Origin of the sequence: Prevotella sp. MA2016, from assembly GCF_000619825.1 — a bacterium.
In the GTDB taxonomy this organism is placed as follows: domain Bacteria; phylum Bacteroidota; class Bacteroidia; order Bacteroidales; family Bacteroidaceae; genus Prevotella.
Map to the genome: position 1 here is coordinate 181,787 of NZ_KK211036.1, position 461,373 is coordinate 643,159.

At 47.4% G+C, this 461,373-nt stretch carries 395 protein-coding genes, 15 tRNA genes, 1 other RNA gene, 4 pseudogenes and 1 riboswitch (1 of these 416 running past the window's edge); of the genes and pseudogenes, 172 read left to right on the forward strand and 243 right to left on the reverse strand.

The features are described 5' to 3' along the window. Positions 1-1,410: Ig-like domain-containing protein (locus T360_RS0111465; protein ID WP_028912913.1), on the forward strand; the 1,410-nt coding region annotated here is incomplete at its 5' end. Positions 1,411-1,516: 106 nt separating this feature from the next. Here T360_RS0111465 and T360_RS0111470 read toward each other — a convergent pair. Beyond that, the gene (locus tag T360_RS0111470; RefSeq protein WP_197019308.1) at positions 1,517-2,956 is read right to left on the reverse strand and encodes a DUF1254 domain-containing protein; all 1,440 of its coding nucleotides are present in this window, start codon (positions 2,954-2,956) and stop codon (positions 1,517-1,519) included. A 247-nt stretch (positions 2,957-3,203) separates the two neighbouring features. Continuing rightward, positions 3,204-3,545, reverse strand: coding sequence for a cupin domain-containing protein (locus tag T360_RS0111475; protein ID WP_028912915.1), 342 nt, complete (start codon positions 3,543-3,545; stop codon positions 3,204-3,206). 289 nt (positions 3,546-3,834) lie between these two features. Between T360_RS0111475 and T360_RS0111480 the strand changes: the two genes are divergently transcribed. From T360_RS0111480 to T360_RS15280, 6 genes are all read left to right on the forward strand, one after another. Continuing rightward, positions 3,835-5,517 (forward strand): class I SAM-dependent DNA methyltransferase, encoded by a 1,683-nt coding sequence (locus T360_RS0111480; protein ID WP_028912916.1) that lies wholly within the window; start codon positions 3,835-3,837, stop codon positions 5,515-5,517. 3 nt (positions 5,518-5,520) lie between these two features. Further along, positions 5,521-6,744 carry a restriction endonuclease subunit S gene (locus T360_RS0111485; RefSeq protein ID WP_028912917.1) on the forward strand — a complete coding sequence of 408 codons (1,224 nt, stop codon included), beginning with the start codon at positions 5,521-5,523 and terminating at the stop codon, positions 6,742-6,744. A 10-nt stretch (positions 6,745-6,754) separates the two neighbouring features. Then, a complete protein-coding gene (locus tag T360_RS0111490; protein ID WP_036929520.1) occupies positions 6,755-7,801 on the forward strand; it encodes a Fic family protein in 1,047 nt (348 codons plus the stop codon). Positions 7,802-7,806: 5 nt separating this feature from the next. Next, positions 7,807-11,013: a type I restriction endonuclease subunit R gene (locus tag T360_RS0111495; protein WP_028912919.1), complete on the forward strand. Its 3,207-nt coding sequence runs from the start codon at positions 7,807-7,809 to the stop codon at positions 11,011-11,013. Between the two features lie 106 nt (positions 11,014-11,119). Then, a complete protein-coding gene (locus T360_RS16565) occupies positions 11,120-13,645 on the forward strand; it encodes an AAA family ATPase (RefSeq protein ID WP_231488163.1) in 2,526 nt (841 codons plus the stop codon). After that, a complete protein-coding gene (locus tag T360_RS15280) occupies positions 13,629-14,960 on the forward strand; it encodes an McrC family protein (RefSeq protein ID WP_051523545.1) in 1,332 nt (443 codons plus the stop codon). Before T360_RS16565 ends, T360_RS15280 begins: the two co-directional genes overlap by 17 nt. Before the next feature lie 555 nt (positions 14,961-15,515). Here the strand turns inward: T360_RS15280 and T360_RS16255 are convergent. After that, positions 15,516-15,662: a hypothetical protein gene (locus T360_RS16255; RefSeq protein WP_155949525.1), complete on the reverse strand. Its 147-nt coding sequence runs from the start codon at positions 15,660-15,662 to the stop codon at positions 15,516-15,518. A 215-nt stretch (positions 15,663-15,877) separates the two neighbouring features. On the opposite strand from T360_RS16255, the gene T360_RS15860 reads away from it, so the two are divergent. The 23 genes from T360_RS15860 to T360_RS0111640 all read left to right on the forward strand — a co-directional run bounded on the left by T360_RS15860 (position 15,878) and on the right by T360_RS0111640 (position 37,817). Further along, the gene (locus tag T360_RS15860) at positions 15,878-16,963 is read left to right on the forward strand and encodes an AAA family ATPase (protein ID WP_051523546.1); all 1,086 of its coding nucleotides are present in this window, start codon (positions 15,878-15,880) and stop codon (positions 16,961-16,963) included. A gap of 145 nt (positions 16,964-17,108) precedes the next feature. Then, a complete protein-coding gene (locus T360_RS0111535; RefSeq protein ID WP_028912920.1) occupies positions 17,109-17,774 on the forward strand; it encodes a DUF6371 domain-containing protein in 666 nt (221 codons plus the stop codon). Between the two features lie 96 nt (positions 17,775-17,870). Continuing rightward, positions 17,871-18,200 carry a hypothetical protein gene (locus tag T360_RS0111540; protein ID WP_028912921.1) on the forward strand — a complete coding sequence of 110 codons (330 nt, stop codon included), beginning with the start codon at positions 17,871-17,873 and terminating at the stop codon, positions 18,198-18,200. 118 nt (positions 18,201-18,318) lie between these two features. After that, positions 18,319-18,882, forward strand: coding sequence for a DNA-binding protein (locus T360_RS15290; RefSeq protein ID WP_036929689.1), 564 nt, complete (start codon positions 18,319-18,321; stop codon positions 18,880-18,882). 148 nt (positions 18,883-19,030) lie between these two features. Next, positions 19,031-19,468 carry an N-acetylmuramoyl-L-alanine amidase gene (locus T360_RS0111550; protein WP_081772824.1) on the forward strand — a complete coding sequence of 146 codons (438 nt, stop codon included), beginning with the start codon at positions 19,031-19,033 and terminating at the stop codon, positions 19,466-19,468. Between the two features lie 113 nt (positions 19,469-19,581). After that, the gene (gene map / locus T360_RS0111555; protein WP_028912923.1) at positions 19,582-20,445 is read left to right on the forward strand and encodes a type I methionyl aminopeptidase; all 864 of its coding nucleotides are present in this window, start codon (positions 19,582-19,584) and stop codon (positions 20,443-20,445) included. A 49-nt stretch (positions 20,446-20,494) separates the two neighbouring features. Further along, on the forward strand, positions 20,495-21,520 hold the full coding sequence (gene tsaD, locus T360_RS0111560) for a tRNA (adenosine(37)-N6)-threonylcarbamoyltransferase complex transferase subunit TsaD (protein ID WP_028912924.1): 1,026 nt from the start codon (positions 20,495-20,497) through the stop codon (positions 21,518-21,520). Positions 21,521-21,540: 20 nt separating this feature from the next. Then, positions 21,541-22,056, forward strand: coding sequence for a CinA family protein (locus tag T360_RS0111565; RefSeq protein ID WP_028912925.1), 516 nt, complete (start codon positions 21,541-21,543; stop codon positions 22,054-22,056). Positions 22,057-22,174: 118 nt separating this feature from the next. Further along, complete coding sequence (rpmB, locus tag T360_RS0111570) at positions 22,175-22,438, forward strand: 50S ribosomal protein L28 (RefSeq protein ID WP_028912926.1); 264 nt, start codon at positions 22,175-22,177, stop codon at positions 22,436-22,438. A 3-nt stretch (positions 22,439-22,441) separates the two neighbouring features. Continuing rightward, entirely contained in the window at positions 22,442-22,633 is a 192-nt protein-coding gene (gene rpmG / locus T360_RS0111575) for a 50S ribosomal protein L33 (protein WP_028912927.1), read from the forward strand. 12 nt (positions 22,634-22,645) lie between these two features. Further along, on the forward strand, positions 22,646-22,801 hold the full coding sequence (locus T360_RS16060) for a DUF4295 domain-containing protein (RefSeq protein ID WP_080694914.1): 156 nt from the start codon (positions 22,646-22,648) through the stop codon (positions 22,799-22,801). A gap of 142 nt (positions 22,802-22,943) precedes the next feature. Beyond that, positions 22,944-23,897, forward strand: coding sequence for a signal recognition particle-docking protein FtsY (ftsY, locus tag T360_RS0111585; RefSeq protein ID WP_028912928.1), 954 nt, complete (start codon positions 22,944-22,946; stop codon positions 23,895-23,897). Continuing rightward, complete coding sequence (gene rimO / locus T360_RS0111590; protein ID WP_028912929.1) at positions 23,890-25,197, forward strand: 30S ribosomal protein S12 methylthiotransferase RimO; 1,308 nt, start codon at positions 23,890-23,892, stop codon at positions 25,195-25,197. The genes ftsY and rimO overlap by 8 nt, the downstream gene beginning before the upstream one ends. Then, complete coding sequence (locus T360_RS0111595) at positions 25,194-25,481, forward strand: HU family DNA-binding protein (protein WP_028912930.1); 288 nt, start codon at positions 25,194-25,196, stop codon at positions 25,479-25,481. Before rimO ends, T360_RS0111595 begins: the two co-directional genes overlap by 4 nt. Continuing rightward, a complete protein-coding gene (locus T360_RS16260) occupies positions 25,481-27,532 on the forward strand; it encodes an HU family DNA-binding protein (RefSeq protein ID WP_051523547.1) in 2,052 nt (683 codons plus the stop codon). Before T360_RS0111595 ends, T360_RS16260 begins: the two co-directional genes overlap by 1 nt. 145 nt (positions 27,533-27,677) lie before the next feature. Next, positions 27,678-28,673: a MoxR family ATPase gene (locus T360_RS0111605; protein WP_028912931.1), complete on the forward strand. Its 996-nt coding sequence runs from the start codon at positions 27,678-27,680 to the stop codon at positions 28,671-28,673. Then, entirely contained in the window at positions 28,673-29,542 is an 870-nt protein-coding gene (locus T360_RS0111610) for a DUF58 domain-containing protein (protein ID WP_028912932.1), read from the forward strand. Before T360_RS0111605 ends, T360_RS0111610 begins: the two co-directional genes overlap by 1 nt. After that, the gene (locus T360_RS0111615) at positions 29,542-30,609 is read left to right on the forward strand and encodes a hypothetical protein (RefSeq protein ID WP_028912933.1); all 1,068 of its coding nucleotides are present in this window, start codon (positions 29,542-29,544) and stop codon (positions 30,607-30,609) included. The genes T360_RS0111610 and T360_RS0111615 overlap by 1 nt, the downstream gene beginning before the upstream one ends. 10 nt (positions 30,610-30,619) lie before the next feature. After that, a complete protein-coding gene (locus tag T360_RS0111620; RefSeq protein ID WP_028912934.1) occupies positions 30,620-31,618 on the forward strand; it encodes a VWA domain-containing protein in 999 nt (332 codons plus the stop codon). A 2-nt stretch (positions 31,619-31,620) separates the two neighbouring features. Beyond that, complete coding sequence (locus T360_RS0111625) at positions 31,621-33,321, forward strand: tetratricopeptide repeat protein (protein WP_028912935.1); 1,701 nt, start codon at positions 31,621-31,623, stop codon at positions 33,319-33,321. After that, the gene (locus T360_RS0111630; protein ID WP_028912936.1) at positions 33,321-35,879 is read left to right on the forward strand and encodes a BatD family protein; all 2,559 of its coding nucleotides are present in this window, start codon (positions 33,321-33,323) and stop codon (positions 35,877-35,879) included. Before T360_RS0111625 ends, T360_RS0111630 begins: the two co-directional genes overlap by 1 nt. Positions 35,880-35,883: 4 nt before the next feature. Continuing rightward, a complete protein-coding gene (locus T360_RS0111635; RefSeq protein ID WP_081772799.1) occupies positions 35,884-36,573 on the forward strand; it encodes a phosphatase PAP2 family protein in 690 nt (229 codons plus the stop codon). Next, on the forward strand, positions 36,570-37,817 hold the full coding sequence (locus T360_RS0111640) for an S-adenosylmethionine:tRNA ribosyltransferase-isomerase (protein ID WP_028912938.1): 1,248 nt from the start codon (positions 36,570-36,572) through the stop codon (positions 37,815-37,817). Before T360_RS0111635 ends, T360_RS0111640 begins: the two co-directional genes overlap by 4 nt. 49 nt (positions 37,818-37,866) lie before the next feature. Here the strand turns inward: T360_RS0111640 and T360_RS0111645 are convergent, their stop codons facing one another. After that, a complete protein-coding gene (locus T360_RS0111645; RefSeq protein ID WP_028912939.1) occupies positions 37,867-38,487 on the reverse strand; it encodes an OmpH family outer membrane protein in 621 nt (206 codons plus the stop codon). 111 nt (positions 38,488-38,598) lie between these two features. Continuing rightward, on the reverse strand, positions 38,599-38,802 hold the full coding sequence (locus T360_RS0111650) for a hypothetical protein (RefSeq protein ID WP_028912940.1): 204 nt from the start codon (positions 38,800-38,802) through the stop codon (positions 38,599-38,601). Between the two features lie 67 nt (positions 38,803-38,869). On the opposite strand from T360_RS0111650, the gene T360_RS0111655 reads away from it, so the two are divergent. From T360_RS0111655 to T360_RS0111675, 5 genes are all read left to right on the forward strand, one after another. Beyond that, entirely contained in the window at positions 38,870-40,330 is a 1,461-nt protein-coding gene (locus tag T360_RS0111655; protein WP_028912941.1) for an aminoacyl-histidine dipeptidase, read from the forward strand. Next, positions 40,327-40,692: a hypothetical protein gene (locus tag T360_RS0111660; RefSeq protein ID WP_028912942.1), complete on the forward strand. Its 366-nt coding sequence runs from the start codon at positions 40,327-40,329 to the stop codon at positions 40,690-40,692. Before T360_RS0111655 ends, T360_RS0111660 begins: the two co-directional genes overlap by 4 nt. Before the next feature lie 108 nt (positions 40,693-40,800). Further along, positions 40,801-40,887, forward strand: a tRNA-Ser gene (locus T360_RS0111665). A gap of 111 nt (positions 40,888-40,998) precedes the next feature. Then, positions 40,999-41,073 (forward strand) — tRNA-Glu (locus tag T360_RS0111670). Positions 41,074-41,126: 53 nt separating this feature from the next. Then, a tRNA-Glu gene (locus T360_RS0111675) sits at positions 41,127-41,201 on the forward strand. Positions 41,202-41,255: 54 nt separating this feature from the next. Here T360_RS0111675 and T360_RS0111680 read toward each other — a convergent pair. From T360_RS0111680 to T360_RS0111705, 6 genes are read right to left on the reverse strand one after another with little or no spacing between them, the layout of a single operon-like run. Continuing rightward, positions 41,256-42,068, reverse strand: a complete 813-nt coding sequence (locus T360_RS0111680) for a hypothetical protein (protein WP_028912943.1) — start codon at positions 42,066-42,068, stop codon at positions 41,256-41,258. After that, positions 41,992-44,010, reverse strand: a complete 2,019-nt coding sequence (locus tag T360_RS0111685; protein ID WP_028912944.1) for a YgiQ family radical SAM protein — start codon at positions 44,008-44,010, stop codon at positions 41,992-41,994. Before T360_RS0111685 ends, T360_RS0111680 begins: the two co-directional genes overlap by 77 nt. 29 nt (positions 44,011-44,039) lie before the next feature. Further along, positions 44,040-44,390: a hypothetical protein gene (locus T360_RS0111690; RefSeq protein WP_028912945.1), complete on the reverse strand. Its 351-nt coding sequence runs from the start codon at positions 44,388-44,390 to the stop codon at positions 44,040-44,042. Positions 44,391-44,412: 22 nt separating this feature from the next. Continuing rightward, positions 44,413-47,358 carry a xanthan lyase gene (locus T360_RS0111695; protein ID WP_028912946.1) on the reverse strand — a complete coding sequence of 982 codons (2,946 nt, stop codon included), beginning with the start codon at positions 47,356-47,358 and terminating at the stop codon, positions 44,413-44,415. Continuing rightward, positions 47,358-47,918 (reverse strand): 1-acyl-sn-glycerol-3-phosphate acyltransferase, encoded by a 561-nt coding sequence (locus T360_RS0111700; RefSeq protein WP_028912947.1) that lies wholly within the window; start codon positions 47,916-47,918, stop codon positions 47,358-47,360. The genes T360_RS0111695 and T360_RS0111700 overlap by 1 nt, the downstream gene beginning before the upstream one ends. Positions 47,919-47,930: 12 nt before the next feature. After that, the gene (locus T360_RS0111705) at positions 47,931-48,197 is read right to left on the reverse strand and encodes a hypothetical protein (RefSeq protein WP_028912948.1); all 267 of its coding nucleotides are present in this window, start codon (positions 48,195-48,197) and stop codon (positions 47,931-47,933) included. Between the two features lie 211 nt (positions 48,198-48,408). Here T360_RS0111705 and T360_RS0111710 point away from each other — a divergent pair, with 211 nt between their 5' ends. Continuing rightward, positions 48,409-50,046, forward strand: coding sequence for a diphosphate--fructose-6-phosphate 1-phosphotransferase (locus T360_RS0111710; RefSeq protein ID WP_028912949.1), 1,638 nt, complete (start codon positions 48,409-48,411; stop codon positions 50,044-50,046). A 92-nt stretch (positions 50,047-50,138) separates the two neighbouring features. Continuing rightward, a complete protein-coding gene (locus T360_RS0111715; RefSeq protein ID WP_036929525.1) occupies positions 50,139-51,035 on the forward strand; it encodes a GH25 family lysozyme in 897 nt (298 codons plus the stop codon). 12 nt (positions 51,036-51,047) lie between these two features. On the opposite strand, the gene T360_RS0111720 is transcribed toward T360_RS0111715, so the two are convergent. Beyond that, positions 51,048-51,785, reverse strand: a complete 738-nt coding sequence (locus tag T360_RS0111720; RefSeq protein WP_028912951.1) for an RNA methyltransferase — start codon at positions 51,783-51,785, stop codon at positions 51,048-51,050. Between the two features lie 93 nt (positions 51,786-51,878). Here T360_RS0111720 and T360_RS0111725 point away from each other — a divergent pair, with 93 nt between their 5' ends. The 7 genes from T360_RS0111725 (at position 51,879) to T360_RS0111755 (ending at position 60,791) form a co-directional block, all read left to right on the forward strand. After that, positions 51,879-54,062, forward strand: coding sequence for a BamA/TamA family outer membrane protein (locus T360_RS0111725; protein ID WP_231488165.1), 2,184 nt, complete (start codon positions 51,879-51,881; stop codon positions 54,060-54,062). A 75-nt stretch (positions 54,063-54,137) separates the two neighbouring features. Continuing rightward, positions 54,138-54,944 (forward strand): MBL fold metallo-hydrolase, encoded by an 807-nt coding sequence (locus T360_RS0111730; RefSeq protein WP_028912953.1) that lies wholly within the window; start codon positions 54,138-54,140, stop codon positions 54,942-54,944. A gap of 3 nt (positions 54,945-54,947) precedes the next feature. After that, positions 54,948-55,451, forward strand: a complete 504-nt coding sequence (locus T360_RS0111735; RefSeq protein WP_028912954.1) for a DMP19 family protein — start codon at positions 54,948-54,950, stop codon at positions 55,449-55,451. Next, positions 55,451-55,933: an SsrA-binding protein SmpB gene (gene smpB / locus T360_RS0111740; protein WP_028912955.1), complete on the forward strand. Its 483-nt coding sequence runs from the start codon at positions 55,451-55,453 to the stop codon at positions 55,931-55,933. The genes T360_RS0111735 and smpB overlap by 1 nt, the downstream gene beginning before the upstream one ends. A gap of 16 nt (positions 55,934-55,949) precedes the next feature. Then, positions 55,950-58,697: a methionine synthase gene (gene metH / locus T360_RS15300; RefSeq protein WP_051523549.1), complete on the forward strand. Its 2,748-nt coding sequence runs from the start codon at positions 55,950-55,952 to the stop codon at positions 58,695-58,697. Next, positions 58,642-60,126: a glycoside hydrolase family 10 protein gene (locus tag T360_RS0111750; RefSeq protein WP_028912956.1), complete on the forward strand. Its 1,485-nt coding sequence runs from the start codon at positions 58,642-58,644 to the stop codon at positions 60,124-60,126. Before metH ends, T360_RS0111750 begins: the two co-directional genes overlap by 56 nt. Next, positions 60,123-60,791 (forward strand): hypothetical protein, encoded by a 669-nt coding sequence (locus T360_RS0111755; RefSeq protein WP_155949527.1) that lies wholly within the window; start codon positions 60,123-60,125, stop codon positions 60,789-60,791. Before T360_RS0111750 ends, T360_RS0111755 begins: the two co-directional genes overlap by 4 nt. On the opposite strand, the gene T360_RS0111760 is transcribed toward T360_RS0111755, so the two are convergent. Continuing rightward, on the reverse strand, positions 60,788-61,231 hold the full coding sequence (locus T360_RS0111760) for a hypothetical protein (RefSeq protein ID WP_028912958.1): 444 nt from the start codon (positions 61,229-61,231) through the stop codon (positions 60,788-60,790). The genes T360_RS0111755 and T360_RS0111760 overlap by 4 nt on opposite strands. A gap of 153 nt (positions 61,232-61,384) precedes the next feature. On the opposite strand from T360_RS0111760, the gene T360_RS0111765 reads away from it, so the two are divergent. From T360_RS0111765 to T360_RS0111805, 9 genes are all read left to right on the forward strand, one after another. Further along, positions 61,385-61,795: a SoxR reducing system RseC family protein gene (locus T360_RS0111765; protein WP_028912959.1), complete on the forward strand. Its 411-nt coding sequence runs from the start codon at positions 61,385-61,387 to the stop codon at positions 61,793-61,795. A 27-nt stretch (positions 61,796-61,822) separates the two neighbouring features. Then, complete coding sequence (locus T360_RS0111770; protein ID WP_028912960.1) at positions 61,823-62,704, forward strand: Fe-S cluster domain-containing protein; 882 nt, start codon at positions 61,823-61,825, stop codon at positions 62,702-62,704. After that, the gene (gene rsxC / locus T360_RS0111775; RefSeq protein ID WP_036929527.1) at positions 62,701-64,074 is read left to right on the forward strand and encodes an electron transport complex subunit RsxC; all 1,374 of its coding nucleotides are present in this window, start codon (positions 62,701-62,703) and stop codon (positions 64,072-64,074) included. The genes T360_RS0111770 and rsxC overlap by 4 nt, the downstream gene beginning before the upstream one ends. A 27-nt stretch (positions 64,075-64,101) precedes the next feature. Beyond that, positions 64,102-65,094, forward strand: a complete 993-nt coding sequence (locus T360_RS0111780) for an RnfABCDGE type electron transport complex subunit D (RefSeq protein ID WP_028912962.1) — start codon at positions 64,102-64,104, stop codon at positions 65,092-65,094. A gap of 29 nt (positions 65,095-65,123) precedes the next feature. Next, a complete protein-coding gene (locus T360_RS0111785) occupies positions 65,124-65,750 on the forward strand; it encodes an RnfABCDGE type electron transport complex subunit G (RefSeq protein WP_028912963.1) in 627 nt (208 codons plus the stop codon). A 3-nt stretch (positions 65,751-65,753) separates the two neighbouring features. Next, the gene (rsxE, locus tag T360_RS0111790) at positions 65,754-66,338 is read left to right on the forward strand and encodes an electron transport complex subunit RsxE (RefSeq protein ID WP_028912964.1); all 585 of its coding nucleotides are present in this window, start codon (positions 65,754-65,756) and stop codon (positions 66,336-66,338) included. A gap of 32 nt (positions 66,339-66,370) precedes the next feature. Then, positions 66,371-66,973 (forward strand): electron transport complex subunit RsxA, encoded by a 603-nt coding sequence (rsxA, locus tag T360_RS0111795; RefSeq protein ID WP_028912965.1) that lies wholly within the window; start codon positions 66,371-66,373, stop codon positions 66,971-66,973. A 92-nt stretch (positions 66,974-67,065) separates the two neighbouring features. Beyond that, entirely contained in the window at positions 67,066-67,767 is a 702-nt protein-coding gene (locus T360_RS15305; protein ID WP_051523550.1) for a DUF2027 domain-containing protein, read from the forward strand. Then, positions 67,764-69,695, forward strand: a complete 1,932-nt coding sequence (locus T360_RS0111805; RefSeq protein WP_028912966.1) for an NAD(+) synthase — start codon at positions 67,764-67,766, stop codon at positions 69,693-69,695. The genes T360_RS15305 and T360_RS0111805 overlap by 4 nt, the downstream gene beginning before the upstream one ends. A gap of 12 nt (positions 69,696-69,707) precedes the next feature. On the opposite strand, the gene T360_RS0111810 is transcribed toward T360_RS0111805, so the two are convergent. Further along, positions 69,708-72,242: an ATP-dependent Clp protease ATP-binding subunit gene (locus T360_RS0111810; protein WP_028912967.1), complete on the reverse strand. Its 2,535-nt coding sequence runs from the start codon at positions 72,240-72,242 to the stop codon at positions 69,708-69,710. 274 nt (positions 72,243-72,516) lie between these two features. Between T360_RS0111810 and gyrA the strand changes: the two genes are divergently transcribed. The 3 genes from gyrA to eno all read left to right on the forward strand — a co-directional run bounded on the left by gyrA (position 72,517) and on the right by eno (position 77,752). Beyond that, on the forward strand, positions 72,517-75,030 hold the full coding sequence (gyrA, locus tag T360_RS0111815) for a DNA gyrase subunit A (protein ID WP_028912968.1): 2,514 nt from the start codon (positions 72,517-72,519) through the stop codon (positions 75,028-75,030). A 35-nt stretch (positions 75,031-75,065) separates the two neighbouring features. Continuing rightward, positions 75,066-76,280: a tetratricopeptide repeat protein gene (locus T360_RS0111820; RefSeq protein ID WP_036929532.1), complete on the forward strand. Its 1,215-nt coding sequence runs from the start codon at positions 75,066-75,068 to the stop codon at positions 76,278-76,280. Positions 76,281-76,444: 164 nt separating this feature from the next. After that, positions 76,445-77,752: a phosphopyruvate hydratase gene (gene eno, locus T360_RS0111825; RefSeq protein WP_028912970.1), complete on the forward strand. Its 1,308-nt coding sequence runs from the start codon at positions 76,445-76,447 to the stop codon at positions 77,750-77,752. Positions 77,753-77,841: 89 nt separating this feature from the next. On the opposite strand, the gene T360_RS0111830 is transcribed toward eno, so the two are convergent. Then, entirely contained in the window at positions 77,842-78,291 is a 450-nt protein-coding gene (locus T360_RS0111830) for a GNAT family N-acetyltransferase (protein WP_051523551.1), read from the reverse strand. Between the two features lie 211 nt (positions 78,292-78,502). Here T360_RS0111830 and T360_RS16265 point away from each other — a divergent pair, with 211 nt between their 5' ends. The 5 genes from T360_RS16265 to T360_RS0111855 all read left to right on the forward strand — a co-directional run bounded on the left by T360_RS16265 (position 78,503) and on the right by T360_RS0111855 (position 84,379). Continuing rightward, entirely contained in the window at positions 78,503-78,667 is a 165-nt protein-coding gene (locus tag T360_RS16265; RefSeq protein WP_155949529.1) for a hypothetical protein, read from the forward strand. Between the two features lie 20 nt (positions 78,668-78,687). Then, positions 78,688-80,310: an NAD(P)/FAD-dependent oxidoreductase gene (locus T360_RS0111840; RefSeq protein ID WP_028912972.1), complete on the forward strand. Its 1,623-nt coding sequence runs from the start codon at positions 78,688-78,690 to the stop codon at positions 80,308-80,310. Positions 80,311-80,422: 112 nt separating this feature from the next. After that, on the forward strand, positions 80,423-81,043 hold the full coding sequence (locus T360_RS0111845; RefSeq protein WP_028912973.1) for an AAA family ATPase: 621 nt from the start codon (positions 80,423-80,425) through the stop codon (positions 81,041-81,043). A gap of 91 nt (positions 81,044-81,134) precedes the next feature. Further along, positions 81,135-83,597, forward strand: a complete 2,463-nt coding sequence (gene pheT, locus T360_RS0111850) for a phenylalanine--tRNA ligase subunit beta (protein WP_028912974.1) — start codon at positions 81,135-81,137, stop codon at positions 83,595-83,597. Between the two features lie 44 nt (positions 83,598-83,641). Further along, complete coding sequence (locus T360_RS0111855; protein WP_013065643.1) at positions 83,642-84,379, forward strand: YebC/PmpR family DNA-binding transcriptional regulator; 738 nt, start codon at positions 83,642-83,644, stop codon at positions 84,377-84,379. A 42-nt stretch (positions 84,380-84,421) separates the two neighbouring features. Here T360_RS0111855 and T360_RS0111860 read toward each other — a convergent pair whose 3' ends face one another. After that, positions 84,422-84,808, reverse strand: a complete 387-nt coding sequence (locus T360_RS0111860) for a hypothetical protein (RefSeq protein ID WP_028912975.1) — start codon at positions 84,806-84,808, stop codon at positions 84,422-84,424. A gap of 135 nt (positions 84,809-84,943) precedes the next feature. On the opposite strand from T360_RS0111860, the gene lepA reads away from it, so the two are divergent. Both lepA and T360_RS0111870 read left to right on the forward strand, forming a co-directional pair. Continuing rightward, positions 84,944-86,725 carry a translation elongation factor 4 gene (gene lepA / locus T360_RS0111865; protein WP_028912976.1) on the forward strand — a complete coding sequence of 594 codons (1,782 nt, stop codon included), beginning with the start codon at positions 84,944-84,946 and terminating at the stop codon, positions 86,723-86,725. Between the two features lie 15 nt (positions 86,726-86,740). Continuing rightward, positions 86,741-87,340: a Crp/Fnr family transcriptional regulator gene (locus T360_RS0111870; protein ID WP_028912977.1), complete on the forward strand. Its 600-nt coding sequence runs from the start codon at positions 86,741-86,743 to the stop codon at positions 87,338-87,340. 9 nt (positions 87,341-87,349) lie between these two features. On the opposite strand, the gene T360_RS0111875 is transcribed toward T360_RS0111870, so the two are convergent. Next, positions 87,350-88,786, reverse strand: a complete 1,437-nt coding sequence (locus T360_RS0111875; RefSeq protein ID WP_028912978.1) for an ATP-binding cassette domain-containing protein — start codon at positions 88,784-88,786, stop codon at positions 87,350-87,352. A 10-nt stretch (positions 88,787-88,796) separates the two neighbouring features. Next, on the reverse strand, positions 88,797-89,354 hold the full coding sequence (gene ruvC, locus T360_RS0111880; RefSeq protein WP_028912979.1) for a crossover junction endodeoxyribonuclease RuvC: 558 nt from the start codon (positions 89,352-89,354) through the stop codon (positions 88,797-88,799). Between the two features lie 102 nt (positions 89,355-89,456). On the opposite strand from ruvC, the gene T360_RS15310 reads away from it, so the two are divergent. Then, positions 89,457-90,404, forward strand: a complete 948-nt coding sequence (locus T360_RS15310) for a D-alanyl-D-alanine carboxypeptidase family protein (RefSeq protein ID WP_081772800.1) — start codon at positions 89,457-89,459, stop codon at positions 90,402-90,404. Here T360_RS15310 and T360_RS0111895 read toward each other — a convergent pair. The 3 genes from T360_RS0111895 to T360_RS0111905 are packed head-to-tail and all read right to left on the reverse strand — an operon-like array spanning position 90,391 to position 94,116. Next, positions 90,391-91,038, reverse strand: a complete 648-nt coding sequence (locus tag T360_RS0111895) for a M15 family metallopeptidase (protein ID WP_028912980.1) — start codon at positions 91,036-91,038, stop codon at positions 90,391-90,393. The two genes, T360_RS15310 and T360_RS0111895, sit on opposite strands and share 14 nt — an antisense overlap. A gap of 9 nt (positions 91,039-91,047) precedes the next feature. Next, on the reverse strand, positions 91,048-93,237 hold the full coding sequence (locus T360_RS0111900; protein ID WP_155949531.1) for a sodium-translocating pyrophosphatase: 2,190 nt from the start codon (positions 93,235-93,237) through the stop codon (positions 91,048-91,050). 51 nt (positions 93,238-93,288) lie between these two features. Further along, positions 93,289-94,116, reverse strand: coding sequence for a hypothetical protein (locus T360_RS0111905; RefSeq protein ID WP_197019309.1), 828 nt, complete (start codon positions 94,114-94,116; stop codon positions 93,289-93,291). Positions 94,117-94,225: 109 nt separating this feature from the next. On the opposite strand from T360_RS0111905, the gene T360_RS0111910 reads away from it, so the two are divergent. From T360_RS0111910 to dnaB, 3 genes are read left to right on the forward strand one after another with little or no spacing between them, the layout of a single operon-like run. Then, positions 94,226-95,500 (forward strand): replication-associated recombination protein A, encoded by a 1,275-nt coding sequence (locus tag T360_RS0111910; protein WP_028912983.1) that lies wholly within the window; start codon positions 94,226-94,228, stop codon positions 95,498-95,500. 11 nt (positions 95,501-95,511) lie between these two features. Next, the gene (locus T360_RS0111915; RefSeq protein WP_028912984.1) at positions 95,512-96,126 is read left to right on the forward strand and encodes a trimeric intracellular cation channel family protein; all 615 of its coding nucleotides are present in this window, start codon (positions 95,512-95,514) and stop codon (positions 96,124-96,126) included. A gap of 37 nt (positions 96,127-96,163) precedes the next feature. Then, entirely contained in the window at positions 96,164-97,672 is a 1,509-nt protein-coding gene (gene dnaB / locus T360_RS0111920) for a replicative DNA helicase (RefSeq protein ID WP_028912985.1), read from the forward strand. 3 nt (positions 97,673-97,675) lie between these two features. On the opposite strand, the gene T360_RS0111925 is transcribed toward dnaB, so the two are convergent. The 5 genes from T360_RS0111925 to dnaN are packed head-to-tail and all read right to left on the reverse strand — an operon-like array spanning position 97,676 to position 103,968. Continuing rightward, entirely contained in the window at positions 97,676-99,388 is a 1,713-nt protein-coding gene (locus T360_RS0111925; RefSeq protein WP_051523553.1) for a serine protease, read from the reverse strand. A 9-nt stretch (positions 99,389-99,397) separates the two neighbouring features. Continuing rightward, positions 99,398-101,056, reverse strand: a complete 1,659-nt coding sequence (gene recN / locus T360_RS0111930; RefSeq protein ID WP_028912987.1) for a DNA repair protein RecN — start codon at positions 101,054-101,056, stop codon at positions 99,398-99,400. Between the two features lie 8 nt (positions 101,057-101,064). Continuing rightward, entirely contained in the window at positions 101,065-101,970 is a 906-nt protein-coding gene (locus tag T360_RS0111935; protein ID WP_036929534.1) for a DUF4835 family protein, read from the reverse strand. Then, a complete protein-coding gene (locus T360_RS0111940) occupies positions 101,967-102,824 on the reverse strand; it encodes a 3'-5' exonuclease (RefSeq protein WP_028912989.1) in 858 nt (285 codons plus the stop codon). Before T360_RS0111940 ends, T360_RS0111935 begins: the two co-directional genes overlap by 4 nt. Positions 102,825-102,843: 19 nt before the next feature. Beyond that, on the reverse strand, positions 102,844-103,968 hold the full coding sequence (gene dnaN, locus T360_RS0111945; RefSeq protein ID WP_028912990.1) for a DNA polymerase III subunit beta: 1,125 nt from the start codon (positions 103,966-103,968) through the stop codon (positions 102,844-102,846). Between the two features lie 167 nt (positions 103,969-104,135). Here dnaN and T360_RS0111950 point away from each other — a divergent pair, with 167 nt between their 5' ends. Further along, positions 104,136-104,522: a DUF3127 domain-containing protein gene (locus T360_RS0111950; protein ID WP_028912991.1), complete on the forward strand. Its 387-nt coding sequence runs from the start codon at positions 104,136-104,138 to the stop codon at positions 104,520-104,522. A gap of 210 nt (positions 104,523-104,732) precedes the next feature. On the opposite strand, the gene T360_RS0111955 is transcribed toward T360_RS0111950, so the two are convergent. After that, the gene (locus T360_RS0111955; RefSeq protein WP_028912992.1) at positions 104,733-105,443 is read right to left on the reverse strand and encodes a tRNA1(Val) (adenine(37)-N6)-methyltransferase; all 711 of its coding nucleotides are present in this window, start codon (positions 105,441-105,443) and stop codon (positions 104,733-104,735) included. A 102-nt stretch (positions 105,444-105,545) separates the two neighbouring features. Between T360_RS0111955 and lon the strand changes: the two genes are divergently transcribed. From lon to T360_RS0111995, 9 genes and pseudogenes are all read left to right on the forward strand, one after another. Further along, positions 105,546-108,005: an endopeptidase La gene (lon, locus tag T360_RS0111960; RefSeq protein WP_028912993.1), complete on the forward strand. Its 2,460-nt coding sequence runs from the start codon at positions 105,546-105,548 to the stop codon at positions 108,003-108,005. 20 nt (positions 108,006-108,025) lie between these two features. After that, complete coding sequence (gene tgt / locus T360_RS0111965; protein ID WP_028912994.1) at positions 108,026-109,168, forward strand: tRNA guanosine(34) transglycosylase Tgt; 1,143 nt, start codon at positions 108,026-108,028, stop codon at positions 109,166-109,168. After that, positions 109,165-110,328 carry an LptF/LptG family permease gene (locus T360_RS0111970; protein ID WP_155949533.1) on the forward strand — a complete coding sequence of 388 codons (1,164 nt, stop codon included), beginning with the start codon at positions 109,165-109,167 and terminating at the stop codon, positions 110,326-110,328. The genes tgt and T360_RS0111970 overlap by 4 nt, the downstream gene beginning before the upstream one ends. A gap of 24 nt (positions 110,329-110,352) precedes the next feature. After that, positions 110,353-111,504: pseudogene (locus T360_RS15315) on the forward strand (DEAD/DEAH box helicase); the annotation flags it as partial. Positions 111,505-111,703: 199 nt separating this feature from the next. Further along, a complete protein-coding gene (gene ispE, locus T360_RS0111980) occupies positions 111,704-112,537 on the forward strand; it encodes a 4-(cytidine 5'-diphospho)-2-C-methyl-D-erythritol kinase (protein WP_028912996.1) in 834 nt (277 codons plus the stop codon). Positions 112,538-112,548: 11 nt separating this feature from the next. Further along, positions 112,549-113,589: a UDP-glucose 4-epimerase GalE gene (gene galE / locus T360_RS0111985; RefSeq protein WP_028912997.1), complete on the forward strand. Its 1,041-nt coding sequence runs from the start codon at positions 112,549-112,551 to the stop codon at positions 113,587-113,589. Positions 113,590-113,786: 197 nt separating this feature from the next. Further along, positions 113,787-114,494, forward strand: a complete 708-nt coding sequence (locus T360_RS15320) for an ABC transporter substrate-binding protein (RefSeq protein WP_051523555.1) — start codon at positions 113,787-113,789, stop codon at positions 114,492-114,494. Positions 114,495-114,518: 24 nt separating this feature from the next. Then, a complete protein-coding gene (locus T360_RS15870) occupies positions 114,519-114,731 on the forward strand; it encodes a hypothetical protein (RefSeq protein WP_155949535.1) in 213 nt (70 codons plus the stop codon). Continuing rightward, on the forward strand, positions 114,728-116,755 hold the full coding sequence (locus tag T360_RS0111995) for a SpoIIE family protein phosphatase (RefSeq protein ID WP_036929536.1): 2,028 nt from the start codon (positions 114,728-114,730) through the stop codon (positions 116,753-116,755). The genes T360_RS15870 and T360_RS0111995 overlap by 4 nt, the downstream gene beginning before the upstream one ends. Before the next feature lie 106 nt (positions 116,756-116,861). Here the strand turns inward: T360_RS0111995 and T360_RS0112000 are convergent, their stop codons facing one another. The 6 genes from T360_RS0112000 to T360_RS0112025 all read right to left on the reverse strand — a co-directional run bounded on the left by T360_RS0112000 (position 116,862) and on the right by T360_RS0112025 (position 124,853). Then, positions 116,862-118,139 carry an NCS2 family permease gene (locus T360_RS0112000; RefSeq protein WP_028912999.1) on the reverse strand — a complete coding sequence of 426 codons (1,278 nt, stop codon included), beginning with the start codon at positions 118,137-118,139 and terminating at the stop codon, positions 116,862-116,864. Continuing rightward, entirely contained in the window at positions 118,136-119,185 is a 1,050-nt protein-coding gene (locus T360_RS0112005; protein ID WP_036929539.1) for a HAMP domain-containing sensor histidine kinase, read from the reverse strand. Before T360_RS0112005 ends, T360_RS0112000 begins: the two co-directional genes overlap by 4 nt. A 256-nt stretch (positions 119,186-119,441) precedes the next feature. After that, a complete protein-coding gene (locus T360_RS0112010) occupies positions 119,442-121,577 on the reverse strand; it encodes a SurA N-terminal domain-containing protein (RefSeq protein WP_028913001.1) in 2,136 nt (711 codons plus the stop codon). Between the two features lie 92 nt (positions 121,578-121,669). Then, entirely contained in the window at positions 121,670-122,947 is a 1,278-nt protein-coding gene (locus T360_RS0112015) for a hemolysin family protein (RefSeq protein ID WP_028913002.1), read from the reverse strand. Beyond that, positions 122,944-123,606 carry an LPS export ABC transporter periplasmic protein LptC gene (gene lptC / locus T360_RS0112020; RefSeq protein ID WP_036929541.1) on the reverse strand — a complete coding sequence of 221 codons (663 nt, stop codon included), beginning with the start codon at positions 123,604-123,606 and terminating at the stop codon, positions 122,944-122,946. Before lptC ends, T360_RS0112015 begins: the two co-directional genes overlap by 4 nt. Then, on the reverse strand, positions 123,579-124,853 hold the full coding sequence (locus T360_RS0112025) for a hypothetical protein (RefSeq protein WP_028913004.1): 1,275 nt from the start codon (positions 124,851-124,853) through the stop codon (positions 123,579-123,581). The genes lptC and T360_RS0112025 overlap by 28 nt, the downstream gene beginning before the upstream one ends. A gap of 118 nt (positions 124,854-124,971) precedes the next feature. Here T360_RS0112025 and T360_RS0112030 point away from each other — a divergent pair, with 118 nt between their 5' ends. The 6 genes from T360_RS0112030 to T360_RS0112055 all read left to right on the forward strand — a co-directional run bounded on the left by T360_RS0112030 (position 124,972) and on the right by T360_RS0112055 (position 135,171). Beyond that, positions 124,972-126,153 carry a DUF4105 domain-containing protein gene (locus T360_RS0112030; protein WP_051523557.1) on the forward strand — a complete coding sequence of 394 codons (1,182 nt, stop codon included), beginning with the start codon at positions 124,972-124,974 and terminating at the stop codon, positions 126,151-126,153. Next, positions 126,150-127,310: a hypothetical protein gene (locus T360_RS0112035; protein ID WP_028913006.1), complete on the forward strand. Its 1,161-nt coding sequence runs from the start codon at positions 126,150-126,152 to the stop codon at positions 127,308-127,310. Before T360_RS0112030 ends, T360_RS0112035 begins: the two co-directional genes overlap by 4 nt. A 96-nt stretch (positions 127,311-127,406) precedes the next feature. Then, positions 127,407-130,796 (forward strand): preprotein translocase subunit SecA, encoded by a 3,390-nt coding sequence (gene secA / locus T360_RS0112040; protein ID WP_028913007.1) that lies wholly within the window; start codon positions 127,407-127,409, stop codon positions 130,794-130,796. A gap of 30 nt (positions 130,797-130,826) precedes the next feature. Beyond that, positions 130,827-131,528: an ABC transporter ATP-binding protein gene (locus T360_RS0112045; RefSeq protein ID WP_028913008.1), complete on the forward strand. Its 702-nt coding sequence runs from the start codon at positions 130,827-130,829 to the stop codon at positions 131,526-131,528. A 96-nt stretch (positions 131,529-131,624) separates the two neighbouring features. Continuing rightward, complete coding sequence (gene feoB, locus T360_RS0112050) at positions 131,625-134,033, forward strand: ferrous iron transport protein B (protein ID WP_028913009.1); 2,409 nt, start codon at positions 131,625-131,627, stop codon at positions 134,031-134,033. Positions 134,034-134,100: 67 nt separating this feature from the next. Next, positions 134,101-135,171: a glycoside hydrolase family 43 protein gene (locus T360_RS0112055; RefSeq protein ID WP_028913010.1), complete on the forward strand. Its 1,071-nt coding sequence runs from the start codon at positions 134,101-134,103 to the stop codon at positions 135,169-135,171. An 11-nt stretch (positions 135,172-135,182) separates the two neighbouring features. On the opposite strand, the gene T360_RS0112060 is transcribed toward T360_RS0112055, so the two are convergent. The 5 genes from T360_RS0112060 to T360_RS0112080 are packed head-to-tail and all read right to left on the reverse strand — an operon-like array spanning position 135,183 to position 141,444. Next, positions 135,183-135,770 (reverse strand): AbgT family transporter, encoded by a 588-nt coding sequence (locus tag T360_RS0112060; protein ID WP_028913011.1) that lies wholly within the window; start codon positions 135,768-135,770, stop codon positions 135,183-135,185. After that, positions 135,760-136,479, reverse strand: a complete 720-nt coding sequence (locus T360_RS0112065; protein ID WP_028913012.1) for a DUF5932 domain-containing protein — start codon at positions 136,477-136,479, stop codon at positions 135,760-135,762. Before T360_RS0112065 ends, T360_RS0112060 begins: the two co-directional genes overlap by 11 nt. After that, on the reverse strand, positions 136,461-139,640 hold the full coding sequence (locus tag T360_RS0112070) for a DUF5112 domain-containing protein (RefSeq protein WP_028913013.1): 3,180 nt from the start codon (positions 139,638-139,640) through the stop codon (positions 136,461-136,463). The genes T360_RS0112065 and T360_RS0112070 overlap by 19 nt, the downstream gene beginning before the upstream one ends. Before the next feature lie 56 nt (positions 139,641-139,696). Beyond that, a complete protein-coding gene (locus T360_RS0112075) occupies positions 139,697-140,365 on the reverse strand; it encodes a bifunctional 4-hydroxy-2-oxoglutarate aldolase/2-dehydro-3-deoxy-phosphogluconate aldolase (protein WP_028913014.1) in 669 nt (222 codons plus the stop codon). A gap of 56 nt (positions 140,366-140,421) precedes the next feature. Further along, the gene (locus tag T360_RS0112080; protein WP_028913015.1) at positions 140,422-141,444 is read right to left on the reverse strand and encodes a sugar kinase; all 1,023 of its coding nucleotides are present in this window, start codon (positions 141,442-141,444) and stop codon (positions 140,422-140,424) included. Between the two features lie 201 nt (positions 141,445-141,645). Between T360_RS0112080 and T360_RS0112085 the strand changes: the two genes are divergently transcribed. From T360_RS0112085 to T360_RS0112100, 4 genes are read left to right on the forward strand one after another with little or no spacing between them, the layout of a single operon-like run. Then, the gene (locus T360_RS0112085) at positions 141,646-142,713 is read left to right on the forward strand and encodes a LacI family DNA-binding transcriptional regulator (RefSeq protein ID WP_028913016.1); all 1,068 of its coding nucleotides are present in this window, start codon (positions 141,646-141,648) and stop codon (positions 142,711-142,713) included. A gap of 27 nt (positions 142,714-142,740) precedes the next feature. Beyond that, entirely contained in the window at positions 142,741-144,234 is a 1,494-nt protein-coding gene (locus tag T360_RS0112090; protein ID WP_028913017.1) for a UxaA family hydrolase, read from the forward strand. Further along, a complete protein-coding gene (locus tag T360_RS0112095; RefSeq protein ID WP_028913018.1) occupies positions 144,231-145,505 on the forward strand; it encodes a Na+/H+ antiporter NhaC family protein in 1,275 nt (424 codons plus the stop codon). The genes T360_RS0112090 and T360_RS0112095 overlap by 4 nt, the downstream gene beginning before the upstream one ends. Continuing rightward, positions 145,502-146,311, forward strand: coding sequence for a hypothetical protein (locus T360_RS0112100; protein ID WP_028913019.1), 810 nt, complete (start codon positions 145,502-145,504; stop codon positions 146,309-146,311). The genes T360_RS0112095 and T360_RS0112100 overlap by 4 nt, the downstream gene beginning before the upstream one ends. Here T360_RS0112100 and T360_RS15325 read toward each other — a convergent pair. After that, positions 146,276-147,172 (reverse strand): glycoside hydrolase family 25 protein, encoded by an 897-nt coding sequence (locus T360_RS15325; protein ID WP_231488171.1) that lies wholly within the window; start codon positions 147,170-147,172, stop codon positions 146,276-146,278. The genes T360_RS0112100 and T360_RS15325 overlap by 36 nt on opposite strands. A 96-nt stretch (positions 147,173-147,268) precedes the next feature. Between T360_RS15325 and T360_RS0112110 the strand changes: the two genes are divergently transcribed. Beyond that, positions 147,269-148,573, forward strand: a complete 1,305-nt coding sequence (locus T360_RS0112110; protein ID WP_028913021.1) for a clostripain-related cysteine peptidase — start codon at positions 147,269-147,271, stop codon at positions 148,571-148,573. A 23-nt stretch (positions 148,574-148,596) separates the two neighbouring features. Here T360_RS0112110 and gldE read toward each other — a convergent pair whose 3' ends face one another. From gldE to yihA, 20 genes are all read right to left on the reverse strand, one after another. After that, a complete protein-coding gene (gldE, locus tag T360_RS0112115; RefSeq protein ID WP_028913022.1) occupies positions 148,597-149,910 on the reverse strand; it encodes a gliding motility-associated protein GldE in 1,314 nt (437 codons plus the stop codon). Beyond that, complete coding sequence (locus tag T360_RS15330; protein WP_036929545.1) at positions 149,882-150,244, reverse strand: single-stranded DNA-binding protein; 363 nt, start codon at positions 150,242-150,244, stop codon at positions 149,882-149,884. The genes gldE and T360_RS15330 overlap by 29 nt, the downstream gene beginning before the upstream one ends. Positions 150,245-150,268: 24 nt before the next feature. Next, positions 150,269-150,811: a hypothetical protein gene (locus T360_RS0112125; RefSeq protein ID WP_028913023.1), complete on the reverse strand. Its 543-nt coding sequence runs from the start codon at positions 150,809-150,811 to the stop codon at positions 150,269-150,271. Positions 150,812-150,855: 44 nt separating this feature from the next. After that, positions 150,856-150,928 (reverse strand) — tRNA-Gly (locus T360_RS0112130). Positions 150,929-150,948: 20 nt separating this feature from the next. Further along, positions 150,949-151,035 (reverse strand) — tRNA-Leu (locus T360_RS0112135). Between the two features lie 23 nt (positions 151,036-151,058). Then, positions 151,059-151,140, reverse strand: a tRNA-Leu gene (locus T360_RS0112140). A gap of 49 nt (positions 151,141-151,189) precedes the next feature. Further along, positions 151,190-151,262: transfer RNA gene (locus T360_RS0112145), tRNA-Gly, on the reverse strand. Positions 151,263-151,395: 133 nt separating this feature from the next. Then, complete coding sequence (nspC, locus tag T360_RS0112150; protein WP_028913024.1) at positions 151,396-152,517, reverse strand: carboxynorspermidine decarboxylase; 1,122 nt, start codon at positions 152,515-152,517, stop codon at positions 151,396-151,398. Next, the gene (locus tag T360_RS0112155; RefSeq protein ID WP_028913025.1) at positions 152,517-153,659 is read right to left on the reverse strand and encodes a hybrid sensor histidine kinase/response regulator; all 1,143 of its coding nucleotides are present in this window, start codon (positions 153,657-153,659) and stop codon (positions 152,517-152,519) included. The genes nspC and T360_RS0112155 overlap by 1 nt, the downstream gene beginning before the upstream one ends. A 94-nt stretch (positions 153,660-153,753) precedes the next feature. Continuing rightward, entirely contained in the window at positions 153,754-156,981 is a 3,228-nt protein-coding gene (gene carB / locus T360_RS0112160) for a carbamoyl-phosphate synthase (glutamine-hydrolyzing) large subunit (protein ID WP_028913026.1), read from the reverse strand. A 26-nt stretch (positions 156,982-157,007) separates the two neighbouring features. After that, entirely contained in the window at positions 157,008-158,081 is a 1,074-nt protein-coding gene (gene carA, locus T360_RS0112165; RefSeq protein ID WP_028913027.1) for a glutamine-hydrolyzing carbamoyl-phosphate synthase small subunit, read from the reverse strand. Positions 158,082-158,155: 74 nt separating this feature from the next. Then, positions 158,156-160,000, reverse strand: a complete 1,845-nt coding sequence (gene glmS / locus T360_RS0112170) for a glutamine--fructose-6-phosphate transaminase (isomerizing) (RefSeq protein WP_028913028.1) — start codon at positions 159,998-160,000, stop codon at positions 158,156-158,158. Between the two features lie 148 nt (positions 160,001-160,148). Beyond that, positions 160,149-160,222 (reverse strand) — tRNA-Asp (locus T360_RS0112175). A 31-nt stretch (positions 160,223-160,253) separates the two neighbouring features. After that, positions 160,254-160,327 (reverse strand) — tRNA-Asp (locus T360_RS0112180). Between the two features lie 82 nt (positions 160,328-160,409). Beyond that, the gene (locus T360_RS0112185; protein WP_028913029.1) at positions 160,410-160,928 is read right to left on the reverse strand and encodes a GNAT family N-acetyltransferase; all 519 of its coding nucleotides are present in this window, start codon (positions 160,926-160,928) and stop codon (positions 160,410-160,412) included. Next, positions 160,925-161,764 (reverse strand): glycosyltransferase family 2 protein, encoded by an 840-nt coding sequence (locus T360_RS15335; RefSeq protein ID WP_155949537.1) that lies wholly within the window; start codon positions 161,762-161,764, stop codon positions 160,925-160,927. The genes T360_RS0112185 and T360_RS15335 overlap by 4 nt, the downstream gene beginning before the upstream one ends. A gap of 5 nt (positions 161,765-161,769) precedes the next feature. Then, positions 161,770-162,195, reverse strand: coding sequence for a hypothetical protein (locus T360_RS0112195; protein WP_028913030.1), 426 nt, complete (start codon positions 162,193-162,195; stop codon positions 161,770-161,772). A gap of 14 nt (positions 162,196-162,209) precedes the next feature. Then, a complete protein-coding gene (gene recR / locus T360_RS0112200) occupies positions 162,210-162,827 on the reverse strand; it encodes a recombination mediator RecR (protein ID WP_197019310.1) in 618 nt (205 codons plus the stop codon). Positions 162,828-162,836: 9 nt separating this feature from the next. Further along, positions 162,837-164,663, reverse strand: coding sequence for a ribosomal protection-like ABC-F family protein (abc-f, locus tag T360_RS0112205; RefSeq protein ID WP_028913032.1), 1,827 nt, complete (start codon positions 164,661-164,663; stop codon positions 162,837-162,839). A 41-nt stretch (positions 164,664-164,704) separates the two neighbouring features. Continuing rightward, positions 164,705-165,301, reverse strand: coding sequence for a ribosome biogenesis GTP-binding protein YihA/YsxC (gene yihA, locus T360_RS0112210; protein ID WP_028913033.1), 597 nt, complete (start codon positions 165,299-165,301; stop codon positions 164,705-164,707). A 190-nt stretch (positions 165,302-165,491) separates the two neighbouring features. On the opposite strand from yihA, the gene rho reads away from it, so the two are divergent. After that, positions 165,492-167,447, forward strand: coding sequence for a transcription termination factor Rho (gene rho, locus T360_RS0112215; RefSeq protein WP_028913034.1), 1,956 nt, complete (start codon positions 165,492-165,494; stop codon positions 167,445-167,447). Between the two features lie 61 nt (positions 167,448-167,508). Then, a complete protein-coding gene (locus tag T360_RS0112220) occupies positions 167,509-167,973 on the forward strand; it encodes a low molecular weight protein-tyrosine-phosphatase (protein WP_028913035.1) in 465 nt (154 codons plus the stop codon). A gap of 141 nt (positions 167,974-168,114) precedes the next feature. On the opposite strand, the gene T360_RS0112225 is transcribed toward T360_RS0112220, so the two are convergent. The 4 genes from T360_RS0112225 to T360_RS0112240 are packed head-to-tail and all read right to left on the reverse strand — an operon-like array spanning position 168,115 to position 171,659. Beyond that, a complete protein-coding gene (locus T360_RS0112225) occupies positions 168,115-168,510 on the reverse strand; it encodes a hypothetical protein (protein ID WP_028913036.1) in 396 nt (131 codons plus the stop codon). Between the two features lie 8 nt (positions 168,511-168,518). Next, positions 168,519-169,853 (reverse strand): tRNA lysidine(34) synthetase TilS, encoded by a 1,335-nt coding sequence (gene tilS, locus T360_RS0112230; RefSeq protein ID WP_036929548.1) that lies wholly within the window; start codon positions 169,851-169,853, stop codon positions 168,519-168,521. Beyond that, on the reverse strand, positions 169,853-171,028 hold the full coding sequence (locus T360_RS0112235) for a class I SAM-dependent rRNA methyltransferase (protein WP_028913038.1): 1,176 nt from the start codon (positions 171,026-171,028) through the stop codon (positions 169,853-169,855). Before T360_RS0112235 ends, tilS begins: the two co-directional genes overlap by 1 nt. Continuing rightward, positions 171,006-171,659: a 3'-5' exonuclease gene (locus tag T360_RS0112240; protein WP_028913039.1), complete on the reverse strand. Its 654-nt coding sequence runs from the start codon at positions 171,657-171,659 to the stop codon at positions 171,006-171,008. The genes T360_RS0112235 and T360_RS0112240 overlap by 23 nt, the downstream gene beginning before the upstream one ends. Before the next feature lie 89 nt (positions 171,660-171,748). On the opposite strand from T360_RS0112240, the gene T360_RS0112245 reads away from it, so the two are divergent. From T360_RS0112245 to T360_RS15340, 6 genes are all read left to right on the forward strand, one after another. Beyond that, complete coding sequence (locus T360_RS0112245; RefSeq protein ID WP_028913040.1) at positions 171,749-174,202, forward strand: DNA translocase FtsK; 2,454 nt, start codon at positions 171,749-171,751, stop codon at positions 174,200-174,202. After that, a complete protein-coding gene (locus T360_RS0112250; RefSeq protein WP_028913041.1) occupies positions 174,199-174,795 on the forward strand; it encodes a LolA-like putative outer membrane lipoprotein chaperone in 597 nt (198 codons plus the stop codon). The genes T360_RS0112245 and T360_RS0112250 overlap by 4 nt, the downstream gene beginning before the upstream one ends. Before the next feature lie 11 nt (positions 174,796-174,806). Further along, positions 174,807-176,291, forward strand: coding sequence for a DUF5687 family protein (locus T360_RS0112255; protein WP_028913042.1), 1,485 nt, complete (start codon positions 174,807-174,809; stop codon positions 176,289-176,291). A 114-nt stretch (positions 176,292-176,405) separates the two neighbouring features. Next, positions 176,406-176,478 (forward strand) — tRNA-Lys (locus T360_RS0112260). A gap of 46 nt (positions 176,479-176,524) precedes the next feature. Next, positions 176,525-176,597: transfer RNA gene (locus T360_RS0112265), tRNA-Lys, on the forward strand. Between the two features lie 301 nt (positions 176,598-176,898). Further along, positions 176,899-178,044, forward strand: a complete 1,146-nt coding sequence (locus T360_RS15340) for a site-specific integrase (RefSeq protein WP_051523560.1) — start codon at positions 176,899-176,901, stop codon at positions 178,042-178,044. On the opposite strand, the gene T360_RS0112275 is transcribed toward T360_RS15340, so the two are convergent. The 7 genes from T360_RS0112275 to T360_RS0112310 all read right to left on the reverse strand — a co-directional run bounded on the left by T360_RS0112275 (position 178,037) and on the right by T360_RS0112310 (position 187,827). Then, entirely contained in the window at positions 178,037-179,977 is a 1,941-nt protein-coding gene (locus T360_RS0112275; RefSeq protein ID WP_028913043.1) for a hypothetical protein, read from the reverse strand. The two genes, T360_RS15340 and T360_RS0112275, sit on opposite strands and share 8 nt — an antisense overlap. A 21-nt stretch (positions 179,978-179,998) precedes the next feature. Next, positions 179,999-184,021, reverse strand: a complete 4,023-nt coding sequence (locus tag T360_RS0112280) for a phage tail tape measure protein (protein ID WP_028913044.1) — start codon at positions 184,019-184,021, stop codon at positions 179,999-180,001. Positions 184,022-185,041: 1,020 nt separating this feature from the next. Further along, on the reverse strand, positions 185,042-185,284 hold the full coding sequence (locus T360_RS16270; RefSeq protein WP_155949539.1) for a hypothetical protein: 243 nt from the start codon (positions 185,282-185,284) through the stop codon (positions 185,042-185,044). Between the two features lie 26 nt (positions 185,285-185,310). Continuing rightward, the gene (locus T360_RS0112285) at positions 185,311-185,712 is read right to left on the reverse strand and encodes a lipocalin family protein (protein ID WP_036929550.1); all 402 of its coding nucleotides are present in this window, start codon (positions 185,710-185,712) and stop codon (positions 185,311-185,313) included. 774 nt (positions 185,713-186,486) lie between these two features. Beyond that, positions 186,487-186,714 (reverse strand): hypothetical protein, encoded by a 228-nt coding sequence (locus tag T360_RS0112300; protein ID WP_028913047.1) that lies wholly within the window; start codon positions 186,712-186,714, stop codon positions 186,487-186,489. A 99-nt stretch (positions 186,715-186,813) separates the two neighbouring features. Continuing rightward, positions 186,814-187,401 (reverse strand): hypothetical protein, encoded by a 588-nt coding sequence (locus T360_RS0112305; protein ID WP_028913048.1) that lies wholly within the window; start codon positions 187,399-187,401, stop codon positions 186,814-186,816. Between the two features lie 6 nt (positions 187,402-187,407). Continuing rightward, on the reverse strand, positions 187,408-187,827 hold the full coding sequence (locus T360_RS0112310; protein ID WP_028913049.1) for an N-acetylmuramoyl-L-alanine amidase: 420 nt from the start codon (positions 187,825-187,827) through the stop codon (positions 187,408-187,410). Between the two features lie 56 nt (positions 187,828-187,883). Between T360_RS0112310 and T360_RS16275 the strand changes: the two genes are divergently transcribed. Together T360_RS16275 and T360_RS0112320 are read left to right on the forward strand one after the other, a co-directional pair. Then, positions 187,884-188,108 (forward strand): hypothetical protein, encoded by a 225-nt coding sequence (locus T360_RS16275; RefSeq protein WP_155949541.1) that lies wholly within the window; start codon positions 187,884-187,886, stop codon positions 188,106-188,108. A 118-nt stretch (positions 188,109-188,226) separates the two neighbouring features. Next, positions 188,227-188,601, forward strand: a complete 375-nt coding sequence (locus T360_RS0112320; protein ID WP_155949543.1) for a hypothetical protein — start codon at positions 188,227-188,229, stop codon at positions 188,599-188,601. A gap of 79 nt (positions 188,602-188,680) precedes the next feature. Here the strand turns inward: T360_RS0112320 and T360_RS0112325 are convergent, their stop codons facing one another. Both T360_RS0112325 and T360_RS0112330 read right to left on the reverse strand, forming a co-directional pair. Next, the gene (locus T360_RS0112325) at positions 188,681-189,979 is read right to left on the reverse strand and encodes a Y-family DNA polymerase (RefSeq protein ID WP_028913051.1); all 1,299 of its coding nucleotides are present in this window, start codon (positions 189,977-189,979) and stop codon (positions 188,681-188,683) included. Positions 189,980-190,020: 41 nt separating this feature from the next. Then, a complete protein-coding gene (locus T360_RS0112330) occupies positions 190,021-190,416 on the reverse strand; it encodes a LexA family protein (RefSeq protein ID WP_369793520.1) in 396 nt (131 codons plus the stop codon). 163 nt (positions 190,417-190,579) lie between these two features. Between T360_RS0112330 and T360_RS0112335 the strand changes: the two genes are divergently transcribed. The 4 genes from T360_RS0112335 (at position 190,580) to T360_RS0112350 (ending at position 192,546) form a co-directional block, all read left to right on the forward strand. After that, positions 190,580-191,314, forward strand: a complete 735-nt coding sequence (locus T360_RS0112335) for a DUF1349 domain-containing protein (protein WP_231488173.1) — start codon at positions 190,580-190,582, stop codon at positions 191,312-191,314. A 21-nt stretch (positions 191,315-191,335) separates the two neighbouring features. Beyond that, positions 191,336-191,686 carry an MmcQ/YjbR family DNA-binding protein gene (locus tag T360_RS0112340; RefSeq protein WP_028913054.1) on the forward strand — a complete coding sequence of 117 codons (351 nt, stop codon included), beginning with the start codon at positions 191,336-191,338 and terminating at the stop codon, positions 191,684-191,686. A gap of 4 nt (positions 191,687-191,690) precedes the next feature. Beyond that, positions 191,691-191,921 (forward strand): hypothetical protein, encoded by a 231-nt coding sequence (locus tag T360_RS0112345; RefSeq protein WP_028913055.1) that lies wholly within the window; start codon positions 191,691-191,693, stop codon positions 191,919-191,921. 130 nt (positions 191,922-192,051) lie between these two features. Continuing rightward, positions 192,052-192,546: a hypothetical protein gene (locus tag T360_RS0112350; RefSeq protein ID WP_028913056.1), complete on the forward strand. Its 495-nt coding sequence runs from the start codon at positions 192,052-192,054 to the stop codon at positions 192,544-192,546. 58 nt (positions 192,547-192,604) lie between these two features. Here the strand turns inward: T360_RS0112350 and T360_RS0112355 are convergent, their stop codons facing one another. Genes T360_RS0112355 through T360_RS0112375 form a run of 5 tightly spaced genes read right to left on the reverse strand, consistent with a single transcriptional unit; the run spans position 192,605 to position 196,284 of the window. Then, positions 192,605-193,033: a hypothetical protein gene (locus T360_RS0112355; protein WP_028913057.1), complete on the reverse strand. Its 429-nt coding sequence runs from the start codon at positions 193,031-193,033 to the stop codon at positions 192,605-192,607. After that, on the reverse strand, positions 193,024-193,563 hold the full coding sequence (locus tag T360_RS0112360; protein WP_028913058.1) for a hypothetical protein: 540 nt from the start codon (positions 193,561-193,563) through the stop codon (positions 193,024-193,026). The genes T360_RS0112355 and T360_RS0112360 overlap by 10 nt, the downstream gene beginning before the upstream one ends. A gap of 2 nt (positions 193,564-193,565) precedes the next feature. Next, positions 193,566-194,315: a hypothetical protein gene (locus tag T360_RS0112365; RefSeq protein WP_028913059.1), complete on the reverse strand. Its 750-nt coding sequence runs from the start codon at positions 194,313-194,315 to the stop codon at positions 193,566-193,568. 47 nt (positions 194,316-194,362) lie between these two features. Then, positions 194,363-195,136, reverse strand: a complete 774-nt coding sequence (locus T360_RS16410; RefSeq protein WP_197019312.1) for a hypothetical protein — start codon at positions 195,134-195,136, stop codon at positions 194,363-194,365. Between the two features lie 14 nt (positions 195,137-195,150). Continuing rightward, a complete protein-coding gene (locus T360_RS0112375) occupies positions 195,151-196,284 on the reverse strand; it encodes a hypothetical protein (RefSeq protein ID WP_197019313.1) in 1,134 nt (377 codons plus the stop codon). A gap of 297 nt (positions 196,285-196,581) precedes the next feature. Between T360_RS0112375 and T360_RS0112380 the strand changes: the two genes are divergently transcribed. Further along, a complete protein-coding gene (locus T360_RS0112380) occupies positions 196,582-197,304 on the forward strand; it encodes a hypothetical protein (protein WP_028913061.1) in 723 nt (240 codons plus the stop codon). Positions 197,305-197,335: 31 nt separating this feature from the next. Here T360_RS0112380 and T360_RS0112385 read toward each other — a convergent pair whose 3' ends face one another. The 25 genes from T360_RS0112385 to T360_RS0112510 all read right to left on the reverse strand — a co-directional run bounded on the left by T360_RS0112385 (position 197,336) and on the right by T360_RS0112510 (position 221,571). Next, positions 197,336-198,154, reverse strand: coding sequence for a DUF6712 family protein (locus T360_RS0112385; protein ID WP_028913062.1), 819 nt, complete (start codon positions 198,152-198,154; stop codon positions 197,336-197,338). Further along, positions 198,151-199,473 (reverse strand): hypothetical protein, encoded by a 1,323-nt coding sequence (locus T360_RS0112390; protein WP_231488175.1) that lies wholly within the window; start codon positions 199,471-199,473, stop codon positions 198,151-198,153. The genes T360_RS0112385 and T360_RS0112390 overlap by 4 nt, the downstream gene beginning before the upstream one ends. A gap of 543 nt (positions 199,474-200,016) precedes the next feature. Beyond that, positions 200,017-200,247 carry a hypothetical protein gene (locus T360_RS0112395; RefSeq protein ID WP_028913064.1) on the reverse strand — a complete coding sequence of 77 codons (231 nt, stop codon included), beginning with the start codon at positions 200,245-200,247 and terminating at the stop codon, positions 200,017-200,019. Positions 200,248-200,285: 38 nt separating this feature from the next. Next, positions 200,286-201,182 carry a hypothetical protein gene (locus tag T360_RS0112400; RefSeq protein ID WP_155949545.1) on the reverse strand — a complete coding sequence of 299 codons (897 nt, stop codon included), beginning with the start codon at positions 201,180-201,182 and terminating at the stop codon, positions 200,286-200,288. A gap of 364 nt (positions 201,183-201,546) precedes the next feature. Next, positions 201,547-201,909 carry a hypothetical protein gene (locus T360_RS15875; RefSeq protein WP_028913066.1) on the reverse strand — a complete coding sequence of 121 codons (363 nt, stop codon included), beginning with the start codon at positions 201,907-201,909 and terminating at the stop codon, positions 201,547-201,549. Positions 201,910-201,948: 39 nt separating this feature from the next. Further along, positions 201,949-202,170 carry a hypothetical protein gene (locus tag T360_RS15365; RefSeq protein ID WP_028913067.1) on the reverse strand — a complete coding sequence of 74 codons (222 nt, stop codon included), beginning with the start codon at positions 202,168-202,170 and terminating at the stop codon, positions 201,949-201,951. Between the two features lie 778 nt (positions 202,171-202,948). After that, on the reverse strand, positions 202,949-204,985 hold the full coding sequence (locus T360_RS0112420) for a hypothetical protein (RefSeq protein ID WP_028913069.1): 2,037 nt from the start codon (positions 204,983-204,985) through the stop codon (positions 202,949-202,951). A gap of 114 nt (positions 204,986-205,099) precedes the next feature. Further along, entirely contained in the window at positions 205,100-205,945 is an 846-nt protein-coding gene (locus T360_RS0112425; RefSeq protein WP_028913070.1) for a hypothetical protein, read from the reverse strand. 20 nt (positions 205,946-205,965) lie between these two features. Beyond that, positions 205,966-208,977 (reverse strand): UvrD-helicase domain-containing protein, encoded by a 3,012-nt coding sequence (locus T360_RS15370; protein WP_051523561.1) that lies wholly within the window; start codon positions 208,975-208,977, stop codon positions 205,966-205,968. After that, the gene (locus T360_RS0112435) at positions 208,970-209,413 is read right to left on the reverse strand and encodes an NUDIX hydrolase (RefSeq protein WP_028913071.1); all 444 of its coding nucleotides are present in this window, start codon (positions 209,411-209,413) and stop codon (positions 208,970-208,972) included. The genes T360_RS15370 and T360_RS0112435 overlap by 8 nt, the downstream gene beginning before the upstream one ends. Positions 209,414-209,790: 377 nt before the next feature. After that, positions 209,791-210,333, reverse strand: coding sequence for a hypothetical protein (locus T360_RS0112440; RefSeq protein WP_028913072.1), 543 nt, complete (start codon positions 210,331-210,333; stop codon positions 209,791-209,793). A gap of 27 nt (positions 210,334-210,360) precedes the next feature. Further along, entirely contained in the window at positions 210,361-210,723 is a 363-nt protein-coding gene (locus T360_RS16280) for a hypothetical protein (protein ID WP_028913073.1), read from the reverse strand. A 104-nt stretch (positions 210,724-210,827) separates the two neighbouring features. Beyond that, on the reverse strand, positions 210,828-211,583 hold the full coding sequence (locus tag T360_RS0112450) for a hypothetical protein (protein WP_028913074.1): 756 nt from the start codon (positions 211,581-211,583) through the stop codon (positions 210,828-210,830). Positions 211,584-211,719: 136 nt separating this feature from the next. Beyond that, entirely contained in the window at positions 211,720-213,468 is a 1,749-nt protein-coding gene (locus tag T360_RS0112455) for a hypothetical protein (RefSeq protein ID WP_028913075.1), read from the reverse strand. Positions 213,469-213,561: 93 nt separating this feature from the next. Beyond that, positions 213,562-214,137, reverse strand: a complete 576-nt coding sequence (locus T360_RS0112460) for a hypothetical protein (protein WP_028913076.1) — start codon at positions 214,135-214,137, stop codon at positions 213,562-213,564. Positions 214,138-214,224: 87 nt separating this feature from the next. Further along, complete coding sequence (locus T360_RS0112465) at positions 214,225-214,836, reverse strand: hypothetical protein (protein ID WP_028913077.1); 612 nt, start codon at positions 214,834-214,836, stop codon at positions 214,225-214,227. Positions 214,837-214,891: 55 nt separating this feature from the next. Further along, complete coding sequence (locus T360_RS0112470) at positions 214,892-215,176, reverse strand: hypothetical protein (protein ID WP_028913078.1); 285 nt, start codon at positions 215,174-215,176, stop codon at positions 214,892-214,894. Positions 215,177-215,292: 116 nt separating this feature from the next. Further along, a complete protein-coding gene (locus tag T360_RS15380) occupies positions 215,293-215,790 on the reverse strand; it encodes a hypothetical protein (protein WP_051523562.1) in 498 nt (165 codons plus the stop codon). 51 nt (positions 215,791-215,841) lie between these two features. Beyond that, a complete protein-coding gene (locus T360_RS0112480) occupies positions 215,842-216,570 on the reverse strand; it encodes a hypothetical protein (protein ID WP_155949549.1) in 729 nt (242 codons plus the stop codon). A 5-nt stretch (positions 216,571-216,575) separates the two neighbouring features. Continuing rightward, the gene (locus T360_RS0112485; protein ID WP_028913080.1) at positions 216,576-217,235 is read right to left on the reverse strand and encodes a hypothetical protein; all 660 of its coding nucleotides are present in this window, start codon (positions 217,233-217,235) and stop codon (positions 216,576-216,578) included. 64 nt (positions 217,236-217,299) lie between these two features. Then, positions 217,300-218,295, reverse strand: coding sequence for a hypothetical protein (locus T360_RS16415; RefSeq protein ID WP_197019314.1), 996 nt, complete (start codon positions 218,293-218,295; stop codon positions 217,300-217,302). A gap of 75 nt (positions 218,296-218,370) precedes the next feature. Next, positions 218,371-219,423, reverse strand: a complete 1,053-nt coding sequence (locus tag T360_RS15390) for a hypothetical protein (protein WP_231488176.1) — start codon at positions 219,421-219,423, stop codon at positions 218,371-218,373. 35 nt (positions 219,424-219,458) lie between these two features. Continuing rightward, entirely contained in the window at positions 219,459-220,556 is a 1,098-nt protein-coding gene (locus T360_RS0112500) for an ATP-dependent Clp protease proteolytic subunit (protein ID WP_028913081.1), read from the reverse strand. Between the two features lie 64 nt (positions 220,557-220,620). Then, on the reverse strand, positions 220,621-221,040 hold the full coding sequence (locus T360_RS16285) for a hypothetical protein (RefSeq protein ID WP_028913082.1): 420 nt from the start codon (positions 221,038-221,040) through the stop codon (positions 220,621-220,623). 45 nt (positions 221,041-221,085) lie between these two features. Further along, positions 221,086-221,571 (reverse strand): hypothetical protein, encoded by a 486-nt coding sequence (locus T360_RS0112510; RefSeq protein WP_028913083.1) that lies wholly within the window; start codon positions 221,569-221,571, stop codon positions 221,086-221,088. A 163-nt stretch (positions 221,572-221,734) separates the two neighbouring features. Here T360_RS0112510 and T360_RS0112515 point away from each other — a divergent pair, with 163 nt between their 5' ends. The 3 genes from T360_RS0112515 to T360_RS15395 are packed head-to-tail and all read left to right on the forward strand — an operon-like array spanning position 221,735 to position 222,626. After that, positions 221,735-221,998, forward strand: coding sequence for a DUF1294 domain-containing protein (locus T360_RS0112515; RefSeq protein ID WP_028913084.1), 264 nt, complete (start codon positions 221,735-221,737; stop codon positions 221,996-221,998). A gap of 13 nt (positions 221,999-222,011) precedes the next feature. Further along, a complete protein-coding gene (locus T360_RS0112520) occupies positions 222,012-222,272 on the forward strand; it encodes a GlsB/YeaQ/YmgE family stress response membrane protein (protein WP_028907058.1) in 261 nt (86 codons plus the stop codon). Then, complete coding sequence (locus tag T360_RS15395) at positions 222,273-222,626, forward strand: Hsp20/alpha crystallin family protein (protein ID WP_036929559.1); 354 nt, start codon at positions 222,273-222,275, stop codon at positions 222,624-222,626. Between the two features lie 152 nt (positions 222,627-222,778). On the opposite strand, the gene T360_RS0112530 is transcribed toward T360_RS15395, so the two are convergent. Further along, positions 222,779-224,167, reverse strand: coding sequence for a leucine-rich repeat domain-containing protein (locus T360_RS0112530; protein ID WP_028913085.1), 1,389 nt, complete (start codon positions 224,165-224,167; stop codon positions 222,779-222,781). A gap of 132 nt (positions 224,168-224,299) precedes the next feature. Between T360_RS0112530 and T360_RS0112535 the strand changes: the two genes are divergently transcribed. Continuing rightward, a complete protein-coding gene (locus T360_RS0112535) occupies positions 224,300-224,593 on the forward strand; it encodes a hypothetical protein (RefSeq protein ID WP_028913086.1) in 294 nt (97 codons plus the stop codon). A gap of 2,450 nt (positions 224,594-227,043) precedes the next feature. Here T360_RS0112535 and dnaG read toward each other — a convergent pair. From dnaG to T360_RS0112570, 6 genes and pseudogenes are all read right to left on the reverse strand, one after another. Beyond that, positions 227,044-228,285: pseudogene (dnaG, locus tag T360_RS16755) on the reverse strand (DNA primase); the annotation flags it as partial. Positions 228,286-228,292: 7 nt separating this feature from the next. Beyond that, a complete protein-coding gene (locus tag T360_RS16420; RefSeq protein ID WP_197019315.1) occupies positions 228,293-228,466 on the reverse strand; it encodes a hypothetical protein in 174 nt (57 codons plus the stop codon). Next, the gene (locus T360_RS0112550) at positions 228,463-228,834 is read right to left on the reverse strand and encodes a hypothetical protein (protein ID WP_028913088.1); all 372 of its coding nucleotides are present in this window, start codon (positions 228,832-228,834) and stop codon (positions 228,463-228,465) included. Before T360_RS0112550 ends, T360_RS16420 begins: the two co-directional genes overlap by 4 nt. 350 nt (positions 228,835-229,184) lie before the next feature. Further along, positions 229,185-229,472 (reverse strand): hypothetical protein, encoded by a 288-nt coding sequence (locus T360_RS0112560; protein ID WP_028913090.1) that lies wholly within the window; start codon positions 229,470-229,472, stop codon positions 229,185-229,187. Positions 229,473-230,221: 749 nt separating this feature from the next. Further along, positions 230,222-230,533 (reverse strand): TfoX/Sxy family protein, encoded by a 312-nt coding sequence (locus T360_RS0112565; RefSeq protein ID WP_028913091.1) that lies wholly within the window; start codon positions 230,531-230,533, stop codon positions 230,222-230,224. 1 nt (position 230,534) lies between these two features. Continuing rightward, a complete protein-coding gene (locus tag T360_RS0112570) occupies positions 230,535-231,938 on the reverse strand; it encodes a DUF1593 domain-containing protein (protein ID WP_028913092.1) in 1,404 nt (467 codons plus the stop codon). A 185-nt stretch (positions 231,939-232,123) separates the two neighbouring features. On the opposite strand from T360_RS0112570, the gene T360_RS15400 reads away from it, so the two are divergent. After that, positions 232,124-233,185 carry a glycerate kinase gene (locus tag T360_RS15400; protein WP_036929561.1) on the forward strand — a complete coding sequence of 354 codons (1,062 nt, stop codon included), beginning with the start codon at positions 232,124-232,126 and terminating at the stop codon, positions 233,183-233,185. Between the two features lie 18 nt (positions 233,186-233,203). Here T360_RS15400 and T360_RS0112580 read toward each other — a convergent pair whose 3' ends face one another. The 3 genes from T360_RS0112580 to T360_RS0112590 all read right to left on the reverse strand — a co-directional run bounded on the left by T360_RS0112580 (position 233,204) and on the right by T360_RS0112590 (position 235,081). Beyond that, on the reverse strand, positions 233,204-233,719 hold the full coding sequence (locus tag T360_RS0112580; protein ID WP_028913093.1) for a flavodoxin family protein: 516 nt from the start codon (positions 233,717-233,719) through the stop codon (positions 233,204-233,206). Positions 233,720-234,081: 362 nt separating this feature from the next. After that, positions 234,082-234,381, reverse strand: coding sequence for an AzlD domain-containing protein (locus T360_RS0112585; protein WP_028913094.1), 300 nt, complete (start codon positions 234,379-234,381; stop codon positions 234,082-234,084). Further along, positions 234,368-235,081: an AzlC family ABC transporter permease gene (locus T360_RS0112590; RefSeq protein WP_028913095.1), complete on the reverse strand. Its 714-nt coding sequence runs from the start codon at positions 235,079-235,081 to the stop codon at positions 234,368-234,370. The genes T360_RS0112585 and T360_RS0112590 overlap by 14 nt, the downstream gene beginning before the upstream one ends. A gap of 211 nt (positions 235,082-235,292) precedes the next feature. Here T360_RS0112590 and T360_RS15405 point away from each other — a divergent pair, with 211 nt between their 5' ends. Then, positions 235,293-235,619: a nitrous oxide-stimulated promoter family protein gene (locus T360_RS15405; RefSeq protein WP_036929562.1), complete on the forward strand. Its 327-nt coding sequence runs from the start codon at positions 235,293-235,295 to the stop codon at positions 235,617-235,619. A gap of 379 nt (positions 235,620-235,998) precedes the next feature. Then, positions 235,999-238,050: a HAMP domain-containing sensor histidine kinase gene (locus T360_RS0112600; protein ID WP_028913096.1), complete on the forward strand. Its 2,052-nt coding sequence runs from the start codon at positions 235,999-236,001 to the stop codon at positions 238,048-238,050. On the opposite strand, the gene T360_RS0112605 is transcribed toward T360_RS0112600, so the two are convergent. Continuing rightward, positions 238,047-238,679: a flavodoxin family protein gene (locus T360_RS0112605; protein WP_028913097.1), complete on the reverse strand. Its 633-nt coding sequence runs from the start codon at positions 238,677-238,679 to the stop codon at positions 238,047-238,049. The genes T360_RS0112600 and T360_RS0112605 overlap by 4 nt on opposite strands. Positions 238,680-238,703: 24 nt before the next feature. After that, positions 238,704-239,126, reverse strand: a complete 423-nt coding sequence (locus T360_RS0112610; protein ID WP_028913098.1) for a membrane protein — start codon at positions 239,124-239,126, stop codon at positions 238,704-238,706. Between the two features lie 230 nt (positions 239,127-239,356). Here T360_RS0112610 and T360_RS0112615 point away from each other — a divergent pair, with 230 nt between their 5' ends. The 4 genes from T360_RS0112615 to T360_RS0112630 all read left to right on the forward strand — a co-directional run bounded on the left by T360_RS0112615 (position 239,357) and on the right by T360_RS0112630 (position 240,604). After that, on the forward strand, positions 239,357-239,719 hold the full coding sequence (locus T360_RS0112615; protein WP_028913099.1) for a 6-carboxytetrahydropterin synthase: 363 nt from the start codon (positions 239,357-239,359) through the stop codon (positions 239,717-239,719). Further along, entirely contained in the window at positions 239,719-240,309 is a 591-nt protein-coding gene (locus T360_RS0112620) for a radical SAM protein (protein WP_028913100.1), read from the forward strand. The genes T360_RS0112615 and T360_RS0112620 overlap by 1 nt, the downstream gene beginning before the upstream one ends. Positions 240,310-240,429: 120 nt before the next feature. Further along, a tRNA-Thr gene (locus T360_RS0112625) sits at positions 240,430-240,502 on the forward strand. Positions 240,503-240,533: 31 nt separating this feature from the next. Further along, positions 240,534-240,604: transfer RNA gene (locus tag T360_RS0112630), tRNA-Gly, on the forward strand. 36 nt (positions 240,605-240,640) lie between these two features. On the opposite strand, the gene T360_RS0112635 is transcribed toward T360_RS0112630, so the two are convergent. Then, the gene (locus tag T360_RS0112635; protein ID WP_028913101.1) at positions 240,641-241,552 is read right to left on the reverse strand and encodes a glucosaminidase domain-containing protein; all 912 of its coding nucleotides are present in this window, start codon (positions 241,550-241,552) and stop codon (positions 240,641-240,643) included. Between the two features lie 76 nt (positions 241,553-241,628). On the opposite strand from T360_RS0112635, the gene T360_RS0112640 reads away from it, so the two are divergent. Next, positions 241,629-242,102 (forward strand): cytidine deaminase, encoded by a 474-nt coding sequence (locus T360_RS0112640; RefSeq protein ID WP_028913102.1) that lies wholly within the window; start codon positions 241,629-241,631, stop codon positions 242,100-242,102. Here T360_RS0112640 and T360_RS15410 read toward each other — a convergent pair. The 8 genes from T360_RS15410 to T360_RS0112680 all read right to left on the reverse strand — a co-directional run bounded on the left by T360_RS15410 (position 242,099) and on the right by T360_RS0112680 (position 250,455). Next, positions 242,099-243,409 carry a right-handed parallel beta-helix repeat-containing protein gene (locus T360_RS15410; RefSeq protein WP_197019316.1) on the reverse strand — a complete coding sequence of 437 codons (1,311 nt, stop codon included), beginning with the start codon at positions 243,407-243,409 and terminating at the stop codon, positions 242,099-242,101. The two genes, T360_RS0112640 and T360_RS15410, sit on opposite strands and share 4 nt — an antisense overlap. Before the next feature lie 59 nt (positions 243,410-243,468). Further along, a complete protein-coding gene (locus T360_RS0112650; RefSeq protein WP_028913103.1) occupies positions 243,469-244,026 on the reverse strand; it encodes an NADH peroxidase in 558 nt (185 codons plus the stop codon). Positions 244,027-244,190: 164 nt separating this feature from the next. Beyond that, complete coding sequence (gene hisS / locus T360_RS0112655) at positions 244,191-245,555, reverse strand: histidine--tRNA ligase (RefSeq protein WP_028913104.1); 1,365 nt, start codon at positions 245,553-245,555, stop codon at positions 244,191-244,193. 3 nt (positions 245,556-245,558) lie between these two features. Continuing rightward, complete coding sequence (locus T360_RS0112660) at positions 245,559-246,830, reverse strand: adenylosuccinate synthase (protein ID WP_028913105.1); 1,272 nt, start codon at positions 246,828-246,830, stop codon at positions 245,559-245,561. Continuing rightward, complete coding sequence (locus tag T360_RS0112665; protein WP_028913106.1) at positions 246,817-247,338, reverse strand: Fur family transcriptional regulator; 522 nt, start codon at positions 247,336-247,338, stop codon at positions 246,817-246,819. Before T360_RS0112665 ends, T360_RS0112660 begins: the two co-directional genes overlap by 14 nt. Before the next feature lie 62 nt (positions 247,339-247,400). Next, on the reverse strand, positions 247,401-248,021 hold the full coding sequence (locus T360_RS0112670; RefSeq protein WP_028913107.1) for a DNA alkylation repair protein: 621 nt from the start codon (positions 248,019-248,021) through the stop codon (positions 247,401-247,403). Positions 248,022-248,026: 5 nt separating this feature from the next. Then, positions 248,027-249,934: a dihydrofolate reductase gene (locus tag T360_RS0112675; RefSeq protein ID WP_081772807.1), complete on the reverse strand. Its 1,908-nt coding sequence runs from the start codon at positions 249,932-249,934 to the stop codon at positions 248,027-248,029. 59 nt (positions 249,935-249,993) lie between these two features. After that, positions 249,994-250,455, reverse strand: a complete 462-nt coding sequence (locus tag T360_RS0112680) for a helix-turn-helix domain-containing protein (RefSeq protein ID WP_028913109.1) — start codon at positions 250,453-250,455, stop codon at positions 249,994-249,996. Between the two features lie 118 nt (positions 250,456-250,573). Between T360_RS0112680 and recQ the strand changes: the two genes are divergently transcribed. From recQ to T360_RS0112700, 4 genes are all read left to right on the forward strand, one after another. Next, on the forward strand, positions 250,574-252,397 hold the full coding sequence (gene recQ, locus T360_RS0112685; protein WP_028913110.1) for a DNA helicase RecQ: 1,824 nt from the start codon (positions 250,574-250,576) through the stop codon (positions 252,395-252,397). A 145-nt stretch (positions 252,398-252,542) separates the two neighbouring features. Further along, entirely contained in the window at positions 252,543-253,352 is an 810-nt protein-coding gene (locus T360_RS0112690) for a glycogen/starch synthase (RefSeq protein ID WP_028913111.1), read from the forward strand. A 30-nt stretch (positions 253,353-253,382) separates the two neighbouring features. Further along, a complete protein-coding gene (locus tag T360_RS0112695) occupies positions 253,383-254,840 on the forward strand; it encodes a DUF4270 domain-containing protein (protein WP_028913112.1) in 1,458 nt (485 codons plus the stop codon). Between the two features lie 5 nt (positions 254,841-254,845). Further along, on the forward strand, positions 254,846-254,977 hold the full coding sequence (locus T360_RS0112700) for a hypothetical protein (RefSeq protein WP_028913113.1): 132 nt from the start codon (positions 254,846-254,848) through the stop codon (positions 254,975-254,977). 4 nt (positions 254,978-254,981) lie between these two features. On the opposite strand, the gene T360_RS0112705 is transcribed toward T360_RS0112700, so the two are convergent. The 16 genes and pseudogenes from T360_RS0112705 to T360_RS0112780 form a co-directional block, all read right to left on the reverse strand. Next, a complete protein-coding gene (locus T360_RS0112705; RefSeq protein WP_028913114.1) occupies positions 254,982-257,411 on the reverse strand; it encodes an ATP-dependent helicase in 2,430 nt (809 codons plus the stop codon). A gap of 92 nt (positions 257,412-257,503) precedes the next feature. Further along, the gene (locus T360_RS15415) at positions 257,504-257,986 is read right to left on the reverse strand and encodes a D-Ala-D-Ala carboxypeptidase family metallohydrolase (RefSeq protein ID WP_051523566.1); all 483 of its coding nucleotides are present in this window, start codon (positions 257,984-257,986) and stop codon (positions 257,504-257,506) included. A gap of 4 nt (positions 257,987-257,990) precedes the next feature. Next, positions 257,991-258,380 carry a hypothetical protein gene (locus tag T360_RS0112715; RefSeq protein ID WP_028913115.1) on the reverse strand — a complete coding sequence of 130 codons (390 nt, stop codon included), beginning with the start codon at positions 258,378-258,380 and terminating at the stop codon, positions 257,991-257,993. Positions 258,381-258,403: 23 nt separating this feature from the next. Continuing rightward, positions 258,404-260,830, reverse strand: a complete 2,427-nt coding sequence (locus tag T360_RS16570) for a DUF3987 domain-containing protein (RefSeq protein WP_231488180.1) — start codon at positions 260,828-260,830, stop codon at positions 258,404-258,406. Between the two features lie 5 nt (positions 260,831-260,835). Then, on the reverse strand, positions 260,836-261,225 hold the full coding sequence (locus tag T360_RS0112725; RefSeq protein ID WP_155949553.1) for a hypothetical protein: 390 nt from the start codon (positions 261,223-261,225) through the stop codon (positions 260,836-260,838). A gap of 8 nt (positions 261,226-261,233) precedes the next feature. After that, positions 261,234-261,518, reverse strand: coding sequence for a hypothetical protein (locus tag T360_RS0112730; protein WP_028913117.1), 285 nt, complete (start codon positions 261,516-261,518; stop codon positions 261,234-261,236). 202 nt (positions 261,519-261,720) lie between these two features. Next, a complete protein-coding gene (locus T360_RS0112735) occupies positions 261,721-262,200 on the reverse strand; it encodes a hypothetical protein (protein ID WP_028913118.1) in 480 nt (159 codons plus the stop codon). A gap of 9 nt (positions 262,201-262,209) precedes the next feature. Continuing rightward, the gene (locus T360_RS0112740) at positions 262,210-262,788 is read right to left on the reverse strand and encodes a hypothetical protein (RefSeq protein WP_028913119.1); all 579 of its coding nucleotides are present in this window, start codon (positions 262,786-262,788) and stop codon (positions 262,210-262,212) included. Between the two features lie 846 nt (positions 262,789-263,634). Beyond that, a pseudogene (locus T360_RS16575) lies at positions 263,635-264,411 on the reverse strand (site-specific DNA-methyltransferase); the annotation flags it as partial. A 13-nt stretch (positions 264,412-264,424) separates the two neighbouring features. Beyond that, positions 264,425-266,191, reverse strand: a complete 1,767-nt coding sequence (locus T360_RS0112750; protein ID WP_028913120.1) for a sigma-70 family RNA polymerase sigma factor — start codon at positions 266,189-266,191, stop codon at positions 264,425-264,427. Positions 266,192-266,199: 8 nt separating this feature from the next. Continuing rightward, positions 266,200-266,643 (reverse strand): hypothetical protein, encoded by a 444-nt coding sequence (locus T360_RS0112755; RefSeq protein ID WP_028913121.1) that lies wholly within the window; start codon positions 266,641-266,643, stop codon positions 266,200-266,202. Between the two features lie 2 nt (positions 266,644-266,645). Continuing rightward, positions 266,646-267,101 carry a hypothetical protein gene (locus T360_RS0112760; protein WP_028913122.1) on the reverse strand — a complete coding sequence of 152 codons (456 nt, stop codon included), beginning with the start codon at positions 267,099-267,101 and terminating at the stop codon, positions 266,646-266,648. Positions 267,102-267,108: 7 nt separating this feature from the next. After that, a complete protein-coding gene (locus T360_RS0112765) occupies positions 267,109-269,193 on the reverse strand; it encodes an AAA family ATPase (protein ID WP_028913123.1) in 2,085 nt (694 codons plus the stop codon). Between the two features lie 4 nt (positions 269,194-269,197). After that, positions 269,198-269,371, reverse strand: a complete 174-nt coding sequence (locus T360_RS16290) for a hypothetical protein (protein ID WP_155949555.1) — start codon at positions 269,369-269,371, stop codon at positions 269,198-269,200. Then, positions 269,352-271,403 (reverse strand): DEAD/DEAH box helicase family protein, encoded by a 2,052-nt coding sequence (locus T360_RS0112775; protein ID WP_028913124.1) that lies wholly within the window; start codon positions 271,401-271,403, stop codon positions 269,352-269,354. The genes T360_RS16290 and T360_RS0112775 overlap by 20 nt, the downstream gene beginning before the upstream one ends. A 4-nt stretch (positions 271,404-271,407) precedes the next feature. Then, positions 271,408-272,334, reverse strand: a complete 927-nt coding sequence (locus tag T360_RS0112780) for a Dam family site-specific DNA-(adenine-N6)-methyltransferase (protein WP_028913125.1) — start codon at positions 272,332-272,334, stop codon at positions 271,408-271,410. 1,033 nt (positions 272,335-273,367) lie between these two features. On the opposite strand from T360_RS0112780, the gene T360_RS0112785 reads away from it, so the two are divergent. From T360_RS0112785 to T360_RS16295, 4 genes are all read left to right on the forward strand, one after another. Further along, a complete protein-coding gene (locus tag T360_RS0112785; protein WP_028913126.1) occupies positions 273,368-274,648 on the forward strand; it encodes an ATP/GTP-binding protein in 1,281 nt (426 codons plus the stop codon). Between the two features lies 1 nt (position 274,649). After that, a complete protein-coding gene (locus T360_RS0112790; RefSeq protein WP_028913127.1) occupies positions 274,650-275,258 on the forward strand; it encodes an RloB family protein in 609 nt (202 codons plus the stop codon). A 437-nt stretch (positions 275,259-275,695) separates the two neighbouring features. Then, the gene (locus tag T360_RS0112795; protein WP_028913128.1) at positions 275,696-276,244 is read left to right on the forward strand and encodes a DNA-binding protein; all 549 of its coding nucleotides are present in this window, start codon (positions 275,696-275,698) and stop codon (positions 276,242-276,244) included. A 72-nt stretch (positions 276,245-276,316) separates the two neighbouring features. After that, on the forward strand, positions 276,317-276,418 hold the full coding sequence (locus T360_RS16295) for a smalltalk protein (RefSeq protein ID WP_155949557.1): 102 nt from the start codon (positions 276,317-276,319) through the stop codon (positions 276,416-276,418). A 140-nt stretch (positions 276,419-276,558) separates the two neighbouring features. Here the strand turns inward: T360_RS16295 and T360_RS0112800 are convergent, their stop codons facing one another. Then, complete coding sequence (locus T360_RS0112800; RefSeq protein WP_197019318.1) at positions 276,559-276,807, reverse strand: hypothetical protein; 249 nt, start codon at positions 276,805-276,807, stop codon at positions 276,559-276,561. Positions 276,808-276,933: 126 nt separating this feature from the next. On the opposite strand from T360_RS0112800, the gene T360_RS0112805 reads away from it, so the two are divergent. Genes T360_RS0112805 through T360_RS0112825 form a run of 5 tightly spaced genes read left to right on the forward strand, consistent with a single transcriptional unit; the run spans position 276,934 to position 281,390 of the window. Next, positions 276,934-277,551 (forward strand): NapC/NirT family cytochrome c, encoded by a 618-nt coding sequence (locus T360_RS0112805; RefSeq protein ID WP_028913130.1) that lies wholly within the window; start codon positions 276,934-276,936, stop codon positions 277,549-277,551. A 46-nt stretch (positions 277,552-277,597) separates the two neighbouring features. Then, the gene (gene nrfA, locus T360_RS0112810; protein WP_028913131.1) at positions 277,598-279,157 is read left to right on the forward strand and encodes an ammonia-forming cytochrome c nitrite reductase; all 1,560 of its coding nucleotides are present in this window, start codon (positions 277,598-277,600) and stop codon (positions 279,155-279,157) included. Beyond that, positions 279,157-280,050, forward strand: coding sequence for a cytochrome c biogenesis protein ResB (locus T360_RS0112815; RefSeq protein WP_028913132.1), 894 nt, complete (start codon positions 279,157-279,159; stop codon positions 280,048-280,050). Before nrfA ends, T360_RS0112815 begins: the two co-directional genes overlap by 1 nt. After that, positions 280,047-280,868 carry a cytochrome c biogenesis protein CcsA gene (ccsA, locus tag T360_RS0112820; RefSeq protein WP_028913133.1) on the forward strand — a complete coding sequence of 274 codons (822 nt, stop codon included), beginning with the start codon at positions 280,047-280,049 and terminating at the stop codon, positions 280,866-280,868. The genes T360_RS0112815 and ccsA overlap by 4 nt, the downstream gene beginning before the upstream one ends. A 6-nt stretch (positions 280,869-280,874) precedes the next feature. After that, the gene (locus T360_RS0112825; protein WP_028913134.1) at positions 280,875-281,390 is read left to right on the forward strand and encodes a pyridoxamine 5'-phosphate oxidase family protein; all 516 of its coding nucleotides are present in this window, start codon (positions 280,875-280,877) and stop codon (positions 281,388-281,390) included. 162 nt (positions 281,391-281,552) lie between these two features. Here the strand turns inward: T360_RS0112825 and T360_RS0112830 are convergent, their stop codons facing one another. Genes T360_RS0112830 through T360_RS16300 form a run of 3 tightly spaced genes read right to left on the reverse strand, consistent with a single transcriptional unit; the run spans position 281,553 to position 284,053 of the window. Further along, a complete protein-coding gene (locus T360_RS0112830; protein WP_155949558.1) occupies positions 281,553-282,911 on the reverse strand; it encodes a hypothetical protein in 1,359 nt (452 codons plus the stop codon). Between the two features lie 37 nt (positions 282,912-282,948). Next, on the reverse strand, positions 282,949-283,860 hold the full coding sequence (locus tag T360_RS0112835; protein ID WP_155949560.1) for a hypothetical protein: 912 nt from the start codon (positions 283,858-283,860) through the stop codon (positions 282,949-282,951). 55 nt (positions 283,861-283,915) lie between these two features. Beyond that, positions 283,916-284,053, reverse strand: a complete 138-nt coding sequence (locus T360_RS16300; protein ID WP_155949562.1) for a hypothetical protein — start codon at positions 284,051-284,053, stop codon at positions 283,916-283,918. A gap of 275 nt (positions 284,054-284,328) precedes the next feature. Here T360_RS16300 and T360_RS0112840 point away from each other — a divergent pair, with 275 nt between their 5' ends. Continuing rightward, positions 284,329-285,285, forward strand: coding sequence for a sensor histidine kinase KdpD (locus T360_RS0112840; RefSeq protein ID WP_197019319.1), 957 nt, complete (start codon positions 284,329-284,331; stop codon positions 285,283-285,285). Positions 285,286-285,295: 10 nt separating this feature from the next. Here T360_RS0112840 and T360_RS15430 read toward each other — a convergent pair whose 3' ends face one another. Further along, on the reverse strand, positions 285,296-286,300 hold the full coding sequence (locus T360_RS15430; RefSeq protein WP_051523568.1) for a hypothetical protein: 1,005 nt from the start codon (positions 286,298-286,300) through the stop codon (positions 285,296-285,298). 116 nt (positions 286,301-286,416) lie between these two features. Next, complete coding sequence (gene rhuM, locus T360_RS0112850) at positions 286,417-287,388, reverse strand: virulence protein RhuM/Fic/DOC family protein (RefSeq protein ID WP_028913138.1); 972 nt, start codon at positions 287,386-287,388, stop codon at positions 286,417-286,419. 352 nt (positions 287,389-287,740) lie between these two features. Here rhuM and T360_RS0112855 point away from each other — a divergent pair, with 352 nt between their 5' ends. From T360_RS0112855 to thrC, 5 genes are all read left to right on the forward strand, one after another. Next, the gene (locus T360_RS0112855) at positions 287,741-288,721 is read left to right on the forward strand and encodes a TlpA disulfide reductase family protein (RefSeq protein WP_028913139.1); all 981 of its coding nucleotides are present in this window, start codon (positions 287,741-287,743) and stop codon (positions 288,719-288,721) included. Between the two features lie 15 nt (positions 288,722-288,736). Beyond that, positions 288,737-289,483, forward strand: a complete 747-nt coding sequence (gene pgeF, locus T360_RS0112860; protein WP_036929566.1) for a peptidoglycan editing factor PgeF — start codon at positions 288,737-288,739, stop codon at positions 289,481-289,483. A gap of 129 nt (positions 289,484-289,612) precedes the next feature. After that, positions 289,613-292,045, forward strand: a complete 2,433-nt coding sequence (gene thrA, locus T360_RS0112865) for a bifunctional aspartate kinase/homoserine dehydrogenase I (RefSeq protein WP_028913141.1) — start codon at positions 289,613-289,615, stop codon at positions 292,043-292,045. Between the two features lie 3 nt (positions 292,046-292,048). After that, entirely contained in the window at positions 292,049-293,326 is a 1,278-nt protein-coding gene (locus T360_RS0112870; RefSeq protein ID WP_028913142.1) for a cofactor-independent phosphoglycerate mutase, read from the forward strand. A 42-nt stretch (positions 293,327-293,368) separates the two neighbouring features. Further along, positions 293,369-294,673: a threonine synthase gene (gene thrC, locus T360_RS0112875; RefSeq protein ID WP_028913143.1), complete on the forward strand. Its 1,305-nt coding sequence runs from the start codon at positions 293,369-293,371 to the stop codon at positions 294,671-294,673. Between the two features lie 11 nt (positions 294,674-294,684). On the opposite strand, the gene T360_RS15435 is transcribed toward thrC, so the two are convergent. After that, complete coding sequence (locus tag T360_RS15435; protein WP_051523570.1) at positions 294,685-295,608, reverse strand: YihY/virulence factor BrkB family protein; 924 nt, start codon at positions 295,606-295,608, stop codon at positions 294,685-294,687. A 10-nt stretch (positions 295,609-295,618) separates the two neighbouring features. Continuing rightward, positions 295,619-295,999, reverse strand: an RNA gene (gene rnpB, locus T360_RS15900) — RNase P RNA component class A. Positions 296,000-296,298: 299 nt separating this feature from the next. Between rnpB and T360_RS0112885 the strand changes: the two genes are divergently transcribed. The 3 genes from T360_RS0112885 (at position 296,299) to T360_RS15440 (ending at position 299,185) form a co-directional block, all read left to right on the forward strand. Continuing rightward, positions 296,299-297,792, forward strand: a complete 1,494-nt coding sequence (locus T360_RS0112885) for a trypsin-like peptidase domain-containing protein (protein WP_028913144.1) — start codon at positions 296,299-296,301, stop codon at positions 297,790-297,792. Positions 297,793-297,902: 110 nt separating this feature from the next. After that, positions 297,903-298,763 carry an RNA polymerase sigma factor RpoD/SigA gene (locus T360_RS0112890; RefSeq protein WP_028913145.1) on the forward strand — a complete coding sequence of 287 codons (861 nt, stop codon included), beginning with the start codon at positions 297,903-297,905 and terminating at the stop codon, positions 298,761-298,763. After that, complete coding sequence (locus tag T360_RS15440) at positions 298,763-299,185, forward strand: hypothetical protein (protein ID WP_155949564.1); 423 nt, start codon at positions 298,763-298,765, stop codon at positions 299,183-299,185. Before T360_RS0112890 ends, T360_RS15440 begins: the two co-directional genes overlap by 1 nt. 19 nt (positions 299,186-299,204) lie before the next feature. Here T360_RS15440 and T360_RS0112900 read toward each other — a convergent pair whose 3' ends face one another. The 5 genes from T360_RS0112900 to T360_RS0112920 form a co-directional block, all read right to left on the reverse strand. After that, complete coding sequence (locus T360_RS0112900) at positions 299,205-300,518, reverse strand: pyridoxal phosphate-dependent aminotransferase (RefSeq protein ID WP_028913146.1); 1,314 nt, start codon at positions 300,516-300,518, stop codon at positions 299,205-299,207. A gap of 46 nt (positions 300,519-300,564) precedes the next feature. Continuing rightward, a complete protein-coding gene (locus T360_RS0112905) occupies positions 300,565-301,137 on the reverse strand; it encodes an indolepyruvate oxidoreductase subunit beta (RefSeq protein ID WP_028913147.1) in 573 nt (190 codons plus the stop codon). Positions 301,138-301,165: 28 nt separating this feature from the next. Continuing rightward, positions 301,166-302,773 carry a thiamine pyrophosphate-dependent enzyme gene (locus T360_RS0112910; RefSeq protein ID WP_028913148.1) on the reverse strand — a complete coding sequence of 536 codons (1,608 nt, stop codon included), beginning with the start codon at positions 302,771-302,773 and terminating at the stop codon, positions 301,166-301,168. Between the two features lie 180 nt (positions 302,774-302,953). Next, on the reverse strand, positions 302,954-304,534 hold the full coding sequence (locus tag T360_RS0112915; RefSeq protein WP_028913149.1) for an OmpP1/FadL family transporter: 1,581 nt from the start codon (positions 304,532-304,534) through the stop codon (positions 302,954-302,956). A 26-nt stretch (positions 304,535-304,560) separates the two neighbouring features. After that, a complete protein-coding gene (locus T360_RS0112920; protein WP_028913150.1) occupies positions 304,561-305,523 on the reverse strand; it encodes a hypothetical protein in 963 nt (320 codons plus the stop codon). Between the two features lie 129 nt (positions 305,524-305,652). Here T360_RS0112920 and prmA point away from each other — a divergent pair, with 129 nt between their 5' ends. The 5 genes from prmA to T360_RS0112945 all read left to right on the forward strand — a co-directional run bounded on the left by prmA (position 305,653) and on the right by T360_RS0112945 (position 311,505). Next, positions 305,653-306,549 (forward strand): 50S ribosomal protein L11 methyltransferase, encoded by an 897-nt coding sequence (prmA, locus tag T360_RS0112925; protein WP_028913151.1) that lies wholly within the window; start codon positions 305,653-305,655, stop codon positions 306,547-306,549. A gap of 271 nt (positions 306,550-306,820) precedes the next feature. After that, positions 306,821-307,330, forward strand: coding sequence for a hypothetical protein (locus T360_RS0112930; protein WP_028913152.1), 510 nt, complete (start codon positions 306,821-306,823; stop codon positions 307,328-307,330). 158 nt (positions 307,331-307,488) lie between these two features. Beyond that, positions 307,489-310,749, forward strand: a complete 3,261-nt coding sequence (gene carB / locus T360_RS0112935) for a carbamoyl-phosphate synthase (glutamine-hydrolyzing) large subunit (protein ID WP_028913153.1) — start codon at positions 307,489-307,491, stop codon at positions 310,747-310,749. Continuing rightward, positions 310,749-311,333 (forward strand): YigZ family protein, encoded by a 585-nt coding sequence (locus tag T360_RS0112940; RefSeq protein WP_028913154.1) that lies wholly within the window; start codon positions 310,749-310,751, stop codon positions 311,331-311,333. Before carB (T360_RS0112935) ends, T360_RS0112940 begins: the two co-directional genes overlap by 1 nt. Positions 311,334-311,417: 84 nt before the next feature. Then, a tRNA-Ser gene (locus T360_RS0112945) sits at positions 311,418-311,505 on the forward strand. Between the two features lie 49 nt (positions 311,506-311,554). Here T360_RS0112945 and T360_RS0112950 read toward each other — a convergent pair. The 5 genes from T360_RS0112950 to serC all read right to left on the reverse strand — a co-directional run bounded on the left by T360_RS0112950 (position 311,555) and on the right by serC (position 315,646). Next, positions 311,555-311,827: a TIGR03905 family TSCPD domain-containing protein gene (locus tag T360_RS0112950; RefSeq protein ID WP_028913155.1), complete on the reverse strand. Its 273-nt coding sequence runs from the start codon at positions 311,825-311,827 to the stop codon at positions 311,555-311,557. 12 nt (positions 311,828-311,839) lie between these two features. Further along, a complete protein-coding gene (locus T360_RS0112955) occupies positions 311,840-313,087 on the reverse strand; it encodes a DUF1015 domain-containing protein (RefSeq protein WP_028913156.1) in 1,248 nt (415 codons plus the stop codon). A gap of 36 nt (positions 313,088-313,123) precedes the next feature. Beyond that, positions 313,124-313,549, reverse strand: coding sequence for an HIT family protein (locus T360_RS0112960; protein ID WP_028913157.1), 426 nt, complete (start codon positions 313,547-313,549; stop codon positions 313,124-313,126). Between the two features lie 81 nt (positions 313,550-313,630). Then, positions 313,631-314,548 carry an NAD(P)-dependent oxidoreductase gene (locus T360_RS0112965; RefSeq protein WP_028913158.1) on the reverse strand — a complete coding sequence of 306 codons (918 nt, stop codon included), beginning with the start codon at positions 314,546-314,548 and terminating at the stop codon, positions 313,631-313,633. Between the two features lie 30 nt (positions 314,549-314,578). Continuing rightward, positions 314,579-315,646 carry a 3-phosphoserine/phosphohydroxythreonine transaminase gene (gene serC, locus T360_RS0112970; protein ID WP_028913159.1) on the reverse strand — a complete coding sequence of 356 codons (1,068 nt, stop codon included), beginning with the start codon at positions 315,644-315,646 and terminating at the stop codon, positions 314,579-314,581. Between the two features lie 324 nt (positions 315,647-315,970). On the opposite strand from serC, the gene T360_RS0112975 reads away from it, so the two are divergent. Genes T360_RS0112975 through T360_RS0112985 form a run of 3 tightly spaced genes read left to right on the forward strand, consistent with a single transcriptional unit; the run spans position 315,971 to position 318,374 of the window. Beyond that, positions 315,971-316,342: a 2-amino-4-hydroxy-6-hydroxymethyldihydropteridine diphosphokinase gene (locus T360_RS0112975; protein ID WP_028913160.1), complete on the forward strand. Its 372-nt coding sequence runs from the start codon at positions 315,971-315,973 to the stop codon at positions 316,340-316,342. Then, complete coding sequence (locus T360_RS0112980; RefSeq protein ID WP_028913161.1) at positions 316,339-317,571, forward strand: M64 family metallopeptidase; 1,233 nt, start codon at positions 316,339-316,341, stop codon at positions 317,569-317,571. The genes T360_RS0112975 and T360_RS0112980 overlap by 4 nt, the downstream gene beginning before the upstream one ends. Next, positions 317,568-318,374 carry an RNA methyltransferase gene (locus T360_RS0112985; protein ID WP_028913162.1) on the forward strand — a complete coding sequence of 269 codons (807 nt, stop codon included), beginning with the start codon at positions 317,568-317,570 and terminating at the stop codon, positions 318,372-318,374. Before T360_RS0112980 ends, T360_RS0112985 begins: the two co-directional genes overlap by 4 nt. Positions 318,375-318,376: 2 nt before the next feature. On the opposite strand, the gene mtgA is transcribed toward T360_RS0112985, so the two are convergent. Together mtgA and T360_RS0112995 are read right to left on the reverse strand one after the other, a co-directional pair. After that, complete coding sequence (gene mtgA / locus T360_RS15445; protein WP_051523572.1) at positions 318,377-319,066, reverse strand: monofunctional biosynthetic peptidoglycan transglycosylase; 690 nt, start codon at positions 319,064-319,066, stop codon at positions 318,377-318,379. A gap of 34 nt (positions 319,067-319,100) precedes the next feature. Next, the gene (locus T360_RS0112995; RefSeq protein ID WP_028913163.1) at positions 319,101-319,781 is read right to left on the reverse strand and encodes an OmpA family protein; all 681 of its coding nucleotides are present in this window, start codon (positions 319,779-319,781) and stop codon (positions 319,101-319,103) included. A gap of 559 nt (positions 319,782-320,340) precedes the next feature. On the opposite strand from T360_RS0112995, the gene T360_RS0113000 reads away from it, so the two are divergent. Both T360_RS0113000 and proS read left to right on the forward strand, forming a co-directional pair. Then, a complete protein-coding gene (locus tag T360_RS0113000; RefSeq protein WP_155949566.1) occupies positions 320,341-321,156 on the forward strand; it encodes a hypothetical protein in 816 nt (271 codons plus the stop codon). Between the two features lie 139 nt (positions 321,157-321,295). Then, positions 321,296-322,777 carry a proline--tRNA ligase gene (proS, locus tag T360_RS0113005; RefSeq protein WP_028913165.1) on the forward strand — a complete coding sequence of 494 codons (1,482 nt, stop codon included), beginning with the start codon at positions 321,296-321,298 and terminating at the stop codon, positions 322,775-322,777. 264 nt (positions 322,778-323,041) lie between these two features. Here proS and T360_RS15450 read toward each other — a convergent pair whose 3' ends face one another. From T360_RS15450 to ileS, 8 genes are read right to left on the reverse strand one after another with little or no spacing between them, the layout of a single operon-like run. Next, a complete protein-coding gene (locus T360_RS15450; protein ID WP_051523573.1) occupies positions 323,042-323,512 on the reverse strand; it encodes a DUF3256 family protein in 471 nt (156 codons plus the stop codon). After that, positions 323,509-324,831, reverse strand: a complete 1,323-nt coding sequence (locus tag T360_RS0113015; protein ID WP_028913166.1) for a phenylacetate--CoA ligase family protein — start codon at positions 324,829-324,831, stop codon at positions 323,509-323,511. Before T360_RS0113015 ends, T360_RS15450 begins: the two co-directional genes overlap by 4 nt. A 56-nt stretch (positions 324,832-324,887) precedes the next feature. Beyond that, entirely contained in the window at positions 324,888-325,607 is a 720-nt protein-coding gene (locus T360_RS0113020) for a 16S rRNA (uracil(1498)-N(3))-methyltransferase (RefSeq protein WP_028913167.1), read from the reverse strand. A gap of 24 nt (positions 325,608-325,631) precedes the next feature. Then, on the reverse strand, positions 325,632-326,942 hold the full coding sequence (locus tag T360_RS0113025) for an MFS transporter (RefSeq protein WP_028913168.1): 1,311 nt from the start codon (positions 326,940-326,942) through the stop codon (positions 325,632-325,634). A gap of 5 nt (positions 326,943-326,947) precedes the next feature. Continuing rightward, on the reverse strand, positions 326,948-327,898 hold the full coding sequence (locus tag T360_RS15455) for a DUF4296 domain-containing protein (protein ID WP_155949568.1): 951 nt from the start codon (positions 327,896-327,898) through the stop codon (positions 326,948-326,950). After that, entirely contained in the window at positions 327,888-328,517 is a 630-nt protein-coding gene (locus tag T360_RS0113035; protein ID WP_028913169.1) for a lipoprotein signal peptidase, read from the reverse strand. Before T360_RS0113035 ends, T360_RS15455 begins: the two co-directional genes overlap by 11 nt. A 14-nt stretch (positions 328,518-328,531) precedes the next feature. After that, positions 328,532-328,912, reverse strand: coding sequence for a molecular chaperone DnaK (locus T360_RS0113040; protein ID WP_028913170.1), 381 nt, complete (start codon positions 328,910-328,912; stop codon positions 328,532-328,534). Positions 328,913-328,940: 28 nt separating this feature from the next. Beyond that, positions 328,941-332,501, reverse strand: a complete 3,561-nt coding sequence (gene ileS / locus T360_RS0113045; protein WP_028913171.1) for an isoleucine--tRNA ligase — start codon at positions 332,499-332,501, stop codon at positions 328,941-328,943. Between the two features lie 205 nt (positions 332,502-332,706). On the opposite strand from ileS, the gene T360_RS0113050 reads away from it, so the two are divergent. Then, positions 332,707-334,155, forward strand: coding sequence for an anaerobic C4-dicarboxylate transporter (locus T360_RS0113050; protein WP_231488183.1), 1,449 nt, complete (start codon positions 332,707-332,709; stop codon positions 334,153-334,155). A 61-nt stretch (positions 334,156-334,216) separates the two neighbouring features. Here T360_RS0113050 and T360_RS0113055 read toward each other — a convergent pair whose 3' ends face one another. Further along, positions 334,217-335,962 (reverse strand): phospho-sugar mutase, encoded by a 1,746-nt coding sequence (locus tag T360_RS0113055; RefSeq protein ID WP_028913173.1) that lies wholly within the window; start codon positions 335,960-335,962, stop codon positions 334,217-334,219. Between the two features lie 97 nt (positions 335,963-336,059). Next, a complete protein-coding gene (locus T360_RS0113060) occupies positions 336,060-337,208 on the reverse strand; it encodes a M48 family metallopeptidase (protein WP_155949570.1) in 1,149 nt (382 codons plus the stop codon). Positions 337,209-337,463: 255 nt separating this feature from the next. On the opposite strand from T360_RS0113060, the gene T360_RS0113065 reads away from it, so the two are divergent. Beyond that, positions 337,464-337,862 (forward strand): hypothetical protein, encoded by a 399-nt coding sequence (locus T360_RS0113065; RefSeq protein WP_155949571.1) that lies wholly within the window; start codon positions 337,464-337,466, stop codon positions 337,860-337,862. Between the two features lie 105 nt (positions 337,863-337,967). Continuing rightward, a tRNA-Arg gene (locus T360_RS0113070) sits at positions 337,968-338,041 on the forward strand. A 60-nt stretch (positions 338,042-338,101) separates the two neighbouring features. Here T360_RS0113070 and T360_RS0113075 read toward each other — a convergent pair. The 3 genes from T360_RS0113075 to T360_RS0113085 all read right to left on the reverse strand — a co-directional run bounded on the left by T360_RS0113075 (position 338,102) and on the right by T360_RS0113085 (position 339,625). Continuing rightward, on the reverse strand, positions 338,102-338,707 hold the full coding sequence (locus tag T360_RS0113075; RefSeq protein ID WP_028913176.1) for a hypothetical protein: 606 nt from the start codon (positions 338,705-338,707) through the stop codon (positions 338,102-338,104). Between the two features lie 10 nt (positions 338,708-338,717). Beyond that, complete coding sequence (locus T360_RS0113080; protein WP_028913177.1) at positions 338,718-339,203, reverse strand: RNA polymerase sigma factor; 486 nt, start codon at positions 339,201-339,203, stop codon at positions 338,718-338,720. Positions 339,204-339,349: 146 nt separating this feature from the next. Then, entirely contained in the window at positions 339,350-339,625 is a 276-nt protein-coding gene (locus tag T360_RS0113085; RefSeq protein WP_028913178.1) for a type II toxin-antitoxin system YoeB family toxin, read from the reverse strand. Positions 339,626-339,839: 214 nt separating this feature from the next. On the opposite strand from T360_RS0113085, the gene T360_RS0113090 reads away from it, so the two are divergent. Further along, on the forward strand, positions 339,840-340,295 hold the full coding sequence (locus T360_RS0113090; RefSeq protein WP_155949573.1) for a DUF5362 family protein: 456 nt from the start codon (positions 339,840-339,842) through the stop codon (positions 340,293-340,295). 248 nt (positions 340,296-340,543) lie between these two features. After that, positions 340,544-341,326, forward strand: a complete 783-nt coding sequence (locus tag T360_RS0113095; RefSeq protein ID WP_028913180.1) for a ZIP family metal transporter — start codon at positions 340,544-340,546, stop codon at positions 341,324-341,326. Positions 341,327-341,340: 14 nt separating this feature from the next. Here the strand turns inward: T360_RS0113095 and T360_RS0113100 are convergent, their stop codons facing one another. The 4 genes from T360_RS0113100 to ilvD are packed head-to-tail and all read right to left on the reverse strand — an operon-like array spanning position 341,341 to position 346,180. Continuing rightward, on the reverse strand, positions 341,341-342,081 hold the full coding sequence (locus T360_RS0113100; RefSeq protein WP_028913181.1) for an acyl-[acyl-carrier-protein] thioesterase: 741 nt from the start codon (positions 342,079-342,081) through the stop codon (positions 341,341-341,343). Further along, a complete protein-coding gene (ilvN, locus tag T360_RS0113105; RefSeq protein WP_028913182.1) occupies positions 342,074-342,613 on the reverse strand; it encodes an acetolactate synthase small subunit in 540 nt (179 codons plus the stop codon). The genes T360_RS0113100 and ilvN overlap by 8 nt, the downstream gene beginning before the upstream one ends. 36 nt (positions 342,614-342,649) lie before the next feature. Next, positions 342,650-344,359, reverse strand: a complete 1,710-nt coding sequence (ilvB, locus tag T360_RS0113110; protein WP_028913183.1) for a biosynthetic-type acetolactate synthase large subunit — start codon at positions 344,357-344,359, stop codon at positions 342,650-342,652. 24 nt (positions 344,360-344,383) lie between these two features. Beyond that, positions 344,384-346,180 carry a dihydroxy-acid dehydratase gene (gene ilvD / locus T360_RS0113115; RefSeq protein ID WP_028913184.1) on the reverse strand — a complete coding sequence of 599 codons (1,797 nt, stop codon included), beginning with the start codon at positions 346,178-346,180 and terminating at the stop codon, positions 344,384-344,386. A gap of 125 nt (positions 346,181-346,305) precedes the next feature. On the opposite strand from ilvD, the gene T360_RS0113120 reads away from it, so the two are divergent. Further along, the gene (locus T360_RS0113120) at positions 346,306-348,756 is read left to right on the forward strand and encodes a glycoside hydrolase family 2 TIM barrel-domain containing protein (protein WP_028913185.1); all 2,451 of its coding nucleotides are present in this window, start codon (positions 346,306-346,308) and stop codon (positions 348,754-348,756) included. Here the strand turns inward: T360_RS0113120 and cbiB are convergent. The 6 genes from cbiB to T360_RS0113150 are packed head-to-tail and all read right to left on the reverse strand — an operon-like array spanning position 348,734 to position 357,831. Beyond that, positions 348,734-349,669 carry an adenosylcobinamide-phosphate synthase CbiB gene (cbiB, locus tag T360_RS0113125; protein WP_028913186.1) on the reverse strand — a complete coding sequence of 312 codons (936 nt, stop codon included), beginning with the start codon at positions 349,667-349,669 and terminating at the stop codon, positions 348,734-348,736. The two genes, T360_RS0113120 and cbiB, sit on opposite strands and share 23 nt — an antisense overlap. Continuing rightward, positions 349,662-351,083 (reverse strand): cobyric acid synthase, encoded by a 1,422-nt coding sequence (locus tag T360_RS0113130; protein WP_028913187.1) that lies wholly within the window; start codon positions 351,081-351,083, stop codon positions 349,662-349,664. Before T360_RS0113130 ends, cbiB begins: the two co-directional genes overlap by 8 nt. Then, positions 351,080-352,480, reverse strand: a complete 1,401-nt coding sequence (gene cobJ, locus T360_RS0113135; protein WP_028907075.1) for a precorrin-3B C(17)-methyltransferase — start codon at positions 352,478-352,480, stop codon at positions 351,080-351,082. The genes T360_RS0113130 and cobJ overlap by 4 nt, the downstream gene beginning before the upstream one ends. Before the next feature lie 6 nt (positions 352,481-352,486). Further along, on the reverse strand, positions 352,487-354,550 hold the full coding sequence (locus T360_RS0113140) for a TonB-dependent siderophore receptor (protein ID WP_028913188.1): 2,064 nt from the start codon (positions 354,548-354,550) through the stop codon (positions 352,487-352,489). Between the two features lie 19 nt (positions 354,551-354,569). Further along, the gene (locus tag T360_RS15460; RefSeq protein ID WP_051523576.1) at positions 354,570-355,730 is read right to left on the reverse strand and encodes a sirohydrochlorin cobaltochelatase; all 1,161 of its coding nucleotides are present in this window, start codon (positions 355,728-355,730) and stop codon (positions 354,570-354,572) included. Further along, positions 355,717-357,831, reverse strand: coding sequence for a TonB-dependent siderophore receptor (locus T360_RS0113150; RefSeq protein WP_028913189.1), 2,115 nt, complete (start codon positions 357,829-357,831; stop codon positions 355,717-355,719). Before T360_RS0113150 ends, T360_RS15460 begins: the two co-directional genes overlap by 14 nt. Before the next feature lie 68 nt (positions 357,832-357,899). Further along, positions 357,900-358,090, reverse strand: a riboswitch (cobalamin riboswitch). An 81-nt stretch (positions 358,091-358,171) separates the two neighbouring features. On the opposite strand from T360_RS0113150, the gene T360_RS0113155 reads away from it, so the two are divergent. From T360_RS0113155 to cbiD, 4 genes are read left to right on the forward strand one after another with little or no spacing between them, the layout of a single operon-like run. Continuing rightward, positions 358,172-359,449 carry a cobyrinate a,c-diamide synthase gene (locus T360_RS0113155; protein ID WP_028913190.1) on the forward strand — a complete coding sequence of 426 codons (1,278 nt, stop codon included), beginning with the start codon at positions 358,172-358,174 and terminating at the stop codon, positions 359,447-359,449. Next, the gene (locus tag T360_RS0113160) at positions 359,446-360,651 is read left to right on the forward strand and encodes a bifunctional cobalt-precorrin-7 (C(5))-methyltransferase/cobalt-precorrin-6B (C(15))-methyltransferase (RefSeq protein ID WP_028913191.1); all 1,206 of its coding nucleotides are present in this window, start codon (positions 359,446-359,448) and stop codon (positions 360,649-360,651) included. Before T360_RS0113155 ends, T360_RS0113160 begins: the two co-directional genes overlap by 4 nt. Then, on the forward strand, positions 360,639-362,441 hold the full coding sequence (gene cobM, locus T360_RS0113165) for a precorrin-4 C(11)-methyltransferase (RefSeq protein WP_028913192.1): 1,803 nt from the start codon (positions 360,639-360,641) through the stop codon (positions 362,439-362,441). The genes T360_RS0113160 and cobM overlap by 13 nt, the downstream gene beginning before the upstream one ends. Continuing rightward, on the forward strand, positions 362,438-364,207 hold the full coding sequence (gene cbiD, locus T360_RS15465) for a cobalt-precorrin-5B (C(1))-methyltransferase CbiD (RefSeq protein ID WP_036929577.1): 1,770 nt from the start codon (positions 362,438-362,440) through the stop codon (positions 364,205-364,207). The genes cobM and cbiD overlap by 4 nt, the downstream gene beginning before the upstream one ends. Here the strand turns inward: cbiD and T360_RS0113175 are convergent. Together T360_RS0113175 and T360_RS0113180 are read right to left on the reverse strand one after the other, a co-directional pair. Continuing rightward, entirely contained in the window at positions 364,131-365,150 is a 1,020-nt protein-coding gene (locus tag T360_RS0113175) for an iron ABC transporter permease (protein ID WP_013064059.1), read from the reverse strand. The genes cbiD and T360_RS0113175 overlap by 77 nt on opposite strands. Further along, the gene (locus T360_RS0113180) at positions 365,147-366,250 is read right to left on the reverse strand and encodes an ABC transporter substrate-binding protein (protein WP_028913193.1); all 1,104 of its coding nucleotides are present in this window, start codon (positions 366,248-366,250) and stop codon (positions 365,147-365,149) included. Before T360_RS0113180 ends, T360_RS0113175 begins: the two co-directional genes overlap by 4 nt. 76 nt (positions 366,251-366,326) lie before the next feature. On the opposite strand from T360_RS0113180, the gene T360_RS0113185 reads away from it, so the two are divergent. Genes T360_RS0113185 through cobT form a run of 3 tightly spaced genes read left to right on the forward strand, consistent with a single transcriptional unit; the run spans position 366,327 to position 368,658 of the window. Next, positions 366,327-367,106, forward strand: a complete 780-nt coding sequence (locus T360_RS0113185) for an adenosylcobinamide-GDP ribazoletransferase (protein WP_028913194.1) — start codon at positions 366,327-366,329, stop codon at positions 367,104-367,106. Beyond that, the gene (gene cobU / locus T360_RS0113190) at positions 367,103-367,612 is read left to right on the forward strand and encodes a bifunctional adenosylcobinamide kinase/adenosylcobinamide-phosphate guanylyltransferase (RefSeq protein WP_028913195.1); all 510 of its coding nucleotides are present in this window, start codon (positions 367,103-367,105) and stop codon (positions 367,610-367,612) included. Before T360_RS0113185 ends, cobU begins: the two co-directional genes overlap by 4 nt. A gap of 2 nt (positions 367,613-367,614) precedes the next feature. Continuing rightward, positions 367,615-368,658, forward strand: a complete 1,044-nt coding sequence (cobT, locus tag T360_RS0113195; protein WP_028913196.1) for a nicotinate-nucleotide--dimethylbenzimidazole phosphoribosyltransferase — start codon at positions 367,615-367,617, stop codon at positions 368,656-368,658. On the opposite strand, the gene T360_RS0113200 is transcribed toward cobT, so the two are convergent. From T360_RS0113200 to T360_RS0113220, 5 genes are all read right to left on the reverse strand, one after another. Beyond that, positions 368,655-371,873 carry a S41 family peptidase gene (locus tag T360_RS0113200; protein ID WP_028913197.1) on the reverse strand — a complete coding sequence of 1,073 codons (3,219 nt, stop codon included), beginning with the start codon at positions 371,871-371,873 and terminating at the stop codon, positions 368,655-368,657. The genes cobT and T360_RS0113200 overlap by 4 nt on opposite strands. Before the next feature lie 254 nt (positions 371,874-372,127). Continuing rightward, positions 372,128-374,494, reverse strand: coding sequence for a TonB-dependent receptor domain-containing protein (locus T360_RS0113205; RefSeq protein ID WP_081772809.1), 2,367 nt, complete (start codon positions 374,492-374,494; stop codon positions 372,128-372,130). A 7-nt stretch (positions 374,495-374,501) separates the two neighbouring features. Beyond that, positions 374,502-375,617, reverse strand: coding sequence for a DUF418 domain-containing protein (locus T360_RS0113210; protein WP_028913199.1), 1,116 nt, complete (start codon positions 375,615-375,617; stop codon positions 374,502-374,504). Positions 375,618-375,640: 23 nt separating this feature from the next. Further along, the gene (locus T360_RS0113215) at positions 375,641-377,818 is read right to left on the reverse strand and encodes an outer membrane beta-barrel protein (RefSeq protein WP_081772810.1); all 2,178 of its coding nucleotides are present in this window, start codon (positions 377,816-377,818) and stop codon (positions 375,641-375,643) included. 57 nt (positions 377,819-377,875) lie between these two features. Beyond that, positions 377,876-378,229: a hypothetical protein gene (locus tag T360_RS0113220; protein WP_028913201.1), complete on the reverse strand. Its 354-nt coding sequence runs from the start codon at positions 378,227-378,229 to the stop codon at positions 377,876-377,878. Between the two features lie 269 nt (positions 378,230-378,498). Between T360_RS0113220 and T360_RS0113225 the strand changes: the two genes are divergently transcribed. Together T360_RS0113225 and T360_RS0113230 are read left to right on the forward strand one after the other, a co-directional pair. Further along, entirely contained in the window at positions 378,499-379,404 is a 906-nt protein-coding gene (locus T360_RS0113225) for a LytTR family DNA-binding domain-containing protein (RefSeq protein WP_028913202.1), read from the forward strand. Continuing rightward, positions 379,401-380,159, forward strand: coding sequence for a peptidylprolyl isomerase (locus T360_RS0113230; RefSeq protein ID WP_028913203.1), 759 nt, complete (start codon positions 379,401-379,403; stop codon positions 380,157-380,159). Before T360_RS0113225 ends, T360_RS0113230 begins: the two co-directional genes overlap by 4 nt. 185 nt (positions 380,160-380,344) lie before the next feature. Here the strand turns inward: T360_RS0113230 and T360_RS15470 are convergent, their stop codons facing one another. From T360_RS15470 to T360_RS0113250, 4 genes are all read right to left on the reverse strand, one after another. Beyond that, the gene (locus tag T360_RS15470) at positions 380,345-380,608 is read right to left on the reverse strand and encodes a helix-turn-helix transcriptional regulator (protein ID WP_036929581.1); all 264 of its coding nucleotides are present in this window, start codon (positions 380,606-380,608) and stop codon (positions 380,345-380,347) included. Beyond that, on the reverse strand, positions 380,605-381,075 hold the full coding sequence (locus tag T360_RS0113240; RefSeq protein WP_028913204.1) for a hypothetical protein: 471 nt from the start codon (positions 381,073-381,075) through the stop codon (positions 380,605-380,607). The genes T360_RS15470 and T360_RS0113240 overlap by 4 nt, the downstream gene beginning before the upstream one ends. Positions 381,076-381,196: 121 nt before the next feature. Then, complete coding sequence (locus T360_RS0113245) at positions 381,197-381,679, reverse strand: hypothetical protein (RefSeq protein WP_155949575.1); 483 nt, start codon at positions 381,677-381,679, stop codon at positions 381,197-381,199. A 12-nt stretch (positions 381,680-381,691) separates the two neighbouring features. Next, positions 381,692-382,867 (reverse strand): PDZ domain-containing protein, encoded by a 1,176-nt coding sequence (locus T360_RS0113250; protein WP_028913206.1) that lies wholly within the window; start codon positions 382,865-382,867, stop codon positions 381,692-381,694. Positions 382,868-383,021: 154 nt separating this feature from the next. Between T360_RS0113250 and T360_RS0113255 the strand changes: the two genes are divergently transcribed. Continuing rightward, on the forward strand, positions 383,022-384,008 hold the full coding sequence (locus tag T360_RS0113255) for an IS1595 family transposase (RefSeq protein WP_028913207.1): 987 nt from the start codon (positions 383,022-383,024) through the stop codon (positions 384,006-384,008). Here T360_RS0113255 and T360_RS0113260 read toward each other — a convergent pair whose 3' ends face one another. Then, positions 384,009-385,037 carry a hypothetical protein gene (locus T360_RS0113260; RefSeq protein ID WP_028913208.1) on the reverse strand — a complete coding sequence of 343 codons (1,029 nt, stop codon included), beginning with the start codon at positions 385,035-385,037 and terminating at the stop codon, positions 384,009-384,011. Between the two features lie 87 nt (positions 385,038-385,124). On the opposite strand from T360_RS0113260, the gene T360_RS0113265 reads away from it, so the two are divergent. After that, on the forward strand, positions 385,125-385,661 hold the full coding sequence (locus tag T360_RS0113265; protein ID WP_028913209.1) for a hypothetical protein: 537 nt from the start codon (positions 385,125-385,127) through the stop codon (positions 385,659-385,661). 368 nt (positions 385,662-386,029) lie between these two features. Here the strand turns inward: T360_RS0113265 and T360_RS0113270 are convergent, their stop codons facing one another. Together T360_RS0113270 and T360_RS0113275 are read right to left on the reverse strand one after the other, a co-directional pair. Continuing rightward, the gene (locus T360_RS0113270; protein ID WP_197019320.1) at positions 386,030-386,608 is read right to left on the reverse strand and encodes a hypothetical protein; all 579 of its coding nucleotides are present in this window, start codon (positions 386,606-386,608) and stop codon (positions 386,030-386,032) included. A gap of 55 nt (positions 386,609-386,663) precedes the next feature. Then, a complete protein-coding gene (locus T360_RS0113275; protein WP_369793536.1) occupies positions 386,664-387,614 on the reverse strand; it encodes a glycoside hydrolase family 43 protein in 951 nt (316 codons plus the stop codon). A gap of 174 nt (positions 387,615-387,788) precedes the next feature. Between T360_RS0113275 and T360_RS0113280 the strand changes: the two genes are divergently transcribed. After that, positions 387,789-388,649 carry a hypothetical protein gene (locus T360_RS0113280; RefSeq protein ID WP_028913212.1) on the forward strand — a complete coding sequence of 287 codons (861 nt, stop codon included), beginning with the start codon at positions 387,789-387,791 and terminating at the stop codon, positions 388,647-388,649. Positions 388,650-388,668: 19 nt separating this feature from the next. On the opposite strand, the gene T360_RS15475 is transcribed toward T360_RS0113280, so the two are convergent. The 6 genes from T360_RS15475 to T360_RS0113310 all read right to left on the reverse strand — a co-directional run bounded on the left by T360_RS15475 (position 388,669) and on the right by T360_RS0113310 (position 402,015). Then, the gene (locus T360_RS15475; protein ID WP_036929754.1) at positions 388,669-391,188 is read right to left on the reverse strand and encodes a glycosyl hydrolase 115 family protein; all 2,520 of its coding nucleotides are present in this window, start codon (positions 391,186-391,188) and stop codon (positions 388,669-388,671) included. 143 nt (positions 391,189-391,331) lie between these two features. Continuing rightward, positions 391,332-393,281, reverse strand: a complete 1,950-nt coding sequence (locus T360_RS0113290; RefSeq protein WP_028913213.1) for a RagB/SusD family nutrient uptake outer membrane protein — start codon at positions 393,279-393,281, stop codon at positions 391,332-391,334. Between the two features lie 39 nt (positions 393,282-393,320). Then, on the reverse strand, positions 393,321-396,368 hold the full coding sequence (locus T360_RS0113295; RefSeq protein WP_369793537.1) for a SusC/RagA family TonB-linked outer membrane protein: 3,048 nt from the start codon (positions 396,366-396,368) through the stop codon (positions 393,321-393,323). Positions 396,369-396,566: 198 nt separating this feature from the next. Next, on the reverse strand, positions 396,567-400,409 hold the full coding sequence (locus tag T360_RS0113300; protein ID WP_197019321.1) for a two-component regulator propeller domain-containing protein: 3,843 nt from the start codon (positions 400,407-400,409) through the stop codon (positions 396,567-396,569). A 120-nt stretch (positions 400,410-400,529) separates the two neighbouring features. Further along, on the reverse strand, positions 400,530-400,958 hold the full coding sequence (locus tag T360_RS0113305) for a DUF4890 domain-containing protein (protein ID WP_028913216.1): 429 nt from the start codon (positions 400,956-400,958) through the stop codon (positions 400,530-400,532). Positions 400,959-401,100: 142 nt separating this feature from the next. Then, on the reverse strand, positions 401,101-402,015 hold the full coding sequence (locus tag T360_RS0113310; RefSeq protein ID WP_028913217.1) for a 2-dehydropantoate 2-reductase: 915 nt from the start codon (positions 402,013-402,015) through the stop codon (positions 401,101-401,103). A gap of 277 nt (positions 402,016-402,292) precedes the next feature. On the opposite strand from T360_RS0113310, the gene T360_RS0113315 reads away from it, so the two are divergent. Further along, positions 402,293-403,687, forward strand: a complete 1,395-nt coding sequence (locus T360_RS0113315; protein WP_231488184.1) for an ammonium transporter — start codon at positions 402,293-402,295, stop codon at positions 403,685-403,687. A gap of 1 nt (position 403,688) precedes the next feature. Here the strand turns inward: T360_RS0113315 and T360_RS16580 are convergent, their stop codons facing one another. From T360_RS16580 to T360_RS0113490, 36 genes and pseudogenes are all read right to left on the reverse strand, one after another. Then, positions 403,689-404,288, reverse strand: coding sequence for an HD domain-containing protein (locus tag T360_RS16580; protein ID WP_255326938.1), 600 nt, complete (start codon positions 404,286-404,288; stop codon positions 403,689-403,691). After that, a pseudogene (locus T360_RS16585) lies at positions 404,280-405,065 on the reverse strand (inositol monophosphatase); the annotation flags it as partial. The gene T360_RS16580 and the pseudogene T360_RS16585, both read right to left, overlap by 9 nt. Beyond that, complete coding sequence (locus tag T360_RS0113325; RefSeq protein WP_028913219.1) at positions 405,066-405,611, reverse strand: 2-oxoacid:acceptor oxidoreductase family protein; 546 nt, start codon at positions 405,609-405,611, stop codon at positions 405,066-405,068. 31 nt (positions 405,612-405,642) lie between these two features. Then, the gene (locus T360_RS0113330) at positions 405,643-406,413 is read right to left on the reverse strand and encodes a thiamine pyrophosphate-dependent enzyme (protein ID WP_028913220.1); all 771 of its coding nucleotides are present in this window, start codon (positions 406,411-406,413) and stop codon (positions 405,643-405,645) included. 3 nt (positions 406,414-406,416) lie between these two features. Continuing rightward, entirely contained in the window at positions 406,417-407,499 is a 1,083-nt protein-coding gene (locus T360_RS0113335) for a 3-methyl-2-oxobutanoate dehydrogenase subunit VorB (RefSeq protein WP_028913221.1), read from the reverse strand. Between the two features lie 2 nt (positions 407,500-407,501). After that, positions 407,502-407,732 (reverse strand): ferredoxin family protein, encoded by a 231-nt coding sequence (locus tag T360_RS0113340; RefSeq protein ID WP_028904302.1) that lies wholly within the window; start codon positions 407,730-407,732, stop codon positions 407,502-407,504. Between the two features lie 129 nt (positions 407,733-407,861). Then, on the reverse strand, positions 407,862-409,688 hold the full coding sequence (locus T360_RS0113345) for a fimbrillin family protein (protein ID WP_028913222.1): 1,827 nt from the start codon (positions 409,686-409,688) through the stop codon (positions 407,862-407,864). Continuing rightward, a complete protein-coding gene (locus tag T360_RS0113350) occupies positions 409,678-410,739 on the reverse strand; it encodes a fimbrillin family protein (RefSeq protein ID WP_028913223.1) in 1,062 nt (353 codons plus the stop codon). The genes T360_RS0113345 and T360_RS0113350 overlap by 11 nt, the downstream gene beginning before the upstream one ends. Positions 410,740-410,750: 11 nt before the next feature. After that, the gene (locus T360_RS0113355; protein WP_028913224.1) at positions 410,751-413,159 is read right to left on the reverse strand and encodes a hypothetical protein; all 2,409 of its coding nucleotides are present in this window, start codon (positions 413,157-413,159) and stop codon (positions 410,751-410,753) included. A gap of 68 nt (positions 413,160-413,227) precedes the next feature. Beyond that, a complete protein-coding gene (locus T360_RS0113360; RefSeq protein WP_155949577.1) occupies positions 413,228-414,643 on the reverse strand; it encodes a hypothetical protein in 1,416 nt (471 codons plus the stop codon). A gap of 16 nt (positions 414,644-414,659) precedes the next feature. Continuing rightward, positions 414,660-417,218 (reverse strand): fimbrillin family protein, encoded by a 2,559-nt coding sequence (locus T360_RS0113365; RefSeq protein ID WP_155949578.1) that lies wholly within the window; start codon positions 417,216-417,218, stop codon positions 414,660-414,662. A gap of 9 nt (positions 417,219-417,227) precedes the next feature. Continuing rightward, on the reverse strand, positions 417,228-418,265 hold the full coding sequence (locus tag T360_RS0113370) for a fimbrillin family protein (protein ID WP_197019322.1): 1,038 nt from the start codon (positions 418,263-418,265) through the stop codon (positions 417,228-417,230). A 59-nt stretch (positions 418,266-418,324) separates the two neighbouring features. Further along, entirely contained in the window at positions 418,325-420,076 is a 1,752-nt protein-coding gene (locus tag T360_RS0113375) for a fimbrillin family protein (protein ID WP_081772814.1), read from the reverse strand. 17 nt (positions 420,077-420,093) lie between these two features. Further along, the gene (locus T360_RS0113380) at positions 420,094-422,190 is read right to left on the reverse strand and encodes a fimbrillin family protein (protein WP_028913229.1); all 2,097 of its coding nucleotides are present in this window, start codon (positions 422,188-422,190) and stop codon (positions 420,094-420,096) included. A gap of 9 nt (positions 422,191-422,199) precedes the next feature. After that, positions 422,200-424,350 carry a fimbrillin family protein gene (locus T360_RS0113385; RefSeq protein WP_028913230.1) on the reverse strand — a complete coding sequence of 717 codons (2,151 nt, stop codon included), beginning with the start codon at positions 424,348-424,350 and terminating at the stop codon, positions 422,200-422,202. A 41-nt stretch (positions 424,351-424,391) separates the two neighbouring features. Further along, complete coding sequence (locus T360_RS0113390; RefSeq protein WP_155949580.1) at positions 424,392-425,549, reverse strand: fimbrillin family protein; 1,158 nt, start codon at positions 425,547-425,549, stop codon at positions 424,392-424,394. Continuing rightward, entirely contained in the window at positions 425,533-426,597 is a 1,065-nt protein-coding gene (locus tag T360_RS0113395; protein ID WP_028913232.1) for a fimbrillin family protein, read from the reverse strand. Before T360_RS0113395 ends, T360_RS0113390 begins: the two co-directional genes overlap by 17 nt. A gap of 28 nt (positions 426,598-426,625) precedes the next feature. Then, on the reverse strand, positions 426,626-427,792 hold the full coding sequence (locus tag T360_RS0113400) for a hypothetical protein (RefSeq protein WP_155949585.1): 1,167 nt from the start codon (positions 427,790-427,792) through the stop codon (positions 426,626-426,628). After that, positions 427,789-429,120: a DUF3575 domain-containing protein gene (locus tag T360_RS0113405; RefSeq protein ID WP_028913234.1), complete on the reverse strand. Its 1,332-nt coding sequence runs from the start codon at positions 429,118-429,120 to the stop codon at positions 427,789-427,791. Before T360_RS0113405 ends, T360_RS0113400 begins: the two co-directional genes overlap by 4 nt. A gap of 234 nt (positions 429,121-429,354) precedes the next feature. Then, a complete protein-coding gene (locus T360_RS0113410; protein ID WP_028913235.1) occupies positions 429,355-430,326 on the reverse strand; it encodes a F0F1 ATP synthase subunit gamma in 972 nt (323 codons plus the stop codon). Positions 430,327-430,332: 6 nt separating this feature from the next. Continuing rightward, on the reverse strand, positions 430,333-431,919 hold the full coding sequence (gene atpA, locus T360_RS0113415; protein WP_028913236.1) for a F0F1 ATP synthase subunit alpha: 1,587 nt from the start codon (positions 431,917-431,919) through the stop codon (positions 430,333-430,335). Between the two features lie 6 nt (positions 431,920-431,925). Continuing rightward, positions 431,926-432,462: a F0F1 ATP synthase subunit delta gene (locus T360_RS0113420; RefSeq protein ID WP_028913237.1), complete on the reverse strand. Its 537-nt coding sequence runs from the start codon at positions 432,460-432,462 to the stop codon at positions 431,926-431,928. Positions 432,463-432,473: 11 nt separating this feature from the next. After that, the gene (atpF, locus tag T360_RS0113425; RefSeq protein ID WP_028913238.1) at positions 432,474-432,989 is read right to left on the reverse strand and encodes a F0F1 ATP synthase subunit B; all 516 of its coding nucleotides are present in this window, start codon (positions 432,987-432,989) and stop codon (positions 432,474-432,476) included. Positions 432,990-433,028: 39 nt separating this feature from the next. Continuing rightward, positions 433,029-433,271, reverse strand: a complete 243-nt coding sequence (gene atpE, locus T360_RS0113430; RefSeq protein ID WP_028913239.1) for an ATP synthase F0 subunit C — start codon at positions 433,269-433,271, stop codon at positions 433,029-433,031. A gap of 86 nt (positions 433,272-433,357) precedes the next feature. Continuing rightward, positions 433,358-434,413, reverse strand: coding sequence for a F0F1 ATP synthase subunit A (gene atpB, locus T360_RS0113435; RefSeq protein WP_028913240.1), 1,056 nt, complete (start codon positions 434,411-434,413; stop codon positions 433,358-433,360). Between the two features lie 6 nt (positions 434,414-434,419). Beyond that, on the reverse strand, positions 434,420-434,812 hold the full coding sequence (locus tag T360_RS0113440; RefSeq protein ID WP_028913241.1) for a hypothetical protein: 393 nt from the start codon (positions 434,810-434,812) through the stop codon (positions 434,420-434,422). A gap of 13 nt (positions 434,813-434,825) precedes the next feature. Then, positions 434,826-435,068, reverse strand: coding sequence for an ATP synthase F1 subunit epsilon (atpC, locus tag T360_RS0113445; RefSeq protein WP_028913242.1), 243 nt, complete (start codon positions 435,066-435,068; stop codon positions 434,826-434,828). Positions 435,069-435,093: 25 nt separating this feature from the next. After that, complete coding sequence (gene atpD, locus T360_RS0113450) at positions 435,094-436,620, reverse strand: F0F1 ATP synthase subunit beta (RefSeq protein WP_028913243.1); 1,527 nt, start codon at positions 436,618-436,620, stop codon at positions 435,094-435,096. Between the two features lie 131 nt (positions 436,621-436,751). Continuing rightward, a complete protein-coding gene (locus T360_RS0113455) occupies positions 436,752-437,852 on the reverse strand; it encodes an AAA family ATPase (RefSeq protein WP_028913244.1) in 1,101 nt (366 codons plus the stop codon). Between the two features lie 61 nt (positions 437,853-437,913). Beyond that, positions 437,914-438,891, reverse strand: a complete 978-nt coding sequence (gene pfkA, locus T360_RS0113460) for a 6-phosphofructokinase (RefSeq protein WP_028904323.1) — start codon at positions 438,889-438,891, stop codon at positions 437,914-437,916. A 20-nt stretch (positions 438,892-438,911) separates the two neighbouring features. Further along, positions 438,912-440,303, reverse strand: coding sequence for an SLC13 family permease (locus T360_RS0113465; RefSeq protein WP_028913245.1), 1,392 nt, complete (start codon positions 440,301-440,303; stop codon positions 438,912-438,914). A gap of 13 nt (positions 440,304-440,316) precedes the next feature. Further along, positions 440,317-442,119, reverse strand: a complete 1,803-nt coding sequence (locus tag T360_RS0113470) for a transporter substrate-binding domain-containing protein (RefSeq protein ID WP_028913246.1) — start codon at positions 442,117-442,119, stop codon at positions 440,317-440,319. Positions 442,120-442,210: 91 nt separating this feature from the next. Beyond that, positions 442,211-443,008 (reverse strand): DnaJ domain-containing protein, encoded by a 798-nt coding sequence (locus tag T360_RS0113475; protein WP_028913247.1) that lies wholly within the window; start codon positions 443,006-443,008, stop codon positions 442,211-442,213. A gap of 4 nt (positions 443,009-443,012) precedes the next feature. Beyond that, positions 443,013-443,582, reverse strand: a complete 570-nt coding sequence (locus tag T360_RS0113480; RefSeq protein WP_036929592.1) for a Maf-like protein — start codon at positions 443,580-443,582, stop codon at positions 443,013-443,015. A gap of 32 nt (positions 443,583-443,614) precedes the next feature. Then, complete coding sequence (locus T360_RS0113485) at positions 443,615-444,133, reverse strand: HAD family hydrolase (protein WP_028913249.1); 519 nt, start codon at positions 444,131-444,133, stop codon at positions 443,615-443,617. Positions 444,134-444,146: 13 nt separating this feature from the next. After that, on the reverse strand, positions 444,147-444,674 hold the full coding sequence (locus T360_RS0113490; protein ID WP_028913250.1) for a nitroreductase family protein: 528 nt from the start codon (positions 444,672-444,674) through the stop codon (positions 444,147-444,149). Positions 444,675-444,810: 136 nt separating this feature from the next. Between T360_RS0113490 and T360_RS0113495 the strand changes: the two genes are divergently transcribed. Then, on the forward strand, positions 444,811-445,791 hold the full coding sequence (locus tag T360_RS0113495; RefSeq protein ID WP_028913251.1) for a GNAT family N-acetyltransferase: 981 nt from the start codon (positions 444,811-444,813) through the stop codon (positions 445,789-445,791). A 3-nt stretch (positions 445,792-445,794) separates the two neighbouring features. Here T360_RS0113495 and T360_RS0113500 read toward each other — a convergent pair whose 3' ends face one another. Together T360_RS0113500 and T360_RS0113505 are read right to left on the reverse strand one after the other, a co-directional pair. Beyond that, positions 445,795-446,076: a hypothetical protein gene (locus T360_RS0113500; RefSeq protein ID WP_028913252.1), complete on the reverse strand. Its 282-nt coding sequence runs from the start codon at positions 446,074-446,076 to the stop codon at positions 445,795-445,797. Positions 446,077-446,090: 14 nt separating this feature from the next. Then, entirely contained in the window at positions 446,091-448,121 is a 2,031-nt protein-coding gene (locus T360_RS0113505) for a bifunctional (p)ppGpp synthetase/guanosine-3',5'-bis(diphosphate) 3'-pyrophosphohydrolase (protein WP_369793528.1), read from the reverse strand. Positions 448,122-448,271: 150 nt separating this feature from the next. On the opposite strand from T360_RS0113505, the gene T360_RS0113510 reads away from it, so the two are divergent. After that, positions 448,272-449,771, forward strand: a complete 1,500-nt coding sequence (locus T360_RS0113510) for a DUF4301 family protein (RefSeq protein ID WP_028913254.1) — start codon at positions 448,272-448,274, stop codon at positions 449,769-449,771. A gap of 506 nt (positions 449,772-450,277) precedes the next feature. Here the strand turns inward: T360_RS0113510 and T360_RS0113515 are convergent. Further along, a complete protein-coding gene (locus T360_RS0113515) occupies positions 450,278-450,604 on the reverse strand; it encodes a hypothetical protein (RefSeq protein ID WP_028913255.1) in 327 nt (108 codons plus the stop codon). Positions 450,605-450,639: 35 nt separating this feature from the next. After that, positions 450,640-451,263, reverse strand: a complete 624-nt coding sequence (locus T360_RS0113520) for a TetR/AcrR family transcriptional regulator (protein WP_036929756.1) — start codon at positions 451,261-451,263, stop codon at positions 450,640-450,642. Between the two features lie 119 nt (positions 451,264-451,382). Between T360_RS0113520 and T360_RS0113525 the strand changes: the two genes are divergently transcribed. The 4 genes from T360_RS0113525 (at position 451,383) to htpG (ending at position 459,646) form a co-directional block, all read left to right on the forward strand. Then, positions 451,383-453,686 (forward strand): NADP-dependent malic enzyme, encoded by a 2,304-nt coding sequence (locus T360_RS0113525; protein WP_028913257.1) that lies wholly within the window; start codon positions 451,383-451,385, stop codon positions 453,684-453,686. A 225-nt stretch (positions 453,687-453,911) separates the two neighbouring features. Then, the gene (locus T360_RS0113530) at positions 453,912-455,249 is read left to right on the forward strand and encodes an NADP-specific glutamate dehydrogenase (protein WP_028913258.1); all 1,338 of its coding nucleotides are present in this window, start codon (positions 453,912-453,914) and stop codon (positions 455,247-455,249) included. A 410-nt stretch (positions 455,250-455,659) separates the two neighbouring features. Further along, on the forward strand, positions 455,660-457,438 hold the full coding sequence (rpsA, locus tag T360_RS0113535) for a 30S ribosomal protein S1 (RefSeq protein WP_028913259.1): 1,779 nt from the start codon (positions 455,660-455,662) through the stop codon (positions 457,436-457,438). A 153-nt stretch (positions 457,439-457,591) separates the two neighbouring features. Continuing rightward, a complete protein-coding gene (gene htpG, locus T360_RS0113540; RefSeq protein ID WP_028913260.1) occupies positions 457,592-459,646 on the forward strand; it encodes a molecular chaperone HtpG in 2,055 nt (684 codons plus the stop codon). A gap of 56 nt (positions 459,647-459,702) precedes the next feature. On the opposite strand, the gene T360_RS0113545 is transcribed toward htpG, so the two are convergent. Beyond that, positions 459,703-461,373 carry the 3' portion of a sensor histidine kinase gene (locus tag T360_RS0113545; RefSeq protein WP_081772815.1) on the reverse strand. 237 nt of this gene lie beyond the right edge of the window, so only the last 1,671 of its 1,908 coding nucleotides appear in the window; its start codon lies beyond the right edge, outside the window; it ends in the stop codon at positions 459,703-459,705.

Consider the following 461,373-nt stretch of genomic DNA (forward strand, 5'->3'; position numbering starts at 1 on the left):
ATAGCCGAAGGCACCACCACTATCACCATCAAAGCCCAGGGCGAAGATGAGTACTACCGCACCGAAATCTTCGGCGAGAACACCAAGACGGTTGAAGTGACGGTCGTTAAGGGCGAAGGCAGTATTAGCTTTGCTGAAGCTAGTGTTGAAAAGTATAAGAATGATGCAGCTTTTACCAATCCGCTCACCATAGTGGGTGATGGCGTGGTGACATACGAATCGAGTGATCCTACAGTGGCAACTGTTAATGCCACCAGTGGTGAGGTAACGATAGTAGGTGTTGGTACTACCACTATCACAGCCACTATCACTGATACTGACGAATACGCTTATGAAAAGAAGACAGCCAGTTATGAGCTGTCAGTAGATCCAGCTATCAATCTTGCAGCTTTGAGTGGTGATTACATAGCTCAGAATGGCGATGTGCTTACGGGCACCCTGGCCGGCAACTACAAGATTAGCATCGCCGCAGGTGCCAGCGTAGAGCTGAAAGATATCACCATCAATGGTGTGGACGACGAGGCTTACAAATGGGCAGGCCTTACCTGCTTGTACGATGCCAACATCACCATTACTGGTGCTAATAGTGTTAAGGGATTTTATGAGGATTATCCCGGCATTCAGGCTGGTCCCGTGGGCACCACGCTCACCATCAGTGGCACAGGCTCGCTCACTGCCACTGGTGGCGATGATGCAGCAGGCATTGGCAGCGGTTACGATGGCGCCTCATGCGGCGATATCACCATCTGTGGCGGCACGGTTACTGCCAGTTCCGCTGGCTATGGCGCAGGCATCGGTAGCGGTTATAATGCCTCAAGCGGTGCTATCACCATAAGTGGCGGCACGGTTTATGCCAGTTCTAGTATGGATGGCGCAGGCATTGGCAGTGGTCATAAAGCCTCATGCGGCGATATCACCATCAGTGGCGGCATGGTTACTGCCAGTTCTGGTGATTGGGGCGCAGGCATTGGCAGCGGTTTCAGTGGCTCCTCATGCGGTAATATCACCATCACTGGCGGCACGGTTAATGCAAGTTCTAGTAGCTATGGCGCAGGCATTGGCAGCGGTTTCAGTGGCTCTTCATGCGGCGCTATCACCATAAGTGGCGGCACGGTTAATGCCAATTCTGGTCAATATGGTGCTGGCATCGGCAGCGGAAGTGATAGCACCTTTGGCAGTATCACCATTACTGCAGGCATCACCCAGGTTCAAGCTACCAGAAACTACGCTACTGCTGCCTGGCCGATAGGAAAAGGATTTAGTGACAATGACAGTGGCGCAGTAAGCATTGCCGGGGTAACCGTAACCAGCAAAGATTGGGATGGCACGGGATTGACCGACCTGAATTTCGCCACCTCAAGCACTGGTAGCAACAACCTTACCTGGACGCTTACCCCCAAGGTGCCCTAAATCACAGCCTCTAACATACAAAAACCCCGCTCTACTATTAGATGCTGAAATAGCAAAAGCCACCCTCAAAAAACTTGAAGGTGGCTTTTTTTGTATCTAAACCCGATTAGTCCAGGCGGGTGATGATAGGCATGGTCCACTCGTTATGAGCGATACGAGCCACTGGGTTGTAGATGCGGAAGATGAGATGGAAGTCGTCAGCAGGTGCAGGCAGCCAGTTGTCGGGATGCTCCGTATCTGCTTCGTGCGAAACATAGATGTCGAGCGATCCATCATCATTGCGCTTCCAGTTGTCGCGGTCGGTGATATTATAGCGATTCTGCTCGTTGTCATAGAGGAAGTTGTCTTCGCCATAGAGCGTCACACTCCAGAAGCCGAAAGGCTTCGTGTCAGGCCAGTTGTCGGCATCAATATGCAGGCAATATCGGTGGTTACCATTCAGGTGCTTTCCTTCTGAATCAACGTTGGCACGTGGATATACAGCCACGCTTACAGGATTAGCTGCCAGCGCTGCCACAGCTATCAGTGCGCGATAATAATATTCGGTACCAAACTCAGCGATAGGTTCTCCATAGAACTGCCAAGAGCCATTAGGCTTCACAAACTGCTGACTGCGTGGTGTGGTGATAGCGATGATATTGGTCACCAGGTTTGTCCACAACTTCTCAGCCTCGCTGCCGAAGATAGAAGCATCAAACTTCAGTCCAGGCCCTACGTTGATACGCTTCAGGTCGGCCAGCCATTTTGCATCTTCTTTTGCAGGCGGATTGGTCAGCATCAGCTCATTGGCGCGTGCAAAGAATTTGTCCATTGGCATTGTCATGATGTAGTCCACAGGTGCTTTAAAGTCGTAGTCAGGGTTGTGCGTACCCTTACCAGTATATTCTGCGCCAGTGGTCAGATAGTCGTTCAGCATATAAGTGCGCATCTCGTCCTGTATGGCATGCACGTTGGGCAGGTCGTCCTTACCCTTGCACACAGTGCGCAGCAGCATCCACACGTGGTCGGTAGGGCTTGCTATATGCGTCATGCTGGCAGGCACCTCACCTTTGAAGTTCGGCCCTGTAAAACAGTAGTAGCCATAATCGCCCTCGATGTCAGTAGCCACAGGTGCAGCTATACAGTTGCTCCAGGCATCCAGGATCTGTGCCAGACAGAAACGGTCTGTGTGAGGCAGGCGCAACACGAGTGCATCTCCTGAGAGGTCCATCATCACCTGTGTGTAGTTCGTGTCCACGTTAGGTGTCACCACCTCTTTGGTATTAGCATTGGCCAGCACGCGGGCATGAATCAGGCGGTTGGGAGGTGCCTGCTGCTGCCCCACGGGCTTCACCACGTTGGTCATGTGCAGATAAGTGGCATCCATGAGCATCAGTGGCAGTGCATACACGTAAGCCCGCTCTAGCAGCTCTGCCTTCTCGGCATCAGTTAGTTTATTTGACGCATTAGCGGGATTGTCGGAATAGGACGCGCATCCTGTACCAACGATGGTTGCCAGCAGCATTATGGACGCTGTAGCAAGGTAATGAATTAGTTTTGTTTTCATACAGTTTTTTATTTGATTTATAGTAAAAAATTTTTTAACCGCCGCAAAGATATGAAAAAAATCCATATCCTCCAAACTTTTTACAAAATTATTTAGACCATAAATCAAATTTTATTACCCCCCATTGCGCCCTAGTAGCCAGGATTCTGTTTGAGTTCAAATGCTGTACCCTTGGTGGCGTCAATCTCTGGCATCTCTACCGATACCCTTGCAAATTGATCGTGTGTCATAACTTTAACTATAATTTTTATTTCAGGAAGTCCTCGCGCATGGGGGTGAAGGTGTCGATGAGAACACCTGCTTCAAGGCATACGCAACCATGAGGCAGATTTGGAGCAACATAATAGCCATCTCCAGCTTTTAGGATTTTCTTTTCCTCTCCGATAGTTACTTCAAAGCATCCGCTGGCCACATAGGTAGTCTGCGTATGTGGATGCTGATGCAGCGTGCCAACCGATCCTTGATTGCATTTCACTTTCACCATCATTAAGTTCTCATCATACCCCATGATCTGACGAACAACGCCTTCACCGGCCTGTTCCCACTCAATCTCCGAGGCTATCTGGTAAGTATTACTTTTCTTTTCCATAATCATAACTTTCTGGCTTTAACCATATATCCTTCTGTATGGCGGCAAAGGTAATCATTAATTAAGTTTCCTCCAAACTTTTTGCCATATATTTCATAAATATTAGTTTCTTTGCATCCGCATTGAAAACAATTTCGAGTATGGACTGAGTGATTGGGATAATAAAACATTTATATTTTGAGCAAAAACGCTCTGAATGTTAATAAATCCAGGGGCGAACTTGTGTAGTTCAGATTATTTTATTATCTTTGCAGATGAATTTGCAATCGATGATTAATTGAAATAATAAATGACAGATATAGAACTCAAAACGCTAAAAGATAATCTTTGGCACTCGGCTGATATGCTGCGTGCCGGTGCGCATTTGGCGGCCAATAAATATGGTCAGCCTATTCTTGGATTAATATTCCTGCGCTATGCAGATATTCTTTTTAAACAACACAAGGCAGAGATTGACGCTGAATACCAGCAGTATAAGGGTACTCGAATGGAGAAGGATTATAAGGATATTGCCATCGAAAAGTGTGGTTTCTTCCTTCCAGAATGTGCCTATTACGATACTATCAACGATGCACCAGATGATGCTCATAAGGCAGTGCTGGTGAAGAAGGCGATGGAAACTATCGAGCAGGAGAACCCTAAGATGGAGGGTGTGCTGCCTAAGGAGGTTTACGGTCAGCTGGTACCCGAAGAGGAGCCTGAGCTGTTGAGCCGTATCGTACGTGTATTTAAGGATATTCCCGAGGATATCAGTATCGATTTGTTCGGTCAGATTTATGAATATTTCCTTGGCAATTTTGCTTTGGCCGAAGGTCAGGGTGGAGGAGCCTTCTACACGCCAGCCAGCGTAGTACAGTATATGGTTGAAGTGCTTCAGCCAAAAACTGGTGATAAGAAATTCCTGGACCCTGCTTGTGGATCAGGTGGTATGTTTGTACAGGCTGCACGCTACATGCATAAGCACAATGCCAGCAGCGACGACATGATGCGTTTCCGTTGCTATGGCGTTGAGAAAGAGCCCGATACCGTAAAACTGGCAAAGATGAATCTACTGCTGAACAATGTGCGTGGCGAGATTACAGAGGCCAACTCATTCTATAGCGACCCATACAATGCTTTCGAGGCATTCGACTATGTGATGGCTAATCCACCATTCAATGTAGATGAGGTGGTACTGGATAGAGTTATTGATGATAAGCGATTCAATACCTATGGTGTGCCTCGTAACAAGACAAAGTCGACTAAGAAAGCAAGCGACAAGAAAGAGACAGTACCCAATGCTAACTATCTGTGGATAGGCTATTTTGCAACAGCGCTTAACGATAATGGTAAGGCTGCTCTGGTAATGGCCAACTCTGCGAGCGATGCAGGAGGTTCGGAACTGGAGATTCGTAAGAAGATGATTGAGGATGGCATCATCAGTCAGATGGTGACATTGCCCAGCAATATGTTCTCTACTGTTACCCTGCCTGCTACGTTGTGGTTCTTTAACAAGCAACGCACTAACAAAGATGAGATACTTTTTATCGATGCACGCAACATCTTTACTCAGGTAGACCGTGCGCATCGTAAGTTCTCTGACGAGCAGATTAAGAACCTTGGCATTATCAGTCGTCTGTATGAGGGCGATTCTGATAGTTTCTGGGCGCTTGTGGATGAATACAAGGCTGCAGGCCAACAGGATCAAGTAGATTGGCTCTTGGAGCGTTGGCCAGAGGGAAAGTATCAGGATGTGATAGGTCTTTGTAAGGTGGCTAAACTCGAAGGCGAGGATGGTATCAAGGATCAAGACTATTCGCTGAATGCAGGTCGCTACGTCGGTGTCGTGATCGAAGATGACGGAATGACTGCGGATGAGTTCCGTGATACCATGAAGGGACTCCATGCTGAGTTCTCTGAACTCAATAAAGAGGCTCTTGCTCTTCAGGCAGAGATAGATAAAAACATGAAAGAATTGTTTGGGGAGGATTGAGGTATGAAAATAGAATATAAGCCTCTCAAAGATTTAGTAGAATTAGTCATTGATTATAGAGGGAAGACTCCATTGAAGCTTGGTGGCGAATGGAGCTCGTCTGGTTATCGAGCTTTGTCAGCCTTGAATGTTAAAACAAAAGAAATTGTTGCAGAAGACAAAATACGTTATGTAAATGAGGATTTGTACAAAAAATGGATGAAGGAAGAAATAATTAAAGGTGACATTCTTATAACTTCTGAAGCTCCATTTGGACAGGTTTTTCAATGGAATTCTGATGAAAAGATCGTGTTGAGCCAGCGATTATTTGCTCTTAGAATTAAAAATGATTATTGCTCTTCATACATCTTCCAATATATGGCATCAGACTTGTTTTATGGAGAATTGAAGGCAAGGGCTACAGGTTCGACTGTCGAAGGATTAAGACAACCTGCATTAATGAAATGCAAGATTGCAATTCCTTCATTGGAACGTCAGCATCGCATTGCTTCTATTCTTTCTGCCTATGACAATCTGATAGAGAACAACAACAAACGCATTCGCCTGTTGGAGCAATTGGCAGAGAATCTTTATAAGGAGTGGTTTGGCCGCTTCCGTTTCCCTGGTCACGAAAAGGCTGAGTTTGAAAGTGGCTTGCCCAAGGGGTGGAAAATATGGAGCATCAGTAAACTATGCGATATAAATCGTAAAACACTAAATTCTAAAAATAAAGGATTAGAAATAGAGTATTTAGATACGAGTTCCATTACGTGCAATCAAATTGTTGGTACTGAATCTTATGTTTTTGAAGAAGCCCCAAGTAGAGCGAGAAGAATTGTAAAACACAACAGTATTGTATTTTCTACGGTTAGACCCAATCTGAAGCATTATGGAATACTAAAGAATATTCCTGATAATCTGATTGTATCTACGGGCTTTGCTGTTTTTGATTCAAAATATGACATAGCTAACATAATTTATCTTTTCCTGTCATCACAAGAAGTTGTTGATTATTGCCAATTGATAGCAGAAGGAGCTGTAGCTACATATCCATCTATTAAACCAGAGGAAATAGGAAGGCTTAAGATAGCTTTACCCAATATAGAAATAGCGGAAAAGTGGAATGGTAAATTAGAAAGTCTTTACAGTGAAATACTAAACCTCCAAAAACAAAATACTCTTCTCTCTCGCCAGCGTGATTTGCTACTCCCTCGCTTGATGTCAGGTAAACTCGAAGTAAATATATAAAACTACGATTATGAGCAAACAACCATCATATATACCACCATTTACGGTAAGTGCAGACGCCATCAACTTGATAGCTGAAATATCTGCACAGATAGAGCGCTATGCCATTCGTTTGGAACAGGAGGACGGTCTGCGACTTCGCAAGGCGAACCGCATCAAAACCATTCACTCATCATTGGCCATTGAGGGCAATTTGCTGTCGGAGGATGAGGTGCGCGACATCGTTGATGGTAAGAATGTGGTGGCTCCAATCCGTCAGATTCAGGAGGTTAAGAATGCCATTAAAACTTACGAGTTATACCCTACACTTGATGCCTTTAATGAGAAAGACCTGCTGAAGGCTCATGGCGTGATGATGCAAGCATTGGTTGACGATGCTGGGCATTATCGCAAAGGTGGTGTAGGGGTGTTTGGTGAGAAAGGGTTGGTGCATATGGCTCCACCAGCCGAAAGAGTGCCCATGCTGATGGCTGACCTGTTTAACTGGCTGAAATATTCAAAGGATCATCTGCTGATACGTTCATGCGTGTTCCATTATGAATTTGAGTTTATCCATCCCTTTATTGATGGCAATGGACGAACAGGGCGACTGTGGCAGTCGCTGATATTAGGCAAGCTGCATCCGCTGTTCGAACATCTGCCTGTAGAAAATATGGTGTATGCCAACCAGCAACAGTATTATGATGCCATCACTGCCAGCAGTAATGCAGGGCAGTCGGGGCCTTTTATTGATTTTATGCTGAACGAAATCTACAAGACACTGAAAGAGCACCAAGGTGAGGCATTGCCTGATAAACTGCACGATAAAGTTCCTAATAAACTTCCTAATAAAGTTCCTAATAAACTCAGGCTTCAATATCCCGATTTGTCGGATGCAGTATGGGATGTATATCAGGAATTAATGGAAGATGGACATGCTTCGGCAGCGACCGTTGGCAGCCATTTAGGCATCAGCGACAGAATGGTTCGTAAACATATCTCCGTGCTTCGTGATGCAGGCATCATAGAACGCATAGGAGGTAATAAAACTGGTTATTGGAAATTATTGAAAAAGTAGTGCTTATGAAATCCTTTATCAGCGAAGACGATATAGAGCAGGCGATATGTAATCGCTTATCGCAGCCGGAATACGGCTGGACTCGCATAGAATGCGACCCCAGCGTAGAGAAACAGGACGATGTTAGCGTTACTGGTCGTAACAGTGTGAAGGAATGTATACTACCAGAAGTGTTCCGCAATGCACTCAAGCGCATTAACCCAAACGTTAGCGAGGATATCATCGACAGTATAGTAAACGACTACCGTAGAGACTTTAGCAGTCAGGATATGGTGGATGTGAACTATCGACTGTATAACCAACTGCGTAACGGACTGAGGGTTGACACACGTACGGCTAAAGGCGATGACTTTGAGATAGTTAAGCTGATAGACTTTGACAACATAGAGAACAACGACTTCCACTGCGTTAATCAGATGTGGATAAAGGGACATTATCGTTATCGCCGCCCCGATGTGCTGCTGTTTGTAAACGGACTGCCTGTAGTATTTATCGAACTGAAGAACTCTACCGTAAAAGTAGAGGAATCGTATAATAAGAATCTGGTTTCGTATCGTGAGGATATACCCAATATCTTTGCCTTGAATCAGATTTGCGTGCTTTCGAACGGACTGCAAACCAAAATAGGTGCTTGGAGTGCTGGCTACGAATACTTTTTTGAGTGGCTGCGTGTTGATAACGAGAAGGAAAAACTGGATAGAGACCAGATAGCAGAGCATGGCCTGTCTATACAATACCTGATAGACGGTCTGTTTAAGAAAGAACGACTGATTGACTATATCGAGAACTTTATATTCTTCGATAATAAGCGTGTAAAGATTATCGCTAAGAACCACCAGTTCCTGGGCGTAAATAACCTGATGAAGAGTGTGGAACGTCGCGAGGAACTTAACGGAAAGTTAGGTGTGTTCTGGCATACACAAGGCTCTGGTAAAAGCTACTCGATGGTGATGTTTGTAAGGAAGGTTAGGCGTAAGTTGCATGGCAACTTTACGTTCCTGATTGTAACTGATCGCGACGATCTTGATACGCAGATACACAAGACGTTTGTACGCTCGGAGGTGATAGGCGAAAAGGAGGAATGCCAGCCAAAGAACTCTGCACAGCTACGCGAATATCTGATGAGCAACAAGCCCATGCTGTTTACGCTGATACATAAATTCCAATACGACAAGCAGAAGAAATACCCCATACTGTCTGAGCGTAACGATATCTTTGTACTGGTAGATGAGGCTCATCGCACACAGTATAAGCAGCTGGCCGAGAATATGCATACAGGATTGCCAAATGCCAACTATATAGCTTTTACAGGAACCCCGCTACTTGGTTCAAAGCGACTTACCAACCAGTGGTTTGGCGACTATGTATCGGAGTACAACTTTGCCGAAGCGATTGCAGATGGTTCAACTGTGCCATTGTTCTATAGCCGTAGAGTACCCGAAGTGGGACTTACCAACGACTGGCTGGATACCGATGTTGCCGAAATTGTAGAAGAGGAGAATCTGAACGACCGCGAACAGGAACTGCTGGAAAATAGCTCATCTCGAATTCTTGAGGTTATTAAGCGTGACGATCGATTGAATAAGATAGCCCAGGATATAGCGCACCATTTCCCACGTAGAGGATTCCTTGGAAAGGGTATGGTGGTAAGTGTAGATAAGTACACGGCTGTTAAGATGTACGATAAGGTACAGTACTACTGGGCTGAGGAACAGAAAGAACTGATAAAACAGCGAAATAAAGCCAAGACAGAAGAGGAACGCGAAAAAATAAACCGTATATTGAGCTATATGGACCGCGTTGAGATGGCTGTGGTAATCAGCGAAGAAGCCGAAGAAAAGGATAAATTCATGAAGCAGGGGCTTGATATCACCAAGCATAGAGAACTGATGAATAGGATTACCACCGATGGCAAGGATATCGAAGACCGGTTTAAGGATAAGGACGACCGCTTAAGTCTGGTATTTGTATGTGCCATGTGGCTTACAGGCTTTGATGTGCCATCACTATCTACGCTGTATCTCGACAAGCCGATGAAGAGTCATACGCTGATGCAGGCCATTGCACGTGCAAATCGTGTATTCCCAGGCAAAACATGTGGTATCATCGTCGACTACGTAAACGTGTTTAAATATATGCAGGAGGCTCTGAGTGATTATGCATCAAGAGGCGATGAGGATGGCGATTATCCTGCCAAGAACATTGAGCAGCTTATTACCAATATCGACAACTGCATAGTAGAGTGCGATGCCTTCCTGTTGACGCTTGGCATTAACTTAGACGAAATAATTGCAGAGACAAACACGTTGGATAGGTTAGAGATGCTGCGACAGGCATTTGATAGGATATTACAGAAAGACGAGTGGAAAGACCGATTCAAGGTGCTAAGCAATCTGCTGATGAACCTATACGATGCCAGTAAGCCAGAGATATTCGAACGTGGTTGGCATAATAACAAGTTTGCACCTATCAGCTATCTCAACGGTCTGTTCTGTAATCAGATTGACGATGAGAAACTGCAACGTGCCAAGGCCAGAATGGCTGAGAAACTGGACCAGAGCGTGACATCTACTAATCAGGTATGCGATAATGCCGACTATGTAATACATCAAGGCAAGGTAATCGACCTGAGCAAGATAAATGTGGATGATTTACGCAAGGAAATCAGTCTTACCCCATATAAGGCATTAGAGATTGACGACCTGCGCATATTTATAGAACAACTGTTGCAGCAGATGATAAATAAGAACTGTATGCGCATATCATTCTCTGAGCGTTATAAGAGTATCATTAATCGCTATAATGCAGGAGGAAGTGAGAACGAGGATTATTACGAGAAGCTGCTGCAGCTGATTGAGGAATTGAAGAAAGAACAAGGACGCTCTACCGACCTTGGTCTGGAGGAAGAGGAACTTGAAATATACGATTTGCTGATTCAAGGTAAGAAACTTACAAAGGCCGAAGAGCAGAAAGTAATCTTGGCAGCAAAGAACCTGTATCAGAAACTAAAGGCCGAGAAGGATAACTTCATGGTGGTTGACTGGTATAAGGACGAACAGCCCCGAAAGAAAGTGTTCTCACTCATACAGGTATCTCTGAATAACGACCTACCAGAAAGCTACGATAGAGTATCGTTTGTAGAGAAAACAAACCTGATTATGAACCATTTTGTCGATATGGCCATCCAAGGCTACGGCTGGGTAACGGCATAAAATATATAAACAGAAATGAACAGACTTGTACTCATAGGAAACGGATTCTTATCTCGATTTAATGATGAATATTAATAGAAATAATAACTCCTAAAACGATAACGTTATGGAATTAGAATGGATACCGTTATATACGGAATTGGCACAGGCGCTGCTATCGTGCAAGAATAACAGAAAACCGCTGGTAGATTGGATATACTCTGATATATCACAAGTAGGTGAGAGCTCACTAGTGGAGTATCTGCACATGCATGATGGCTCGAAGATTACGGATATTGACCCGTTTTCGGTTTTCGCTATATTCAACCGTCCGTTGAGGGTTATAAATAGAGTGGCCATGTTGCAGCTGTTTAAGAAGCGTTTTTCGCTGAAGTCTGAGGTGCCAACAGATTTTAATGGAATTCCAACAGTAAACTCGCAAAGAGCCTTTTTCTTCAGCTGGGATGATAACGGTGAGAGGATAAATGATCTTTGGGAGATATTCGAAAATGTAATCCAAGGAAAAGATATCAGCCTGCTGTTCGACAAGGTGATTGCTGATGGCGTACCCAAATATAGCTTAACAATGGTGCTCTATTGGATTTCGCCCTATAACTATCTGAATCTAGATGGTAGAAACAGAATGCTCCTGAAAAAGTATGGTTTCGCAGATGATTATCCTCACCTGACTTATGCGGAATACACTCAGTTGATGCAGGATGTAAAAAACAAGATGGCTGGCCAATCTATCCCCTATAATTCGTTCCCCGATTTTTCTTTGGCTGCCTATAGCTTCTCATCAGATAGCAAAGTGTGGATGTATAAGCGTTTTGAAGACGCTTTTGCCAAAGATTATATAAGAATGGGATCAGATGCCAAAGGCAAACTTGATTTCGCCAGTTATAAAACCAAGAAAGCATTGGGTGATGCTTATAGAAAAATAGTAGGTAATACTGATGTGGCGATACCTAATATGTATTGGCAACTAATGAAAGATGTAAGGCCTGGCGACATAGTTGTGGTTTTTGATTCTATGAAAGAAAAGGGTAGTAAGGTGTCTCATCTTTTATACGGATGGGGTAAAGTTACCTCAGATGTGATATTTGATAAAAACGACGATAATCCGATACACCGAATGGTAGAGTGGCATAAGCCTTTGCCTCAGGAGCCTATCGAGGAAAATATGACAAGTAACACCCGCTATTTTCACCAAGTAAAGGGTGTAGAGGCTGATAACATTATGAGTTTGTTAGGTATAAATAATGAGGAGGAAATAACAATGGATAAAGATGGTATTGACGCATACATTCAATTGCTGAAAACTAACAAAAACTTGATTCTAACAGGGGCTCCTGGTACAGGTAAAACCTATCTGGCTAAAGCTATAGCAAAACAGATATTAAAGATTGAAGATGATGATGAACTCCAAAAGGATAAGCGTTTTGGTTTTGTTCAGTTCCATCCATCATATGATTACACGGATTTTGTAGAGGGCCTGAGGCCAGTGAATAACCAGAGTGTTGTAGGCTTTAAGCGTCAAGATGGAGTGTTCAAGTCGTTCTGTAAACAAGCCATTCTCTCAGAAACCGCTGATGCAGAAACACTAAGTGATATTAATGACAATCCCACAGTATGGAAAGTGTCTCTTGGAGGAACTTACGATAACCCAACTAGAACAGATTGTTTAGATAACGGTTATATTCGCATTGGTTGGCATGAATATGGCGATGTAGAGGATTTTAATGATTATACAGACTTCCAATATGGTGGTAAGAATGTACTTCGTGCCTTCCAGAGTGGAATGCAGATTGGAGATTTGGTTGTATCGTGCTATTCTGCCAAAGAAGTTGATGCAATTGGAGTTGTGACAGGTGAATACGACTATCGTGCAGATGGAGGTGAGTATCCTCGATATAGAGGTGTAAGATGGCTTGTAAAGGGTATAAAGGAGAATATTCTGGAACTTAACAATAATAAAACCTTTACACTCTCAACTGTTTATAAAGCCAATATCACAGCTGAGGCAGCTTTGAAGATTGTGCAGAAATATTCTCAAGTAAATCTTGCTGCACCAAAAAAAGATTTTGCAGTGTTTATCATTGATGAGATTAATCGCGGTGAGATATCAAAGATTTTCGGTGAACTCTTCTTCTCAATTGATCCTGGATATCGTGGTGTAGCAGGTCGTGTAAAAACACAATATCAGAATCTGATAGAAGAGGGAGATGTGTTTAAGGATGGTTTCTATGTGCCTGATAATGTGTATATTATAGGTACAATGAACGATATCGACCGCAGCGTAGAAAGTATGGACTTTGCTATGCGACGCCGCTTTACTTGGAAAGAGGTAACCGCTAAAGACAGTATGAAGATGCTTGATGGAACACCTTACGAAAATGAGGCCAAACAAAGAATGGAAAGTCTGAACAATGCTATTCTTAATGTGCGTGGTCTGGGTGAGGCATACCAGATTGGAGCTGCTTATTTCAGAAAGATTTCAGACTATAATGGTGATTTCCAGAAGCTGTGGGACTACCATCTGAAAGGCTTGCTCAATGAGTATCTGCGTGGAAATATGAATGCAAAGGACCAATTGGATGAACTGAAAAAGGCATACGATAACGAAGCGCCAATAGATGAAGCATCTATTTAAAATAGCAGATAATTATTGGGAAGGCCTGCCTATTAGCGACGAACTGCATCTGACGAATCTACAGAAGATTGCAGAAAAGCCCATTGGACAGCTGAGTCTCGAAGATCACCCCAATTTGCTAATCTTTCCTCAGAATCTTGAAGAATATGGGGATAAGATTGGAAAGCAATATGTGTTTGAGGTGAAAGAGGGGAAGCTGTGTACCAAGAATATTATGGGCTTTATAGGTTATCGCGATACGAAAGTAAGGATACATTCGCGATTTGCGCAGGGCGATGACGACTATTTCCTGCATTATATGCTACAGAAAGTGTTTGCTATCAATCTCTTTGATTTGAAATATCATACAGACGAAGAGAGTGTTTTCGACTTTCTGATCTATCTTTTTCCTGCATTCCTAAAGCGGGCTATGCAACAAGGGCTATATAAGGAGTATCAGACTCGTGAATATAATAATGCCAACATCAGAGGAAGAATAGATGTTCCCAGGCACATCCGTATGAATATACCCTTTGCTGGAAAAGTGGCCTATTCTACAAGAGAGTATGCCTACGATAACCACGTAACTCAGCTGATACGCCATACTATAGAACATATCGCCAATCATCAGTATAGTAGTGGTATATTGCAGAATGATGATATGACAAAGGATGCTGTTGCGCTAATTAGAGAAGCAACGCCAAGCTACAACTGGAGTGATCGCAGAAAAGTGATTAATCAGAATCTGCGACCTCTGAGTCATCCGTTTTTTAGTGAATACCGTCACCTGCAGCGCCTTTGTGTGCAGATACTTCGCTACGAGGAGATTAAGTACGGACGTAACGATGATGAGATATATGGCGTACTGTTTGATGGTGCTTGGCTTTGGGAGGAATATCTGAATACGATATTGCAAGATTGTGGCTTTAAGCATCCTCAAAACAAGATGTTAAAGGGTAAAAAGTCTTTGTTTGTGGATGGTAGTGCTCCAAGGTATCCCGATTTCTATAAGGACGATATGGTACTTGATGCCAAATATAAACGTTATGCCAACATGAAACTGCAACACATTGATGGCGATGACCTACATCAGGTTATTACATATATGTATGTTCTGGCAGTTAAACAAGGTGGTTTTATTGTTCCTTGGCCATATAGTTTAAAGGATTACAAGCCAAGCCCAAAGACTCTTAATGGCTATGGTGGTTCGATGAACATTTATGGTATTACGGTTGATACACCAGTATCGAGCTACAAAGCTTATTGCCAGCAAATGGCCCGATACGAACAGAAGTTTAAGAAGCTGATTGTTGAATTTGATGATGGCCATGAATAGAGTGATTCAGTTTTTCAACTATGAGCAATGCTTTAAGCATTACACAAAGCAAATAATGAGCATTAGGCAGGCTAAGAGAAATGGCGAAATTATTTTGGCAAAACCTGTGCTGATATCATAGAACATAAGTTGACAGATGACTTCTGGAATGGTAAGATGGTTGCAGAAGGATTGGGTATTCTTGCAGCTGTAATACTTGCTGCATAGACTAGAGTTGTAACTTAATTTCAAACATATTGAAATTGAAATGAAAAAGAAAAAGTTTGCTGAAGAGGATAGGATTGCTAATGCGCAGCGGGCTGGGGGCGTGGTGATCATATTGGTATATGAATGCCTATGACGATGAGGATTGGGAATGAAAATCATCCGAGAGCCGCCGTGCTCTCGGATGATGTTTTTTTAGCGGGGTAGGAGGTGCTGGCGCAGGGCTCGGATGAGCTCCTGGAACAGCTGCTCTTGCCGCTCGGGATCGTCGTCGTAGTGCGACAGAATGTCGCGCCAGATCTCAATCTGCTTGCTGGTTTTCAACTCGAAGTCCGCAGGAAGTTTTCCTTTTTAGGCTCCACTAATGGTGCCATGAGCCAACTTGTACTGGCTCTCCATGGCACGGCGCATGCGGTAGAAAGCCATATCGGCCTTCTGCAGCACCATGACTGTCAGGGCGTGAGCTGCTGACAGTGGGTCTAAATTGTACTTCTTCATAACTTTTTTGTTATGTGAATTTGTTAATAATTATATATTGTGTCCTGGCTATAGGACACTTCTTTGTTAGCCTGCCGGAATCTTTTTACCTTTGTCTAGTCAACCGGTGACATCTATAACAATTAACGTTCTAAAATCTTAATTATTGTGTGTAATCACAAAAAAAATCAATGAATCAAGAAAATCTAAATTTAATCAGAAGCAGTTTTCCCCTAATGGGGAAAGCCGCAAACCCAGCTGTGAGAAATGTGATAACAGTGCAGGATTTGGATGAACTGAAATCAGAACGCATCACTCCTGAAACGGATTTGCCTCCCATGCAGCCGCTGTTCTCAATCAATGGTGTGCCTTGCTTCTATCGTGGCGAGTTGGCTGCCGACTGTGGTAAGGCAAAGAGTGGCAAGACAACGTTTCTGTCGATACTGATGGCGGCCACCATCAAGCAACAGACGCTGGCGGTGAAACGACTGACCGACGAGCCGCTGAGGTTGCTCTGGATTGACACAGAGCAAAGTCAGCAGAGCACGCAGGAGATTCTGAAGGAGCGCATCATGCCTCTGGCTGGGGTTGAGCAGCTTGACGATACGCAGTTTTATGCCTATAACTTGCGAGGAGCGGGTTTTGAGAAGCGAGGCCGAATGGTGGACGTGGCTATTCGTTCGATAAATCCTGACATTTGTATCATTGATGGTGTGAAGGATTTGATGACTGATATCAACGATGCTGTGCAGGCCACGCTGATTATGGAGAAGCTGATGGAGCTGGCTAAGGATATGAACTGCTGTATCGTGTGCGTGCTGCATCAGAACAAGAGCGAACAGGACCGCAATATGCGTGGTTCTATCGGCACTGAGCTTACCAATAAGGCCTTCGAGGTGTTTCAGTGCTCAGTGCTTGGCGAGAGTGAGATCTTTAAGGTGGAGCAGACTTATAGCCGTAAGCAAAAAATCAAACAAAACTTCTATTACACCATCAACAAGAAAGGTCTGCCAGAGGGCTGTGCCAATTATCACGAGCAGCCGCGTGATTCTCAGGGACGATGGATGAGTACGAAGGATGAAACGGCAGCTGATGAGGAGGTGGATTTGCATAAACTTTTCGTTGTGGCCATGGAGGGTAGGGGGCAGCGTCGATTTAGCGAGTTGATGGCTGTGGCGATGAAGAGATTTTGTGTGGCTGATGCGCAAACCTACTACGACTACATTAAGAAGGCCGAGGCGGATGGCATCCTGCGCAAACTAGTGCATCCCGAAACGGGCGACACGTGGGTGGAACTGCTTGAAAACCAGTTGCCATTTTAATTTTTAATTTTAAATTATAATTTAATTAATTAATTTAGCCCCTTTATAGGGGCTTAATTTAAATTTAATTTAATTTTTAAATATAAATAATAACCCGCGCGAGCCGATGAAGTGGAATGAAGTTTTTTGCAACACGTTTAAGGCTATGAGTGAGAGGCATGCGGCTGAGGTGGAGCGGGAGGTGAACTTTATGTTTCCTTCGCTGCCGATGGTGGAGGCGTGCCGAGCCAGCGAGTTTGAGTTCTTTGAGCCGATGATAGCGTCGGGGATGCTCACCACCGATCAGATGCACCACGCTGCCAAGCGCTATCTGCTGGGGAAGACCAGGAGTGGGCTGCCTATCTTCTGGATGATAAACGACATGATGGTGCCGCTGGATGCTCGTATCGGCGACGGATGGATATCGCAGAAGCTGAAAGCACGCGAGCCGCTGCTGGAGGCCTGGCAGGTGAAGCACTGCCTGTTTGGACTGCATCTGGCTGACGACGCCCTGCCGATAGGCATCGTAGAGCAGGAGGCCACGGCTGTGATGCTGAGCGAGCTGATGCCCGAAGTGATATGGATGGCTTATGGCGTGACGTCGCATCTGGTGCCCGAGCTGCTAGCGCCGCTGCAGGGCTGCACTGTGACCATCTATCCCCGTACGGACCCCTTGATGAGCAACTACGTGTTTTTTCTCGACTATGCCAGGCTGGTGAACCGGCGTTACGACATCCATCTGCGGATTGACGACACGCTGGAGCAGCATGCCACCCAAGAGCAGAAACAGCGGTGTATAGACATCGTGGATTTTGTGCTTGACTTGGCGTAAAAATCAACTTAGTTTTTGGTGAAAATCAACTTGTTTTTTAGTGAAAATCAACTTAGTTTTTAGTCATAATCAACTTACTTTTTTATCGAAATCAATATGGTAAATTTCTACGATAAGCATCGTTTTATCAGCAAGAAAGAGCTGGCCCAGTTGGCTGGCGTGTCAGAAAGTACATTCTTGCGCTATCTCCGAACCCGTAGGCATATCCTCGACAAGCTGGGGGTGAAGCGTCATGCAAGAATGTTGCCGCCGCAGGCCGTGAAATATGTTTGTGAGGATTACTGCATCGACCTGCCAGAAGAGTTGCAAGATAGGCGTGTGATAGAGAGTCATGAGCTGTACAGGAAGGTGGTGCGCGAACTGCAGTTGACAACCTTTTTTGATGGAAAATGGACGAAAATAACAGAAATTCCGCTCGATTTCTGATTATTTTCTGGCTAACCCGTCATAACCCGTCAATGCCCTTAGCGAAAGTAGTACTTTTGCATTGTCATTCCGGATGGCACTTCAATTCTTTAACTTTTCGATTTTTCAATTTTTCATTATGGTTCGTTACATTTTACAGCAAATCAAGATTAATGGTCACAAGTATTTTGGCGGTTGGTTCGCCAAGAACGTGGTGGAAGAGACTATCGACCTAGATGGTCTGGCCGAGCACATGAGTAATCATAACTCGCCTTACTCGAAGGGCGTTATCAAGGGCTTGCTCACTGATATGATCAGTTGTATCAAGGAGCTCCTGCTGGAGGGTAAGAACGTGAAGGTGGACGACTTGGCTATCTTCTCGCTTGGCATCAAGAACAAGGTGATGGCGCTGAAGGAGGAGGACTTCACGGTGAGTAAGAACATCAGCGGTGTGAAGTTGAAGGCTCGCGCCACTGGCGACCTGATGAGTAAGAATCTGAATCTGGAGGCGACGCTGAAGAGGGCGAGTCTGCTCGCCCCTGGAACCTCCCCCGACCCCGGCACCTCCCCTAACCCCTCTCAGGGAGGGGAGCAGGGCGGTGGCCAGCCTAGCGGTAGCCAGACTGGGGGCGGGCAGCCTTCGCAGGGTGGTAATACCGCTGGGGACGACAATGATCCCATTGATGAGCCCAATGGCGATTAAGGGTTGGGGCGTTAGCCCCGACTACTTTGAACACTCAACACTCAACATTAAAAATTATGATTAAAGTAAATTGGACTAAGGTGGCCAGATGGGCGAAGCTGCTGGCTACAGTGATTACAACAGTTTTAGGAACTATAGCGGTACAGTCATGCGCACAGTAAACTTGATAGTGATTCATTGCAGTGCCACGAAATGCAACAGGCGCTTCACGGTGAAGGATTTGGAAAACTGTCACAACGCACGTTTTCACAACAAGGGCATCGGCTATCACTACTACATAGAGCGCGATGGACAGCTGTACCAAACCCGACCGGAAGAAGAGGTGGGCATGCATGCTCGCCACTACAATGCCCATAGCATTGGTGTGTGCTACGAAGGTGGACTGAACGAGCAGGGTGTGGCCGCCGACACGCGAACGCCTGCCCAGAAACAAACGCTCCACACGCTGTTGCGCAGCCTGAAGTACGACTACCCGGATGCTAAGATTGTCGGGCATCGCGACCTGCCCTGGGTGGCAAAGGATTGCCCGTGTTTTGATGCGCGCGAAGAGTATCGCGATCTGCAGCCGCTTGTGCTGGAGCAGTAGGCCTGATTCATCCTCTCCCAATTGGGAGAGGATTTTTTTTGTCTCGATAATATTTGGCGCGTACAAAAAAAAGTAGTAACTTTGCACCCAAATTTAATAATTAAATAGGTGACATGGCATTTAACAAGAAAAAAAGATGGCACTGCCTGCCAGGACAGGAACCTACAGAGATGGACAAGACCATCATGTACTGGGAAAACAAAGGAAAACTGGTACCAACACGCGAACTGATTAAAACCCCCGAACAGATAGAAGGCATCCGCAAGGCGGGCGTAGTGAATACTGCTGTGCTCGACGCAGTGGCAAAGGAGATTCATGCCGGCATGAACACACTGGAGATAGACCAGATCTGTCGCCGTGTGTGTGAAGAGAACGGCGCTATCCCCGCATGTTTGAACTATGAGGGATTCCCCATGAGCGTATGCACCTCGATCAACGAGGTGGTGTGCCACGGTATCCCCAAGGAGGAGGATGTGCTGGAAGAGGGCGACATCATCAACGTAGATTTCACCACCATTCTGGATGGCTACTATGCCGACGCCAGTCGTATGTTTATCATCGGCAAGACTACTCCTGAGAAGGAACAGCTGGTGCGCGTGGCTAAGGAGTGTCTGGAGATAGGTATGGAGGCCGCCAAGCCTTATAGCTTCGTGGGTGACATCGGTCATGCTATCGAGAAGCACTGCAAGAAATATGGTTATGGTATCGTGCGCGATCTGGCCGGTCATGGCGTGGGACTGAAATTCCACGAGGAGCCCGACGTGGAGCACTATGGACATCGCGGCACTGGTATGCTGCTGGTGCCTGGTATGGTGTTCACCATCGAGCCAATGATCAACATGGGTACCTGGAAGGTGTTTATCGATGCCGACGATCCATACGGATGGGAGGTGATCACCGAAGACGAACTGCCAAGCGCTCAGTGGGAGCACACGCTGGTGATGACGGAACATGGAGTGGAAGTGCTGACGTACTAAGATTTAAAAATTTAAAAATTTAAAAATTTAAAACATATAAAATAAAATAATGCCGGATATATATATATTAGGTATAGAGTCGAGTTGTGACGATACGTCGGCGGCGGTGCTGAAGAATGGCATCCTGCTGAGTAACGTGACTGCATCGCAGGCTGTGCACGAGGCTTATGGTGGTGTGGTGCCAGAGTTGGCATCGCGCGCCCACCAACAGAATGTAGTGCCGGTGGTGGATCAGGCTATCAAAAAGGCTGGCATCACCAAGGAACAGTTGACGGCAATCGCCTTTACACGCGGACCAGGACTGATGGGATCGCTGCTGGTGGGCGTGAGCTTTGCCAAGGGATTTGCGCGCTCGTTGGGCATCCCCATGATAGACGTGAACCATCTGCAAGGACACGTGATGGCGCACTTTATCAAGGAGAGCGAAGACGACCAGCATCAGCCGCCACTGCCATTCCTGTGCCTGCTGGTATCGGGTGGTAACTCGCAGATTGTGAAGGTGAACGCCTACAACGATATGGAGGTGCTGGGACAGACGATTGACGACGCTGCCGGCGAGGCTATCGACAAGTGCTCGAAGGTGATGGGACTGGGTTATCCCGGTGGTCCAATCATCGACCGACTGGCGCGCCAGGGTAATCCTAAGGCCTACCAGTTTGCTGAGCCTAACATCCCCGGACTGGACTATAGTTTCTCGGGACTGAAGACTTCGTTCCTCTATTCGATGCAGAAATGGGTGGCCGAGGATCCTGACTTTATCGAGAAGCACAAGGAGGACATCGCTGCTTCATTGGAGTGGACCATCGTGGATATTCTGATGAAAAAACTGAAGAAAGCGGTGAAGCTGACGGGCATCAAGCACGTGGCTGTGGCTGGTGGTGTGAGCGCCAACAACGGACTGCGCAATGCCTTCTACGATGCTGAGAAGCGCTATGGTTGGACGATCTATATCCCGAAGTTCAGCTATACCACAGATAATGCGGCGATGATTGGTATCGTGGGCTATCATAAGTATCTGGACAAGGAGTTCTGCTCAATAGACGCTCCTGCGTTCTCGAAAGTAACGTTTAAATAAAGTTGAAGAATTGAAGGAATATGGATTTTGAAAGCAAGATAATAAGTAGAGAGATCAGTGAGATTCTCTGGGAGACTGAAAAGACAGTTGGTACGGCTGAGAGTTGCACCGGTGGACGTATCGCCGAGGCTATCATCGCTGTGCCTGGTGCATCGAAATATTTTAAGGGCGGAATCATCTCGTATGTCAACGAGATTAAGGAGAATCTGCTGGGTGTTGACCACATGGTGCTGGAAGAGAAAACAGCTGTGTGTGAGGAAGTTGCAGTGGCTATGGTGAAGGGTGCATGCAAGGCGCTCAACACTAATTATGCCATCGCCGCTACAGGCTTTGCTGGACCCACCGGCGGTACCAAGGATATCCCCGTGGGAACCATCTGGCTGGCCTGCGGAAAGCCCGAAAAAGTGGTGACACTGAAGGTGACTGAAGACTTCGGTCGAGACATCAATCTGGCCATCGCAACCAACAAGGCTATGGAGATGTTTTTGCAGTTCCTGAAGGACGAAGATGCCCCCAGACCCCAGCGTGAAGGTTAAAAATTATTAATTATTTTAATTTCCGATTGCGTAATTATCTGAATCTCAATAAAATTGTGTAATTTTGCACGCTGTTTGGAATAAGTAAGTGTAAATCACAAGTAAAAAGTAGATAGAAATGTCTAAGATTTGTCAAATTACAGGAAAGAAGGCACAGATAGGTTGCAATGTGTCTCACTCAAAGCACCGTACAAAGAGAAGCTTTGACGTCAACCTCTTCAGCAAGAAGTTCTACTATGTAGAGGAGGCTTGCTGGATTCAGTTGAAGATTAGCGCTGCTGGTCTTCGTATGATTAATAAAGTTGGTCTGGATGCTGCCTTGAAGCAGGCTGTTGCCAAAGGATTTGTAGACTGGAAGGACATTAAAGTGATAGGAGATTAAATCATGGCAAGTAAGAAAGCAAAAGGTAATCGCGTTCAGGTTATCCTGGAGTGCACCGAGCATAAGAACAGTGGTCTGCCCGGCACAAGCCGCTACGTAACCACAAAGAATCGTAAGAATACGCCCGAGCGTATGGAGCTCATGAAGTATAACCCAATCCTGAAGAAGATGACTCTTCACAAGGAGATTAAATAATACGACTGAAGTATGGCAAAGAAAACCGTCGCTACCCTCCACGAAGGCTCAAAGGATGGTCGCGCTTACACAAAGGTAATCAAGATGGTTAAGAGCCCTAAGACTGGTGCTTACATCTTCGATGAGCAGATGGTTCCCAACGAGGCCGTTAAGGACTTCTTCAAGTAAACGGTGAAAGCCGCTTGCTGCCGAAGGGACGCAAGAACTTATACAAAATTATAATAAAAAGAGAGGCTGCAAATAAATTTGCGGTCTCTTTTTTTGGTTGTGTCGTAAAATATTCCTATCTTTGCATCGAAAATATTGCAATATGGGATTATTTGGATTTTTTAGTAAGGATAAGAAACAAACACTGGATAAGGGCTTGGAGAAAACCAAGACCAGCGTGTTTGATAAACTGACACGTGCCGTTGCTGGCAAATCGAAAGTGGATGATGATGTTTTGGACAATCTGGAAGAGGTGCTCATCACGAGCGACGTAGGTGTGGATACCACCCTCAAGATTATCCAGCGCATCGAGGAGCGCGTGGCGCGCGATAAGTATGTCAGCACATCTGAACTAAACAGAATTCTTCGTGAAGAGATAGCTGAACTGTTGGCTGAAAACAACTCAGAGGATAATGACAACTGGGATCTGCCTGCCGACCATAAGCCATACGTCATCCTGGTGGTTGGCGTGAATGGCGTGGGCAAGACTACCACCATCGGTAAGTTGGCCTGGCAGTTCAAGCAGGCTGGCAAGAAGGTTTATCTGGGTGCTGCCGACACCTTCCGTGCTGCTGCCGTAGAGCAGTTGTGCATCTGGGGTGAGCGCGTGGGCGTGCCCGTGGTGAAGCAGCAGATGGGTAGCGACCCTGCCAGTGTGGCTTTTGATACGCTGCAGAGTGCTAAGGCAAATGGCGCCGACGTGGTGCTGATAGACACTGCCGGACGACTGCACAATAAAGTGGGCTTGATGAACGAGCTCAAGAAAATCAAGGAGGTGATGAAGAAGGTGCTGCCCGAGGCTCCCGACGAGGTGATGCTGGTGCTGGACGGTTCAACCGGACAGAACGCATTCGAGCAGGCCAAGCAGTTTGCTGCTGTGACTCAGATCACATCGCTGGCCATCACCAAGCTCGACGGCACTGCCAAGGGTGGTGTGGTGATTGGTATCTCCGACCAGCTGAAGGTGCCCGTGAAGTATATCGGACTGGGAGAGGGTATGACCGACCTGCAGTTGTTTAATAAACGTCAGTTTGTAGATTCACTGTTCAATGAGTAAGACGATAGATATAATTTCTCTGGGCTGCTCTAAGAATCTGGTTGACAGCGAGACTCTGATGGGTCTGATGGAGGCTAATGGTTATGCATGCACCCACGACAGCGACGACCCTCAGGGTGAGATAGTCGTTGTGAACACCTGTGGATTTATTGCTGATGCCAAGGAAGAGAGTATCAACACCATCCTGGAGTTTGCACAGGCCAAGACCGAAGGCCGCATCGAGAAGCTCTTTGTGATGGGATGCCTGTCGGAACGCTATCTGGCCGACCTGGAAGCTGAGATTCCTGAGGTGGATGGCTGGTACGGCAAATTCAACTATAAGAAACTGCTGAACGACCTGAAGGGCGCTGATTTCAACGCCTGCGAGGGTAAGCGACATATCACAACACCGCGCCACTATGCGTATATGAAAATCAGTGAGGGCTGCGACCGCCACTGTGCCTACTGCGCCATTCCGCTGATTACGGGTAAGCATCAGAGTCGCCCCATGCAGGAGATTCTTGACGAGGTGCGCTATCTGGTGAGTCAGGGCACTAAAGAGTTTAATGTCATCGCACAGGAACTGACCTACTATGGGGTTGACCTGGATGGCAAGCAGCACATCGCCGAGCTTATCGAGCAGATGGCTGACATCCCCGGTGTGGAGTGGATTCGCCTGCATTATGCTTATCCCACACATTTCCCATGGGATCTGCTGCGCGTGATTCGTGAGAAGCAGAACGTATGTAAGTATCTGGATATTGCCCTGCAGCATATCTCTGACAATATGCTGACACGCATGCGCCGCCACGTGACGAAGGAAGAGACTTACGAGCTGGTGCGCCGTATGCGCGAAGAGGTGCCAGGCATACACATCCGTACCACCCTGCTGGTGGGATTCCCCGGTGAGACCGACGAGGACTTTGAGGAGTTGAAGGCCTTTGTGAAGTGGGCGCGCTTTGAGCGCATGGGTGCCTTTGCCTATTCGGAAGAGGAGGGCACCTATTCGGCCGAGGCGTATGAGGATGATGTGCCTGAGGACGTGAAGCAGAGCCGACTGGACAAGCTGATGCGTATCCAGCAGAATATCAGTGCTGAGCTCGAAGCCGAAAAGGTGGGCCAGGTGCTGAAGGTGATTATCGACCGTCGTGAGGGTGACTACTACATCGGTCGTACAGAGTTCTGCTCGCCTGAGGTGGATCCCGAGGTGCTGATACCAGCTGCCGAGGCTGAACTGACCGTTGGCGACTTCTACGATGTGAAGATCACAGATTCGGAAGAGTTCGATTTGTATGGAACCACAATCATTAAAAACTTATGAACAATAAAGACTTTATCACAGAACTGTCGCAGCGCATGGGTTACACGGCTGACGAAACCCAGCAGCTCGTGAATTGTGTTGTTGATTCAATGGGCGACCATTTCCAGGATGATGACTCGGTGCTGATTCCTACCTTCGGTACATTCGAAGTGAAAAAGAAAATGGAGCGTATCATGGTTAATCCCTCTACAGGACAGCGTATGCTGGTGCCCCCAAAATTGGTGCTCACTTTTAAGCCCAATGTAAGCTGGAAAGAACGTGTAAAGAATGGAGGAGCTGAGTGATGGGAAAGATTTCAATACAAGAGCTGGCCAATGTGCTGGTTGAACGCAAGAAGATGAACCGTCGCGACGCTAGCATGTTTGTTAGCGCCATGTTCGATATTATACAGCAAAGACTGGAATCCGACAAACTGGTGAAGGTGAAAGGTCTTGGCACATTTAAGATTATTGATGTAGAAGATCGCGAAAGCGTGAACGTAAATACCGGTGAGCGTGTGCTCATCGAGGGGCACGGCAAGATTACTTTCACACCTGATGCGGTGATGAAGGAGCTGGTGAACAAACCCTTTGCCCAGTTTGAGACTGTGGTGCTGAACGAGGGTGTGGACTTCGATGATGTGGATACCACTACCACCGATGTACCTGAGCCAGAGATAGAGTCGGAACCACTCGTAGAACCCGATCCAGAGCCCGTATATACGCCTGAGCCAGAGCCTGTGGTAGAGGATCATTCTCAGATGCCGCTGGTGGATTTTGGTGGTATCGAAGAGCCCGTTGTGGCTCCTGAGCCAGAACCCATCGTTGAGCCCGAGCCTGTAGTTGAACCCGAACCAGAGCCCGAGCCAGAGCCCGAGCCAGAACCTGAGGTTGAACCCGAACCAGAGCCTGAGGCTGTGACGATTCGTCCTGAGGCTACAACCGTTCGTCCTGAACCTAAGGTGATTGAAGATATTGCCGACGAAGATATTCCGGAATGGGTGATTGAGCCATACGTAGCTCCTGCACCAGAGCCTGCACCGGTGGTTGCTCCAGAGCCAGTTGTGGCTCCCGAACCGGCCCCCGTGGTTGCACCTGAGCCAGAACCTGCAAAACCTGCAATCAACTCTAATCTGCAGTCGATTCTGAACTCATTCCAAACCATCAAGAAAACACCAGCTCCCGAGCCCGAGCCTGTTGTGGCCCCCGAGCCCGAGCCTGTATATACGCCTGAGCCAGAACCTGTATATACGCCTGAGCCCGAGCCCGTATATACACCCGAGCCCGAGCCTGTTCAGTTGACAGAAGAGACAAAGATCACAGAAGAGTCGCTGATGACAGCTGATGAAGAACTTGAAGCTGCATTCGCTCGCCAGGAGGGCAGAACCATTCAGCCCGAGCCTGTATATACGCCAGAACCGGAGCCTGTTTACACTCCTGAACCCGAGCCTGTATATACGCCTGAGCCCGAGCCAGAGCCAGTTGTAGCTCCTGAGCCAGAGCCCGTATATACACCAGCTCCAGAGCCTGTATATGCTCCCGAGCCCGAACCAGAGCCTGTTGCAACACCTGCACCAGAGCCTGTATATGCTCCTGAGCCAGTCGTTGAACCCGAGCCAGAACCTGAGGTTGAACCCGAGGAAGAAACTGTTGACGAGGAGCCTGAATACAAACCAACCCGTCGCCCCAGAAAGGCTGCCGGTAGGTTAGTGCTCGCCCTGCTCACCATGATTCTGGGATTGGCAGTGGGTTATCTGTTTGGTAACTACTATCCATATAAGAACCTGATGCCTGTAGAGAGTAGTGAGACTGTGATCCATGTGCAGAAAGAGGAAGAGCCCTCTACCATACACAATCACGACATCGACGCCCTTGAGCAGGAGACTACTGCTGCGGAAGAGCAACCCGCTGAGCCTGAGTCAGATGCAAAGGCTGATGAAGCCAAAGCTAAAGCCGACGCAGAAGCCAAGGCGAAGGCAGAGGCAGAAGCTAAAGCCAAGGCCGATGCAGATGCTAAGGCAAAAGCCAAGGCAGAGGCTGACGCCAAGAAGGCTGCTGAGGAAAAGGCCAAATCGCAGGCTGATGCTAAGGACAAAGCCTTCAGCGACAAGTATGACGCGATGGACGTGAGAGTGCGCCTGGGTGCCTATCGCATTGTGGGAACCGACAAGGTGGTGAAGGTGAAGGAAGGTGACGATCTTGTAAAGATTTCACGCCGTGTGCTCGGACCTGATATGGTGTGCTATCTGGAGGTTTACAACAACCTGAAAGCCACTACACCACTCAAGGTTGGACAGGAAATAAAGATTCCAAAACTGCAGATCAAGAAGAAAAAGAAGGCTGCAACAGCCAACTAAATCAGCAAATAATTTAAAAGTTTCTTAAAACTTAGGTTTTGGGAAACTTTTTTAATATTATTTAGACTGATAAATAGTGGCAAAGTGCGCTAAAAAAAGTATTTTTGCACTCTGAAATTAGAAAACAATTAAAGATATAAATATTATGGCAGAAGCTATTGATATCCGAGAGTTGAATATCCGGATTGAACAACAAAGTGCATTTGTAACAAATCTTGTGAGTGGAATGGACCGCGTGATTGTGGGACAGAAACATCTGGTTGACTCACTGCTGATAGGTTTGTTGAGTGATGGACATATTTTGCTGGAAGGTGTGCCTGGTCTGGCTAAGACACTGGCCATCAAGACACTTTCACAGCTCATCGATTCAGATTACAGTCGTATCCAGTTTACACCCGACTTGTTGCCTGCTGACGTGATAGGTACTATGATCTATTCGCAGAAGGACGAGAAGTTCCAGGTGAAGCAGGGTCCTGTGTTTGCCAACTTCGTGCTGGCTGATGAAATCAACCGTGCGCCAGCCAAGGTGCAGAGCGCACTCCTTGAGGCCATGCAGGAAAAGCAGGTGACTATTGGTAGTCAGACATTCAGTCTGCCCAACCCATTCCTCGTGATGGCTACTCAGAACCCTATCGAGCAGGAAGGTACCTACCCACTGCCTGAGGCACAGGTGGACCGATTCATGCTGAAGGTGGTGATAGACTATCCTACACTGGAGGAGGAGAAGAAGATTATCCGCGAGAATATCAGTGGCGAGATGCCTAAGGTGACACCAGTGACTACTGCCGACGAGATTCTGAAGGCACGCAGCGTGGTGCGCGAGGTGTATATCGACGAGAAGATCGAGCAGTATATTGCCGACATCGTGTTTGCTACACGTTACCCAGAGCGCTATGGATTGAAGGACCTGAAGGATATGATTTCGTTTGGTGGTTCGCCTCGTGCCAGTATCAACCTGGCTAAGGCTGCGCGTGCCTACGCCTTCATCAAGCGTCGCGGCTATGTGGTGCCTGAGGATGTGCGTGCTGTGGCTCACGACGTATTGCGCCATCGTATCGGACTGACCTACGAGGCTGAAGCCAGCAACATCACCAGCGAAGAAATCGTTTCAAAGATCATTAACAAGGTGGAGGTACCTTGATGGAGACATCTGAAATAATAAAGAAAGTCCGTAAGATCGAGATCAAAACCAGAGGGTTGAGCTCGAACATCTTTGCCGGTCAGTACCACTCGGCCTTTAAGGGTAGGGGTATGGCCTTCAGCGAGGTGCGCGAGTATCAGTTTGGTGATGATGTGCGAGATATCGACTGGAATGTGACTGCTCGTTTCCATCGTCCTTATGTGAAGGTGTTCGAAGAAGAACGAGAGATGACGGTGATGCTGCTCATCGACGTCAGTGGATCGCTCGACTTTGGTACACAGAAGCAGATGAAGCGCGACATGGTGACAGAGATAGCTGCCACATTGGCCTTCAGTGCTATTCAGAACAACGATAAGATAGGTGTCATCTTCTTCTCAGACAAGATTGAGAAATATATCCCGCCTAAGAAGGGACGCAAGCATATCCTGTATATCATCCGCGAGATGCTGGACTTCAAGCCAGAATCTACTCGTACGGATGTGAAGCAGGCCATCGAATTCTTGTCGAGCGTGCAGAAGCGACGCACCACAGCTTTCATACTGAGCGACTTCTATGTGCGTGGCGATTTCCAGCAGTCGCTGCAGATTGCCAATCGCAAGCACGACGTGGTAGCCATACAGGTGTATGACCAGCGCGCACGCGAGTTGCCTGATGTGGGACTGATGAAGGTGGTTGACGCCGAGACTGGATACGAGCAGTATGTGGATACGAGTTCCAAGAAACTGCGCCAAGCTTACCAGAAATACTGGTTGACAAGGCAGGCACAGCTGAAGGATACTTTTAACAAGAGCAATGTAGATAATGTGAGCATAGCCACGAACGAGGACTTTGTGAAATCACTGCTACTGCTATTTAAACAACGAAGTTAATGAAACGTTTATTTCTGCTTATATCACTGATAACCAATGCGATGCTGATGACGGCACAAGTATCTGTTGAGTCGGAAATCGACTCGATTCAGATCTTTGTGGGCCAGCAGTCGCATCTGAAAATCACTGCTAAAGTGAAGCCTGAACAGAAGGTGGAGTTCCCCCAGTTTCAGTACACCCAGATGATAACACCTGGCGTGGAGGTGCTGAAGTGTGAGGAACAGAAGCAGGACATCGGTGATGGATTTGAAGCCCGCTCGATGGTATATACGCTGACATCGTTTGACGACACGCTTTACTATCTGCCACCACTCACCGTGAAGGTGGACGGCAAGCCTGTGAAGAGTAAGAGTCTGGCGCTGAAGGTGCTCACCTTCGATGTGGATACCACACAGGTGGACCAGTTCTTCGGTCCGAAGGATGTACAGGACAACCCCTTCCTCTGGAGCGAGTGGAGCCTGCCATTCTGGTTGAGCGTGCTCATGATGGTGCTGATGGCCGTGTGCTACTATCTGTATCTGCGCCTGCGCGACAACAAGCCTATCATCACGCATATACGTATCGTGAAGCGCCTGTTGCCACACCAGAAGGCTATGCAGGAGATAGAACAGATCAAGGCCGACAAGATGGTGATATCGGGCGACCCGAAGGAGTACTACACCAAGCTGACCGACACGCTGCGTAAGTATATCGAGGAGCGCTATAAGTTTAATGCGATGGAGATGACCAGTAGCGAGATTATTGAGCGACTCACTGCCCAGCAGGATCAGAAAGCGCTCGACGAGTTGCGCAGTCTCTTCATCACGGCCGACCTGGTGAAGTTTGCCAAGTATTCTACACTCATCAATGAGAACGACAAGAACCTGGTGAGCGCTATCGACTTCATCAATCAGACCAAGCTGGAGAATCAGCCTGTAGAAGAAACAGTGAAACCACAACTCTCGGAAGAGGATCAGCGCTCGCAGAAGAGTCGCCGACTGCTCAAGTCGGTCATCACACTCATCTCGGTGGTGTGTGCGGCCCTGTTCGCTTATGTGGTGTTCACCATGTATCAGTTATTGAATTAAAACAGAACAAATGGAATTTGCCAATAAAGAATATCTGCTGTTGCTTCTGCTCATCATACCTTATTTAATATGGTATGTGATGTACAGAAAGAAAACTGAGCCCACGCTGCGCATGAGCGACACCTTTGCGTTCCGCTATGCGCCACGTAGCTGGAAGGTGACACTGATGCCACTCTCCATGCTGCTCAGACTGCTGGTATTTGTGATGATAGTAATGGTGCTGGCACGCCCTCAGACCCGCAACTCATGGGACAGTAAGACTGTAGAGGGTATCGACATCATGCTGGCGATGGACGTATCGACCAGTATGCTGGCCGAGGACTTGCGACCCAACCGTATCGAGGCTGCCAAGCAGGTGGCTTCGGAGTTTGTGATTGGCCGCCCCAATGATAACATCGGACTGGTGATATTCGCAGGCGAATCGTTCACCCAGTGCCCTATGACCACCGACCATGCCTCGCTGCTGAACCTGCTGCAGAACGTGCGTACGGATATTGCAGCACGCGGACTGATTGAGGATGGTACGGCTATTGGTATGGGACTGGCCAACGCTGTGAGTCGACTGAAGGATTCGAAAGCCAAGAGCAAGGTGGTGATACTGCTGACCGACGGTAGTAACAACCGTGGTGACATCTCGCCTTCGACGGCTGCCGAGATAGCCAAGAGCCTGGGCATACGCGTTTATACCATCGGTGTGGGCACCAACAAGATTGCGCCTTACCCCATGCCTGTGGCTGGTGGCGTGCAGTATGTGAACGTGCCGGTGGAGATAGACACCAAGACACTGAGCGAGATAGCCAGTGCTACCGAGGGCGACTTCTATCGCGCCACCAATACCAAAGAACTTCGTGAAATCTATAAGGAAATAGACCAGCTGGAGAAGTCGAAACTCAACGTGAAGACATTCAGCAAGCGCTATGAGGCCTACCAGCCTTTTGCACTGGTGGCTGTGCTGGCACTGCTGCTGGAAATCCTGCTGCGTGTAACTATATTTAGGAGGATACCATAATTATGTTTAGATTTGCTGACCCTACATATCTCTATCTCTTGGCGCTGATACCTGTATTGGCGCTCATCAGATTTCTGACATATCGCAATCAGAAGAAACGTCTGCGCAAGTTTGGCGACCCCAAGCTGCTGCGCGAGCTGATGCCTGATGTGTCGCGTTTCCGTCCGGCTGTGAAATTCTGGATGCTGCAAGGTGCGCTGGCACTGCTGGTAGCGATGCTGGCACGTCCGCAGTTTGGTACGAAAATCAGCAACGAGCAGCGCGTGGGCATTGAGACCATCATTGCCATGGATATCAGTAACTCGATGTATGCCGAGGATATCGTGCCCAGCAGACTGGACCGCAGTAAGATGATGGTGGAGAATCTGGTAGATCACTTTACAAACGACAAGATAGGTCTCCTGGTGTTTGCAGGCGATGCCTTTGTGCAGCTGCCTATCACCAGCGACTATGTGTCGGCCAAGATGTTCCTCTCGAGCATCGACCCATCGATGATGGCTACGCAGGGTACTGACATCGCGCGTGCCATCGACATGGCCTCGCACAGCTTTACGCAGGAGGAAGGCATCGGCAAAGCCATCATCGTGATTACCGATGGTGAAGACCACGAGGGTGGGGCGCTGGAGGCTGCCGAGGCTGCCAAGAAAGCAGGCATGCGTGTGTATGTGCTGGGCGTAGGTTCTACACAGGGTGCACCTATCCCCATCCCAGGCACTGGCGACTATATGAAAGACAACACGGGCAACACCGTGATGTCGGCACTCAACGAGGATATGTGTCGCCAGGTGGCGCAGGCTGGTGGTGGTGCTTATATCCACGTGGAGAACAACAGTGCAGCGCAGGACCAGTTGGACAACGAACTGGAGAAACTCTCGAAGAAAGAGACTACCAGCACCGTGTATAGCGAGTTTGACGAACAGTTTCAGGCGGTGGCCATCCTGGCATTGCTGCTGCTGATACTGGAGATATGCGTATATGACCGTCGCAGTCCGCTGTTGAAGCGCCTGACACTCTTCGGTTCGAAGAAGAAGGCTGCCACGATGGTGCTACTGCTGCTGGCTACTACTGCCAGTGCGCAGACCGACCGCCAGTATATCCGCGAGGGTAACAAGCAGTTCCGCGTAGGTCAGTATGACAAGGCTGAGGTGTCGTATCGCAAGGCGGTGGAGAAGAATCCCAAGAACGCGCAGGCCACCTACAACCTGGGTAATGCGCTGATGGCGCAGAAGAAAGACTCGGCGGCTGTGCAGCAGTTTGAGCAGGCCACACGCCTGGAGACAAACCCACTGCGCAAGGCGGCTGCCTATCATAACATCGGTGTGGTTTGTCAGACCCACAAGATGTATGGCGAGGCGATTGACGCCTATAAGCAGGCGCTGCGACTGAATCCGAAGGATGATGAGACACGCTACAATCTGGTGCTCTGCCAGCGACAGAAGAAAAAGCAGGACCAGAATCAGCAGAACAATCAGAACAAGGATGATCAGAAGAAAGACGATCAGAAGCAGAACGACAAGCAACAAGATCAGAATAAAGATAAAAAGGACGACAAGCAGCAGCAACAGCAGCAGAAGCCTCAGATGAGTAAGGACAATGCTGAACAACTGCTGAATGCTGCCATCCAGAATGAGAAGATGACGCAGGACAAGATGAAGAAACAGCAACAGAAACCCCAGCGTCGGAACGTATTAAAGAATTGGTAATGAAACGAATAGCGATATTTATAGCAATGATTATGACCACGGTCTGGTCCGTGGCGCAAACGCTGACAGCATCTGCACCAGCGCATGTAGCGGTGGGTGAGCAGTTCAGATTGTCGTACACGGTAAACACACAGAACGTGACTGACTTTCGTGCTGGTAATATCCCCTCGGAACTGGAAGTACTGATTGGGCCTAACCGCTCGATGCAGTCGAGCTATCAGATGATCAATGGTCATACTTCTTCGACCTCATCTATCACCTATACTTATATTGTAGCGGCTACCAAGAATGGTACGTTTACCATCCCGGCGGCGCATGTGGTGGTGGATGGTAAGAAGATTGCCTCGAAGGCGCTCACCATCAAGGTGTCGGGTCAGGCACAGAGTTCAAACTCACGCCAGAACAATAATGATGATGGCGCAGAGATGCGCGATGCGGGTAGCCGTATCTCGGGCAGCGACCTGTTTATCAAGGTGAGTGCCAACAAGAAGCGCGTATTCGAGCAGGAGCCTATCCTGCTTACCTATAAGGTATATACACTGGTGCAGCTGACACAGTTGCGTGGCGACATGCCCGACCTGAAGAGTTTCTATACGCAGGAGGTGGATCTGCCACAGCAGAAGTCGTTCTCAATAGAGACGGTAAACGGTCGTCCTTATCGCACCTGCACCTGGAGCCAGTATGTGATGTTCCCACAGACAACTGGTAAGTTGCAGATTCCATCTATCACCTTCGAGGGTATCGTGGTGCAGCAGAACCGCAATGTGGATCCGTTTGAAGCCTTCTTCAACGGTGGCTCAGGTTATATCGAGGTGAAGAAAAAGATTGTGGCGCCTGGTATCGACATCCAGGTGGACCCGCTGCCACAGCGCCCAGCCACATTCTCGGGTGGAGTAGGTAAGTTTAATATCTCGGCCCAGCTCGATAAGACAGAGACCAAGGCCAACGATCCTATCAAACTGCGTGTGATTGTGAGTGGTACGGGCAACCTGAAGCTGATTAAGCAGCCTGTGATACAGTTGCCAAAGGACTTTGATAAGTATGAGCCAAAGATTACCGATCAGACCAAGTTGACCTCGGCTGGACTGGAGGGTTCGAAGATATATGATTTCCTGATTGTGCCACGCCATCAGGGGCAGTATGACTTGCCACCGGTGGAGTTCACCTATTTTGATACCGCTACCAAGCGTTATGAGACGGTAAAGACCGAGGCTTTCCATCTGGATGTGGCTAAGGGCTCGGGTAGTGCTTCGGTTAGCGATTTCTCTGGTCAGGAGGATGTCGATGAGTTGAACAAGGATATCCGATTCATCAAGACCGGTGACGTGAAGCAGCATCAGATAGACGAGTTCTTCTTCGGTTCTACAGCTTATTGGCTGATCATTGCGGCACTGGTGGTAGTGTTTATCACCCTGTTTGTGATCTTCCGTCAGCGTGCTATCGACAATGCCAACGTGACGAAGATGCGTGGTAAGAAGGCTAACAAGGTGGCTACCAAGCGCCTGAAGTTGGCTGCACGCTTGATGACTGAGAACAAGCCCAACGAGTTTTATGATGAGGTGCTGCGCGCACTGTGGGGCTACGTGGGCGACAAGCTCAACATCCCCGTGGCACAGCTGTCGCACGATAACATCAGTCAGACGCTGGCTGAGCGCGGCGTGCATCAGTCTATCATCGACAAGTTTATCGGTGCCATCGACGAGTGCGAGTTTGAGCGCTATGCACCTGGTGATCCTAAGGGAAATATGAGTAAGGTTTACGATAAGGCTATACTGGCCATCGAGAAGATTGAAGAGGTGATGAAGCGTGGCGGTAAGAAGGTGTCGGCCTTAGTGCTGCTGTTGCTGCTGATGCCAATGGCTGCGCAGGCTGCTACAAAGGCAGAGGCTGACTCAGCCTATGTGAATGGCAACTATCAGGAGGCCATTAAGGGCTACGAGACACTGCTCAAGCAGGGGGCTTCGGCTGAGTTGTATTTCAACTTGGGTAATGCCTACTATCGTACTGAGAATATCACACGTGCGGTGCTGAACTATGAGCGCGCACTGCTGCTATCACCTGGTGATGCCGACATCCGCTTTAATCTGCAGATAGCGCGCTCGAAGACGATTGATAAGATTGTGCCTGAGAGTGAGATGTTTTTCGTGACCTGGTATCGCTCGCTGGTTAACATGATGAGTGTTGACGGGTGGGGGAGAATGGCACTGGTGTCGCTGGCATGCGTGATTGTGCTGTTCCTGGTTTACCTGTTCTCAGCGCGTGTGTGGATACAGAAGCTGGGATTCTTTGGCGGATTCGTATTGTTGCTGCTGTTTGTGGTGAGCAATATCTTTGCCTGGCAGCAGCGCCAGCAGTTGTTGTATCGCCAGGGCGCTATTGTGGTGGTGCCTTCGGTGGCTGTCAAGAGCACGCCTGCACAGAATGGTACCGACCTGTTTATCCTGCATGAAGGCACGAAGGTGATGATTACCGATGGCTCGATGAAGAACTGGCGCGAAGTGCGCTTGGCCGATGGCAAGAAAGGTTGGTTGGAGAGTAAGAAAATTGAAATGATTTAATATCATGCTGGAGTCGCTAATAGAACTTGATCGCGAGTTACTACTGTCGGCCAACGGCAGTGAGTCGCTGTTTCTGGATAGGATGGTGCATACCCTCACCAATGGGTTTACGTGGGTGATGCTCTATCTGTCGCTATTCTACATGGTCATCAAAAATAACGATAATTTCCGCCGACTGTTCTTCCTGTTGGCAGGCGTAGGCTTATGCGTGCTGATAGCTGGTACGGTGGATGATGAAATCGTGAAACCACTGGTGGCACGATGGCGACCAACCCACGACCCACAGATAGGAACGCTGGTAGATATCGTGGATGGGTATCGGGGGGGAAACTATGGTTTCTTCTCGGCACATGCTTCAAACACCATGAGCATTGCTGTATTCTTTACTTGGCTGACACGCTGCCGACGCCTGTCGATAGCGCTGATTATATGGTCGCTCGTAAACTGTTGGACGCGCATGTATCTGGGTGTCCACTTCCCTGGCGACATCGTTGTTGGATTGCTATGGGGTACCATGGTGGGTACAGGTGTTTACTTCCTGTATAACTACGTGACACGCCGATTCTACGTACCACGCAATCTTAATCCTTCACAATACACATCGACATCCTACCGTCGCGAGGAGTGCAACTGGCCGGTGGCTGTGTTGGTGTTTACATTAGTTTTCGTATTTATTAAAGCTTGTATTTTATGATTTCAGATCCACGTCATATCCGTATCAGCGATTATAATTATCCGCTGCCAGATGAACGTATTGCAAAGTTTCCTATCGCCCAGCGCGACCACTCAAAACTGCTGGTGTATCGCAAGGGCGAGGTGAGTGAAGATGTATTCTATAATCTGCCAGAATATCTGCCTAAAGGAGCACTGATGGTGTTCAACAATACCAAGGTGATTCAGGCACGTATGCATTTCCGTAAGGATACCGGTGCACTGATTGAGGTGTTTCTGCTGGAGCCTGCTGAGCCATCTGACTATGAGTTGATGTTCCAGAGCTCAGAGAAATGTGCCTGGTACTGCTTGGTGGGCAATCTGAAGAAATGGAAGGAAGGCACGCTGACACGCCAGTTGACCGTGAATGGTGTTGAGTGGTTGGTGAAAGCCACCCGCGGCCCCATCCATGGCACCAGTCATCGCATCGATTTTGAGTGGGAGCCACTGAACCCTCAACCCTCAACACTCAATCCTCAACTCTCTTTCGCCGAGATCATCGACGCCATGGGCGAACTGCCCATCCCGCCATATCTGAACCGCGAGACGCAGGAGAGTGATAAGACCACTTATCAGACGGTGTACTCGAAGATTAAGGGTAGTGTGGCTGCACCTACAGCCGGACTGCACTTTACACCTGAGGTGCTGGCAGCTGTAGATGCACATGGCGTGGAGCGCGAGGAACTGACACTGCATGTGGGTGCCGGTACCTTCAAGCCTGTGAAGAGTGAGGAGATAGAGGGCCACGAGATGCACACCGAGTATATCTCTGTGCGCCGCGATACCATCCGTAAGCTGATTGCTCACGATGGTTGTGCCATCGCTGTGGGTACTACCAGCGTGCGCACACTGGAGAGCTTGTACTACATGGGTCTGAAGGTGATGCAGCATCCCGATGCCACTGAGGATGAGTTGCATGTAAACCAGTGGGAACCCTATGAAAGCGACACGACGGTAAGTACGGTTGAGTCGCTGACAGCGCTGGGCGATTGGATGGATGCCCATGGACTGGAGGTGCTGCACAGCAGTACGCAGATTATCATTGCACCAGGCTACGAATACCATATCGTAAAGATGCTGGTGACCAACTTCCATCAGCCACAGAGCACACTGCTACTGCTGGTGAGTGCGTTTGTGAAAGGCGACTGGCATAAGATTTATGATTATGCCCTGGGGCATGAATTCAGATTCCTGAGTTACGGCGATTCATCGCTGTTGATACCATAAAAAATAGGAGCTCCAAACGGGGCTCCTATCTTTTTTATAACTATTCAGATTATTTCTTCTCTTCAGCCTGCTTCTCCTCAGCCTTCTCAGCAGCTGGTTTTGCTGATGGCTTGTAGCGCTTGTTCAGACCGTTGATAACATCCTGAGTGATGTCGAACTTCTTGTCGCCCATCAGGATATTGTCGCCTGCCTTTGAGAGAATCAGGTCGTACTTCTTAGTCTGGTTGTATGCCTTCAGGAAGTTCTGCAGTGAATCGCGCAGAGCCTCGTTAAACTTTGCTGTCTCGCTGGCCAGCTCGTTCTCCAGACGTGCCTGAAGCTCCTGCAGATCGTTCTGCTGGCGCTGGATAGCTGCCTGCTGTGAAGCAGCCTGTTCGCGGCTCTGGAAACCATTGTTGTTCAACTTCTGCTGGAAGTTGGCCATGGCTGCCTGGAGGGCGCTACCCTTCTGGTTCAAGGTGTTACGGGCGTTGTTGCTCTTCTTCTGCAAGGTTACGCTGTAGTCCTTAGCAAAGTTGTACTGAGTCATCAGCGAGTCAACCTCTACATAAGCAATCTTCATGCCCTCGCCGTTAGTAGCTGCAGGCTGTTCGTCCATCTTTGGACTCTGGTTGTTGCACGATACCATCATAGCTGCGATGGCCAGTGCTGGAAAAATGTACTTTTTCATTTTCTGTTTTTAATTATTTAAATTTTTCAATTCTTGATACTTCGTATCGAGCCTGCTCACGCTCAGCATAGCTCATGCAAGCATGGCTCTGCTTTCGCTTAATCGCAGCCTTCAACTTTTCAACTTTAACCTTTTCTGGTTGCGCATCTCACGATCTTGGTCTAAGACACAATGAATACCACGGTCCTTCATAGCCTGAGAGTCGTGGATATGCTGTGATGAGAACTCGCCATTGCGCTTAAAAAGCACCTTAACGAGCAAAAATGCCATACATATAGCAATTATTAACGTGGTTATGAGTAGAGTCTCAATCATTTTTTATATCTTTGCGGCTGCAAAGTTAAGCATTTTATAGCGAAATCAAACAAAAAAAGCATTAATAATGAATAAAAACGATTTAAAACCTGCAGTTGTGTTCGCAGAATTTGCGAAGATTAACGAAATTCCGCGTCCTTCTAAGCGCGAAGAGAAGATGATTGAGTATCTGAAGCAGTGGGGTGAGAGCCACAATCTGGATACAAAAGTGGATGAGACCGGTAATGTGATTATACGTAAGGCTGCCACCAAGGGCATGGAGAACTGTAAGACAGTGATCCTGCAGAGCCACATGGATATGGTGTGCGATAAGTTGGTGGACGTAGAGTTCGACTTCGACAAGGATGCCATCAAGACTTATGTGGATGGTGAGTGGCTTACTGCCGAGGGCACTACACTGGGTGCTGATGATGGTATCGGTTGCGCTATCGAGCTGGCTATCCTGGCAAGTGATGACATTGAGCATGGACCTATCGAGTGCGTGTTTACACGTGACGAGGAGACAGGTCTGTCTGGTGCCGAGGGTATGAAGGCTGGATTCATGACTGGCGACTATCTCATCAACCTCGACTCAGAGGATGAGGGTGAGATCTTCGTATCATGTGCCGGTGGACGTAACACCACAGCTAAGTTCAGCTTCAAGCGTCAGGAGGCTGCTGCTGGCAGCTTCTTCATGAAGGCTCAGCTGAAGGGATTGGTTGGTGGACACTCTGGTGACGACATCAACAAGAAGCGTGCGAATGCCATTAAGATTCTGGCGCGTTTCCTCTATCAGGAGATGAACCGCTACGAGGGCATCCAGCTGGCTCAGTTCCACAGTGGTAAGTTGCACAACGCCATCCCACGCGATGGTCAGTTTGTGATTGCTGTGCCTAACGCTATCAAGGAGAACATCAAGGCCGACTGGAATGTGTTTGCTGCTGAGGTAGAGGATGAGTTCCACGTAACCGACACACAGATGGTTTGGAGCATGGAGAGCACTGATGCTGAGCCCGTGATTGAGCCTGCTGTGGCTAAGAACTTCGTTTGGGCTATCCAGGCTGTTGACAATGGTGTGTATGCCATCTGTCAGGACGAGGAACTGGGTGGTATGGTTGAGACTTCATCTAACATCGCCAGCATCCACTCTAATGAGAATACCATCGAAATTCTGTCAAGTCAGCGTTCGAACGTGATGTCGAACCTCGATAATATGTGTGCTACCATCCGTGCTGCCTTCCAGCTGGCTGGTGCCGAGGCTACTTCAGGCGAGGGTTATCCCGCTTGGAAGATGAAGGCCAACTCAGAGCTGCAGAAGATTGTGCGCGAGAGCTACGTGAAACTGTTTGGCAAGGAGCCTGTGGTACGTGGTATCCACGCTGGACTGGAGTGCGGCTTGTTCTCAGAGCGCTATCCACAGCTCGATATGGTAAGCTTTGGTCCTACACTGCGATTTGTTCATACGCCCGACGAGCGCCTGCACATCCCAACCGTACAGATGGTTTGGGATCATTTGCTTGATGTGCTTAAAAACATTCCACAGAAATGATGCACTCGCGCGCGTACATTATTATATCACTATGCTTGGGTGGACTGCTTCTCGCTTCGTGCGGGAAGCAGTACACTGCTGAGCAGACAGTGAAGGATTTCGTGGCAGAGAACATGAAAGAGGGGGTGGAAACAAAACGACTGGATTTTGGCGATCTGGGCACATCAAGACACATCAAAGACAGTTTGGTGGCACAGATGCGAAAAAATGGTTTCAAACTCTTTAAGAGCAATATCAACTATGGCAAAGTACCTGCTGGAGAGGTTTACTACCTGAGAATGAAATACTTACATCAGGGAGACACCTTGCAGAATACATTCTACCTGGATCAGGAGCTCAAGGAGGTCATTGCTTTCAAATAACTTTTTCGAAAAAAAGTCGAATAAAAATTTGGAGGATTCAAAAAATAGTCGTACCTTTGCACCCGCAATCGAGGAGATGCCCCAAGGTTTAGTACTCCAGGGTCCTTTGGAAGGATGGGTGAGTGGCTGAAACCAGCAGTTTGCTAAACTGCCGTACGGGTTCCCGTACCGGGGGTTCGAATCCCCCTCCTTCCGCCTTTGGGAGGTCTCTGAGAGAGCGTCTTTGGCATGTTGGTCGATTGAGTTTTTAACTCTATCTCCCTTGCGACTCGGCAATTCAAGCTAGCTTGATTGCTCTCGCAGCACGGTCGATTCATCTAATGGTTAGGATACAAGATTCTCAATCTTGGCATAGGGGTTCGATTCCCCTATCGACTACCAACATTCTTTGACATTCTGGTCGATTGGCTTACAGCCTATCTCCATCGCGACTCGGTCGATTCATCTAATGGTTAGGATACAAGATTCTCAATCTTGGCATAGGGGTTCGATTCCCCTATCGACTACCAAAAAGAGAGCTACTTCATCATGAGGTAGCTCTCTTTCTTTTTATCCTTATCTTTCTAAACTTCGAAGCGGATGTAGCTGCGGTCGTCGAAAGAGTTGTTGCCTTCGACGAAGGCTTTGGTGGCGGTGAAGGTGCCAATGTTCAGTGGGTCGGTCTCGCGCTGGTGTTGCAACAGGGATTCTGACTCTGCCAGGGTCTTGGCCAACTGGGGGTAGCCATCGCTGGCTAAAATGATCTCCCACTTCTGGAAATCGAGTGGGATGACCTTGACCTTGCTCTCTGGAATGGGGAAGCCATCAATGACTGCATAGGTGATATTCTGATTCTGCATCACCTCGATCATGGTGGGAATCATCACCTCGCGTGCTGGGTCGTGAGGCTGCAACAGCTCGCTCTGGGGCACGCCTGCTATCAGCAGTTCGCGCACCTTGGCAGCACGCATCTCGGCCAACTGGCGCTCGTAGGGCTTAGGGTTGTCGAAATACTGGTTGCCAATCAGGCACTGACAGTCGCCCACCATCCATACCTCGCGGCGCAAACGACTGTAGATAATGGCCGAAGCACACAGGCGCTCCTCAGGATGCTCGAGCATGCGCTGAACAGGGAGGCGCAACCAGTAATGCTTGCGAAGCGCATTGGTGACGCCTACACAAAACTGATGACAAGAGGTGTTGGCAGGCATCTTGCGTATATACTGACTGATGAGCTTCATAGCATAGCGACCATTGCTCATGAGAGGGCAATGGCGCTGATGGGTCTTGGAGGTGCTACCGTCGATGACTGCGATAAAATCAGAAGTTACGACGATGCCGTCCTCGCTTTTCTTGTTGGGGTTTTTCGCTATGACGCTTTGTTCTATTATTCTCATTGGTAAAATTGGGATTGTAAGATTTTGGTTTGCCGCCTGAAGGTTTTCCACCGGCAGGTTTTCCACCTGTAGGTTTAGGACCATAAGCAGCGGGGCGATAACCACCTTGTGGTGGCATGCCAGAATAGAGCTTGGCGATAAGATCAGGGCGACCTATGCGGCGCAATGACTGTTCGATGCCACGACGCTCTTCGGGCTTGTACCAGAAGAAGAACTGGCGCTGGGCCAACTTCTCCTTGGGCGTCTTAGCACTGAACACGGGCTCGAGGGTGTATGGGTCGTAACCAGTGTACCACGTCTCTGTAGCATTGGTGAGCGGGGTAGGCGTGAAGTCCTGAACCTGTTCGAGATGGAAGTCGAGATTCTTGGTGATGACTGCCAACTCGGCCATGTCTTCCTCCTGACAGCCTGGATGGCTGGAGATGAAGTATGGGATGATCTGCTGGCGCAGTCCCTCCTCACGATTGATACGGTCGAAGATACGCTTGAACTCGTAGAATTGCTGGAACGATGGCTTGCGCATGAGGTAGAGCACGCGATCGCTGGTATGCTCGGGGGCTACCTTCAGACGACCACTGACGTGGCGTGTGATCAACTCGCGGGTGTACTCCATGGCTGCTTTGTTGCTGGCTTCGTCCTTGCTGCGATGTAGCAGCAGGTCGTATCTGACACCACTACCGATATAGCTATGCTTGATGCCTGGCAGGGCATCGACAGCGCGATACACTTCAAGCAGTTTGGAGTGGTCGGTATTCAGATTAGGACAGATCTGCGGATGGATGCATGATGGGCGGCGGCATTTCTCACAAGCATTCTTGTTGCGGCCACTCATGCCATACATGTTGGCAGATGGTCCACCTAAGTCAGAGAGGTTGCCCTTGAAGTCGGGCATCTCTATCACTTGTTTTACCTCACGAAGGATGCTCTCTTTGGAGCGGCAGGTGATGAACTTGCCCTGATGCGCAGATATGGTGCAGAAAGCACAACCGCCAAAACAGCCACGATGAATGTTCACCGAGAACTTAATCATGTCGTAGGCTGGGATACGTTTGCCCTTATATTTGGGGTGGGGCTGACGTGTGTATGGCAGGTCGAACGAGGCATCGAGCTCTTCGGTTGTCATCGGTGGGAAGGGTGGATTCACCACCACATAGCGGCCATCAACACCCTGCAACAGGCGCTGGGCATGCATCATGTTTGACTGTTCCTCAACCTGACGGAAGTTCTCTGCCTGTGCACGTTTGTTCTTCAGGCACTCCTCGTGCGAGTGGAGCACGATATCACGATCGGTGATGCCACCGGGGATATCCTCCTTGCGCGCCAAGAAGACTGTCTGGGGCAGATCCTTGATGTCTTTGATACTCTCACCCCCGGCCAAGCGGCGTGCCAACTGGATGGTTACTTTCTCGCCCATGCCGTAGGTAATCATATCGGCTGGCGAATAGCATAGCAGGCACTTCTTGAGTTCGTCGCTCCAATAGTCGTAATGGGTGACACGGCGCAAAGAGGCCTCGATACCTCCCAGTACTACTGGTACATCGGGATAGAGCTCCTTGAGAATCTTGGCATAGACGATGGTGGGATATTCGGGGCGCATGTCGTGGCGACCATCAGGACTGTAAGCATCCTCAGAGCGCAAACGACGAGCTGCCGTATATTTATTAACCATGGAGTCCATGCAACCTGGAGCTACTCCAAAAAACAAACGTGGGCGACCAAGCTTCTTAAAGTCGCGATAGTCGCCATGCCAGTCGGGCTGTGGCACAATGGCCACGCGGAAACCGGCTGCCTCGAGTGTGCGACCGATGACGGCAGCACCAAACGATGGATGATCTACATAAGCATCGGCCGAGAACAGGATTACATCTACGTAATCCCATCCTCGTAACTCGAGCTCCTTCTTTGTTGTGGGTAGAAAATCTGTTAATCTGTACTCCTTCAAATCTTAATCTTCTCTCTTTAAGGGATGAATCAGTTGAATGGGGTGCCCTGTACAGCCTGTGCTGACATGAAGCTGATACCACCATTATCGTCCTGGTTCTTCCAGTTAATATACAATAGCACAAGCTGCTGCAAGCCGAAGGCCTTCATGTTGGGGTGATAAATCACATCGAGACAGAGCAAGAGCAGATTGGGATCTCTGCCCGCATCGCCCTCCAGCAGTGCGCGTACGTTCATTCTCAATTTCTCAAGTACCTGTTCGTCAACATAGCCATTTGAGTCAATCAGATCACGAAACAGCTGGTACTTCTCAATAGTTAACAGATGGGACTCGGTAACCTCGATACTACGGGTTCCTGATACATTAGATTGAATTTTCATATTCTTAGTTATTTTTTAAGGGTTATTTATTTGATTGTAATAGAAATTGCAAAATGCCCCGCATGATGCTGTTGCGCTTAGGCTCGTCCTTGATGCACTCGAAGGGGAAGCCCATGGCGAACGACTTGTAGTCGGTGCCATTATAAGCTACCGATGCACTGTAGTCGTCGGCATACTTCATGGCTGAGAATGCGGGATAAACAGGTTCTAGTATTTCTGGATGCTGTATAGCATAGTGCTGCTCGTTCAACTGGCGATGGAAGGTGAACTGCAGGCCAAGACCATTGATGGTGTCGCGCTGCAGGGAGTCGGCATTGTGACCCTGATAGGTGATTTTCAGGATGTCGGCCAGATAATCACGATCAACAGGTGCCTGCATGTCGCTACCCAGGTAGGCGCCGCTTACCAACAGGGCACCACCACGCTTGGCAAACAAACGGATGTTCTCGCGCAGCATGGGCGACATCAGCTGATAGGGCACCAGCGAATAACCATCGTTGCGCTGCAGACCCAGGATGACATCCAGCATCTCGTACTTCTGTGCCAGAATGTCATTATTGTCAAGTGCAGCTGCTGAACAGCTGACTACACGGTATTTCTTGGCTGTAGCAATGGCTGAGGTATGTGTGCGGATGTAGTCGAAATCATTGCCGGCAATAAACTGGCCCTGCAGGGAGTCGTTGGTATAGCCTAAGCCATCACGACGCTCGCTGCCCATCTTGCTCTTGTCCCAACCTATCTGATAGCCCAACCAACCGGCTGTGCGACCATAGGTGACACCAGCATCAGTCTTAATATCAAAACCCTGCTGGACAGCGTTATCCACGACCTGTGGGGCTGCCAATCGCGTAAAACCGTTGACAACGAGCACCGTCTTCTGTGCCTCGGGCACATCATAGACAGATACCACCTCGCTGGGGAAACTCTCACCACCATCGTTGACGGCTGTTACGCGGAAAGAGTAAACCTTCTCGGGATCGACAGGGATGGTGACAGACGTCTCATGACCACCTTTGATATAAGTGCCATTATCAAAACCACTGCGACCGATGGCTGTGTAAACCACGTAGCCTGTAGGCTTGGCAGTGGGCTCGTATTCATCATTCACAGCATGCCAACTGATCTTAGCCTCACCACGACCAGTAAGCTCTGCTGAGAGACGGTTGGGCGCCAATGGCTGTACCACATATTTCTTATGGTGCATGTTGCAGATATAGCGCAACAGCGTTTTATAGATGCTGCGCGCCAGATCGAAACGGAAGTTGGGGTCCTGACCTAAGCGCATGTCGGCAAAGTTCTGATGCGACATGGTTTCGAGGATGGCGCTTGGTACCATGGGGCAGCGTGTTTCGCTGTAGTTGCGATCGTAGAGCTCGCGTGTGGGCCAATTGCCATATTTCTTACTGATGTCAGCAGGTATCGAGTATAAGAGCTCATCGGCTAGATCACGAGATATCAGGCGGGTGAGACCAGTGCCCAGGATAGAGTCGTTGAGATAAGTGGTGCAGATGGCCAATGTGCCTGTATGACTCTTGCCATCCTTGGTATAACCGGCATCACTATGGATGGCCAGCGACAGTTCGATGGGGACATTCAGTCCTGTGGTGTCGGGCTCATAGACAGAGCCACCTGCCAGATGATTGGTCATATAGCTGCGCACGTTGATGTCGTCACCATAATCATCTTCGCCATCTTTGGTGCTATACACCTCGTAGGGCATACCAGCCCATTGCGCATAGTAGCGTGCGCCCTCCAGCGTGCGGGGGAGACCGCTGATACCCTTACCACGATCGATGTTGCCCATGCCACCACCAAACCTGACAGCATCTGCAGTGACTACGCCATGATGGTGCTTACTGAGATTGGACAGGGTGACGCAGTTGCGTGTGCTCTGACCTTGGTCGAAATAGAATGTGCCCAGGTAAACCCATGTCTTTTCACCCATCTGCTGATTGACACGAAACTCGGTAGGTATGCCCTGGTGCCACACCGTGTAATGGGCATCGTCGATGCTCTTCTCGGTGGTGTGATAGCTCACATACACGGCATAACTTCCGCTTTCAGTGATAGCGGGTTTCCAGATAATCTCGCTTTGCTTTTTGGGGTTGTCGGTGACATGAGCTTGGCGACAAGTGCCTGTGGTAAATGGGTTTTCGTAGTCGCCATAACTGCCTGTATGCCAGGAGAATCCTATTGTGTTGCTCTTGCTCCACTGAAAGGTGCCATTGGTTTCCTGATAACCTGTTTCAGGGGTGTCGTTATCCACGATAAACTCATGGCGCTGCCAGTCACGTTCGCGTGGTGTGAAGACCACAGCGCCGGCATTCTGCAGCATGGGGATGAGGTAGGGGACGACGATGGTTGGCGTGAAGAGATCTTCGCGTGTGCCAAACAAGGCGGGGCGCTGCCATTTCCATACACTATCCTTGACATTAAAATAACGACCATGACTGGCCCAGATGCTGAGATGGCGGTTCTGCAAACCCTCAGTGATGGTGTAGGGCAATGAAGCATTGCGCACCCAAGGACGACCATGATAGTCGATATCCCCCCAGGTGCGGTTCTTGTCTTTGTGCTGTCGTAAGCGATTAGGAATCAACTGTCGCAGATCCCATCCTCCGGTGGTGATAGACAGATCGTAGTCCTGCACGGAATCAGGTAGCAGGGCCTGCACCTCCTGATAGATGGTCTCGGCCAAATCGTCGGTAAACAGTTGTTCACCAAGATTATTATTGGCGCTGATGTCAACAGTGCGCAACGAATCATTTACCACCAGAGACTTCAGGTGGAAAGTGGAGCGTATGCGCTGTTCGTCGCTCTTAAAGTTTACAAAGTATCGGTCTATTTTATCCTTCAGTGACTTATAGGGATCGGGCGGTGTCTTGACCTTCACTTTACGAGCCGCATCAGCAGGCATCGCTGTAAGCAAGGCAAACACAGCCGCGATTATGATACTTGTACGTTTCATTACTCAGTAATATCTCCTATAGAGAAATTCTCAGGCTTCTTGCCCTTGAAATCCTTAAAATAAAGTTTAATCTCCCGCATGTCGGCCTCCAGGTCGCCACTGGGGATGATGGTTTTTGTACATTGAATCAGCTTGCGCTCGTAGTCAACTCCATATAATAAAATAGGTATTCCCGCCTTGAGTGCGATAAAGTAGAAGCCTTTCTTCCACTCATCAACACGACTGCGAGTGCCTTCAGGAGTGATGCAGAGTTTGAACTGCTTGACCTGCTTGGCTGTATCAGCCATGGCATCTGTCATACTCATCTTCTTCTGACGGAAAACAGGTATGCCACCCATACTACGGAAAATAGGACCCAGAGGCCAGAAAAACCATTCTTTCTTCATCAAGAAATTGATTTTCATGCCCTCGGCTCTACTGTAAAGCTGGCCTAACAAGAAATCCCAGTTACTGGTATGGGGAGCCAGACAGATAATGAATTTATCGGGGTGGGACTGGTTTACATCCAGCGTCCACCCCATGCGTTTATACAAAATCCAGCTGCAGAGTGATTTTATCATTGCAATACTGGGTTATGCGTTAAGTTGATCGATGATTGCTTGTGCTTCGGCAGTAAACTTATCACGCAGGTCTTTATAATATGTCTGTGTGTCCATACCTGGCTCTGGGTGCGAAATACGACTTACGTAGTTGGCACGCAGCAAAAGTACTGAACGAATCAAGGCGTTGTCGTTTTCGATGTTTCTATCGTTACCATACAGTGAGAGGGCTAGTGCCTCTGCAAAAATCTCGTCACAAATTGCATTGATGCTTTTCTTCAGTTGTCTTTTGTTCATCATAATTGTCAATTTTTTAAAAAACTCCGTGAGGAGGTGTTTTGTTATATTCAGTAAGCAAAGTTAGGAAAAAAATCTGAGATACCAAGTGTTTCTACCAAAAAAAATATTAAAATGCCAAAAATACCATGATTTCTTTCGCTTTTCTTACAAAAAAGCACTAATTTTGCGGCTCAGAAAACAATTACTCATAAATTATAATAAAAAAGGAATTATGGAAAAAAGTGCATTGCAGCAGGCGAGAGCCGCTTATCAGCCTAAGTTGCCTAAGGCGCTTCAGGGTGCAGTAAAAGTAAAGGAAGGTGCCGCTACACAGAGTGTTGGCGACCAGGAGGAGATCAAGAAGCTCTTCCCCAATACCTACGGTATGCCTATCGTAGAGTTTGAGCCTGCTACTGAGGCTAACAATACTAAGATGAACGTGGGTATCATCCTGTCTGGTGGTCAGGCTCCTGGCGGTCACAACGTGATCACTGGTCTGTTCGATCAGATCAAGAAGCTCAACCCTGAGAACCGTCTCTTCGGTTTCATCCTGGGTCCTGGCGGTTTGGTTGACCACAACTATATGGAGCTCACTTCTGAGATCATCGATGAGTATCGTAACACTGGTGGTTTCGATATGATCGGTTCTGGCCGTACCAAGCTGGAGAAGGTTGACCAGTTTGAGAAGGGTCTCGAGATCATCCGCAAGCTCGATATCAAGGCTATCGTTATTATTGGTGGTGACGACTCTAACACCAACGCTTGTGTTCTGGCTGAGTACTATGCAGCTAAGAAATATGGCGTACAGGTTATCGGTTGTCCTAAGACTATCGATGGTGACCTGAAGAACGCTCAGATTGAGACTTCATTCGGTTTCGATACTGCTTGTAAGACATATTCTGAGCTGATTGGTAACATTGAGCGCGACTGTAACTCAGCACGTAAGTACTGGCACTTCATCAAGGTAATGGGTCGCTCAGCTTCTCATATCGCCCTGGAGTGCGCCCTGCAGACTCAGCCAAACATCTGTCTCGTTAGTGAGGAGGTAGAGGCTAAGAAGCAGAGTCTTGACGACATCGTGACTTACATTGCCGACGTGGTATGCAAGCGCGCTGCTGATGGTAACAACTTCGGTACTGTTATCATCCCAGAGGGTCTGATTGAGTTCATCCCTGCTATCAAGAAGCTCATCGCTCAGCTGAACGACGTACTGGCAGAGCCTGAGGTTAAGGACCTGGGTCGTAGCGAGATCATCGACTTCGCTAAGAGCCATCTGTCTGATGCTAACCTGGAGGTGTTCAACTCACTGCCTACAACCGTAGCTCGCCAGCTGGCCCTCGATCGTGACCCACACGGAAACGTACAGGTATCACTCATCGAGACAGAGAAGCTGCTCTCTACCATGGTTGCTCAGAAGCTCGAGCGTCGTAAGAAGGTTGGTAAGTATGCAGGTAAGTTTGCTGCTCAGCACCACTTCTTCGGTTACGAGGGACGCTGCGCTGCTCCTTCTAACTTCGATGCTGACTACTGCTACGCTCTCGGTACATCAGCTGCACAGCTGATTGCTAACGGTAAGACTGGTTACATGGCTATCGTTAAGAATACTACAGCTCCTGCTGACCAGTGGATCGCCGGTGGTGTGCCCATCACTATGATGATGAACATGGAGAAGCGTAATGGTGAGATGAAACCAGTAATCCGTAAGGCTCTTGTTGAGCTGGAGGGTGCTCCTTTCAAGACTTTCGCTGCACAGCGTGAGCGTTGGGCTCGTGAGACCGCTTACATCTATCCTGGTCCAATCCAGTACTGGGGACCAACAGAGGTTTGCGATCAGCCCACACGTACACTGGCTCTTGAGCAGGCTAAGTAATTAATTTATTAGGCGCGAATTACGCGAATTATCACGAATTATTTTATTTATTCGCGTAAATTCGTGTAATTCGTGCCTTTTCTTTTTCGTTGATGCCAAAGCGCCGCGTAGTTCGTCGAAAGGGAGTGGGAATCTCTCATACTTACCATGGTCCTCGTGGCCGTCGTAAGCCTGGATTCTTTGTCCGTATGCTGCGTCATATGCCCGGGTGGGCATATTGGGTTGGTGGCGCTGCAGTGGTGGCTGTCTACGTCTATTTCTTCTATTATTTCTTTGTGGGGCCATTTGGCTTCCGCTGGCGTGCCATGTATGGCGATGTGAGCTATCCTGATGGCTATGAGATTCATGGTATCGACATATCGCATCATCAGGGGCGCATCAACTGGGATGAGCTCAAGGACAACGGACAGATAGACCATTGTCCTATCCGCTTTGTGATGATTAAAGCTACTGAAGGGGCTACACGTACCGACGAGAACTTCCGTGAGAATTTCTATCAGGCACGTGAGAATGGTTTTACCCGCGGAGCTTATCACTTCTATAGTGTGCATACGCCCGCTGAAGAGCAGGCTTATCATTTCATCAATACCGTTAAGCTGGAGAATGGCGACTTGCCTCCTGTGCTTGACGTGGAGCATAAACCTAAGAACCAGAGTGATGAAGACTTCAAATACTCTGTGCTACGCTGGTTGCACTTGGTGGAGAATCACTACCAGGTGAAACCTATTATCTATACCTATTTTAAATTCAAGACACGCTATCTCTCAGATCCTGTGTTCGATCAGTATCCTTATTGGATAGCGCATTACTATGTAGATTCGCTTGAATACCAGGGCGCATGGAAATTCTGGCAACATACTGATGTGGGCCGTCTGCCTGGTATCAAGGGTAATGTGGATTTCAATATCTATAATGGTTCGTATTACGACTTGCGACAGATGACAATTGGCTCGCAGGAAACCATTGGAGAGAAAGCTTATCGCGACTAGGCGTACATGCCTTTAGCGACGACGGAACTCGCTACAGGTGATGGCAGTGGCGATGGCTACATTCAGACTGTCGGCAGTGTCGCCTTGATGAAAATCTGGAATCAGCAACTTACGACTAATCCTGGCGCGAACAGCGTCAGAAATACCATTGCCCTCATTGCCCATCACAATAAGACCGTTAGGGGTAAGGGTCTCTGTATAGATGTTCTGGCCATCAAGGAAGGTGCCGTAAACAGGATAGTCGGCTGGTAGGCTGTCGAACAACTGTTGTGGGTCAATATAAATAAGGTGTACGCGAGCAATAGAACCCATTGTGGCTTGAACCACCTTGGGGTTCCAAGCGTCAACAGTGCCCTCGCTGCAGAAAATCGTATCAATACCAAACCAATCAGCAATACGGATGATGGTGCCAAGATTGCCAGGGTCCTGCACATTGTCTAGCAGGATGGACAGCTGCTGGGTGTTGGGTGATAGGTGTTGGGTGTTGGGGATGGGGAAGAGGCCCAGCACTTGTTGGGGGTGCTGAAGCAGCGACAGGCGGGTGAGCTCGTCGTTGGTGACCTCAATGGCTTGTGAGGCGGGGTTGTTGGCTATCCACTCAGCAGTAGCAAACAGTTGTTTGGGGGTATAGCCTGCCTTCAGTAAGTCGCCCACAACCTTATGTCCTTCGGCAATAAAAAGGCCTTCTTGTTTGCGAAACTTCTTCAGTTCAAGCTGGTGAATGTATTTTATCTGATTTTTACTAATCATATTCTTAAAAAATGCGTTAATTCTGTGCAAAGATACTAATTAATTGAGAATTGATGATGGATAATTGATAATTTTTAGTAATTTTGCGCCAAAATGAACGGCAAGTATCATATATACATACCTTTGATGGCGGTTGCAGTGGCTATGTGCAGCTGCTCGGTGAGTCGTGATATTCCGGAGGATAGCTATCTGCTGAATAAAACAAAGGTGGTTGCCGATGGTAAATATCGCGATATCAATCCAGGTAGCTTGAAGGGGTATGTGCGACAGAAACCTAACTCGCGCTGGTTCTCGGCTGTTAAACTGCCACTGGGCGTTTATGCCATGGCGGGTAAAGACAGCTCTTGGGTGAACCGCATGCTGCGACAGATGGGTGAGGCGCCTGTCATCTATGATACCGTGCAAGCCCAGCTTACTTGCCGTGACCTGCAGCAGGCTTTGCAGAACAAGGGTTATCTGGACGCGCAGGTAGAGCTGTATATCGACAAAAAGAAGCATAAATTGGATGCTGTGTATGTGTTGCATCCTGGTGAGCCCTATTTTGTCAGAAACCTGGATTTCGTGATTGAAGACAGTGTGGTGGCCAATCTCTTGCGTAAGCGTAACACGCTGTTGCATCAGGGTATGCAGTTCAGTGTAGAGACATTGTCGGCTGAACGTAATGCCATCACGCAGTATCTGCAGAATAATGGCTACTTCCGTTTTCATAAGGAGTATATCACCTATGGAGCCAAAAAGGATGAGGCACAGCATGGCGTTGACCTGAAGTTGCTGTTGCAACAGCAGCATAAGCCATACACCATCGGTAGCATCATGCATGAAGGTGGACAGGATGACGATGGAAAAGTGCATCTGCGCCAGTCGGTGCTGGTAGAGAATACCTTCCTGGCGCCTGGCGACCTCTATTCGGCTGCCAAACTGCAGAATACCTATAACCACTTTGGTCGACTGGGGGCTGTGAGATATACCAATATTGCCTTTGAACAACAGCCTGACACCACGCTGCTGGATACCAAGATACAGGTGCTTACCAATAAACCATCGACTATTAGTTTCCAGCCTGAAGGCACGAATACTGCTGGCGACTTTGGTGCTGCAGCCTCGTTGACCTATCAGAATAGAAATCTATTTAAAGGATCAGAAACATTCAGTCTGCAACTGCGTGGTGCCTATGAGGCCATTAAAGGTCTGGAGGGCTATAGCAATCAGGACTTCACAGAATATAGTGTAGAAACAAAGCTTTCGTTTCCACGCTTTATCATGCCGTTCCTGAGTCGCAACTTCCGCCGACGTACCATTGCTACCAGTGAATTGGCACTTCTTTATGATGTGCAGGACCGACCAGAGTTTCACCGTCGAGTCTTGTCAACAGGCTGGAGTTATCACTGGCGCCCCCAGAATCATCATGACAGTTATCGTTTCGATCTGTTGAATCTGAACTATGTATTCATGCCTTGGATAAGCGAAACTTTCAAGACAGAATATCTGGATAACACGTCGAATCAGAATGTGATTCTGCGCTATAACTATGAAGACCTGTTTATCATGAAAATGGGTTTTGGCTATACCTATAATAATGGTGTGGTAGCGCTGAAAACGAATGTTGAAACAGCAGGTAATCTGCTTGGATTATGTTCCAATATCTTTGGCAGTTCGAAGAATGAACTGGGCCAGTATGAACTCTTTAATATCGCCTATGCGCAGTATGTAAAGGGCGATTTCGACTATACACAGCAACTGTTTAAGGGTGCCAACGACCAACTGGTGTTTCATATCGGTTTGGGTGTGGCTTATCCTTATGGCAATGCCAAGGTGTTGCCTTTCGAAAAGCGTTATTTCTCAGGTGGTGCTAACAGCGTAAGAGGATGGACTGTGCGCAGCTTGGGACCAGGACGCTATAAAGACAAGGACGGTCGTATAAATTTTATTACAATGACCGGCGACTTGAAACTCGACTTGAACGTGGAGTACCGCATGAGGCTGTTCTGGAAGTTTAATGGTGCCATCTTTGCCGATGCAGGTAATGTGTGGACACTGCGTGACTATCCTGACCAGCCAGGTGGACAGTTTAAGTTCAACCGCTTTCTGAGTGATCTGGCAGTGAGCTATGGTGCAGGCTTGCGACTGAATTTTGATTATTTCATCCTGCGTTTCGACTTAGGTATGAAAGCCATTAATCCAGCCTTCGAGATTGAGTCGGAAGCGCACTATCCATTGGTGCATCCAAAGTTAAGTCGTGACCTGGCTTTCCACTTTGCTGTAGGAATGCCATTCTAAAATTAATAAATAATGTGAAAAGCAAGTGGCTTTTCATATTATTTTAGTACCTTTGCACGAAAATTATATTTTGAGATGTTGAGATTTATATCGTTTGGAAGCGGTAGCAGCGGTAATTGCTATTATCTGGGCACAGCGACCGACGGGTTGATTATAGATATTGGAATAGGAATACGCACACTAAAAAAATATTGTAGAGAGTATGGTATTCAGCTTAATTCCGTGAAGCGTATCCTGATTACCCACGATCATGCTGACCACATAAAAAGTGTGGGCTCCTTGAGCCATGACTGCAATCTGCCTGTCTATGCCACTCGTAAAGTACACGAAGGCATAGATGCGAATTATTGTGTGGCAAAGAAAGTTTCGCAAGAGCATAAGCACATACTGACTATTGGTGAACAAGTGCAGTTGGGCGACTTCAAGGTTCGTCCGTTTGCTGTGCCTCATGACGCCAGCGAGAATGTGGGTTATGAACTGGAGGTTGAAGGCATCGTATTCGTGGTGCTCACTGATGTGGGTAGTATCACCGACGACATCAAGCAGGCCATCAATCATGCCAACTATCTGGTGATTGAGGCCAATCATGATGTAGAGATGCTGAAGAATGGTCCGTATCCTGTATATTTGCAGCAGCGCATATTGAGTGAAAGTGGACATCTGTCGAATGTGTCGTGTGGCGAAGCCCTGGTTGAGAATATGAGCGAGGGACTGAAGCACGTATGGCTGTGCCACCTGAGCGAGGAGAATAATCATCCTGAACTGGCACGCAAGACGGTGGAGACAATCCTGCGTTCACATGGTGTCATTCCAGGAAAAGACTTGGAACTTGAAGTGCTTAAACGCAAAACACCAACAGGTGTGTATGACATAAATGATTGAACTATGGTGGAGGTAATTGTAAAGGACGAGGATTTGCAGCAAGCTGCACTCGAAGGAATGGACGAATTCCTGAATGTGTTTGTGAAGGCTATCTATGATGCTATCGGTGGTGAACTGACTGCTGAGAGCATGGCCCAACTGAATGCCGACCAGATAACACTGCTGGCGTGGAATATACTGCATGAAGAGGTGATGGACGGAGGATTTGTACAGCTGATTTACAATGGCTACGGACCATTCATCTTTAAGAATCCCCTGGCCAAAGCCCTGCGTCAATGGGATATGCGTGCTCCATCAAAGCTGATATATGATGCACACACCTTGTGGCTGAAATATCGCGATGAGATAGAGACTGAGAAGAGTGATGAAGATTTCATGGCTATGTTCGAACAGTATCCTGAGTTCGAAAATCTGGATGATATCTTTATCGAGAACGAAGAAGAATGGACAGAGGATATCGCACATTACGTGGATGACCATCTGGAGAATTTTGCAACTATCAAATAATGAATAAAACAGAAGAACTGTTACGCAAGAAGAGTCCTGTGCAGATTCGCAACAAGAAAGCCTCGTTTGAGTACTTTTTTGTTGAGACCTATACTGCAGGCATCGTGCTTACTGGTACGGAGATTAAGAGTATCCGACTGGGAAAAGCCAGCTTGGTGGATACCTACTGCGTGGTGCTGAACGGTGAGCTGTGGGTGAAGGGGATGAATGTGAGTCCTTACTTCTATGGTTCATATAATAATCATGAAGCTAAGCGCGACAGGAAATTATTGCTGACAAAAAAAGAAATACGTGCCCTGGAGAGTGCAACCAAACAAACAGGTTTCACTATCGTACCTACGCTGGTGTTTATCGACGATAAAGGTCGTGCCAAAGTTGACGTAGCACTGTGTAAGGGTAAGAAAGAATTCGACAAGCGGCAAACGCTGAAAGAAAAAGAAGATCGACGCGAAATGGATCGCGCGATGAAAGTTTGGAAATAGCGCTTACCTAATCATTATGAATAAAGAACTAAACAAGATCATCAAAGAGAGAGTTCTCATTCTCGACGGAGCTATGGGAACAATGATTGGTGCTGTAATGGGTAAGGTGGGTAACAGTGACGAACTGAACCTGACACGCCCAGAGGTGGTGAGCGAGATTCACCGAAAGTATCTCGATGCTGGTGCCGACATTATCTCTACCAATACCTTTAGTAGTCAACGCATTTCCCAGGCAGATTATAATCTGCAGGATAAAGCTTGGGAAATGGCGCGTGTAGGAGCACTGCTGGCTAGAACAGAAGCAGACAAATTCTCGACTGCTGATAAACCGCGATTTGTGGCAGGTTCAATCGGACCTACAAATAAAACCCTCTCTATGTCGCCTGATGTGAGCGATCCTGCTCGTCGTGATATCACGTACGACGAACTGTTGAATGCTTATATGGAGCAGGCTGACGGACTGATTGAAGGTGGGGCTGACATCTTTCTGATAGAAACCATCTTCGACTCACTGAATGCCAAATGTGCTATCGATGCTTGTATGCGTGCCATGGATGCACGACATGTAGAACTGCCCATCATGGTATCAGTGACAGTGAGCGACTTGGCTGGGCGAACACTTTCGGGACAAACACTCGAAGCCTTCCTGGCTAGCGTGAGCACTTATCCCGTATTCTCTATTGGCTTGAACTGCTCGTTTGGTGCTACGCAGATGAAACCTTTCATCCGCGAACTGGCACAAAAAGCACCTTATTACATCAGTTGCCATCCTAATGCAGGATTGCCAAATGCACTCGGATTGTATGATGAGACTGCCGAGAGTATGGCACCTAAAATGGGTGAACTGGTGGATGAGGGTATCGTGAATATCATTGGAGGTTGCTGTGGTACTACCGATGAGTTTATCAGGTTGTATCAGCCACTGGTGGTAGGTAAAAAGCCGCATGTGCCAGCAGCAAAACCAGATGGACTATGGTTGTCGGGGCTGGAGTTGCTTGCTCCTTTAGAGAATACCTTTACTAATGTGGGTGAGCGCTGTAATGTGGCAGGATCACGCAAGTTCCTGCGTCTCATTAAGGAAAAAAAATATAACGAGGCCATCTCTATTGCCCGTAAACAGGTGGTGGATGGAGCACTGGTCATCGATATCAATATGGACGACGGCTTGCTGGATGCCAAGCAGGAGATGACAACATTCCTGAATATGATAGCAGCCGAACCTGACATAGCTAAAGTGCCAGTGATGATTGACTCAAGTAACTGGGAGGTTATCAGAGCCGGACTGAAGTGTGTACAAGGTAAAAGTATTGTGAACTCTATCTCGCTGAAAGAAGGCGAGCAGAAGTTTATTGAGCATGCACAGGATGTGATGAGATATGGTGCTGCTGTGGTGGTGATGTGCTTTGATGAAGTAGGGCAGGCCACTACCTATGAGCGTCGCATAGAGATTGCTGGAAGAGCCTATAAGATACTGACAGAACAGGTGGGCATGAATCCACATGACATCATCTTCGATCCCAATATTCTGGCTATTGCCACTGGTATGGAAGAACATGATAACTATGCCGTTGACTTTATTCGTGCTACGGAGTGGATTAAGGAAAATCTGCCTGGTGCTCATGTGAGTGGTGGTGTGAGCAATCTCAGTTTCTCGTTTCGTGGTAATAACTATATCCGCGAGGCTATGCATGCTGTGTTCCTCTATCACGCCATTAAAGTAGGAATGGATTTCGGAATCGTAAATCCTTCTACCAAAGTTACTTATGCTGATATTCCTCAGGATCAACTTGAGGTGATTGAGGATGTGGTTCTCAATAGAAAGAAAGGTGCTTCTGAGGTGCTCATTGAGTTGGCTGGTAAGATACTCGAGGAAGAGTTGGCCAAGAAAGAACAAGGAGGCGCAAGCAGCGATACCACCCCTTTTCAAGATAGAGCCCTTACATCTGTGGAAGAGCGTCTGGCTCAAGCATTGATTAAGGGCGATGGTACATTTCTGGAAGACGACTTGAAAGAGGCGTTGACAAAGTTTCCACATGCTGTAGATATCATTGAGGGCCCACTGATGGCTGGCATGAATACTGTCGGCACACTGTTTGGCGAAGGTAAGATGTTCTTGCCTCAGGTGGTGAAAACAGCACGTACGATGAAGCAGGCAGTAGATATCCTGCAGCCTTATATCGAAGCTGAAAAGACCGAAAGCACCACGTCGGCAGGAAAGGTACTATTGGCTACTGTGAAAGGTGATGTGCATGATATCGGTAAGAACATCGTGAGCGTGGTGATGGCCTGCAATGGCTATGAAGTGATAGACATGGGTGTGATGGTGCCTGCCGACCAGATAGTGCGTAAGGCTCAGGAAGAGCATGTGGATATGGTTGGATTGAGCGGACTGATTACGCCTAGTCTGGAGGAAATGGTAAACGTGGCCGAAGCTTTGAAGGAAGCTGGTCTTGACATTCCTATTATGATTGGCGGTGCTACCACCAGTGAGTTGCATGTGGCTTTGAAGATAGCCCCTGTTTATGGTGGTCCTGTGGTTTGGATGAAAGATGCCTCGCAGAATGCGCTGATGGCCCAGAAACTACTGAATGATAAACAGCTGGTTGAGCATGAGCTCGACGTAAAATATGATTCCCTGCGTGAGGCTTATCAGCATGAGCAGGAACAGATAGTATCACTCGAAGAAGCAAGAAAGAATAAACTGAAATATGAAGAAGAAGCTATTAATGATGGCCATTGCGCTTGTGGCTGTTGTGGCCACTAGTGCACAGAAGCGTGAAATGCGTGGCGCTTGGATTCAGTGTGTGAACGGACAGTTCCAGAATCTTGGTACAGTGAAGATGCAGCAAACACTGACCTATCAACTTGATGAACTCAAGAAGGATGGTGTGAATGTGATCATCTTCCAGGTTCGTCCTGAATGCGATGCCCTCTATGAGAGTAAGATTGAACCCTGGAGCCGATTCCTGACTGGCACTCAAGGTAAGGCTCCCAGTCCTTATTGGGACCCATTGCAGTGGATGATTGACGAGTGTCATAAGCGCGACATGGAGCTGCATGCATGGATCAATCCTTTCCGTGCAAAAACCAAGACAACGCATGTACTGGCCAAGAATCATGTAGCTATCCGCAAGCCTTCTAACTGCTTTGCCTACGATGATCTGTTTATCCTGAATCCTGGTATTCAGGAGAATCGCAACTATATCTGTGAGGTGGCTAAGGATATTGTGAGCCGTTATGATGTGGATGGAATTCACATGGACGACTATTTCTATCCTTATCCTGTAAAGGGATTGAGTATTCCTGATGATGAGCTGTTTCACGACCACTCTAATGGCATCAAGGATCAGAATGATTGGCGACGCTATAATGTGAATCTGTTTATTGAGCAGTTCTATAATACTATTCATAGCGTAAAACCATGGGTGAAGGTTGGTATATCGCCTTTTGGTATCTATCGTAATAAGAAATCTTCTCCAGTAGGCAGTAATACCAATGGTACACAGAACTACGATGATCTCTATGCCGACATCCTGCTGTGGGTTAACAATGGTTGGTTGGATTACTGTGTGCCTCAGCTCTATTGGGAGATTGGTAATAAGGCTGCCGACTATGCCACACTTATTAAGTGGTGGAATCAGCATGCAGCTAATCGTCCATTGGTTATCGGTGAGGATGTGGAGCGCACTGTGAAACATGCCGATTTGCAGAATCCTAACATCCATCAGTTGAGTGCTAAGATGAATCTGCATCGTCAGAATCCTGCTGTTAAGGGTACCGTATTATGGTATGCCAAGGCTGCAGTGGATAATGTGGGCAATTACGGCACATCGCTGCGCGAGGTGTATTGGAAGCATCCTGCCTTGCAGCCCGAGATGCCCTTTATCAGCGATAAGGCTCCTAAGAAGGTAAAGAAGCTGGCGCCAGTATGGACCGAAGATGGATATATACTTTTCTGGACTGCACCCAAAGGTAAAAACTGGGATATGCAAGCAGAGAAGTTTGTGGTTTATCGCTTTGCTAAAGGAGAGAAAGTGAACTTGAATGATGCATCGAAGATTGTGACTATCACAGATCAGTTCTTCTATAAATTGCCTTACGATGAAGGACGTGAAAAGTTTACCTATGTAGTAACAGCCCTGAATCGTATTCAGAATGAAAGTAAGCCTGCGTCTAAGAAAGTGAAATTATGAAGACGTATTGTTTCTTTGTTGCATTCGGACTCATGCTTTTGCTCTGCAGTTGTGGGGGCAGAAGCATGAGTGCCCAAGAGATGCAGCAGAAACTGGATAGCATCAAGAAAATAGAGGTGGCAGAACGCCTGGCTGCCCAAGGCATCAATCTTGAGCATGCGGATAATCCGCTCAAGCAGTTTTTTGATAGTCTTGATATTATGCCGCTCCCTATCAGTTATACTGATGAGTTGGTGAGATATCTGCCCGATTTCAAACCAGTGCCTCAGGATATTGCTAAGGCCTTGGAACTGGAAGGAAACAACAAACAGAAAGCGATCTCTCTCCCCGAATCATTAGGTGCCAGACTCATGTTGCTGGCTGCTGATGAGATGGAAGAGGAGAATGAGGATGGTGATGTGGAGGTAAGGTATTCGCTGTGGCTCTACTCATTAGACAATGATTATCTGCCTGTTGACAAGATCTGCCTGTATGCCATCGACGAAGAGGAGGATTATTATGATTTCAACTCAGAAGAAATCATCCAGTACTTCTCAATCACCAGTGATTATGAAATACATCTGATGGATTATTCAAAGGAGAAGCACAAGGCACGCACAGAAGAAGTGTTTACGCTCGATGCCTCGCGTAATTTCCTGTTGCAAAAAAGTGAGGAGTTAGATTAATCCTTCTTCATCAGTTCTTCGAAGAAGGCATCCAGGTCTTCGCCCAAGCCTTGCATCAAATCTGGGTCGATAATCACGGTCTCATCGTCAACCAGATACAATTCAGCAATCGACTCCTTTTCTTCGTTCTCAAGGACAAAGGAGAAAGGCTTGAGGATTGACATGTTCTCAATGGTATTCTTCATCTTATCAAGACACTTGCGAAATACGGATGGTATCTCCTCAAAGAAATTATCAGAAGTGTCTCCAATCCATTCTTCGATGATGCAACGATTAATCTCTTCGTCGTTATCGTCGAACGCCATCAGCTCGCCGGTATCCTGAGTTACACGGAAGTGGATATCGGTCATTACGTTTGCCTCCTCATTATGAGGAAACTTGTCGGCTATTTTTCGGATAGCTCGCTCTATCTGCTGTAGAGTCAATTCGGTTGCTTTCATCTTATTCTTATTATTTTTCCTCGGCAAAAGTATAAAAAAAACTTTGTAATTGCAAACGATTACGATTATTTTTGTGAAAAATATGCTATTTAGCTTGTTTTATTCGTCAGATTGTCGTACCTTTGCAAAATGTAAAGTCTACTTAGCAAATCGATGAGTAATAAGATATCACATTCGGGAATCATTAAAAGTATCGAGGATAATTGCGTCAAAGTGCAAATTATTCAGACCTCGGCTTGTGCAGCCTGCAAAGTGGCTTCGCATTGCAATGCTGCTGAGTCGAAGGTGAAGATTGTTGATGTGTTCACCCCCGAGACTGCCCACTATCAGGTGGGGCAGGAGGTTGTTGTGTGGGCATCGAAGGATGTGGCCAACCGCGCACTCCTGTTGGGATTTGGCGCCCCTTTCTTATTATTAATATGTGTACTTCTGATGGCTTTGCGACTGCTGGACGACGAAGGGCTTGCAGCTCTGGCTGCTTTAGCGTCGTTAGTGCCATATTATCTGGCTCTCTGGGTGATGAAAGACCGTATCCAGAAGCAGATATCATTCCAATTAGATTAATAAATTAGTAACTAAAACAAATAGATTATGAATTTCATCTTGATTGCAGTATTGGTACTTGGAGCTATCGGTCTGATAGCTGCTATCGTACTTTTTGCAGCCTCCAAGAAGTTCGCTGTCTATGAGGATCCACGTATCGCACAGGTGGGCGAACTGCTGCCTGGTGCCAACTGTGGTGGATGTGGATTCCCTGGTTGTAGTGGTATGGCTGACGCACTCGTAAAGGGTGCCGACGCTGGAAGCCTTGACGGACTGATGTGTCCTGTAGGTGGTGCTGAAACCATGGGAAAGGTAGCCGACTTGCTTGGAATGGCCATCGCTAATTCAGAGCCGATGGTAGCCGTTGTTAGATGTAATGGTACATGCGAGCATCGTGCCAAAATTGCAGAGTATGCAGGACTGAGAACCTGTGCTGCCATGCACGCTTGTGGTGCTGGTGAGACTGCTTGTGGATTCGGTTGCCTGGGATGTGGTGATTGTGTGGCTGCTTGTCAGTTTGACGCTATCCACATGAACCCAGAGACTGGTATCCCCGAGGTTGATGACGACAAGTGTACCTCGTGTGGTGCTTGTGCTAAAGCTTGTCCACGTGGCATCATTGAGCTCCGTAAGAAAGGACCAAAGAACCGTCGTGTTTACGTGTCATGTGTGAACAAGGACAAAGGTCCGGCTGCGATGAAGGCTTGTGCAGTAAGTTGCATTGGTTGTGGCAAATGCGAGAAAGAATGTCCATTTGGTGCTATCACCGTAGAGAACAACTTGGCTTATATCGACCACAACAAGTGCCGTTTGTGCCGTAAGTGTGTGGTGGTTTGTCCAAAGAAGGCAATTGTAGATGTTAATTTCCCAACACCTGCGCCTCAACCTAAGCCCAAAGAATCTAAAAAAGAAGAGGAGGCAAAAGCATGAAAATTAGAACATTTAGTATAGGTGGTATTCACCCCGAGGAGAACAAACTGACCCATGAGGTGCCAACTATTGTGGCAGAATTGCCTAAACAGGCTATATTTCCACTGAGTCAGCACATTGGTGCTCCTGCAAAACCTGTAGTCAAAAAGGGCGATAAGGTAAAGGTGGGTACAATGATTGCCGAAGCTGGTGGATTTGTATCTGCTCCTATCTTCTCATCTGTAAGTGGAACCGTATTCAAGATTGATACTGCTATCGATGCCACTGGTTATCGTAAACCCGTTATCATCATCAATGTTGAGGGTGATGAGTGGGAAGAGAGTATCGACCGTAGCAATAAGCTTGAGGAGGTTTCGGCTCATCCTGAGCTCACACCTGAGGAGATTGTAGAACGTATTAAGAATGCTGGTGTAGTAGGTATGGGTGGCGCTTGTTTCCCAACCTTTATCAAACTTACACCGCCACCTACAGCAAAGGCTGAGTGTGTGATTATCAACGCTGTGGAGTGTGAGCCATATATCACAGCCGACTACCGTTTGATGATGGAGCATGCCGACGAGATTCTTGTAGGACTTGAGCTCCTGATGATGGGCGCCAAGGTAACCAAGGGTTATATCGGTATCGAGACCAACAAACCAGCTGCCATCAAACTGCTCACCGAGAAGTGTAACCAAAAGTTCAAAGCTCAAAGCTCAAAGTTCAATGTTGAAGTGGTGCCTTTGAAGCAGCGCTATCCTCAGGGTGGTGAGAAACAGCTGGTTGATGCTGTTATTAACCGCCAGGTGCCTGCACCTCCTGCCATCCCAGTAAACGTAGGTGCTATCGTGCAGAATGTAGGTACTGCCTTCGCTGTTTATGAGGCTGTGATGAAGCACAAACCTCTGTTTGAACGTTATACCACCGTTACTGGAAAGAAACTGGCTAACCCTGGTAATTTCCAGGTACGTATGGGTACACCTATGAAGGATCTGATTGATGCTTGCGGTGGTATGCCAGAAGGCGACAACAAACTTTTGGCTGGTGGACCAATGATGGGTAAGGCTCTGACGAGTGTAGAGGTGCCTATCTGTAAGGGAACCAACTCTGTAACAATCATCTCGGATGATGAAGCTCGTCGTAAAGAGCCACAGCCTTGCATTCGTTGCGCCAAGTGTGTGGGTGTTTGTCCAATGGGACTGGAACCCTATCTGTTGGCAAAGCTTTCAGATGTCAAGAACAGGGAGCGTGCAGAGCGTGAGGATATCACAAGCTGTATTGAGTGTGGCTCATGTCAGTTCACCTGTCCTGCTCATCGTCCACTGCTTGATAATATTCGCTTGGGCAAGAGCACTGTGATGGGAATCATCCGCAGTCGTGCTGCGAAGAAATAATGTTCAATATTCAATGTTCAATATTCAATGAGTAAGTTAATCGTTTCATTATCGCCACATGCCCACGGTACTGACACTGTTGAGCGCAATATGTATGGTGTCATCATCGCTTTGATGCCTGCTCTGCTGGTCTCGTTCTACTTCTTTGGCTTGGGCTCGGTTGTAGTTACTGCAACTAGCGTGGCTGCCTGCTTGTTTTTTGAGTGGGCCATTAGCAAATATATTCTGAAGCAGCAGCGCAATACCGTGCTGGATGGTTCTGCCATTCTTACCGGATTGCTGCTGGCATTCAATCTGCCTTCTAATCTGCCTGCATGGATTATCATCATCGGTGCCTTGTTTGCTATCGGTGTGGCTAAGATGTCGTTTGGAGGTCTTGGCAATAATCTTTTTAATCCTGCACTTGTAGGTCGTGCTGCTTTGCTGGTAGCATTTCCTGCACAGATGACCACTTGGCCAAAGGTAGGTCAGCTTGGTAGTTATCTTGATGCCGAAACTGGTGCCACCCCTCTGTCGATCATGAAAACAGCTATTAAGAACGGTGATGCTTCGGTACTCGATCAGCTTCCTTCATCTCTCGACCTCTTCCTTGGCAGTCATCCTGATGGCGCTGGTGCTTTAGGTGAAATTTGTGCCTTGGCACTGCTCCTTGGCTTGGCCTATATGTTGTGGAAGAAGATTATCACCTGGCATATTCCTGTAAGTATCATCGTGACTGTATTTGTATTTGCAGGTTTGATGCATCTGGTTAATCCTGTTTATGCTGATCCTGTTTCGGTTATTCTGTCGGGTGGACTGATGTTGGGTGCCATCTTTATGGCTACCGACTATGTAACCAGTCCTATGACATCAAAGGGACAGATTATTTATGGTGTGGCCATCGGCTTCCTTACTGTTGTTATCCGCAACTGGGGTGCTTATCCTGAGGGTATGTCATTTGCCATTCTTATCATGAATGCCTTCACGCCACTTATCAACAATTATGTAAAACCAAAACGTTTCGGGGAGGTTTCGAAATAATTTAAATATAAAAAAGAAGAATTGAAATTATGAAGAAACTCGAATCATCATTACTGAATATGGTGCTGGTGCTCACAGGAGTAGCAGTTGTGATGGGTGGTATCCTGGCTTTCGTCAACCACCTGACTGAAGGACCTATTGCCGATCAGAAAGCTAAAGCGCTGGCTGATGGTATCAAAACGGTGATGTGTGTAGATAATCTGCAAGTGTCACAGACAGATACCGTAAAGCAGGCTGATGCCAAGGGCAAGGAGCTTACATATATTATTTATCAGACAAAGGATGCTCAAGGCAATGACCTTGGTGCTGCTGTTGAATCTACCACTGGTGGTTTTGGTGGCGACCTGAAGGTGCTTGTAGGCTTTGATGCCGATGGCAAGATTCTGGGTTACACACTGTTGGAACATGCAGAGACACCAGGACTTGGTGCTAAGGCTGATAAGTGGTTTCAGAAGGGTGCCAAGGGCGATATAATTGGTCAGACACCTGCTGAGCCTCTCACAGTATCGAAAGATGGTGGTAAGGTTGATGCCATCACCGCATCTACTATTACAAGCCGTGCTTTCTTGCTGGCAGTAAATAATGCATATAATGCTTATAAGGCAACTCCTGTTGATGCTGAGACAGGCGCCACAAAACAAGAAAAGGAGGAGTAAGATATGAACGCACTACAGATTATAAAAAATGGTATCGTAAAGGAGAACCCAACGTTTGTCCTGATGCTTGGTATGTGTCCTACATTGGCCACAACCACTTCGGCCCTGAATGGTATGTCAATGGGACTTGCCACAATGGCTGTACTGATTTGCACTAATGTGGTCATCTCATGCCTCAAGTCGATCACCCCAGATAAAGTACGTATTCCTGTGTTTATTGTGGTGATTGCTGCTTTTGTAACCATCCTTCAGATGTTTATCAAGGCCTATCTGCCTGATGTGGATGCATCGTTGGGATTGTTTATTCCACTGATTGTGGTGAACTGTATCATTCTGGGGCGTGCTGAGGCTTTCGCTGCCAAGAATTCGCCTGTAGCATCTCTTTTTGATGGTATAGGTATTGGTCTGGGTTTCACACTTGGACTTACTCTGCTGGGTATGTGTCGTGAGTTGCTGGGAGCAGGTTCAATATTCGGTATCACCTTGCTGCCAGAGACATTTAATATTCTGCTCTTTGTGCTACCTCCAGGTGCTTTCATCACTCTTGGCTTCCTCATAGCCATCGTGAATAAGTTGCGCAAGGCATAATGTTCAATATTCAATGATCAATATTCAATAGTATGGAATATATTCTGATTTTCATTAGCGCCATTTTTGTGAACAACATCGTGTTGTCACAATTTCTAGGCATTTGCCCATTCCTGGGTGTATCCAAGAAGATAGACACATCGTTAGGTATGTCGGCAGCTGTGGCCTTTGTGCTCACCCTTGCCACTATCGTTACCTGGCTTGTGCAGAAATATGTGCTTGATGCCTTTGGCTTGCAGTATCTGCAAACCATAGCCTTTATCCTAGTCATCGCTTCATTGGTTCAGATGGTAGAGATTGTTCTCAAGAAGGTGTCGCCTGCACTCTATCAGGCACTGGGCATCTTCCTGCCTCTTATCACTACCAACTGTGCGGTACTTGGAGTAGCAATTCTGGTTATCCAGAAGGATTTCAATCTGCTGCAGAGCGTGGTTTATGCTTTTTCTACTGCCATTGGTTTCGGTTTGGCGCTCACTGTGTTTGCCGGTATGCGCGAGCAGTTGGAGCTGGTAAAGATTCCAAAGGGCATGCAGGGCATGGCTATCGTTATGGTTTCAGCTGGTTTGCTCAGTCTGGCCTTTATGGGCTTTTCGGGTGTTGATGGCGGACTGAAGATTCTCTTTGGTCTCGACTAATATAGTAGCTGATTGCTAAAAAGAGTCCGAACTATTTTGTAGTTCGGGCTTTTTTGTTTAAATTTGCACCGAAATTAACTGTTTTTTTAGAGATGAAGATTGGAGATAAAGTAAGATTCCTGAGTGAGGTAGGCGGTGGAAAGGTTGCCGGATTTCAGGGAAAGAATATAGTGCTTGTAGAGGATGAGGATGGCTTTCAGATGCCTATGCTCATCAATGAGGTAGTGGTTGTTGGTGATGAAAGCTACGAAACCACCCGTATGGTAGAGCAGAAGGCTAAGGCTCGTCAGGCTGTTGACGACTCTGATGAAGAGCCAGAGATTGAGCCTGCCGATCGTCCCATCACTTTCAAGGCAAAGCCCGAAGAGCGTAAAGGGGGCGACAAGTTGAGTGTATTCCTTGCTTTCGTACCCATGGATGTGAAGGAGCTCTCACAGAGTCGTTTTGAGACTTATCTGGTTAATGATTCCAATTATTATCTTCGCTATGTGTTGATGACAGCCGAGGGTAGTGCATGGAAGTTGAGAGCCGAGGGTGAGATAGAGCCAAATTGCAAGGAGTTTATTGAGGAGTTCGGTCGTGAGGATTTGAATGATCTGGAGCATTGCTGCGTGCAACTGATGGCTTATAAACGCGATAAGCATTATCTGCTCAAGTCGCCTGTCAATGCACAGGTACGTGTAGATACAGTTAAGTTCTACAAACTGCATGCCTTCCGCGAGAACGACTTCTTTGAACAGCCTGCACTTCTTTACACACTGATTGAGAATGACGTACAAAAAGTAAAAATATGAAATACGGTTTTGTAAACGTAGCTGCTGCAGTGCCCACAGTCAAGGTGGCTGATGTGGACTATAATGTGCAGCAGATAGAGAGCCTTATCGCTCAGGCTGAAGAACGTGGCGTGGAGGTCATGGTATTCCCAGAACTTTGTGTCACGGGCTATTCGTGTCAGGACTTGTTTAAGGAGCAGCTGCTGCTTGACCATGCTGAAAAAGGTGTGCTGAAGTTGCTCGAATTCACCCGCAAGTTTAATGTGATTGTTATTGTTGGCTTGCCTGTTATCGTCAATGGCTTGCTTTACAATTGTGCTGCAGTGATTCAGAGTGGAGCACTGTTGGGTATCGTGCCCAAGGTATATCTGCCCAACTACGCTGAGTTCTATGAGAAGCGCTGGTTTGCTTCGGCTCAGGATTTGAATCCTACCGACATTTATTTTGCAGGCAGTCCTGTTCATGTATCGTCAGAACCACAAGTCTTTGTTACCACTGATGGTGTGAAGTTCGGTATTGAGATTTGTGAGGATGTATGGGCTCCAACACCTCCAAGCAATAATCTGGCTCTGGCTGGTGCTGATATCATTTTTAATCTTTCAGCCAGCGATGAACTGATTGGCAAACATGCCTATCTCAAGTCTCTTTTGGCGCAGCAGAGTGCCCGTATGATCAGTGGTTATGTCTATGCCAGCAGTGGTTTTGGTGAATCTACTCAGGACGTTGTTTATGGTGGCAATGCCATTATCTACGAGAATGGTCGCCTGCTCGAAGAGGGTAGCAGATTCTCGTTGGAGCCTCAACTTAAGATGTGTCAGATTGACATTCAGGCACTGCATGTAGAGCGTCGCACCAATACCACCTTTATCAATGCACAGCGCGAGGCTCATGCGCGAGTAATCAGTTGTAAGGCTACTGGTCAGCGTGATTTTGAACTTTTCCGTAATGTTGATCCCTATCCATTCATTCCCAAGAGTGAGAATATGCAGGAGTCGTGTGAAGAGATTCTGAGTATTCAGGTGATGGGGTTGGTAAAACGTTTGCATCATATTCATGGTCAGAAGGCTGTTATTGGCATCAGTGGTGGTCTTGACTCTACCTTGGCACTGCTTGTAACAGTAAAGGCTTTCGATAAGCTGGGGCTCGATCGTAAGGGTATTATTGGTATCACTATGCCAGGTTTTGGTACTACCGATCGTACCTATAATAATGCCATCAAACTGATGCAGACACTGGGCGTGACCATTCGCGAAATCAGTATTGCCAAAGCTGTTATCCAGCATTTTGCTGATATCAGTCACGATGCTGATGTCCATGATATCACCTATGAGAATTCTCAGGCTCGTGAGCGCACTCAGATTCTGATGGATGTAGCTAATAAGGAAAATGCTATTGTGGTGGGAACAGGCGACTTGTCGGAGTTGGCATTAGGCTGGGCTACCTATAATGGCGACCACATGTCGATGTATGGTGTGAATGCAGGCGTTCCAAAGACGCTCATTCGTCATCTGGTACGTTATGTGGCTAATGAAATGGCAACAGAGACACTGTTGGATATCATTGATACGCCGATTTCACCAGAGTTGATTCCTGCTGATGAACAAGGTAATATTAAGCAGAAGACAGAAGATCTGGTAGGACCTTATGAGTTGCATGATTTCTTCATCTACTATTTCTTGCGTTACGGCTTCAGTCCTAAAAAGATATTCCTGTTGGCTAAGCGTGCCTTCTGCACAGCCAACAATGATGAGGCTGCGCTTTATGATGAGGAGACAGTGAAGAAATGGCTCACCACCTTCTGTCGCAGATTCTTTAATCAGCAGTTCAAACGTTCTTGCTTGCCAGATGGTCCCAAGGTGGGTAGCGTGAGCTTGTCGCCTCGTGGTGATTGGCGCATGCCGAGTGATGCCTCGAGTGCCCTCTGGTTGAAAGAGTGTGAAACACTATAAAGAAAAAATGAGTTAGCTGAATGCTAACTCATTTTCTTTTAGTTCTATATGGATGGTGGCGCCGGGTTCAAGGTCGCCATTCACTATCAGGTCGCTGATGCCATCTTCCAGATAGTTCTGTATGGCACGCTTCAGTGGGCGGGCGCCAAACTGTACATCATAACCTTTAGTGGCCACAAACTCTTTAGCTTCATCGCTCAGGTCTATGTGGTAGCCAATCTGCTCTACACGCTTGTACAGACCTTTCAGCTCAACGTCGATAATGCGTTTGATGGCATCCAGATCCAACTGGTCGAAGGTGATAATCTCGTCCAGACGATTCAGAAACTCTGGTGAGAATTGCTTCGACAGGGCCTTCTGTACGATGTCGCGTGCATATTGTTTATCCTTGTCACTCTTCATGAGACCTGTATTGGCAGAGGCACCAAAACCTACACCACGTCCAAAGTCTTTCAACTGGCGGGTACCTGCATTCGAGGTCATAATAATCACGGTATTGCGGAAGTCAACCAGACGGCCATTGCCATCAGTCATGCGGCCCTCGTCAAGCACCTGAAGCAGCAGGTTGAACACGTTTGAGTGTGCTTTCTCAATCTCATCAAGCAGCACAATCGAGTAGGGGTGACGACGCACACGCTCTGTGAGCTGTCCGCCCTCGCCATAGCCTACGTATCCTGGAGGCGCACCAATCAGGCGCGAGGTGTTGAAACTCTCTGTATATTCGCTCATGTCGATACGTACCAGCGCATCGCTGCTGCCAAACATAAACTCGGCTAACTTCTTAGCCAGATAGGTTTTACCTACGCCGGTTGGACCAAGGAACATAAACACGCCGATGGGGTGGTTGGGCTCTTTGAGTCCTACACGGTTGCGCTGTATGGCTTTCACCATCTTGTCGATGGCAGCATCCTGTGCTATCACGTTGTTCTTGAGCTCTACAGCCATACCTTTCAGGCGTATGCCTTCCTGTTCTGCCATACGCTGAGCAGGTACACCTGTCATCATAGATACCACTTCAGCCACCTGATCGGCATCTACCACCTGGCGCTCTTCTCCTTCGCCTTTGCTCCAGCGTTCATTCAGTTCCTTCAGTTCTTGGGTCAGCACAGTTTCGCGGTCGCGATAACCGGCAGCCAACTCATAATTCTGATTCTTGACAGCTTTCGACTTTTTCTCCTTAGCCTCAGCCAACTCTTTTTCTTTCTCCACGATTTCTGGTGGAATATGAGCATTACCAAGATGAACCTTCGAACCTGTTTCATCCAGAGCATCTATCGCCTTATCTGGCATAAAGCGGTCTGTAATATAACGGTCTGTCAATTTGACACAGGCTTCGAGTGCTGCGTCAGTATATGTCACGTGGTGATGCTGCTCGTAACGATCCTTGATGTTGTGCAAGATCTGTAGCGTCTCCTCGTTGTTGGTTGGCTCCACCAGAACTTTTTGGAATCTGCGTTCCAAGGCGCCATCCTTCTCAATGCTCTCGCGATACTCGTCAAGAGTGGTAGCGCCAATGCACTGTATGGTGCCACGTGCCAAGGCTGGTTTCATGATGTTGGCAGCGTCCATCGAACCGGGAGTTGAACCTGCACCGATAATCGTGTGTATCTCATCGATAAACACAATCACATCAGGATTGTTCTCCAGTTCCTTCATCAGGGCTTTCAGACGCTCCTCAAACTGTCCACGATATTTGGTGCCTGCCACAATACCAGTCATATCAAGTGTGTAGATACGCTTGCCAAACAGCATCGGACTGCAATGATGCTGTTCGATGAGTTGGGCTAAGCCTTCCACAATCGCACTTTTACCTACGCCAGGTTCACCTATTAATATAGGGTTATTCTTCTTGCGTCGGCCTAAAATCTCGATAATGCGCTGTATCTCGCGCTCACGACCCACACATGGATCCAGCTTACCTTCGGCAGCAGCCTGTGTCAAGTCGGTGCCAAAGCTGTCAAGTACGGGCGTTTTCGAGTTGGCCTTCTTCTGTGTGGCCTGTGTACTAGAACCATTGCCACCTTTCGATTCCTGGCCTCTGGTACCAGTATCTTCAAATTCCTCCTCTTCCTCGTCGGGCAGACCAATACCATTGCTCACATTGGTATTCTTTGGAGCAAACAGTATGGCCAATGCATCGTCGTATGTCATATCGTTCTTTTCTAATACTTGTTTTGCACCATTGTTAGCGATATCGTGCAGTATTGCCAAGAGCAAGTGCTGTTCGTCTATCTTGGGTGCTCTCTGTATGCGTGCTTCGAGTACTGCCAGTCGCAGTACATTGCTGGCTTTCTCGTTCAGAACCAAGTCGGTAGTCTGTATGGGTTGGCCTATTTCATCTTCCCTTACGCGCATTTCCAACTCAGTTTTCACGGCCTGCAGGTTCATGTTCAACCTGTTGAACAGGTCGATCACAGGACCCTCCTTGCTGCGCAAAATGCCTAGCAGCAAGTGCTCTGGTCCAACCGAACGGCTAGCCAGTCTGGCAGCCTCTTCGCGTGAGAATGCCAGTATTTCTGAAAGCTTGGGCGAAAATTGTGTCGTCATCTATTATTTAATTTGTATTGTTACTATACCTATTATAATTGTCTTTTGCAAAGATACAACAATTCTTGCAAACATCGTGCCATAAAAACGAAATTTTTTCCCATAAAATAGCTTAAAAGGTTTGGTGGGTCGCAAAAAAATAACTACCTTTGCACGGATAAAAACGCGTCAGAAGGCTTAAAAACGCCCTTAAACGCGAAATTTGGTCCGAAAGGGCTAGCTAAAGATTAAAATTAAATTGAAAATAATAAATTGTAAAATAGAAATTTAAACGATGGATCAAACATTCGACAACGACAGAATTATTAAGATCAACATCGAAGAAGAGATGAAATCGAGCTATATCGACTATTCAATGTCGGTTATCGTAGCTCGTGCCCTTCCTGATGTTCGTGATGGCTTTAAGCCAGTTCATCGTCGTATCCTTTACGGTATGATGAACATTAATAACGTTTCCACTCAGCCCTACAAGAAGTGTGCTCGCGTAGTAGGTGAGGTGCTTGGTAAGTACCACCCTCATGGCGACTCTTCTGTATATGGCGCCTTGGTACGAATGGCGCAGGATTGGAATATGCGCTACACTCTTGTTGACGGTCAGGGTAACTTCGGTTCGGTGGATGGCGACTCGCCAGCTGCCATGCGTTACACCGAGTGCCGTCTGTCAAAGATGGGTGAGCACATTATGGACGACCTTGATAAGGAAACCGTTGATATGGCTCCTAACTTCGATGACTCACTCGAAGAGCCAACTGTGATGCCTACCAAGATTCCTAATCTGCTGGTAAATGGTGGTAATGGTATTGCTGTAGGTATGGCAACCAATATGCCAACCCACAACCTGGGCGAGGTTATTGATGGTTGCTGTGCATATATCGACAATCCTGATATTGATACCGAAGGTCTGATGCAGTTTATCCCCGGTCCTGATTTCCCAACAGGTGCTTACATCTATGGTCTTCAGGGTGTGAAGGATGCCTATGAGACTGGTCGTGGTCGTATCGTGATGCGTGCCAAGGCTGAGATTGAAAGCGGCGACACACACGATAAGATTGTTGTAACAGAAATTCCTTATGGTGTAAATAAGGCCGACCTGGTGGCTTACATTGCCGATTTGGCAAGTCAGCACAAGATTGAGGGTGTGGCTAATGTGAATGATGAGTCTGGTCGTCAGGGTATGCGTATCGTGGTTGATTGCAAGCGCGATGCTAATGCCAATGTGTTGCTCAATAAACTGTTTAAGATGACCGCTCTACAGAGCTCATTCTCAGTTAATAACATCGCTCTTGTTAAGGGGCGTCCACGTCTGCTCTCGCTCAAGGAGTGCGTTAAGTATTTCGTAGAGCATCGTCACGACGTAACCATCCGTCGTACCCAGTACGACCTGCGCAAGGCTCAGGAGCGTGCACACATCCTTGAAGGTTTGATTATTGCCGTAAACAATATCGACGAGGTTGTACGCATTATTCGTAACTCTAAGACTCCAACCGACGCCCAGCGTAACTTGGAGAAGCGCTTCGAGCTCGATGAGCTTCAGAGTAAGGCTATCGTTGATATGCGTCTGGCTCAGCTCACAGGTCTGCGTGTAGATCAGCTGCACCAGGAGTTCGACGACCTGCAGAAGCTCATTGCTGAGTTGCAGGAGATTCTCGACAATCCTGAGCGTTGTAAGGAGGTGATGAAGGCCGACCTGCAGGAGGTGAAGGAGAAGTATGGCGACGAGCGTCGTACTGAGATTATTCCTTTCGATCACGAGTTCAATGCCGAGGACTTCTATCCAGATGATCCTGTTGTTATAACCATCTCTCACATGGGATACATCAAGCGTACTCCTCTGACAGAGTTCCACGAGCAGGGCCGTGGTGGTATGGGTTCTAAGGCAGCCCGTCATCGCGACAACGACTTCACAGAGTATATCTATCCTGCTACCATGCACAACACGCTGCTGTTCTTCACCCAGAAGGGTCGTTGCTACTGGCAGAAGTGTTATGAGATTCCTGAGGGCGACAAGAACTCTAAGGGTCGTGCTATCCAGAACATGCTCAATATCGAGCCTGATGATGCTATCAATGCTGTTCTGCGTATTAAGAACTTCAACGATGCTGAGTTCCTCAACAGCCACTATGTAGTATTTGCTACCAAGCAGGGTATCATTAAGAAGACCTGTCTCGAGGCTTACTCACGTCCACGTGCCAATGGTGTGATTGCCATCAATATCAATGAGGGCGACCAGGTAGTAGGCGTACGTCTTACCAATGGCGAGAACGAGCTGTTGCTGGCCAACCGCAATGGTCGTGCCGTACGTTTCGACGAGCGTGATGTTCGTACCATGGGACGTGTTTCTACCGGTGTTATCGGTATGCGTCTTGATGGTGGCGACGATGAGGTTGTAGGTATGGTTTGCGTAAACGATCCTGCCACAGAGACCATCATGGTAGTATCAGAGAATGGTTATGGTAAGCGCTCAGAGATTGAGGACTATCGTAAGACCTCACGTGGTGCTAAGGGTGTTAAGACACTTGCAGTTACCGAGAAGACTGGTCGTTTGGTAGCCATCAAGGTAGTAACCGACGAGAACGATCTCATGATTATTAATAAGAGTGGTGTACTCATCCGTCTGAAGGTGGCCGATGTTCGTGTCATGGGCCGTGCCACACAGGGCGTACGTCTCATCAACCTCACTAAGAAGAATGATAGTATCGCTTCTGTATGTAAGGTGACCTCAAGTCAGGAAGAAGATGTAGAGGAGGCTGAGATCGTGGACGATGCACCAGAAACAGAAAACATGTAATTCATCATTAATAAGTTCAACCAATTTTAAAGCTTATGAAAAAATTATTCGTTATGGCAGCTATGATGGTAGCAAGCGCTACCGCATTTGCCGGTGACAGTGATGCTTTGAAGGCTATCCTCAAGGCAAAGACTTATGCAGAAGCAGAAGCCCTGGTAAAGAGTAGCCTTGGCTCTCTGGCCAATGATGCTGAGAAGGCTAAGGCCTACAACAAGCTCGTTGACCTCGCTCTGAATGATTTCTCAGCTCAGAGTGCCATTCAGACAGAGAATCAGGTAAACAAGCAGATGGGTAAGGAAGAGAAACCCGTTGACATGAAGCTGATGAACGATATGGCATACAATGCAATCGTTGCAGCCATGGAGTGCGATAAGTTTGACCAGAAGCCCAACGAGAAGGGTAAGGTGGCTCCTAAGTTCGCTTCAAAGAACGCTCAGCGCCTGTGGGGTGGTCCTCGTAACACACTCGTAAACGCAGGTCAGGATGCTCTTACCGCTAAGGACAACGCTACAGCACGTAAGTTCTGGCAGCTGTTTGTTGAGAGTGATGCTGCTACATTGTTCAAGGAGCAGGATCGCGAGCAGCAGAAGCCTTTCTTCGGTCAGGTAGCTCGTTTCGCTTCAATCTTCGCTTATCAGGACAAGGACATGGCCAAGGCTCTTGAGCTGGCTGATGTTGCCATGAAGGATCCTGAGGAGTATGAGAATGCTCTGAACCTGAAGCTCGAAATTCTGGGTGATGGTTTGAAGACTAAGGACGATTCAGTGAAGTATTGCGCAAGCTTGAAGGATATCTATGCCGAGCATAAGGTTGATGGTGTAATGGAGAAGCTCTACAACACACTGCTGGGTCTTGGTCAGACCGATGAGGCTAACAAGATTCTCGACGATGCACTTGCAGCTAATCCTAACAACTTCGTAGCACTGGCCGACAAGGGTCTGTCTCTGCTTCAGGCCAACAAGGCTTCTGAGGCTGTTCCTTATCTGAAGAAGGCTTTCGAGGTTAAACCTGACAACGCTATCATCGCTACCTATGCAGGTACAGGTTACAGCGTACAGGCTCAGGAGACTGAGGATCCCGCTAAGAAGAAGGAGCTCTACAAGCAGGCCATCGAGCTGTTCGACAAGGCTAAGGAGCTCGACCCCGACATGCTGCAGGCTAAGTGGGGTTACAACCGCTACAACGCATACTACAACTACTATGGTGCAGATGCCCCTGAGACCAAGCAGGCAGAGCAGGATTCGCACTAATCTACGATCATTATATATTTTTTCAGCCGGGAGCACTCATCTGCTTCCGGCTGTTTGTTTCTTAAGGCAATTGAAAATCCCCTGTTTTAGGTATTGTGGAATTCTGAAGATTGCCGTATCTTTGCAGCCGGAAATGAATAAGTTATTAGTGTAATAGAAGAGTTATGAAAATTGAAAAGATTCATGCGAGAGAAATTCTCGATTCAAGAGGTAATCCTACCGTTGAGGTAGAGGTGACATTGGAGAATGGTGTAATGGGACGTGCTGCTGTTCCTTCTGGTGCATCTACTGGAGAGAACGAAGCGCTTGAACTGCGTGATGGCGACAAAGAGCGCTATCTGGGCAAAGGTGTACTGAAGGCAGTAGATAATGTCAATAAGGTGATTGCTCCTGCCTTGAAGGGCGACAGTGTATTTGAGCAGCGCGCCATCGACTACAAGATGCTGGCTCTCGACGGCACACCAACCAAGTCGAAGCTTGGTGCTAATGCTATCCTTGGCGTATCTCTGGCTTGTGCTCAGGCTGCTGCCAAGGCACTCAACATTCCTCTTTATAGGTATATTGGCGGCTGCAATGCTTACACACTGCCAGTGCCAATGATGAACATCGTGAACGGTGGTGCTCACTCTGCTGCACCTATCGCATTCCAGGAGTTCATGATTCGCCCTGTAGGTGCCAGCAATGAGCGCGACGCTATACGCATGGGTGCCGAGGTATTCCACAATCTTGCCAAACTGCTCAAGGCTCGTGGTCTTTCTACAGCCGTAGGTGATGAAGGTGGTTATGCGCCTGATTTTGATGGTATTGAGGATGCTCTCGACACGATTGTTGAAGCTATCAAAAAAGCAGGTTATGAGCCTGGAAAGGATGTGAAGATTGCTATGGACTGCGCAGCTTCAGAGTTTGCCACCTGCGAGGGTGGTAAATGGTATTACGATTATCGCCAACTTAAGAATGGTGCAAAGAAAGATCCTAACGGCAAGAAACTCTCTGCCGATGAGCAGATTGCATATCTTGAGCAGTTGATTACCAAATATCCTATTGACTCTATTGAAGACGGTCTTGATGAGAACGACTGGGATAATTGGGTGAAGCTTACCGAGAGAATCGGCGATCGCTGCCAGCTTGTAGGCGACGACTTGTTTGTCACCAACACGAAGTTCCTGGAGAAGGGCATCAAGATGGGGGCAGCTAACTCTATACTGATTAAGGTGAACCAGATTGGTTCGTTGACAGAGACCTTGGAGGCTATTGAGATGGCTCATCGTCATGGCTATACCACAGTGACTTCTCACCGTTCTGGTGAAACAGAAGACACCACGATTGCCGACATTGCAGTAGCCACAAACTCGGGGCAAATCAAGACTGGTTCACTTTCTCGTACTGACCGTATGGCTAAGTACAATCAACTCATCCGTATTGAGGAGGAGTTAGGTGCTACTGCAGCTTATGGTTATAAGCGACTGAAATAAGAACAAATCCACTTTTTGAGTAAATCATTTTTAATAAAGCAACGAAAAAAAATGCAGATAGGCTGTGAAGCTTGTCTGCATTTGTTTTTTTAGTCTGTCCAAGTCATTTTGATATGAGGGATGCCGTCGAGCATGAATGTATCGGATGACTGCTTGAATCCCACTGCTTCATAGAATCCCTTGGCATATTCCTGAGCTTCGATGTCAATAAGTTTTGCGTTGAAGTGCTCCTTTGCGGCATCTATAGCGTGCAGCATAATCTGCTTGCCATAGCCTTTGCCTCTGTCGGTGGTGATAACCCTGCCTATGGATATATTCTGCATGTGAGTGCCTGCAGGGCACACACGGGCCATTGCTGCAGTCTTGTCACCAACTGTCAACCAGAGATGAATAGCCTGCTGGTCGTCACCATCCAGATCCTGATAAACGCAGTTCTGCTCAACCACAAACACCTCACTACGCACCCTCAGCAGTTCATACAACTCATCGGTGGTGAGCTCGTGAAACGATTTCTTATGTAAAACTATTTTTTTAGTCATTAATTCATTATTTTTAATATTGGGTGCAAATTTAGTAAATTTATGACATACCCCCAAATAAATGCTCCCCAAATACCGTATATTAGCTCAAAAAGGTTTCTGAGTTAATTCATTTCGCTTTTTGAGTTAATATAACTCATTTAAGAAATATTGCTTTTCTTTTGGTGGTTCGATAGAATTACACTATCTTTGCAAACGATAAGGAGCATGAATGTTTGTAACTGGCGTGCTCGATGCCAAAGAGGCTTTCTCTGGTTTTGCATCTACATCGGTGGTAGTTATTGGCGTACTCTTTGTAGTTGTGGCCGGCCTGTCTCATACCGGTGTGCTACAGTGGATAGTGAAAATCGTGTATCCGCTGACGCCACTGCAATAAATAGTTTTATTAAAAAGAATATGATTAACGAATATCAGATAAGAGTAACGCCCGATGTGGCGGCTCAGGAAGACCGATTGAAACGCTTTCTGGGTGATGAATATGGACTGAACCCTGGTGACATTAACGGAGTGCGCATTCTGAAGCGAAGTATTGATGCCCGACAGCGACAAATCTTCGTAAACCTGAAAGTACGTGCCTACGTAAATGAGTTGCCTAAGGATGATGAATATGTACATACAGAGTATCCTAACGTAGAAGGTAAACCACAGGTAATTGTGGTAGGTGCAGGACCTGGTGGCTTGTTTGCTGCCCTGCGACTGATTGAGCTTGGGTTGCGCCCTATTGTATTGGAGCGAGGTAAGAACGTGCACGACCGCAAGAAGGATCTGGCTGCCATCAGTCGTACTCAGCAGGTGGATGCTGAGAGTAACTACTGTTTTGGTGAAGGAGGTGCTGGTGCTTATAGTGATGGTAAGCTCTATACGCGTTCGAAGAAGCGTGGCAACACCGACAAAATTCTGAATGTGTTCTGTCAGCATGGTGCTTCGACAGCTATCCTGGCCGACGCGCATCCGCACATTGGTACCGACCGTCTGCCCAAGGTCATAGAGGCTATGCGTAATACCATTATCAACTGTGGTGGTGAGGTTCACTTCCAAACACGCATGACACGTTTGATTATGGGAACGGCCAATGAAGTGGTAGGTGTGGAAGCTGTCAATAGCAATCCTCAATCTTCAATGTTCAATGTTCAATCAGAATTCCGTGGACCTGTGATTCTTGCCACTGGTCATTCGGCGCGTGATGTGTATCGCTATCTGGCCGAGGCCAAAATAGAGATTGAGGCCAAAGGAATTGCTATTGGTGTGCGTCTGGAGCATCCTAGTCAGTTGATCGACCAGATACAATATCATAATAAACAAGGCCGAGGTCGCTGGTTGCCTGCTGCAGAATACTCCATGGTGACTCAGGTGGATGGGCGAGGCGTTTACTCGTTCTGCATGTGTCCAGGCGGTTTTGTAATACCCGCAGCTACCGATAAAGAGCAGATCGTGGTGAATGGTATGAGTCCGGCCAACCGTGGCACAGCCTGGAGTAATTCTGGTATGGTGGTAGAGGTGCGCCCTGAAGATCTGGATAGTGGTAATCATAACTGTAAACTCTCCACTGTAAACTCTCCACTAAAAGTTCTTCATTTCCAGGAACAGCTGGAAAAGATGTGCTGGCAGCAGGGTAATATGAAGCAGACTGCACCTGCCCAGCGCATGGCCGACTTTGTGAATGGCAAGTTGAGCTACGATCTGCCAAAGTCGTCGTATGCGCCAGGACTGATATCAAGTCCGCTGCACTTCTGGTTGCCAAAGATGATATCAAGTCGCTTACAACAGGGCTTCAAGGCTTTTGGTCGTTCGGCACATGGATTCCTGACCAACGAGGCTGTGATGATAGCTGTAGAAACACGAACATCTTCGCCAGTACGTATAATTCGCGATAAGGAAACGCTGCAACATGTTCACGTTCAGGGACTTTTCCCATGCGGCGAAGGCGCAGGATATGCTGGCGGAATTGTTTCAGCAGGTGTGGATGGCGAGCGCTGTGCTGAGGCAGCCGCGTCTTATGTAGAACAATTCAAAAATTAAACATTGTAATAATTTAAAAATTATAGAAAAAAGGTTTGGTAATTCCAAATCTTTTTTTTATATTTGCAGCATATTATTATTAAGAATCTATTAACTAAAAATTTGGAACGATATGAACAGGGAGGAAAAATTTGTTATTACGATCAGTCGCCAGTTTGGTACAGGCGGACACGAGATTGGAGCTGAGATTGCCCGTAGATTAGGTGTTAAGCTGCTCGATAAGCAGATTTTGAATGAAGTAGCAAAACGCACACGAGCTGTTGAAGATGCCATGGAAAAGATCGAAACGCGCAATCCTCTATGGCGCGATGATTTCACCAATTTCTACCGTAACTATATGGCCAAGGCCGAGTATGATGGTGCCGAGCAGGATAAGACCAGTCATGAGTTGTTTGATGCTCAGTGCGATGCCATCAGGGGTATAGCCAAAAAGGAGAGTTGTGTGATAGTGGGTCGTTGTGGATTCTATATCTTCAAAGATCATCCTAATGCACTCAAGATTTTTATTCATAGTTCGGAAGAATGTCGTAAGCGTCGCATAGCCGAGAAATACGGTCTGGAACTGTGTGATGCAGCTGCTATGGTGGTGGATAATGATTACAGTAGAGAACTGTACACCAAGACGTTTACAGGCTGTGAATGGACTGATGCACGCAACTATGACGTATCGCTGGATGTGCGGAAATTCGGCATTAACGGCGCCGTTGACTTTTTAATGAAGTGTATTGAGTAGATTTTGCAGGAAAAATTTGTGTAAATACCAATTTTTTGCTACCTTTGCACCTTGAAATTTCAAAGATAGTAATTACTAAAGGATTGGTATAATGAATATTTCCTACAAATGGTTGAAGGAATACGTTGATTTCGACCTGACTGCACAGCAGGTGTGCGATGCTTTGACATCGACAGGTCTTGAAGTCGACGCATTGGAAGAAGTACAAAGTATTAAAGGCGGCTTGAAGGGCCTCTACGTGGGTAAGGTGCTTACCTGCGAGGCCCATCCTAACTCAGACCACCTGCATGTAACAACAGTTGACCTGGGCAAGGGTGAGCCCTCACAGATTGTGTGTGGTGCACCTAATGTAGCTGCTGGTCAGAAGGTGATTGTGGCCGATCTGGGCTGCGTGCTTTACGATGGCGATAAAGAGTTTGTTATCAAGAAGAGCAAGCTGCGCGGCGTGGATAGCTGCGGTATGATTTGTGCTGAAGACGAGATAGGTATCGGCACCGACCATGCCGGCATTATTGTTCTGCCTGAGGATGCTGTAGTGGGCACACCAGCTGCCGAGTACTACCACCTGGAGAGCGACTGGCTGATTGAGGTTGACATTACAGCCAACCGTGCTGACGGTCTGAGTCACTGGGGTGTGGCTCGCGATCTGTATGCCTGGCTGAAGAGCAATGGCTATGAGACAAAGATGCATCGCCCTGACTGCAGTAAGTTTACTGTAGATAATCACGACCTGCCTATCGAAGTGAAGATTGAAAACACTGAGGCCTGCAAGCGCTATGCTTGTGTGAGCGTGAGCGACTGCGAAGTGAAGGAGAGTCCTGAGTGGCTGAAGAATAAGCTGAACACCATCGGCCTGCGCCCAATCAACAATATCGTGGATATCACCAACTATGTAATGATGGCCTACGGACAGCCTCTGCACTGCTTTGATGCAGACATGGTGACCGGTCATCAGATTGTGGTGAAGACCATGCCCGACGGCACACCATTCCAGACACTGGATGGCGAGGAGCATAAGTTGAGCGACCGCGACCTGGCTATCTGCAATGCCGAGGAGCCAATGTGTATCGCAGGTGTATTCGGCGGAAAGGGTAGTGGCACATACGAGACTACAAAGAACGTCGTTCTGGAGAGTGCATATTTCCATCCAACTTGGATCCGTAAGAGTGCACGTCGCCACGGATTGAGTACAGATGCCAGCTTCCGTTTTGAGCGTGGCGTTGATCCTAATGGCACCATCTACGCCCTGCAGCAGGCTGCCATCCTGTGCAAAGAGCTGGCTGGTGGTAAGGTGAGCATGGATATCGTGGATGTTTATCCCGAGAAGATGGAGAATGCAGTGGTTGACCTGAACTACCAGTATGTACACGATCTGGTGGGTAAGGAGATTCCTGCCGATAAAATTAAGGCCATCTGCGAGAGCCTGGAAATGAAAGTGCTCGAGGAGACTGCCGAGGGCTTGAAGCTTGAGATTCCTGGCTATCGTGTGGATGTCACCCGTCCTTGTGATGTGGTTGAGGATATCCTGCGTATCTACGGATATAATAATGTAGAGATTCCTACACAGCTGAAGGGTAGTCTCGTGATTAAAGGCGATGAAGACCAGAAGCATAAGCTGGCTAATCTGGTAAGCGAGCAGTTGGTGGGCGAGGGATTCAATGAAATCCTGAACAACTCATTGACAAAGGGTGCTTACTACGAGGGGCACAATGCCTATGCAGTAGAGAACTGTGTGAAAATTATGAACCCACTCTCTACCGACCTGAACGTGATGCGCCAGACACTGCTGTTTGGTGGATTGGAGAGTGTGCAGCACAACGTGAACCGCAAGCGTCAGAACCTGCGCTTCTTTGAGTTCGGTAATGTATATACTTTCGACCCAGAGAAGGCCAACCTTGATAATCCTATGCAGGCCTACAAGGAGCAGTATCATGCAGCTCTGTGGCTCACAGGTAAGCGCGTAGAGGGCAGTTGGGCGCATGCCAACGAGGATTCAAACTTCTATGAGTTGAGTGCTTATGTTGAGAATATCCTGCGTCGTATCGGTGTTAAACCTGGTATGATCGTGCGTAAGAAGACTGAGAATGACATCTTCTCTGCCGGTCTGACTATTGAGAACCGTGGTGGCAAGAAACTTATCGAGATGGGTATCATCACCAAGAAACTGCAGAAGCAGTTCGGATTGGATGCACCTGTATATTACGCTGAGCTTAACTGGACCGCCCTGATGAAAGTGATCAAGAAGAATGAGGTGCTCTACACAGAGGTGCCCAAGTTCCCTGCAGTAAGTCGCGACCTGGCTCTGCTGGTTGACAACGCTGTAGAGTTTGCTCAGATTGAGCAGATTGCTCGTCAGACAGAGAAGAAACTGCTGAAGAAGGTTGAACTCTTTGACGTTTATGAGGGTGACAAGCTGCCTGCCGGCAAGAAGAGCTACGCAGTGAACTTTATCCTGCAGGATGAGGAGAAGACTATGGGCGACAAGCAGATTGAGGCTATCATGAACAAGCTGATTGCCCAGCTCAAGAAACAGCTCAATGCTGAGCTCCGCTAATTGTTACATTTTTTATTTTTTGAAATTTTAAATTATAAGAATATATGGGAAGAGCATTTGAATATCGTAAAGCTACAAAGCTGAAGCGATGGGGCCACATGGCCAAGACATTTACAAAGATTGGTAAGCAGATTGCTATTGCCGTAAAGGCAGGCGGTCCAGAGCCAGAGAACAATCCCGCACTGCGTGCTATCATTGCCAACGCTAAGCGCGAGAACATGCCAAAGGACAACATTGAGCGTGCTATCAAGAACGCTATGGGTAAAGACCAGAGCGACTACAAGGAGGTAACTTACGAGGGATACGGTCCTCACGGAATCGCTATCTTCGTTGAGACACTGACTGATAATACCACACGTACAGTGGGTGACGTTCGTTCAGTATTCAACAAGTTTAACGGTAACCTGGGTACTCAGGGCTCTCTGAGCTTCCTCTTCGACCACAAGAGCGTGTTCACCTTCAAGAAGAAGGACGGACTGGATATGGACGAGATGATTCTCGACCTGATTGACTATGGTGTAGAGGATGAGTATGATGAGGATGAGGAGGAAAACAGCATCACCATCTATGCCGATCCATCAAGCTTCAGCGCTGTGCAGAAGCACTTGGAGGAGAACGGTTTCGAGGTTACAGGTGCTGAGTTTACTCGTATTCCTAACGACCTGAAGGACGTTACAGCCGAGCAGCGTGAGACTATCGATAAGATGGTAGAAAAGCTGGAAGACTTTGACGACGTTCAGACCGTTTACACAAACATGAAACCTGAAGAGGTTGCTGAATAAGAAAAGAAAAATTCCCTCGCCAAGCGGCGGGGGAATTTCTTATTAATAATCTTTCTCTGTGAAAACCACATCGAGTAGAATTTTCTTTGGATCCTTTTCTGAGCGGTAAGTATATGCAAAGCGATACTTTGCGTCCTTGTAGGTCTTTACTGCTGTGCTGTTCTTCAGTCCTTTCTTGAGCTCACCCACAGCATTAATCTGTTTGAGCATTTCTTCCTCGTCGGCCACGCCAGTCAACTTATAATAATAATGTATGGTGTGAGTGGCGCGATCAAAAGTGAGACTGTCGATGATGGTGTTCTGGTCGATGGCCGTGGGGCAATGCTTGCGTGTATATTCTTTCGCATCACGCTCACAGCGGTCTTCAAGACTCTCTTGACAGGCTGTAAATAGTAGGGCAATTATACCCAATAACCAATACTTTTTCATGATGAATGCTATTTTTTGCCTGCAAAGTTACTCAGAAATATTAAATTTCTTCATGGAAACACCAAAAAAAAGCAAAATATTGTGCTATATACGACTTTTTTTGTAACTTTGTACCCTATAAGCATAGAATCTACAATGAATCATATAAGAAATTTTTGCATTATCGCTCACATCGACCATGGTAAATCTACTCTGGCTGACCGACTGCTAGAGTACACAAAAACCATTCAGGTTACTGAGGGACAGATGCTTGATGATATGGATCTGGAGCGTGAACGTGGTATTACGATTAAGAGTCACGCCATCCAGATGGAATACACTTATAAGGGAGAGAAATATATTCTGAACCTTATTGACACCCCGGGACATGTGGACTTTTCATACGAAGTGAGCCGCTCTATTGCTGCTTGCGAAGGCGCATTGCTGGTGGTTGACGCTACTCAGGGCGTACAGGCACAGACTATTTCGAATCTCTATATGGCCATCGACCATAACTTGGAGATTATCCCTGTTATCAATAAGATTGATATGCCCAGTGCCATGCCTGATGAGGTAGAGGATGAGATTATCGACCTGATAGGTTGTGATCGTGAGGATATCATCCGTGCCTCTGGTAAGACTGGTGAGGGCGTAGAGGAGATACTGAATGCCGTGGTGGAGAAGATACCACACCCAGAGGGTGATGAGAAGGCACCACTGCAGGCTTTGATTTTCGATTCGGTATTCAATTCGTTCCGTGGTATTATTGCATACTTCAAGATTGTGAATGGCTCTATTAAGACCGGCGATCACGTGAAGTTCTTTAATACAGGTATGGAATATGATGCCGACGAGATTGGTGTGCTGAAGATGGATATGATATCCCGTAAAGAGCTGAAGACTGGCGACGTGGGTTACATCATCAGTGGTATCAAAAACTCTAAGGAGGTAAAGGTGGGTGATACTATTACCCATGTGGCAGCACCTTGCGAAAAGGCCATTGAGGGCTTCCAAGAGGTTAAGCCAATGGTGTTTGCTGGTGTTTATCCTATTGATCCTACCGACTATGAGAACTTGCGTGCTTCTCTTGAGAAGTTGCAACTGAACGATGCTTCGCTCACATTCATGCCTGAGAGCTCTGTAGCACTGGGCTTTGGTTTCCGTTGTGGATTCCTGGGCTTGTTGCACATGGAGATTATTCAGGAGCGATTGGATCGTGAGTTTGATATGGATGTAATCACCACCGTGCCCAACGTTAGCTATATGTGCTATACCAAGCAGGGTGAGGTGAAGGAGGTGCACAATCCTTCTGGACTGCCCGATCAGACGATGATTGAGCGCATTGAGGAACCTTACATCCGTGCATCGATTATTACAGCAGCCGACTATATTGGTCCTATTATGACGCTATGTTTGGACAAGCGTGGTGAACTGTTGGACCAGCAGTACGTGAGTGGTAACCGTATAGAGCTCCATTTCATGCTGCCATTGGGCGAGATTGTGATTGACTTCTATGACAAGTTGAAGTCGGTATCCAAGGGCTATGCCTCATTTGATTATCATATCGACGGTTTCCGTCCATCAAAGTTGGCTAAGCTGGATATTCTGCTGAATGGTGAGCCTGTGGATGCCCTCTCTACACTGACGCATCAGGACAATGCTGTAACCTTTGGTCGTCGTATGTGCGAGAAGCTGAAGGAGCTGATTCCTCGTCAGCAGTTTGATATTGCTATTCAGGCTGCCATCGGTGCAAAGATCATTGCACGCGAAACTGTAAAGCAGGTGCGTAAGGATGTTACTGCTAAGTGTTATGGTGGTGACGTGAGCCGTAAGCGCAAACTGCTGGAGAAGCAGAAGAGAGGTAAGAAACGTATGAAACAAATTGGTAACGTGGAAGTGCCCCAGAAGGCATTCCTCGCTGTATTGAAGTTAGACTAAAAACAACAATAATCTATGGCAAATGTTAGCTTGACAACTCGTGACGTGGCAAGAGAATTAGCCCGCCGTTATAGTACAATGACGCACGATGAGCTCGACTTGCTCGAGAGCATCCTCGTACCTATGAAGTTCGCTAAGAATGAGATGATACTGAAAGAGGGCGAGGTTTGTACCAATATCTATTGGGTAGTTCGCGGTCTTGTGCGCCAATTCTATTTCAAGAATGATAAGGAACTGACTGAGTATATGGCTACCGAGAATAGCATTGTGATGTGTATCGAGAGCCTGTTTCGCGAGCAGCCTTCACAGTTGCAGATTAAAGCACTCGAACCAACCATCCTTATAGCCCTGCCAAAGGCTGACCTGGAGGCTGTAGCCATGAAGAGTGTTAACATACAGATCCTGTATCGTAAGATATTGGAGGAGAGTTTGATCTTGAGTCAGCACCATGCCGACATGCTGCGCTTTGAGAGTGCTCAGGACCGCTATCAGAAGTTGGTTAAGAATCAGCCACAGTTGGTACTGCGTGCACCCTTGGTTTACATTGCCAGCTATCTGCAGATGACACCAGAGACGCTGTCTCGTGTGAGAACAGCGGCACTGATGGAGAAATAAAGCCAGCGATTAGTTTCGTTTCAGATATAATGAGTTATCAATGCAATTTGGTAACTCATTTTCGTAATGTGTAACGAAGATAAGTGTGCAATCAGGCTTCTCAAACATATAGCGGTCGATAATGGCTTTTACCATGTTGCGATTGCACAGATCGAGACCATGCAGCGGCTCGTCGAGAATGAGCAGGTCGGGGCTCTTTACAAATGCACGCGACAGCAATACCAAGCGCTGTTCGCCACTCGACATCTCAAGGAATTTGCGATCGGCCAGATGTTTTATACCGAAAAGGTTCATCCATTCTATGCAGATATCACGCTCTTGCTGCGTGGGGTGTGTATAGAGACCGATGGTATCTTTCAGTCCGCTAGCCACAATCTGCAGGGCTGGGATGTTCTGTTTGTAACTGCGATGCATCTCTGGCGACACATATCCGATATGCTTCTTGATATCCCAGATACTTTCTCCAGAACCACGCTTATGGCCAAACAATGATATATCGTTGGCATAAGCCTGTGGATTGTCGGCACATACCAAGGAGAGTAGGGTGGACTTTCCTGCGCCATTCTGACCGGATAGCGACCAGTGCTCGCCACGCAGTACCACCCAGTTCAAGTCGCTTAAGATGGTACGTTCGCCATAACGTATGGTAACATTATTGAATCGAATAATCTCTTCGGGAATAGGAGGAATATTTGTATTCTTCTTAACCTCAACCGAGAAAGGACAGTGCTCGATAGCAAACTCTGTGCGTACTTTCAGCTCTGAAACAAAGCGCATGGCATCAAGCTTGATAACACGCGTTATAAAGTCGGGTACCTCGTCTTTTTTAGCAAGCACCAGTATGAGTTGGATACCCTGTTCGGTAGCCAGTTTTCTGAGCAGTTCCCTTACCTGGTCGCGTGTCTCTGCATCAAGTCCAAGGAATGGATTCTCAATGATGAGCACTTTGGGATGTGTGAAAAGATTAGAGGCCAACTTGAACTTGCGCAATTCACCACTTGACAGGAGTATAATGTACTTGTCGAGTAATTCTTCGAGATGGAACAACTGGTACAAATGCTTCTGAAAGGCACGACGTTCAGGTGTGTCATCTCCAGAGAGTAGGAATGCCTCTTCAAGTTTGTCGCCAACGGTAGGTGTCTCCTCGTCAATTTCCATCTGATTCCAACGTTGCTGCAGGAAGTAGGTACGATCGTTATCGCCACCATAAGAGTCGCGAAACGTGATATGCTTGATATTGTTATACGGCTCTGTGAAAGAATAACTGATCATGCCTGGAAAAACAGGATGCTTGCCAGTAATCATGTCAACCAGCATACTCTTGCCTGAACCATTACGACCTGTAATGGCCAAATGCTCGCCCTCATCAAGATAGAAGTTTACTGGCTCGGCCAGGTTCCATTCAGGCTTCCTTGCTTTTGCGTTCTTCAGTTCAATTGTCTTCATACTTCAACGATTACCTCCTTGTTACTTTATCTTGGTTCTTGTTTATGAAGTCTTTCCAACCGCGATATTTTACGGGACTTTCAGGACGCCCCATCTGCAAGAAATGGCAATAGGCAGCTGCCAGAGCATCGGTAGCATCCATATACTTGCCCATCTCTTCATTGGGTATCTTGAGCAGGCGTTGCAACATACCTGCTACTTGCTCTTTCGAGGCACCACCATTGCCGGTAAGTGCCATCTTGATTTTCATTGGCGCATATTCATGAATGGGCACACCATGATGAACAGCTGCAGCAATGGCCGTGCCCTGAGCACGTCCTAACTTGAGCATAGACTGTACGTTCTTGCCAAAGAACGGCGCTTCGATGGCCATCTCGTCGGGCAGAAATCCGTCGATGATACCTGTTACGCGCTCAAAGATATGCCCTAGTTTGAGGTAGGCATCGGGAAACTTACGCAAATCGATGACGCCCATGGTCATCATCTGCGCTTTTCCATCTACTACTTTCAGCAAACCATAACCCATGAGGTTGGTTCCAGGATCTATGCCAAGTATTATCTTTTCCATATTCGTTTGCAAAGTTAGGTAAAAATGATTTAATTCAGATGGTTTTAACGAAAAAATGTGTATCTTTGCGGGCAAAATTATGTAAAATTATAAGTTTGGTAGATGAAAAAGACATATATAACAGCAGCAATATCGATAATATCAATGATGCTGTCATCGTGTAGGTTTGGCGGAAAAGATGCTCAGGCATCAATTAGCCCCGAGCAGGCGCGGTTGGAAATAATAGGAAAGATAGATACAACTACGCTGAGACAGGTGCTGAATCCAGACTCGATTGAGGGGCGTTCGAAACTGGATTCGCTTACTGCCGATGCCTGGATGTTGGTAGATGATTCTACTGGTATCGTGATTAGCGAGAAGTGCGGCTTTGAGCGCAGGTATATGGCTTCGATAACCAAGATGATGACTGCGTTGCTGGCATTAGAGAAAGGCAATCTGAGCGACAGTATCGACATTACTGAGGATGTGTATATCAACAAGGACTCACGCGTACGACTGGGGCAGGGTTATGTGATGCACGAGCTTATCTATGAGATGATGATGGTGAGCGATAATGATGCCGCCTATGCACTTGCTAAGCATGTGGCTGGCGATACGCTGCGATTCTATGAATTGATGAACCAAAAAGCGCAATATCTAGGGATGGACAGTACGCATTTTGCTAATCCTAATGGAATGCCAAACAACAATAATTATAGCAGTGCTGCCGACCTGATAAAGTTGGCGCGTTATGCCATGCGCGACAGTATGTTTGCAAGCATTGTTGGCACCGCTGAAAGAGATATCCCGTTGACGGATGGGCGACACATGCAATGCCGCAACTCGAATGCCTTGTTGCACACCTATGAAGGCTGTATCGGCATTAAGACAGGTTTCACATATCAGGCAGGTTACTGTCTGGCCTCAGCGGCTACAAAGAATGCCCATACCCTAATGCTGGTGCTTCTTAACAGCAAAAAACATGCGACGCGATTCACTGAATCTACCGCATTATTGGACTATGGTTTTCGTGTGATGGATGCTTACACAAAGCAGACTACTGCCCGCTGAATTCGAAATGCTGGTAGTCTTTTAGTGTCCGCCAGGCGCCACCCCATTTGAAACCATGTTGTATGAACAGCTTGTAGCATAAGTCGCTACGCGTAATCTTATAAGGGAAATCGGCCTTACGGTCAGCATACTTCTTGGCAGTTTCTGGTTCTACAATCAGGCTGCCATCTTTTTTGCTATGCCGTACATAAGGGTTATAAAGTGGATTGATGTCGATGGCTAAGCCACGGGCGTGCTTAGACAGATTCTTGGAACCCGACATATTGCGATAACAAAAGCAGCTGGTGTTGTTGGCGCGCATTTGGCGCTCGTCGCTAGCATCGTAATTGTCGGGTAGTCTCATCTGCTGGATAGGGTAGTGGGCTTTATACAGCTCGCGAAAGATGGCGATAAGTTTACCAGCAATGAGCTTGTTGCAGATGAGTTCGCCCACATGGGTACGTCCCTCAAGGTCGTAATGAGAAATACGCAGATAGCGCAAATCATCCCGACTGATGTAGGGATTGTTGTGCCAGGTTTTGCCTTGCATGGTGGTCCATACACTGTCAGGGATGGACTGAGAACTAAAAGTCTGGCCTTGTGCACCAGTGGTGCAACAAAGCCAGAAGATGAATGTAGTGAGTAGTAGTTTCATTATTTCTTATTACATAAATGCTACAGTTAGTCCTGCCATCACAATGCTGACCATAGACATCAGCTTGATCAGAATGTTGAGCGACGGACCTGATGTGTCTTTGAAGGGATCGCCTACGGTATCACCTACGATGCAGGCTTTATGGGCAAACGAACCCTTACCGCCATAGTTGCCCTCCTCGATATTCTTCTTGGCGTTATCCCAGGCTCCGCCTGCATTGGCCATGAACACAGCCAGTGTGAATCCACCAGCCAAACCGCCTACCAGCAGTCCTAGTACACCAGCTACACCCAGCACGCAACCAACGATGATTGGAATCAATATGGCCAGAATAGAGGGTACTACCATCTCATGCTGAGCTGCACGGGTGGAAATCTCCACGCAGCGACCATAGTCGGGAGTGCCTGTGCCTTCCAGAATGCCTGCTATCTCTCGGAACTGGCGACGAACCTCTTGCACCATCTTCTCTGCAGCACGGCCTACAGCCTCCATGGTCATGCCGCAGAATAGGAATGCTGCCATGGCGCCAACAAAGGCACCAACGATTACCTTGGGGTTCATGAGATTCACTTGGAAAAAGTTCATGAAGTCAGGGATGCTGGCATCAGCTGCTATAATGAGGTCGCCTTTTACGTTCTCTATCATAACGCCTGCACGTGTCATGGCTATCTTTATTTCTTCGATATAAGATGCTAGCAGTGCCAGAGCGGTGAGTGCTGCTGAACCAATGGCAAATCCCTTGCCTGTAGCTGCTGTAGTGTTGCCAAGGGCGTCGAGTGCATCGGTACGATGACGAACCTCTTCACCTAAACTTGACATCTCAGCATTGCCACCCGCATTATCGGCAATAGGGCCGTATGCATCTGTGGCCAGCGTGATACCAAGGGTTGACAACATGCCAACGGCGGCAATACCTATACCATACAGTCCATGAGCCAATGAGGCCGACGACATGGAGAGATCAAACCCGTTGGCACATAGATAGCTGAGCATGATAGCCACACCAATGGTGATGACAGGGATGCAGGTAGAGATCATACCTGTGCCAATGCCTTTGATAATAACAGTGGCAGCTCCCGTTTGTCCAGCTTCAGAAATGCGCTGGGTGGGTTTGTAGCTGTGAGAGGTGTAATACTCGGTTGCCTGTCCGATAATAACACCTGCAGCCAGACCTGAGATGACTGAGAACGAAAGGCCCAGCCAGTTGTCAATACCTAGCAGGTAGAGGATGCAGAAAGTAGCTGCAGCAATCAGGATGGCACTGACGTTAGTGCCCACTGAGAGCGAGTGGAGCAGATCCTTCATAGAGGCGCCTTCCTTCGTGCGAACAAGGAAAATGCCTAACAGAGAAAGGAATACACCCACAGCAGCGATGAGCATCGGCGCTATGACCGCCTTGAGTTGGATGTCGAGCCCTGCCACACCAAAGGCGGCTGCTCCTAAAGCTGCTGTGCTGAGCACAGAGCCACAATAGCTTTCGTAAAGGTCGGCACCCATGCCTGCCACATCACCCACATTATCGCCCACGTTGTCTGCAATCGTTGCAGGATTTCGCGGGTCGTCTTCGGGGATGTCAGCTTCCACTTTTCCAACGATATCAGCACCCACATCGGCGGCTTTGGTATAGATGCCACCACCTACACGTGCAAAAAGCGCTTGAGTTGAAGCGCCCATACCAAAAGTAAGCATGGTGGTGGTTATAGACACAAGACCATCTGCATCGAAGTGGTTAAGCACTACGAACCAGATGGCTATGTCGAGCAAACCAAGACCTACAACGGTGAGTCCCATGACAGCACCCGAACGAAAAGCAATCTTCAAGCCGGCATTCAAACTCTCGCGGGCTGCATTAGCTGTGCGAGCTGATGCATAAGTAGCCGTCTTCATGCCAAAGAAACCTGCCAGACCCGAGAAGAAACCGCCTGTAAGGAAGGCAAATGGTACCCATGGGTTCTGGACATTCAGTCCGTAGGCCATGACAGCAAACAATACACATAGCACAGCAAACACTACGCCTACTACTTTGTACTGCTGCTTGAGATAAGCCATAGCACCTTTGCGCACATAGAGCGCAATCTCTTTCATTCGTGGCGTACCCTCATCGGCTTTCATCATTTGAGTGAAGAAATAATACGCCATGCCTAATGCCACTATCGATGCGATGGGCACCAGCCAGAATACTTGAGGAATCATCATAATAGGTTTTAGTTTTATTGGGATTGTTGATTAGGATAAGCTCTTTTGCGAAACTTACTCATCAGCGAAGTCGATGAGCTCAGCATTCTCCTCATCAGAGTCGTTGCCAAGATCCATCATCGTTGAGTAGTTGTCCTCATTGATGTCATCATCATTTGGACCCTCTACCTCCTCGTCTTCTTCATCATGCGAGCTGTAGTTGTCCTCTACGATAACGTCAGAATCATCGTCCTCGTCGAAGTCGCCATCATCATCGCCGTTGCGAACCTGCATGCGAAGCTTAATCTCCTCGGGCTTGAGTTTAGCAAAGATGGCCTCAACCCAGCCACCCTTGGGCACTTCGAGCACCTCGTAGCCATCTTCTACCTTCTTGTCGTACATACCACCTTTCTTATGCAGGCGATCCTTTGGAAGTGTTGTGGTAGAGATGTCGAAACCGCTCTGGATGATATCCTGGATTGACTGTGAGAGTGAGTCCCAACCGCCGCCAAAGTTACGATCGATAACCTCGAGCAACTGTGTGGCTGTGATGTGACGAATGTTCTCATAGGTGAGATCGGTGACGCGAGAGATGGGGCGCTTCTTGATAGCCCAGATAAACTTCATGCTGTCGTCGAACTTGATGGTGGCTACTTTGTAACCACGACCTTCATAGCTCTTGCGGACAGGGGCTGAGTCATCGCGAAGATCCTCGATAAAAAATGCACTTTTGAAAATTTGTATGTAGTGCTTGACGTTTTCCTTCACTTCGGCATCCTTACAAGCTGCCTCCCACATACGGAACACATCATTCTCCTGAATGTCCCAAACACTACTCTTTGTTACTGACTTAATTGATAATGACGGATTACTCTCCGGCATCTGTTGTTTTGTTCTTGCCATATTATTCTCCTAATTTTGGTGCAAATGTAACCACTTTATTTTTTATTCGCAAGTTTTTGGCCATTATTTTTTGTAATTTTCGCAATTTAGCGTAACTTTGTGCCCGAATATGGCACAACCATTAGCTGAAAGACTTCGTCCTCGCTCCTTAGATGAGTATATCGGACAGGAACATTTGGTGGGTGAGGGGGCTGTCCTGCGTAAAATGATTGACGCAGGACGCATACCTTCGTTTATACTCTGGGGACCTCCCGGAGTGGGTAAGACAACATTGGCTCAAATCATTGCTCATAAACTGGAAACGCCTTTTTACACACTTTCGGCCGTGACAAGCGGTGTGAAAGATGTGCGCGAAGTGATTGAAAAAGCACAGAAAGGACGTTTCTTTAATGAGGCATCACCTATATTATTTATTGATGAGATACACCGCTTTTCGAAATCTCAGCAAGACTCATTGCTGGGGGCTGTAGAAAAGGGAATTGTAACGCTGATAGGTGCCACTACCGAGAACCCCTCGTTCGAGGTGATACGGCCTCTGTTGTCGCGCTGCCAGTTGTATGTCCTGAAGTCACTTCAGAAAGATGACTTGCTGAAACTGCTGGACAGAGCTATTCATACCGATGCTGTTTTGAAAGAGCGAAATATCAAGTTGGAAGAGACTGATGCGATGCTTAGATACAGTGGAGGAGATGCGCGTAAGTTGCTGAATATATTAGAGTTGGTTGTCGAAGCTGAAGTAGAGGACGAGGTGGTGATTACGGATGAGATGGTAGTGAATCGCCTGCAACAGAATCCGTTGGCTTACGATAAGGATGGCGAGATGCACTATGACATCATATCGGCTTTTATTAAGAGTATTCGTGGTAGCGACCCAGATGCAGCTCTTTATTGGTTGGCGCGTATGATTGAGGGGGGAGAAGATCCGCAGTTCATTGCCCGTCGCCTGGTTATCAGTGCTTCTGAGGACATAGGATTAGCTAATCCTAATGCCTTGTTGCTGGCTAATGCAGCCTTCGACGCAGTGATGAAGATAGGCTGGCCTGAAGGTAGGATTCCTTTGGCTGAAGCTACGGTGTATCTTGCCACTTCGCCTAAGAGTAATAGTGCCTATCTGGGTGTTGATGCAGCGCTCGATCTGGTGCGTCGTACTGGTAATCAGCCTGTACCGCTGCCTATCCGCAATGCGCCCACGCAGTTGATGAAAGATTTGGGTTATCATGATGGTTACAAATATCCGCATGATTATGCGGGGCACTTTACGCCTCAACAGTATATGCCCGATTCGCTGAAAGATGAGCGCATCTGGCACGGACAGCATAATCCGGCAGAGGAGAAGATGTACCAGCGCATGGTGAATTATTGGGGAAAACGATACGAAGACTAAATAGTAGAATAATGGATCAGGAGTTTATCATTAAGTTAATAGAGTTATTAGGTACATTTGCCTTTGCAATATCAGGCATCAGGCATGCCGCTGCCAAGCAGTTTGATTGGTTTGGCGGTTATGTGTGTGGCGTGGCTGTTGCTATCGGTGGTGGTACCATTCGTGATGTGATGCTGGGCACCACACCTTTCTGGATGACTAACGCCATCTATCTGATATGTACTGCTGTAGCACTGCTTACAGTTGTTGTATTTGGTAAGTGGATGGAGCCGCTGAAGAATGCGTGGTTTGTATTTGATACCTTGGGTTTGGCGCTCTTTACCATAGCCGGTATACAGAAGAGTCTAGCTTTCGGGCAGCCTTTCTGGGTGGCTATCATCATGGGTTGCATAACAGGTTCTGCTGGTGGTGTGATTCGTGATGTGTTGCTGAATAATGAGCCGGTGATATTTCATAAGGAGATATATGCCATGGCATGCGTAGTTGGAGGTGTGGCCTATTGGGGGCTCGACGAACTCGGATTGGCAGCAGAGATCAGTGCTGTAGTGAGTTTCATAGTCACCTGCATGATTCGTTTCCTGGCTGTTCGCTATCACCTTTCATTACCTGTTTTGAAAGAGAAATAATCATTATAGATAAAAGTAAAATTGTCAATATATAAAAATGGCAGAACAAACAAATAGAAGAAGAAAGAGTAATAATCAGCTCGTGGATCCTACTTTCGGACACCTGCAACCACAGGCTTTGGAGATAGAGAAAGCCGTGCTGGGAGCGCTCATGATAGATAAGGATGCATATGCCGTGGTATGTGAGATACTGCGTCCTGAAAGTTTCTATGAACCTCGCAACCAGATGGTTTATGCCGCTATTCGCGACCTGAGTATGGAAGAGAAGCCTGTTGATATCCTGACTGTGACCGATCAGTTGGCTAAGTCGGGAAATCTGGAACAGGTTGGTGGTCCTGGCTACGTGGCTGAGTTGAGTTCGAGTGTAGTATCATCAGCCAATATCGAGTATCATGCTAATATCATCGCACAGAAATCACTGGCTCGACAGTTGATATCTTTCGCTAGTATGATTCAAACCAAAGCCTTTGATGACACCATCGATGTAGAGGATTTGATGCAGGAAGCTGAGGGCTCGCTTTTTGAGCTTTCACAGCATAATATGAAGAAGGATTATACAGCTATCGACCCAGTGATTTCGTTGGCTGTAAAAGGCATTCAGGATGCTGCTAAGAATACCGACGGACTGACTGGTGTGTCAACGGGCTACTTCAAGCTTGACGATCTGACCAGTGGTTGGCAGGCATCAGACTTGGTTATTATCGCCGGACGTCCTGCGATGGGTAAGACGTCGTTTGCTTTGTCGATGGCCAAGAATATTGCTGCTGATATCCGTACGCCTATGGCTTTCTTCTCTCTTGAGATGTCGAACGTTCAGTTGGTGAACCGATTGATTTCAAATGCTTGTGAAATTCAAGGTTCGAAGATTCTGAACGGACAGTTGCAGCGCGACGAATGGGAACGATTGGATAAGAATATCAATAAACTGCTGGGAGCTCCACTTTATATCGATGACACACCAGGTCTTTCTGTATTCGAGTTGCGTACAAAGGCCCGCCGACTGGTGCGTGAGCATGGTGTGAAACTGATTATGATTGACTACCTTCAGCTGATGAATGCTAACGGCATGCGTTTCAGTAGCCGTCAGGAAGAGGTGTCAACCATTTCGCGTTCGTTGAAGGGACTGGCTAAGGAGTTGAATATTCCTATTCTGGCACTAAGTCAGCTTAACCGTGGTGTCGAGAGTCGTGAGGGCTTGGAAGGAAAGCGTCCACAGTTGAGTGACTTGCGTGAGTCGGGAGCCATCGAGCAGGATGCCGACATGGTACTGTTCGTTCACCGTCCGGAGTATTATCATATCTATCAGGATGACAATGGTCGTGACCTGCATGGTATGGCACAGATCATCATTGCTAAACACCGTAAAGGTGCCACAGGTGATGTGCTACTGACATTCCGTGGTGAGTTTACGCGTTTTGAGAATCCAGAGGATAAAGTTATTGAAAACCGTGCACCTATGGGTGGTGGTGAGATTCTAGGTTCAAAAATAAACGGAGACAACCCACCGTTGCCTCCGTCAGATCCGAACGAACCGTTACCTTTCTAACGGTTACTTGTATTTCTCAATCAAATTATCGGCCTGCAGATTGCCCATTTCCTTGGCTTTCTGCAGGTTTTGTATTCCCTCCTTCTTGTTGCCCTTCAGGCATTGAGCCACACCTAAGAACAGATAGCCGTCGCTATCACTGGCATCTACTGCCAAGCTCTCTTTGGCGGTGGCAATAGCATTGTCGTACATACCTACACGAATTTCAAGTGAAGCTTTTTCTGCATAATAGAAAGTCTCTTTAGGATTCATCACAATAGCGCGGGTGATGTCATTGAGTGCCTGCTGATACAGGCGTCCTTCTATCTCTGCCTGATGACGGATATAGTAGAAATTGTCGTTTACATTTGCCTTCATGAGCTCTTCGTAGTCGTTCATGTCAGCAATAGCATCGCGATACTTCTTGGCTTGAAGACGAGCCTGGGCGCGCGACCAGAGATAAGGGGCTGCCTCTTTGAGATATGGCTTACTGAAGGTGCACATGGCGCTGTCCATCAATGCCAGCATAGCTGTGGTATCTTTGAGCATCTCCTTGCATCGCGCTGCACTGAAATAAAGTTCGGCGCTCTTAAGGTTGGTGCCCGAAAGTTCATTGTAGATATCATAAGCTTCGGCATACTTCTTCTGACCAAACAGAATGTTGGCTTCCATCTGTCGATACATCAGCTGTGGGTTCTGTGCATACGCAGTGCGAACCTCTTCGAGCGCTTTTTCGAATGTCCATTTGTCGTAAGCCACATCAGCCTGGAAAATCATCTTGTTGTAGATCATACGGGCATAATTATAATGAACATCGTCTTTCTGTGTAGCGTTCTTGATGGCTGTTTCCATGTCTCTGTCAGCTGCTGCAAAATCATTCTGTGCAGCCTTTAACTGGGCGCGATACATATATCCATCAGCTGCATTTGGGAACTTCTGGATAAAATCTTCAATCAGTGTGACATAAGCGGCAGAATCCTGACGTGTCTGAGCCATGTAAAGGGCCAGCACAGCCTCCTTGATATTATCGGGTAGCTCCTTCTTAATCTTAGTCTGCAACAAGGTTGACTCATTCATGCCGAAGCCTGAAATCTTAAGTGAGTCAGCAAAGCGTGCGCTCACGGCATAGTTGAGCGTGTCTTTATCCGAGGCAGGCTGCTGCATCAAACCGATAACCTCGCCAGTCTGATTGAAAAGGGGACAGCTGACGGTGTTGGCAGGCATGGTGAGTGCTATGGTATAGTAATCGTATTCGCCTTGGAAGGTCTCTGCCTTGCGTATGGCGCCTGCAGGCACGTTCTTTACTTCGTGGTAGGGTAACAGCCAAGCCTGACTGCCTACAGTTGCCGAAGCACTACTAATGGCAAGAGGTTGCGTCTTTCCATTGACACGGAACTTCGCAACATCGTACATATCATTGACACCTATGATGCTTACTACAGGTAACTCCTTGCCTGAAGCATCAATGACAATAGCGCGGCTTGCACCCTTGAACGGAGTGTAGTTGCTGACTGCCTCACCATTGCTGCCTGTAAAGAAACCATTGCTGCTACCGATAAGTGACCCGTCGTCAGCAAAGGTTTTTAAGGTGAACACAGACTTAGTCGCTTTTTTTACCCAGCTAGGTTGGGCATTAGATAGTAAAGGCATAAACGAATAAGCGAATACAAGGAAAACCTTGATACTGTTGATGATAAATTTCTTATCAATTCTGATTGTATTTTCTATTGATTTCATGTTTTATTGTTATTTCTTGAGTAATTCTTTAGCATTCTGAATGGCAGCCTCTGATACATCGCTACCACTCAGCATCTGTGCTATCTCGCGTACGCGTTCATCAGTATCAAGCTGTCGCATCTTGCTAGTGGTGCCATTGGCTGTTTCATTTTTCTCTACCTTATAATGCACTGAGCCCAAGGCAGCAATCTGTGGTAGGTGCGTGATGCTGATAACTTGTCGGCCATGACCGCCCATTTCTTTCATGATCTGTGCCATCATCTCAGCAGTCTTTCCGCTGACACCGGTGTCAATCTCATCGAAAATGATAGTGGGCAACTTCACGGCGCCGCTGATCATCGCTTTCAGCGACAGCATGACGCGTGCTATCTCACCGCCAGAAGCCACTTGCGAAACAGGTTGGAGTGGGGTGGAGGTGTTGGCGCTGAAAAGGAATGAAACTCTGTCTGCACCATTTATACCAAGTTCAGTTGCTGACAGTTGTATGCTGAAGCGTACATGTGGCATGCCGAGTGGTATCAGGCGTTGCTGCATTTCTTCCTCAATTTTCTTAGCTGCCTTGATGCGGAGCTTGGTAAGTTTCTCAGCCTCCTTATGAGCCTGAGCTTCCTGCTGCTTGAGGCGCGATTTTATTTCGTCGAGTGACTCATCACCATTCTCGATGGCTTGCAGTTGCTGTTGCAGGTTGTCGCGCTTCTCAATCAGTGCCTCTACACTATCAACATGATATTTCTTTTCTAACTCATATATTCTATCCAATCGACTGTTCACCTGATCTAGTTCGGCTGGATTGAAATCCACTGACTCCAGCATGTCAGAGATTTCGTGGGCAATATCCTTGAGGTCGATATAGCTGCTGTCGATGCGCTGTATCAAGTCGATGACACCGGGATAGACATTCTCTATGCTATGCAAAGCTGACAGTGATGAGCGAAGGGATTCAATGACGCCATTCTGTTCGGCCGAAAGGGCATTGTCGGTGGTATATAGTGCACTCTTGATGTCCTCAGCATGCTCCATGGTGTCGCTACGTTGCTCCAGTTCTTCCTGTTCGCCTTTAATGAGTTGGGCGTTGAACAGTTCTTCATACTGGAACTGCAGGAAATCGCGACTGTCACGATTGCGTTCTATAGCTGCTATCAGCTCAGCCAGTTCCTTTTCTGTGGCTTGATAGGCAGTATATATTTGCTGATAATTGGCTAATTGTGTGGCATCATCAGCAATAATATCTACCACTTCCATCTGGAAGTCTTGCTTATTCAGCAACAGGTTCTGGTGTTGCGAATGCACATCCATTAGCTGGTCGCCCAGTTCCTTGAGCATAGAGAGGGCTACTGGTGTGTCGTTGATGAACGCACGACTCTTGCCGGCAGCTGTCAGTTCACGGCGTATGATACAGTCGTCGGCATCATACTCGATATCATTATCGGTGAAGAATGTCTCCATGCCATAGCGTGACAAGTCAAAATGTGCTTCGATGACACATTTGTCAGCACCTTGCTTGATAGTTTTAGAGTCGGCACGCTGACCCAATAGCAATGCGATGGCACCTAGTATAATACTCTTACCGGCTCCAGTCTCACCTGTGATGACCGAAAAACCCTCGTAGAGCGAGATGTCCAGTTCGTCAATCAGCGTGAAGTTCTTGATATATAAATGCTTAAGCATAATTCTCTTTATTTGGTAATTAGTTCCCAACTATTGTTTTGCGAGGCGTTGAGCCCCATCAGCAAATTGTAGATGCGCTGTTTCTCTTTCTGTGTGCCTTTACCTTTGTAGATGCTGGACAGTTCGTCTTTCTTATAGTCGGTCCATATCTGTGGCAGCAGGCTCAGCGGTTTGTTTTCATGGGCCTGTTGCAGATCGTTCTCCAAGGCCGCTGTTATCTCTGTGCGTCCACGTTCGCTATTATTGGCCATCTCGTCTAGCCCTTTACGATAGTAGTCGTATTGCAACTGGCGGAAGGGTTTCAGCGACTCGTCCATATAATCGTTGATGATGGCAAACCGATTTCTGTTGTCCTCGAATGATTTCCAGCCGGTGAAGCCCAGATTCTGTGCATTGTTTACTAATACCAAGCAACGCTGCAGTACGTCTGTGCCACCCATGGGCGAGAAACTGTCGAGGTCAATGCCAATCACCAGTAGGGCGTAGTAGGCGAGTAGGGCAGTCAGTTGGTTGTCGATATTCTCTTCAGCAAAGTTCAACTGATCGAACAGTTGAAAGTTGAAGTTAAAACTGGCATCCCTATTATTATATAATGTAGTGGTATAATCAGCATTGAATACCGGACGGTTGGCTTGTATGAGTGCAGTGCATTCAAAACGATTTTCATCGCGGAGATACTTGTTTACAGTCAAGTTTATGTTGCACTGTATGCGTTCGTTCTGCTGAAACTGCAAGTCGGTCCAGGAGCGTTCATTCATAAACTGCTCGATGGTCTGTTGCAGGTTTTCAAAGACGCTGGCATCAGTGCCTTGTATCTGACTATGGTTCACACTAACCTTAACTTGCAGCTCTTGGGCATGTATTCCAAGAACTGCAAGCAGTGTCAGTGTGATTAAACAAGTTTTCCTGTTCATCCGTTAAGTTTTGACTCGCGTAAACGAATTCTGGTAAGCACTTGTTTGGTATTATACGTGAAGTCGCCAGAGAGTATCCAACTGTAATAGCCCGGATCGATGTGCAACACATCTGCTACAGGAATTCCCTTATGCTTACCAAAGTTGAATACTTCGGTCATACGTGGATTGCCATCTTCGTCGAGTAGGGTATTGCCATTACGGTCTTTCATCTCTGCCCATACGATACGGCCAGCGAAGTCAACATTATTGTTAACGCGTGAGAATTCGGCTAGCTTGTTGATGTCGTTCTCTAGCATCTTCTCTGGGTCTTCATTGGCACCTGGTGCATATTTGTCCAGTTCGCCCATGAGTACACGGTATGTAGCCTCTGTATCCTGGTCGGCACGATGGGCTTCAAAGTCTTCCTCCATCTTACGACCGCAGTAGAACTTGTAGGCGGCAGCCAGATTTCGGCGCTCCATCTTGTGGAAAATGGTTTGCGCGTCAATCATCTTGCTCTTGCTGAAATCGAAATCTACGCCAGCGCGCAGAAATTCTTCGGCCAACAAGGGAATATCGAAATGGTTAGAGTTGAATCCAGCAAAATCACATCCGGTGAATTTCTCGGCCAGTGTGGCACCCATCTGCTTGAATGTAGGTTTGTCCTTCACATCCTCGTTAGAGATACCCGTCAGTTGGGTAATCATTGGTTCGATGGGCTTTTCTGGGTTTACCAATTCGTTGCCGCGTTCCTCGCGTCCGTCGGGATATACCTTTATATATGAAATCTGGATAATACGGTCCTTAACCAAGTCAAGGCCCGTAGTTTCCAGATCAAAAATAACCAGTGGTTTAGTTAAATTCAGTTTCACTTCCTTTGTCTCCCGCTTTTTAATCGTTAATAAGCATTGGCATCATCAGCATAATAACTTCCTGATTCTCAGGCTGCTCTGACGGCAGAACAAGACCTGCACGGCTTGAGTCAGCCAACTGGATGATGACATCAGTGCACTCGATGTTGCCAAGAATTTCGATGAAAGCATTACCCTTGAATCCGATGCTCATTGGCACGCCGTTATATTCGCAGGTCATGCGTTCGGTAGCTGTCTTTGAGAAGTCGAAATCTTCGGCATCCAACTGGAAGGTGGAGCCTTCTACGTGAAAACGCACCAGGTTGCTTGAGTCGTTTGCGAATGGCTGTACGCGGCGCAATGCTGCCAGGAGTGTCTGTCGGTCCAGACGAACCTCATTGGGGTTATTCTGTGGAATCACTGAATTATAGTTGGGGTAGCGGCCCTCGATGAGACGGCACTGCAGGATACCATCGCCGTAATTAACTTCTGCGTTGCGCTCGTCAAAGCGGATTACAACGTCGCCACCATCTTTTCCTAAGAGGTTCTTCAGCAGGTTGGCTGGCTTCTTTGGCAGGATGAAAGCAGAAGGCTCTTCGCTCTTGATAGTGAAGATCTTGTTGCGCACCAGCTTATGACCATCAGAAGCTACAACAGCCAAGTGGTCGGCAGTGAGGTCGAAATAGATACCATTCATTACAGGACGCAACTCATCCTGAGCAGTAGCAAAAATACTACGGTTGATATTCTCGGCCAGGAGTGCATTGGGCAGTGTGATGCTCTTAGCAAACTCTGAGATAGGCTGCACTGCTGGGAACTCGTCGGCGTTGTCAACAGGAAGTGAGAACAAACCGTTCTGGTATGTGATTTTTACCAGGCTCTGTTCCTGATTCACGTCGAAGGTGATTGGCTGCTCAGAGAAACCTTTGACAGCCTCGAGCAAGTCGTGATTGCCAATGGCGAATTTGAAATCACCATCGCTCTCTGTCAGCTCCAGCTGGGTCTTCATCACATTCTCTGAATCTGAGGCTGTCAGATGCAGGATGTTGTTCTCAATTTCGAATAAAAAGTCGCCCAGGATAGGAAGCGCATTTTTACTATTAATCACTCTCGAGAGTGCAACGAGCTTAGAGCTCAGTGCGGTACTTGATACTGTAAATCGCATAGTTTATAGTTATTTTATTATTCTACATATTATATTATTGGTTACAAAATTACAAAAAAACGTTGAAATGAGCAAAAAAAAAAGGAGAAATTTGTGATATTCAAACTATTTTTAGTAATTTCGCACACTGAAAAAGATAAATTCAACAAATAAAAGCAAAAAAGATAATGGAATTAACAGGTAAAATCATTGCGGTAATGGAGCCTCGTGGAGGTGTTTCGGCCCGTACAGGTAACTCATGGAAGACTCAGGAATACGTTTTGGAGGTTCCGGGTCAGTATCCTAAGCGTTGCGTATTCAACGTGTTTGGCGAAGATAGAATCAATCAGTTCAATATCCAGAACGGTGATGAGCTCACCATCCAGTTTGATATAGATGCCCGCGAGTATAATGGTCGTTGGTATAATGATGTTCGTGCATACAACGTTATTCGCGGTCAGCAGCCTGTAGCAGGTGCTCCAGTTGCAGCTGCTGTTGCTTCTGAGGCTACATCACCATTCCCACCAGCGCAGGAGCCTGCTGGCGAGGGTTCTACTGATGATCTGCCATTCTAATTTGAGTATACATATTATACATTTAGAATAAAAGATTTAGAATAGCTCTTACGAATTGGGAGCTATTCTAATTTTTATTTAGAATCGTCATTATGATAAATATGGTGCTTGAAGAAGAAAAGATTAAGACCGATCAATAAATTATATGTGCCCTATTTTTGCGGTGTTCTGAACGAACCTGATTATTGATTGGAAATATGCAAGAAATATTTATCTAATGTAGAAATCTTTGGTAAGATTGTTATACCATTCGCTACGCTGTCCAGGACTTGTTTCCAGCACTTGCTCTTCGAATCTTACTTGCTCTACAGGATGCTTTCTGAATTCTACCAGATGGCGCTTGGGAAGTTTGTTGGGCGTAGTTTTTATTAGGCAGATTCTGTTTAAGAATAATCCTTCGAAAGCTGCTGCAGATTCTACGTTGTCTTGGTTGTCTGAAGGAATAACTAGCGACAGGATTCCTTCAGTTTTCAGCAGTTGGCTAGCGGTGTGCATCAGACTTTCGTATGTTAAACTAACCGTATGTCTGGCCAGTGTTCGTTGGTCTTGTGGGCAAGTGAGCGAGTCTACAAAATATGGTGGATTGCATACAATAGCGTCATACCCTGCTTTGTCGGTTATTTTTGTAACATCTTCTTTATTTATCATAATCCTGTTAGCAAATGGCGAAGCTGCTATATTCTCCTGTGCTTGCTTGGTGGCATCGGCATCAATATCGATGCCTGTAATCTGTGCTTCTGGAAAGCGTTGCGCCATCATGAGTGCTATAAGGCCTGTACCCGTGCCGATATCGAGAATTTGCGAAGCGCCTATAGGTGCATCTGCCCATGCGCCAAGCAGAGTTCCGTCGGTCCCCACCTTCATCGCGCATAGGTCCTGGACGACGGTAAATTGTTTGAATTGAAAGCTGTTTTTACCCATAATCGCTGCAAAGTTACTAATAATTTGTTAATTCTTGGCTGATTCGTACTTAATTCTTAATTTTTATTAGTAACTTTGCACCCCGATATAATAGTTATGAAAATGAGTAAACGGAATAATACTTCCTCCTTTCAGATGATTGCTGATATTGAAGGGGATTTTCAGGAATATATGAGCGCTTCTACGCCAGAGTCTGTGCCTATCTTGCCATTGCGTGGCATGGTGATTCACCCAGGTACGATGGTGCCTGTCTTGATAGGTCGTAAGTCTAGTAAGGCTTTGGTGGAAAAAGCCGAGAAGAAAGAACTGGTTATTGGTGTTGTGTCACAGCTTAGCCCACAGGTTGATTTTCCTGGAGAGCTTGATATTTATAAAGTTGGCGTTTATGCTAAAGTTGTAAGACTCCTTAAGCTTCCCGATGAAAATTATACTGCCATCGTGCAGGCGTTGGGACGTTTTAGATTGAATAGCATCACGTCGTCGGCGCCCTATCTTCAGGGACTTGTAAGCCCTCTTGAAGATGTTATTCCCGCCGAAAAGGATGTGGAATTTAAGGCGGCTTGTGATAGTCTTCGCGATATGGTTACTAGTTACATCTCTTTGAACGATGACATTCCGGAAGAAGCATCTTTTGCTATTAAGAATATCTCTAACAACGTGGTGCTGGTCAACTATGTTTGCACTAATATGCCGTTTGAATTCTATGAGAAGCAGGATCTGCTGGAAGAAGGCGATGTTAAGAATCGTCTGTTCCGGTTGATGAAAATCCTGAATCGCGAGATAGATTTGTTGAAGCTGAAGGTAGATATCCGCAATAAGACACGTGGTGATATTGATGAGCAGCAGCGTAACTATTTCATACAGCAGCAGATTAGAAATTTGCAGGCAGAGATTGGAAATGGTGAAACGCAGGAGAAGCACGAATTGTGCAAGAGAGGAAACGCTAAGTCGTGGCCCTATGAGGTGCACAAAATGTTTCGTAAGGAGTGTGATAAACTGGATAATCTGAATCCCCAAAGTCCAGAATATAATGTGCAACTCACTTATCTGCAGACGTTGGTTTCTTTACCTTGGGAACAATATACCAAGGATGACCTGAACCTGAAGCGTGCTCAGAAGATTCTCGATAAGGAGCATTACGGTATGGAGAAGGTGAAAGAACGTATTTTGGAGTATCTGGCCGTGCTGGCGCTGCGCTCTGACCTCAAGTCGCCTATCCTCTGTCTCTATGGTCCTCCAGGAGTTGGTAAGACATCGCTTGGAAAGAGTATTGCTGAGGCGATGAAGCGCAAATATGTTCGTGTGTCGCTTGGTGGTTTGCATGATGAAGCAGAGATTCGTGGCCATCGCCGCACTTATATCGGCGCTATGCCAGGTCGTATCATTAAGAGCATCCAAAAGGCAGGCTCAAGCAATCCCGTGTTTATTCTCGACGAGATAGACAAGGTGACGCAGAATACGCATAATGGCGACCCAGCTTCAGCATTGCTGGAGGTGCTCGATCCTGAGCAGAATACTGCTTTCCACGACAACTATCTTGATGTGGACTATGATCTTTCAAAGGTGCTGTTTATTGCTACTGCTAATAATCTCAGTACCATTCCTCGTCCCCTACTCGACCGCATGGAGATTATCGACGTAAGTGGTTATATTACAGAGGAAAAGGTTGAAATCGCAAAGCGTCACTTGATTCCTCGTGAGATTGAGAATACAGGTTTGAAGACTCGTAGTATGAAACCTACATTCAATAAGGCTGCCATCGAAATGATTATTGAGCGCTATACCCGTGAGAGTGGTGTGCGCCAGTTAGAGAAGCAGATCAACAAGGCACTGCGTAAGATTGCCTATAATCTGCAGCTTGATGAATCCAAGGCCTACAAGAAGATTACGCCTAATGAGCTGGAAGATTTGCTTGGTAAGCCTCCTTTCTATCGCGACATCTATCAGGGCAATGACTATGCAGGCGTAGTGACCGGTTTGGCCTGGACTGCTGTTGGTGGTGAGATTCTGTTTATTGAAACCTCTCTTTCTAAGGGGAAGGGTTCTAAACTCACGCTGACAGGTAATCTTGGAGATGTGATGAAGGAGTCGGCCATACTGGCTTTAGAGTATGTGAAGGCTCATGCCGATGCGTTGCACATCGACTACCGTATCTTTGATAACTGGAATATCCATATCCACGTTCCCGAGGGAGCCACTCCTAAGGATGGTCCTTCGGCAGGTATTACCATTGCCACTTCGATAGCCTCTGCCCTCACCCAGCGCAAGGTTCGTAAGAATACCGCTATGACTGGTGAGATTACGCTGCGCGGTAAGGTGCTCCCTGTGGGCGGTATCAAGGAGAAGATCCTGGCAGCCAAGCGTGCAGGTATCACAGATATTGTGATGTGTAAGGATAATGAGAAGGATATCCTTGAGATTCCCGATATGTATCTGCAGGGGGTCAGCTTCCACTATGTGGAGAACGTGCAGGATGTATGGGATTTCGTTCTGACCGATGAGGTTGTGAAGCATCCTGTAGATTTAACTATTCCTGAGGAGAAGGAGAAATTGAAGGGTTGAAGAGTTGAAAAATTGAAGTAATGACATTTGAAGTACAACATACCGATGCAGCTAGTGATGCCCGTGCGGGACTGATTACCACCGATCACGGACAGATACAAACGCCTATCTTTATGCCTGTTGGCACGGTGGGTAGTGTGAAGGGCGTGCACTTTAGTGAGCTGCGCGAGCAGGTGAAAGCACAGATTATCCTTGGCAACACTTATCATCTGTATCTGCGCCCAGGTCTCGACATTCTGCGCCAGGCAGGTGGCTTGCATAAGTTTAACACCTGGGACCGCCCTATCCTTACCGATTCGGGTGGTTTTCAGGTCTTTTCGCTTACAGGTATTCGTAAGCTCCGTGAGGAAGGCTGCGAATTCCGTAGTCATATTGATGGTTCTAAGCATATCTTTACGCCAGAGAACGTGATGGACACCGAGCGTGTGATTGGTGCCGACATCATGATGGCGTTTGATGAGTGCCCTCCAGGACAGAGCGACTATAAGTATGCCGAAAACAGTCTGCGCCTGACGCAGCGTTGGTTAGAGCGCTGTGTGAAGCGTTTCAATGATACTGAGCCTCTGTACGGTTACAAGCAGACGTTGTTCCCTATCGTTCAGGGCTGTACCTATAAGGACCTGCGTCAGGACGCCGCCAAGCATGTTTGCGATGTGCTGAGCAGACTGAATGATGGTGGTGGCGCCTCTATTGGTGGTTTGGCCGTTGGAGAGCCTACTGAGGTGATGTATGAGATGGTTGAAGTGGTGAACGAGATATTGCCTAAGGATCGTCCGCGTTACCTCATGGGCGTTGGTACTCCTCAGAACATTCTGGAGGGTATTGAGCGCGGTGTTGACATGTTCGACTGCGTGATGCCTACCCGCAATGGTCGTAACGCCATGCTCTTCACTTATGAGGGCACCATGAACATGCGTAACAAGAAATGGGAAAACGACTTCTCGCCTATCGATCCCGATGGTTGCGAGATAGATCGCATTCACTCTAAGGCTTACCTGCATCATCTGTTCAAGGCCCAAGAGCTGTTGGCGATGCAGATAGCCTCGATACACAACCTGGCATTTTACCTGCGCTTGGTGGGTGATGCCCGACAACATATCATTGCTGGCGATTTCGTACAGTGGAAACGCTCAGTCATTGACCAATTAGGAAGAAGACGATGAAAGAAGCATTACGCAAGATAGGACATTGGCTGCGATGGCTAAGATGGCTGAAGGTGCTGAATCCATTCGGCTATCTAAGTAGGCTCGACCGTTACATAATAGCCAAGTTTATAGGTACTTACATCTTCTCGATCATTCTGATCATTTCTATCTCGATCGTGTTTGATGTCAATGAAAACCTGGATAAGTTCTTTACCAATAATGCTCCTTTCAAGGCAATAGTATTTGATTACTATGCCAACTTTGTGCCCTACTTTGCTAATCTTTTCTCACCGCTGTTCGTGTTTATTGCCGTTATCTTCTTTACCAGTAAGTTAGCTGGCAATAGTGAGATTATAGCTATGCTGGCAGCAGGCGTCAGCTTTAAGCGTCTGATGCGCCCTTATATGATCTCTGCTGCACTTATAGCAGCTGTGAGTTTCTATTTAGGTGGCTATATCATCCCTAAGGGCAATCAGGTGAAAATGGAGTTTGAGACGAAGTACAAGAACAAGAAGAAGAATCTCTCTGCTAACAACGTGCAGTTGATGGTAGCCCCCGGTGTGATAGCTTATATCCAGACCTACGACGATGTTACAAAGACTGGTTATGGTTTCTCGCTCGATAAATTTGAGAATAAGAAGCTGGTGAGCCACATGACAGCCTCTGTCATTCGTTATGACTCTATCAGCGACAGTCGTTATCACTGGAAGGCCCAGAGCTATAAAATACGTAAGCTGAAGGGCTTGCGCGAGGAGATTGAAAGCGGTGCTGTCATCGATACGCTGATACAGATGGAACCTATGGACCTGGTGTTCTCGAAGGGGCAGCAGGAGACGCTTACTTCGAGCGAGCTGCGTGACTATATTTCTAAACAGCTGGAGCGCGGTTCGGGCAATGTGGTGCAGTATGAGGTTGAGTATCACAAGCGAATAGCCACCTCGTTTGCCTCGTTTATCCTTACTATTATTGGTGTGTCGCTGTCTAGTCGTAAGCGCAAGGGCGGCATGGGATTATATTTAGGTATCGGTTTGGCTCTGTCGTTCGGTTATATCCTGTTGCAGACCATAAGCGCTACCTTTGCCATCAATGCTGATACGCCGGCCATGCTGGCAGCGTGGATCCCTAACATACTGTATGTGTTTATAGCATACTTCTGTTATCGACAAGCGCCCAACTAATTGAGAATTGAGAATTGAGAATTGATGAAATTTGAAGAAACATATTTGAATGATAATATCCTGGATGCGCTTTATGATATGCATTTCGAGGATATGACACCCATCCAGGAGCAATGCATCCCTGAGATACTGGATGGTTATGACGTGCTGGGGGTGGCCCAGACTGGTACCGGAAAAACTGCTGCTTACCTGCTGCCTATACTGTCGGAACTTGATGATGGCAACTTCCCCAAGGATGCTATCAACGCTGTTATCATGTCGCCCACACGCGAGTTGGCACAACAGATCGACCAGGCCATGCAGGGCTTTGGCTATTATCTGGATGATGTGAGTAGTGTGGCTGTGTATGGTGGTAACGATGGTAACCGCTACGATCAGGAACTGCGCTCGATGCGTATGGGTGCAGACGTGCTGATAGCCACCCCAGGCCGACTGTTGAGTCATCTGAAAGTAGGCAATCTCGATCTGTCGCGCTGCTCGTTTTTTGTGCTCGATGAGGCCGACCGCATGCTCGATATGGGCTTTATTGACGATATCCTGAAGCTGGTAAAGGAACTGCCCGACAGTTGTCAGCGCATCATGTTCTCGGCTACGATGCCTAAGAAGATCCGCGAGTTGGCTGTACAGCTGCTACACGATCCTGTGGAGATACAGATAGCTGTGTCTAAGCCTGCCGAGAAGATTCGCCAGATGGCCTACGTGTGCTACGAGCCTCAGAAGCTGAAGATTATCCAGCACATCTTTAATAGTGGCGACCTGCAGCGTGTGATTATCTTCTCAGGTAAGAAAGAGCGCGTGAAAGAGATAACCCGCAAACTCAAGTCGATGCATATCAATTGCGACCAGATGCACTCTGACCTTTCGCAGGCTGAGCGCGATGAGGCGATGTTCCGTTTCAAGGCTGGTAAGACCGATGTGCTTGTGGCTACTGATATCGTGGCCCGTGGTATCGATATTGATGATATCCGTCTGGTAATCAACTATGATGTGCCTACAGATAGCGAGGATTATGTGCACCGTATCGGTCGTACTGCTCGTGCTGATCGTGATGGTGAGGCCATCACCTTTGTGAGTGAAGACGATATGTGCCGCTTCCAGTCGATAGAGCACTTCCTAGGTAAAGAGGTAGAGAAAGTAGCTCTGCCCGAAGGTCTTGGCGAGGCGCCTGAATACAAGAAGCGCGAAAAGAAACCTACCAGTCGTCGAAACGGTCGCTGGCACTCTAAGGGGCATGGCAAGCCCAAGAACGGCGGTAAGTCTAAGAATGGTGGAATGCCCAAGAATGACGGAACGCCCAAGAATGACGGAACGCCCAAGGGCGATGATAAGCCGCAGAATGGTGGTAAACCCAAAGGAAAATCCAAAAAGAAGAACAATGATAACAAAGCCCATAGCAAAGATCAATCTGGGTCTTAATGTAGTTGAGAAGCGCTCCGACGGTTATCACAACCTTCAGACCGTATTCTTCCCAGTGTCCATCGAGGATGCGCTTGAGGTGCTGCCCATGGATTCTGCGTTTCCTTCGGTCGTGGATTGCGACCTGAAGGTGACTAATATCTGTATCGACGGCGACGAGCAGCGCAACCTGGTGGTTCGTGCTTATAACCTGTTGAAAGCCGACTTCCCTGAGATGCCTCGTGTGCATGCTCACCTGTATAAAGGTATCCCTACGCAGGCTGGAATGGGGGGTGGTAGTAGCGACTGTGGTTTTATGATCACCCTGCTTAACCAGATGTTTGGGTTAGGACTCACCGATCAGCAGATGATAGACTATGCAGCCCGCCTGGGTGCCGACTGCGCTTTCTTTATCCTCAACAAGCCTTGCTATGCTGAGGGTATCGGAGAAAAACTTGAACCAATAAGCCTCTCATTATCAGGATGGTATCTATCGCTGGTTCGACCAGACATTCCTGTTTCTACCCGTGAGGCATTCTCACTGATTAAGCCCCACTACCCCGAACTTAACTGTCGCGATGTAGTGCAGCTGCCAGTAGAACTGTGGCGGGGCAAGCTAACTAACGATTTCGAGGAGAGTGTGTTTGCTGTGCATCCCAAGTTGGGTGCTGTCAAGGAGCGCCTGTACGAACTTGGTGCCACCTATGCCGCCATGTCTGGTTCGGGTTCTACCCTATTTGCCCTATCGCGTCAGCCGCTCAATCTCAATGAGTTCTCTCAAGAAGGAACATTCAAGACAACTATATCAATATAATTTAAAGCATTATGAAACAAACAATCCTTGTTACTGGTGGAACCGGTTTCATTGGTAGTCACACAACCGTAGAGCTGCAGGAGGCAGGCTACGAAGTAGTCATCATCGACAATCTGTCGAACTCAAACGCCAACGTTGTTGACGGTATCGAGAAGATTACAGGCGTGCGCCCTGCTTTCGAGCAGGTTGACTGCTGCGACATGGAGGCCCTCGAGGGGGTGTTTAAGAAGTATCCTAAGATTGAGGGTATCATCCACTTTGCTGCCTCAAAGGCAGTTGGTGAGAGCGTAGAGAAGCCTCTGCTTTACTATCGCAACAATCTCACCTCTCTCATCAATCTTCTGGAGCTTATGCCAAAGTATGACGTGAAGGGTATCATCTTCTCATCAAGTTGCACCGTATATGGTCAGCCTGCTCCTGAGAATCTGCCTGTCACTGAGAATGCACCTATCCAGAAGGCTATGAGTCCTTACGGCAACACCAAGCAGGTGAACGAAGAGATCATTCAGGATTACATCCACTCTGGTGCCCCCATCAAGAGTATCATCCTGCGTTATTTCAACCCAATTGGTGCTCACCCATCAGCACTCATCGGCGAGCTGCCTAACGGTGTACCCATGAACCTCATTCCTTTTGTTACCCAGACTGCCATGGGCATCCGCGAGCAGTTGAAGATCTTCGGTAACGACTACAGCACACCTGATAAGACCTGTATTCGCGACTATATCTATGTAGTGGATCTGGCCAAGGCTCACGTGAAGGCTATGGAGCGCGTACTCGACAAACCTGAGTGCGAGGCTGTTGAGGTGTTCAACATCGGTACAGGTAAGGGGCTCTCTACCCTCGAGGTTGTTGAAGGCTTTGAGAAAGCCACTGGCGTGAAGGTTAACTGGACCTATGCTCCTCGTCGCGAGGGCGATATCGAGCAGGTTTGGGGTAATGTAGATAAGGCGAATAAGGTGCTGGGCTGGAAAGCCGAGACACCAACCGACGAGATCCTGCGCACTGCATGGCGTTGGCAGCAGAAGCTCCGCGAGCACGGTATCCAGTAATATCATCATTCACTACAAATCTCCTACAATCCCGTAGGAGATTTGTTTTTTTATATACAATTGTTTCTCTTCAAAAATATATCTTTATATTCTTTCTGAAAGGACAGATTAATCTATACTTTAGAAAAAATCAATTAATCTTCTTTATTTTTGAAAATATTTGTATATTTGCAGCAGAATAAATAGTGTTACTACCTATGAAACGATTTATCTATACCATTCTGCTGTGCATTCTCGCCATATGCAGTACCTATGCTCAAACACAACTGGTTTTCACACCTACGTGGACTGCTCAGGCACAGTTTGCGGGATTCTATGTAGCTGATGCCATGGGCTTTTATAAAGACGAGGGACTGAATGTGATTATCAAGCATCCATCGGTTTCCCGGTCAGGTATCAACCGTTTGAAGAGCGGTGAGAGTCAGTATGTGTCTCTTCATCTGTTGTCTGCCATTGAGATGATTGAGAATGGCGACGAGCTGGTGAACGTGATGCAGTATTTCCAGCAGAGCGCACTGATGATTATCTCCCACGAGCCGATGTACGGTTTGAGAAGTCTTGACCGCAAGCGTGTGGGCTGTTTCAGAATTGGCTTGTCTAATCTGCCTATAGCCGTGGCGCGCAGTCAGAAGGTGAATATCGAGTGGATCCCCTTCTTGTCGCATACCAATCTATATGTGTCGGGTGCTATCGATGCTACGCTTGCCATGAGCTACAACGAGTACTACCAACTGATCATGGCCGGTCAGCGTCTGAAGAAGGAGCAGCTGTTGTATATGCGCGACATCGGTTGTAATATTCCTGAGGATGGACTTTACGTTACCAAGCAATACTACCAGCAGCACAGGGCCGAGGTTGATAAGTTCGTTAGGGCCTCTAAGCGGGGCTGGGAGTATGCACTGTAGCACCCCAAGGAAACCCTCGACATTGTGATGCTCTATATGCGCCAGTCGGGCATCTCGGCCAACGAGGCTGCTCAGCGCTGGATGCTCAAGGAGTGCCTGCGCCTGCTGGTGAGTCCTAATACGGGCAAGCGCACGTATATGCTTGAGTCGGATGGTTTGGATCTGGTGAACCGCATCCTGCTGCAAGGTGGCGAGATAAAGAAACCTATCACTTACAAGCAAATCACTGAGCCATGAGAAATACTGAATTTTTTAAGCCCTTCCGTACGCTCTACGCCCGTATTACTATGTGGATTATGCTTACGGTGCTGGTGGTGTTTGTTGTCATCACCTATATGGTTACCTATTTTGGTGCCAAAGGCGTGCTGTTAGGCTCTACCGAGAATGCCAAGAGTCGTATGGAGATAACCAACCAACGCATCAATAATGTGATGCAGTCGGTTGAAGTAGCTGTTTTCAATACCATCCCCGAGGTGGAGATGTCGTTGAGAAAGCCCGACGACATGTATCGTATCGTGCGCCGTCTGCTAGAGATAAACCCCTATATCGTGGGCTCTGCAGTTGCTTTCGAACCTTATTATTATAAAGAGAAGGGTGAACAGTTTTCACCTTATGCCTACAGAGGTGTGGGCAATAATATATACACCAAGCAGTTGGGTACCACCGATTATGAGTACCACTATATGGACTGGTACCTGATTCCTAAGTTGCTGAAGAAGAATTACTGGAGCGAGCCTTACTACGATCGTGGTGGCGGTGAGCAGATGATGACCACCTACTCTCACCCACTCTACGACAAGAAGGGACATATCTTTGCGATTCTCACGGCCGACATATCGCTCGAATGGGTATCCGACCTGCTGCGAAAGAACGATATCGAGTTCAACCGTAAAGCCTTGGAACTCGATGTGGACAACGAGCAGGAGCTGCAGGCAGAGATGGAGAACGACAGTTCGTTTTTCTATCACTTTGCCTATACCTACATCATCGGTAAGGGTGGCACCTATATCTCCCACCCGCTGCGCGACCGCATTCTGGCCGATACCTATTTCACCTACTCGTATAGTTCGAAGGACAGTATTGACAACCTGATAGGCTATGAGATGATTGACGGAAAGGCTGGCATGAGAACGGTGGATCGCGACGGCACTAAGTTTGTTGTTAGTTATAGTCCGATAGTACGTACAGGTTGGTCGATGGCCACGGTGATACCTTACAAGCTGATTACCAACCGTTCGGCTAAGTATGCCACTATCATTATAGGTGTCATGCTGTTTGGCTTGCTGGTGCTGTTTGCGGTGTGCCGCAGCATTCTGAAGCGCGCCACACGTCCGCTGACGCACTTTGCCCGTTCAGCCGATAATATTGCCAAGGGCGACCTAAACGCTTCGCTGCCGCAGATTAGGACGCGTGATGAGATGAAGCATCTGCACGACTCGTTTGCTATGATGCAGACATCGCTGAAGCAACAGATAGAGGAACTGAAAACGGTGAACGAGCAGAAGGGACGTATCGAGGGAGAGCTGAAGGTGGCGAGCGACATACAGATGTCGATGCTGCCAAAGATATATCCGCCTTATCCCGATCGCCAGGATATCGATATCTTCGGCAGTCTGACGCCTGCCAAGGCTGTGGGCGGCGACCTGTTCGACTTCTATATCCGCGATGAGAAACTGTTCTTTGCCATCGGCGACGTGTCGGGCAAGGGTGTGCCTGCATCATTGGTGATGGCGGTATCGCGCACGCTGTTTCGCATCGTGTCGTCGCATCTCGATGAGCCCAGTAAGATTATGGAACAGATGAACGAGGCTCTGTCTGACCAGAACGATTCAAACATGTTTGTAACCCTGTTTATCGGTTCGCTCGACCTGAAAACCGGTCATCTGGATTATTGTAATGGCGGTCATGATGCCCCATTGCTGATCAACTTGAAAGAGAAGAAGCAACATCTGTTGTCGTGCAAGTCAAACTTGCCGGTTGGTGTAATGCCTGGCTTTAAGTTTGAGCCTCAGGAGACGGATGTGGATACCGACACGCTGATATTTCTTTATACCGACGGACTAACCGAGGCTGAGAATATAGACCATCAGCAGTTTACTGAGACACGCATCTTTAATGTGGCGCAGGAGTTGTATGGTGCTGATGCGGTGACAGCGCATGTGGTAGTGGAGCGCATGACGGATGCTGTGAGTCGTTTTGTCGGCGATGCTGAACAAAGCGATGATCTCACCATGCTGGCAATAAAAAGGAAGAGCATTTAATGTTCTTCCTTTTTTAATCCATCTTTTTCTTTTAGTTTTTTTCTTTATGCCAAAGAAATGGACAGTTCCCCTTCTTAGGACAAGGAGGGTTGGTCGTGAAAAAGTATTATTGACTGATTCTTTTGGATTTCTTGAGTTTTCCCATGAAATTGTATGTATATGACAAGATGATATACGATATCAATCCTGTCAGGATACCATCGGATATACTACCGGTGATGGTCATGAGCAGTATGGAAAGGAAGGCTGGCATGGCCTCAAGATTATACGTGAGTTTGATGTGGCGCACCACGCCGAAGAGAAAGAATCCTGCCACTACCATGATTGGTGATGTGGCGGCTGCTGGTATGGCTAGGAACAAAGGTGAGAACACCAGACTGAGTGCGAAACAGAGGGCTGTGACAAGCGCAGATACACCGGTACGACCGCCCTCGGCAAAACCGGTGGCACTCTCTACATAGGTGGTGACGGTGCTGCAGCCCAGACAGGCACCCGACACGGTGGCCAGGGCATCGCTGAGCATGATGCTGCGCATGTGGGGGATGCGGCCGTTCTTACGGATAATGCCTGAACTGGCCATCACGCCTACTACTGTTCCCAGTGTGTCGAACACATCAAAGAAGAGCATGGTCATCACTACCACCCAGAAATCAGGATGAAACAGATAGTCGAGCGAGAACTGGCACAGTAGTGGTGCTGGAGATGGTGGTAGTGTTATCAACTTGTCGGGGACGGCGGTGATGCCGAACGGCAAGCCAAGCAGCGTGATGATGATGATGCTGAGCAGCAGTCCGCCTTTGATGCGTATCACGGTGAAGAGCCCTGTCAGCAGCAGTCCCAACAGAAACAGCAGTGATGTAGGTGATACGAGTGTCTCCATATGGTTGAAGATGGTGCCTTCGGCCAATATACCACTATTCTTGAAACCTATCATGGCTATAAAGAATCCGATGCCGGCAGCAAAAGCGTATTTCAGTGGTGTGGGCACCATCTCGAATATCACCTGGCGCATGTTACTCACGCAGATAAGCACAAAGAGCAGTCCTTCGATGAGCACGGCGGTGATTGCGAACTGCCATGGGTAGCCTAAAGCCAGACACACCGTTTCAACAAAGAATGTGTTGAGGGTGAGACCAGGTGCCAGACCGAAGGGGCGCTTGGCGATGAATGCCATGAACAGGGTGCCCACGATGGCCGACAGGGCTGTGGCTGTGAACAGAGCGTGAACAGGGAATCCGTAATCGGCTAGCGGCGCAAACATCGCTGGCATGAGGGCCAGTATGTAAACCATGGTGATAAAGGTGGTGATGCCTGATATGATTTCAGTTTTAAGATTGTCTCTCTGCAGCGAGAAACCTAGCAGCGATAATAGTTTTTCTTTCATGCTTGTGGATTGAATGGGATGATAAGATCAAGCTTAGTGCCCTTGTTGTAGGCTGGGTCTATGCTGAGCGTGCCTTGCAGCTGTTCGGCCACCATACGTGCTATCGACAGACCGAGGCCTGCACCTTGTGTGAAACTATCTATTTTGGCAAATCGCTCGAACACGAACTCGTGCTTGTCGGCAGGGATGCCGGGACCGGTGTCGGCCACGCTGAAGTGCAGTTCTCCATCCTCCTGTGTGAGTGTGAGACAGATGGTGCCTTCGGTGGTAAACTTGGCTGCATTCTCCAGCAGTTTGGTGAGGATGATACCTATCTGGCGTGGATGACTCATGATGGTTTCCTCGGCTGGCATGTTGCAGTGCATGTTGAGGCTTACACCATCTTTTACCTGTGATGCCACTGTTTCGGCAGCAGTGGAGATGATGGCCTGTGGCAGGCATTCTTCTGCTGGCAGCTGTTGCTTGCTTCCCTCCATGTTTGAGATGAGCAGCAGGTCGTCGAGGATAGTGGTCAGCAGTCGGGTGTTCTCCTGTATACGATTGCTATAGTCCTGCATTTCTGCTTTAGGCAGTTTGATGCCTGGCATGGTGAGTACCTGTGTGAATCCGCTGATGGCGTTAAGCGGTGTACGTATCTCGTGGGTCATGCTCTGCAGGAATGCTGTCTTGGCTTTTGAAGCAGCCTCGGCGCGGTCGCGCTCGATTGACAGTTGTTTGTTTTGCGCCACCACCACGTTGCGTTCGCGCTCTAGCTGTCGGTTTTTTACCTCCAGAGTGTGTCGCCAGCGGTTGCTGGTGGTCAGAAACACCAGCATGGCTATGATGCCCAGCACCATAGCCACGCCGCCTGTAGTGAATCGCTGCCGCTGTTGCAGCTGCTTGTTTTGTAGTTTCAGTTGCTCGATATCGTTTTGCTTTTCAGCTTGATAGTCACTTTGTGTAGCGGATGATTTCTCTAAAAGTGTTATTTCCTGTTGCGCTTTTAAAGGGGAAAGCTCATACTTACAGCTTGTTATGGCTGATGTCATCAGTAATACGGCTATCATGCCGACTACCATTTTCGTCCAGATTGCAGGGCAAAATCTCATGTTCTTAAAGTTATTGCTTGCAAAGTTACGAATATTTTGCTAAAGAAACAAGCGATTGCCTCTCTTTTTTTATATAATTCTGATAAAAAGAAATGAGGCTATTGACGAGCCGCTGGCGACTAAAAAAGACCGGAGGTCATCACGACTCCCGGTCTTCAATTAATAAACCTGTTAAGATCTTTAAATCTATTTAATGAATATCTATCAATTTCTTTTAGAAGAACAAGTAGCGGTTATCTACTACGCCTGCCTTCTGATACAGCTCCTGCATGAAGATGCGAGCGGCCTGTGAAGCCTGCATCTGCAGTTGCTGCTCGGTCTGAGCGGCATCGAACTTAGCACCTGCGCGGTTGCTCTTCTTGAGTACCTTGAACAGGTAAGCACCACCGTTACCCTTTACTACATTCTTGCTGAACTCGCCAGCCTTCACAGCGCTTACAGCACCTGCCAGAGCAGGCTCGCTGGCACCTGTGGCCTGTACGAATACAGGAGCAGAGAATGTGATCTGATTTACTGAATCGATGCGAGCACCCTTAGCCTTAGCTGCAGCCAGGTCGTTTATACCGGCCAGCTTAGCCTTGATCTGCTCGAACTTCTTATCGCGGATCACCTGAGCCTTCAGCACCTCCTTCAAGCTGCTCATGTCGCGGTAGCCCACAGGGTTAACCTTGGTCAGAGCTACTACGAGCAGGTGGTCGTTGTTGCCACACTCGTAAAGTGGGCTCACCTCGCCTGGTTTAGCGTCGAAGATCCACTTCATAGTCTCACGTGTGGCGCGCAGGTTAGCTACGTTGTGCTCGTAGTTAAACAGGTCCTGACGTGGAGTAACCTTGTAGCCGAACTTACCAGCATTCTTCTCCATATCCTCGATAGTCTTGTTCTCGCTTACAAACTGGCTGAACTTGTTATATGCCTCAGAGTATGTCTGCTTTGAGAAATCAATGCTGTGCTTGATGACAGCAGCGTCATACTTATCTACCATAGCCTTACGGGCAGTAACCTGCAGGATGATGTTGCCCTGAGCAAACTCCAGGTTCTTAACATCGTTAACAGCCAGGTTGTTGATAGCTGTGAGGTAGTTCTTCGACTCCTCGTCGATTGTGTTGCTATTCTCATACATAGCTGATGTGAGCCACTGCTTAGCACCGGTCTGACCGTACTTCTGAGCCAGCTGCTCAAACTCGGCACCGGCCTTCAGAGCGTTGTAAATGCTGTCGGCGGTCTTCTTAGCGGCCTCTACAGTAGCACCACCTACCTGAATCTGGCGATACTCGATTGAGTCGGGAGCCTGAGTTTTAGAGATGAGCTTAACTACGTTCAGAGTGTTATCGAAAGCAGTCTCGAATACGGCTGAAGTCTGACCTACTGCCATTGAGTCGAGCTTAGCTGCGATATCAGAAGGATAAGCGCGCTTGGTTGCTGCCAGACCACTATAAGCAAACTGTGACTGAGCCTTACGAACCACCTCGGCGGGGATAGCACCGCTCTGCAGCTTCTGGGCTGCGTCGGTCATGGTCTTCATCAGAGCCTGACGGTCGGCAGCAGATGCTACTACCTGGAAGTCAACGTACTTGATGTCGCGGCTCTCAACGTCCTGCTTGAACATCTCCTTCTGCTCGTCGTACTTGGCCTTCAGATCCTTGTCGTCAACCTTTACGTCGTTGTCGTTGATGCTTGAGTAGGCAATAGAAGCCAACTGGATGTCGCTCTCAGTGTTCTGACCCTCGAAAGCCATCTTGGCTGAAATGGGGTTAGAGAGCAAGCAACCGCCAAGCAGCGACTGATATTTCTGAGCCAGGGTGTTGCTGCGCAGCTGCTTCTCGATAAACTGCCAGTACTTATAGATAGTTTGGTAACTCTCTGCCAGCTGTGGGTTTGAACCTGCCTTCTTATAGTCATCCAGGAACTTGGTGAGCATGGTTACGTCGAAACGACCAGTCTGCTGGTTTACGAATGGGCTCTGCAACAACATTGGGTTGGTGCCCTCCTTCAGGATGTTCTGAAGCTCCTCGTCGGTAACTGTCAGACCAAGCTTCTCGGCCTCGGCCTTGATGATCTGCTCGTTAACGTACTGACTCCATACCTGATCCTTAATCTGATTCAGTTCCTCCTCAGAGAAGTTGTCGCGGTTCTGAGTAATCTTCAGCACGTCCTGATACTCGTCGACCAGAGACTGGAACTCCTGAACGTTGATTTTGTTTCCTAACACTTCGCCTATCTGCTGGCGTTCCTGGTTCTTGGTTGCTTCGCAAGAACGGAATGCTTCTTCAGCAATAAAGGCGAAAAGGCCTAAGCCAATAATTCCTACGAGGGCTACGCCTCTCTTACGGATTTTTCCTAATGCTGCCATAATGTATTTAAATTTTTAATTATTATTCATAAAACGGGTGCAAAATTAATAAATTTGTTCGAAACGACCTAATTTTTTCCTATAAATTTTGGCTATTCGGCAATGTTTAATCGCACCAACTCTATTTTTGTTGCTGTATTCTTGATGATTTTAAACTCATAGCGCCCCATCTTTACGACCTCGTTGAGTTTTGGAAACGACTGGTAGTAGTTCAGAATCAGACCGCCAAGGGTCATATATTCGTCACTTTCGGGCAGATCGAGATCGAACATCTCGTTGATCTTGGCTATCTCCAGGCGCGCAGCCAGCATATACTCATGATCGGAGAGTTGCTTGGCCACGTGGTTGGTGTTGTCGTGCTCGTCTTCTATCTCACCGGTTATCTCTTCCATGATGTCCTCGAGCGACACCAGACCGCTGGTACCGCCAAACTCATCCACCACCACGGCCAGCGAGCGCTTCTGTTGCATCAGCTGGGCCATCAGCTTCGATGCCAGCATCGTCTCAGGCACGAATGATATCTCACGAACCAATTGGCAATTGATAATGGATAATTGATAATTGTTTTTGTCAAGACGGAACATGTCGCTAGAGTGCACATAGCCGATGATATGGTCGATATCTTCGTGATAGACTACTATTTTGCTGTGGCCGCTCTCGATAAACACCTGGCGCAGCTGCTCTACACTGGCTGTATCCTCCACTGCGTCGATCTCTGTGCGAGGCACCATGCAGTCGCGAATCTTGGTCTCCGAGAAGTCGAGCGCATTCTGGAAAATCTTTACTTCTTCCTCAATATCCTCTTCATTATTAGCATTGTCGATACTGGTTTGCACCAGGTAATCAAGATCTACCTTCGTAAACTCTTTTTCCTCGCCCGCATTCTTCATGCGTATGCCTGCTAGGCGCAGCAGACCCTTCGACAAGAGCGTGGCAAAGCGCGATATGGGATAAAGCACCACATAGCAGATCCATGCTGGCACGGCAAACACCGTGAGCAGCGTGTTGGGATTGTTCTTAAAAATGGATTTGGGTAGAAACTCGCCTGTAAACAGTACCACGAGTGTGGATAGCAGCGTGTCGGCCGTCACCCTCACCCCGTCGCTAAAGAGGGCAAACAGTGTGCCGTCGAACAGTTGGGCAAACAGGATACCATAGATGACCAATGAGATATTGTTGCCCACAAGCATCGTGGATACAAAGTTGTTGGGATGCTGATAGAACTCATGGATGATGCGCTGAGAGAAGTGGTTCTTCTCGCGATCCATCTCGGCCCAGAGGCGGTTGGACGACACAAAGGCTATCTCCATGCCCGAAAAAAAAGCCGAGAACAGCATCGAAACCAGCAGCCACACTATCAGCATTGTCATCTTCCGTTCCTCCTATGTTTCTGCAGTTGTGGGCGCAAGTTGGGCTGTACTTGGGCGGTGTCGGGCTTCTGGGTGCTGGCAGTGTCGGTCTGCTCGCCAGTCACATCCTCCTTCGTGAAGGAGCCCTTCGAGTTACTTACTGTATAGTGAGTCATGCGTTCGTCCGACAGGAAGTAGGTGCCTTCCATGCTGCGTTCGGGTGTTGTCACGCGCGAGAAAACATTCGAGTAGAGTTCGTGTTTCATGCCGTCCCAAAATAACTCTTCGCTCTCATACAGCAAACCGTTGATATTACGTATGCGTACGCGGCCACGCAAGTGCCAGAGTTTCTTCTGGTCGTAATACATGGCAGAGTCAGCCTGGATATAGGCCTCTACGTGGAATTTCTCGTCGAACTGCTCGAAGAACACGCCCTTGTCGAACTTCCAGTATGAGGGGTTCTTCACCGTGTTCACATCCCAGCGCTCAGTCACAATCTTGTACTTGATGACACCGCTGTCACTGATCAGCGTATTGACACCATACGACGTCATCACCGACACCGAGTCGCGGTCATGGATAGCCGCAGCTGTATGCTCCTGTACCTCGCTACAACTGCCCAGAACCAGCGCTGCCGCAGCAGCTATGACTATTAATCTACCTTCCACTTTGCGAACCATCTCTCGTTGAATGTCAGACCGATGTTCAGGCGGAACATCGTTTCTTTTATCATATTATCGGCTTTGCGGTTCACAATCTGTCCGCTGATGTTCAGTATCGAACGGCCGTTATAACTGTTCATGATGGGGATACCGAAACCAATGCTGGCCGACAGCTCCTTAGGACCGTCCTGACCGTTTATTTTATAATAAGGTGTAGCCATACCCACACCGGCACGATAGCGCACGCGCTGCAGGAACTTACGTCCTATAGGACGTGGCGTCCACTCGGCACCGAGGTTCAGGCGGTAATTATCCTTGAGTAGGCCCGACTTCATGGTGTACTGGCTGCCGTCGTAGTCAGGCATATCCACACTACCCCACTTCTGCATTGTCAGGTCGGCACCCACGCGCAGATTGTCGGCATGATTATAGGCCAAACCGAAACCATAGCTCGTGGCCAGCTTCAAACCGTCTTTCACGGTATAGGTAGTGGTGTCGGCCTTGCTGATGGTAGAGTTGGTATTGATGATAGAGCAAGTTGGGTCGGCCTTGAGCGAATGACCCAGGCTCCAAGTGGCACCCAGTGTCAGCTGGTCCAACTTGTTCAGTGGCAATGCCAGCTGCATACCCAGATCAAACTTGTAGCTACTGATATCTACCTTATATTCTTTAGAAAGCGAGTTGATACCCGACGAACTGGCGGTAGTGATACTGCGATTGTAGTCGCCCCAGAAATAAGAGATGTTGGCGCCAATGCTCAGTGGCTTCAGCAGGCGAATACCTGTACCGAGGTAAAGCTGGTGAATACCGCCATCACCCTTGTAGGTGGTTTGCATGGCAGTCTGACTGTCAGAGAGCATCTCTGTGCTGTTGTAGTTATAGCCAATGTTGGAGTAAGGCAGCACGCCAAACGAGATACCTACACCCTTGAAAGCACGAAACAGGGCAACTACGTAGTCGAATCCACCACTCTTGCCATTCAGTTTTGTGCCGTTCTCATTATAGTTGGTTATCTGCCCAGACAAACCGGCATCAAACAGCATCGTCAACGAATCCACCGAAGAATAAGAAGCTGGGTTCATGGGGTTCACTTCGTTGCCACGGCGCATGGCCAGGCCAACGCCGTTCATGCCTTTATTAAAACCTACACTCTGGTCTGTCAAATCACCTAAGCCAAACTGGCTGTAGGGAGAATTAGTGTTGCTCTGAGCAAAAGCCGAGGTCGTCATGGTTGCTAAGACGAAACTGGCGAGAATTTTATTCATATTTTATCTTTTAATTCAGTTGAAAAACATTTCAGCGTGCAAAATTATCAAAAAAAATCGAAGAAATGGCTTTTTCTTCGAAAATATAAGTTATTTTTGCATCGTGAAACATTTGAAAATGAAAATTAATAGCCTGCTAACCACAGCTATCCTGCTGAGTTTCAGCTATATAACGCCAATTTGTGCGCAATCGGAGGTAAATGCCGGGAATAGCGCTTTTGTGACTGTTGAGTCGAATATCGATCCGATGGACTCTGTTGAAGTGAGTTTGCTGACGTGTTCGCCCCACGAGGAGATATATAGTCTCTACGGTCATGCAGCTATTCGTTGGCATGAGGGTGATACCGACTTGGTGTTCAACTGGGGCATGTTCAGTTTCGGAAAACCCTACTTTGTGTTGCGATTCGTATTCGGACTCACCGACTACGAACTGGGTGTCTACCCCTTTGACCACTTCTGGCCATACTACGAGAAATGGGGCAGCAGCATTACCGAGCAGGTGCTCAATCTTACGAATGATGAAAAGCGCAAGCTGCAGCAGTTGCTGACTGAGAATATGCGTCCGGAGAACCGTGTATATCGCTATAATTTCTTTTATGACAACTGTTCTACCAAACCTAGAGATATTATAGAGCAATGTATTGACGGACAGGTGATTTATGAAGACCGGAAAGACTTCTGTCCAACCTTCCGCGAGATGGTGCGCGAGTGTAATCGTAATCATCAGTGGTCGAAGTTTGGTAACGATATGCTGCTGGGTGTAAAGGCCGACCTAGCTACCACCCGCGAGGAACAGGAATTCCTGCCCATGAACCTGATGGTGAACGTGGCTCATGCGCAAATCGTGAAGGATGGAAAATCCCGTCCACTGGTATTGGCTGAGCGCCAGGTGGTCCAGCCAGGCGTGCAGCTGATAGAACCAGATTTTTTTCTGTCGCCCACCCAGATGGCTGTTCTGCTACTGATTATCTCTGTCATTATCGCACTATATGAGTGGAAAGGCTCACGCGTAGTGAAATGGTGGGATGTGCTGCTGATGACATTGCAGGGACTGGCAGGTGTGATGCTCACGGTGATGATATTCTCGCAGCACCCCACTACATCGCTCAATCTGAATCTGCTGCTGTTTAACCCTATTCCGCTACTTTTTATCCCCGCAGTGATAAAAGGTAAGCGCAGTCTATGGAATAAGGTGCACCTGATGATGATCGTACTCTATGGTCTGGGTGGCATACTTCAGAGTTATCCTGAGGGTATGTGGATTGTGGCATTATGTTTGCTGTTACGTTGCAGAAAATGAAGAATAGATATCTATACGTCACGCTACTTGCCATGCTGGCACTCAGCATGCAGGCACAGCAGAAGGGAAACCAAACGCGACTGGTGGTGAATATCACCATCGATCAGTTGCGTGATAGCTATCCTGTGCTCTTTGACGATGGATTAATCTGTGAACAGGGTTTCTATCCCGACAATCAGGCAGACCTTTCATCTGTCATTTCGTCAGTTGTCACTGGCACTTCACCATTTTATCACACCATCACTGCTGATAAGTGGATCGACCGCCACTCGTTGCAGCCTGTAGCTGCTATGCCTAGTGACATCGCCGTTTCAACGCTCTCCGATGAGTTGAAAATGGCTACTCAAGGATTGGGTAAGGTGTGTGCAGTAGCAGCTGAAAAAACAGTTGCTGAACTGCTGTCAGCCCATAATGTGGATCGCTTGGTCTGGCAGGATGATAAGCGAAAGAAATGGGATGCTACAAATCTGACAGCCAAGGCTTTGCAGCTGATAGTTGAAGAAAGACTTGGGTATGATTCTGTCCCCGATTTGCTGTATTTGCAGTATGAGAAAAGCGACTATCATTCGGCGCTCACACAACTCGTAACTGAGGTGCAGCGACTAGTGGGCAGAGAGCATGCACTCTTTGTACTCACATCATCTGGTTATACCGAGCAAGACACGGCTGATTATGCTCGCTATAACGTACCTACAGGTGTGTATTACACCAACCGTACTGCCAACCTGCTGAACATGTACTTAGGAGCCCTGTGGGGGCAAGGTAAGTATGTTGAAGGTATCTATCGCAATCAGTTGTATCTGAACCATCAGTTGCTCGAACAGAAGCGTATCGCACTCTCTGAGGCCGCACAGAAGGCACAGGATTTCCTGTTGCAGATCACTGGTGTGAAAAAGGTGCACACCCATCTCTATGAGACCCACATGGGCGACCTCGTGGTGGAGCTCAATCCAGGGTGGCAGATGCAGAACGACGATACTCACGAGCAAATCAAAACCAAACAGCCTCTAGCTTATTTCCCCATCATATTCTACGGTGCCCAAGTGCCTGCAGGGAAGGTGCTTACACCGGTTAGCATCGAGCGTATTGCGCCCACAATTTCTAAGGCAATACGTATCCGTGCGCCAAATGCTTGTATGGCTACACCGCTTTTTTAACGAAAAGCCTTGGCTGTTACAATTATTTTTTGTAACTTTGCCGCCGTTTTAACAATCGTCATACATCAACAATAAGTAAAAAAATAAAATTAAGATATGAATTTCAACAAACTTTTGAAGTCGCTGTTTGGTGACAAATCCAGCCGCGACATGAAACTTATCCAGCCCCTCGTAGAACAGGTGAAGGCCGTATATCCCGAGGTTCAGAAGTTGGATAACGATGCTCTGCGTCAGCGCACAAAAACATTGCAGCAACAGATTCAGGATTCTGCCAAAGAGCAGAAAGCTCGTGTCGAGGAGTTAAAAGCCACCATCGAAAATACGCCAATTGATGAGCGTGCCGACGTGTTTGCACAGATTGACAAACTCGAGAAGGATGTGCTTGAGATCTATGAGGACGCTCTCAACAACGTGATGCCCGAGGTGTTCGCTATCGTCAAGGAAACAGCCCGTCGCTTCGCTGAGAATGAAGAGACAGTGGTTACTGCTACCGACTTCGACCGCGAGCTGGCTGGCAATCCTAAGAACGACTTCATCACTATCGATGGCGACAAGGCTATCTATCACAACCACTGGACTGCTGGTGGTAACGATCTGAAGTGGGAAATGGTGCACTACGATGTGCAGCTCTTCGGTGGTGTAGTTCTCCATCAAGGAAAGATTGCTGAGATGGCTACTGGTGAGGGTAAGACACTCGTGGCTACACTCCCTGTATTCCTCAATGCTTTGACAGGAAACGGTGTTCACGTGGTTACCGTCAATGACTATCTGGCCAAGCGTGACTCTGAGTGGATGGGACCTCTCTATATGTTCCATGGCTTGAGCGTGGATTGTATCGACAAGCATCAGCCTAACTCGGCTGCCCGTCGCAAAGCATATCAGGCAGATATCACATTCGGAACCAATAATGAGTTCGGTTTCGACTACCTGCGCGATAATATGGCTACATCGCCTGCCGACCTTGTGCAGCGCGCACACAACTACGCCATCGTCGATGAGGTTGACTCAGTATTGATCGACGATGCTCGTACTCCACTTATCATTTCTGGTCCTATCCCCAAGGGCGACGACCAGATGTTCGAGGAGTATCAGCCACTGGTAGAAAAACTGGTGGGTGTGCAGCGACAGTTGGCTACACAGTATCTGGCAGAGGCTAAGTCGTTGATTGCCGAAGGTAATAAGCTAATTGAGGCTGGTAAGAAGAATGAGGGTCAGGAGAAACTTGATGTTGGTTTCCTGTCGCTCTATCGTTCACATAAGGCCATGCCAAAGAACAAGCCACTCATCAAATATCTCTCTGAAGAGGGTATCAAGGCCGGTATGCAGAATACTGAGAATATCTACATGGAGAACAACAACCGCCGCATGCCTGAGTGTGTGGAGCCACTGTACTTCGTGGTAGATGAAAAAATGAACTCATGCGACCTCACCGACAAGGGTACTGCCTGGTTGGCTAAGGAGGTTAACGACAACGAGCTGTTTGTGCTGCCCGATATCACTACCGAGCTGTCGGCACTCGAGGCTGAGGCAGGACTTAGCGATCAGGAGCGTCTGGATAAGAAAGACGAGCTGATGAGCCACTACGCTGTGCAGAGTGAGCGTGTGCACACACTGCAGCAGTTGCTCAAAGCTTACTGCATGTTTAATAAGGACGACGAGTATGTGGTTATCGATGGCGAAGTGAAGATCGTAGACGAGCAGACCGGACGTATCATGGAGGGCCGCCGCTGGAGCGACGGACTGCACCAAGCTGTTGAGGCCAAAGAGCACGTGAAGGTAGAGGCTGCCACACAGACTTTCGCTACCATCACCCTGCAGAACTACTTCCGTATGTATCACAAGCTCTCAGGTATGACCGGTACCGCTTCTACCGAGGCTGGTGAGTTCTGGGATATCTATAAACTCGACGTAGTGGAGATTCCTACCAACCGCCCCGTACAACGTAACGACCAGGATGACCGCGTGTATAAGACTGCTCGCGAGAAGTATAAGGCCGTGATCGACGAAGTAGTAAAGATGCGTAATCAGGGACGTCCAACACTGATTGGTACCACATCGGTAGAGATTTCTGAGTTGCTCAGCCGTATGCTCGATATGTATGTGAACCCCGAGACGGGTAAGCGCGAGGGTATTCCCCACCAGGTGTTGAACGCTAAGTTGCACCAAAAGGAGGCCGACATCGTGGCACTGGCCGGACAGAGCACCAACGGTAAGGGTGCTGTGACCATCGCTACTAACATGGCTGGTCGTGGTACCGATATCAAGCTCTCGCCTGAGGTAAAGGCCGCTGGCGGTCTCGCCATCATCGGTACAGAGCGTCATGAGAGCCGTCGTGTCGATCGTCAGCTCCGTGGTCGTGCCGGTCGTCAGGGTGACCCAGGTTCTTCTGTATTCTACGTATCGCTCGAGGATAAGCTGATGCGTCTGTTCGCATCTGAGCGTATCGCCTCTGTCATGGACCGTCTGGGCTTCAAGGAGGGTGAGATGATTGAGAGTCCTATGATCTCAAAGAGCATCGAGCGTGCTCAGAAGAAGGTTGAAGAGAACAACTTCGGTATCCGTAAGCGTCTGATCGAATACGATGATGTGATGAACAAGCAGCGTACCGTTATCTACGAGAAGCGTCGCCACGCTCTTATGGGTGAGCGTATTGGTATGGATATCGCCAACATCATCTGGGACCGCGTAGTGAATATCATCGAAAATGCTACCGACTTCCAGGGTTGTAAGGAGGAATTCCTGCATATCCTTTCAATGGATGTGCCTTTCAGCGAAGACGAGTTTGCAAACCAGGCCCGTGAGGAGCTCTATGAGAATGCTTTCCAGGCTGCTATCGCCAACTTCAACCGCCGTACTGAGCGCATTCAGACTGTGGCTATGCCCGTCATCAAGCAGGTGTATGAAACTCAGGGACAGATCTATGAGCGCATCATGGTGCCCATCACCGACGGTCGCCGTATGTTCAACATACCATGCAACTTGAAGGAGGCTTACGAGAGTGAGGGTAAAAGCATCGTGAAGGAGTTTGAAAAGAGTATCCTTCTGCATATCATCGACGATTCATGGAAGGAGAACCTCCGCCAGCTCGACGAACTGAAGCACTCTGTACAGAACGCCAGCTACGAGCAGAAAGACCCATTGCTCATCTTCAAACTCGAATCAGCTAAGGTTTGGGACGAGATGATCAACGATATGTACAACCGCATCTGCTCTATCCTTACACGCAGTCAGATTCCTGAGATTCAGCAGCAGGAAGTGCATGAGGCCGCTCCAGAGCAGCACACTCAGCGCCAGCAGTATGTTGAGAGCAAGCAGGAAGTTGAACAGCTGGTGGACAGAAATCAGCAGGCAGCTGCACAGCAGGATACACGCGCACAGCAGCCCAATGAGCCTATCGTCAAGGATAAGTTGCCCGGACGCAATGATCCATGTCCATGCGGCTCTGGTAAGAAGTTCAAAAACTGCCACGGAAAGGGAATTGTGTAGTTAAGAGTTCATAGTTAAGAATTAAGAGTTATGATAACCATAAGCAATTTGAAGAAGGCGTTCGGCAGCACTGTTGCCTGCGACATTGAAAAGTTTCAGGTAAATGATGGCGAGATCCTCGGACTCGTTGGTAATAACGGTGCTGGTAAGACCACACTCTTCCGCATGCTGCTCGACCTGCTGAAACCCGATGAAGGTGAAGTGGCACTCGATGGCATCAGCCCCGCCCTGAGCGAGAAATGGAAGAATACAACAGGCGCGTTTATTGACGAGGGATTCCTCATTGATTTCTTGACGCCTGAAGAGTATTTCTCATTTATCGGAAAAATTACCGATATGACCCAGGAGCAGGTGGACGACCGCCTCAAGCAGTTTGAACGCCTGGCGGCTGGTGAGATATTCGGACAGAAGAAGTTGATTCGCAACCTCTCGGCAGGTAATAAGCAGAAGGTTGGTATCATCTCTGCCCTCTTCAATAGCCCAAAACTGGTGATTCTCGATGAACCATTCAATTTTCTCGATCCTTCGAGTCAGAACACATTGAAACACGTGCTCACAGAATATGCACAGCAGACGGGCGCTACTATCTTGGTTTCAAGTCATAACTTGGCACACACTATCGACATCTCTACGCGCATTGCGCTTCTGGAAAAAGGCCGTATCGTACGTGATCTGCCTAATGCCGACGGGAGTGCACGTGCTGAACTAGAGAATTACTTTGAGACTGAATAACCTATCATTATTTTTAGGTATTTTAAGAAACTTGCGACTCGATGCAACCGAGTTGCAAGTTTTTTTTCGTATCTTTGCACTCAAAATAAATAAGGTATGAAACTGTCGGAACTGAAAACAGGTGATAAAGGTATTATAGTAAAGGTGCTGGGGCACGGCGGATTCCGTAAACGCATCATCGAAATGGGTTTTATTCGTGGACAAGAAGTTGAGGTATTGCTTAATGCGCCTTTGCAAGACCCCGTGAAATATAAGCTGATGGGTTACGAAGTGAGTCTGCGTCACCAGGAAGCCGACAATATCGAGGTGGTATCGGTTGATACCCCATTGGAAGAAACAACTTTTAATCTGGCTACTGACAAGAATCGCCACGAGGACGACTATATTCATCACGAGGCTATGAAGGAGCGTCGTACCATCAACGTTGCGTTGGTGGGAAACCCCAACTGTGGTAAGACCTCACTCTTCAACTATGCATCGGGTGCCCATGGACATGTGGGTAATTACAGCGGTGTGACTGTGGATGCTACCGAGGCACATGCATCCATGTTTGGCTACGAGTTCAACCTCACCGACCTGCCCGGCACGTATTCACTCTCGTGCTACTCGCCAGAGGAACTCTATGTGCGCGAACATCTTACAGAAAAAATGCCTGATGTAGTGATCAATGTGATTGATGCCTCTAACCTGGAGCGTAACCTCTATCTCACCACGCAGTTGGTTGATATGAACATACGCATGGTGTGCGCACTCAATATGTACGACGAGTTTGATCGTCGCGGCGACCAGATAAACCTCGACACATTGAGCACACTGTTTGGTATGCCAATGATTCCTACATCGTTTAAAAGCGGTCAGGGCGTAAAGGAACTGTTCCGTGCCGTCATCCAGGTGTACGAGGGTACCAGTAAGTTCTCACGCCACCTTCATATCAATTACGGGCATGAGATCGAGGATGGAATCTCACATATTCAGAAATACCTGAAAGCAGATGAACATATTACCCAGCACTACTCTACCCGATACCTGTCGCTGAAGCTGCTGGAGCACGATAGTCAGGTGTTGGAGTATCTGGGTAACCACATGGCTGGCGAACAGCGTATCGAGGATTTCCGCCACCTTACTACTGAGCGCGATAAGGCATCGGCTCGTGTAAAGGAAGAGACAGGAAACGACAGTGAAACGGCCATCATGGACGCCAAATACGGTTTTATAAACGGTGCGCTGAAAGAGGCCGGCTATAAAACCGGTCATAAGAAGGATACGTATAAGATGACGCATACCATCGACAATATCCTGTCGCATAAGTATTTCGGATTCCCCATCTTCTTCCTTTTGCTCTATGTGATGTTCCAGACTACCTTTACGCTGGGACAGTATCCTATGGACTGGATTGAAGCTGCTGTGGCATGGCTCGGCGATAAGATTAGCGAAGGTATGGCCGACGGACCGCTGAAGGCGATGCTTGTGGATGGTGTCATCGGCGGTGTCGGCAGTGTGATTGTATTTCTGCCTCAGATCCTGATTCTCTATTTCTTCATCTCACTGATGGAGGATTCGGGCTATATGGCGCGTGCCGCCTTTATCATGGATAAACTGATGCATAAGATGGGGCTGCACGGCAAATCGTTTATCCCACTTATCATGGGCTTTGGCTGTAATGTGCCTGCCATCATGGCTACACGTACCATCGAAAGCCGTCGCTCGCGTATCATCACCATGATGATACTGCCCTTCATGAGCTGTTCGGCACGCCTGCCTATCTATATCATGATAGCTGGCACCTTCTTCTCGCTGCAATACCGCTCATGGGTACTACTGTCGCTCTATGCCGTAGGTATTGCAGTATCGGTACTGGTCAGCAAAATCTTCTCATCGCTCGTTATCAAGGGGGAGGACACGCCATTTGTGATGGAGCTGCCACCTTATCGCTGGCCAACACCAAAAGCCATATGGCGCCACACCTGGGAGAAAGGTAAGGAATACCTTAAGAAGATGGGAGGCATCATCCTCGTTGCAAGTATTCTTGTATGGGCACTGGGCTACTTCCCACACAACGAGGAACTATCGCGCGAACAGCAGCAGGAACAGAGCTATATCGGACGTATGGGTAAGACCATTGAACCTATCTTCATGCCTCAAGGCTTCAATTGGAAGCTGGATGTATCGCTGTTGGCTGGTGCTGGTGCCAAGGAAATCGTGGCTTCTACCATCGGTGTGCTGTATAATGGTGATGATTCATTTGCCGACGACGATGCCTTCAGTGGTGATACAGAGAAATACACCCATCTGCGACAGGCGATGCTGCGCGAAGGTATCACATCGGTTGCAGCCTATGCCTACCTGATATTTGTATTGCTCTACTTCCCATGTATAGCCACTGTGGCCGCCATCAAGCACGAGACGGGCTCATGGCGCTGGGCTGGATTTGCTGCCATCTACACCACTGCTGTGGCTTGGTTGGCAAGTATGCTGGTATTCCAAATAGGCAGTTTGCTTATATAATAGTATATTTTTGGTAGTCTCGATTTTTTTTCGTATCTTTGTCGCCGATAAAACAATTTTACTAGCGATGAAGAAGATATTACATTGGTTATTGGCAGCTCTCCTGCTGGGCACATCAAGCATCAGCTATGCTCAGAAAGGAAATCTGCAGAAAGGTGATTATGGTTTCCTGTATTGTCACATGAACGATCATGGACGCGCATGGACAGCCTATGCATTAAGTCGTGACGGTTTTCATTATGAGGATCTGTTAAATGGCGATTCCATCTTCAGTGATGCCGAGCATGCACGAATCGAAGGCGCTACACGCGATGCTTATATTTGTCGTAAGCATGATGGTAAAGGCTATCTGATGGTTTGTACGGATATGAATGTTGGCGCTAGAGAGCGTCTGGGAAAGGTGGAGACATGGGATAACTATGGCATCGACCTGCTGCGCAGTGACGACCTGATACACTGGCAGTCAGTGACATTCGACTATCGTAAGGGTACACAGATATTCTCTGATCCTGATGCCCCCAGTGTGTATAAGAACTGGAGCACCATCAACCGCGTATGGGCACCACAGATAGTATGGGATGAGGATTATGTATGGCCTAACGGTAAGCGTGGCGGTTATATGGTGTATTACTCTATGCGTAACCGTGGCGAGGATAAATACGACCGCATGTACTACTCGTATGCCGACGAGACCTTTACAACACTCACTCAGCCTAAGCTGCTCTTCGACTGGGGCTATGCCACCATCGATGCTGATATCAACTGGGTTGAGGCCGACCAGAAATGGCACATGATGATTAAGAAAGAAGGTGGTAAGGCGGGATTGTTTACCGCTACAGCACCCAAGCTGACAGGTCCATGGAGCGAGCCTGTAGAGGATGATTACGTGAACTTTGAGGGTAATAAGGCCTGTGAGGGTGTGAGCGCCTTCCAGTTGCCCGGACAGAAGACCTGGGTGATTGCCTATATCGAGTATTCTTCTCACCCACGCAACTATCGTCTGTGTCTGGCAGATGAAAACATGCGCAACTTCCATTCACCTCGTAACATCGAAGGTGTGAAAGCACCTCAGCACGGTTCGTTTATGCGCCTGACAAAGAAAGAATACAAGCGCTTGGAGAAACTGCTGAAGAAATAAAAAACGAATGGCTATCCGAATACAAATCGCAATGAAGCGTAGAACTGGATGGCAAAGATGTAGATAACAATCAGGGAACAACCCTGACGTAAACCATAGGAGAGGATGTCGAGTACATCTTCTCCTTTTCTTTTGTTCCCAGAGATAATACCATAGACCACTGAGAATAAAGTTACTCCAAAGCATACGATTGGCACGAGTCCACGACTGAATGCCGAGGGGAACAGATGCCCACTGAACGACAAAAGAATAGCATGTGGCATTAGTGTAAGCATGGCTATCACTATCACATAGAGCAACAGAAATACACAGGATACACGCAGTGCCAAACGGTTGCGGAATGAGGGCTCACCCTTGGTCTTGAAGTGTGCTACTACCCCACTCTGCTGCAGGCTACCACCGGCTATCAGAACCAACAGTAGCCATGCCAGCAGTGAGTTGCCTACGATGCTGGAGAAACCGCCAAAGAACCAGCGAATACCCTCAGACGAGAGCATTGAGCGCACGCCTTCTATCCGGGCTGCTGAGAGCAACCACGACACAATGATAAGCACGCACTCGGCTACCAGCAATACCATGCACACGCGACTACTCTTCATCGGCTTCAAGATTATCGATATCTAGAATACGAAGCTCTATAGCACGTACAACCAGACGGGTGGCGTTGATACCACTGGCGCCCTCGGGGAATAGTTTCTGGATAAGTTCGTTCTGACGCTTCTCCAAGCTCTTTACACCAAATGGCATGCCTCGCAGATTAGTGATTTGTTCCTTCGTGTAACCTAATGCCAGATGGCGCAGGAAGCGCTCATCGTACTCATCTATCTCATAGTTGATCAGTGCCTCCTGTTTACCAAGTTCGCCACTGACAGCACGCTTAAAGCGCTCTACTATCTTTTCGAGAATTGGCTCATTGAACACGAGTTGCTTGCCATCCATTACAGCAGATACGTCACGGCGTGTGAGCAACTCGCCTGTCTTCAATATGATACCATCTGCACCGGCATCAAGAACATCTACCCACAGTTTCTCATTTAATATCTCACCAGTAAAAATAAGTACCTTTACGTCAGGGTGTAATTCTTTAGTATGGCGGCATATTTCTACACCTACAGTTGTAGAACCGCCCAGACCCAGGTCGAGCAGTACCAAATCAGGTTTCTGCTGCTTGATTAGGCGCCAATAGGCTTGCTCATTCTCTGCGGTTCCTATCACTTCGGCCTCGGGGATATCACTCTTGACGATACCTAAAGTGCCCTTGAGCTCTAGAGGTACGTCTTCTACTATTATCACTTTGAAGTTTTCCATACGCTTGGTAATTTTATTATCATATTTGTTGTATTGTCTTGAATAGTGGCATAAATACCGCAGCCACGGCGGTTGGTAGCCTCACCTAAGTCGCGAACAATCTGACGGCACAATAAGTAAGGTAGATGCTCCTTTGAGGGCGTAAAAAGTGCGGCAGCCTGACTTTCTGTAAGCTTGAGCTGAGGCATGGGCACGCGTACCTCAATATAACCATCATTGCTAGGCGTATATTCTGGTTGCAACTTAGCACCAGCCTGTTTGCGCAGGATGTCAAAGAGATAGCGCACTAATGTTTCATCGCCCAGAATATTGTGGTGCAAAGGCTTCAGATGCAAACGGGTGCGCTCGGTCTGGCGTAAAGCTTGCTGCGAGAGTACACCATACAACTCGCGGTAATATGTGGTTACCTCGCCCAACGAATCCATATCGCCTGTATCAAGCAGCTGCTGGATACGTGAGGGGTAATACATGGTTTCGTGTTTGAGAGCCGACAAGCAGTTGTCTAGTACCGCATTAGACACATGCAGATTGCTGTCCTCAAGCTCAGCGCGATGCAACTCGTCGTCAAGCAGCTCAAGGTCGGTTATACGCTGCTGTTCGCGTAAGAAACGATCGTATAATCGGTGACGGTAATACAGCAGGTAATAGGCGGGTACAATGGATATCAGCAGCAGTATCAGCAGAATGATGGCTATCGTCTTGTTGGTTTGCGACTGCTGCATATTGCGACAATAATCCCCCAATGTGTTATCGGCCGACATTTCTTTAAACAGCTGCGTATAGATGCGGTTATTGTAGCTGTAAAGCTGCCACTCGTGCAGTGCCAATGCCGCTACTGCACTCTCGTTACGAATATCGAGAATAATGTGATAGTTGGTGCTGAGGCTATCGTGAAACCACTTGATTTCAGGTGGCATTAGAGATGGATTTCCTATCCTGCGCATCAGGTAACGACCGCGTGGTACTTTCTGCTGGTAATGCAGGTTCAGATAGTATCTGCAGGTATCAGCAAAGCGCAGTGTATGCTCATAGTTGCCATTGATATTACTGAAATAGGCCGAATCGGAATAAATGCTGGCCATGCCAAGAGCATCGATATCAGATGGCTGTGCCAGCAGCTGCATAGGCAGCATGGATAGCAGTACGATGATGAGACGGGCTATGCCACGTGGCAGTCGGAAGAACAGGCGCGAACCCTTGCCTAAGCTGCTCGTAGCACCAATCTGACAGACTGAGAATATCTGACTGATCTTGCGATACTTTTCGATAATACCTTTACAATTGAGCAGTCCAAAGCCATGGCCTTCAACTATCTTATGGTCAAAGAGATGATCAAGCTGCTCCTGAGTCATACCCATACCTGTGTCATCTACAGATATCTCAACATAATCATCGGTCTGTGTGGTCGAGACATTCACCCTACCCCCATTATCGGTAAACTTACGGGCATTATCGGCTAAGGTGTTGAGCATAAACAGCGTCAGCACACGGTCGGCCTTTACAACGGCCTCTGTTGGTTCTACATTCAGTTCTACGCCCTTCATCTGGAATGATGTTCGTCCCTTCAATAGTACGTCAAACAATGGTTGTATTGGGAAACTCTCGATGTGCAGACTGAGTTCGCCTTGGCGTAGCTGTATCCAATACGTGAGCACATCGTTATACGCATTAATCTGATTGGTGAGCTCGCGAATGTATGTTAACCGTTCCTCACGTTTGATACTGTCTGTTTCCAGTCTTGATACCTCATGGATGATGCGATCTATAAAAGGTGTGGTGTTGCATACCAACGATACCTTGGCACGCTGCTCCAAATTACGTCGCTCATTATTCTCTACTTGAAGTAGTTTTACTGCCAGTTGTTCGTTTTTTTGCTCGAAGAGATTGTCGGGCTCATCAGGCTGTGATTTCTTCTTGTTCAGGTAATTAAACAGCCATAACGAGAAAAGTAGCAGGATAATAGCTACTATAACGAGTAGAAGCATCAGGTTGAGCTGTGTGAGCTGGCGTTCGTACTGGTAAGCACGGGCTTCGAGCTGACGGTCCTGACGGGTGGTCTCTTGCAAATCGAGATACATATTGCGATTCTCGTCGCTTTGCTGTTTGTCATCGATGGCAGCATAAGCCACACTGAGCTGTTCGCGAATGGATGCCACCAGATCGGGCGCTTGATTGATGATAGAATCAGAAAGTGCCTGCTCAAGATTGAAGAGCGCCGAACGGTAGTCGCCTATCTGACGGAAACAAGATGCCAGCGTACGATAGGCACCTGCAATCTGATACACATCGCCATAGCGCTCGAAGATGTTCAATGCATTCTCGGCCAGGAAACCTGGCAGTACCTCATCATCTACACCTAAAGGATTAATGAACTTGAATGCAGGCAGGTTGTCATCGGTAAGTTGACGACGGTAAACAGGGTCCATCAAATGCTCTGATAGCGCTTCAAGGGCATTGGCCGCAAAATAAGGATAATCGCCTTTACGAGCCGTCAGGAAACAGCGCATCAGCTTGTCAAACTCCTCTTGGTTAATCTCCTGCTGGCTGCCTTGTGTAATAATTCCGCCGGCACCGATGTTATAGAGATAGTTGAGGTATTGTGCTGTATCTCGTTGAATATCTTGGGGATCGATAGCATTGAGTGCATCAATAGACTGCTGCTCCAGACCTACATAATAATAGTAGGTGGAGTTTACAATAGCATATTCTGTTTCGGCATATAGTAACAGGCGTTCATCGCGTTCGGTAAGCTGATGACGCTCTTCGTTGATACGTTGTATGGAACGGTTGGCCATCTCACGGAACTCGTGGAAAGCTCGGTTGTTGGAACGGCGCTGACAAAGGCGCATCTGCTGTACGTAAGCTATCAGATGCTGTAGTTGGTTGTCGGTGATTTCGACAACATCGTTGAGTTGCTGCTCTGCATCATTGTAACGCATACGTACAATGTTGACAAAAGCCATATTGTTGAGAGCTTCAGCACGACCGGCTGGATAGCTGGATGCCTGCTCGTAGGCACGGCGTGCGATAGCTTCGGTAGAGTCGATGTTACGATAGTGATAGGCATAAGACTGAGAATTCAACTTGTCCACCGCTTGCCTATCAGGGCGTGTACAAGCTGAGATAAGTAAGGTTATGAGGATGAGTAGTTGATATTTCATAAATTTATGGAAAGGAAGTTAAAGGGTAATCCCTTTCACTTCCTTTAAAATTCCCTTTAACTTCTTGCCTTGGCAATGTAACCGAGTGCTTCACGGCACTTATCGGTAACATACTGCCAATCACCGGCCTTAACCTTATCGCTTGGGAAGAGTTTAGAACCCATACCTACGCAGTAAACACCGGCCTTGAACCACTTCTGCAGGTTCTCCTCTTCAGGAGCAACACCACCAGTAACCATGATCTTCGACCAAGGCATTGGAGCCTTCAGACCCTTTACCATGTTGGGACCTACTACATCGCCAGGGAATACTTTAGTGAGGTCGCAACCCAGCTCCTGAGCCTTGCCAATCTCACTTACAGTCATACAACCTGGGCAGTAAGGCACCAAACGACGGTTACATACAGGAGCAATCTCTGGATTGAACAGAGGACCTACAACGAAGCAGGCACCCAACTGAAGGTACATTGAGGCTGTTGGAGCATCAACAATTGAGCCAATACCCAAAGCTAACTCTGGGCACTCCTTGTCGGCCCACTTAACCAGCTCGCCAAATACTTCCTGAGCAAAGTCGCCACGGTTGGTAAACTCAAATGCACGAACGCCACCCTCGTAGCAGGCCTTCACTACATTCTTGCAGGTCTCAAGATCCTTATGATAGAAGACGGGTACCATACCAGTATCACCAATCTTCTTCATCACTGCTATCTTATCAAATTTTGCCATAATTATCTGATCGTTTCTTTAGTACGCTTGCTTAAGCAAGAATTGTAAATTATCAATTATCTCTGCACGCGGCCATTTGCATTACCACCAGCAAGAGCCTCTACCTCTTCAACGCTAACCAGGTTGAAGTCACCATTGATGGTGTGCTTAAGAGCTGATGCAGCAACAGCAAACTCGAGAGCCTCGCCCTGAGTAGCCTTGGTGAGAAGACCATGGATCAAACCTCCTGAGAATGAGTCGCCACCACCTACGCGGTCGATAATGGGGTTAATCTCATAACGCTTTGACTGATAGAACTCCTTACCATCATAGATAAGAGCCTTCCAACCATTGAATGTTGCGCTATAGCTTTCACGAAGTGTAGATACCACGTACTTGAAGCCAAACTCCTGCATCATCTGCTTGAAGATACCTTCGTAACCTGCTGCATCGGTCTGACCACCCTCTACGTCTGCGTCGGGCTTGAAACCAAGGCAGAGCTCAGCATCTTCCTCATTACCAATACAAACATCTACATACTTCATCAGTGGACGCATGATTGATATAGCTTTTTCGCTTGTCCACAGCTTCTTACGGAAATTCAGGTCAACAGAAACAGTTACACCATGGCGCTTAGCTGCCTCGCAAGCCAACTTTGTCAGCTCAGCTGCTTTGTCGCTGATAGCTGGGGTAATACCACTCCAGTGGAACCATGATGCACCTTTCATAATAGCATCGAAATCGAAATCTGATGGATCGGCCTCGGCGATGGATGAATGAGCACGGTCATAGATAACCTTTGATGGACGCATTGAAGCACCTGTCTCAGCATAGTAAAGACCTACACGATCGCCGCCACGAGCTACAAATTGGGTGTTAACACCATAACGACGCAGTGCATTGACTGCTATCTGTCCAATTTCGTGCTTAGGCAACTTAGATACAAAGTAAGCCTCGTGTCCATAATTGGCTACTGAGATTGCTACGTTAGCCTCACCACCACCAGGGATGATGCGGAATGATTCACTCTGAATGAAACGGTCGTTGCCCTGAGGCGAAAGGCGAAGCATAATCTCGCCCAAAGTTACAATTTTAGCCATTGCTTTGTTTGATTTTTTTGAATTATTTTCAACTTATTTTGTTCGTTTGTGAGGCAAAGATATGAAGAATTTTTGAGCCACGCAAATTTTTAGCCGGTTTTTAGGCAAAAAACTTACGGAAACGATTTCGGGGTAAATATTTCAGTCAGAAGTTTGGAGAATCGGAAAAAAATTGTACCTTTGCACAAAATATCTAAAATTATGGCAAAGGAAAATATTACGATTAAGGATATTGCCGCTAGAGCTGGTGTTTCGACTGGTACTGTAGATCGTGTGTTGCATAACCGTCCGAATGTGTCTAAAGCTGCATTAGAAAAGGTAAATAAGGCCTTGGAAGAGATGGATTATCGTCCTAACATGTATGCGTCGGCCCTGGCTTATAATAAGGAATATACTTTTTATTGTGTGCTGCCTAAGCATGAACAAGAAGCTTATTGGGATGAGATTGAAGAAGGTGCAATGGCTTGTACCGAATTTCGTAGAGATTTTGGTATAAAGTTGAAGTTTGTGTATTATGAGCGATTCAATCCGCCTGCATTCACAAAAATGGTGCGTGAATTTCTGTCAGCAAAGATTGATGGCGTGATCATTGTGCCTGCAACACTTGAGCAAACTGCTAGATTCACAGAGAAACTGATAGAGAGGAATATTCCATATGTATTGCTCGACTCATATATGCCTGACTTGAAGCCTTTGTCGTTCTTTGGGCAGGATTCGTTTGCCAGTGGCTATTTCGCTGCTAAAATGCTGATGCTGATTGCCAACAAGGAAAAAGAAATTGCACTGATGAAACAGACACGCGATGGTATTGTGGGATCAAAGCAGCAGGCCAACCGTGAAACCGGCTTCCGTCATTATATGGTAGATCACTTCCCAAAAATCAAAATTACAGAAGTTGATCTTCCCCTCGATGAGGATCATATGGAGTATGATGGTATCCTTGAGAAGTTTTTCTCAACTCACCCCAATGTGCATCATTGTATCACATTCAATTCGAAGGCACACATTGTGGGTGAGTTCTTACAGAAAAGCAATCGCCGTAATGTTCAGATTATGGGTTATGATATGGTGCCAAGAAACGAGGGATGTGTGCGCAATGGAAGTATCTCATTCCTTATCGCCCAGCACGCTTATCAACAAGGATATGCCAGTGTGGATGCGCTGTTTAACGCTATCGTTATGAAACGAGCCGTTAATCCAGTCAACTACATGCCTATTGAGATTCTGACAAAAGAAAACGTAGATTTCTATCGTAGAAAAGCATTATAAACTAAAACAAAATACTCAAACAGAAAAATGGAACAAGCTACATTTTTAAAGATTAACCCTGCCGATTCGGTGGTGGTTTGTCTGCAGCCCAAGCAGAAAGGGGAAGTGATTGAAGTAGATGGTAAGCAGATTACCATCAATCAGGATACACCAGCAGGACATAAGGTTCTAATAAAGGACGTGGCCGAAGGTGAGGATATCATCAAATATGGCTACCCTATCGGTCATGCCAAGCAGGACTTGAAGGCCGGAGATTGGGTAAACGAGAATAATCTCAAGACTAATCTTTCTGGTACGCTCGAATATACCTATAATCCTGTAAACGAGCAACTTAATATTAAGAACGAGAACCGAACCTTTAATGGCTATGTTCGTAAGAATGGTGATGTAGGTATCCGCAATGAGATTTGGATTGTGCCTACTGTCGGTTGCGTGAATGGTATTGCAGAAAGACTGGTTAAGGAGCTGAAACGTGAGACTGGCGAACAGGGTGTTGATGCCATCTATGCTTGGCATCACAACTATGGCTGTTCGCAGCTTTCGGAGGATCATGAGAACACCCGTAAGGTGCTGCGCGACATCTGTCTGCATCCCAATGCCGGTGCTGTGCTCGTGCTGAGCTTAGGCTGCGAGAACAATCAGCCTGAGGAGTTTATGAAGATGCTGGGCGATTACGACAAGGATCGCATCAAACTTCTGGTTACCCAGCGTGTGGATGATGAGATGGAAGCTGGTATGGAGATACTGCGCAGCCTGTATGAGTTGGCCAGCAAGGACCAGCGTACCGATGTGCCAGTAAGCAAACTGCGCGTAGGTTTGAAGTGTGGTGGCTCTGACGGATTCTCTGGTATCACAGCCAATCCGCTGGTTGGTGAATTCTCTGATTGGCTGGTAGCTCAGGGGGGTACATCGGTACTGACAGAGGTGCCTGAGATGTTTGGTGCAGAGACGATTCTGATGAACCGTTGCAAGACAGAAGTACTGTTTGGACAGACGGTGTCCATGATCAACAACTTCAAGAATTACTTCCTCTCACATGGCGAGCCTGTAGGTGAGAATCCAAGTCCTGGTAATAAGGCTGGCGGTATCTCTACACTCGAAGATAAGGCTCTGGGATGTACCCAGAAGTGTGGAAAAGCGCCTGTGAGTGGTGTGATGGAATATGGCGACAGATTGGAGCATGCAGGTTTGAATCTGCTGTCGGCTCCTGGCAATGATCTCGTTGCTGCCACTGCCCTCGCCTCTAGCGGTTGCCACCTGGTGCTCTTCACTACCGGTCGAGGCACACCTTTCGGTACCTTCGTGCCAACCATGAAGATTGCCACCAATCCTGACTTGGCAGCACGCAAGAAGAATTGGATTGACTTCTCAGCTGGCCAGTTGATTGAGGGACGCACAATGAGCGAATTGGTACCTGAGTTTATCGATAAGGTATTAGCAGTGGCCAGTGGCGAGAAAGCAAAGAATGAGGAGAACGATTATCGTGAAATATCCATCTTTAAAAACGGCGTAACACTGTGAAGAAAGGAATCATCGCATTATCACCTATCTTGGTGTTTATCTTATTTTACTTAGTCACCAGCATCGTTGCTGGTGACTTTTACAAGATTCCCATTACTGTAGCTTTCATGGTTTCAAGCATCTATGCTATTATCGTATGTGGCGATAAACCATTGATGTACCGCATTAACAACTATAGTCGCGGAGCTGCTACAGAACAGATGATGCTGATGATTTGGATATTCGTGTTGGCAGGAGCTTTTGCATATTCGGCAAAACAGATGGGGAGTATCGATGCAACGGTAAATTTGGCGTTGAGTCTGCTACCACCACAAATGATCTTTGCCGGTATGTTCTTGGCTGCTTGTTTCATTTCGCTGTCGATAGGCACAAGCGTAGGAACGATAGCTGCACTTACGCCCATTGCAGTAGGATTGGCACAAGAGACGGGTACAGACTTGGCCATGATGATTGCTATTATAGTTGGCGGATCTTTCTTTGGAGATAATTTATCGTTTATCTCTGATACGACAATTATGGCTACTCAAACCCAAGGATGCCAATTGAATGATAAGTTCAGGGTAAACGCATTTATTGTGGTTCCTGCAGCATTGGTGATATTGATCGTTTACTTTTTTCTTGGAAAAGACACCGCTGCTCCTCAGCATATAGCAGCCGTAGAATGGGTAAAGGTGATTCCTTATCTTTCGGTACTTCTCACAGCCATTTGTGGAATGAATGTCATGGCGGTCTTAACACTAGGTATTATCCTATGTGGTATCATCGGTTTATTAACAGGCGCTTTTGATATTTTTGGTTGGTTTGGTGCTATGGGCGATGGCATTTTGTCGATGGGAGAATTAATCATCGTCACGATGATGGCAGGTGGTATGTTGGAGCTTATCCGACAACAAGGCGGCATCGACTTTATTATTAAGCTGTTGACGCGCCATGTCAATAGCAAGCGTGGTGCCGAACTAAGCATTGCCACACTGGTGTCGCTAGTGGATGTATGTACTGCCAATAACACAGTGGCAATCCTGACCGTAGGCGGCATCGCCAAGCAGATTGGTGACCGTTATGGTGTAGATAATAAGAAATGTGCTTCCATATTAGATACTTTCTCATGCATGGTTCAAGGTCTGATACCTTATGGAGCACAACTACTAATAGCTGCAGGTTTGGCTTCACTTAATCCGGTTGCCATTCTACCCTATCTCTACTACCCGTTTGTATTGGGTGTAGTGGCCTTATTATCAATTATATTTCGTTATCCCAGAAGATATTCATGAATATAGTTCAACGCAATTTTTTCAGACTACTCAGATGTGGTGCCTTCCAGACGACAGAATGTTTGGAACCAATGTCAGTGCACAAATGGAATAAACTCTATCAACTTGCTGCTGTACATGATGTTCAACCATATATTTACGATGGACTCAAGAGCTGTAAACAGCAGTTTAATCTACATCTGACAGATTCTCAGTGGAACCAATGGGAAGTGGCAAAATCCAATAACGAAGATAATGATGAAGATGAACTACTTCGTCCGGATAAACTTACCAATCCACTTCTGAACCGTTATTTGCAAAATATTCTAGATGATGAAAGTTCAGATTTGAATACGCGCAGAATGCTGATAAAGATTATAAGTATAGCTCGTAGAATCTTGAACGAAGGGTTGCCTTTAAAATTACTGATAGAGTTGGGATTAACATTGCGTGATAAAAGTAATGTGATTAATTATGAAGAGTTGGCTGGTTGGTTAAAGAAACTGCACTTCGAACAGATGGCACAACTCGAGGCTACTTTGATGATAGACTTGTTTGGTTTGACTTTAGAGGAAATTCCTTTTGCTGATAGTGATGCAGATCGCAAGACAATTACCGTCGCAAAAGAACTTGCCGAATATACAAACATCCGACAAGATTTCTATTTCTCGCAAGATTCTGATAGTATCTTTGTACACACAAGTAATAGCGGAGCACTGCTGAATCATATCAAACGCTCTGCCAGATACATGCGCTTTATTCCATCAGAGGCATTCACTAACTTCTTCGCTTCATTTGCCCATTCCCTTACGCACATCGAAGAATGACACGTTCTTTTCAACGTGTCGTATGTGATTGAATCTAATTTCGCGCAACCCGTGATTGCCCATGAACCTACTCTTATCTACGCTGCCTCGGATACCTACGATACGCCCATGACTAGTGTATTGCCACATCGTGATATCGCGTTCATCAGCCAGTACAGGTTCTTCGTCGGTGTACATAGCAATCATGAGTTTGTAGTCATTAATCTTACCTACTAAATGGCGGTTATAGAAGTTTCGGAAAGTATATATTAATGGCTGCTGATGATAAGCCTGTTCAATCAAACTTAGAAAAGTAAGCAGGGAATCACAAAATTCTTCTGTAGGCAACCCACTTGTAGTCTCAACATCTATCATCGGTATTAAGTCTTGTTCGCCTGGGCGGCATTGTGTCATGAAATTCTCAAGCTGAGTAATCAGTGGCGTTTTAGGACGAAAAAAGTGATAGGAGCCTACTTTTAGTCCGTGGCGATGAGCCAATTCAATATTGCGTTCGTATTGTGCATCAATACGATCGCCACCTTCGGTAGCTTTCAGATATACATAAGCCATTTTTGTATTCTCGCCTACTGTTTCCCAGAATACTTCGCCTTGGTAATGAGACAAGTCGATGCCATGCACATGGTTGCATGTATCCTCACATTGCAGGAATGAATCGTAATTGGGGTCGGTAAGTAGTCGTGGATCAGGGCAATATTGTGCCGTTTTACGTTTGCTTGATTTCTTCCCCTTTTTGTGCTTGCTAACTACTCTGTGCGTGCGATGCTTAGAGTGATTCTTATTGTATTTTGAACGCTGGGCATATCCATCGTTTGAGCCGAACATTAACATGCATAATGTCAGCAATATATATAGTTTCTTCATGCTTGTCGTTGTTTTGTGCTGCAAAGATACTAAAAAACAATTAAAACATATCGTAGATTGCACATTTCTTTGTAACTTTGCAGAAAATTTTGATATATGCACAAAATAATTATTGGACTTTTAGGGATAGCGCTTTTGTGTTCGTGTAAAGATAACCATCCTTTTCCAGAACCTACGCCTTCGCCAACCCCCACTCCACAACCCACAGTTTACGATCAAACTGTGCTTGTATATATGTCAGGTGAGAATAACCTGGCAAATAATGATGGCGATTTTATGGGAAGTGATATCAGAGAGATGGTAGAAGGTTCAAAATCTCTTTCTGAAAAGCAGCGTTTGTTAGTATTTATCGATTCTGTAGGTACTAGCAATATGCCTCATATCGTAGAGATCACTAAAGGGAAACGACAAGTGGTTTATCAATATAATAGTGACTTCGATGCGAGCGATCCAAATAAGTTTAGGGATGTTATTGAATGGACAATAGATCATTATCCAGCAAATGATTATGGCTTGGTTCTTTGGGGGCATGCTTCTGGATGGACAGTAGAAACTGATACGGTTGCAACAAAATCACTTACGCGAGCTTATGGCTATGACTATGGTTATGATACTGGCTCCATAAGAATGGCCATGAATATTACACAGATGGCAAAAGCTTTTGAAGGCCTGCCAACATTCAAGTATATCCTGGCCGATTGTTGTCAGTTTATGTGCATAGAGAGTGCTTATGAGCTACGAGAGGCGGCTGATTACCTGATAGGTTCGCCTGCAGAAATTCCAGGCTATGGGGCACCGTATGACAAGTTAATTCCCCTACTCTTTTCAGAGTCCGACACCTTCTATAATGATATTGTAGATTGTTACTATAATTATTATATTGATAGTTATAAAAGTCCGGAATATACCCAAAACGGACAGTTTGATTATAGTTATGTTTATGGCTACAGTGTACCATTGTCGGTTATTGATTTGACTCAGATGGAATCGTTGGGGCAAGCTACACAAACCGCTCTTGCAAGTTTTGTACCCATTGCACCTGCCGATTTAGATCTTTCAGATTTTGCATTCTATTGGTCTATCTATGATACACCGGTGATGTATGACATGAAGGCTGTTTTCAAAAAGTATGCACCAGAAGGGGTTTATCAGGATTGGTTAGCAGTTTATAATCAAGTAGTACCTTACTATCGTTTCTCTAAGAGTTGGCAAACCGAGTATAATTTAATTTATGCGACTTTTGATAGTCTTAAGTCAGATAGTGAGGCTGATGAAAAGTACGGTTGCGTAAGTATGTTCTTTCCTCAAAAGAGATATACTTATTCTTACTACAAGTATAATACACGCATCAGAAACTTCCAATGGTATTATAAAGTAAATTGGAGCAACTACGGGTGGTAAAAACTTGTGAGTTGCTCCAATCATTATTCTGTATCGTGTATAACAACTTTAATCTTTGATATACGATGGCCATCAACTTCTGTAACTTCGAATGTGAAGTTCTTATAATCAAGCCGCTCATGTAATTCGGGGAAATCGCCTTTGATTTCAAGAAGTAATCCAGCTAGTGAGTCAGCATCACCCTCTGCATCCTCGAAAGTTTCATCATCGATGTCAAGAATCTTATAGAAATCGCTCAGCAATGTTTTTCCTTCAAACACGTATGTGTTTGCGTTTATGCGGGTGTATGACTTCTCCTCCTCATCGTATTCGTCGTTGATTTCGCCCACAATCTCCTCTAGAATGTCCTCTAGAGTGATGATACCACTGGTGCCGCCAAATTCATCCACAACGATGGCAATGTGTACCTTGTTCTCCTGAAAATCGCGCAATAAGTCGTCGATTTTCTTGGTCTCAGGCACGAAATATGGTGGACGAATTAATGACTGCCAACGGAAAGATGCTGGTTTTGACAAATGTGGTAGCAAATCTTTGATATACAGGATGCCTCGGATATTGTCGATAGTATCTTGATATACAGGAATACGTGAATAATTATTCTCAATGATGCACTTTAAGACTTCTGGGAAAGGAAGGCTGAAGTCAAGATCAACCACATCCTGTCGGCTTGTCATTACCTCCTTGGCTGTTTCATCACCAAAACGGACGATGCCTTCAAGCATATTCTTTTCATCTTTCAGTTCTTCTTTATCTGTTAGCTCCAGAGCCTGTTCCAAGTCATTAACGCTCAGAACGTGGTTTTCTTTCTGGACTACTTTCTCGGCAATGATACCCGAACGTATCAATACTGACGATAAAGGATAAAATAGCTTGCGAAGCATCATGATACTGCCAGCCACTTTACGGCAGAAAGATAATGCTTTCTGACCAGCATATACCTTTGGCATAATCTCACCAAAGAGAAGCAGTAAGAACGTTAGTAGAACAGTAATGACAATAAATTGTAACCAATGAGCACTACCAAAATCTACCACATGCGCAAAAAAGTAATTGCATAGCATAATGATAGTGACGTTTACCAAATTGTTGGAAATCAGTATGGTAGCTAATGTGCGCTCAGAGTCTTCACGCAATTGAAGAATATACTTGTCGGATACATTCTTTTCGCTATCCAGTTCGCTCAAATCGGTTGGAGAAAGCGAAAAGAAGGCAATTTCAGAACCCGATGCAAAACCGGAAAACAAAAGAAGTAAGCCTGCTATAATAATAGCTATCACAGCACCCATAGATGGTGCTGTGATAGTTACTTCATTCAGGATTGGTTGTAGAAAGTCCATTGTCTGATTTTGGTGAAAGCATTTCCATATTATCTGCCCATATTTCAGTAGCATAACGACGTTGACCTGCTTTGTCATCGTACGTAGTGTACCTTATGCGGCCTTCAATATATAATTTGTCTCCTTTATGAACGTATTTCTCAGCAATTTCAGCGAGACGGCGCCATAAGATGACATTGTGCCAGTCTGTATGGTCAGGTACCTGAGTTCCATTTTGTAGAGTATATCCACGTTCTGTTGTAGCCAATCTAATTCGAGCTACAGCTACACCCTGGTCCACATACTTAACTTCTGGCTCTTGACCAACATTGCCAATTAGCATTACCTTGTTCATAATAAAAGAGATTTATGTGACTGCTTATTTTGCTTTGCCAAGAAAACGGAATTTGAAATTCTTTCCCTTAGGTGAAGGGAACTGGCTACGTGAGTCAACACGATCGCGCAGATAGTCGATCATGCGTTCATAGCACTCCATGCCAGAGAAAGCTTTTACACGTGCTCCAAACTGAGTATCGCGGTACTGGAATTTGCCAGTTCCTGGTACTAAGAGTACACGTTTGAAATCCAAATAACCTTCATACCATCCTTCATTCACCTCGTTAAGACGCATTAATGTAGGTGTAGATTTTGGAGCCTGATCTGCTTGTTCGTTTGCATGTACAGCTTTCTTATCTTTAAAGTCCTGCATTGTTGCAGCTTCGGTCTTAATGATGATAAAATAGACACGGGGATGTACTTTATATCTTTTGGGATAAAAAACATCACTCGAAGCATATTCACGAATATCAGCCTCAAGGAGTGGATTCATTTCTATCTCGTCTATGGAACTTAAAAAGTCTATAGCCTCATCTACGGTTGAAACGAGAGTTTCTCGATCAAAATATCTTAAGTATAAATTCATGTTTGTTTTTGAAAAAAGGTTGCTGTTTTCCTTAATAAAAAAAGAGCGGAAAACGGGACTCGGACCCGCGACCCCAACCTTGGCAAGGTTGTGCTCTACCAACTGAGCTATTTCCGCAAGAATGTCAATTTAAAAAATGGTGAAGAGGAGGAGACTCGAACTCCCACGTCGCAATTGACACTACCCCCTCAAAGTAGCGCGTCTACCAATTCCGCCACCTCTCCAACATACGCTGAATAAAAAAGAGTGCCCAGAACAGGACTCGAACCTGCACGCCTTGCGGCACACGCACCTGAAACGTGCGCGTCTACCAATTCCGCCACCTGGGCATTTGTCATTAAGGCCATTCCTTAACGTCTCTTTTTTGTTCAACAAGTGAGCGGAAAACGGGACTCGGACCCGCGACCCCAACCTTGGCAAGGTTGTGCTCTACCAACTGAGCTATTTCCGCGTTGTTCTCTTTATCAGAGGCATCTCTCTTGATTGCGGGTGCAAAGGTACAGCTTTTTTTTGAACTGGCAAACTTTTTGGAGACTTTTTTTCGAAAAAAGTGATTTTTTAGAGATTTGTTTACAGAATACGCATTAATCCATGCGATTTCGGTAATCTTCGTACCCAAAACGGCGTAAAACCTCTAATTCACCATTTGTATGCAGCATGCCAATTGCGGGATGTGAAATTCCGTTAAAAGTGCAAGTTTTCACTGTTGTGTAGTGAATCATATCTTCGAAAATGATTTCCTCTCCTACTTTTAATTCGTGATCAAAATGCCATGATCCCATAAAATCGCCACTCAAACAACTATTGCCCCCCAGACGATAAGTGTTGGGCTCGGTTGCTTTTTCCATATCTACAATCTCTGCACCTCGCACTTCTGGCATGTATGGCATCTCCAAACAGTCGGGCATGTGGCATGTAAAGCTCACGTCCAGTATAGCTGTTTTGATGTTTTTGTCTTCTACTATATCTACTACGTGTGATACCAGTGGTCCGGTTTGCCATGCAAAAGCACTGCCTGGTTCAAGGATTACTTTTAGCCATGGGTAGCGTTTTTTAAAATCAGTCATTAATTGGATGAGCTGTTCTGTATCATAATCCTTGCGTGTCATCAGATGACCACCACCGAAATTAATCCATTTCAGTTGTGGAAACCATTTTGAAAACTTTTCTTCGATGTGTACTAACGAGCGCTGGAATACATCTGCCCCACTCTCGCAGTGGCAATGACAATGAAAACCTTCAATATCTGCAGGCAGTTGTTCTGGCAACTTGTCGGCTGTGATGCCAAAACGAGTGCCGGGTGCGCATGGATTATATAATAATGTACAAACCTCAGAGTATTCTGGGTTAACACGTAAACCTAATGATACTGATTTCGCTTGCTCGTGGAATCGCTCGTACTGTGACAGCGAATTGAATGTGATGTGCGATGAGCACTTTGCTATCTCAGGAAATTCCTCTTCAGTATAAGCAGGCGAATAGGTATGTGCAGGTGCCTTAAACTCCTCGAAAGCCAAACGTGCTTCCGACAAAGAACTGGCTGTTGTGCTGTTAATATACTCGCGGAAGATTGGAAAAGTCTTCCACAGTGCAAATGCCTTAAAGGCAAGTATAATCTCAATATCGGCTTTCGCCGCAACTTCAGCTATTAGACTGAGGTTACGGCGAAGTTTAGATTCCTCTATAATATAAATAGGTGTATTCATTATTTCTTTAGCGGGACAGTAAAACTAAATGTGCTTCCATGACCTTCTGTTGAATCGACAAAGCAGTCACCTCCATTCTTTCTTGCGAAGTCTTGACAAAGCTGAAGACCAAGCCCTGAACCTTCTTCGCCTCCGGTGCCATAGGTGGTGTCTCCCTTTTTAAAGATTGAGCCAAGTCGATCGGATGCGATACCTACGCCATGGTCGGTAACACTGATTTTTGCAAAATCACCTTCTTCCTTCATGCTAATTTCGATTGTAGAGTTCTCGGGCGAGAACTTGATGGCGTTCGACAGGAAATTGCGCATCACCGTTTTTAGCATGTCGTTATCTGCTGTTACAATCAGATCGCCTGCGGTTGGTTGCAAATCTAACTTGATATGCTTGGTTTGAGCTATCATTTCGAATATCTCAACTACGCCAGGAATAATGTCATTCAGATTGAGGTCCTGTACAACTACATTCAGACGTCCTGTTTGACTCTTAGTCCACTTTAGCAGATTATCAAGCAGGTCGTGGACGTCTTCCGATTCACGATTAGCTTTGTCAAGCAGTTCGTAAAGCTCTGGCCCAACGGTTTCGGGTGATGTTGATGCTACAACAAGATTTAATACCATACGGATGCTGGCCATTGGAGAGCGAAGATCGTGTGCAATGACAGAATACATCTTGTCTCGGTTGGTCAGAGTGGCTCGCAATTCTTGATTCTGCTGTTCGATAATACGCTTGGCTGCTACCAGCGATATCTGTTGCATAACACGCATTACCAATTCTTCCTTATTGAAAGGCTTCGTCAAAAAATCACTAGCTCCAACCTGGAAACCATGAACCAAATCCTGTGGAGTGTTTAATGCAGTAAGGAATATAATGGGAATTTCCTTTGTTTCTTCGTCCTTCTTCAGAATGACGGCTGTATCAAAACCGCTGATATCAGGCATCATGACATCAAGCAGGATTAAGTCTGGGTGTTCCTTCTTTGCCTGCTCAATACATGTGGTACCGTTGTTAGCGGTGCATACCTGAAATTTTTCATTGGTAAGCAGTATCTTCAACAACAAGACATTACTTACAACATCATCTACAATAAGTATTTTGTACTCACTGCGGTTTATCTTGGATTCAAGTGTATCTGCTACGTCCATTCTTGTCTGTAAAAGTTGATATTATTTTGCAAAAATAGTGCAATAATTTGAAATAACCAAATTATTACACCATTTTTTTGCAATTTAAGCAATTCTACTTATACTCAGACCATGATTTGATGCCGATTTCATTCAATTTTATGCTACAGAATGCATGAATGAAAGCACTAGCCAATCGGCTGTTTGTAATCAATGGAACGTTCAAATCGATAGCCGCACGACGAATCTTATAACCATTAGTTAACTCATGGCTGGTCAGATCCTTCGGAATATTAACAACCATATCTATCTTGTGCTCATGGAGCAGGTCGAGTGCCTGTGGCTGTGCGTCCTCAGATGGCCAGTAAACCAGTGTGTTCTTAACGCCGTTGTCAGTGAGGAACTTTGAAGTACCTCCGGTGGCATACAGCTCGTATCCATTGACGACTAATTGTCGAGCTGCATCCAGCATCTCGGCTTTCTGTTTGGCAGAACCGGTAGAGAGCAGCACTGTTTTCTTTGGTATGCGATGACCCACACTGAGCATAGCTTTGAGCAGTGCAGTGTTTGTGTTGTCGCCAATACAGCCTACTTCACCGGTCGAAGCCATATCCACACCGAGTACGGGGTCGGCTTTCTGCAATCGGTTGAAGCTGAACTGAGAAGCCTTGATACCTACATAGTCGAGGTCGAAGAGGTTCTTGGCGGGTTTCTCTACTGGTAGGCCGAGCATTACCTTGGTTGCCAAGTCGATAAGGTTCATCTTCAATACCTTACTTACAAATGGGAAGCTACGCGAAGCACGCAGGTTGCATTCGATGACGAGGATGTCATTCTCACGTGCCATGTACTGGATGTTGAATGGACCATTGATGTGCAGAGCTTTTGCAATCTGGCGCGAAATGCGCTTGATGCGTCTAACTGTCTCGACATACAGTTTTTGTGGAGGGAACTGTATTGTGGCGTCGCCTGAATGAACTCCGGCGAACTCGATGTGTTCACTAATAGCATAAGCCAGAATCTCTCCGTCTCTAGCCACGGCATCCATTTCAATCTCTTTTGCATTCTCGATGAATTTCGATACTACTACAGGGTGGTCTTCTGATACGTTGGCTGCCAGCTGCAGGAACTTCTCGAGCTCTTCTTTATTAGAGCAAACGTTCATGGCTGCACCAGAAAGCACGTACGAAGGACGCACCAGAACTGGGAAACCTACACGTTCCACGAACTTGTCGATATCTTCCATAGATGTAAGTGCGCTCCACTCTGGCTGATTAACGCCAATTTCGTTAAGCATCTGTGAGAATTTGGCACGGTCCTCAGCACCGTCGATATCTACAGCCTGTGTTCCGAGAATGTTCACGTGCTGTTCATTGAGATATACAGCCAGGTTGTTAGGAATCTGACCACCAGTAGATACGATGACGCCGTGAGGCTGCTCCATATCGATGATATCGAGTACGCGCTCAAAAGTCAGTTCGTCGAAATAGAGGCGGTCGCACATATCGTAGTCGGTCGAAACTGTCTCTGGGTTATAGTTAATCATCACAGAGCGCCAACCTTCCCGGCGGATGGTGTTCAAGGCTTGAACGCCACACCAGTCGAACTCTACTGATGAACCGATGCGGTATGCACCTGATCCGAGCACGATGATACTCTTCTTATCGTTTTCAAACTTGATGTCGCTGGCTACACCGCTGTAGGTAACGTACAGGTAATTGGTCTGTGCGGGATACTCTGCTGCCAGGGTATCTATCTGTTTTACAACTGGCAGAATGCCGAACTGCTTACGACGGTTGCGCACCAGCAGAACTGCTTCGTGCATATTGCGACACTCGCTTTCCAATCCAATGGCTCGAGCTATCTGGAAGTCGGTAAATCCATATACCTTGGCCCGGCGCAGCAAGTCTTTTTCGAGAGTGTTAATATTCTGTTTCTTCAGCAGTTCATCTATGTCGATAATGTGCTTTAGTTTCTGCAGGAACCACTTGTCAATCTTTGTGAGTTCGTGAATACGGTCAATGTCGTATTGCTGGTCGTGCATAGCCTTCGAGATGACGAAGATTCGCTTATCCGTTGGCTCGCGCAGAGCTGCGTCGATATCGGCAATCTTCAGTTCCTTGTTCTCTACGAAGCCGTGCATGCCTTGGCCAATCATGCGTAAGCCCTTTTGGATAGCTTCTTCAAAGTTTCGACCGATGGCCATCACTTCGCCAACCGACTTCATTGATGAACCCAACTCCTTGTCCACACCATGGAACTTAGAGAGATCCCAGCGTGGAATCTTACAAACGACGTAGTCGAGTGCTGGTTCGAAGAAAGCACTGGTGGTCTTTGTTACCGAGTTTTTCAGTTCGAACAAACCATAGCCCATACCCAGTTTGGCCGCAACGAAAGCCAATGGATAGCCAGTGGCCTTAGATGCAAGTGCCGATGAACGGCTCAGACGGGCGTTTACCTCGATCACACGATAATCCTCCGACTGTGGGTCGAAAGCGTACTGTACGTTACACTCACCTACGATACCGATGTGACGGATAATCTTAATGGCCAGTGCACGCAACTTGTGATATTCAGAGTTGGTCAATGTTTGTGATGGAGCTATAACGATCGACTCGCCGGTATGGATTCCCAGAGGGTCAAAGTTCTCCATGTTACATACAGTGATACAGTTGTCGTACTTGTCTCGTACCACCTCGTACTCAATCTCTTTCCATCCCTTCAGTGATTTCTCAACCAGTACCTGTGGTGAGAATGCAAATGCTTTCTCGGCCAGTTTGTCGAGTTCCTCTTCGTTGTCGCAGAAGCCAGAACCAAGTCCGCCAAGTGCATAGGCTGCACGCAGGATAACCGGATAACCCAAGGCCTTGGCAGCTTTGCGGGCACTCTCGATATCAGAGCAAGCCTCACTCTTGATAGTCTTCACGCCAATCTCATCGAGTTTCTTGACAAACAGTTCACGGTCTTCGGTGTCCATAATGGCCTGTACGGGAGTACCCAGTACTTTTACACCGTACTTTTCAAGTACGCCACTCTGGTAGAGTTCTACACCGCAGTTCAATGCAGTCTGACCGCCAAAGGCCAGCAGAATGCCGTCGGGGCGTTCTTTCTCAATGACACGCTCCACGAAATAGGGCTGTACTGGCAGGAAATAGATCTCGTCGGCCACGCCCTCTGATGTCTGTACCGTAGCGATATTCGGGTTGATGAGAACGGTCTTTACACCCTCTTCACGCAGAGCTTTCAGAGCCTGCGAACCACTATAGTCAAACTCTCCGGCTTCGCCTATCTTCAATGCGCCGCTACCCAATAGCAGCACTTTCTTTATATTCTGATCTTTCATAATTATCAATTATCAATTATCAATTATTAGAGCGTTTCTATGAAACGATCGAACATGAATTCGGTGTCAACAGGACCTGAGCAAGCTTCAGGATGGAACTGGCTTGAGAACCAGGGCAATGAGAGATGACGGATACCCTCGTTCGAGCCGTCGTTCATGTTCACAAAAAGCTCGCGCCAATCATTTCCTAATGTTGCGGCATCCACAGCGTAGCCATGGTTCTGTGAGGTTACATAGCAGCGGTTGGTACCTACTTCGCGAACAGGCTGGTTGTGCGAACGGTGACCGTATTTCAGTTTGTAGATGGTGGCACCGCCTGCCTTGGCCAGCAACTGGTTACCCATACAGATACCGCAGATGGGCTTACGTGATGATGACATCTGCTTTTTCAGAATCTCCACTGCATCCACGCACATGTCTGGATCGCCAGGACCATTGGCCAGGAACAGACCATCAAACTCCATATCGGTATAGTCGTAGTTCCAGGGTACGCGAATCACCTCTACGCCACGGTTTACCAGGCAGCGGATAATGTTGTTTTTTACACCGCAATCTACCAGCACCACCTTTCGGCCAGCACCTTCATTATAGCGGATAATGTCTTTACATGATACTTTGTCTACCCAGTTGATGCCCTCGTACTCAGCTGTAGGGATGTTGTCGGGCTCATCGTCGAAGATGATTTGTCCCATCATTACACCATGCTCGCGCAGTACCTTGGTTAGCTCACGAGTGTCGATACCGGTGATTCCAGGTACACCCTCACGTTTTAACCAATCGCCAAGGCTCTCAGTGGCATTCCAGTGAGAGTACGACTGACTGTAGTCGCTTACGATGATGGCTGATGCATAAATCTTATCGCTCTCCATAAATGTTGCCAGTCCATTCTCCTCAATGCTGAATGGTGGCACGCCATAGTTACCTACCAGCGGATAGGTAAGTGTCATCAACTGTCCGGCATAGCTAGGGTCGGTAAGGCTCTCGGGGTAACCCATCATAGCCGTATTAAATACCACCTCACCTGCTACGGGTTTCTCGCTACCGAAACTCTTGCCGTGAAATTTAGTTCCGTCCGAAAGGACTAGTGTTACATCTCTCATATTCTAATGTTATAATACCTATTATATTTCTTTATAAAAAAGGCGAAACGTTTAAAAACGAATCGCCTTATATATCATTCAACAGTCACCGATTTTGCTAAGTTTCTTGGCTGGTCAACGTTTTTGCCTTTGCAAACAGCAACGTGATAAGCCAACAACTGTAGAGGAATCGTAGCTACCAACGGTTCAAGACATTCAATAACGTCAGGCAGCTCAATCACCTCGTCGGCAATTTTCGAAATAGTTTCGTCGCCCTTGGAAACGAGAGCTATTACCCTACCCTGTCGGGCCTTGATCTCCTGAATATTCGACAGTACTTTTTCGTACATCGCATTATGAGTAGCGATAACTACTACTGGCATGTCTGAATCAATCAGGGCAATAGGTCCGTGCTTCATTTCGGCTGCAGGGTAACCCTCTGCGTGGATGTAGCTTATTTCCTTCAGTTTCAATGCACCTTCGAGTGCCACTGGGTATGAAAAACCACGACCCAGGTACAAGAAGTTGTGCGCATATGTAAAGGTGCGTGCCAAGTCGGCCACCTTATCATTAGTCTTCAGCACCTCACGAATCTTTGTAGGTATTTCGCTCAGTCCTTTAACTATCTTTAGATATTCATCTCGATTAATGGTGCCCTTAGCTTCGCCCATGGCCAAAGCAATCATGGTGAGTACAGTAACCTGTCCGGTAAATGCTTTCGTTGAGGCTACTCCAATCTCTGGACCTACATGGATGTATGTACCAGTGTCGGTGGCGCGTGGAATTGATGAACCGATGGCATTACAAACACCATAGATAAAGGCTCCTTTCTCCTTGGCCAACTGTACGGCTGCCAATGTGTCGGCAGTCTCACCACTCTGTGAGATGGCTATAACCACATCGCCCCTACCAACTACAGGATTGCGATAGCGGAATTCTGAAGCATACTCCACTTCTACTGGTATGCGGCACAGGCTCTCAATAATCTGTTTGCCTATAAGTCCTGCATGCCATGAGGTACCACATGCTACGATAACCACGCGTTTTGCCTCAAGCATTTGGCGACGGTAGTCAATCAGCGCAGAAAGTGTTACGTGGTTGGCTTCAACATTTACGCGTCCACGCATACAGTTTGTCAGGCATTCTGGCTGCTCAAAAATCTCCTTCAGCATGAAGTGTGGATAGCCACCTTTCTCTATCTGTCCGAGGTCGATATCTACGGTCTTTACTGTCAGTTCTTGGTCTTCACCATGAATATCTACTACGTGTAACTCTTCGCCGCGGCGTATGACAGCGATATTTCCATCTTCAAGATATACTACCTTATCTGTATATTCTACAATAGGACTGGCGTCGGAACCTAAGAAGAATTCATTCTCTCCGATACCAACCACCAATGGACTCTGCTTGCGCGCACAGATGATTTGGTCGGGGTCACGCTTGTCCAGTACGGCTATGGCATAAGCACCAATCACTTGATAAAGCGCAACCTGTACGGCTGTAAGCAGATCGAGTTGTTTGTGCTCTTTAATATACTCAATAAGCTGAACCAGCACTTCTGTATCAGTGTCTGATACGAAGTGTACACCCTTTTGCTGCAGTTTTTCTTTTAGTTCGGCGTAGTTCTCAATGATACCGTTATGGATGATGGCTAGGTTTTTGCTTTCTGAATAGTGTGGGTGCGCATTACGCGATGAAGGCTCACCATGGGTGGCCCAACGGGTGTGCGCTATGCCTACAGTACCACTAGTATTTTTGTCATTGCAGTACTCACAAAGATTGTCAACTTTACCTTTCGACTTGTAAACGTTCAAGTCGCCATTAGCGTTTATCAAAGCTACACCTGCGCTATCGTAACCACGATATTCCAGTCGGCGCAAGCCTTTTATCAGTATGGGAAAAGCTTCTTTATTCCCGATGTATCCTACGATTCCACACATAAGTTGTTTTGTCGTTTTGTCGTCTTTGATTCAATTTCGGCTGCAAAATTACAATAAAAATCTGAATCTGCAAACGTTTTGCTAAAAAAGTTTTTCAAAAACTTACAAAAACAAAAAACCACCAAGATTCACATCTTGATGGCTTCTGCGGTGCGTACGAGATTCGAACTCGTGACCTCCTGCGTGACAGGCAGGCATTCTAACCTACTGAACTAACGCACCATTACTATGGAACGAATGAAAAAAAACTTAGCGGTGCGTACGAGATTCGAACTCGTGACCTCCTGCGTGACAGGCAGGCATTCTAACCTACTGAACTAACGCACCAAAGAACGCTTTTCTTGTTTGCGGGTGCAAAGGTACGACTATTTTTGGAACTACCAAAACTTTTTGGCACTTTTTTTGTGATTTAATCGCATTTTTTCAAAAATACGTACTGAATTAGCACTGCATCGCGATATTTCTCTCCATCATATAGCCATTCTGCTATATTTGCGCTTACTTTGTAACCAGCCTTTTCAAACAGTCTGAGTGATGCTTGATTCTCACTATCGATATAAGCATATAGTTGGTGAAGATGCAGTATGTGCTGTGCATAATCGGCCAAATTGGTCAATATGGCACTGCCGTAACCTTGGCGTCGAAATTCATTAAGTACGATAATTCCCACTTCGGCACGTTGATTGGCTGGATCGAAGTTCACTAAATCTACTACACCTATTACATCACCTTTATCATTTTCAACCATCATACGTACCTGCCGGTCGGTATAGATGTCATTTTTGCAGTTTGCTACATAGTCGTGCAGTAGGTAGCGCGAATATGGTACATTTGATGTACTTACATTCCACAATTCCTTATCGTTCTCAATATGATATAATATATCGAGATCTTCGGGCTCGATGGCTCTCATTTTTATCTCTTTCATCCTAAATGCAGTTTTTGACGTATGATATCTACTAATGCCAGTAACGCGCGGAAATAAATAGCAATCTTTACTGGTAATGCGAAGAAGAAACTTAAGTGGCTGTAGTGCTTTCTGAAGAATATGAGCATCGCCTGATAGAATATGTGCACATAGCGGAAGTCTGATTTCCTGGTGGATTGCCCTTTGTAGTGGACGATGTCGAAAGGCAGAAACCAGTTTTGCCAGCCGCCTTTAAGTAAGCGGTACGACAGGTCGATATCTTCTCCATACATAAAGAAGTCTTCGTCCAGTAGTCCTACTTCCTGGATGGCCTTACGTCTCAACAGCATGAAGGCGCCACTCACCACTTCTATCTGTGCGGGTTTTTCCCACGACAAGTGGCTCATATAATAACGCTTGGTTAGACCGAGCATTTTTCTGGCAGCTACAAATGGCGTTGGTATGGCGCGGCGACTCTCGGGAGCCAGACTGCCATCGGCGTTATGCATGCGCACCCCTGCTCCACCAGCCTCAGGGTGCTTGTCCATAAACTGCAGCACACCTTGCAAAGTTTCTGGGGCCACTATGGTATCCGGGTTTAATAATAAAATGTATTCGCCTTTTGACTCTCGGATGGCTATGTTGTTGGCCTTCGAGAACCCTAAATTATCCTTATTATTAATAAGGTGTACCCACGTATAGTCTCGAGCTATAGCTTCTACGCTGTCATCACTACTGTGATTGTCCACTACAAAAACCTCACTCTCGATACCTTCAAGAGCACGCTGTACGCTGTCCAAACAAGCAGTAAGGAATGAGCGCACGTTGTAGCTTACAATGACAACGGACAGTTTCATTTGCATTATTGATTATCAGCCACCTCATCTTCGCAGCGTGCCATCGATGGGAATACAAATGGTGTGCATAACAAACCGATGATGGCCATATAGCCGAAAGTGGTGTTCATAAACAGATAGTAAAAATAGGTGTTGGTCACCAGAGGTGTCATCAGTAGAATCAGTCTGATAGTTCCCCACTTACTTAAGCCTTTTGCCTTTTGATTAACTAGTTGTTGGTGAATACCATCGAACTTAAACAGGCGCAGCGCTAGAAAAATGCCACCTAATGTGAGTAGCTCCATGAAGGTGGTGCAAAGGAACTCGGTTTGTGATTCTGCTGCAAAAACGCCAGGCTCTAGCGTATCTGTCTCATACAATACAACGATGGCTAGTGCAAACAGCATGGCAAACATAAAAATACTGAGCAGCAGGTTTCTTGTTTGTTTCATATTCATTGTTTTTCTTATTTTTCTTCGAAAAGTGTGCGATTAGTAATTGATCGCCCCAGTGTCACTTCGTCGGCATACTCTAGTTCATTGCCCACAGCGATGCCTCGGGCAATAACGCTGACTTTAATGCCTGTTGGTGCCAACTTGCGATAGATGAAGAAGTTGGTAGTGTCGCCCTCCATCGTTGGGCTGAGTGCCAATATCACCTCTTGCACTGTTCCCTCTTTCACACGCTGTACCAGTGAGTCGATTTCGATATCTGCAGGTCCCATTCCGTCCATGGGTGAGATGACGCCGCCTAGCACATGGTAGAGCCCGCGAAACTGCTGCGTGTTCTCTATGGCCATCACGTCTTGTATATTCTCCACCACGCACACGGTAGTCTTGTCGCGACGCTCGTCAGCGCAGATAGGACAGATGTCGGTGTCGCTGATATTATGGCATACCTTGCAGTATTTTACACCGCTTTTTAGTTCGCTGACTGCCATCGTAAACAGTGCCACGTCGTTATTGTCCTGTCTGAGCAGCCATAGTACCAGTCGCAAGGCAGTCTTTCTACCTATTCCTGGCAGCTTGGCAAACTCCTGCACGGCTTTTTCGAGCAGTTGCGATGGGTATTGTTGTTGTATCATCTTCAATCTTTAATTTTCAATCTCCGAAAGTTCCAGCCAGCGCATCGATTTTTCATCGAGTTCGTCGTTCAACTGTGGCAAGCGCTTGCTCAGACGTGTAATCTCATCTACGGATGTCGTACCACCACAGAGCGCCTCTTCTATTTGCTTCTTTTCGTCCTCAAGGGCTTCGATGTCCTTTTCCAACTGTTCCAGCTCGCGCTTTTCTTTATAAGAAAGTTTGCGCTTATTATTAGGGTTAGACTGGTTGGTAGGACTAGTTTCGTTTGACTGGCCTTGTTGGCCCGCCTGGGCCGATCGGCTTGGCTGACTAGGCTCTTTCGACTTGCTTAACTGGCTCCACTGCCGGTATTGGGTATAGTTGCCTGGGAAGTCTTGTATATCGCCATCTCCCTTGAATACAAGTAAGTGATCTACCACCTTATCCATGAAATAGCGGTCGTGGCTCACCACGATGACGCAACCAGGAAAATCTTGCAGGTATTCTTCAAGAATCTGCAGTGTCACAATGTCGAGGTCGTTGGTAGGCTCGTCAAGCACCAGAAAGTTGGGGTTCTTCATGAGCACTGTGCAGAGGTATAGTTTTCTGCGCTCGCCTCCACTCAGCTTATATACGTAGTTGTGCTGCTGTTCAGGTGTAAAAAGGAAGTGCTGCAGAAACTGCGATGCCGTAAGATGCTTTCCGCCTCCCATATCAATATATTCGGCAATATCTTTCACCACATCGATGACCTTGGTTTGCTCATCGAATTGCAGACCTTCCTGAGAGAAGTAGCCGAAGCGCACTGTATCGCCGATATCGAACTTTCCGCTGTCGGGTGCTACCTGTCCCAGCAACATCTTTATAAAAGTACTTTTACCAGTACCATTGTTGCCCACGATACCCATCTTCTCGAAACGCGAGAAATTGTAGTAGAAGTCTTTGAGAATGGTGAGTGGTTCACCATCGGTACGCTCAAAAGCCTTGCTGACGTACTGGCATTCAAATATCTTGGAACCAATATACACATTACGTGATTTAAGTCGCACCTGACGTTCTTCTATACGCTGTTTGGCCACCTTCTCCAATTCATAGAAAGCCTCTTCGCGGTAGCGGGCCTTATGGCCGCGGGCTTGTGGCATGCGGCGCATCCAGTCTAACTCGGTGCGATATAAATTATTGGCACGCGCTATCTCGGCTCGACGATTGTCGATACGCTCCTGGCGTTTCTCCAGATAGTAACTGTAGTTGCCGCGATAGGTGTAGATGGTTTGGTCGTCCAGTTCAAGGATGACCGAGCAGACACGGTCCAGAAAGAAACGGTCGTGGGTAACCATGAGCAGAGTTTTGTTGCCGCGGTTCAGGTATCCCTCCAGCCATTCAATCATTTCAAGATCTAGATGGTTGGTAGGCTCGTCGAGGATGAGCAGGTCTGGGTCGGTAATCAGCACATTAGCCAGTGCCACTCGCTTCTGTTGTCCACCGCTCAGCTGTCGCATAGGCTGATTCAGGTCACGAATCTTTAGCTGTGTGAGCACTTGTTTTGCCTTCAGAACCTTTTCGGGATTCCCCTGATGATTAAAGCAAGCATCTAGCACGCTATCGTTAGGATCGAAGTCGGGTGTCTGTTCAAGCATGCCTACGCGTAGGTCACGACGGAAGATGATGTCGCCTTCGTCGTAGCCCTCTTTGCCCGACAGTATCGAGAGCAGCGTACTCTTGCCGGTGCCGTTTTTGGCTATCAAACCAACCTTTTGGCCCTCGGCTATAGAGAAACTCAGATCGTGAAACAGCACCAACGAGCCGAACGACTTTGTAAGGTGCTGCACGTCTAAATACGGATTTTCTTTTGCCATGTTATATGTATTCTACAGACTTGCAGTAATCTGTAGCTCGGTTATAATTCTTTGTTAATGGATTCAATGTAATCTAAAACTTCGTCGCGACCTTGTTTCTTTTCAGATGATGTGATGAAGATGGGTGGCAGTTCCTCCCAAGTTTCGCTCAGCACCTTTTTATAAGCAGTCACATTCTGCAACACCTTCGATGCGCTCAGCTTGTCGGCCTTGGTAAAGATAATGGCGAAGGGCACACTGCTGGTTCCCAACCACTCGATAAACTCGAGGTCAATCTTCTGCGCTTCCAGACGTATGTCTATCAGCAGAAATACGTTTACCAGCTGTTCGCGCTGCAATATGTAGCCGTTAATCATCTGTTCCAGTTTCTGAACCTCTTTCTTAGAGCGTTTGGCAAAGCCATAGCCAGGCAAATCTACAAGATACCACTCATTATTAATAATAAAATGATTGATGAGCAGCGTCTTGCCAGGTGTAGCACTTGTCTTTGCCAGATTTTTCTTGCCTGTAAGCATGTTTATCAGACTCGACTTTCCTACGTTCGAACGACCTATAAAGGCATATTCGGGCTTGGTGTCTTTTGGGCACATCGACTCCATCGGAGCGCTCAGTGTGAATTCTGCTTTTTTAATTTCCATTATATATATCGATTTTGGGTGCAAAGATACGAAAAGTCGGGGGCAATACAAAATTTTTTCGAATTTATTTGGCAGTTAGCAAAAATATGCTTACCTTTGCAACGTTTTTCACAAAACAGTGTTTCCGTTCGCGAAGCACTTCCACAAAATCTTTTCAGAAATCAATAAATGTAATTTAATACATATTACTATGTATACAAAAGAAGAATTAGAATCTATGGACATACCCCAGCTTGTGGGTATAGCCGATGAGTTGGGCATCAAGGTTTCGCCTGATGATCAACTTACAGATGTGGTGTATGCCATCCTAGATAAGGCAGCTGAGCAAAGTGCTACTGCCGGTGATGACGCACCAAAACGCAAGCGCACACGAATTGCAAAGAAAGATACCAGCAAAGTTTATACTGTAAATGGCGAGGATGGTGAGAATCTCGACTCGAAGAGCAACCGTACCCGCAAGAAGGCAGAGGCACCATCGCTCTTTGCTAATATGCCTGCAGCTCCAGCTGAAGAGGCTGCAGCTCCAGCTCCTGTCGAGGAGGTAAAGCCTAAGAAGCGTGGCCGCAAGAGCAAAGCAGAAAAAGAAGCTGAGGAGGCTGCCGCGAAAGCCGCTGCCGAGCAGGCTGCTGTTGCACAGGAGGCTGAGAAATCTCAGGCTGACGATTTTGTAGTGCCAGAGGCTGCCCAGTTTGCAGTAGGTGCTGATGAGGAGGTAGCTCCTAATGCCATCGAGCAACTGCGCGAAAAAATGGCTGCTACAAAGATTGCTGAACCAGAGGAAGAGCCTGAGTTTGAACCTACTGATTCTGCTCCCGACCCCCTTACTGACGAGGTTGATGAAAACGGCGTATGGATGGGCGATCCAGGAGATGGAACAGATTTTATTACTATTCTCGATATCCCCATCGAAGATCAGAGCGCAATCCCCACTCTGGATATGTTCGACCGTCCTGTAGCACCTGTTGTTGCAGAGCAGCCTGCTGTGAATCGCAATGCTGTGGCCACTTTGCAGCCACGCTATGATTTTGCCGACCTGATTGATGCAAATGGCGTGCTTGAAATACTTACTGATGGCTACGGATTCCTGCGTTCAAGCGATTATAACTATCTGTCGTCGCCCGACGATGTGTATGTTGCTCCACAGCAGATTAAGCGTTACGGTCTGAAGACTGGCGACGTGGTTGAATGCACAGTTCGTCCTCCTCATGAAGGTGAGAAGTTCTTTGCTATGACCGATGTCAAAAGCATCAACGGTCGTCACCCAGATGAGGTGCGCAACCGCGTGGCTTTTGAACATCTTACCCCACTCTTCCCAGAAGAGAAATTTACACTCTGTGGCGACCATGCTACTACAAACCCATCGGTACGTATCGTCGATCTCTTCTCGCCTATCGGTAAGGGTCAGCGTGCGCTTATCGTGGCTCAGCCAAAGACAGGTAAGACGGTGCTGATGAAAGATATCGCCAATGCAATTGCTGCCAATCACCCCGAGGCTTATATCATGATGCTTCTTATCGACGAGCGCCCTGAGGAGGTTACTGATATGGCGCGCACCGTTAATGCAGAGGTTATCGCATCTACTTTCGACGAGCCAGCCGAGCGCCATGTGAAGATTGCAGGTATCGTGCTTGAGAAAGCTAAGCGAATGGTTGAGTGTGGTCACGATGTGGTTATCTTCCTCGATTCTATCACACGTCTGGCACGTGCTTACAATACAGTAGCTCCTACATCAGGAAAGATTCTCACTGGTGGTGTAGATTCTAACGCTCTGCAGAAGCCAAAGCGCTTCTTTGGTGCTGCACGTAATATCGAGGGTGGCGGCTCGCTTACCATCATTGCAACAGCTCTGGTTGATACCGGTTCTAAGATGGATGAGGTAATCTTCGAGGAGTTTAAGGGTACTGGTAATAGTGAAATCCAGCTCAATCGCTCACTGGCTAACAAGCGTATCTTCCCTGCCATCGATATTGTACTCTCATCTACTCGCCGCGACGATCTGCTGCTTGATGAGACTACATTGAACCGTATGTGGATTATGCGTAAGTTTATTGCCGATATGAATCCTATCGAGGCGATGAACACTGTGCGCGACCGATTGGTACATACCCGATCGAACGAGGAGTTCCTCATGTCGATGAACGGTTAAAATATAGCGGATGCCTCTCGTCACAGAGAGGCATCCTTCTTTTCTCAATATAGATTTTATGGTGAAGAAAATATTATTTGTTTGCCACGGCAACATCTGCCGCAGTCCGATGGCTGAATACGTGATGAAGCATTTGGTGCACGAGGCTGGTATGGATCAGCATTATGCAATAGCCTCGGCGGCCACCTCTACCGAAGAGATTGGCAACCCTGTCTATCCCCCAGCCCGCCGCAAACTAGCTGAGCACGGCATCAGCTGCCAGGGCCATGCTGCCCGCCAGATGACTCGTGCCGACTACGATCGCTACGACCTGCTTGTAGGCATGGATTCGGCCAATATCCGCAATATGACCCGCATCGCTGGTGGCGATCCGAAAGGTAAAATCGTTAAACTGCTCGATCTTGTGTCGCTCTCATCGCCGCGCTATGGCGAGGATGTGAGCGACCCTTGGTACACCGGCGACTTCGAAGCCACCTGGCAAGACGTCCAAGAAGGCTGTCAGGCACTACTAGAAGAGTTTGCATAAAATAGAAGAGTTTGCATAAAATACATAATTAAGGAATGAATTCATCTATGGTATGCAATTTGTGTATGAATTATTTACTTTTAATGTCTCATCCTTCTTTAAGGACTATTTGAAGTAAAGAATTAGTCAAGAATGAGTGCCTTAGGGCAATGAGAGAGGAAGGTCTGCAGAATTCTGCAGGCCTTTTTTGATGAATTGGCGGGCTTGCTCCTCGTCGAGGGTGAATACGTGATTGAATATACCCAGTGACACTAGGATGAACTCTTCGTTATAGTCGATGAAACCGAGACTATAAAAGCGATGTTCGCGCACCATAAAGTGGGTGTTGAGATACTGATCTACAGTTGTTGTGGCTATTGCTGAGGCGATAGAGCCGAAATCACCGTCGATGTTGTTGTCGCGCAACTCGGCGTTAACAGCGCCTGTCATCACCGATTTTATCGTGTCGGCATGCTGTTGTCGGTCGGGTATGGTAACCATCAGTGTCAGGGCTACGGCGCCAATGATAACAGCAAGTGAAATCAGGAATTTCTTCATATTTGTGCTTATTTGTTTAGTTCGTCTTTGATTAGTCTTAATGTCAGCGTCTCTTTGGTGTCGGCATCGATGCAGGACCGCTGGTCTGTGCGGCGGCCTACCAACCAAATAATGGCGCCTGTGGCATCTGTCACCACCAGCTGCTGACTTTTGTCATAAGCCGATGCCTTGATGTCGGTCATAAAATCGCTCACCAGCTTGTGACCTTTCATGCCGAAGGGTACAAACCAGTCGCCAGTGGTCGCAGGGCGCACCGTCAGGGGAAACTTTACTTTAGCCGCGTCAAGCGTGGCACAATCCGATTCCTTCGAGATGACTGGGGTATTACTGATACTAGTCTGCAGTACCCATCGGTCGGAATAGCGATACCGTCCGATTTCGGGTATTTTCAGTTCCTTGCCTGGCGCATCAGGTGTATATAGCAATAGGCTATCGCGGTCGATAGCTACACAATACTTTCCACATTCAAAAACACGTCCTGGCTTGTTGATGCAATCAAAAATGTCCTCGGTGGTGCTGCTGTTGAAGCCATAAGGCGCCAGCCACTCGTGCAGCATCGTCATTGGTGCAGGCAGCTCTTGCAGGCGGGTTATCGACATCTCCGTCTTTTCGGGATTATCGTCGACAATGGCACTCATCCACTCCTGTTTCACCGCTGGAATGAATATATCCTCGGCTTCACTCAGATAATGGGCGGATTTGCCGATATTGGCTGCTGCGCCAGGATAAATCTCTTCCAACAGTGGCAGCACCTGCAGGCGCAGTTTGTTGCGGAGCACATCAGCTTTTAAATTGCTGGAATCGGTGACGTATGTCTGCCCGATGGAATCGAGAAAATGCAAAATTTCCATCCTGCTCACGCATAGCAGCGGGCGGCGCACCTGGTCGTTCATGTGGCGGATGCCCGTCAGTCCATGTATGCCGGCACCGCGCAGCAGGTTCATGAGCAGCGTCTCTACGGCGTCGTCGCGATGATGGGCCACGCACACGTCGGCAGCCTCGATATCTTGACACAACTGGTTGAAATAGCGATAGCGTAACTCGCGCGCAGCCATCTCAATACTTACTTTATGCAGTTGGGCATAAGTTGTTGTGTCAAAGTGCGTTAAATGTAGTTCGATGCCGAGTCGTTGGCACAGCTCTTTTACGAACAGTTCGTCGCGGTCGCTCTCCTCGCCGCGCAGTTTGAAATTGCAGTGAGCTGCCTCAATGCGATAGCCCAACTGCTGCAGAATCAGCAGCAATGCCACCGAATCAGCTCCACCACTCAGGGCTACCAAGTGGAGGGCTTTGGCATCTAATAGCCTGTTGCGCTCAATGAATTTCTTTACGCGTTGTAACATTATTCTACAAAGAGTACGAGTCCTTTCAGATATTCGCCTTCTGGATGGTAGATATTGATAGGATGATCGGCAGGCTGGTGCAACTGGTGCAGGATGCGCACTTTGCGACCTGCCTGGGCTGCAGCTGTGAACACGGCATTACGGAAGTGATCCTTAGTAACTACCTGCGAGCAGCTGAACGTGAACAGGATACCGCCTGGTTGAATCTTCTGGAATGCCTTATTGTTCAGGCGTGTATAACCCTTCAATGCATTATGCAGAGCACCACGGTGTTTAGCAAATGCAGGTGGGTCAAGAATAATCAAGTCGTAGTTGTTGCCAGCCTGCTCCAGATATTTGAAGGCATCTTCGCAGAAAGCCTCATGGCGCTGGTCGCCCTCAAAATTCAGAGCAATGTTGCGATTGGTCAACTCTATGGCCTTGGCACTACTATCTACAGAGTGTACCAGTTTGGCACCGCCTCGCATGGCATAAACAGAGAATCCACCGGTGTAGCAGAACATGTTGAGCACACTCTTGCCGGCCGAATAGCGCTCAAGGAGAGAGCGGTTGTCGCGCTGATCTACGAAGAAGCCTGTCTTCTGTCCACGTAGCCAATCTACATAGAACTTCAGCCCGTTCTCGAGTGCTACGTTGTCGTCGCTACCACCATAAACAAAGCCGTTCTCCATTTCGTCCATGAATGGCAGTGTGGTCTCACTCTTATAATATACATTGTCGATACGACTGCCCATCACCTTGACCAACTGTTCGGCTATCTGCTTGCGCTGCAGGTGCATGCCGATGCTGTGAGCCTGCATAACAGCCGTGCGATCATAAACGTCGATGATCAGTCCGGGCAGGTTGTCGCCTTCGCCGTGTACTAGGCGATAGGTGTTGTTCTGGGGATTGTCGGCAATGCCGATGGATTGGCGGACTTTGAGTGCCGACGCCAGGCGTGAGGCCCAGAAATCAGCATCGATATCCACATCGCGAAATGAGAGTACGCGTACTGCAATAGATCCCATCTGGAAATGACCCACTGCGATGAAATCGCCGTGATTGGTGAGTACACGGACCAGATCGCCATCCTTTAAATCTTCGTCGGCCTGCGCAATAGCACCTGAGAATACCCAGGGGTGGAAACGCAGCAAACTCTCTTCTTTACCTCGCTTAAGATACAGTTTCTTCATTATTCTTTGTTGTATTATCTGAAACAATAACTAATTGATAATCATTTTGTTCCAACATTCTTTTAATTTCATGATATAATTTCACGCAGGCCCATGCATCAGTGGCTGCGTAACGTTTCTGATGTTCGTCGAGAATGTCGCGCTCCCAATTGGTGAGCTGCTCGCGCTTACTGATACGCTGACCGAACACATTGGCGTAGAGCTTAGCCAGACTCTGGTCTTCGATACCTATCTGGCGGGCCATATCCTGCAAATCTACAAACTCGCCCATCTGAAATTCGCCCAACTGGTGCAGTCCTAATGCATCATTACGCCAAGCCAGACCTACCTTGGTGACGGTTTCATCGCTCAGCAGGCGTTTGATGGCTGCACAAAGTCCGATGTGATTGAGTCGGAAAAGGAAACAGCAATCTGCTGTAGATACCTGCAGCAACGAGCACTTGTGATGTACACCCTTTTTAAAACTTGGGCGGGTTTCGGTATCAAACCCTAATACAGGTTGAGTCAGCAGGAAATCAACTGCTCGCTCGGCCTCGCTTTCAGACACGACAACAACTATTCTTCCGTCGAAAAGTACTCGCGGAAAGTTAGCTATCGTCTTCTTATCTACCTTGTTTTGTATCAACTTTTTCATTTCTGCGTGCAAAATTATAAAAAAAATCCCGATTTATGATGAAATGTGAACGATTTTCGCTACTTTTGCACGAAAATATATAAAACTATATGAAGAAAGGAAAGAAAAAGACCGTAAGCAATGAAAATAGAGAACGCCTGAGTTTTATTCTTGGTGCTATTCTCTTTGGCATCTCAATATATTTGTGTTTTGCATTTGTTTCGTACTTTACCACGGGGGCTGCCGATCAGACGTTGATAGAGGAACCTCGTGAAGGAGAACTTCTGAATGAGCATCATGAGTTTGCTAACACCTGTGGCAGTCTTGGTGCCTATGCATCGTGGTTCTTTATCAAGCGCTGCTTTGGTTTGCCGGCATTTTTTATTCCATTGCTGCTGTTTGTGGTAGCTATTCACTTGATGAAGGCCTATCGTGTGAGTCTGCTGAAATGGGCTCTGGCCACTATGCTGCTCATGATTTGGGCATCAATAGCGCTGGCCACTTTCTTGCAGCCGCTGTTTGTTGATGCAAGCTTCAGTCCTGGTGGCGATCATGGATTGTGCATCAGTAATTATATAGGTAATCTGGTAGGTGCACCTGGCTTGACTGCCATATTGATTCTGGTGGCAGTGGCTTTCCTTACCTATTTCAGCGCTGCTACTGTGATGCTGATCAGAAAACTGCTCAACCCTGCCATGTACTATAACAAGGTTAAGTTTACTGTTAATAAGATAGATGAACACACCAACGACTATAATGCTTCTGAGGATGAAGAAGATAACACCTTGGTATTTGATGATCCTGCCAAGCAGGAGGTTATCTTTGATAACGATGGTGGTGCAGTAGTTATCGACGAGGGGTATCAGAATGAGGATATCAATTTCAAGGAAGGTCCGTTGACAAAGAAAAAAGATACTGCTGAACCTGCAGCGTCTGGTGCTACTGCTGATGACACTGGATTTGAGGTAGAAGTGGCTAAGGGTGATAATGAGGCTGCTAATGCCAAAACGCTTGTAGAGCAGCCTGTGAGCATGGAGCCTTACGACCCCAAGCGCGACTTGGAGCATTATAAATACCCTACTCTCGACCTGCTGAAGAAATATGATAACGATGGAAAGCCATATATTGATATGGCCGAGCAGAATGCCAATAAGAACCGTATTGTTGATGTGCTGCGCACCTTCGGAGTTGAAATATCGAGCATCAAGGCCACCGTTGGTCCCACCATCACACTTTACGAGATAACGCTGGCACAGGGCGTGCGCATTCAGAAGATAAAGAATCTGGAGGATGATATAGCGCTCTCTCTGGCGGCCCTTGGTATTCGAATCATTGCGCCTATGCCTGGTAAAGGCACTGTGGGCATCGAGGTGCCAAACGCCAAGCCATCAACAGTGTCTATGGAGTCTATATTGAATTCGAAGAAGTTCCAGGAATCTAAGATGGAGCTGCCTTGTGCTATCGGTAAGACCATCACCAACGAAGTGTTTATGTTCGACCTTGCCAAGGCGCCTCACCTGTTGGTGGCTGGTGCTACCGGACAAGGAAAATCTGTTGGTCTGAATGCTATTATCACCTCTTTATTATATAAAAAGCATCCGGCTGAACTGAAAATCGTGCTGGTTGATCCGAAGAAGGTTGAGTTTAGTTTCTATGAGCCTATCTGCAACCACTTCCTGGCTCAGGTGCCCGACGAAGAGGCAGATCCTATTATCACAGATGTCACCAAGGTGGTTCGTACGCTGAACTCGCTTTGCAAGGAGATGGATACGCGCTATGATTTACTGAAGGTGGCTCGTGCACATAATATCAAGGAGTACAACCAGAAGTTTATTTCGCGCCAGCTTAATCCTAATAATGGTCATAGATTCCTGCCATATATCGTGGTGGTTATTGATGAGTTTGGCGACCTGATTATGACAGCCGGCAAGGAGGTGGAGCTGCCTATCGCACGTATCGCCCAGTTGGCGCGTGCCGTGGGTATCCACATGATTATCGCCACTCAGCGCCCAACAACCAATATCATTACTGGTACCATTAAGGCTAACTTCCCAAGCCGTATTGCCTTCAAGGTATCGGCCGGTATCGACTCGAAGACTATTCTCGACCGCACTGGTGCACAGCAGCTCATCGGTCGTGGAGATATGCTTGCACTCGTAGGCGGTTCAGAGCCTGAGCGCGTACAGTGTGCCTTCGTTGATACTCCTGAAGTAGAGCGCATCAATGAGTATATCAGCGAGCAGCAGAGTTATGGTGAACCATTCGAGTTGCCAGAGCCCGATATGCCAGATGCAGATATGGGTGATAGTGCTAGTAAGGATGTAGATATGCAGCATCTCGACCCGCTGTTTGAGGATGCTGCCCGACTCATCGTTATGAACCAAAGTGGATCTACATCGCTCATACAGCGTAAGTTTGCCATCGGCTACAACCGCGCAGGTCGTCTGATGGACCAGTTGGAAAAGGCTGGTGTTGTAGGCGCAGCGATGGGTTCAAAGCCGCGTGAGGTAATGATTCAGGATGAAAATAGTTTGAATAATCTTTTGAGCAATTTAAGAGCATGAAAAAAATAGGTATCGTTATAGCCGCCATGCTATTCAGCATCGGCTCTTATGCGCAGTCGGCCAAATCCATTCTCGACAAGGCCGCTGCCACCATCAGCGCCCAACAAGGCGTGAAAGCTAATTTTAAAATGACTGCCACTAATGGCAGCACCTCAGGTAGTATTGCCGTCAAAGGTCGCAAGTTCTATGCCACAACGCCTCAAGCCACAGTATGGTTTGACGGTAAGACGCAGTGGACCTATATGAAGAACAACGACGAAGTAAATGTTAGCAATCCAACAGAAGCGCAGTTGCAGGCCATCAATCCTTATAATTTTATTCATCTGTATCAGCGTGGTTACAATTATACAGTAAACACTGCAGGCAAGGATTATGTGGTGCATCTGCTGGCAAGTAACCCAAAGAATAAAATTAAGGAGATGTTTATTGCGGTTGACAAGAAGAGCTATCAGCCCAAACAGGTGAAGATGCTGCAGGGCAAGAAGTGGACCACCTTTGATATCAGCAACATTAAGAAAGAAAAGTTGGCCGATGTTCAGTTCCGCTTCAACTCAAAAGACTTCCCCAAAGCCGAAATCATAGATCTCAGATAAAAACTTGAACAATGAACAAATTTCAACTGTACCGACTGCTTCGTAAGAACACTAACCTGAGTTATAAACGTAGTCCTGCCTTCGAGCAGAATAAATGGGCCAAGCTGCTGATTTATCTAGGAGGTGGCATGTTTGCCTTATACCTCATTATGTATGGTTGTATTGCTGGCATGGGGGCTAAGGGTGAAGCCGGTCTGATGCTGGCTTTTGCGCCCATTTACATGGCCATCGATTTCCTGTTGCGTTTCATCGTGCAAACCACACCAGGCATGATGGTAAAACCCTATATTCTGCAACCCATATCTCGCTACACTGCCATCGAATGTTTTCTGATTGGTGAACACGTGAGCGGCTATAATTGGCTATGGCTTTGCATGTTTGTGCCCTACTCTATCATCCTGTTGTTTGCCGGCGAGAGCTTTGCACTGGTACTACTGGAGCTGTTAATCTGCGAACTGCTTATGATTCTCAACAGTCAGATTTATCTGTTCTTCCGTACATTGATAAATCGCACCGTGTTGTGGCTTATTCCTGGTTTGGTATTTTATGCACTTCCCTTCTCACCATTGATGCTGTCGCCAAAAGCCGACACCTTTGGAAAAATCACAGATGCCATTGTTACTTATGGACTGTCGTGGTATGCCCTGCTAGTGGTGCTGCTTGTTATCTGCGGACTGTTCTTCGTCAACCGCCATATGCAGTTCATCTTTGTCTATGAGGAGATCTCGAAGAAGGCCGAACGTGCCCTCAAGCATGTATCGGAGTTTGCCTTCTTTAATCGATTCGGTCTCGTTGGCGAATATCTCAAAATAGAACTTAAGTCTAACATTCGCAATAAAACTATGCGTAGCCGCTGCATTTATAGCTTAGTTGCGGTTGTTGTCTTCTCATTGATCGTTGCATATACTTCAATTTACGACAACGAGTTGATGCAGAACTTCTGGTGCCTATATTGCTTTGCACTTTATGGCGTTACTGCTCTCATCAAGATTATGGGTCAGGAAGGCAACTATATCGAACTGCTGATGATGCACCGCGAGAACATCATCGCATTGCTGCGCGCTAAGTTTTTGTTCTATAGCGCCGTGCTCATTATCCCCTTCGTTATCATGCTGCCTGCAGTGTTCACTGGTAAGTACACACTACTTATGCTGTTTGCCTATATGCTGCTCACAGCAGGATTCCTGCATTTCGTCATCTTCCAGCTAGCTGTTTACAATAAGCAAACCCTGCCTTTGCAGCTCAAGGTTACTGCCAAGGGAAACTTCGAAAATGGTATGCAGCTGGTCATCGAGCTCTTTGCACTTTTTGGTCCTGTGCTCATCACCGGTCTTGGATACCTGTTGGTGGGTCTTACCTATACCTATATTTTTATGTGTGTAATAGGTCTTGCATTCATTACAACCCACCCCATCTGGATTCGCAATATCTACAACCGAATGATGAAAAGAAGGTATGAAAACCTCGATGGATTCATGAATTCGAGAGATTTTTAGCCTTTTTTCGACTTTTTCGAAAGAAAATCGCGAAAAAGTTTGGTGGTTTCAAAAAATAGTCGTACCTTTGCACCCGCAAATCAGCAAGAGAGCTGATACAAAGCAAAAAATGATGCACCCGTAGCTCAGTTGGTAGAGCACCTGACTCTTAATCAGGGTGTCCAGAGTTCGAGCCTCTGCGGGTGTACTTTTTGTAAGAAAAAAGGCTTTTAAAAGCCACCAAAAAAAATGATGCACCCGTAGCTCAGTTGGTAGAGCACCTGACTCTTAATCAGGGTGTCCAGAGTTCGAGCCTCTGCGGGTGTACAAAATGAAAAAGAAGCAGCAGACATCAAATGTCTGCTCTTTTTGTTTTAAGTGAAGGCTAAAATGCCTGAACACCTATTATAATAAGCCAGTTCGATAATTTTAAGTTATTGTTGAACCCCGCAGTCCAATTGGACAGACTTGGAATTAACAGGAACGGCTTGGACATATCTGGACACATTTTTGTTACCAGTTTTGTTACCACCCTCAAATGGTTTTGTTACCACTTGTTCCCGTTTGTTACCACCAACCTATCGTTTTTGTTACCAGTTATCCGTTGGCTGCATTAAAAAACATTGTTATGAAACAACATGTAAGAGTGGTCTATGACCGCAAAAAGGCTTCGGCCAAGTCAGGAACTGGTAAGGTTGAACTGAGTGTTTATCTGAAAGAAGGTGAACGCAAGTGGATCACCGTAGGTACAGCGACGCCACAAAACTGGCCGTCTGTATCTACCTCTCGTAGCATCACATCGAAGGTGGAGCACTATGAACAGATTATCAAGGCCATGGAGTTGTTGAAGGAGGATATGACTATTGCCAACTTCAACCGTCATTTGGAATTAGAAGAACTGAATCTCAATCAGGATAAAGTACTCTTCAATGGCCATGATCTACGTCAGAGTTTTGTAGTTTTTTGCAGAAAGCACATGGAGGAAGAGAATCTGGCAAAGAATTCTTTGAAGGATATCAAGGTGGTGTTAGACAGTGTCGAAAAGTCAGGCTTCCTTAACACGTTTGCTGATCTTACACCTGCAAATGTCCGTGCTTATGATGCATGGCTCAGAAAACCTAACACCAGAACAGACTACACCATTAATGGCTATCATAAGAAGGTACGTAAGTACACGAAGATTCTGTGGCAGCAAGAGATGATTTCCGTTGACCCTTATGATCATGTAAAGTTCCCGAAAGGCAAGAACAAGGAGCGTCACCCGCTGACAGAGAATGAAATCATTATGATTCGTGATGCAAATCTCGTAGGACGTAAAGACCGAGCCAGAGATCTGTTCATCTTCATGGCTTATACTGGCCTTGCCTATTGCGACATGTGTTTATTTAACTTCCAAACCATGACCGAAAAGCATGATGGCTATTATTATATAGATGGCGCACGTTTGAAGACTGGGTCTAGTTTCTTCACTCCTATCCTCCCCCCAGCGTTAGCAGTGCTTGAGAAATACAATTTCAAGTTGCCAATCATCAGCAATCAGAAACTGAATGAGTATTTGCATATCATTCAGGACTCGTTGGATATTACAAAAGAAGTGACTTGTCATATTGGGCGCCACTCGTTTGCTACGTTGATGCTGACATACGGCATTTCACTTGATAAAGTAAAGCGTATGCTCGGTCACAAGAACATCACAACTACACAGATTTATGCCAAGATTTTGAAGAAGAATGTTGAAGAAAGCGTGAGCTACAATCTGGGAACGCTTAAATAATACGGTAAAAAGTACCTTTTAGTAACAGCGACCTTCCTGTTGATTCATGGAAGGTCGCTGTTATTTTCTCACAGATATAACGGCTGCCTTCGATGTAGAATACGGCACGCGGATTCGGAATCTCATCGGCCAGGAAAGAGAAGGTGTATTTCTTCCTGTTGTCGATGCTATAGGTATAGGCGTATGGGATGTTCTGCGCGTCGAGACCTTTCTTGGGTTCCAAGCGCAGGGAGTAAGGGGGCTTTGTGGCGGTAAAGTCATCGTCAATTTCTACCTTATCTACGATAGGTCGCGGCAGTTTTCCGGCTTTACGGATGATGCCGTCCCAGAAGGCCACGTATAGCTTATCGAAGTATGCGTCGGCTTTCTGCTGATCCCCTTGTTCGATGGTCTTTCCTGCCTTGCCCTGTGCCAAAGCCCCGTCGCCGTATTCCGCTTCGGTGTCGCCTTGTCTGCTATACTCGCCTATGCTGCGTGTGCGTTGTCCTCCCATCCGGCTACCATCGCCGTTTGAGACAGAACCACCTCCGGTGGTGTCCTCGTTCCAAGTTGTAGCGTTTCCCATATCTCCACACTCCAGGAATAAGCACGGGCCTAACGTTTCCTCTGTATCATCAATCCATGCTGGCACTATCTGTAGTTCCTCTTCATTCGCATCCTTACTTACGAACCATTTCCCGAACTGGTTTACCGGCATCAAGCGGTTATAGTATTTATACCAATGATAATCCTGACCACCGATGTGTGTCGTTTCGTAAAGCTCCGACTTGTAGCAGTACATAATAAAATAGGTGTCCACGTCGCGGGCGTAGAAGAGTTTGTTACCATCCGAACCTGCCGGGTAGCCTCTGGAATACTTTTTATGCCTCCCTCCATCTGTGATATATATCCCGCTTTCCTTGAGCGTCTGGGCATATTCCAGCAGTTGTGACAGACTGTTGTATTTGATGGCGCTATCCTTGTTTTGGGCAATGTACCACTGGCATGACCGATAAGACCAAAGCTGGTTGTCGTTATCCGCATAAGCTATGTTTTTCGAGGCGATGTAATCCGATTTATCCTCCTGCGCCACGTCCACCGCATATTTATTGATGACGCGGTCGATTTTCACGGATTTCGCCTGTTGTGCTATCTTGTGCGAGAAGTTGAACCGGATGGTACGTGCTTTGTGGTTGATGGTGAATTCTCCTCCTAGCAGAAGCTCTAACTGTTCGAAGAACTCCGTGAGCGACCAGTGTGGCATGGCGTCGGCAAAGTTTGTCAGCGACCATGCTGCAGGAAGCGTGTTGCAGATAATCAGGTGCTTCCAGTAACTGTTGCTGATGTCTGTGAAACTTCCTGAGTAACGGACAGCGCTGCATACCTTCTTTAATATATATAATAGGTATGGCTGAAACGAGAGGTCTGTCAGTTTGCTATCCCAAACGAACTGTCCGCTGGTGTTCTTTGTGACTGCGTTCTGGAGGTTGCCCGATGTGTTGTTCACCCACGGCAGCGCCACGTAGTCAGTCGCTGGGTAGTCACTTTGCCATGCCGATGATATGCTGTTGTTTGCCGGCTTCGTGTTGGCCGGCGTGCCCAGGTCGAGCTGGTTCAAGTAGATGTTGTCAAACGTATCGTTGAAGTTCTGCTCGGATCGCCCTTCCAAGAACTGCGTCTTCACCTCCACGTCTGATATCTGCGTGATGGTGATGCAGCCAGCTTTATAGAATTGTTTGTCACGGATCTCACAGTCGAAAACGACCTTGGATTTTTCGACGTCTTGCCGATGCAGATGCCCGAAGATTGCGATGTTCTCAGGGCAGTCTTTCAGCGGAAAGGTGATGGTGAGCGTATAGCCGTCGGAACCGGTGAAGAGCGGGTTCTCGGCTATATACTCGAATGACGTGTTCTTTTTGAGAAAAGCAGGGCGATTGTTGATGAGAATTTCCATAAAGAATTGAAAAATTAAGTGTTATTTTCTTCTTGATTTAGGTGATTTGTTGCGGATGAGCTGGGCGTATTCGTCTTGGGCTTGTTTGATGCCAGTATCGCCCGTGACGGTATTGACTGTCACGAAAGGCTCGTCCAGACGTTGTTTCAGCTGGCGCATGATATCGGCGTATTCCTTCATGACCTTTGTGGCAGGCTCGTCTTCCTCTCTTGTGGGCTGCAGGATGACTGTCGGCGATGATGCGGCGGACTGTGCGTATAAGCTCGGAGCCACGATGTTTCGTGAGACGTCTTCCGAGCGTAACGAACCGATGGTGTTCGTTCGCTGGGCATAGTCCAAAGCTTCAATCATCGGGCGGGCTACGGGCGACTGCAAGAGTTCCTGACTGGCCACCCATTCCCCTTTATGGACGACTCCTGCCACCTCGTATTTACCGCCGTCGCCGGTGAAGCCACCCTTGGCGTAACCCTGCGCGGCCGATGCCTCTTGCTGCTTCTTGATGGCAGCCACCTGCAGCATGCCTGCAGCTACAGCCGAAGCTGCTGCGATAGGTGCCAGGATATAACCGATAAGTGGTACTGCAGCCGCTGAGCTATAGGCGTTGATAGCAGAAGTAGCCGTCTGTGCGATGGCCTGCATCACCTGCATCTTGAACATCTTTTTGTTCGCATCGGACTTGACCTTGGCCACCTCCTGTTCCTTCTGCTTCTCCAGTTTCTTCACGATGTAGTTGTTACCCTCGGCGTTGGAGATTTCCGTCTGGTAACGCTTTTCGATGGCAGCGATTTGTATATCCGCTTCGGCCTGAATGAGTGAAGACATCTGTTGGAAGATGCTGCTCATACCGGAGCTGATGATATCCAGGGAACCTGTGACCGCTTTCCCCATATCTGACTGCAGCCACTCCTGAGTGGCGCTGGTCCATTCCTCGAGGAATGACTTGTTATCGTTCAGTTCGTCGATGCCGTACTTCTTACGCAGGGCCTTTTTCGCTTTCTGGTAGTCCTCTTCGATACGCAGTTTCTCTTGGGCGTTGTTGTCGGCAGCTTGTATCTCCAAGTCATAGACTATTTTGAGTGCTTCCAAGTCAGTCAGATACTTATTCGTCCGTTCAGAGCGGTTGTCCTCGAAATATTCCTCCTTGATTTTCTTCAGTTGGTCCTGATGCTTCTTCTCGGCGGCTTCCGTCTCCTGTTGGCGTCGCTTCTGGTCGGCAATGAGTTTGTCCTGATATCGGGTTTGCGCCTGTGTGTATTCGGACGTACCCTCTTCGTAGATGGTCGTCATACGCTTCAGGTGGTTCAACTCCAAAAGTTCCAACGACTGCTGGTATATCTCTTGATCTATTTTTCCATCGATATAGCGTTGCTTCTGGATAGACATTGCTTCGTTGTAGAGCTGAGTATCCTGTTCCACTGTGATTTTCGTATGTTGCTCCGTCTGCTTCTTTTCCGCTTCTGCGTATGCTGCCTGGGCCTCCAGCTTTTCTATTTCCGTGAGGTCGTTATGCTGCAGGATCTTCGTCTGGTATTCGATTTCTATTTCCAGGATGCGTTTCTGGTACTGTTCGTAGTTCTGCTGTCCCGTGGCGTAACTTATCCGATTGAGTGCTTCTTCCTTGGCTTTCCAGTCCTTTTCCTCCTTGAAGCGTTCCTGTTTTTTAGTGTCGTCTGTGGGAGGTGGTGTTGGGGTATTCTTTGGTTCTTCGGACTTTGCCAACTTCTCCGCTTCGTCGGATAGGCGTTGGTTGTCCGCAGTCAGGGTGTCGATGATGTTGTTGTACTGCGTCACCGCTTTATCCAACTTTGACTGTTGCAGCTTCCATGCCCTGTAGGCTGTAGGACTTACGTTCGCGCTGCGTATTGCATCTGTTTCGTTTTGGTCCAGCTTTTCGTTGAAATAGGCGTCCTGAATATTATGAGGAGCCTCGTTGAAATGCACGTCACGCTGATGCTCAGCGTCGGGCAGTTTCTCGAGTGCCGCTTTGATTTTTGCCGAGTTCTTCAGCTGCTCCGTATAGTTTTTCAGGATCTTAATGTTGTGACCATATAGCTGGCCCTCCTCGCTGATGCTCGCGTGGTAGTTGGGGATAATCTGCTGCAGCTCCTCGATGGCCTTTCGGCGGTTGTTGACCGATAGAGACTCGTTTTCTATCGTGTTTTTGAGTTGCTCGATATGGCTGATTTCCTCCCTGGTGTTGCGATCGGCTTCCTCGTTAATATCCTTTAGGCGCTTTTGAGCTGCAGCGGCGTCGGAGGATGATTTGGCGAACTTCACGTATAGCCCAATCAGGAGTGTCATCGTGGTGATAGCGACTCCCATCGGGTTCATTTTCAGCACCTTATTAAAGAACGTCTGCGCTGCTGCGGCTGCTGTGATTTCTCCTCTGAGTACTTTGTGTCTGAGGATTGAAGCTGCTAATGCCGTGTTTTCGATGGCAACTGCAGCGGCCTTCAGTTTGGTGACGGCGATGTAACGGAGTGACCACAGATGTTGCAGTTTGACGGCGGTATAGTAGCCGACAACTGCGGCGGTCAATGTGATGAGCTCGCCTTTGTATTTCAGGATGAAGTCCACGAGTGTTGAGAGCACTTTCAGCATCAGCGTTGTGCTGCTCAAGACGTGGCGCATCACTGGCTGCAGTTTCTCACCCAACTCAATGGCCATCTCCTTGACCCGTTTACGAGCCTTGTCCAGTCCGGCCTGAACTGTCGTGTTCTGTACGTTGTATTCCTTGGTGACCGATGTCGCTTCCTTGAAGGCCTTAGCCGCCTCGGCCTGTTCCCATCTCACCATGTCCAGATTACCAGCCAGAGCCGAAATCACCTGAGCGACACGGGCGCCGTTTTCACCCATATCCTTGAAAATGGGTGCCAGGACATCGATGTTACCTAACTTATCGAGTGTTTCGAGTAGCATCAGCAGACCTTCGTTTGTGCCTTTGGCCAGCGTCTCCTTGAACTTCTCCGCATTCATGCCGGTAGCCTTAATAATCTTATCCTGCTGCTTGAACATGTCCATGATTAGTTTCGATACAGCCGTGGCCGACATTTCTACGGCCTGTCCCTGAGAGTCCAGCACGGCGGCCAGACCCATGATTTGTGGGATGGTCATTTCTGCCTGGGCACCCACGCCCGCCATACGTTTGGCGAAGTTGGCCAGGTATGGTGCTGCAGCCGTGCAGTTCTGTGAGAGCTCGTTGATAACAGAACCAACAGACAGCAGCGCTTTCTCCGTACCTAAGCGCTCTTCGTCGCCGAAGATGTCCGTCAGCTTTGAAAGTGTGAGCGTGGCCCCGTCGCCGAGTTCGTCGAGTGCGACGTTGATCTGGTCAGCCGCTTTCACGAATCCCATGATATCCTCTTTCGACTGCTTACCCAGTTTACCAGCTTCCTCTGCGAGGATGTTCAGCTGCTCACGGCTGGAGCGTGTGTCCATCTTCTTGAAGTCCTCGTTCAGGTCTTCAACCTGATCCTTGGCCATGCCTGTGAACTTGCGGACATTCGCCATCTCTGCGTCGATGTCCGCATAGGCTTTGACGGCTGAGCGACCTGCCATGATGATACCCGTCGCAGCGGCTATCATGCCCATGAGGGTGGTCTGCCAGTCGTTCATCTTGCGGTTGAAACGGTCCCAGAAACCCTCGCCAACGGTCAGTTCCGTGTTGACCTTGGCGAGTTCCGCTTTCACCCGCTTGATGGCTTCCGCCTGGCGGTGCCATTCCTCGGTACCACGTTCGATGCCGTTGAGCTGCTTCTTCAGGGTGGTTAGTGTCTTGTTCAGTTCCTTGGGTGTTGCTCTGTCGAGGTTCTTCAGAACCTTCTCCACACCGGCAGTCGCACTCTCTATCTGTGCTATCTGGCGGTTGGTCTGCTTCAGTTCCTTCTGAAGCCTTTTGAGCTCCACTTTGTTACCTGCTTTGGCAGCGTTCTCGATGGCGTGTTCGAGGTCTATTGATTTCTTTTTGAGGTTGTCGAGCATATCCTGTGCCTGCTTGCCATTGACAGTCAGGGTGACAGTAGCATTTGTGTTGATTGATGACATGATTTACAAGTTTAAATGTGGATTTACAGTTGCAAATATAGGTGTGTGCGAGTGTATGTGAAAAGACGTGTACGATGCCCATGCCAGAAACTTGACTGGGTGAAGGTATGGGGCCGACATCGGGCACTTTCCATTGATTATCCCAAATTTATTTGTTAAAACCGAAAATAGTTAAGTTAATAACCCTTTCGGTTGCTGATAATCAATGACTTACGGGATTGTTAAGGGCGGTGCCCTTAACCCGTCGGGATAGACACCCCCCACGCGCCCTGCCCTCGCCTCGCTCTTCGGATGCTCTACAAAAGCGGAATATGTAAACGTATGTTAATAAAAAGGTCTTTTGAGGTTTGAATTGTTAATTGAAGCCTTGAAGTTTCCCAACGGCTCAAAAGCCCCTTTGAAATGCAGAATAATCCACCGAACGACCGAAAAGTTTCTTTGAAACGTAGAATTATCCACCGAATAGCAGACACTTGCAGCCGCTTCGCCCGAATGGGCGGTAAAGAGCCACGTGTGCGACACGAAATCCCTTTGACCTGTCAAAGGGTTGCGTGGCGTACTTGTGGAATGGGCGAATCAGACACTCTTCGGCTTGACCTCAATCTTTGATTGAAATCATAGCCGATGTGTGTCCGCCCTGGCGCACGAATGTGCGGTGCTGGGCAGGGGTGAACAGGCATAAAGAAAATCAGAGGCAGAGTGTTGGCTCACCAGAGCCTTAACGTGCCCCTGACTTTTCTGTTGAATGTTCTCTCCTGCGAGACTTTGAGCCGAATGTGGCAGGGCTTTATGCGCTGCCTCTTTCGGTTAATATTTGTGCTTGTATTATATAAAAAAATATACTTTGGGCTTTTCTCATACATTTTTAACCTATTGTTTATACATCATATATGAGAAATCAGATTCTACATCATAAACTCTCATTGATTTTCCGTCAGAACTAAATGTTATATAAAACACTTCACTCCTAATATAGCCATAAGGACTACCTGTTATTACAAGCTTTTTTCCATCAAATGTTTATGTAAATTCATAATCTTCACGAATGTGATTATATGATTCAAAATACTTTTGATATCCCGTACCATCTGAATTGAAGTGAAGGAGTAACGATTCTACATCATCTTCGTCATGCCATGTCCCATAAATTGAAGCAACAGAAATTCCTTTTTCTTTGCCATCACTACTGCTACATGATATAGTGCTAAAGCCCAATACAAGCAGCATAGTTAGTGTTATAAGATTAATTAGATTTGTTTTCATACTCATTTCATTTTAATTAGACATATTTATCGTTTCTTTAAAGTAACTTCTTCTGAATATCCTGCAAATGACTCGCCTTGAAGTACTAATTTTGAATTAGTTAGTGTAACGACTTTCCATGTAATCCAGCCGCCGATGACAATCTTTTGCCCATCGTACGTATAATCTGCAGATATACCGTTTATGCCATTTTCTACATCATATTCGGTAATCGTATTGGGTGTTATTACCCAATATCCGGATTCTGGTTCTGGATCTGTCCAGGAATCGTTTTCTTCATCATAATAACGATATGACTCAAAATCCCATGTGCCAATCAGGTCGGACTTATCTCCACTATCGTCACTGTCTTTACTACATGATGACACACCAAAACAAAATACTGCGACTAATATAGCCGACATTAAATACATTAAGCTCTTTTTCATGTCTAAATAGATTAAATTGTTATAGAAATAATAGAATTTTGTTGGCAAAGGTAAATATTTAATTCATAAATACCAAATTTTTACGCAACAATTTGAGATTAACAGATTGGATCATAGTGGGAAGTTAGAGGCTTTTAGATATTTGCGCGCATATCAATGTAATGTGCTGGCAGAGGTGGACAGACATATAGAAAATCTGAAGCAGAATGTGGCTCACAAGAGCCTTAACGTGCTTCAGATTTTCAGTTGACTGCTCACTGCTGCTTGCCTCCAGAGCCGAATGTGGCAGGGCTTTATGCGCTGCCTCTTTCGGCTTGTGGCTTTAGCCATAGGAAATGATGCTTCAGCATACGAGAAAAGAGCCGCAGGCTTTATAGGCAAGGGACTTGATGGACTTTGTACATCGCTTGTGTGGATGGGCGGAGCTGTGCCACTTGTGGAGGGCTGGCAAGATGTGCGTGGGTGCAGCGCGGCGAGCTTCATAGCTGTTCCGCCAGGACATAGGAGTGTGTATTGGCTGGTGCAGGAACTTGCTTGCTGTGCCTGACGATACTTACTTCTTGAAGCCATGACGCTCACCGCATGAGCTGCGCCTATGCTCTTTGAAGACGGACTGGAGCGAGTGGCCAGGCCGAACAGACACACAAGCCAAGCATCTGCTTTGCTGATGATTGAAGGACCGCAGGGGATTGTGGGTGGGACGAGCGCACGGATGTGCGGTAAAAAAAGAAGCAGGAGTAGATCTATTACTCCTGCTTATGAATCATTTATGGTTTAGTTTACCTTTTTTTGCTGCTGAATACGATGCATTTCTTCTACAGCTTCGTTCAGTTGTTCCTGTGTCATTTCGATTGTAATTCTGGTCTCGCCATTATCTAGCTTCTGAATAATTACTCCTCTCGGCTTTTTTACTGCAACCCAATCCATCTTACCTCCATTAAAACATGCTAATAAATCTTTTTTAGATACATGAGCTAAGTCTTTTACTATTTTTTCTTTCATTTGTTTATCCTTTAAATTAAAAACGAGGCAAAGGTACAAAAAAAAATTGGGAATGGCCTCACGGCTGTCCCAATATCTTGCAAAAATATCAAGAACAGATTAATGAAAACGCTTTTTCATGATAGAACAGATAATTAAGATTAATGCAAGTATGAAAGAAAAAACAACGAGAATCGTAGGTGGGGAGCTTGGATGAGTACTTTGCTTGGAGGCCGATTTGAGTTTTTGGGACTGGGTGGCCGTGGCCACGCTGTCCTTCAAATCGGTTGATGTGACGGACTTCTCCTTGGTGCTTGCGCCGAGGTGTAGTCCGTAGATTTGGAGGGACTTAGGAGATGGCGAAGCGAGGACGGGACGCGAAGCGTCTCGTGGGCGCTGAAGGCTTATGGGCGCTTGCGGTGTGAGTGAGTCAGAGGGAGTTTCCGACCAGCTTTCTTTCTCTGAAGGAAAGTCTGCCGGAAACTCCTGAGACTCATTAAGGAATATGATTGAGATGCTGTCTGCAGAGAGAGTAAATTGTCTGGAGAGTGCATCGAGTGAGCGGTAAAAAGTGAGACGGGATGCCGTCACGGCTGCCGTCTCACTTTCACTTACCGCCTTTTCGGACGTGCGCACAGTCTTACAGGCGGCCAGTGAAATCAGAACAAAAATGAAAACAAGTATTGAAAAGTGAGTGTAGTGTTTCATACGGATCTATTTAAAGATGTAGTCATACTCGTGGACGTTGAAAGACGGACAGTCTTTCGCAGCGAACTCGCGGTGGCCATGGAGAGTGGCTTTTGGAAAGCGCTTGTGAAGATCTGTGAGGATTTTCACGAATGCCTGTTTCTGTTCTGGGGTGCGTGTGTCCTTGGCTTTGAGTTTGCCGTCAGCTGTGCAACCGCCGACGTAGCAAACTGCGATGGAGTGCTTGTTATATCCAGCGCAATGAATGCCAGGAATGGACTCGTCGCATCCCTTGTGGATGGTGCCGTCGAGATAAATCAGCCAATGGTACCCGATATGGGACCAGTGGTTGTCCTTGACATGCATCCGTGTTATGCTGGCAACTGTCTCCTGACGCCCTTCAGGGGTGGCGGTGCAGTGGCAGATGATACGGTTGATTTCTCTCATAAGGCACCTCCTTCCTCTTTTAGGTCTATCTTGGACTTCAGTTCGGCGAACTTGGTGTGGATGTAGATGCTCACGCCAAAGATGGAGCCTGCGTAAATGAGGCACTGGGCGAAGAACAGGAGAACGGAGTCAGAGATGACGCCCGTCGGTGCTACGATGAAGCCTGCTGTGGCGAGTCCGACGCCTGCGATGAGCATGGCAATGGCAGAATAGATTTGGATATCGGTACGAGTATCTTTTGTCATATACGTGTTGATTTGATGTCGGAGGCAAAGGTATAAGATGGGTTGGATATATGAAAAGACACAATTTTTATGATAGTTTTGTTTTGAATGCTTTGGAGAAAAGAAAAGATTCTCTATATTTGCAAAAGAAATATGAATTTGCGAGCTTATGGTAATGACGATATTCGGGATTATTCTGATTGCAGTAGTATTTGGAGTGGTATTTAAGGTGCTTATTACTGAGGCAAAGCCTTATAAAAAGCCTTTAAAGAAGGAGAATGCTGTGAATGAAAAGGCGATTCCAAAGATTCCGAAGGAGGCTAAAGAACAAAAGGCTAATTCTGTTGCGAAGCAAAAGAAAACCAATGCCACAAGAAAGACAAATATTAGGCTTGGCGGATATGGTTCTCTGTTGAATGGTGTGGGAGCTATAGGAGGCAGAATGGCAACTAACCGTGGAGATTCTTCTGATGATGCGCAGTACCGAGCATACAGAGAAGAATTGGCGGCTTATGATGATTTTGTGGCTTCATTGGATATGGATGATTAGTAGATGATTTTAGCTTGTTGCGTTTCGGGACAAGTACTACCAACTCTTGGGGAGTGTAAGTTAAATTAAAATGTAGAATTCAACATTTTAATTTGATGATGTCCGACCATCTTGTGGTGGGATTGGGGGATTTGAAATCGTGTTTGATGGCGTTGGCGAAGACGTTTGCCTTGCCCTTTCCGTTCTTTTGCGTATATTGCTGGGCGCCGATGACGATTGTTTCGGAGCCGTTTAGGCGATTGATGCGGTCGATGACCTCGTCGAGGCGACGCATCTTCTCGATCTGTTCGGCGTTGATGTCGAACAGGTCTTGCTGGATTGGACTGTCGGGGCCTATACCCATGACAATCACGCCGGCCTTCTTGTATTGATAGCCTTGGCGGTAAATCTTCTGCAGCACGTCGCAAGCGGCTCCTACTATGGGGATGGTGCTGCTTGTGGGAGTAATGAGCCGCGCCTCCTGGAAGTTCCAGTACTGGGCGAGGTCTTCACGGAAGGCGTTTGTATTCACGAAGACACCTACTGTTGAAGCCACGGTGTTCTGTAGGCGCAACTTCTCAGCGCAGCGGGCGGCATAGTTCGAGACGTGTGTGCGCAGCGTGTCAAAGTCGGATATCATCCCGTTGAACGAGCGACTGGTGCAGATGGACTTTTTCTTGGCCAACTCCTCGTTGGGCACAGCATCCTCACCGTTGAGCTCCTGCCAGGTGCGCACGATGTTGATGTTGTTGAAGGTGAGCTGCACCCAGTCCTTATGATGGCAGGCAAAGTCATAGGCTGTCTTGCAGCCGAGCGCCTGTAGCTTTGCAGCATAACGGCGGCCGATACCCCATACGTCCTCGATAGGAAACAGTTTCAGCGCCTTGATACGCTTCTCGTCCGTGTCTATCATGCAGCAATGATGATAGCCCTCGTATTTCTTGGCGAATTTCGAGGCTATTTTTGCTAACGTTTTGTTCGGTGCCAGACCGATGCTGATGGGCATGCCCACTTCGCGTTTCACCCGCTTATGCAGTCGCTCGCCCCACTGTTGCAGTTGGTCGAGCTCAATGCCGTCGAGGTACATAAAGCACTCATCGATGGAGTAACGAAAATAAGCGGGTGTTTCCTTGCGGATGATGCTGATGACACGGGCTGTCAGTTCTCCGTAAAGCTCATAGTTGCTACTAAAGACTGCTATCTTGTTATTTGGGAACTGCTGCTCTAACTGAAAGTACGGTGTACCTTCCTTCACGCCCATGGCCTTGGCCTCGTTGGATCGTGCCACGACGCAACCATCGTTGTTCGAGAGAACCACGACGGGAACGCCCTTCAGGTCGGGCCTGAAGACACGCTCGCATGAGACGTAACAATTATCGAGGTCGGCTATTCCGTACATGACGTGAGTTAAGAATTAAGAGTGAAGAAAATGCTATAGCACTATATCTTTTCAAACGTTCTTATGAGGTGGATGACGGTGCCCCAGACTTCGAAGTTGTCGCCAGCTTCTACTTTGAAGACGGGATAGTCGGGGTTAGCAGGGCGCAGTTCGATGTAGCCATCGGGCTTATGTGTCAAGTCCAGATACTTCATGGTAAACTCGCCGTTCCAGAAGGCTACGACGATAGAGCCGTTGCGCGGCTCTACAGCTTTGTCGATGATGACACGGTCGCCATCAAAGATGCCAGCGTCCTTCATCGAGTCGCCCTCAACATCCCCATAAAACGAAGCTTCAGGGTGGCGGATATAGTCGCGGTTGAAGTCCAACGTCTCGTGGATGTAGTCCTGAGCAGGCGACGGAAATCCAGCCTTGATGCCCGCATGTTCCAGTTCCAACTTGGTATCAAATACACCTCTTTTTATCTTTATGTTGCCCATCTCAAAATATTAAATATTCTCAATTTTTTGTGCAAAGTTACTCATAAATCATCATAAATCTTCAGAATTTCCTATTTTTGCAACAAAGTTTAATAATATAGACCGTAAAGAAGGAGTTTATATGCGAATAAAAAATGTAACTATGCTTTGCCTCGCCATGATGCTCGTGGCTTGTGGACAGCAGACAAAACAAAATGAAACGTCAATGGAGTTTACAGACCAAGTAAAAGAGGCTCTTGCTAACAATGGTTGCATAGCGTTGGATAGCCTTCAGTGGACAAGAAAGCCTAAGGCTTTTGAGGTAAAGAATGATACTATCATTATTACTACTGCGCCCAAGACAGACCTTTGGCAGCGCACCTATTATCACTTCCAGAATGACAATGCCCCCGTGCTACAGATGAATACCCGCGAGAAGTTCTTCAGCTTTGTAGTCAAGACGGATTTTACAGAAAGCCATCACCGTTTCGATCAGTGTGGTGTCGTGATGTACCTTGACTCAGAAAACTGGCTGAAGGCTTCAGTGGAATACGAGAATGACGAGTTCCAGCACTTGGGTAGCGTAGTTACCAATAAGGGCTACAGCGATTGGGCAACTCAGGCAATCCCTGCCGATGTAAAAACCATGTGGTATCGCTTTTCACGCCGTGAAGATGATTACTGCATCGAGTGTTCAACCGACGGTGTGACTTTCAGTCAGATGCGCATCTGCCACATGTATGCCGGTGCTGACGAAATCAGTTTTGGTGTTTATGCCTGCTCGCCAGAGGAGTCCTCGTTTACGGCAAAGTTCACCGACATGAAGATAACTGAGTGTGCATGGAAAGCCCACGATGGTCAGCAACCAGACAAGTAAGTTCCAAATTGTTGTGGAAGCATGAATATAGAAGACTATCGTGAATATTGCCTTTCATTAGGTCCTGATATAGAAGAAAAATTGCCTTTCCAGAAATTTAAAAACGGCGAAGGTGTACTGGTGTTTTACGTTATGGGACATATGTTCTCTTTCTTTGATTGTAATGATTTCTCGGTCATCTCATTGAAATGCCAGCCAGAGCGCATTGAAGACTTGAAGGCACAGTATGACTGCATTGGCGATCCACGCAATGAATCGCCTAAGCATTGGATTGGCATCAATCCAAAAACTGCGCCCAACCATTTGCTGAAGGAGCTGACTCGCAACTCCTATGAGATTGTAAAAATGAAGTATATGAAAGTCAAGAAGTAATAGAATGACAGTTGATACAAGCAATATGTGTTCGCACTTGCAGCGGAAGTTGTTTGAGGTGGATGGTGTCTATCATCCGTTGTGGGTGTCCATGCAGGACGATGCTGAGGTGACGGCAGTTGTCCGTTCACGTCAGCTTCATATCTACCGCAACGGTAAAAAAGTGTTGGTATTGGCAGGAAAGTCTGCACCCAAGGTTATCAGAGAGGATAAACTTCATGATATACTTCATTGAGAACGTATGTTTATTTAAAATTATATTCAATTACATAACATTTTTGAAAGTTTTTTAGTCAAACACTTGGTGGTTATCGATAAATTTCCTATATTTGCCACCATATTACGAACTTATAATAAATTAAGATATGAAAAAAATAGCAAGATGTTATCTTTTTATGTTTATTGCAACATTAATAACAGCAATGATGTTTTCATGTAGCAAGGGAGATGATTCTGATAAATCATATATTGAAGACTACCCCAACCAGTTTTATGTTCCTTATAGTGAATTTTGTAATGTATTAATTGGGCGTTGGAGTTTATATTCTGCATATAGAGAAAATAGCAACGAGACAATACTTGTAGATAATATTACTGATGAAACAGAAATAGAAACTTGGGGTGAAATCGAATTTCTCACCGATGGCTCATTTAAAAGAGGTGTGTCCAATCACAACTGGAAATATAGTGTTGAAAACTATGATAAAATGGGGGGAGACGTTATTTTTTTCTATGCGATAAGAATTACTGACCCCAATTCTGCTGATTTTAATGTCCTAATTCCTGTTGTATATCTTGACCAAAACACACTTCGTTGGGAAAACACAACTGGCTATTATGTTTATAAAAAAATAAAATAACTGTCGTTCTTATTTTGCTCCTCATGATTTATAATCTTTTCTGAATCAATTTGAATAATTAATGATTATATCGACGATAATTGTCATCTAATGCTTGGGCGACGACGCCGACGAATGACTGGCCGATGTTATCAGCCAGGAAGTCACGGAGGTTGAGGACTGAGGAATAATACTTCCGAGAGAACCACTTTTTAGCGACACGCTTCTTTTCACGACCTATATTCCCGGAGTTGCCTCTGGGGATTTCTTTTCCTGTACCAAAGTCTTGCCATAGGCCGTACTCGGTGAAGAGATGCGAGAGGCCGATTTCTATGAAACGGCCGTCGGCATTGACTGGGAGGGCGCTAACTGAATGCAGGAGGTGACCGGTGTCGATGACGTCGAGCAGGGTGATTTGCTCCTGCCAGATCTTCAACATGGTGTCGTTGAAGGCCATCACGAATTTTTCTCTCTCGCTTTGTGGGTCGGGATGACTGTTTATGTCCATTCTTCTTGGTTGAATTGTAAATCGGTGTATGTGTCCACGGCGATTTGGAAGTAGGCGCATGCACAACCGGAGAAGAAATACTTGTCTATCTCCTGAAAGGTGATTCTTGGGTCGATATAGATACTGTGCTGCTGCAGGCGAGTCTGTTCCAGGATCAGGACAGACATGAACTGTCGGAATAGCTCGCGCATGGTGTCCATGCAGCGCTGGCGGGCTTCCATGTTGTCGATAGCGTGTCGCATCGCTAGGAAGACCGTCTTTACGCGGCGGGTGTGTGGTGTGTTGTTGATGTCGGTGAAGCCTTGTGAGATGTCGCTGACACAGACGAATGCGGTCTTTGTCAGCAGTTTGGCGAGTGCTTCTTCAAAGCCGTCGAGCCCTGAGACGCGACAGAAGGCGAACCGCTTTTCTTTGGCGAACTTGTTCTTCTGAGTCAGCTGCTCGAAGAATGATGTTGCATCCCAGTTGAATGTTGGATTCACAGGGGTGGCGGGTGCTGGCTGGGGCTGAGGGAATAGTTTGTCTAACATGGTTATTTCTTTGATAGTTTGCGGAGATTGGCTGCTTCTTTGGCTAGTGTGTCGAGCTCTGTGAGCGCGCGCCAAGTGTCCGTTTTTAGGATTGATTCTTCTTTAGTGATATCGCCACCTGTCAGCGCACGAATCATTGCGTTTGTGGTGTCGCGTAGCTGCTGGTATGTGTTGGTTTGAGGCGTGCCGAGAAGGTTCGAAGAGTCGTTGCTTGCGGGCTGGTAGAAGTTTGGGAACTCCCTTGCAAAGTACTGTTTGATTGCGGCCATCCAGTAGAAGATTCCGATGAGGTGTGCCTTGTCGGCCTTCACTATATCGCTTCTATAAAGTACTTTTGCTATTTGTTGTAACAGATTGTTTTCTTGTGTTTTAAGATAACCTTGAAAAAGGTTTTCTATAAGTATGAATTGCTCGAACGGAAGCTGCTCGAAGCAGGCTGAAACGGCGCGGTGCTTACCGATTCGTGAGATGCGAACGGGCATCTGCGGGATGGAGTCCAGAAAGCCGAGAGTAGTTGTGGCTTGTTGGATTTGGCTGGCTGTAAGGATGACTTTCCTGCGGCCAGACTTGATGATAAATCTGCTGTATTGAAGGGCTGATAGGATTTTCAGACCGTTCCATTTTAAGAGGCAGATTGTCTTGATTTCTTCAGATGAGAAATCGCTGGCGAACAAGCTATACACCAGGTGTAGTTGCTTGTCGGTGAGTTTGTCCCAGGAGGTGGGGAGTGTGATATTAAAAACTGCTTTCATGCCGCGAAGGTACGAAAGCAGTTTGTATGGGGAAAAGACAATCTATATTATTCCTGTTTTTTATGAGACTCCCATGTTTGGTGGAGCTTATTCCATTTCTCGCTATGGGCACCCAGAGCACCTATTTGGCGCGGGTGGGCTAATGGGAGAACGTTTACGGTGTGGCCGTCGACTGTGGCTGCAGTTATGGTACCATATCCATACAACTCTACATATTCCTGCAGGGATTTATAGGGAACTTCTGCCACAGCGTTTAAGAATTGAGCGATGGGGATATCGCCGAGGAGGACTAATAGGCTAGCCTTGGATTCCTTAAGTTCTGAAACGATTTCTTGGCGTCTCTTGTCATCGCAGAATACTGTTGGCCGTTTTGGTATGGTCACTTCATTGAGGCCATACTTCTCTATTAACGGGTTATATTCTTTCTCGATCACTTTTGCCTGGCCGTCGTTGATGCGTGTCTCTGGAAGAAGGTCGCACAACCATGCGTCTTTCCTTGTGCAACCAAGGGCACCAAGGATATGTTCATCGAGGACCTTGGCTGAAGGGCCGTTGAGATGTTCTCCGGCCGGTTCCAACGTTCCAACTTCTGTAGGAATCTGTATCTTTGATATGATTTCCTTTGCTTCTTGGATGTTTCCGTCCCAGAAGATGCGTGGTTCACTTGCAACAGCCAAAGCTGGACATATAGTCTTGCCGTCTTTTTTCCAACGCGCATGAACTGCACTTGCATAGACACCAAGAACGAAAATTTTCTTGGGCGTGCGGTCTTGCTGAACTAGCGGATGAACTTCTTGACCAAAGGGGTGTAAATAATTCATGATTCTATTTTTAATTATTCTAATAGTAACTTTCTGCCATCTTCTGTATGTAATAATGGAATTAACTTACTCAATAATTTGTGCAGATAGTCTCTTTGTAACTCTTTTGAACCATAATCTCTCCTCATTGCCATTCCTGCAATATATTTGTGTGCAGTTTGATACTGACAAAAATAGCATAGTTCACTTTCCTTGTAATCCAACTTTATGTTCAATTCTTTATTAATTAGCTTTATCAGGAATTCATTAGGAGAAAAATTGTATTCAGTGGAAAATAGCACTGTATATTCTAACCAACCACGATCATCTCTTCCTACTCTGTTTTCTCCATCTTCAAAACATGTTGCTTTTATACTCAAAATAAAATTGAGAAGTGCACGAACTTTATAATCTAACAGGGCTTCTTCTTTGTATCTTTTGGAACTTGTCTGATATTTAAACCCTTCAATAATCTTCTCTTGATTATATAATTCAAAAATGTGAAAATATAATTTTCTTTGAAGGAATCTTTTTAAAGAATCCGCATCATACTTTGTGTAACATGGCAAATTCAATAGTTTTCCTTTATATTGGATATGATTATCGATCTCGTAAACATGTAGTTCCGATTCAATGATTTGGCCTAATAGATTTGAAAGATAATAGTTTGCTATTTTATTATCATCAGAGTTAATGATAATATAGCAAGTAACATCATCATTGCTATAAACATGAGGGGGGTGATTCTCTATTTCTATATTGACGAAATAAATCATGTTCAGTACATCGTTTAAATTTATTGAAAAATAGTCTGAATCTGTATTGCATTTTTGACCAAATAACGTGTCGAAATACCTGAAATTTATTTTTTTCGTTTCAATATCCTTTTCAATGATTCTGTTAAGCTCTGGAACTATTATTTGAAAAAATAAAGCAACAGGGTTATTCCTTTTATTATTAATTCGTCCGTTATCAAATGTTATAAGTTCAGAGGACATAAATATATGTTCCTTAGGTCGCCTTGCTGATGTGTATTCTATATTATGATCATACAAAATAGTATGTATTTTATATTTAAAATATATTGTCTTCAGATGATCTGAATAGTAAGCCATTCTCACTTCGTTGGTTATTACCTCTATCTTAGTTATTTTAATATTCTTAATCATTATATCAGCATCAATTTTTTCTTTCGTTTTGATGTTGATGTACCCTATGATGCATTTATAGGAATCGTTATTGTCTCGTAAAATTTCGACAAACGGAATGTCTGAACAACAGAATTCATAACTTTGAAAAACCTCATCTAAGTTAGATGTGTTTGTCACTTCTATTATTTCTTGATTATTAATAAGAATCATATAACGCCCATAAATGTTATTTTGGGGCAAATATACAAAAAATCCGCTTAAATTAGTTAAAAATATAATTATTTTTGTATATTTGCGACCATTAATTGTAATAATATGAAGAAAGCAAAGTACAAAAGAAAGAAACGACGCAATTCACAGGTCATTAGGAGAATAAGAAAAAATACGAGAAAACAGGTAGAAAAAGAATTCTACCTTATGTCGAAGTATGATATTGATAACAAATGCCTATTTGTTCCTCCTTTGAAAGTAACTGATACGCTTTTCAAGGACCAAGGAATTACAACTCTTGACGAACAAGAGAGTCATGATACTCAAAGCCAGCTTGAACATGATGAAATCTATTATCAGAATGGCTATGCTAGTGCAGCAGCTTTAATGTTAAATCTGATAAAGAATTCGAGTAACAGGATTGTGCGTGAGAGCTATATTAATCCGGCTATGTTTTGTTTTCGTCAGTTTCTCGAACTCTCAATGAAAGATTCTATATTAAAGTATAGACATATGAGAAAAGAGGGCAATAAAAGTGAGCCGAATATTGAGGGTCACAATCTAGTAAAACTATGGGAAGGACTAAAATTATATTTGTCTGATTCTGATGAAGAAATTCAAAGCATCGACAACCTGGTTAAAGAATTTCAAGAAGTTGATACTGGTACAGCATTTAGATATAATAGATATTTGCAGCATCAAAACGGAGGAAAAGAGAAGTTTGCAAAGATAGATAGTGATACATTGTATACCCGCATGCTCCAAATGTATAGATTTTTTGAAGGAGTTAACGAACATGCAATAATAACACTGGAAGAACAATTTTAAAATAATAGATGTCTGATATTAAATCATCCGCTTAAAACCAGTAAGCGGATGATTTTTTATTGTTTTGGAATGTTTTTGGGGTGTAAAGTTCGGCAACTGGGGACGAATGCCAGGCGGGGAATACGTCTTTGTGCTCACGGATGATGGTGACTAGGTCGTAGTAGCACTGATTGTTTACTTGGATGTCGGTGAGGAGCTGGAGTTCGTAGGACTGGAGCGCTTTTATTACCTGCTCTTCGATTGCGGTCGCGTAGCGGAAATTCGTCAGGGTGTGGTGACGGAAGATGTCCATCTGCTCGTGGGAGAAATATGTTTCTGCTAGGACGTTCTCGATTTTTATTAATCGAGCGTGGAGTGACTGGAACTTCTGCCAGAGCTGATCATTTATGTTCAGCCGGCGGCAGAGGTGGAAGTTGGGGAAGAGCGTTGAAGCAAAGTATTTGCCTGGAACGCTTTGCTGCCAGGCTTCGATAGAGGCGAGGCGGTGGAGGAGTTGCTCGACGTTTGCGTCGCGCAGGGCCTCGATGGAGTGCTGCAGGCGCTCAATGCGCTCCCGTGAAGCGGGTGCGATGGTGGGTGTGTTCACGATGCCGAATCCGTTCGGAGTCAGGATGAGGTCGAGTGATGGAATGGCTGAGAGAAATGCGTGGTACACCACGATTTTCTCGAAGATGTCAGTTGCGGCCTCACTGAGCTGCAGGTCTGCGGGGACGTAGTTTTCGTGGGCCCATTCTTCAGCTGTGGTGATGTATGGGGCCAGGGTGTCTTCGAGCGATGGTTCACCTTCGACTGAAGGGAGAACGTGGGGAATGAGTGAGCGAAGTTTCTCTTCGGTGATGATTGTATTCATGATTCTATTGTGACTTGTTTGGCGTCTTTGTTTTCGTCTAGGGTGGTGAGCTGGATGAATGGGATTTGGGGAGTGACGTTTGTCCAGCCGTTGTAACTGATTATGATTTTGTGAACGGTGAAGAGCAGGTCGTGATAGGGCTTTTGGAGGGCTTGGGCGATGGTGTAGAGTTCACGTTTGTCGCTACCGGAGTTGTTCGTCTGGGTCTTGCCCGGAACAGAACCGACAAGGTTCGAATGTACGCGCATCGTGAAGCACACCATGTTCACAGCTTCTATGATGTCTGTGGACCAGTCACCGCCCTCCTTGTCTGTCTCAACTTTGTTGATTACCACGTCGTGCTGCTCGTCACCGTTAGGGTTGATATAGAATGTAGAGAAGAGTACCTTACCAGAGTTTTCCATGCCTGTGAGGAAGTTGATGATTTTCTCTTTCTCCTCCACTACCCTATCCTGCTGCTTCTTGCGGTCGGTGATGCCTTCTGCTTTGAAGATGCCGTCCCAGAAGCGGTTGGCTATCTCGATGTGATATTTGATAGGCGCTGAGTTCTTCAGCTTTGCTTCTTTGGCTATACCAATGAGCTTTTTGATATTATACCAGTTGCCTTTGAACAAGGCCCCATAATACGGGATGGGATAATAGGTACTGTCGGGAGTCGGAACCCGGCTGACGATAGCAAATTTGCGCGTAGCAGTCTTTGGCCGCTTGCCCTTGGCCGCCTGGAGTCGCTCCTGCAGGTCGGCCCATGGAGCTTGCTGATTGAGGAGTTCGATTTTCTCTACGTCTTCCTTGCGGGAGATAGACTTCCGCCAGTTGGCGTAGAGAATATAGGGAATACGCCCGTCTGATTGAGCAGGTGCGAAACGGCAGTAGCATGCTTCTTTGCGAAGGATGCGTACGATACGGGATCCGTCGGCATTGAGGATGATGACCGAGACACAAAAGGCGAAGTGTTTGATATCCTGGCAGACTCCGAGGAAGTAAGAAGCGAGGTCGTTGTCCATCAGGAAGCCTTCAACCTCATTTTTGATGTTGGACGCAGCTTCCTGTGTGTTATACATCAGTCCGGAGCCATAGCAGACTTCAGCGTTGAAGAGCTGGCAGGTAGAGAGAGTCTCGTCCGAGTCAATGAGTTCAAGGATTCGGTACGGCAGCTGGTTGTCCGCTCCCCATGGCATATACTGATAGCCGTCGGCTATCGTCTGGGGTGTGGTGTCCTGTTGCTCTTTGAATACTTCAGAGGTGCTGACGGTGAAGGCTGCACTTGCGTTCAGGCTTGGTATATCTTCGACAGAGTTGAAGGAAACGTTGTAATTCATATCTTTGTTTTTTGGAGCAAAGGTAAGAAACAGGCGACATGTCTAAAAAGACATCATATCTCAATGATCTTATACCTACTTTTTAGGGATTAAAAAATAGTGATAGCCCGAATGGACTACCACTGGTTTTCGATTTTATAAACAACGGTCATCATATCTTTAATGGCCGCGAAATAATGTGCTCTTCTCAGGGGACATTATCTTTGGGTATATCTTTGCTAGTGGCTTTGTCTAATAAAAAGAACGTGGACTTGCGTATCCCACATTCTTGCACCTTGGTTCCGGAAATGACCTTGCATATAGAACATGAGACGACAAGTCCACGTATAGGTACGTGAACCGTCGTACTCCGCCTTGTATGCTGTTTGAATTTTCCGGATTCAGGTGCACAAGACAGAAGCGCGCCGCTTCGATTTCAACATGTAGACTGCTTCCTGCTTTTGCATTGGCAGTATGATGGCTCTACGCCAATCATGGTGCAAAGGTACACAATTTTTCTGATAATCAGTACTTTCCGGCCGAAAAAGTGCTGATTGGGTAGTGTCAAAAGAACACTTCCATGCCGTTGAGCATGAAGATTTGGCACTCTCGAGTCTGTCGGATTTGATTGGAGTTGAGGAGTTTGAACTTGCGTGTACCTTTGTAGTGGTCGTACTTGATGCAGACGCATCTATGCCACTCCTGGATCTCGCCCTTAGATGTCCAGAGACGGATGTCAACTGGGTCGGGGCGGTTGAGGATGAGGCGGGATGTTGAGATGTGGATGGAGTTCATGAAGAGTTGAAAAGTTGAAGAATTGAAGAGTGGAAGTTTTATTCTATAAATTCTTTATTGTCGGCGTACTGCCAGGTGAACTTTAGGCGGATGGGAGTAGCGTTGTCGTTAGTGAATTCTGGGCTGGTTTCGGTGATAAGGACGGGGGTGTAAGTGCCAGCAGATACTTCTCTTGTGATTTCGTGGGAAGTGAAGAGTTGCGTCAGGAACTGCGCCTCTGAGAGTGTGAGCGGTGACGTCTCCACTTCGTGTTTGACTTTGACGGTCGTATCGTAATAAGAAACCTTATTACCACATACTGCTTCTGAACGGTCGATCTCCGTTTTTGAAGTAGTGGCGCCGAAAAGGCAGACCGTTTCCCACAAATTAAAATTCCCTTTGAATTGGAAGGTATCTGATGGCGTGTCCGAAGAGAAATAGATGTTGAACTCCCGACCATCGAGATAATAATATGCCCGATGTATGGTGGCGTCGAGAATGTTTCGCTGCGCCAACAACTCCTCGAGCTTCGCATAACTAGCATCTGTTGGTATGATTTTGGGAGCGTCCGACTGTTTGTTGCCAAACGTGTATGTGGCAGTAATTATTTCTCTCGATGACGGGATGGTATAATAGATGTCGCAGTAGTGGTACACCTGCTTGTAGGGCATGGCATAGTTGTAGAGCGAAAAAGGGCATGACCGTGACAGCAATGCGCTTTTCCTTGTGGATAGGAAGCTCTTGGTCAGCTGTTGCTCGGACCCGCTGAGCGACTTCAGGCGACTGTATATCACGATGACGTTGCCCGTATTGTAGGTAAAGTTCTCATAATCCTTGACTGTCAGCAGGAATTTGGCGATGGCCAGATCCTTTTGGAGCATGGCCGCTTCGACGATGGAGCGGATGTCACGAACGTAAGCCTTCAGTCCGTAAATATAGTACGGCGAAGAAAACACCTCCACCTCGTTGATGGTGATGGTGACGGTAACCTGCGGTGTGAGTGATTCGATTTCAACTTCGTCCGGTAAGTCTGCAGACAGGTAAGGCCCTGAGAACTTGGTGTTGATGATTGTTGCCATAGAAATATTTTTGCTGCAAAGATAAATAAAGGTTAATCCTTGAAAAAAGACAGCGGGATATTTGTAAATTCGGTGGATTGTTTGTACTTTTGCAGTATCATAAAAAAGATTTTAATGGTTAAGGTTTATGGTTGATTAATATAGTTTTTTTTAAGTTAATGATTGAAGGTTCGTTGTGAAACGAGCCTTTTTTCATGGTGTTAATTGATAGCCTTCCTTATTGGAAAGCTATCAATTCTTGCTATGGCTCTGGAGTCATCTGAACCACCTTGGGCTCTTTCTTGGCGCGAGGCTTGCGCTGCTTCTTAGGCTTTTCTTCAGCCTCAGGCTGCTGTGCTTCCTGCTCTGCAGGCTGCTCAGCTTCTGCAGCCTTTTCAGCTGCTTCAGCTTTCAGCTTTGCTATCTCTTCTGAGAGCGCCTTGAGAGAATCATCATCGATACGACAACCTGACTGCTTCTTGAGCATGAAGGCGAAACGCATGGCTTTGTAGGCACTCTTGCAATAGGCCTTGCACTCTTCTTCACCTGTGAAGGCAACTGCCCATACATTGTTCTCACTCTTGTTAGACTTCACTACTGTAACGATAATAACTTTTGCTTCCATAATTGTAATTTTTAAATTGTTATACTTGATGTTATTGATTTATGCTCTGTAAACTTCGATGTAAGTGATATCTGCCATCAGATCATTGGCCATCTGCTCTGCTATCTCTGTGGCTTTAGCAAATGTATCAGCCTCGACCTCATATTCATAATATTCACCATCCTCACAATTGACAACTACATTGTAGATATTGCCTGGATAATAGCGCTTGCTGTATAACCTGCTGTGAGTGAAAACCGATGTTTGTACATTCTGTGTCATAATTCTTATTTTTTTAATGTTTGACTTCTTGTTAATGAAGCTCCGAGGAGCTTTTGTAATTTTTACGTGCATAAAGGAGCCAGCAAGCGGTAAGTGCTTTAATGCAAGGAATTACCAAGAAAAATCATGGAATACCTTATTTTCTTTAGCCACTACCTGGCGTGAAGAAGAAAATGGGGAAGGTTGCTGTGATTTTTGTGCAGGAATCGGGAACTTGTGACTAGTACTTGCAGTGCACGGGCTTGCGCTAAATTTGCAAAGGAAAAATCAGAAAGGGCCTCACAGGAAGCTATCATGAGAAGTCAGACATGCTATGAGAAAATGGAAATGACACAGATTAAGCAAACTCTTCACTACGGCGGGTGTAGCAGGCGCGACTACTCCCCTATCCTCTTTAGGCATTATCTATGATGTGTACCACATTTGCATTGAGGATGAGCACCTATTTATGAGTGGCGTGGCAGATGTACCTATTATAGCCACAGATAGCATAGAGCATTAGGCCTACCTCTTTATTAGGCAGACCAAATGTCGATGACCAGAGCATCAGGCTTTAGCCATCAATCATCAAAGGAAACAATCAAAATTACATGGGAGCAAACTACCTCTTTCGTGTAGTGAAGTCCATCAAGCTTGAAATGAACAATGGGCAGTAGCGTTTGCTGGCAGCTGAAGAAACAAAGGTTTTTCATTCAAAGCCATCAAAGCCGCGTCAGCCTGTAGAAGAAGGTGACCATGCCCTTGTTGCCATCATCATCGACGGCTACGGGAACAGTATTCAATATATTAGAACTTTTCCATTTGTATAGCGTTTAATGTAACTTGATATAATTGTCTTCCATGAAGATATGTAATCATGATTAATAGAGCGATAGTGTTCGATACCTGATTTTTTTACTTCCAAATTCCTGTCACGTAAACTACTACGTTTATTAATTTCAGCACTCTGCAAGAAATCATAAATTGCCCTTATAGAGCGATCGTAGTTTTCACTTTTTGATACAAATAAAAGGGTAGACCTGTCTGGATTAACATTCTCATGGACTATGAGGATATCACCTGATTTGCATTTGATTGAAAACAAGAATGCATATTCAGTAATATCACTATTAGCATGGGCTAACCTTTCAACGCAGGGAATAATTTTATATTTTTTGCTTTGCTGAGATACTAGATAATTGATGTATTCCGATTTATACTTTTGGAAATCCTCAATACTCATTTTTTGGGCTTTAGATAAAGCCTGTTTAAAAGACATCTGTAAAGGGCTAATTTTCTTTACAGAAGTTTCATTAATAGTTTTTATTGCCCTTTGCTTTGAAATAGATGCAAATTTCTCTATTGCCTCGTTTAGTCGGATTTTGTCATATATTGTTAGTTTCATACCTTCCACAATGCAATGAACAGGCTTGAGCCTATCATTAAGATAGTCTTTTAAGAAATTATAAGATTCTAATACACCAGGTGAAGAAATTGCTTCAGGCTTAAACTTTACACTTCCATCACTTGGTGGAAGTACGACAAAATATCCTTGTTTAAATTTTACACATTTCCAGTTTAAAATCCATTCCTTCTTCTGAAGGACATCGAATGAACTTTTATTTCTTTCAGGTAAATAAATAAGCTTCTTGAAATCAAAATCTAATGTAACAATAAGATCATTATTAAGAGTATTATGTTTAAAGTCTTTCCTAATTGCGCTTTTACAACTTTGTTTGAAGCGCATTTGTTTTCTTTTATTTAGAAAGAGAATATCATATAAGCCATCTTCGTCACCTGCATATCCATTAAACCATGTAGAATCATCGTCTTCTTCAGAATCTTCTAAATCAGTCATATCTTTCATGTAATCGCCTAATGATTGTTCTGATATAATTCTATTAAAATCTTCTTCCCAACAAAAATATGTAGAACCCTCTGAATTTTGTAATTGAATCCATGCATCATCATCAATAGGTACTTTAATAGTTCTATCGTCTAGTTTTACGTGTTTGAAAGAAAATTGCCTATTAGTAATACTTAAAATTTTGGGGTTAAGGAATTTGGTTACTTTTATTGGATTATCAAAGAATTTGGGATTGTTGACTTTTAATTGTCCATTATTAATTGTGTCCTCAGCTTCTATCTTACCGATATAGCTATTTTCAGGGAAATCATCTTCTGTTAAACTTCCAGTATTTAATCCATTAATATATTTTTCAAATAACCTTGTATCATACCTTAGCTTATTAGACATTTTTTCAGAATAATGTCCAGCGTATATATATACATCCTCTTTGCCTGGGATGATTTCACAATTGTCTGCCCAAATGGACTCTACGGCTCCTGTTACAAGAAGTGTAGCAAAGGGCTGGTCAACATTAATCACTTTGTGCGTTTCGAAATTTTCAATGTGAACAGAAATCCTTTTAAATTCGTCAAATTGATTTTGCCATATTCTTTTAATTTCTTTACTTTCTAGATAGCCTAAAACGAAATTAAAATCTCCTTGTGTCAAAGGTATATTTTTGTCACTTAGTTTGTTAATAATAATCTGTATCTTTTGAGTATTATCTACAGGATAAAGATTAACAAGAAGTTCTGATAATAATTCTATAGCATCTGTAGATGGAGCAACACGTTTCAGATTACAACTATTTGTTTTATAATAATTAACTAATGTGGATGATCCTATATGATTAATAATCCATTTGTCTAAAAAGCAGTCTATGCGGCTGCTTCTTTTTGCTAACAAGTCTATAACCTTATTGACTTGTTCTTCACTATTATATGGTTTTAAGTCTTTCAGCTGACTCAATAGACTATTTTTTTTCATTTTATTAAATAATTACTATTTCACTTTTGTAGCTAATAATGTGATATTATCTTTATTACTTGTCTCGAAGATAGAAACGGGCTTGTTCTATCTTACTAGTTCATAATAAATTTATCAGTAGCCTCTTTCTTCTAACCTTTTGCGAGTCATTCTTTCAAGAATATCAGAAGTAGAACCTTCTGTGCTTACTCCGGCCTGTTTAGCCTGTTTAACTACTCTTGCGTGGGTAATTCTCTCTAGGATTTCTGAAGTCGAACCTTCGGCACTTACTCCAGCTTGTCTTGCTTGTTTAACCACTCTTGCATGAGTAATCCTTTCAAGAATATCAGAAGTGGAACCTTCTGTACTTACTCCTGCCTGTTGGGCTTGTTTCACAACCCTTGCATGAGTAATCCTTTCGAGAATTTCGGAAGTAGAACCTTCTGTGCTTACTCCGGCCTGTTTAGCCTGTTTAACTACTCTTGCATGGGTTTGTTTTTCTAAAACTTCAGAAGTTGATAGATTGTTATAATCATTGGCTTTGGATGCAGAGCTTCTTATTTCATTTCGCGGATGTTCTGGTTGAACAGGACGTTCACTTTCTGTTGGCTCAGTTCTTTGATCCACTTTTGTCTGTTTAGGAGTAGGCTCCGGATAAATAACAGTCTGTTCCGAAGCATCTCTTTCTTTACTTTGGACAGGCTTTTCATTCAGCTTCTCAGTCACAACTTCTTTTTCATCTGATATTATGATATCTGGTTCAGATGCTGTCACATACTCTTTTTCTGAAGGTGTTGGCTCAACTTGTGTTTCTGTTTGTTGTTTTCTATTTGCCAGATAAGGCTTAATAAGATTGTCATAACCAAGTGAACAAACCAGAAGTAACAATAAGCCAATCAAGACGATTACCAAAATTGATGGCTTCCGCTTTTCTCGGTAGAGACCAGAGAACTTATCATATTCGTTATAATTTTCTCTCATGCGCTTTGATGCTTTATGTTTTATCTATGATAATGTTTATTGGGTATAAATCTCCGACCTGAGTTGTCAGAAGTATAATTAGATGAAGATGAAATACCATTGTTGCTGCTTTTCGCACGTCGGCGGTTTTCTCTCATACGCTCTACATCTTGGGCAGTCATTTCTTCAGTGATAAGAATACCTGGAGGTGTGAGGTCGCCAAAGCGAGTTTCAAAGAAGTCGCATCCTGCTTCATTGTTTGAGCATGTGAATGAACGGAAACGGATGCCATTTGATGATGTGCCATCTTTGATAGGCACTATTTTGCCTTCCAGACATTTCGGGCAAAGGTATGAACCAATCTCCAGTTTCAAAAGGAATTCAGAGATAAAAGGAGAAGGTTTCTTCTGGTTATACAAAACATACATACGCTTCTTTGCTCTGGTCATTGCGACGTAGAAGAGGCGACGTTCTTCAGCGAATGGGTAAGATTCTCCACGACTAAGAACGAAGTCGAGTATTGGATCATCCTCAATCAACGAAGGGAATCCGTATGCACCTTGGTTGCAGTTCACTAGGATTACATGGTCTGCTTCCAATCCTTTTGCTGAATGTACAGACAGGAAGAATAATTCTCTACCAGCAACTTTTATCTTAATGCGGTTGTCTTTGTTGTCAATCTTTCCAGTGAAACCAATAGACATTGCATCATAGTTATATCTACCCATGAGCAGAATATCTTCATTTTGAGGAAGTGAAGCCACAATTTCCTCAACTTTCTCCTTCATGCTATTATCTTCATCCTCGCATTTTACAAAATTGAGGTATGTGTGCTTCATGTCGTCTTCAGGAGTTTTTATAGATTTTTGTTTCTGTTCAGGATTCTTCATCACAAAATTTGATGAGTCATCAATGAGAGGCTGGTGGAAGCGGTATGTTGTTTCAATCTTGCAGATCTCAGTGAAGCCGAAGAACTTCTCAAACTCGTAGAACAGAGCCATGTCACTGCCAGCGAATCGGAAGATAGACTGCCAGTCGTCACCGACACAATAAAGCTTTGTCTTTGGTTTGTCGGATCTCAGGGCCTGTAAGAGTTTGTAGCGGTCGATTGAAATATCCTGGAACTCATCGACAAGGATATAATCATACTGCTTCCATAGCCCATCGCGACAAATCTGTGTCGCTTGAATGATAGCATCAGTAAAGTCTATTTCATAGTTTTTTGCCAGTTCTTCCTCATAAGCTTCATAGAACGGCTTAACAATTTCAGTGAGGATGTATCTGTTTCTTTGCTCGGTGAAAGAAGTCAGGCTACCTTCAGACGGTTTAGATTCTTCTAACAATCCATCAATCGTCTTTTCATTCGCCTTCATCAGTGTAACGAATGAAAGCAGTAGTGTGAATACTGTTTTCTCTAATTGACGATTGCGTTTTACAAGCATCTCGTACAACTCTTTGTCCGTCCTTTCATGGAAGGGAACACCATAACGGGTAAGTTGTGCTTTCAGCTTATCCTCAACTGTTTTATTTTGAAAATCGGCGCTTGTCGTTTCAATAAGAATAGTATTATTCTGCTGGTGGGTAGCCCTTTTCCATGCGATACCATCAAGGTACTTTTGATTGGCTGCTTTCCAACCGCCTTTTGTTCCTTCTCCAAACCAGCGCGGTACCTGATAATTTGCATCTACTGCAAAATGCTCCAAGTAGATACGTTGCCATTCGCCTCTTGAATCTTTGTAATATATGGTAAAATCAGGCTTGTACTGTCTGCGCTCTGGAGTCCTTGTATTAATAGGATAATCGCATTCATAGCGGAATGGAACACCAAGACGAGTGAGGATTGAGCATAGGCGTTTTTCCTCCTCACTGCGAGTAAAGATAATCTTTCCATCGACATCTGGAAACAATGCCTGAATGCCATATTTTTTTCTATCTTCGAAGTATGTGAATGCATCGACGTAATCATGTTCCAACTTCATCAATGACTGGAGATTGATGATGTAGTTGTCTATGGCATGAAGGAAGGTCTCGCTTTCGATAACTAACTTATGGAAAACATTCAATGGAACATCAGCTTCGCAGATGGATGGAGCCTGACCAGTTGTCTCCGCAATGATGCGATAGGCGAGGCTATGGAATGTACCGCTATTGATGCCATCAATGTTCATGCGCTCAAATAGCTCATTAGCCGCTTTCTTAGTGTATGTAAGCAGCAGCACCTTTGAGGGGTGGATGTGTTGTTTCTCCACCAGATATTTTGCCTTGCTAACAATGGTGGAAGTTTTTCCACTACCAGCACTTGCTATAACAAGGCAGTTATCTTCGAGCTTTACAATTGAATCGCGCTGTTGAGGGTCGAGAGGATATTTGCCGAGAACATGATCAAAATAATCCCTGTTATTATCCAACTCAGTTTTTACGAATTCCTTATTATGCTCCTCTCGTACTTTCTCGATATTGACAAATAGTGAAGGCAGAATTTTAGCACTTTCATCGGTGACATATTCTGCATACTTTGGAAATACAAGACTCATCTTCTCTTGAACAGTAGACGAAGACTTAAGAAAATCTTCCATTTCTGAGTATGCAAAGTAGTGAGATGGATGCAAATATGCTTGATATTGTGCGGTAATTTGAGCAGCACAAGTATTCAAGTCATTAATAGCGTGATAAATCTCATTATTTTTATTCATGAGATTTTCACTATCATCAAGAATTGATAACAAAGAAGATATGGCAGACTCGTAGAAGATAACTTCATCGAAATATTTGTGCTCCTTCAGGTTTTCTATTTTCTGAATTAAATCAGCATACTTTTTCTGAAAGTCTATGATATGTGATTCTTCTACCAGATGTGAGGGTACAAACAGCGAGTCAAGTTCATTTTTGGCATTTTCTGATTGTTCTGCTAGAAATCTTGTCAGATTTGCAAATTGCTTCTTGCCAAGATACTTTATAATACTCGTGACTAGAATAACCATCGAAACGATAGCGATGGCTATAACTGCAAATATTGACAATCCACTAAATTCCAATAATAGGATATTATTCATTATTATACTTAATAGCAAACAATTTAACAGCATCTTTCATGATATCTGTATGGTCGAAAGCAAAAGCTGGCAACTCTGTGATTGGGAACCATTCTGCTTTAGCTGCATCATCCTTGCCGATTACGTCTTGTGGCGTGTCGATGATGGCCAGATATGCCACAGTGATGGTACGCCCTCGAGGATCACGGTCAACCTTGGAGTATGCACCTATCTGATGGACGGAGGCTACCTTCAAGCCAGTTTCTTCTTCCAGCTCACGGATAGCACATTGTTCTGTTGTCTCATCCATATTCATGAATCCACCAGGAAATGCCCATGCACCTTTAAATGGGTCTGCACCTCTTTGAATAAGCAGAACCTTTGGCAGTGGTTCGTTTGTCATCACAACACAGTCAGCTGTGACAGCTGGACGAGGATATTCGTAATTGTATGCCATTAATTTCTTATTTTATTAATTTGGGTACAAAGGTAAATAATTCCACTTTATCTACCAAAGGATTCTCAGGAAAATGCAAAAAAATGGGGAAGAGTGTTCCGAGCACCCTCCCCTAGGCTTGATCCTCACAAATCAAATCTTGCCATGACATTAAGGTTTATGTGCAAAGATAAGGGTAAACTTGCTAACCTGCAAATCCTTTAAGCATTTTTTGTTAATTCATGAAAAAGGAGGGCTACGTGCAGGCCCTCCAATATAATGCTTTGATTTGAATAATACAGTAATCAATTATTAGCTATATAGCATTTTCTGGAACAATTTCGAAATACAACCTTTGTTATATTGGACAATTCTTAAAATGTCGCTATAATTAAAAACTATTTGACCAACAATACAGGAAGTTTATATCCCATATATCTCTTTTCTGTTTGTGAATTATAAGCACAAAGCCTTGCATCACCATCGCATTCATCATCTTTCAACCAAAACAAAAATGTGCCTACTGGACTCTTATGACTTGCCATATAAAATTGAGCATCGGGCAAAAATAATACTTCTCCGTTTCGGCCTAAGAAATCAGTTCCCTTTAAGCTATATGTATCTTTAGCTATTCTTTGAGTATATTCAAGAAGCTCCTCGTATTGTTGTTTTGTTGGAATATTCAACTTAACTGCTTCGTCATATGAGAAGTATTGATATTTTCCAGAGTCATCCTTAATATAACCAACAGACCACTTTGTTCCTGTTGGCAAATTTAGATCCACATATTCTATACCGTCACAGATAATATTTTTTGCTGCTAATTCAGAATCAGACCAACCTGCTTTATATCCATTAACATATGCTTCTTCAATTGCTAATGTGATAGCCTCTATTGCTTTTCCCTCTGCATACTTTTTTGCTTTCTCCAATATATCCATACTTTAAAAATTTTATATTAGTTAAATTTAGAAATAAATAGTTGTATCACCTTCCCACTCAGTGTTTATCGTAATAACGAGATTGATGCCACCAGACTTGGCGGCCTGGGTAATATTATACTTAATTTCAGAGTAAAGAGGATTAAATTGTTCTGCAGGGTTCTTGATTACATAAGTCTCGACCTTGGTAGCAAAGCGTTGGATGCTGTCGCTACTAACAGCACTGAGACGAACAGATTCATCGTATAAATAGGCCATGCTATTGAGACTTAAGTCATCTACATCGCAGCTGCATGAGCATGCAAACGAAAGCGTAATAGAAGCTATCACAACCAGTGGAAGAGCATAAAGACTCTTTAAAAGTCTCCTTAAGTTTTTACTAATACTCATAATTAATTGGTTTATGGGTGCAAAGATAGTGTTTTTCCTGGAAACAACAATATATATTAAAAAAATCGGCTCATTTTTTTTGATGGGCCGATTCTTAAGTAAGATTAAACGTATGTGACGTGGTTCTCATAAAACTCCTCGAGGGGATAGTATTTATTGGGTATGAACTTCACATCGTAAGCTGTTGTGACATGTTTACAATTCTTAATTGGAATCTTGTCGGCTCTTTTATTCGTAGCATCGAAACATAGAAGATAATAGTTCGGGCAGTCGAACATGATAAAGTATGGATGCACTATCCTAACCTCTTCTGCGGTCTTATCTTTTGATTGGCATGTGATGAGTGCAGGTGTTTTTGAGCGGATATGTCGATAAAGCGCCTTGAATATCATGCAAGAAAACTTAGATGGAACCTTTTTATATAGGACTATTGGATCACTAGAAGGATTTACATCAAGCATGTCTGAAAGTCTGTGAGAGAGTCTTTCGTAGAGTAAAGTTCCTTGCAGGGGGTCACAAAAAAGGATAGACATCATCGCTGAATGAAGATGTTCTATCTCATCGAAAGTGAGTACATTCTTGAATATGGAATCCCCAAGGTGACTATAACAATAGTATTTGTTGTAACCGTGGCGCTCTTCACGGATCTTTCTGCGAAATACATATCGTATGGTGTCGATATCATTTCTGATTGTATTGATTGAGACTGGTGGAAATCCGTTGACCTCCAGACTTTCATTTACAGCATCTAACATCTGTTGTACTGTACTTCCTTGAGATTTTCTAAGTAGTCGGTCGATGATAATTGTTCGAGCCATTGAATGTTTTGTGTTTGCCATTATTAATCTATTTTTTTCCATGTTTATAAAATCGAGTTGCAAAATTACATAATAAATATACTACTTCACAAGAAAAACATAAGGAAAAAGTATGATTGTTAGTAGTTTTCATAAATATGTACAAACTTTCACAAATAGGCTGTAAAAGATGAGATTTTTACATAATTCCGCCTAATGAAATGGGATATGTGTCGTGTTGGGGGAACTTCTCGCAGCCGATATAGAGTGTGTCGAAAGCGTCGGTGCCGTCGGTGCGGTGCTCCAGTAAATCTTCCTCAGATTCCGGCTGCTTCTCCATAGACTTGTTCTTGCGGAAGCCTAATCTCCCTCGCTCTACCCCAGCCGACTGGATGGCCAGGATTAGGTCATCGTTGTTCTGGCGGTTGAAGAACGGCATGAGACGCTGCTTGCCGGCGAAGCCCTGGTTGATGAGGAGGTATTTCTCATCGTGGCGCATCGGGTTGCCCAGGTACACATCCTGTACTTGCCACCCGTGTCGCTCGAACTCGTGGACGACCACGTAACGGAAGTCCTGGTCGTTCACGGCATAGTTCGATCCCAGGGCGGTGGCGTCGTAATAGAAAATCACCGTCTTGTTTTGGTGGTAAGCGTAGTAGGCACAGAAGTCGTCCACCAAAGCGGGGATTTTGCGCTCGAACTTCACGTAGAAGGACTTCAGGATATTCAGGCGGTTGCCTGATGGCTGACCAGCAACTATCCAGTTGATGTTGGCGTTGTAGTCCATGCCGATGCAAATCGGTGCCATGGGATTCACGTCTTCATCGGCACGAGAGTCTAACTGAGAACCGAGAAGTGAGAACTGTGAGGTGGTCTTTATACTGTAGTCCTGCTGCTCGGCTTCCTTTAGGATTTTGTCGTAGCCCAGCTCGTCATAATAGGCGAAGTTGCTTGCGTCATATTTGTGATGCTCCTGCATCGAACTGTAGAATCCGTCGTGCGTGATACCGATACGCTGACAGAGAATACTGGTCTGGAATGTCTTCGGTGTCAGGTCTCGCTTCATCTGCCGCAAGTACTCTTCACCCAAGAGCTGCAGGTTTTCAATCGTACTATATTCCTTATAATAAACGGCCACGCTGCGCATCTTGTTCAGCGACTGGTCGAGCCACTTCAGATAGCCTTTCAAGTATTCGGGGATTGGCTTGTGTGCCTGTTTGAGGTCGGCGATGTGCTGCTTTGTTTGCCAAATCTTGTAGATGGTGCCCTCGATGGTACTTATGAGCTCAGGATCCATTTTTTCACGATAGTGCAGGAACCAGGAGCCCTTCTGTGTCTGGGGCATGTCGCTGAGTACCATCATCGAGTGGTTGAACGAGTGATGGCCGAAGTACGAGCGGATACCACCGTTGGCCGGGAGTGTTTCATCCTTCAGTTTGTTGTAGTCGATGAACTTTGCCTCGTCGATCAGGAGCCAGCTCAGCGTCAGGGAGTTTGATGAGCCTGGGCGGTCTTGTGAGATAATGACAGCCACAGAGCCGTTGTAGAAGGTGATGACATGTTCGTAGTCTGCAGGTTCGGTGATTGGTTTGGCAAAGGACTTCGGCGGTTTACGACCAACCACGTAGTGGATACCGTTGAGATAGCCCCAGCGCTTCCATGCTGCCAACAGGCCTGGGATGGTATTTGTCAGGCCATGTTTGAATGTCGGAACCACAATTCCCCCAGTGGAACCGGGCATTCTCTGCATATTTCTTAAGACGAATGGCGAAGCAATCGAGTCTGTTTTTCCAGTACGACGGCCAGCGACAATGACTGTTGTCTTGGCGCCGATGTACTGGGCCATGAGCTGTGGCTTATTGAAATAGACTCTCTTTTCGTGCTGGCGGGCTTCGGTGTCCCATTGTTTAAGGAGGTCGGGGCTAGTATGTGGTGTTTGTGTTGACATAAAAATACCTTTGCTTTTGGGCAAAGGTAAATATATTACGCCAAGAAGGAAAGGACATTTACCATTTTCATTTGAATACGTGCTTATGTTGGGTTATCTGTAATATAAATCACTTAGTTGATTTAGCTTTAAATTGTATGCACTTGAACCTGATATATGAAAACAGTCTAGACAATTATTGTCTTTTGGATAATCGTATTCAAACGAAAGATCACCTCTTACTTTAACAGGTTCCCATCTTGGACTGTGTAGTACAGAAAGTGCTCCTGAATACCTATATACATTACCTTCTTCAAAGTCATATCCATCATAATACCAATGTTGTCCGTCTTTGATTATTTCCAAGCCCTTTTCATAATGAACAACCGTAACAAACCCTTCTTCTCTAAAAAAGTTATCTGCATTTAAATCTTTAATAAAAGCACGCCATTTAAATTCTGCTTTTTTTTCTCCAAAATTACTTGCATCCTTAGGTAAATTTTCTTCAGAATATAGACGATCTCTTTTTAATGCTCTTTTCACAATAACTTCACCGTACTGATTCATAATTGAAGTGTCTACTTTATGAGCACATCCATCTTCAGTATATACAGTAATTTTACTCTGGTCGCATGACGAAATTATTGTAATCAATAATAATGAAATTAAAAAAGAAAAAAGCTTTCTCATAATTGTTGGGTTTTAAGAGTAATACATATTTATTGGGCAAAGATAGGGAATTATTTTGAGAAATGCAAGTGATAAAGGGAATTTTTGCTATTCTTGGGGCTTTTCGTCAAAAATCTCTTCGAAATTCATGTCGGCTTCCTCGTACTCGATATTGAGCGTATCAGGGTTAGAAGCGCCCAGTTCTTTGGTGAGCTTCTTGATACGCTCGTCGATATTCGGAACGGGATTGATACCAACGACACGTGGGTCGGTCGTTGGGAAGAACGGTTGCACCACAATCATGTGATAAGGTACGGCCGTTTCGTCCTCGACATCAATGCGGTTATACTTAGCGTATGAGGTGGCCGCCTTCTCCATCGTCTTGGTGTCCTTGCGCTTCTTGGCCATCTGGTATGTCTCCAGAATCATTTCGTTATAGCGCCAGCGGTGAAAATCCCTTGTTGCCTCAGACAGATTGGGCAGTAGGGATTTGACAATCTTCAGGTCTGCATAGGCAGTGACCTTTGACAGTGCGTAGCGCTGCATGATTTCGTCCACAAACTGGCGGTCCTTAGCATCGGGGTTGGCAATGCTCCATGTAACCATATCACGCAGTCGGACAATATGTTCTACTTGCGTGATGGCATACTTTTCCTCCAGGTCGGATTTCGGCGTATAGAGGTCAGTACGGGCGATATCGAGAATATTTGGTAGCGGCATTTTTAGGCAGGGATTTACACGGATTTACACTGTTGTGATTGCTCTACTTGCACGCTCATTCATCGTCTTCCATGTCCATGAGGTTCTTTTGAGCGTTTTCCAACGCGAGGGGGCTACCGACGTAGGCTAACTGCATTTCTTGGTGTAGCAGTTTGACTTTTGAGGCGGCTTTTCCTTTGTGGTAGCGCTTACTTACTTCAGTAGTTCGGTCGGCTATATCCTCGCGGAGCTGTTCTGTGGGGATATCGAACAGTACAGCCATATCTGAAATCTTCAGGTAAATGGAGGCGTATTGCTCGACTTGGGAAAGAATTTCTTCTGTATAATCGATTTTTTCCATATAAAAAGTTGGATTATTGTGAATTATGTTCTATATTTGCACCCAACAACATAATAGATTGTTTTAAAAATTTTTGGAACAGAGGGAGACTCTTTGTGAAAAGGGGCTCCTTTATTTTATGTCTGGCGCTGGATGAAGAGATCCTGGAGTGGTACAGAATGATTGTCGATTAAGTCTTTTACCTGAGTATGCAGGGTATTGAAGATATCCGTATCTGTGGAGATGAAAGCTGACTCGTGGCGGTTGCCTCGGGTGAGATTTTGAGAAGTGACGACTGCGACTTTCTGGCCGCTGTCTGCTTCTACCAACAGGAGTTTCGAGTGGTTGTCCGTGAGATAAGTCCGTTCTATGACCTGTGTGATGAAAGACCAGAGCTTCAATGTTTTGTTCGTGGCTTTATGGTCGAGGACCAGATGGAACTCTTTGACGCGCCCTGACTTCTCGATGAAGTACAGTCGGCGCAGGAACTCCTCGGAGATAGAGAATGAAGTCTGCCACACCTTGGCCGTGCCTACCTGCTCCAGGATCCATTCCAGCAGGTCAGCCACCTGGACGGCGTTGGAGAGGTAGGCTTGTGAAGGACACTCGGCGAGTGGCTTCACAACGTCGGACATAGATGCGGTACGCTTCATGAAAGATGAGAACTGAGAGTAGAGAACTGAGAGTTACTGCTTCGTTGAAATCTTTTTTGTTCCTTTTGACGACTTACGCTTTGGCTTGTCTGTGGTGATTTCAGCAGGATTGACAGGTGTTTTCTCGGGAGGAACCGTTGCTGGCTCGGGATTAATCGGGGCTGTTGGCTGAGGATTGAGGACGTAGTGATCGTAGGTATCCCAGTTGCTATGCAAGCGCTTGTCCAGGGTGATGATTTCCTTCAAGAAAGGATATCGGTCGCTATCGGGACAGGTAGCAGCGTCGAGGCTCAGCATGCGGAGCTTCATGTGGAGTTCACGCATGCGATGAACGATGTCCAGGTTCTCCACGTACAATGCCTTGATTTCATCGGGCAGCTGGTCGTGGTCGGGGCGTTTACCTGCTTTGAACTCTGCGAATTCTTCGGATTTGTTTTCGCCTATTGCAGTAGTTGAGGATGTGGCAGGACTGTTTGCTACGTAAGCAGGCTTGATTACCTTTTTAACGATTTCATCGACCTGTGTCTGCATATCGTTGACCTGGTCGTGGGTGAGCTTCTGCAGTCGGAACTTCAGGTACTTCTGCAGTTGGCCTTTGATGAATTCGGCCTTTCCTTTAGGATTAACCGAAATGTTTCGGTACATAATCTGGTTGCCGGTCAGCTGTAGCAGAAGAACGGCACCTGCGGCCCAGTCTTTCTGAGCGTCAGGCGTGTTCATCCATGCCTGTAAAGTTTGGGTAAAATTAGCTTCTTGGTTCATATCTTTTACTTATAATTTACTTTAAGTTTATTATTTATCCCACTGAAAAACAGCAAGTTCTTATTAAACGGTTCAAGTGCTCGTTTCATAGCCTGAAGCGTCTGGCCCGTGGTAACGAAGTCGTCGAAACAGATGATGTTTTGCTCTTCGGGCACCACGTGAACATCGAAGATGGCACCTACTCTTTGTTTGGTGCGACAGGTACAGACGTCTTCATAAAACGGGATATTGAGCTGCTTAGCGATAGCCTCGGAGATACGTGTGGCGAAGTTCTTGACGAGGTGTCTGCGCTTAGGTGTGGTGATGATGGCCCATGAGGCGTTTGAGAGATCCGGTCCGATGACGTCGTGGATGAAAGTAGCGATGGTGGTGGCAAAGAAAGGTACCATTCCATCGTCGGCTTTTATCTCGGTGAGTGTGCGTCCATAGACGGACTTCTGCCAGTACGAAAGGAAGAAGAGTCCGGAGCGTCGTGTAAGACGTGGGCAAGGTGTGAAGTCGCATCGAGCTTCCACCGTCTTATCCCATCCCTTGCGCTGTTTTTCTGCAAAGAGGTCTGTTTCCTGATGCTTCGTCTGTATCTCTTTCAATGCGAGTTGCGCACCCGACAAGTCCGGGACTTCTATCTCAGATAGCAGTTCTGACATGTCAATTGGGGTGCGCATCGTTCATTAAGAATTAACAACCATCAGCTACATAGCCTATATAAACAGCCGCTGTATCTGGCACTTAATCACCGTTGGGCTCGTCGATGGGCTCATAATCGTCACCTTGGTTGCCGCTGCTGGTTGCAGTGAGGTTGATGGTGAACCAGAGTACATCTCGTCTGTTATTTCCTGTGCCTACCTGACGATAGATTTTGACTGTTTTAGGTGCAGTAATCATATCGGAGCATTCAGCCACGGTGCCAGCATTGTTGACAGGAATCTCCGTCTCTATGTCGGTACCAGCTTTATACGAAAGGTATCTCATGTTGTTACCTGTAAACTTCATCGAAGTAATGTTGCCAGAGATACTGATAGTATTATTATTAGCGACGGAGTATGACTGTCCGTTGATGAATACAGTGGCGTTGAAAGTTGGTTCTATTTCAAGAGAGCCACTTCCGCTGTTTCCGTTGTTTCCGCTGCTAGAACTGCTGTTTCCGCCTGTGCTTGGATAAGGTATTGTCCCTGCGTCGATAGTTCCTTCGTCCACTTCGATGGAACCGTAATAGAAAGGTGCCGGGCATTCGTCGGTAGCTTCTACGTTGATAGTGGTGCTGGTGGTGCCTGTCGTACCCTGGCCAAGGTCCTGGTTGACCGTTGTCTTGGTAGGCCATTTGTCGGAGCCAACCACACGGTACTGCCCACGCATATCCTCTACGAGGAACACGTTATCGTTGTTATTCAGATAAGCTGCTGCGGCAGAAGCTTCGGCTTCGACGCCAGGATGAACAGCAACCAGCTTGTTCAACTGTGTCTGTGAAGGATATTCCCCCTGTGGGTCAGAAGTCAGCTGAGATTTGTCAGCCAGCACATCGATGTACTTCCACTTAGCGTCGGCACGGAGCACGAAGTCGCCTGCATAAGATGCAGAAAGCAGACGTCCGTTGGTATCGTGCTGCAGCTGTGGCCACTTTACGATATCATACTTGGAGATATAATAGATACGGCGTTTGATGCCGGGAAGCTCTGGACGCCCTTGACACCAGGCGAGAGAGCGTTGGATGGATGAACAACTCATAGTCTGTTTAGTGTTTAGTGTGGAGTGAAGAGTGATTAAGAGCCGGGGGCCTCTGAGAGGTCCGGCTCTTCTTTTTTAGTCGCCGTTTGAGCCGTCTATTGGCCAACTTCCAGATGTCGAGCCGCCAGACTGTGTGCCACCTGATGGCGCACCTGCGTTTGCTGTAGGTGTGGTGAGCTCTACTACCTTCATGCGGCGCTTGTCGATAGATTCGAACTGGCAGCCGAAGAACATGGTGGCGATATATGAGAGAATGAATGGTTCATACTCCTTGACCATGACTGTCTCGGTGTCGCCCATCTGGTCGTAGCCCACGAGCATGTTGATCTTGGGTGAGACGTGAATGAACTTCGAGTCTGCCTTGTTCGCCAACGGACAGAGAATCAGTTTCCCGTTCGAGCCCTCGACGGCGGTCTGATTATACTGGTTGTTGTAGTTGATGCCAGCATGGGTCAGCAGATATCCCTCGTTGTACTTGTCTGCGAAGTCCTGCGAACAGTACATATAACATGTCTGAGCACGCAGATGAGGATCCAGTGAGAAAAGTACCTGCTTGGCGATATCTACAGCGTTGGCGGTGGTGATTTCATCGGTAATCTTCATGTAGTTACCCTCCTCCTTGGCGATTTTTCCATCTCTGATTTCCTTTGAGGTGATGGTGTCGAAGCCATCGAAGAGGTCGAGTGTGGTATCACCCGATGCGTTGCGCTTACCTGCCCAGATAGCGTTGTTCAGATTCTCAGACAGCGATTTGGCAATCAGCGCCAGCACATGCTTTGCAGTGGGCGTTTGCATCTGTCCGTCGCCCTTTGTGTCGCCGATGGCGCCAAGAAGGGTGCTGATGGCTGAGTTTGGCTCAAACTGGGCCACTACCGAACCGAAGAAGGTCTCCAGCGTACGGAAATCCATGTCGAGATTGAAGTTAGAGCGTCGAGCAGGCTTGTACGGTGCGAACTGAGCGTTGCCGTTGAGTGCTGCCACACTTTCCTTGTAGCGGATGCCTGGTCGTCCTGTCATGAACTTCAGTGTGTCCTGAATGCCGATGATGGGCAACATGAGGAGGTCCTTGCGGTACTTACGTGCCGCGTCCTGGTACTCCTCGAGAGTGAATGAAAGTTTTCCTGCCATAAATGGTATTGATTATTAAGATTAAACGTCGTGTTTTAGGGGAGCATGTTGAAGAGTTCCGAAGCAGCTGCTCGTGACTCGAAATACTGCTCAGCGTCCGACTTCTCAGCGGGCTGGTCGGTGTGCTTATCGTTGACCACCTGCGCTGTTGTGTCGCCGGGCTTCTGCTTGAGTTCTGCGAGCTGTGTTGTGAGCTGAGTGTTTTGTGTTGAGAGTGTTTCTTTTTCGCTTTTCAGCGTGCTAATCTGATTGTTCAGATCGCTGATGGTCTGTTTGTCTGCGCTGATGGCTGACTCGAGGCTTTCCAGCTGAGCGTCTGCCAAGGTAATCTTGCCGTTCTCGCTATCGAGGTGTTCACAAGTGAGGATGGCACAGATAGAAGTGAAAATCTTTTTCATGGGTGTTTGTGTGGAATTATTTGTTGTTGGTGTTTTCTGACTGGTGAACATCTGTCCCAAGGTGCTCAGGAACTTGGCGAATGCCGACTGTTCCTGTGCGGTCAGATGCATTGTAGGCATATTGGGGATTGGGATGCCTGCTGCAGACATAGCGCAAGCCATAGTGTCTGTGAGTATGGGTGCCGATTCGCCTTCGTAGTCTGTCAGTTCATCTACGAAGCCCCAGTCCAGTGCTTCCTTTGCTGTGAGCCAGCCACCTTCCTTCATCAGATTGAGAAGTGCCTCAGGCTCTTTCTTGCAACGCTTGGCATACATCTGGGCGATGTTAGCGTCCAGTTTATCCAGATCTGCCTTCTGGTGCTCGATGTTGTTGATGAGCGCCTGCAGGCCGTCGCTGTTAAGCTGGCCCCATTCACAGAAGCCGATGCTGCATTTATGTACGAGATACATGGCAGAGGCGTCCATTGAGATATGTTTTGCACCGAGGCTGGCGATTGTTGCTGCCGAAGCGTTCATGCCGACGAAATGCACGTTGACGTTGCCATGGAGTTTGAATGCCGAGAAGATGCTCAGTGCGGTGCTTGACTGTCCGCCGAGCGAGTCAATCAAGACGTTGACCTCGTTGTCCTTATTCTTTCCGAGAACGAAGTCCACGTAATCAGCGTCGAAGTCATATCCTCCGACGAAGCCTTTAAGATGGAGCTGATAAGCGTAAGTTTTTGTGTTGGTTGCCATAATGCGATTGAATTATGGCGCAAAGATAGTGGAGCTTTTTACTATGGGAAAAGACGGCAAGCATCTATGGATTACAGAGGATGAGGGCTTTTCGGGCGGTGAAGGTGACCTCGTATCGTGTTACGGCTGGGTCGCCTTCCGGCTTTGATGTCGTCTTGCTGGATTTGATGGTCGGATACGGCCTTTCGCGCGTACCTATGACATAGTTATCACCGTTGACTGTTTCTATCAGGAATGCCAAAGGTGTCGATGTTGGTATGCTGTCGAGCGTTGAAAAGGTCAATTTCGCTTTCTCTATTGGCGTGTTGTTGTCTGGGGATTGCTCCAAGTCGCAAATTGCGGTGCTGTTTTGGGTGATGGGTGTTGATTGGTTAGTGATGTATATTTGATAACCTGAGAGGGCCTGATATATCAAGTCGGCTGGTAAGTATTCTGTGGGGAGATAACTTACCGCTTTAATTCCGGGGAGGCTGATGCACTTCATAATCAAACAAATCAAACGTTTTTGACGATGGGACAAATACGGGGTTCAAGTCGGAATATTTTTCTTGTTTTTTCTGTTTTGGGCCGTTTTGTAGCTGTTCCGCTTGCGCTGGTATATCTTCTTGATGGTGTCCGATGACGTGCCGTCCTCCTTGATGCCACGCAGCTCCATGAACTGATAGATGAGTCCGTTGAGCTCGCTTCCACAGCGGTCGATATCGTGCAGGTATTCCCAAAGATCGACCTTGAAGTCGTTCTTCAGCATTTCCAAGAGGCAGCTCTTGCCGTTTTTGGAAAGGTAGTTGTATGTTCGGGGGTCGTGGCACTTATAATAGGGAATACAGATAGCCAGTTCCCCTTCCTGCTGACGTGGCGGCATAACCCCGTCTGGAAGTTTTGTTGTTGACTTCTTCAGAAAATCACTCTCTGCCGAACCACGCACGAGCGAGATCGGTTCACTTCCGCCATGACGATGAATTAACCACTGTCGGAGATACGAAGGCATCTTCAGATAAATACAAATTTGGCTCATTGCAGTAACACTTTTGATTCTGCTGCAAAGATACTAAAAATCAATTAGATAACAAAAAGACAAATCAAATATTTCAAACGAAATCGATAAAATTTAAAAAAGGATAAAACCTCGATGAAGTCGGAGAAATTTTGTAACTTTGCCAGCGAAAAAGAAATTAGTAATGACAGATACGATAATATATATACTCATTAGCATCAATGCATTGACTTTCGCTGTATATGGAGTAGATAAGTGGAATGCAAAACAAGGAAAATGGCGCATATCTGAAGCCACTCTCCTGATGCTGGCTGTTGTTGGCGGTACAATAGGCGCACTCTTGGGTATGCAAGTCTGGCATCATAAAACGATGCATTTGAAATTCAAGTACGGGTTGCCATTGATATTGTTGGCTCAGATTGCTTTAATTGCTTTGGTAATAAAATAAAATTATATAGGATATGTTAGAACACATTGCAGATTTTACAGCGTGGCCGATAATCACAGGTATCTTGATTGGCTATGTTGCCAACCGTATTATGAGCGGTGAAGGTAAGGGTTGTTGTATGAACCTTATTATAGGTATCATAGGTAGTTATGCAGGAACATTCATCAGCCATTTGCTGAACATAGAACTATTTGGAAAGGGTTATCTTACCAACTTCGTGTTCTGTGTGATAGGTGCTGTATCTGTACTTTGGATTTGGAAGAAGCTCACATAACTGCCTAGTGCCAACAGTACAGCACCTGCAGTCAATGTCAAGGAGAGTGAGAAGGCATACATCATGGAACTTGCAGCTCCAGGCATTAAGAAAGAATATTGCCGTGTAGGTATCAATGACGAGGGCAACCTCACCATCGCTATTGAGAACAAACAGGAACACAAGCATGAGGACAGTCACCGTCATTATCTGCGCCGTGAGTTCAGCTATTCTAACTATGAGCAGAACTACGTACTTCCGGATGATGTGGTACGCGACAAGATTTCTGCCAAGGTTGAGGACGGCATCCTGACCATCACGATGCCAAAGACCGAACCGAAGGAGAAAGTGACGAAGGCCATTGAGGTGTCATAAGGATGACGCAGCCTAATATGTAGAAAACCCATGACTTGCTGATGCAGGCCAGGGGTTCTTTTTTTTACAAAATAGCGCTGAGCCATGAAGTGGTGGATATTACGAGCTGTTGTCTCCTTTGCTTCACTCCTCTGGCGCTATTTAGGTAAAAATTACTTTATGACTTTCTTTGTGGTATGATCTTTCATTCTAATAATACTCAATCCTTTCGTCGTTGACTTTATTTTTCTGCCCGAAATATTGTATCGAGAAATTTCGATATTATAATCCTGTGTATATGATGACATTCCTGTTTCATCATCCATCTCAACTATTTCTTTAAATTCAGCATAAGGCTCAATAGTACGACGGTATATATCATAAGTTGAGTAGTCCTTATAAGCTTTTGCACAACCTTTTGGTACATAAAGAGTTGCAGAACTTCGACTAGAATATTCCCATGGGTCGCCTGAGCTACTTTCTTTCTCTGGTGTAGATGGAGGGGTTTGTGCATAGCATACAACTTGACTTAAATTTGAGCAATAATAGAAAGCTCCATTTCCAATTTGTGAAACTCCTGATGGGATAACAATTTTAGTTAATGGTATAACCGTATGAAATGCACAAGAATTGATTTTTGTTATTGATGATGGGAGAGTAACTATTCTATAATCTATATTAGAAGGGCATACAAGAACTCTGGTTAGAGCCTTGTCGTACAATATACCATCAATAGATGTATAATATTTGTTATCTGGAGCTACGTCTATTTTTTCTAATGAAGGATTAGACCCGATTGCACTGGTTTCTCCTATGTATTCGACCGATTTTGGAATATAAATTTCTTTTAGGTTAGTAAAATTAAAAGGCGCATTACCAATATATTTTAAGCCTTCTGGTAATGAAATATTATCAAGAGGGCAACTTGAAAAAGCATTATCACCAATGTATTCTAATGAAGATGAAAGCTGAACATCATAAAGGTTGTCGCAAATTCCAAATGCGTGATTTTCTATATGTGTTAACGTTGAAGGCATTAGAACTGAACGAAGGACCTTGTTTGTTGTAAATGCGTAAGTCGAAATTGACTTAACGCCATCGGGTATTATGTAATCACCGCCTTTTGCATTTGGAAAATGAAGAAGTTTTGTTATAGCCTTATTAAAAACTACTCCATCTATGCTTTGGAAATATGGATTATTACTATTAACTTCAATATTTGTCAAACCAGTACACCAAACAAAAGCCCCATAATGAATACTATCTACAGTCTCTGGTATCGTGACACTATGTAGTCTTTCGCTATCTAAAAAAGCATTTTCACCAATTCTCTTAACTGTATAAGTATTACCATACTTCGATACCTGTGATGGAATCACAACATCTCCACTATAATAAGTACCATAGTTATATGAAACTTCGACCGTTAAATCTTCTTCAGAAATGATGGTGTAGTAAATTCCATCTAACTGAAAATCATACGCAAATCCTGCAATATTTTGAATTGCAAGCATTAATAGTACAACGATTCTTCTCTTACCAATTTTACTTTTAAATTTCATATGCTATGAGGATTAACGAATTTATTATTATGTTCACAAGTGCAAAGTTATAAAAAAAAAATGATTTTACTTTAAGAAAACAAAAAAATCGCAGAATTTGTTGTCGAATTAATATAGTTTGGCAGAAGAAATATGGCTTGGAAACTTAAATATCGCTGTAAGGATTGTGGCTACGAAGCCGAGGTGTACGAAGGCAGAGGACTCTTCCGCCAGGAGATCCGTGCCGTGTCGTGTCCTGACTGCAAGAGCATCCAGAACATCGTGGTGGGTGGGATTATCGCCGACGTGGCACCCTCGTACAGAAGCGAGGTGGGCAGGCTCTGGTTGCAGTGCGGCAGCGACAACATCAGGGTATGGGACGGGCATACCTGCCCCAAATGCCAGGGTGAGATGGAACAGACTGGCGAGAAAGAGTTTTGGACCTGAAGACTGACAGATTTTCTGGCCAAGGGTTTTTGTTTATATATGTAATGCAAATAGAAGTGATGAAAGTTGAGGTGTGGTGTTTTGCGTATTGTGCGTATGTATATGGAATGAGCGCACAATGCTGCACACAATCGCTACTATTTTGTTAAGTAGTTGATACTTAGTATTTTATGTTTCCTATTTAATTGCACAAACCTTCTATATTATTGTGCATTTAGATTATTATTTGTGCATATCATTATATTTGTGCAAGATTTGTGCAGCGTTGAGCAGCATTTGTGCAGCGAAAGTGCTTGTTGTGCAGATTTCTATGTTCCTGATTTTGAACGTTTTCGCATCTGCTTGTGCAGTCTTGTGCGCTGTTGTGCAGGAATTTCCTCGCGCGTGCGTGTAGGATGAAAGAATTGAAGAGTTGAAGTTTTGAGGTAAAAAAAAGGCCGTGAGTGCTTCACAGCAGTCAGCGGCCTTGCCAAATGAATAATAATGTTATTCTAACTTACGGATTATAATTCTTCTTTTCTTTCATGTTCGTCGGCTTCTGTTGCAGAGAAACGCTCCAGGTGTAAGCCGTAACGTGACTGCAGTTTTTCGTAGTCGAAACAGAAGAAACGGTCGAACTTGTATGCTATCTGTCCGTTTACCATCTCTTTGATACCGTCTTTGATAGAGATGTAACGTTCTGAGGGCTTCTGTCCGAGGTACGCATCACCTATCGTTAAATAATAGCGAATCGAGTCGCGATCCATAATGATTTTCTTCTCACCTTCACGTTGTGCCAGCTGCTTATACTGAGACACGAAGTTGGCCAGACGTAGCATGAGCACACGTCGGTTTTCTTTATACTCTATTTCCACCTTATCAGTTTTGAGTTTCTTAAGAGCCTTAATCTTAAAATCGCTGTCATAGTAGATTTTTCCCTGGTCGTAAAGTGTAGAGAGGGCGTTCCAGAGGTTGCCCAGCTCATTGTTCGAAGTTACCTCGCTGTTTTGCCGCTTGATGCCTTCGATGCAGAGATGTTTGATATTGTCGTACTCGAAGGGTAAGTTGAGCTTTGATTTTAGCACTTTGTAGCAGGTCAGGAGTATAGACCAGTTGCGCCACAGACGGTCTTCCACTGCGTTGCCGTCGATTAGATCGCACACTTCGTTTGTCACCTCGTTATACGCATCGTAAAAGGCACTTTCGAAAAGAGCTCGATGCGATAGTATCTCCATAGTGAGATGCTGCAGTCCCAGTTTACGGATGTCGGACAACCTATTAAATCTATCCTTTGCTTCGCGGTCGTGCACAGTAGAGTCCGTGGGTAAGTAAATCATTCTTGAGAACATGGCGATGTCCAGTGTTGGCATTTCCTGTCCGCATACGATAACCCCGCAATCAACAGGTGTGCGTTCTATTTGCTTGCCACGGTCCATATCCATACGTGAGCGTCCGACACCGTCGTAGGCACCTTTAATTATTTCCACGATACGCATGTCCAGAGTGTTTTTGTACTCGTCTAGGAGTACCAGAGAGTTGGCAGCCATCGAAAGCATTTGTGAGAGCGATGGTGCCGTAGTGTTCCTGAGGTTCAGCGGTTTATCACCGATGGTGAAGAAGCGCATCAAAGTGATTCCCAATTCTGTTTTACCACTTCCTTTTGGCCCAAATAAATTCAGAATAGGGAAGTTGACGGTATAAGAGGTGATGATATCCCGATGTAGTGCCGCCAAGAGATAGCAGATGCCTATCTTGGCGTTGTCACCGAAAACTTTTGCCATCAGACTGGCCATTTCGCTGAGTGCAATGCTTGCGTGCGTAGATGGAAGGATGAACTGTCGCTCAAAAGAGAAATAGCTCGTATCTGCAGCGTAGATTTCTGAAGCTCCCTGCAGGTAGTAGTTGTCCAGATGTGATTCGGCTTCGTGCAAGTGTACGATACCCATGGTGTCGGCCTGGTACCATTCGTTTTGGTAGATACATCCGTTGCCGAATGTAAAGAACCCGCTGCGATTCCATCCATACTGCCGGATGCGAACGGCTGTCTCTGTCTGCTCGAACAGATATGTCTTCAGCTTGATAAGCTCCGGCATACCAACTTTCCAGATGAAGTTGCCGATAGACTCCACTTTTACCATGAATTTCGGCTGCGAGACTAGTTCTTCAGCAGCCAGTTCGAGGATACGTGTGGTGCCGTCGATATTTGTAATTTCATAGAGTCGGCGCGAATCATCGATGCCCATCACATGATAAAGCGGTCGCATCTTGAAATTCGACCATTGCTTTTCTTTACCTTCATCATCGCGGCTCCAGTAACAGTTGTGATCCTCGTAGAACCCATATATCAGCGGGTCGATGCCCGTCCGTTTTGTTGTAGCCTTTGCCTTCTCTTCTGCTCGACGGTGCCTGGCTTCATTGACAGCGTTTTTCCATAGCCCTTTGTGGCCGTTGTGCTGCTTCACCAGAGCATCGAGCAGTGCCTTTTGCGTATATTCATCTTTTTCCAGGATGAGCACGTCGCAAATCTGTTTAACGATATCGGATATGTCCGTCTCGGTAGATGATTTGCGCTCGATGTCTGCGAAGAGTTTGTTGGCGTACCACAGTACAAAATCATCCTCAGGCAGCAGCTTCACCTGCTCCCTGTTCTGGAAATAGCTGTCAGCGTCCTGTTTGCCTCCACCCTCCTCTTCTGGTTTGGGCGGTATTTCTTTGACAGTCACTCGGAATCCCTCTTGCATTGCTGTTTTTCCGTTTTTGATGACTGCTTTTATACCAGGATCATCAGCATCCGGGATGAAACATAATTTTGGATGAAACCTCTTGAGTGTATGCAGCTGTTCTTTTGTGAGCGCCGTACCTAGCGGAGCCACGGTATTTATGACGCCTATCTGTTGCATTTTGATGACGTCAGGACCACCTTCCACAATATAGAAGAGTTCCTCGCGGGCACCAATTTTTATGGCCGTATCAAGTCCAAATAGCGTCTCACTTTTGTGGAAAATTGGAGAGTCCTTTCCGTTCAGGTACTTCTGGACATCTTTATTGTCCGATAGCGTGCGTGCCGTATAGGTGATGACATTACCCCAACGGTCGCGCACAGGAATCATTAATCGGTCGCGGAAAAATGCATATTCCGATTTGTCGTCACTCTCCGCAATCAGTCCAGCCTCTTTGCATAGCTCCCAGCTTAGGCCTGTGCTTTTAATGAAGTCGAAAAAGCGTTTGTTACCTGCAGGTGCATATCCCAGACCTCTTTCCTCTATATCCTCTTTTGACCATCTTTTTTGCGCGTATGACATCATTGCTTTTGCCTCAGGTGTATCCTCGTGCAAGCATTTTACGTAGAATTCCTGTACGCGTGAATAGATGACCTGCATAGACTCTTTTTTCTGTTGTTCTGCAACCTCCTCAGCTGTAGGCTCCTTTTCCTCAAAAGCGATGTTGAACTTATTTGCGATGATTTTGCAAGCCTCATAGAAGTTGACTTTTTCGTGCTCCATGATGAAATGGATGCCGTTGCCGCCTTTCCCGCAGACGAAACAGTGGCATATTCCTTTTGCGGGGCTTACTACGAATGATGGGTTCTTATCGTTGTGGAAAGGGCACAATCCTTTGTAGTTGATGCCAGACTTCTTCAGGGTGACATAATCCGAGACCAAGTCCACAATAGACTGGTCGTTGATTTTATCTAAAGTTTCAGGTTTAATCATATCCTTATTAACTTTGAATGAATTTTTCAATGCGCGGACTGCGCCACGCTTGCTGCCGCTTGTACCTGGTATCCTTTTTGAAGGTCTCCAGCTGCTTCTTGACCTCCTCAAGCGAGCGAGGGGCAGAAATCGCCTCCCGCTCGCCTGTCAGTTTATTGATGGCAGACACTACGTACTTCACACCTTTCCCTCTATTACTTCAGCATCCAATGCCACAAGTGCATTCAGGTAATCCATGAAAATTCCAAATTCTTCTTCGTCTCTGAATAACATTTCCTCATTGTGGCCATAGAATGAACACTCTAATATAACACAGCCCTTATCAGTTTTTCTCTTTTTAACCGAGGCCTGGTCGCTTCTCTTTCTTAGTGGAGCTGTCATTTTAAGGCTAAAAGCTTTAACAGCTAACATGGTAGCCAATGAGAGTATAACATACTGGAGCTGCTTGATATCGTCAAACCAAACGTTGCTCATATACCCATGTACTTCAAGTTGAAGCATTACCTGACCTTGGGCGTTTCTTTTTATTTCAATCCCAGGTTTATACATTTTCTATAATTATCTTTTTTAAAAATTAAACTTATTATTATAACTCACGCAAAACGCCCGTGTTTGTATGTCGAGCAGTTCTTTGGCATAATTGGCTAAAAAATGCCCTGGCTACGGTCTTCCCAGAAAGCAGTTCAGGGACTTAACCAGTTCGAATTATTTCACTTTAACGCCGGCAATCAGTTCTTTCTTAAAGAAATACAATCTGCTTCCGACTTTGTGGTATTTGACCTTCTGACGCTGTACTCTTTTGTACATTGCCTGAATGTCAATCTTAAAAAAAAAGGCCGCATCCTTTATAGTCATGAGCTCGTCGTCCAAATCGATGTCGACTTGTTTGTCTGATTTCCTCATACCTTTATCATTTTACGCCATTCATTTTTATAGCCTGGATCTGCCAGTTCCTTCTTTCTCTGTTCGATGGTAACCCCGACCAGAATCACACACAGTTCGTCGTACAGGTACTTAGCATGTATAAAAACACCTCTCTCTTTCCCTATCGATCTGTTGTATCTTGTAAGCTGAACGTTAAGTGACGTTATTGAACCATATGACGGTAACTTACCTTTTGCCACGATTCCTGGTTTGATTGTTCGAAACCAGCTTTCTTTGTTCCTTATCTTCTCTGCCTTATACATATTATATAATATGGTTAGTATTGATGTTAGACTTTAGTGATGCAACAACTCCCGTTTCAGGCGAGATGAATAAATTAATAGTTTGATTCATATTCATAATTACTTTTTAGTTTATATTTAATTTGGTGATCCATTTTTGAATCGCGGCACAAAAATATAGCAAAATAATCCAATCGAATTGCAGAAACTCCGGAATGAATACTAACTAACTAAGTCTTTAACACGTGTAACTAACAAATTTAAGAATAGGATACATTTATTAACTGAAAAACTAACTCACAAACGTACTGACTGAGGAAAATTTGTACCTCTACTAAAAAAATGCGTTGGAATGAAAAAAAATGGGTTCGATATTTGGTGGTAACAAATAAAATGACTACCTTTACACCCGTAAACAAACAAACCGACTAACAAACTTACGGAAATTTGTTGGAAGGGCCCTTGAATAAAGGGAAGTACGGTATAGAGATATCGGCGAGCTGCTTATCATAAGTTATTTTGTTAACACCTTCTAGGTATTTTGTTACCAACTGCGGATTAGTAACAAATTAATTCGCAACATGCTGAAAATCAGCACTGGTTAGATACTCTGCGGGTGTACAAAATGAAAAAGAAGCAGCAGACATCAAATGTCTGCTGTTTTTTTGTTTCTGATGAAGGCTGAAATGCCTGAATCCCTATTATAGTTACCGTTTGTTACCACTGCTGCAGCTGGTGTCGATTATATCATTGATGATTTCGCAGAACTGTTAACGCTTCTTTGATTTCGGAAGAGCTTTGCAAGTTTCACGTACAAGCTCTGACAGATAGTCTCTGTCGTCAACATCTGCAATATAGAAATAATCTTTCGCTCCGTCGTATGGTGGGCGCAGGTCCAATACGCGGAGTTTTGGCCGGACAGCATCTGTAGGTTTCAGATAGAAGTGATCGTCACATATCAAACCAAAGATAATTCCGTCACAATAAATCCCATAGTCGCCAAACATCTTTTTGGTGACTATCTCGCCAGCCCCACTGCATTGGTCGGCGATATACTGTACGAAGTCTGCGTTGCTAGCCATATTATTCTGCAATAGAGATGATAACCCTACGATATGCTACCAAATGATAAGGGCCGTCGTCGTGCACTTCGCAGATGAGATGAAACACCTTTCCGTTTGCACTCGAAGGAATCTTCACTGAAGCCATCGGTTGCAGAGTATCTTCAATAGACAGTTGTTGGCCACCGATTTCAGGTTGCTGCCACCAACTAAAAGAAAGTTTCTCCTTGTCTGGGTCATAAGATTGCGAAGCGTTGAGCCGGATAACGTCGTTGACATGGGCCTTGATATAGATTGGCTCTAGGCCTGCTTGACCGTTGACAATCACGATTGGGTTTTTATTTCCGTTACCTTTTTCAGCCCATTCAATACGAGCTATCAGGTCGTTGAGTTCGTCGGGATAAAAACGCTGTTTATAGGCTATTGATATGCTGCGAACAGGCTCTTGCCAACTGTTCCATGCTGTAGTGAGAGAGTCGGGACTGATGCCTCGCTCGTGGTAGCCTGCCCATCCTGCCTGCTTAGGATCTTCTGGGTCATTGAGTCCGTTAGGTATCAGATACAGAAAACTTGGTGTGTCGCCTTCCACGCCCCATTTATATGTGGGATATTCGCTACCCATGGCACCATGTCCTTGAATACGTTCTTTGTGCTGCTGCCATGCGTGTTTCCCCAGTTCACACTGTTCCTGCCAAGTGCCTTCATCCCAAACAAACTGAAGTTCATTTGCGAATTCCTTTCTTAACCACATGTGCGAACTATAGGCGCGATTCATTCGGTGGTTATAGTCCATATCCTGGTCTGTGATGGTATAGATGCGGAACTTATTGATAAACTTCTTTGTCTCCTCCTCGCTTCGTGATTGCTTTACGCGCCAGATGGCTTGCGCCAGCGTGTTTGCACCGCCCCATGCAGCCACATAAATCGGTCGAGGGTCATCTTCATCAGCCAGTTGAATCAGCATTTCGCTGCCTGGTGAGTCATTGTCATTCCCAATGGCTTTAATACCGCCGTTGATGCTTCCCATCATTGCTCTTTGCGATAGGTAGTCGGCACTTGGCCAATACCCCATCTGCTGTTTGGCGTTTTCAATCTCCAAGGGTAAGAAATCCTTTTGCCCTGATCTTGCTCTTAGATTTATGACATCCTTCCGGTAAGCCTCAATAGCCCGTGTCAGATATTGGTGCCATTCTGTGGGATAAGGGTCGCAATTCCATCCCACAGAAGTGATTAGAGCTTCTATCTCAAAGCAGTCGGCATAGGCTAGCAGATGAATCACAGATTCCATGTCGTCTGGTTCTATATGAGCCGGCGCGATATCTGTGCAAACTACTAGGCGGGGCTTAAGAATTGCCTCTTCTCCCCAACACTTCTTTACGGGCATCAAACTCATGAGTAGTGCCCCAAATAAGACGTTTCTTTTCATATATCCTGTCGTTCTGCTTTACGAATTGTCATATTGTACATTTTGTTTATTGGCTACAAATTTAGATAAAATCCCCCAAACAAACTAAAAAGTAAGCACTATTTTTAAATAAAATTATGTATCTTTGCCAGCGAAAATAACAGTGATATTATTTAAATAGGTAATAGGTACAAAAAAGTGGAATAATGAAAATAGTAGTTGTAATTGATTCTATGAAAGGCTGTCTGAGCTCAACTGATGCCAATCAAGCAGCAGCAGATGGTATTAGAAGTGTTTTTCCAGATGCCGATATCGTTCAGATACCTGTTAGCGATGGTGGCGAAGGCTTCATAGATGCTTTCTATGCGGCTATCGGTGGCACGCTTCAGGAAGTAACGGTGCGCGACCCGATGATGCGCTTTATTACAGCTAAGTATTTATTATGCAGAGAAGAGGCCGTGATTGAGATTGCACAAGCCAGCGGACTCACGCTTCTTACCGAGGAAGAGCGCAACCCCATGGTGGCCACCAGTTATGGTACTGGTCAGCTGATTGCTGATGCCATCAAGAAAGGCGCTAAACGAATTATTGTGGGACTGGGCGGCAGTGCTACCAGCGATGCAGGTGTCGGTATGCTTAGAGCCTTGATTGATGCCTTTGCCAAGCAGGGACGGTTTGATGATATCGCGGAACTCCGTGATATTCAGTTTACCATAGCTTCCGATGTGAAAAATCCTCTTTTTGGCGCACAAGGAGCTGCTCATATCTTTGCCCCGCAGAAGGGAGCAACCCCAGAGATGGTTGAGCTATTGGATGCGCGTGCCCAGAAATTTGCTGAGGTATCTGCCAAACATTTCGGTTATGACTGTTCTTCTGCTGAAGGAGCGGGTGCAGCCGGTGGATTAGGCTATGCTTTCCTTCAATACCTGCATGCGAGTTGCCGACCGGGTATCGAGGTGATGCTCGAAACGGCTCGTTTCTGTGACATTATTAAAGATGCCGACCTCGTGATTACTGGCGAAGGATCTGCTGACAGTCAGACGCTCATGGGTAAACTGCCTGTTGGTGTGTTGCAGCAATCGGGCGACGTGCCTGTATGCCTGATTGCTGGTCGTATCAGGGATAAAGAAGCGCTTCTGCAAGCCGGTTTCTCTGATGTCAAATGCATCAATCCTGAAGGCATATCCCTTCAGGAAGCGATGCATCCGGAAATAGCACGAAAGCATATCTTGGCTACTATGAGAGACCTGTTATCCAAACGGAAGTAAAGCCTACGCTATGCAGCGTTACAACATATTTACCAAATCCACAATCTTCTGTTTGGTAATATCCGTCTTCTGCTCGTCAATCTTAGCCGTAACGATACCAGCGTTTTCTGCACTCCAGTAGTTGCAGAGATCCATAAACTCTCCTTTTGCGCCCGTATATACACCTGGTGAATATGAAGAGATCAGCAGCATCATCTTCTTTACCTTAGCTGGTTTGTTTACACAATACATTCGCTGAATAGGAGCCTGAATCTGTGCATTCATAGTGAAATAATATATAGGTGATGCCAAAACCAGCACCTCTGCTTCCTGCATGAGTGGGAGTAGCTCTTGCATATCATCCTTCTGGATACATACGCCGTTACCTTTAGTACGACAATACTCGCAGGCCAGACAGCCAGCAATCTTCTTTGAAGCTACGTTTACCAATGTAACATTGTGACCTGCTTTCTCAGCAGCTTCTTTTAACTCATTTGCCATCCAAGCTGTGTTGCCATTTGTGCGTGGAGATGACTGTAAAATCAAGATGTTCATAAAGTATTTGTTTTAAATGTTGTTTGTTCAGCGCAAAAATACATTTTTTTCCGTTTCTCTCCAAATAATGTACTAATAAAAAATGTGAATGGCAATATATTATGCGTATTTTTCGACCTTGAATAGTCAATTTGAACGTTTATAATACGACAAAATACGTTTAATTTTCGATAAAATGCATGCTATAAACATTTATTAACACAAAAAATGATGTATGATTCAGAAAAACTCCGTATATTTGCACCAGAAATAAAAAAGATTTATGGTTAAGGTTTATGGTTGATTAATTTAGTTTTTTAAGTAATTTTGGGGAAAAAGGTTCGTTGTGAAACGAGCCTTTTTTCAGTTTTTAGCCCTTTCTATTATATCAGCAGATAAGCAATAAGGCAGCAGATGGCAGCTACCGGCAGGAGTCCTAAGCGGCACCAAGCTGCAATGATGCCAGCCAACAGAGCGATGATGCCTGGCCAAACCGTAGGCGTGGTCAGTATCATATCAGGAAATGTCATCACAGCTAGTGTCACGTAGGGCACATAATATAGGAAACTACGCACAAAACGGTTGCTAATCTGTCCCTTGATGAGAACCATAGGTGTCACGCGAATCAGGTTTGTGACTACGATGGCCAAGAGGATATATATGATTAAACTATGCTGCTCCATTTTCTTTTGATTTTAAAGGTTTAAGCCAGGCGGCAACTGCCGAAATCACAATAGTCAGAACCACCGTACGCATACCACTACTCCACTGCCCCACTACTGGCATGATAGCGCATAAACCACTCAGCACCAAACTGGCTATCAGCGTGTAGAGCACGTTACGATCTATACGGGCTTGAGGGATGATGATGGCAAGAAACATACCATAGAGCGACATACATAGTGCCGTAACCACAGGCTGAGGTAGCAGGCTTCCTGCCATGATGCCCACTGCACACCCAGTGGCCCAGAACAGTGTGGATATCAAAGCTGCAGAATAAGTGTAAGCAGGCGGCGTGTAACCAGGATAAGCCACAGAGATGCCAAATATTTCGTCGGTGATACAACACGCCATCAGTATTCTGTGCAGCCACGATGTATGAGGATTAATCTTCTGTGAGAGAGCAGCGCTCATCAGCATGTAGCGCAGATTAACCACTAAGCACATCGCTATCACCTCAGCATAAGCCGCTTGTACGGCCACTAGCGTATAGGTGCCATATTCACCTGCTGACGCACGTGTAAAGAAGCTGGATATAAAACCTGCTGGTGCGGTCAGTCCAGCTTTTGCAGCGATTATTCCCAACGAGAAAGCCACAGCCAGATAGCCCATTGCTATAGGGAAACCATCGCGTAAACCGCGGGTGATATTTTGATTAGTCATCTATTTATCTATACCATTTTATTTTTTAGTCGGCCACAAAATTAGATAAATTCTCATAAACTTATATAGTAATGTGTCATTATTTAAATAAAATTTGGAAATGGGTGTAATTGTTACTCATTTTATTTGGTTGAATAAAAAAAAAGATGTAATTTTGCAGCCGCTAAACAAAAATTAAAAAATTATTGGATTATAATAGGTAATAACCAACATGAAAAAAATAGATCGCGAAAAGAAGACTGTTAGGATGATGATAGAACTCTATTGTCGTCACCATCTTCATCAAAAATCACTTTCCCCGGAATATCAGCAGTTAGCTGATTATGCTTGGCAGCGATTGGATCATTGCCATTTTGGCGAGAATAAACCCGTTTGCAAGGCATGCCCCATCCACTGCTACGCCCCCAAAGAGCGCGAGGCCATCCGAAAGGTGATGCGCTGGACTGGTCCACGTATGATGATTTTCGCTCCCAAGGCAGCCTTCATTCACACTTTCCTCATGTTGAAGAGTAAGATAAACAAATGTGAAAAGAAGTAAAATAGAAGATATTGCATATAGTTTACTCTATAAAAACGCCCAATATATACGTTAAAACGTTTAAAATGCGAGATACAATGTTTGAAATGAAACAATTATTGGATTTTGAACATAAATTATCTTAGAGTGAACATAGGATACACAGAAATGGTGTATATTTGCAGCAGTAAAAGATTTATGGTTAAGGTTTATGGTTGATTAATTTAGTTTTTTTTAAGTTAGTTTGAAAAAGGTTCGTTGTGAAACGAGCCTTTTTTGTTATTAGTAGTCTGAGTGTCATTATCTTATGAAAAGGATTACGTTAAAAAAACGCTATCAACGAGATGAGTTTTCCAATATTATTTGTAATTTTGCACCCAGAAAGATTATATATGGAATTATGAAGAAAAATTTTTGGTTAATTAGTCTGATGTTAATTGCATCAACTGTTATATTAATCTCAAGTTGCAATCATACAAAAAACGAAGAAGAAATCGCCGAGGTTAATCTGAAATTGCAGGAAGCTGATAAGCAGAAAGACTACCAGCATTTGCAGATGTTGGCAGATAGTCTTGGCAAGACAGGCGATTTGCAAGAAGGCGAGAGCTATTATTGGCAGGCCTATGCTTACTATCGGATGAAGCATCGCCGTGCAGCAGAGTTCTTCTGGAAAGAAGCCATGAATGCTACAGAAAATGCTACAGATGCCAATTCGCTTACTATCTATGCCAAATCTGCCAGTTATCTGGCTGGTTTGTACATCCGTTATATCAATTTCACCAGTGCCCACAGAGTCGTAAAACCTGCATTGGAAAAGTTGGATAAAGCTGGGTTTGATGAGTCGAGCGACTATACTAATCTGCTCATTTTTGAGGGATGCTGCAAGGGCTATTTCAACCCGGAAGACACCGTGTGCCGCCAATTGTTCGATCGCGCCTATGAGCGCCATCTGCAGCACATCAGCAATGACCCCTCACCTGAGACGTATCGCAACGCCGTTGTAGGTTTCATTAATATTGCCTACGGCTGGCTCTGTGTCAAGAAATACCAGTTAGGATTAACCTGGACCGAGCGTCTTGGCAGATTGGTGAAGGATTATAAGAAACGCTATCCTCAGGATGAGGCCTATATCGACAAGCAGTGGGCTCGTTATATCATCTTTTCGGCCATAGCCTTAGAAGCTTTAGGACAGATGGATAAAGCCGATGAAGCTTTCATGGAATATCAGCAAACCCGTTTCTCAAAGACTTTCGAGGGCCAGATGGATGCCAGTGACTATCTGTTGATGGCTGGTCACTGGGAAGAAGCGGCTGAAAATATGAGTAACCTCGACGAACTATTTGCTTCAGAACAGGCGGGTCAGTCGCTTGAAGACATCCAGACCAAACTGCTCAAGAAATATCGCGCTAACTATAAGGCAGGTTTAGTGGATTCTGCTAATGCTGTTGCCAATCAGATTTGTCAGCGCCTCGATTCAGCTATTATCCGCTCCCAGTGGGTGGATTCAGAAGAGCAAGAAACCATCCGCTTGAAAGAGGAACAGATTCTTGAACAGCAGGAACGTCTCTCAAAAGGCAGGATGTTGGCTCTCGTTACTACCATTATTTTGCTGAGTATCTTCTTTGTTGTATATACCATTATTCGCCATCGTGCCCAGAACAGATTGGCCGCAGCCTACACGCAGCTTGAGAAAAAGAATGAGCAGTTAGTGGTAGCCAATGCCCGTGCAGAGGAGTCGGCACGCATGAAGACCAACTTCATCCAGCAGATCTCGCATGAGATTCGTACACCGCTCAATATCCTATCCGGTTTTACGCAAATCGTTACCACACCAGGTATGGAACTTGATGACGAAACGAAAACAGATATCAATCATCAGATAACAGAGAACACAGACCGCATTACCGAGTTGGTCAATAAGATGCTGGAACTGTCGGATGCCAGCAGTATCAGTGTTATCGAGTGTACAGACCAGATACCAGTGATGCAGATAGCATCAGAAGCTATTGATGCAGCAGGCATTGGCGAGGCTCCACATCTTATATTCGAGTTGCAAGCAGATCCAGCGGTTGAGAATCTGATACTGCATACCAATCAGACAGCGGCTACCCGTGCCCTTACCCTTCTGTTGGACAACGCCCAGAAGTTCACCCACGCGCCTGAGGCTAAGGGCAATCAGATACTGACAGATGAGAAAGCCCACGCACTTTTGAAGATATCTGTAGAGCAAGGCAACATCCTTTTTGTTGTAGAAGACACCGGCATTGGTGTGCCTACAGAAGAAGCCGAGCATATCTTCGAGGAGTTTGTTCAGCTTGATGAGTATTATAATGGTACAGGCATCGGTCTCACAGTGGCCCGTTCGCTGGTGCGCCGTATTGGTGGCGACATAAAAATAGACACCAGCTATAAAGCCGGTGCCCGATTTGTTATGCAATTACCAATGGATTAAGCCATTTCAGCCATACGTTTGCCTGCATCATAGGCGCTCTGCAGATCCTTCTCCCAGTTGTCCTCGCGCCACTTCAGCTTGGCATCTTTTGAGAACATGGCCAACTCATAGTTGTCGTAGTTCTTCACCTGACAGGTGTTGTAAGCCACCAGCTTCTCAGGCTCACCAAGAGCCACCTTGATGCACATCTCTTTTGCGCCAAAGCCCTCGCTGTTGTTCTGCTCTGGTGTACCATTCATGGTCTCCATCAGCACTACAGGCATTTTCTTTGGTGCAGTCAGACTATAGTCATTGTACGAGAGCCAAGGAAACTCCAGACGCTCCAGGAAGGCGTGCATCTCGGCAGTAACACCACCAAAGTAGATGGGCGAAGCGAGAGCCAGTCCGTCAGCTTCAGCAATCTCCTCCAAGATTGGAGTAATGGCATCCTTAAACTTACAAACCTTGCTGGCCTTGTCTTTCAGTTTACAAGCCATGCACGACATACAACCTTTAAAGTCGATGCCATAGAGGCGTACAATCTTTGCTTCGGCGCCAGCAGCACGGGCACCCTCTGCAAATTTCTCACACATAGCGGCGGTATTCATGTTCTTGCGAGGACCACCGTCAATAACCATAATCTTTTTCATAATCCGTACTTGTTTGTTATATATTTAATGCTTTTGTATTAGTTTCTTGCAATAAGCCCATCCATTTGTCGACCACAGAGCCCACGCGATGAGAACTGGCTGGAAGAACAAACGTATGAATCGTGCCTGATCAGTATTGAGATTGAAGGCATCGATATGATTCACATACTGATTGATGTTACCTGGGAAGATGAGCACGTAGAATAAAGCCAGCAGAGCACCTACTACAGGGCGATACTTCTTCATCATCGAAATCATACTCAAACCAAGAATAATCTCCACTACTCCAGATGCCAGCACCACAAAGTCGGTAAATACTGGTGAAAACTGAATCCATGTGGGCACCTGTGCCACAAACTCCTGACGAGCTACCGACAGATGTGCTATACCTGCATAAGTCATAAACAGACCTAAAACGATTCGTGCTATAGTCTTTAAATATTTCATATACCTTAATTATATTATATAGTTCAACTTCTTGTTTGCGCTGCAAAGATACGAATAATATTTTGTATCGCATGCGATTTAATGTAATAATTAAGAAGAATTAACCTAAAGTCGTTCACGATATAACGATATTATTTGTACCTTTGCAGCCGCAATATTGCAATATAACTGAAAAAGAGAAAATTTTTTCCCTACCCATTTGCTTATGCGATGGAAGCTTTTAGATTATGATTTATTGTATTTCAAAGAAAATGGATGTGGCAGGTAGCCACCGTTTATCGCTGCCTTATGACAGCAAGTGCAGTCAACTTCACGGTCACAACTGGACAATCACCGTATTTCTTGCTTCGGCAGAAACAGATCCTAACGGGATGGTAACTGATTATGGCCATATCAAGAAAGCTATTCACGGTTATCTTGATCACGGCAATCTCAATGATCTGTTGCCCTTCAACCCCACAGCCGAGAATATTGCTGCATGGGTTGTGAAGCAGTTTCCCCAGTGTTATAAGGCCATCGTCGAAGAGTCGTTTGGCAATATAGCTCAGGCCTACGACGACCAGTTCCCTATCGACGCCAAATATCTTCTGTAATGTATAGAATCAACGAGATATTCTATTCTTTGCAGGGAGAAGGTCGCCATACAGGTCGCCCTGCCGTCTTTGTGCGTTTTAGTGGATGCAATCTTAGATGCCCATTCTGTGATACCGATTTCAGCGGCTATACGCTGATGTCGGCTGATGAGATTATGACTAAGCTCCACCAGTGGGCAGCCTGCAGGTTTGTAGTCATTACAGGTGGTGAACCATCGTTGCAGATTGACGATGCGCTGGTTGGCAGACTGCATCAAGCAGGCTATTATGTGGCCATCGAGACCAATGGCACGCATGCCCTACCCGATGCCATCGACTGGGTAACCTGGTCGCCCAAAGATCAGTTTGCCCCCAACGTGCCACCTTTGGCGCTCACCCGCATCAACGAAGTGAAAGTGGTGTTTGATGGTGCGCATGATCCTGCGCCCTATCTGCAGCAGGCTCCAGATGCCTATGCCTGTTTGCAACCTTGTGATACTGGCGATGTGGCGCTCAATCAGCAGATCACCACTCAGTGTGTGGATTATATCCTGCAGCATCCCCAGTGGCATCTGTCGCTGCAAACCCACAAACTGCTGAATATCCAGTAACCAAACTATAGCGCGGTACTAGAGGAAACCATAAAATTTGCGTTTTAAACGAAAAAAAGGTGCGTAAAATTTGCAGGTACCAAAATAAAATGTTACTTTTGCACCCGCTTAAGGAGACCTGCCGATATGGCTCAGTTGGTAGAGCAACGCATTCGTAATGCGTGGGTCGCCGGTTCGAGTCCGGCTATCGGCTCTCTTTTCTAATATAGAGTTTTGTTATGGTTGCGGAATTAGCACATCGGTAGTGCACGGGCTTCCCAAGCCTGGGAGGCGGGTTCGATTCCCGTATTCCGCTCAAGTGATGTAGAGAGCCTAAGCTCCCTACTTTTTTTTATCTCAGCTTGAGGCCGTCGCCAACCCTAATCTGGTATTCGGGCGAGAGATGATTTATCTTATACAGATTCTTCAGGCGTATGCCATACAACTGTGCGATTGAGTACATCGACTCTCCCTCGCGCACATAGTGTAGTCGGCCCTTATAATCCTTAGGTGCCTTGCGCTGCTTCTTCTTCAGCCAAACCACCTCGCCTTCCTTCAACTGGTCTTTGCGATTGCGCTCGTTATATTTAGCGATTTTGCGATAGCTGATGCCCACCTCCTTGCCGATCGACTTATAGGTATCACCTCTGCGTGCTATCAAATAATAGTTCTTATTGAAAATCTTGATCGAGTGTAATGCTGCAGCATCCGTCTCAGGCACTTTCGTACGTTCTGCCATGAAGTGATCATAGCCCTTCGCAGTGTCATATTGGTAGAGTTTATACAGTTGGATAATCTCAATCAACTTTTCTGCGTAGATAGGATTCGTGGCATATCCGGCTGCCTTCAGTCCCTTTGCCCATCCTCTGTAATCAGTAGTCTTCAGATTGAATAATGAGCGGTAGCGCTGGTTGTTGGCCAGAAACTTAGAGTGATCTTCGTACGACTCGAATGCATTATCATACACACGGAAGCAGTCGTTACGCTGGTCGTCGTCGTGATAAGTGCGTCGCCCTGTCCATCCGTTATTACACTTGATGCCAAAGTGGTTATTACTGTTGCGCGTCAGCTCGCTTCGCCCAGCGCCGCTCTCCAGCAGTCCTTGAGCCAGTGTGATTGATGCCGGTATGCGATAGCGCTGCATCTGCTCTATGGCAATGTCTTTATATTGATTGACATATTGTTGGTACGCCTGATTCCATCTGGCCTGCGAAAATGCAGAAACCGACAATAAAAAGGCCACAAATACGACTATTTTTCTCATATCATGCTATTTATTTCTGCAAAAATACTGAATTCTCTCGAATAATTTGTAATTTTGCAGAAAAATATAACTATTTATGAGAGAACTGGAGCTAAAGTCGGTTATTAAAGTGTGCGACATGGATGAGTTGAGCGCAGAAGAGCGCCATTTGGTAGAACTTGCCATCGAGGGCACCAACCGTAGTTATGCCCCCTACTCTAAGTTTTGTGTAGGAGCAGCAGTAAGACTTGATAATGGTGTAGAGATTATCGGTTGCAATCAGGAAAATGCAGCCTATCCTTCAGGATTATGTGCCGAGCGAACAGCCCTTTTTGCAGCTGGCGCCCAATACCCCGACCAGCCTGTACGCATGCTGGCCATAGCCGCCCGAGGCACTCATGGCGATTTGGAAGAAGAACCCGTTGGTCCTTGTGGTTCTTGCCGCCAGGTTATCATCGAATCAGAGACACGTGCCGGCGCCCCTATCCGCATACTGCTCTACGGCAAGAAGTATGTGTATGTCATCGATGGAATCAGAGCACTGATGCCGCTCACTTTCTCAAAATTCTAACGATAACATCCCAGTCCTTTAGCTGTCGATAAAGAATCGAGGTGAAAATCATAGTCAAGGTTGTCTTCATCTACCTTGATAAAATTGTTTTTACCTTGCATTTCGGCATCTGGTTTCTCCCAGATGATATCGCTGAAATGGTTATTGTCTGAAACCTCTGGCGTGCGCAACAGACTGTGAGTGAACGTATAATTAAAGGCACTTTCAGCAGAGCCTGATTCCCCCATCACCACATCCTCATCGTAGCCCGTGATGATCGCGCCTTCGCACACCATTTTCAGTAATGGCGAAGTGGTGTTTGAGAAACGTAGTGCTGCACCTCTTCCGCCTGCAAAAGGATAAAACTGCGCCAGTGTGCAGTAGCTGATTTCTACCATTCCACCGTTCACAGCCAGACAGTTGCCCATAGCGTTCGATAGCTGACAGTTCTCCAAACGCACATTTGCATTAGTCAGTTTGATGCCGTCTCCCTGCGTATTATGCACCACGCACTGCTGCATTTTCAGTCGATAGTGCGTGCTGTCGATAGCTGCCGAGTCGCAGATGATTCCTTCAGTTGAGTTTCGTATCTCTGTGTTATTCAGTACGTTATTGCTAGATGTTGATGCGAATCTTATACCCCGCCATTGCCCAGGGATGCGGTCGTAAGGCAGATACGAGAACATGCGGTCCAGACGGTCGCCTCGCATGATGCAGTTGTCTGTGGCGAGTGTACCTTCCACCTTCATACCAGCCTCCGCATGGAAATAGAGCGTCGTGTTACGGATGGTGAGCTGCGCCCCCTTCTTTACGATAAAATCACCATAAATTACTAAAGGCTTATCCGATTCGATCACAGAGTCCTTCTCTATCACCGGTGAGTAGCATTTGATAGCATCCCATGCCCACGCTTGCAGACAAACACTCTGTTCTGTGCCATTCTCCAATACAAACACCAGTTGGTCTGTGATTGCTTCTGGAGTTGGTCGATACGTTTCGTAGGGCGTGATTTCAACAAACACCAGCACACTGTCGTTCTTGCGTATCTCGATATCGTTGGTTTGCGAACCATTATTATTATCCAGATAGCTGCCATCCACGTTTACGCGGAATCCCGTCTGGTTGCCTCGTTTCAGTCTTACGCTCTGCATTCTCACCCCCTTGTTGTTACGATTGTGAACCCAGAAAGTGTAGGTTGACGACGCTGTACGACTGAACACCGTATCCAGTTTGATGGTGTCGGCAGGGAAATCGATTCTTAGGGCCGTTGAAGTAGAGAAATCATCATCATCGGCGCAAGCCACGAAGGCAGATACTAGTATAAGCAAATAAAAAATCCGTTTCATCATATAGATAAAACGGATAATTATTTAAAATATTGTGTTGGTTACTTGCCAAAATAACGTTTCAACAATCCAGCAAAGCCAGATCCATGACGTGCTTCGTCCTTTGCCATCTCGTGAACGGTGTCGTGAATAGCGTCGAATCCCATTGCTTTAGCCTGTTTGGCCAGTTCAAATTTATCGGCACAAGCGCCAGCCTCGGCAGCAGCACGCTTTTCAAGATTAGTCTTTGTGTCGAATACAACCTCACCCAGCAGCTCAGCAAAGCGTGAAGCGTGATCGGCCTCCTCGAACGCATAGCGCTTGAACGCCTCTGCAATCTCAGGATAGCCCTCGCGATCAGCCTGACGAGCCATAGCCAGATACATTCCAACCTCGCCACACTCACCATTGAAATTGTTTCTTAGCTCGGCAATCATCTCTTCGGGCACACCCTCGATCTTGCCATCACCCAGGCGGTGAACAGTAGCATATGTAGTTTCGCCCTCGTCTTTCAGTTCAGAGAACTTAGATGCAGGAGCCTTACAGATTGGACACTTCTCAGGAGCTGAGTCACCTTCGTGGATATAACCACATACAGCGCAAATAAATTTCTTTGTCATAATCGTACTTGTTTAGTTAACTATTAAAATATTTAAATCATTCTGTAGCTTCATACTTTTGGTTGCAAATATAAACATAAAAAATAAATCCCGCAAGTTTTTTGCAGGATTTATTTAAAAGTGTTGCGCAAACTTTTGCTTTCTGCGCTATTTATTCAAATTTATTATTTTACGATCTGACTAATCAACTCATCGGGCGAAACCAGTGTCTGCTCGCCTGACTCCATGTTCTTCAGTGTCAGCTTGCCTTGCGCCATTTCGTTTTCGCCAGCCAGCGCAACGAAAGGAATCTGCTTGGCATTTGCATACGACATCTGCTTCTTCATCTTTGTTGAGTCAGGGAATATCTCTGTGCGGATGCCAGCCTCGCGTGCCTTAGCCACGAATGGCAGACAGTAGGCAGTCTCCTTCTCGCCAAAGTTGATAAACAGCAGCTGGGTGCCGTTGGTAGCGTCCTTTGGATAGCAGTCGAGAGCATTGAGCACGTCGAAGATGCGATCCACACCGAAGCTGATGCCCACACCCGAGATGCCTGGCATACCGAAGATACCAGTCAGGTTGTCGTAGCGTCCGCCACCAGTGATCGAACCAATCTGCACGTCCAGTGCTTTCACCTCGAAGATAGCACCTGTGTAGTAGTTCAGTCCGCGAGCCAGCGTCAGGTCGAGCTGTATCTCGTTCTTCAGGCCGAGAGTCTTCAGAGTGTCCAGGATGAATCGTGTCTCCTCCACGCCCTTCAGTCCTGTCTCGCTGGCAGCCAGTACCTCAGCGATGGTGTTCAGTTTCTCATCGTTGGTACCTTCAAGCGAGATGATGGGTTGCAGTTTCTCAATCTGCTCGTCAGACAGTCCGTCTTCGCGCAGCTCCTGATTCACGTTTTCAAGTCCAATCTTATCCAGTTTGTCGATAGCTACGGTGATATCCACAATCTTCTCGGCAGCGCCGATTACTTCGGCAATACCAGTCAGGATTTTGCGGTTGTTGATTTTAATCTGTACGCGCACGCCGAAACGGCTGAATACAGTGTCAACAATCTGCATCAGTTCCACCTCGTTCAGCAGCGAGTCAGAGCCCACGATGTCGCCATCAAACTGCCAGAACTCGCGGTAGCGGCCCTTCTGAGGGCGGTCGGCACGCCATACTGGCTGCATCTGATAGCGCTTGAAAGGCAGCTGCAGCTCGTCGCGATGCATCACCACGTAGCGGGCGAAAGGAACCGTCAGGTCATAGCGCAGTCCCTTTTCGCACAGTTTTGCAGCCAGATGCAGCGAGTTGCGCTCAGCCAGCTCTTCAGGTGTCACCTTTGAAAGGTAGTCGCCAGAGTTCAATACCTTGAAGAGCAGCTTGTCGCCCTCTTCGCCGTATTTACCCATCAGCGTACCTAGGGTTTCCATCGCTGGTGTTTCAATCTGCTGGAATCCATACAGCTGATACACCTGCTTGATGGTGTCGAAAATATAATTGCGCTTCGCCATCTCCATAGGCGAGAAGTCGCGTGTTCCTTTTGGAATACTTGGTTTCTGTGCCATTTATTACTTTCTTACAATTGTCTGGTCGCGATCAGGACCGATAGAAATAATTTTAATAGGAGTCTCTAACTGCTTCTCCAAGAATGAGATATAGTCGCTGAACTCTTTAGGGAACTGATCCTCGCTGGTAAACTTAGTCATATCAGTTTTCCATCCTGGCAGCTCCTGATATACAGGCTCGATACCCTCCTCGATGTTGTATGGGAAGTAGTCGATTTCCTGTCCGTTCTGCTTATAAGCCACACAAGCCTTGATGGTGTCGAATCCGTCCAGCACGTCGCTCTTCATCATGATAAGCTGTGTAACGCCGTTCACCATGATAGAGTACTTCAGTGCCACCAGGTCGATCCATCCGCAGCGGCGCTCACGACCAGTCACAGCCCCATACTCATGGCCCAGGTCGCGAATCTTCTTACCAGTCTCGTCGAAGAGCTCTGTTGGGAAAGGACCAGCACCTACGCGTGTGCAGTAGGCCTTCATGATACCATAAACGTCACCAATCTTGTTGGGTCCGATGCCAAGACCTGTGCATGCTCCAGCGCAGATGGTGTTAGATGATGTTACGAAAGGATAAGAACCGAAGTCAACGTCGAGCATAGTACCCTGAGCACCCTCGCACAGCACGCTCTTACCGCTCTTCAGCAGGTTGTTGATCTCGTGCTCTGAATCCACGATGGGGAACTGGCGCAGATACTCGATACCCTCCAGCCACTTCTTCTCTACTTCAGTGATGTCGTACTCAAAGTTGAGTGATTTCAGGATAGCCTCATGACGTGCTTTGGCAGCAGCGTATTTCTCTTCGAAGTTTTCGAGGATATCACCCACACGCAGACCAGTACGGCTCACCTTATCAGTATAGGTAGGACCGATGCCCTTACCAGTGGTACCAACCTTGTTTTTACCTTTCTGTGCCTCGTAAGCAGCGTCGAGCACTCGGTGAGTAGGCATGATGAGATGGGCTTTCTTTGAGATATGCAGACGGCTGCGCAGCTCATGTCCGCTTGCCTCGAGTGCTTTAGCTTCCTCCATGAAGAGGTCGGGAGCCAGCACCACACCATTACCAATGATGTTCACCTTGTCGCCCTGAAAGATACCAGATGGTATTGAGCGAAGCACATACTTCTGTCCCTCAAATTCCAGTGTATGTCCGGCGTTAGGACCACCCTGGAAACGGGCCACAACATCGTACTTAGGGGTCAATACATCAACCACCTTTCCTTTTCCTTCATCGCCCCACTGCAAACCCAGCAGGACATCAACTTTACCTTTGTTCATTTTTAGTTGTATTCTTATTGTTACTTTTCTTGTTTGCTGTCTTCAGGTTGTTCTTGCGTTTCGTCATCTTGATTTGGCAACTGCTGCACACACCGTACACATAGAGCGTGAATCCATCCTTCCTGAATCGCTTCAGGTGCATGTTCTCCACGGCCTCGATGATCTCAGGCGACTTCACCTCAGTAACCTTTCCGCAAATAGTGCATATCTGGTGACAATGACTCTGGTTGTCGTAGCAAGCCTCGTATTTGGTTGAGCCTTGAAAACGGTGCCTGACAACCAGTCGTAGCGTCATAAACAGATTCAGCGTGTTGTAGAGAGTGGCCCTGCTCACGGGGAAGTCCATCTCCTGTGCCAGTCGGGCTTTCAGATCCTCTAGTGTGAAGTGTCCGTTTATGCTGTAGATGGCCCTGAGAATGGTGTATCGTTCAGGCGTCTTGCGATGATTATTCATCTCAAGATAGTTGTCTAGTAGCCTCTCTACGGCAGTAATTACACTTTCTTTCATCTGAATCTATCAAGAAAACCGCACAAAGGTACGCATTTTCATGGAGATAAAAGAAACTTTATTTAAAAAAAATCTAAATTAGCCCTTTTTAATGCACTTTTTGCAAGACGTTCGTATACTAATCCAAGTTCTGCGAATCTATTCATGGCATTCATGGCCGCTTTCTTCACCATGATGCTGTCGCCCTGAAGCGCAGCCAGCGCCTGGTCGATAAACTCGTTGATGCCACGCTCGTTGGGCTCCTGCTTGTTCATAAACAGGCGCGACAGGATGTGGAATCCGCACAGCTGATACAGCTCTTTGTCGGATGCCATCCATGTGTAAGCCCTGTCAGCGGCAAAAGGCAGATACTGATAGAGGTTGAAGGCAGCCTGTTCGGCTATCTCCTGACAGTCGGTCTGCTCCATCCAGATGTCCACCACCTCGGGCAGTATCTCGTCGGCCGGCATCAGCATAGTGGCCAGAATCTTGCATTCGCGCACGTTCTCTTTCCACAGTGCGATAGCCAAGTCGTAGTTTTTGCCGATTTCATCCGCCTTCGCCTTCAGTCGTGGCAAGGTGGCGCCCCAGTTCAGTTTGTATTCTACACCTTTATTTCTCATTGAAGAAGCAACCATTCCGTCCATCATCAGACGGAATGATTGCTTGATTTCTTTCACTTGTTGGTTTATATCCATTTCCATGTATGTTATATTAATGTACCATACTCAGCGCTATAGCGCAGCATCTGGTGAGCATAGCTCTCACCATAGTTCACCTGAATATCGCAGATGTCGTTGTTGCTGTCGAATACGGGCATCAGCTGCGGATTGATGAATCCCTTGTAGGGCGCCAGATTCAGCTTCTTGTAGCGCTCCAGCACCTCAGCATGCAGTTCGGCATCCACCTTCACGGCATAGCGCTCCACCAGTTCGCGTGCGGCCTCGTAGTCGCCTTCGCTCTTGATGCGCTGAATCTCTGCCAGCAGGCGAGCTATCAGCGCCCTCAGCTGCACGTAATCGGTGATTTCAACGTAGGTCTTACCATCGCGCTTCACCAGTTGGATGGCGTCGCCATTCTCATAGCACCAATGCGCTATCAGTGCGCGGTTGCGCATGTGAGCCTCTTCCAGCTGATTGCCTGGTGTGATGCGGATAAGCTGTGTCATCAGTCCGTTCATCATATAAGTATAGTACTGCGACTTGTAAGCCATTTCATCGGGCACCAGTCCCAGCTCTACCAGCTTTTTGTCGGCGATATAATAGAGTCCGAACAGGTCGGCTCTCGCCTCCTCTATCGTGCTGCTGTAGGCCTTCAGTGCGTCGGGATCTACGCCGGGCAACAACTGTCCGCTGCCGTGCCCCAGGCATTCATGCAGGTCGGTATGCAGGTCGTCGCAGACGTCGCCATATTTCTCGATGAGATCGCGTGTTTCCTGATTATCCACAAACTCCTCCTTGAAGCCGCTACCCTTCGACGCCTTGTTGTAGGCATCTGTGATATTGCTGATGGTGATACTCTTGCTACCATACTGCGCCCTAATCCAGTCGGCATTAGGCAGGTTGATGCCAATGGCTGTAGCCGGATACTCGTCGCCACCCAGCATGGCTGCACAGATCACATTGGCCGAAACACCCTTCACCACAGGTTTGCGGAAACGCGGGTCAACGGGCGAATGATCTTCAAACCACTGTGCATTGCTACTGATGGTTTGTGTGCGATGAGTGGCCTCTTCGTCGATGTATTCCACCAGTCCTTCCCACGACCCCTTCAGTCCCAGCGGATCACCATACACCTCGATGAAACCGTTGATAAAGTCGATGGCCGAATCATGGTCTTTCAGCCATTCAATACAATATTTATTAAAGTCCTGCAAACAGCCTGACTGATAATAACTTATCAGTGCAGAAATGACTGTTTTCTGCTGCTCGTTTTCAGCCACTTCGCGCGCTTTCTCCAGCCAGTAGATGATGTGGCGTATGGCGTTGGCATACTTGCCGTTGGCACTCCACACCAGTTCCTTTACCTCGCCATTCTCCTTCACCAGCGTTGAGTTCAGACCGTACGAAGGTGGCGTGTCGGGCATAGTCTCGTTCTGCTTCTGCTGCTCGTAGTAAGTTTCCGCTTCGGCCTGCGTCACGCCGTCGTAGAAGTTGCAAGCCGATGTCAGCAGCAAATCCTCGCCGTCAGCCTGATTCACCCTTTTGGGCATCACCGCATCATCAAAAATCACGGGCAACAGTTCGTCGCACATCTCATCTACGGTTTCGCCCGATTTCAGCGGCAGCTTGCAGGCATCCACCTGATGCAGTGCCTGGCGCAGAAAGTCGGCCGAGAATCCCGGTTTGAATTTCTCGCATCCGTAGTGATGATGGATGCCACTTGAGAACCACACGCGTTTCAGATACACCTCAAGCGCTTTGAAGTCGTCAGAGTCGCGCATCATAGTCATATCAACATATACAACCTCCAACATCTTGCGGATGCGGAGGTTGTATTTGCCAAACTGATCGAATGTAATGTCTCGCCCAAACAGCGTAGCTTTCGAGAGATAGTAAACCAATTTTTTCTGCTGCAATGTCAGCTTCTCAAAGCCGTTCAAGCGATAACGGAGCATTTGCAAGTCAGCAAAACGCTCATCCTGATAGTTAAATTCCACTATAAATACTTCTATTATTACTCCTCTTTAGTTTTGCGTGTACGTTTTGCCACCATAGAGGGGTGCTGCTTCAGGTGCTCCAGGCGATACTCGCGTGGCGTCATGCCCATCACGCGGAAGAACGAAGCGTAGAACGACTGGCGATTAGCAAATCCCACCATATCACTCACCTCCTCCATGCGCAAGCCCTGATAGCGCTTGTCAACGAGGATAGACATAGCCTCGTCGATGCGATACTTGTTAACGAATGATGTGTAGTTCATGTGGAAACGCACATTTACAACAGCTGAAATATAGCGTGTGTTAGTACCAAGGGCCTCGGCAAGTTTCTTCGCTGAATAATCCTTGTCACGATACTTTTTCTGCATGACAATGATGTTCATGATCTTCTCTTGCATCTCGTCCATCATTTTTGGGCTTACCAAACTTCTGTAAGCTGCTACCTTTTCTTTCTTTTCAATAATGTTGTACTTTGCCATCTTTTTTTTGACTATTTTTTTAATGTTGTGCAAAGATAGGAAGTTTTTTTTATTTAGCAATAGAAAAAGCGAAAAATTTGCGAAAAAAGTATTACCTTTGCCGAAAATTTAGAAAATTATGGATATTTTTAGCGTTTTACGACGATATTTCGGCTATACATCTTTCCGCCAGAACCAAGAGGAAATTATCCGTCATGTGATAGGCGGAAACGACGCTTTGGTGCTGATGCCCACAGGCGGCGGAAAGAGTATTTGCTACCAGATACCAGCACTCTGTATGCCGGGCATGGCGATTGTTATCTCGCCCCTTATCAGTCTGATGAAAGACCAGGTTGAAACGCTTCGTTCCAATGGTATTGAGGCCGAGGCATTGAATAGTGGAATCGACCCTACGATGGACACCGTGATACGCAGGAAATGCCTAGCAGGACAGGTAAAGCTACTATACATTTCGCCTGAAAAAGTGATGGCCGAGATGGATTATTTTCTGCAGCATCTGCAGATATCACTCTTCGCCATCGACGAGGCCCACTGTATCAGTCAGTGGGGTCACGACTTCCGTCCTGAGTACACCCAGCTGGGTGTGCTTCGTGACAAATTTCCCAACGTCCCCATGATGGCCCTCACGGCCACAGCCGATAAAATTACGCGACAAGACATTATCTCACAATTAAACTTAAAGAACGCGCGTGAATTTGTATCCAGCTTCGACCGTCCCAACCTCAGTCTTTCGGTAAAAAGAGGTTACAAAGCTGCCGAGAAGATGCACTTCATCCTCAATTTCATCAAGGCGCGCCCCAACGATGCCGGCATCATCTACTGCCTCAGTCGCAAGTCAACCGAGAAAGTGGCTGCCGACCTGCGCAAGAAGGGCATCAACGCCGCTGCTTATCACGCAGGATTGTCGCCCTTGGAGCGCAGTCAGACACAGGAGCTGTTTAAGAACGACCAACTGCTGGTGGTATGCGCCACGATTGCCTTTGGTATGGGCATCGACAAGAGCAATGTGCGCTGGGTGATACATTATAATATGCCCAAGAGCATCGAGAGTTTCTATCAGGAGATAGGTCGTGCCGGGCGAGATGGTGCCCCTGCCGACACCGTATTGTTCTACTCGTTGGCCGACATCATCCAGCTCACGGAGTTTGCCCGCCAGAGCGGTCAGCAGGAGGTGAATATGGAGAAGCTGAAGCGCATGCAGGAGTATGCCGAATCCAGCGTGTGCCGCCGCCGCATCCTGCTCAACTACTTCAGTGAGCAGACCGATCACGACTGCGACAACTGCGACGTGTGCGACAACCCACCCCAGCGCTTTGATGGTACGCGCTATGTGCAGATGGCCCTGAGCGCCGCCAAGCGTGCCAATGAGGAGATTCGCGTTTCCACCATCATCGAGATACTGAAAGGCATGCGTTCGCCCACGATTATCCGTAAGGGTTACGACAAGTTGAAGACATTCGGCGTGGGCAGTCAGCTCAGTCTCACCGAGTGGCAGGATTATCTCCTGCAGATGCTGCAGATGGGATTTATCGAGATAGCCTACAACGATGATAATAAAGTGAAGGTCACTGCCATCGGCGATGATGTGCTGTATGGGCGCAAGACCGCCCAGCTGTGCGTGGTTGACCATAGCACCAAGGAGACCGCCAGGAAGAAGCCAAAGCTGCGCCTGGAGATACCCACTATCACCATACCCGGACTGCCGCCCACCACAGGCATCGAAGACCCCAAACTGTTTGAAGCCCTGCGCCAGTTGCGCAAGGAGTGTGCTGCTGAAGAAGGGTTCCCGCCCTACATCGTATTCAGCGATAAGGTGCTGCATGCCCTTGCTACTATCAAGCCCACTTCGCTCGATCAGTTTGGCAACATCCAGGGCATCGGCGACCATAAGAAAGGCAAGTATGGCGAGCGTTTCGTGCAGCTCATCCGGAGATACGTATAAGTGCATTTTTACACCAATTTGTTAAAAAAACGAGGAAATAAACTAAAAAAAGCCCCCTCAAGTGCATAAATTTTGCTAAAAACGAGCACAAAATAGCGTTTTTGTGCAAAAAAAACACTACCTTTGCAAGGTAAATTCATCCAAGATGGCTAAAAAGAAGATACTATTTATCAATCAGGAGATCACTCCTTACGTCCCCGACAATGCATTGTCACTCATGGGAAAGAACCTTCCAAAGGTTATGCAGGAACGCAATCACGAGATTCGTACTTTCATGCCCAAGTGGGGTAATATTAATGAGCGCCGTGGTCAGTTGCACGAAGTCATCCGACTTTCGGGTATGAACCTAATCATTAATGACACCGATCACCCTCTAATCATCAAGGTCGCTTCTATCCAGTCGGCTCGTGTTCAGGTATATTTCATCGACAACGATGACTACTTCAAGAATCGTTTGATAGAGCGCGACGAGCAGGGCGTTGAGTACGACGACAATGGTGAGCGTGCCATATTCTTTGCGCGTGGTGTATTAGAGACCGTTAAGAAACTGCGTTGGGTGCCCGATATCATCCACTGTCAGGGTTGGATGGCAGGCGTAGTGCCTTTCTATGTAAAGACAGCCTATCGCGACGAGCCTTCATTTGCAGAGACAAAGGTTGTAACCTCATTATTTAATAAAACCATCGAGCAGAGTCTTGGTGCCGACTTCAAGCAGTTTGTAGAGTTCCGCGATGCCAGCGCCGATCTGCTGGCAGGCTATAGCGATAAGTTCGACTTCGACGAGCTGGGCAAGTTGGCTATCGACTACAGCGACGGTGTTATCGAGGCCGCTCCAGGAGCCAGTCAGGTGCTCACCGACTATGCTAACGCCAAGAACAAGCCTCTGCTGGGTTACCAAGAGGACTTCGGCGATGCTTACGAGGCATTCTACGAGTCGCTCTATGCCGACGAGTAAAAAAAGGAAATAAAGTCAAAACAACGATACATGAAAATTAGATTGTTTACAGCGATTGCAATCACCGCAATGGCGATAACCTCTTGTAGCGAAGATACCGGCACTATCGGATCGTCGATTACCAGCGACACCGACAAGCTGGTTTTCTCTACTGGCACCTATCAGGCCACGTCACGTTCTATCATGGCCGATTCGGTTTATTCCAAGACCTTTGATTGCTATTTCGGCAAGGTGAAAGACCCTGAGACCAACTCGTATGTGAAAAACGAGTTTATGGCTCAGTTCAACATACTCGAGGGATTCCAGCTGCCCGAGAAGAGCGCGATGGTGAACACCGACGAGGCAGGCGAAGTAGTGGCCGACTCATGCACTATCTGGTTGCTGTTTAATAGCGACAAGTGTTATGGCGACTCGCTCACCCCCATGAAGGTGAAAGTTAGCGAGCTGGCCAAGCCCGTAGAAGACGGTTCTTACTACAGCAATTTCAATCCTGCTGCCGAGGGCTATCTGCGCAAAGGTGGCCTGCAGAAGAGCACCGTATTCTCTACATCCTACTCTTCAGCGCATTTTGCCGACAGTCTGGGCTACTCTAGTTTTGCCCGCATCCCGCTGAACGATCCTTATACTGATCAGGATGGTGTTGAGTATCCCAATTACGGCACCTATATCCTGCGCCAGTATTATCAGCATCCTGAGAAGTTCAAGAATTCATATACCTTTATCCACACGCTCATGCCTGGATTCAATTTCGAGGTGAGCGATGGGCTTGGTGCGATGGCTAAGGTCAGCGAGATCGACCTTGAGATGTATTACACCTTCAAGGACGACACCACTACTTACGCCACCTCTCTCTACCTGTCGTCAACCCCCGAGGTACTGCAGACAGCCCATGTGGAGAACGACAAGGCCGCACTTCAGCGCCTGATAGCCGACAACAGCTGCACTTATATCAAGTCGCCAGCCGGCATCTTTACTGAGGTTACGCTGCCTGTGGACGACATCTCGCAGACCCATGTCAACGATTCTCTGCTGTCGGTAAGCATCAGCTTCCAGCGCCAGAACAGTGGTGCTCAGAGCAGCAGCCAGTATCCTATCAGCATCCCTGCCAACATCCTGATGGTGCAGAAGGACAGTCTGTACTCATTCTTTGAGAACAAGACGATGTACGACTACAACACATCTTATATGGCTACACTCTCTACCAATGCCTACACCTTTAGTAATATTGGCAACCTGATTACACAGATGGCCCGACTGAAGGCAGAGGGATTGAAGAGCGACGCCAACTGGGAGGCTAAGCATCCTGATTGGAACAAGGTAGTGCTGGTGCCAGTAGCTACCACCACCAAGGTTACTACCAGCGGTTACAGTCAGACTGAGGTTGTGGCTGGCGTTCATAATGATATGGGCCTCTCCAGCACCAAGCTTGTAGGCGGTGCCGGCAGTCCTATCGAGGTGAAGGTAGTATATGCCCAGTTTAAAAAGTAAACACTATGGCCGACGGATTTTTAGAGAAGCATTACGAGGATTATGAAGCCCGCAAGGCGGCTTGGCTCCGAAAGAAGAAGCATCTGCCCAAGGCTAAACCCAGAAATATAGAGCGCCCCGATGACGAGGCGCTCTAATTTTTTATCCTAAAATCTTGAATTTCGCAAACTTCAGCAGCAACTGCTTGGTACCCGCATGCGTAAACTCCACCGTTGCTTTGGTGTTCTCGCCCGTGCCCTCTATCCGCACCACCGTTCCTATGCCGAAGCGCTGATGCTCTATGCGCGCTCCCTCATGCAGGTCGCTGGCGCTGGGGGCTGATGCCATCGGGCGTGGTGCCACAGCGTTATACACACGCTTGAAATTAGCGCCGAAGGGGTCAACAGGCTTTTCGGCCTTGCGTGGCGCCACAGCGCGTGGTTTCGGGTCGGCCTTAAACTGGCTGGCCACGGGGCGCGGGTTCTGCATCCATTCAGGCTGCTCGCTCTCATAGCGGCTGCTCCGGCTGTAGCCACCTGTGGTGCCAGTGCCGTAAGCCCCACCGTCGTAGCGGTTGTAAGCCTTGCGTTGCGGTGCTCCAAAGCCGTCTGCCCCCCCCGCCTCGCTGTGCATCTCCAGCAGCTCTGGGTCGATGTCGCGTATAAAGCGCGAAGGCGTGTCATATTCCATACGTCCGTAGCGGAATCGGTTTTGTGCACATGTCAGTATGCAGTGCTTCTCAGCGCGCGTGATGGCCACATACAGCAGTCGGCGCTCCTCTTCCAGTTCGCGCATCGAGTTGGTGCACATTGGCGATGGGAAGATGTTCTCCTCCAGTCCTACTACAAACACCGTGGGGAATTCCAGTCCCTTGGCGGCGTGTATCGTCATCAGCACCACCTTGTCGTTCTCGTCGCCATTATCGCTGTCCAGGTCGGTCAGCAAGGCCACCTCCTGCAGGAAGTCGGTCAGATACACCTCGTCGCCCATATCCTCCTCTCGGCGACTCTCTACAAAGTCCTGCATACCGCCCAAGAACTCCTCCAGGTTCTCCTGTCGCGATATGTCCTCCGGATTTCTGCCGCTATAGATATCCTTGCTGATGCCCGACTGCATGATGATGTCGTGTCCGATGGTGTAGGCATCCTCAGTGTCTAATCTGCTTATCCAGCCCTCTATCAGCTGGCGGAAGTTCTGAATCTTCGTCATCGTGCCCTTGCTCACGTCCAATGGGAAGAGCACAGGGTCCTTGATCACCCGCCACAGACTCACGCCGTATTGCTGTGCCGTCTGGATGATTTTTCCCACTGTGGTGTCGCCGATGCCGCGCGCCGGGTAGTTGATGATACGCTTAAATGCCTCCTCGTCATCCGGATTGGCCACCAGTCGGAAATAAGCTATCACGTCCTTTATCTCCTTGCGCTGATAGAAGCTCAGTCCGCCGTAGATGCGATACGGGATACCGTCTTTGCGCATCTGCTCCTCAAAGCTTCGGCTCTGCGAGTTGGTGCGATACAGGATGGCAAAGTCGCTCCAGTCGCACCGGTCCTGTCGCTTCAGTCGCTTGATGTCCTGCGTCACTATCAGCGCCTCTTCGCGGTCGCTGTAGGCAGGTTTCAACTGCAGTTTCTCGCCGTGCTCATTTTCCGAGAACACGTTCTTCGGTATCTGTCGCTCGTTGCGTCGTATCAGCGAGTTGGCTGCCTGCACGATGAGCTGCGTAGAGCGGTAGTTCTGCTCCAGTTTGAATAGTTTGGCATCCTGATACAAGTTTCTGAAGTTCAGGATGTTATCGATGTTGGCACCACGAAATGAGTAGATGCTCTGTGCATCGTCACCCACCACGCACACCTTCTGTCGTTCTTTTGTCAACTGATATACGATTGATTGCTGCGCATAGTTCGTGTCCTGATACTCATCCACCAGCACGAAGTGGAATTTCTCCACGTATTTCTGCCGCACCTCTTCATGATTCTCAAACAGCACCCACGTCTGCACCAGCAGGTCGTCAAAGTCCATCGCGTTAGCCTGTCGGCAGCGCTCCGCATACCTTATATATATATTGGCCACTTGCGGGCGCTTCTGTGTGGCATCATCCGCCGCCCAGCTGCTCTGCTGGTAAGCCTGCGGCAGCAGCAGATGGTTTTTAGCCATCGAGATGCGGTCGGCCACCGACGAAGGCTTATACACCTTGTCGTCAAGCCCCATCTCCTTGATGATGGTCTTCACCAGCGATCGTGCATCCGTCTGATCGTAGATGGTGAAGTTAGGGTTAAATCCTATCTTATCCGCCTCGGCGCGCAGGATACGTGCAAACACACTGTGGAAGGTGCCCATCTGCAGATAGCGCGCCTGCTCCTCGCCCACCAGGCGGCCGATACGATCTTTCATCTCGCGTGCCGCCTTGTTGGTAAACGTCAGCGCCAGAATCTGCCAGGGTTTCATCCCCTGTTCCAGTAGCCAGGCTATCTTATACGTCAGCACACGCGTCTTACCCGATCCGGCACCAGCTATCACCAGGCTGGCCCCGTCGCAGTACTCCACCGCAGCGCGCTGACTCACATTCAAATCACGTAGTATATCGTTGTTCATTCTTGTCATTTCTTATAGCAGCTGCAAAGATACGAAAAAGTCGAGAGCAGAACAAAAGAATTCCCATCTTTTTTCAGCCCCCGACCATTTTTTCAGGCGTTGATAAAGCTTACCTTATGGCGATTCTTGCTTTGCCTGGCTGCTGTTGCCGCCGGGCAGTCCTCGGGTCGTACCGCAAAGTGCACCCACACTGCCCCATAGCGATTCCGCTCTATCAGTAGTTCGTCAAACTCCTGCCCCGTCTCCTTGGCATAGCCAATCAGGATGGCAGCATAGACGATGGCCTGGTCATACCCCGAGGTACGTATATCCGCCGCGCACCCCGTCAGATGGTTGCTTGTGCTCGCTCCCCCCACCTTCCGATTCAACTGCGGCGACCGATAGCCCGAATTAATCACTATCGGCTGTCCTACCCGTTCCCTCAGTACCTCCAGCCACGAGCAAAGCCGCTTCAGATTAGCAATCGCCTCATGACTAGGAATGTTATACACCTCAGGATACTTGCTCCTGGTGAACTCTCCGAGCACAAAATGCTCGGAGAGGTTTGCTTTACTATTTAATTGTACAATTTCCATAACTTCATTTTTTTATATTTTTTATTCTTTTATCTTTTATCTTTTTACTGACGTTGATTGCTGTGCTGTGCGGAAACGCTTCGCTGTAGGCTCTGTCTAGGGCTTTCAGGTCGATTCTGTAGAAGCTGATGCCCATACGCACGGCCACGATAGCCCTGATAAATTCACGATGCTGGCGCGGAAAGAGCTTGGGTCGAGGCAGCTCGCTCAAACCCTCCTGCTCGCACAGGTGGCACACCTCCCAGATAAAATCATCGTTGGCTTCGCCGCCAAACCACGTTTTCAGCACGCTGCTGATGCAGAAACGCTTACATTGCACCCTAAGCAGGCGCCTTGTGCGCTCCAGCAGTAGCCAGAGCTGCACAAAGCATTGTTCGTTATTAAGTATCTCCATAAATCCTTAATGACAATTGACAATCATGACAAGACTCCTTGAATTTTCCTGTATTGGGAAGGACCGGTCTGAGTAATCAGGCTTTGCTTTTTCCAGTTCTTCAGCATCTGGTGCACCTGATTGCGCGACACTCCGGCCCCATTCACGCTCACGCTATGCCGTAGCGCCATATCAAAACTAAAGTCAAGATCCAGGCGGGCGAAGATGGTATCGTTTTTGCCCATCCTTCTACGTCTATTCTCGCCAGCATAGTCGCGACTACGATAGGCCTGCTCAACACGGTCGCGAAAGAAGAAGAGTGCACAGTCAAGCAGCGAGTCGGCAATAACAGTATAGATGTCGAGCATGGTCGGAGTCTGCGCCTTTATCAGCATGTCGCGCCACAGATTGGGATTCTGTTTCAGCTGTTTTTCGGCACCAATAAGTCCGTGCTTCTGTATCAGCTGTTCGCACACGCGGCACAGCATGATGCAGCACACCATGCGCTGGGTAGTTACACAGGTTCGGAATCGCTCACGCGCTTTTACACGGTCGTCGTTCATCATGGACTCTAAACGAATTTTCTCCAACCACTCGCGGCCTCTTGCTTCGAGTTTCGGCAGCACCACCTCGCCCGTCATCAGCGGCAGCAGATGGGCCACCTGCTGGATGCGCTCGGTCTGCCGTTCGGTCAGCACATAAGGGGTGTCTTCTAACTTCGAATAGGTGTTGTCGGGCATTTGGGCCATGGCTATACGGCTCTGAAATCCGTCGGTGTAATTAGTCACCACGCGGTAGAGTGCATCGGGTGTGCCGCACATCACCACATTCCACAGCAGATGCTTGATGTGCACATTCACCGCATCGGGGTTCTTGGCTTCGCGATCGTATCTCGAACCGTCGTAACTTTGGCGCAGCATCACCGAGAAGTCGCTCATGGCAGATCGCCATTTCTGCGCCACAGTGTCGGCCTCTGGCGTAAATGAAAATGCATGTTTCCCCTCTACGTTAGCCAAGCGCTCAGCCAGATTGGCCACCGTGTTGTTAAGAGCGATATTGCGCACGGGCAGTTGAACTTCTTCGGGCTGATTTTTCTGATTTTTAGAGGCTCGTTTCTTTCGGCGATACTCGTCCTCCTGTTTCTGATACATCTCGTCAAGAGCCGACAACTCGCTCATCCAGGCGTCCACCACGGGGTCGATGTTGCCCTTACCGCTGGCATAATCACCCACAATATAGGATATGAGATTGAGTCCGCGCATACGACCGTGAACATCCAGCTTCACCCCAGTGGCCAATGCACCGATACAGGGGCACACCGCCGTGATAACCGGCATGGCAAGCTCGGGCCCTACGGCAGCTACCGACTCGCGCACACCTAGCGGCAACTTCTTCACGTTCAGCAATACTTCTGAGGCTGAAGTGTCAGGAACGTACCTATCTAACTCTTCTTCCTCTTCGAAACATGTCTGAGCCTGCTGAGCCTTTGCGTTTATCTGGCGCAACCCTACACTCATAAAGCCCTTGTCGGCATTATAGTTGTCGTAGAAATAGTTGATAAGCTTCTTGCAGTCTTCTGTCTGCGAATAGTTTTTCAGGCGCTCTGCCACTACTGCAAACAGCTGTTCCTTACTCATCAGCTTGCCCACACCAACCGACAGCACTGCCATCAAGTTGGAATGCCAGTTACGTTCACCCCAGATATCCATCGCGTTCTGATCCAGTCCCGCCTCCTGGGCGCAAAGGTCAAACTTTGCCAGCGATTCTGCGGTAACTTTCTCAGTAGTCGTTACCTCATGTGGGGATGCGTCGGGGGTGGCGATTTTCCGTTCGCTTTCAGCCCTCAGCAGCCCTCGCCCGTCCACATCAAGCCCGCGTTGCAGATAGGCCTCACGTCGCTCAGCAATCTCCTCTTCGCTCAGTGGTTCCAGCCAGTGCTCCGAACGGAACACCTCTTCATCCTTACCCGTTACGAATATAAAGCGCTCAGGCGTGATGCATTGCTCATCATAAGGCACATCTATCTCTGCACAAAACGCCTGTTGAGCCTCAGCTATTGTCAAACCTTTTGGTATGCGAATGTAAATATGCACCTTTTTACGAGCCGAATATTCTATACGCAACACCTGATCCTGCCAGTCAGAATACTCATCCTTGTTCAACTCGAGCGCTCGGTTTATAGCTCTATCTACCAACTCCTTATCGTCCACATCCACACAGGTCATAAACGTAAACGATTCGGGGATGATATCCGCCTGAGCGCGATGATTATTTTTAAACGCCGTGTAGTGCGGACAGATATAAGGAAGCTGATTTTTCATCTTCTCTTCTCCACCACGGATATCCGCCACCATCTGCCTGAGCCATTCTTCGGAGAGTAGCTGGTCCAGCTGTTCTGAGGTCATGGTTTCCGCATAGCCGCGATTATCCTTTTTAGGGTCGCCCGTATGCTTCGTGTTTACTGCTATCATTCCCTTCATCCCATCACCTCCTCTTTAAAGATAATCTCTTTCAGAACCTTGCGCGCTATGTTACCAGCCTGCTGCACCAGCTGCTGTGGCAGTCGGTCTATCTCATTGTCGTCCATCGTGAATACGAAGTAATATTTACCGTTGTTTCCGTGCGACAGCGAGCAGTTGTCATCGCGGTATAACGGTTTGTTGCGCTTACGCTTAAGGTTCTCGGTCAGATACACATTACCATCGCGCATGCCTTGAACATAGAAATTTCCCCTGAAGGGCTCTGCCACCACTTCCTCGCAGCACTCAAAGTCGAGCGTACGCTCTCCTGTTTCCAACTTGCCGAAAGTCATCAAACCTTCAACCATTACTTGTTTGCCTAAAATATTGCTTTTTCTTGTCTGCATGATTTTATTTAATTTTTTAACTTTTCAACGTCAGTTACAAGGATTTCCTGGAACGTTTGTCCCTGATACTCATGGGTAGAGAAACGAAGCGTGGCTGCCACCACGTCACCTTCGTAGAACCTGCACGCCGCCAGATTGCCCAGCATGGCGCACACATACTCATTTTCGAACTTACCACCACCCAACTCGCGCAGCACGATGTTGCACTTCTGGATAGTACCACTCTCGGACTTTGCCGACTGCACACCGAAGGTCTTACCCTGGCGCACCACTTTCAGAATTTTTGTTTCCATAAATACTTCAATTTTTCAATTCTTACATTTTTTAATTTTTCAATTTTTGTCTTTCGACGTTGCAAAATTAGGCACAATATAAGAGGTAGCAAAGGAAACAAAACAGAAGTTCTGAAGGCGGAAACCTTTAGAAATTATTAAAAACTTTTAGAAACTAAATCCAGAAACTTTGAGGTGTAAAAAGGCATAAAAAAAGGAGAGCTTAATAAACTCTCCTGTTCCAGTTCTGACGTGATTTAGTGTATAGCCCCGCTTCATGTAGTATCTCCCAGAGCGAACCTTTTCGGCTGTTACCATAATCAGATATCCGCTTATCCCGCACCCACCTGTTCACCAAATCAGTAATGTCGCCAGCGGGCATACCTTTGATCTCGCTTAAAAAGGTCATTACTTCATCTTCTTTATTATAGAAAATGGGCTTGAGCCTTTCAGCGACTTCCACATCCTTTATCGGTTCAAAATACTCACCGTTTGCCATCAGCAGTTTTTCTTCTCCTTCATCTTCGGCAGACGTTTCTTCCTGCTGCTGAGTCGGCTGTGCAGGCTGCCCATAGGCATACTCCCTATAAACAGCCTCATCACCCTCCATACGGATATCTCTATCATTATCTGCAACAGCATTCACACCGCGATGCTCTATATACTGCGCATTCTTACCTGTCATTACAATTTTTCTTGCCATATTTATTACTTATTCTTTGGGATTTTCTTCATAGATTGAATTATCGCCATATAGATTTATTTTTCGATTATCTATAGTGGCAGAAGCTGATTTGGGCTTGTCGGGCAGAACCATCACTTTATTGATAATGGCCAATGATGCAGCCTGAAGTTGTTCGGGGATACACTCCAACATCAAAGCACGCAAAGCCAAAGCCGTATTCACGTCAGACACCTTGTCTTGCATAAAAGTTTGTAACTGGAGTATTGAAATCAGCAAATGTTTCTGCAACAAGAACTCTATTGCTTGTTGCAGCGTATCCATATTGGGGCTTTCAACAGAAGATGCCATATCTGCAATTTTTGTCTTCAGGAAGTCTATATCACGCTGTTGCTGTTCATTTATATTTTTTAGCTGGCGTACTTCTTCTTCAGCTTTATTCCGAGCCGCTTCTGAGGCAGCAAGTTTTTCTTCCTGCTCACGAAGTTTTTCTACCAACAACCCGTAGCGCATTTCAAGTCGCGCGTATTTCACATCCCTATCGCTCCACTCTTTCGACAGGGCGATAAGATCTCCACACGACAAGTTTATGTTGTTTCCTTCTTCCATTGGCTAAGTCCTTTGTAATATTAAATGGGTTCTTATTATCGAGCTGCAAAAGTAGTAAAAAAATCCCGTACCTAAACAGAAACGGGACATAAAATTATGTTAAAACACGGTGGTATTTTACAGGCAATACCACCAATTGTAAACAAAAAGATCATGCCTCAAAATCAGGCTCTTCAGCCATTTTCATCATGCCATCATTCCACGCCTTACAAACCTCAGTCTCAGATGGTTGTACCAGATTTATATTACTATGTATCGCTGTATTATCTGCACAACATTAGTTACGACCATTTGTATCATAATATTCACGCAAACAACAAGCACAGAGAATCCCGCACCTACTCATAGATGCGAGATAATCATTTAGAGCTTCTAATATTACTCGAACGCCTGGAGAGCCTCTTCGAACTTCTTTATCCAATATGCTCCACGTTGCTCTTGTTGATTCAACAATAACGATTTATTAAACACTTTGCCTTTCGTTTCATCCAAAGGTTTTTCTAAATGGATAAGCCAATATGTATTGTCGCGAGTGGGTTTATAGTCAGAAATATGTGATGCCATTTCTGCAACTTGCTCTCGAGTTCTAACCTGCGGTTTCAAACCTGATATACGGCATAGTTGTGCTTTCTTCGAATCCTTCCCCAGAAACGCCAATACATATTCTGCACCAAGCAACTTTGGCATTGATAACACCTTACTAATGGGCAATATGTAGGTCTTTGATTTTTCAAACCAATCCCATTGCTCATCAGAACCAATTCGGCCAACAAGCACATGATGAGGTTGTTCAGCTTGGATTGCACCATTGAAGTCAACCAGCACCATTTCTTTATATGCCTGGCAAATCTCTTTATTTTCTAATTCCTCACGACGTTTAGCAGCAAGTTCAAGAAAAGATTTTTCTATATCAATGCCCAGATACTTTCTACCAAGTAACGATGCAGCGACGCCTGTTGTACCACTTCCATTAAATGGATCTAACACCCAGTCACTTTCTTTTGTGGATGCCATAATGATTCGAGCCAATAAACTCAAAGGCTTCTGTGTAGGATGCTTTCCACACGATTTTTCCCATTTTGCTACAGCTGGCATACGCCACACATCAGTCATCTGTTTGCCGTCGTTCAACTGTCGCATCAGTTCATAGTTGTAACGATGCTGTGCCTTTTTCGATTTCTTGGCCCAAATAATGTACTCTGCAGAATGCTTGAATACTCGATGAGAAACGTTATCAGGTGGATCTGTCTTATTCCACGTCACCACATTAAGAATCTTAAACCCCAGTTCAGATAACTGCTCCGCTACAGAAAAGATGTTATGGTGTGTACCGCTAATCCAAATGGTACCATTATCCTTCAACTTATCTTTACAGGCTGATAACCATTTGTGATTAAACTCATCGATATATTCTGACGAAGGCGCTTTGTCCCACGCACCTTTATCCACGCATACGACCTTACCATTACTTACACTAATACCACCATTACTCAGAAAGTAAGGAGGATCGGCAAATATCATATCAAACTTAAAGACGAATGCTTCAAGCACCGACACACAGTCCCCCTCAACGAGGGTAAAATCTTTATTGGTAGAACGGTAATATGGTATAATTTGCGCCATAAATTCAATTAATTTAGACTTTATTATCAAGTAAACTCATGATACCGAACCATAAATCTAGTGTATAACTTGTGAAGCGAGTAGAATCAGGAGTGAGATTATATTTTTCAATGATCTTTTTAACGTCGCCAATGGTTCTAAGTTTTTTCTTGTGACATTGATGTAGTTGCCTTGTTGTAATAATGCCGTATTTGACTAAATTATCCAATGTCGTGGATAATTCAAATCGAGGATATTTTTCTCGTTTAGAAACGACATCGCAACGTTTTGTATGTGAATCTACAAGTGAATATCTTGACTTGTCATTTGGAACATAGTCAAGTACCTGATTATTGTATTCTACAAGAAACTTTGACTTTGTGCCCCGAACTATTATTTTACGAATGGAACATTCTTTCCCGTTAAATCTTATCCGTTCTCCAACTTTGATGCCATCCAACTCACAAACATAGCGCTGTACATATTGGCTACTATTCTCTTTTTGCACAGGAGTAGTTATTACTTTCTCCTCAAAAAGAACACTTTGCTTTGAGTGGGACTTTTTCTCTTTTAGCATCTTATGAGTTATGATTTCATAAGGAGGGTTATAACCTGATACTCTAATAGTATGGCCGTCCTCCATTTTTAACAAAATGCTCTCATAACCATTGGGAGATATTTTATAATCAATGACTCTTCCCGTTTGCTTTGAAGATTCAACTTTTATCGTGTCACCAAGCTTTACTTCTTCTGTTTTTATTCTTGATCGCTCTTTAAACCCACCTATTGTTTTCCATACTATCTGCCTTACTCTCTCACGTGTCAGAGCATATCTATCACCTATGGAGGAAAGAGTTTCTTCCTTTGCATTTATACCAAAATAAGCTTGCAAAATATATCTTTCTCTCTGCCTAAGCCTTTTTAAATATTGCCCTACGAGTTCTTTATTATATTCGGTTTCAATCATTTCCTCAGTTGTATTACTGGGATTTTCATATATATCCAAATCTCTTGACAAAACCGCCAACTCTTTAAGACTATCAGGCAGTTCATTTACAAATGATATTTTTTCAAAATCCGCTTCGTTATCAATTTCAATTGCACTTACTGATGGCAAATAACCATTCTGCTGTTCATACTTTTCTTTGAATTTACGAACCTTTCGATATAATAACATTTGATTTAATGGTAATCTCACGGTATAGGGAAGAGTTGTCATTGAAAATGAAATTGCCTGAAGTATCCATGCCTTAGCAAAATGATGGAAGCTTCGAAAATGTAGGTAGTCAAAACGCTCTATAGCTCTAATCAAACCAATATTACCTTCCTGGATAAGATCTTCTAGAGGAATACCATATTTTGCATATAGAACAGCGATTCCTGCTACAAGTTTTTGGTGACTCTTTACTATTAAGTCGTAGGCTTTTTTATCACCATCTCGGTAACGTTTGAACAACTCTAAAAGTTCATCGTCTGAATAGACACGATATTTTGATAAGTGATTCAAAAAAGATTTGAGAGCCCCACTTGCATGTCCTTGTATAAACCTTTCTGTATTTATAACTTTAGGAACAATAATTGGCTCTGTCAGTTTGTCAACTTTAGGCTCTTCTATTTCTATTACGCCCTCTTTTGCGAACCATAGGGAAGAACTATCTTGATACCAAAAGGGAATGTTGTCAGTAGAAAACAAAATATCCGCCACATGGTATCTGTCTATTTCAAGTACCTTAGCTATTTCCTTGATTTTAAGACCATTACTATGTGAAAGCAGAGTATAGATTCTTTTGATTTCTTCCATTTTTCGAATTAATCTTTTTTCTTCATATACTCTATGATTTCCTCACACCATCCAATCAAACACTTTGTACGCCGATCTATCACTGCTTCGCCATATTCTGGGTAATGAAACCTTACTATCTCCTTACAGCTCTTAATTACTTTTCTCTTGGGATACAATGCTATTTTAGCGAATATTTGGCCTATGAATTCATGTTTGATGATTAATTCATATATACGTACTTTTGCACTTTTAGGGTCTGACATAATATCCTCGCCTAAAGGTGTTAGTTTCAGATTCTCATCTATAAGGCCCAGAAAATAGCAAGCATTGGAATAGTATGAAGCCTGTCGTAACTCAAAATTGTTGAACGATGCGATATCTGTCAAAGTACAATTTATTGTATTACCAATAAGCTTGAACGTTCTAACAACAGTTGCCAACGTATTTGCTTGAGGGAGTAGTTTTTTCATTTTTAGATATCCAATAAATCGTTTTCAACTAACATCGTATAATATTTTAGCAAGATAGTGTTTCTGTCGTTCTTGCTTTTGTCGGCAAAGTCAACACCAAGTTTCTTACACAAAATGGGGAAACCACCATTAGCATAAAATTCAAAAGCCTGATACATCTTATTACGATCAGGATCGGTTTTCGCTCTTTCTTGCAGAATTGACTGATTTCCTTCTTTTAAATAAGCCAAGAAATTGATGATTTCTTTTTCTCTGTCTTCGAAATTAATAATCTGAACAGGTTCGGCCTTATTTACAAAAGGAACGTAAGCATTATTTGCATAACCAATTAATGCCGATATTACTAAGATTTGATGATAGTCATTAAACACTCTCAAATCTCTCCAAAGATATCGCATCATATCTTCTTGATCAAGATTGCGATTAATACGGTAGGTTGTATCTATATTGATTGGCATAGTGCTTTTATTTTATATATGTTATACCTTCTTTTTCATTTTTGAGAAGCTTTGTCAAAGAGTTCACTTGGGGGGCAACATAAGGAGCTACTCCACCATAACTTTTATCGTCTGCCATCAGGATAATCTGATTAGCAAAAGTATGAATATATTCTGCTACATTTTCCAAGTTCTTACCACTTAGTTCTGTAAAGGGAGAGTCAATAAGGAATGGATAATCATGAGACACTTTCAACTTATCTGTAGCTCGGTCCTCATTTGAGTAATCCAAAATTGCTTTGGCAAAAGCGAGTGAGTTAACTTTGCTCTGGCCCGTGGATTTACCCTCGACTACCCTAAGAACAATTTTCTCATGTATCTCACTTTCTGACAAGCCTTCATCCTGCAAGGTTTTCAATTGGCCAGAATTCGTCCACGCAGTAAGCATTGCATCATATTTGCTCTTAACGTATGTTACAAGTCGATACTTTTCTTTTTTCTCATGTTGACACAAATAGATACCCCTTCCAGTATCTTCGCTTAATAGCGAATACGCTTTAGAAAGATATGCATTGATGCTCAAGAGCGATAATTCACTATTACGCTCACCAATTTTATCAATTGCTTTTTTGAAGAGATCCAATATTTCTTGTTGTGCATTCAGAATCTTTTGCTGTTCCATATTTCCAGAAACAGCTTCTAGCTCAGCTTTAGCCTCTTTAAGTCTTTTCTCTGCCATTACTTTTTCTCTTTCAAATCGTTCTTCGTCCTGCGTTAAACGTCCATGCAATTGAAGCTGCTCATCACGTTCTCTGCCTAATTCCCTTACCGTTTCAGAAGCATTCGTTACTAATGACTGAGCAATATTTGATAATTGGACTTTCAATTTTGCGAGTTCTTCCTCGTCACCCTTCATTAGGGCATATGCTTCTTTGAGCAATTTACCAGTACGTTTCTTCTCGCCCTCGAACTGATTAGCCATATACAAGAGTGTACTGCTGATATTATCTGGGGGAAGTGTTGATAACATATCAGTTAGATGTTTTATAACATCACTACTCATCTCGCAACCACAAATACATTTGGGGCGCTTTAAAATACTCTTTACTGCCTCAACAGTTAGACCAGCAGGAATATCAATGTTTTCAATGGACTGTTTTACGTCATTAATCAATTGATCTGTCACTAACGCATATCCGTCAGATAATCTTTTGTAAAAGGCTTCTGTATTTTGCTCAAAACTCTTTTTTACTCGTTGTAAATCTTTCTCTATGCCTTTTCGTTTCTGTTCCAGTTCTTCCGCATCTTTCAGTTCAGACAATTTTGTAGAGATTTCTTCTATCTTATTATTAACTCTATCTAGATTTACGCCGACCCCGTGAAGACTGATAGTTTTCTCCTCAATCGTATCTTCTAATTCTCCAATTTCATTTATAAGCTCTTCGGCAGAGGCATTACCGGCTTGGCGGTTGATTCTCATCTTTTCTTTACGAATGTCACCATTAACATCCTTGATTTCGCCAGAACACAATTCAAAAAGTTTCTCATTGGTAACAAGTGAAATTACATTCTTGATAGTTTCTATCGATTGATCTCCAACGAGATTGAGTTTTTTCATGCGTTCACCATCGAATGTTATTCCTTCCAAAATCGATTTCGGAATTATTCTTGATAGCAATTCATCAACAACATCCTTATTTGTTTCTGGAATAGTACGTTCTCCATTTGTTTCAGTATGACTTAGTTCTACTTTTTCGTTTGAAGTTACTTTGTCATTCGATCTCCAAAAAGTTTCAGTACGTTTCATAAAATATTCCGTCCCTTTGTTGGTGAAGGACAACTCCACCCAACAGTCTACAGAATTAGCATGGCGATCAACTTCTAACTGATGATACAGAGCAGAGTTTAGCGAATAAGGTGTTTCTTCTTTCTCGCGCAAACTCTTGAAATTTAATCCATAAAGCACCCATTGGAAAGAGAATAGCATTTCTGTTTTTCCAGAGCCGTTGACACCCATCACCAAAGATATATTCTTGTTCTTTGTCGTGTCAAACTTTACAGTTACGTCCTTAAAACAACGATAGTTGTGATATTTTATGTAGTTAATCTTCATATGGCTATTCTTTTTCAATAATACCTTTCACAATCTCCATAAGTTGTGATTTCAATTGCTTATTGTTGCCAGTTTCCTGACAAGTCTTTGCATAATTCAAGAACTTCCAAAAGCCCATCTTTTGTGCTTCTGTAAAGTGCAGTTCCTCTAGTACGTCTTCAATTGGATTCTGGTTCATACTCTTGGATTTCTGTTATTGTTACGTGATAAGTTTCTTCAATATTATTAAATGTGAGTTCATTAGCATCCTTATTCAATGCTAAACGATTGTATTCTTTAGCTCTGGCCAACTCAATCTTAAGAAGACCTTCGCAGCCATACGTTCCTGCTTCAATTGCCGGCAGTACTACCATATCATAGATATAGGCTATCGTCTTGCCACTCTCCTTACATTTTCGAAGCACACGACCTCGTCGCTGAACGGTTTGTCTCAGAGCACTATCACTTGCCATGATGTATATCTTGTCAAGTTTGGGGACATCAACGCCTTCATCAAAGCACTTGATAGCAACCAAAGTATCAAAATATCCCTGTTCAAATTCATACAAGACCCTTTTTCGATTTAATGTTTTGCTAGTAAATTGAGACACTACCAAACCATTGTCATAAAGAGTCTTTGTAACAGAGTCAATAATATATTCACCCTCGTCATATTTTCCTTGTCCACAATAAACAACTGAATTGACAAAGTTATATCCATTTTCTGCAAGTTCTCGAAGTTTTTCAATCTTACTAGAAGCTTGCTTCAAAATCAGACTTCTTTCTCTGCGAAGTTTATCAACCACGTCCAAATCAGGTTCTTTCTTGTTCAATTCTTGAGCAAGTAGCTTACTTTTTAATTGAAACTTTTCTGTTTCCTCATTCGTAAGCCGAACAAAGATGGGATGATACTCATATTTTGAAAGGAAGTTATTCTCTATAGCATCTTCAATTCCATAATAGAACGTGTCGCCAGGAGTAAAGAACCTAACTATTGCTTCAGATTCACTTTCACTAAAACGCTGAATAGTAGCGCTAAGACCCAGTTTATATTTAGGGTTCAATTCTACTAAGGCGGACAGGTTACCCTTTGTTAGATTGTGTGCTTCGTCAACAATAATGAACAATGGTGTAATCTTGCGCAATTCAGAGCACATCTTCGAAAAGAACGTATCATATACCGCTACACATATAACATCATCATCTTCTGTAAAATAATCAATCTTCGCTTCAGAAAGTGTCTTTTCGAATGAGGTTCCGCTTCCTCCAAATAGATGAATCTTGTCATATCCTTCTTCACGTAAGGCTGCCTCCCATTGAACTTGCAAATCTATCTGCGGCACACATACAACGATAAACATTTTTTCGTCCTTCTCCTTCTTAAGCCGTTTGATAGTTTTGACAGAAGTAAAAGTTTTACCTGTACCAGTTGCCATCTCATAGAAATGCTGATAACCGTTCTCGCAGAACTCCTCAATGGCTCTTTCCTGATATGGATACAGTTTTTTCTTTTTTCCACCATTTTTAGAGATAATATATGCTTCAATCGCCTCTTTTAATGAGTCACTCTTTTTGTAACATTTCAGCAATTGATTTTTAACAGCCTCTGGGAAATCAATAATTACAACAGACTCCTCTTTATTCTCCCATAAATTATTAAAATACTTAAGTTCATCTTTAATAAACTGTTCTACTTCTTCATTCTTCCATGAACAATTAACAGTTATACTTTCTTGATTATGTAAGAAAGCAGATGTTGTTTCATTTAAAGAACCATTGAAATAGGTCATGTTTTTATTCTCATCTACAAAGATGCCAAATTTCTCATGAAAGATACCTAAAGGTTGATAAGCAACTTTGATTTCTAATTTTCTTTCTGCAATCATATTGCAAATTACATCTAGCTTGCTTATCTCATCATCAGTAATATGGCACCCTAGTACGGAACGTAATAATGACTCAATTACAGTATGCTCATCGATGTTTACGCATGCATCAATTATCTTTACGTCAGACAATGAGAGATCGGGATTACAGATGAGATTAATTTTTCCTTGTTTCTCTACAAAGTGAATCAAACCATCAATAGACAACGTCAAAGAGTGAAGGGAAAAGAAGCCTACAGCTCTGTACAATTCTACACTTTCTGTATAGCATGGAATATAGAAATCCCTCTCTATAGAATCTTTATGAGTTCTGTATATAGGTTTAAATGACAATCTGTTCAGCATAAGCTCAATAATTTCTAATGACTACTTCGGGTTGCTTATCTCGTTTCTCTCCATTAGCATTAATGAAGCGTGGAGCCATTATTCTATCGAATTGGTAACCTTGATACAGCCCCTCAAAATATGAATCACCGTTATCAGTTTTACTATCAGAATTACTTAACATTAGCAAGCAATTCTGATTAGACAATCTATCACAAAACGCTTTCAATTCCTCCTGTTGCCTGTCTTCAAATGGATCATTTGAGTACTCCTTAAATGACGATGTTTCATTTATAGGGCGATAAGGAGGATCGAAATATACGAAGTTTGGAGCATTCCTACTAAGGTTCTGCTTTATCAACTTATAATCACCAGGTTGGCGAATCACCAATTCCACAGAATTAAGGAATCGATGGTCAGCCATTATCAGTTCCTCATTGCAAATAACTGGTTTCTTATAACGTCCGTATGGAACATTAAATTTACCCGCAGCATTAACCCTGTGTAAACCATTGAAACAAGTATGATTCAAAAAGATGAATAACGCTGCCCTTTCGTCAGGATGTATTCCTTCGCTATTATACCGTTCGCGATAGGCATAATACAAATCTCTTCTTTCTGGATAATCCACACTAAAGTAGTTTTCTTCAATGTCATTCAATCTGTCGATAAGAATCTGAGGTTCGTTTGCTATCAAATAATAACTGCGGATAAGATCGGCATTGATATCATTTATAACAGCCCGTTTGATACACTTATGATGTTGCAGCATGTGGAATAACATTGCGCCGCCACCAACGAAGGGTTCTATGTAAGTTACATTTTCAAGATCGTCGAAATTAGTCGGGAGTAGTGCTTCCAACTGCTGAAGGAGATTTCCTTTTCCGCCTGCCCATTTTACAAAAGGCTTGGGCACAACAGCCTTTTTCTTTACTACCGCGTTTTGAGGCATCGGTCAGTTTATGTTCTGACTGATACCCGTTAGTCAGAGGGTTCATAGCTATTCAACGACGATAAATACGAAAAAAACGGGGTATCCTCATCTGCCGTTCTCCATTTAGGCCGTCGGAAGCCCTCTCAAAAGAACAACAGAGTCTGAATACCCACGCTGGCTAATATACAAAGCACCCAAAAGTGTGCGTGAGGGTATCAACTACCCTCGCAGCACACTCCGGGATGTATATACAACCCGTTAGCATCCACCTCCGCTTTTGTCTTGATTTGAGATTTGAATTTCCGACGTTCAAATGGTCAAAACAAAGCATCAATGACGCTTAATCCGTAATGTCGTGTCTTACCCCACCAAACTAAGTGATGGGAACTGACGTTGCAAAATTACAAAAACTTTCGCTAAAAACACAACTTCAAGGCTAAAAAATGCAATTTATAGAGAAAAAATCGTATCACCTATCATAGGTAGATATTTACAATGAGTGATATTTTATGTAAGAAACTCGAAAAACTGGGGACATTAGATGCTGGCGGATGGCATATCCGCCAGAACAAGATATAACTTCTAAAAATTAGCCAAAGAGAATTATTGCGACAGTGTCGCAATAATTTTGAATTCAGAAAAAAATACTTGTATTTGTATATTGCTTTATATTAGTGATTTACGAGTTAAACGGTAGAGAAGTGAAACCGTAGATTCATTGAACAATAAAAAGTAGGATATTTAACACTTTTAACTTTATGAAACCACAAAAAAACATTAAAATATGCAGATTTTGAGCTGTGTTATAGCATGTTGGAGTTTCTTCGATGGCTGTATTAAACTGCGACAGGCTGATACCCAAGAAGAATGGATTATCGAGCAACAACTTTGGACAAAACCGTACAAATCTGCTATCTCTACATACAATACAAAGTTAAATATATATAAAATCGTATGATAATTACAAAAAAGCAATAATTAAAGCATGCGTGTATTAAATATTATTTGTATTTTTGTAGAAAAATTACGATAATAGATAAAATTTTGCAGTATGATACGAGATTTTTGGGTAAAGAACTATCTTTCCATTCGCGACAAGCAGGAATTAAGCTTCGTGGCCAAGGGACCATCTTCGGAACTTGTCACCGAAGTTGCTGATGGTGTGTTCTTGTATAAGTTAGGCATCCTCTATGGTTCTAACGCCTCGGGTAAGTCGAATATGCTGATTGCCATGAACGAGGTGTTCCGTCTGTTGGTCATGCCAAAATCGGATGCTACAGACGAAATAGGTGGTTGCATACCCTTTGTGCTCACCAAAGATGAACCAACAGAAATGCACGTATCATTCTATGCCGATGGCACCCGATATGACTACGATGTCAAGTTCAACAGTAAGCATATACTGAGTGAAGCCTTGTACTATTACCCCAACAAATCAAAATCTCTGTTCTATGAGCGCAGTTTTGTGAGCGAGAACGTGCAGGCTGACATCAAGTTTGGTGCGAGTCTCAAACTGCAAATCAAGACGCAGGAGAGCATCCGTGAAAACACCTTGAACAATCACAGTGTGCTGTCCGTTTGCCGAAAGGCTGCCTTGAAAGAAGACATTGCTCCCTTCAACACACTTCACGCATGGATTATGTCCAATTATCACGACGTGGACGGCGATGTAGAAAAGGGACTCGTTGAAATTTTGAAGGATGCTTACAGCAATCCTAAGAAGCGTAAGTTCTATAACACAATGCTTCAGAAGGCCGACTTGAACATTCTGGAATATCATCCTGTCGTTGAAGACCGCATTGTGCCCAATGATTTCCGCGAGCGTATCCAGAAGGAAAACATCCCCGAGGAGATGAAAGATGTTCTGTTGAAACCGACCTCAGATTCCATCACCTTCTTGAACCATTCTGATAATGGTGATTTTGATATTCCACTCAGATGGCAATCAAAGGGTACTCAGAAGTATATCCGTATATTGGATGCATTATACGATATGATAACAAGTCCTCATGTGTACTATCTTGATGAACTGGGCGAGGATCTGCACAACGACTTGTTGTACTACTATCTCAACGTCTTCATCTTCAACTCCGATAAGTCGCAGCTGGTTATTACGAGTCAGGAGACCACCCTTCTTTCGCAGGATATGATTAACGAGAACAGAGGTGTGGTGTGGTTCGTTGAGAAGAACAAGGAGACTGCTTCGTCCGAATATGCCCGTGGCGATTCATTCGGTCTACACAAGAACCTGTCTCTATACAATTCGTATCGTATTGGCAGACTGGGCGCAAAGCCGGAACTGGGTAGTATCTTTATAAATCTGGAGGACTGATATGGGAAAGCTACGACAGACAGCACTCATCTTGGGTGAAGGGCCAACTGAATTCTTCTATTTCAAGTCCCTATGCGATGTATTCAAGCGACTGACCATCAAGCCAGACTATCCGAAACATACCAATATCAAGGAACTAGAAGCCAAGATTGCAGAGGGGGTGGCAATGGGTTATAGCCATATCTTCTGCATCATCGACATGGACACAAAGGACAAAGAACCAGAGCGTTCACAATATCAGAAGTTAAAGACAAAGTATGCCAATCCCATTGACAAGCCAAAGAAAGGTATATATTGCAAGGTCGAGTTCTTCGAGACTCATCGCTGCACCGAACTGTTCTTTCTCTATTATTTCCGATACACCTCACGTCCATATGATGAGCAGGAACCATTGCTTAAAGACCTCAACCAATGTGTCGAGTATCGGAAAACGATAGAGTTCTTCATCAAGACCAAGGGACTTCACGGTTACTTTGAGCGCAATGGTGGAAGCCTTGAAAATGCTATGGCCAATGCCAATCGATCTATGGGTGAGAAAGAAGCCTCGGGTCGGGATTACACATACTCGGAACTTGGAAGGCTGATGATGGAGTTGAAAGAGTTGGAATGACAAGTCTTGCGACGAAACTGTCATGATTGTCATTGTCATGATTGTCATTAAGGGTTTTGAAGTTTGGAGGGGTAAATAGTACTATAGAATTAATATATTATATATAATATATTAATTCTATTACTAAATTGAGTGGTGAGACTGCTTAATGACAATTGACAATCATGACAATCATGACAATCTCTACATTTTTCAAAAAAAAGTTGGGAAAACATTCGTGAACCGCAATCAAATTGTTGTACCTTTGCAGTGTCAAATTGAAAGAGTAAGCGCAGCGGCATTAGGGCTAAAAATTGCGAAGATTAAATCTAGAAATTGCGCGCATTAATGGTAACAATTGAAAGTGCTAATAGCGGCTGAAATCTGCTCCGACTGACGAAACTGAGAACAAACACAATTTATTTTACAAACAAACTATTTAAAAACTAATTTGCATTATGGCTATTAAAGTAATTGCTCAGCGCCGAGAGCTTAAAATCGGCAACAAACCTGGTAAGCGTTTCATCATGCGACCCGACCTGTATAGCGGCATCGCTGAGAAGAAGGTGTTTCGCGACGCTGCTACGCGCAGTGGTATCTCTGCAGGTGTGATTAAGGCAGCTTGGGATGCTGCAGGTGAGGTAATCCGCACGTGGGCCACCGAGGGTCACTCTGTGCCTCTGCCAGGCCTAGGTACCATGCGCTTCGGCGTGCGCTCGAAGGCGGTGGAGAACCTGGAGAACGTGAAGACCGGTCTGATCACTACCCGTCGCATCGTGTTCACGCCATCGGTGGACGTGAAGGACGAGCTGAAGAATACCGCCATCCAGATTACCTGTCTGGACGAGGAGGGTAACGTGCTGAAGCGCGTGACTAGTGGGGATAGCGGAGATGTGGAGGATCCAGACCAGCCTACCACCCCAGGCACCTCCCCTAGCCCCTCACAAGGAGGGGGATCTGTAAGCGGCGGGGACAATGATCCGATCGACGAGCCCAACGGTGACTAAGGGTTGGGGCGAAAGCCCCACCCTATTCCAAAATTAAAAAATGTAAGAATGTAAAAATTGAAAATTTGAGTTATGACTAAAAAGGAAACGACTAAGTTTATTGTGCAATTGATAGCATCGATTGCGTCGGCGATACTGACGGCGCTGGGGGCCACATCGTGTATGGGGCTGTAGGATAGATAGATTATATTTCCGCTGATTGGAAGAGACAAAGAAAACGGAAGCCGCGTGTGAAGTGCACCCCGAAAGTTAGACAAAAAACTTTCGGGGTCACATCAGTTCGCTCCTCGCTTTTATTTTAATTTGGTATGTTACTATTCGGAAAGAAATTCCTCGAAATTCTCCTCTGGGAGCGAAACTTCAAACCCATTTTTAAGAATAAACTGCTGACCATTGAAAACGATTTCTTTTTGGTCGTATCCAGCCATATCCCATGTTATAAATGTTTTAGCTTCTATAAGCGAATTACCCAGATTCCTACACAAGCATAAACCATCATTTCTTGCCATCCAATAAGCATCGGGGTACTTTCCGCTTGGTACGTTGCCTGTCATACTCTTCATATTTGACCAGGAGGACGGGCTGTTCTGATTTGAGAAGAAAATGGCGGATTAACAATTATTATGTCCTAAAATTAGGCAGTTTGGAATATTTTCCGTATATTTGCAAAGTAAATATACCAATAACGAATGAAGCTGAAAGATTTTTTTGCTTTTAAAGACTGGCTATCGTATCGACAGAAGGTGGGTTTGCTGGTGATAGCAGGCGTCGTATGCGGCCTCGGCGGATTGTTTATGTATCTGCTTAGGGCGCATACTTATTTTATAGGTGACAACCCGTCGGCCTGCGTCAACTGCCATATCATGACCCCTTACTATGCTACGTGGAGCCACTCCTCTCACGGACGTATCGACCATCAGTCAAACGGTGCCACTTGCAACGATTGCCATGTGCCCCATCAGAATCTCGCCGTATATTACGGTTTCAAGGCAGTCGACGGTTTAAAGCACACGGCATATTTCGTGGGCCACATGGAGCATCAGGCCATCAAGGCCGAGAAGCTAACAGGCCAGGTAGTAATGGACAATTGTATCCGCTGCCATACGCAGCTGAATACAGAGTTTGTGAAGACGGGCCGCATGGGCTATATGCAGCAGTTGGCCACAGGCGGTAAGGTGTGCTGGGACTGTCATCGGGGTGTGCCACACGGTGGCATGAACTCGCTGATGGCAACACCAAATGCTGAAGGCGTAACACCGTTGCCCCCATCTCCCGTTCCTGATTGGTTGCAAAACATGATGAACTAAACAACGAATTACACCAATTTCACGAATTAATAAAAAACAAAATATTATGGCAAAGCAATTGAAACAATGGCAAGGTTGGATCCTGTTTGGAGGATCGATGGCAGTGGTCTTTATCCTGGGACTGCTTGTGTCGTCGCTGATGGAGCGCAGGGCTGAGGTGGCCAGTGTGTTCAACAACAAGCGTACTGTGTTTGAGGATGAAATAATCGCTCAGAACGAGAAGTTCAAGGCTGACTATCCGCGTGAGTACGAGACGTGGGCGATGACAGAGGACACCACGTTCAAATCAAAATACAACTCGTCGCAGGAGGTAGATGTGCTCGAGCAGCGTCCTGAGATGGTGGTGCTGTGGGCTGGCTATGCCTTCTCGCGCCACTACAATACCCCTCGTGGACATAAGCACGCCCTTGAGGATATGCGCAAGATTCTGCGTACGGGTAATCCAGGAATTATGGTAAAGACTGCCGATGGAAGCGATTCTATCGCCGTAGATATGCAGCCCGCCACCTGCTGGACGTGTAAGGGACCCGATGTGCCTCGCATGATGCGCGAACTGGGTAATGGTAAGGATCAATTTGATCCTGCTAACTTCTATGCTAAGAAGTGGAGTGAGTTAGGAGCTGAAGAGGTGAATACCATCGGCTGCTCAGACTGTCACGATGCCCGCACCATGGATTTGCGTCCTGCCCGTCCTGCCCTCTACGAGGCCTTTGCCCGTCGTGGTCTGGATGTGAAGAATGCTACCCATCAGGAAATGCGTTCGCTGGTATGCGCTCAGTGCCACGTGGAGTACTACTTCATCAAGCCTAACGACGAGAAGAATCCCGGCAAGGCCAACTATCTGGTATTCCCGCATGACAAGGGATTAACCTGCGAGGCTGCCGAGGAATACTACGACGAGATTGGTTTCTACGACTATATCCATCCGCTATCTGGCACGAAGATTCTGAAGGCTCAGCATCCGGGTTGGGAGATGTCGCAGCACGGTATCCATGCTCAGCGCGGCGTATCGTGTGCCGACTGTCACATGCCCTATAAGCAGGAAGGTGGCGTGAAGTTCTCTGACCACCAGATTCAGTCGCCATTGGCCAAGATTGACCGCACTTGTCAGACCTGTCACCGTCAGGATGCCGAGGTGCTGCGCCAGAATGTGTACGACCGTCAGGAGAAGTGCAACGAGGTGCGCAACCGTGCCGAGCAGGAACTGGCCCGTGCCCATTTCGAGGCTAAGTTCATCATCGACAAGGGAGCTACAGAGGCTGAGATGGCTCCTATCCAGGCTTTGTTGCGCAAGAGCCAGTGGCGTTGGGACTATGCTATCGCCTCTCATGGTGCTACTTTCCATGCGCCTCAGGAAGTTACCCGTCTGCTCTCCCGCTCTGTCGACTATGCCCAGCAGGCCCGTTTGCTCATCGCCCGCGTAGCCGCCAAGCACGGACATACCGAAGCCATCCCTGTGCCTGATTATAGCACCAAGGCAAAGGCTCAGGCTGCCATCGGTCTCAACATGCAGAAGCTGAACGAGAACAAGCAACGCTTCCTGCAGGAAATCGAGCCCAAGTGGATTGAAGAGGCGAAAAAGAACGGAAAACTGATTGAAATCTGATGTGGACGAAACCCTGGACATTTAAGGAAGGCTTCCTCATTGGAGGAGGCCTTATCTTTGCAGGACTGATGCTGGAACTGAGCGTGGGTCCTGTAATGTGGGATGCATTTGCGTGGCCAGCTAACGCCATTGTACTGGCAGGATTCTTTGTGATGTTGACAGCGATGGCGTACTTGCGTAAAAAAATATATGCCTTCCAATGGATGACAACGTATCAAGCAGCCATCCCAGCTATGGTATATGCTGTTGCGCTGACCATTATTATGGGACTGACACGACAGCAAGCAAACGGCACGTGGCTGAACAATATGCTGTCGTTCTGGCCGTTCGTACTTATTTATGTGTATATCACGGTGATTCTGGGACTCACCATCCATCGCAGATTACGTCAAATATTCAGAGGTGAGTGGTCGATGAAGCGCGATGTACCTTTCCTATTGAACCATCTCGGCCTTTTCATAGCATTGACCACTGCCACGCTTGGCAATGCCGACATACAGCGCGTAAAAATGATTTGTAGCGTTGGCGAACCTGAATGGCGCGCAATGGAGCAAGGAGGTGCTATCAAAGAAATGGATCTGGCCATCGAACTGAAGAAGTTCATCATGGAAACCTACGACGACGGCTCGCCCAAGCGCTTTGCTTCGGAGATACAGATACTGACGAAGACGGGCAAGAATATCGAGACTACCATTGATGTGAACATGCCCTACGAGGTGGACGGCTGGAAAATCTATCAGTACGGCTACGACACGCAGATGGGGGCTCAGAGCCAGATATCAATACTCGAACTGGTGAGCGACCCGTGGCTGCCATTTGTCTATACAGGTATTTATATGATGCTGGCAGGAGCGGTTTGTATGTTTGTTATTGGTGGGAGGAAACGCGTATGAGTTGGGAGCATTTTATATATTTCGCAATTGCAGCGGTACTGCTTTGGGCCGTGGGTGCATGGGCTGCGTGGAAGAGTAAAACTGGTATGGCCTACGCGACAACTGTCTTGGGCTTGCTCTTTTTCTTCTCGTTCATCCTCTCTATGTGGATATCGCTGGAGCGACCGCCACTGCGCACGATGGGCGAAACGCGACTCTGGTATTCGTTCTTCCTGCCGTTGGCGGGGCTCATCGTCTATTCGCGCTGGAAGTACAAATGGATCCTGTCGTTCTCGACCATTCTCGCCCTAGTATTTATCTGTGTAAATCTGTTCAAACCGGAGATACACGACAAGACGCTGATGCCCGCCCTTCAGAGTCCTTGGTTTGCGCCACATGTTATCGTCTATATGTTCGCCTACGCCGTACTCGGTGCGGCGGCAGTGATGGCTATCTATCTGCTCTTTATCAAAAAGAGTGACATCGCTGACCAAGAGTTCTTTGCAGAGCAAAGCGACAAAGTCGAGCGTGAGATCACGGACAACCTCGTTTATGTCGGTCTTGCCTTCCTCACCATAGGCATGCTTTTTGGTGCCCTATGGGCCAAGGAGGCATGGGGCCACTACTGGTCGTGGGATCCTAAAGAAACGTGGGCTGCCATCACTTGGCTAGCCTACCTCATCTACGTCCACTACCGCCAGTTACAACTCCATCGTGAGCGGCTGGCCCTTTGGATAATCATCATATCGTTCGTACTCTTACAAATGTGTTGGTGGGGTATCAATTACCTGCCATCAGCCCAAGGTTCAAGTGTACATACTTATAGCATTAGTGAATAAACAACTATGAGAAAAGCAAGTAGAGAGATGGATGCCGCCTTCGCTTTGGAGGTATTAGATAAGGCACCTTACGTTACAGTCAGCATGATTAAATCAGATGGGAGTCCATACGGATTACCTCTGTCGTTGGTACGCACAGACGAGAAAACCTTCTATTTCCATTGTGCCTTGGAGGGTGACAAGTTGGACTGCATTCGTCACTGTCCGACTGTATTCCTCTCGGCAGTTACTAAATGTGCGCCTACGGTTGGCCCTAAAGATGGAAGTTTTACGCTACAATACAAATCTGCAACCGCCGTAGGCAAGGCAGAGATTGTGACAGACCACGAAGAGAAGATTGCTGGTCTGAGAGCTATCTGCCAGCGTTTTCTCCCTCATCATATGGATGCTTTCGATGATGCTATTGCCAGAAGTCTCGAACGGACAGCAGTGGTTAGGATTACTCTGACTGAACCTCCCGTTGGTAAGCGTAAACAGTATGATAAACAGGGTGAAGAAATGAAATATGGCAGAATGAAATGACCTCCTAAAGAGTGCGAGGCCATCCGTGAAGTGACGGCGCTGGGGGCCACATCGTGTATGGGGCTGTAGGATAGATAGATTATATTTCCGCTGATTGGAAGAGACAAAGAAAACGGAAGCCGTGACTGACTTCCGTTTCTCTATTTTTATCTTTGGGGAACATTAGAAAGCAATGACAGAGCGAACGTCGCCTACTTCCGTCTTCGCCTTATCACTAAGCTTACCAGTCCTGAAATCAAAATACCACGCAGAGGTTTCATTGGATGCTGTACTTGTACAATAGGCTCTATCTACAAAACCTGTACCACCTGCACTGTAAATGATACTATTCAAGTTACTAGCTGTGTAATCAGGGTTACTCAATACTGAGAGTTCTTCAGTAACTGCAGTACCTTTTTTCTTGGTTGCAAGTCCCTGACAAACCTTGCCTAACTGGGCTACAGACGGCAAGAACCAGCCACTGGTGCCGCCTGGAACCACGGTGCCGTTATTGTCCTCAGCAGCACTTGCGGCAGCGTCCCAAACAACGCGGCCACCGGTGTGGTCTCTCATGCCAATAGCAAGACCTCTGTACCACCCAACTTCTGCGTCACGTGGATTGCCTACGTATGAAATTATTGCAACTGCTGTGGTGTTTACCGCTGTAGCAATGGTTGTATTGTCGTAGACATTACCGTCGATAGCAATCACCCTGCCAACGTCATTGGCAGTAGCTTCCATAAAAGGAATAATAGGAGTCATCCTCCAACTTACACTATAGCCATTGCCAGATGCGTAGGTCTTTCCTGTCAATAGCTTAACATAGTCCTTTGAGCCACCGGTGGTTGTAACCACAACATTCTTTGAAACTATAGGCTTAATAGCGACATAGATAGGACCTGCAGCAGCCGAACGGGTTACTGTATAAGTATCCTCATCTGCCTTAACTGTTACGTCAGTAACGTTACCAGTAATTTCGTTGGCTCCATCGCTGTCCTTGAGGGTAAGAGCAAGGATGGCGAGTTGGTTCTGGAGCGTACAACTTGGAAGATTTTCGCCTTGCCACTCTCCTTCATAAGTAGCCAAGTCAAGATTGCTGGCAAGGCTTGCCAGAGTACCGTCCTGATTAGCAAGGGCATCGTAGTTGATGGAGCCGTCAGCCCTCGCCATAGATGCAGGATAAATGTATTGTACATCTATCGACTTGTCTGGTGTTTCAAGGTCGAAGGTAAATGATGCAATTGTGCCGGCATCCTTGATATCGTCTGCTTTGAGGGCACGGCTCACAGCCATCACCATGCCACTTCCGTTGCTGTAAACAATAGCCATCTGCTCGCCGACGGCAAATGTCTTAACGCCTTCGCCAGTCAGTGCACGCGTTTTTGGAGCGGCGTTCAGCCCCACGGTAGTGGTCATGGTTACTGTCTTTTTACTTGTGTCATCAGTCTGCTGCTGCTTGTCGATGGCCATGACGTCATCTTTCGAACAGCCAGTCATTACTGCGCCCACCAGTGCGAGGGCTGCAATACTAATATATCTCATTGTCTTTTTCATTGTTTTCTTCGTAATAGAGGGTTAGTTACTCTTCAGTAGGAGTATTCCAAATGTAGTTTTCTGCACTATTATTGGGGCACTTCATCATGGTCTTGGGGCTAGCGGCGTAGTAGTATTCGCCGTACTTGAGCTCCAGATTCTTGCTGTAGATGTATTTATCACCGGCAGTGGTGGCCACGAAGTAGATGGTGTTGCTGGTGCCGGCCTCATCGCGCAGGGCTAGGAAGAAGTGGTCGGTGGCAGCATCGGGTGTGATGGTCAGCGGACTGGCGTCGGTGGCGTAGACCGTCTGGCCGTCGAGTGGTGCAGTCTTCACCAGCTTGCCCTCGCTGGTCCATACTTCGAGCTTGGTGATGGCGAGGGCATGGCCTGCGTCGTTGGTGAATGTGATGTCGAGGTAGGCCTGCTGGGCTTCGTAGGCGGCATCGCTCATCACTAGGTAATTGTTAGTTTCGTCCTTAACCGTTCCCGTAGTTTGACCTATCTGCTTCACGGTCGATGTGGCTGTGAGGTAGCTCTTGCTGGTCGATACGTCGGCTATCGTGCCCTTCTGACCAGTGTAGTCCAGACTGGCAGTGTGGTAGTGGAGCGTCACATTGTCGCCAGCGGCGAAGGTGCCTGTGAGTTCACCCGTCAGTGTGGCGTAGGCCGAGTTGCCCGCGCTTACGTTGGCGGTCAGTGTGCCGGCTGTGGTGGTTGCACCCTCCTTCACCACCTGAACCTTGTCATTCTTGTCCCAGTTGGTATAGAGCGTGTGGCCGTCGTTGCCGCCCACGCTGATGGCGCGGGTCTGTGCGGTTGGTCCCACGTTGATGCTCACCTGGAATGTGCCTGTCACTCCGGCCTCTACGGCCGCGTCGTCATCGTTGCTGCAGGCCGTCATCGTCATCGCTGCCAATGCGATTGACAGCGGGTAGAATAGATGTTTGATGTTCATTGTTGATTATTATTTGATTGTTTATTACTTTCAATCTCTCTGTCGTCCTGCGGTGTCAGAATGATTGTCCTGGCGTTCCGTCGGGGAGACTGTTACCGTTGCTGCCTACCAGCAGACAAGGCTGATTATTCAACTGGTAAACCTTCATCGCAGGTTTACAATACCTTTCTTTTTTAATGCTTGTTTCGTTCATAATTTACTGTTTTAAGTAATAATTAATGTCGACTGCGATTAATAGACAATACCCTTAAACCGCAAAAACGCGGCAAAATTACACATTTTTTTTTCTATTAAGAAACAAAAAACGGATTTTTTTTAAAAAAAATAATAAAAATAAGGCCTGCAATCAGAATGAATGTGGTTAAAATATAAAATCTGTTAAACAGTGTGCTGTTTGGCGCTTTTTTAGTACCTTTGCGCCTGAATTTTCAGGATATCAACACAATGTATATTACTTATATAAAACTAATGATGCTCTTAGGAGCTGTATCAACGGTGTACACCGCTCTCTATATGTACCAGCTGAAAAAGGCTCGCAAACGCCTGTTTCTCTCTAACGCTATGCTGGAGACTAACTACCATATCATGGAGATGAGTCATCAGGAGCAACAGGAGACATTGGAAAAGTTGACCATGACCAACGCCATGCTGGAGACTAACTACCACATCATGGAGATGAGTCACAAAGAGCTGATGGACTCGCTGCAGCAACTGACCGAAGCGAACGAACGGGCGCAGGAGTCGTCGAAAATGAAAAGCAACTTTATCCAGCAGATTTCGCACGAGATACGTACGCCACTGAATATCTTGAGTGGATTCACACAGATCATCACTATGCCAGGCGTGGAACTGAGCGATGATGAGAAAATACAGATAAAACAGGGTATCGTGGAAAACACTGACCGCATCACGGGCTTGGTGAACAAGATGCTCGACCTGAGCGATGCCAACAGCCAATCGGTGATCAACCGTACGGACCAGACTACTGCTGTGGAGCTGACTGGATTCACCATCAGCAAGGCTGGTATAGCTGAACAGAAGGATGTGAACTTTGAACTGGAGATGACCAACGAGGTGGGGGCAACGCCGCTGCTCACGCATATCGATACGGCTTCGCGCGCCTTGTCGCTATTGCTCGACAATGCCATCAAATACTCTGCCAAGAGCGCTGAAAAACAGGTCCGCCTCTGCGTGACGACAACCGACGAGAGTGTGGTGTTTGCCGTAGAAGACCGAGGCATCGGAGTGCCTGCAGAAGAGGCTGAGCACATCTTTGAGGAGTTTGTGCAGTTAGACGAATATTATGACGGCACAGGCATCGGACTGACCATCGCGCGCAGTCAGGCACGCCGACTGGGTGGCGACATCGTTCTAGACACCACTTATGCTCCAGGCGCTCGCTTCGTGATGACGCTGCCTAGATAGAAGGAAAACTTCATAACTGCTTCAGGGCGGTGATGATGTTTCGGATGAGTTGGGGTGATTGGTAAGGCGTGGCGGGATTCATGCCTCGGATGACGGCATACGAGAAATTGTCGGCCATGCACTCCTCGGGGGCAATGACATACTTGGTGTTGAGACCTACTGCATCCCAGAAATCGCTCGCTTCGGTGATATCATAAACCTTAGTCATATCATCGAGCGGCACAAGGACGGGCTTGAGAAAAGAGAAGAAGACAATCTGATTGCCCTTTTCGGCACTGGCTTCGGCCCACGACTTTTCGTAAAGCACTATCAGCTCGCAGCGACGCTTCTCACCATTAATGGTAAAGGTGGCATAGTTATCGATGTGTTCTACATCGGGATTGATAATCATGCGCTTGCTGATGGCTTCGGGAAACGTGATGTCGTGATCCATCACCGTAAAACCTATCTGCGCATACATCTTCTGACGGAAGACTGGTGAGTGGCGGGTGACGCAGTGGAACAGCTCGTGGGCGACCAACTCGGCAAACCATCTCTGCAGCAGCTGATTCTCTTGGGCTGTCCTGGCGGTATCGGGCATACAGGCCTGTACCGACATCTCGCCCAGAAAGATGATATTCTTAATGGTGTAGCCGCCCGCACCGCCTTCTTCTTGCTGGGTGGTCTTGGCGAATATGACTTCAGAAGGCACAGGCAGTTGGCAGCCGATGCTGTTCAGACTGTCGGTGACCATGCCTATCACCGTCGCCATAAAATCGCGTTCAGCGTCAGTCCAGTCGCGCGCCTGTTGCTGGGCCATCGCCTTCAGTTCGTCGAGCGTACCGCCATCTTTTCTTACGCGCCAGTCGATATCCATCTGGTTCATTTTGCCATAGTAATCGGTGTTGGACTGCATCAGCTGGCGGGTCTCGGAGGCTGTGGCCAGTCGATAGTTAATGGTTGTGCCTGCAGCCAGCATATCTACGCTGTAAGTGCAGAGAAGGGCTACCAGTGCCCACTGAAAGATTTTCTTCATAATTCTAAAGGTTGATAATATATCGGGTGCAAATATAGTGAAAAAGTAACAAAATAGCAACATTTTTGTAAAAAACTCTGAAGTTGCTCTTCATCATTGGCGCCTTTTCCTTGTAACTAGTTCTTCTGATTGATCAAATTCACCACCACTTTTACCATCACATCTTTCTCTTCTGTCTTGCTCTCAGCAATCATCAGAGTTAGTGCGACGAGGGTATTATCTGCCAGACGCTTTGAGCCATCAGCACGATAGAGAATACCATTATTATTCAGGAACCACAAGAACAGAGTGGCTGCAATGCGCTTGTTGCCATCGCTGAAGGAATGATTCTTTGTAACCAAATAGAGCAACATGGCTGCCTTCTCCTCGACACTTGGATAGAGTTCCTCGCCTCCAAAGGTCTGATAGATCTGGCCAATACTGCTCTTGAAGGAATCATCCTTCTCATTGCCAAAAAGAGCAGAACCTCCAAACTTCTCTCGCAAACCATTAATAGCCTCCATTGCATTTTCATACGTTGCATGGAAAGGCTCTTCTTTTGTAGTCTTATCGATAGAGAGTCGCTCGTAATCATAGTTATCGAGGGTATCGAGGGCATAAGTGTAATCTGTCACCACCTCAAAAAGTGCATTGGTCTCATCATTCGACAGCAAGGTCTGATTCTGAATTGTGCGCCCCAGCATACCTACCAGCTGGCGCAACTCGCCTATCTGTTCACTATGTATGCGCTTGTTAACGGCATAGCCGTTAACAAGATAGTCCTTGATAATCTTTCGTGCCCAGATACGGAAAGCAGTACCACGTTGGCTATGAACGCGATAACCTACTGAGATGATGACATCGAGACTATAATAAGGCACTGGTTTTTTCACACCATTAACGTGTAAAAAATGCACGTTATTATTATCTCTTTCCAATTCACCTTCTTTAAATGCGTTTAACACGTGTCTTCTGATGTTTGAATCCTCTTTATTAAAGAGAGATGCCATCTGAGATACGTTAAGCCATACCGTCTCATTCTCCAAGCGGACATCAATCTGCGTCTGTCCGTCTTCCGTCTGATAGATTACAATCTGATCCTGTTTCATAATTGATTAATTCTAATACATTCTGCAAAGATACAACTTTTTTCTTATCCATCAAACATTTACATACTATTTTTTATCGTTTGATGCTGCAAAGATACAAAAAAGGTGTGAATTATTGAGGCACAGGTTTGAAAAAAACAATTGATTTTGAAATCATCTTTTGTGTTCCAATTCAACATTTACCATTGGTTGCTACAACCAGGTAGTCTCTTTCCTTTACGGACAAATTCCGCAATGCCTTTATTTCAGGCCGAATTGCGTTAATCTTCCAAAATAGCTTCGCTTTTACAAGCTTTTTTCGTAAATTTGCAGCCAATTATTCAGAATATTAACATCAATACAAAATAAAAAGATGAAAAAGGCAATGATTGCAGCAGCCTTGATGATGGCTGTAGGGGCGCAGGCCCAAGAGGTGAACTTCACCGTGAATGGCGTGAGCAAGGATAATGGCTCGACCGTGATACTGATAAACTTCCAGACACGCAAAATGCTGACTGGAAAGGTGGAGAACGGCAAATTCAGCATCAGTGGTACTGCCCAGAAGGACGCTGTGCTGAACGTGAAGAGTGAGAACCTGGGATGGATGACACCATTCGTGAACGACGGCACGCCCGTGACAGTGAACCTGAACGACAGCACACTGAAGGGCTCAGCACAGAACGAGCGACTGGTGCGCTACGATCTGGACATGCACGCCAGATATACACTGGACACCAAGAAGGGACTGGAGAAAATCTTCACCGACGAGGTGAACACCATGATTCCTGCTGCCTTTGTGGATGAGTATCTGGAGCACTTCGGTATGGAGAAGCTGCAGAAGATTCTGGACACCAAACCTGTATGGGCTAACCACCCCAACGTGAAAGAGGCGCTGGAGACGTATGCCGAGATGATGAAGAAGAATGCCATCATCGGCAAGCAGTTTACCGACCTGGAGGAGCCTGATGCCGACGGCCAGATGCACAAGTTGAGCGAGTATGTAGGTAAGGGCAAATGGGTGCTGGTGGACTTCTGGGCTTCGTGGTGCGGACCTTGTCGTGCTGAGATGCCTAACGTGGTGAAGGCTTACGAGAAATATCACGCTAAGGGATTTGATATTGTAGGACTGTCGTTCGACAACAAGAAGGAGCCTTGGCTGAAGGCCATCACCGACCTGCAGATGCCTTGGATTCATCTCTCTGACCTGAAGGGCTGGAGAACCGTTGCTTCAGGCATCTACGGTGTGAACAGCATCCCCGACAACGTGCTCATCGACCCACAGGGAAAGATTGTGGCTCGCGGACTGCGCGCTGAGGGACTGCAGAGCAAACTGAAGGAAATCTTTGGCGAATAAAATAGACTGATTGGGATGCTGCATCTACTGAAAGAGCACGACGTCATCGCCTTCTCTACGGAGAGAGGACTGGTGGATATGGACAAGCCCTACGACGGGTTTAACATCACCTGGTACACGGATGATGACCCCAAGCATATAGCCGACTGCCGACAGGCGCTATGCCAGATGCTGGATATCGACAACCAGCATCTGGTATTGCCCAGGCAGGTGCACGACACGAAGGTGGCGGAGGTAACGGCCGACAATCTGGGTGATAAGTTTGATGGTATCGACGCGCTCATCACTGCCCTGCCCCGCACGTGTATCGGCGTTTCAACAGCCGACTGCGTACCTATTTTAATATATGATGCACACACGCGTGCGATAGCTGCCGCTCACGCCGGATGGCGAGGCACTGTGGCACACATCGGACAGAAGACGGTGGCGGCCATGAAAGAGCGCTACGGCTCGAACCCTGCCGACATGAAGGTGGTGATAGGACCAAGCATCGGGCCCGATGCCTTCGAAGTGGGCGACGAGGTGTATGAGGCGTTTGCAGAAGCACACTTCGACATGAGCCGGATAGCCCATCGACCTGCCCAGAAATGGCACATAGACCTTTGGCAAGCCAATGCGCTCGACATGCAACAGGCTGGCATCAGCGCCAGCAACATCGAGATAGCTGCCGTTTGCACTCATCAGCACTACGACCAATTCTTCTCGGCCCGCCGCCTGGGTATTAAAAGTGGAAGAATTTATACCGCTATAATGATAAAATGAAAGCAAATCGCTAAAAATACTTTCAAAAATTTTGTTGTTTAAACAAAAACACTTACCTTTGCAGCGCCGGTGGATGAAGCCCTGCTTGTTTAAGGGTACCGCCTGAGGCAAGATAAATTGCATAGGAATATGAAAGTATTGAAATTCGGCGGAACGTCCGTAGGTTCCGTAAAAAGCATTCTTAGCTTAAAAAAAATCGTTGAGACAGAGGCTCGGACGCAACCTGTCGTAGTAGTAGTTAGCGCGCTGGGCGGTATCACCGATAAGTTGATATCAACCTCACAATTGGCCTTGAAGGGTGATGACAGGTGGCGTGAAGAATTCGACGCGATGGTGACAAGGCATCACCAGATGATAGACACCATCATCACCGACGACAAAAAACGCGTGGATTTATTTAATAAGGTGGATCAGCTCTTCGACCAGTTGAAGAGTATCTATTATGGTGTGTATCTGATTCACGACCTGTCGAACAAGACGGGCGACGCCATCGTGAGCTACGGCGAGCGCTTATCATCGAACATCGTGGCTGCGATGTTCAAAGGCGGACGCCGCATGAACAGTCGCGACTTTATCCGCACAGAAAAGAAAAACGGCAAGCATCGCCTGGTGGCCGACCTGACCAACCAGCTGGTGCGCGAGGCTTTTAAGGATATGCCCGATGTGGCTGTGGTGCCTGGCTTTATCAGTCGCGATAAGGACACAGGCGAGACCACCAACCTGGGGCGTGGCGGTAGTGACTATACGGCTGCCATCATCGCAGCAGCGCTGGACGCCGAAGTGCTGGAGATATGGACCGACGTGGACGGATTTATGACGGCCGACCCGCGCGTGATTAAAACGGCCTACACCATCAACGAACTGAGCTATATCGAGGCGATGGAGCTGTGTAACTTTGGCGCCAAGGTGATCTACCCGCCAACCATCTACCCCGTATGTATAAAGAATATCCCCATCAAGGTTAAAAATACATTCAACCCTGAACACCCAGGCACGCTCATCAAGGATCATATTGAGAACGACCAGAAGCCTATCAAGGGTATCAGTAGTATCAAGGGCACCACGCTTATCACCGTCACAGGACTCTCGATGGTGGGTGTGATTGGTGTGAACCGACGCATCTTTACGACATTGGCCAACAAGGGTATCAGCGTGTTTATGGTGTCGCAGGCATCATCAGAAAACTCTACCTCTATCGGTGTGCGCGACGAGGATGCTGCCGACGCTGTAGAGGTGCTGAACGCTGAGTTTGCCAAGGAGATTGAAACGGGCGCCATGTTCCCCATGCACGCTGAAAGCGGACTGGCCACTATCGCCATCGTGGGTGAGAACATGAAGCACTCGCCTGGTATCGCCGGTAAACTGTTTGGCACACTGGGCCGTAGTGGTATCAGCGTGATAGCCTGCGCACAGGGTGCATCGGAGACCAATATCTCGTTTGTAGTGGATGGCAAGTTCCTGCGCAAGTCGCTCAATGTGCTGCACGACTCGTTCTTCCTCTCAGAATACAAGGTGCTCAACCTGTTTATCTGCGGTGTGGGTACCGTGGGTGGCAAACTGATTGAGCAGATTCGCAGTCAGTATGAGACGCTGATGCAGCGCAACGGACTGAAGCTGAACGTGGTGGGCATCGCCTCGTCGAAGGCGGGCATCTACAACCGCGACGGCATCGACCTGGAGAACTATCGCGAACTGCTGAAAGCACCCGAAGCGCAGGGCAAGTGCCTACGCGACGAGGTGATAGGCATGAACATCTTTAATAGTGTGTTTGTGGACTGTACGGCCAGCAAGGATATCGCTGCACTGTATCAGCAGTTCCTGGAGCACAACATCAGCGTGATTGCTGCCAACAAGATTGCGGCATCAAGCGATTATGCCAACTATATGAAACTGAAGCAGACGGCGCGCAATCGTGGCGTATGGTTCCGCTATGAAACCAACGTGGGTGCCGGACTGCCTATCATCGGAACCATCAACGACCTGAGAAACTCAGGCGACAAGATACTGAAAATCGAAGCTGTGCTGAGCGGCACGCTCAACTTCATATTTAACGAGATAGCTGCCGACGTGCCTTTCTCTGAGACTGTTCGTCGCGCCAAGGAGCAGGGCTACAGTGAGCCCGACCCACGCATCGACCTGAGTGGTACTGACGTGATTCGCAAGCTGGTAATCCTGACGCGCGAAGCTGGCTATCAGGTGGAGCAGACGGATGTGGAGAAGCATCTGTTTGTGCCCAGCGATTATTTTGAAGGTAGCGTGGACGACTTCTGGAAGGCTCTGCCTAAGCTGGATGCCGACTTTGAGTCGCGCCGACAGAAGTTGGAGGCCGAGGGTAAGCGTTGGCGCTTTGTGGCCACGATGGAGGATGGCAAGACCAATGTGGCGCTGAAGGAGGTGGACAGCAATCATCCGTTCTATCGCCTGGAGGGCTCGAACAACATCGTACTGCTCACCACTGAGCGCTATAAGGAGTACCCGATGCTGATACAGGGTTACGGCGCTGGTGCCAGCGTAACCGCAGCCGGTGTCTTCGCAAACATCATGTCAATCGCTAATATCTAATTTATGAAACATATTATTATACTAGGGGACGGTATGGCGGATTTGCCCGTTGAGAGATTAGGGGGAAAGACGCTATTGCAATATGCCAACAAGCCGATGATGGACCAGTTGGCTAGCGAGGGCCGATGCGGCCGATTAATCACTATACCTGAAGGTTTTCTGCCTGGTAGCGAAGTGGCCAACACAGCCATCTTGGGCTACGACCTGAATAAAGTGTATGAAGGTCGCGGACCGCTCGAAGCGGCCTCTATCGGCTACGAGATGGCCGACGACGACCTGGCGCTGCGATGCAACATCATCACGCTGGAGAAAGGGGTTATCGTGACCCATAATGGTGGTAACCTGGAGACGGAAGATGCCCGCGAACTGATTGATTATCTGAACGAAACGCTGGCCAAACCCATCAACGTGCGATATGGTTGCGAACGTGTGAAATTTATTACCGGCATACAGTATCGTCATCTGCTGATTATCAAGGGTGGCAACAAGCACATCGTGTGCGCCCCACCCCATGATCATCCTAATGAGCCTTGGCGCCCATTATTGGTTAAACCCGAGGAAGTGTTGAGTGATGAGTGTTCAGTGTTGAGGGATGAGAGAGCGTTGTCGGCGAAGGAGACGGCCGACTTGCTGAACGAGCTCATCCTCAAGTCGCAACCGCTGCTGACAGCACACCAGCTGAATCAGGAGCGTGCTGAACATGGTGCTCGTCAGGCCAACAGTATCTGGCCTTGGAGCGGCGGCTATCGCCCTTCAATGGAGACGCTGATGCAGCAGTATCCTGAGATTAAATCGGGTTCTGTCATCTCAGCCGTAGATCTGATTCGTGGCATCGGGCATTATGCTGGTTTGAAGATTATTGATGTGGAGGGTGCCACCGGGCTGGCCGACACCAACTACGAAGGTAAGGCGCAGGCTGCTATCGACGCACTGAAGCACGACGACTTTGTGTTTGTGCATGTGGAAGCGAGCGACGAGGCTGGTCATGACGGCGACCTGGAACTGAAACTCAAAACCATCGAATATCTGGACGAGCGACTCATCAAACCTATTTATAAAAAGGTGAAAGAGATGAATGAGCCTGTAGCCATCGCTGTGCTGCCCGACCATCTCACACCTGTAGAACTTCGCATCCACGTAGGCAAGCCCGTGCCATTCATCTTCTGGTATGACGGCATAGAGCCCGACGAGGTGAAAGAGTACGACGAAGTGAGCTGCACCTACGGCGCCTACGGACTGCTGAAGCTGCAAGAATTCATGCAAGAATTCATGAAGCTTTAATTTTTACATTATTACATTATTAAATCTTTAAATTTCAAAATAATGAAGTACTATAGTACGAATAATCAAGCTCCAATTGCCGACCTGCAGAAAGCAGTTGTAAAAGGTCTGGCTGAAGATCGCGGTCTGTATATGCCCGAGCGTATCAACAAGCTGCCCAAGGAGTTTTTCGAGAATATAGAGAAGATGAGCTTTCAGGAGATTGCCTACACTGTGGCCAATGCCTTCTTTGGCGAAGATGTAGATCCTGATGCGCTGCACGATATCGTATATGACACACTGCAGTTCGACTGCCCAGTGGTGAACGTGAAAGACAATATCTACACACTGGAACTTTTTCACGGTCCTACCCTCGCCTTCAAGGATGTGGGTGCACGCTTTATGGCGCGACTGCTGCAGTATTTCATCAACCAGACACCCAACCGCCAGCAGGTGAACGTGCTGGTGGCTACCAGCGGTGATACGGGTTCGGCTGTGGCCAACGGATTCCTGGGCGTAGAAGGCATCCACGTGTATGTGCTCTATCCTAAAGGAAAGGTGAGCCCCATTCAGGAGTGCCAGTTTACCACTCTTGGAAAGAACATCACTGCCATCGAGGTGGACGGCGTGTTCGACGACTGCCAGGCGCTGGTGAAGAGTGCTTTCATGGACGAGGAACTGAACAACCACATGAAGCTGACATCGGCCAACTCTATCAACGTGGCCCGCTTCCTGCCCCAAGCCTTCTACTACTTCAATGCCTACGCCCGACTGAAGGAAAAGTTGAAGAGTTCTCAGTTAGTGATGTGTGTGCCATCGGGCAACTTCGGTAATATCTGTGCGGCGCTGTTTGGACACGAGATGGGACTGCCCATCAAGCGCTTCATCGCTGCCAACAATGCCAACGATATCTTCTACAAATATCTGCAGACAGGCAAATATGAGCCTAAACCATCAAAGCAGACGCTGGCCAACGCTATGGACGTGGGCGCCCCATCTAACTTTGCACGTATCTACGACCTCTATGACAAGAGTCATGAGCGTATCACATCGCTCATCAGCGGTGCTACCTATAGCGACGAACAGATCAAGCAGACCATGCGTGAGTGCTATCAGGCCACAGGTTATATCCTCGACCCTCACGGCGCTTGCGGCTATCAGGCACTGGTAGATGGATTGCAGCCAGGCGAGATAGGCGTGTTCTGCGAGACAGCCCATCCTGCAAAGTTCAAGGAGAAGGTGGATGAAATTCTGGGCATCGACACACAGATACCCGAGCGCTTAGCGGCCTTCATGCGAGGCGAAAAGCAAAGCGTGGCAATGAGCAAGGATTTTGCTGACTTCAAGGCATACTTGCTGAAGCAATAAAGATAAATTGATCAAAGTGAGTCGAGGCGGTCGGAGTAAAGTTCTCTGGCCGCTTCGTCTGTTTCATCATCCGTCATATCAACCAGCGGATGCATGATAATCTCATCCAGATTGATACCAATACGGTCCAGATTCTGGTTGGTATAAGTGAGTTGCGCACCAAACAGACAGATGGTCCACGAAATCTGAAGCCAGAGCATAAACAGCGGCAGGGCTGCAAACGAACCGTAGATGGCGTTATAGCCCGTCACCCAGATCTGAGAGTGGATGTAGAACAGCTGCAGCAGTTGCATGGCGATACCCGACATGATGCCTGGCACGATGGCGCTCTTCAGTTTCACATCGGTATTGGGCATATAGACATAGAGGCCGACAAACAATACTGAGAGCAGCAGATAAGGCGAGAGGTCGAGCAGAAAGTGAACCGCTGGTCCTAATATCAGCCACCCATCGGTGTGCTTGGCAATGGTGGCCATGAAAATGGATACACCCGTTGACACCACAATCATGATGGGGAAAATAAAGAACATCGCCATATAGTTGGTGAGCGAGCGCATGATGGGGCGCGAATTGCTCACCTGCCATATCTCATTAAACGTCTCCTCAACATTGTTTACCAGCATCAGCACCGTGTAGAGCATGAAGAGCAAGCCTACACCCAGGAAGATGCCACTCTGCGTGTGAATCAGGTAGCTGTTGACAAAATCCGTCAGCGTATCGGCCACCTGAGGCTGCGACGAGAGCGCGTCGCGAAACCAGATTTCAATATACTTATTATATCCGAATCCACGCGCTATGGCAAATACAACCGCCAGAATGGGCACAATGGCCAGCAGCGTGGAATAAGTGAGCGCCGACGCCTGCGTCATCACTCGTTTCGTGGTGAAGAAACGAATGGCTAAAACAAGTGTACGATATATCTGGCTAAACTTCATAATTCTAAAAAAAAGCACTGCACCTATAAGCCGGGTTCTGTACCGCCCGAAAGCGGCGTTTGTCATTTATCTAGTCCATAAGTCACCTCATGGCTCAAGCGTTCTACCCTCCACCGTATTACTCGGGCGGGCTACCCTCAGACGATGGTTTACATGAACTTGCAGCCCCCAGTCGGCACAGCCCAACGATCACCCGCTGGCTGGTGGTCTCTTACACCACCTTCTCATCCTTACCCTACTCCAACTTGCGCTAAAGCAAGGCGGTTATTTTCTTCTGCCGGCACCTACTGTCACCAATAGCTTCTACTTTCAGAAGTGGAGCGCCCTATGCTGCCCGGACTTTCCTCTCGCGCGACCTTTCAGAAGCGCCAGCGACAAACCGTTGCAGTGCGTTTTCTGCCTGCAAAGATACCAATATTTTTCATAAATCAAGAATATTATGCTCAAAATTATACTCATAATTAAAAATATGCAACTAAAATCATAATAAATACTTAAATTTGTCAGTTATTTAAGAAATAAAGTGTTAATCGCAAATGCTCGTTAAGCATTCAGGCCTAATTGTTAAATTGGGACAAATCTTTGTGACAAATTGTCAGAATCTCAAATAATGCACTTATTTTTGCACCGTGAAACGAAAAATAAAACTTTGATCGTAGAATTTTAAACATTAAAAAAATGAATGAGAATATGAAAAAGATCGTAAATGTAGCAACTCCAGCCGTATGCGCTGTTGCTTTGACTCTTTCAGTAGTAGCATTCGCTAAAACTAATGCAGCTACTGCACCTGCTCCTATCGTTACATCGATGACTGCAGCTCCTGCTGGTCAGCCAGTGGACCTTACCTATGCAGCCGAGAAAGCGCTGCCATCGGTAGTTTACATTAAATCTGTACAGAACTCTAAGGTACAGACGGTAGAATATAGCGACCCCTTCGAGGATTTCTTCTCTAACCCATTCGGAGGCTTCTTCGGACAGGGACAGGGCAATGGCGGTCGTCGCCAGCGCCAGGTACAGACACCTAAGCGCGCTGCTGCAGGTTCGGGTGTTATCATCTCGGCTGATGGTTATATCGTGACCAACAACCACGTGGTGGATGGTGCCGACGAGTTGACCGTTACGCTCAATGAGAATTCGAAAGAATACTCAGCTCGCGTGGTAGGTGCCGACAAATCTACCGACTTGGCACTTATCAAGATTGATGCCAAGAATCTGCCTGCCATCGTGATTGCCAACAGCGATGACGTTCGCGTAGGAGAATGGGTACTGGCTGTAGGTAACCCGCTCGGACTGAACAACACTGTGACCGCAGGTATCGTGTCGGCTAAGGCACGCTCTATGGGTCAGGGTGTTTCGTCGATGATTCAGACTGATGCTGCCATCAACCAGGGTAACTCTGGTGGTGCGCTCGTGAACACACGCGGCGAACTGATTGGTATCAACGCCATGCTGTACTCACAGACTGGTTCGAACATCGGTTATGGTTTCGCTATTCCTACTGCCATCATGAACAAGGCTGTGGAAGACTTCAAGAACTACGGTTCTTACCAGCGCGCCATGATTGGTATTCAGGGCGGTAGCGTGAAGGACTATATCGACGCTATGAAGGATCAGGACAAAGACGTGAAGGACTATGGCACGATGGAAGGTGTGCGCATCGACAAGGTTGTGGAAGATGGTGCGGCTGACGAAGCTAACCTCCAGGCTGAGGATGTGATCACAGAGATTGACGGCAAGAAGGTGAAGACCATGGGCGACCTGCAGGCTATCATCGCACAGAAGCGTCCTGGTGATAAGGTGAACGTGACTTATCTGCGCAACAAGTCGAAGAAGACTGCCACACTGACCCTGAAGAACGAGAAGGGTAACACCAAGGTAGTGAAAGATGCCGACATCGACGTACTGGGCGGACAGTTCCGCGCTATCACCGACTCGCAGAAAGAGCAGCTGAACATCGGCTACGGACTGCAGATTCTGAAGGTGAGCGGCGGACGCCTGAAGAGTGCTGGTGTACCTCAGGGATTCATCATCCAGCGCATCAACGACCAGAGCGTGAAGAGCATCAACGACTTGCAGGAGATTGTGAAGTCGGCCTCGATGTCAAAGGAGCCTGTACTCTACATTCAGGGTATCTATCCTACAGGCAAAAAAGGCTATTTTGCAGTACCTCTGGAGGACGAATAAGCCGAATTTAATAAAAATGAGCCACGAATCATCAAAATTCGTGGCTTTTTTTTGGTCGTTTCAGGAAAAAGTCTTACTTTTGCGCTCAACTTGAAAAAAATATTACCACGATGAGACAACTAAAGATCACTAAATCTATAACAAACCGAGAGAGTGCGGCTCTGGAGAAGTATTTACAGGAGATAAGTAAAGAGACCATGATCTCGGCAGAGGAAGAGGTTGAACTAGCCCAGCGCATCAAAAAAGGAGACCAAAAAGCGCTGGAGCGTCTGACGAAGGCAAACCTTCGCTTCGTGGTATCTGTGGCTAAGCAATATCAGAATCAGGGACTATCACTGCCCGACCTGATCAACGAAGGCAACTTGGGATTGCTGAAAGCTGCTGAGCGTTTCGATGAGACACGCGGTTTCAAGTTTATCTCATATGCCGTATGGTGGATTCGCCAGAGCATCCTGCAGGCCATCTCAGAACAGAGTCGTATCGTAAGACTCCCACTGAACCAGGTAGGATCGGTCAACAAGATCAATCGCGAGATCAACCGGTTTGAGCAGCTGAACGAGCGCCGACCATCGATAGAAGAGATAGCTGAGAAGGTGGATTTGCCACATGACAAGATAGACGAGGCCATGAATATCAACGGTCACCAGATCAGTGTGGATGCCCCGTTTGTAGATGGCGAAGACAACAGTCTGCTCGACGTGATGCCAAACATGGATGCACCGCTGGCCGACAACGAGCTCGTAGAAGAGTCGCTGAGATCGGAGATTCGCAACGCACTGAACGCACTTAATGAGCGCGAGCGCAATGTGGTAGAAGCATCCTATGGTATCAACCAGCCCGAGCTCACACTCGAGGAGATTGGCTCCAAGTTTGGATTGACACGCGAACGCGTACGACAGATCAAGGAAAAAGCTATCCGCAAGCTAAGAAATAGCAAGGCAAACAAATTTTTAAAGACATATTTAGGATAATGAGATTGATTAAACAAATTGCACTTGCCATCGCCATGATGGCTGCCGGCACAACTAACGTACAGGCACAAAATGTAAAAGTTCCACAAGCGTATATGTTCGGATTCGTAGCTTCATTCAATGATTCTACGGTTTATTTCACAAATATACAGAAGGTTGACAGCGTTTGGGTTACCAAGAAAAAGAAGATGCTGGCTGGCCGCAATAACTATAGCTATCAGCTGCGCGAATACTTTGCACAGCAGCGCAACCTGCCCAACCGCACTTGTGTGGTAATAGCCAATACAGATCGCAAAAAGGTTGAGAAGAAGTTCGTCAAGATGAAAAACAAATACTTGGTGAAGAGCAAGAAACCTTACGACGTGCGAAACATAGCAGACAGCGACTTTAAGTTTACAGCTGTTGACATGAACAACGATTAAGAAAAAACCCTCAGTAAAACTACTGAGGGTTGTTTATTTCAAATACCTTCATACGCTCTTCGAGTTGGGCGTACTGATGATCCTCGATAAACGAGGTGCACACGCGCAAGCCTTCTTGCTCTGAACCGCAGGTGATCAGACAGATGGCCGACACACCATAGTACATCAGCTCCTTAGCCAACTGGCCCGAAGTCATGCCGGGATAACCTATCGTGAAATAGAAACCGTCGGCAATAGGTTCATCAAGGTCTTTATCATAAACCACATAGAAATTGTGGCGACAGAATATCTCCTTCAGTTTCTTGGCGCGCTCACCATACACAATCACCTCCTGGCGGAAGTTGTACTTACCCTCGTAAGCAGCCTTGAGCATAGCGGCCATCGCATACTGGGCACTATGACTGGTACCACTACTCAGCGCATAGAGCATGCGGGTAGAGAACACAGGACCGAAAGGCAGACCCTGATAGCGGGCCGAGAGGTCGTCGAAGTGACGATGGAACAGCTGGTCGCTGATGCAGACCACACCAATACGCTCACCAGCATAGCTGAAGGCTTTTGAGCCTGAAATGAGCAGCATATAGTTATCGGTATAGCGCGCTACTGTGGCCTGATAAGGAGCCTCGAAGGGTTTCGAGAGGTCCTTGCGGAAGTCCATCGCAAAGTAAGCCAAATCTTCCATCACGATAGCATCATACTTGGTGGCCAATTCGCCAATTGTCTTCAACTCTTCCTCACGCAGACAGATCCACGAGGGGTTGTTGGGATTAGAATAAACGATGGCGCAGATGTTGCCCTTGCTCATATAACTCTCGAGCTTGGCGCCCAACTTATCGCCACGATAGTCGTAAACATCAAAGGTTTCGTACTTCACGCCCATCACCTGCAGCTGCATCTTCTGCACAGGGAATCCTGGGTCGATAAAGAGCACGGTGTCCTTCTGTTTGTTGCACTGCGAACAAGTGAGGAACGAGGCGAAGGTGCCTTGCATCGAACCTGTGACAGGCACACAGCCTTCAGGCTTGATATCTACACCAATAAAGGCTTTCACAAACTGCGAAGCAGCCTCCTTCAGAACTGGTGCTCCCTGGATATCAGGATACGAATGGGCGATGCCACCTTCGAGGGCTTTGATCTGAGCATCAACACCCACCTGAGCGGCAGGCAATCCAGGAATACCCATCTCCATCTTGATAAACTCTACCCCACTCGCTTTCTCAGCCTTTGCTGCCACCTGCTTCACTTCACGAATGGTGGCCTTGGCAAAATCATTAATGCCAAGCTCAGCAATCAGCGAATCTACTATTTCTCTTTTAATCGGTGTCGGTAACATTCGATTTTTTAATTTTTTAATTCTTTAATTTTTTAATTTTTACATTCTACTTCTGAGCCGCACGTCCGATGGCGAGCGCCTTGATGTTGGCCTCGACGATGGCATCGCCTTTGCGGGCGAAGACACGACGGATGGCATCCTCCAACTTATCATACTCGATACCCAGTGCCTTCTGGGCTGCACCCAGCAGAATCACATTGGCCGAACGGGGCACACCATTGTCCTTGGCTGCCTGCTCGATATCCAGCACAATCACATTCTTAATACCATTCAAATCCTGCTTAATCTTCTCAATATCAGGATAATTGGGGATATTAACGAAAGGTGCGCTCGAAGTGATAATCCAACCATCCTTAGCCAAAAATGGCAGATAGCGCAGCGCCTCCATAGGCTCCATCGAGATAATCACGTCGGCACCACCCAGAGCAATCAGGTCGCTCTGAATGGGGTTGCTAGAGATGCGCAGATTGCTCTGCACATCACCACCGCGCTGACTCATACCGTGCACCTCGGCTTGCTTGATATAGAGGTTCTCCTTCATAGCGGCCTCGCCGATGATAGTGGCTATCGACAAGATACCCTGACCTCCTACTCCACAAAGTATTATATCTGTTTTCATTTTTCTACTTTTTTACCTTTTTACCCTTTTACTTTTTCTCTGCTGCCTTTTTCTGCTTGAGATGGCGCTGCAGCGTCTGCATGCACTCACGACGAGGAATAATCACACTCACACCGTGATAGTTGATTTCGTCACGGATAGCTTTTGTAATCTCGGGCATGTTCTTGGGTATGGGGTTCACCACCTTCAGGTGATCCTCACTCAGACCTAAGCCCTTACAGATGGCCTCAAACTTGTTGGTACCAGCCGAATCCTGTCCGCCTGTCATAGCGGTGGTCAGGTTGTCGCTGATAATCACTGTGATGTCGGCATTCTCGTTGATAGCATCCAGCAGACCGGTCATGCCGCTGTGGGTGAAAGTAGAGTCGCCGATGATGGCTACTGCAGGCCACTGACCAGCGTCGCTGGCACCCTTGGCCATAGTGATAGAGGCACCCATGTCCACGCAACTATGGATGGCCTTGTATGGAGGCAGAAATCCGAGGGTATAGCAGCCGATATCGCCAAACACACGGGCATTGGGATATTCGCGAAGCACCTCGTTCAGAGCGGTATATACATCACGATGGCCACATCCCTGACACAATGCAGGTGGACGTGGGGTTACATCCTCGCATGGTGCATAGCTCTCGCTGCTCTCTATGCCAAGGGCTTTCTTCAGGAAGTCGGGATTGAGCTCGCCTGTACGAGGCAGTTCACCAGTGAGGCGACCTTTGATGACAGCGTTGCCTGGCATCACACCACGCACCTGATCCTCGATGAAGGGCTGACCCTCTTCGGCTATCAGCACCTGCTCGCAATCGTCGGTCATACGGCGAATGAGCTGCTTGGGAATAGGATACTGCGAAATCTTGAGCACAGGGAACGGACAACCCTCAGGATAGCACTCCATCAGGTAGTTGTAAGCAAAACCGCTGGCTACAATACCCAACTTGTGGTCGGCAGCATCGATATACTTATTATATTTTGACTCTACAGCCATCTGTTCCAACAAAGGCTGCTGACCTGTTACCACCTCATTGCGCTTGCGGGCAAAAGCTGGAAGCAGCACCCAGTTGCTGGCCTGAGCATTATAGTTGAGCTCGTTTTGTGGGCGTGGCTCATCCTTTATCTCTACCACCGCACGACTGTGGGCCATACGTGTGGTGACACGCATCAGAATAGGAAGACGCAACTGCTCCGACAGGTCGAAAGCCTCTTGCATCATATCGTATGCCTCCTGCTGCGAGCTGGGCTCGAGCGTGGGAATCATCGCAAACTTAGCATAGAAACGAGAGTCCTGCTCGTCTTGTGATGAGTGCATCGATGGGTCGTCGGCCACCAGAACCACAACGCCACCATTAGTACCCGTCATAGCCGAATTGACAAATGGATCGGCGCAGACGTTCAGACCTACATGTTTCATACAAACCAGCGCCCTCTTGCCCATGTACGACATGCCGAGTGCTGCCTCCATAGCCGTCTTCTCGTTGGTGCTCCAACGGCGATGGATGTTGCGCTCCTTGGCAATAGGCGACTCCTGGATATACTCGGTAATCTCGGTTGATGGAGTGCCGGGATAGGCATAAACACCACTCAGACCAGCATCGATGGCGCCCTGAGCGATAGCCTCGTCTCCCAATAAAAGCTTTTTCATCTTACTAATTGAATATTTATTTAGATTTTTACTATTTACAGTTTCACTGTGGGCAAAGGTAACACTTTTTGCGCAAACAGCCAAAAAAATACGGCTTATTTTGCATAAGCCGTATTTTTATACTTCAATCTTTCAATTTTTACATTTTTACATTCTTACATTTTTTAATTTTTACATTCTTCAGAACGTATAGCCGATAGTTAGCAAGCCTTGGCTGCGCTTATTGGTTACTTTTGTAACACCACTGTCGAAAATGGCAGATGATACAATACTTGAATAATCCTGGAAGGGATGGAACTCACCATCAGTCTTGCTCAGCTGATAAGCCAGGTCGATATTCACCTTACCCACCTTGAATCCTACACCTACGGTGAGGCGCTGGGTGTCTTTCCAGTTCACGTAGTCGGTGGTAGAAGCGTACATCACACCAGGACTATCCACCTGCGTATCGCGCACACCGTCCATCTTGTAGCCGCTGGTCAGGTAGTTGTAACCTAAGCGCAGTGCCAACTCTGGTACGGGCTTATACTCAGCACCCAGTTTGAAGGTAGAAACACCCTTCAGCGAGCGCTCTGTGTTCACCTTCATAGCATCGTCAGTAGAGGATTCGGCATTATCGTAGTAGTCGTAACCATCGATGATGCGGTTCTGACTGGCACTATAGTCGCTATACTCATAGGTAGCACCCAGAGCCAGCTCTGTGCCAATGGTGGTACCCAGACTCAAGCCGAACTTCCAAGGGGTGTGGTAAGCAAATTCGTACTCCTGATCGCTGTACCCCTTATCCCATGCACCATACTTTGAATAATTCTCCATCACACTAGAGTTGCGTGTGGTGAGTTCGTACCAGGTGGGTGTGTGGATATAGGCACCAATGCGGAATGGCGACTCCTCAAAGGGGCGAACGATGGCACCAAACTTCAGGTTGAAACCAGTACCTGTAATCCTACGCTCATCGCCTACGGCCACAGAACCTGTTTCGTTTTTATATTCTGAACTATACAGAGATTCAGCATACTCAGAATAGCCCTTATAGTGCACATCCTTAATGCCAAAGGTCAATCCCCAGAAGAATCGGTCGTTATAGTTACCACTCAAGTTGAAATCATAGTCGGCAATCCAACCACGATGAGCACGATCGAAAGTGTATGCATCAGCTACAGTTTCATAAAATTTTCCGTTGTTTGGATCCAAAATCAGCACGTTGGCGTTCATGTAATCGGCCTCGCTGAAAGAGTAAGAGCGATAGTCAGTACCAGGCTCCCATCCTATCACATCTCCTTGCTTATTCTCTTCGAGATCATAGATTCCTTTAGTCCATTTTGTATAGGTCAGACCATTCTGCGAGCAACCTATGAGGCGGTTGGCAGCCGACAGAATCTGGTCGAAGTTCTTACCTTTGTGGTAGTTGAAGCCCACGTTGATGATAGACTGTGGACTGATGCGAGCTGAATAGACGAAACCAGCCTGATCGAAGCTCATGTTGGTCTTACCCAGTCCGTCGAACTTATTAGCATCAGCCTGCGACACAAGGCCGAAACTCAGACTGGCTGTTGAATGGCGGAAGAGTCCGATACCAGCGGGGTTGGTACCCATGGTAGAGATATCAGCTCCAAGAGCCTCCATCGCACCACCCATACCCACATAGCGGGCTGTTCCGTTCAAGTCATCGCCCAACAAGCGGGCACTCTCGTATGTATCCTGTGCAACTGCTGGCAAACTCATGCCCAGCGCCATTGCTGCATATAATATCTTCTTCATAAATACTTCAATTTTTTTATTTTCAATTACCTACGTCCTCCCATGCGTGAGCCACCGCCTCCGCCGCCAGAGCTGCGCGAACCGCCAAAGCTTCCGCTACTGCTGCTGTGAGAGCCACCAAAGCTGCTGCTGCCGCTGCTATAGCTGCTGTTAGAGCGTGTTGGTGCAGAATAGTTAGTGTTGCCACCACGACGACCACTGAAGTTGCCCGAGTTGCTGCGCTGCGTGTTACCACTGGTGTAAACGCGATTGCCACCCATGCGAGAGGCGCGATCTCTCAGACTGCTCATGCGAGCGCCATTCGTACTGACAGTGTTGCGATGTGCAGGACGATAATTGGTGCGACCAGTCACGTCGATAGTACCAGCGTTGCCTGTACGTCCGTAGTAGTGACTGCGACCATAACCGCCACCATAATAATGAGCATAACCACCGTAGCTATAATAAGGCCAGCCCCATCCGTAGTAACCGTAGTAAGGTCCGTACCAGGGGTCGTACCAGCCATAGAACCAAGGATCATACCAGCTGTAATAGTAAGGACTATACCAACTGCTATATCCATACCATGAACCATAATACCATGGGTCATACCAGCCATAACGACCATAATACCAAGGCGAGTGCCACATCCATGTGCTGCGACCTGCACGATAACCAGCCCAGAAGGCATCGTTATCACTCACGTCATAATCGTCGAAGCGAACCATGTTCTTGGTCAGAGCAAAATCTTCTGTCTCCAGTGAGTCGGCAGGATAAATACCCTTACCTTCAGTAAAGTCTATCACGTCAAGGTTGGTAGTATCACCGTCAATCACCTCGTAGCTGCTCTTGGCTTTAGGCTGTGGAGCCACCACGGGGGCGATATCCTTCACCTTCTCCACTTTCGTTGCCTTCTTCTTTTTGGGCACGAAGTAGAGGTCGTCATCTTGAGCCATCATCGACATTGGGATGGCCCCGATCAGCATTGAAATCAGTAACAGTTTTTTCATTTTCTTCTATATTTAATGATTCACATTGCAAAAATACTACGAATTATGCTGCAAAAGTAGGGAAAAACCCTAACTTATGATAGGATTTTCCCTAATTTTTGTAATTTTGCATCAAAAATTAACTATAATATGAAATATTTCGAGGTAGAATTCACCATTTCACCCTATTCGGCAGACGCTGCCGACTTGTTAGCTTCGCTGGCTGGCGAGGCTGGTTTTGAAACATTCGAAGAATCAGAAAACGGATTGAAGGGCTATGTGCAGCAGTCGCTTTTTGACGAAGAAACTCTTCGCACGTGTATCGCCGACTTCCCTTTCGAGAATACATCTATAATATATAATGTACGCGAGGCAGAAGATCGCGACTGGAACGAGCAGTGGGAACAGGAGGGTTTCGAGCCGATTATGGTTGCCGATAAGCTTACCATTCATGACGGTCGCCATCTGCCTGAGACAGAAAGTGAGATTCAGATAGAAATCGATGCCAAACTGGCTTTCGGCACAGGCACCCACGAAACCACCCGCATGATTTGCAAGCAACTCATATCATACTTCTCACCTCTCCGCTCGACCTCTGGTCACTCGCAAGGCGAGAACTCTCAGCTCACAACTAAAAGAGTTCTCGACTGCGGCACAGGTACCGGTATCCTGTCTATCTGCGCACTGAAACTGGGTGCTACCGAGGCTGTGGGCTATGATATTGATGAATGGAGCGTGGATAATGCACGCCACAATGCTGTGATCAATCGTGTGGATGATCGTTTTACATCACTTTTGGGTGATGCAAGTGTGATTGATCATATCGACGGAAAATTCGATATTGTGCTAGCAAACATCAATAGAAACATACTTTTGAACGATATGCCGAAGTTTGTTAGCAAAATGAACGAAGGGGCCACACTTATCCTAAGTGGTTATTATTCAGTCGATTGCGATATAATTGCCGAAAAAGCACGCTCACTGGGACTGACACTTTCGGCGAAAAACATCGATAAAGACTGGGCTTGTATGTCATTTTTGCATTAGTATGCAGATTATATAAATATTGTTAAGATTACACTTGGTATTTGTTTATTTCAAATATTATCTGTACCTTTGCACCCGATTTTAATGGTTAAGGTTTATGGTTGATTAATTTAGTTTTTTAACATGAAGAAGCTAGCAGTGAATGCTCGCTTCTTTTTGTTTTATAAAAAACCAAGAAAAACGGTTTAAAATTTGGTGGTTCACAAAATTTGCTTTACCTTTGCAGCCGGTATCAACTATTAATTGTGTAACCAATAATAAAATTAAAAAAATGAAAAAACTTACAATGATGATCGCCATGCTGGCAATGACAATGGCTATGCAGGCACAAACCAAGTTCCACGACGTTGAAGCTAATGAAGCCAAAGGCAACGTTAAGTCAATCAGCATGACTGTAATGGGTATGCCCCGTAACACAACCTTTACCGAAGACGGCAAGATGCAGCAGGAAGGTCTCACCGACGCGAAGTATGATGAGAACGGCTACATCCAGAGTGCTAACATGAGCATGCAGGGCCAGAGTGTTGCTGTGAAGTTCACCTGGGAGAACGGCAAGCTGATAAAGCAAACCATCGACGCTATGGGTCAGGAGATTGTTCAGGCGCTCGTTTACGACGAGAACGGCCAGGTAAAGGCTCAGAAGATGAACATGATGGGACAAGATGTTGAGGTGCCTTTCACGGATTACAAGTTCGACGACAAAGGCAATTGGATCAGTCGCAAGATGAGTATGATGGGTCAGGAGATCGAAGTCACCCGTACTATTACATATTATGAGTAAATCGCATAAACATTAAGTTTATATCTAAAGGGGCTCACTTTTTATAAAGTAGAGTCCCTTTTTTAACACTTTACAAGAACAGATTCTTGGCAGTTTAAATAAATCTTCGTACCTTTGCACGCGAATAATGAAACCCAAAAAATAAACCCAATACGTATATGAAAAAAGAACTGAAAAAGGTTTTGGTACTCGGATCGGGTGCTTTGAAAATCGGACAGGCAGGTGAGTTTGACTATTCTGGCTCACAGGCGCTCAAGGCACTTAGAGAAGAAGGTATCAAGAGTGTGCTCGTAAACCCTAACATCGCTACTATCCAGACTAGTGAGGGTATTGCAGACAAAGTGTATTTCCAGCCGGTAAATACGCACTTCGTAACCGAAATCATCAAGAAAGAGCGCCCCGACGGCATCCTGCTGGCCTTTGGTGGTCAGACAGCGCTGAACTGTGGTACTGAACTCTATCTGAACGGCACTCTGAAGGAGTATGGTGTAGAGGTGCTTGGCACAAGCGTAGAGGCCATCATGAACACAGAAGACCGCGACCTGTTTGTGAAGAAGCTGGCTGAAATCGACCTGAAGGTTCCTGTGAGCCACGCTGTAGAGTCGATGGAAGATGCACTGAAGGCAGCCCACGAGATTGGATTCCCCATCATGATCCGTTCGGCTTATGCTCTGGGTGGTCTTGGTTCTGGTATCTGCCCTGATGAGAAGAAATTCATCGAGCTGGCTGAGTCGGCCTTCACATTCGCTCCTCAGATTCTTGTTGAGGAGAGCTTGAAGGGATGGAAGGAGATTGAGTTTGAGTGCATCCGCGATGCCAACGACCGCTGCTTCACCGTTGCCTCAATGGAGAACTTCGACCCTCTGGGCATCCACACTGGTGAGTCAATCGTAGTAGCGCCTACTTGCTCGCTGCGTGAGGAGCAGGTTAAGATGCTGCAGGATATCACCATCAAGTGCGTGAAGCACCTGGGTATCGTTGGTGAGTGCAATATTCAGTTCGCATTCAATGCAGAGACAAATGATTATCGTATCATCGAGATCAACGCCCGCTTGAGCCGTTCTTCAGCGCTGGCTTCAAAGGCCACAGGCTATCCTCTCGCCTTCGTTGCAGCTAAGATTGCGTTGGGCTACACACTCGACCAGATTGGCGAGATGGGCACCACATCATCAGCCTACGTAGCGCCACAGCTCGACTATATGATTTGTAAGATTCCTCGTTGGGACCTCACCAAGTTTGCTGGCGTAAGCCGTCAGATTGGTTCTTCGATGAAGTCTGTCGGCGAGATCATGTCTATCGGTCGTTCGTTCGAGGAGATGATTCAGAAGGGTCTGCGCATGATTGGTCAGGGCATGCACGGTTTCGTGGGCAACGACCATACTAAGTTCGAAAATCTTGACGAGGAGCTAGCAAATCCTACCGACCTGCGCATCTTTGCCATCGCTCAGGCTCTAGAAGAGGGTTACACCATCCAGCGTATTGAGGAGCTCACCAAGATTGACGTTTGGTTCCTGGAGCGCCTGAAGCATATTGTTGACCTGAAGCACGAGTTGCAGAAGTACAACAAGCTGGAAGAACTGCCCGACGAGCTGCTGCTCGAGGCTAAGCGTTGCGGATTCAGCGATTTCCAGATTGCCCGCTTCGTCATCAAATCTACAGCCACCAACATGGAGAAGGAGAATCTCGAGGTGCGTAAGTATCGTAAGCAGCGCGGCATCATGCCATCAGTAAAGCGCATCCCTACTGTTGCTTCCGAGCATCCTGAGCTCACCAATTATCTCTACTTCACCTACACCCATGTACCTGCATTCGGCTGTGCTGAAGGTGAGAAATATGTAGCTGCACACGATATTAATTATTATAATAACGAGAAGTCTGTCATCGTTCTCGGTTCTGGTGCTTACCGCATCGGTTCGTCGGTAGAGTTCGACTGGTGTTCTGTTAACGCCATCAACACCGCTCGTAAGCTGGGTTACAAATCTATCATGATCAACTATAACCCTGAGACGGTATCAACCGACTACGATATGTGCGACCGCCTGTACTTCGATGAGCTTTCACTGGAGCGCGTGCTCGACGTGATCGACCTGGAGTCACCACGTGGTGTCATCGTTTCTGTAGGTGGACAGATTCCTAACAACCTGGCTATGAAGCTGCACCGTCAGGGTGTTCCCGTGCTTGGCACATCGCCAGTGGATATCGACCGTGCAGAGAACCGTGATAAGTTCTCAGCTATGCTCGACAAACTGGGTATCGACCAGCCAGCTTGGCAGGCACTGACATCGTTCGACGATGTGAAGGACTTCGTTGAGAAGGTAGGTTATCCTGTGCTCGTGCGTCCTTCTTATGTACTCTCTGGTGCTGCCATGAACGTCTGCTACGACGAAGAGGAGCTGCATCGCTTCCTGAATATGGCTACCGAGGTATCTAAGGAATTCCCAGTGGTAGTCTCTAAGTTCATGACTGAGACCAAGGAGATTGAGTTTGATGCTGTGGCCGATAAGGGCGAGGTGATTGAGTATGCTATCTCAGAGCACGTAGAGTATGCAGGTGTTCATTCTGGTGACGCCACCATGGTGTTCCCAGCTCAGAACATCTATTTCTCAACCGTTCGTCAGATCAAGAAAATTGCTTATAAGATTGCAGCCGAATTGAACATCAGCGGTCCATTCAACATCCAGTTCCTGGCCAAGAACCGCGAGGTGAAGGTGATCGAGTGTAACCTGCGCGCCAGTCGCTCGTTCCCATTCGTATCAAAGATCTTGAAGCGCAATTTCATCGAGACTGCCACTAAGATTATGCTCGACGCTCCTTACCAGAAGCCTAATAAGAGCGAGTTTGATATCGACCGTATTGGTGTGAAGGCATCTCAGTTCTCATTCGCTCGTTTGCAGAATGCCGACCCAGTTCTGGGTGTTGACATGAGCTCAACTGGTGAGGTTGGTTGCTTGGGTGACGACCTGAACGAGGCACTGCTCAACTCACTGATTGCCACAGGCTACTCTATTCCTAAGGATGCTGTACTTATCAGCTCTGGTGGTGCCAAGGGCAAGGTTTCACTCCTGGAGCCCGCACAGCAGTTGGCTAAGAAGGGTTACACCATCTACGCCACAGCCGGAACCGCTAAGTTCTTCAACGACAACGGTGTGAAAGCAGTAGCCGTAGCATGGCCTGATGAGGATGGCGAGAACAATGTCATGGATCTGATTTCGCAGCATAAGGTAGGTTTGGTTATCAACGTACCAAAGAACCACACCAGCCGCGAGCTCACCAATGGTTACAAGATTCGTCGTGGTGCCATCGATCACAACATCCCATTGATGACCAATGTTCGTCTGGCCAAGGCATTTATCGAGGCCTTCACTGCCATGAGTATTGATGACATCAAGATCAAGGCTTGGCAGGAGTACGAGAACTAATGATAGACGAATATAAGACACTTAAGACCGAAGGCGAGGGCTACTATACTGAAAAGCGTAGCAAGTTCCTCGCCTTTGCTCATCATGTAGAAACACTTGATGAAATCAAGGAGTTGATAGCCGGTTATCGTAAGAAGTATTACGATGCCCGCCACGTTTGTTATGCTTATATGCTTGGTGCTGAGCGCTTGGAGTTTCGTGCCAATGATGATGGCGAACCCTCATCAACAGCCGGCAAACCCATCCTGGGACAGATCAACAGCAATGAGCTGACAGACATTCTGATTGTGGTGGTGCGTTATTATGGTGGTGTCAACTTAGGCACATCAGGACTGATAGTAGCCTATCGCGAAGCAGCTGCCGATGCCATCACCCACTCTGAGATTGAGACACGTCAGGTAGAAGAGGTTATCACCTACTCTTTTGCCTATCCGATGATGAACGATGTGATGCGCATTGTGAAGGAGATGCAGCCCCGTATCGTGTCGCAAACCTACGATAACACGTGCGAAATCAAGCTCAGCATCCGCAAATCAGAAGCCGATCAACTGCGTAATCGTCTTTCAAAGCTGTCATTCGAATAAAATTCAAATTTTCCCCAAAAAATGTTTGGTGAATTCCTAAAAAAGCATTACCTTTGCAATCGCAATCGCAAAACGAGAGCAACTGGAGAGTTGGCAGAGTGATCGATCGCGCTGGACTCGAAATCCGGTATACCCCTTTCGGGTATCGGGGGTTTGAATCCCTCACTCTCCGCTAAAGCAAAAGAAAAGGTTTCGAAATTCATCGAAACCTTTTTCTTTTTTTACCCCTCAAGTGGAGCGTTCTTCAACTGTTCTAGCGCGCGACATAGCTGGTCGGGGCATGATGTACCTTTGGCACCACAACGGATGCCGTTGATCTTGGGAATCACGTCGTCAATCTTCTGTCCGCACACCAGCTTGCTCACTCCCTGCAGGTTGCCGTTGCAACCGCCAAGGAAGAACACCTGCTGTATTACGTCGTTCTCATCAGCAGTCACGTCAATCAGTTTCGAACATGTGCCCTGAGTGGTATATGTAATATGTTTAGTCTTCATCTATTATTAAATTTAGCTTAGTTTGTGAATAACCAGTCCTGAGCGCAGTTTTGGCTCGAACCAGGTAGCCTTTGGTGGCATGATCTTACCGCTATCAGCGATGTCCATAATCTGCTGCATAGATACTGGATAGAGGGCCAATGCGGCGCGCATCTCACCTGAGTCAACACGACGCTTCAGCTCCTTCAAGCCGCGCAGACCACCTACGAAGTCGATACGCTGAGAAGAGCGCAGGTCGCCAATATTCAGGATCTCATCCAGAATCAGTCGGCTCGAGATGTCAACATCCAGCACACCGATAGGATCGGTATTATCATAAGTTCCCTCCTTAGCCTTCAGACTATACCAGTGCTCATCCAGATAGAGTGAGAACTCGTGCAGCTGCTGGGGCTTATAGATATCAGTACCCTTATCCTCAACCTCGAAGTTTACCTGCAGAGCTGCCAGGAACTCCTCTGATGAGAGACCGTTCAGGTCCTTTACCACGCGGTTGTAGTCGAGGATGGTGAGCTGCGATGCCTGGAAGCAAACAGCCATGAAGTAGTTGTACTCCTCAGTACCATTGTGGTTGGGATTCTGCTTCTGCTTTTCAGCACCCACCAATGCAGCAGCGGCTGAACGGTGATGACCATCGGCGATATAGAGCGAAGGCATCTTGGCAAACTGCTCAGTGATGGTATGCATATCTTTCTCGTCGCTGATGACCCAGAACTGATGGCGGAAACCGTCGATAGGTGCCACGAAATCATATTCAGGCTCAGTAGCAGCATAACGCATAATCAGCTCGTTGAGCACAGCGTTGTCAGGATAAGCAAAGAATACAGGCTCGATGTTAGCATTGTTCACACGCACATGCTTCATGCGGTCCTCCTCCTTATCGCGACGGGTCAACTCGTGCTTCTTGATGTTGCCCTTCATGTAGTCATCTACATAAGCGCCAACCACCAGTCCGTACTGTGTCTTACCGTTCATCGTCTGTGCGTAGATGTAATAATGGTCGTCGGCATCCTGAACCAGCCAACCCTTATCCTGGAACTTCTGGAAGTTCTCGGCAGCCTTCTCATACACACGTGGGTCATACTCCGATGTACCTACGGGGAAATCGATTTCTGGTTTGATGATATGATAGAGACTCTTCTCATTGTCGCCAGCCTCTGCCCTCGCCTCTTCGCTGTCCAGCACGTCGTACGGACGGCTCTCTACTTGTTCTACAAGCTCTTTTGGTGGGCGAATACCCTTAAATGGTTTGATGATAGCCATGTTTTATATTGAAAATTAAAGATTGAACATTGAAGATTAAAGATTGGCCTTGAGTTTCTCAATCATGTCTGCGTATTCGGCATCAGTGAGATACACCTTGCCAGGATTCATCTGGAACACGCCGCCGTAGTCGGGGCCATCCACATATTTGGGAGCCAGGTGAAAGTGCAGGTGCGACAGCTTGTCGCTATAGGCACCATAATTGATTTTCTCGGGGTTGAATGCTTTCTGCATGGCACGCGTCACCTTGGCCACATCAGCCATAAAGGCATTGCGATCTTCGTCGCTCAACTCATTCAGATCATTCACGTGGTCCTTATAGGCCACCAGGCATCGACCACGATAGGTTTGCTCCTTAAAAAGAAAAACTCGCGACACCGACAGTTGAGCAAACTCAATCATCAGGTCGTGAAGCGTCTGATTATTAGTGCAATACAAGCACTGTTTAGGATCACTATACATAAAATAAAAAAGGTTTTAGTAAGAATACAAAAGTGCACAAGTAAGGCTTCTACCCTCCTGTGCACCTTTTATTTTAGTAAATTACTTGTTTACCTGGAACTTGGTGTCGCCATCCTTGAAGAATGCGTTGATCTGCTTGGCAGCAGCGATACCAGCATTGATGTTGGCCTCGGCTGTCTGAGCACCCATCTTCTTAGGAGTAGAGAAATAGCGACCCTCGAACTTCAGGAACTCGTCGTTGGCATCAGGCATGATGTCGGTAACGAACTTCAGGTCCTCACGCTCAGCCATCAGCTTGATGAGCTCAGGCTCATTGATCACCTCCTTACGAGCAGTGTTCACCAGCACACCACCCTTCTTCATCTTGCCAACCAGCTCAGCGTTGATGCTCTGCTTGGTCTCAGGAGTAGCAGGGATATGGAGTGAAACCACGTCGCAAGTCTCGAACAACTTCTCCTGGCAGCAAACAGCATGCACGCCAGCTGCCTCGATCACCTCTGCAGGGCAGAAAGCATCGTAAGCATAAACGTCCATACCGAAGCCCTTGGCGATGCGAGCCACATTGCGACCTACATTACCGAAAGCCAGGATACCCAGCTTCTTACCCAGCAGCTCAGAACCGCTCTTACCATTGTAGAAACCGCGAACGGCCATCACCAGCAGACCGAATACCAACTCGGCTACAGCGTTAGAGTTCTGACCAGGAGTGTTCTCGGCTACCACGTTGTGAGCTGTAGCTGCAGCCAGATCGATGTTGTCGTAACCAGCACCGGCACGAACCACAATCTTCAGCTGCTTAGCAGCGTCAAGAACCTCTGCATCCACCTTATCGCTACGGATAATCAGCGCGTCGGCATCAGCAACTGCATTCAGCAGCTGAGCCTTTTCTGTATATTTCTCGAGCAGCACCAGCTCATTGCCAGCTGCCTCAATCTCTGCCTTGATACCATTAACAGCAGCTGCTGCAAATGGCTTCTCTGTTGCAACTAATACTTTCATCTTAATGTTTAATCTTTAATGTTTAATGTATTAGTGCTGTGCCTCAAACTCCTTCATGCAAGCCACGAGTGCGTTAACACCCTCGATGGTCTGAGCATTGTAGCAAGAAGCGCGGAAACCACCAACTGAGCGGTGACCCTTCACACCAACCATTCCCTTTGAAACAGCGAAGTCGAGGAAGTCCTTCTCCAACTCCTTATACTCGTCGGCCATTACGAAGCAGATGTTCATCAGTGAGCGGTCCTCAGCAACAGCTGTTCCCTTGAACATCTTGTTGCGATCGATCTCGCCGTAAACAATCTCTGCACGCTGCTGAGCCAGCTTGTCCATAGCCTCTACACCACCCTGGGCCTTGATCCAGCGCAGATTCTCGAGCGCGCTGTAGATGGGCACTACAGGAGGAGTATTAAACATAGAACCCTTATCCACGTGTGTACGATAGTCGAGCATGGTAGGAATCTCACGTGGAGCCTTACCAAGAGCGTCGTCCTTTACAATCACGATGGTAACACCAGCCATAGCCAGGTTCTTCTGAGCACCAGCATAGATAGCATCATACTTAGCCACGTCAACAGGACGGCTGAAGATGTCAGATGACATATCGGCAATCAGGCGAACGGGCACGTCGAGGTCCTTGCGAATCTCAGTACCATAGATAGTATTATTGGTTGTGATATGCAGATAGTCGGCATCAGCGGGAACTGTCCAGTCCTTTGGAATGAAGGTATAGTTGGCATCAGCTGAAGAAGCCACCTCTACTACCTCACCGAAAAGCTTTGCTTCCTTCATAGCCTTCTTAGCCCAAACACCGGTGTTCAGGTAAGCAGCTTTCTTAATCAGGAAGTTATAAGGAATCATACAGAACTCCAGACTGGCACCACCGCCAAGGAAAATCACGGAGTAACCCTCAGGAACGTTAAGGAGTTCCTTTACAAGAGCTACAGCCTCGTCAACTACAGGCTGAAAGTCCTTTGCACGATGGCTGATCTCCATCAGAGAAAGACCAGAACCGTTGAAATCAAGACACTGCTGAGCGGTCTTCTCAATCACCTCGCGAGGAAGCATCGAGGGACCGGCGTTAAAGTTGTACTTCTTCATTTGATTGTTTATTTATTAAATGGTTTATATTCATACTTGTTCTCGAAAAACGCTGCGAAATTACACTTTTATTTTCAAACTACCAAATATTTAAGCAGAAATTCACAGAATTTACTATTTTTCTTTCATTTTGTCAACTCAACATATCAATATTTCAACCTCTTCCGAAAGTAGACCACAACATATTTATATATTATGGCGATGCAAAGATAATGAATATTTGTCACGTACCACGCGAAATTACACGAAAATAATCATTAATTCTTTAAAATTCGTGAAATTCATGCTTATCCTGCCTTAAAAATCACTATCTTTGCACTTGTTATGACACAAAAGGAACATCACATCATCATCAGTCTGGCTTCAAACATCAACCACGAGGCTCATCTCGAAGCTGCCCGCATTCAGCTCACCCAGTTGCTCAATGAGGTGCATTTCACCCGTGCTATCTACACCGATCCCGTCGGCAAAACCAATGATGCCAAGTATCTCAATCAGCTATGCCAAGGCACTACCGCCTTAGGAATGAACCTGCTCAACGAGGTGCTCAAGGAGATAGAAATTCGCCTGGGGCGCACGCGAAACGAAGACGGCATCGTGGCCATCGACCTCGACCTGTTGGAGTACGACGGGCAGCGCCATCACCTGAAAGATTGGGAGCGAAACTACGTAAAGGATTTAATTAATGAATTATGAAGAATATACTCATTATCAGCGCATTACTGCTATCATCGATAACAGCTACAGCGCAGCGTTTTGAAGATTATTTTGAAGACCGCACCCTGCGTCTCGACTATATTTTTGCTGGCGACAACACCCACCAACAGATCTATGTTGACGAACTAGTGAGTCTGCCCCGCTGGTACGGTCGCAAGCAGCGTTTGGCCGAACTGCCATTGCGCGGCAACGGTCAGATTACAGTCACATCCAAGGCCGATGGAATGGTGATTTATCGCCACTCGTTCTCCAGTCTGTTTCAGGAGTGGCTCAGCACAGCCGAAGCCAAGCGCACACGGAAGTCGTTCGAGAATGTGTTTCTCGTCCCCTTCCCCAAGGCGCCTGTAGATGTTAAGATAGAACTCTTCGATTATCACGACCGCGTGACAAGTAGTCTTTCGCACACTATTGATCCCAAAGACATCCTGATACGTAAGGCTGATCAGCATCAGATTACGCCATTCGAGACCCTCCAGCAGGCCACAGACACCACTCGCTGCATCCATGTAGCCTACGTGGCCGAGGGCTATACAGCCGAAGAAATGGACGTATTCTTGAACGACTGTAAGATTGCGATGGAAGCATTATTCAAGCACGAGCCATTCAAGAAGAATCAGAACCGCTTTAATATGGTGGCCGTGATGCCTGCTTCCCAAGAGAGCGGCACCAGTCATCCCAGCAAGGACGTCTGGAAGAATACAGCCCTCAGCTCGCATTTCGACACATTCTATAGCGACCGATATCTCACCACCCTGCACCTGAAGAAGCTGCACGACGTGCTGGCAGGTACTCCTTACGAGCACATTATTGTGTTGGTAAACACCAACCACTATGGTGGCGGCGGTATCTACAACTCCTACAATCTCACCTACACCCACGGTCCGTACTTCCGCCCTGTGGTTGTGCATGAGTTTGGCCATTCCTTCGGCGGTCTGGGCGACGAGTATCCCTATGGCGACGACGACCCCATGTACTTTGCCGACACTGAGCCCTGGGAGCCCAATCTCACCACAAAGCACGATTTCAACGGCAAATGGGAGAACCTGATAAAGGAGAAAAATGCAGGTTTTATCGAGGGCGGCGGCTACCTTTCAAAGGGCATCTGGCGCGGCTATGAGAACTGTCGCATGCGCACCAATGAGGAGCCCGAGTTCTGTCTCGTGTGCCAACAAGCACTACAACGTTTAATTGATTTCTATACTAAATGATTACTGAAATAAAATCACTACAAGAGCCTGGTATTGAGATATTTGGAACACTTACAGAAGCACAGCTTCGCAGCAAGCTCGATGCTGAGCGCGGCCTTTTCATCGCCGAGAGTCCTAAGGTGATTCGTGTAGCCCTGCAGGCTGGCTACCAACCCCAAGCCCTGCTCTGCGAGCGCCGCCATATCACAGGCGATGCAGCCGATATCATTGCCACCTGTGGCGACATTCCTATTTATACAGGCGAGCGTGAGCTCCTGGCTCAGCTCACCGGCTATACCCTCACCCGCGGTGTGCTTTGTGCCATGCGCCGCAAGCCAGAACGCAGCGTTCAGCAGGTGCTGAGCAGCATCACCAACCCAGAGAAACAGCGCATCGTAGTTATCGACGGCGTGGTAGATACCACCAATATCGGCGCTATCTTCCGCAGTGCAGCCGCATTGGGCATCGATGCCGTACTGCTCACCCGCAACAGCTGCGACCCGCTCAATCGCCGTGCTGTCCGCGTGTCGATGGGATCGGTATTTCTCGTTCCCTGGACGTGGCTCGATTCTTACGACACCCTGCGCCAGCTGGGCTATCGTACAGCCGCTATGGCGCTTACCGACCAGTCGATATCGCTCGACGACCCCATCCTGAAGCAGCAGGAGCGCTTGGCATTCATCATGGGCACCGAGGGCGACGGTCTGCCACACGACACCATAAAAAATGCAGACTTCACAGTCCGCATTCCTATGTCGCATCAAGTTGATTCGCTTAATGTTGCCGCAGCAGCGGCAGTAGCATTCTGGGAGTTGCGCAAGTAGCACTACGGCTTCTTGGGCAACCCCTCCACATATTTCATTTCGCGCAGGATGCGCGCCTTACGCTTCAGCATATAGCCCGACGGATCCTTGCTTGAAAATTTGCGCGGGTTGGGCAGCGTGGCGGCTATCAGCGCACATTGTCCCTTTGTCAGGTTCTCAGCCGTAGTGCCAAAGTGCTCCGCAGCCACAGCCTCGGCACCATAGATGCCATCCCCCATCTCGATAGAGTTCAGATACACCTCCATGATGCGCTCTTTGCTCCACATCATCTCGATAAGCGCTGTGAAATACACCTCAAAGCCCTTGCGCACCCACGAGCGACCCGGCCACAGGAAAACGTTCTTAGCCGTCTGCTGCGAGATGGTTGAAGCTCCCAGCTTGCGCTTCTTCGGATGCTTACTGTTACGCTTAGCAGCCTTTTCTATCGCCTTGAAGTCGAATCCGTGATGCTGCATAAACTTAGCATCCTCACTGGCCATCACCGCCTGTGGTAGCGATGGCGATATCTTATCCAGCGCCACCCAGTGGTGCTTCAATTTCAAATCCTTCCCCTCGCCTATCTGCTGATAACAGCGTATAAACATCAGGGGCGTGAAGTAAACCGGCACAAAACGCAGCGCTACAACAGCAAGAATAGTGGAGGCAAAGAATGCCACCACTATCCACTTCAGAATATTCTTAAGAAACTTCAATTTTTAAATTCTTAAATTTTTTAATTGTTACATTTTACTTGTTCGCTTCGGCGTTAGCCTCCTTGATCATCTGCTCCGAAGCATACATGTAAACCTCTACACGGCGGTTCTGCTTGCGCCCCTCGGCAGTGCTGTTGTCAGCTACTGGGTTGGTAGAACCCTGACCGTCAACCGACTTAATCTGAGCAGCCGAAACACCGAGCGACTTCAGATAGTTAGACACGCTCTGAGCACGGTTCACTGACAGAGGATTGTTGATAGCATCGCTACCAGTATTGTCGGTATGACCGTAGATGGCGATATCACACTGATTGTTGTTCTTCAGCACCTGAGCAAACTGCTGCAGAGAGGTCTTAGAAGCAGCATTCAGGTCGGCCTTGTTTGTAGCAAACAGGATACCAGAGTCGAATGTCACCTTAACAGCCTCCAGTCCGTTGGCATCAGTAATCGTCTCTACCTGAGCGTTCTTCACGGCCTCGGCCTCCTTCTTAGCTTTGTCCATCTTATGGCCGATGATAGCACCAGCGCCAGCACCTACTGCACCACCTACAACGGCACCTACAGCTGTGTTGCCAGCAATCTTACCAATGATAGCACCCAGGGCAGCACCACCACCAGCACCGATAGCAGTACCCTTAGCTGTGTTACTTACGTTACATCCTGCCAGCACCAGCGAAGCGCACAGTGCAAAGGCGATTGACTTCATACTTTTCATAATCGTTCTAATTTTGTTAATTAACCGTTAACTATTGTTTTCTGCCTGCAAAGATAGTATTTTTTTCTAAGCAAGTATCATTCTTCCTACATTTTTTAAGCATTAATAAACATTTGCCTTCGTTCAAGCAGTCCAACTCCACCACAATTAGCTACGGACACAGAGATTCCGCATGCCCATAACGTATACATACCAATATACCAACATACCATTTGGTATATTGATATAACCTACCGCGAAGAAGGAATCTTATTATATATATTATTAATTTTATATATATTATAATATATATAAAATATAGAATACTATTAGGCGGTAGTTTGTACATATGAATTTTCGAAATGGTATATTGGTATATTGGTATGTTGATATGTTCTCGATAGGTTTGCAAAAAAACTGATAAATATTTTTAGAAAGGCTTGTGTACATGACAAAATTTTCGTACCTTTGCAGTGTCAAATTGAAAGAGTAAGCGCAGCGGCATTAGGGCTAAAAACTGCTCTACAAGGCGATAACGAGTGAAAAGTAAAATAGATTAAAACAAATGATGCATCTGAATATGAAAAATCTAAAGCTATGGATGATGGCCGCTGTCCTGATTTGCGGCGCAACAGTTCTGACTGCGTGTTCGAATGATGACCGCCCTGCTGTTTCGGGCAAGAAACTTGCTGAGAAAATTATAGGCAAGTGGATGATTGCTGATATTGATGGGAAGCCTGCACTGACCAACGATAAGTCTGTCGTCACCTTCCTCTCGGATTCGAAGGCTACCTTCAGTTCGTCGAGGAGCGATTTCACAGAATCAACGGTGAAATGGCAATCGCATGTAGCGTACGACGCCGAGATTTCGGGCAACAAGATAACGCTGACAGGACTTCCAAACGAGGCAGTTAGAATAGTTCAAACATACCATGTGACTGCCATCGATGATGCACAGATGATAGCCAAATTCAATCTTACCCGATATCATCATGATGAGGTGATAGCTGATACGAAACAGCATATCCGCTACACGAAAGTGGCTACCGACTATAGTGAGGCTATCATAGGCTTGTGGGAGTGTACGGAGCTGACGGGTATCGAAACGTTTAACGACGCAAACGCACGACTGGAGTTTATGGCCGACGGCACTTACAAATTCTATCGCAAGAACGATGCTGGCGACTGGGAATCTGTGACCACGCGCGAATTCCAGAAATACTTTGTTGACGGCCAACTGCTGTCTACACGCTGGAAGAATCATGGCGAGAACGAGCTGCGCGAATGGTGGGAAATAGACAGCATAGACGGCGACAAGATGGTGTGGAGCGCCCTGCGCCAAAGCGACAACGACAATACCGTGCAGCAAGTCATGAAGTGGAAGAAGGTTGAATGACACAACGATCATATGGAATAAAAAATATATCTCGAAGGTACGATGCATCTCGGAAATAAAAATAAAACGCTTTTTATTTTGTATTTCGCTCGATTTTCAGTACCTTTGCAGGCAAAATTAGGAAACATAGAAGAAAAATATGGCAAAAGAATTAAAAGAATTAACGAAAAGAGCCGATAACTACAGTCAGTGGTTTAACGATCTGGTAGTTAAGGCCGACCTGGCAGAGCAGAGTGCTGTGCGCGGCTGTATGGTGATTAAGCCTTATGGTTACGCTATCTGGGAGAAGATGCAGCAGCAGCTCGACAAGATGTTTAAGGAAACTGGTGCTCAGAACGCATACTTCCCCTTGCTGATTCCAAAATCGTTCCTCTCTAAGGAAGCAGAGCATGTTGAGGGTTTTGCTAAGGAGTGTGCTGTGGTGACTCACTATCGCCTGCGCGCCAAAGAGGATAAGAGCGGTGTTGAGGTTGACCCAACAGCTAAGCTCGAGGAGGAGCTGATTGTTCGTCCTACTTCGGAGACTATCATCTGGAATACCTATAAAAACTGGATTCAGTCGTGGCGCGATCTGCCACTGATGTGCAACCAGTGGTGTAACGTGATGCGCTGGGAGATGCGTACACGTCCGTTCCTGCGCACCAGCGAATTCCTGTGGCAGGAGGGTCACACTGCTCACGCTACCCGCGAGGAGGCTGAGGAGGAAGCACAGAAGATGCTGAAGGTGTATGCCAAGTTTGCTGAAGAGTGGATGGCTGTGCCTGTGATACAGGGTGTGAAGAGCGAGACTGAGCGTTTTGCCGGTGCGCTTGACACTTACACCATCGAGGCCATGATGCAGGACGGTAAGGCGCTGCAGAGTGGTACAAGCCACTTCCTGGGTCAGAACTTCGCCAAGGCATTCGAGGTGACTTATCTGAATAAGGAAAACAAGCCTGAGTATGTATGGGCTACATCATGGGGTGTTTCTACCCGACTGATTGGTGCGCTCATCATGACTCACTCTGACGATAACGGACTGGTGCTGCCTCCACGTTTGGCTCCTATCCAGGTGGTGATTATTCCTATCGCCAACAAGCCTGAGCAGCTGGAGCAGGTGAACAAGGAGGTTACTCCTATCATCGAGGCGCTGCGCGCTAAGGGCATCACCGTGAAGTTTGACGATGCTGACAACAAGCGTCCTGGCTTTAAGTTTGCCGACTACGAGCTGAAGGGTGTTCCCGTACGTCTGGTTCTGGGTGCTCGCGACCTGGAGAACGGTACTATCGAGGTGATGCGCCGCGACACACTGGAGAAGGAGACACGACCCATCGAGGGTATCACCGAGTATGTAGAGCAGCTGCTGGAGGATATCCAGAAGAATATCTTCGAGAAGGCTAAGGCTTATCGCGATGCTCGCATCTACGAGTGTGACAACTACGAGGAGTTTAAGGAGAAGGTAAAGGACGGTGGATTCTTCCTGTGCCACTGGGACGGCACTGCCGAGACTGAGGCTAAGATCAAGGAGGAGACACAGGCCACTATCCGCTGTGTGCCTTTCGGCGTAGAGCAGACTCCTGGTGTGGACATGGTGACTGGCAAGCCTGCTAAGTGCCGTGTGATTATTGCAAGATCTTATTAAACCCTCCTGGCCCTCCCCCCATGGGGAGGGTACCATAAAGGGGAAAAATATAAAAGAGGAACCTTCTCAGGTTCCTCTTTTTTTAACCATAGAATAATGTTCGAATGAATGTTAAACATTACTTTATGGAGGCCGAAATATCACTTACCTCACGATAAATCTATTTCTAATTAACCTTAATAATCTAATACCATGAAAAACACGATGCAAAGTTAATTTATTTCCTTTGAAATCGATTATTCAGATAGTCATTTCGTATATATTTTAACGTTTGTTCAGCAATTCTTCGTCCCTCTTTAGGATATTTTGCATTTCCAAACGACTTATTCTTTTCTTCTGTGCCTCACTGAGTTGTGGCGATGCCACTGGTTGCCAGGCTGTGGTGAAGTAGTGCACCCTACTCTGCCCGTAGATAGAATCAACCGTGAAGGTCTCTACCATCACGACGGTGCTGTCGAGCAGCAACAGGTCGGTGCGCAGCGAGGGGTTCATTCGGATAGTGAGACTATCCTGCCCCAACGAGAGCATCTGGCTGGTGCCTCCTAGCTTGTTTTTCACTTCGGCCTTCATACCAGAATCGAGAAAATCGATAAAGTCGAGTCGATTGTTCTGCGAGAGGTAAGGCATGAGAGAGTCAGGCATCTGCTTAAACACGTCACGCAGGGTGACGCTTTGGGCTGACGCCTGAGTAAGTGTAGTGGCCATCAGAAAGGCCATCATCATTTTCTTTATCATCCGCGACTGGGTCTTAAATCTTTTACACGAACGGCCTTGCCTTCACTCTGAGGCAAAGAGCCCTTCTTTACGAGTTTTACTACAGGGGTGAGCAGTATCTCATCCTTCAGTGCACGCTGGATGTCCTTCATCATCTTCTGCATCTCAGGATAGATATCTGTCTCAAGTCCATCAAGCTCAACCTCTACTGTCATCACGTCATTATCGTCGATGGTCTCGAGGGTGATGAGATAGTTGCTGCCCAAACCAGGATACTGCACCAGAATCTTCTCAACCTGCATGGGGAACACGTTCACACCCTTGATGATGAACATATCATCGGTGCGACCCTTGATGCGGTCGATACGACGATGGGTGCGTCCGCACTTACATGGCTCAGCGATGATGCGAGTGAGGTCGCGCGTACGATAGCGCAGGATGGGCATCATGTTGCGATCGAGCGTGGTGAGCACCATCTCTCCCATCTGGCCATCGGGCACAGGCTCGAGGGTGTCTGGATCTACTATCTCTACGATATAGTTGTCTTCCCACAGGTGCATGCCTTCCTGATACTTGCACTCGAAGGCTACACCAGGACCATTCATCTCTGTCATACCAAACGAGTTGTAGGCTTTTACGCCCAGCATGCGCTCAATGCGGCGGCGCTGCTCCTCGGCATGGGGCTCAGCTCCAATGCAGAGTGTGCGCAGTTTGGTGCTGGCAGGATCTACACCTTCCTCCTTGAACACCTCGGCCAGTCGGATGGCATAAGATGGGATGGCGTGCAGACAGGTGGTTCCGAAATCCTTGATAAACTTGATTTGGCGCTTTGAGTTGCCGGCAGCAGCAGGCACAGTCATAGCACCGAGCCACTCGGCACCATACTGGAATCCCAGTCCACCGGTAAACATGCCATAGCCTGACGAGTTCTGGAACACATCACTCTTGCGGCAGCCTATCATATACAGGTTGCGGGCAATCATGTTAGCCCAAGAGCAAATGTCGTGCTCAGAGTAGATCACCACACAGGGATTACCCGTAGTACCACTCGTAGAGTGGATACGCACGGCATCATCCATATTGCCGCCAACGAGTCCGAAGGGATAATTGTCGCGCAGGTCCTGCTTCGTGGTGAAGGGAATCTTGCGCAGGTCGTCAAGGCTGTTGATAGAGTCAGCCGTGATACCAAGATCGCCTAAACGCTTCTTATAGAAAGGCGACTTCAGACAAACGTTGATCGTGTCCTTTAGTTTCTTAACTTGCAACTGCTGGAGTTGCTCTCTTGGCATTGTCTCAAGTTCAGGCTGCCAGTACTCGCCGTCGGGCTTGATGGTAGCCATAATCTTCTCGTCAGTCATATCTTATAGTTTATATGGTTTGTCGTATATTGTATAGGTTATTCTTTGGCCAGCTGCATCATCATCACAGCCGAGAGGCCTGCCGTCTCCGTGCGCAACCGGCTTTCACCCAGACTGGCGGATATCCAACCGGCTTCGACAGCCTTGCGAACTTCGTCGATAGAGAAGTCGCCCTCGGGACCCACGAGCACAGTCACATCTTCAGTATCTGAAGGCTTGCGCAGCTCGTCGAAGAGCAGCGTGCGAGGTATTTCTTCGTAGCAGTGACAGATGTACTTTCTACCCTGTCGGGGCTGCTGAATGAACTGGGCAAAATGCACCATCTCATTCACCTGAGGCTTCCAAGCCTTGTGACTTTGCTTAACGGCAGCTGTCACAATCTTGTCGAGACGTACCAGCTTGACCAGGCGGCGCTCAGAGAACTTACAGTTCAGGAACGTCACCTCGTCGATACCTATCTCGGTGGCCTTCTCCATCATCCACTCCATGCGGTCCATCATCTTTGTAGGACCGATGCCTAAGTGCAGATGACCCTTCCACTGAGGTTGTTGTGGCAGTTTCTCCAAGATTTCGTAATAGCAATGATGGGTGGCAGCCACAGTAACCTGAGCACGGAAGTAGTTGCCCACTCCGTCCATCAGAAAAAGCTCGTCGCCACTCTTCAAGCGCAGCACACGCATGGCGTGCATGGCCTCGTCGGTGGGCAACTCAGTCTGATTCTCAGCATCAGGTACAAAAAAATATCTTGCTTCTTTCATATACTATAAAGAGTGATAGATTTCTTATTTCTTCTGGGGATTGAAAACCAAAGCGAACGAGATACCTACTACCAATGCAAAGGCGGCAAAGATGAACCAGCAAGTAGTCCAGTTGCCCTGCAGGAATCCGTTCTCCCAATAGCAGTAGTTGTTCACAATCTCACCAGCAGCCAGTGTGCCTACAGTAGCACCCACAACATTGGTCATCATCATAAACAAGCCCTGGGCCGAAGCCTTGATGCTGGGCTCGCACTCCTGATCGACAAAGATACCACCCGACACATTGAAGAAGTCGAAGGCCACTCCATATACGATACAAGAGAGGATGAACATAATCACACCAGGCATGGCGGGATTACCCACACCAAAGAATCCGAAACGGAACACCCAGGCAAACATCGACATGAGCATCACAATCTTGATGCCATAACGCTTCAGGAAGAATGGTATCATGAGGATGCACAGGGCCTCGCTAATCTGTGAGATGCTGGTGAGCAGTGTGGCGTTGTTGGCAGCAAACGAGCTGGCAACGGCTGCATCGGCACTACCCTTGAAGCTGGTGATGAACGGACCAGCATAACCATTGGTTACCTGCAGGCACATACCCAGCAGGGCTGAGAAGATAAAGAACAGCGCCATCTGACGCTTCTTAAACAGCTTGAACGCGTTCAAACCGAGGGTCTCCATCAGCGAAACCTTCTCTTTGGTCACTACCTTACACTGAGGCAATGTGAAGCAATAGAAGCAGAGCACAATGCTGAGAATGCCAGATACAAAGAACTGCATGTAGGTGTACTGGAACTTATGGGCATTCTCGGCCAGCGTCATCGAGAAACTGCCATCCTGCCATACGGCGCAGTTGACAAACCACATGGTGACGATGAAACCTACGGTACCCAGTACGCGGATAGGTGGGAAATCCTTCACGGTATCCAGTCCGTTGTTCTTCAGAATGGTGAAAGCGGCTGTATTCGACAGCGCGATGGTAGGCATAAAGAATGCCACACTCAGCGTGTAAAGCGTGATGAACAGCGACTTATCAGCCAGCTCATTGCCAAAGCCTGCCTGGTAGCCCAGCCACCAGCAGCCCAGCATGAAACCACCTGCTAGCAGGTGGCACCAACCCAGCAAACGCTGTGGCTGAACATATTTATCGGCGATGATACCCATCAGTGTGGGCATAAAGATACTAACGATGCCCTGAATGGCATAAAACCAGGAAATCTTGTCACCCAGTCCGGCCACTCCAAGGTAGTTTCCCATACATGTAAGATAAGCTCCCCATACAGCGAACTCAAGGAAGTTCATCAATGACAAACGGAATTTGAGATTCATAATTATTACTTAGAATTTGGTTTTACATTCTTGTTTTCCAAGCGACGCATCTGCTGTATCTCACCTATCGTCAGGGGTCTGTTGCCCATCTGGCGCATCGGCTTGCGCAGCGTGTCGAACTGTGCTGGTTCGTCTTTCGGCGAAGCCATCGTTTCGGCTGGCTGGTGGAGCTCAGCTGGCGTATCAGAAAGCTTGTTGCGGAAGCGGATCAGCTGGATATCGTTCATAAACAGCAAACAGAGATTGCTGGAATTATCATTATTGGGGCGCATGCCACACATCATAAAGCCCTTGATCTCTTTCACGCGCTCCTTGCAATAAGGTACGCGCAGCGTGGTGGGGCCAGATATAGATATGGTGGAGTACTGCTTCACAGTACTGTCGTTCTCATAGGTAATAGCCAGATAGATGGAAGCCTGACGATTGCCCTGCTGCATGAGCCAAGTACTGTTCAGACTCATCATGAAACTGTCGCCAGCACGATAAGAGGTGTCGGCCTTCTGACTGAACTGATAGAGATGATAAGGGCGATCGTTGATGAGCATGAGCGCGCGATTGCCCTTCCACACATCGGTAGTATCGCCACTCAGCGAGTTGGCAGTGATACGCACATCATTGGTTGCTGCGCCATACTTCTCGGCTTCAGTATCCAGGCGCTCCTGCACATGCTTGTAGATCTCCTGGAAACGGTCGGCACGGGTGTAATAATACACCAGCGAGGAATCGAACTGAGCCTGGGTGAGTCCGTGCTTCTTGAGCACCAACTCAAAGGTAAGCTCACGATTATAATCCTGATTACCATCCTGCTGCGAGGCAATGCCCTGAGCCAGATGATAATCGTATATCAAGTCTTCCATATCGTCAGGCTGAATATACTCTGGTGGTACAAATGGTTTACAGCTAGACAGCAGTGCTATCGCTGCAACCAGCATGACATGTTTGACTTTACTCTTCAATTTTATTCGTATCTTTCTTTAGTGAAATCTTACTTATCTCTTCACGATAGAACAGCAACAGCAGCACTACGCCTACACTGATGCTGGCATCGGCAAAATTAAATACCGGACTAAAAAACACAAAGTGTTTTCCGCCAACAAACGGCATCCACATGGGCCACTCGGTCTCAATCAGTGGAAAGTAGAACATATCCACCACCTTGCCCATCAAGAAGGGGGCATAGCCTGTGCCGAAGTCAACGAAATATGACAGATAGAAGGGCGACGACTCGTTGAAGATAAGACCATAGAACATGCAGTCGATCAGATTGCCTGCAGCGCCGGCCAATATCATCGAGAGGCACAAGATATAGCCTGTACGGGCATTTTGACGAACCTGCTGAGAGATGTAATAGCCCAATACACCTATGGCCACCATGCGAAACAGCGACAGCAATATCTTGCTGCCTATCTGCATGCCGAAGGCCATGCCCATATTCTCGATAAACGTGATGTAGAACCAGTCGGTAATATGAATACTTTCGTGGAGCGACATCGAGGTCTTCACCCAGATTTTTATTGCCTGGTCAATAAGGAGAATGGCGACTATGATTAATGTCGCCAATCTTCCTTTTGTCATGAATGGTGCGTGAGTCACTTCTTCTGATTAAGCTTAGACTCAACACTCAACGTGGCGTGGGGAACAGCACGCAAACGCTCCTTAGGTATCAGCTTACCGGTGATACGGTCGATACCATAGGTCTTGTTCTCAATACGAACCAGCGCAGCCTTCAGTCCCTGAATGAACTTCTGCTGGCGGGCAGCCATCGAAATCAGCTCTTCCTTTGACTGAGTGGCACTACCCTCCTCCAATGCCTTGTAGGTGGGTGATGTGTCGTCAACGTCATTGCTATCCTCGTTGGTCAGTACACGCATCATCTGCTCGTAATCACGCTTGGCCAAAGCCATCTTGTCATTGATAATCTGACGGAACTCCTCGAGCTCTTCATCAGTATAGCGAGTCTTCTCTGCCATAATACTTAAATGCTTAGTTATTGATTATTTAATTCTTTGTTACGGTTATATTCAACTTAAAGTCATCGAACTCAACCTCCTGGCCATCATTAGGTTGCAGTTTCAGGTCGTCGGCCAGTACCTGGGTCTTGATGTAGTCGGCAAAGCTGCTTACAGCCTTCTCTACCTCAGCATTAGGCGCCAGGGTAACGTTGATACGGTCGGTAATCTCAAAGCCGCTCTCCTTACGAATATTCTGGATGCGGTTGATGAGTTCACGAGCCATACCCTCGTTCTTCAGTTCTTCGGTTAGTTCTACTTCGAGTGCTACAGTGAGGTTGCCCTCGTTGGCTACCAGCCAGCCTGGGATATCCTCGCTGATGATCTCAACATCGGCGGCCTCGACAGTGATGTCCTGACCATCCACATTGATACCAATAGTGCCCTGCTTCTCGAGCTCGGCTATCTGATCCTGGGTCAGAGCGTCCATAGCGGCAGCCACACTCTTCATGAGCTTACCGAACTTCTTACCCATGGTACGGAAGTTACACTTCACCTTCTTGACCAATACGCCTGAACCCTCGACGAAGCGAAGTTCCTTCACGTTAACCTCGTTCATAATCAAGTCCTTCACAGCCTCGATGTGATTCTTCTGAGTCTCATCTACAGCAGGAATCATGATGGCCTGCAGTGGCTGGCGCACCTTGATGTTGACCTTGCGGCGCAGAGCCAGAACCATAGAGGTGATCTTCTGTGCCATCAGCATGCGTGCCTCGAGATCCTTATCAATCTGAGCCTCGTCGGCCACAGGGAACTTATCCAGGTGTACTGAATCGAGCTCACCACCCAGATCCTTATACAGCTGGTCGGCATAGAATGGGGCGAATGGTGCCAACAGCTTAGCTACTGTCATCAAGCAGGTATAGAGTGTCTGATAAGCCGAGAGCTTATCCTCGCTCATCTCCTTACCCCAGAAACGTTTGCGGTTCAAACGAACAAACCAGTTACTCAGGTCGTCGTTGACGAAGGCGTCAATCAGTCGGCCAGCGCGTGTTGGGTCGTAACCATCCAGCTCTGCCTCTACACCCTTGATGAGGGTATTCAGGCAAGAGAGAATCCAGCGGTCGATCTCAGGACGCTTCTCGAAAGCTACCTGTGCTGCTGCGGGGTCGAAACCATCCACATTAGCGTAGAGAGCGAAGAAGCTATAGGTGTTGTAAAGTGTTCCGAAGAACTTACGGCGCACCTCATCCACACCCTCTGGGTCGAACTTCAGGTTGTCCCAAGGCTCTGAGTTGGTCATCATATACAAACGTACGGCATCTGAGCCATACTTGTCGATCATATCAAATGGGTTAACCACGTTACCAACGTGCTTCGACATCTTGTTGCCCTTAGCATCGAGCACCAGACCTGAAGAAATCACATTCTTGAAGGCTACTGAGTCGAATATCATGGTAGCGATGGCATGCAAGGTGAAGAACCAACCACGTGTCTGGTCAACACCCTCGTTGATGAAGTCGCATGGGAAGGCGATACCCTTATCAATCAGGTCCTTATTCTCGAATGGATAGTGGATCTGAGCGTAAGGCATAGAACCAGAATCGAACCAAACGTCGATCAGGTCGGTCTCGCGCTTCATAGGCTTACCGCTCTCTGATACCAATACGATATTGTCAACGTATGGACGGTGCAGGTCGATCTTATCGTAGTTCTCCTTCGACATATCACCTGGTACGAAACCATTGTCCTTCAATGGGTTGCTCTGCATAAAGCCAGCCTTTACAGCCTTCTCGATTTCGTTGTAGAGCTCCTCTACCGAACCGATGCAAATCTCCTTGCCATCCTCATCACGCCAGATAGGCAGTGGTGTGCCCCAGAAGCGTGAACGCGACAGGTTCCAGTCGTTCAGATTCTCCAGCCAGTTGCCGAAGCGACCTGTACCTGTGCTCTCAGGCTGCCAGTTGATGGTCTTGTTCAGTTCGAACATACGATCCTTCTTGGCAGTAGAGCGGATGAACCAAGAGTCGAGAGGATAGTAGAGCACAGGCTTGTCGGTACGCCAGCAGTGAGGATAGTTGTGCACGTGCTTCTCAATCTTGAGTGCTGTGCCCTCCTGCTTCATCTCCATACAGATAACGATGTTCAGGTCCTCAGCCTTAGCAGCAGCCTGCTCGTCGTACTTACCATCCTTGTTGAACTCAGGTGCGTAGGCATTCTTTACATAATCACCAGCGTGGTGACCGTAGGCCTTCACATCTACGCACTGAACTACGAAGTTATTGTCAAGCTCGTCCAGCACATAGTACTTACCCTGCAGGTCGACCATAGGACGAGTTTCACCTTTCTTATTAATAAGGAACAAGCTTGGGATGCAGGCATCCTTAGCTACCTTGGCGTCGTCGGCACCAAAGGTTGGAGCGATATGCACGATACCAGCACCATCCTCAGTAGTAACGTAGTCGCCAGGGATCACGCGGAAAGCTTCGCTCTCCATCTCTACAAACTGATCCTTGCCATTCTCGCCGGCAAACACCTTCTCTGGGTGTGCGGCAGCGTATGCCTTCACGTAGTCGGCAGCATTCTGGTCGAGCTTAGCTGATGGCTTCACCCAAGGCATGAGCTGCTGATACTTCATACCAACAAGCTCCTCGCCAGTATAACGGTCAACAATACGGTAAGGAACGAACTTCTCGCCCTTGTTGTACTCAGGCATCTCCTCACCGTCGGTGATATTACCCTCTGGAGCCAGATAAGCATTCAGTCGGCTCTCGGCCAGAACGATGGTCATCTTCTCACCATTATAGGCATTGTATGTCTGTACAGCCACGTAGGTAATCTTCGGACCTACGCAGAGCGCTGTGTTTGAAGGCAGTGTCCAAGGTGTGGTAGTCCAAGCCACGAAGTAAGCATCGCCCCACTTGGTCCACTCTTCCTTAGGATTGAGGGCCTTGAACAGCGCAGTAACGGTGGTATCCTTCACATCGCGATAGCAACCAGGCTGGTTCAACTCGTGCGAGCTCAGACCAGTACCGGCACCTGGCGAATATGGCTGAATGGTGTAACCCTTGTAGAGCAAGCCCTTCTTATAGAACTGCTGCAGGAGCCACCACAGTGTCTCGATATACTTGTTGTCGTAAGTGATATATGGGTTATCCAAATCAACGAAATAACCCATCTTCTCTGTGAGGTCGCGCCACTCCTGTGTGAACATCATCACATTCTCGCGGCACTTCTTATTGTAGTCCTCTGTAGAAATATATTTCTCTGATGCTTTGTTGTCGATATCGGCCTTGGTAATGCCAAGCTCCTTCTCAACACCCAACTCTACGGGCAGTCCGTGGGTATCCCAACCAGCCTTACGCTTCACCTGATAGCCCTTCATTGTCTTATAACGGTTGAAGGTATCCTTGATGGTACGAGCCAGCACGTGGTGAATACCAGGATGACCATTGGCAGAGGGAGGACCCTCAAAGAATACAAACTGTGGACATCCCTCACGCTCGTCGACCGAACGCCAGAATACATTCTTCTCGCGCCACATCTCCAGGATATCATTGTTAACCTGGGTCAGATTCAAGCCGCTATGTTCTGCAAACTTCTTTGCCATATTCTAACTTTTTTAGCTTCTATTTTTTAACCTTTATTATTTAGCGTGCAAAGGTAGCAAATTTATCTGACCTGACAAAAGAAATAAATAATTTTAAGATTTATAGCTTAAAAATTGCGCAAAAATTTCGTTTTTACAAATAATTTATGTATATTTGCCCACATAAATCCAATAATTATAACTTAAAACAATTGAATATAAACGTATGATAACAATCTCAATGATTCTGCAGCTTTGCATCGTACTGGGTGCACTGTGGGTTGGCTCTCGCTATGGTAGTTTGGCGCTAGGTGCCATATCGGGAATCGGCTTGGCTATTCTAGTTTTCGGATTCGGATTAAAACCTGGCACACCTCCAACCGACGTTATTTATATCATCATTGCAGCCGTTACCTGTGCTGGAATCATGCAGGCTTCGGGCGGTATGGACTGGCTCATACAGATAGCCGAAAAACTGCTGCGCAAGCACCCCGACCACATCACATTTTTTGCACCTCTGTGCACATTCTTCCTGACGGTGCTGGTTGGTACGGGTCACGTGGTATATACACTGATGCCCATCATCTGCGACATTGCACTGAAGAAAGGTATCCGTCCGGAGCGCCCTTGCGGTGTGGCTTCGATAGCTTCGCAGGTGGGTATCACCTGTTCACCAATTGCCGCTGCTGTGGTGGCTTTCGTTACGATTTCGAATGCCAATCATTTCGACATCACGATCCCACGCGTACTCATGATTTCCATACCGGCCTGTCTCTGCGGACTGATGGCTGCAGCTGCTGCATCGTATCATCGCGGACTCGACCTTGACAAGGATCCTGCTTTCCTGAAGAAGATTGCCGACCCCGCTCAGCGCGAATATATCTACGGATCTAATGCTACCACGCTCAATAAGGAAATCCCACAGTCGGCCAAGAATGCGGTATTCATCTTCTTGGGCGCCTTGGTTGTCATCGTGATGTTTGCTGCCCTACCCGAGTTGTTGCCATCATATCCAACGATCAAAGCTGTTAAGGGTGCTGGCGACCTGACACTGGTGAGCGGCGTCACCATTTCAGCTTCGGCGCTGGCAAAGGCTGGCGTTGTGGCTGAAGGATTTACTGAGCATGGAATGGTTGACCTGAAGATGAACCTGGTGATCCAGATTGTCATGATTTCTGCTGCTGCACTCATGATCATCTTCTGCAAAGCGCTACCTAAGAAGGCTGTGTCAGGACCGGTTTGGCAGTCGGGCATGGTGGCCGTTGTAGCCATCTATGGCATTGCCTGGCTGGCCGACACTTACTTCTCAAACTATATGAATGAGATGCAGGGCATGCTGACTAATATCGTCAAAGAATATCCATGGAGTATCGCCATCGTATTTTTCATGGTGTCGGTGCTTATCAACTCGCAGGGCGCAGTGGTTGTGGCGATGCTGCCACTGGCCTATAAACTGGGCATCCCTGGTCCTGTGCTGTTGGGCGTACTGCCAGCGGTTTACGGCTACTTCTTCATCCCCAACTACCCCAGCGATATTGCAACTGTCAACTTCGACCGTTCAGGCACAACGGTGATTGGAAAATACCTGCTGAACCACTCGTTCATGATGCCTGGTCTCATCAGTGTAATCACCTCTACAATAGTAGCTTATATACTTTCGATGATATTCTACTAAAACATAAAAAAGCCCCGCCAAGTTGTGAAGCTTGGCGGGGTATTTTTATGCTGTAATCTGATTAGAGATTCAGACTCTTCTTGAGTGCCTCGATCTTCTCATCAGCAGCCTTGATGCAGCGCTCGTAGTCGGCAGCATCCTTGAAGCTTGGGTCCTTCACCTCGGTGTAGAACTTGATCTTTGGCTCCGTGCCCGAAGGACGAACGCTCACCTTTGTACCATCCTCGCAGAACCACTGCAGCACATTGCTGGTGTCAGGCATATTCAATTTCTCAACGCTACCGTCGGCCTTCTTTGCCTCGAGGGTCTTATAGTCCTTCCAGAGGCATACCTTTGAACCACCCAGCTCCTGTGGAGGATTAGCGCGGAAGTCGGTCATCATCTGCTTAATCTCGTCGGCACCGGTCTTACCAGGACGAACCACATTGATGGTTACCTCCTTAGAGAAGCCATACTCCTTATAGATATTCATCAGCAGATCGTAGAGGGTCATACCGTTATCACGAGCCCATGCAGCAATCTCACAAATCAAGCAGATAGATGCTGGAGAATCCTTATCACGAACCTTGTCGAATGGCAGGAAGCCGAAGCTCTCCTCACCACCACCGATATACTTCTTGACGCCCTCAGAGATACGAATCTCATTGGCAATCCACTTGAAGCCTGTGTAGCAGTCGCGATACTCTACGCCATTCTTCTTGGCAATCTCGGCAATCACCTCGGTAGTAACGATGGTCTTTACCAGGAACTCGTTACCCTTCAACTGGCCGAGCTTTTTCTTATTGGCGATGATATACCATGAGAACATCATACAGGTCTGGTTACCATTCAGAATCTCCCATTCGCCCTTAGCGTTGCGGCAAACGATAGCCAAGCGGTCAGCATCTGGGTCAGAAGCGATCACCAGGTCGGCATTCAGGCGTGTGCCCAGCTTCATTCCCAGTGTCATAGCCTCGGCATTCTCTGGGTTAGGACTTACTACTGTTGGGAAATTACCATCGATAACCATCTGTTCGGGAACCACGTGGATGTTCTGGAAGCCCCATGAACGCAGTGCCTCAGGAATAATCACACGACCAGTTCCGTGCATAGGACTGTAAACGATGTTCAGGTCCTTCTGGCGCAGGATAACGTCCTGATCCACCATAGCCTCTTTCACAGCCTGCAGGTAGTCCCAGTCCATCTCACCACCGATGATATCGATGAGCTCCTTGTTGCCTTCGAACTTCACGTCCTCAATCTTCACCTTGTTCACCTCGTCGATGATACCCTTATCGTGTGGCGCAAGCACCTGAGCACCATCGTCCCAGTAAGCCTTGTATCCATTATACTCACGAGGGTTGTGAGAAGCTGTGACGTTGACACCAGCCTGACAGCCCAGCTGACGGATGGCGAACGAAATCTCTGGTGTAGGACGAAGGCTCTCGAAGAGATAAACCTTGATGCCATTAGCAGAGAAAATGTCGGCTACTGTCTCAGCAAACATACGTCCGTTGTTACGGCAGTCATGACCAACAACAACCGAACTCTGCTTGCCAGGGAATGCCTTCAGGATATAGTTGGCAAAACCCTGTGTAGCCATACCTACGATATACTTATTCATACGATTGGTACCAGCGCCCATAATACCACGCAGACCACCTGTACCAAACTCCAGATTCTGATAGAATGCATCAATCAATGCAGTCTTGTCAGCATTGTCAAGCATTGCCTGTACCTCCTTACGTGTCTCCTCATCAAAGGCGGGAGAAAGCCATTCCTTAGCCCGTGCCTCGCACTGAGCAATCAACTGAGCATTGTCTGCCATAATCTTTCTGTTTTTATTCTTTGGATTGTTAAACTATCCACAAAGATACGAAAAAAGGCAGAAGAACAGGCAAAACAATGCTGCTATTTATAGAATCTTAACGTTTTAAGAGCTTATCTATTTCGTCGAACTGCTTACCCATATTCAGGTTGAAATAAATGCGATATAAAGCAGGCGCCCATTTATCTGCCTCATTGGGAGCCAGCTTGCGATATTTCTCCATATAGGGGCGCGCCTTTTCATACATCTGATTCATCTGCTTCTTGTCTTTGCGCGGGTCCATACGCTGCACCATACTCAGGCAGGCCAAACCAGCTGTATAATAGACGTCGGCCTGATTGGGATTCACAGAAATCAGCTGATCGCAATACTTCAAGCACTCGTCATACTTCTTCATATTCAGCATAGCGGTGCTCTTGGCGAAGAGAAACAGCTCGTTCAGCGAGTCGATGGCGAGTGCCTCGTTCACCACACTGTCGGCCATCACATAGTTGCCGCGGGTGTTGTAAACATCAATCAGGCGTGGGAAGAAATAGTTCGACTTAGGAAACTTCTGGAATCCCTGCCACAGGGTTGCGATATGCATCGAGTCATCGTCCAGTTTATCCCATGCTTCGGCCATATACTGCAAGGTGTATTCCAGTTTCTGGTCGTCGCGCTGCGCTGTAGCAGCATGGCGCAATATCAGCACAGGGTCGTTCAGGCGATAACCGCAGTAGGTAGCCCAATAAGCCACCTCACCCATCTTCGGGTCTTTATACATATAGTCGTAGCCTGTGAACAGAGGCTGACGATCACAGTCAAGATAAGTTTCAAAGAAGTCGAAGGCAGTCTTGAAATCGCCCTTCTTCAGATGATGCGCTCCACCGTAATAGATATTAGGACGATAGGTGTTCATCTTGGCCGCATTGTCCTTTCGATACTCTGGGTGCGACTTGCCTTTCTTATCAGGCAGGGCATCGATAGAATCCAGTCGTTCAGCAACGGTAAACATACGTTTTGCCAAGTTAAAGAACTTGACTGTATCCACCTGCTGCTTGATATACATCTTTTCGTTGATGTCCAGATACTGCTTCTCTACTGCCTGCAACCAGATATCATAGATACGCTTATTCTGCAGGTTTGCGCTATCCTTCAGCAGGTCTGTCATCAACTTCTCAGCCTGCTCACAGTTCTTTCCACTCTTCAATATTGTCTTTGCATCTCCAATCTGCTTGCGCTGGGCGCTCAGCTGAGCACACATCATCACGCAGCTTATGGTTAAAATAATATATCTCCTCATCCAGTTTATACCTTATTTATATATTAGCGAGTGCAAAGGTATAAAAAAATCCTTAAATTGTTTGATAACTACAGATTTTTTAGTATTTTTGCACCGGTTTTATCAACTAATAACCTTTTTGGTGACATGAAGAAAAAATATTTATTATGGGGATATGCAGTTATTGCATGCTGTATTATTACTATCCTAATCGCTGTATTCATCACCTCTTTAGCGGGTATGAGAAAAGCTCGTAATCACATGGCGAATCCAGAGAATCGCATACATATTTACGATACAGCAGAAAAAGTTAAGCGCGACACAGGGATTGAGTTTCCTGAGTTCCGCATCTACCAGCATAAGCCTGGCGAATATCACGACAACGGACTGTTTCGCGACACGCTTATCGTGTTCTTCTATAAAGGTATTCCCGAAAGCGTATATAAATCATTCGAAGCCCGCGCCAAGAGTATCGAGAACGGAAGCGACAGTTGCAAGAGTGTAGAGATCGACAGTCTCACCTATCAGTATCAAGACTTCTACGTAGGCGGTTTCTCCTGCTATGTATGCATCCAGATCAGTAAGGACTCGCAGTATGGCCGAATCATCTATGGCAACTGGCGACAAGCAAAAGAGTAGCGTAAAGCACAAACTTTTCAAAGATTTCGAGTAAAAGTTTGGTAAGTTCGAAAAAAATAACTACCTTTGCAGCCGATTTCTTGAAAGGAAGTCAAAAACAAGGCTGGTTCGGTAGCTCAGCTGGATAGAGCAACTGCCTTCTAAGCAGTAGGTCTTGGGTTCGAGCCCCAACCGAATCACGAAAAAGTGGGATATTATATAATATCCCACTTTGTATTTTTATAATAATAATCCTGCTTTTATTTCTTATCGGCAAAGTCATCTATCTCCTTGATGGTTTTATTAAGCGTACGCTTCTCGCGGTAGAAGATATAGAAAACAAAGCAAAGACCTATAAGAATGATTAAGGCATCCTCGATTAAATGGGTAGTTGAGGGTAATGGAATATTTGTGCCATAATAAATATCAAATAAAATCCATACTATCCATAACAGAAGGATTGGTAACACAATAAAAAAGGAAAGTTTCTCCCTGCGCCTGAAAGCTGTAAGTCGCTGCTGTACACTGAGCACGTTGTCACATAGCAGATGCTTATCACGAATGGTACTTATGTTCCAGATGCCGAAGGCAGCACTAAGGATAAGTATCAGTTCACAGAACAGAATCGGGCCCCATGAACAACCTACAATGTTTCTAAATACCAGAATCACTATTGGTATCATCACTATATTTATGATAGCTCCCCCGATATTAAGCTGTTTTATCCATGAAATATGTCCTTTTGTTGTTGCAGCCATCAATAGTTTTCTATTTACTATCTCCTGCTCATCCATGCGGTTCTTAAAATCGGCCACTTGTTGGCGAAGTAATTCCAATTCCTGCAAGTTGTCATTCTGATTTTCCATAATTTTGTTTTTATTCGTTTGACATGTTTTTTAATTCCTCCTTGATGCGATAGAGTCGAACAGAAACGTTTTTGACAGTGATTCCCATAATGGCGGCAATCTCCTCATAGCTAATATTCTCCAACCACAGCAAGATGATAGCACGATCGAATTGGCCTAATTTGGCGATGCGTCGTCGTAGCATATCCATCTGTCGTGAGTTCTGGTTGGATTCTGTTTCCTCAAAGGGATTGACACCCATTGTTAAAGGAACTGTTTTGCGACGGCGCTTCTTGCGGTCGAGCGAGATGCACACGTTAAGGCTTACGCGGTAGATCCATGAGCGCACATCACTACGTCCCTTAAACGATGGCAAACTGTTCCATAGGTTTATAAGCACCTCCTGAAACAAATCGGCCACTTCATCCTGGTCGTTAGAGAACATGTAGCAGACGGTGTAAATTGTGCCTCGATGTTCTCTCACCAATTGTTCAAACTCTCGTTCTAAATCTTTCATTTTAGTCTTGATAAATAAACTTTGATAATAAGTCGCAAGAAGGATGCAAAAAACTACATAAAAACAAAAAAATGTTGAAAATTCAAACGTTTATTATAAAGTCTGAAAGTTTTTGGTTAGGGATTTTGTTCTTTAAGTAATGTTTGTTATTTGTCATTATAATGGCCCTCTAATTCCAAAACAAGGACAGTTACTACTTCATCATATATATCGTATATTATTCGGTCATGACCAGACAAATGACGTGAATATGTCACATCATTGCCTCCTTTAAGTGCCTCAGGATGCCCTGTGCCTGTTCTTGGATGCTCTTCTAGTTCTGGTAAGAGTTTATAGAGTTTCTTGAAAGAATTAGGATTCGATTTCTTCCACTTCTTAATGACTTTTTGTGCGTCCTCAGAAAATTCTATCTTATAATTCATAAAATGATAATGCTGTCATAATTCTATTCATTTATATGTTACGGCGGCAAAGATAGGCAATTTATTATAATCTTCCAAATGTTTATGTACTTCTTTAAGTACTTTTTAATTATTTCTTAATATAATTTGGTGGTAACACAAAAAATGATTATCTTTGCAGACGAAGACTTAAACTTATAATATTTCATTATTTAAAAAACAAGAAACAACAACTATGAGTGAAGAAATTTTGAATTCTGAAACAACAGGAATGAGAGTGAACGAGAGTATGAAAGCCAATTTGCTTTCAGCAGCCAAATGGGCCAAGTTTATCTGCATCGTAGGATGCATCGGTGTAGGATTCGTCGTTGTGTTTGGCATCGCCATGCTGGCGTTTGGTTCCATTGCATCCAAGATGTATGCCGACACGCCACTGGGCGGATTGGCTGGAGTCATCTACTTACTGGTTGCAGCTATCTATATCTACCCGCTGATAAAGGGCTTCCAGTTTGCAAACGCCACAAAGGCAGCATGCCTCTCTGACGATGAAAACGAACTGGCCCGCGGTATCTCAGGACTTAACGACTTGCTGAAATTCACAGGTTATCTTACCATTATCTGCCTGATTCTATATGGATTTATACTTATTAGCATTATTGGCGTAGGTGTGATGGCAGCCGTTGCTGCCTGATAGCTATACCGGCATACAGAAAAATAAGTTACGGGGCTTGTCATCACGACAAACCCCGTATTTAGTTGTTCAACAAACAAGTACTTTATATATTATATCATTGGCTAAAACATATCGTTTATCCGGGTGCAAAGGTACGAGGATTTCCTAACATTTGCAATACCTAAAAAAAGGGATTTTGTTAGAAAAAGTTTGGTATTTCAGAAGATATTGCTTATTTTTGCAGCGATAACTGATGATATTTGAGTATGACGACAACGATATTGATAGGATTACTGATACCACTTTTAGGTACAATGATAGGTTCGGCCTTCGTCTTTTTGATGAAGGACGGGATGTCTGTAAGACTGCAGAAATCACTTTTAGGTTTTGCTTCGGGCGTGATGGTGGCCGCCTCTGTATGGTCGCTGATTATTCCCGCCATCGATATGGGAGCTGATAGTGGTAAGTGGAGCGTGCTGCCAGCAGCCCTGGGATTTCTGATGGGTATGGGATTCCTGCTGATGATAGACGAGCTGACGCCACACTTGCACATCGGAACCGAAAAACCAGAAGGCGTGAGATGCAAACTTTCAAAGACAGCCATGCTGGCACTTGCTGTCACCATCCACAACCTTCCTGAGGGAATGGCTGTGGGCGTGGTGTTTGCCGGCGCCGACAATGGTGTCACCAATATTTCGCTCACCAGTGCTTTGGCAGTGGCTGTGGGTATTGCCATTCAGAATATTCCCGAAGGTGCTATTATCTCCATGCCCATGCGTGCAGCCGGTAATAGCAAGTGGCGCTCGTTTTTCATTGGTTCGATGAGTGGCGCCGTAGAACCAATAGGAGCACTGGCCGTATTGCTGTTGGCATCTCTCATCATGCCTACCCTGCCCTACATGCTGGCTTTTGCAGCTGGCGCCATGCTCTACGTGGTGGTTGAGGAACTGATACCCGAAGCCTCCAGCGGACAGCACTCCAATCTCAGCACCATCGGCTTTGCCATTGGCTTTGTGCTGATGATGGTGCTGGATGTAGTGATGGGATAATATGATGCAATTAGTTATTTGAAGACAACCTTGCTGCGGCAGCACTCTACATCACCATCCTTACAGATGCGGATGCAATATTCATTCTCGCCCGTCTGCATACGGTAGAACGAGAGTGTATCACCCTGATGGGCTTCAGCCACATAGGCTATCTCAAAACGCTTGATCTGATGCTCGCGATACCAATCGAGATTCCAAAGGTCTAACACATGTTCGATGTATTTCACCGAATTGATATGTCCGTTGATATCCACATCATTATATTTGGTCTCGACAGTAGCTACCAACTGAGCCGAATCGTCCATTTTTACACGTCCGCCCTTATCGATAGGACACTCCTTATCAGTGACAATCCAGTTGTTGATAGCACCATTGTCAATGGCGAAGATATCTGTGGGTTGACGCGTCTCTGTATCAATCATCGCCCAGATACTGCGACCATAACCATACACCTTGCCATCCTCGCCTATTACACGGAAATTACGACTGGTAAAGAACTTCATGGCACCCTCTACCCAGGTTTCAACATTAAACTTGGTGTACATCTGTGGCATCTCGTCCATCTCGATAGCTAAACGAGAGAGCACCCACGAGCGCTTGATGGTCATCAGATATTTCATACCGAAACCACGCGCCGACGAATGGTAATCAGCTGCATTCAGCATGTGATTACCCAAATGGCCCATAAACAATCGCTGCGAAAAGTCGCAGTGGAAGGGCTCTGCTAAAAACTCATAAACTCCTATCTTATCCATTCTCCTGTCTCGACTCTAAGAATTCACTAACCTGCTCCTGCATACCACGTGTTACTGCAATACGTCCGCTACGGGTATATTGCAATACGCAACCGAAGGTGTCAAGTGCACGGAACAATGAGATGATATCCTCGGTCACACCATGCATCTGCACGATGGTATAGGTGGGGTTCACCTCGATGATACTGGCCTGAAACCTGCGGATGGTGCGCGATATCTCCGGATTTTCAAGCACCATCGGGGTTGACAGCTTATACAAGCCGGATTCACGGATGAACAATTGGTCATCTGTGAAATAGTTAGCTTTAATCACATCTATTTTCTTCTCTATCTGACGGGTAATCTTCTTAATCTGATCCTCGTCGCTCCACGCTGTGATGGTGTACTTATGAACACCAGGAATACTTGAGGCTGATACATTCAAGCTCTCGATATTCACCTGGCGGCGCGTGAACACAGCGGTAATCTGATTCAGAATACCAGCCACATTCTCAGAATAGACCATCAACGTATATAAATTCTTTGTCTCCATCTAATTGTCAATTTTCAATTGTCAATTGTCAATTACTCACACTTCCAGCATCATCTGGTCAACATCCATGCCAGGAGGTGTCATTGGCAGCACATTATCATCTTCAAGAATAGCGCACTCCAACAAGAAAGGTCCATCGGTAGTAAGCATCTTCTTCACGGCTGCAGCCAGATCTTTTCGATCGGTCACTACCTGATAGTTGATGCCATATCCTTGAGCTATCAACTCATAATGAGGATTGAGCATCTTGGTGAACGACTTGCGGCGCATCCAGAACATATCCTGCCACTGTCGCACGTTTCCAAGATAGTTATTATTCATAACAATCATCTTTACAGGCGACTGCTGCTCCATGATGGTACCAAGCTCCTGAATACACATCTGGAAACCACCATCACCCATAAAGCAGCACACTGTGCGGTTTTTGTCAGCAAAGGTAGCTCCGATGGCAGCAGGCAGTCCATAGCCCATCGTACCCAAGCCACCGCTAGTACACAAACTGCGCTTATGGTGATACTTGAAGTAGCGCGTTGCAAACAACTGATTCTGACCAACATCCGTTACAAGAACTGTATCATCTGCCGACAGTTCGGCTACTGCATTCACCACCTCGCCCATTTTCAGCGGGCCCTCGGTTGGATGGATGGCTGGTTCAATCACTTTTTCACGCTCCTTAGCATCCAGTGCCTTAAAAGAGTCGCGCCATTCTTGATGATTATTAGCATTCAGCAAAGCCGTGATAGCGGGTAATGATTCCTTACAATCAGCCACCACTGCCACATCGGTCTTCACATTCTTGTCAATCTCACTGCGGTCGATATCCAGATGCACAATCTTCGCCTGCTTAGCATAGGTCTTCAGATTGCCTGTCACACGATCGCTGAAGCGCATGCCAATAGCTATCAGCACATCGCACTCCTGCTCTTTCAGGTTCACGGCATAGTTTCCATGCATACCCAGCATACCCACATTCAGTGGATGATTTGATGGCAGTGCCGAAAGCCCCAGCATCGTTCGTCCGGCTGGGATATCTGCTTTTTCGAGAAACGCCTGCAGTTCGTTGTGCGCATTACCAAGCTCCACGCCCTGACCCACCAGTGCCAATGGTTTCTTGGCATTGTTAATCAGTTCAGCAGCCTGGCGCACAGCCTCATGATCCAACTTAGGATAAGGCACATACGAACGAATGAAGTCGCACTTCATGGGTTGCCATTCTATCTCCTCTACCTGCGCGTTCTTGGTGAAGTCGAGCACCACAGGACCGGGGCGACCAGTACGAGCGATATAGAAAGCACGACTGACAGCCCATGCCACATCTTCAGCCCGACGAATCTGGTAGCTCCACTTTGAGATAGGCTGCGACACACCTACAAGGTCAACCTCCTGGAAGAAGTCGGTACCCAGTGCACCTGTTGGCACCTGTCCGGCTATCACCACGATAGGCGTAGAGTCCATCATGGCGTCAGCGATACCAGTCAACGTGTTCGTTACACCAGGTCCGCTGGTAACCAATACCACACCCACATCGCCACTCACGCGGGCATAGCCCTCAGCAGCATGGGTAGCGGCCTGTTCATGGCGCACTAATATATGGTCGAAGCATTTCTTCTCGCCTCGCGTATAATCATAGAGTGCATCGTAAGTAGGCATGATCGAGCCGCCAGGATAACCAAAGATGGTTTTAACCCCCTCGGCCTTCAATGCCCTCATCAGCGCCTTTGCACCTGTTATTCTATTCTTCAACATCAATTTTCAATTATCAATTGTCAATTAATCAATGATTCTCACTCCACCTTTATCAGCACTTGATACGCTCTGGGCGTATGCACGCAGTGCTTTGCTCACCGTGCGGTTGCGCTTCAGTGGCTGCTGTGGGCGTGCTGCCAGTTCCTCATCGCTCAGTTTCACGCTGATAGAACGATTTGGGATATCAATCACAATGATGTCGCCATCCTTCACCTTACCGATATTACCGCCATTGGCAGCCTCAGGCGAGATATGACCGATACTCAGTCCGCTGGTACCGCCAGAGAAACGTCCGTCGGTAATCAGCGCACACTCCTTACCCAGGTGCATACTCTTGATATATGAGGTGGGATACAACATCTCCTGCATACCAGGACCGCCCTTAGGACCTTCGTGGGTAATCACCACGCAGTCGCCACTCTTCACTTTTCCGCCAAGGATTCCCTCGCAGGCATCCTCCTGTGAGTCGAACACCACAGCAGGACCTTCGAAGTGCCACAGGCTCTCGTCAACGCCGGCAGTCTTTACCACGCAACCGTCCTGAGCGATATTACCAAACAATACAGCCAGTCCGCCATCTTTGGTATAAGCATGCTCCAAGTCGCGAATACAACCATTGGCACGATCGGTGTCAAGCGTGTCCCACTTCTCGCTCTGCGATCCCATCTTGGTAGAGAAGCGGTTGCCAGGAGCGGTGTAATAAATCTCTGTACACTGTAAACTGTCAACTGTTATATCATATTTCTTCATGGCCTCGGCCAGTGTCAGTCCATCCACACGTGGTGCACTGCCGTCAATCAGGCCACCCTTATTCAGTTCGTTCAAGATGCCCAAGATACCGCCTGCGCGACCGCACTCCTGTACTGAATACTTTTGGGTGTTAGGAGCCAGTTTGCAGAGACAAGGCACCTTGCGACTCAGTGCGTCGATATCCTTCATCGTGAAGTCGGCACCCGCCTCCTGAGCCACAGCCAGTAAGTGCAGCACCGTGTTGGTACTTCCACCCATAGCGATATCCAGCGCCATTGCATTCAGAAAGGCCTTTCGGGTAGCGATGTTGCGTGGCAATACGCTCTCGTCGCCATTCTCGTAGTAGGCAAAAGCGTTCTTCACCACCTGACGGGCAGCCCTCTTAAACAGTTCGATGCGCTCAGTATGGGTTGCCAGAATAGTACCATTACCAGGCAGAGAGAGTCCGATAGCCTCAGTGAGCGAGTTCATCGAGTTGGCAGTAAACATGCCCGAGCAACTACCGCAACCAGGACAGGCACACTGTTCTATCTCCTTGATTTCCTCATCGGTCACACTGGGGTCGGCACCTTTCACCATCGCCGTAATCAGGTCGGCATTCTCGCCACGCCATTTTCCAGCCTCCATTGGTCCGCCGCTACAGAACACCGTTGGTATGTTGAGTCGCATCGAAGCCATCAGCATGCCTGGGGTCACCTTATCGCAGTTAGAGATGCAAATCATAGCATCAGCCTTGTGGGCATTCACCATATATTCTACCGAGTCGGCAATGATATCACGGCTAGGCAGACTATAGAGCATGCCATCATGGCCCATTGCAATACCGTCGTCGATGGCAATGGTATTGAATTCGGCAGCATAGCAGCCCATCTTCTCTATCTCTTCGCGAACTATCTGACCGATTTCGTGAAGATGTGTATGACCAGGCACAAACTGAGTAAACGAGTTGACGATAGCAATAATAGGTTTACCAAACTGCTCGTGTTTCATACCTGTTGCCACCCACAGAGCGCGGGCGCCAGCCATTCTTCTTCCTTCCGTGCAGACAGCACTTCTCAATGGATGTTGCATATGTCAATCAATTTAAATTACTAAATTTGACCGCAAAATTACAAATAAACTATCAAATAGCCAACTATTTCGGAAAATTATTAGTAAATTTGCAGCAAAATAATGACGACTAATAACAACTTGTAATGAAAAAGGAACTTTTAATTTGTCTATTGTCTGCCCCCCTATCGGTAGTGGCGCAACAACATCAAGAAACTACTTTGAGCGATAATTGGCTCTTTTCTCAGAACAAAACGGAATGGAAAAACGTGCGTGTACCACATGATTGGGCCATCGCGGGTCCGTTCGACAAAAAATGGGATATGCAGACGGTGGCCATTGAGCAGAACGGCGAAAAAGAGCCTACCGAGAAGACTGGTCGTTCAGGCGCACTGCCTTGGATTGGTGAGGGGCATTATAAGCGCACCATCACGATTCCGAAAGACTGCAAACATGCCGAACTTATTTTTGATGGCGCTATGGCCGAGCCTACCGTCTATCTGAATGGTCAGAAGGCAGGTTACTGGGCTTACGGCTACAACACATTCCGTGTGGATATCACGCCATATATGAAGAAAGGTGAGAATCTGTTGGAGGTAGATCTGCAGAACGTGGAAGAGAGCAGTCGCTGGTATCCTGGTGCAGGCATCTATCGCCCTGTTAAGTTGATCACCTCTGGAAAGTCGTGGATTGACCCATGGAAGACCTATATCCATACCCGCGAGCTGCAGTCTGACAAGGCCATCGTTGACATCACGGTAGGCGCTGGCAGTCAGTTGCAGAAGAGTCAGTCGTTTGCTGTTGAGGTTTGCGATGCTTCAGGCCAGGTCATTGCGCGTAGCACCGCCAGCAGCATCAACCAGGCCGGCGAAGCCAATGTCACGGTCACAGTGAATCAGCCACAGTTGTGGAGTCCTGAGACACCTTATTTATATAGTGCCCGCATCCAGTTCCTGCAGAAGGGCAAGGTGGTAGATGCCGCCACTCAGAAGTTTGGCATCCGCACCATCAAATGCTCGAAGGACGGCGGATTCCAGCTCAACGGCATCTCACGCAAGATCAAGGGTGTATGTCTGCATCACGACTTAGGTCCGTTAGGTGCAGCCATCAACAAGAGCGCTCTGATTCGTCAGATCAAGACGATGAAAGAGATGGGCTGCGATGCCATCCGCACCAGTCATAATATGCCCAGTCAGATGCAGATGGACATCTGCGACTCGTTGGGTATGATGGTGATGGCCGAGAGCTTTGATATGTGGGAATATCCTAAGTGCAAGAATGGCTATGCCCGCTTCTTCGCTGAGTGGTGGGAGAAGGACATCACCAACCTGGTGCTTGCCAACCGCAATCATCCCAGCATCATCATGTGGAGTATCGGTAATGAGATTCCTGAACAAGGCAATAAAGAGAAGGGCCCTGCCATGTCGAAAGCGCTGCAGGATCTGTGTCATCACCTCGACCCGTCACGCCCTGTCACTCAAGGTATGGACCGTGTTGATGAGGCAGTTAACTACGGCTTTGCGTCTGTGATGGATGTACCTGGTTACAACTACCGTCTGCCCAAGTACAAGCTCTACTACGACAAACTGCCTCAGGGATTCCTGTTGGGTTCCGAGACAGCCTCTACCGTGAGCAGTCGCGGCGTCTATAAATTCCCTGTCGAGGTAAAGGACAATTCGCAGTATGCTTCATGGTCGCCAGGCTATGTCCCTGGTGCCGTTTTGAAGGAAGATGGTCAGTGTTCTTCTTATGATGTAGAGCACTGTTCGTGGAGCAATCTACCCGACGACGACTGGGTGATGCAGGACGATCTGCCTTGGGTCATCGGTGAGTTTGTATGGACAGGCTACGACTATCTGGGCGAGCCCACTCCTTACGATGAGTATTGGCCTTCGCGCAGCAGCTATTTCGGCATCTGCGATCTGGCCGGTCTGCCCAAGGATCGTTATTATCTGTACCGTTCAAGATGGAACAAGCAGCAGCACACCATCCATCTGCTGCCTCACTGGAGTTTTGGTTTCGAGCGTGTGGGTAAGGTAACACCCGTGTATTGTTATACCGACTATCCCTCAGGCGAGCTGTTTATCAACGGCAAGAGTCAGGGTCGCGTCACCAAGAACCCAGCAGAGCGCCTGGACCGTTATCGTCTGCGCTGGAACAACACCGTCTATGAGCCAGGCGAGGTAAAGGTAGTGGTTTATGATGCTGCAGGCAACAAAGCCGGTGAACAGACCATCCGTACTGCCGGCAACCCAAGTCAGCTGTCACTCAGTCCTTGGACAGCCAGTGGCAACGGTCTTAAAGCCACAGGTGATGATCTGGCCTTTGTCACCGTATCGCTGACAGATGCCGCTGGTGTGATGCTCCCTGAGGCAGATGACCAGTTAACCTTCGAGGTGAGTGGTGCCGGCTCGTTCGAGGCTGTCTGCAATGGTGATGCCACCAGCTTAGAGCCCTTCAAGCAGCCCACTATGAAGCTCTTCAAGGGTCAGTTGGTTGTCATCGTTCGCGGCGCCAATCAGCCTGGTGTAGCCAAGCTCACCGTCACCGATGAGAGTCGCAACCTCAGTAAGACTATTGAGATAAAAGTAGGATAAGCGTGCTTACTGTCAGCACGATGACTACCATCATGATTTCAGCTGTCCGATTCACGCGGACAGCTGTTTTCATATCTGCCGTCGTCAGTTCTCTGTCGTTGTCACCAATATAAGGCTTATCAAACACCTCACCGAAATACTTATGCGGCCCACCGAACCTACAGTTCAGAATACCCGCCAGAGCTGCCTCGGGATAGCCACTATTAGGTGAAGCGTGATGTCGTCCATATTTATGGACGAAATGGGTAATGGGTAATTTGATGTAAGGCAGGATCATCAGCAGGGCTGTAAGGCGGGCGGGGATATAGTTGGCCACATCGTCGATACGCGCTGCCCAGCAGCCAAACTGCAGATAGCGCTCTGTGTGATAGCCAATCATCGAGTCGAGTGTGTTCACCATCTTATAGGCCAGCATGCCGGGGGTACCCAATAGCAGCAACCAGAACAGGGGTGCTATCACACCGTCGCTCAGGTTTTCCGCCAATGTTTCCAAGGCTGCTGTGCGCACCTCTTGTGCCGACAGTTCTGAGGTGTCGCGGCCAACGATACGAGCCACCTGCACCCTACCCTCGTCCAATGAGCGGTCTAATGCCAGAAACACCTGTCGCACCTCACGGATAAGCGTGGTGCCTGCTAAGCAATAGAATATGATGAGGACATCGAAGATAACTGAGAACTGAGAACTGAGAAGTGAGAGGTATGAATGGATTCCCCATGCAAGAGCGAAGACACCGACTATCAGGGATACGGCCAATAGGGCGCCTTTCAGTTGGCGGTGGGTGCCGCGATTCAGATGCTTCTCACCAAAGGCAATCATCCGTCCAAACCACACGATGGGATGCGGCAACCTCACTGGGTCGCCGAATATCAAATCGAGTAGCCAACCTATCAATAATGCTATCGGATTAATCATGACTCATTATCTCATAAATACGCTGTATATCAACATGCTGGCGCACGTGGGCTGCCAACTTATTATACTGCTCGTTCTTAAAAGAATCGGCATCCTGCGCTGTGACAGTCTGCTTAGTACCCAACAGATAGTCGATAACCGACTGATTGTCGAGGAAACCGTGAATATATGTACCAATACAATTATCCGTCTGCATGATCATCTCATCGGTATCACTCACGCCCTGATGAATCTCGTAACCCTGACAGGTCTGACCATTAAACTGGAAACTCACCTGACGGGTGGTCTTCTCTGCGCTCATGGTGGTGTGGATGGGCAGCAGTCCAAGACCAGGCAGACTGGCTATCGAACCTTCCACACCATCAGGATCATCCACCGAAAGTCCCAGCATCTGATAACCACCACAGATACCTATCACCATCTTACCATCGCGATGGGCGCGCATGATAGTCTGTGCACAACCGTTCCGACGCAACTCCAACAGGTCGTCGAGGGTTGATTTCGTGCCAGGCAGAATGATAATATCAGCCTGCTCCAGATCCGAGATATTATTGGTATAAAACAGGTTCACACGCGGATGACGCTCCAGGGTGTCGAAATCGGTATAATTGGAGATATGTCGCAACAGCACCACTGCCACGTTCACCTTACCAGCTATCAACTGCCGGCGCTTCTGCTCCAGCGCCACCGAATCCTCCTCGTCGATATAGATATCCTTATAGTATGGCACCACGCCTAACACAGGTACTCCACACAGATCCTCGAGCATCCGTCGCCCCTCGTCGAAAAGACGCATATCACCACGAAACTTATTGATGATAATACCCTTGATGAGTTTTCTATCCTCAGGTGTCTGCAGCGCAATACTGCCATAGACCGATGCAAACACGCCACCTCTATCAATGTCACCCACCAGTATCACATCCGCCTGCGCATGGCGTGCCATCGGCAGATTCACCAAGTCGGTTGCACGCAAATTGATTTCCGAGATACTGCCAGCGCCCTCCATCACGATGGGATTATAGCGAGCCGCCAAGCGATCGAAGGCTCCGCATACTTCCTGTCGGTAATCGATATCGGAACAGCCCCGCCGCCAGTAGTCGTAGACATGCTTGTTGCCCAATGGCTTGCCATGCAGCACCACTTGCGACGTATGGTCAGAACTGGGTTTAAGAAGTAGCGGATTCATATCCGTCTCACAAGGGATGCCAGCCGCCTCGGCCTGTACAGCCTGTGCACGCCCTATCTCGAAACCGTCGGGTGTGGCATAAGAGTTAAGCGCCATATTCTGTGCTTTAAAAGGCGCTGGCGCATATCCATCCTGACGGAAGATGCGACAGAAGGCTGCAGCTAGGATGCTCTTACCCACATCACTGCCTGTACCAACGAACATCAGGGGGTGTAACTTCTTCATAAGTCGCGACCAGGTTTTAGTTGTGCAGCATCATCAAAAGTCAGAATCGCATTACAGAGTGTCGCAGCCAGATTGCTACCGCCTTTACGTCCTTCCACTATCAGTTTGGGAATATCGCGGAAAGGTTTCACCATGTGTTTCGACTCGCACACATGCACAAACCCCACAGGTGCCGCGATGATACCGGCTGGATGCGCTTTGCCTTTGCGCACCAGTTCACACAGTTCCATAAGTGCTGTTGGTGCATTGCCAAAAGCAAACAGTGCATCAGGATGCTCCTCCACAGCCAGACGGATGCCAGCCTGCGTACGCGTGATCCCCAAGCGCTCAGCCATCTCAGTGGCACGTGGGTCTGAGAGATAACATTTCACCTCAAGCCCCAGTCGCTCTACCGCCCCCTTGCGGATACCACTGGTCACCATCGTCACATCGCTGATGATCGTCTTCAGTGTGCCATCCTTCACCTTCTGATAGAGCGTTTCTACAGCCCCTTCGTCAGAATACAGGATATTCTCCATATCAAAGTCGGCTGTAGTATGGATGGCATGCAGCAGTGCCCATTTATGGTCGAGCGGATAGTCCTGTCGTTTCAGTTCCTTTGCGATGGTGCGGAATGAGGTTATCATGATGTTCTGCCCCACTTTCTCGCCTTCAGCCACCACCTCACGGTAATAACCGCGTGGCGTAATCAGTCGGCCGTCAGCGATATAGGACTGGGAATTACCGATGATGATGACGGTAAACATATCCACATCCTCAGGGTCGAAAGCGCCGAGAGTCGTCAACTTCACCACCTCGTCGTCGCGACCCGCCTGGCGCACATAGCCCACAGGTGTTTCAGCCGAACGATGCTGCAGGAATATCTCTTGCAAGCGATACAGCTGCCAGTAGCGCCCATGCGATTTGGGATTATAGACCGCCGTCACGAAGTCACCCATCGCAGCCGCCACTATGCGACGTTCTATCACCTCCCAAGGCGTCATCAGGTCGCTCATCGAGATGATACACATATCATGCCCGATAGGCGCACCCAACAGTGAGGCAGCCTTCTGGAAGGCGGATATGCCCGGCAGCGACACGATTTCGATATCCGAGCCACGTTCGCGGCGCATCTCATAGATCAAGGGTGTCATACCGTAGATGCCAGCATCACCCGAAGATATCACCACCACCGTCTTATCCTGTTCGGCCAGTTCAAAAGCCTGTTCAGCGCGCTGGCGTTCTTTCTTCATACCCGTGTCGATACACTCACAGTCGGCCTTTACATAAGGCATGATAAACTGGAAGTAATACTGATAGCCCACTATCACGTCGGCCTGTCGCACTGCCTCGAGCACTGCAGGTGTGATGTCCTGCTGCGAACCAGGACCAATGCCAGCTACGATAATCTTTCCCATATCCTCTTAGTTTTTGAATTTCACTTTCAGTCCTACCACCAGCATGCGTCCTGGTGTGTAGAGCGCATACTTGCGCGTAGAAGAGTCTAAGCGACGGTCAACCTTATCGAAGATATTATCTACACCGATGCTAGGCTCCAGATAAGCCCACTTGGCCACATCAAACGCATGCGTGGTATGCAGGTTCCACAAACCGAAACCAGGCGCATCTTCATAACTGCCCGTATAATAAGTCTTCGACTGCAATCGTCCATTCAGGTTCACGGTGAGTGCATATTTGCCCCAGGCATGATGGTAGTTGGCTGCCACCGTAGCAGCGTGGCGCATACTGCGCTCCAGCACCGTCCACACCTCACCACTATGGGTGCGGGCATACGTATAGACATAGTTGGCTGAGAGGTTGAAACCACTGAAGAGATTAGCCGACACATTCATCTGCACACCCTTCACGTCGCCTTTATCACTGTTCTGATACAGGGCGTAGCTCACCATCTTGTCGGCCTGGTCCTGTGTCATCTCCGGGAATTCTGTCATGAGCATCTGCCTACTGGCATCATCCACATCCACATTCTGTTTCACCACCATATCGTTGATACGGTTCAGATAGCCCGTCACACTCACAGCCAGAGCCTGTGTGCGATATTCAGCATTCAGTGCGAAGTAGTTGCTCTTCTCAGGCTTCAGGTCCTGATTGCCAAAGCTGATCTGTGCCTTACCACGATTCACTGAGAAATAGTGGTAGTAGAGTTCATCGAGCCCAGGTGCACGGAAACCGGCTGAGTAAGTAGCTCGGAATCTGAAGTTTCCCGGTGCATACATCAGTGTGGCTTTTGGTGTGAGATGCTGGTCAAACGTCTCATGATGCGTCAGTCGCAATCCCAGTGTCGCCGTCAGGTTCTTCAGCAGCGTCATCTCGTGCTGGGCATAGGCAGCGAGCGAATACACATGACTGTCGATATTACCGCTGGTGGCATTGAGATACTCCTTGCGCCAGTCGGCACCGAAGATGGTGGTAGAGTGCGCTGTCAGTCCCAGGATGGCTTTCAACTGTCCCTCCATCATGCGCTGCTTCTTCGACTGCACGTAGTCGCCAATGGCATTGGTCTTCGTGGCCACATCATACTCCTTGCCATAACGGAAACGGTCCACCACGAAATCGGCCTGAATCGAGTTCTTGGCCGTAAACTTATAGATTCCGCCCACGTTCCATCTCAGTCCATTGTATCGCATCTCGTAGTCGGTACCGCCAGTGATATCGCTGCGTGTTTCTGGGCGATCGGTTATCTTATATGAATAGTCTATACCCGCATTCAGCGCCAAATGCTTATTGGGGGTATAAGTAAATTTCTGTCCGATGATATCAGAGCGATAGCCGGTGAACAGCGGGGCTATCGACGCCTGAGTTTCTGTGTCGGAACCTTTCACCAGTTCCAGGTCATTGTTACGATAACTGTCGGCCCTATCATGCATGAACGAGGTGTAGGAACCGAAGCCATTCTTGAAGATGTCGAGACCAACCGACTCTGTGAGCACGCCATGCCCTGACACGCGCGTGTCGCTGCTGACGCTCATCATATCCTGTGTAGGCTGATCGGTGATGATATTGATGACACCCGCGATGGCATCACTACCATAGAGTGACGAGGCAGCCCCATCAAGCACCTCGATACGTTTTACGCGCGACATGTTGATACGATTCAGATCCACATTGTTTGAGATGTCGCCCGATAGTTTCTGACCGTTTATCAGAATCAGGATGTATTTATTGCCAAGTCCATTCAGTCTGAGAAAGCTACCCATCGAACTGGGCGCCATCGATGCCTGCGGCATCATGCGTGTGAGTGCGCCGTCGAAGGTCGTGATACCTTGTTCACGCATCTCCTGACTGGAGAGCACCCTCACAGGTGTGGCTGTTGATTTCAGGCGCTGGTGATGACCAGAGCCAGTGACAACCACAGGATTCAGGTTATACGAACGACGGACAACATTCGAGTCCGTCTTATGAATTTGTGAAAAGGCGGTACTCCCCGAAAGGAGTACCACCAGGAAAGAGAAATATTTAATCCTCATTTAACAAAACTAATCATGATTATTCTGCTGCTGTTGTTGGTGTCGAGAGGGCCTCGTCGGTGCCCAGCTTGGCGATAGCCTCACGGGTGTGGTTCATCCACAACTTGCGCACGGCACTACGCTCAGCCAGTCCGGGGATATACTCCTCGCCGCTCTTATACTTCTTCCAGCAAGCCTCAGTGTAGTTGGTCTCATAGGCAGCAGTCTCAATGCCTGCAGCATTAAACATAGAGAACCAGCTCTCGTCATCATCGGGGTCAGCCATGTCGTTATGAGCGTGGTCACCGGCGATACTCATCAGCGGATAGAGCTGAGCCTTCTTAGCACCGTTGGCAGCATAGCTCATGCTCACGGTCACGTCACCTACAGCGATATCAAAGTCGCCACCAGCCACATGCTCCAGCACATTATCTACATAAGTATCCTCCATATCCACAGTACCTACATAGTAGTTGGTATTGATGTCACGCAGGTAGTTCTCCAGCTGCAGGTAGCGCACGTTACCACCATAGTAGTCGTAACCCTCTGGATTACCATGACCCATGAAAGCCACGATACCCTGAGCCACAGCAGCCTTCACGTCAGCCTCGTTGTTCAGTGTGGTAGCCAGTGTCTTGGCGTCGCTCTCCTCAGCCATCAGTGGGGTACCTACAACCACCTGACGGTCCAGACTCTTCATGTAAGCATCAGTGAAGTCGCCATTACGGTTGTTCATGAAGTCCTTCACATAGCTGTCGCGCACACGGCGATACTCCTCACCAGGGATTACCTGCAGAGACTGTACCACCACCTGCTTGTAACCAGCCAGTCCGATAGCAGTGAGCCAGTGCTCTGGGTCGTAGTAGTCCTTAGGTTCCACATTCTCACCCGCACGGGCATTGTTGATACAGATGGCCGAAGAGAATGAGAGATATACATCCCATCCACCGAACTGAGCCTTGTAGTCATCCACCACCTTATCAAAGGTATCGTAAGCCTGCTCCCAGGTAGAACCGAAGGCTACCAGCAGGATCACCTTGTCACTCTTCTTCTGTGCATTCACTGTCTGGTTCACAGCCTGCTGATACCTGTCGTAGTTCGACTGTGTTGATTTGTTGTCATCATCGCTGTCGCAAGCTGTAAACAGTGCGCTGCCCACTACTGTCAGCATGGCCAGCATCAAAAACTTAATCTGTTTCATTGTTGTTGTAATTAAAATTAGACTTATACTTATTTGATAGTTTCTTACCTTGATTGAATCTCAGCGTGAGCGAGGCATAGATAGTTCTGCCTGGCGAAGTGGTGCCCAGATGCAGTCCGTGAGGCGTGCGGTCCACAAAATCAAAGATATTGTCGATACCGGCATCTATCTTCACCAGCTTACCTATCTGATGATTGGTAGAGAGTCGCCACAACTGGTAGCCCTTGCCGTCGCCGTCTATCTGATAGTAGCGCTTACTGCTCAAGCGTCCGTAGATACCCACGCCCAACTGGTATTTCTTTGAGAACTGATGGTTCCAGGTGGCATATACGTTGGCCTTGTGATGCGCCATACCGTCGATGGTCACCTTCTGCATCACGTCGTTCTCAGTGTCATACTGGTTGGCTTCGGTGTCCAGATAGCTGTAGCTACCACCAGCGGTGAAGTGCTTACCCTGATAGCGCACGGTGAAATCCACGCCATAGGTCTTGGCATCTTCCATATTCTGATATTGACGCACACGGATGGGGTCGTATTTCGTAATCAGTTCGCCCGGAGCCTGCTTGGTAGGTATGGTCACCAGCGTGATCATGCGGTCCACCTTATTAATATAAGGCGCCAAGGTCAGCGTCAGGTGCCCGATGGTATATTCTACGCTGGCACCGAAATAATTCGAGGTCTGTGCCTTCAGGTCTTCATTGCCCAGGTAGAGATACACACCATTCATATTCTTGATATACTGATAGTGCAACTCCTTAGGCGTAGGTGTCTTGTAACCCTGACTCCAGGTGGCTCGCAGTCGCAGGTCGCCCAACTTCAGCATGGCTGACAGTTTGGGTGTCAGTCGGGTGCCGAATCCCTCATTGCGGGTCAGTCGCAAACCGCCTGTGATGTAGAGTGGATCCAGCAGTGCCCACTCGTCCTGCACATACAGTGCTTCGGTATTGTCAGTCGCTTTTCCGCCAGCCACACGCATCGGCGCTTTCAACCAGTCGTAGCGATACTCCAGTCCGGCACTCAACTGCTGCTCATAGGGCAACGCAAAGATTCCTTTCAGCGAGATGTTAGTCAGTCGCTGGTCGCTCTGCAGTTCCTTATCCCCGGGGAAGTAAGGGAAATAATTGGTAAAACGGCCGTTCACATAGCCATCCGTCAGCGTGGTGTCGGTATAGGCGTAGTTATAGGCATGCTTCTTCCAGTCGGCATCCAGCGTAATCACGTCGGTCTTGTTCAGCTTCCACTTACCACCTACCGACGCCGACGCATTGTTGTACTGCAGATCCCATGTCTTCACGTCCACACCGGGATGATGACCGCAGGGGCGATAGATGCGCTTCCAGTAGATGCTACCATCGGCATAGAGTTCGATGGCAGGCGTGAGCTGATAAGTCAGTCGCTCAGCTATCTGCCAGTTGGTATGCCGGTTCACCGTCTTGTTGCGCGAGTCGGTGATGTGGTATTCCGTTTGTTGGATAGCTTCCTCGGCGGTGTTCTGCCAACCGTCGGAGTGCTGCAATTGGAAGTTGGTATAGCTCGACAGTTTACCATAGTTGAGCGCCACGCCGTTATGCTGCCTGATGTCGCCATAAGAGCCCACGCGCGTGGTGTTCTCCACCATCACGCCCTGTTCGCGATGCTTGCGGGTGATGATATTGATCACACCAGCTATCGCATCACTGCCATAGAGGGCACTCGAGGCACCCTTCACGATTTCTATCTTCTCGATATTATGCGGGTCGATAAGACTCAGGTCGTTCTCGCCACCATTATCACCATGCAGGCGCCTACCGTCTATCAGTATCAGCACATACGCGTTGCCCAGACCGTTCATCTGCAGTCTGCTACTCATATCGTTCTCGCTGAAATCGAACGATGCCGTCAGTCCCGACAGGATATCCTCGATACTCTTGCCGGCATACTGCTGCAACTGCCGGCGACTGATCACTTCGGTCTGCACGGGCGCATCTTTCAGCAGGTGCTGCGTACCAGTACCTGTCACCACCACCTCCTGCAAACTATCAGCACGCCAGATGTCCGTCTGGGCATTTGCACCAATAGCAAGCAAACTCAGGCCTATTGCCAATTGCTTCTCTAGTTTCATTACTATCAAATTATCACAACCGCTAACTCCTGAACGGTCTAAAGTTAAATTGTCAATCTTCAATTGTCAATCCTCAATTGACATTCGGCAGGTCTTCTGACTTTCCTCAGTCTGCCTTACCTTCCCGAGCCTGTGGCTCAGTGGCGTTATACAGGCAAACCCTTTTTGCGAGGATTACAGCTGCAGGTACAGTTACGGATTCTCACCGTATTCCCTTTTCATCGTAGTGGCATCGGCCACCAGATGACCTTATTTTGGGGACAAAGGTACAACTTTTTTCGGTTAACCACACATATTTAGCAGAAAATTTATATATTTGCACCCAAATCAACTTCAGAAGATGTCGAACAAGACAGCGTTTATGATAGCAGCACCCACCAGTGGCTCAGGCAAGACAACCATTGCCCGAGGCCTGATGCAGTGGTTCACTCAGAACGGTTACCGGGTGCAGCCCTTCAAGTGCGGGCCAGATTATATCGACACTAAGTTCCACACAGCTGTCTGTGGGCGCCCGTCGGTCAATCTCGATACCTTTATGACTACGCCCGCACACGTACGCGCGCTATTTGCGCACTACGGGACTGATGCTGACATCTGTATCGTCGAAGGTATGATGGGCCTTTATGATGGCTACGATCGCGAACTGGGTTCGTCGTACGACATCGCCCGCGTGCTTGATATTCCCGTGATTCTGGTGGTCGATGCCAAGTCGGCAGCCTACTCGATGGCAGCCCTCTTATCGGGCTTTATCCACTTCCGCGGCGACGTTCGTATCGCAGGTATAATATTTAACAAAGTTGGTTCGCAGCGCCACTTCAACATGCTGCGCGAAGTGTGCGATGAGCTCCATGTCAAGTGCATGGGCTACCTGCCTAAATCGCCCGACCTGGAACAAAATTCACGCTATCTGGGGCTCGATTTCTCACAACTACCCGAGTCAGACCAGCTGACTACCCTTTTAGAGGAGAATATCGACCTTCCATCTCTCAAAAGTCTCACTACAACGCTCCATGACGAGGTGGAGTCCCAAACAAGAAACTGCGAGTTCCAGCATCTGGAAACGAAAACGCTGGTAGCCAGGAATCATGAAAGTTTTTCGTTCATCTATCAGGAGACTTTAGACCAGTTTGGCGACGTCATTTTCTTCGATCCTGAGAAAGATGTGCCAACTTTTGATGGCATCGACCTGCTCTATCTCCCCGGCGGTTATCCTGAGAAGCACCTGGAGGCATTAGTGGCCAATCAGGCTTGTTTGCAGGCTATCAAAAAATTTGCGGAGGATGGCGGCAGGATTGTTGCCGAATGTGGCGGTATGATGTACCTCTGTCAAGCCATCATTACCGACGATGGCAGTTACCCCATGTGCGGTGTACTGCCCTACTCGATCACTGCCCGCAAAGCTGATCGCAAGCTGTCCTTAGGCTACCGCCAGTTCACCCTCGATGACAAGACCTATCGGGGCCACGAATTCCATTACACGCAATTCATCGGCGATACCCCTGAGAGTATCACCCAAGTCTATAACGCTAAAGGTGAGCCTGTGCCAACGCCAATTTTCAGATATCACAACGTACTGGCCAGCTACACGCACCTTTATCAAATACCCAGCATCCTATGAAATTCATCGTCATCGGTATCACAGACAACCCCAACCCCAATTTCCCCCCTGAGGTGATGGCCATCATACGCGATGGAAAGGTGTTTTCTGGCGGCAAGCGCCACCATGAGATTGTAGCCCCGCTGCTGCCTGTAGATGCCGAATGGATAGACATCACCGTACCGCTCGATGAGGTCTTTCTTCAGTTTAGAGTGTATAGTTCAGAGTGCATCGTTGTTTTTGCTTCTGGAGATCCGCTGTTCTTTGGGTTTGCGAATACGATTCGTAGGAAGATGCCAGATGCCGAAATCATCGTCTATCCTACCTTCAACTCGCTGCAGTTGCTGGCCCACCGATTGGTGATGCCCTATCACGACATGCGTATCGTGTCGCTCACAGGGCGCCCCTGGGCTGAATTCGACAGAGCACTCATCGAGCGCGCACCGAAGATAGGTATCCTAACCGACCGCGAACATACACCTGCCACGATAGCCCAGCGCATGACCGACTACGGATATACCGATTTCATCATGCACGTGGGCGAGAAATTAGGCAATCCATCGGAAGAGCACCTTTCTACGCTTTCGCCGAAAGAGGCAATCCATCGTGATTTTGCCATGCCTAATTGCATCATCCTGGAACACCGTGGCGCAGTGTCACCACGAACATTCGGCATTCCCGATGCTGCCTTCACGCTCCTCGACGGGCGCGAAAAGATGATCACCAAGATGCCCATCCGCTTGTTGACGCTGCAGGCCCTCCAGTTGACCGGTCGCCATGTGCTCTGGGATATCGGCTTCTGCACAGGTAGCGTCAGCATCGAGGCGCGCCTGCAGTTCCCACACCTGCAAATAGAGGCTTTCGAGATTCGTCCTGAGTGCGAATCCATCATCCAGGAGAACACCCGGAAGTTTGGCGCGCCAGGCATCCATATCCATATAGGCGACTTCCTTGAAACAGACTTGACCACCCTTCCAAAACCCGATGCCGTGTTCATTGGCGGGCATGGAGGAAAACTTAAAGAAATCATAGCTAAGTTGCTGACAGTCATATCAGATAACGGCATCATTGTATTCAATAGCGTCACCTCACCGAAGGTCACCACCGACAGTCATCAGCTCTGGGATGAAGCCTGTGCCGAACTCGGTTTGCAGCAATTCCCACCCCAACACATACAATTAAATGATTATAACCCCATAGAGATATTATCATGCAAAAAATAGCCATCATTCAGATTAGCGATGCTGGCAGCGAAATCGCCAGTCAGTTGCAGTGCGAACTCGGTGCCGAACTCATCCAACGAACCGATGTTGGTAACCAATGGGCAGCCTATGATGCCTTCGTTTTCATCGGTGCCATGGGCATCTGCGTGCGCACCATCGCCCCTTACATCGAAGACAAGCATACCGACCCAGCCGTGGTCTGCATCGACAGTTTCGGGCTCAACGCCATCTCCGTTCTCTCCGGCCATATCGGTGGCGCCAACGACCTGACACGCCGCATTGCCGCTCATCTTGGTGCGCGCGAAGTGATCACCACCCAGAGCGACAATGCCGGATTGTGGCCACTCGACACGCTGGCCAAGCAGTTCAACTGGGATATGGCAGGTCTTGACGATATCAATGCATGCATCAGCGCTTTCGTGAATCGCGAGCCCACTGCACTGCTCATGGATATCCGCGACGCAGGTACCGACTTCCTGGAGCGCACCCTGCCCGACCATGTCACCATCGTCAACAGCATAGATGAGGTTACCCCCCAAAGATTCAGACTGCTTATCCTGGTGACGCCCTTCATCATCGACACGCCTCCAGGCGTACTCGAGGTGTGCTATGTGCCAAAGGTAGGCGTACTGGGATTTGGTCTGGCCAGTCATCCAGCCAACTACGAGCATATCCTTGACGAGATCAACGAGGCCATCGCTGGCAACGATATCATGCCTTGCTACAAGCGCTTCTGCACCATCGACGTGAAGCGGGATGAGGAGTTCTGCGCCGAGCTCAGAAAAGAACCAAATAGCGAGGTGGTTTATTACACCGCCGAGGAGTTGGCCAAGGTAGAAGTACCCAATCCCAGCGAAACCGTAGAGAAACATGTGGGCACGCCCTCTGTCTGCGAGGCAGCGGCTATTCTCGGTTCCGACCACGGCAAACTGGTTGTTACGAAGATAAAAGGCAAGAACTGGACGGCGGCCTTGGCCATCGACCGCAAATACCTGCGCGAGCAGAAAGGACACATAGAGATTGTAGGCGCAGGCCCTGGCGATCCCGATTTGGTAAGTGTACGAGGACGCAAGATGCTCGAAAGGGCTGATTTGATACTCTATGCAGGCTCACTTGTTCCAAAGGCTTTGACGGAGTGCCACAAGCCAGGAGCAGTAGTTCGTTCTTCGGCCGATATGGCACTCGAAGAGCAATGCGCACTGATGAAGGAGCATTACGACAAAGGCCATTTCATCGTTCGTCTGCACACCGGCGATCCCTGTATCTTTGGTGCCATTCAGGAACAGATGGCCTTTTTTGATACCCACCAGATGGAGTATCATATCACCCCAGGCATCAGCTCGTTCCTCGCTGCCGCCGCCGAACTGCAGAGTCAGTTCACGATTCCAGAGCGCTGCCAGACGATTATCCTCACCCGCGGCGAAGGGCGCACGCCCATGCCCGAGAAAGAGCAGTTGCACCTGTTGGCCAAGAGTCAGAGCACGATGTGCATCTTCCTCTCAGCCAGTATCGTAGATGATGTGCAGCGCGAACTGCTGCAGGAATATCCTGCAGACACCCCCGTGGCAGCCTGCTATCACCTCACCTGGCCCGACCAGAAAATCTATCGCGGCAAACTTAAAGATTTAGCTGAAATAGTGCACCGTAACAACTTGACACTCACCACGATGCTCGTTGTTGGCGAGGCTATCGACAACCGTCAAGGGCTGTCGGAAGGTTGCTTGCAAGCTCGACGAAGTCAACTCTATTCAAAACACTTCACGCATCTATTCCGAAAAGGCGAAGCATGATACTGGTATTTGGCGGAACAACAGAGGGTCGCAAGGCTGTGGAAGTACTGGAAGAAGGAGGCTCGCCCTACTTCTACAGCACCAAGACCGGTGAACAGGACATCACGCTGCAGCATGGTGTGCGGATAGACGGTGCGCTCGATGAAGCGGCAATGACGCGCTTTTGCACGGAGCACGCCATCCGCATGATTGTGGATGCCGCCCATCCCTTTGCAGCCCTGTTGCATCGGACCATCGCCACGACTGCCAGCGCACTCTCGCTGCCCGTAGTGCGCTTCGAGCGCATCTACCCGCCACGCGACCCGGCCATCACCTGGATTGATGACTACACCCAGATACCACGCCATATCCATTCGCTGCTGGCCACCACCGGTGTACAGAGCATCAGTAAACTAAAACCGCTCGAGGCCGATGGAATCAGTATCTTTTATCGCATCCTCAACCGGCCGTCGTCGATCGCCTTAGCCCTGAAACAAGGTACCACCCAAGCGCAGCTATGCTATTACGACGACCCCAACGATATACCCGTTCGAGCAGACGCTATCTTATTGAAAGGAAGCGGTTTATCAGGCGGATTTACAGAAAAGGTAGAAGCAGCCAAAGCCTGCGGTATGGAGGTGATAGCCATCAAGCGACCAGCACTGCCCGAGTCATTCATCGTGGTTGACGGTCCCTACGGACTGCGGAGGGCGGTAGAGAAATGGCTCCCTGAATTCTATCCCCTGCACAGCGGACTCACCACGGGCACCTGTGCCACGGCAGCAGCAGTGGCAGCCTGCATTCGTCTTTCTACAGGTGAGACGCCCGCTCAGGTGCCTGTGATGCTGCCTAACGGCGAAACCATCCATGTAGCAGTGAGCTATGGCGACGACTATGCCGCCTGCATCAAAGAAGCTGGCGACGACCCGGATGTTACCAATGGCATCGAGGTCAGGGCCCAGGTCACCGAATCCGATCACTTTGAGATTCTTGGTGGCGAGGGTGTTGGCAGGTTTACGCTGCCTGGCTTCGATTATCCCCCAGGCGAGGCTGCCATCAACAAGGCACCACGGGAGATGATTCGCCAGAACTTAGGAAGATTGAAGATGGAAGATGGAAGATGGAAGATTGTGATTAGTGTGCCGCAGGGGGCTGAGATTGCGCGCAGGACTTTTAATCCGCGATTGGGGATTGAAGGGGGCATCTCCATCATTGGTGTTTCGGGCATCGTAAAGCCGTTTAGCGAGGAGGCGTTTGTGGATAGTATCCGTAAGTGTATGACGGTGGCTAAGGCGTCTCAATCGGCAAGAGTGGTGATCAATAGCGGCGGAAAGAGTGAGCGGTTTGTGAAGGCCCTCTACCCCGAACTGCCCCAACAGGCGTTTGTGGAGTATGGCAACTATATCGGTGAGACCCTCAAGATAGCCCATGAACTGGATATACGCAGCATCACCCTCGGCGTGATGATAGGCAAAGCCGTAAAACTGGCGGCTGGTCATCTCGACACGCATAGCAAACGCGCCACCATGGATAAGGCGTTTATCAGTGAGATGCTGCACGAGGCCCATTGCGATATCGACATCAGCGATATCACCTTGGCACGCGAGATATGGGAGAGACTCTCCCCAGAACAACAACAGGATTTTGCCGACGTCATCATCAGCCATTGCGCCGCTTACTGTCAACCGCTACTGCCCAATGGCGAGTTGACTATTCTTCTGATTGCCGACGACGGAACAATACTACCGCTATCACCGGCGCACCAACCAGTGCCGTCACGGAGTTAACGGGCAGTGCACCCTCGAAACCAGGCATACGGGCTATGAGATTGCATACCAGCGCCAAGGCCGCCCCACAAAACATCGTGGCAGGCATCAGCACGCGGTGATCGCTACTGCCAAACAAGGCGCGCGCCAGATGGGGCACCGCCAATCCGATAAACATGATAGGTCCGCAATAAGCTGTGACGATGGCCACCAGCACACCCGAGCTCAGAATCACCAGCAGTCGGGCACGCTTGATGTTCAGTCCCAGATTGGCAGCATATCTATCGCCCAGAAGCAGCAGATTCATCGGTTTCACCAGCAGGCAGGCCAGTGGCAGCAGCACACACATCAGAACCACAAACAGCACCATTTCATCGCCCGACACGCGCGAGAACGAGCCTAAGCCCCACACCACGAATGCCTTCACATCCTCTTCGGGCGAGAGAAACTTCAGTACACCGATGATGGCATTGGCCAGATAACCTATCATCACACCGATAATCAGCAGCGTCACGTTTCCCTTCACCTTCTGCGAGAGCCATACGATGAGCATCATCACCGCCAGGGCACCGATGATAGCCGCCACACTCATGGCAGCATCGCCCAGATAACCCAGTCGGCTCAGTGCCACGCCACCTATCCTACCCGACAGCAGCACCACAAAAGCCACACCAAGCGCCGAACCATTGGAGATACCCAATACCGAAGGTCCTGCCAACGGATTGCGGAACACCGTCTGCATCTGCAGTCCGCTCACCGCCAGTCCGGCACCAGCCACAACAGCCGTCATCACCTGTGGCAGTCGTGATTGCCAGATAATATTCGTCCATATCTCGTTGGAGGTATCACCAGCCAGAATGCGGCACACATCCCCCACCGGAATCTCTACCGACCCCAGCAGCAGGTTTACAATCGCCAGCACAGCGATACCCAGCAACAGTGCTATGAACTTCGGTGCTTTCATTTCAGCAAGCGATAGAATGTAGGTTTATAATCAGACTCCACCAGCTCTGGATGGAAGATAGCCACAAAATCCTTCAGCAGCACGTCGGGCTTCACGGGCGATATCTCGTAATAGGCCGTCTGCTTCATGTTGCAGTAGATCACCTTTTTCTCCTTATAAGCCTTGAAGAGCTCGTTGCGCGGTTCCGATGCCTTCAGCGCCTCGTACGAGAACTCACCGGGATAACTATTCAAGATGCGCCAGTAGTCGGCATTAGCCGCCATGGCGTACATCTTCTCAAACTCCAGGTCCTCGCCGCTGGTCTCGTCGTCATTGATCACATAGTCGGCACCAGCATCGCGGAATATCTGTGCCAGGTAGTTCTTGCCGCCCACCGCATGCCAGTTGCCGTAGTGCATCTCACCGCTCAGCACCGTGGGGCGTTTTGTCACGTTCTGTGTTTTCTCTTTCAGAGCGTTATAACGACTCTCGATACCGGCAAACACCTCGTTGGCCTCCTGCTCCTTACCTATCAGCATGCCCACAAACTTAATCCATTCGGCCTGTCCCAGTGGATCGAGCTCTTTATAGCCCAGATGGGGAACTAGTGTGATACCCGTCTCCTTGATGGCATCATAACCGCCACGTTTAGAGGGAGATATCAGGATTATCTGAGGATTTGCTGCAAGCACTATTTCGGTATCAAAATTGCCCTCCATACCTATCTTTACAATCTTGCCTTCCTTCACGCGCTGCAGGATATCCTGGTTATAGAGGTTCTTGGTGCCGGTGATACCCTTCACCACATCGTGGGCATCCAGGGCGGTGAAGTTCGAGAGTTGCAGTGCCGTCATACAGATGGTGCGCGTGACGGGCACCTGAATCCTGGTATAGCCCTCAGGCGCGTCGGCATCCGATTTCATCAGTGCAAAATGATACTTTTCACCGATATCCACCAGTCGCACGCCAGCCGAATCCTTCACGCTGAATCCCGTGGCATATTTCACTGTGATAGCAGCGGTAGAGTCGGCCTCACCATCGCCCTGCGCCTGTTGCGCACCCTTACCCTTGCACCCCACAAAGAGTGCTGCAGCCACTATCATCCATGCTATTTTCTTCATTTTTTATCATTTTATTGGTTTCGTGTGTGCAAAAGTACAAAAAGTTTTCATATCTTTGCCCTCAAAAACGAAAATTATGCAGATAAATATTGATCAGACACATTGGTACGACAGAATATGGGCGGCGCTGATATTTTTCACCCGACTACCTTTTTGGCGATTGCACCAGCCACCTAAGGCTTGTTATGCCACGGTGGTGGAACACTGGCCCCTGACGGGCTGGCTTACGGGTGGTGCCATGGCTGCCACACTCTATTTCGGCAGTTGGTATCTGCCCTACAGCATCGCCGTACTGCTGGCCATCGTGGTGCGACTGCTCATCACTGGCGCCCTGCACGAAGACGGACTGGCCGACTTCCTGGACGGATTTGGTGGCGGTGGCAGCGACCGCGGTCGCATCCTTAGCATCATGAAGGATTCGCATATCGGCACCTATGGCGTCATCGGTCTTATCCTGTATATGCTGCTACTGGCAGCGGCCCTCATCGCCATGCCGGTTGAGTTGGCCGCCCTCACCATCTTGGCAGCCGACCCATACTCGAAAATGGTCACCTCGCAACTCATCACCATGATGCCCTACGCCCGCAGCGAAGAGGAGGCGAAGAATAAGACCGTGTATCGCAAAATCAGTTGGCAGGCAGGCGTCGGCTTGGCTGTTCAGGGCCTGTTGCCCATGGCGGCCTATATCTGGTACACCGGCATGCCTTGGGATCTCATCATCTTCATCCCTGCCCTTGTGATGTATGGGCTCTACATGCTTATCTGGCGAAAGATTCATGGCTATACCGGCGACTGCTGCGGCGCCGTTTGCCTGTTGGTTGAATTGGCTGTTTATTTAGTTGTTTGCACACAATGAAGAAGATTATACTGATTACCGGCGGACAGCGCTCAGGCAAGAGCACTAAGGCCGAAGCACTGGCTTTAGAGCTGAGTGACAACCCCGTTTACCTGGCCACGGCTCACATCTGGGACGAGGAGTTTCGCGAGCGTGTGCGCAAGCATCAGGAGCGCCGCGGACGTGAGTGGACGAATATCGAGGAGGAGCTGTACCTGTCGAAACACGACCTGACGGGACGTGTGGTGGTGATAGACTGCGTGACGTTGTGGCTGACGAACTGGATTTCGACTGAAACCACCGACATCGACACAATCCTAACAGCAGCGAAACAAGAGTTCGACCAATTCACCGCTCCCGATGCCACCTACATCTTCGTAACCAATGAGATAGGACTGGGTGGCGTAAGCACCAACCAACTGCAGCGGCGCTTTACCGACCTGCAAGGTTGGATGAACCAATACATCGCCCAGAAGGCCGACGAAGTGATTCTCATGATTTCGGGAATCCCCGTAAAAATAAAATAAAAATGAAACAATTCGCAATACATCCCGTAGATAAAAGCCTGGCCCCACAGATTCTGGCAAAGATAGATAATCTGAACAAGCCCAAAGGTTCGTTGGGCCGATTGGAAGAGTTGGCCCTACAGATATGTTTGATTCAGCAGACGCTGGAACCGAGTCTCGCCCACCCCTGTCACCTGTTGCTGGGTGGCGATCATGGCATCGAGCGCGAAGGCGTGAGCGTGTCGCCACGCGAGGTCACCTGGCAGCAGATGATCAACTTCACCCATGGCGGTGGCGGTGTGAACATGTTCTGCAGGCAGCACGGGTTCAAACTCCGAATTGTGGATGTGGGCGTGGATTATGATTTATCGGGCATCGATGGCATCATCGATCGCAAGATAGCCCGCGGCACCAAGAACTTCCTCTATGAACCCGCGATGAGCGAGGCCGAGTTCGACCGCGCCATCCAGATAGGTAGCGACTTGGTTGACGACTGCGTGGCCGAAGGTTGCCGTGTGCTCAGTATCGGTGAGATGGGCATTGCCAACACCTCCCCCTCCAGCATCTGGATGCATCTCTTCACGGGCATTCCCTTAGCAGATTGCATCGGTGCCGGCGCCGGTCTCGACACCCCCGGCATCCGCCACAAATACGACATCCTCTCCCGAGCCATAAAAAGCTCTCAACTCCCCACTGTAAACTCTCCACTGTCAGCTCTCAGTTATTTTGGTGGTTTCGAAATGATTGCTGCTATCGGCGCCATGCTAAAAGCCGCCGAAAAGCATCTGGTGATACTCATCGACGGCTTCATAATGACAGCCTGTGCGCTGGCAGCTATTCAGCTCTATCCAGCAGCCAAGGACTATATGATCTTTACGCATTGTGGTGATGAGAGCGGGCACCAGCGCATGCTCCATGCCATGGGTGCCAACGCACTGCTCCATCTGGGTTTGCGCCTGGGCGAAGGAACCGGTGCACTCTGTGCTTTCCCGATAGTCGACTCCGCCGTGCGCATGATGAACGAGATGAACAATTTCGACAACGCCCGCATCACCAAGTATTTTTAGCGTAACATCTCCTGTACGGCACGCTCCAGCTGACGGTCGCGACCGTTGATGTAGTCTTCTGGCGTGTTATACACCTCTACATCAGGATAGAGAGTGGTGTTCTCGCCGAACACGCCACGCATGTCGCGACAGCCCACCTGAGGGATACCGAACACCATACCGTTCTGCAGGGTCTCCCACCAAACGGCAGTCATCGTACCGGCTACAGGTGTACCAATCAGCTTACCAATCTTCAGCTCCTTATATACCCATGGGAAACCATGACCGTTGCTATAGTCGTCCTCGCATACCAGCACGCATGAAGGCTTCAGCCACTTGTTGTAGGGATCAGAGCCCACATACTTACCATGAGGCACAAACTCCTGATATTTCTTACCGCTCAACAGGGTGCACAGGTCGTCGTGCAACCAGCCACCACCATTATGGCGCTCGTCCACTACGGCAGCCACACGGTTGCGGTTCTTATCGCTCAGCAGTTCGCGGTAAACGGTGCGATAGCTTGGGCTGTCCATTGCCTTCACATGTACGTAAGCCAACTTGCCGCCCGAGAGACTGTCGGTCATCTCGCGCTGGCGATCCACCCAACGCTTGTAGAGCAGCTCACGCAAGGTGCCGCGACCGATAGCCTTGATGGTCACGTCGTTACGCTTACCGTTTGAAGGATTGAATATGGTCAGGCGCACACGCTTGCCCGACTTGCCATCCAGCAGTGGGAAGTAGTCTTCGCCGGCCTTGATAGCCACGCCGTCGATAGCCTCAATCACGCAACCAGCCACCACGCCAGTCTTCTTCTGAGCCAGTGGCGAACGCTTCACGATCTCCTCGATACGCAGTCCGTCGCCCTCGTAGTTCTGGTCGATAAACACGCCCAGCGAGGCAGTGCTCAGTGTGGCACCGGCGGGATAATAGCGGGCACCTGTGTGCGAAGCATTCAGCTCGCCCAGCATCTCGCTCAGCATATCCTTGAAGTCGTACTCATTATTAATATATGGCAGGAATCGGCGATAGTTCTCGCGATAGCCCTCCCAGTCCACGTTGTGCAGATTCTCTACATAGAACTTATCCTTCACCTGGCGCCAGATGTGGTCGAACAGATAGGCACGCTCCTCGTAAGGACGATAGTTGAACACAGTCTCGAAATCGATATTCTTGGTAGATTTCTTGCCCAGCTCCAGTTTCTTGATACCACCGCGTGTGGCCAGGAACAGGTTGTCGAACTTCTTGTCGGCCTGCATACGTCCGCCACCAACGCCCTTCATCAGCAGTTCGGTCTTATCCTCGCGGATGTAGTGCACCCACAGATCGTAACCATCTTCGAACGAAGCCTGATAGTAGAGTGTGTCGCCCTTCAGGATGGCATCACCCATGTGAGCCGAGTTATCCGTCACGCGCACGATACGGTCGCGACAGTTGTCCAGGTCGAAGGCCAGCAACTTCTCAGCCTTGGGCTTCTCGGCTGTCTTCTTCTTGTTGTCCTTTTTCTTCTTGCTGTCCTTATCATCCTGCTTCTCGTCTTTCTTAGCCTCCTTCTCGGCCTCTTCGAGCTGCTCCTTGTCCTCCTTACTCATGGTAAAGCGGTCGTAGGCATCCACGTCGAAGAACATCACGTAGTAGTCGCTCTCGGCGCCCCAGCTACCATGACTGCGATAGCCGGCACGGTCGCTCTCGAAGAGCATGGCCTTGCCACCCAGCACCCAACGGGCAGCACCCTCGTTGTAACCACTCTCGGTCAGGTTGTGCACCTCGCCATTGCCACTGGCATTGATCAGGGCGATGTCGTTGCTGTTCCATCCGCCTGTGCCGATGTAGCTTGAAAGCAGCCACTTGCTGTCGGGACTCCACTCAAACCAGATGTCGCCATCGCTGTACGAGTAGTTGTACTTACCATCCAGCACGGTGCGCTCCTGCTTGGTCTTCAGATTAATCACGCACAGCTCACCACGGTTCTTGAAGTAAGCCACCTCCTTGCCGTCGGGACTGTACTGTGGCTGCAGCGAGGTCTCATTGCTCTGTGTCAGTCGCTCCTCTTCGATAGCGGTGGCATAGGTAAACAGTTTCTCGTTCTTATTCTTCAGTTTGGTCTGATAGATCTGCCATACGCCACCGCGCTCAGCACAATACACCAGACTGCGTCCGTCGGGACTGAAGTTCACGCTGCGCTCCTGCTGTGGGGTGTTGGTAATCTGCTTGGTGGTGCGATATTCTACCGATGTCACAAAGATGTCGCCACGCACGATGAAGGCCACCTCCTTGCCCTCGGGCGAGAGACTGATTTCGGTGACACCGCTCGAACGCAGCTGACGAATCAGGTCCTTGTCCTGACGGTCGCCGGTGATGGTCACCTGCACCTTCTGTGGCTCAGCGCCCTCGCGCAGGGTGTAGATCTCACCGTTCTGACTGTAGCAGAGGGTGCCCTCGTTGCTCACTGAGAGATAGCGCACGGGGTTCTGCTTGTGGTGCGACAGCTGCTTCTTACCCGAGCCGTCGATATTACGGCGATACACGTTGAAGGTACCGTCTTCCTCGCTGGTATAGTAATACGAGTTGGCGTCGGCCCAGCGTGGTGTGCGGTCCTCGCCCTTAAAGTCTGTCAGACGGGTATAGTGGCCGTCGTTCACCAACCAGATGTCGCGACAGATAGGACTCTGGTGATGCTTACGGAAGGGGTCCTCATAACCCTTGTAGTCGTGATACAGGTAGCGACCGTCCTTGGCAAAGCTGATATCCTCCATAGGCAGGGTTGAGAACATGCGGGGGCGTCCGCCCTTGATGCTCACTTCGTACACCTGGTCGTCGCCAGGAAAGAGAATCGACTGTGCCGATGGCATCCACGCAGCCGAAAACAGCACATGCTCATTGTCCTTCCACGCCATGGGCATCTCGTCGGTGCTGTTGGTGGTCAGGCGCACGGGCTCACTGCCCTGGGCATCCATCACATACACATCCATGCTACCCTCGCGACTTGATGCGAAGGCCAACTTGGTGCCGTCAGGACTCCACACGGGACAGGCATCATAAGCCGCATTAGTGGTCAGCTGTCTAGCCTGTCCACCCTTAGCAGCTACCGTATAGACATCACCTTTATACGAAAAGGCTATCGTTTTGCCATCAGGCGAGATGGCTGTGTACCGCATCCACAGCGGTCCTTCTTCGGCATGCACACTGAGCCCCGTCATCAGGAGACCTGCTGCCAAAATCAATTTGGTTGTTTTCATTACGTTATTTATAAAGTTTATCTCAAGTTGTTATCATCGCGAAAACAGCTGCAAAGATAAGGAATAATACGTAAAATGCAAAAAAATACGTAATATTTTCGCTCATTTCATTACTTTTTGTTACTTTTACAGCCAAAAACCATTCAATATGACATAAGTATCGATATAACAAACAATCAGCAGTGATATAAGGTATATATCACATATACCGATACCACCGCTGATTTCAACCAAAAATATAGTTATTATCATAACTAATTACTGCCCAGGCGCTCCTGTTCAGTTTTACCTGCTCCGGTACCCTTATACTTGCTCTTAGTAGCGTTGAAGGTGTAGCGGATAGAGATATCCAATCTATGACTACGCACTTGGGTCTTCTGTTCGACATAGAAGAACCCACAGTCCATAGCCACATTCTGTATGTCGCGCTGAAGCACATCATTTATGCTGGCTCTCAGGCAGAGAGCATCGTTTTTGAGCCAGCACTTCTGCACCACAAATCGAAGATAGAAAGATGGGGAGAGCGTACGGATGTTCTGCACGTCGCCCTTTGTCATGATGTTGGTATTGGCCTCCAACTGCCAACGATGTCTCAGGCGGAAGGTATTATTGAGGTTGAAGAAAAAGAAGGGCTTGTTGTAGGTCACATCTTTCTTGCCAGTGTCTGTGCGAGGGTCGTCGTAGGTTATCGTGTTCCAGAACTTCTGTCCACCGATGGTCCACGAAGGACTATAGATTCCCCATGTTTGGTTGGCTGAGAGAAAAATGCCGAGATTGCGTACGGGATCTTTCAGATTGGCCTGCTTCACCAGCATGACACCTTCATTATTATATGCCATAGGCATTTGGGTGATACTATTGTCGCGACGCTCGTAGTGCACAATGAGGCTCAGCCATTTATAGTGGGCATTGATGCTCATTTCCTGTCTGATGGAATTCTTCAGCTTCGAGTCGCCCTGCTGCAATGTTAAGGAATTAATATACATGATGTGGTCGCTGAGTAAGCTATAGTTGGGGCGCATGGTTCTCATGGCGTAAGACAGGGCCGTCTGGACAGGGCCGAACTGCTTTGCCCACGTTATGTTAGGGAAGAACTCGTCCTGATAGCGCGTCATACTGTTCTTGTCGTTAAGATGATCCGTATAGTCGAAGCCTACATGCTCGTAGCGCAGTCCTGCACTCAACATACCCCATTTTTGCAAGTTAGCATTATAGGCCACGAAGGCTGCCACATTGTTTTCCTTCACCTCAGAATCGTTCGAGGGAAGAGGATAGTTGGTGATGCTCGAACTGCTCTCGCGCTTGGCAAAGCTCATCTCTGTGCCAGCCTGCAGATTACCTTTCCACACGGGATAGCTAAACACCAATTTGGCAGCCCAGAGGCGTGACGAAGAATTACTTTTCTGCTCCATCTGTTGGGGGGCAGGCAGTAATACTTTGATAAGGTTATCGGAGTTTTCCTTCTCTGTCAGGAAATCCACATTCAAGTCGATGTTAAGTTTGCCCATCTGACCGTTATAGTAGGCGTTTCCCTGCCAATTATAAGGATAACGGTTATGACTCTCCTGACTCGAACGATCACGCCCCGTCAGATTGTTCTCTGTATCTTCCCACATGTTGTTATACGCTCTGAACTGGTTGTGGTTTTCCACCCTTGCACCCAGTGAGTGCCGGTCGTTGATCTGCCAGTTGAAGCCCAGATTGGATTTCACCCCCTTTCTGTGCCAATTGTCGCGGATATGGCTATCTTGAAGGATGTTCTTGATGCTGCCGTTGTCTGCGAGGAAGGTGGACTGCTTGATGCTCACATCGTTAGGATTATTCCACTCCCAGTAGTTCACCATTCCGAAGAAGTCGAGATTGTTGTGACGATAACGCAGGTTCAAGGTACTGCTGGGGTCGCTGTAGCCGAACACCAGATCTTGCTCGTTGGCTGCCATCAGGTCGAAGCCGAAGCCCTCACCCTCTCTTCTTACCGTCTTGATACGCACCACCGCCGAAACTGTCGCATCGTACTCTGCGCCTGGGTTAGTGATGACCTCTACACTCTTTATCTCTTCAGAGCGCAGGCGTTTCAATTCGTCATTATCCTGCATCTTGCGCCCATTAATATAATAGATAGGTGTACCCTTGCCCAGCACCTCCAGTTCATCACCCTTCTGCGTCATGCCAGGCACTTTTCCCAGCATCTCCTTTGCTGTGCCAGAGCTGCCAAGTACGGTGCCCTGTATGGTGGTGATCATCGAATTGCCCGTTAGTTTGGTCTTCGGCATCTGACCTTTAACGGTTATTTCTTTCAACATGTGCTGGTCTTGCTCCATACGGACGATACCCACTTCCGTGCCTTTCACATCGACATATTTAGTGCGATAGCCGATATAGGATAATCTTAAGATGCAGCATGCATCTGTTGTCTGAATCAGGAAATACCCGTTCTCATCGCTTGTTGCACCTTGTATATAGGTTGAGTCGGCCGTGAGCAATGCCACACTTACGAATGGCATGGGCTCACCCTGCGCATCGACTACTCGTCCACCAACATCTTCGGTCTTTGCCTGTGCTGTCACTGTCATCATTATTGCAGCCATCCAGACCACCATTTTCAAAACAAACTTTTTCATATCCCCCTTATATCCATGTCATTTTTCTCCAAATACCCTCTAATGGCCCGCGAGAGTGATTAGCGAACCAATAACGTGCAAAAAGATACTGACAGACAATTATCCCACATCCAATCATGACGGCATAGGTAGTACCTAAATAGTTGTAACACCCCAGTCCATAGCCGCAAAAGATAAAGCTACCAATGATAGACTGGAGCAGATAGTTGGTGAGACTCATCCGCCCCATCACACAGAAACAATGGAGCACACGCCTGAAACCCTTAAAAATGTACCATGCAAAAACGATTAACGATACCATCATCATCATCATTGAGAAATTGTAAATGGAGGTAAACCATAATTCCAGTTTGCTCAGATCAACAAGATTGTATGATAAAACCAAATATGTCGACATACAAGCAATGATACACCAAGCCCACAGGTGATCTCTCTCATTATAGAATAGTCGCTGGCGCCCAAGCTGCATGCCGAGGATGAAGAAGCAGAGCAACTGCGTCAGTCGGCCGCTCACAATATTGAAGCGTAGGTTCATTTCAAATCCATATAGTAGGTTGGTGAGTATATTGCCACAAAACGAAGCATGCTCATGAGCCTCATTGGCGATACCAAACAACATGTAAAACCTGCTATTATCAATGCTATAGCCAGTAAGGAGGCAAAAAAGTTCCACTGGTTGGATGGCTAAAACGGCGATTATGCACCACACCCATTTAGATGGCAGATAGCTGATGGGGATAAGCAGTAAGCCATAGCATGCATAGAGCATCAGGATGTCACCATCGTAGAAGGCCATATTAATGATGCCAAAAAGGAATAGCAAGCACATCCGCCAGGCAAAACGCCCAGAAAAACTTTTGCCCTTCTGCTGCTGATTGTCATTCATGATGAAGAAGCTCAAGCCGAATAGCATGGCAAAAATGCCATACATCTTACCTGATAACAGCCATGTCAAGACATCGGCCACCAACTGGTCGTAGGCTAACGTATGCGCTATCTGATCCTGCGTAAAAATATTAAAATGTTCAACAGAATGAAATAAAATGATGCCGGCCACAGCGATACCTCTCAGTGCATCTGCCACCTGTATCCGGTCGTTAGGAAGATTTCGAGTTCTATACATTTTCTTTATGAGACGATTGTAATTTACATTCGATTGATTGCATCCTGCCCAGCATTACTACCACGATATTTGCTGCGTGATGCGTTGAAACGGTAATGAATGTCGAGCGTGATATTGCTTTTATGCTGATTGAATTCTTTACGAACAGAGCAGTTGCCATAATCGGCTACGGCATCGTAAACGATACGGTCGAGCAGATTATTACCAGACAATCGGAATGTGAGATTGCCATTCATATATGTTCGTTGAAGAGCCACATTCAAAATCCATTTAGGTTGCTGGAGTAACGAGTTCTTATAGCTCATCTTACTTTGGTACTGAAGATTGATTTCCAGTTGGCATGGGATATTATCCCGATTATCTATCTTAAAGGTATTGTTAGCCATCACAACGAACATCGGATGAGAAAAAGAGGCCGTCCGAACACCTAAAGGCTCGGAAACATCTTTTAAGTCAAGCGTCAGGAACTGTTTCGAAAAGCCTATGGTATAATTGGGCATCCAGCATCCTAATCTTGGTTGTGCCACGATATAGGTGGTGATACATTTTACTGGCTCAGGAAGATTCTTTGGTCTCAACAAGATAGGACCGTAATCGTAATAAGAATTAGCCCAGTCCATGATGGCACGCTTGGCATTAAGATAATCGAAAGCAAACACCAACCACTTATAATTGGCCGAGAGCGACAACGTTTGATCGATGGTATTATCAAGTTGCGGATTACCATTCTCATAGATAAACTTACTATGATATCTCAGCGCGTCGATCAACTGCCAGTATTGTGGGCGGACCGTTCGCACGGTATAGTTGAGGGAGAGGTTCAACGGTCCGAAGCCTTTGCTCCATGAGAAGAAAGGAAACAGTTCGTCCTGCCTTGTCTTGTTATTGTTGGCAGATTCATGAATGTCCTCATAATCACGGACAACATGCTCGTATCTTAATCCTGCCATCCACTGACCGATAGGCGACATGAGCGAATATTCAGCAAACAAGGATGCCGTTTTTTCGTGTGTATTTGATGCTGATACCATAGAGAGCGATTGTGCTTCATAAGCATTGTCATTGTTGACGCTCACATATTCACCGCCGAGTTTGAAGCTGCTCTTCTTGTAAGGATAGGATAACACTAGTTTAGTAGCCCACAGGTTATTTCTTGTATAGGTGCTGGTAGGAAACTGGCGCGGCTCTATCGTGCCCTTTTCCTTGATGTCATTATTCTGGCATGCCTTATGGTGATACCTGTCGAAATTCCAATCGATAGATATGTTTCCAATTTTCCCGTTATAATAGGCATTGAACAGATACCCTCTATTGGGACGAATACGCCAATTGTCGAGCGTCGTCAGGCGGTCTCTCAGCTCACCATTAAACCATACTGTTTCTGATACAGTCTTATCGGATTTATCACTCCAGCAACCATCAAACCGCACTATAGCGCCAACCGAATTGCTGTCATTCAGCTGCCAGGCACTCCCCAAATTAAACTGGTAGCCAGCCGAGCGTTCATGGATGCTGTAATCTCCAATCTGCTCACTGCTGACATTTGTGGATTTGGTTGTAGCAGCCATTTCTCCTCCTTCATTATAGTGACCTATCCAGTTATTGGCACCACCAAAGATATCTATATTCTTATGACGATAATTCAGTGCCAGATTAAGTCCAGGAGAGGTTTGCTCACGATAGAGCGACTGCTCCAGCCTCATTTTGGCATCCAGTCCCAAGCCTTCGCCCTGAATACGTCGGGTTTTGATTTTCACTACAGCCGAGACCGTAGCATCATAATCGGCACCAGGATTATTAATCACTTCAACAGCACGTATCTGCTCAGAATTGATCTGCTTCAATTCTCCCAGATCGTAGATGCGCCGACCGTTTATATAATATATAGGTGCGCCACGCCCTATTACTTCCAGGGTTTCGCCATTCTTCATCATGCCTGGCACTCTTGTGAGCACATCCTCGGCACTGCCCACATGCTCCAGATCGGAGCCCACGATGCGGGTTTCTATAGAATTGGCCTTCACCTTACTTCTGACTGGTGCTGATACCACCACCTCTTTCAGCTGCTGCACTTCATCCAGACGACTGTGAGCAGCCGAATCCTTCACTTCGCCTTGCGCTGACAAATCAGCAGGAACACTTGCCATTAACATCATTAAGACAATGAATACATGGCATTTAACAATACTTTTCTGTTTCATTTATATTTCATTTCAAAAAGAATATATACTTTAGCACATCATTCACAACAGAGTAAATTACAGCAAAAAAAGATGCATAGCTATTATAAAAAAAATGACTAGCGTTATCAAAACATCTCCTACGCTTGGGGCGTATTCCATCATTCCAGAGAGATTGCAAAGCTTATCACCCCCCCTTTCTACATGCCTTGAATCTGATTCCACTTTGCAGGTTTTAACAGGATTGGATTTCACCTTACTTCTGACAGGAGCTGTAACAACTACTTCTTCCAGTTGCTGCACTTCATCCAGACGACTGTGAGCAGCCGAATCCTTCACTTCGTCCTGCGCTGATATAGCAGCAGGAGCACTGGCCAACAACATCATGAATACGATGAAGACATGGCATTTAACATGCATTTTAAGTTTCATTTCTAATCCTATTTTATCTATTTATAATAACTGTAGCACTTCAATCACTGCAGAAAAACCGCGGCAAAGATAAAAGGAATAATAATACCATCCAAATAACTGGGACAGATGCACCATTTTGGGGATGAATACTTTGGGACGCGTGATTTTCCATTCGTGTACGAATCCTTTCCATTCATCCCCAAACCCTTATTTTTTCAGTGTTTTGTGCAATTATTATAAAGGAAATAGCTACCTTTGCACCAAATTAAACATATCATACGAGAGAAATGAAACAGATACCCAAGGTCATTATCAAAGACTATCTCATTTTCAGCATCGGTCTATTCTTGATGATTGTCACGCTCGAACCATTCAACACCCGTGATTTTATCAAGACCACCCCGCATGCCTACTTGTGGTTTGGGTTAGAGGCGATATCGTTTTTCTTGATTTTCATGTTGTGCGAAGTCGTCACCACATGGAGATTTCATCTGCCGTGCGATTATTCCATGCCACGCGAATATCAGATACGTCGCCTTCTACATATCTTTATACCCTGCATTGTGCTCAATGCGCTTTTCGATGGAGAATTTTTTTCTATAGTAAGTAATGGATGGAGCGGATGGCGCACAATCTGGTTTGACGAGCAGGGCCAATTCTCTCTTTATTGCATCATGTGCGATCTGATGGAGGCCTTGTTTGTTGGCTCGTTTTTATTAGCCTACATGCTATTCGTCACTCATCTGCGCATGCAGAAATACGTCATCAGCGAACTGCAGGAGATTAACTCTGCACTTGAGACTGAGCAGAACTACCTCAAGCCGCAAGCTGAAGGTGCATCCAGTAAGATTACGATCAGTAGCTATCGGAATGACACGCTGATAGTGGATCCACAGGATATTCTATATATAGAGTCGATGGGCAACTACCTGAATGTCGAGTATTTTGATGATTCAGAGTTACGCCAGAAACGTTTGCGAAGCACTCTGAAAGACATCGAGGACATGCTGGCACCCTACCCTTACATCTTCCGTATCCACCGCGCATTCATGGTCAATATCAATTACATCACACAGATATCCGGCAATGCCGCTGGCTACAAAGTAGAACTGTTCAGTACCGACAAAATTCTGCCGGTATCAAAGTCAAATGTTTCCATTTTCAAGGAAAAAATAAAAAAACATTCAATATGAAACGTATTTCTATTTTAGCATGCGCTTTGGGTCTGGCTTGGAGCCAGCTCTGCGCTCAGACTTCAACCACCGAAGTGTTGTTCGAAACCACGAAGGGCAATATCCGTATCGCTCTCTACGACGAGACGCCACAGCACCGCGACAACTTTCTGAAGCTCACCAAGATGGGCACTTACGACTCGCTGCTGTTTCACCGCGTCATCAAGGATTTTATGATCCAGACGGGCGATATCTTCAGCAAGCATGCCAAACCCGGACAGTTGTTAGGCACTGGCGATTACGACTATACACAGGAGGCCGAGTTCCGCCTGCCTAAGATATTCCATCGCCGTGGTGTGGTGGCAGCTGCACGCGAGGGCGACGCCAAGAATCCCGAGCGCCGTTCGGGTGCCAGTCAGATCTACATCGTATGGGGAAAGACTTACGACGACCGCCGACTGGACTACACCCAGCACAAGCTCGACTCGATCACTGGCGGACAGGTGAAGCTGACGCCCGAGATGCGCGAGGTGTATAAAACCATCGGTGGCTCGCCCCATCTGGATGGTCAGTACACCGTGTTTGGCGAGATTGTAGAGGGACTGGATGTAGTGGAAGCCATACAAAAAGAGGCGACCGACAAAAACGATCGCCCCTTGGAGGACATACGCATTCTGAAGGCCACTGTCACCAAGGACCTCCCTGCCCCACCAACAGCCAAGCCCGCTGCCAGCAGGAAAGCCAGCGTCAGGTCAAAAGCTTCTCGCCGCCGTTAATACGGGGCGAGTAGCCGAATTGACCATATTTCTTTTTCATAATCTTCAATTTTTACCGAAACCGCCAACAAAATTGTTAATTTTTTCATCGACACCATAAAAAAAAGCGAGGCGCTGTGCCTCGCTTTATACCTTGATATTCAGTCATATAAACACCGTTAGATGTTTTGATGGATGCGGATGTGTTATACATTAATTAGCTTCTCTCCAAAGAATGTAGATAGAAGCGAAATAGTTCGAATTGTAAAATTGTGCTGACCACTCAGCCATTTTGTAACTTCGCTAGGCCGTTTACCAAGAGCCTGAGCAAACTCCAGTTTGGATAGGCCGCGCTTTGTCATAAGGTCATTAATTTTGTTTGAGATAGCAAATTCCAAATCTACCTCTTTCTGGATATGTGGTGGTACAGCTGCCAGCATATCATTAAACGAAGTCTTCATTGTTTTCATACGTCAAAAGTGTTATTTGTTTCTATTTTATTTTCTGTAACGGATATAGACCCGTCTTTAATCCCTTCTTTTATCAAATTGTCGAAGTTTTGCAAAGTGAGCACATAACCTTTGAGTTCTTCACTTTCCTCATATGTTCTAGTGCCTTTTACTCCTCCATTTCCTAAAATAAGAATCTTGTCAGACAAGCGCAAGCAATAGAGGCGAATTTTAGATCGGATGACGGGCAATGCAACCACGTGATCATTCATTTTTCCTTCAGGTCTGAAATAGCGTTCTAAAGCGCCAGTATCGGCAATCTTGCCTATGAAATTAACTATACGCATCAAATCTGGATTCAATTCTGCATCATCTTTAAATTTGTTGTAGAATTGTTCAAATTCACTATCGGTTTCTGATAGGAATTGAATTGTATATAAAGTACAATTTTTAGCTTCATTCACTAAGAGGAGTTCTGCTTCGCTCATGATTGTTACTTATTTTTGTTGCAAATATACAGTCATTATTTTACTTATAAGTGAAATAATACCACAAATTACGCTTTTTTAACATAATAGTTAGGTACCAAAAGAACTATTATATTCTTTTTTACTTGATACGTTTTAATATCGCCTGGGGATTGCTGCTGATTTCAGTTAGCATCTGTCCATCTTTACTCAGTTCATAGGTGATGGGCTTTTTACTTTTTACACTGACAATAGTCAGCTTATTTCCATCAACAGTGTAGCTGGTGTTGCCACTCGACTGTCCTGTATTAATTCTCATTTTTGCCATCTTGCGATAAAACCATGATGCGCCATTGGCTTTGGCTTTATCCTCATCGAATTTTACAATGGTGGTTACGTGAGCTGTTTTGTCATCAACAAACTTTACCGTTCTTTTAGCTGTTATGGCACTGGTGATAGCTTGGATACCGCTCATTTCTTTTTTGTCAGCCTGCGCCTTTACCTCTTTAATACCTGCAGCAAGCAAATTGTCGCAATGATACACCCTGCCGACTAGTTGATTCTGTCCGCATACATTTACTACTCCCGTAAAGGCAATAGCAAAAGCTAAAATTATCTTCTTCATTTTATTTTTATTTCACCAATATTCTTTAGATTCGAGCACCACGTGTTTTTTCTGGCCCAGGGGCGTGATGATGTCCAGCTCGTGGCGGGGGGCTTTGTGCAGGGTTTCCTCCTCGTCCCATGTGTAATCACGCACGTCGCGACCGTTGATAGCGATAATTGTGTCGCCAATCTCCACACCCGCCTCGTGGGCCTCGCTCGAACGCTTCATGTATGATACTACCCAACCGCGACAGATGTCGGTACGGTTGCGCCAGCTATAACCATATATCTTTCCAGTGGGCTCGTCGGCCTTATGACGGCGCAGATACAGCTTCTGGTTCTTGGCATCGATAATGATGTTATACCTATCCCATACATCGTTACCGATAATACCCAGATAAGGTCGGTTGCCCATCGCCCCCACCCCTTCAGGCACATAGTCGATATCCGTATAGCGGATGGTGTCGCTGCCTATCAGTATATGGTCGCTCATCATCTCTACCCACGTTTCCAGCGCTTTGTCGCCAATGCCGGCCTGCGTCATATCTGCCAGATAGCGCTTGCCCTCAATCTTGTCAAGGGCATAATCAGAAACTGCCTTCGCGGTGAAACTCACCGAACCACCACTGCCTGTATCCATCAAGTACCAGCCCTTGATTTTCTGGCCACCCAACTGCACTTCGGCCTGCAGCATAATCCGATCATCATCATACTTGATGGGCAACTGCTGATAGCCCTCGGTATTGGGCACGGTGCTGGTGTACTGTTTCAGATAGCGCTTCTCGAAATTGATTTCGAGCGGATATTTTGAGATATCCTTGATGCCCCAGATGCCATCCGCATGGCGATTCAAAACATCGCGCAACTTGAATATCGGCACGATTGGATACTGCTGCACCACCGACCCCATCTGCACCTTGGTGCCGTCGGCTATCACCCGCACCATAGTAGATCCGGCGGCACCACCTGCTCTGGCCTTGCCCACTTGCTGCGGATGCCAGGCCGACTGCGCAAGCGCCACACTGTCGATACCAAAGATATTGGCCGCACCAGTATCAAAGAGCGTATTAACATGCACACTGTCGTTGATGGTAGTCTGCAGATAGATATGTCCGTGATACACAAAAGGCATGACATTATCACCCCCACTCTGCGCCATCACGCTCAGACTACCTAATGCTAAAATAATGGTTGATAAACACTTCATATATACACCGTTAGTTATCTATTCGGGTGCAAAGATACATAAAAAAAGGCAATTATATAGGGTTTGCCCCCAAATAATCAGTTATACATATAAAAGTTCAGCTTGCGCTGGACTTTTTTCATATCTTTGCTATAGTTTATAAAACGATAGCAATATGATTGATTTCTCACAGTTCGACAGTCTTATTTCAATGACAATGTACTTCAACAACGAAGATACTTGCAAACAAGCCATCATCGAAACACGTTGGGGTGTTGGTGATGCACAAGACGTTGTTTGCCCTTATTGTGGTGAACATCACTGTGTAACTCGCAAGGATGGTAGGTTTCGCTGCAATCACTGCAAGCGCAATTTTTCTTGCAAGGTTGGCACAATATTCGAGGATAGCAACCTTTCACTTGTAAAGTGGTTCATTGCGATGTACCTCATTTCCTCACATAAGAAGGGTATTTCTTCTTGCCAACTTGCACGTGACATCAAGGTTACTCAGACTACTGCTTGGCATATGCTCCATAAGGTTCGTGCATTGCTTGCGCAAGACGATGCCGAAGGCTTCAGTGGCGAGGTTGAATGTGATGAGGTGTACATTGGTGGACGTGAGAAATGGAAGCATCAGTCTATGCGTACACCTAACACTCAAGGTCGTTCTACCAAGACGAAGACACCTGTCTTTGGTATGATGGAACGCTCTGAGATTGAGAACGAGGATGGCGAGTTTGAGTTTATGTCCTATGTCCGTGCTATGGTTGTGGAGAATACCAATCGTGACACTATCCTTCCCATTATCTCACAGTTCGTTGAAGAAGGTTCTACTGTATTCACAGACGAATTAAACTCATACAATCGTCTTGCTGATATGGGTTATAACCATAAGATTTGCAATCACGGCTCATTGCAGTTCGTAATTGACGGTGAAACGTACACCAACAACATCGAGGGTTTTTGGAGTCATTTCAGACGTATGATTAGTGGTTGCTATCACGATGTAAGTGACGAGCATTTGCAGTCTTATATTGACGAGGCTGTGTATCGTTGGAATACAAGAAAAGCGTCCCAATCGGAACGCTTTGAGGATATGTTCAATAAGTCCATTGGACTGATTGTTACTTGGAGTGCATTAAGGCTGTGTGATGCAGCATAATTATTGTCTGAATTTATCGCCACGACCTCTGAACATATCCCAATGATATGCTCCATTAGGGTCGAATTTTCTAAGATTTGCTGCTGTTTGACTTGCATCATCATCATTGTACATGTGCATATCATCACTATTGAATTCAGCATCATTCCAATTCCCCTTGCCGTCATTTACCCTTTTACTCCACCCTGCGTATGGATTTGGAGTTTGACCTTGCTGTTGTGCATTGTAATTATGAGCATCCCTTTGTGCTTTATCAAAGTACAATGAATATTTACCTTCAGGATGATTCATTTCAAATCTTCCATAGCCATTATCCATACCAGGATAGTTACCTTGATATGCGGCTTCTTTCAATATCTTCTGTACAGACTCTTTCACGATTCTATGAAGGTCTGATTCTGTTAATCTAATCAATTTCTTATTCATATTTGTATTTCTTTTATATTGTTTATTTTCAGGCTTTAGCCCTTTGTTATTTTGTAATTTCGTTGATGAGTGAAATTCTTTCTCCTTTGCGGCTCTATAAAGGTCTGCAAGTGGGTCTATGTATTTCCCTTTTGTACTCGCTTCCGCAATTGCTTTCGTTAGACCGTTTATGTATTTTCTTCTGATACATTTACTACTGTATACATATTGAATCACGGTGAATGGTCTACCTATTTGGTCTTGTCCCTCAAACGTTTGTGGTTTGCATGGTTCTATTTCACAACCTTCGCAATTTGGCATCCCTTTACAATCTTTCGTCAAATCTTCACCTTCATCAACAAAGACGATAGAGATATTGACGCGGAGAGCAGGATTCAACCTTTCTACACTATCGCCCAATTCGTTTCTATCACACCATGTCTCTAAATATGTGCCATGATTTGATAGTCTGATTTGTGTGGGCTGCAAACCTTCGCCTCTATTACTTATCAAATAAAAAGAGTCACCTTTAGTATTTGGTATGAACGATGGTGACTGCGGATATTTGGCACACAACATTTTATATCGCTGTAGAATTTGACTAATAATATCTGATGCAACCATATTTTTAGAGTTTTTTATTAATAAATAGTTTCATATTTAGAAATATATGCGTATTTTTGTAGCCATAAATTATTAAACGATATTGTTATGTATCAGAATTTACAAGTGAATCCTGTTATCAATGACATATGGTGCGTATCATATGAAACTTTACAATTGAACGAAAATACAAATAGAAGATGCAACGAGACCTTTCCGCAAGGTATACCTAATAATGCTGTGATTATTTACTCATCTTCTGATAATGGGATTGTTGTTCTTGGATATTATGTTCTTACTATCCAAAATATAACTGAATCTCATTTATACAATGTGCTGAGAGATTTTTCAATAAATATGAATGGAGTTGACCACCATCAATCATTTTTGAACGCTGATTGCTACAAAATTGAAGAATGGGTGTTCGATAATTCTCTAAACAACAAACAACGTCTTTTCCACATCTTTAATAACATAGTATCTTCAATTGAAGTTAATGGAAGATTAACATTTCTATGGTGTGATAGCGGTTTTAATGAAATAGTTTATTATCCAATAAACAATGATGCCAACGAAAGTTTTTATCCATTTGCTGAAAACTATTTCACAATAGCATTCTTTAATATTGCAAATGAGCAACCTTGAATGGGCTGCTCATTTATTAGGGTCTAATTCTATATAGTTGCCTAAATTTATCCGTTTGATAGATGGTGATGAGTTTATTGAGATGTGGCAGGAGTACTACGATAAAATGAGTGACGAAGATAAAAACATGCTTCCCCTAAAACGCATCTCGTTCTTAGGGAATAATGAATAAAAGCATTTTTCTTAAAAAATATTTGGAACTTTCAGAAAGAGTTCGTATCTTTGCAGCGTGAAAGGTGGAACCAAGTAGAGCCACGATGTGCGGAACGGTGGCATGGCTGCAGCAATGCAGAGATGATGAGCAATTCGACCTTGCCGCTTGGTTTCATAAGCATAGCGCCCATCACTCATTTGAATGGTGGGCGTTTTTATTTTACTGTTTTATATTTGGGTAAAGTAAACTCCATCGGATCTTTAACACGTGTTGCAGTAATGAAGTTCACAAGCTTTACCTGTTCGCGATTCACCTTCATCTTATAATTGGGATGAATGATAAACTTTGAGACTTCGTCGGTATAGATGAAGCATTCGCCATCGTAGTAAAGATCCATCTTAAATCTGCTTTTGGGAAAACGCACAAGTTCTTCTGCAGAAACAACCAGACCTTTGGCACCTTTTGAGGCACGCATACAATGCTGTAACTGCTTGGCACTCATATATAATTGTTCGCAGGCCAACGTTACTCCATTGCTCTGAGCAAACCGCATCATTCGTTCTTCAACATCACCAATACTAAATGGCTGTATGGCAGAAAATCCTTTCTGCTCTATATCAATCAAAACAGCTGTGATCTGTTCTTCTATCGTTGGCTTATCTGATTCCATATACTTTCTTAAGCAAATCGACGACAAAGATACAACTTTATTTTGAGCCCCACAAGCATCTATCATAAAAAAACAAGAAAAAATCCACGATGTGCGGCGCTCGGCTCGGCCGCTTGGTTTCATAAACATAGCGCCCAGCACTCATCCGAGTGGTGGGCGCTATTGTCACAAAACGACGTTATTTCTTGATGATGAGCTTGTCGCCGGAGAGATCTACTTCGAAGAAATGAGGGATGCGGACGGTGCGGCCTTGGGCATCTTTGGCATGACTGTGAACCGACATCATCCACTGGCCATCGAAACGCTGGAAAAGCATACTATGACCGTAAGTTGGCGGTGTGATCGGATCGGGCTCCTGAATCCATGGGCCATCGAGGGTGCCGCTGGCTGAATAGGCCACACCTTGGGTATAGACATCATACACCCACGAGGTCCACAGCATACCAAGACGGCCTGTACCGGTGCGGAAAAGCCATGGGCCATCTGTCACCTTATTCCAAGTGATGTTGCCCTGTTCGTCCTTTTCGCGGCTCCAGGGCGAATCGCTGGCACGGAACAGCAGCTTAGGCTCGCCAACAGTTCCACTCAGGTCGGGCTTCAATTCAATCTTCTCTATCGTACCGTTCCAATTCTGCAGCCACTCGCCACAGAACACCATATAGGGTTTGCCATCGGTATCGCGCCAGAAGGTGCCATCGAGCGTAGGACGATTGGCGGGCAGATAAATGGCATCGCCGAATGCACGGTATGGACCCATGGGATTATCGGCACGCAGTACCTGACTGGCACGGCGCTCGATGACATTGCCTCGAACGGTATCAATCTTTACAGCCTGATTGGTGAACGTAGCAAAATAGTAATAATAGCCATCGCCCGTCTGATGCAGCTCGGCCGCCCAAATCATCGGACGAGCACCCATCCATGAGTCGGCATCAAACTCGGTAACCCGGAAGGGCCCTTCCCACAGTTTCAAATCGGCACTACGCCACATCATGCCACCTGTACCCGTCATGTAGTACATCTTGGTTTTCTGATCGGCCAGGATAGCTGGATCGCTTAATCGGATTGAGTCGGTAGGAATATTACTACGAACCTTAAATGCTTGCGGTTGTGCCTGTGCCATAGTCATGCACATCAAAGCTACTATACTGAGAAATACTCTTTTCATACAATAAATGAATTTTGCCGCAAAATTACAACTTTATCTTGAAACATCTATAATAAATAGTAATTAAAATTTGGAACTTTGCGAAAGAGTTCGTATCTTTGCTGCCAAATTATCAAATTAACCATAGTATAACGTATGAAAAAATTGTTACTCATGGCCCTCTGTCTGGTTTTTGGACTGGAAACTTGGGCACAGGATGAGAGAAATGCCCGTGTAGTGGTAGGTATGAACAATCTTACCTATACGGTGAAAAAGACAAAGACACTTGAAAAGGTACTGGATGTACTGTTGACAGGTGAGGTTTCGAAGGATCAGTCGAAGTATCAGGATGCCGTTAGGGCTGCTATCCTGAAGGGAATATCGCAGTCGCACCGCATGTCGGCTATCGACGGACAGCTATCGGATCAGGAGGCTGCACTCCCTGGCGCACGCTATGTAGATGCTACTGTATCTACCTTATCGACCACATCTAAAACCGAAACAGAGTATATCGACAAGGAGAAGAAAAAGACCCGTACTAAGACCTATTATAAGGCTCTGATTGGTATCACCATGCAGTTTAAGAGCGCCAAGACCGACGAGATTCTGGCCAGTCCTACGTTCAACGTAACCGAAACCGACTTGTCGTGGATTGAGACCGAAGACGGCGCTATGCTGAAGGCCCTTGACCGTCTTTCATATTATGTAAACAGATACTGCAACCGCTGGCTGCCTTTGCGCGCTAATGTACTGGAGGGTGCTCGCGACAAGAAGGACAAACAGAAGGAAGTGTATATCGACCTGGGCAGTGCCGAGGGTGCCTACAAGGGTCTGCACATGGGCGTATATACCATCAAGACGGTGGCTGGTAAGGAGGCCAAAAAGCAGATTGGCAAACTGAAGATTGAGGATGTACAGGGCGACGAGATCAGTCTGTGTAAAGTGCAGAGTGGCGGTCGCGACATCAAGTCGGCCCTCGACAACGGCGAAACGCTGGTCATCGAGACCACAGACTAAATAGAAAAAGCCTAACTTTTTAGTTAGGCTTTTTTTCTGGTGCACCAAAATAGCTATAGCACGAATCATCGGGATTCACTATCAGGCGCTCTATCACTAGCTCTGGATCAACCATGATTAACTTCAATGTATGTTTTCCTTTGAAGTCAACTCTGAATGTAGCATCCAGCCAGCGGATATTGTCAAACACTTCGTTGCGGCGCAGCATGCGATAACCATTTAGCGCCATGGTGCCCTGTGCAGGCAGTGGCTTTAGTTTCTTGGAGCGAGCCAGATTATCGGGCGTGTACTCCAAGAAGGTATCCACCAGGCCGCGACGCGCATCCAGCACCTGAATACTATCATTGTCAAACTGTACTGCCAGACGCAGTCCGCGCTCGGGGTTCACATCCTGCGTGGGCAGAATGCCGATAGCCACCTTCAGCCAACCTGTATGGTCCACATCAATATCGTACTCTAATCGGGCGCCACTTCCTACTGGTGCCGAAGCTGCCGTAACGTTGCTGGCACCCATGCAGCCATCATGTCGGCCCAGATCGGGCAGCAGTTTCCAGGTAAGCCCGTCGGCTGTGGTGACACGACTGTAGTGGATGGCTTCTATGGCATACTCATCCGAAACAGTTGGTGGTGTTACTACCGATGGTTTGGCGTCGGATGCAGTAACATAGGTGAACTGTGGCAGCTCGTTGCTTTGAGGCATGAACCACTCACGATAGCCCATGTGCTTATCCTGCATCATACCCTGCCATTTGCCACCAGCCAACTGATGATTATAATAGGCTGTGAGCAGCGAATCTTTCTCATACAATTGTTTGGCGCGATCGGCATAGGCATTGGCCCTCATATCGCCACGCTGGGCATAATATCTGTTCATGGTGGCACAGTTATAAATCTCGGCCACACCTGCCGACGCTACTGCTGGATAATATACCAGCTGATAGTAAGCATCCTGCATCTCGGCTGGCACACGCAGGCGCAAGGCTTCGGCCTGCTCGGCCAGTTGTCGCCACATCAGTGTGACACGCTCAGCCTCATTCCAATGTTCGGCACTGAAGATGCCCGGCACCTGTACTTCGGCCTTACGCCACAGGTTATACTTAGGATATTTCACCAGAATATCGGTTACGTCATCAGCCAGGTCATCACCAAAAATCGAGGCAGCCCACTGGTGCACATACGCACGCTCATCGCCAGGCTGCACAGCATCAGGATTCCAAGCATAGTTCATGATGAAATCAATAGGCAGCTCCTTGGGTTTCAGATCGCCTACGTTGATAATCCAGATGCGATCCAGGCCCGACTGATAAGCCAGATTCAACTGCTCGCGGAGCTTAGGAATGGGGGATGTGTTTACCCATCGGTCGTTCCATGGACCACCATTCATGTCGATATGATAGTAGAGGCCCATGCCCCCTTTGCGCTGCCGCTCGCTTTCAGGTCCCGTACGGCGCACGTAGCCCCAGTTGTTGTCGCAGAACAGCAGGGTGACATCGTCAGGTACGTTGAAACCGGCATCATAGTAACGCTGCACTTCGGTGAAGATAGCCCACAGCTGGGGTACGGCATCAGGACGCCCGTAGATATCCTTGATAATCTGGCGCTGACCTTCGATGACCTTGCCCAGCGTCTTGATATTATCGGCATCGTCGCCCTTACCCATGGCCACGTCGCCATCGCCACGCATACCGATGGTTACCAGGTTTTCGTAAGCTTTATTGCGCTCCATACCATCACGGAAGAACTTATCCAGTCGCTGCTTGTTGACCGCATAGTCCCAGGGGCCCACTTCCTCTCTGCGCGAGGTATATTCCTTATGAGCGCGCATCATGGGCTCGTGGTGCGAGGTGCCCATCACGATACCATATTCGTCGGCCATGGCTGGGTTCAGCGGGTCGTCTTCGTTAAACATCGAGTTCCACATGGCTGGCCACATATAGTTGGCCTTCAAGCGCAGAAGCAGCTCGAACATGCGGGTATATACCTTGGAGTTCTGACCGCCAAACTTATTGGTGGTCCACTCGCCAAACGATGGCCACTCGTCGTTAATAAAAATGCCGCGGTACTTCACCTTTGGCGAGGGCTGCACTACCCTGCCCTGCTGATAAATTAAACTGCTGCGATGCTGCACGGGCACATCTGCCCACCAATACCAAGGCGACACGCCAATCTGGCGACTGATTTCATAGATGCCATAGATAGTGCCGCGCTTATCGCTACCGGCTATCACCAGACTGCCATCCACCACATCAATCAGATATGACTCCCACTGGCCGCGAACCTGACTCACGTCGATTTTATGCTTGGCTATCAGCCCATTGATGGCACGGCTCTTGCCAATGGTGCCCACGATGATGGCTTTGCGACTGTTGCTGCCAGACTTGATGACTTCGGCTGGAGTGCCTGTCACCTTACGGATGTCGTCGGCCAGATCGGAAGCAGCACGAACCACGCCTTTCCAATCACGACCATCGATGATGATGGGCGACACCACACCATGATCGGCAATAGTGAATGCCTCATGCTGGGCGGAAGATATCATGCATACGCATACAAAAAAGAAAAATAAATAGATTCTTTTCATAAACTTAAGTTTCTAATCAAGAAAAAAGTGCATCCTATCTCACGACAGGATGCACGCTGTCAAATTAATTACTAACCAACTATCACAAATATAAATATCTACTAATTTCTGTATGCGGGATTCTGATATGCCTTCTTCTCCTCATCAGTCATCTCCATACCATCGAGCTGTCCCTGTGGGATAGGACGGATGTAGTAACCTGCAGGAATATCACGCTTAACGGTCTGCAGATCCTTGTCGGTATAACCTGCTCCTGCGATGCGATAGGTGCTGGCGCGCTCGGCCCACTTCTGAGTACGAACGAGATCGAACCAACGGTATCCCTCACCCCAGTACTCACGGCTACGCTCGTCGAGAATGAAGTCGATATCAATAACAGCAGGTGTAGCTGCTACCATCTCGGCACTCTTGTCAACAGAAACTGCCTGGTTGTCGTTCTGGGCAAATGTCTGCTTACCAGCACGGGCACGGAGCACGTTGACCAGTGTCTTAGCTTCAGCCTGTTTGCCAAGTTTCACAGCTGCCTCGGCACCGATGAGATAGAACTCAGAGAACTTAGCTACATTCCAAGGACGTGGGCTACCACCATTCACCTTTGAACCCAGACCACCATCATTGTCGGTACGATAGATACCAATCTTCCAGTTGATGGGGTACTTCTTACGGCTGATGTGATTGACTGCCACTACGAAGTCGGCACGTCCAGGCATCTCACCGAAGCCGAGCTTACCATCGGCACCAGTGTAGTTGATGTTGGCATCCTCGCTCTCAGGAACCCAGCTGAAGTAAACCTCGTTAGGACCTACCTGCATACCGTTAGCTCCAAACACGTAAGGCTCGGCATTGCCTGTCTTATGCCAGTTGGTGTGATAGCGCAGCGTGAAAGTTGCGTCGTAGCGAGAGTCGATAGCCTTAACAGCATCTTCCCAAACACCACCTTCCATGAAGTTGTCGGCGATAGGAGCCATACGAGTCCAAGGACGACCGAGGGCCTGAACAGCCTCACGCTGGATGGGGTTGATAGTGTTACCCGAAGCAGCCTTGGCAATCATCTCGGTATAGTTCCAGGTTTCCATCCAGTAAGCGAAGTTCTCAGGAGAACCACCACTACCCCAACCGTAACCAGAACCGCCGTTACCAAACTTCTCGTCCTCATCATGATCGGCATAGAGCATGATCTCAGCGTTACGATCGTTGGTAGCCACGTTTACATCGTAGAATGTAGGCTGCAGCGCGTATGGGCCAGGGTTGTTGATGGCAGCCATCGCTGTGTCGTAAGCCTTCTGGAAATAGCTGTTAGCCTGACTGGCATCGCGGCTGCACTCAGGATAGGTAGGAATATTGTTGGGGTTTTCCAACCACCAGGCATAAGTGAGATATGCCTTTGAGAGATACAGGCGGGCCAGGTTCTTGGTAGCAGTGCCTGTGAGACGTGGGTTCTCGGGCAGTTCGCTGACAGCCTTCTCAAGGTCGGCAAAGATAGCTGCATAAACCTCAGGCACAGTATTGCGTACAGAGGTGCGGATGGTGGAAGTGTTGAACTTCAGTTCGCCGGCACCCAAATCGAGGGGCACACCACCATAGGTCTGCACCAGGATAAAATAGTCGAAAGCACGGAAGAAATAAGCCTCTGCCAGCAGTGCCTCGTCGATACCGGCAGCAGCGCCGTTCTCGATAATACCACTACAGGTATTGATATTGGCAAACAGAGTGCCCCATGCGCCACCAGCCACCGTACTGTTGGGAGTAACCGAACCAACACCCGAGAGGTCGGCATCCTTAAAGTTACCGTCGGCACTCTGTGCATAGGTATATTCGTCGGTACCGGTTTCCAAACTGTTCAGATAGTAACCGTTGCCATAGAAATAGCGCAGGTGAGCATAAAGCGAGGTAAGACCTCCCTCAATACCAGCCTTCGTATTAAAGAAGGTGGGATCGAACTGCGTGCGAGGCTGCTCGTCGAGCACGTTATTGCAGGATGTCATGGCAGTAGAAAGACCGCAGCATACGAGACCCGCAGCAAGTATATATTTGATACTTTTAGTTTTCATAACTCTTAAATTTCTAAATTCTTAATTCTTAACTCTTAATTAGAATGTTACGTTAAGGCCGAAGATGAAGTTACGGGTAGAAGGTGTGTTATAACCCACGATAGGCATCTTGTGCTTACCGGTATAACCATCTACAGCCACAGCCGTATTCTGGTTGGCCCATGAGTTGGTTTCGGGATCCAGACCGCTCTCGTTGTTGAATGGCGAGAAGAATACAAATGGGTTCTGAACAGTAGCGTAGAGGCGCAGACGGCTGATGCCAAGATCCTTCACAGCCTTCAGCTTGTCGAAGTTGTAGCCCAGGGTGATGGCGCGGATCTTCAGATAGCCAGCATCGAAATAACCGAGTGTAGAACCATACTTAGGATTATCACCATTCTGGATGCCACCGGGTTTGGGATACTTGGCGCCGGTGTTCTCCTCGGTCCAGTAATCCACATTCATGTTGTTCACACGACTGGTGAGCTGGTTCAGATAACCGCTTGATGAGTGGAGGGCACTGATGAGTTTACCGCCTACCTGGAAGGCGCCAATCACATTCAGGTCAAAACCTTTGTAACCCACGGTGGTGTTGAAACCTCCCATCAGTTTGGGCTCCATGCTGATAATCTGACGGTCTTCAGGACCAATCTGGCGACTGGGGGTGACACCGTCTTCCTTGAAGTCGCCCTTTGAGGCATCGCCACGATACTTCACCTTGATCATACCTACGTTGCCACCTGGCTCAAGGATATCCAGATAGGGATCGTCCTTCTGCCACAAGCCTACATACTCGTAGTCGTAGATCACGTCGATAGGATGGCCCACGAACCAGCGGTTAGCTTCATCGGCATCGCGACCCGACTCCAGAGCCACCAGTTTGTTGCGGTTGGCATAGAGGTTGATGCCGGCATCCCAGCTCCAGCCATTCTTATTGTCGATGATGATACCATTCAGTGTGAACTCCCAACCCTTATTCTCGGTCTTACCGATGTTGCCTGTGAAGCTGCTCACACCTGATGTAGAAGGCAGCGACACATCGAGCAGGATATCATTGGTTTTCTGGGTATAGTACTCGAACGATCCTGACAGGCGACCATTGAAGAACGAGAAGTCGAGACCGAAGTTCCAGGTCTTAGAGAACTCCCATCCCAGGTCGGGGTTAGGCAGTGAGTTTACATAGTAGCCAGCCTTATAGGTGGTGCCGAAATTATAGTTGCGCACAGCCAGTCCGCCCAGTGTAGAATATGGGTTGATGCTCTGGTTAGAGGTCTCACCATAACCCACGCGCAGCTTCAGGTTGTCTATCCAAGTGAGATTCTCCATAAACTGCTCGCGAGCGATGTTCCAACCGGCACTAACTGCAGGATAGGTGTGCCACTGATGGCCCTTGGCCAGGCGCGATGAAGCATCCGAACGGAGGGCAGCAGAAATCATATACTTATTATCATATGAATACATCACACGTCCCATCCAAGAGATCAGTCCGCTCTGCCAGTAGTTGTAACCGGTGAGGTTGGCCTGACCCACGGCCTTGTCGAGTGCATAGTACTGGAAGTAATCGGCTGGGATATCCTGGGCGTTGGCACCTGTTGATTCGTAAGTAGTTTGTTCGGCCGAATACATAGCCACCACATTCAGGTTGTGTTTCTCGGCAAAGGTGCGGTCGTAAGTCAGGATATTCTCTACAGCCCAGTTGCGCATCTGGTCTTCAGAAATCCATCCGCCGTTCACAGCCTTAGGATCCTTGTTGTTGACACCCGTACCGGTAAAGCCGCCACCTTTCGAGCTGCGGAAGTTAAGACCTACGTTTACACGATAGCTCAATCCCTCAACCCATGGGCACTTCACCTCGGCAAACAGGGTGTTGTAAGAACCGATACCCTTGTTCTCGCTCAGCCATACATTCTTGTCGCGCTCCACGGTCTCGCGGGTCACCACGGCCTTATCATCGGCAGGCATGGCAATGTAGCGCTTGATGTTGCCATCGGCATCGTAAGGACTGGCCAGCGGACTCATCGTGAGCACGGCATGCATATCGTTCACACCCTGGGTTTTGCGATAGCTGTTGTTGGTGGTCAGACCAAAGCGGAAGTACTTACCTACTTTCTGATCGAAATTGCCACGCACATTCAGGCGATCATAACCCTCGGTGGGCACTACCGACTCGTCGTGGTAGTAGCCGGCACCAAAACTGTAGCTACCGCCATTGGTACCACCGGCCACGCTCACATCATGGTTGTGGCTGATACCGGTCTTATAATACAGGTCCTGCCAGTCGGTATTGTTGCTGTCGCTCTCGTCGAGCGAGTTCTGATACTTACCTACATACTGGCGGAACTTGCTGTAGGTAGGACCGTCCATCATAGGATACTTCTTAAAGATTTTCTTAAAGCTCACATAACCATTGTACGACACCTTGGCAGGGGTGCCCTGTGCGCCCTTAGCGGTGGTGATGATGATCACACCATTGGCACCACGCGAACCGTAGATGGCGGTGGCCGAAGCATCCTTCAGGATATCCATCGACTTGATGTCGGTGGGGTTGATATCCGACAACTGACCCATAAAGGGGATTCCATCCAGCACGATCAGCGGGTCGTTGCTGGCTGAGAGAGAGCGCTGACCGCGGATACGGATCTGCATCTCTTGTCCGGGCTTGGTGGATGTCTGGGTCATCAGCACACCAGCCACACGGCCCTGCAGTGCCTGGGCGGCATTGGTAGCGGCAATCTGATTCAACTTCTCGCCACCGATGTTGGCCACCGAACCGGTTACAGCTTCGCGGCGTTGGGTTCCGTAACCGATCACTACCACCTCGTTGACTACATGACCATCCTCTTTCAAGGTGACAGCCATGTTGCTGCCGGCTTTGATCTCCTGGGGCACATATCCCACATAGGAAATAACGAGCGTGGCGCCGGGTTTAACACTCAAAGAGAATCTACCATCGAAATCGGTAACGGTACCGTTATTAGTACCTTTCTCCATTACTGTGGCACCAATCAAAGGACCCTGCGAGTCGGATACCTGACCGGTTGCCTGCTTGTTTTGCTGAACGGAAGCTACTGCTGTGGTAGCTGCCGAAACCTGCTGTGTGCTGGCCATGCCAAGCATGCACATGCCCACAATGTAAGTGGTTCTTCTTAGGAAAGCAGTTTTCATTTCAATTAATAAGTTTTGTAAGTGAATAAAAAAAACTGCTGCAAAGATACGATGATTGCCAGAAAAGAGTTTTCGTGTTTAACCCATTTGCTTTTCTGTTTGACACGTAGTGCCGAATCTTACAAAATAATAAACTAATGATTACTTTTGCTGGGCCACATACTCGGATGGTGACACGCCGAAATGCTTGCGGAACACCGTTGAGAAGTGGGCCAGATTGCTGAAGCCAACCGAATAGGCCACCTGTGATACGTTCAGTTTCTGCTCGCGCAACATACGGGCGGCTTGTTCCAGGCGCAGGTTGCGCACAAACTCCTTCACGTTCAGTCCGGTGATGTCCTTCATCTTGCGCTGCAGATGGGTACGACTGAGGCCTACCTCGGTAGCCAACTGCTCGGCGGTAAAGTCGCTATCATCCATGTGCTTGTTTACGGCTTGCATCACGCGCTCCATCAGCGCTTCGTCGTTGCTCTTCACCTGTTTCTCCTCTATCTTATCCTTCTGTTGCTGGGCGCCGGTGAACTTGCCCTTCAGTCGGAGCACATTGCTGATCAGACTGTTGATGACCACGTGCAGCTCATGGATATTAAAAGGTTTGGCCATAAAGGCATCGGCACCTCCCTCCAAGCCTTCCAAACGGTTGGCTACATCGGCTTTCGACGTGAGCATGATCACGGGTATATGATTAACGACCGGATTCTTCTTGATCATACGCAGCAGCGTGAAACCGTCCATCTCGGGCATCATCACATCGCTAACCACCAGATCGTAAGGCGTATTGAGCAGCGTCTTCATAGCATCACGCCCATTATAGCAGGTGTCCACATGATAATACTTGGCCAGCTCTCGAACAATGAAACTGCAAAGTTCAGCATCATCGTCAACAAACAAGATGCGGTAGTGACTTGATGGTCGGATAGAACTGTTGGTAGGTTTTTCTTCCACCTCAGTTATCATCTCCTGCGGCTGAAGATGGGCATGGCCCTTAGGCAAGCGCACCACGAAACGACTGCCCTGCTCATCGGCACCTGTAGCCACATCGATGCTGCCATGATGCATATCCACAATCATCTTGCACAGGTTGAGCCCAATGCCCGTGCCAGCCAGATGAACCTCGCCAGAGGGATGACTCTGGTAGAAGCGGTCGAAGATATGCTTGCGGTCTTCGGGCTTGATACCTATGCCGTCATCCTCAACCGTCAATGAGATATGGCCGTCGGCAGTGTCGTTCAAACCAAGTGTGATATGCCCGCCATCAAAGGTATATTTGAAAGCGTTGGACAGCAGATTACTAATCACCTTGTCGAACTGGGCATGGTCTATCCATGCCATCAGGCGCTGGTCGGGATGCTTGAACTCGTAAGTAATATGGCGCTCGTTGGCATTGTATTTATACATATTAAACACGCCCTCGGCAAAAGCCACCATATCGGTATGCTGGCACTGCAGCTGCATCTGCTGCTTGTCGATCTTACGCATATCCAGAATCTGGTTCACCAGGTTCAGAATACGCTGGGTGTTGCGTTCTATCAGTCCCAGCTCTTCGGCATCCTGAGCAGTCGGATGGCGCTGTTTCAGTTTCTCGAGTGGCGCCATGATAAGCGTGAGCGGCGAACGGATGTCGTGAGTGGCATTAATCAGGAATTTCATCTTCTCATCATCCATCTGCCTGCGCTTTTCACGTATATAAATATAAATAAGGAAAAGCAGGATGGCCAGTGCTATAAAGAGATAGCACACGATGGCCCAAGCCGAACGATACCAGGGAGTTAGCACGACAACGGTAAACATACTGACCGGCGAGTAAACACCATTGACGTTGGCCCTGACACTGATACGATACGTGCCCGAAGCAAGGTGATTGAAACTGATGGTATTGTCACCTGCATCAAGCGCCGTCCAGTCGGCTGCGTTGTTCACCTGATACTCATAAATGGTATTGTCAGCATGAAGAAAATCCAGCAACGAGAACTCCATCGTAAAAGAGTTGGTCTGGTAAGGTATCTCAAAATACGCCAGCTGATGGGTTGGGTAATGATAATCGGTTGTTACCAGCGCCGTAAGCACTACCTGACCACACGACTGGTTGGGCATTAACACCTGGTCGGGCTTAAAGGTGGTGATACCATCGGCTGTGCCGAAATAGATGCTGTTGCTATCGGTATGCAGACCGGCCCCCACCACATACTCGCGGTTGCTCAGCCCGTTGCCTCGCACATAACTGGTCCATTGGGCGTTTCTGCTGTCGTAGTAACAGATGCCCATCGAGGTGCTGCACCAGATGCCGCCACTACGGTCGCACACCATATAACTGATGATGCGGTTGCGCAGCAGTTCTGAATGAGCCAGCTCCTCTACCCTGTTGCTCCGGCTGCGATACACAAACAGCCCCTGACCGGTGCCTATCAGGATGTCGCCCTCGTTGGTTTCGCAAAGAGAGTAACACATGGTGTCGTTAAGAATATGCGACCAACCAAGCGAGTTGAAGCTGCCTGTAGCAGGCTCAAAGCACGAAACACCGGTAGAAGTGGCAAACCATACGCGCCCTTTACTGTCGGGCAATATGGCTTGTATCCAGTTGTTGCACAGCTCACCTTTCTTACTATTCTTCTGATAGGAGTTGTAGTTGACCAGCTGACCTGTGGCTACATCATAGATGCAGAATCCACGCGAAAAAGTAGAGATGTATATCTTGCCTTTGCCATCATCGGCAAGCACATTAAACTTATCGCAGTCATACTCGGCCACCTGCTTATAGGCGCCCGTCAAGGGGTCATAGCTATAGAGCGCCTTGTCAGTGCCCACCCAGTAGCGTCCCTGCGCATCGCGGTGTATCGACTCGATGGGCATGGGCGCTTTAGGCTGCTGAACCAACTTGCCCTGCAGGTTAAAGCCATATATACCATTTTCTTGTACCGAGCACCAAATCAGTCCGTTATCGCCCTGACAGATGGCTGTGACAGGGGCACCTATGGCGTGCGACGCTGGCGAGATCTGCCAACTGGAAAATGGTAACGCACGCTGCGGCAGCATGAGCAAACCGCGCTGTTGGCAACCTATCCAGAGATTGTCTTGACGGTCTTTAAAGATGCTCCACACTTTCGAGGTGTTCAAACCGGTTTCTGGGGTGTCGGTCTCAATCCTGGTCATACGGTTGGTGCCTTTCTTCATACAGAACAAACCGCTACCACGGGTGCCGATATACAAATCGCCTGTCTTATCCTTATAGATGGTTCGGAAAACAAGCCCCTGCATGGTGCCTCCTGACACCTCGTAATCCATCGGCTGCAGCTGTCCATTCTGATAACACAGAATACCGTGCATACAGAGTATCAGCACCTTACCGTCGGTCTCAGCAAAGCCCATCGGGGTCCCTAAAACCGACACATACTTCTGTGCGGAGGCATGACTATGCAGCTTGCCGACAGATATGCCTTGACTGGCATCACATTTCCAAAGCCTACCTGTACTATCCTCAAACAGATTAGAATAAAACTCATCGTCATCGGCAGTAGTAAAGCCTTTTACGCGGCTCAAGGTAAGGGTGTGCTTGTCGGCCTTATACAGACCATAGCCAGCCGTGCCCACCATCAGATCGCCACTGGTGAGGCGCAGTATCTTGGTGACGCGTGGTTTCAAACCATCGGGAAACCTGAAATGCAGGAAATTACGAGCTGACGGGTTATACAAATCAAGTCCTTTACCAGTGCCTATCCAAACCTCGCCCGTTGGCTCGCAGAAAACGGTAGATACCAAATTATTGGCTATACTGGCAGGGTCGGCAGGATTATTCAGGAAACTCACAAAATGGTAACCATCATATCTATTCAGACCATATTCGGTGCCTACCCAGATATAACCCTCAGCATCCTGACAAACCGAAGCTGCCGAAATGGTAGTGCTAGATAATTGTTCGGCCGTAAAAAAACGCCAAGCAACACTCTGCGCTGGTTTTAGCCAGAACAGAACAAGCAGAAGAATCATCAAACACCTTACACGCCTCATTCTTAGTTATTTATTCGGGTGCAAAGTTACAATAAAAAACTTAATTGACCTTTTATATTTGACACATTTTCTTTCAATTTTAACACACACAAAGTAGCATCAATCATAAAAATAAAGGATGTTATCCTTCATTTCAGGGCGCTTACCGTGTGGTGGCTGCATCTTCTGGTAAGACTTATACTGCTCGTCGGTAAGAATCTGCTTCAGCTTCTTCTCGTATTCCTGACGCTTAGCCATATGCTTACTGTCGGGTTTCTTTGGCAAAGCCTTGTTGCCATCCATCTTGGGTGGTTTTGGTCTGCTGCCATCAGCCTTCTTAGGTGGCTCTGGTGGCATCAGAATATCCTGGTACTCCTTGTTCAGCGCAGCCACTTTGCTTTTCTGTGTATCGTTCAGCTTCAGCTTACTGGTCATCTGGGTTGTCATCTCCTGATGCGTCATCTTCTTAGGTGCCTTTCGGTCCGATGGCTGAGCCATCGCTGTAGTCATCGACAGGAGAGCTACCATCATTACAATAATCTTCTTCATTGTTTCTAAGTTTTTATAATTGTTATTACTATCAATAATTGTCGATGTTTGTATTTCGACGCTGCAAAGATAGTAATATACTCAATACCAGCAAAATAATTTCAGCCAACCTGCTTTTTTCTTCAGCAAGCACTTGTATGTTTCAAAATAAAGTACTATCAATAAACTTTAATTCGGCTTCGAGCATGGCTAATTTCGGCATCTCGAAGCCGACTTTTTTTGCCTCTGCAATTGGTCGCGAATAGAGGTATTCAATCTCCATGGGACGATGAAAATCGAAATCAAGTTTCATCGACGGACTGTAGGGTACCATCTCATCGGTCATCTGCATCATCTTATCAGCAAATTCTGACGTCAGCGTCTTTACACCTAAGGCGTTAGCTGCGCCTATCACCTCCATCATCTGGTCGTATATCAACTGGCGTGTGGCTGGGTTCTTCAACAGCTTGTCGGTGCTGGTGTTCAGCGCTACCGTCATACCGTTAAACGGCATGTTCCATACAGCTTTTTTCCATCGTGCTTCCAGGTAGGGCACCTCGGCAGCCTGGATGCCGGCATCAATCATATCTTGCAATAGCACCTCGAACTTTTCCTGCTGGCACGAGAAGTTTCCCAGATTAATGCTACCATAGCACTGGTGCGAAACATGGCCTGGACCAACCTTGGCTGAACAGATAAATGCCAAGCCAGCTACAATCTGCAGTCCGGGGAACTCTTTCTGTAAATCATCCTCCAGTCCTATACCATTTTGTATAAGTATTACAATCGAATGGTCGTGGACGATGGGGCGCAACAGCTCTGGCAACACATCGTGGTTCTTAACCGATTTCAGACCTACGATGATCACATCCGACTTAGGCATATCCTTCGGAGCTGTGTAGGCGTTAATATGTGGAAGATGAAAATCGCCGTCGCACGAATCTACTCGCAAACCATTCTGCAACACATATTGACAGTCACTATGTGAGAGGAAATGTACCTCACGTCCTGCTTGTGCCAAACGTCCGCCATAATAGCCTCCGATGGCTCCCATTCCTATTATAGAATAACTTAACATGCTGATACTTTTTAATTAAATCCGTGCAAAGGTAAACAAAAAAACTGTAAGCGGCAAACATGCCGTTATCTTTTTAGGATTCATTAGGTACTGGTTACAAATCGTAACAAAATGTAGGGGTTATAATTATAATTTATTTCAAAAGCACACGTTTTAAAGCGTATCATATTACAGAATGTTAGTTTGAAAGAGTTTTTATAATCAAACTGAAAGATTTATGCTTGTATCATTTTGAATGTTTGTACCTTTGCGGGCGGAAATTTCAAACAACATAAATATGATGAAGGTAAAAAAACGTTGGATTATCCTGATGACAGCAATGACACTGATTGCTGTCATGGGTGTGTTTGTGGGCGAACCCACATTTGAGTGCGACTGGCGTGTGATATCGGCAGCTGATGTAGCGTGGATTATTACTGCTACCATCTTTGTGTTGATGATGACGCCAGGACTCTCGTTCTTTTATGGTGGTATGGTAGGCGCTAAGAATGTGATTTCTACCATGCTGCAGTCGTTTATTGCCATGGGACTGATTTCGGTGCTGTGGGTAGTAGTAGGTTTCTCGCTGTGTTTTGGCGACGACATCGGTGGTATTATCGGTAACCCGCTCACGTTCCTGATGTTCCAGGGTGTAGGTGGCGAGGTTTATACCACACCTGCAGGTAATATATTAGGTGGCGCTACCATTCCTTTGGCACTGTTTGCACTGTTCCAAATGAAGTTTGCCATCATCACCCCATCGCTGATTACGGGATCGTTTGCCGAGCGTGTACGCTTTTCGGCCTACATGTTCTTTATGATGTTCTTTTTCTTCGTCATCTACTGTCCGCTGGCACACATGACGTGGCATCCCGAGGGACTGTTTATGCGCTGGGGCGTGGTTGACTTTGCCGGTGGTATCGTGGTACACGCATCGAGTGGTGTTGCCGCACTGGCAGGTGCTATCTTCTTAGGTCGACGCAAGGCTGAGACACGTAAGAGCGAGCCAGCCAACATCCCCTTTGTGCTACTGGGTGCTGCCATGTTGTGGCTGGGATGGTTCGGCTTTAACGCAGGATCGTCGCTCCATGCTGATGGTATAGCTGTAAAGGCATTCCTGAATACCAACACCGCATCGGCCACTGCGATGATGACCTGGATTTTCTTCGACTGTCTGCGCGGTCGTAAGCCATCGGCCATGGGCGCTGCCGTGGGTTGTGTAGTTGGTTTGGTAGCCATCACACCATCGGCCGGTTATGTAACCGTAGGACAGAGCATCTTTATTGCATTCGTTATCACACTGATTTGTAACATTGCCGTGTACTGGCGCTCACGTACCAGCATCGACGATGCACTCGACGTATTTCCAACCCACGGAACTGGTGGTATCTTTGGTACTGTGCTGACGGGTATTTTCATTCAAGAGGGTCTGATTGCCGGTACCTGGGAAGGTTTCGTCATATTCCTGTATCACCTGCTGGCCATTGTCATAGTTTTTGTTTATACATTTATTATGAGTTGGTTGGGTTACAAGCTGATCGACCATCTGATTCCTATGCGTGTATCAGCCTACAGTGAGAAGGTAGGACTCGACTTCTCGCAGCACGACGAGCACTACGGACTAGCCCACATTGGTGAACGTGAGTTAGCCGAGTACGAAGAGCATATTCGTGAGAAATACAAAGCCCAGTAAATCAGGCGTATCTAGAAAATACCTGATCTACCAAAGCTGCGAATTCTTGGAAAGCATCGGTGTCGCTGAGCGACGAGAGGCTTTTTACCAGTTGGCGATAATACCAGGCGTGGCACGCTGGATCTTTCTGATTAAAGCGCTGCCATACCTGCTCGCCCTGCTCATGATAATGAAGGAGCATGGCACGCATGTTTGACAGTTTATCGCCAAGCGCCACAATCTTAACATCGCGACTGGCTGCTGCGATATGATCGATAGCAGCCTGTTTGCGTATCTGCCAGCTATCAATATGACTCATGCCAGGCACCTCGCTGTCGGTCTCCGAATCAACCAGAGCAGCTACACGAGGGCCGAACTCGGTACGGATATCGGCCACATTTACACCGGCATCCTCAACCACATCGTGCAGTACGGCTGCTGCTAACAATTCCTGATCGTCGGTAATAGAACCCACGATAGCCATAGCCTCGAGGGGATGCGCAATGTAAGGGATTTTAGTACCCTTACGAACGACGCCTGAATGGGCCTTAGTGGCAAAACAGATGGCACGATCAACCAGACTAGAATCGATGGTTTGCTTTTTCTTATCGTGAGGTTTCACGTTGGTAAGGTGCGACAACAAATCGTGCTGGATGATACCATTGGTAGCCACCACACTGTTGCCCTGGGTGAAGTCGGGCTCGCCATCGTAGTTGGTCACGGTGCCACCGGCCTCTTTCACGATGAGTGCACCTGCCATGAAGTCCCACTGTCCGATGTACTGTTCGGCATAGCCGTCGTAGCGTCCGGCAGCCACATAACACAGCGCCATGGCAGCCGAACCACACATGCGGATGCTGCCTACATGACCGTAGAGCTGATCGATGAGACGCTTGATGACGGGCTTATAGGCATCGCTGTTATAGGGCAACTGCAAGCAGAGCAATGCGTCAGAAATTTTCTGGGTGCTTACGCGCAGCAGATGGCCGTCGATATAGGCGCCCCCACCCTGCCAGGCATAGTAGCACTCATCGGCACACACCTCATACACCACGCCCAGCAACACCTCACTGCCCTGCAGCAGGGCAATGCTCACGGCATAAGGGGCATACTGATGGATGAAATTGGTGGTGCCATCAAGCGGATCTACCACCCATAAGAGTTGCTCCTGATCGTGACCAGCCAGTCCTTCCTCAGTGATAAAACCTGCCTCAGGAAGCAGCTGGCGCAGAGCGGTTACAATCAGTTGCTCGGAGCCTTTATCTACATACGACACGTAATCGTGGGCATGTTTTCTTTCAACGTTCTCAAGTGAGAACTTACTTCGTTCGTTCCTAATGTAAGCGCCCGCCTGCCTAGCTATCTGGCAGACGGCGCTTGTCAATTGTTTTAAATCCATTTACTTGACTTCCTGGATGATTTTTGCACCCTCTTTAAGGGCTTCCATATTCAGAGGTATCAGTCCATGATGGCGCTCAGGGAGAGTTTTGTAGAGAGCCTTCTCTACACCCTTGTCGCTTACTACAGGAGCTACCTTCAAGAGTCCGCCCAGAACAATCATGTTGAACACCTTACCGTTTTTCATCTCGGCAGCCTTGTCCATGGCGTTGATTTCATACACAGTGATATCCTTACGGGTTGGCTTGTTGATGATACCGAAGCCATCGTAGATCAGAATGCCACCGGGCTTGATTTTGGGCTCAAACTTTTCGAGTGATGGCTGATTGAGCACTACGGCAATGTCGTACTTGCTGAGGATAGGCGAAGAGATACGCTCGTCGCTCACAATCACAGTCACGTTGGCGGTACCACCGCGCTGCTCAGGACCGTAAGCTGGCATCCATGTCACCTCCTTATCCTCCATCAGTCCACTATAGGCCAGAATCTTACCCATTGAGAGCACGCCCTGACCTCCGAAACCTGAAATAATTATCTCTTTTTTCATTTTATCATTATTTCATTCTTACATTTTTACATTAAAGACTCGTCGTGTCTTTCAGGTCGCCTTTGGGATAGAAGGGGAACATGTTCTCCTTCATCCATTCGTTAGCCTTGGCAGGAGTAAGCTTCCAACCACTGTTACAGGTTGAAACAAACTCTACTAGCGATGAACCCTTACCTGCCATCGAAGCCTCGAAAGCCTTGCGCAGCGCCTTCTTAGCCTTCAGGATGGAAGCTACGCTCTCTACACTCTGACGGGTGACATAGCAGGTACCCTCGAGACCGGCAGCGATATCGGCCATCTTCAGGGGATAACCGTGAATCTCTGGATCACGACCGTAAGGACAGGTAGAGGTCTTCTGACCAATCAGTGTGGTTGGCGCCATCTGACCACCCGTCATACCATAAATAGCATTGTTGACGAAGATAATCACGATGTTCTCACCACGGTTGAGGGCGTGGATGGTTTCGCAGGTACCGATACATGCCAGGTCGCCATCACCCTGATAGGTGAACACCAGGCGATCGGGCCAGGTGCGCTTGATGCCAGTGGCCAGTGCGGGTGCACGACCGTGGGCAGCCTCCTGCCAGTCGATATCTATATAGTTGTAGGCAAACACAGCACAGCCCACAGGCGATACGCCGATGGCCTTGTCTGCCATACCCATCTCTTCGATTACCTCGGCAACGAGCTTATGTACCACACCATGGCTGCAGCCTGGGCAGTAGTGCATATGGTTGTCGTTCATCAGCGTCGGCTTCTTGCAGACGATGTTCTCTGGTTGAACTATTTGATTTCTATCCATAACTTACATTACCTTCTTAAGTGCGTTAACAATTTCCTCGGGATCGGGAACGATACCTCCCAAGCGACCGAACTGCTCTACGGGCACAGCACCGTTGACAGCCAGGCGCACATCCTGAACCATCTGTCCGGCGTTGATCTCGGCCACCAGAATACCCTTTACCTTCTTAGAAAGCTCAGCAATCTGCTTTTCGGGGAATGGGAACAGGGTGATGGGACGGAACAGTCCTACCTTGATGCCCTGCTCGCGGGCTATCTCAACACTCTTCTCAGCAATACGGGCTGCACTACCGAAGGCTACGATAGCATACTCAGCGTCGTCCATCTGCTGCTGCTCAAAGCGCACCTCGTTCTCCTGAATCTTGCGATACTTCTCCTGCAGGGCGATGTTACGCTTCTCCATAGCCTCGGGCTTCAGCTCGAGCGAAGTGATCACCACGCGCTCACGGTTCTTAGGCTTACCGGTAGAGGCCCATGGGCACTCGCGGATCACCTCCTCATCAGTACGGCGGGGCTTGATAGGTGGCAGCACCACCTTCTCCATCATCTGACCGATCACACCGTCAGAGAGAATCATGGCAGGGTTGCGATACTTGAATGCCAGCTCGAAAGCCAGGTCAACAAAGTCGGCCATCTCCTGTACTGATGATGGGGCCAGCACGATCACCTTGTAGTCGCCGTTACCACCACCACGGGTAGCCTGGAAATAGTCGCCCTGTGAAGGCTGGATGGTTCCCAGACCAGGACCGCCGCGCTGCACGTTAACAAACACTCCTGGCACCTCGGCACCAGCCATATAGGTGATACCCTCCTGCATCAGCGCAATACCAGGCGATGAAGAAGAGGTCATGGCACGCTTACCGGCACCGGCAGCACCATAAACCATGTAGATACTGGCCAGCTCGCTCTCGGCCTGAACCACCTGCATACCAGTGGTCTCCCAAGGCTTCAGCTCAGCCAGCGTCTCAATCACTTCACTCTGCGGAGTAATAGGATAGCCGAAATAGCCGTCGCATCCGCAACGAATAGCAGCGTGGGCAATAGCCTCGTTGCCTTTCATCAACACAACTTCTTTCTGTTCTGCCATACTTATTCCTCCACTTTTTTACGGTACACGGTGATACAACCATCGGGACAAACGATGCCACACGAAGCACAGCCCACGCAGGCCTCCTCGTTGACAGCCTCCACGTAGGGGTAGCCGTGCAGATTAACTTTGTTGGCAAGGGCAATTACCTTCTGAGGGCAAGCGATGATGCAGAGGCTGCATCCCTTACACCTCTCGGTATTCACCTCAATAGCGCCTTTCATTTTAGCCATAATATTCTTGTTTACGCTTTTTAATCACAATTTCGGGTTGCAAAGATACTAATTAGTTATCAAAATGCAAAAGAAAAACACCATTTTCTTTCATTTTAACTCAAAAAGCTATTATTTTCCTAACAAAAATTAAGGCAACACCTCTACCACTGGATAGTTGGCGGGAACGTGAGTGAACTTGAACTTAGTACGTTTGAAATCGGTTGTATATAAGTTATTAAGCTCAGCGTTCAGCTCACCAACTTTGCCTTTCAGCCAGCCTTCAGTAAACGATGTGATCTCGCTGGCGATGTAGCATCCCACAGCTTTATCACCTCCGTTGCCAATCAAAGTGCCGCCAGCTGTTTCGCCTACAATGATGTCGCCCGTGCAATAGCAGGCATGCACCGTGCCAGTGTTGGTGCCCACCAGAGCACCGCCATCGGTAGTAATATCATCCACCACACGGCAACCGCCTATGATGCCGGCATTGATCACAGCCAGTGCCCCACCCCGGATGCTGCCCACGGTGGTAATCTGCAACTGCTCCACACAAGCCTGACTGCCCAAACAACCAAACAGTCCGCTACCATTCAGACGGTTGATAAATCGGTCGCCCCCTAAGAACGTACCCTGGAAGGGTTTATCGCTGGTACCGATACCCTGCCACACATTACCAGTATCCGTAGTACTCTTCTGCATGGTGATATCAGCATCCAGACGGATAAACTTACCTTGGAAGGTCATCCCACCTTCGCTGACCTCCTTAGCCAGCGACAACAACTGCGCCGCCGACTTGATGACATAAGCATCAGCTTCTGTGCCGCCACTATGCCCATAGATATCCTTCACATCACTATCTGGTCCATACAACCACGTGGCATCGTCGATGGTAAGCCCCGACTGATTATGAGTCGTCACATCCTTAATTTCCATCGTCATAAACGTAGACTTCTTGCGCAGCAGACCTAAGTCGGGCGTGGCTCGATAGTTCCAATCATGATAGTCAACACCCAGATGCATCTGCTCGTTGCGGTGGTTCAGTATGATGGTCAGCGTGGTTTGCTGGCCCGAATGGAATTTCACCTTACTAAACGTACCCTTATAGGTTTTGGTGAGCATCTTATCAGGCTGTGTGGCATCGGGATATTTCACCGTAAACGAGAATGGCACATCGCCTGTATAGGGCGTGGTGATGCCATAAAACGAGAAGCCGTTTTGATAGAGTTTGATCGTTTTATATATCTGATCAGAGGGTGCTATATCAAGATTAGTACCCTGGGCCGACCACGTGAATCTGGCGGGCTGATGGCTGATAACCATATTGCTCACCTCCACTTTTTTATCCAACTCTCCGGCTATAAAGTCGGTGGTGTTTACCACCACGCACACATTGCTCAGCGCATGGGCAAAACGCACCTTGGTAGAGAGTCCGCCCGTCTCGGCCTTGGTGTTGAGATTATAGCACAGCAACAAGTCTTCGGCAGCCATCGCTGCAGTGCCTTTGGTATAATCCACTTCAGTGCTATTTGTTCCCCCCAGCTCGCCAGCATAACTACCATCAGGCTGCACGAAGTTATAAGTAGCAACTGGCAGACTATAGCCCACAAAAGTGTGGGCCGAGCTACCGTCAGACCAGTATATCTTATCAGGTCCATTATCGCAGCGCACCCATTTTGAGCCATCATTCTGATAGCTGATACCGCTATAGGTAAAAGCCGTCAAAGGCGTAGTGGTGCGACGGATGGTAGTAAACACAATCTTATCGTCTTTGACAAACTCCTTGCGACCTACCACAACGCTGGCAGCCGAACCCTCGGCAGCAGCACGGGTGAGGGCTGCGGGCTCCTCGCCATCTACAGCCACCTGGATGCCACGTATCTCTAACTGAGCATCGGGCACTGGCGTTTCATCGTTAGCACTACAAGCCGAGAGCAGGGCCACGGCCAAGAGGAGAAATAGGTTGTTATGCTTCATTCTGCTTACTAATCTTCATCGTTACTGAATAGAGTTGTCCGGCATCAAACTGCGTCTGACTGAGCTGCATCTTATAGCGCTTGTTGCCATCGCGCAGCCACAGGGTGGCATTATGATTGAGTGCGCATGGTGGCACAATCAGGCGATAGCTCTGACTGCCTGCCTCATGATAGGCGGTATAGGTACTGAGCTTATCCACGGGGATAGGCTCGCAGGTGGCACTGTTAGCTCCAATCTTAGCCACGCCAACCACCACACCATTCTGATGCTTTTCCGAAACGGCATTCTTGTTCTTATACCCAAAGCCAGTGATGTTCACCTTGCTCTTTCCGGCATAGTAGTCGCCCACTATCACCTCGGCCTGATCGATGTCGGGCATACCTTCGAGGGTGAGCACGGCATCTTCAGAGATGGAGATGCCATCAGCAGGCGACAGTTTTATCATGAGTGCTGCCATCACGTGCTTGAAACTCAGGTGCACATTATACGAACCTGTCTGCTGGATGGTCTGTGCCCACATCACGTCGCTGGCCTTATAATGAGCCTCCTTGTGCTGGTCGGCATGAAACACGTTACTGTACTGCTCTATTCGGGCACCAGAACCTGTGATATATATCTGCTCCTCGCTCCAAGTCTGAGCGGTAAACACGTATGGTGTGGGCTGCGCCAGATAGCGCTGAAACACGTCGGGACCATTGGATGGTTTATAGTCGCCATCGATATCGAACCCGTCATCCGAAACCACTTTCACCCATGAGCTTGTGGTAGCATCCCACTTCAACAGCCAGAAACCATCGAAGCTGGCACTATAGGTACTCTCGCCAAACTCGGTGACCGACGACTGCGGACAGATAATCTTGAGTTTGATCAAATCACCTTTCTCAAAGGCATCGCCCTTGATATTGGTACGCGTGAGCGCACGACCCACGAAATTATCTACCGACGTGCTGAACGCCAGTGTGCCAGTCGGTTGCTGCGTGGGCTGCGGCTCATCAGCCTGGCAGCCCACTAACAGCATGGCAATAGAGAAAAAGTAATTTTTATATTTCATTCTTCAACTTTTCAACTCTTCAATTCTGGATATCGGTTTGCAAAGCCTTCGCTTTTCATCTCATACTTCATCTGACAGGGAACCAGCTTGCCAATGGCAGATGTGTTATACGCTTCGATGCCCTGGTTCATCGCTTTCCAGGGAGCTATGCCATACATCTCGCTGAGCTGAGTGGCAGAGAGCTTCTTCTTGTCAACCTCAGGGTTGATCATATAGTCGTTCTTTGCCTTGAGCACATGCGACTTGGCTCCACGCACATACAGATCGTAATCGTAGGTGGCAGCAGAACCGCCCACGGCAACAGCACCTGGCGAGAGCTCGGTATCATAATAGTTGTACTTAAAGCCGTTCTTGGCTGTAGTGCCTGAGCCTAACAGCGCACCTGCATCTTTAGCGATGCCAGCAGCTGCCTGCATGCAACCTATCATAGTGAGATTGCTAGCCGAACCTACCAGAGCTCCTGTAGCTTCGCCCACATGGATGCAGCCCACCACATGACTGGTGCCATTCAGCTTGGTGGCAATGGCGTTCTTACTGCTGGGGCAACGCATAGAAATGCCTGCGATACGACAGCCCCAATTAGAAGATGACTTACTGGCTGAAGCTTCGCGGAGCAGATTCACATCGTGGGTGCTCTCTATCTGCAGATTGCTGATGGCGCCATCCATCACATAGTGGAACAGATAGCCATCAGGCAGATAAACATGACTGAGCTTATGGCCCTGACCATTAAACTGTCCGCGGAAGGGATAATCCTTCTGGGTAGCCACGCCGGGCAACTGCCAATCCACAAGGTCGAGATCGGCAGCAAGTTTCACCATAAATCGGTTGCCCGAAATCTCATCATAGAAATTGTAAGGGCCATCCACGCACATCTCCTCGGCATAGGCACCATTGGTAGATACACTCTTATGGAAGATGGGATAGAACTTATAGCCCATATTCTGCGCCTCGGTACGGGTGTATTTGCGGAGCTCACCGTTCTCATCCTTATCACCCTCGATGGTCCACCAGTAGCTGTTGATGCCATCGATGGTTATAGTCTTTCCATCCTCATCCTTACGCAATTCGCCACGGGTAATCTTGGGCAGATTCAGGGCCGTACCATTACACAGGCGCATGAAGGTAACAAACTGTGCAGGCGTCGTGAGCAGAAACTCGGGATTGAATGTCACACTATTATCCTGCATCGACTTCTCAATAGCAGCTTGGAAGCCATCTATCCACCACTGGAAGTCGAGTTCGGCATCGGCTCGGGTATCATCGTCGGCAGAGGTCTCGGCCAACGGGTGTTCCGTCCAGGCGAAACTGTCGGCAGCGGTGATGGTGAGGCTGTCGTACTGATAACCCACACTGAAGCTATAGCTATAGCCTGGGCGCAGGGTGATACCATCCTTAAAGGGGTTATTGCCCTGCTTATTCTTAATCTCGCTCAGCGTGGCATAGTGAAACTTATCGCCACCATCGCCACGCAGATACACACGGAAACGAGTGCAGGCGGGCAGCACCAGACTGCTACCGGCACTCTCCTTACTCATATCAACAGGAATGGCCATGAGATACTGGCAACCGTTGTTATTGCGGAACGAAGGATGCTGCACAGTTTTGCGGATGGAAGCAGAATCAAGCTTACCATACTTAACCACACCTTCTGTGTTAGCCTCCAACGCATTGAGATCTGCGGAGTTCTGATACAGATCCTGCGTCATCGCTGTGAGCAGGAAGGTCGAATCATCCACACCGGCTGGCACGCACATCTTATTAAATACAGCCATCACGTCGGCGTAATCTTTTTCTAGAACGTAATCGCTGCTATTGGTACAAAGCTCCACCTTGCTGAACTCATTGCCAGGCTTGCAGGTCAAGGCAATACGACAAGCAATGTGGCGCATGGTGAGGGGGATATTCTGCGTGGGACCTGATACGGTAACCCAGTCGCTCACGGTAAAGTCGGGATAGAAGCTACTGCGGATGGCATCTGGAGTAGTGCCCGACATGCAGCCCGACAGATTGCTGCGGCCCCAGGCACGGAAACGCACGGTGCGACCGTTCTCCCACGTAAGCGAATCGGCAGCAGTCTGAACTATAGGGGTGCTGCCTGGGGCATCCGACTTGAGTCTGCCGGCTTTCGGCAACCAGTCGGAACCTAGCGACAGCGAGTTGCCTGCAGCATAGTTCACCTTACGATAATAGGTGCGGAAGATTTCGCCATCGGCATCAAACTTGGTGATATCGTTATCAGTGGCATACTGGCGGAAGATGCGCAACTCGTCGCCCTCATTAAATGAGCCATCGGCATTATAGGTGGTACGGGTGACAAACGGACTGGCCATAGTGGCACTGAAGTTAACCCCCTGCCCTATCAACTCTTGCTGCTCGGGAGCCAACTGCCACAGCTCATCATCCGCACTACAAGCCATGAGTGCAACCCCCGCCACCAAATATATAATTCGCTTAATATTCATCATCAATTGTCAATTATCAATTACTAGTAGGTCGGTATTTCTGGCATGTGAACCACCTTGCCGCTGGCATCTTCGCAATTCTCTACATGACCTGTAAGCTGGTCGTTAGATACCTGGAACAGGCGTCCGCCCGCTATCTTGGTGTTCACCACTTCGGCCTGCCAACCGCTACCAATGCTGCTGAAGAGCCAGTTGCGCTCTGCTTTAACGTTTTTCAGCGTGATGGTATGGTCGAGGGCATCCAGATGACCAGTAAACACAAAGTTGGCAGGGAACTGGTTTACATCAATCTCGATATCAGAATGCAGAATGAAATAGCTACCGTGGAGATTGCCATTAGTCGTAGCCTGCTTCAGCTTATTAATCCATTCGGCTGTAGATATATACTGATGTCCCTGATACGTCTCACCATCCTTATTGGCATACTCAACATTATCATTGGTGAAAGCGCGCTGCCAACTGCTGCCTGCTTTTGAGAGAGCATGACCGCCAGGATTATCCACACCATAATAGTCGTCGCTACCAGCCACCTCTTTCCACAGGCGCGAACCGGCACTGGTATAGTCGATGCGCTCTGGGGTTACACGCAGATAAACCACCGTCTCGTTGTTGGCATTCAGGTCGAACTTGAAATGCTTCTCATACTCCAGTCCATTGGCCAACTTGAGTTCAAAATCGATGGCGTTCTCAAAATTCTCGCCAGCGGCTTCTGTGGGATCTGGTTCATCATACATCACCGAGTCCTTATGGGTGTAGGTAGGGCGCACTATGAGGTCGTAGCAGGGTGCCTCAGTAAAGCCTTTGGCCTGCTCTACGTTCTCTTCTATCTTTTGTACACCAAGATAATTAGGCGTAACCTTACGCGCCTTCTGCCACACAGGTTGGCCATTGGCCACATTCTTCAATGTCTGCACATTGCAGAAGTGCAACTCACTGATTTCAGTTTGCATCGAGGTGTCTATCAGCACATAGGCCATCACACGGGCCAGACGGTGCTGCAGGGGGATGGTGATGCTACCCACAGTGGCGGCAATCTTGGTGGCAGGCGGTGTGGCAGTATAATGACTCAGGTCGGCATAAGTATGCTCCCCTTCAGTCTTCAAGCCATCGGGCACATAGGCACCCTCGAAGATATGGGCACCATTGCCCAACCACTTGGCGGGCTCTCCTTCGGCAGTCAAACTATAGTTGCCGGCATCTTCCAGCTTCAGCTTCACCTGCTGCTTTGTGGCATCGCCAGTCTGATAATAACTCAGGTTCAAGCCTTGCTTCAAAGCTTCACTCAACCACCCCATGCCCTCATCGGTAGCGGCAGCACGCGTCACACCACCCACATGGATGATGCTAGCACTATCCTCGACAGTGGCAACCTGCTCGTCGTGCGTGCAAGCCGTCACCATCGCAAAGCCCATCAGTAAATATTTATATGTTACTTTCATTTTCAATTCTTCAATTTTACTCCCTCGGAGTAACTCCGTTTCTCTTACCAATCACGGCATCCTGAGAAGAGCCCTGATATTTAGCCACACCCTTGGCGGGCTTGCCATCCAGATTGTTTGGCCACCAGTTACCCTGGCAGTCCTTAGTAGCATTCTCACCATTCTCCAGCATCGCATAGCCTAAGATACCACCATGATAAGCATCCTCGGGATCGATAATATAGCTGCTGCAGAAACTGGTGCAGTCGGTAATCGTAACCTGGGGCGCTTCACCACTCCATGAAGATACACCACCCACGATACCACCATAATAGATGATTTTGGCACTCATGATATCTGGAGATAGTTTGAGATAGCTGCTTTTATGGAACACGCACTGCGAGATGGTGGCCAAAGAAGCGGTTGACACGATGCCACCGGCATACTTCAACTCGTTTGATACTTCATCTGGCTTTGATACCCACGCACGGATATCGGCAGTAACTTCGCAACGGTTCACCTTGGCGCCACCAGCTGCCCAAACCACCAAACCTGCTGGGTTTGAGGCCTGGATATAAGTATTGGGAGCCATCGTCACCTGGATATCGCTCAACTCGGCCTGAGAGCCAGCCACAGCGTAAGCCAGTGGGGCCATATGGTCCTTGTCACCATTAATATTCTTAGCAATCAGACTTTTGTTGACATGCACCTTCAAATCATGCACACTGCCCGAAATTGTATAGAAGATACGGGCTGAGGTGGCTATCTGTTTGCCATTGCCATCCAAATCGTATTTAATTTCGCCAGGAATAGTATCTGTTAGGCTGATATCCTTGGCCAGACGATAACGATTGCCTGCAGCGTTATGTCCGCTGCTAGCAGAAAGCAAGAGTTCTGCGTTGCTATCGATGATACCCGTATAGCGGTTGGCAGTAACATTCTTCATGCTCAGGTCGTCGGCAACTGTGGGCCAGGCATTGCCATCGGCAGAAAGACTACCCTGGGCTGCGCCTACGATATTCTTATGCGTTGCGGGATTCTGCGACAGGGTGATACCGTACTCGAAAGTGTTGTTGATTACAGAGCCATTGGCCAGACCAACAATACCGCCACCAGCATTGCCGCCCTTCACGCTGTTGGTAACCAGACAGCCATCGATAAGGGCCTGCTTCTCGGTGGAAGAGAGCGACTGGGCAGCGATACCACCTACGTATAGTGTGCCATCAGCACCATTAACAGCTAAGGCCGACTGACACTTGGCTATCACACCGCCATTTTTTTTCACCAAGCCCGCCACAGTGGCGTGAGCATCCTGATCGGCGGCTTCCACCTTCACATCCTCTATCGTACCACCGTTGGTATCGGCAATGGCAGCATCCACAGTGCCAGCAATCTTCACCGTACCATTCTGCAAGTTGCCTGTGCTGGCAATACTTTTCAGGAAGCGCTCACTGCCCGTAAGCGTCCAACCGCCCAAGTTAAGCGTACTCTTCAGATCGGATGTTGATGCCCAAGAAGTCAGAGTGATATCGTTGACCACCATTGCCACATTGCCTGGCTTGTTCTGTTTTTCGTCGGCAAGGAAGTTATACAACTCATCGCGCGTCGTAATATATATTGGATCACCCGCATTGCCATAGTCGTCGCAGATAGTGGTGTAAACATCCTCAGTCCAGTCCTCTATATAGGCCGTCATGTACACCTCGCGACTGTTGCGGCCCAGCGTCACGGTGATAGTGAGATGCTGTCCGGCCTGCAGATTGTAGCGCTCGGGACTTGTCTTATAAGCCGCATCATTGGTGGCAGAGAACGAGTAGTTCTGGCCTGAAAGACTAATCTTGGTAATGAGTTCTGATTCAGCATTCGAGCGATAGTCGTGCGGCTCTACGATGGCGTCATAGCGGGTGGTACTATCCTCATCGTTCCAGATGCCAGTGGCCAGCGGGTTGATGGCAAGCTGCTCAACACCATTAGCACCATCTGTATACGAATAGATATGGGTGGTGATATCCCTTTGGGCAGCAGAATAGCGAAGTGCCTTAGCACTCACACCCTCGCCTGCCTTCAGAATGATGGTGATGAGCGCACGCTTGTGATTCATCGTCAGCGGAATAACCTTATCCGAATATAATCCTTTCCATTCCTGAGCACTATAGCATGTTTCTCCACTGCCGCCTTCCAAGCGGTCTTGTTGCAACCACTGTGTTTTGGTGCTCTGATCGGGGTTCAGCGTTTCGGATCCTGCATGAGCCCTGAAGCCATACCGCACCGTTGTGCTGTGCCAATAGAGAGGTTTCACAGCTTTTAACTCTCCACCTTCCTCGCCAACGGTGTAGGTGCCGTCAGCGCCTTCTTGTGCGCCATCCACTTTATACATGCCAATGGTGAACGTGTAGCCCTCGCTCAGCGCCTCAGTAGAGGCAGCACGCGTCAGACCTCTCATCTGCATCTCAGCCGAGAAACTTATCTCGTCGCCCGCTTCTATATCACCAGCCAGCAACTGCTGGATGGTCTCACGGCAACCAGTCAGTCCGCACACCATGCAGACAGCCAGCAGCCATTGCCAAAGTATTGATATATGATGATTACTATTCATTATTTGGTGCTAATTATTAACTGTGGTATCAATCGTGCCATCCGTTTTATACTCAGTCTTATCTTCAGTCCATGGGGTGATTTCTGCTTTCACCTGAGCTATCAGACTGCGGCGCAACTCGATATTATAGATGTATTTCTTGCCACTCTGTAAGTTCTTATGCGCATCGTCGAGACCTTGGTAGGTGGCCACATGCTGCAAAGATGAACCTTCCTCAGATTCGTGCCAGGTGATGCGGATGCCTAACAATCGACCGAAGGCTATACCCTCGAACGACTTAAGATAACCAGTAGGAGCCGTATCACGCAAAAACAACTCGAAGGCATTATTCAAAGGGGCTGGCTCAAAACTGGCAGCAGGCACTGTGCCATCAGGAGTTATGTCGTAAGTAACATATCCCCTATTAGTTACGCCTATCAACTCCACTTTCTCTATATGCTCTTTCTGAATGTTTGCCGACTCATTTTGTGAGCCCTTCAGATTGACCTGTATCTGCGAAAACTGGTGGTGAAAGAAGAGGCTGACGCGGTTGGCCTCGCTGGTTGCACCAACAGGACTCATCGTGGTGACGGCCAGTAGCGGGTCGGGCTGCTCGGCCATCGAATTCTTGCTACCACGAGTCAGGTCGAAGGCCACTTTCTCGCCTACTTTGAAATTGGGCATAGAAGTGAGCTGGTTGTTATCCGTTAATGCCAGGAACACATGGTTCAGACGGTTCTGCCAATAGAAGGTGCTATCCTTCTGCTGATAAGCAGCATTGCCATAGTCATTATCCACCTTCATAAGGGCCGATGACATGTTGACATCCCTAACAAGCGGATTGGCATCTGAATAGTACTTCGAATCATTATTATCACTAGCACCTGCGTGAAAGAACATGGCGCAGGCGAACTGGCTGTTTTGGGGCATATAGGATGCCGAGGCTGCTCGGGTGAGCGCCCTATTCACATTGCCAGCCGAAAAGAGTACGGGCATCAGTCCTTTAGACTGCTGTCCATCGTCGTACGCTTCCTGCTCAGCAGAACAACCTGCCAATAGCAATGCCACGATTAAATATATGTTATAACAAAATTTCACTTCTTAACTCTCAACTCTCAACTCTAAACTCAGTCCCAATCCAGCGATGCGTTGCCACTGCCAGACTTCGGATCCCAAGGCTCAATCTTGGCACTGAATTTCACCGCTTCCTTCTCTACATAGATGGTGTAAGTATAGCTATTGCCACTCTCCCACTTGTCGATATTTGTGATGCCTTTCAGCGCCAGCGAATAGCTAGTACCATCCTCCCAAGTGATAACAATTCTGGATGTCTCAGCGATAGTCTGTGGCACCATGAAGGTTTCGCCTGAGATAGTTACCACGCCCGACTTGCTACCAGCAGCAACGGAACCAGTAGCAACAGAGATGCTGCCATCGGTTGTGATAGCAGTCATTGTGACGGTAGCACCCGTCAGATCAACAGCTTTGGCTGCGTCATCTTCCGAAGTTTTAAGCACTACCTGAACCTTACTCATCGCATGACTGAACGTCAGGGGAACAGTACCAGTACGGGGTGCGATAGCCTCATCACCACTAGTGCCCCAGAGCACATCCTTGCCCTGAGCCACGCTGGTATCATCAGTACCACTCAACGCACGGAAGTAATAGCTATTACGGCCGTTGGGCCAGTAGATGGCGGGCGAGTTATTAAACTTGCTGCCATCGTATGTGGCTGTTGTAGCATAATCATAATCAGCAGCATCAGATTTCTTCCAATACAAACGGAACTTATCACCATCCTTCAGACTTGCATCATTGGTGTCGATAGTTTTAACATCATTAGCAAACTGAATTTCGCCTGTGCCTGTAGCACTCACGTCAGACCAACCTGACAAGGTTGCAGTAACAGCAACAGCCTGCTTGTTCAGCGTTACGGTGAGCTTGTAGTTCACACCGCTCCGACTCTTGCCTCCGGTGAGACCAGTAGCCCAAGATGTAAGCATGCTTTCTGATACCATCACCTTATAGTTATTGCCATCCATCTCAATAGTAGCCAACTGCTGCTCATTCCCATTAAGCGCAGTATTAGGCACCACAACGGCCTCGAAAGCACGACATGGCTTATTGTCGGTGGTAGTAGAGGTAGCATTGCCATGCATCTTTACTTCAGTGGTTTCCTCGGCAGTAACCTTAGCTGTAGGCGCTGTGAAAGTGCCCTTCAGGTTCATGCCATGCAGCGTGACTGTAGCAGTCGTCAAATCATCTGTCTTAAAGCCATCACCAGCCACAACTACCACAGTAAACTTACTCATAGCGTGGGTATAAGGCACATTGATAGTACCATGCGCATCCTTAGCATGTTGATACTCAACAGGATTCTGCTCATCCGACCACAGCAGGTCGTATGGTTTGATGCCTGCAGTTTGGTCTGCGCCAGTTTCCCAGCTAAGCACACCAGTTTCTTCAATCAGCTGGCCATCAGTTACGGTTGCCCCATTATAGCAATAGCCGTAATACGACTGCAGTGCATGCCCTGGAGTGTGCAGGTCTTTTGAACCATCATCTGTAGCTTGGCTAAAGTCATCCCAATACAATGCCTTGGTGGGCTGGTTGTTTTTGATTGTTACCAAACTAGCTTGAACGCTTGTGCGGCCTGTACCCTCTACATACACGTGGCGCACATAGCTCAACAACTCGTCTGTAGTCTCGATCGTATTATCGTAAGCGCGCGTCAGAGGGCGTTCAGTAGAGAGACTGGTAGCAAAACGGAGTGGCAGACGTTCATCTGTCGTCGAATCGCTGTTTGCAGCCTCATCACTTGCACAGCTTGCCAGCATCAGGGCTGATATCGGGAGTAATATATAATGCTTAATATTCATATCAATCCATTCTTTATTTAGAACCACACTTCTTCGCTAGCCTCAACGGTTTTCCAGTCAGTGAGCGAGGCTGTGGCAGTAATCTGCGTTTTGGTGATGTTTAGGTTATACACGTAATGCACGCCCGACTGCCAAGCATCAGTTGCTTTAGCAGCATCAGTAGAGCCCACAACTTTCACCTTAATCGGAGCCACATCGGCATAGTAAACACTCTTCTTGGTTTTCTGAGCATCAGCATATACCGTAATCTTGAACTGCACCTTATTGCTATCGCCATTCACCAGTGTTTGTGGGATAATCACACCGTGATAGTTATTCCCTGATGTATAAGGCAAAGTGAAAGTACCCTCCTCCGTAACCACCGCAGAACGATCCTTCAGCAGGATTTTACCTTTGGTGCCCACATTCACCAGCTGAACTTCAGCATTGGCCAAATCCACTTCAGCATTAGAGTCACCAGACTTCGAAGTAAGATTCACCTCCACCTGACTCATCATATAGCGGAAGTTGAGGTTGATAGCCGAAGTGCGGGCGCAGATACCAGCCGTGCGCATATCCACCTGAGTATGCTCTGGGTTGCCGCACAATGCTTCGGCAGAGAACTCTGGCATACCAATCATCAAATTGCTGGGGAAAGAGTTAGAAGCATAACCTCCATTTGACACCTCAACATACTTACAGCTTTTATCTACTTTTTCTGTAGGATAAACGCCACGCAGATGGTAATGGGTGTTGTGGTCGGGCCAATACAATGGGTTAGTCGTGCTCCAATCAATAGAGCCACCAGCCTTGATGAAAGGCTGTGCACCACAAATATAGCTTCCTTCTAAGTTCTCACTATACCAGAAATCAAACTCACGATCAAAGTCTGTAGGTATCTCACCATCCTTCTCACCAACAACAGCATCGACATTGATTAATGGCTGAGTTTCCTCAGAGTTGACATCCTTCCAAGCGGAAACAGTAGCTGTGGTAAAGATGCCAGTCTTGTTGAGAGTGACATTAATAATATAATTATGACCAGCTTTTGTCGTGTAGTCTGTATTGGCATCATTTGCCAACATAGCTGCACGAATCTGATCAGCCTTGATATAATATACATTATCATCAGCCTGGATTACAGCAATAACAGCATCTTTGGCGAATGGCGTACTAGGATAAACGATGGCCTGCTCAATGACGGTATAAGTTGTGTCGGTTGTGCTGGTGACACCTGCTATTACAGCAGCTTTAGTGCCATCATTTGTTGCTGCAGCATTAGCGATGCTTACCGTACCCTTTGTCAGCGCATAATCATTACTTGAAGTACTGATATCTTCAAGTTTGCGCGCATTAGTCAGAGTAACTGTCGGAGCATTCTCAAACTTATAATTGGTATCACCCACAGAACCTTTGGTAAAGCCTACACCAGCCTTGATGTTGAAAGTGATTTTGCTTAGAGGATGCTTGAAAATCAACTTCTTGGCATCGGCGTTGTCTCTTTCTGCAAACTTATAGGCAGTGAGATTGTTAGACACGAGAATATCTTTTGCAAGCAGCTTCTTGCTATTGACCTCGGTCTTGCCATTAGCATCTACTGTGGTCCACGATAATGATGTCCAATCAGCAACCTCGGGAGCCTCGGTATTACCATCTACTGCTACAGCGAGAACTGATAAGCCTTTGTCTTTGTTCAGATTGCCTCCTGCATCTTTATTGTCAGGGTCGCCTGTGCCGTAGTCGTCCCAGTAGAGGGTTTGACCTTCATCGTAATTCAAAGTGTTGACAGCAGTCTCCGAAGCCTCTGTTTTGCAAGTAGCCTGCTTGGTAACAAGGCCGTTTGTTTCTTCAATACGCTTCCACATGCCATCCACTTTGAGGCGGAGCTGGGTACCACCCTGCAGAGCGTAATAGCCTTCGCTTGCAGCAGGAGTCTGAGTCTGGTTATTTTCGTCAGCTGCACGCGTGAATGCACGGCGGGCTGGTGAACCCTCTACCCCAACGGTAAAGTCGATGGGCCCATCAACAGTGCGGTCGAAAGTATCCCAAAAGTCCTCACTTGTACATGACCCAAAGGCCAGCACAAGCGAGGCAATTAACAATTTATGAAATGAAATAAATGTATATCGCTTCATTACTAAGAATTAATCTTCAAGAGAAATATTCTTGTTATCTGCTGTTACGTCAGTCCATCCCTCAACGGTACAGGTAATCTTATCGATACCAGCCTTCTTCAGTGTAAAGGTATAGGTATAGGTGTGACCGGGGAACCAACGTTTGATGGCTGAACCCTGAGTCTGACTCTTAACGTTGCTTACTGTCGAGGCTGTAATCTCGCTCAGCTTCTTAACGATATAATACTGGTTGTTATCTGCTGTAACAATCGTGATGCCAACATAATCATCATCTGTTGCATTCGTTGTAGCACGTACGAGAGCCTGAGGAACAATAGCATAGGTAAACTCTGTACCCTCATTATTACCTGTCATCTCCTGCTGTGCGGTTACATTACCAGTAGGTGTCACAAGACCTGTACCCATCAGCACATTACCTGTAGTATGAAGCTTAGTGATGTAAACTTTAGCACCAGCAAGGGTTACCTTGTCATTGCCATCAGTTGTCTGAAGCTTAACGGTGATATTACTCATCATGTGCTGGTCGGTGATATTAATCTTAGCATTAGTAGCACCAATAGCACTTGAAAGACAATCAGTATAACCATTAGTTACATTATATACGGGCTCATTGGTCATAGGAGCACCCCAGTGAGGATCTGTAGAGGCTACTGGGCCTGCTTCAATTATAAAGTAGTCTGCTACACTATTATCTGTATCACTTGTACCCTCAATAGTTATACCTTCATTTACCGTACGGAAGTGATAGTAAGCCTTATTGCTTTCGAAATACCAGTTGGTGCTCCAACTACCATCTGTGTTCTCTGCCAAGGTAGCAGCATCGGTATAATTGCCATTCCATTTCTTGCCTACATAAGTGTCGGTGATCTCATCACTTTCATCCAAGACACGATAAAGAGTGAAATCAGTGCTCTTCTTACCAGAATTTGAATCATAAATACCATCCAAAGTGATACGAGCATTAGAAGGTGTAAACTCTTCTGCATTAACGTCAGACCATGGCTGTACAACTGCTGTTACATTGATAATATTGGTCTTCTTAACTGTAATAGTGAAGTTATAGTTCAGCCCCTGCTCCATTGTTACCTCACTAGCATCCTTCTTTGTCATACCTGTAGCATCCTTCAAAGCATCGTACATCTGCTGCTGAGTGATGAAATACTGGTTATCATCGATGGTAAAGGTGAGCATGTTTGTTGTTGATGTAGCGCTGATTACGTAATCAGGCAGAATCTGTGCCATCAACGTATAAACTGCACCTGTTGCAGCTTTCTGTTTTTGATACATCGAAACTATATCACCAAGAGATCGGTTAGACCATGTACCATTAGTCAGGTCCAAATCACCAGAAACGGGTACATTCAGAATCTTAACGCTAGTTCCATTGGTAAACTCAAACGCACCAGTAGTTGGATATCCATCGCCCTTTTTCAGGTTCACAGTGATGCGGCTCAAAGCATGATTAAACATCAGATGTCCCTTATCAAACTTACCAGGGCCATCTGTCTCTGTAGCAGTCTGAAGGCGGAACTGCATTCTACCATCAGAAAGACTGGTGTTATCGTTTGGATATTTATTCTGAGTAAAGTCATACTGATATACGCCACCAGTACCACCGTCTTTAATATTATTACTGTAAGTAAGGTCTTCATCATCAAGAGTGGTTGATGTCTGAGTAGTAGAAATCTTCCAGCTTATCTTCTCATTCTCAGTAGTCTCAGTAAACCATGTATCTGTTCCTGCAGTCAATTTCTCCTCTAAAGACTTTTCGTCGTTTTTAATATCGTCTTTGTTGGGTACTGCAATAGCAAAAACAGACAGATTAGCTGCACGTCCGTAGGCATCATCCCAGTAACGCACGTAAGCGCCATCTACTGTAATTGAAGAATAATCTTTGCCCGATGCGGCTGCTGCAGTAGCTACCGTACGAGTATAGCGGTTAGCCTTGCCTGTAGCTTCACTCTTAATGCGCATAGCGATTTTTGTGATGTCAGTAAAACCAGCACGAGTCAATGCTCTACGTTGTTCTTCTACTGAAAACGAAATGGCGGTTTTGCCATTGGGATCGACGGGGGTGTCGAAGTCGGTTTCATTTGTGCTGGTACATGCGGTGGCCACGAATGCAGTGGCAAAGACTAGTGGATAAAGTAGATTCTTCATTTTGATTTTCAATTCTTTCTTTAAGTATTATTTCTTATGATTTATTTTTCAAGATTGGTATCGATATTAGCGCCTTCTACATCTGTCCATGGGGACAACTGGGCACTAAACTCGATGGTAAGCGGACTGAGGTCGCTAATGTTAATATAATAGGTGTATATATTGTTCGGCGCCCAATCGAAGGAACTATCTCCGTTTTTTACAACGATAGGAATATCGCTATAAGGGGTGCTGTTGATGTCGAACGATATCATCAGCTTAACACCCTTCTGAGGTATCTGCAGCAGACCTTTATCGTTGTCGCTTCCATCACTACCTGCAAAATAAGCATGATCCTTATCGGTGGCCGTGATCAAATCTTTAGTATGAGCTTTATCTGTTTGAAGCAGAAGCTTATCGGCATCGGTTGATGCTTTTGTCTGTTCTGTAAACTCACCATTAAATATGTCAGCAGTGGAGGCAGTATAGCCTTTTGCAGCTATTACGAAATTGTCTGAAACGACTTTAACCTTGACATTGGAAAGGTTGAAGTTGCTTGACGCAAGCTGCGTATTACTGCTATATATACCAAAGCGCACCTTCGACATGATATGGCGGAAAGGCAAAGCCACACGGTCAGCCGTAGAGTAAGAAGCCGCTGCCACATAGTAGGGCTCTTTCACATCGTCGCGTGTTTCATTATTGCAGGTTTGATAATAAAAGGGTTCTGAGATGACTAACTGATCTTTTGATAATTCAAAATTCTTGATGTTACCATGCGCTGGGCAGGGACTGATGGCATAGAACTGATAAGGGAAAGCAGACTGGTCCCAATAGCGCTGCACCTGGTCTTGCCAGAAGCCATCTGGCGTATCGCCCTTTTTACCTACATAGCCCCAACTTGACTGATTCTCCCATTGATCTGTTCTATATTTCACCTCGTATCTGTCCATCACCGTAAGCTTGCTGCTACCCTTAAAGCAGCTTACGAGAAAGCCTTGCGCTAAAGTTTTAGAACCTTGCCCTTCAGCGCGAGTGGCGGCAGCGCGAGTGAGAGGTACATCAACCGCAGCCTGACCAAACTGCATAGGAATCTGCTCCAGAGGATCCTCAACCTCATGGACAGTTGTATCAGAAGAACATGCCAAAAGGCTGGCGCACAAAAGTGCGCCAACCATCCAGCATGATATAGAGTTTAAACGATTAAATATTTGTATCACTTGGATCAAGAGTTGCTGCTTCGTAATCTACGATAGTAGGAGTATCAAATACAATAGGACTAAGAGCCGTATCTGTAATTGTGAAATTATAAGTGTAAGCCGTGTTTGACTTCCACTCTAACTGATTAGCTGGAATAGTCACTGTAGCATCATTAACTACAATCTCCTCTTTATTATCATCAGCAATCAGCTTGTAAGACACGTGGAGAGTGAAAGTGTTAGTTGCCTTCTCTGGCTGAATTACTGCATAGTATGTAGTTGACGATGCTTTATATGTAGCATCGGCCCCCTCAGGAAGGTTTCCGGAAAAGATATCAAACTCCAAATTATCTGGAGAAGAACCTGCTGTAGATGTATTAACAGTAGGTTTATCTGGATTGTCATAATTGATTGTTACACTCGCTGTAGTATTATATGTTCCAGTAGGTTCAAGCACAACACCTTTACCTGATTCAACATTAAGAAGCTGAACTTTATAACCATCGATATTCTCACGGAAGGCAATATTTACCTTTGCACCAACGTGCTTGAACGTAAGGGGCACTTTTTTACCATAACCATTTTTCTTATCTACTGATTTACCAGCATAGATTACATCATTTTTAGCCTCGTAACCTGCAGTTGAAGAAACGGTGATAGTTTTGTTTTTTTCATCAAACTTTGTTCCAGAAACATAAGGTGCATAAGCATAGAAGTTTGTGCTATCAGTAGAATAATCCCAATAACGGGTAACCTGACCTTCAACTTTACCTACATAATCCCAACTTGCTGGAGTCTCTCCTGCTGCAGCTGTATGAGCAACTTTGTAGTTATCCATTACCAGCTCTGGAGTTGCACCTTCACCGCTCTTTACCTTATAGGCAAATACTCCGAAATCCTCGTAACCATTCTCGTTAAGGTCATCTACCGCACGGGTGATGTTACGCTGGCCTACGTTGAAGGCGATGGGGGCCTCGTTGGTTACAGGCGAATCGCCTACGAGCGAATCGCTGCTACAGCTGGCAAGGGCCAAGACTGCTACTGCACAAAATAAATTTGTTTTCATCATTTGTTTTTGTTTTGTTAATATAAAGGTATCAAATATCTATTTCCCATTGTACTTCATCATAATCCTCGATCGTGGGGATGAACAAACTGCCACCTCCATCGCCACTCTGCTCGGGCGGCGTGAGCTTGGAGCAATCAATCTTCACAGTGATAATACCGCCATGAGACTGAGCTTGCAACTGACTGGTGACATCGGCCTGATAAGTGACGGTCTCACCATTGTTCCAAACCATATCGTAATAGATGATGTTATTAAGCGACGCACGGTTGCCCCTGTAGTCAGAGCCCGAACGCTGGTAAGGCTCGTTGTCGCAGAGTCCGAATGTGGTGAGCTTTCCGCCAAACACATCGCAACGCTGACCATCAACCATGATGTCGGGCTTCATACGGGTGTTGAAATATACCAACGTGGGGCGGCTGCTGGTATGACCGGTGTTGATATTGGTGCTGGCAGCCATCGACGAGATGGCAGCATTGCCGTTGACTCCCTTGATGCGGTGGTCGTCATTATTGTAAAGAATGAACTGCACCAGGTAGATATACACCAGAGGCTGCAACTGAGCCTCGATATGCTTGATATACACATTCTCTACAGGGTCGTAGTCGTAATCTTTCAAATCTGAAGATATATACACATTCTCAGAATAAGCTCCATAGAAAATCTCTGGCTGATTGAGAATGCCAATAGGTGCATCGCCATTATCACTGCTTGCACGGCTGGCCTCGACGATACTGCGCGAGATGCCTCGGGTGCCCGTGGTGGTGGCGATAACAGAGTCGCCTTCTTCCTTAATTACCAAAACCTGCGTGCCGTCCTTAGAGTCGATATTACTGTAGAACAGCATATCGTAATAACCAAACTGGAAGTAACGACGGAAGCGGTTGGTGTCGATGGTGAACATATCCACATCGGTGTGTGGCGCCAAGGGATTATCACCTTTATAATAACGATAAACTTCGTAGCTGCTGGGATGAGGATAGGCAATGCCGCCCCAGATGGAGTCGTCCTTCAAATCCCAACCATAAACCCACTCGTGCTCTAACTGCACCTCGTGGTCCCAAATAAGCTCTAACTCTGTTTGTGCCACCTGCAGATCAACGGCCAACTCCTGACCGGGCAGATGCAAGGGGGGCTCAATGCATGATACGAAGCCCAGCATGGTGGCTATTATATATATAAGGTGTAAACGTTTCATCGGGCGGCCTCCTTTCGCTGCTTGCGGTAAATAATATCATAGGTGATGTGCAAACCGGCATTGGTGGGGCCGAACCAGAGGAACTGGTGGTTGCGCTTCTTAAAGTCGCTCACATTGCCATGATAGTCGTAATAGTATTTGCCATCTATCTTGCCACTATTGCCCCACACATAGGGATCGTAACGGGTGATGAACATGCCGAAATTGGCTGTCAGCTCCAAGCGCAGATTGCCTCGCTTGGTGAGATTCCAGCTGTGACCCAAGCCGATGCCAGCACCTCCACCCTCGCCTTCCCAGCCTTTGGACTCGCTAAAGCCGATGCCATACATCATGCCCTGCAGATAGGCATCTACGAAGGTACCGATGAACTGGCCCTGCCCCTTGAAATAGCGGCGAAGCTCTAACTGCACATCACGAATCTGGAAGAACTTATGCGTATCCCAATGGCGATGATTGTGGAACGTGAATCCGGCATTAAACGTGTAGTGGCCCGACAGCGGATAGTACTCCAGCTGGATATTGCCTCCTGGCGCGAAACCAAACTGGGGCACATACAGGAAATCGTGCAGCAGATTGGTGCGAATGGCTATCAGGTGGCGGCGCGAACGTGGCTGAACAGCAGTGGTATCGGTCACAGACAGTGGCAGATACGCATCCAGACCTGGCACCTTGAGCATATCGGTAGTTGACATGAGGTTGCACTTGGGGAGTGGCATGTGCTCAGGATTAACCATATACCAGAGCACCATGCGACTTTGGCGCAGCGTGGGGAAATACGTCTTCAGCAGGCGCTTCCAAGTGGTGCCGCCATTCAGCGCCATCAGCTTGGATTTGCACAGGCGCTCATCACCCCCGCAGGCATCCCAGATGGCCTTCACTTGATGGTATTCGGCATCGCCGGCCAGCTGCATCAGTCTCACCAGATAAGCATAGTCTTCAGTTACAAACTTCGAGTTGATAGGCTGATGAGCAATGGTCTGATCGAGGTTGCTACTCAGGAAATCAATCAAGCGATAGGTGCGACGACGACTCAACCATACGTTGTTGTCGTAAGGACCTTCGGGCGAAGCGGCTCCCTTCACAAACACCTCACGCAGAATGAGATTGTGCTTCTTGAGCCAGGGAACAAGACTGTCGTTATAAAGCGAGACAAATGGATCAGACGAAGGAATCTCAGTACGATTGACCTGGAATCTGACACCATGCGCTATCTCATCAAACAGCGAATCGGTGATCAGTGGCGGTGTGGTAACGATGGAGTCGGAAACAAAGACAAAGGGGTATTTGGGCAGTTGCCTATAGAGCGACGCATCAGGCTTCTGAGCCAACACAGATGTTTGGGCCAGAAGTACGAATAAAACACACCAAAAGTGTTTCAGTAGACTTTTGTTTATTCGTTGCACTTTAATTTTCTAAATAATTTTTCAATACCTGTTGTTCAAACTGAATGCAAAGGTACAAATTATCTCGAAAACGACAAAAACCGGAAGTGTACGTTTAACGTTATTTAAGCAAAAAAAGAAAGAAGTTTGCGCTAATGTTGCGCAAACTTCCATTTCTTGTTAGTTGTTCACCGAACCGCCCACAATATCAAGCAGTTCGGAGGTAATAGCTTGCTGACGACTCTTGTTGTACTGCAGATTCAGTTGGCGAAGCAGTTCGTCGGCATTATCCGTAGCCGTCTGCATGGCCACCATACGGGCGGCATGCTCGGAGGCATTACTATCAAGCAAGGCTGTGTAAAGCATCAGGTGAGCCAACTTTGGCATCAGCTGCGAAAGCACGGTGTTCATGTCGGGCTCTACGATAAAGTTATCGTTGAGCGGCTTCACATCATCCTGCTTCTGCTCAGCCTCGCGCTCTCCACGCTTCTTCAGATACTCCTGCGACTCGCGGGTGGCTATCGTAGAAGTGAGGTCGCGCTCATGGTCGGCCTGCAACTCGCTCTCCACATCGATAGGCAGGAACGTCTTGCGCGTAAGCACCTGCGAACCTGCACTCTTGAAGTGGTGGTAGATAAGTTCTACCTTGTCTATTTCGCCTGCGGCAAACTTACGGCCCAGTTCCATCGCTATCTCGATGCACTGCTGCACGTTGGGATGATCGGCCAGAGCCGAATAATCACCCTGAACGTTGAGCCCCATCTTACGTGCCTTCTCATACACCTTGCGACCAATGGGATAAATCTCCACATTGTCGCGACCGATAGTGGCATCATACTCATCTACAGCATGCGCCATGAGCTTGATGGTGTTGGCATTGAAACCGCCACAGAGCGACGAGTTGCTGCTGAACACCACCAGCGCAGCGCGCTTCACAGGGCGCACCTGGTCGAAGATGGTCTGTGCCTCTGCCTCGGCTGCGAGAAACGACTTGAGGATGTGCTCCAACAGCTCTTCGTAAGGTAGCATATTCTGAATAGCCACCTGGGCATGATGCAGCTTGCTGGAGGCAACCATCTTCATAGCCGACGTAATCTTTCGCGTGGAATTGACTGAGGCTATGCGGCCTTTAATTTCTTTCAGGCTAGGCATAGGCTATCAGGCTTTATACGTTCCAGCAATGTCGGCCATTACAGCCTCGATAGTTGCGGTGGTAGCATCGTCGATCTTACCACTGGCCAGGGTCTCGATAACCTCAGGATGGGCAGAGCGCAACTTATCGAGGAATGAAGTCTGGCACTCACGCACCTTATTGATAGGCACCTGACGCATCAGACCATGCACACCACAATAGAGGATGGCAATCTGCTCGCCTACTGGCATAGGACTGTACTGAGGCTGAATCAAGAGCTGATTGTTCTTACGTCCACGATCCAGTGTCATCGCTGTCACAGCATCCATATCGCTCGAGAACTTAGAGAAGGCCTCAAGCTCACGATACTGAGCCTGGTCGATCTTCAGTGTACCAGCCACCTTCTTCATACTCTTGATCTGAGCCGAACCACCCACACGAGATACGGAGATACCTACGTTGATGGCAGGACGGAAACCTTGGTTGAAGAGGTCGCTCTCTAGGAAGATCTGACCGTCGGTGATAGAGATCACGTTGGTTGGGATGTAAGCCGACACGTCGCCAGCCTGGGTCTCGATGATAGGCAGAGCGGTGAGCGAACCACCACCCTTCACATGGCCCTTCATACACTCAGGCAGGTCGTTCATCTGCTCAGCCACCTCCTGCTGTTCGTTCATCTTGGCAGCACGCTCCAAAAGGCGTGAGTGCAGATAGAACACGTCACCAGGATAAGCCTCACGTCCTGAAGGACGGCGCAGAATCAGTGACACCTCACGATAAGCGACTGCCTGCTTCGACAGGTCGTCATATACCACGAGTGCTGGCAGACCGCGGTCGCGGAAATACTCGCCGATGGCAGCACCAGCAAATGGTGCATAATACTGCATGGCAGCAGGATCGGCAGCTGTAGCAGCCACTACGATGGTGTAAGGCATGGCACCATGCTCCTGCAGTGTAGAAACGAGCGCAGCAACGGTACTGGCCTTCTGACCAATGGCTACATAGATGCAATATACGGGCTTGCCGGCCTCATAGAAACTCTTCTGATTGATGATGGTATCGACAGCAATGGCGGTCTTACCCGTCTGGCGGTCGCCGATAATGAGCTCGCGCTGACCACGACCGATAGGAATCATTGAGTCGATGGCCTTCAATCCTGTCTGCAGTGGCTCCTTAACGGGCTGGCGATAGATAACACCAGGGGCTTTTCGATCCAGAGGCATCTCAAATGCATCTGTAAGGTCGATATCACCCTTACCGTCGATAGCCTGTCCGAGCGGATTGATGACACGTCCCAGCATGTTGTCGTTGACACGGATAGAAGCGATGCGCTTGGTGCGCTTCACTACCATGCCCTCCTTGATGCCCGAGGTAGTGCCCAGAAGCACGCAACCTACGTTGTCTTCCTCGAGGTTCATCACGATAGCCATCGTACCGTTCTCAAACTCCAACAGCTCGTTAGCCTCGGCATTGCGCAGACCGTAGATACGTGCCACACCGTCACTGACGGTAAGAACAGTACCCACCTCGTCGAACTTCTCGGCATCAGAAATGCCCTTCAGCTGGTCGAGCAGTACTTGGGATACTTCGCTTGGTTTAATTTTATCTGACATTGTTGTTTACTTTTTTAATGTATTGAGAATACTGTTGAGTTTGGTTTTGACGCTGGCGTCCATACGATAGGTATCGTATTCCAGGATAAAACCACCGATGATGTCGGGGTTCACCTGCGACTCAAACTCTACTGTTCCATTAGTCTTACTCTCCACCATGCGGCGCATCTTCTGTTCTGTTTCAGGCGACACGGCAGCAGCGGTGATGAGACGTCCGCGGATGACATTCTTCTGCTGGCGGTAAAGCGTGACGTACGAATTGGCGATGAACTGCATCACATTCTCGCGGTCTTCCTTCAGCACAAGCTGTATGAAGGCCTTCATCAGATCGGAAGGCTGCTGGCCTGCTGCCGTGAGCAGCAGGGCCTCCTTCTTATCTTTCGAGAGCATCGGATTGTCAATCGTGGAGCGCAACTGTGGTACCTCGATGTAGCTCTTAGCTATCTGCTGCATCTCGGCATACACCTGCTGCTCTATCTTGGCGTCGGTAGCACTCTTCAGGAGCGCTCGCGCGTATCTTACCGATATGACTCCTATATCCATACGTACATGATTTATTTATCAGTGGAAACATCATCCAGCATGCGGTCGATCAAATCCATCTGGGCTTTATCGTCTTTCAGGCTCTGCTTGAGAACCTTCTCGGCGATGCCAACGCTGAGTGCGGCAACCTGCTGACGGATATCGGCGATAGCGGCCTTCTTCTCCTGGTCGATAGCCACACGGGCATCTTCCAGCAGTCGGGCACCTTCGGCTCTCGCCTTCTCCTGAGCCTGCTCCACAATAGCGTCGCGCGTCTCGGCAGCCTCTTTCAATATCTGAGCCTGCTTGGCGCGAGCCTCCTGCAAGATGGATTCTCCCTCCTTCTCGATGTTTGCCAGGCGCTCTTGGGCCTCGTGGGCCTTCTTGAGACTGTCTTCGATGTAGCGGTTTCGCTCTTCCACCATACCTACGATGGCAGGGAAGCCAAACTTGGCCAGAACGAAGAAGACTACGGCAAACGCCAGAAGCATCCAGAACAGAAGTCCCAGATCGGGGGTGAGAATTGCTGGCAGTTTACTGAAATCCATTTTTTAATTTTTATTTTTTATTTTTTTATTCTTTTCCCCTTACTTGATAAGGAATGCACAAGCTGCAATAGCGAAAAGGGCACAACCCTCAACGAATGCAGATGTCAGAATCATGTTTGTCTGGATCTTACCAGTAGCCTCTGGCTGACGGGCGATAGCATCCATGGCGCTGCCACCAATCTTACCAATACCCAAACCTGCACCAATTGTTGCAATACCTGCACCGATACCGCAGCCCAGCTGAGCCAGACCCTCGGCTAAAAATAAAGCTGAAATCATAATACTTTTAATTTTTAATTATTAATAATGTTGTTTTCTATTCGAATTATTTGAATTCTATAACTTTTCAATTTTTACTATTTTACATTTTACTCAGCATGGTGCTCCTTGTGGGCAAGCCCGATAAACACCGCACTAAGCATAGTAAATACGTAGGCCTGAACAAACGCTACCAGCAACTCGAGTGCATTCATAAACAGAAGCATGATGATGCTGAAAGCATTGAGTCCGAGACCGAATCCTACGCCCATCGACCAACCGAGGAAAATCACACAGGTGAACGAGAGTATCACAGCGTGACCAGCCATCATGTTGGCAAAAAGACGAATCATCAGCGCGAAAGGCTTTGTGAACACTCCGAACAGCTCGATGAGCGGCATGACAGGAGCGGGATAGGCCTTGAGGAACAGAGGTACCTCGGGCCAGAAAATCTCCTTCCAGTACTCCTTATTGGCAAAGATGTTGATGGCCAACATGGTGCACACCGCCAAGAAGAAGGTGATGTTGATGTTGCCCGTAACGTTAGCGCCACCAGGGAATACAGGTATCAATCCGATGAGATTACATGTAAGGATGAAGAAGAACACTGTGAGCAGGTAAGGCGCATACGGTTTGTAGTGCTTCTCACCTATCGACGACTTGATGAGGTCGTCGTGAATGGTCATCACAATCATCTCCATCGCTCCTACAAATCCCTTCGGAGCCTCGCTCTTCGCATCGTGATTCTTATACCAGCGGGCACAACTCAGGAATACTGTAATCAGCACAGCCACCACGATCCATATCTGCAGTACACTCTTGGTGATGCTCAGGTCGAGGGGGCGCACCTCTTCGCCTCCCACACGCTCATAAATTTTGCCGTGATGTTCCTCGCTGAAGAAGAACTGTTCGGGCAGACTGTGAGCGGTACAGAAGAACCACTTTTGTCCTGGATTATCGCTCGCGCTACGAAGGATGATGGGCAGCGGAATGCTGATATGACTACCCTGATAGCTGGCGATATGCCATTCGTAAGAGTCGGCCAAGTGCTCCAACACAATCTCTGGGATGTCGAGCTCCTCGCCTTCTCCACCCTCGTTAGCGAGGGCAGGCACAGGCAGCAAGGCTACCATCATCAGGAGGATTATCGTTTTAATTGTTTTCATTACTACTTATCTATTATTAATTCTGGCGAAGAAGATGGAATGGTGGGCAAGCATTGCAAAATAGAACGCTATAAACACCATGAAGAAACGAAGCATAGAGTCCTGAGTATCAACCAGATAATAGACAAACATCACTGCCAGAGCCAATAGCATGCGGAAGCCCGACACCGCTGTAAAGAAGGTGGGCAGGCTCTCAGCAGAGCGCTGGGCTACACGGCGCCATATCAGGGCGATGGCCACGCATACCACGAGCGAGAACACCACACTGACAATGACGGGCGCAAGCAAGTCGAGATACTTCACCTGCATCACCAACAGGGCGATGAGCGCCAAGGCTGCTGTCACCATCAGTCCCTGACGAATGTAGGCTATACTCAACTTCTGGATATCCATTGTCATTATTATCTAAAAATTACTTCAGTTCTACACAAAGACTTACCACATTCTTCTGCACCTCCACGAAACCACCTTGTATCTCCAGCTGGGTTTTGCCCTCGGCAGTGGTGAACTCCACTGTGCCGCACTGGAGGGTAGAGATGATAGGTGCGTGATCCTGCAGTATCTCGAACTGGCCCATAGTGCCAGGCACGAGCACGCTCTCAACAGCGCCGTCGAACTCTATCTTTTCGGGAGAAACAATCTTAAGCTGCAACATAAACTTTAATGTTTAATCTTTAATGTTACGCTTTAGCAGCTTCGAGCAGTTTCTTAGCCTTCTCCTTGGCATCTTCGATGGTACCAACATTCAGAAATGCCTGCTCAGGCAGGTCGTCAACCTCACCGTCGAGAATGGCATTGAAGCCCTTGATAGTTTCTTCGATAGGCACCATCACACCAGGCAGACCAGTGAACTGAGATGCTACAGAGAATGGCTGCGACAGGAAGCGCTGTACACGACGTGCGCGGTTCACAGTGAGCTTATCCTCGTCAGAGAGCTCATCCATACCCAGAATAGCAATGATATCCTGAAGCTCCTTGTAGCGCTGCAGAATCTCCTTCACGCGCTGGGCGCAATCGTAGTGAGCCTTACCCACAATCAGTGGATCGAGGATACGTGATGTAGAACCCAGAGGATCAACAGCGGGATAGATACCCAGCTCGGCAATCTTACGGTCGAGCACGGTAGTAGCATCCAGGTGAGTGAAGGTTGTGGCAGGAGCAGGGTCGGTCAAGTCGTCGGCAGGCACATATACAGCCTGTACTGAGGTGATAGAACCAGTCTTGGTAGATGTGATACGCTCCTGCATCGATCCCATCTCAGAAGCCAGTGTAGGCTGATAACCTACGGCTGATGGCATACGACCCAGCAGAGCCGACACCTCAGAACCAGCCTGAGTGAAACGGAAGATATTGTCGATGAAGAACAGGATATCGGCAGCGCCGCCATCCTTACCACCACCATCGCGGAAGCCCTCGGCAACAGTCAGACCTGAGAGCGCTACAGAGGCACGTGCGCCTGGTGGCTCGTTCATCTGGCCATATACCAGTGTGGCCTGAGATTTCTTCAACTCCTCAGGGTCAACGAGACTCAGATCCCACTTACCCTGATCCATCGCCTCGCGGAACTTCTCACCGTAGCGGATAACGCCGCTCTCAATCATCTCGCGAATCAGGTCGTTACCCTCACGAGTACGCTCACCTACGCCAGCGAAGACAGAGAATCCGTTGTGACCCTTGGCAATGTTGTTGATAAGCTCCATGATAAGCACGGTCTTACCTACACCAGCACCACCGAAGAGTCCGATCTTACCACCCTTCATGTAAGGCTCGAGCAGGTCGATAACCTTGATACCTGTGGCCAGGATCTCTTTCTTTGTTGACAACTCCTCGAAAGTAGGAGCCTCGCGGTGGATGGGGTATGCCCCCTGCATATCGAGTTGTTTCATACCGTCGATAGGCTGACCAATCACGTTCAGCATTCGACCCTTAATCTGATCGCCGGCAGGCATCACGATAGGTGAGCCAAGAGGAATAGCCTCCAGTCCGCGATGCAGTCCGTCGGTATTGTCCATAGCCACGCAGCGCACTGTATCCTCGCCGATGTGCTGCTGCACCTCGACAATCAGTTCGCGCCCGTCGCCACGATCAATCTTTAAAGCATCGTAGATTTTAGGTAACACCTTTTCGGCATCCTGGCCCTCGGTATCGAAATAAACGTCGATAACAGGACCGATAATCTGCGAAATGTGTCCAGTAATTTGTGACATACGCTGTTATTCTTTTAAAGTTACTATAGATTTTGAATTTGTAATTTATGCATGCAAAGGTACGTAATAATATCCGAACTAACGAACTTTTCTGCGACAAATTTCCCAAATAAACGATTTTTCGCGACTTTTTATCGTCTCAAAGCGATGTTATAGTTCAGATATTTCGGATTGCCCGTGACATCCTCCAGCACCTTAACGAAAGGCGGGAAGTTGACGGTTTCCTGCTTACTTACACCCTTGGTTTCCATCATCACCAGATTGCTGACGGGCTGCTGGAAGGTGTCGATCTGGAAGAACTGACCTTTCCAGATAAAGCTCTGACGCTTCTTGCGGATGGTGACACGATAGGGATCGGCCTGCTGCAGCATCTGCTCGTAGAGGTTGTTGTCAACCTGTCGCTCTGTCTCGATGACCTCAGTCTCGGAGAGGCGCTTCTTAGAGCGGTGCACATTCACCACCTTGCCCCCACTCCACTCACGGCGGCGCAGGCGCACCTCGCTACCGGGCTCGGCCACCAGATAGGTCTGTGTGATTTCACTTTCAGAGCACTCTGGAATCTCACCAGTAATCTCCACGCGGAAGATACGCTCATCCTGCACGGGCTGCGGCAGTCCTACCACCTTTGAAATCTCAGCTATCACACGCTTCAACTTATTATTGAAGTCGTCGTGATTGTTGATGACACGCAGATGAGGATGACCAGTCCAAGCCTGTATCACCTTCTTGTCGAGCTCACGAGCGATGCGCAAGCCCTCTTCGTTGGCCTGCTCGTAGCGGGTAGCATTGGTGGCAGTGGTGTAATACTGCTCAGCGCCATCGGCAGCGCTCACCAGATGGAGCACAGCATCATAACTCTCGCGGAGCTCATTGCTGTTGGTGCCCGCCATGCGTGTGATCTCTTCCCACTCTTCGGGTTTGATATAGGCTGATATATCCATCGCACCACGATCGCACACCACCAGAACGGGGTCTTCGCAGACCTCGGCCAGGCGCATGAACTGATTTTCGAGCGCCAACTGCGTCTCCAGGATGGCACGCTCACCCTGATAATACAGGTCGCGATTGGGCGTCAGGTAGTTCCAGCCAGCGGTGCTATAGATAGTAGGCACCTCGGGCACATTAAACACCTTGTAGCCAAACCCAGAGAAATACTCTGTAATCTTTACCAACGCGGTAGTCTTACCAGCACATGGTCCTCCCGTTAATACAATCTTTTTTATATCTGGCATTTAATGTTTAATCTTTTAATCGTTTCTTTAGTACGCTTGGCATCGCCAAGAATGTTTAATATCAAATGCTGAGTTCATCGAGCACTTTTATCAATCGCTTGTCAAAACGCTTATCGGTACGGATGCACTCGCTGAAGGGCACGTAAACCACCTCATTGTTGCGGATACCTACCATCACGTTGCGCTGACCCTGCTTGATGGCCTCGATGGCGCCCACACCAGTGGTAGCAGCCAGGATTCGGTCACGAGCAGAAGGGGTTCCACCACGCTGCAGATGGCCTAAGATTGACACACGTACATCAAACTCGGGGAACTCTTTCTTCACACGGTCGGCATAGTAGAGAGCGCCACACTTAGGACTCTCTGACACGATGACGATACACGACTTCTTTGACTTGCGGATACCACGACTCATAAACTGTGCCAGCTGGTCGACATCGGTACTCTCCTCAGGCACGATAGCTGCCTCGGCACCACAGGCGATAGCTGAGTTCTGAGCCAGGAAACCGGCATCGCGCCCCATCACCTCAACAAAGAAAATACGCTCATGCGAGTTGGCCGTATCGCGGATACGATCCACACACTCCATGATGGTATTCATGGTGGTGTCGTAGCCAATGGTAGAGTCGGTACCATACAAGTCGTTGTCGATAGTACCAGGCAGACCGATAACAGGAAAATCGAACTCCATACCGAAGTTGCGCGCACCTGTCAGCGAGCCATTACCACCAATCACAACCAGTGCATCTATCTCTTCCTTCACACAGGTCTCATAAGCCTTCTGCATACCCTCTGGAGTTGGGAACTCCTTAGAGCGGGCTGTCTTCAGGATGGTTCCGCCTCGCGTCACGATACCACTTACATTTTCGGTGGTAAACTCCTGAACCTCATCATGAATCAGTCCCTCGTAACCACGATATATACCTTTAATCTTAAAACCGTTGTAGATACCGGCACGTGTCACGGCACGTATAGCGGCATTCATTCCTGGTGCATCGCCTCCCGACGTCAGGATACCAATTGTCTTAATCTTTGTCATATTACTACTATATTGTTTAGTTATACATAATTCAGTTCAAGCCACAGCACAGCCAATCCCACCAGCATACCAGCCATCACCTTCAGTGTAAGGTTTTTGACATACCACCCCAGTCGCATGTGCTCCATACGCATCAGCGCCAAGCCACTTACAGAACCCACGCTGAGCAGACAGCCACCAACAGCCGTGCAGTAAGAGATGATTTTCCAATAAGCACCATTGATGACGAAATTCTCTGCATAACTTCCCTTCATGGCAGCATCAGCTATCGGATAAAGCGAGATATCGCTCATAGCAATCGTAAACGAATCAACCAAACCGCTCAGCAAGCCTGATACGATACCCAGCACCCATACACTGCCGATGGTGGTATCAATCCACTCGGCCACATCGCTGAACACGCCCGTCTCTGTGACTACACCCATTGCCAGCATGATGCCCATGACGAAGAGTATCTGCTGCAACGGACCGAACTGAACAGAGCGCGGTGTGAAGCGCTGCATCATCTGGTCAGCATTGATCAGCTTGCGGTTCATCACCTCATTCACCACCCACAGGATGCTGAGCACGCACAGCGCGCCGAGGAATGGCGACAGCTTGGTGATGGTGTGGAAAGTAGGGATAAACCACAAACCGCCGATACCCACGAAGAGCATCACCACACGCTGCCAAGGAAGCAGATTGGTGTCATCGCCGCGGAACGGTATGGGCGCCCACTGCGTGTCGAGACGCTCTGGCAGTTCGCGATTAATCAGTATGGTGGGCACAATCCAAGCCAGAATGGCTGGCAGCGCCATATACGAAGTGTATTTGGTGGCGGTGATGGCCTCGTCGCCCCACAGCACCAAGGTGGTGGGATCGCCAATCACCGTGAGACAACCACCACAGTTGGCAGCCAGCACAATGGCTGCGCCTATCAGCATGCGCTGACGGCGATTCTGCACGATGGCACGCATGATAACCAGCATCATCGTGGCAGTAGTGAGGTTGTCGAGATTAGCCGAAAGGATAAAAGTGGCCAGTGTGATGGTCCAGAGCAGGCGCTTGGAATTGCGCGTGCGAATCCACTTTCTTACGAAATCAAAACAGCCATTCGTGTTCAATATCTCTACAATACTCATCGTGGCCAGCAAGAACATCACGATGCTAGCCGCACGACCTACATAATAAAGAAACACATTATTATATATATAGTATTTCACGGCATCGCTCGATGGCAGACTGCCCTGTAGAAAGTCCCAGTAGTCTTGTGCATGATTCTGCATCACAAAATCGGTGCCATAACAGATATACACCACCCAACCTACTGTGCCGATAAAGATGGCAATAGCCGATTTGTTCACTCCCGTTGTATGGCCAGTGGCTATCACAACGTAACCTAACAGCAATAATATGACGATGATTAGTGTCATTTCTATTTGTCTCCTAACTTAATATTTCTGTTGGCACCCAATACCAGAAAATAGTTCCTTTACCATCTTCTGTGTTATCGCGCGCACCTATTTTTCCGTTACAGCGATCGATAATCGACTTGCACACACTCAGTCCCAGTCCAGGATTCTCCTGACTCTCGTCGTGGGTGTATGCATTTCTATCAGACAGGAGTCCGAAGATATTCTGTTTCAACTTCTCAGGCAGTCCTTCGCCCGTATCTTTCACTTCGGCATACAAACCGCCTTCTTTCAGGAAATAGGTGAGCGTAATCTTGCCTTCTGACGTGTGCTGCAGCGCATTGTCCAACAGATGCATGGTGACAACGCGCATCAACTTCTTGTCAACAAGAGCTCGCAGACCATCGATAGGCTCTACCACCTCCAGCTCTACGCCTTCGCGCAACTGGGCACGAATCTCTGAGGCATACAGCCCCATTTCATTGTCGACATCCACCACTTCGCGCTTAAAGGTCTGACCATCGTCTTCAACCTCACTTAATGACAACAGCTCGTTGACCAGATGCAACAAGTCGAGACCGTTCTTATTGATCAGCTGCAACAGGTTGTCGCGATCTTCGCGCGGCATAGCCCCGTCTTCCATCGACATCAGCAGATCTGAGAATCCGATAATCGCATTGAGCGGTGTGCGGAGCGAATGACTCATATTGCTGAAGAAGATCTCCTTGAGTTCTTCACTCTTGCGGGCAGCCTCCTCATTGGCCTTGGCCTTCTCCTCGTTGGCTTTGGCTATCTCTTCATTATGCTTAGCGCGCTCCTCGCTGGCCTTAGCTATCTCCTCATTATGCTTGGCACGCTCCTCGCTGGCCTTGGCTATCTCTTCGTTATGCTTAGCGCGCTCCTCGCTGATACGCGCCTCTTCGGCACTCTTCTGGGCTATCTCTTCGCTCTGGCGTGCTTTCTCCTCACTCTCACGGGCTAATGCCAAAGCCGTCTTCAGCTTGCCATTATAGCGCCGCTGCATCCATATCACGCCCAGCAGGATAGCAAAGACTAAGGCTGCTGTAGCAATCCATACCCACTTGGGGATGATAACACCATTGAAACTTGAGGCCACATTGGCATATACTTCGTCCATCACGCCCTCATCTTCCATCGCGTCGAGCTCCTTGTTGATGGCGTTAATCAGCTTCTCATCATGACTGACGTAGCAATACTCTCGCGGGGTAAGCGTGAGATCCTCGCCCACCAGATTAGTAAACTTATGCATGGCTATCAGCGATTTGGCCTGATAGCGATAACAGATAAGTGCATCGTACTTACCAGCCGAAAGATCTCTGAAAGCTTTGGTGAGATCCTCCACCAGCACAATCTTGGCGCCAGCTCTCTGCAGCGTGTCAATCACGGGGCGACTGTACATCAGCGCAATCTTCATGCCCTTCACGTCGCGCAGACCATAATTGCGCTTCTCGTCCTTGCGGGTGACAATCTGGTGATACAGGCGGAAGACGGCACGCGAATAATTAGTAACATCCTTGCGATAAGGAGAATACACCATCATGCCCAAGTCGACCTTACCACTCAGCACGTCGCCAGCAATGGCCGTCCAGTTGTTAGGGGCAAACTTCACGGGGATGCCCAAACGCTCCATCAGCAACTTGGTGAACTCTACGTCCACACCACTGGGATTGCCTTTTTCATCGACATATTCCAACGGCGGATAATCCTTGTCAATACCAAACACCAAGGGCTTTGTAGTAGAATAGTTTAATCCATTAGCATTTACCGCGATGGTAAACGTTAATAGCAGTAGTATGTTATTCAGTCTCAACTTCATACGCTCAAATCATCAAGCTAATTGCTTGATAGGGCACAAAATTAGAAAAAAAAACAGAAACATCCAAACTTTTTCCTGAAAAAATGTAGGATTATAGTCCGCGCGCCTTCCAAATGCGCTCTTTGGCGGCATTTATCTCTTGGAATTTCTTCTCGGCAGCCTTGCGCACATCCTCGCCCAGAGCGGCCACCTTGTCGGGATGATGCTGCAGCGCCTGGGTACGATAGGCCTTCTTCACCTCATCGTCGCTGGCATCTGGACTAACACCCAGCACCTTATAAGCATCCTCCAGGGTGTCACCCTCCAGATGCAGCATCGAGTCGATCTCGCTGGCGTGCAGCCCCATCCACTGGGCACACTCTTTCAGCGCCATAATCTCGCTCTGCGGCACACTGCCATCAGCCTTAGCCACCATCACCAGATAGTTGAGCAACTGCAGGCGCTGCGAGTAGTCCATCTGGCGGTTTATCTGTGCGCAGCAGTCGCGCACCGTCTGCTTGAACTGCTGCCAACCTTGTCTTTTCTGTTCTTCAAACAAGCGGTTCAGAATCTCGTTACCCTGTTGTACGGCGTTAGCGCCGAAGTTCTGTCGCAGCATCTGGCGCACCAGCTCCATTTCGCTGTGCATCGCCTTACCATCAGCCTTGATGATATAACTCGACAGCACGAGCAGTGCAAACAGAAAGCTGTTTCTGTCGCCTTGCATGCGTCGCTGCTGATATGCCTGATTCTGATACGCTGTATTCTGCCATGTGCCGGAGTTTTCGGGTGTGTTCACCCCATCCAGCATACTATCAAAAAGCGAACCCAACAGATAGCCAGCCAGAGCGCCAAGCGGTCCTCCAGCCATCCATCCCACGAATCCACCAATCCATTTTCCTGTTGCCATAAACTTACATCTTTTGCAGTTCGGTGTAGATGCGCTGCACGGGGAGCCCCATCACATTGTAGTAGCTGCCGTGCAGACCTGTAACGCCGATATAGCCTATCCACTCCTGAATGCCGTAGGCACCCGCCTTGTCGAACGGACGATACTGCGTGACATAATGCTGAATCTCCTCGTCTGTCAGTTCTTTGAAGGTGACATCAGTGGTCACAGAGAAAGAGCGCTGCTGAGTGGCTGTGAGCAGCGACACACCTGTGGTGACCTGATGCGTGCGACCGCTGATTTCGCGCAGCATACGTACTGCATCAGCCTCGTCCTTAGGTTTTCCCAGGATATCATCACCCACAATCACCACCGTATCGGCAGTAATGATCAACTCGTCGGGCTGCAGCGTGGGCTTATAGGCCGCAGCTTTCTTTTCTGCAATATACTGTGCTACTTCGGAGGCAGGCAGCGATGCGGGATATGATTCATCGATATCCTTGATGATACGCACCTCGAAATCAAGTCCCAGCCCCGCCAGCAGTTCCTTTCGTCGCGGCGAATTACTCGCCAAGACATATTTGTATTTGTCCATTTTAAATTTTATTCTTCAATTCTAAATCAAAGTTACCATCCGAAGGCTTTCGCATTCATCACCCACTTACCCTGAGCGCGCAGCACCTGTTCGATGACGTCGCGACCACAGCCATAGCCACCATCGCGATCCGACACATACACACTCACCTCGCGAATCTCGGGGCATGCATCCTTGGGGCATACAGGGCAACCCACCCTGCGCATAATCTCCAAATCTGGGATATCATCACCCATATACATCACCTCTTCGTCGGTATAGCCATAAATAGCCAGAAACTCATCATAGGTGGCTATCTTCACAGCGCAACCCAGATAGATATCCTCGACGCCAAGCCCCTCGTAGCGCACACGCAGGCTGTCAACCTTTGCGCCAGAAAGGATGGCAATACGCAATCCCAGTTTCATGGCCAACTGAATGGCATAACCATCCTTGATATTCACCGTGCGCAGTGGTGTGCCGTCGGCACTCAGATTGATGGTCTCAGCACTCAGCACGCCATCAATATCAAAGATGATGGCCTTGATCTTATTTAAATCGTAATTTATCATTAAACTTCAATTCCTAAAACTTATTCAAGTGTACGTTTTCCCACTTCAGTTTCTCTTCGTCTTGGGGCTTGCGCTCATCGGTCCAATGACCCAATGCCAGGATGCAAAGACAGTTGAAGTTGTCGGGTATGCCCAACACACCACGAATCACCTCGTCGGCAGCTGTACCATCCGACAGACCACGTCCACGCATCTGAATCCAGCACGAACCCAGACCCAGCTCCTCAGCCTGATACTGCATAGAGATGGTTGCGATAGAACCATCCTCCACCCAGCAGTCGTTCTGCATAGGATCGCCCAGCACGGCAATAGCCACAGGGGCATCTTTCAGGAACTGCGAACCCATATTCTTGGCATCAGCCAGCTTCTCCAGATCCATTTTATCATCTACCACCACAAACTGCCAGGCACGCTGGCTCTTGGATGTGGGCGACATCAGCGCTGCACGCAGAATCAGCTTCAGGTGCTCGGGATCTATCTCTTGGTCGGAGAACTTACGATGGCTACGGCGCAGTTGCGCCAAATCTTTAAAACTTGTCATACGCTTGCTAATTTTTTGTGCAAAGATAGTGATAATTTGGCACGAATCACACGAATTAACGCGAAAAAAAGTCTTTTAAACTAAAAAATTCGTGAAATTAGTGCCATTCGTGCTTAAAAATGTCTATCTTTGCATTATGAACCAACTGATCACCACCATATACACCAAATCTCGGAGCTTGCCGGAATTGCTACAGGGCAGCTACTTTCACAGTCGCGAACTGATGGAAGCATGCGAGTCCACGCCCCGACAGCGGCCCTATATGGTGGTGGTTTACGATGCATATGGCCACGAAGTGTGCCACATGCTCGGCATCGTGAGATTTCGCCCCTTCTGGCTGCCTCCTTTCCTGCTGATACACTGCCGCATTCTGGGCGAAGGCACCTACTGCCAGAAAAGCGAATATAAGCAAGACTATCTGTTTGGACTGATGCTGAGCGCACTTACTCAGAAGCTGAACAAGCGCGTGCTCTATATCGAGGTGAGCAACCTGAGCAATAAGATGCTGGGCTATAAGGTGCTGCGCGAAAACAATTACTATCCTGTCAACTGGATGTCGATACACAACTCGCTGCATCGGCGCGCACCTGAAGAGCGCATCACTCCGAAACTGCAGAAGCGTATCGACCATTCGCACCAGAAAGGTCTGCAGACCACCATCGTCAGCAGCGAAAAGGATTTCGCCGCCTTCTCAAAACTTCTGCGCAAGCACCATATCTTCAAGCCTAAGCGCTTTATTCCTGACGATATATTTTTCAGAAAACTGATGGAGAGCCACAACGGCAATCTGTTTGTGACTAAGTATCATGATAAAGTGATAGCATGTGCCGTTTGCGTGTATAGCGAGGGTGATGCATACCTGTGGTATTCTGCATTCAGGCGCAAGACTTACCACATGCTGCACCCCGACACTATCGTTGTTTGGGATGTGATGAAATATGCCTACGACAACGGCTATCAGCACATGCGATTCATGGACGTAGGCCTACCCTTCCACAGAAATCCCTACCGCGAGTTTATCCTGCGCTTCGGTGGAAAAGAACAGAGCACCTATCGGTGGTTCCGCTTCTCCATACGTTGGATAAACCGTCTGCTCACGTGGATTTACCGCGAGTAGCGTTTAGCCTTCGCCGCCATCGCCACCGCCAGTCATAATCTCCTCGGCAGCTTCGTCAGTGGCATTCATATCCACCTCACTATCCTTCGGAATATCAGGCACTTCCATAGGTGCAACCTCATCCACCAAACCCGAATTGGCTATCGAGTCGATAGCAGCCGAATCAGTCACCAGGGGCTGATACTTCACATCTTCTATCACAATGTCATCACGCGAACGACCACGACCGCGACAGGCTGCAAACAACACTGCAACCAAAAGCACAAGCAATAACTGTTTATTCATATTTTCTCTTAAAATCATATTCTCTCTACCTGCTTCACACCTTTCACCGTGCGCAGCTTCTTAATCAGCGCCTCCAGGCGCGAAGTGTCTTCAAGCATCACCACCAGATTGCCACTGAACAATCCGTCATGACTGTCAATATTTATGCTGCGCAATACCAGCTTCTCATCCTTCGAAATAATACTTGTAAGATTATTTACAATACCTATATCATCATTCCCAATTACACGCAGCGATATGCTGTACTGCGAAGAGCCTTTACCACTCCACTTGGCGCGCACAATGCGATAGCCGAAACGGCGGCGTAACTCGGGGGCGTTAGGACAGTCGCAACGATGAATCTTGATACCGCCACTCACGGTAACAAAACCAAACACCTCGTCGCCATAGATGGGCGAGCAGCATTTTGCCAACTGATAATCCAGACCCTTCAGGTTGCGGTCTATCACCAGCACATCATCGTTCACAGGCTGATTCAGTCCGGCTATCTTCGACTCGTCGAGCTCAAACTCGGCAGCCGAACGAGCTTGATTATCTCCTGTAACTACAGCTTCTTTATCCCTGAGTTCCAAGAACTTATCAAGCACATCATTAGTATCAAGAACACCGTCGGCGATAGCCTTATAGAAGTCGCTCACTTCTTTGTAACCCATCTTGCGGATCACATTGAACATGATACTATCGTCCTGTTCAATCTTACGATTTCTGAACTTACGCTCCAGCATCTCCTTGGCAAAGAGACCATCCTTCACCTGTGTCTCCTTCAGCGCCAAACGAATCTTTGATTTGGCACGCGAGGTCTTCACAATGTTCAACCACTCCTGTCGGGGTTTCTGATTGGCCGACGTCAGTATTTCTACCTGGTCGCCACTTTTCAGTTCGTAGCGTATAGGCACCACCTTACCATTGATGCGTCCGCCTGTACACTGATTGCCCAATTTTGAATGAATATGATATGCAAAATCCAGGACAGTAGCGCCAACAGGGAACTTCCATAAATCGCCAGCAGGTGTAAAAACAAATACTTCATCCTCGTAGAGCTCCATCTTAAACTGATCCATCGCATCCAGTCCGTCGGCATGCTCCAGCATCGTACGTATATTCGTCAGCCACTCATCGAGCCCCGTCTCGCCCTTCACGCCTTTATAGCGCCAGTGGGCAGCCACGCCTCGTTCGGCCACCTCGTCCATACGTTCTGTGCGTATCTGCACCTCCACCCACTTCTGTTCTGGTCCCAGCACGGTGATATGCAAACTCTCGTAGCCGTTCGACTTAGGCACCGACAACCAGTCGCGCAGTCGTTTGGGGTTAGGCTGATACATATCTGTGATGATAGAATAAGCCTGCCAGCACTGCATCTTCTCCTGCTCCAGCGGGCAGTCGATAATGATGCGGATGGCAAACAAGTCATACACACCCTCGAAGGGGCACTTCTGTTTCTTCATCTTCTGCCAGATGGAATGGATGCTCTTGGTGCGCCCCTTGATATGGCAGCGTATGCCAGCAGCCATCATCTTCTGTTCCACAGGCTTGATAAACCTATCTATATATGCATCGCGCGCCGACTTGGTGGCGCTCAGTTTTTCGCGGATATGGTAATAAGCATCGTGCTCCAGATACTTCAGCGAAAGGTCCTCCAGCTCGCTCTTCAACTTATAAAGTCCCAGCTTATGTGCCAGCGGCGCATAGAGATAAGCCGCCTCTTGCGACACCTCCTGCTTAGCCTCCAGATTGTCAGTATCGCGAATCTGTCGCATCAGGTTCACACGGTCGGCAATCATGATCAGTATCACGCGCATATCCTCGGCAAACGACAGCAGCAGATTTCGGAAATTCTCACTCTCCACAGCCGGATTCTTGTCATAGAGATGCTCGATACGACTCAGTCCGTGCAGTATGCGCGACACCGAGGCACCATATTTCGCCTCCACCTCATCGAGCTGGATATGCCCTGCCTCTATCTCCGGTATCAGCTGCACAGCAGTCAGTGCATCCCCTTTCAACCCTATCTCCTCTGTCAGGATCTCGGCCGTCTGAGATGCCATTCTCTTTCGTTCTTCGTATGTAAATGCGAATTTTTCCGCCATAAATTCAGTTTTTTTGGCGCAAAGATACATTTTTCTTTTGATTATTTCGCTTTTTTCGAAGAAAATGCTTAATTTTGCCGTAGATTATTGACTAAAAATACCATTATTATGTTAGGAGAGAAAGATTTAAAGCAAATTGCTCAGAAAGGCATCACCAAGGAGCAGATTGAGAATCAACTAAACGAGTTTAAGACAGGTTTCCCATTCTTGAAGTTGGAAGCTGCTGCAGGCATCGGCCGTGGTATCATCGCCCCCGACGCTGCAGAGCGTCAGAAGCTAGTGGCTGCCTGGAACGACTATAAGGCTGCCGGCAAGCGCGTGGTAAAATTTGTGCCCGCCAGTGGTGCAGCCAGTCGCATGTTCAAGAATATGTTTGCGTTTGTTGACGCCGACTACGATGTTCCTACTACCGATTTTGAGAAGAAATACTTTGACAACATCGAAAGCTTTGCTTTCTTCGATGCACTCGATGCCGTTTGCCAGAAGAACGAGGGCAAGGGTATCAAGGCACTGATGGCCGAGGGAAAATATAAGGCTGTGGCTGCCAACATGCTGAAGGCCGAGGGTTTGAACTACGGTCAGCTGCCCAAGGGATTGCTGCTATTCCACAAATATGCAGAAGGTGCACGCACCCCAATGGAGGAGCATCTGGTTGAGGGCGCGCTCTATGCCGCATCCAACGGCGAGGCCCATGTACACTTCACCGTGAGCCACGAGCACATGGAGCTGTTTAAGGCCAAGGTAGCCGAGAAGGCCGACTTCTTTGCACAGAAATACGGTATCAAGTACGACATCAGTTTCTCTGAGCAGAAACCATCTACCGACACTGTTGCCGCCAACCCCGACAACACCCCATTCCGCAATGAGGATGGTAGTCTGCTGTTCCGTCCAGGCGGTCATGGTGCTCTGATTGAAAATCTGAACGAGATCGAGGCCGATGTTATCTTTATTAAAAATATTGACAACGTAGTACCCGACCGTTTGAAACCAGAGACCGTAGAATGGAAGCAGGTGCTGGCAGGCGTACTGGTTACGCTGCAGCAGCAGGCCTTCGAATATCTGAAGGTGCTCGACACTGGCGCCACCCCCGCACAGCTTGATGAGATTGCCGCATTCGTAGCCAACAATCTATGCACCGATGCCAAAAACAATAAGGTGGATGCCGACTATCTGCGCCGCAAACTCAACCGCCCCATGCGCGTGTGTGGTGTAGTTAAGAACGTGGGCGAACCTGGCGGAGGCCCATTCCTCACCTATAATCAGGATGGCACCGTGAGCTTGCAGATTCTGGAGAGCAGCCAAATCGACACCAACAACGAGGCTTATATGAAGATGTTCACTCAGGGCACCCACTTCAATCCAGTAGATCTGGTTTGCGCCGTGAAGGACTATCAGGGCCGACCATTCAACCTGCCCGACTTTGTGGATAAGACCACCGGTTTCATCTCTTCTAAGTCGAAGGCTGGCAAGGAGCTTAAGGCGCTGGAGCTGCCAGGCTTGTGGAATGGTGCTATGAGCAACTGGAGCACCGTGTTTGTAGAGGTTCCTCTGGGCACCTTCAATCCCGTTAAAACCGTGAACGACCTGCTGCGTGAACAGCATCAGTAATCGTCTCCACGATACAACAATCTGCAAATCCCCGCCTCTATTATGATGGTGGGGATTTGTTGTTTCAGGAAAAAGGCAATTTGTCATGATTGTCATTGTCATGATTGTCATTGTCATGATTGTCATTAAGGGTTTTGAAGTTGGGAGGTGCAAATAGTACTATAGAATAAATATATTATATATAATATATTTATTCTATTACCAAATTGTGAGAGTAAACTGCTTAATGACAATTGACAATCGTGACAATCATGACAATCTCTTTATTTTTTCAAAAAAAAGTTGGGAAAACATTCGTGAACCGCAATCAAACTTTCGTACCTTTGCATCGTCAAAATAAAAGAATAAGCATAGCAACATTAAGGCCGGAAATTGCGAAGATTAAATCTAGAAATTGCGCGCATTAATAATAACAATCGCTTCGCCTAATAGACTCGCTAACCCACTCTAACAAAGCGGCATGAAAGATGTTGAAGAATTGAAGACTGCGATTTAGCAAGCACAGACTAATGCATCTTGTTGTAGTGCCTGATTTTCTCCAGCATATCATCACACCACGACTGGGAGCCAGGCTTCTGATAACGGGCATTGCCTGTTGCCAACGGCGAAAAAACAGTTACACACTCTGGGGTGAGCTTAACAACGCCACGCTTCGAGAGTGAAAACATCGAGTCACCTTCTACGGCATGTATCACTACCATCGGATCCCACATCTTCTGACCTGTGTCACAATCATAGTTAAGATAAACCTGCTTGATAGGATGAATATCTGTCCAGTTGATGTCGCTGATTACCGACTCTGGCCTGTATTCAATCTCGTTGCCCACCTCCATGGGTGAGAACGTTTCATTTCCATAAATATAGCTGCTTAATCAAACAGCATCTCGTCGATGGCTTTGATACCCTTGTCGGTGCACAGGCCGCGGAGGCTGACGAAGACGAGATTGCGGAAAATCTCTTCAATAGAGAACTGGCGGTAGAGCTCCTTCTCCATCACATACTCGCCCATGGCATCAAATTGCAGCACAGCCATCTCGTAATTAAGGTCGCTACGGAAATAGCCCTCCTCTACGCCACGCTGGATAAAAGCCAGACTGTGATCGCGCATCAGCTCATTCTGCTCATCAAGAAACTGCTTCACCTGGGGATATCTCACCATCTCGGTAAAAAAGAGAGGATTGGTTTTCTTGAAGTCGGCCACCTTCATGTGATACACCTCAAGCAGTACCTCCATCACATTGGTGCAATGGCTCACAGCCTGCTCCATTCTATCCATGCGCTGCTTGAAATGCTTAACTGCCACCACAAACAGCAAATCCTCTTTCTTATCATATAGTTCGTAGATAGTTCGCTTAGAGATACCCATCTCCTGCGCCACATCATCCATCCTCACAGCGAGGATGCCTCGCTGGGTAAAAAGTTGCATGGCCACATCGGGTATTCGCTCCTTCAAATTCAATTTGTAGTCTGTAATGTCTTTAAAATCTTGCATAATCATCCATTTTGACTGCAAAGTTACAAAAAAAACTAAAAACCCAAATGTTTTTCAATAGTTTTTTGTATTTTTGCGGGCGTATTTCAGAATAATAACATTATTAATAATACACTTTTATGGTAAAGATATCAAAAGAAGCCGCACTCGAATATCATGAGAGCGGAAGACCAGGCAAAATCGAAGTAAAGCCTACTAAGGCTTATCGTACGCAAACAGACCTAAGCCTTGCTTACTCGCCAGGCGTGGCCTACCCATGTTTGGAAATTCAGGAAAAACCCGACGATGCATATAAATACACCGATAAGGGTAATCTGGTGGCAGTAATCTCTAACGGTACAGCTGTGCTGGGACTGGGCGACATTGGTGCGCTGAGCGGCAAGCCCGTGATGGAGGGTAAAGGTCTGCTGTTTAAAATCTATGGCGGTATCGACGTGTTTGATATCGAGGTAGCAGAGAAAGACCCTGAGAAATTCTGTGAGGCCGTAGAGCGCATTGCTCCTACCTTCGGTGGTATCAACCTGGAGGATATCAAAGCGCCTGAGTGCTTCTACATCGAAGACCGACTGAAGAAGACACTGGACATCCCCGTGATGCACGACGACCAGCACGGCACAGCCATCATCTCGGCTGCCGGACTGAAGAACGCCATGGAGGTGATTGGCAAGGATATCAAGAAGGTGAAGATTGTGGTGAACGGTGCTGGTGCCGCTGCCATCAGCTGCACAAAGCTGTATATGGCCATCGGCGCACAGAAGGAAAATATCGTGATGCTGGACTCAAAGGGTGTGATCTCAACCGAGCGCACCGACTTGAACGAGCAGAAGAAATTCTTTGCCACCAGTCGCACCGACATACACACACTGGCCGAGGCTGTAAAGGACGCCGACGTGTTTGTGGGCCTCTCGAAGGGCAACGTACTGTCGCAGGATATGGTAAAATCAATGGCCAAGGATCCCGTAATCTTTGCACTGGCCAACCCTGTGCCTGAGATTTCGTATGAGGACGCTATGGCAGCTCGCCCAGACGTACTGATGTCAACAGGTCGCACCGACTATCCTAACCAGATCAACAACGTGATTGGTTTCCCATACATCTTCCGCGGTGCGCTCGACGTGCATGCCAAGGCCATCAACGAGGAAATGAAGCTGGCTGCCGTTCACGCTATTGCCGACCTGGCTAAGCAGCCTGTACCCGACGTAGTGAACGATGTGTATAAGGTGAACAACCTGACCTTCGGACGCAACTACTTCATCCCGAAGCCTGTTGACCCACGCCTTATCACCGAGGTTTCTTCGGCTGTAGCCAAGGCTGCCATCGAGAGCGGTGTGGCTCGCAAGAATATCGAAGACTGGGATGAATACAAGCGTTCACTCTCTGTGCTGCTGGGACAGGAGACCAAGCTCACACAGAAGCTCTACGCTACAGCTGCTGCTCACCCACAGCGCGTAGTGTTTGCAGAGGCCGTACACCCCACCATGCTGAAGGCTGCCGTACAGGCTAAGGCCGAGGGCATCTGCTACCCCATCCTGCTGGGTAACGACGAGGTGATCACCAAGATGGCTGCATCGCTGGATCTGAACCTGGACGGTATTGAGATTGTGAACCTGCGCCACCCATCTGAGCAGGAGCGCCGCGAGCGTTATGCACGCATCCTGACTGAGAAGCGCCAGCGCGACGGCTACACCTTCCAGGAGGCTAACGACAAGATGTTTGAGCGCAACTACTTCGGTATGATGATGGTAGAGACCGGCGAGGCCGACGCCTTTATCACCGGCTTGTACACAAAGTACTCAAACACCATCAAGGTTGTAAACGAGGTGATTGGTATCCGACCAGAGTTCAAGCACTTCGGCACCATGCATATCATCAACTCGCCAAAGGGCACTTATTACATTGCCGACACCATGGTGAATGAGAACCCCGACCGCGAGGCGCTGCTCGACATCTCGAAGCTGATTGCTACAGCAGTACGCTTCTTCAACGAGAAACCTGTGATAGCCATGATTTCTCACTCTAACTTCGGCTCAAGCACCAGCGACGGCGCGCTGAAGGTGAAAGATACTGTGGCCAAGATGCACGAGCTGTATCCCGACCTGCCTATCGACGGCGAGATGCTGCTGAGCTTTGCACTGGACAATGAGCTGAGAGACCAGGAGTACCCCTTCACTCGACTGAAAGGCGAGAAGGTGAACACACTGGTATTCCCCAACCTCACATCGGCACGCTCTTCTTACAAGATGCTGCAGATGCTGGGAAGCGACGCAGAAATCATCGGCCCAATCCAGATGGGACTGAACAAACCTATCCACTTTATCGACTTCGGCGCCAGCGTGCGAGATGTCGTAAATATCGTGGCTGTAGCTACAATTGATGCGTATGTGGACAAAATTAAAAACAAATTGTCAGCAATAAGCAAATAATAGCTTACACATTATTATATTTATATAGCCTCTTTTTTGTGTTCGAGCACAAGAAAGAGGCTCTTTTTTGTCTTTTTGCCTTGACATATATCAATAATCTTTCAAAATGACAGCATTTTCAATAAAAAAGTGATAAAAAGTTTGTTATTTCGCTGAATTTGGTGTAATTTTGCAAACAGAAATAAGTAATCAAATCACAAACAAACAACAAAAAGAATTAGAATTATGAATGCAGCAAAAGTTGTAGAAGATCTGAAGCAGAGATTTCCCAATGAGCCTGAGTACATTCAGGCAGTAAGTCAGGTACTCCCCACCATCGAGGAAGAGTACAACAAGCACCCCGAGTTCGAGAAGGCAAACCTCATCGAGCGTCTGTGTATCCCCGATCGTGTATGCGAGTTCCGTATCACATGGGTTGACGACCAGGGTAAGGTTCAGACCAACATGGGTTATCGCATCCAGCATAACAATGCCATTGGTCCTTACAAAGGCGGTCTGCGTTATCACAAGAGCGTGAACCTGGGTATTCTGAAGTTCCTGGCTTTCGAGCAGACTTTCAAGAACTCACTCACAACCCTGCCTATGGGTGGTGCTAAGGGAGGTTCAGACTTCTCTCCACGTGGCAAGAGCGACGCTGAGGTTATGCGTTTCTGCCAGGCATTCATGAACGAGCTTTATCGCGTAATCGGTCCTGATGAGGATGTACCTGCTGGTGACATCGGTGTAGGTGGCCGCGAGGTTGGCTATCTGTTCGGACAGTACAAGAAGCTCACACACCAGTTCCAGGGTGTACTCACCGGTAAGGGTCTCTCATTCGGCGGTTCACTCATCCGTCCTGAGGCTACTGGTTATGGTACCGTTTACTTCCTGACCTCAATGCTGGCTACACGCGGCATCGAGCTGAAGGGCAAGAAGGTGCTGATTTCTGGTTCAGGTAACGTGGCTCAGTATGCTGCTGAGAAGTGCCTGCAGCTGGGTGCTATCCCCATGACACTCTCTGACTCTGACGGTTACATCTACGATCCAGACGGAATCGACTTCGACAAGCTGGCTTATGTTAAGGAGCTGAAGAACGTTGAGCGCGGACGTATCAAGGAGTACGCTGAGGAGTATCCTAACGCAGTATATCACGCTGGTGAGCGTCCTTGGCACGAGAAGGCCGACATCGCTCTGCCTTGCGCTACACAGAACGAGATCAACGGTGAGCAGGCTCAGGCCCTCGTAGATAATGGTGTTATCGCTGTAGCTGAGGGTGCTAACATGCCTTCACTCCCCGAGGCCATCAAGATCTTCCAGGACAACAAGCTGCTGTATGCTCCTGGTAAGGCTTCTAACGCTGGTGGTGTATCAGTATCAGGATTGGAGATGAGCCAGAACTCTGAGCGTCTGAGCTGGACTGCTAAGGAGGTTGACGACTATCTGAAGCGCATCATGAACGATATTCATGAGAACTGCGTGAAGTATGGTACACAGCCTGACGGTTACATCAACTACGTGAAGGGTGCTAACGTAGCCGGCTTCATGAAGGTGGCTAGCGCCATGATGGCTCAGGGCATCGTGTAAGCTCGACGAAGTCAAGGTTCACAATGCCATTGATGAAATCAGGGCATCGTGTAAGCTCGACGAAATCATGTGGAATTTGTTTAAATTTCAGATACATAATCGCCATTAACTTGTATAGTTAGTAAAAGTAAAGTATAAAAGGTTAAAACTGGAATGGGAGGGGCTAACTCGTGAGAGTTGGCTCTTCTTTTTGTTAATAATTCATAAATAATAACCAACTCTTAAGTCTAAACACTTAACTCTTAACTAAATTTAGTACCTTTGCACCCGATTTTCTCCCCCGTAGGGGGAATAGGGGTCAAGAACAGGCGCTAGCCCCTATGAATATTAACCCTTTAAAAATGGTCTGGTAAACGTCTGTCCAGATCCCCGCCCCGACACACAAACGAGGGGCACAAATTTAATTTATTATGTCAGAATTAACAAAGAACGTTAAGCCACTCGACGATTTCAATTGGGACGAGTTCGAGAACGGAACAGTTGCTAACATCAGCAAGGAAGAGCTCGACAAGGCTTACGACGAAACCCTGAACAAGGTTGCCGACCATCAGGTAGTAGAGGGCACAGTAATCTCTATTGACAAGAAGGAAGTAGTTGTCAACATCGGCTACAAGAGCGACGGTATCATCCCCGCTTCTGAGTTCCGCTACAACCCTGAGCTGAAGATTGGTGACAAGGTTGAGGTTTATGTAGAGAGCGCTGAGGACAAGAAAGGTCAGCTGATCCTCTCTCACAAGAAGGCCCGTCTGAGCCAGTCATGGGAGAAGGTTAACGAGGCTCTCGAGGCTGATGCCATCATCCAGGGTTACATCAAGTGCCGCACTAAGGGCGGTATGATCGTTGACGTATTCGGTATCGAGGCATTCCTCCCCGGATCACAGATTGACGTTCACCCAATACGCGACTACGACCAGTTCGTAGGCAAGACTATGGAGTTCAAGGTTGTTAAGATCAACCAGGAGTTCCGCAATGTAGTTGTATCTCACAAGGCTCTCATCGAGGCTGAGCTCGAGGCACAGAAGAAGGAGATTATCGGTAAGCTCGAAAAGGGTCAGATCCTTGAGGGTACCGTTAAGAACATCACTTCTTACGGTGTATTCGTTGACCTCGGTGGTGTTGACGGACTCATCCACATCACAGACCTCTCTTGGGGCCGCGTAGATGATCCTCACAAGGTAGTTGAGCTCGACCAGAAGATCAACGTTGTTATCCTCGACTTCGACGATGAGAAGCGTCGTATCGCTCTCGGTCTGAAGCAGCTCACTCCACATCCTTGGGATGCTCTGGATGCTGACCTCAAGGTGGGCGACCACGTTAAGGGTAAGGTAGTTGTTATTGCCGACTACGGTGCATTCGTTGAGATCCAGCCTGGTGTAGAGGGTCTGATCCACGTTTCAGAGATGTCATGGAGCCAGCACCTGCGCTCAGCTCAGGAGTTCCTGAAGGTAGGCGACGATGTAGAGGCTGTTATCCTGACTCTGGACCGCGACGAGCGCAAGATGTCTCTCGGTATCAAGCAGCTCCGCGAGGATCCATGGGAGGCTATCGAGACCAAGTATCCTGTTGGCAGCAAGCACACTGCAAAGGTTCGCAACTTCACCAACTTCGGTGTATTTGTTGAGCTCGAGGAGGGTGTTGACGGTCTGATTCACATCAGCGACCTGAGCTGGACCAAGAAGGTTAAGCATCCTTCAGAGTTCACACAGGTAGGTGAGCAGATTGAGGTTGTAGTTCTGGATATCGATAAGGAGAACCGTCGTCTCAGCCTCGGTCACAAGCAGCTCGAGGACAATCCTTGGGATGTATTCGAGGGTAAGTACGCTGTAGGTACTATCCACGAGGGTAAGATCAGCGAGATGCTCGAGAAGGGCGCCGTTGTAGCTCTCGAGGAGAACGTAGAGGGCTTCGCTACTCCTAAGCACCTCGTTAAGGAGGATGGCTCACAGGCTCAGGCTGGTGAGACTCTCCAGTTCAAGGTTATCGAGTTCAACAAGGACAGCAAGCGCATCATCCTCTCTCACAGCCGCACCTTCGAGGATCCCGCTCGCGAGGAGAAGAAGGCCGCTGCTAAGAAGAGCAGTCGCAAGAACGATACTCCAAAGATCGAGAACATCGCCGCTAGCACAACTCTCGGTGATATCGACGCTCTGGCAGAGTTGAAGGCTAAGATGGAGAAGGGCGAGAAGTAATTCAACCCCCTACCCTATAAACCCCAAGCCCCTTAGGAAAAACCTAAGGGGCTTTTTTGTTTTTAGGCACGCTTGAAAACACTTGGCACGCTATTTGCATAAGGAAGTGATGATAATAAGAACAAAAGGACAATAAATATTAATCATACAATTATGCAGAAAGGTAACATCGGGGTTACAACCGAGAATATTTTCCCCGTCATCAAAAAGTTTCTCTATTCAGATCACGAGATATTCCTCCGCGAAATGGTGTCGAACGCCGTTGACGCTACACAGAAGTTGAAGACTCTGGCTGCTCAGGGCGAATACAAGCAGGAGCTGGGCGACCTGACAGTACGTGTGAACCTGGATACCGACAAGGGTACCATCACCATCAGCGATCACGGTATCGGCATGACAGAGGAAGAAATAGATAAGTATATCAACCAGATTGCTTTCTCAGGCGTTACCGACTTCCTTGAGAAATACAAGGATAATGCCAACAACATCATCGGACACTTCGGACTGGGTTTCTACTCAAGCTTCATGGTGGCCAAGAAGGTGGAGATTATCACCAAGAGCTGGAAAGAAGGCTCAAAGGCCGTGAAGTGGAGCTGCGATGGCAGCCCTGCCTACGAGATAGACGACGCAGAGCGCGAGCAGCACGGTTCTGACATCATCCTCTACGTGGATGACGACTGCAAGGAGTTCCTCGACAAGTTTAAACTCGAAGGTCTGCTCAACAAGTACTGCAAGTTTATGGCTGTGCCCGTGGCCTTCGGTAAGAAGACTGAGTGGAAGGACGGCAAGCAGGTGGACACCGATGAGGATAACATCATCAACAGCGTGGAGCCCCTGTGGACCAAGACACCAAGCACACTGAAGGACGAGGACTACAAGAGCTTCTACCGCACACTCTACCCCATGAGCGATGAGCCTCTGTTCTGGATTCACCTGAACGTGGACTACCCATTCAACCTCACGGGTATTCTCTACTTCCCAAAAATCAAGTCGAACATCGAGCTGCAGAAGAATAAGATTCAGCTTTACTGCAACCAGGTATTCGTGACCGACCAGGTAGAGGGCATCGTGCCTGAGTTCCTCACCCTGCTGCATGGTGTAATCGATTCGCCAGACATCCCTCTGAACGTATCACGCTCATATCTGCAGAGCGACCGCGAGGTGAAGAAGATTTCTACCTATATCACTAAGAAAGTGGCCGACCGCCTGAAGGCTATCTTCAACGAGAACCGCAAGGAGTATGAGGAGAAATGGGACGACCTGAAGCTCTTCATCAACTACGGAATCCTCTCAGAGGACGGTTTCTACGATCGCGCCAAGGAGTTTGCCCTGTTCAAGGATACTGAGGGTAAGCACTTCACCTTTGATGAGTATAAGACGCTGATTGAGGCCAACCAGAAGGATAAGGACGACCAGTTGGTATATCTCTACGCTACCGACAAGGACGAGCAGTACTCATATATCAAGGGCGCACAGGATAAGGGCTACAGCGTGCTGCTGCTGGACGGACAACTGGACGTGCCCACCATCCAGACACTGGAGCAGAAGTTTGAGAAGAGTCGCTTCACACGTGTGGATAGCGACATCATCGACCGTCTGATTGTGAAGGACAATGCACCAAAGAACAACCTGAGTGAGGACCAGAGTGACAATTTGTCAGCCGTATTCCGCACTCAGCTGCCAAAGCTTGATCATACTGAATTCATGGTACAGGTGGATGCTCTGGGAGCCGAGGCTCGTCCAGTAGTAATCACTCAGAACGAGTATATGCGCCGTATGAAGGAGATGAGCCGATTCCAGCCTGGCATGAGCTTCTATGGACAGATGCCCGACTCATTCAACCTGGTGCTGAACGCTGACCACCCACTGGTGAAGAAGGTGCTCGACGAGAGCAGCGCTGCTACCGAAGAGGCTCTGAAGCCTATCGTGGCCGAGCTGAAGGGACAGGAAGCCCGACTGGCTGCCATCCGTGCTGCTCAGGACAAGAAGAAGTACGACGAGCTGACACAGGAGGATAAGGACCAGAAGGCCGAAGCTGAGAAGGCTGTGCAGGAGCAGAAGGACAAGAAGCAGGCTGTAATTGCCGACTATGCCAAGGGCAACTCGGTGGTTCACCAGCTGATAGACCTGGCTCTGCTGCAGAACGGCATGCTGAAGGGCGAGGCGCTCGACAAATTCCTGAAGCGAAGCGTAGATTTGATTAAATAAAAATGAAGTTAGATAAAAAAGCTCCCGATTTGAATGAAATCGGGAGTTTTTTTTATTCACTTAGGCAATTCGAGCGTGACGCGACAGCCTTGCTGATAACTGTCGTCGAATATCAAATCGCCACCCAAACTCTTGGCATGTCGCTTGGCCAACGGCAATCCTAAACCAAGACCTTCAGCCAGATCGCCTGTATGCATAAACGGCTCAAACAATAGATTCTCCTGTTCTTCAGGTATGCCCGAACCCACATCCTCAACCGTATAACGCACAGCTGATTCAGTCTCAGTAACCATCAGCTTGATATGCTGACCATCTGAATATTTGGCTGCATTATACAGCAGTTCGCGCAGCGTGCGCATCAGATAGATGTGGTTAGTAAGGATGCAAAGGGTGTCGGATACCGTTGTGGTAAACTCTATGTCGGTGTTAACAAAGTGTGTACGTGTGTGCTGTATGCACTCATGGGCCAGCGCATTAACCGATACCTCATCATTCTTCTTGCACTTCAATGCCTCAGAAGCATCCGTCTCAGAAGCATCAAACAGCATCAGCACCATACCATTCAGGTTCACGGCATTGCTCTTCATCATACTGGCAATATTCTGCAGTTCGTCGTCGCTAATCATATCCTTACTGTCGGCACTATCGCGCAGCATATTAGCAAAACCAGAAATCACATTAAGCGGCGAACGCATATGCTGGGCCACCTTCTGCATAAACAGATTCTTGGTGCGCACATTCTCCTGAGCCTGATCTACATCCTGCTGCAAGGCTTCTGTTTGGCTATGCGACTCGTCAACCTGCTGCTGCAAGGCCTGCATCCTGCGGTTGAGCGAGAGTTGCATATTGGCAAAACTGCTCAGCAAGTGAGATATCGGACCATTGCCATTAGTCCCAGAAATCGACTCATCATAATGGCCTTCAGCCATACGAGTGGTGATAGACTGCAACTGATTGAGCGGGCTGATGGTTTGCTTGACGGCACGATTAATAAGCCACAGAATAACAAACAGCCCCACAATAATGATGGCAAAAATGACATAGCCGGACATACGGAATCCCCACATAATCTGACTAGTGGGACATACAAATGCCAGACTCCAGTTGGTGCCAGGCACGGGCTGATAGCAAACATGATTAACGCGACCGCCTGCGTGCACATGCAGCGAGCCCATCTTGCCACCAGTCATCTCATAGCCCAACGAAATCAGATCGGAGTTGGAACTGGGATCGGCATCGGTAAATATCGTTTTGCGAAACAGGCGTGTGGTATCCGGATGCACCAGATAGCGCCCATTGCCATCGAGCAGCATATAATAAGACTGATCGTAGGGGTTTTCAGCCTCATTCATGAGTTCAGCCAGTTTGCTGAACGAGAGATCGACAGTTACTACACCTATCATACGACCATTATCCTGACGCAACGGTCTGCAGTATGTAGCTATGGCCTGATGATAATTCACCTTGCCATCGGCATACTCTATATATGGGTCAACCCAACTGGCTTTACCCGTTTCTGCAGGCTTCGTAAAGCTCAGTCGCGTCATGTAGTCGTAATCATACTCACGATAGGTTTGTATAGAGTCGCCAGTATTCTGAGTAAAAACAGAGAATTTCTCACCATACTGAGGAAACATGTTGGGCATCGCATAAACAGAACAGCTAACCACGTGGGTATTCAACCTCACAATACGATCAGAAACAGCCTCGATATTAGCAGGTTCGAA

Excerpts from the sequence above, each read along its gene's own strand:
- T360_RS0111470 (WP_197019308.1), bottom strand. The coding sequence starts at position 2,956 with ATGAAAACAAAACTAATTCATTACCTTGCTACAGCGTCCATAATGCTG.
- T360_RS0111475 (WP_028912915.1), bottom strand. The coding sequence starts at position 3,545 with ATGGAAAAGAAAAGTAATACTTACCAGATAGCCTCGGAGATTGAGTGG.
- T360_RS0111480 (WP_028912916.1), top strand. The coding sequence starts at position 3,835 with ATGACAGATATAGAACTCAAAACGCTAAAAGATAATCTTTGGCACTCG.
- T360_RS0111485 (WP_028912917.1), top strand. The coding sequence starts at position 5,521 with ATGAAAATAGAATATAAGCCTCTCAAAGATTTAGTAGAATTAGTCATT.
- T360_RS0111490 (WP_036929520.1), top strand. The coding sequence starts at position 6,755 with ATGAGCAAACAACCATCATATATACCACCATTTACGGTAAGTGCAGAC.
- T360_RS0111495 (WP_028912919.1), top strand. The coding sequence starts at position 7,807 with ATGAAATCCTTTATCAGCGAAGACGATATAGAGCAGGCGATATGTAAT.
- T360_RS16565 (WP_231488163.1), top strand. The coding sequence starts at position 11,120 with ATGGAATTAGAATGGATACCGTTATATACGGAATTGGCACAGGCGCTG.
- T360_RS15280 (WP_051523545.1), top strand. The coding sequence starts at position 13,629 with ATGAAGCATCTATTTAAAATAGCAGATAATTATTGGGAAGGCCTGCCT.
- T360_RS16255 (WP_155949525.1), bottom strand. The coding sequence starts at position 15,662 with ATGAAGAAGTACAATTTAGACCCACTGTCAGCAGCTCACGCCCTGACA.
- T360_RS15860 (WP_051523546.1), top strand. The coding sequence starts at position 15,878 with ATGGGGAAAGCCGCAAACCCAGCTGTGAGAAATGTGATAACAGTGCAG.
- T360_RS0111535 (WP_028912920.1), top strand. The coding sequence starts at position 17,109 with ATGAGTGAGAGGCATGCGGCTGAGGTGGAGCGGGAGGTGAACTTTATG.
- T360_RS0111540 (WP_028912921.1), top strand. The coding sequence starts at position 17,871 with ATGGTAAATTTCTACGATAAGCATCGTTTTATCAGCAAGAAAGAGCTG.
- T360_RS15290 (WP_036929689.1), top strand. The coding sequence starts at position 18,319 with ATGGTTCGTTACATTTTACAGCAAATCAAGATTAATGGTCACAAGTAT.
- T360_RS0111550 (WP_081772824.1), top strand. The coding sequence starts at position 19,031 with ATGCGCACAGTAAACTTGATAGTGATTCATTGCAGTGCCACGAAATGC.
- map (WP_028912923.1), top strand. The coding sequence starts at position 19,582 with ATGGCATTTAACAAGAAAAAAAGATGGCACTGCCTGCCAGGACAGGAA.
- tsaD (WP_028912924.1), top strand. The coding sequence starts at position 20,495 with ATGCCGGATATATATATATTAGGTATAGAGTCGAGTTGTGACGATACG.
- T360_RS0111565 (WP_028912925.1), top strand. The coding sequence starts at position 21,541 with ATGGATTTTGAAAGCAAGATAATAAGTAGAGAGATCAGTGAGATTCTC.
- rpmB (WP_028912926.1), top strand. The coding sequence starts at position 22,175 with ATGTCTAAGATTTGTCAAATTACAGGAAAGAAGGCACAGATAGGTTGC.
- rpmG (WP_028912927.1), top strand. The coding sequence starts at position 22,442 with ATGGCAAGTAAGAAAGCAAAAGGTAATCGCGTTCAGGTTATCCTGGAG.
- T360_RS16060 (WP_080694914.1), top strand. The coding sequence starts at position 22,646 with ATGGCAAAGAAAACCGTCGCTACCCTCCACGAAGGCTCAAAGGATGGT.
- ftsY (WP_028912928.1), top strand. The coding sequence starts at position 22,944 with ATGGGATTATTTGGATTTTTTAGTAAGGATAAGAAACAAACACTGGAT.
- rimO (WP_028912929.1), top strand. The coding sequence starts at position 23,890 with ATGAGTAAGACGATAGATATAATTTCTCTGGGCTGCTCTAAGAATCTG.
- T360_RS0111595 (WP_028912930.1), top strand. The coding sequence starts at position 25,194 with ATGAACAATAAAGACTTTATCACAGAACTGTCGCAGCGCATGGGTTAC.
- T360_RS16260 (WP_051523547.1), top strand. The coding sequence starts at position 25,481 with ATGGGAAAGATTTCAATACAAGAGCTGGCCAATGTGCTGGTTGAACGC.
- T360_RS0111605 (WP_028912931.1), top strand. The coding sequence starts at position 27,678 with ATGGCAGAAGCTATTGATATCCGAGAGTTGAATATCCGGATTGAACAA.
- T360_RS0111610 (WP_028912932.1), top strand. The coding sequence starts at position 28,673 with ATGGAGACATCTGAAATAATAAAGAAAGTCCGTAAGATCGAGATCAAA.
- T360_RS0111615 (WP_028912933.1), top strand. The coding sequence starts at position 29,542 with ATGAAACGTTTATTTCTGCTTATATCACTGATAACCAATGCGATGCTG.
- T360_RS0111620 (WP_028912934.1), top strand. The coding sequence starts at position 30,620 with ATGGAATTTGCCAATAAAGAATATCTGCTGTTGCTTCTGCTCATCATA.
- T360_RS0111625 (WP_028912935.1), top strand. The coding sequence starts at position 31,621 with ATGTTTAGATTTGCTGACCCTACATATCTCTATCTCTTGGCGCTGATA.
- T360_RS0111630 (WP_028912936.1), top strand. The coding sequence starts at position 33,321 with ATGAAACGAATAGCGATATTTATAGCAATGATTATGACCACGGTCTGG.
- T360_RS0111635 (WP_081772799.1), top strand. The coding sequence starts at position 35,884 with ATGCTGGAGTCGCTAATAGAACTTGATCGCGAGTTACTACTGTCGGCC.
- T360_RS0111640 (WP_028912938.1), top strand. The coding sequence starts at position 36,570 with ATGATTTCAGATCCACGTCATATCCGTATCAGCGATTATAATTATCCG.
- T360_RS0111645 (WP_028912939.1), bottom strand. The coding sequence starts at position 38,487 with ATGAAAAAGTACATTTTTCCAGCACTGGCCATCGCAGCTATGATGGTA.
- T360_RS0111650 (WP_028912940.1), bottom strand. The coding sequence starts at position 38,802 with ATGATTGAGACTCTACTCATAACCACGTTAATAATTGCTATATGTATG.
- T360_RS0111655 (WP_028912941.1), top strand. The coding sequence starts at position 38,870 with ATGAATAAAAACGATTTAAAACCTGCAGTTGTGTTCGCAGAATTTGCG.
- T360_RS0111660 (WP_028912942.1), top strand. The coding sequence starts at position 40,327 with ATGATGCACTCGCGCGCGTACATTATTATATCACTATGCTTGGGTGGA.
- T360_RS0111680 (WP_028912943.1), bottom strand. The coding sequence starts at position 42,068 with ATGAGAATAATAGAACAAAGCGTCATAGCGAAAAACCCCAACAAGAAA.
- T360_RS0111690 (WP_028912945.1), bottom strand. The coding sequence starts at position 44,390 with ATGAAAATTCAATCTAATGTATCAGGAACCCGTAGTATCGAGGTTACC.
- T360_RS0111695 (WP_028912946.1), bottom strand. The coding sequence starts at position 47,358 with ATGAAACGTACAAGTATCATAATCGCGGCTGTGTTTGCCTTGCTTACA.
- T360_RS0111700 (WP_028912947.1), bottom strand. The coding sequence starts at position 47,918 with ATGATAAAATCACTCTGCAGCTGGATTTTGTATAAACGCATGGGGTGG.
- T360_RS0111705 (WP_028912948.1), bottom strand. The coding sequence starts at position 48,197 with ATGATGAACAAAAGACAACTGAAGAAAAGCATCAATGCAATTTGTGAC.
- T360_RS0111710 (WP_028912949.1), top strand. The coding sequence starts at position 48,409 with ATGGAAAAAAGTGCATTGCAGCAGGCGAGAGCCGCTTATCAGCCTAAG.
- T360_RS0111715 (WP_036929525.1), top strand. The coding sequence starts at position 50,139 with ATGCCAAAGCGCCGCGTAGTTCGTCGAAAGGGAGTGGGAATCTCTCAT.
- T360_RS0111720 (WP_028912951.1), bottom strand. The coding sequence starts at position 51,785 with ATGATTAGTAAAAATCAGATAAAATACATTCACCAGCTTGAACTGAAG.
- T360_RS0111725 (WP_231488165.1), top strand. The coding sequence starts at position 51,879 with ATGAACGGCAAGTATCATATATACATACCTTTGATGGCGGTTGCAGTG.
- T360_RS0111730 (WP_028912953.1), top strand. The coding sequence starts at position 54,138 with ATGTTGAGATTTATATCGTTTGGAAGCGGTAGCAGCGGTAATTGCTAT.
- T360_RS0111735 (WP_028912954.1), top strand. The coding sequence starts at position 54,948 with ATGGTGGAGGTAATTGTAAAGGACGAGGATTTGCAGCAAGCTGCACTC.
- smpB (WP_028912955.1), top strand. The coding sequence starts at position 55,451 with ATGAATAAAACAGAAGAACTGTTACGCAAGAAGAGTCCTGTGCAGATT.
- metH (WP_051523549.1), top strand. The coding sequence starts at position 55,950 with ATGAATAAAGAACTAAACAAGATCATCAAAGAGAGAGTTCTCATTCTC.
- T360_RS0111750 (WP_028912956.1), top strand. The coding sequence starts at position 58,642 with ATGAAGAAGAAGCTATTAATGATGGCCATTGCGCTTGTGGCTGTTGTG.
- T360_RS0111755 (WP_155949527.1), top strand. The coding sequence starts at position 60,123 with ATGAAGACGTATTGTTTCTTTGTTGCATTCGGACTCATGCTTTTGCTC.
- T360_RS0111760 (WP_028912958.1), bottom strand. The coding sequence starts at position 61,231 with ATGAAAGCAACCGAATTGACTCTACAGCAGATAGAGCGAGCTATCCGA.
- T360_RS0111765 (WP_028912959.1), top strand. The coding sequence starts at position 61,385 with ATGAGTAATAAGATATCACATTCGGGAATCATTAAAAGTATCGAGGAT.
- T360_RS0111770 (WP_028912960.1), top strand. The coding sequence starts at position 61,823 with ATGAATTTCATCTTGATTGCAGTATTGGTACTTGGAGCTATCGGTCTG.
- rsxC (WP_036929527.1), top strand. The coding sequence starts at position 62,701 with ATGAAAATTAGAACATTTAGTATAGGTGGTATTCACCCCGAGGAGAAC.
- T360_RS0111780 (WP_028912962.1), top strand. The coding sequence starts at position 64,102 with ATGAGTAAGTTAATCGTTTCATTATCGCCACATGCCCACGGTACTGAC.
- T360_RS0111785 (WP_028912963.1), top strand. The coding sequence starts at position 65,124 with ATGAAGAAACTCGAATCATCATTACTGAATATGGTGCTGGTGCTCACA.
- rsxE (WP_028912964.1), top strand. The coding sequence starts at position 65,754 with ATGAACGCACTACAGATTATAAAAAATGGTATCGTAAAGGAGAACCCA.
- rsxA (WP_028912965.1), top strand. The coding sequence starts at position 66,371 with ATGGAATATATTCTGATTTTCATTAGCGCCATTTTTGTGAACAACATC.
- T360_RS15305 (WP_051523550.1), top strand. The coding sequence starts at position 67,066 with ATGAAGATTGGAGATAAAGTAAGATTCCTGAGTGAGGTAGGCGGTGGA.
- T360_RS0111805 (WP_028912966.1), top strand. The coding sequence starts at position 67,764 with ATGAAATACGGTTTTGTAAACGTAGCTGCTGCAGTGCCCACAGTCAAG.
- T360_RS0111810 (WP_028912967.1), bottom strand. The coding sequence starts at position 72,242 with ATGACGACACAATTTTCGCCCAAGCTTTCAGAAATACTGGCATTCTCA.
- gyrA (WP_028912968.1), top strand. The coding sequence starts at position 72,517 with ATGGATCAAACATTCGACAACGACAGAATTATTAAGATCAACATCGAA.
- T360_RS0111820 (WP_036929532.1), top strand. The coding sequence starts at position 75,066 with ATGAAAAAATTATTCGTTATGGCAGCTATGATGGTAGCAAGCGCTACC.
- eno (WP_028912970.1), top strand. The coding sequence starts at position 76,445 with ATGAAAATTGAAAAGATTCATGCGAGAGAAATTCTCGATTCAAGAGGT.
- T360_RS0111830 (WP_051523551.1), bottom strand. The coding sequence starts at position 78,291 with ATGACTAAAAAAATAGTTTTACATAAGAAATCGTTTCACGAGCTCACC.
- T360_RS16265 (WP_155949529.1), top strand. The coding sequence starts at position 78,503 with ATGTTTGTAACTGGCGTGCTCGATGCCAAAGAGGCTTTCTCTGGTTTT.
- T360_RS0111840 (WP_028912972.1), top strand. The coding sequence starts at position 78,688 with ATGATTAACGAATATCAGATAAGAGTAACGCCCGATGTGGCGGCTCAG.
- T360_RS0111845 (WP_028912973.1), top strand. The coding sequence starts at position 80,423 with ATGAACAGGGAGGAAAAATTTGTTATTACGATCAGTCGCCAGTTTGGT.
- pheT (WP_028912974.1), top strand. The coding sequence starts at position 81,135 with ATGAATATTTCCTACAAATGGTTGAAGGAATACGTTGATTTCGACCTG.
- T360_RS0111855 (WP_013065643.1), top strand. The coding sequence starts at position 83,642 with ATGGGAAGAGCATTTGAATATCGTAAAGCTACAAAGCTGAAGCGATGG.
- T360_RS0111860 (WP_028912975.1), bottom strand. The coding sequence starts at position 84,808 with ATGAAAAAGTATTGGTTATTGGGTATAATTGCCCTACTATTTACAGCC.
- lepA (WP_028912976.1), top strand. The coding sequence starts at position 84,944 with ATGAATCATATAAGAAATTTTTGCATTATCGCTCACATCGACCATGGT.
- T360_RS0111870 (WP_028912977.1), top strand. The coding sequence starts at position 86,741 with ATGGCAAATGTTAGCTTGACAACTCGTGACGTGGCAAGAGAATTAGCC.
- T360_RS0111875 (WP_028912978.1), bottom strand. The coding sequence starts at position 88,786 with ATGAAGACAATTGAACTGAAGAACGCAAAAGCAAGGAAGCCTGAATGG.
- ruvC (WP_028912979.1), bottom strand. The coding sequence starts at position 89,354 with ATGGAAAAGATAATACTTGGCATAGATCCTGGAACCAACCTCATGGGT.
- T360_RS15310 (WP_081772800.1), top strand. The coding sequence starts at position 89,457 with ATGAAAAAGACATATATAACAGCAGCAATATCGATAATATCAATGATG.
- T360_RS0111895 (WP_028912980.1), bottom strand. The coding sequence starts at position 91,038 with ATGAAACTACTACTCACTACATTCATCTTCTGGCTTTGTTGCACCACT.
- T360_RS0111905 (WP_197019309.1), bottom strand. The coding sequence starts at position 94,116 with ATGGCAAGAACAAAACAACAGATGCCGGAGAGTAATCCGTCATTATCA.
- T360_RS0111910 (WP_028912983.1), top strand. The coding sequence starts at position 94,226 with ATGGCACAACCATTAGCTGAAAGACTTCGTCCTCGCTCCTTAGATGAG.
- T360_RS0111915 (WP_028912984.1), top strand. The coding sequence starts at position 95,512 with ATGGATCAGGAGTTTATCATTAAGTTAATAGAGTTATTAGGTACATTT.
- dnaB (WP_028912985.1), top strand. The coding sequence starts at position 96,164 with ATGGCAGAACAAACAAATAGAAGAAGAAAGAGTAATAATCAGCTCGTG.
- T360_RS0111925 (WP_051523553.1), bottom strand. The coding sequence starts at position 99,388 with ATGAAATCAATAGAAAATACAATCAGAATTGATAAGAAATTTATCATC.
- recN (WP_028912987.1), bottom strand. The coding sequence starts at position 101,056 with ATGCTTAAGCATTTATATATCAAGAACTTCACGCTGATTGACGAACTG.
- T360_RS0111935 (WP_036929534.1), bottom strand. The coding sequence starts at position 101,970 with ATGAACAGGAAAACTTGTTTAATCACACTGACACTGCTTGCAGTTCTT.
- dnaN (WP_028912990.1), bottom strand. The coding sequence starts at position 103,968 with ATGCGATTTACAGTATCAAGTACCGCACTGAGCTCTAAGCTCGTTGCA.
- T360_RS0111950 (WP_028912991.1), top strand. The coding sequence starts at position 104,136 with ATGGAATTAACAGGTAAAATCATTGCGGTAATGGAGCCTCGTGGAGGT.
- T360_RS0111955 (WP_028912992.1), bottom strand. The coding sequence starts at position 105,443 with ATGGGTAAAAACAGCTTTCAATTCAAACAATTTACCGTCGTCCAGGAC.
- lon (WP_028912993.1), top strand. The coding sequence starts at position 105,546 with ATGAGTAAACGGAATAATACTTCCTCCTTTCAGATGATTGCTGATATT.
- tgt (WP_028912994.1), top strand. The coding sequence starts at position 108,026 with ATGACATTTGAAGTACAACATACCGATGCAGCTAGTGATGCCCGTGCG.
- T360_RS0111970 (WP_155949533.1), top strand. The coding sequence starts at position 109,165 with ATGAAAGAAGCATTACGCAAGATAGGACATTGGCTGCGATGGCTAAGA.
- ispE (WP_028912996.1), top strand. The coding sequence starts at position 111,704 with ATGATAACAAAGCCCATAGCAAAGATCAATCTGGGTCTTAATGTAGTT.
- galE (WP_028912997.1), top strand. The coding sequence starts at position 112,549 with ATGAAACAAACAATCCTTGTTACTGGTGGAACCGGTTTCATTGGTAGT.
- T360_RS15320 (WP_051523555.1), top strand. The coding sequence starts at position 113,787 with ATGAAACGATTTATCTATACCATTCTGCTGTGCATTCTCGCCATATGC.
- T360_RS0111995 (WP_036929536.1), top strand. The coding sequence starts at position 114,728 with ATGAGAAATACTGAATTTTTTAAGCCCTTCCGTACGCTCTACGCCCGT.
- T360_RS0112000 (WP_028912999.1), bottom strand. The coding sequence starts at position 118,139 with ATGAAAGAAAAACTATTATCGCTGCTAGGTTTCTCGCTGCAGAGAGAC.
- T360_RS0112005 (WP_036929539.1), bottom strand. The coding sequence starts at position 119,185 with ATGATAGCCGTATTACTGATGACATCAGCCATAACAAGCTGTAAGTAT.
- T360_RS0112010 (WP_028913001.1), bottom strand. The coding sequence starts at position 121,577 with ATGGCAGCATTAGGAAAAATCCGTAAGAGAGGCGTAGCCCTCGTAGGA.
- T360_RS0112015 (WP_028913002.1), bottom strand. The coding sequence starts at position 122,947 with ATGACAATGCTGATAGTGTGGCTGCTGGTTTCGATGCTGTTCTCGGCT.
- lptC (WP_036929541.1), bottom strand. The coding sequence starts at position 123,606 with ATGGTTCGCAAAGTGGAAGGTAGATTAATAGTCATAGCTGCTGCGGCA.
- T360_RS0112025 (WP_028913004.1), bottom strand. The coding sequence starts at position 124,853 with ATGAATAAAATTCTCGCCAGTTTCGTCTTAGCAACCATGACGACCTCG.
- T360_RS0112030 (WP_051523557.1), top strand. The coding sequence starts at position 124,972 with ATGAAAATTAATAGCCTGCTAACCACAGCTATCCTGCTGAGTTTCAGC.
- T360_RS0112035 (WP_028913006.1), top strand. The coding sequence starts at position 126,150 with ATGAAGAATAGATATCTATACGTCACGCTACTTGCCATGCTGGCACTC.
- secA (WP_028913007.1), top strand. The coding sequence starts at position 127,407 with ATGAATTTCAACAAACTTTTGAAGTCGCTGTTTGGTGACAAATCCAGC.
- T360_RS0112045 (WP_028913008.1), top strand. The coding sequence starts at position 130,827 with ATGATAACCATAAGCAATTTGAAGAAGGCGTTCGGCAGCACTGTTGCC.
- feoB (WP_028913009.1), top strand. The coding sequence starts at position 131,625 with ATGAAACTGTCGGAACTGAAAACAGGTGATAAAGGTATTATAGTAAAG.
- T360_RS0112055 (WP_028913010.1), top strand. The coding sequence starts at position 134,101 with ATGAAGAAGATATTACATTGGTTATTGGCAGCTCTCCTGCTGGGCACA.
- T360_RS0112060 (WP_028913011.1), bottom strand. The coding sequence starts at position 135,770 with ATGAAGAGTAGTCGCGTGTGCATGGTATTGCTGGTAGCCGAGTGCGTG.
- T360_RS0112065 (WP_028913012.1), bottom strand. The coding sequence starts at position 136,479 with ATGGAAAACTTCAAAGTGATAATAGTAGAAGACGTACCTCTAGAGCTC.
- T360_RS0112070 (WP_028913013.1), bottom strand. The coding sequence starts at position 139,640 with ATGAAATATCAACTACTCATCCTCATAACCTTACTTATCTCAGCTTGT.
- T360_RS0112075 (WP_028913014.1), bottom strand. The coding sequence starts at position 140,365 with ATGGCAAAATTTGATAAGATAGCAGTGATGAAGAAGATTGGTGATACT.
- T360_RS0112080 (WP_028913015.1), bottom strand. The coding sequence starts at position 141,444 with ATGGCTAAAATTGTAACTTTGGGCGAGATTATGCTTCGCCTTTCGCCT.
- T360_RS0112085 (WP_028913016.1), top strand. The coding sequence starts at position 141,646 with ATGGCAAAGGAAAATATTACGATTAAGGATATTGCCGCTAGAGCTGGT.
- T360_RS0112090 (WP_028913017.1), top strand. The coding sequence starts at position 142,741 with ATGGAACAAGCTACATTTTTAAAGATTAACCCTGCCGATTCGGTGGTG.
- T360_RS0112100 (WP_028913019.1), top strand. The coding sequence starts at position 145,502 with ATGAATATAGTTCAACGCAATTTTTTCAGACTACTCAGATGTGGTGCC.
- T360_RS15325 (WP_231488171.1), bottom strand. The coding sequence starts at position 147,172 with ATGAAGAAACTATATATATTGCTGACATTATGCATGTTAATGTTCGGC.
- T360_RS0112110 (WP_028913021.1), top strand. The coding sequence starts at position 147,269 with ATGCACAAAATAATTATTGGACTTTTAGGGATAGCGCTTTTGTGTTCG.
- gldE (WP_028913022.1), bottom strand. The coding sequence starts at position 149,910 with ATGGACTTTCTACAACCAATCCTGAATGAAGTAACTATCACAGCACCA.
- T360_RS15330 (WP_036929545.1), bottom strand. The coding sequence starts at position 150,244 with ATGAACAAGGTAATGCTAATTGGCAATGTTGGTCAAGAGCCAGAAGTT.
- T360_RS0112125 (WP_028913023.1), bottom strand. The coding sequence starts at position 150,811 with ATGAATTTATACTTAAGATATTTTGATCGAGAAACTCTCGTTTCAACC.
- nspC (WP_028913024.1), bottom strand. The coding sequence starts at position 152,517 with ATGAATACACCTATTTATATTATAGAGGAATCTAAACTTCGCCGTAAC.
- T360_RS0112155 (WP_028913025.1), bottom strand. The coding sequence starts at position 153,659 with ATGGACGTAGCAGATACACTTGAATCCAAGATAAACCGCAGTGAGTAC.
- carB (WP_028913026.1), bottom strand. The coding sequence starts at position 156,981 with ATGAAAGATCAGAATATAAAGAAAGTGCTGCTATTGGGTAGCGGCGCA.
- carA (WP_028913027.1), bottom strand. The coding sequence starts at position 158,081 with ATGAGAGATGTAACACTAGTCCTTTCGGACGGAACTAAATTTCACGGC.
- glmS (WP_028913028.1), bottom strand. The coding sequence starts at position 160,000 with ATGTGTGGAATCGTAGGATACATCGGGAATAAAGAAGCTTTTCCCATA.
- T360_RS0112185 (WP_028913029.1), bottom strand. The coding sequence starts at position 160,928 with ATGAAAGAGATAAAAATGAGAGCCATCGAGCCCGAAGATCTCGATATA.
- T360_RS15335 (WP_155949537.1), bottom strand. The coding sequence starts at position 161,764 with ATGAAACTGTCCGTTGTCATTGTAAGCTACAACGTGCGCTCATTCCTT.
- T360_RS0112195 (WP_028913030.1), bottom strand. The coding sequence starts at position 162,195 with ATGAAACAAACAAGAAACCTGCTGCTCAGTATTTTTATGTTTGCCATG.
- recR (WP_197019310.1), bottom strand. The coding sequence starts at position 162,827 with ATGATACAACAACAATACCCATCGCAACTGCTCGAAAAAGCCGTGCAG.
- abc-f (WP_028913032.1), bottom strand. The coding sequence starts at position 164,663 with ATGGCAAAAGAAAATCCGTATTTAGACGTGCAGCACCTTACAAAGTCG.
- yihA (WP_028913033.1), bottom strand. The coding sequence starts at position 165,301 with ATGGAAATTAAAAAAGCAGAATTCACACTGAGCGCTCCGATGGAGTCG.
- rho (WP_028913034.1), top strand. The coding sequence starts at position 165,492 with ATGTATACAAAAGAAGAATTAGAATCTATGGACATACCCCAGCTTGTG.
- T360_RS0112225 (WP_028913036.1), bottom strand. The coding sequence starts at position 168,510 with ATGAAGAAATTCCTGATTTCACTTGCTGTTATCATTGGCGCCGTAGCC.
- tilS (WP_036929548.1), bottom strand. The coding sequence starts at position 169,853 with ATGTTACAACGCGTAAAGAAATTCATTGAGCGCAACAGGCTATTAGAT.
- T360_RS0112240 (WP_028913039.1), bottom strand. The coding sequence starts at position 171,659 with ATGAAAAAGTTGATACAAAACAAGGTAGATAAGAAGACGATAGCTAAC.
- T360_RS0112245 (WP_028913040.1), top strand. The coding sequence starts at position 171,749 with ATGAAGAAAGGAAAGAAAAAGACCGTAAGCAATGAAAATAGAGAACGC.
- T360_RS0112250 (WP_028913041.1), top strand. The coding sequence starts at position 174,199 with ATGAAAAAAATAGGTATCGTTATAGCCGCCATGCTATTCAGCATCGGC.
- T360_RS0112255 (WP_028913042.1), top strand. The coding sequence starts at position 174,807 with ATGAACAAATTTCAACTGTACCGACTGCTTCGTAAGAACACTAACCTG.
- T360_RS15340 (WP_051523560.1), top strand. The coding sequence starts at position 176,899 with ATGAAACAACATGTAAGAGTGGTCTATGACCGCAAAAAGGCTTCGGCC.
- T360_RS0112275 (WP_028913043.1), bottom strand. The coding sequence starts at position 179,977 with ATGGAAATTCTCATCAACAATCGCCCTGCTTTTCTCAAAAAGAACACG.
- T360_RS0112280 (WP_028913044.1), bottom strand. The coding sequence starts at position 184,021 with ATGTCATCAATCAACACAAATGCTACTGTCACCCTGACTGTCAATGGC.
- T360_RS16270 (WP_155949539.1), bottom strand. The coding sequence starts at position 185,284 with ATGAAAACAAATCTAATTAATCTTATAACACTAACTATGCTGCTTGTA.
- T360_RS0112285 (WP_036929550.1), bottom strand. The coding sequence starts at position 185,712 with ATGAAAAAGAGCTTAATGTATTTAATGTCGGCTATATTAGTCGCAGTA.
- T360_RS0112300 (WP_028913047.1), bottom strand. The coding sequence starts at position 186,714 with ATGAAAGAAAAAATAGTAAAAGACTTAGCTCATGTATCTAAAAAAGAT.
- T360_RS0112305 (WP_028913048.1), bottom strand. The coding sequence starts at position 187,401 with ATGAAACACTACACTCACTTTTCAATACTTGTTTTCATTTTTGTTCTG.
- T360_RS0112310 (WP_028913049.1), bottom strand. The coding sequence starts at position 187,827 with ATGAGAGAAATCAACCGTATCATCTGCCACTGCACCGCCACCCCTGAA.
- T360_RS0112320 (WP_155949543.1), top strand. The coding sequence starts at position 188,227 with ATGACGATATTCGGGATTATTCTGATTGCAGTAGTATTTGGAGTGGTA.
- T360_RS0112325 (WP_028913051.1), bottom strand. The coding sequence starts at position 189,979 with ATGTACGGAATAGCCGACCTCGATAATTGTTACGTCTCATGCGAGCGT.
- T360_RS0112335 (WP_231488173.1), top strand. The coding sequence starts at position 190,580 with ATGCGAATAAAAAATGTAACTATGCTTTGCCTCGCCATGATGCTCGTG.
- T360_RS0112340 (WP_028913054.1), top strand. The coding sequence starts at position 191,336 with ATGAATATAGAAGACTATCGTGAATATTGCCTTTCATTAGGTCCTGAT.
- T360_RS0112345 (WP_028913055.1), top strand. The coding sequence starts at position 191,691 with ATGACAGTTGATACAAGCAATATGTGTTCGCACTTGCAGCGGAAGTTG.
- T360_RS0112350 (WP_028913056.1), top strand. The coding sequence starts at position 192,052 with ATGAAAAAAATAGCAAGATGTTATCTTTTTATGTTTATTGCAACATTA.
- T360_RS0112355 (WP_028913057.1), bottom strand. The coding sequence starts at position 193,033 with ATGGACATAAACAGTCATCCCGACCCACAAAGCGAGAGAGAAAAATTC.
- T360_RS0112360 (WP_028913058.1), bottom strand. The coding sequence starts at position 193,563 with ATGTTAGACAAACTATTCCCTCAGCCCCAGCCAGCACCCGCCACCCCT.
- T360_RS0112365 (WP_028913059.1), bottom strand. The coding sequence starts at position 194,315 with ATGAAAGCAGTTTTTAATATCACACTCCCCACCTCCTGGGACAAACTC.
- T360_RS16410 (WP_197019312.1), bottom strand. The coding sequence starts at position 195,136 with ATGAATTATTTACACCCCTTTGGTCAAGAAGTTCATCCGCTAGTTCAG.
- T360_RS0112375 (WP_197019313.1), bottom strand. The coding sequence starts at position 196,284 with ATGATTAAGAATATTAAAATAACTAAGATAGAGGTAATAACCAACGAA.
- T360_RS0112380 (WP_028913061.1), top strand. The coding sequence starts at position 196,582 with ATGAAGAAAGCAAAGTACAAAAGAAAGAAACGACGCAATTCACAGGTC.
- T360_RS0112385 (WP_028913062.1), bottom strand. The coding sequence starts at position 198,154 with ATGAATACAATCATCACCGAAGAGAAACTTCGCTCACTCATTCCCCAC.
- T360_RS0112390 (WP_231488175.1), bottom strand. The coding sequence starts at position 199,473 with ATGAATTACAACGTTTCCTTCAACTCTGTCGAAGATATACCAAGCCTG.
- T360_RS0112395 (WP_028913064.1), bottom strand. The coding sequence starts at position 200,247 with ATGAACTCCATCCACATCTCAACATCCCGCCTCATCCTCAACCGCCCC.
- T360_RS15875 (WP_028913066.1), bottom strand. The coding sequence starts at position 201,909 with ATGGAAGCAAAAGTTATTATCGTTACAGTAGTGAAGTCTAACAAGAGT.
- T360_RS15365 (WP_028913067.1), bottom strand. The coding sequence starts at position 202,170 with ATGACACAGAATGTACAAACATCGGTTTTCACTCACAGCAGGTTATAC.
- T360_RS0112420 (WP_028913069.1), bottom strand. The coding sequence starts at position 204,985 with ATGAAAAAAAATAGTCTATTGAGTCAGCTGAAAGACTTAAAACCATAT.
- T360_RS0112425 (WP_028913070.1), bottom strand. The coding sequence starts at position 205,945 with ATGAGAGAAAATTATAACGAATATGATAAGTTCTCTGGTCTCTACCGA.
- T360_RS15370 (WP_051523561.1), bottom strand. The coding sequence starts at position 208,977 with ATGAATAATATCCTATTATTGGAATTTAGTGGATTGTCAATATTTGCA.
- T360_RS0112435 (WP_028913071.1), bottom strand. The coding sequence starts at position 209,413 with ATGGCATACAATTACGAATATCCTCGTCCAGCTGTCACAGCTGACTGT.
- T360_RS0112440 (WP_028913072.1), bottom strand. The coding sequence starts at position 210,333 with ATGGATATATTGGAGAAAGCAAAAAAGTATGCAGAGGGAAAAGCAATA.
- T360_RS16280 (WP_028913073.1), bottom strand. The coding sequence starts at position 210,723 with ATGAGTATTAGTAAAAACTTAAGGAGACTTTTAAAGAGTCTTTATGCT.
- T360_RS0112450 (WP_028913074.1), bottom strand. The coding sequence starts at position 211,583 with ATGGAAAAAAATAGATTAATAATGGCAAACACAAAACATTCAATGGCT.
- T360_RS0112455 (WP_028913075.1), bottom strand. The coding sequence starts at position 213,468 with ATGTCAACACAAACACCACATACTAGCCCCGACCTCCTTAAACAATGG.
- T360_RS0112460 (WP_028913076.1), bottom strand. The coding sequence starts at position 214,137 with ATGAGAAAGCTTTTTTCTTTTTTAATTTCATTATTATTGATTACAATA.
- T360_RS0112465 (WP_028913077.1), bottom strand. The coding sequence starts at position 214,836 with ATGCCGCTACCAAATATTCTCGATATCGCCCGTACTGACCTCTATACG.
- T360_RS0112470 (WP_028913078.1), bottom strand. The coding sequence starts at position 215,176 with ATGGAAAAAATCGATTATACAGAAGAAATTCTTTCCCAAGTCGAGCAA.
- T360_RS15380 (WP_051523562.1), bottom strand. The coding sequence starts at position 215,790 with ATGTCCGACGTTGTGAAGCCACTCGCCGAGTGTCCTTCACAAGCCTAC.
- T360_RS0112480 (WP_155949549.1), bottom strand. The coding sequence starts at position 216,570 with ATGAACCAAGAAGCTAATTTTACCCAAACTTTACAGGCATGGATGAAC.
- T360_RS0112485 (WP_028913080.1), bottom strand. The coding sequence starts at position 217,235 with ATGCGCACCCCAATTGACATGTCAGAACTGCTATCTGAGATAGAAGTC.
- T360_RS16415 (WP_197019314.1), bottom strand. The coding sequence starts at position 218,295 with ATGAGTTGTTCATCCATCCAACGCTCTCTCGCCTGGTGTCAAGGGCGT.
- T360_RS15390 (WP_231488176.1), bottom strand. The coding sequence starts at position 219,423 with ATGGCAGGAAAACTTTCATTCACTCTCGAGGAGTACCAGGACGCGGCA.
- T360_RS0112500 (WP_028913081.1), bottom strand. The coding sequence starts at position 220,556 with ATGGCAACCAACACAAAAACTTACGCTTATCAGCTCCATCTTAAAGGC.
- T360_RS16285 (WP_028913082.1), bottom strand. The coding sequence starts at position 221,040 with ATGAAGTGCATCAGCCTCCCCGGAATTAAAGCGGTAAGTTATCTCCCC.
- T360_RS0112510 (WP_028913083.1), bottom strand. The coding sequence starts at position 221,571 with ATGAGCCAAATTTGTATTTATCTGAAGATGCCTTCGTATCTCCGACAG.
- T360_RS0112515 (WP_028913084.1), top strand. The coding sequence starts at position 221,735 with ATGACAGATACGATAATATATATACTCATTAGCATCAATGCATTGACT.
- T360_RS0112520 (WP_028907058.1), top strand. The coding sequence starts at position 222,012 with ATGTTAGAACACATTGCAGATTTTACAGCGTGGCCGATAATCACAGGT.
- T360_RS0112530 (WP_028913085.1), bottom strand. The coding sequence starts at position 224,167 with ATGAAATTTAAAAGTAAAATTGGTAAGAGAAGAATCGTTGTACTATTA.
- T360_RS0112535 (WP_028913086.1), top strand. The coding sequence starts at position 224,300 with ATGGCTTGGAAACTTAAATATCGCTGTAAGGATTGTGGCTACGAAGCC.
- T360_RS0112550 (WP_028913088.1), bottom strand. The coding sequence starts at position 228,834 with ATGTATAAACCTGGGATTGAAATAAAAAGAAACGCCCAAGGTCAGGTA.
- T360_RS0112560 (WP_028913090.1), bottom strand. The coding sequence starts at position 229,472 with ATGTATAAGGCAGAGAAGATAAGGAACAAAGAAAGCTGGTTTCGAACA.
- T360_RS0112565 (WP_028913091.1), bottom strand. The coding sequence starts at position 230,533 with ATGGCTAGCAACGCAGACTTCGTACAGTATATCGCCGACCAATGCAGT.
- T360_RS0112570 (WP_028913092.1), bottom strand. The coding sequence starts at position 231,938 with ATGAAAAGAAACGTCTTATTTGGGGCACTACTCATGAGTTTGATGCCC.
- T360_RS15400 (WP_036929561.1), top strand. The coding sequence starts at position 232,124 with ATGAAAATAGTAGTTGTAATTGATTCTATGAAAGGCTGTCTGAGCTCA.
- T360_RS0112580 (WP_028913093.1), bottom strand. The coding sequence starts at position 233,719 with ATGAACATCTTGATTTTACAGTCATCTCCACGCACAAATGGCAACACA.
- T360_RS0112585 (WP_028913094.1), bottom strand. The coding sequence starts at position 234,381 with ATGGAGCAGCATAGTTTAATCATATATATCCTCTTGGCCATCGTAGTC.
- T360_RS0112590 (WP_028913095.1), bottom strand. The coding sequence starts at position 235,081 with ATGACTAATCAAAATATCACCCGCGGTTTACGCGATGGTTTCCCTATA.
- T360_RS15405 (WP_036929562.1), top strand. The coding sequence starts at position 235,293 with ATGAAAAAAATAGATCGCGAAAAGAAGACTGTTAGGATGATGATAGAA.
- T360_RS0112600 (WP_028913096.1), top strand. The coding sequence starts at position 235,999 with ATGAAGAAAAATTTTTGGTTAATTAGTCTGATGTTAATTGCATCAACT.
- T360_RS0112605 (WP_028913097.1), bottom strand. The coding sequence starts at position 238,679 with ATGAAAAAGATTATGGTTATTGACGGTGGTCCTCGCAAGAACATGAAT.
- T360_RS0112610 (WP_028913098.1), bottom strand. The coding sequence starts at position 239,126 with ATGAAATATTTAAAGACTATAGCACGAATCGTTTTAGGTCTGTTTATG.
- T360_RS0112620 (WP_028913100.1), top strand. The coding sequence starts at position 239,719 with ATGTATAGAATCAACGAGATATTCTATTCTTTGCAGGGAGAAGGTCGC.
- T360_RS0112635 (WP_028913101.1), bottom strand. The coding sequence starts at position 241,552 with ATGAGAAAAATAGTCGTATTTGTGGCCTTTTTATTGTCGGTTTCTGCA.
- T360_RS0112640 (WP_028913102.1), top strand. The coding sequence starts at position 241,629 with ATGAGAGAACTGGAGCTAAAGTCGGTTATTAAAGTGTGCGACATGGAT.
- T360_RS0112650 (WP_028913103.1), bottom strand. The coding sequence starts at position 244,026 with ATGACAAAGAAATTTATTTGCGCTGTATGTGGTTATATCCACGAAGGT.
- hisS (WP_028913104.1), bottom strand. The coding sequence starts at position 245,555 with ATGGCACAGAAACCAAGTATTCCAAAAGGAACACGCGACTTCTCGCCT.
- T360_RS0112660 (WP_028913105.1), bottom strand. The coding sequence starts at position 246,830 with ATGAACAAAGGTAAAGTTGATGTCCTGCTGGGTTTGCAGTGGGGCGAT.
- T360_RS0112665 (WP_028913106.1), bottom strand. The coding sequence starts at position 247,338 with ATGAAAGAAAGTGTAATTACTGCCGTAGAGAGGCTACTAGACAACTAT.
- T360_RS0112670 (WP_028913107.1), bottom strand. The coding sequence starts at position 248,021 with ATGGAAATGGATATAAACCAACAAGTGAAAGAAATCAAGCAATCATTC.
- T360_RS0112675 (WP_081772807.1), bottom strand. The coding sequence starts at position 249,934 with ATGCTCCGTTATCGCTTGAACGGCTTTGAGAAGCTGACATTGCAGCAG.
- T360_RS0112680 (WP_028913109.1), bottom strand. The coding sequence starts at position 250,455 with ATGGCAAAGTACAACATTATTGAAAAGAAAGAAAAGGTAGCAGCTTAC.
- recQ (WP_028913110.1), top strand. The coding sequence starts at position 250,574 with ATGGATATTTTTAGCGTTTTACGACGATATTTCGGCTATACATCTTTC.
- T360_RS0112690 (WP_028913111.1), top strand. The coding sequence starts at position 252,543 with ATGGCTAAAAAGAAGATACTATTTATCAATCAGGAGATCACTCCTTAC.
- T360_RS0112695 (WP_028913112.1), top strand. The coding sequence starts at position 253,383 with ATGAAAATTAGATTGTTTACAGCGATTGCAATCACCGCAATGGCGATA.
- T360_RS0112700 (WP_028913113.1), top strand. The coding sequence starts at position 254,846 with ATGGCCGACGGATTTTTAGAGAAGCATTACGAGGATTATGAAGCCCGC.
- T360_RS0112705 (WP_028913114.1), bottom strand. The coding sequence starts at position 257,411 with ATGAACAACGATATACTACGTGATTTGAATGTGAGTCAGCGCGCTGCG.
- T360_RS15415 (WP_051523566.1), bottom strand. The coding sequence starts at position 257,986 with ATGGAAATTGTACAATTAAATAGTAAAGCAAACCTCTCCGAGCATTTT.
- T360_RS0112715 (WP_028913115.1), bottom strand. The coding sequence starts at position 258,380 with ATGGAGATACTTAATAACGAACAATGCTTTGTGCAGCTCTGGCTACTG.
- T360_RS16570 (WP_231488180.1), bottom strand. The coding sequence starts at position 260,830 with ATGATAGCAGTAAACACGAAGCATACGGGCGACCCTAAAAAGGATAAT.
- T360_RS0112725 (WP_155949553.1), bottom strand. The coding sequence starts at position 261,225 with ATGCAGACAAGAAAAAGCAATATTTTAGGCAAACAAGTAATGGTTGAA.
- T360_RS0112730 (WP_028913117.1), bottom strand. The coding sequence starts at position 261,518 with ATGGAAACAAAAATTCTGAAAGTGGTGCGCCAGGGTAAGACCTTCGGT.
- T360_RS0112735 (WP_028913118.1), bottom strand. The coding sequence starts at position 262,200 with ATGGCAAGAAAAATTGTAATGACAGGTAAGAATGCGCAGTATATAGAG.
- T360_RS0112740 (WP_028913119.1), bottom strand. The coding sequence starts at position 262,788 with ATGGAAGAAGGAAACAACATAAACTTGTCGTGTGGAGATCTTATCGCC.
- T360_RS0112750 (WP_028913120.1), bottom strand. The coding sequence starts at position 266,191 with ATGGAAGAAATCAAAAGAATCTATACTCTGCTTTCACATAGTAATGGT.
- T360_RS0112755 (WP_028913121.1), bottom strand. The coding sequence starts at position 266,643 with ATGAAAAAACTACTCCCTCAAGCAAATACGTTGGCAACTGTTGTTAGA.
- T360_RS0112760 (WP_028913122.1), bottom strand. The coding sequence starts at position 267,101 with ATGCCAATCAATATAGATACAACCTACCGTATTAATCGCAATCTTGAT.
- T360_RS0112765 (WP_028913123.1), bottom strand. The coding sequence starts at position 269,193 with ATGAAGATTAACTACATAAAATATCACAACTATCGTTGTTTTAAGGAC.
- T360_RS16290 (WP_155949555.1), bottom strand. The coding sequence starts at position 269,371 with ATGAACCAGAATCCAATTGAAGACGTACTAGAGGAACTGCACTTTACA.
- T360_RS0112775 (WP_028913124.1), bottom strand. The coding sequence starts at position 271,403 with ATGCTGAACAGATTGTCATTTAAACCTATATACAGAACTCATAAAGAT.
- T360_RS0112780 (WP_028913125.1), bottom strand. The coding sequence starts at position 272,334 with ATGCCTCAAAACGCGGTAGTAAAGAAAAAGGCTGTTGTGCCCAAGCCT.
- T360_RS0112785 (WP_028913126.1), top strand. The coding sequence starts at position 273,368 with ATGATACGAGATTTTTGGGTAAAGAACTATCTTTCCATTCGCGACAAG.
- T360_RS0112790 (WP_028913127.1), top strand. The coding sequence starts at position 274,650 with ATGGGAAAGCTACGACAGACAGCACTCATCTTGGGTGAAGGGCCAACT.
- T360_RS0112795 (WP_028913128.1), top strand. The coding sequence starts at position 275,696 with ATGGCTATTAAAGTAATTGCTCAGCGCCGAGAGCTTAAAATCGGCAAC.
- T360_RS16295 (WP_155949557.1), top strand. The coding sequence starts at position 276,317 with ATGACTAAAAAGGAAACGACTAAGTTTATTGTGCAATTGATAGCATCG.
- T360_RS0112800 (WP_197019318.1), bottom strand. The coding sequence starts at position 276,807 with ATGAAGAGTATGACAGGCAACGTACCAAGCGGAAAGTACCCCGATGCT.
- T360_RS0112805 (WP_028913130.1), top strand. The coding sequence starts at position 276,934 with ATGAAGCTGAAAGATTTTTTTGCTTTTAAAGACTGGCTATCGTATCGA.
- nrfA (WP_028913131.1), top strand. The coding sequence starts at position 277,598 with ATGGCAAAGCAATTGAAACAATGGCAAGGTTGGATCCTGTTTGGAGGA.
- T360_RS0112815 (WP_028913132.1), top strand. The coding sequence starts at position 279,157 with ATGTGGACGAAACCCTGGACATTTAAGGAAGGCTTCCTCATTGGAGGA.
- ccsA (WP_028913133.1), top strand. The coding sequence starts at position 280,047 with ATGAGTTGGGAGCATTTTATATATTTCGCAATTGCAGCGGTACTGCTT.
- T360_RS0112825 (WP_028913134.1), top strand. The coding sequence starts at position 280,875 with ATGAGAAAAGCAAGTAGAGAGATGGATGCCGCCTTCGCTTTGGAGGTA.
- T360_RS0112830 (WP_155949558.1), bottom strand. The coding sequence starts at position 282,911 with ATGAGATATATTAGTATTGCAGCCCTCGCACTGGTGGGCGCAGTAATG.
- T360_RS0112835 (WP_155949560.1), bottom strand. The coding sequence starts at position 283,860 with ATGAACATCAAACATCTATTCTACCCGCTGTCAATCGCATTGGCAGCG.
- T360_RS16300 (WP_155949562.1), bottom strand. The coding sequence starts at position 284,053 with ATGAACGAAACAAGCATTAAAAAAGAAAGGTATTGTAAACCTGCGATG.
- T360_RS0112840 (WP_197019319.1), top strand. The coding sequence starts at position 284,329 with ATGATGCTCTTAGGAGCTGTATCAACGGTGTACACCGCTCTCTATATG.
- T360_RS15430 (WP_051523568.1), bottom strand. The coding sequence starts at position 286,300 with ATGAAGAAAATCTTTCAGTGGGCACTGGTAGCCCTTCTCTGCACTTAC.
- rhuM (WP_028913138.1), bottom strand. The coding sequence starts at position 287,388 with ATGAAACAGGATCAGATTGTAATCTATCAGACGGAAGACGGACAGACG.
- T360_RS0112855 (WP_028913139.1), top strand. The coding sequence starts at position 287,741 with ATGAAAAAGGCAATGATTGCAGCAGCCTTGATGATGGCTGTAGGGGCG.
- pgeF (WP_036929566.1), top strand. The coding sequence starts at position 288,737 with ATGCTGCATCTACTGAAAGAGCACGACGTCATCGCCTTCTCTACGGAG.
- thrA (WP_028913141.1), top strand. The coding sequence starts at position 289,613 with ATGAAAGTATTGAAATTCGGCGGAACGTCCGTAGGTTCCGTAAAAAGC.
- T360_RS0112870 (WP_028913142.1), top strand. The coding sequence starts at position 292,049 with ATGAAACATATTATTATACTAGGGGACGGTATGGCGGATTTGCCCGTT.
- thrC (WP_028913143.1), top strand. The coding sequence starts at position 293,369 with ATGAAGTACTATAGTACGAATAATCAAGCTCCAATTGCCGACCTGCAG.
- T360_RS15435 (WP_051523570.1), bottom strand. The coding sequence starts at position 295,608 with ATGAAGTTTAGCCAGATATATCGTACACTTGTTTTAGCCATTCGTTTC.
- T360_RS0112885 (WP_028913144.1), top strand. The coding sequence starts at position 296,299 with ATGAAAAAGATCGTAAATGTAGCAACTCCAGCCGTATGCGCTGTTGCT.
- T360_RS0112890 (WP_028913145.1), top strand. The coding sequence starts at position 297,903 with ATGAGACAACTAAAGATCACTAAATCTATAACAAACCGAGAGAGTGCG.
- T360_RS15440 (WP_155949564.1), top strand. The coding sequence starts at position 298,763 with ATGAGATTGATTAAACAAATTGCACTTGCCATCGCCATGATGGCTGCC.
- T360_RS0112900 (WP_028913146.1), bottom strand. The coding sequence starts at position 300,518 with ATGTTACCGACACCGATTAAAAGAGAAATAGTAGATTCGCTGATTGCT.
- T360_RS0112905 (WP_028913147.1), bottom strand. The coding sequence starts at position 301,137 with ATGAAAACAGATATAATACTTTGTGGAGTAGGAGGTCAGGGTATCTTG.
- T360_RS0112910 (WP_028913148.1), bottom strand. The coding sequence starts at position 302,773 with ATGAAAAAGCTTTTATTGGGAGACGAGGCTATCGCTCAGGGCGCCATC.
- T360_RS0112915 (WP_028913149.1), bottom strand. The coding sequence starts at position 304,534 with ATGAAGAAGATATTATATGCAGCAATGGCGCTGGGCATGAGTTTGCCA.
- T360_RS0112920 (WP_028913150.1), bottom strand. The coding sequence starts at position 305,523 with ATGAAAAAACTGTTACTGATTTCAATGCTGATCGGGGCCATCCCAATG.
- prmA (WP_028913151.1), top strand. The coding sequence starts at position 305,653 with ATGAAATATTTCGAGGTAGAATTCACCATTTCACCCTATTCGGCAGAC.
- T360_RS0112930 (WP_028913152.1), top strand. The coding sequence starts at position 306,821 with ATGAAAAAACTTACAATGATGATCGCCATGCTGGCAATGACAATGGCT.
- carB (WP_028913153.1), top strand. The coding sequence starts at position 307,489 with ATGAAAAAAGAACTGAAAAAGGTTTTGGTACTCGGATCGGGTGCTTTG.
- T360_RS0112940 (WP_028913154.1), top strand. The coding sequence starts at position 310,749 with ATGATAGACGAATATAAGACACTTAAGACCGAAGGCGAGGGCTACTAT.
- T360_RS0112950 (WP_028913155.1), bottom strand. The coding sequence starts at position 311,827 with ATGAAGACTAAACATATTACATATACCACTCAGGGCACATGTTCGAAA.
- T360_RS0112955 (WP_028913156.1), bottom strand. The coding sequence starts at position 313,087 with ATGGCTATCATCAAACCATTTAAGGGTATTCGCCCACCAAAAGAGCTT.
- T360_RS0112960 (WP_028913157.1), bottom strand. The coding sequence starts at position 313,549 with ATGTATAGTGATCCTAAACAGTGCTTGTATTGCACTAATAATCAGACG.
- T360_RS0112965 (WP_028913158.1), bottom strand. The coding sequence starts at position 314,548 with ATGAAAGTATTAGTTGCAACAGAGAAGCCATTTGCAGCAGCTGCTGTT.
- serC (WP_028913159.1), bottom strand. The coding sequence starts at position 315,646 with ATGAAGAAGTACAACTTTAACGCCGGTCCCTCGATGCTTCCTCGCGAG.
- T360_RS0112975 (WP_028913160.1), top strand. The coding sequence starts at position 315,971 with ATGACACAAAAGGAACATCACATCATCATCAGTCTGGCTTCAAACATC.
- T360_RS0112980 (WP_028913161.1), top strand. The coding sequence starts at position 316,339 with ATGAAGAATATACTCATTATCAGCGCATTACTGCTATCATCGATAACA.
- T360_RS0112985 (WP_028913162.1), top strand. The coding sequence starts at position 317,568 with ATGATTACTGAAATAAAATCACTACAAGAGCCTGGTATTGAGATATTT.
- T360_RS0112995 (WP_028913163.1), bottom strand. The coding sequence starts at position 319,781 with ATGAAAAGTATGAAGTCAATCGCCTTTGCACTGTGCGCTTCGCTGGTG.
- T360_RS0113000 (WP_155949566.1), top strand. The coding sequence starts at position 320,341 with ATGAAAAATCTAAAGCTATGGATGATGGCCGCTGTCCTGATTTGCGGC.
- proS (WP_028913165.1), top strand. The coding sequence starts at position 321,296 with ATGGCAAAAGAATTAAAAGAATTAACGAAAAGAGCCGATAACTACAGT.
- T360_RS15450 (WP_051523573.1), bottom strand. The coding sequence starts at position 323,512 with ATGATAAAGAAAATGATGATGGCCTTTCTGATGGCCACTACACTTACT.
- T360_RS0113015 (WP_028913166.1), bottom strand. The coding sequence starts at position 324,831 with ATGGCTACCATCAAGCCCGACGGCGAGTACTGGCAGCCTGAACTTGAG.
- T360_RS0113020 (WP_028913167.1), bottom strand. The coding sequence starts at position 325,607 with ATGAAAGAAGCAAGATATTTTTTTGTACCTGATGCTGAGAATCAGACT.
- T360_RS0113025 (WP_028913168.1), bottom strand. The coding sequence starts at position 326,942 with ATGAATCTCAAATTCCGTTTGTCATTGATGAACTTCCTTGAGTTCGCT.
- T360_RS0113035 (WP_028913169.1), bottom strand. The coding sequence starts at position 328,517 with ATGACAAAAGGAAGATTGGCGACATTAATCATAGTCGCCATTCTCCTT.
- T360_RS0113040 (WP_028913170.1), bottom strand. The coding sequence starts at position 328,912 with ATGGCAGAGAAGACTCGCTATACTGATGAAGAGCTCGAGGAGTTCCGT.
- ileS (WP_028913171.1), bottom strand. The coding sequence starts at position 332,501 with ATGGCAAAGAAGTTTGCAGAACATAGCGGCTTGAATCTGACCCAGGTT.
- T360_RS0113050 (WP_231488183.1), top strand. The coding sequence starts at position 332,707 with ATGATAACAATCTCAATGATTCTGCAGCTTTGCATCGTACTGGGTGCA.
- T360_RS0113055 (WP_028913173.1), bottom strand. The coding sequence starts at position 335,962 with ATGGCAGACAATGCTCAGTTGATTGCTCAGTGCGAGGCACGGGCTAAG.
- T360_RS0113060 (WP_155949570.1), bottom strand. The coding sequence starts at position 337,208 with ATGATGTGTGCTCAGCTGAGCGCCCAGCGCAAGCAGATTGGAGATGCA.
- T360_RS0113065 (WP_155949571.1), top strand. The coding sequence starts at position 337,464 with ATGAGAAAAGCTCGTAATCACATGGCGAATCCAGAGAATCGCATACAT.
- T360_RS0113075 (WP_028913176.1), bottom strand. The coding sequence starts at position 338,707 with ATGGAAAATCAGAATGACAACTTGCAGGAATTGGAATTACTTCGCCAA.
- T360_RS0113080 (WP_028913177.1), bottom strand. The coding sequence starts at position 339,203 with ATGAAAGATTTAGAACGAGAGTTTGAACAATTGGTGAGAGAACATCGA.
- T360_RS0113085 (WP_028913178.1), bottom strand. The coding sequence starts at position 339,625 with ATGAATTATAAGATAGAATTTTCTGAGGACGCACAAAAAGTCATTAAG.
- T360_RS0113090 (WP_155949573.1), top strand. The coding sequence starts at position 339,840 with ATGAGTGAAGAAATTTTGAATTCTGAAACAACAGGAATGAGAGTGAAC.
- T360_RS0113095 (WP_028913180.1), top strand. The coding sequence starts at position 340,544 with ATGACGACAACGATATTGATAGGATTACTGATACCACTTTTAGGTACA.
- T360_RS0113100 (WP_028913181.1), bottom strand. The coding sequence starts at position 342,081 with ATGGATAAGATAGGAGTTTATGAGTTTTTAGCAGAGCCCTTCCACTGC.
- ilvN (WP_028913182.1), bottom strand. The coding sequence starts at position 342,613 with ATGGAGACAAAGAATTTATATACGTTGATGGTCTATTCTGAGAATGTG.
- ilvB (WP_028913183.1), bottom strand. The coding sequence starts at position 344,359 with ATGTTGAAGAATAGAATAACAGGTGCAAAGGCGCTGATGAGGGCATTG.
- ilvD (WP_028913184.1), bottom strand. The coding sequence starts at position 346,180 with ATGCAACATCCATTGAGAAGTGCTGTCTGCACGGAAGGAAGAAGAATG.
- T360_RS0113120 (WP_028913185.1), top strand. The coding sequence starts at position 346,306 with ATGAAAAAGGAACTTTTAATTTGTCTATTGTCTGCCCCCCTATCGGTA.
- cbiB (WP_028913186.1), bottom strand. The coding sequence starts at position 349,669 with ATGATTAATCCGATAGCATTATTGATAGGTTGGCTACTCGATTTGATA.
- T360_RS0113130 (WP_028913187.1), bottom strand. The coding sequence starts at position 351,083 with ATGAAGAAGTTACACCCCCTGATGTTCGTTGGTACAGGCAGTGATGTG.
- cobJ (WP_028907075.1), bottom strand. The coding sequence starts at position 352,480 with ATGGGAAAGATTATCGTAGCTGGCATTGGTCCTGGTTCGCAGCAGGAC.
- T360_RS0113140 (WP_028913188.1), bottom strand. The coding sequence starts at position 354,550 with ATGAGGATTAAATATTTCTCTTTCCTGGTGGTACTCCTTTCGGGGAGT.
- T360_RS15460 (WP_051523576.1), bottom strand. The coding sequence starts at position 355,730 with ATGAAACAGATTAAGTTTTTGATGCTGGCCATGCTGACAGTAGTGGGC.
- T360_RS0113150 (WP_028913189.1), bottom strand. The coding sequence starts at position 357,831 with ATGAAACTAGAGAAGCAATTGGCAATAGGCCTGAGTTTGCTTGCTATT.
- T360_RS0113155 (WP_028913190.1), top strand. The coding sequence starts at position 358,172 with ATGTCGAACAAGACAGCGTTTATGATAGCAGCACCCACCAGTGGCTCA.
- T360_RS0113160 (WP_028913191.1), top strand. The coding sequence starts at position 359,446 with ATGAAATTCATCGTCATCGGTATCACAGACAACCCCAACCCCAATTTC.
- cobM (WP_028913192.1), top strand. The coding sequence starts at position 360,639 with ATGCAAAAAATAGCCATCATTCAGATTAGCGATGCTGGCAGCGAAATC.
- cbiD (WP_036929577.1), top strand. The coding sequence starts at position 362,438 with ATGATACTGGTATTTGGCGGAACAACAGAGGGTCGCAAGGCTGTGGAA.
- T360_RS0113175 (WP_013064059.1), bottom strand. The coding sequence starts at position 365,150 with ATGAAAGCACCGAAGTTCATAGCACTGTTGCTGGGTATCGCTGTGCTG.
- T360_RS0113180 (WP_028913193.1), bottom strand. The coding sequence starts at position 366,250 with ATGAAGAAAATAGCATGGATGATAGTGGCTGCAGCACTCTTTGTGGGG.
- T360_RS0113185 (WP_028913194.1), top strand. The coding sequence starts at position 366,327 with ATGCAGATAAATATTGATCAGACACATTGGTACGACAGAATATGGGCG.
- cobU (WP_028913195.1), top strand. The coding sequence starts at position 367,103 with ATGAAGAAGATTATACTGATTACCGGCGGACAGCGCTCAGGCAAGAGC.
- cobT (WP_028913196.1), top strand. The coding sequence starts at position 367,615 with ATGAAACAATTCGCAATACATCCCGTAGATAAAAGCCTGGCCCCACAG.
- T360_RS0113200 (WP_028913197.1), bottom strand. The coding sequence starts at position 371,873 with ATGAAAACAACCAAATTGATTTTGGCAGCAGGTCTCCTGATGACGGGG.
- T360_RS0113205 (WP_081772809.1), bottom strand. The coding sequence starts at position 374,494 with ATGAAAAAGTTTGTTTTGAAAATGGTGGTCTGGATGGCTGCAATAATG.
- T360_RS0113210 (WP_028913199.1), bottom strand. The coding sequence starts at position 375,617 with ATGTATAGAACTCGAAATCTTCCTAACGACCGGATACAGGTGGCAGAT.
- T360_RS0113215 (WP_081772810.1), bottom strand. The coding sequence starts at position 377,818 with ATGAAACAGAAAAGTATTGTTAAATGCCATGTATTCATTGTCTTAATG.
- T360_RS0113220 (WP_028913201.1), bottom strand. The coding sequence starts at position 378,229 with ATGAAACTTAAAATGCATGTTAAATGCCATGTCTTCATCGTATTCATG.
- T360_RS0113225 (WP_028913202.1), top strand. The coding sequence starts at position 378,499 with ATGAAACAGATACCCAAGGTCATTATCAAAGACTATCTCATTTTCAGC.
- T360_RS0113230 (WP_028913203.1), top strand. The coding sequence starts at position 379,401 with ATGAAACGTATTTCTATTTTAGCATGCGCTTTGGGTCTGGCTTGGAGC.
- T360_RS15470 (WP_036929581.1), bottom strand. The coding sequence starts at position 380,608 with ATGAAAACAATGAAGACTTCGTTTAATGATATGCTGGCAGCTGTACCA.
- T360_RS0113240 (WP_028913204.1), bottom strand. The coding sequence starts at position 381,075 with ATGAGCGAAGCAGAACTCCTCTTAGTGAATGAAGCTAAAAATTGTACT.
- T360_RS0113245 (WP_155949575.1), bottom strand. The coding sequence starts at position 381,679 with ATGAAGAAGATAATTTTAGCTTTTGCTATTGCCTTTACGGGAGTAGTA.
- T360_RS0113250 (WP_028913206.1), bottom strand. The coding sequence starts at position 382,867 with ATGAAGTGTTTATCAACCATTATTTTAGCATTAGGTAGTCTGAGCGTG.
- T360_RS0113255 (WP_028913207.1), top strand. The coding sequence starts at position 383,022 with ATGATTGATTTCTCACAGTTCGACAGTCTTATTTCAATGACAATGTAC.
- T360_RS0113260 (WP_028913208.1), bottom strand. The coding sequence starts at position 385,037 with ATGGTTGCATCAGATATTATTAGTCAAATTCTACAGCGATATAAAATG.
- T360_RS0113265 (WP_028913209.1), top strand. The coding sequence starts at position 385,125 with ATGTATCAGAATTTACAAGTGAATCCTGTTATCAATGACATATGGTGC.
- T360_RS0113270 (WP_197019320.1), bottom strand. The coding sequence starts at position 386,608 with ATGAAACCAAGCGGCCGAGCCGAGCGCCGCACATCGTGGATTTTTTCT.
- T360_RS0113275 (WP_369793536.1), bottom strand. The coding sequence starts at position 387,614 with ATGACTATGGCACAGGCACAACCGCAAGCATTTAAGGTTCGTAGTAAT.
- T360_RS0113280 (WP_028913212.1), top strand. The coding sequence starts at position 387,789 with ATGAAAAAATTGTTACTCATGGCCCTCTGTCTGGTTTTTGGACTGGAA.
- T360_RS15475 (WP_036929754.1), bottom strand. The coding sequence starts at position 391,188 with ATGATATCTTCCGCCCAGCATGAGGCATTCACTATTGCCGATCATGGT.
- T360_RS0113290 (WP_028913213.1), bottom strand. The coding sequence starts at position 393,281 with ATGAAAACTAAAAGTATCAAATATATACTTGCTGCGGGTCTCGTATGC.
- T360_RS0113295 (WP_369793537.1), bottom strand. The coding sequence starts at position 396,368 with ATGGCCAGCACACAGCAGGTTTCGGCAGCTACCACAGCAGTAGCTTCC.
- T360_RS0113300 (WP_197019321.1), bottom strand. The coding sequence starts at position 400,409 with ATGATTCTTCTGCTTGTTCTGTTCTGGCTAAAACCAGCGCAGAGTGTT.
- T360_RS0113305 (WP_028913216.1), bottom strand. The coding sequence starts at position 400,958 with ATGAAGAAGATTATTGTAATGATGGTAGCTCTCCTGTCGATGACTACA.
- T360_RS0113310 (WP_028913217.1), bottom strand. The coding sequence starts at position 402,015 with ATGTTAAGTTATTCTATAATAGGAATGGGAGCCATCGGAGGCTATTAT.
- T360_RS0113315 (WP_231488184.1), top strand. The coding sequence starts at position 402,293 with ATGATGAAGGTAAAAAAACGTTGGATTATCCTGATGACAGCAATGACA.
- T360_RS0113325 (WP_028913219.1), bottom strand. The coding sequence starts at position 405,611 with ATGAAAAAAGAGATAATTATTTCAGGTTTCGGAGGTCAGGGCGTGCTC.
- T360_RS0113330 (WP_028913220.1), bottom strand. The coding sequence starts at position 406,413 with ATGGATAGAAATCAAATAGTTCAACCAGAGAACATCGTCTGCAAGAAG.
- T360_RS0113335 (WP_028913221.1), bottom strand. The coding sequence starts at position 407,499 with ATGGCAGAACAGAAAGAAGTTGTGTTGATGAAAGGCAACGAGGCTATT.
- T360_RS0113340 (WP_028904302.1), bottom strand. The coding sequence starts at position 407,732 with ATGGCTAAAATGAAAGGCGCTATTGAGGTGAATACCGAGAGGTGTAAG.
- T360_RS0113345 (WP_028913222.1), bottom strand. The coding sequence starts at position 409,688 with ATGAAGCATAACAACCTATTTCTCCTCTTGGCCGTGGCCCTGCTCTCG.
- T360_RS0113350 (WP_028913223.1), bottom strand. The coding sequence starts at position 410,739 with ATGAAATATAAAAATTACTTTTTCTCTATTGCCATGCTGTTAGTGGGC.
- T360_RS0113355 (WP_028913224.1), bottom strand. The coding sequence starts at position 413,159 with ATGGCTTGTAGTGCGGATGATGAGCTGTGGCAGTTGGCTCCCGAGCAG.
- T360_RS0113360 (WP_155949577.1), bottom strand. The coding sequence starts at position 414,643 with ATGAAAGTAACATATAAATATTTACTGATGGGCTTTGCGATGGTGACG.
- T360_RS0113365 (WP_155949578.1), bottom strand. The coding sequence starts at position 417,218 with ATGAATAGTAATCATCATATATCAATACTTTGGCAATGGCTGCTGGCT.
- T360_RS0113375 (WP_081772814.1), bottom strand. The coding sequence starts at position 420,076 with ATGAATATTAAGCATTATATATTACTCCCGATATCAGCCCTGATGCTG.
- T360_RS0113380 (WP_028913229.1), bottom strand. The coding sequence starts at position 422,190 with ATGAAGCGATATACATTTATTTCATTTCATAAATTGTTAATTGCCTCG.
- T360_RS0113385 (WP_028913230.1), bottom strand. The coding sequence starts at position 424,350 with ATGAAGAATCTACTTTATCCACTAGTCTTTGCCACTGCATTCGTGGCC.
- T360_RS0113395 (WP_028913232.1), bottom strand. The coding sequence starts at position 426,597 with ATGATGAAAACAAATTTATTTTGTGCAGTAGCAGTCTTGGCCCTTGCC.
- T360_RS0113400 (WP_155949585.1), bottom strand. The coding sequence starts at position 427,792 with ATGAAACGTTTACACCTTATATATATAATAGCCACCATGCTGGGCTTC.
- T360_RS0113410 (WP_028913235.1), bottom strand. The coding sequence starts at position 430,326 with ATGCCTAGCCTGAAAGAAATTAAAGGCCGCATAGCCTCAGTCAATTCC.
- atpA (WP_028913236.1), bottom strand. The coding sequence starts at position 431,919 with ATGTCAGATAAAATTAAACCAAGCGAAGTATCCCAAGTACTGCTCGAC.
- T360_RS0113420 (WP_028913237.1), bottom strand. The coding sequence starts at position 432,462 with ATGGATATAGGAGTCATATCGGTAAGATACGCGCGAGCGCTCCTGAAG.
- atpF (WP_028913238.1), bottom strand. The coding sequence starts at position 432,989 with ATGGATTTCAGTAAACTGCCAGCAATTCTCACCCCCGATCTGGGACTT.
- atpB (WP_028913240.1), bottom strand. The coding sequence starts at position 434,413 with ATGAAAACAATTAAAACGATAATCCTCCTGATGATGGTAGCCTTGCTG.
- T360_RS0113440 (WP_028913241.1), bottom strand. The coding sequence starts at position 434,812 with ATGACAATGGATATCCAGAAGTTGAGTATAGCCTACATTCGTCAGGGA.
- atpC (WP_028913242.1), bottom strand. The coding sequence starts at position 435,068 with ATGTTGCAGCTTAAGATTGTTTCTCCCGAAAAGATAGAGTTCGACGGC.
- atpD (WP_028913243.1), bottom strand. The coding sequence starts at position 436,620 with ATGTCACAAATTACTGGACACATTTCGCAGATTATCGGTCCTGTTATC.
- T360_RS0113455 (WP_028913244.1), bottom strand. The coding sequence starts at position 437,852 with ATGCCAGATATAAAAAAGATTGTATTAACGGGAGGACCATGTGCTGGT.
- pfkA (WP_028904323.1), bottom strand. The coding sequence starts at position 438,891 with ATGACAAAGATTAAGACAATTGGTATCCTGACGTCGGGAGGCGATGCA.
- T360_RS0113465 (WP_028913245.1), bottom strand. The coding sequence starts at position 440,303 with ATGACACTAATCATCGTCATATTATTGCTGTTAGGTTACGTTGTGATA.
- T360_RS0113470 (WP_028913246.1), bottom strand. The coding sequence starts at position 442,119 with ATGAAGTTGAGACTGAATAACATACTACTGCTATTAACGTTTACCATC.
- T360_RS0113475 (WP_028913247.1), bottom strand. The coding sequence starts at position 443,008 with ATGGCAACAGGAAAATGGATTGGTGGATTCGTGGGATGGATGGCTGGA.
- T360_RS0113480 (WP_036929592.1), bottom strand. The coding sequence starts at position 443,582 with ATGGACAAATACAAATATGTCTTGGCGAGTAATTCGCCGCGACGAAAG.
- T360_RS0113485 (WP_028913249.1), bottom strand. The coding sequence starts at position 444,133 with ATGATAAATTACGATTTAAATAAGATCAAGGCCATCATCTTTGATATT.
- T360_RS0113490 (WP_028913250.1), bottom strand. The coding sequence starts at position 444,674 with ATGACAAGTTTTAAAGATTTGGCGCAACTGCGCCGTAGCCATCGTAAG.
- T360_RS0113495 (WP_028913251.1), top strand. The coding sequence starts at position 444,811 with ATGAACCAACTGATCACCACCATATACACCAAATCTCGGAGCTTGCCG.
- T360_RS0113500 (WP_028913252.1), bottom strand. The coding sequence starts at position 446,076 with ATGAATAAACAGTTATTGCTTGTGCTTTTGGTTGCAGTGTTGTTTGCA.
- T360_RS0113505 (WP_369793528.1), bottom strand. The coding sequence starts at position 448,121 with ATGGCATCTCAGACGGCCGAGATCCTGACAGAGGAGATAGGGTTGAAA.
- T360_RS0113510 (WP_028913254.1), top strand. The coding sequence starts at position 448,272 with ATGTTAGGAGAGAAAGATTTAAAGCAAATTGCTCAGAAAGGCATCACC.
- T360_RS0113515 (WP_028913255.1), bottom strand. The coding sequence starts at position 450,604 with ATGGAGGTGGGCAACGAGATTGAATACAGGCCAGAGTCGGTAATCAGC.
- T360_RS0113520 (WP_036929756.1), bottom strand. The coding sequence starts at position 451,263 with ATGCAAGATTTTAAAGACATTACAGACTACAAATTGAATTTGAAGGAG.
- T360_RS0113525 (WP_028913257.1), top strand. The coding sequence starts at position 451,383 with ATGGTAAAGATATCAAAAGAAGCCGCACTCGAATATCATGAGAGCGGA.
- T360_RS0113530 (WP_028913258.1), top strand. The coding sequence starts at position 453,912 with ATGAATGCAGCAAAAGTTGTAGAAGATCTGAAGCAGAGATTTCCCAAT.
- rpsA (WP_028913259.1), top strand. The coding sequence starts at position 455,660 with ATGTCAGAATTAACAAAGAACGTTAAGCCACTCGACGATTTCAATTGG.
- htpG (WP_028913260.1), top strand. The coding sequence starts at position 457,592 with ATGCAGAAAGGTAACATCGGGGTTACAACCGAGAATATTTTCCCCGTC.